The sequence below is a fragment of the Halopseudomonas salina genome, from assembly GCF_008641105.1.
Window position 1 is genome coordinate 141,421 of sequence record NZ_VTTI01000001.1, and the last position, 458,954, is coordinate 600,374.

The 458,954-nt window shown below is 58.1% G+C and carries 424 protein-coding genes, 3 tRNA genes and 1 riboswitch; of the genes, 208 read left to right on the plus strand and 219 right to left on the minus strand.

The window, feature by feature from the left end:
- Together FZF01_RS00600 and rnk are read left to right on the plus strand one after the other, a co-directional pair.
- Complete coding sequence (locus FZF01_RS00600; RefSeq protein ID WP_150276167.1) at positions 1-894, plus strand: LysR family transcriptional regulator; 894 nt, start codon at positions 1-3, stop codon at positions 892-894.
- 297 nt (positions 895-1,191) lie between these two features.
- The gene (gene rnk, locus FZF01_RS00605) at positions 1,192-1,599 is read left to right on the plus strand and encodes a nucleoside diphosphate kinase regulator (RefSeq protein ID WP_150276168.1); all 408 of its coding nucleotides are present in this window, start codon (positions 1,192-1,194) and stop codon (positions 1,597-1,599) included.
- Positions 1,600-1,650: 51 nt separating this feature from the next.
- Here the strand turns inward: rnk and gtfA are convergent, their stop codons facing one another.
- The 14 genes from gtfA to FZF01_RS00675 form a co-directional block, all read right to left on the minus strand.
- On the minus strand, positions 1,651-3,093 hold the full coding sequence (gene gtfA, locus FZF01_RS00610; RefSeq protein ID WP_150276169.1) for a sucrose phosphorylase: 1,443 nt from the start codon (positions 3,091-3,093) through the stop codon (positions 1,651-1,653).
- 143 nt (positions 3,094-3,236) lie between these two features.
- On the minus strand, positions 3,237-4,154 hold the full coding sequence (locus FZF01_RS00615) for a c-type cytochrome (RefSeq protein ID WP_150276170.1): 918 nt from the start codon (positions 4,152-4,154) through the stop codon (positions 3,237-3,239).
- Entirely contained in the window at positions 4,151-4,798 is a 648-nt protein-coding gene (locus FZF01_RS00620) for a c-type cytochrome (RefSeq protein WP_150276171.1), read from the minus strand. Before FZF01_RS00620 ends, FZF01_RS00615 begins: the two co-directional genes overlap by 4 nt.
- Before the next feature lie 392 nt (positions 4,799-5,190).
- Positions 5,191-5,562, minus strand: a complete 372-nt coding sequence (locus FZF01_RS00625; RefSeq protein ID WP_150276172.1) for a hypothetical protein — start codon at positions 5,560-5,562, stop codon at positions 5,191-5,193.
- A 94-nt stretch (positions 5,563-5,656) separates the two neighbouring features.
- Positions 5,657-6,805, minus strand: coding sequence for a PIN domain-containing protein (locus tag FZF01_RS00630; RefSeq protein WP_223825340.1), 1,149 nt, complete (start codon positions 6,803-6,805; stop codon positions 5,657-5,659).
- Between the two features lie 953 nt (positions 6,806-7,758).
- A complete protein-coding gene (locus FZF01_RS00635) occupies positions 7,759-8,220 on the minus strand; it encodes an ImmA/IrrE family metallo-endopeptidase (RefSeq protein WP_188434324.1) in 462 nt (153 codons plus the stop codon).
- Positions 8,221-8,593: 373 nt separating this feature from the next.
- A complete protein-coding gene (locus FZF01_RS00640) occupies positions 8,594-9,169 on the minus strand; it encodes a hypothetical protein (protein ID WP_150276174.1) in 576 nt (191 codons plus the stop codon).
- Between the two features lie 137 nt (positions 9,170-9,306).
- Positions 9,307-12,513 carry a type I restriction endonuclease subunit R gene (locus tag FZF01_RS00645; RefSeq protein ID WP_150276175.1) on the minus strand — a complete coding sequence of 1,069 codons (3,207 nt, stop codon included), beginning with the start codon at positions 12,511-12,513 and terminating at the stop codon, positions 9,307-9,309.
- A complete protein-coding gene (locus FZF01_RS00650) occupies positions 12,513-13,928 on the minus strand; it encodes a restriction endonuclease subunit S (protein ID WP_150276176.1) in 1,416 nt (471 codons plus the stop codon). Before FZF01_RS00650 ends, FZF01_RS00645 begins: the two co-directional genes overlap by 1 nt.
- Positions 13,925-15,910, minus strand: coding sequence for a type I restriction-modification system subunit M (locus tag FZF01_RS00655; RefSeq protein WP_150276177.1), 1,986 nt, complete (start codon positions 15,908-15,910; stop codon positions 13,925-13,927). The genes FZF01_RS00650 and FZF01_RS00655 overlap by 4 nt, the downstream gene beginning before the upstream one ends.
- A 152-nt stretch (positions 15,911-16,062) precedes the next feature.
- Entirely contained in the window at positions 16,063-16,992 is a 930-nt protein-coding gene (locus FZF01_RS00660; protein ID WP_150276178.1) for a DNA-binding protein, read from the minus strand.
- A 137-nt stretch (positions 16,993-17,129) separates the two neighbouring features.
- A complete protein-coding gene (locus FZF01_RS00665) occupies positions 17,130-17,312 on the minus strand; it encodes a hypothetical protein (RefSeq protein ID WP_150276179.1) in 183 nt (60 codons plus the stop codon).
- A 238-nt stretch (positions 17,313-17,550) separates the two neighbouring features.
- Positions 17,551-18,303, minus strand: coding sequence for a hypothetical protein (locus FZF01_RS00670; RefSeq protein ID WP_150276180.1), 753 nt, complete (start codon positions 18,301-18,303; stop codon positions 17,551-17,553).
- A 108-nt stretch (positions 18,304-18,411) separates the two neighbouring features.
- A complete protein-coding gene (locus FZF01_RS00675; RefSeq protein ID WP_150276181.1) occupies positions 18,412-18,729 on the minus strand; it encodes a hypothetical protein in 318 nt (105 codons plus the stop codon).
- A 3,498-nt stretch (positions 18,730-22,227) separates the two neighbouring features.
- On the opposite strand from FZF01_RS00675, the gene FZF01_RS00690 reads away from it, so the two are divergent.
- The 3 genes from FZF01_RS00690 to FZF01_RS00700 all read left to right on the plus strand — a co-directional run bounded on the left by FZF01_RS00690 (position 22,228) and on the right by FZF01_RS00700 (position 26,359).
- Positions 22,228-22,887 carry a hypothetical protein gene (locus FZF01_RS00690; RefSeq protein ID WP_223825341.1) on the plus strand — a complete coding sequence of 220 codons (660 nt, stop codon included), beginning with the start codon at positions 22,228-22,230 and terminating at the stop codon, positions 22,885-22,887.
- A gap of 512 nt (positions 22,888-23,399) precedes the next feature.
- Positions 23,400-24,563, plus strand: a complete 1,164-nt coding sequence (locus FZF01_RS00695) for an SIR2 family protein (protein ID WP_150276184.1) — start codon at positions 23,400-23,402, stop codon at positions 24,561-24,563.
- Entirely contained in the window at positions 24,560-26,359 is a 1,800-nt protein-coding gene (locus FZF01_RS00700) for an ATP-binding protein (protein WP_150276185.1), read from the plus strand. Before FZF01_RS00695 ends, FZF01_RS00700 begins: the two co-directional genes overlap by 4 nt.
- 380 nt (positions 26,360-26,739) lie before the next feature.
- Here FZF01_RS00700 and FZF01_RS00705 read toward each other — a convergent pair whose 3' ends face one another.
- From FZF01_RS00705 to FZF01_RS19365, 3 genes are read right to left on the minus strand one after another with little or no spacing between them, the layout of a single operon-like run.
- Positions 26,740-27,771: a thiamine-phosphate kinase gene (locus tag FZF01_RS00705; RefSeq protein ID WP_188434325.1), complete on the minus strand. Its 1,032-nt coding sequence runs from the start codon at positions 27,769-27,771 to the stop codon at positions 26,740-26,742.
- 8 nt (positions 27,772-27,779) lie between these two features.
- Positions 27,780-28,619, minus strand: a complete 840-nt coding sequence (locus FZF01_RS00710; RefSeq protein WP_188434326.1) for a dCTP deaminase — start codon at positions 28,617-28,619, stop codon at positions 27,780-27,782.
- Positions 28,616-29,305 carry a hypothetical protein gene (locus FZF01_RS19365; protein ID WP_188434327.1) on the minus strand — a complete coding sequence of 230 codons (690 nt, stop codon included), beginning with the start codon at positions 29,303-29,305 and terminating at the stop codon, positions 28,616-28,618. The genes FZF01_RS00710 and FZF01_RS19365 overlap by 4 nt, the downstream gene beginning before the upstream one ends.
- A gap of 1,123 nt (positions 29,306-30,428) precedes the next feature.
- Here FZF01_RS19365 and FZF01_RS00715 point away from each other — a divergent pair.
- Positions 30,429-31,310: a hypothetical protein gene (locus FZF01_RS00715; protein WP_150276188.1), complete on the plus strand. Its 882-nt coding sequence runs from the start codon at positions 30,429-30,431 to the stop codon at positions 31,308-31,310.
- A 282-nt stretch (positions 31,311-31,592) separates the two neighbouring features.
- Here the strand turns inward: FZF01_RS00715 and FZF01_RS00720 are convergent, their stop codons facing one another.
- The 16 genes from FZF01_RS00720 to FZF01_RS00795 all read right to left on the minus strand — a co-directional run bounded on the left by FZF01_RS00720 (position 31,593) and on the right by FZF01_RS00795 (position 45,934).
- Entirely contained in the window at positions 31,593-32,573 is a 981-nt protein-coding gene (locus FZF01_RS00720) for a replication protein RepA (RefSeq protein WP_150276189.1), read from the minus strand.
- Complete coding sequence (locus FZF01_RS00725; protein WP_150276190.1) at positions 32,573-32,833, minus strand: hypothetical protein; 261 nt, start codon at positions 32,831-32,833, stop codon at positions 32,573-32,575. Before FZF01_RS00725 ends, FZF01_RS00720 begins: the two co-directional genes overlap by 1 nt.
- A gap of 129 nt (positions 32,834-32,962) precedes the next feature.
- Positions 32,963-34,033 carry a tyrosine-type recombinase/integrase gene (locus FZF01_RS00730; protein ID WP_150276191.1) on the minus strand — a complete coding sequence of 357 codons (1,071 nt, stop codon included), beginning with the start codon at positions 34,031-34,033 and terminating at the stop codon, positions 32,963-32,965.
- Positions 34,034-34,139: 106 nt separating this feature from the next.
- Positions 34,140-34,215, minus strand: a tRNA-Thr gene (locus FZF01_RS00735).
- 316 nt (positions 34,216-34,531) lie between these two features.
- The gene (locus FZF01_RS00740; RefSeq protein WP_150276192.1) at positions 34,532-35,755 is read right to left on the minus strand and encodes a methyltransferase; all 1,224 of its coding nucleotides are present in this window, start codon (positions 35,753-35,755) and stop codon (positions 34,532-34,534) included.
- An 8-nt stretch (positions 35,756-35,763) separates the two neighbouring features.
- Positions 35,764-36,441: an ABC transporter permease gene (locus tag FZF01_RS00745; RefSeq protein WP_150276697.1), complete on the minus strand. Its 678-nt coding sequence runs from the start codon at positions 36,439-36,441 to the stop codon at positions 35,764-35,766.
- 20 nt (positions 36,442-36,461) lie between these two features.
- Positions 36,462-37,154 carry an ABC transporter permease gene (locus FZF01_RS00750; RefSeq protein WP_150276193.1) on the minus strand — a complete coding sequence of 231 codons (693 nt, stop codon included), beginning with the start codon at positions 37,152-37,154 and terminating at the stop codon, positions 36,462-36,464.
- A 44-nt stretch (positions 37,155-37,198) separates the two neighbouring features.
- On the minus strand, positions 37,199-37,948 hold the full coding sequence (locus FZF01_RS00755; protein WP_150276194.1) for an ABC transporter substrate-binding protein: 750 nt from the start codon (positions 37,946-37,948) through the stop codon (positions 37,199-37,201).
- A 12-nt stretch (positions 37,949-37,960) separates the two neighbouring features.
- Positions 37,961-38,728 carry an ABC transporter ATP-binding protein gene (locus FZF01_RS00760; RefSeq protein WP_150276195.1) on the minus strand — a complete coding sequence of 256 codons (768 nt, stop codon included), beginning with the start codon at positions 38,726-38,728 and terminating at the stop codon, positions 37,961-37,963.
- A 298-nt stretch (positions 38,729-39,026) separates the two neighbouring features.
- Positions 39,027-39,437, minus strand: coding sequence for a response regulator (locus FZF01_RS00765; protein WP_150276196.1), 411 nt, complete (start codon positions 39,435-39,437; stop codon positions 39,027-39,029).
- Positions 39,430-40,902, minus strand: coding sequence for an ATPase domain-containing protein (locus FZF01_RS00770; RefSeq protein WP_150276197.1), 1,473 nt, complete (start codon positions 40,900-40,902; stop codon positions 39,430-39,432). The genes FZF01_RS00765 and FZF01_RS00770 overlap by 8 nt, the downstream gene beginning before the upstream one ends.
- Before the next feature lie 209 nt (positions 40,903-41,111).
- Positions 41,112-41,187, minus strand: a tRNA-Phe gene (locus FZF01_RS00775).
- An 87-nt stretch (positions 41,188-41,274) separates the two neighbouring features.
- The gene (locus FZF01_RS00780) at positions 41,275-41,547 is read right to left on the minus strand and encodes an oxidative damage protection protein (protein ID WP_150276198.1); all 273 of its coding nucleotides are present in this window, start codon (positions 41,545-41,547) and stop codon (positions 41,275-41,277) included.
- Positions 41,548-41,568: 21 nt separating this feature from the next.
- Positions 41,569-42,615 (minus strand): A/G-specific adenine glycosylase, encoded by a 1,047-nt coding sequence (mutY, locus tag FZF01_RS00785; protein ID WP_150276199.1) that lies wholly within the window; start codon positions 42,613-42,615, stop codon positions 41,569-41,571.
- Positions 42,612-44,774: an AsmA family protein gene (locus FZF01_RS00790; protein ID WP_150276200.1), complete on the minus strand. Its 2,163-nt coding sequence runs from the start codon at positions 44,772-44,774 to the stop codon at positions 42,612-42,614. Before FZF01_RS00790 ends, mutY begins: the two co-directional genes overlap by 4 nt.
- A 20-nt stretch (positions 44,775-44,794) precedes the next feature.
- On the minus strand, positions 44,795-45,934 hold the full coding sequence (locus FZF01_RS00795; protein ID WP_150276201.1) for an NAD(P)/FAD-dependent oxidoreductase: 1,140 nt from the start codon (positions 45,932-45,934) through the stop codon (positions 44,795-44,797).
- A 140-nt stretch (positions 45,935-46,074) separates the two neighbouring features.
- Between FZF01_RS00795 and hisB the strand changes: the two genes are divergently transcribed.
- The 4 genes from hisB (at position 46,075) to hisF (ending at position 49,036) form a co-directional block, all read left to right on the plus strand.
- Complete coding sequence (gene hisB / locus FZF01_RS00800; RefSeq protein ID WP_150276202.1) at positions 46,075-46,668, plus strand: imidazoleglycerol-phosphate dehydratase HisB; 594 nt, start codon at positions 46,075-46,077, stop codon at positions 46,666-46,668.
- A 3-nt stretch (positions 46,669-46,671) separates the two neighbouring features.
- Positions 46,672-47,316 (plus strand): imidazole glycerol phosphate synthase subunit HisH, encoded by a 645-nt coding sequence (hisH, locus tag FZF01_RS00805; RefSeq protein ID WP_150276203.1) that lies wholly within the window; start codon positions 46,672-46,674, stop codon positions 47,314-47,316.
- Positions 47,317-47,412: 96 nt separating this feature from the next.
- On the plus strand, positions 47,413-48,162 hold the full coding sequence (gene hisA / locus FZF01_RS00810) for a 1-(5-phosphoribosyl)-5-[(5-phosphoribosylamino)methylideneamino]imidazole-4-carboxamide isomerase (RefSeq protein WP_150276204.1): 750 nt from the start codon (positions 47,413-47,415) through the stop codon (positions 48,160-48,162).
- Between the two features lie 97 nt (positions 48,163-48,259).
- Complete coding sequence (hisF, locus tag FZF01_RS00815) at positions 48,260-49,036, plus strand: imidazole glycerol phosphate synthase subunit HisF (protein WP_150276205.1); 777 nt, start codon at positions 48,260-48,262, stop codon at positions 49,034-49,036.
- A 28-nt stretch (positions 49,037-49,064) separates the two neighbouring features.
- Here hisF and FZF01_RS00820 read toward each other — a convergent pair whose 3' ends face one another.
- The 3 genes from FZF01_RS00820 to gpmI form a co-directional block, all read right to left on the minus strand.
- Positions 49,065-50,372 (minus strand): S41 family peptidase, encoded by a 1,308-nt coding sequence (locus tag FZF01_RS00820; RefSeq protein ID WP_223825342.1) that lies wholly within the window; start codon positions 50,370-50,372, stop codon positions 49,065-49,067.
- Positions 50,373-50,447: 75 nt separating this feature from the next.
- A complete protein-coding gene (locus FZF01_RS00825) occupies positions 50,448-51,638 on the minus strand; it encodes a murein hydrolase activator EnvC family protein (protein ID WP_150276206.1) in 1,191 nt (396 codons plus the stop codon).
- A gap of 9 nt (positions 51,639-51,647) precedes the next feature.
- Positions 51,648-53,186: a 2,3-bisphosphoglycerate-independent phosphoglycerate mutase gene (gene gpmI, locus FZF01_RS00830; protein ID WP_150276207.1), complete on the minus strand. Its 1,539-nt coding sequence runs from the start codon at positions 53,184-53,186 to the stop codon at positions 51,648-51,650.
- Between the two features lie 200 nt (positions 53,187-53,386).
- Between gpmI and FZF01_RS00835 the strand changes: the two genes are divergently transcribed.
- The 7 genes from FZF01_RS00835 to FZF01_RS00865 all read left to right on the plus strand — a co-directional run bounded on the left by FZF01_RS00835 (position 53,387) and on the right by FZF01_RS00865 (position 56,972).
- Positions 53,387-53,821, plus strand: a complete 435-nt coding sequence (locus FZF01_RS00835; RefSeq protein ID WP_150276208.1) for a rhodanese-like domain-containing protein — start codon at positions 53,387-53,389, stop codon at positions 53,819-53,821.
- 1 nt (position 53,822) lies between these two features.
- Positions 53,823-54,080, plus strand: coding sequence for a glutaredoxin 3 (grxC, locus tag FZF01_RS00840; protein WP_150276209.1), 258 nt, complete (start codon positions 53,823-53,825; stop codon positions 54,078-54,080).
- 35 nt (positions 54,081-54,115) lie between these two features.
- Positions 54,116-54,613 carry a protein-export chaperone SecB gene (gene secB, locus FZF01_RS00845; protein WP_150276210.1) on the plus strand — a complete coding sequence of 166 codons (498 nt, stop codon included), beginning with the start codon at positions 54,116-54,118 and terminating at the stop codon, positions 54,611-54,613.
- A gap of 187 nt (positions 54,614-54,800) precedes the next feature.
- Positions 54,801-55,316 (plus strand): disulfide bond formation protein B, encoded by a 516-nt coding sequence (locus tag FZF01_RS00850; protein ID WP_150276211.1) that lies wholly within the window; start codon positions 54,801-54,803, stop codon positions 55,314-55,316.
- A 12-nt stretch (positions 55,317-55,328) separates the two neighbouring features.
- Positions 55,329-55,850: a DUF3833 domain-containing protein gene (locus FZF01_RS00855; protein ID WP_150276212.1), complete on the plus strand. Its 522-nt coding sequence runs from the start codon at positions 55,329-55,331 to the stop codon at positions 55,848-55,850.
- Between the two features lie 94 nt (positions 55,851-55,944).
- Positions 55,945-56,418 carry a sigma D regulator gene (gene rsd / locus FZF01_RS00860; protein WP_150276213.1) on the plus strand — a complete coding sequence of 158 codons (474 nt, stop codon included), beginning with the start codon at positions 55,945-55,947 and terminating at the stop codon, positions 56,416-56,418.
- Positions 56,419-56,435: 17 nt separating this feature from the next.
- A complete protein-coding gene (locus FZF01_RS00865; RefSeq protein WP_150276214.1) occupies positions 56,436-56,972 on the plus strand; it encodes a hypothetical protein in 537 nt (178 codons plus the stop codon).
- Positions 56,973-57,016: 44 nt separating this feature from the next.
- On the opposite strand, the gene FZF01_RS00870 is transcribed toward FZF01_RS00865, so the two are convergent.
- Complete coding sequence (locus FZF01_RS00870) at positions 57,017-58,639, minus strand: methyl-accepting chemotaxis protein (protein WP_150276215.1); 1,623 nt, start codon at positions 58,637-58,639, stop codon at positions 57,017-57,019.
- A 141-nt stretch (positions 58,640-58,780) separates the two neighbouring features.
- Entirely contained in the window at positions 58,781-59,266 is a 486-nt protein-coding gene (locus FZF01_RS00875) for a TIGR02444 family protein (protein ID WP_150276216.1), read from the minus strand.
- Between the two features lie 64 nt (positions 59,267-59,330).
- Here FZF01_RS00875 and FZF01_RS00880 point away from each other — a divergent pair, with 64 nt between their 5' ends.
- The gene (locus tag FZF01_RS00880) at positions 59,331-61,250 is read left to right on the plus strand and encodes an ATP-binding cassette domain-containing protein (protein ID WP_150276217.1); all 1,920 of its coding nucleotides are present in this window, start codon (positions 59,331-59,333) and stop codon (positions 61,248-61,250) included.
- 19 nt (positions 61,251-61,269) lie between these two features.
- On the opposite strand, the gene FZF01_RS00885 is transcribed toward FZF01_RS00880, so the two are convergent.
- Positions 61,270-62,028: an SDR family NAD(P)-dependent oxidoreductase gene (locus FZF01_RS00885; RefSeq protein ID WP_150276218.1), complete on the minus strand. Its 759-nt coding sequence runs from the start codon at positions 62,026-62,028 to the stop codon at positions 61,270-61,272.
- Positions 62,029-62,083: 55 nt separating this feature from the next.
- Between FZF01_RS00885 and FZF01_RS00890 the strand changes: the two genes are divergently transcribed.
- The gene (locus tag FZF01_RS00890; RefSeq protein ID WP_150276219.1) at positions 62,084-62,530 is read left to right on the plus strand and encodes a YaiI/YqxD family protein; all 447 of its coding nucleotides are present in this window, start codon (positions 62,084-62,086) and stop codon (positions 62,528-62,530) included.
- A gap of 2 nt (positions 62,531-62,532) precedes the next feature.
- Here the strand turns inward: FZF01_RS00890 and FZF01_RS00895 are convergent, their stop codons facing one another.
- Together FZF01_RS00895 and FZF01_RS00900 are read right to left on the minus strand one after the other, a co-directional pair.
- The gene (locus tag FZF01_RS00895; RefSeq protein ID WP_223825370.1) at positions 62,533-64,044 is read right to left on the minus strand and encodes a methyl-accepting chemotaxis protein; all 1,512 of its coding nucleotides are present in this window, start codon (positions 64,042-64,044) and stop codon (positions 62,533-62,535) included.
- A 10-nt stretch (positions 64,045-64,054) separates the two neighbouring features.
- Positions 64,055-64,630 carry a DUF6436 domain-containing protein gene (locus tag FZF01_RS00900; protein WP_150276221.1) on the minus strand — a complete coding sequence of 192 codons (576 nt, stop codon included), beginning with the start codon at positions 64,628-64,630 and terminating at the stop codon, positions 64,055-64,057.
- A 235-nt stretch (positions 64,631-64,865) separates the two neighbouring features.
- On the opposite strand from FZF01_RS00900, the gene FZF01_RS00905 reads away from it, so the two are divergent.
- The 3 genes from FZF01_RS00905 (at position 64,866) to ppk1 (ending at position 69,447) form a co-directional block, all read left to right on the plus strand.
- Entirely contained in the window at positions 64,866-66,098 is a 1,233-nt protein-coding gene (locus FZF01_RS00905) for a GGDEF domain-containing protein (RefSeq protein ID WP_150276222.1), read from the plus strand.
- A gap of 76 nt (positions 66,099-66,174) precedes the next feature.
- The gene (hemB, locus tag FZF01_RS00910) at positions 66,175-67,188 is read left to right on the plus strand and encodes a porphobilinogen synthase (RefSeq protein WP_150276223.1); all 1,014 of its coding nucleotides are present in this window, start codon (positions 66,175-66,177) and stop codon (positions 67,186-67,188) included.
- A gap of 15 nt (positions 67,189-67,203) precedes the next feature.
- Positions 67,204-69,447, plus strand: coding sequence for a polyphosphate kinase 1 (gene ppk1, locus FZF01_RS00915; protein WP_150276224.1), 2,244 nt, complete (start codon positions 67,204-67,206; stop codon positions 69,445-69,447).
- Here ppk1 and ppx read toward each other — a convergent pair.
- Positions 69,426-70,931, minus strand: a complete 1,506-nt coding sequence (gene ppx, locus FZF01_RS00920; RefSeq protein WP_150276225.1) for an exopolyphosphatase — start codon at positions 70,929-70,931, stop codon at positions 69,426-69,428. The two genes, ppk1 and ppx, sit on opposite strands and share 22 nt — an antisense overlap.
- A 158-nt stretch (positions 70,932-71,089) precedes the next feature.
- Here ppx and trxA point away from each other — a divergent pair, with 158 nt between their 5' ends.
- The 4 genes from trxA (at position 71,090) to FZF01_RS00940 (ending at position 75,555) form a co-directional block, all read left to right on the plus strand.
- A complete protein-coding gene (gene trxA, locus FZF01_RS00925) occupies positions 71,090-71,416 on the plus strand; it encodes a thioredoxin TrxA (RefSeq protein ID WP_150276226.1) in 327 nt (108 codons plus the stop codon).
- Between the two features lie 224 nt (positions 71,417-71,640).
- Positions 71,641-72,906 (plus strand): transcription termination factor Rho, encoded by a 1,266-nt coding sequence (gene rho / locus FZF01_RS00930; protein ID WP_150276227.1) that lies wholly within the window; start codon positions 71,641-71,643, stop codon positions 72,904-72,906.
- Positions 72,907-73,085: 179 nt separating this feature from the next.
- Positions 73,086-74,552: a 4-hydroxy-3-polyprenylbenzoate decarboxylase gene (gene ubiD / locus FZF01_RS00935; protein ID WP_150276228.1), complete on the plus strand. Its 1,467-nt coding sequence runs from the start codon at positions 73,086-73,088 to the stop codon at positions 74,550-74,552.
- A 34-nt stretch (positions 74,553-74,586) separates the two neighbouring features.
- Positions 74,587-75,555: a 2Fe-2S iron-sulfur cluster-binding protein gene (locus tag FZF01_RS00940; RefSeq protein WP_150276229.1), complete on the plus strand. Its 969-nt coding sequence runs from the start codon at positions 74,587-74,589 to the stop codon at positions 75,553-75,555.
- A 15-nt stretch (positions 75,556-75,570) separates the two neighbouring features.
- Here the strand turns inward: FZF01_RS00940 and FZF01_RS00945 are convergent, their stop codons facing one another.
- The 6 genes from FZF01_RS00945 to FZF01_RS00970 form a co-directional block, all read right to left on the minus strand.
- The gene (locus FZF01_RS00945) at positions 75,571-76,803 is read right to left on the minus strand and encodes a heme biosynthesis HemY N-terminal domain-containing protein (protein ID WP_150276230.1); all 1,233 of its coding nucleotides are present in this window, start codon (positions 76,801-76,803) and stop codon (positions 75,571-75,573) included.
- Positions 76,800-78,095, minus strand: a complete 1,296-nt coding sequence (locus tag FZF01_RS00950) for a uroporphyrinogen-III C-methyltransferase (RefSeq protein WP_150276231.1) — start codon at positions 78,093-78,095, stop codon at positions 76,800-76,802. The genes FZF01_RS00945 and FZF01_RS00950 overlap by 4 nt, the downstream gene beginning before the upstream one ends.
- Before the next feature lies 1 nt (position 78,096).
- Positions 78,097-78,867 carry a uroporphyrinogen-III synthase gene (locus FZF01_RS00955; protein ID WP_150276232.1) on the minus strand — a complete coding sequence of 257 codons (771 nt, stop codon included), beginning with the start codon at positions 78,865-78,867 and terminating at the stop codon, positions 78,097-78,099.
- Complete coding sequence (gene hemC, locus FZF01_RS00960) at positions 78,864-79,802, minus strand: hydroxymethylbilane synthase (RefSeq protein ID WP_150276233.1); 939 nt, start codon at positions 79,800-79,802, stop codon at positions 78,864-78,866. Before hemC ends, FZF01_RS00955 begins: the two co-directional genes overlap by 4 nt.
- Positions 79,803-79,881: 79 nt before the next feature.
- The gene (locus FZF01_RS00965; RefSeq protein WP_150276234.1) at positions 79,882-80,631 is read right to left on the minus strand and encodes a LytR/AlgR family response regulator transcription factor; all 750 of its coding nucleotides are present in this window, start codon (positions 80,629-80,631) and stop codon (positions 79,882-79,884) included.
- 11 nt (positions 80,632-80,642) lie between these two features.
- A complete protein-coding gene (locus FZF01_RS00970; RefSeq protein WP_150276235.1) occupies positions 80,643-81,722 on the minus strand; it encodes a sensor histidine kinase in 1,080 nt (359 codons plus the stop codon).
- 84 nt (positions 81,723-81,806) lie between these two features.
- On the opposite strand from FZF01_RS00970, the gene argH reads away from it, so the two are divergent.
- A complete protein-coding gene (gene argH / locus FZF01_RS00975; RefSeq protein ID WP_150276236.1) occupies positions 81,807-83,201 on the plus strand; it encodes an argininosuccinate lyase in 1,395 nt (464 codons plus the stop codon).
- Between the two features lie 28 nt (positions 83,202-83,229).
- On the opposite strand, the gene aguA is transcribed toward argH, so the two are convergent.
- From aguA to FZF01_RS01000, 5 genes are all read right to left on the minus strand, one after another.
- Positions 83,230-84,327 (minus strand): agmatine deiminase, encoded by a 1,098-nt coding sequence (gene aguA, locus FZF01_RS00980; RefSeq protein WP_150276237.1) that lies wholly within the window; start codon positions 84,325-84,327, stop codon positions 83,230-83,232.
- Positions 84,327-85,205: an N-carbamoylputrescine amidase gene (aguB, locus tag FZF01_RS00985; RefSeq protein ID WP_150276238.1), complete on the minus strand. Its 879-nt coding sequence runs from the start codon at positions 85,203-85,205 to the stop codon at positions 84,327-84,329. Before aguB ends, aguA begins: the two co-directional genes overlap by 1 nt.
- Positions 85,206-85,313: 108 nt before the next feature.
- Entirely contained in the window at positions 85,314-85,970 is a 657-nt protein-coding gene (locus tag FZF01_RS00990; protein ID WP_188434328.1) for a TetR/AcrR family transcriptional regulator, read from the minus strand.
- Positions 85,971-86,068: 98 nt separating this feature from the next.
- On the minus strand, positions 86,069-86,386 hold the full coding sequence (locus FZF01_RS00995) for a hypothetical protein (RefSeq protein WP_150276240.1): 318 nt from the start codon (positions 86,384-86,386) through the stop codon (positions 86,069-86,071).
- Between the two features lie 134 nt (positions 86,387-86,520).
- Positions 86,521-87,930: a glutamine synthetase family protein gene (locus FZF01_RS01000; RefSeq protein ID WP_150276241.1), complete on the minus strand. Its 1,410-nt coding sequence runs from the start codon at positions 87,928-87,930 to the stop codon at positions 86,521-86,523.
- Positions 87,931-88,203: 273 nt separating this feature from the next.
- Here FZF01_RS01000 and FZF01_RS01005 point away from each other — a divergent pair, with 273 nt between their 5' ends.
- From FZF01_RS01005 to FZF01_RS01055, 11 genes are all read left to right on the plus strand, one after another.
- Complete coding sequence (locus FZF01_RS01005; RefSeq protein ID WP_150276242.1) at positions 88,204-88,965, plus strand: gamma-glutamyl-gamma-aminobutyrate hydrolase family protein; 762 nt, start codon at positions 88,204-88,206, stop codon at positions 88,963-88,965.
- 7 nt (positions 88,966-88,972) lie between these two features.
- Complete coding sequence (locus FZF01_RS01010) at positions 88,973-90,319, plus strand: glutamine synthetase family protein (RefSeq protein WP_150276243.1); 1,347 nt, start codon at positions 88,973-88,975, stop codon at positions 90,317-90,319.
- A 94-nt stretch (positions 90,320-90,413) separates the two neighbouring features.
- On the plus strand, positions 90,414-91,808 hold the full coding sequence (locus FZF01_RS01015) for an aspartate aminotransferase family protein (protein WP_150276244.1): 1,395 nt from the start codon (positions 90,414-90,416) through the stop codon (positions 91,806-91,808).
- 61 nt (positions 91,809-91,869) lie between these two features.
- On the plus strand, positions 91,870-92,967 hold the full coding sequence (locus FZF01_RS01020; RefSeq protein ID WP_223825343.1) for an extracellular solute-binding protein: 1,098 nt from the start codon (positions 91,870-91,872) through the stop codon (positions 92,965-92,967).
- 104 nt (positions 92,968-93,071) lie between these two features.
- On the plus strand, positions 93,072-94,187 hold the full coding sequence (locus FZF01_RS01025; protein WP_223825344.1) for a polyamine ABC transporter substrate-binding protein: 1,116 nt from the start codon (positions 93,072-93,074) through the stop codon (positions 94,185-94,187).
- 107 nt (positions 94,188-94,294) lie between these two features.
- A complete protein-coding gene (locus FZF01_RS01030; RefSeq protein WP_150276245.1) occupies positions 94,295-95,431 on the plus strand; it encodes an ABC transporter ATP-binding protein in 1,137 nt (378 codons plus the stop codon).
- Positions 95,428-96,333: an ABC transporter permease subunit gene (locus FZF01_RS01035; protein WP_150276246.1), complete on the plus strand. Its 906-nt coding sequence runs from the start codon at positions 95,428-95,430 to the stop codon at positions 96,331-96,333. The genes FZF01_RS01030 and FZF01_RS01035 overlap by 4 nt, the downstream gene beginning before the upstream one ends.
- Positions 96,330-97,199 (plus strand): ABC transporter permease subunit, encoded by an 870-nt coding sequence (locus FZF01_RS01040; RefSeq protein ID WP_150276247.1) that lies wholly within the window; start codon positions 96,330-96,332, stop codon positions 97,197-97,199. The genes FZF01_RS01035 and FZF01_RS01040 overlap by 4 nt, the downstream gene beginning before the upstream one ends.
- A gap of 223 nt (positions 97,200-97,422) precedes the next feature.
- A complete protein-coding gene (locus FZF01_RS01045) occupies positions 97,423-98,028 on the plus strand; it encodes a TetR/AcrR family transcriptional regulator (RefSeq protein WP_150276248.1) in 606 nt (201 codons plus the stop codon).
- Positions 98,029-98,069: 41 nt separating this feature from the next.
- Complete coding sequence (locus FZF01_RS01050; RefSeq protein WP_223825345.1) at positions 98,070-98,597, plus strand: DUF4334 domain-containing protein; 528 nt, start codon at positions 98,070-98,072, stop codon at positions 98,595-98,597.
- A gap of 87 nt (positions 98,598-98,684) precedes the next feature.
- Positions 98,685-99,809, plus strand: a complete 1,125-nt coding sequence (locus tag FZF01_RS01055) for an alanine--glyoxylate aminotransferase family protein (protein ID WP_150276249.1) — start codon at positions 98,685-98,687, stop codon at positions 99,807-99,809.
- A gap of 175 nt (positions 99,810-99,984) precedes the next feature.
- Here FZF01_RS01055 and FZF01_RS01060 read toward each other — a convergent pair whose 3' ends face one another.
- The 3 genes from FZF01_RS01060 to FZF01_RS01070 all read right to left on the minus strand — a co-directional run bounded on the left by FZF01_RS01060 (position 99,985) and on the right by FZF01_RS01070 (position 103,578).
- Positions 99,985-100,701, minus strand: coding sequence for a VC0807 family protein (locus tag FZF01_RS01060; protein WP_150276250.1), 717 nt, complete (start codon positions 100,699-100,701; stop codon positions 99,985-99,987).
- Between the two features lie 91 nt (positions 100,702-100,792).
- Entirely contained in the window at positions 100,793-101,770 is a 978-nt protein-coding gene (locus FZF01_RS01065) for a calcium/sodium antiporter (RefSeq protein ID WP_150276251.1), read from the minus strand.
- Between the two features lie 110 nt (positions 101,771-101,880).
- Entirely contained in the window at positions 101,881-103,578 is a 1,698-nt protein-coding gene (locus FZF01_RS01070; RefSeq protein ID WP_223825346.1) for a long-chain-fatty-acid--CoA ligase, read from the minus strand.
- A 196-nt stretch (positions 103,579-103,774) separates the two neighbouring features.
- Between FZF01_RS01070 and FZF01_RS01075 the strand changes: the two genes are divergently transcribed.
- The gene (locus FZF01_RS01075; protein ID WP_150276252.1) at positions 103,775-105,022 is read left to right on the plus strand and encodes an efflux RND transporter periplasmic adaptor subunit; all 1,248 of its coding nucleotides are present in this window, start codon (positions 103,775-103,777) and stop codon (positions 105,020-105,022) included.
- Positions 105,019-108,147, plus strand: a complete 3,129-nt coding sequence (locus tag FZF01_RS01080) for an efflux RND transporter permease subunit (protein ID WP_150276253.1) — start codon at positions 105,019-105,021, stop codon at positions 108,145-108,147. Before FZF01_RS01075 ends, FZF01_RS01080 begins: the two co-directional genes overlap by 4 nt.
- 81 nt (positions 108,148-108,228) lie before the next feature.
- Here FZF01_RS01080 and FZF01_RS01085 read toward each other — a convergent pair whose 3' ends face one another.
- Together FZF01_RS01085 and FZF01_RS01090 are read right to left on the minus strand one after the other, a co-directional pair.
- Positions 108,229-109,146, minus strand: coding sequence for an SPFH domain-containing protein (locus tag FZF01_RS01085; protein ID WP_150276254.1), 918 nt, complete (start codon positions 109,144-109,146; stop codon positions 108,229-108,231).
- A 47-nt stretch (positions 109,147-109,193) separates the two neighbouring features.
- Complete coding sequence (locus FZF01_RS01090) at positions 109,194-109,655, minus strand: NfeD family protein (protein ID WP_150276255.1); 462 nt, start codon at positions 109,653-109,655, stop codon at positions 109,194-109,196.
- A 219-nt stretch (positions 109,656-109,874) separates the two neighbouring features.
- Here FZF01_RS01090 and FZF01_RS01095 point away from each other — a divergent pair, with 219 nt between their 5' ends.
- The 5 genes from FZF01_RS01095 (at position 109,875) to FZF01_RS01110 (ending at position 114,154) form a co-directional block, all read left to right on the plus strand.
- The gene (locus FZF01_RS01095) at positions 109,875-110,948 is read left to right on the plus strand and encodes a transporter substrate-binding domain-containing protein (protein WP_223825347.1); all 1,074 of its coding nucleotides are present in this window, start codon (positions 109,875-109,877) and stop codon (positions 110,946-110,948) included.
- 238 nt (positions 110,949-111,186) lie between these two features.
- Positions 111,187-112,119, plus strand: a complete 933-nt coding sequence (locus FZF01_RS01100) for a triacylglycerol lipase (protein ID WP_150276256.1) — start codon at positions 111,187-111,189, stop codon at positions 112,117-112,119.
- Between the two features lie 72 nt (positions 112,120-112,191).
- Positions 112,192-113,202 carry a lipase secretion chaperone gene (locus FZF01_RS01105; protein ID WP_150276257.1) on the plus strand — a complete coding sequence of 337 codons (1,011 nt, stop codon included), beginning with the start codon at positions 112,192-112,194 and terminating at the stop codon, positions 113,200-113,202.
- A 72-nt stretch (positions 113,203-113,274) separates the two neighbouring features.
- Positions 113,275-113,502 carry a hypothetical protein gene (locus FZF01_RS19370; protein WP_188434357.1) on the plus strand — a complete coding sequence of 76 codons (228 nt, stop codon included), beginning with the start codon at positions 113,275-113,277 and terminating at the stop codon, positions 113,500-113,502.
- Entirely contained in the window at positions 113,495-114,154 is a 660-nt protein-coding gene (locus tag FZF01_RS01110; protein WP_188434329.1) for a DUF3047 domain-containing protein, read from the plus strand. The genes FZF01_RS19370 and FZF01_RS01110 overlap by 8 nt, the downstream gene beginning before the upstream one ends.
- A 19-nt stretch (positions 114,155-114,173) precedes the next feature.
- Here FZF01_RS01110 and FZF01_RS01115 read toward each other — a convergent pair whose 3' ends face one another.
- From FZF01_RS01115 to FZF01_RS01125, 3 genes are read right to left on the minus strand one after another with little or no spacing between them, the layout of a single operon-like run.
- Positions 114,174-114,518, minus strand: a complete 345-nt coding sequence (locus FZF01_RS01115) for a YdbL family protein (protein WP_150276259.1) — start codon at positions 114,516-114,518, stop codon at positions 114,174-114,176.
- 12 nt (positions 114,519-114,530) lie between these two features.
- On the minus strand, positions 114,531-114,722 hold the full coding sequence (locus FZF01_RS01120) for a YnbE family lipoprotein (RefSeq protein WP_150276260.1): 192 nt from the start codon (positions 114,720-114,722) through the stop codon (positions 114,531-114,533).
- A gap of 27 nt (positions 114,723-114,749) precedes the next feature.
- Positions 114,750-117,314: an intermembrane phospholipid transport protein YdbH family protein gene (locus FZF01_RS01125; protein ID WP_150276261.1), complete on the minus strand. Its 2,565-nt coding sequence runs from the start codon at positions 117,312-117,314 to the stop codon at positions 114,750-114,752.
- Between the two features lie 169 nt (positions 117,315-117,483).
- Between FZF01_RS01125 and FZF01_RS01130 the strand changes: the two genes are divergently transcribed.
- A complete protein-coding gene (locus FZF01_RS01130; RefSeq protein WP_150276262.1) occupies positions 117,484-118,980 on the plus strand; it encodes a phospholipase D-like domain-containing protein in 1,497 nt (498 codons plus the stop codon).
- Between the two features lie 189 nt (positions 118,981-119,169).
- Here the strand turns inward: FZF01_RS01130 and gabT are convergent, their stop codons facing one another.
- The 3 genes from gabT to FZF01_RS01145 all read right to left on the minus strand — a co-directional run bounded on the left by gabT (position 119,170) and on the right by FZF01_RS01145 (position 122,681).
- Positions 119,170-120,447 carry a 4-aminobutyrate--2-oxoglutarate transaminase gene (gene gabT, locus FZF01_RS01135; RefSeq protein WP_150276263.1) on the minus strand — a complete coding sequence of 426 codons (1,278 nt, stop codon included), beginning with the start codon at positions 120,445-120,447 and terminating at the stop codon, positions 119,170-119,172.
- Positions 120,448-120,482: 35 nt separating this feature from the next.
- A complete protein-coding gene (gene gabD / locus FZF01_RS01140; protein WP_150276264.1) occupies positions 120,483-121,943 on the minus strand; it encodes an NADP-dependent succinate-semialdehyde dehydrogenase in 1,461 nt (486 codons plus the stop codon).
- A 270-nt stretch (positions 121,944-122,213) separates the two neighbouring features.
- Complete coding sequence (locus tag FZF01_RS01145) at positions 122,214-122,681, minus strand: MarR family winged helix-turn-helix transcriptional regulator (protein ID WP_188434330.1); 468 nt, start codon at positions 122,679-122,681, stop codon at positions 122,214-122,216.
- 352 nt (positions 122,682-123,033) lie between these two features.
- Between FZF01_RS01145 and FZF01_RS01150 the strand changes: the two genes are divergently transcribed.
- The 5 genes from FZF01_RS01150 to FZF01_RS01170 all read left to right on the plus strand — a co-directional run bounded on the left by FZF01_RS01150 (position 123,034) and on the right by FZF01_RS01170 (position 130,989).
- Positions 123,034-125,121 carry a TonB-dependent receptor family protein gene (locus tag FZF01_RS01150; protein WP_150276266.1) on the plus strand — a complete coding sequence of 696 codons (2,088 nt, stop codon included), beginning with the start codon at positions 123,034-123,036 and terminating at the stop codon, positions 125,119-125,121.
- Between the two features lie 379 nt (positions 125,122-125,500).
- Positions 125,501-126,829: an aspartate aminotransferase family protein gene (locus FZF01_RS01155; RefSeq protein WP_150276704.1), complete on the plus strand. Its 1,329-nt coding sequence runs from the start codon at positions 125,501-125,503 to the stop codon at positions 126,827-126,829.
- Between the two features lie 189 nt (positions 126,830-127,018).
- Entirely contained in the window at positions 127,019-128,515 is a 1,497-nt protein-coding gene (locus tag FZF01_RS01160; RefSeq protein WP_150276267.1) for a CoA-acylating methylmalonate-semialdehyde dehydrogenase, read from the plus strand.
- 14 nt (positions 128,516-128,529) lie between these two features.
- On the plus strand, positions 128,530-128,895 hold the full coding sequence (locus FZF01_RS01165; protein WP_150276268.1) for a cupin domain-containing protein: 366 nt from the start codon (positions 128,530-128,532) through the stop codon (positions 128,893-128,895).
- Positions 128,896-129,084: 189 nt separating this feature from the next.
- Positions 129,085-130,989, plus strand: a complete 1,905-nt coding sequence (locus tag FZF01_RS01170; RefSeq protein ID WP_150276269.1) for a beta-ketoacyl synthase — start codon at positions 129,085-129,087, stop codon at positions 130,987-130,989.
- A gap of 45 nt (positions 130,990-131,034) precedes the next feature.
- Here the strand turns inward: FZF01_RS01170 and FZF01_RS01175 are convergent, their stop codons facing one another.
- Complete coding sequence (locus tag FZF01_RS01175; RefSeq protein ID WP_150276270.1) at positions 131,035-131,694, minus strand: glutathione S-transferase family protein; 660 nt, start codon at positions 131,692-131,694, stop codon at positions 131,035-131,037.
- 215 nt (positions 131,695-131,909) lie between these two features.
- Between FZF01_RS01175 and FZF01_RS01180 the strand changes: the two genes are divergently transcribed.
- On the plus strand, positions 131,910-132,146 hold the full coding sequence (locus FZF01_RS01180) for a TIGR02647 family protein (RefSeq protein WP_150276271.1): 237 nt from the start codon (positions 131,910-131,912) through the stop codon (positions 132,144-132,146).
- Positions 132,147-132,162: 16 nt separating this feature from the next.
- Positions 132,163-135,006, plus strand: coding sequence for a class I adenylate cyclase (locus tag FZF01_RS01185; protein ID WP_150276272.1), 2,844 nt, complete (start codon positions 132,163-132,165; stop codon positions 135,004-135,006).
- Here FZF01_RS01185 and FZF01_RS01190 read toward each other — a convergent pair whose 3' ends face one another.
- Together FZF01_RS01190 and cyaY are read right to left on the minus strand one after the other, a co-directional pair.
- Positions 135,007-135,204 carry a DUF1289 domain-containing protein gene (locus FZF01_RS01190; protein WP_150276273.1) on the minus strand — a complete coding sequence of 66 codons (198 nt, stop codon included), beginning with the start codon at positions 135,202-135,204 and terminating at the stop codon, positions 135,007-135,009.
- Positions 135,205-135,543: an iron donor protein CyaY gene (cyaY, locus tag FZF01_RS01195; protein WP_150276274.1), complete on the minus strand. Its 339-nt coding sequence runs from the start codon at positions 135,541-135,543 to the stop codon at positions 135,205-135,207. It lies immediately after the preceding gene.
- A gap of 102 nt (positions 135,544-135,645) precedes the next feature.
- Between cyaY and lptM the strand changes: the two genes are divergently transcribed.
- From lptM to FZF01_RS01225, 6 genes are read left to right on the plus strand one after another with little or no spacing between them, the layout of a single operon-like run.
- A complete protein-coding gene (lptM, locus tag FZF01_RS01200; protein WP_150276275.1) occupies positions 135,646-135,792 on the plus strand; it encodes an LPS translocon maturation chaperone LptM in 147 nt (48 codons plus the stop codon).
- 47 nt (positions 135,793-135,839) lie between these two features.
- On the plus strand, positions 135,840-137,093 hold the full coding sequence (lysA, locus tag FZF01_RS01205; RefSeq protein ID WP_150276276.1) for a diaminopimelate decarboxylase: 1,254 nt from the start codon (positions 135,840-135,842) through the stop codon (positions 137,091-137,093).
- A gap of 1 nt (position 137,094) precedes the next feature.
- Entirely contained in the window at positions 137,095-137,925 is an 831-nt protein-coding gene (gene dapF / locus FZF01_RS01210) for a diaminopimelate epimerase (RefSeq protein WP_150276277.1), read from the plus strand.
- On the plus strand, positions 137,922-138,626 hold the full coding sequence (locus tag FZF01_RS01215) for a DUF484 family protein (protein ID WP_150276278.1): 705 nt from the start codon (positions 137,922-137,924) through the stop codon (positions 138,624-138,626). Before dapF ends, FZF01_RS01215 begins: the two co-directional genes overlap by 4 nt.
- Before the next feature lie 17 nt (positions 138,627-138,643).
- Entirely contained in the window at positions 138,644-139,540 is an 897-nt protein-coding gene (xerC, locus tag FZF01_RS01220) for a tyrosine recombinase XerC (protein WP_150276705.1), read from the plus strand.
- Positions 139,537-140,235: an HAD family hydrolase gene (locus FZF01_RS01225; RefSeq protein WP_150276279.1), complete on the plus strand. Its 699-nt coding sequence runs from the start codon at positions 139,537-139,539 to the stop codon at positions 140,233-140,235. The genes xerC and FZF01_RS01225 overlap by 4 nt, the downstream gene beginning before the upstream one ends.
- Before the next feature lie 33 nt (positions 140,236-140,268).
- On the opposite strand, the gene FZF01_RS01230 is transcribed toward FZF01_RS01225, so the two are convergent.
- The 15 genes from FZF01_RS01230 to glnK all read right to left on the minus strand — a co-directional run bounded on the left by FZF01_RS01230 (position 140,269) and on the right by glnK (position 152,634).
- Positions 140,269-140,598 carry a hypothetical protein gene (locus FZF01_RS01230; RefSeq protein ID WP_150276280.1) on the minus strand — a complete coding sequence of 110 codons (330 nt, stop codon included), beginning with the start codon at positions 140,596-140,598 and terminating at the stop codon, positions 140,269-140,271.
- A gap of 107 nt (positions 140,599-140,705) precedes the next feature.
- Complete coding sequence (locus FZF01_RS01235; RefSeq protein WP_150276281.1) at positions 140,706-141,548, minus strand: ABC transporter ATP-binding protein; 843 nt, start codon at positions 141,546-141,548, stop codon at positions 140,706-140,708.
- 4 nt (positions 141,549-141,552) lie between these two features.
- Positions 141,553-142,395: an ABC transporter permease gene (locus tag FZF01_RS01240; RefSeq protein ID WP_150276282.1), complete on the minus strand. Its 843-nt coding sequence runs from the start codon at positions 142,393-142,395 to the stop codon at positions 141,553-141,555.
- Positions 142,392-143,159, minus strand: coding sequence for a hypothetical protein (locus tag FZF01_RS01245; RefSeq protein WP_150276283.1), 768 nt, complete (start codon positions 143,157-143,159; stop codon positions 142,392-142,394). Before FZF01_RS01245 ends, FZF01_RS01240 begins: the two co-directional genes overlap by 4 nt.
- Positions 143,156-143,938 (minus strand): N-acyl homoserine lactonase family protein, encoded by a 783-nt coding sequence (locus FZF01_RS01250; RefSeq protein WP_150276284.1) that lies wholly within the window; start codon positions 143,936-143,938, stop codon positions 143,156-143,158. The genes FZF01_RS01245 and FZF01_RS01250 overlap by 4 nt, the downstream gene beginning before the upstream one ends.
- Positions 143,935-144,591 (minus strand): cysteine hydrolase family protein, encoded by a 657-nt coding sequence (locus FZF01_RS01255; protein ID WP_150276285.1) that lies wholly within the window; start codon positions 144,589-144,591, stop codon positions 143,935-143,937. Before FZF01_RS01255 ends, FZF01_RS01250 begins: the two co-directional genes overlap by 4 nt.
- Complete coding sequence (locus FZF01_RS01260; protein WP_150276286.1) at positions 144,588-145,358, minus strand: creatininase; 771 nt, start codon at positions 145,356-145,358, stop codon at positions 144,588-144,590. Before FZF01_RS01260 ends, FZF01_RS01255 begins: the two co-directional genes overlap by 4 nt.
- Positions 145,358-146,239 (minus strand): DMT family transporter, encoded by an 882-nt coding sequence (locus FZF01_RS01265; RefSeq protein WP_150276287.1) that lies wholly within the window; start codon positions 146,237-146,239, stop codon positions 145,358-145,360. Before FZF01_RS01265 ends, FZF01_RS01260 begins: the two co-directional genes overlap by 1 nt.
- A complete protein-coding gene (locus tag FZF01_RS01270; RefSeq protein ID WP_150276288.1) occupies positions 146,239-146,994 on the minus strand; it encodes an SDR family NAD(P)-dependent oxidoreductase in 756 nt (251 codons plus the stop codon). The genes FZF01_RS01265 and FZF01_RS01270 overlap by 1 nt, the downstream gene beginning before the upstream one ends.
- Positions 146,994-147,794: an SDR family NAD(P)-dependent oxidoreductase gene (locus FZF01_RS01275; RefSeq protein WP_150276289.1), complete on the minus strand. Its 801-nt coding sequence runs from the start codon at positions 147,792-147,794 to the stop codon at positions 146,994-146,996. The genes FZF01_RS01270 and FZF01_RS01275 overlap by 1 nt, the downstream gene beginning before the upstream one ends.
- A gap of 2 nt (positions 147,795-147,796) precedes the next feature.
- Entirely contained in the window at positions 147,797-148,867 is a 1,071-nt protein-coding gene (locus FZF01_RS01280) for a fatty acid desaturase family protein (protein WP_150276290.1), read from the minus strand.
- Positions 148,868-148,938: 71 nt separating this feature from the next.
- Positions 148,939-149,946, minus strand: coding sequence for an ABC transporter substrate-binding protein (locus tag FZF01_RS01285; protein WP_150276291.1), 1,008 nt, complete (start codon positions 149,944-149,946; stop codon positions 148,939-148,941).
- Positions 149,947-149,997: 51 nt separating this feature from the next.
- Positions 149,998-150,099, minus strand: a riboswitch (guanidine-I (ykkC/yxkD leader).
- A 220-nt stretch (positions 150,100-150,319) separates the two neighbouring features.
- Positions 150,320-150,775 carry a hypothetical protein gene (locus tag FZF01_RS01290; RefSeq protein ID WP_150276292.1) on the minus strand — a complete coding sequence of 152 codons (456 nt, stop codon included), beginning with the start codon at positions 150,773-150,775 and terminating at the stop codon, positions 150,320-150,322.
- A gap of 217 nt (positions 150,776-150,992) precedes the next feature.
- The gene (locus FZF01_RS01295; protein WP_150276293.1) at positions 150,993-152,243 is read right to left on the minus strand and encodes an ammonium transporter; all 1,251 of its coding nucleotides are present in this window, start codon (positions 152,241-152,243) and stop codon (positions 150,993-150,995) included.
- Positions 152,244-152,295: 52 nt separating this feature from the next.
- Positions 152,296-152,634, minus strand: coding sequence for a P-II family nitrogen regulator (glnK, locus tag FZF01_RS01300; RefSeq protein WP_096346362.1), 339 nt, complete (start codon positions 152,632-152,634; stop codon positions 152,296-152,298).
- A 524-nt stretch (positions 152,635-153,158) separates the two neighbouring features.
- Here glnK and FZF01_RS01305 point away from each other — a divergent pair.
- Together FZF01_RS01305 and FZF01_RS01310 are read left to right on the plus strand one after the other, a co-directional pair.
- Positions 153,159-153,416 (plus strand): accessory factor UbiK family protein, encoded by a 258-nt coding sequence (locus FZF01_RS01305; RefSeq protein ID WP_150276294.1) that lies wholly within the window; start codon positions 153,159-153,161, stop codon positions 153,414-153,416.
- A 57-nt stretch (positions 153,417-153,473) separates the two neighbouring features.
- A complete protein-coding gene (locus FZF01_RS01310; protein ID WP_150276295.1) occupies positions 153,474-154,982 on the plus strand; it encodes a YifB family Mg chelatase-like AAA ATPase in 1,509 nt (502 codons plus the stop codon).
- On the opposite strand, the gene FZF01_RS01315 is transcribed toward FZF01_RS01310, so the two are convergent.
- Positions 154,979-156,649, minus strand: a complete 1,671-nt coding sequence (locus tag FZF01_RS01315; RefSeq protein WP_150276296.1) for a putative bifunctional diguanylate cyclase/phosphodiesterase — start codon at positions 156,647-156,649, stop codon at positions 154,979-154,981. The genes FZF01_RS01310 and FZF01_RS01315 overlap by 4 nt on opposite strands.
- A 183-nt stretch (positions 156,650-156,832) precedes the next feature.
- Here FZF01_RS01315 and rep point away from each other — a divergent pair, with 183 nt between their 5' ends.
- Entirely contained in the window at positions 156,833-158,845 is a 2,013-nt protein-coding gene (gene rep / locus FZF01_RS01320) for a DNA helicase Rep (protein ID WP_150276297.1), read from the plus strand.
- A gap of 62 nt (positions 158,846-158,907) precedes the next feature.
- On the opposite strand, the gene FZF01_RS01325 is transcribed toward rep, so the two are convergent.
- Positions 158,908-159,336 (minus strand): c-type cytochrome, encoded by a 429-nt coding sequence (locus FZF01_RS01325; protein ID WP_223825349.1) that lies wholly within the window; start codon positions 159,334-159,336, stop codon positions 158,908-158,910.
- A gap of 201 nt (positions 159,337-159,537) precedes the next feature.
- Here FZF01_RS01325 and FZF01_RS01330 point away from each other — a divergent pair.
- A tRNA-Arg gene (locus FZF01_RS01330) sits at positions 159,538-159,614 on the plus strand.
- A 319-nt stretch (positions 159,615-159,933) separates the two neighbouring features.
- Positions 159,934-163,227, plus strand: coding sequence for a bifunctional diguanylate cyclase/phosphodiesterase (locus tag FZF01_RS01335; RefSeq protein ID WP_150276299.1), 3,294 nt, complete (start codon positions 159,934-159,936; stop codon positions 163,225-163,227).
- Positions 163,228-163,304: 77 nt separating this feature from the next.
- Here the strand turns inward: FZF01_RS01335 and FZF01_RS01340 are convergent, their stop codons facing one another.
- Positions 163,305-163,496 (minus strand): CsbD family protein, encoded by a 192-nt coding sequence (locus FZF01_RS01340; RefSeq protein WP_150276300.1) that lies wholly within the window; start codon positions 163,494-163,496, stop codon positions 163,305-163,307.
- A 208-nt stretch (positions 163,497-163,704) separates the two neighbouring features.
- Here FZF01_RS01340 and FZF01_RS01345 point away from each other — a divergent pair, with 208 nt between their 5' ends.
- The 3 genes from FZF01_RS01345 to FZF01_RS01355 all read left to right on the plus strand — a co-directional run bounded on the left by FZF01_RS01345 (position 163,705) and on the right by FZF01_RS01355 (position 165,250).
- A complete protein-coding gene (locus tag FZF01_RS01345) occupies positions 163,705-164,289 on the plus strand; it encodes a TetR/AcrR family transcriptional regulator (protein ID WP_150276301.1) in 585 nt (194 codons plus the stop codon).
- A gap of 107 nt (positions 164,290-164,396) precedes the next feature.
- Positions 164,397-164,837 (plus strand): PaaI family thioesterase, encoded by a 441-nt coding sequence (locus tag FZF01_RS01350; RefSeq protein ID WP_150276302.1) that lies wholly within the window; start codon positions 164,397-164,399, stop codon positions 164,835-164,837.
- Entirely contained in the window at positions 164,834-165,250 is a 417-nt protein-coding gene (locus FZF01_RS01355; RefSeq protein ID WP_150276303.1) for a PaaI family thioesterase, read from the plus strand. Before FZF01_RS01350 ends, FZF01_RS01355 begins: the two co-directional genes overlap by 4 nt.
- Positions 165,251-165,271: 21 nt before the next feature.
- Here FZF01_RS01355 and FZF01_RS01360 read toward each other — a convergent pair whose 3' ends face one another.
- Complete coding sequence (locus tag FZF01_RS01360; RefSeq protein ID WP_223825350.1) at positions 165,272-167,218, minus strand: alkaline phosphatase D family protein; 1,947 nt, start codon at positions 167,216-167,218, stop codon at positions 165,272-165,274.
- Between the two features lie 181 nt (positions 167,219-167,399).
- Between FZF01_RS01360 and FZF01_RS01365 the strand changes: the two genes are divergently transcribed.
- The 4 genes from FZF01_RS01365 to FZF01_RS01380 all read left to right on the plus strand — a co-directional run bounded on the left by FZF01_RS01365 (position 167,400) and on the right by FZF01_RS01380 (position 172,303).
- A complete protein-coding gene (locus FZF01_RS01365; protein WP_150276304.1) occupies positions 167,400-169,061 on the plus strand; it encodes a long-chain-fatty-acid--CoA ligase in 1,662 nt (553 codons plus the stop codon).
- Between the two features lie 121 nt (positions 169,062-169,182).
- Entirely contained in the window at positions 169,183-169,857 is a 675-nt protein-coding gene (locus FZF01_RS01370) for an NAD(P)H-binding protein (protein WP_150276305.1), read from the plus strand.
- Positions 169,858-169,979: 122 nt separating this feature from the next.
- The gene (locus FZF01_RS01375) at positions 169,980-171,584 is read left to right on the plus strand and encodes a tetratricopeptide repeat-containing response regulator (protein WP_150276306.1); all 1,605 of its coding nucleotides are present in this window, start codon (positions 169,980-169,982) and stop codon (positions 171,582-171,584) included.
- Between the two features lie 86 nt (positions 171,585-171,670).
- Entirely contained in the window at positions 171,671-172,303 is a 633-nt protein-coding gene (locus FZF01_RS01380) for a sensor histidine kinase (protein ID WP_150276707.1), read from the plus strand.
- Between the two features lie 14 nt (positions 172,304-172,317).
- On the opposite strand, the gene amt is transcribed toward FZF01_RS01380, so the two are convergent.
- The 4 genes from amt to FZF01_RS01400 form a co-directional block, all read right to left on the minus strand.
- Complete coding sequence (gene amt, locus FZF01_RS01385; protein WP_150276307.1) at positions 172,318-175,704, minus strand: ammonium transporter; 3,387 nt, start codon at positions 175,702-175,704, stop codon at positions 172,318-172,320.
- Positions 175,705-175,892: 188 nt separating this feature from the next.
- Positions 175,893-176,918 carry an NADP-dependent oxidoreductase gene (locus FZF01_RS01390; protein WP_150276308.1) on the minus strand — a complete coding sequence of 342 codons (1,026 nt, stop codon included), beginning with the start codon at positions 176,916-176,918 and terminating at the stop codon, positions 175,893-175,895.
- A 156-nt stretch (positions 176,919-177,074) separates the two neighbouring features.
- Positions 177,075-178,139, minus strand: coding sequence for a GGDEF domain-containing protein (locus FZF01_RS01395; RefSeq protein ID WP_150276309.1), 1,065 nt, complete (start codon positions 178,137-178,139; stop codon positions 177,075-177,077).
- 72 nt (positions 178,140-178,211) lie between these two features.
- On the minus strand, positions 178,212-178,754 hold the full coding sequence (locus FZF01_RS01400) for a gamma carbonic anhydrase family protein (protein ID WP_150276310.1): 543 nt from the start codon (positions 178,752-178,754) through the stop codon (positions 178,212-178,214).
- Positions 178,755-178,878: 124 nt separating this feature from the next.
- Between FZF01_RS01400 and prlC the strand changes: the two genes are divergently transcribed.
- Positions 178,879-180,939, plus strand: a complete 2,061-nt coding sequence (gene prlC / locus FZF01_RS01405; RefSeq protein ID WP_373286426.1) for an oligopeptidase A — start codon at positions 178,879-178,881, stop codon at positions 180,937-180,939.
- Positions 180,936-181,199, plus strand: a complete 264-nt coding sequence (locus tag FZF01_RS01410; protein WP_150276312.1) for a YheV family putative zinc ribbon protein — start codon at positions 180,936-180,938, stop codon at positions 181,197-181,199. The genes prlC and FZF01_RS01410 overlap by 4 nt, the downstream gene beginning before the upstream one ends.
- An 18-nt stretch (positions 181,200-181,217) precedes the next feature.
- Here the strand turns inward: FZF01_RS01410 and FZF01_RS01415 are convergent, their stop codons facing one another.
- Positions 181,218-181,865, minus strand: coding sequence for a hypothetical protein (locus FZF01_RS01415; protein ID WP_150276313.1), 648 nt, complete (start codon positions 181,863-181,865; stop codon positions 181,218-181,220).
- 417 nt (positions 181,866-182,282) lie between these two features.
- Here FZF01_RS01415 and coxB point away from each other — a divergent pair, with 417 nt between their 5' ends.
- From coxB to FZF01_RS01435, 4 genes are read left to right on the plus strand one after another with little or no spacing between them, the layout of a single operon-like run.
- A complete protein-coding gene (gene coxB, locus FZF01_RS01420; protein WP_150276314.1) occupies positions 182,283-183,407 on the plus strand; it encodes a cytochrome c oxidase subunit II in 1,125 nt (374 codons plus the stop codon).
- Between the two features lie 9 nt (positions 183,408-183,416).
- Positions 183,417-184,997, plus strand: a complete 1,581-nt coding sequence (gene ctaD, locus FZF01_RS01425) for a cytochrome c oxidase subunit I (protein ID WP_150276315.1) — start codon at positions 183,417-183,419, stop codon at positions 184,995-184,997.
- Between the two features lie 13 nt (positions 184,998-185,010).
- Positions 185,011-185,574 (plus strand): cytochrome c oxidase assembly protein, encoded by a 564-nt coding sequence (locus tag FZF01_RS01430; RefSeq protein WP_150276316.1) that lies wholly within the window; start codon positions 185,011-185,013, stop codon positions 185,572-185,574.
- A gap of 29 nt (positions 185,575-185,603) precedes the next feature.
- Positions 185,604-186,494, plus strand: a complete 891-nt coding sequence (locus tag FZF01_RS01435) for a cytochrome c oxidase subunit 3 (protein WP_150276317.1) — start codon at positions 185,604-185,606, stop codon at positions 186,492-186,494.
- 46 nt (positions 186,495-186,540) lie between these two features.
- Here the strand turns inward: FZF01_RS01435 and FZF01_RS01440 are convergent, their stop codons facing one another.
- Positions 186,541-186,753 (minus strand): DUF2909 domain-containing protein, encoded by a 213-nt coding sequence (locus FZF01_RS01440; RefSeq protein ID WP_150276318.1) that lies wholly within the window; start codon positions 186,751-186,753, stop codon positions 186,541-186,543.
- Positions 186,754-186,817: 64 nt separating this feature from the next.
- On the opposite strand from FZF01_RS01440, the gene FZF01_RS01445 reads away from it, so the two are divergent.
- From FZF01_RS01445 to FZF01_RS01465, 5 genes are all read left to right on the plus strand, one after another.
- Positions 186,818-187,561: an SURF1 family protein gene (locus FZF01_RS01445; protein ID WP_188434331.1), complete on the plus strand. Its 744-nt coding sequence runs from the start codon at positions 186,818-186,820 to the stop codon at positions 187,559-187,561.
- Positions 187,554-188,156 carry a hypothetical protein gene (locus FZF01_RS01450; protein ID WP_150276320.1) on the plus strand — a complete coding sequence of 201 codons (603 nt, stop codon included), beginning with the start codon at positions 187,554-187,556 and terminating at the stop codon, positions 188,154-188,156. The genes FZF01_RS01445 and FZF01_RS01450 overlap by 8 nt, the downstream gene beginning before the upstream one ends.
- 5 nt (positions 188,157-188,161) lie before the next feature.
- Complete coding sequence (locus FZF01_RS01455; RefSeq protein ID WP_150276321.1) at positions 188,162-189,202, plus strand: COX15/CtaA family protein; 1,041 nt, start codon at positions 188,162-188,164, stop codon at positions 189,200-189,202.
- 74 nt (positions 189,203-189,276) lie between these two features.
- The gene (gene cyoE / locus FZF01_RS01460; RefSeq protein WP_150276322.1) at positions 189,277-190,182 is read left to right on the plus strand and encodes a heme o synthase; all 906 of its coding nucleotides are present in this window, start codon (positions 189,277-189,279) and stop codon (positions 190,180-190,182) included.
- Positions 190,179-190,808 carry an SCO family protein gene (locus FZF01_RS01465; protein WP_150276708.1) on the plus strand — a complete coding sequence of 210 codons (630 nt, stop codon included), beginning with the start codon at positions 190,179-190,181 and terminating at the stop codon, positions 190,806-190,808. The genes cyoE and FZF01_RS01465 overlap by 4 nt, the downstream gene beginning before the upstream one ends.
- Here FZF01_RS01465 and FZF01_RS01470 read toward each other — a convergent pair.
- The 9 genes from FZF01_RS01470 to FZF01_RS01510 all read right to left on the minus strand — a co-directional run bounded on the left by FZF01_RS01470 (position 190,792) and on the right by FZF01_RS01510 (position 200,879).
- A complete protein-coding gene (locus FZF01_RS01470) occupies positions 190,792-191,682 on the minus strand; it encodes a TIGR03915 family putative DNA repair protein (RefSeq protein ID WP_150276323.1) in 891 nt (296 codons plus the stop codon). The two genes, FZF01_RS01465 and FZF01_RS01470, sit on opposite strands and share 17 nt — an antisense overlap.
- A gap of 9 nt (positions 191,683-191,691) precedes the next feature.
- On the minus strand, positions 191,692-192,906 hold the full coding sequence (locus FZF01_RS01475; protein ID WP_150276324.1) for a putative DNA modification/repair radical SAM protein: 1,215 nt from the start codon (positions 192,904-192,906) through the stop codon (positions 191,692-191,694).
- Positions 192,907-193,004: 98 nt separating this feature from the next.
- Entirely contained in the window at positions 193,005-193,652 is a 648-nt protein-coding gene (gene pdeM, locus FZF01_RS01480; RefSeq protein ID WP_150276325.1) for a ligase-associated DNA damage response endonuclease PdeM, read from the minus strand.
- Positions 193,649-196,123: a ligase-associated DNA damage response DEXH box helicase gene (locus tag FZF01_RS01485; RefSeq protein ID WP_223825351.1), complete on the minus strand. Its 2,475-nt coding sequence runs from the start codon at positions 196,121-196,123 to the stop codon at positions 193,649-193,651. Before FZF01_RS01485 ends, pdeM begins: the two co-directional genes overlap by 4 nt.
- Before the next feature lie 4 nt (positions 196,124-196,127).
- A complete protein-coding gene (locus FZF01_RS01490) occupies positions 196,128-197,723 on the minus strand; it encodes an ATP-dependent DNA ligase (RefSeq protein ID WP_150276327.1) in 1,596 nt (531 codons plus the stop codon).
- Entirely contained in the window at positions 197,723-198,718 is a 996-nt protein-coding gene (locus FZF01_RS01495; RefSeq protein WP_150276328.1) for a ligase-associated DNA damage response exonuclease, read from the minus strand. Before FZF01_RS01495 ends, FZF01_RS01490 begins: the two co-directional genes overlap by 1 nt.
- A gap of 118 nt (positions 198,719-198,836) precedes the next feature.
- Complete coding sequence (gene znuB / locus FZF01_RS01500) at positions 198,837-199,622, minus strand: zinc ABC transporter permease subunit ZnuB (protein WP_150276329.1); 786 nt, start codon at positions 199,620-199,622, stop codon at positions 198,837-198,839.
- The gene (znuC, locus tag FZF01_RS01505) at positions 199,615-200,388 is read right to left on the minus strand and encodes a zinc ABC transporter ATP-binding protein ZnuC (protein WP_150276330.1); all 774 of its coding nucleotides are present in this window, start codon (positions 200,386-200,388) and stop codon (positions 199,615-199,617) included. Before znuC ends, znuB begins: the two co-directional genes overlap by 8 nt.
- Positions 200,385-200,879 carry a Fur family transcriptional regulator gene (locus FZF01_RS01510; RefSeq protein ID WP_150276331.1) on the minus strand — a complete coding sequence of 165 codons (495 nt, stop codon included), beginning with the start codon at positions 200,877-200,879 and terminating at the stop codon, positions 200,385-200,387. The genes znuC and FZF01_RS01510 overlap by 4 nt, the downstream gene beginning before the upstream one ends.
- Positions 200,880-200,963: 84 nt before the next feature.
- Here FZF01_RS01510 and znuA point away from each other — a divergent pair, with 84 nt between their 5' ends.
- On the plus strand, positions 200,964-201,908 hold the full coding sequence (znuA, locus tag FZF01_RS01515; RefSeq protein WP_150276332.1) for a zinc ABC transporter substrate-binding protein ZnuA: 945 nt from the start codon (positions 200,964-200,966) through the stop codon (positions 201,906-201,908).
- Here znuA and FZF01_RS01520 read toward each other — a convergent pair whose 3' ends face one another.
- Together FZF01_RS01520 and FZF01_RS01525 are read right to left on the minus strand one after the other, a co-directional pair.
- Positions 201,909-202,862, minus strand: a complete 954-nt coding sequence (locus tag FZF01_RS01520) for a homoserine kinase (RefSeq protein ID WP_150276333.1) — start codon at positions 202,860-202,862, stop codon at positions 201,909-201,911.
- Positions 202,863-202,871: 9 nt separating this feature from the next.
- Positions 202,872-203,153: a DUF2782 domain-containing protein gene (locus FZF01_RS01525; protein ID WP_150276709.1), complete on the minus strand. Its 282-nt coding sequence runs from the start codon at positions 203,151-203,153 to the stop codon at positions 202,872-202,874.
- Between the two features lie 82 nt (positions 203,154-203,235).
- On the opposite strand from FZF01_RS01525, the gene polA reads away from it, so the two are divergent.
- Positions 203,236-205,977, plus strand: a complete 2,742-nt coding sequence (gene polA, locus FZF01_RS01530) for a DNA polymerase I (protein ID WP_150276334.1) — start codon at positions 203,236-203,238, stop codon at positions 205,975-205,977.
- Positions 205,978-206,202: 225 nt separating this feature from the next.
- Here polA and yihA read toward each other — a convergent pair whose 3' ends face one another.
- Positions 206,203-206,868 carry a ribosome biogenesis GTP-binding protein YihA/YsxC gene (yihA, locus tag FZF01_RS01535; protein ID WP_150276335.1) on the minus strand — a complete coding sequence of 222 codons (666 nt, stop codon included), beginning with the start codon at positions 206,866-206,868 and terminating at the stop codon, positions 206,203-206,205.
- Positions 206,869-207,142: 274 nt separating this feature from the next.
- Between yihA and FZF01_RS01540 the strand changes: the two genes are divergently transcribed.
- The 4 genes from FZF01_RS01540 to FZF01_RS01555 all read left to right on the plus strand — a co-directional run bounded on the left by FZF01_RS01540 (position 207,143) and on the right by FZF01_RS01555 (position 211,282).
- Complete coding sequence (locus FZF01_RS01540) at positions 207,143-207,751, plus strand: c-type cytochrome (RefSeq protein WP_150276336.1); 609 nt, start codon at positions 207,143-207,145, stop codon at positions 207,749-207,751.
- Between the two features lie 155 nt (positions 207,752-207,906).
- Positions 207,907-208,551 carry a thiol:disulfide interchange protein DsbA/DsbL gene (locus tag FZF01_RS01545; protein WP_150276337.1) on the plus strand — a complete coding sequence of 215 codons (645 nt, stop codon included), beginning with the start codon at positions 207,907-207,909 and terminating at the stop codon, positions 208,549-208,551.
- Between the two features lie 57 nt (positions 208,552-208,608).
- Entirely contained in the window at positions 208,609-209,439 is an 831-nt protein-coding gene (locus FZF01_RS01550; protein ID WP_150276710.1) for an endonuclease/exonuclease/phosphatase family protein, read from the plus strand.
- A gap of 70 nt (positions 209,440-209,509) precedes the next feature.
- A complete protein-coding gene (locus FZF01_RS01555) occupies positions 209,510-211,282 on the plus strand; it encodes a GGDEF domain-containing protein (protein WP_150276338.1) in 1,773 nt (590 codons plus the stop codon).
- 6 nt (positions 211,283-211,288) lie between these two features.
- Here the strand turns inward: FZF01_RS01555 and FZF01_RS01560 are convergent, their stop codons facing one another.
- Positions 211,289-212,575, minus strand: coding sequence for a DASH family cryptochrome (locus tag FZF01_RS01560; RefSeq protein ID WP_188434332.1), 1,287 nt, complete (start codon positions 212,573-212,575; stop codon positions 211,289-211,291).
- A 275-nt stretch (positions 212,576-212,850) separates the two neighbouring features.
- On the opposite strand from FZF01_RS01560, the gene FZF01_RS01565 reads away from it, so the two are divergent.
- The 7 genes from FZF01_RS01565 to phoU (FZF01_RS01595) all read left to right on the plus strand — a co-directional run bounded on the left by FZF01_RS01565 (position 212,851) and on the right by phoU (FZF01_RS01595) (position 220,633).
- Complete coding sequence (locus FZF01_RS01565) at positions 212,851-213,735, plus strand: N-acetylmuramoyl-L-alanine amidase (protein ID WP_150276340.1); 885 nt, start codon at positions 212,851-212,853, stop codon at positions 213,733-213,735.
- A 27-nt stretch (positions 213,736-213,762) separates the two neighbouring features.
- Positions 213,763-214,992, plus strand: a complete 1,230-nt coding sequence (locus FZF01_RS01570; protein WP_150276341.1) for a nucleoside recognition domain-containing protein — start codon at positions 213,763-213,765, stop codon at positions 214,990-214,992.
- Positions 214,993-215,127: 135 nt separating this feature from the next.
- The gene (locus tag FZF01_RS01575; RefSeq protein WP_150276342.1) at positions 215,128-216,171 is read left to right on the plus strand and encodes a substrate-binding domain-containing protein; all 1,044 of its coding nucleotides are present in this window, start codon (positions 215,128-215,130) and stop codon (positions 216,169-216,171) included.
- A gap of 149 nt (positions 216,172-216,320) precedes the next feature.
- Complete coding sequence (pstC, locus tag FZF01_RS01580; protein ID WP_150276343.1) at positions 216,321-217,709, plus strand: phosphate ABC transporter permease subunit PstC; 1,389 nt, start codon at positions 216,321-216,323, stop codon at positions 217,707-217,709.
- Positions 217,702-218,976 carry a phosphate ABC transporter permease PstA gene (gene pstA / locus FZF01_RS01585; protein ID WP_150276344.1) on the plus strand — a complete coding sequence of 425 codons (1,275 nt, stop codon included), beginning with the start codon at positions 217,702-217,704 and terminating at the stop codon, positions 218,974-218,976. Before pstC ends, pstA begins: the two co-directional genes overlap by 8 nt.
- A 19-nt stretch (positions 218,977-218,995) precedes the next feature.
- On the plus strand, positions 218,996-219,880 hold the full coding sequence (gene pstB / locus FZF01_RS01590) for a phosphate ABC transporter ATP-binding protein PstB (protein ID WP_373286427.1): 885 nt from the start codon (positions 218,996-218,998) through the stop codon (positions 219,878-219,880).
- A gap of 30 nt (positions 219,881-219,910) precedes the next feature.
- Entirely contained in the window at positions 219,911-220,633 is a 723-nt protein-coding gene (gene phoU / locus FZF01_RS01595; RefSeq protein WP_150276346.1) for a phosphate signaling complex protein PhoU, read from the plus strand.
- 65 nt (positions 220,634-220,698) lie between these two features.
- Here phoU (FZF01_RS01595) and arsB read toward each other — a convergent pair whose 3' ends face one another.
- Both arsB and arsH read right to left on the minus strand, forming a co-directional pair.
- Positions 220,699-221,739 carry an ACR3 family arsenite efflux transporter gene (gene arsB / locus FZF01_RS01600; RefSeq protein WP_150276711.1) on the minus strand — a complete coding sequence of 347 codons (1,041 nt, stop codon included), beginning with the start codon at positions 221,737-221,739 and terminating at the stop codon, positions 220,699-220,701.
- 56 nt (positions 221,740-221,795) lie between these two features.
- On the minus strand, positions 221,796-222,512 hold the full coding sequence (arsH, locus tag FZF01_RS01605; protein WP_150276712.1) for an arsenical resistance protein ArsH: 717 nt from the start codon (positions 222,510-222,512) through the stop codon (positions 221,796-221,798).
- 220 nt (positions 222,513-222,732) lie between these two features.
- Here arsH and ada point away from each other — a divergent pair, with 220 nt between their 5' ends.
- The gene (gene ada / locus FZF01_RS01610) at positions 222,733-223,845 is read left to right on the plus strand and encodes a bifunctional DNA-binding transcriptional regulator/O6-methylguanine-DNA methyltransferase Ada (RefSeq protein WP_150276347.1); all 1,113 of its coding nucleotides are present in this window, start codon (positions 222,733-222,735) and stop codon (positions 223,843-223,845) included.
- A 102-nt stretch (positions 223,846-223,947) separates the two neighbouring features.
- Positions 223,948-224,784, plus strand: coding sequence for a PhzF family phenazine biosynthesis protein (locus tag FZF01_RS01615; RefSeq protein WP_150276348.1), 837 nt, complete (start codon positions 223,948-223,950; stop codon positions 224,782-224,784).
- A gap of 40 nt (positions 224,785-224,824) precedes the next feature.
- Here the strand turns inward: FZF01_RS01615 and FZF01_RS01620 are convergent, their stop codons facing one another.
- A complete protein-coding gene (locus FZF01_RS01620; protein ID WP_188434334.1) occupies positions 224,825-225,100 on the minus strand; it encodes a TIGR03643 family protein in 276 nt (91 codons plus the stop codon).
- A gap of 213 nt (positions 225,101-225,313) precedes the next feature.
- Here FZF01_RS01620 and FZF01_RS01625 point away from each other — a divergent pair, with 213 nt between their 5' ends.
- Entirely contained in the window at positions 225,314-226,648 is a 1,335-nt protein-coding gene (locus FZF01_RS01625; protein ID WP_150276349.1) for a ribonuclease J, read from the plus strand.
- A gap of 171 nt (positions 226,649-226,819) precedes the next feature.
- Here FZF01_RS01625 and FZF01_RS01630 read toward each other — a convergent pair whose 3' ends face one another.
- Complete coding sequence (locus FZF01_RS01630) at positions 226,820-228,121, minus strand: NAD(P)/FAD-dependent oxidoreductase (RefSeq protein ID WP_150276350.1); 1,302 nt, start codon at positions 228,119-228,121, stop codon at positions 226,820-226,822.
- 61 nt (positions 228,122-228,182) lie between these two features.
- Positions 228,183-228,677, minus strand: coding sequence for an Lrp/AsnC ligand binding domain-containing protein (locus FZF01_RS01635; RefSeq protein WP_150276351.1), 495 nt, complete (start codon positions 228,675-228,677; stop codon positions 228,183-228,185).
- Between the two features lie 146 nt (positions 228,678-228,823).
- On the opposite strand from FZF01_RS01635, the gene FZF01_RS01640 reads away from it, so the two are divergent.
- From FZF01_RS01640 to alr, 3 genes are all read left to right on the plus strand, one after another.
- Positions 228,824-230,122 carry a D-amino acid dehydrogenase gene (locus FZF01_RS01640; RefSeq protein WP_150276352.1) on the plus strand — a complete coding sequence of 433 codons (1,299 nt, stop codon included), beginning with the start codon at positions 228,824-228,826 and terminating at the stop codon, positions 230,120-230,122.
- Positions 230,097-230,456, plus strand: coding sequence for a RidA family protein (locus FZF01_RS01645; RefSeq protein ID WP_150276353.1), 360 nt, complete (start codon positions 230,097-230,099; stop codon positions 230,454-230,456). Before FZF01_RS01640 ends, FZF01_RS01645 begins: the two co-directional genes overlap by 26 nt.
- A gap of 72 nt (positions 230,457-230,528) precedes the next feature.
- Positions 230,529-231,620, plus strand: coding sequence for an alanine racemase (gene alr, locus FZF01_RS01650; protein WP_150276354.1), 1,092 nt, complete (start codon positions 230,529-230,531; stop codon positions 231,618-231,620).
- Here the strand turns inward: alr and FZF01_RS01655 are convergent.
- Positions 231,589-233,130, minus strand: coding sequence for a bifunctional GNAT family N-acetyltransferase/carbon-nitrogen hydrolase family protein (locus FZF01_RS01655; protein ID WP_150276355.1), 1,542 nt, complete (start codon positions 233,128-233,130; stop codon positions 231,589-231,591). The two genes, alr and FZF01_RS01655, sit on opposite strands and share 32 nt — an antisense overlap.
- Before the next feature lie 142 nt (positions 233,131-233,272).
- Between FZF01_RS01655 and FZF01_RS01660 the strand changes: the two genes are divergently transcribed.
- A complete protein-coding gene (locus FZF01_RS01660) occupies positions 233,273-233,821 on the plus strand; it encodes a cupin domain-containing protein (RefSeq protein ID WP_150276714.1) in 549 nt (182 codons plus the stop codon).
- Between the two features lie 80 nt (positions 233,822-233,901).
- Positions 233,902-235,392 carry a helicase HerA-like domain-containing protein gene (locus FZF01_RS01665; RefSeq protein ID WP_150276356.1) on the plus strand — a complete coding sequence of 497 codons (1,491 nt, stop codon included), beginning with the start codon at positions 233,902-233,904 and terminating at the stop codon, positions 235,390-235,392.
- A gap of 9 nt (positions 235,393-235,401) precedes the next feature.
- On the opposite strand, the gene FZF01_RS01670 is transcribed toward FZF01_RS01665, so the two are convergent.
- The 3 genes from FZF01_RS01670 to algB form a co-directional block, all read right to left on the minus strand.
- Complete coding sequence (locus FZF01_RS01670; RefSeq protein ID WP_373286422.1) at positions 235,402-235,998, minus strand: DUF4136 domain-containing protein; 597 nt, start codon at positions 235,996-235,998, stop codon at positions 235,402-235,404.
- 92 nt (positions 235,999-236,090) lie between these two features.
- On the minus strand, positions 236,091-237,866 hold the full coding sequence (locus FZF01_RS01675) for an ATP-binding protein (RefSeq protein ID WP_150276357.1): 1,776 nt from the start codon (positions 237,864-237,866) through the stop codon (positions 236,091-236,093).
- Complete coding sequence (gene algB / locus FZF01_RS01680; RefSeq protein ID WP_150276358.1) at positions 237,863-239,209, minus strand: sigma-54-dependent response regulator transcription factor AlgB; 1,347 nt, start codon at positions 239,207-239,209, stop codon at positions 237,863-237,865. The genes FZF01_RS01675 and algB overlap by 4 nt, the downstream gene beginning before the upstream one ends.
- 152 nt (positions 239,210-239,361) lie before the next feature.
- On the opposite strand from algB, the gene FZF01_RS01685 reads away from it, so the two are divergent.
- Entirely contained in the window at positions 239,362-240,237 is an 876-nt protein-coding gene (locus FZF01_RS01685; protein ID WP_150276359.1) for a BON domain-containing protein, read from the plus strand.
- Positions 240,238-240,472: 235 nt separating this feature from the next.
- Here the strand turns inward: FZF01_RS01685 and FZF01_RS01690 are convergent, their stop codons facing one another.
- From FZF01_RS01690 to FZF01_RS01700, 3 genes are all read right to left on the minus strand, one after another.
- Entirely contained in the window at positions 240,473-241,882 is a 1,410-nt protein-coding gene (locus tag FZF01_RS01690) for an efflux transporter outer membrane subunit (protein WP_150276360.1), read from the minus strand.
- Positions 241,875-245,051 carry an efflux RND transporter permease subunit gene (locus tag FZF01_RS01695; RefSeq protein WP_150276361.1) on the minus strand — a complete coding sequence of 1,059 codons (3,177 nt, stop codon included), beginning with the start codon at positions 245,049-245,051 and terminating at the stop codon, positions 241,875-241,877. The genes FZF01_RS01690 and FZF01_RS01695 overlap by 8 nt, the downstream gene beginning before the upstream one ends.
- Before the next feature lie 84 nt (positions 245,052-245,135).
- Complete coding sequence (locus FZF01_RS01700) at positions 245,136-246,287, minus strand: efflux RND transporter periplasmic adaptor subunit (RefSeq protein ID WP_150276362.1); 1,152 nt, start codon at positions 246,285-246,287, stop codon at positions 245,136-245,138.
- A gap of 385 nt (positions 246,288-246,672) precedes the next feature.
- Here FZF01_RS01700 and FZF01_RS01705 point away from each other — a divergent pair, with 385 nt between their 5' ends.
- Entirely contained in the window at positions 246,673-247,605 is a 933-nt protein-coding gene (locus tag FZF01_RS01705) for an AraC family transcriptional regulator (protein WP_373286428.1), read from the plus strand.
- Between the two features lie 35 nt (positions 247,606-247,640).
- Here the strand turns inward: FZF01_RS01705 and FZF01_RS01710 are convergent, their stop codons facing one another.
- Together FZF01_RS01710 and FZF01_RS01715 are read right to left on the minus strand one after the other, a co-directional pair.
- The gene (locus FZF01_RS01710) at positions 247,641-248,963 is read right to left on the minus strand and encodes a sensor histidine kinase (protein ID WP_373286429.1); all 1,323 of its coding nucleotides are present in this window, start codon (positions 248,961-248,963) and stop codon (positions 247,641-247,643) included.
- 47 nt (positions 248,964-249,010) lie between these two features.
- Entirely contained in the window at positions 249,011-249,679 is a 669-nt protein-coding gene (locus FZF01_RS01715) for a response regulator (RefSeq protein WP_150276365.1), read from the minus strand.
- A gap of 182 nt (positions 249,680-249,861) precedes the next feature.
- Between FZF01_RS01715 and FZF01_RS01720 the strand changes: the two genes are divergently transcribed.
- The 5 genes from FZF01_RS01720 (at position 249,862) to FZF01_RS01740 (ending at position 255,264) form a co-directional block, all read left to right on the plus strand.
- Positions 249,862-251,127 carry an OprD family porin gene (locus FZF01_RS01720; protein WP_150276366.1) on the plus strand — a complete coding sequence of 422 codons (1,266 nt, stop codon included), beginning with the start codon at positions 249,862-249,864 and terminating at the stop codon, positions 251,125-251,127.
- 60 nt (positions 251,128-251,187) lie between these two features.
- Positions 251,188-252,168, plus strand: coding sequence for a Bug family tripartite tricarboxylate transporter substrate binding protein (locus FZF01_RS01725; RefSeq protein WP_150276367.1), 981 nt, complete (start codon positions 251,188-251,190; stop codon positions 252,166-252,168).
- A 78-nt stretch (positions 252,169-252,246) separates the two neighbouring features.
- A complete protein-coding gene (locus FZF01_RS01730; protein WP_150276368.1) occupies positions 252,247-252,705 on the plus strand; it encodes a tripartite tricarboxylate transporter TctB family protein in 459 nt (152 codons plus the stop codon).
- Between the two features lie 2 nt (positions 252,706-252,707).
- Positions 252,708-254,216 (plus strand): tripartite tricarboxylate transporter permease, encoded by a 1,509-nt coding sequence (locus FZF01_RS01735; RefSeq protein WP_150276369.1) that lies wholly within the window; start codon positions 252,708-252,710, stop codon positions 254,214-254,216.
- On the plus strand, positions 254,209-255,264 hold the full coding sequence (locus FZF01_RS01740) for an AbrB family transcriptional regulator (RefSeq protein ID WP_150276370.1): 1,056 nt from the start codon (positions 254,209-254,211) through the stop codon (positions 255,262-255,264). Before FZF01_RS01735 ends, FZF01_RS01740 begins: the two co-directional genes overlap by 8 nt.
- Here FZF01_RS01740 and FZF01_RS01745 read toward each other — a convergent pair.
- Positions 255,261-255,935 (minus strand): type 1 glutamine amidotransferase domain-containing protein, encoded by a 675-nt coding sequence (locus FZF01_RS01745; protein ID WP_150276371.1) that lies wholly within the window; start codon positions 255,933-255,935, stop codon positions 255,261-255,263. The two genes, FZF01_RS01740 and FZF01_RS01745, sit on opposite strands and share 4 nt — an antisense overlap.
- Positions 255,936-256,017: 82 nt before the next feature.
- On the opposite strand from FZF01_RS01745, the gene FZF01_RS01750 reads away from it, so the two are divergent.
- From FZF01_RS01750 to FZF01_RS01770, 5 genes are all read left to right on the plus strand, one after another.
- Positions 256,018-256,770: a 5-oxoprolinase subunit PxpA gene (locus FZF01_RS01750; protein WP_150276372.1), complete on the plus strand. Its 753-nt coding sequence runs from the start codon at positions 256,018-256,020 to the stop codon at positions 256,768-256,770.
- Positions 256,767-257,474, plus strand: coding sequence for a 5-oxoprolinase subunit PxpB (pxpB, locus tag FZF01_RS01755; RefSeq protein ID WP_150276373.1), 708 nt, complete (start codon positions 256,767-256,769; stop codon positions 257,472-257,474). Before FZF01_RS01750 ends, pxpB begins: the two co-directional genes overlap by 4 nt.
- Positions 257,471-258,430, plus strand: a complete 960-nt coding sequence (locus tag FZF01_RS01760) for a 5-oxoprolinase subunit C family protein (RefSeq protein ID WP_150276374.1) — start codon at positions 257,471-257,473, stop codon at positions 258,428-258,430. The genes pxpB and FZF01_RS01760 overlap by 4 nt, the downstream gene beginning before the upstream one ends.
- A 160-nt stretch (positions 258,431-258,590) precedes the next feature.
- A complete protein-coding gene (locus FZF01_RS01765; RefSeq protein ID WP_188434335.1) occupies positions 258,591-259,499 on the plus strand; it encodes an SdiA-regulated domain-containing protein in 909 nt (302 codons plus the stop codon).
- Positions 259,500-259,628: 129 nt separating this feature from the next.
- Complete coding sequence (locus FZF01_RS01770; RefSeq protein ID WP_150276376.1) at positions 259,629-261,704, plus strand: LTA synthase family protein; 2,076 nt, start codon at positions 259,629-259,631, stop codon at positions 261,702-261,704.
- A gap of 5 nt (positions 261,705-261,709) precedes the next feature.
- On the opposite strand, the gene FZF01_RS01775 is transcribed toward FZF01_RS01770, so the two are convergent.
- The gene (locus FZF01_RS01775) at positions 261,710-262,747 is read right to left on the minus strand and encodes an AraC family transcriptional regulator (RefSeq protein WP_223825352.1); all 1,038 of its coding nucleotides are present in this window, start codon (positions 262,745-262,747) and stop codon (positions 261,710-261,712) included.
- A 47-nt stretch (positions 262,748-262,794) separates the two neighbouring features.
- Between FZF01_RS01775 and FZF01_RS01780 the strand changes: the two genes are divergently transcribed.
- The 7 genes from FZF01_RS01780 (at position 262,795) to FZF01_RS01810 (ending at position 270,341) form a co-directional block, all read left to right on the plus strand.
- Positions 262,795-264,123, plus strand: a complete 1,329-nt coding sequence (locus FZF01_RS01780; protein WP_150276377.1) for a flavin-containing monooxygenase — start codon at positions 262,795-262,797, stop codon at positions 264,121-264,123.
- A 14-nt stretch (positions 264,124-264,137) separates the two neighbouring features.
- Entirely contained in the window at positions 264,138-265,013 is an 876-nt protein-coding gene (locus FZF01_RS01785; protein ID WP_150276717.1) for a bile acid:sodium symporter family protein, read from the plus strand.
- Entirely contained in the window at positions 265,006-265,935 is a 930-nt protein-coding gene (locus tag FZF01_RS01790) for an SDR family oxidoreductase (RefSeq protein WP_150276378.1), read from the plus strand. Before FZF01_RS01785 ends, FZF01_RS01790 begins: the two co-directional genes overlap by 8 nt.
- 182 nt (positions 265,936-266,117) lie before the next feature.
- Positions 266,118-266,903 (plus strand): SDR family NAD(P)-dependent oxidoreductase, encoded by a 786-nt coding sequence (locus FZF01_RS01795; protein ID WP_150276379.1) that lies wholly within the window; start codon positions 266,118-266,120, stop codon positions 266,901-266,903.
- 130 nt (positions 266,904-267,033) lie between these two features.
- On the plus strand, positions 267,034-267,774 hold the full coding sequence (locus FZF01_RS01800; protein ID WP_188434336.1) for a sulfite exporter TauE/SafE family protein: 741 nt from the start codon (positions 267,034-267,036) through the stop codon (positions 267,772-267,774).
- Positions 267,775-268,110: 336 nt separating this feature from the next.
- The gene (locus tag FZF01_RS01805; RefSeq protein WP_150276380.1) at positions 268,111-268,992 is read left to right on the plus strand and encodes a hypothetical protein; all 882 of its coding nucleotides are present in this window, start codon (positions 268,111-268,113) and stop codon (positions 268,990-268,992) included.
- Between the two features lie 782 nt (positions 268,993-269,774).
- The gene (locus tag FZF01_RS01810; protein ID WP_223825375.1) at positions 269,775-270,341 is read left to right on the plus strand and encodes a competence protein CoiA family protein; all 567 of its coding nucleotides are present in this window, start codon (positions 269,775-269,777) and stop codon (positions 270,339-270,341) included.
- Positions 270,342-270,575: 234 nt separating this feature from the next.
- On the opposite strand, the gene FZF01_RS01815 is transcribed toward FZF01_RS01810, so the two are convergent.
- Complete coding sequence (locus FZF01_RS01815; protein ID WP_150276382.1) at positions 270,576-271,469, minus strand: transglutaminase-like domain-containing protein; 894 nt, start codon at positions 271,467-271,469, stop codon at positions 270,576-270,578.
- 378 nt (positions 271,470-271,847) lie between these two features.
- Between FZF01_RS01815 and FZF01_RS19760 the strand changes: the two genes are divergently transcribed.
- Positions 271,848-272,189 (plus strand): GFA family protein, encoded by a 342-nt coding sequence (locus tag FZF01_RS19760; protein WP_223825373.1) that lies wholly within the window; start codon positions 271,848-271,850, stop codon positions 272,187-272,189.
- The gene (locus tag FZF01_RS19495; RefSeq protein ID WP_150276384.1) at positions 272,080-272,493 is read left to right on the plus strand and encodes a TSUP family transporter; all 414 of its coding nucleotides are present in this window, start codon (positions 272,080-272,082) and stop codon (positions 272,491-272,493) included. Before FZF01_RS19760 ends, FZF01_RS19495 begins: the two co-directional genes overlap by 110 nt.
- 18 nt (positions 272,494-272,511) lie before the next feature.
- Here FZF01_RS19495 and FZF01_RS01830 read toward each other — a convergent pair whose 3' ends face one another.
- On the minus strand, positions 272,512-272,724 hold the full coding sequence (locus FZF01_RS01830) for a penicillin-binding protein (RefSeq protein ID WP_150276385.1): 213 nt from the start codon (positions 272,722-272,724) through the stop codon (positions 272,512-272,514).
- 184 nt (positions 272,725-272,908) lie between these two features.
- Here FZF01_RS01830 and FZF01_RS01835 point away from each other — a divergent pair, with 184 nt between their 5' ends.
- Both FZF01_RS01835 and FZF01_RS01840 read left to right on the plus strand, forming a co-directional pair.
- Positions 272,909-273,799 carry an ankyrin repeat domain-containing protein gene (locus FZF01_RS01835; RefSeq protein WP_150276386.1) on the plus strand — a complete coding sequence of 297 codons (891 nt, stop codon included), beginning with the start codon at positions 272,909-272,911 and terminating at the stop codon, positions 273,797-273,799.
- Between the two features lie 60 nt (positions 273,800-273,859).
- Positions 273,860-274,183: a hypothetical protein gene (locus tag FZF01_RS01840; RefSeq protein ID WP_150276387.1), complete on the plus strand. Its 324-nt coding sequence runs from the start codon at positions 273,860-273,862 to the stop codon at positions 274,181-274,183.
- A 20-nt stretch (positions 274,184-274,203) separates the two neighbouring features.
- Here the strand turns inward: FZF01_RS01840 and FZF01_RS01845 are convergent, their stop codons facing one another.
- The 9 genes from FZF01_RS01845 to FZF01_RS01885 form a co-directional block, all read right to left on the minus strand.
- The gene (locus FZF01_RS01845) at positions 274,204-274,482 is read right to left on the minus strand and encodes a PAAR domain-containing protein (protein ID WP_150276388.1); all 279 of its coding nucleotides are present in this window, start codon (positions 274,480-274,482) and stop codon (positions 274,204-274,206) included.
- A gap of 146 nt (positions 274,483-274,628) precedes the next feature.
- Complete coding sequence (locus FZF01_RS01850; RefSeq protein WP_150276389.1) at positions 274,629-276,242, minus strand: methyl-accepting chemotaxis protein; 1,614 nt, start codon at positions 276,240-276,242, stop codon at positions 274,629-274,631.
- Between the two features lie 79 nt (positions 276,243-276,321).
- Positions 276,322-277,395: a molybdenum ABC transporter ATP-binding protein gene (gene modC / locus FZF01_RS01855; protein ID WP_150276390.1), complete on the minus strand. Its 1,074-nt coding sequence runs from the start codon at positions 277,393-277,395 to the stop codon at positions 276,322-276,324.
- A complete protein-coding gene (gene modB, locus FZF01_RS01860; RefSeq protein WP_150276391.1) occupies positions 277,392-278,078 on the minus strand; it encodes a molybdate ABC transporter permease subunit in 687 nt (228 codons plus the stop codon). Before modB ends, modC begins: the two co-directional genes overlap by 4 nt.
- A 26-nt stretch (positions 278,079-278,104) precedes the next feature.
- A complete protein-coding gene (modA, locus tag FZF01_RS01865) occupies positions 278,105-278,884 on the minus strand; it encodes a molybdate ABC transporter substrate-binding protein (RefSeq protein ID WP_150276392.1) in 780 nt (259 codons plus the stop codon).
- 147 nt (positions 278,885-279,031) lie between these two features.
- Positions 279,032-280,777: a SulP family inorganic anion transporter gene (locus FZF01_RS01870; protein WP_150276393.1), complete on the minus strand. Its 1,746-nt coding sequence runs from the start codon at positions 280,775-280,777 to the stop codon at positions 279,032-279,034.
- On the minus strand, positions 280,774-281,193 hold the full coding sequence (locus tag FZF01_RS01875; protein ID WP_150276394.1) for a YeeE/YedE family protein: 420 nt from the start codon (positions 281,191-281,193) through the stop codon (positions 280,774-280,776). The genes FZF01_RS01870 and FZF01_RS01875 overlap by 4 nt, the downstream gene beginning before the upstream one ends.
- Before the next feature lie 2 nt (positions 281,194-281,195).
- A complete protein-coding gene (locus FZF01_RS01880; protein WP_150276395.1) occupies positions 281,196-281,630 on the minus strand; it encodes a YeeE/YedE family protein in 435 nt (144 codons plus the stop codon).
- On the minus strand, positions 281,627-281,953 hold the full coding sequence (locus FZF01_RS01885; RefSeq protein ID WP_150276396.1) for an ArsR/SmtB family transcription factor: 327 nt from the start codon (positions 281,951-281,953) through the stop codon (positions 281,627-281,629). Before FZF01_RS01885 ends, FZF01_RS01880 begins: the two co-directional genes overlap by 4 nt.
- 164 nt (positions 281,954-282,117) lie before the next feature.
- Here FZF01_RS01885 and FZF01_RS01890 point away from each other — a divergent pair, with 164 nt between their 5' ends.
- The 12 genes from FZF01_RS01890 (at position 282,118) to FZF01_RS01945 (ending at position 296,408) form a co-directional block, all read left to right on the plus strand.
- Positions 282,118-282,816 (plus strand): class I SAM-dependent methyltransferase, encoded by a 699-nt coding sequence (locus FZF01_RS01890; protein WP_150276397.1) that lies wholly within the window; start codon positions 282,118-282,120, stop codon positions 282,814-282,816.
- A complete protein-coding gene (locus FZF01_RS01895; RefSeq protein ID WP_150276398.1) occupies positions 282,813-283,466 on the plus strand; it encodes a lipopolysaccharide kinase InaA family protein in 654 nt (217 codons plus the stop codon). Before FZF01_RS01890 ends, FZF01_RS01895 begins: the two co-directional genes overlap by 4 nt.
- Positions 283,467-283,519: 53 nt before the next feature.
- Complete coding sequence (locus tag FZF01_RS01900; protein WP_188434338.1) at positions 283,520-284,206, plus strand: thermostable hemolysin; 687 nt, start codon at positions 283,520-283,522, stop codon at positions 284,204-284,206.
- Positions 284,193-285,680, plus strand: coding sequence for an AMP-binding protein (locus FZF01_RS01905; protein WP_150276399.1), 1,488 nt, complete (start codon positions 284,193-284,195; stop codon positions 285,678-285,680). The genes FZF01_RS01900 and FZF01_RS01905 overlap by 14 nt, the downstream gene beginning before the upstream one ends.
- Positions 285,667-286,344: a TenA family transcriptional regulator gene (locus FZF01_RS01910; RefSeq protein WP_150276400.1), complete on the plus strand. Its 678-nt coding sequence runs from the start codon at positions 285,667-285,669 to the stop codon at positions 286,342-286,344. The genes FZF01_RS01905 and FZF01_RS01910 overlap by 14 nt, the downstream gene beginning before the upstream one ends.
- Positions 286,328-287,155, plus strand: coding sequence for an SDR family oxidoreductase (locus FZF01_RS01915; protein ID WP_150276401.1), 828 nt, complete (start codon positions 286,328-286,330; stop codon positions 287,153-287,155). The genes FZF01_RS01910 and FZF01_RS01915 overlap by 17 nt, the downstream gene beginning before the upstream one ends.
- Positions 287,152-287,775 carry a tetratricopeptide repeat protein gene (locus FZF01_RS01920; RefSeq protein WP_150276402.1) on the plus strand — a complete coding sequence of 208 codons (624 nt, stop codon included), beginning with the start codon at positions 287,152-287,154 and terminating at the stop codon, positions 287,773-287,775. The genes FZF01_RS01915 and FZF01_RS01920 overlap by 4 nt, the downstream gene beginning before the upstream one ends.
- A 5-nt stretch (positions 287,776-287,780) precedes the next feature.
- Entirely contained in the window at positions 287,781-288,443 is a 663-nt protein-coding gene (locus FZF01_RS01925) for a response regulator (protein WP_150276403.1), read from the plus strand.
- The gene (locus FZF01_RS01930) at positions 288,440-289,804 is read left to right on the plus strand and encodes an ATP-binding protein (protein ID WP_150276404.1); all 1,365 of its coding nucleotides are present in this window, start codon (positions 288,440-288,442) and stop codon (positions 289,802-289,804) included. The genes FZF01_RS01925 and FZF01_RS01930 overlap by 4 nt, the downstream gene beginning before the upstream one ends.
- Positions 289,805-289,906: 102 nt before the next feature.
- A complete protein-coding gene (locus FZF01_RS01935; RefSeq protein WP_150276405.1) occupies positions 289,907-290,680 on the plus strand; it encodes an SDR family NAD(P)-dependent oxidoreductase in 774 nt (257 codons plus the stop codon).
- Between the two features lie 39 nt (positions 290,681-290,719).
- Complete coding sequence (locus FZF01_RS01940; RefSeq protein WP_150276406.1) at positions 290,720-295,192, plus strand: PAS domain-containing protein; 4,473 nt, start codon at positions 290,720-290,722, stop codon at positions 295,190-295,192.
- 85 nt (positions 295,193-295,277) lie between these two features.
- Positions 295,278-296,408, plus strand: a complete 1,131-nt coding sequence (locus FZF01_RS01945) for a response regulator (protein ID WP_150276407.1) — start codon at positions 295,278-295,280, stop codon at positions 296,406-296,408.
- Positions 296,409-296,470: 62 nt separating this feature from the next.
- Here the strand turns inward: FZF01_RS01945 and FZF01_RS01950 are convergent, their stop codons facing one another.
- Positions 296,471-297,508 carry an NAD(P)H-dependent flavin oxidoreductase gene (locus FZF01_RS01950; protein WP_150276408.1) on the minus strand — a complete coding sequence of 346 codons (1,038 nt, stop codon included), beginning with the start codon at positions 297,506-297,508 and terminating at the stop codon, positions 296,471-296,473.
- A 129-nt stretch (positions 297,509-297,637) separates the two neighbouring features.
- Here FZF01_RS01950 and dkgB point away from each other — a divergent pair, with 129 nt between their 5' ends.
- On the plus strand, positions 297,638-298,438 hold the full coding sequence (gene dkgB, locus FZF01_RS01955) for a 2,5-didehydrogluconate reductase DkgB (RefSeq protein ID WP_150276409.1): 801 nt from the start codon (positions 297,638-297,640) through the stop codon (positions 298,436-298,438).
- Positions 298,439-298,444: 6 nt separating this feature from the next.
- Here dkgB and FZF01_RS01960 read toward each other — a convergent pair whose 3' ends face one another.
- From FZF01_RS01960 to FZF01_RS01980, 5 genes are all read right to left on the minus strand, one after another.
- Entirely contained in the window at positions 298,445-299,455 is a 1,011-nt protein-coding gene (locus FZF01_RS01960) for a zinc-binding alcohol dehydrogenase family protein (protein ID WP_150276410.1), read from the minus strand.
- A 113-nt stretch (positions 299,456-299,568) separates the two neighbouring features.
- Positions 299,569-301,530 carry an acetoacetate--CoA ligase gene (locus FZF01_RS01965; RefSeq protein ID WP_150276411.1) on the minus strand — a complete coding sequence of 654 codons (1,962 nt, stop codon included), beginning with the start codon at positions 301,528-301,530 and terminating at the stop codon, positions 299,569-299,571.
- Positions 301,527-304,919 (minus strand): bifunctional diguanylate cyclase/phosphodiesterase, encoded by a 3,393-nt coding sequence (locus FZF01_RS01970; protein WP_150276412.1) that lies wholly within the window; start codon positions 304,917-304,919, stop codon positions 301,527-301,529. The genes FZF01_RS01965 and FZF01_RS01970 overlap by 4 nt, the downstream gene beginning before the upstream one ends.
- A gap of 27 nt (positions 304,920-304,946) precedes the next feature.
- Positions 304,947-306,092 carry an aminopeptidase gene (locus tag FZF01_RS01975; RefSeq protein WP_223825353.1) on the minus strand — a complete coding sequence of 382 codons (1,146 nt, stop codon included), beginning with the start codon at positions 306,090-306,092 and terminating at the stop codon, positions 304,947-304,949.
- On the minus strand, positions 306,089-306,970 hold the full coding sequence (locus FZF01_RS01980) for a LysR family transcriptional regulator (RefSeq protein ID WP_150276414.1): 882 nt from the start codon (positions 306,968-306,970) through the stop codon (positions 306,089-306,091). The genes FZF01_RS01975 and FZF01_RS01980 overlap by 4 nt, the downstream gene beginning before the upstream one ends.
- Positions 306,971-307,083: 113 nt before the next feature.
- Between FZF01_RS01980 and trpB the strand changes: the two genes are divergently transcribed.
- The 3 genes from trpB (at position 307,084) to FZF01_RS01995 (ending at position 309,390) form a co-directional block, all read left to right on the plus strand.
- Complete coding sequence (trpB, locus tag FZF01_RS01985) at positions 307,084-308,295, plus strand: tryptophan synthase subunit beta (protein WP_150276415.1); 1,212 nt, start codon at positions 307,084-307,086, stop codon at positions 308,293-308,295.
- Complete coding sequence (gene trpA / locus FZF01_RS01990) at positions 308,292-309,104, plus strand: tryptophan synthase subunit alpha (protein WP_150276416.1); 813 nt, start codon at positions 308,292-308,294, stop codon at positions 309,102-309,104. Before trpB ends, trpA begins: the two co-directional genes overlap by 4 nt.
- A 94-nt stretch (positions 309,105-309,198) precedes the next feature.
- Complete coding sequence (locus tag FZF01_RS01995; protein ID WP_150276417.1) at positions 309,199-309,390, plus strand: hypothetical protein; 192 nt, start codon at positions 309,199-309,201, stop codon at positions 309,388-309,390.
- On the opposite strand, the gene aroE is transcribed toward FZF01_RS01995, so the two are convergent.
- The 5 genes from aroE to FZF01_RS02020 all read right to left on the minus strand — a co-directional run bounded on the left by aroE (position 309,387) and on the right by FZF01_RS02020 (position 314,008).
- On the minus strand, positions 309,387-310,193 hold the full coding sequence (aroE, locus tag FZF01_RS02000; protein WP_150276418.1) for a shikimate dehydrogenase: 807 nt from the start codon (positions 310,191-310,193) through the stop codon (positions 309,387-309,389). The genes FZF01_RS01995 and aroE overlap by 4 nt on opposite strands.
- Positions 310,193-311,116: an oxygen-dependent coproporphyrinogen oxidase gene (gene hemF, locus FZF01_RS02005; protein ID WP_150276720.1), complete on the minus strand. Its 924-nt coding sequence runs from the start codon at positions 311,114-311,116 to the stop codon at positions 310,193-310,195. The genes aroE and hemF overlap by 1 nt, the downstream gene beginning before the upstream one ends.
- Before the next feature lie 18 nt (positions 311,117-311,134).
- A complete protein-coding gene (locus FZF01_RS02010) occupies positions 311,135-311,692 on the minus strand; it encodes an L-threonylcarbamoyladenylate synthase (protein WP_150276419.1) in 558 nt (185 codons plus the stop codon).
- A gap of 119 nt (positions 311,693-311,811) precedes the next feature.
- Positions 311,812-312,930 (minus strand): DNA-processing protein DprA, encoded by a 1,119-nt coding sequence (gene dprA / locus FZF01_RS02015; RefSeq protein ID WP_150276420.1) that lies wholly within the window; start codon positions 312,928-312,930, stop codon positions 311,812-311,814.
- A gap of 52 nt (positions 312,931-312,982) precedes the next feature.
- The gene (locus tag FZF01_RS02020) at positions 312,983-314,008 is read right to left on the minus strand and encodes a LysM peptidoglycan-binding domain-containing protein (protein ID WP_150276421.1); all 1,026 of its coding nucleotides are present in this window, start codon (positions 314,006-314,008) and stop codon (positions 312,983-312,985) included.
- Between the two features lie 138 nt (positions 314,009-314,146).
- On the opposite strand from FZF01_RS02020, the gene def reads away from it, so the two are divergent.
- The 5 genes from def (at position 314,147) to FZF01_RS02045 (ending at position 319,883) form a co-directional block, all read left to right on the plus strand.
- Positions 314,147-314,659 carry a peptide deformylase gene (gene def, locus FZF01_RS02025; protein WP_150276422.1) on the plus strand — a complete coding sequence of 171 codons (513 nt, stop codon included), beginning with the start codon at positions 314,147-314,149 and terminating at the stop codon, positions 314,657-314,659.
- 66 nt (positions 314,660-314,725) lie between these two features.
- The gene (gene fmt / locus FZF01_RS02030) at positions 314,726-315,679 is read left to right on the plus strand and encodes a methionyl-tRNA formyltransferase (protein WP_150276423.1); all 954 of its coding nucleotides are present in this window, start codon (positions 314,726-314,728) and stop codon (positions 315,677-315,679) included.
- A complete protein-coding gene (gene rsmB / locus FZF01_RS02035; protein ID WP_150276424.1) occupies positions 315,676-317,028 on the plus strand; it encodes a 16S rRNA (cytosine(967)-C(5))-methyltransferase RsmB in 1,353 nt (450 codons plus the stop codon). The genes fmt and rsmB overlap by 4 nt, the downstream gene beginning before the upstream one ends.
- The gene (gene trkA, locus FZF01_RS02040) at positions 317,025-318,398 is read left to right on the plus strand and encodes a Trk system potassium transporter TrkA (RefSeq protein WP_150276425.1); all 1,374 of its coding nucleotides are present in this window, start codon (positions 317,025-317,027) and stop codon (positions 318,396-318,398) included. Before rsmB ends, trkA begins: the two co-directional genes overlap by 4 nt.
- A gap of 36 nt (positions 318,399-318,434) precedes the next feature.
- Entirely contained in the window at positions 318,435-319,883 is a 1,449-nt protein-coding gene (locus FZF01_RS02045) for a TrkH family potassium uptake protein (protein WP_150276426.1), read from the plus strand.
- A gap of 13 nt (positions 319,884-319,896) precedes the next feature.
- Here the strand turns inward: FZF01_RS02045 and FZF01_RS02050 are convergent, their stop codons facing one another.
- The 3 genes from FZF01_RS02050 to FZF01_RS02060 form a co-directional block, all read right to left on the minus strand.
- The gene (locus FZF01_RS02050) at positions 319,897-320,175 is read right to left on the minus strand and encodes a PilZ domain-containing protein (protein WP_150276427.1); all 279 of its coding nucleotides are present in this window, start codon (positions 320,173-320,175) and stop codon (positions 319,897-319,899) included.
- A gap of 28 nt (positions 320,176-320,203) precedes the next feature.
- A complete protein-coding gene (locus tag FZF01_RS02055; protein WP_150276428.1) occupies positions 320,204-321,091 on the minus strand; it encodes a lysophospholipid acyltransferase in 888 nt (295 codons plus the stop codon).
- A 104-nt stretch (positions 321,092-321,195) separates the two neighbouring features.
- Positions 321,196-321,792, minus strand: coding sequence for a DNA-3-methyladenine glycosylase I (locus tag FZF01_RS02060; RefSeq protein ID WP_150276429.1), 597 nt, complete (start codon positions 321,790-321,792; stop codon positions 321,196-321,198).
- A gap of 132 nt (positions 321,793-321,924) precedes the next feature.
- On the opposite strand from FZF01_RS02060, the gene glyQ reads away from it, so the two are divergent.
- Genes glyQ through FZF01_RS02085 form a run of 5 tightly spaced genes read left to right on the plus strand, consistent with a single transcriptional unit; the run spans position 321,925 to position 327,444 of the window.
- Entirely contained in the window at positions 321,925-322,872 is a 948-nt protein-coding gene (glyQ, locus tag FZF01_RS02065; RefSeq protein ID WP_150276430.1) for a glycine--tRNA ligase subunit alpha, read from the plus strand.
- On the plus strand, positions 322,869-324,926 hold the full coding sequence (gene glyS / locus FZF01_RS02070; RefSeq protein WP_150276431.1) for a glycine--tRNA ligase subunit beta: 2,058 nt from the start codon (positions 322,869-322,871) through the stop codon (positions 324,924-324,926). Before glyQ ends, glyS begins: the two co-directional genes overlap by 4 nt.
- A gap of 20 nt (positions 324,927-324,946) precedes the next feature.
- Positions 324,947-325,483 (plus strand): D-glycero-beta-D-manno-heptose 1,7-bisphosphate 7-phosphatase, encoded by a 537-nt coding sequence (gene gmhB, locus FZF01_RS02075; protein ID WP_150276432.1) that lies wholly within the window; start codon positions 324,947-324,949, stop codon positions 325,481-325,483.
- A gap of 3 nt (positions 325,484-325,486) precedes the next feature.
- Positions 325,487-326,218 carry a lysophospholipid acyltransferase family protein gene (locus tag FZF01_RS02080; RefSeq protein ID WP_150276433.1) on the plus strand — a complete coding sequence of 244 codons (732 nt, stop codon included), beginning with the start codon at positions 325,487-325,489 and terminating at the stop codon, positions 326,216-326,218.
- A gap of 38 nt (positions 326,219-326,256) precedes the next feature.
- Positions 326,257-327,444: a PilT/PilU family type 4a pilus ATPase gene (locus FZF01_RS02085; RefSeq protein WP_150276434.1), complete on the plus strand. Its 1,188-nt coding sequence runs from the start codon at positions 326,257-326,259 to the stop codon at positions 327,442-327,444.
- Positions 327,445-327,579: 135 nt separating this feature from the next.
- Here FZF01_RS02085 and gyrB read toward each other — a convergent pair whose 3' ends face one another.
- The 4 genes from gyrB to dnaA are packed head-to-tail and all read right to left on the minus strand — an operon-like array spanning position 327,580 to position 333,799.
- Positions 327,580-329,994: a DNA topoisomerase (ATP-hydrolyzing) subunit B gene (gene gyrB, locus FZF01_RS02090; protein WP_150276435.1), complete on the minus strand. Its 2,415-nt coding sequence runs from the start codon at positions 329,992-329,994 to the stop codon at positions 327,580-327,582.
- 7 nt (positions 329,995-330,001) lie between these two features.
- On the minus strand, positions 330,002-331,108 hold the full coding sequence (recF, locus tag FZF01_RS02095) for a DNA replication/repair protein RecF (protein WP_150276436.1): 1,107 nt from the start codon (positions 331,106-331,108) through the stop codon (positions 330,002-330,004).
- 15 nt (positions 331,109-331,123) lie between these two features.
- Positions 331,124-332,227 (minus strand): DNA polymerase III subunit beta, encoded by a 1,104-nt coding sequence (dnaN, locus tag FZF01_RS02100; protein ID WP_150276437.1) that lies wholly within the window; start codon positions 332,225-332,227, stop codon positions 331,124-331,126.
- A gap of 51 nt (positions 332,228-332,278) precedes the next feature.
- A complete protein-coding gene (gene dnaA, locus FZF01_RS02105) occupies positions 332,279-333,799 on the minus strand; it encodes a chromosomal replication initiator protein DnaA (protein WP_373286423.1) in 1,521 nt (506 codons plus the stop codon).
- Positions 333,800-334,352: 553 nt separating this feature from the next.
- Between dnaA and rpmH the strand changes: the two genes are divergently transcribed.
- The 22 genes from rpmH (at position 334,353) to FZF01_RS02215 (ending at position 354,655) form a co-directional block, all read left to right on the plus strand.
- A complete protein-coding gene (rpmH, locus tag FZF01_RS02110; RefSeq protein WP_150276439.1) occupies positions 334,353-334,487 on the plus strand; it encodes a 50S ribosomal protein L34 in 135 nt (44 codons plus the stop codon).
- Between the two features lie 11 nt (positions 334,488-334,498).
- Entirely contained in the window at positions 334,499-334,900 is a 402-nt protein-coding gene (gene rnpA, locus FZF01_RS02115) for a ribonuclease P protein component (RefSeq protein WP_150276721.1), read from the plus strand.
- Positions 334,893-335,141, plus strand: coding sequence for a membrane protein insertion efficiency factor YidD (gene yidD / locus FZF01_RS02120; protein ID WP_223825354.1), 249 nt, complete (start codon positions 334,893-334,895; stop codon positions 335,139-335,141). Before rnpA ends, yidD begins: the two co-directional genes overlap by 8 nt.
- The gene (gene yidC, locus FZF01_RS02125; protein ID WP_150276441.1) at positions 335,138-336,838 is read left to right on the plus strand and encodes a membrane protein insertase YidC; all 1,701 of its coding nucleotides are present in this window, start codon (positions 335,138-335,140) and stop codon (positions 336,836-336,838) included. The genes yidD and yidC overlap by 4 nt, the downstream gene beginning before the upstream one ends.
- A gap of 80 nt (positions 336,839-336,918) precedes the next feature.
- Positions 336,919-338,289: a tRNA uridine-5-carboxymethylaminomethyl(34) synthesis GTPase MnmE gene (gene mnmE / locus FZF01_RS02130; RefSeq protein WP_150276442.1), complete on the plus strand. Its 1,371-nt coding sequence runs from the start codon at positions 336,919-336,921 to the stop codon at positions 338,287-338,289.
- Positions 338,290-338,743: 454 nt separating this feature from the next.
- Positions 338,744-340,639: a tRNA uridine-5-carboxymethylaminomethyl(34) synthesis enzyme MnmG gene (gene mnmG / locus FZF01_RS02135; protein WP_150276443.1), complete on the plus strand. Its 1,896-nt coding sequence runs from the start codon at positions 338,744-338,746 to the stop codon at positions 340,637-340,639.
- Between the two features lie 5 nt (positions 340,640-340,644).
- Positions 340,645-341,289 (plus strand): 16S rRNA (guanine(527)-N(7))-methyltransferase RsmG, encoded by a 645-nt coding sequence (rsmG, locus tag FZF01_RS02140; protein WP_150276444.1) that lies wholly within the window; start codon positions 340,645-340,647, stop codon positions 341,287-341,289.
- Between the two features lie 9 nt (positions 341,290-341,298).
- On the plus strand, positions 341,299-342,102 hold the full coding sequence (locus FZF01_RS02145) for a ParA family protein (protein WP_150276445.1): 804 nt from the start codon (positions 341,299-341,301) through the stop codon (positions 342,100-342,102).
- Between the two features lie 21 nt (positions 342,103-342,123).
- Entirely contained in the window at positions 342,124-342,984 is an 861-nt protein-coding gene (locus tag FZF01_RS02150; protein ID WP_150276446.1) for a ParB/RepB/Spo0J family partition protein, read from the plus strand.
- 170 nt (positions 342,985-343,154) lie between these two features.
- The gene (locus FZF01_RS02155) at positions 343,155-343,559 is read left to right on the plus strand and encodes a F0F1 ATP synthase subunit I (RefSeq protein ID WP_150276447.1); all 405 of its coding nucleotides are present in this window, start codon (positions 343,155-343,157) and stop codon (positions 343,557-343,559) included.
- A 13-nt stretch (positions 343,560-343,572) separates the two neighbouring features.
- On the plus strand, positions 343,573-344,427 hold the full coding sequence (gene atpB, locus FZF01_RS02160) for a F0F1 ATP synthase subunit A (RefSeq protein ID WP_150276448.1): 855 nt from the start codon (positions 343,573-343,575) through the stop codon (positions 344,425-344,427).
- A 65-nt stretch (positions 344,428-344,492) separates the two neighbouring features.
- On the plus strand, positions 344,493-344,732 hold the full coding sequence (gene atpE, locus FZF01_RS02165) for a F0F1 ATP synthase subunit C (RefSeq protein WP_150276449.1): 240 nt from the start codon (positions 344,493-344,495) through the stop codon (positions 344,730-344,732).
- Between the two features lie 103 nt (positions 344,733-344,835).
- Positions 344,836-345,306: a F0F1 ATP synthase subunit B gene (locus FZF01_RS02170; RefSeq protein WP_150276450.1), complete on the plus strand. Its 471-nt coding sequence runs from the start codon at positions 344,836-344,838 to the stop codon at positions 345,304-345,306.
- A gap of 12 nt (positions 345,307-345,318) precedes the next feature.
- On the plus strand, positions 345,319-345,855 hold the full coding sequence (locus FZF01_RS02175) for a F0F1 ATP synthase subunit delta (RefSeq protein ID WP_150276451.1): 537 nt from the start codon (positions 345,319-345,321) through the stop codon (positions 345,853-345,855).
- Between the two features lie 15 nt (positions 345,856-345,870).
- On the plus strand, positions 345,871-347,415 hold the full coding sequence (atpA, locus tag FZF01_RS02180) for a F0F1 ATP synthase subunit alpha (RefSeq protein ID WP_150276452.1): 1,545 nt from the start codon (positions 345,871-345,873) through the stop codon (positions 347,413-347,415).
- 74 nt (positions 347,416-347,489) lie between these two features.
- Positions 347,490-348,353: a F0F1 ATP synthase subunit gamma gene (gene atpG / locus FZF01_RS02185; protein WP_150276453.1), complete on the plus strand. Its 864-nt coding sequence runs from the start codon at positions 347,490-347,492 to the stop codon at positions 348,351-348,353.
- Between the two features lie 48 nt (positions 348,354-348,401).
- On the plus strand, positions 348,402-349,778 hold the full coding sequence (gene atpD / locus FZF01_RS02190; RefSeq protein ID WP_150276454.1) for a F0F1 ATP synthase subunit beta: 1,377 nt from the start codon (positions 348,402-348,404) through the stop codon (positions 349,776-349,778).
- Between the two features lie 42 nt (positions 349,779-349,820).
- On the plus strand, positions 349,821-350,264 hold the full coding sequence (locus FZF01_RS02195) for a F0F1 ATP synthase subunit epsilon (RefSeq protein WP_150276455.1): 444 nt from the start codon (positions 349,821-349,823) through the stop codon (positions 350,262-350,264).
- A gap of 296 nt (positions 350,265-350,560) precedes the next feature.
- A complete protein-coding gene (glmU, locus tag FZF01_RS02200; RefSeq protein WP_150276456.1) occupies positions 350,561-351,928 on the plus strand; it encodes a bifunctional UDP-N-acetylglucosamine diphosphorylase/glucosamine-1-phosphate N-acetyltransferase GlmU in 1,368 nt (455 codons plus the stop codon).
- Positions 351,929-352,020: 92 nt separating this feature from the next.
- Entirely contained in the window at positions 352,021-353,205 is a 1,185-nt protein-coding gene (gene cfaB, locus FZF01_RS02205) for a C17 cyclopropane fatty acid synthase CfaB (RefSeq protein ID WP_150276457.1), read from the plus strand.
- An 80-nt stretch (positions 353,206-353,285) separates the two neighbouring features.
- Positions 353,286-354,158, plus strand: coding sequence for a flagellar brake protein (locus tag FZF01_RS02210; RefSeq protein WP_188434339.1), 873 nt, complete (start codon positions 353,286-353,288; stop codon positions 354,156-354,158).
- Between the two features lie 35 nt (positions 354,159-354,193).
- On the plus strand, positions 354,194-354,655 hold the full coding sequence (locus tag FZF01_RS02215; protein ID WP_188434340.1) for a DUF192 domain-containing protein: 462 nt from the start codon (positions 354,194-354,196) through the stop codon (positions 354,653-354,655).
- Between the two features lie 10 nt (positions 354,656-354,665).
- Here the strand turns inward: FZF01_RS02215 and FZF01_RS02220 are convergent, their stop codons facing one another.
- From FZF01_RS02220 to FZF01_RS02290, 15 genes are all read right to left on the minus strand, one after another.
- Complete coding sequence (locus FZF01_RS02220) at positions 354,666-355,073, minus strand: NADH:ubiquinone oxidoreductase (RefSeq protein ID WP_150276460.1); 408 nt, start codon at positions 355,071-355,073, stop codon at positions 354,666-354,668.
- Positions 355,070-356,077 (minus strand): CobW family GTP-binding protein, encoded by a 1,008-nt coding sequence (locus FZF01_RS02225; RefSeq protein ID WP_150276461.1) that lies wholly within the window; start codon positions 356,075-356,077, stop codon positions 355,070-355,072. The genes FZF01_RS02220 and FZF01_RS02225 overlap by 4 nt, the downstream gene beginning before the upstream one ends.
- A gap of 56 nt (positions 356,078-356,133) precedes the next feature.
- On the minus strand, positions 356,134-356,499 hold the full coding sequence (locus FZF01_RS02230) for a DUF3301 domain-containing protein (RefSeq protein ID WP_150276462.1): 366 nt from the start codon (positions 356,497-356,499) through the stop codon (positions 356,134-356,136).
- A gap of 90 nt (positions 356,500-356,589) precedes the next feature.
- The gene (locus FZF01_RS02235) at positions 356,590-358,041 is read right to left on the minus strand and encodes a GGDEF domain-containing protein (RefSeq protein WP_188434341.1); all 1,452 of its coding nucleotides are present in this window, start codon (positions 358,039-358,041) and stop codon (positions 356,590-356,592) included.
- Between the two features lie 177 nt (positions 358,042-358,218).
- Positions 358,219-358,926 carry a tRNA (N6-threonylcarbamoyladenosine(37)-N6)-methyltransferase TrmO gene (gene tsaA / locus FZF01_RS02240; RefSeq protein WP_150276464.1) on the minus strand — a complete coding sequence of 236 codons (708 nt, stop codon included), beginning with the start codon at positions 358,924-358,926 and terminating at the stop codon, positions 358,219-358,221.
- Between the two features lie 3 nt (positions 358,927-358,929).
- Positions 358,930-359,865, minus strand: coding sequence for an alpha/beta hydrolase (locus FZF01_RS02245; protein ID WP_188434342.1), 936 nt, complete (start codon positions 359,863-359,865; stop codon positions 358,930-358,932).
- 107 nt (positions 359,866-359,972) lie between these two features.
- The gene (locus FZF01_RS02250) at positions 359,973-360,503 is read right to left on the minus strand and encodes a DUF3299 domain-containing protein (protein ID WP_150276466.1); all 531 of its coding nucleotides are present in this window, start codon (positions 360,501-360,503) and stop codon (positions 359,973-359,975) included.
- 127 nt (positions 360,504-360,630) lie between these two features.
- Complete coding sequence (locus tag FZF01_RS02255; RefSeq protein WP_223825355.1) at positions 360,631-360,951, minus strand: chaperone modulator CbpM; 321 nt, start codon at positions 360,949-360,951, stop codon at positions 360,631-360,633.
- Positions 360,948-361,877 carry a curved DNA-binding protein gene (cbpA, locus tag FZF01_RS02260; protein WP_150276723.1) on the minus strand — a complete coding sequence of 310 codons (930 nt, stop codon included), beginning with the start codon at positions 361,875-361,877 and terminating at the stop codon, positions 360,948-360,950. Before cbpA ends, FZF01_RS02255 begins: the two co-directional genes overlap by 4 nt.
- A gap of 153 nt (positions 361,878-362,030) precedes the next feature.
- Entirely contained in the window at positions 362,031-363,113 is a 1,083-nt protein-coding gene (locus FZF01_RS02265; protein WP_150276467.1) for a 5-(carboxyamino)imidazole ribonucleotide synthase, read from the minus strand.
- A 10-nt stretch (positions 363,114-363,123) separates the two neighbouring features.
- Positions 363,124-363,615 carry a 5-(carboxyamino)imidazole ribonucleotide mutase gene (gene purE, locus FZF01_RS02270; RefSeq protein WP_150276468.1) on the minus strand — a complete coding sequence of 164 codons (492 nt, stop codon included), beginning with the start codon at positions 363,613-363,615 and terminating at the stop codon, positions 363,124-363,126.
- Positions 363,616-363,777: 162 nt separating this feature from the next.
- Positions 363,778-364,080 carry a P-II family nitrogen regulator gene (locus FZF01_RS02275; protein ID WP_150276469.1) on the minus strand — a complete coding sequence of 101 codons (303 nt, stop codon included), beginning with the start codon at positions 364,078-364,080 and terminating at the stop codon, positions 363,778-363,780.
- Between the two features lie 9 nt (positions 364,081-364,089).
- Positions 364,090-365,022 (minus strand): sodium-dependent bicarbonate transport family permease, encoded by a 933-nt coding sequence (locus FZF01_RS02280; protein WP_150276470.1) that lies wholly within the window; start codon positions 365,020-365,022, stop codon positions 364,090-364,092.
- A gap of 132 nt (positions 365,023-365,154) precedes the next feature.
- Positions 365,155-366,975: a sodium-extruding oxaloacetate decarboxylase subunit alpha gene (oadA, locus tag FZF01_RS02285; RefSeq protein ID WP_150276471.1), complete on the minus strand. Its 1,821-nt coding sequence runs from the start codon at positions 366,973-366,975 to the stop codon at positions 365,155-365,157.
- Between the two features lie 93 nt (positions 366,976-367,068).
- Entirely contained in the window at positions 367,069-368,484 is a 1,416-nt protein-coding gene (locus FZF01_RS02290; RefSeq protein WP_150276472.1) for an acetyl-CoA carboxylase biotin carboxylase subunit, read from the minus strand.
- 155 nt (positions 368,485-368,639) lie between these two features.
- On the opposite strand from FZF01_RS02290, the gene FZF01_RS02295 reads away from it, so the two are divergent.
- On the plus strand, positions 368,640-369,560 hold the full coding sequence (locus tag FZF01_RS02295; protein ID WP_194434074.1) for a LysR family transcriptional regulator: 921 nt from the start codon (positions 368,640-368,642) through the stop codon (positions 369,558-369,560).
- 18 nt (positions 369,561-369,578) lie between these two features.
- Here the strand turns inward: FZF01_RS02295 and FZF01_RS02300 are convergent, their stop codons facing one another.
- The 3 genes from FZF01_RS02300 to FZF01_RS02310 all read right to left on the minus strand — a co-directional run bounded on the left by FZF01_RS02300 (position 369,579) and on the right by FZF01_RS02310 (position 370,814).
- Positions 369,579-369,770 carry a PA3496 family putative envelope integrity protein gene (locus FZF01_RS02300; protein ID WP_150276474.1) on the minus strand — a complete coding sequence of 64 codons (192 nt, stop codon included), beginning with the start codon at positions 369,768-369,770 and terminating at the stop codon, positions 369,579-369,581.
- A gap of 173 nt (positions 369,771-369,943) precedes the next feature.
- Positions 369,944-370,426 carry a hypothetical protein gene (locus FZF01_RS02305; protein WP_150276475.1) on the minus strand — a complete coding sequence of 161 codons (483 nt, stop codon included), beginning with the start codon at positions 370,424-370,426 and terminating at the stop codon, positions 369,944-369,946.
- On the minus strand, positions 370,410-370,814 hold the full coding sequence (locus FZF01_RS02310) for a TraR/DksA C4-type zinc finger protein (protein ID WP_150276724.1): 405 nt from the start codon (positions 370,812-370,814) through the stop codon (positions 370,410-370,412). Before FZF01_RS02310 ends, FZF01_RS02305 begins: the two co-directional genes overlap by 17 nt.
- A gap of 207 nt (positions 370,815-371,021) precedes the next feature.
- Between FZF01_RS02310 and FZF01_RS02315 the strand changes: the two genes are divergently transcribed.
- A complete protein-coding gene (locus FZF01_RS02315; protein ID WP_150276725.1) occupies positions 371,022-371,735 on the plus strand; it encodes a DUF1294 domain-containing protein in 714 nt (237 codons plus the stop codon).
- Positions 371,736-371,738: 3 nt separating this feature from the next.
- On the opposite strand, the gene FZF01_RS02320 is transcribed toward FZF01_RS02315, so the two are convergent.
- The 4 genes from FZF01_RS02320 to hexR all read right to left on the minus strand — a co-directional run bounded on the left by FZF01_RS02320 (position 371,739) and on the right by hexR (position 376,204).
- Complete coding sequence (locus FZF01_RS02320) at positions 371,739-373,328, minus strand: ABC-F family ATPase (RefSeq protein WP_150276476.1); 1,590 nt, start codon at positions 373,326-373,328, stop codon at positions 371,739-371,741.
- Positions 373,329-373,490: 162 nt separating this feature from the next.
- Positions 373,491-374,636 (minus strand): sensor histidine kinase, encoded by a 1,146-nt coding sequence (locus tag FZF01_RS02325; protein WP_188434343.1) that lies wholly within the window; start codon positions 374,634-374,636, stop codon positions 373,491-373,493.
- A gap of 151 nt (positions 374,637-374,787) precedes the next feature.
- Positions 374,788-375,141, minus strand: a complete 354-nt coding sequence (locus FZF01_RS02330) for a response regulator (protein ID WP_150276478.1) — start codon at positions 375,139-375,141, stop codon at positions 374,788-374,790.
- 187 nt (positions 375,142-375,328) lie between these two features.
- Complete coding sequence (gene hexR / locus FZF01_RS02335; RefSeq protein WP_150276726.1) at positions 375,329-376,204, minus strand: transcriptional regulator HexR; 876 nt, start codon at positions 376,202-376,204, stop codon at positions 375,329-375,331.
- Positions 376,205-376,306: 102 nt separating this feature from the next.
- Between hexR and zwf the strand changes: the two genes are divergently transcribed.
- Complete coding sequence (gene zwf, locus FZF01_RS02340; protein WP_150276479.1) at positions 376,307-377,782, plus strand: glucose-6-phosphate dehydrogenase; 1,476 nt, start codon at positions 376,307-376,309, stop codon at positions 377,780-377,782.
- Positions 377,783-377,811: 29 nt separating this feature from the next.
- Here zwf and FZF01_RS02345 read toward each other — a convergent pair whose 3' ends face one another.
- Complete coding sequence (locus FZF01_RS02345) at positions 377,812-380,670, minus strand: putative bifunctional diguanylate cyclase/phosphodiesterase (RefSeq protein ID WP_150276480.1); 2,859 nt, start codon at positions 380,668-380,670, stop codon at positions 377,812-377,814.
- Between the two features lie 180 nt (positions 380,671-380,850).
- On the opposite strand from FZF01_RS02345, the gene uvrD reads away from it, so the two are divergent.
- Both uvrD and FZF01_RS02355 read left to right on the plus strand, forming a co-directional pair.
- The gene (gene uvrD / locus FZF01_RS02350) at positions 380,851-383,025 is read left to right on the plus strand and encodes a DNA helicase II (protein ID WP_150276481.1); all 2,175 of its coding nucleotides are present in this window, start codon (positions 380,851-380,853) and stop codon (positions 383,023-383,025) included.
- 199 nt (positions 383,026-383,224) lie between these two features.
- Positions 383,225-384,325: a TRAP transporter substrate-binding protein gene (locus FZF01_RS02355; protein ID WP_150276482.1), complete on the plus strand. Its 1,101-nt coding sequence runs from the start codon at positions 383,225-383,227 to the stop codon at positions 384,323-384,325.
- A gap of 363 nt (positions 384,326-384,688) precedes the next feature.
- Here FZF01_RS02355 and FZF01_RS02360 read toward each other — a convergent pair whose 3' ends face one another.
- The gene (locus FZF01_RS02360) at positions 384,689-386,491 is read right to left on the minus strand and encodes a sensor domain-containing diguanylate cyclase (RefSeq protein WP_150276483.1); all 1,803 of its coding nucleotides are present in this window, start codon (positions 386,489-386,491) and stop codon (positions 384,689-384,691) included.
- A 174-nt stretch (positions 386,492-386,665) separates the two neighbouring features.
- On the opposite strand from FZF01_RS02360, the gene FZF01_RS02365 reads away from it, so the two are divergent.
- The 4 genes from FZF01_RS02365 (at position 386,666) to FZF01_RS02380 (ending at position 389,316) form a co-directional block, all read left to right on the plus strand.
- The gene (locus FZF01_RS02365) at positions 386,666-386,881 is read left to right on the plus strand and encodes a hypothetical protein (RefSeq protein ID WP_150276484.1); all 216 of its coding nucleotides are present in this window, start codon (positions 386,666-386,668) and stop codon (positions 386,879-386,881) included.
- A 702-nt stretch (positions 386,882-387,583) separates the two neighbouring features.
- Positions 387,584-388,300, plus strand: a complete 717-nt coding sequence (locus tag FZF01_RS02370) for a hypothetical protein (protein ID WP_150276485.1) — start codon at positions 387,584-387,586, stop codon at positions 388,298-388,300.
- Positions 388,301-388,655: 355 nt separating this feature from the next.
- Complete coding sequence (locus FZF01_RS02375; RefSeq protein ID WP_150276486.1) at positions 388,656-388,964, plus strand: type II toxin-antitoxin system HigB family toxin; 309 nt, start codon at positions 388,656-388,658, stop codon at positions 388,962-388,964.
- The gene (locus FZF01_RS02380) at positions 388,954-389,316 is read left to right on the plus strand and encodes a helix-turn-helix domain-containing protein (RefSeq protein ID WP_150276487.1); all 363 of its coding nucleotides are present in this window, start codon (positions 388,954-388,956) and stop codon (positions 389,314-389,316) included. The genes FZF01_RS02375 and FZF01_RS02380 overlap by 11 nt, the downstream gene beginning before the upstream one ends.
- Positions 389,317-389,466: 150 nt before the next feature.
- On the opposite strand, the gene FZF01_RS02385 is transcribed toward FZF01_RS02380, so the two are convergent.
- Positions 389,467-390,399 carry an alpha/beta hydrolase family protein gene (locus FZF01_RS02385; protein ID WP_188434345.1) on the minus strand — a complete coding sequence of 311 codons (933 nt, stop codon included), beginning with the start codon at positions 390,397-390,399 and terminating at the stop codon, positions 389,467-389,469.
- Positions 390,400-390,569: 170 nt separating this feature from the next.
- Here FZF01_RS02385 and FZF01_RS02390 point away from each other — a divergent pair, with 170 nt between their 5' ends.
- From FZF01_RS02390 to FZF01_RS02400, 3 genes are all read left to right on the plus strand, one after another.
- Positions 390,570-391,160, plus strand: coding sequence for a TetR/AcrR family transcriptional regulator (locus FZF01_RS02390; RefSeq protein WP_188434346.1), 591 nt, complete (start codon positions 390,570-390,572; stop codon positions 391,158-391,160).
- A gap of 241 nt (positions 391,161-391,401) precedes the next feature.
- Positions 391,402-391,653, plus strand: a complete 252-nt coding sequence (locus FZF01_RS02395) for a ribbon-helix-helix domain-containing protein (protein WP_150276490.1) — start codon at positions 391,402-391,404, stop codon at positions 391,651-391,653.
- Between the two features lie 257 nt (positions 391,654-391,910).
- Positions 391,911-392,555, plus strand: a complete 645-nt coding sequence (locus tag FZF01_RS02400) for a DUF2959 domain-containing protein (protein WP_150276491.1) — start codon at positions 391,911-391,913, stop codon at positions 392,553-392,555.
- Positions 392,556-392,620: 65 nt separating this feature from the next.
- Here FZF01_RS02400 and FZF01_RS02405 read toward each other — a convergent pair whose 3' ends face one another.
- Complete coding sequence (locus FZF01_RS02405; RefSeq protein ID WP_150276492.1) at positions 392,621-393,748, minus strand: zinc-binding dehydrogenase; 1,128 nt, start codon at positions 393,746-393,748, stop codon at positions 392,621-392,623.
- A gap of 344 nt (positions 393,749-394,092) precedes the next feature.
- Between FZF01_RS02405 and FZF01_RS02410 the strand changes: the two genes are divergently transcribed.
- Positions 394,093-394,644, plus strand: a complete 552-nt coding sequence (locus tag FZF01_RS02410) for a hypothetical protein (protein ID WP_150276493.1) — start codon at positions 394,093-394,095, stop codon at positions 394,642-394,644.
- A gap of 266 nt (positions 394,645-394,910) precedes the next feature.
- Positions 394,911-395,408, plus strand: a complete 498-nt coding sequence (locus FZF01_RS02415; protein WP_150276494.1) for a nucleoside deaminase — start codon at positions 394,911-394,913, stop codon at positions 395,406-395,408.
- Between the two features lie 47 nt (positions 395,409-395,455).
- Here the strand turns inward: FZF01_RS02415 and FZF01_RS02420 are convergent, their stop codons facing one another.
- The 4 genes from FZF01_RS02420 to FZF01_RS02435 form a co-directional block, all read right to left on the minus strand.
- Entirely contained in the window at positions 395,456-396,787 is a 1,332-nt protein-coding gene (locus tag FZF01_RS02420; RefSeq protein WP_150276495.1) for an MFS transporter, read from the minus strand.
- Between the two features lie 147 nt (positions 396,788-396,934).
- Positions 396,935-398,302, minus strand: a complete 1,368-nt coding sequence (locus FZF01_RS02425; protein WP_150276496.1) for a TRAP transporter large permease — start codon at positions 398,300-398,302, stop codon at positions 396,935-396,937.
- Entirely contained in the window at positions 398,302-398,862 is a 561-nt protein-coding gene (locus tag FZF01_RS02430; RefSeq protein WP_150276497.1) for a TRAP transporter small permease subunit, read from the minus strand. Before FZF01_RS02430 ends, FZF01_RS02425 begins: the two co-directional genes overlap by 1 nt.
- A 38-nt stretch (positions 398,863-398,900) precedes the next feature.
- Entirely contained in the window at positions 398,901-399,293 is a 393-nt protein-coding gene (locus FZF01_RS02435; protein WP_150276498.1) for an acyl-CoA thioesterase, read from the minus strand.
- 295 nt (positions 399,294-399,588) lie between these two features.
- On the opposite strand from FZF01_RS02435, the gene phoU (FZF01_RS02440) reads away from it, so the two are divergent.
- Both phoU (FZF01_RS02440) and FZF01_RS02445 read left to right on the plus strand, forming a co-directional pair.
- On the plus strand, positions 399,589-400,311 hold the full coding sequence (gene phoU / locus FZF01_RS02440) for a phosphate signaling complex protein PhoU (protein ID WP_150276499.1): 723 nt from the start codon (positions 399,589-399,591) through the stop codon (positions 400,309-400,311).
- A 140-nt stretch (positions 400,312-400,451) separates the two neighbouring features.
- A complete protein-coding gene (locus tag FZF01_RS02445) occupies positions 400,452-401,606 on the plus strand; it encodes an iron-containing alcohol dehydrogenase (RefSeq protein WP_150276500.1) in 1,155 nt (384 codons plus the stop codon).
- 68 nt (positions 401,607-401,674) lie between these two features.
- On the opposite strand, the gene FZF01_RS02450 is transcribed toward FZF01_RS02445, so the two are convergent.
- From FZF01_RS02450 to FZF01_RS02500, 11 genes are read right to left on the minus strand one after another with little or no spacing between them, the layout of a single operon-like run.
- Positions 401,675-402,361: a hypothetical protein gene (locus tag FZF01_RS02450; protein ID WP_150276501.1), complete on the minus strand. Its 687-nt coding sequence runs from the start codon at positions 402,359-402,361 to the stop codon at positions 401,675-401,677.
- Between the two features lie 18 nt (positions 402,362-402,379).
- Positions 402,380-403,765 (minus strand): PASTA domain-containing protein, encoded by a 1,386-nt coding sequence (locus FZF01_RS02455; RefSeq protein WP_150276502.1) that lies wholly within the window; start codon positions 403,763-403,765, stop codon positions 402,380-402,382.
- Positions 403,766-403,775: 10 nt separating this feature from the next.
- Positions 403,776-404,501 carry a hypothetical protein gene (locus tag FZF01_RS02460; RefSeq protein WP_150276503.1) on the minus strand — a complete coding sequence of 242 codons (726 nt, stop codon included), beginning with the start codon at positions 404,499-404,501 and terminating at the stop codon, positions 403,776-403,778.
- 2 nt (positions 404,502-404,503) lie between these two features.
- Positions 404,504-405,325 (minus strand): hypothetical protein, encoded by an 822-nt coding sequence (locus FZF01_RS02465; protein ID WP_150276504.1) that lies wholly within the window; start codon positions 405,323-405,325, stop codon positions 404,504-404,506.
- Positions 405,322-405,855, minus strand: a complete 534-nt coding sequence (locus FZF01_RS02470) for a hypothetical protein (protein WP_150276505.1) — start codon at positions 405,853-405,855, stop codon at positions 405,322-405,324. Before FZF01_RS02470 ends, FZF01_RS02465 begins: the two co-directional genes overlap by 4 nt.
- Positions 405,856-405,885: 30 nt before the next feature.
- A complete protein-coding gene (locus FZF01_RS02475) occupies positions 405,886-406,590 on the minus strand; it encodes a hypothetical protein (protein ID WP_223825357.1) in 705 nt (234 codons plus the stop codon).
- Positions 406,591-406,608: 18 nt separating this feature from the next.
- A complete protein-coding gene (locus FZF01_RS02480) occupies positions 406,609-407,088 on the minus strand; it encodes a hypothetical protein (protein WP_150276506.1) in 480 nt (159 codons plus the stop codon).
- A 3-nt stretch (positions 407,089-407,091) separates the two neighbouring features.
- On the minus strand, positions 407,092-408,816 hold the full coding sequence (locus tag FZF01_RS02485; protein WP_150276507.1) for an OmpA family protein: 1,725 nt from the start codon (positions 408,814-408,816) through the stop codon (positions 407,092-407,094).
- 14 nt (positions 408,817-408,830) lie between these two features.
- Positions 408,831-409,409 (minus strand): peptidylprolyl isomerase, encoded by a 579-nt coding sequence (locus FZF01_RS02490; protein WP_150276508.1) that lies wholly within the window; start codon positions 409,407-409,409, stop codon positions 408,831-408,833.
- On the minus strand, positions 409,406-410,512 hold the full coding sequence (locus FZF01_RS02495; protein ID WP_150276509.1) for a hypothetical protein: 1,107 nt from the start codon (positions 410,510-410,512) through the stop codon (positions 409,406-409,408). Before FZF01_RS02495 ends, FZF01_RS02490 begins: the two co-directional genes overlap by 4 nt.
- A 16-nt stretch (positions 410,513-410,528) precedes the next feature.
- The gene (locus tag FZF01_RS02500; RefSeq protein WP_150276510.1) at positions 410,529-411,353 is read right to left on the minus strand and encodes an NlpC/P60 family protein; all 825 of its coding nucleotides are present in this window, start codon (positions 411,351-411,353) and stop codon (positions 410,529-410,531) included.
- Between the two features lie 268 nt (positions 411,354-411,621).
- On the opposite strand from FZF01_RS02500, the gene FZF01_RS02505 reads away from it, so the two are divergent.
- Positions 411,622-412,554: a response regulator gene (locus FZF01_RS02505; RefSeq protein ID WP_150276511.1), complete on the plus strand. Its 933-nt coding sequence runs from the start codon at positions 411,622-411,624 to the stop codon at positions 412,552-412,554.
- 17 nt (positions 412,555-412,571) lie between these two features.
- Here FZF01_RS02505 and phoR read toward each other — a convergent pair whose 3' ends face one another.
- The 4 genes from phoR to FZF01_RS02525 form a co-directional block, all read right to left on the minus strand.
- The gene (gene phoR / locus FZF01_RS02510) at positions 412,572-413,840 is read right to left on the minus strand and encodes a phosphate regulon sensor histidine kinase PhoR (RefSeq protein ID WP_223825358.1); all 1,269 of its coding nucleotides are present in this window, start codon (positions 413,838-413,840) and stop codon (positions 412,572-412,574) included.
- Between the two features lie 97 nt (positions 413,841-413,937).
- A complete protein-coding gene (gene phoB / locus FZF01_RS02515; protein ID WP_150276512.1) occupies positions 413,938-414,627 on the minus strand; it encodes a phosphate regulon transcriptional regulator PhoB in 690 nt (229 codons plus the stop codon).
- Positions 414,628-414,728: 101 nt separating this feature from the next.
- Positions 414,729-415,604 (minus strand): 4-hydroxybenzoate octaprenyltransferase, encoded by an 876-nt coding sequence (gene ubiA, locus FZF01_RS02520; RefSeq protein ID WP_150276729.1) that lies wholly within the window; start codon positions 415,602-415,604, stop codon positions 414,729-414,731.
- Between the two features lie 43 nt (positions 415,605-415,647).
- On the minus strand, positions 415,648-416,178 hold the full coding sequence (locus FZF01_RS02525; RefSeq protein ID WP_223825359.1) for a chorismate--pyruvate lyase family protein: 531 nt from the start codon (positions 416,176-416,178) through the stop codon (positions 415,648-415,650).
- 146 nt (positions 416,179-416,324) lie between these two features.
- Between FZF01_RS02525 and FZF01_RS02530 the strand changes: the two genes are divergently transcribed.
- The 3 genes from FZF01_RS02530 (at position 416,325) to FZF01_RS02540 (ending at position 418,151) form a co-directional block, all read left to right on the plus strand.
- Complete coding sequence (locus tag FZF01_RS02530) at positions 416,325-416,492, plus strand: rubredoxin (RefSeq protein WP_150276514.1); 168 nt, start codon at positions 416,325-416,327, stop codon at positions 416,490-416,492.
- Between the two features lie 23 nt (positions 416,493-416,515).
- Positions 416,516-417,670, plus strand: a complete 1,155-nt coding sequence (locus FZF01_RS02535) for an NAD(P)/FAD-dependent oxidoreductase (RefSeq protein WP_150276515.1) — start codon at positions 416,516-416,518, stop codon at positions 417,668-417,670.
- Positions 417,671-417,878: 208 nt separating this feature from the next.
- A complete protein-coding gene (locus FZF01_RS02540) occupies positions 417,879-418,151 on the plus strand; it encodes an HU family DNA-binding protein (protein WP_150276516.1) in 273 nt (90 codons plus the stop codon).
- 115 nt (positions 418,152-418,266) lie between these two features.
- Here FZF01_RS02540 and FZF01_RS02545 read toward each other — a convergent pair whose 3' ends face one another.
- From FZF01_RS02545 to FZF01_RS02555, 3 genes are all read right to left on the minus strand, one after another.
- Positions 418,267-419,670 carry an aminoacyl-tRNA deacylase and HDOD domain-containing protein gene (locus FZF01_RS02545; RefSeq protein ID WP_150276517.1) on the minus strand — a complete coding sequence of 468 codons (1,404 nt, stop codon included), beginning with the start codon at positions 419,668-419,670 and terminating at the stop codon, positions 418,267-418,269.
- A 137-nt stretch (positions 419,671-419,807) separates the two neighbouring features.
- Entirely contained in the window at positions 419,808-421,883 is a 2,076-nt protein-coding gene (gene recG, locus FZF01_RS02550) for an ATP-dependent DNA helicase RecG (protein WP_150276518.1), read from the minus strand.
- A gap of 21 nt (positions 421,884-421,904) precedes the next feature.
- On the minus strand, positions 421,905-422,825 hold the full coding sequence (locus FZF01_RS02555; protein WP_150276519.1) for a hydrogen peroxide-inducible genes activator: 921 nt from the start codon (positions 422,823-422,825) through the stop codon (positions 421,905-421,907).
- 69 nt (positions 422,826-422,894) lie between these two features.
- On the opposite strand from FZF01_RS02555, the gene FZF01_RS02560 reads away from it, so the two are divergent.
- Together FZF01_RS02560 and FZF01_RS02565 are read left to right on the plus strand one after the other, a co-directional pair.
- Positions 422,895-423,749: an NAD-dependent epimerase/dehydratase family protein gene (locus FZF01_RS02560; RefSeq protein WP_150276520.1), complete on the plus strand. Its 855-nt coding sequence runs from the start codon at positions 422,895-422,897 to the stop codon at positions 423,747-423,749.
- Between the two features lie 76 nt (positions 423,750-423,825).
- Entirely contained in the window at positions 423,826-424,257 is a 432-nt protein-coding gene (locus FZF01_RS02565) for an OsmC family protein (protein WP_150276521.1), read from the plus strand.
- A gap of 7 nt (positions 424,258-424,264) precedes the next feature.
- On the opposite strand, the gene FZF01_RS02570 is transcribed toward FZF01_RS02565, so the two are convergent.
- From FZF01_RS02570 to gmk, 4 genes are all read right to left on the minus strand, one after another.
- Positions 424,265-424,645, minus strand: a complete 381-nt coding sequence (locus tag FZF01_RS02570) for a RidA family protein (RefSeq protein WP_150276522.1) — start codon at positions 424,643-424,645, stop codon at positions 424,265-424,267.
- 18 nt (positions 424,646-424,663) lie between these two features.
- Positions 424,664-426,817: a bifunctional GTP diphosphokinase/guanosine-3',5'-bis pyrophosphate 3'-pyrophosphohydrolase gene (spoT, locus tag FZF01_RS02575; protein WP_150276730.1), complete on the minus strand. Its 2,154-nt coding sequence runs from the start codon at positions 426,815-426,817 to the stop codon at positions 424,664-424,666.
- A 97-nt stretch (positions 426,818-426,914) separates the two neighbouring features.
- Positions 426,915-427,172, minus strand: a complete 258-nt coding sequence (gene rpoZ, locus FZF01_RS02580; RefSeq protein ID WP_150276523.1) for a DNA-directed RNA polymerase subunit omega — start codon at positions 427,170-427,172, stop codon at positions 426,915-426,917.
- A 100-nt stretch (positions 427,173-427,272) separates the two neighbouring features.
- Positions 427,273-427,893: a guanylate kinase gene (gmk, locus tag FZF01_RS02585; protein ID WP_150276524.1), complete on the minus strand. Its 621-nt coding sequence runs from the start codon at positions 427,891-427,893 to the stop codon at positions 427,273-427,275.
- A gap of 106 nt (positions 427,894-427,999) precedes the next feature.
- Between gmk and FZF01_RS02590 the strand changes: the two genes are divergently transcribed.
- Positions 428,000-429,262, plus strand: coding sequence for a DUF2254 domain-containing protein (locus FZF01_RS02590; RefSeq protein WP_150276525.1), 1,263 nt, complete (start codon positions 428,000-428,002; stop codon positions 429,260-429,262).
- Positions 429,263-429,277: 15 nt separating this feature from the next.
- On the opposite strand, the gene FZF01_RS02595 is transcribed toward FZF01_RS02590, so the two are convergent.
- Positions 429,278-430,144: a YicC/YloC family endoribonuclease gene (locus FZF01_RS02595; RefSeq protein WP_150276526.1), complete on the minus strand. Its 867-nt coding sequence runs from the start codon at positions 430,142-430,144 to the stop codon at positions 429,278-429,280.
- 126 nt (positions 430,145-430,270) lie between these two features.
- Between FZF01_RS02595 and rph the strand changes: the two genes are divergently transcribed.
- A complete protein-coding gene (gene rph / locus FZF01_RS02600) occupies positions 430,271-430,990 on the plus strand; it encodes a ribonuclease PH (protein ID WP_150276527.1) in 720 nt (239 codons plus the stop codon).
- Between the two features lie 52 nt (positions 430,991-431,042).
- Positions 431,043-431,420, plus strand: coding sequence for a DUF4870 domain-containing protein (locus tag FZF01_RS02605; protein WP_150276528.1), 378 nt, complete (start codon positions 431,043-431,045; stop codon positions 431,418-431,420).
- Positions 431,421-431,564: 144 nt separating this feature from the next.
- Here the strand turns inward: FZF01_RS02605 and FZF01_RS02610 are convergent, their stop codons facing one another.
- Positions 431,565-432,344: an exodeoxyribonuclease III gene (locus FZF01_RS02610; RefSeq protein ID WP_150276529.1), complete on the minus strand. Its 780-nt coding sequence runs from the start codon at positions 432,342-432,344 to the stop codon at positions 431,565-431,567.
- 71 nt (positions 432,345-432,415) lie between these two features.
- Here FZF01_RS02610 and pyrE point away from each other — a divergent pair, with 71 nt between their 5' ends.
- Positions 432,416-433,069, plus strand: coding sequence for an orotate phosphoribosyltransferase (pyrE, locus tag FZF01_RS02615; RefSeq protein ID WP_150276530.1), 654 nt, complete (start codon positions 432,416-432,418; stop codon positions 433,067-433,069).
- A gap of 64 nt (positions 433,070-433,133) precedes the next feature.
- On the plus strand, positions 433,134-433,721 hold the full coding sequence (locus tag FZF01_RS02620; protein ID WP_188434348.1) for a DUF4124 domain-containing protein: 588 nt from the start codon (positions 433,134-433,136) through the stop codon (positions 433,719-433,721).
- A gap of 13 nt (positions 433,722-433,734) precedes the next feature.
- Here FZF01_RS02620 and FZF01_RS02625 read toward each other — a convergent pair whose 3' ends face one another.
- Genes FZF01_RS02625 through coaBC form a run of 5 tightly spaced genes read right to left on the minus strand, consistent with a single transcriptional unit; the run spans position 433,735 to position 439,367 of the window.
- Positions 433,735-434,178, minus strand: a complete 444-nt coding sequence (locus FZF01_RS02625; RefSeq protein WP_150276532.1) for an acyl-CoA thioesterase — start codon at positions 434,176-434,178, stop codon at positions 433,735-433,737.
- A gap of 3 nt (positions 434,179-434,181) precedes the next feature.
- The gene (gene argB / locus FZF01_RS02630; protein WP_150276533.1) at positions 434,182-435,087 is read right to left on the minus strand and encodes an acetylglutamate kinase; all 906 of its coding nucleotides are present in this window, start codon (positions 435,085-435,087) and stop codon (positions 434,182-434,184) included.
- 24 nt (positions 435,088-435,111) lie between these two features.
- Positions 435,112-437,634, minus strand: a complete 2,523-nt coding sequence (locus tag FZF01_RS19725) for a phosphomannomutase/phosphoglucomutase (protein ID WP_150276534.1) — start codon at positions 437,632-437,634, stop codon at positions 435,112-435,114.
- A gap of 36 nt (positions 437,635-437,670) precedes the next feature.
- On the minus strand, positions 437,671-438,126 hold the full coding sequence (dut, locus tag FZF01_RS02640) for a dUTP diphosphatase (protein WP_150276535.1): 456 nt from the start codon (positions 438,124-438,126) through the stop codon (positions 437,671-437,673).
- An 11-nt stretch (positions 438,127-438,137) separates the two neighbouring features.
- On the minus strand, positions 438,138-439,367 hold the full coding sequence (gene coaBC / locus FZF01_RS02645; RefSeq protein WP_150276536.1) for a bifunctional phosphopantothenoylcysteine decarboxylase/phosphopantothenate--cysteine ligase CoaBC: 1,230 nt from the start codon (positions 439,365-439,367) through the stop codon (positions 438,138-438,140).
- Between the two features lie 172 nt (positions 439,368-439,539).
- Between coaBC and radC the strand changes: the two genes are divergently transcribed.
- The 3 genes from radC to rpmG all read left to right on the plus strand — a co-directional run bounded on the left by radC (position 439,540) and on the right by rpmG (position 440,803).
- Positions 439,540-440,214: a RadC family protein gene (radC, locus tag FZF01_RS02650; RefSeq protein ID WP_150276537.1), complete on the plus strand. Its 675-nt coding sequence runs from the start codon at positions 439,540-439,542 to the stop codon at positions 440,212-440,214.
- 185 nt (positions 440,215-440,399) lie between these two features.
- Entirely contained in the window at positions 440,400-440,636 is a 237-nt protein-coding gene (rpmB, locus tag FZF01_RS02655; protein ID WP_150276538.1) for a 50S ribosomal protein L28, read from the plus strand.
- 11 nt (positions 440,637-440,647) lie between these two features.
- Complete coding sequence (gene rpmG, locus FZF01_RS02660; RefSeq protein ID WP_150276539.1) at positions 440,648-440,803, plus strand: 50S ribosomal protein L33; 156 nt, start codon at positions 440,648-440,650, stop codon at positions 440,801-440,803.
- A 64-nt stretch (positions 440,804-440,867) separates the two neighbouring features.
- On the opposite strand, the gene FZF01_RS02665 is transcribed toward rpmG, so the two are convergent.
- Positions 440,868-441,746, minus strand: coding sequence for a peptidoglycan DD-metalloendopeptidase family protein (locus FZF01_RS02665; RefSeq protein ID WP_373286430.1), 879 nt, complete (start codon positions 441,744-441,746; stop codon positions 440,868-440,870).
- Between the two features lie 111 nt (positions 441,747-441,857).
- Complete coding sequence (desA, locus tag FZF01_RS02670; protein ID WP_150276541.1) at positions 441,858-443,048, minus strand: delta-9 fatty acid desaturase DesA; 1,191 nt, start codon at positions 443,046-443,048, stop codon at positions 441,858-441,860.
- Between the two features lie 259 nt (positions 443,049-443,307).
- On the opposite strand from desA, the gene FZF01_RS02675 reads away from it, so the two are divergent.
- Together FZF01_RS02675 and FZF01_RS02680 are read left to right on the plus strand one after the other, a co-directional pair.
- Complete coding sequence (locus FZF01_RS02675; RefSeq protein ID WP_223825360.1) at positions 443,308-443,829, plus strand: fasciclin domain-containing protein; 522 nt, start codon at positions 443,308-443,310, stop codon at positions 443,827-443,829.
- Between the two features lie 163 nt (positions 443,830-443,992).
- Entirely contained in the window at positions 443,993-445,804 is a 1,812-nt protein-coding gene (locus FZF01_RS02680) for a putative bifunctional diguanylate cyclase/phosphodiesterase (RefSeq protein ID WP_150276542.1), read from the plus strand.
- A 44-nt stretch (positions 445,805-445,848) separates the two neighbouring features.
- Here the strand turns inward: FZF01_RS02680 and FZF01_RS02685 are convergent, their stop codons facing one another.
- On the minus strand, positions 445,849-447,186 hold the full coding sequence (locus tag FZF01_RS02685) for a mechanosensitive ion channel family protein (protein ID WP_150276543.1): 1,338 nt from the start codon (positions 447,184-447,186) through the stop codon (positions 445,849-445,851).
- Between the two features lie 125 nt (positions 447,187-447,311).
- Between FZF01_RS02685 and FZF01_RS02690 the strand changes: the two genes are divergently transcribed.
- Positions 447,312-447,998, plus strand: a complete 687-nt coding sequence (locus FZF01_RS02690; protein WP_188434349.1) for a cupin domain-containing protein — start codon at positions 447,312-447,314, stop codon at positions 447,996-447,998.
- 1 nt (position 447,999) lies between these two features.
- Here FZF01_RS02690 and FZF01_RS02695 read toward each other — a convergent pair whose 3' ends face one another.
- Both FZF01_RS02695 and trhP read right to left on the minus strand, forming a co-directional pair.
- Positions 448,000-448,797, minus strand: coding sequence for an undecaprenyl-diphosphate phosphatase (locus FZF01_RS02695; protein ID WP_150276545.1), 798 nt, complete (start codon positions 448,795-448,797; stop codon positions 448,000-448,002).
- A gap of 77 nt (positions 448,798-448,874) precedes the next feature.
- On the minus strand, positions 448,875-450,179 hold the full coding sequence (gene trhP, locus FZF01_RS02700; protein ID WP_150276546.1) for a prephenate-dependent tRNA uridine(34) hydroxylase TrhP: 1,305 nt from the start codon (positions 450,177-450,179) through the stop codon (positions 448,875-448,877).
- A 197-nt stretch (positions 450,180-450,376) separates the two neighbouring features.
- Between trhP and FZF01_RS02705 the strand changes: the two genes are divergently transcribed.
- Positions 450,377-451,396, plus strand: a complete 1,020-nt coding sequence (locus FZF01_RS02705; protein ID WP_150276547.1) for a cyclase family protein — start codon at positions 450,377-450,379, stop codon at positions 451,394-451,396.
- Here FZF01_RS02705 and FZF01_RS02710 read toward each other — a convergent pair whose 3' ends face one another.
- From FZF01_RS02710 to FZF01_RS02730, 5 genes are all read right to left on the minus strand, one after another.
- Entirely contained in the window at positions 451,397-453,514 is a 2,118-nt protein-coding gene (locus FZF01_RS02710; protein WP_150276732.1) for a methyl-accepting chemotaxis protein, read from the minus strand. It abuts the gene before it with no gap.
- A 228-nt stretch (positions 453,515-453,742) separates the two neighbouring features.
- On the minus strand, positions 453,743-455,686 hold the full coding sequence (locus FZF01_RS02715; protein WP_150276548.1) for a TRAP transporter permease: 1,944 nt from the start codon (positions 455,684-455,686) through the stop codon (positions 453,743-453,745).
- 65 nt (positions 455,687-455,751) lie between these two features.
- Positions 455,752-456,915: a TAXI family TRAP transporter solute-binding subunit gene (locus FZF01_RS02720; protein ID WP_150276549.1), complete on the minus strand. Its 1,164-nt coding sequence runs from the start codon at positions 456,913-456,915 to the stop codon at positions 455,752-455,754.
- Positions 456,916-457,274: 359 nt separating this feature from the next.
- Complete coding sequence (locus FZF01_RS02725) at positions 457,275-458,204, minus strand: electron transfer flavoprotein subunit alpha/FixB family protein (protein WP_150276550.1); 930 nt, start codon at positions 458,202-458,204, stop codon at positions 457,275-457,277.
- The gene (locus FZF01_RS02730; RefSeq protein ID WP_150276551.1) at positions 458,205-458,954 is read right to left on the minus strand and encodes an electron transfer flavoprotein subunit beta/FixA family protein; all 750 of its coding nucleotides are present in this window, start codon (positions 458,952-458,954) and stop codon (positions 458,205-458,207) included.

Sequence of the window (458,954 nt, forward strand, 5' to 3'; positions counted from 1 at the left end):
ATGACCAATCTGCAGCAGTTACGCCACTTCGCCGCGCTGGTCGAGCATGGCAACTTCGCCCGCGCCGCCGAAGCGGCCCACCTTAGCCAACCGGCCCTCAGCCGCAGCATTCAGGCCCTGGAAGCCAGCCTGGATTGTCGACTACTGGATCGCCATACCCGCGGCATCAGTCTCACTGTGCATGGCCAAGTAGTGCTCGAACATGCTCAGCGCCTACTGGCCGGCAGCCGCGCCCTGGAGAACGCGGTGAGTCAACTGGACAATCTGGAGGCAGGTGAACTCTTGCTAGGCAGCGGGCCTTACCCCGCAGCGCGGCTGGTACCCCAGGCGCTGGGCCGCATGGCAAGCGACTGGCCGCGGGTCAGGGTAAAGCTGCTGATCGACAACTGGCAGGGCCTTCGTGAGCGGTTGCTGCGCGATGAGCTCGAATTGTTCGTCGCTGACATTCGTGATCTTTCACAGGATCCGTTACTGAGCATCCAAGCGCTGGGCGTGCACCCGGGCGTCATGTTCAGCCGTCCCGATCACCCCCTGGCAGAACGCAGGAATCTGGATATCGAGGAGCTCCTGGAATACCCCCTGGCCGCTACCCGATTGCCTGAAAGTGTCGAGCGTGAATTGAGCTCGGTGAGCGGTCGGGAACAGCCCGTGAGTATCCAGTGCGACAACTTCATGGTGCTCAAAGCCCTGGTGGCGCAGAGCAACGTGCTGAGCATGGCGCCCTGGGATGTCATTGCCGACGACGTCAGCGCCGGTCGACTGGTGATCCTGCCGTTAAGGCATAACAGCTTCAACCAGCACTCGGCGTACGGACTGGTGAGCCGTGCTGGACATACCCTGTCGCCGGCGGCGCAGGCGATGCGGTTGCAGATCCTGGCTGACGCCCCACCGTGAGGCCCTTGCTTTTACCAGTAGATTGATTATGGTGGCAGTAGCTTTTGCCGAGTAATTTTCTCGCTTACCCTACTTTTTATTTACTTTATTTCTTACCTTACAAAGTACCTTTCGCCGCCAATGGAATATTCGCGCACTCCATTTCGAACGCCTCAGGACTTCCTCGTCTAAGCCGGGGCGCTTTCGCGTACCCGGCCGTTTCACACTGCAATTAAACACCGTATCTGTCGCCCGCCGCGCCGCTATTGCGCGCCAGCGGACATATATCGTTTGAAAAGATCAAAAGGAATCGCGCTCATGAGCAGCAATCCAAGCATCGTTATCAGCAAGCTCGACTTACAGCGCCTGGACCAGGTCCTGGACCCGCTGAAATACCCCATGGATACCCTGGAAGCGCTGGAGACTGAAATAGCCCGCGCACGGGTCGTCAGCCACAAGCGCATCAAGCCCGACATCGTTACGATGAACTCCACAGTGCGTTTGCTGGATGAAACCACCGCACGAGAATTCCTGGTGACGCTGGTGTATCCACACAATGCAGGTGGGCCCGACACGGTATCTGTGCTGGCCCCGGTGGGCATGGCGATCCTTGGTCTCAAGATCGGCCAACGCATCGAGTGGTCATCTGCGCAATGCCGGCCACTCAAATTGAAGGTCCTGGACATTCCCTATCAGCCAGAGGCTAACGGGGAATATCACCTCTAGATTAAGCGCCCGAATTTGCTGGCAGGCACAACCGGCCCACTCCAGCAGCGCTCAGCAGGTAAACAACTTCTCGCTGAAATCCACCTCATCGAGGTAGGTGATCCGCGCGGTCTTGAAATTCAGATCCACCAGCAAATGGCAGTAATACTCACCGTGTCGCCAGGCCATGGCGACACTTGAGTCATTGGAGTAATTGAGCTCAAAACGTCCATCGAAGGCCGGATAGCTCGAGCGAAAACGCATGAGTTTCAGCAGCCGTTGCACTACAGGCTGTTCGATGGCCTCATCCATTTCCTCCAGGCTGTAATAGTGCCGATTGATATCACGCAGCTCGCCGGTGGCGTTCATCAGCTCCTCGTCATTGCAGCCGGCGAGCAGGCCGACGTAATACACCTGGGGAATGCCGGGCGTGAAAAACTGAATTGCACGGGCAGCAATGTAGCTGTCGTCATTCTTCATCAAGGCATCGTAAAAGGTACAGGTAAGCTGATATATGGCTCCCACACTGTTTACCCGGGCAGCAGAGCGCCGCAGGATCGGGTCGGCACTGCGCGCGTTGATGTTATCGATCAACTCGCGAATCTTGTCATGGGGTAGTACACCCTCGACATCAGGAATACAGATGCCATCGTGGGTGTCGAGCACGGTAATGCTGTTGCGCGGGCACATGCGCAACCAGTTCTTCAGATACACACTGTTGTTGTCGAGCAGCGTGTAGAGCAGCAGCGGTGGCAAGGCAAAAGCATAGGGGTGCATGTTGCGCCGGCTGATCGCGTACTGGAAGCTGGTGTGGTCGTGCACCTCCGGCAGGCATTCCGCGCCGTACCGGGCAGCGGTCTCGTTGACCCACTCCAGAATGCGATACACATCCGGCTCGACCAGAAAGCAACTGGTGCCGATGCGCTTGGTGGTATAGCCGAACGCATCCAGACGCAGAAGCTTGATGCCTTTGCTTGTAAGAAACTGGATGTATTCTTCCATCAGCCGATAGGTAATGTCCGCTTCATAGTTGAGATCAATCTGCCGTTCGGTAAAGGTGCACCAGACGCGGTCAGTGCTGCCATCGGCAAAGGTTATCTCGCGGAAGGGCTCTTTCTCCTTGCGGATATGAATCTTGGCCAGGTCGTCGGGAGTGATCTCGCCAAACCGGTTGACGTGTACGAAGAGCTCGGCATAGGGCGAGTCAAAACCATTCTGCAGGAAATCCTTGAACTGCTCGGACTCGTCAGAGATGTGATTGACCGTCAGATCCGAACAGATATCGTACTCGTCAGCCAACCGCTCAATGTCCTCCCAGGTCCCAAATGCAGGATCCACTTCCTTGTGCGTCAGGGGGGAAAATCCGCCATCGGCGTTGGAAGGAAAGAACGGCAGGATATGAATGCCACCGATGGCGTCGGATAGATGACGACTGATCGCGGTGTGCAGGTCATGAAGATTATTGCCAAGACGATTGGGGTAACAGATCAGTTGTACTGCGTTGCGTAACGCCAATGCGGAGCACCTCCGTCAGAATGAGAATCCCAGTCAAGCCCGTAACCAAGCATAGCACCTAGGCACAGTGGCGAAAAACCGAGACGGGCCGCCCCGCGTCCACCAATATGCCGCCAGCAATTCACACGCACAGGCCCCAAGTGCTACATACCCTTACCGAGCATCTGACCATTGACGGTCTTGCCATAAAGGTTTTCCCCATCATTGGCGTGATACTTATCGCGGGTTTTCTCAACCGAACCATCAATCAACCGGGGATCCTGTGGCCGCTCGTGGCTGTTCATATAGGCCGCCACATGCCAGGCTTGAGCATCTGACAAGGATCCACCCTTACCCAGAGGCATGCTTTCCTTGATAAACGCAGCGGCAGTATTGATTCGATGCATGCCTGCACCCCAGTTGAAGGAATCCGCGCCCCAGAGAGGTGGAAAAACATAGTCATCCCCGGATTTCTGGCCCTGGCCATTATCACCATGGCAAACCGCGCACTGGGACGCGTAGATCTGCTCTCCCTGCACAAGATCATATCCATCCGATGGCTCAGGCACAGCCGGGTAGCCCCGCCCGGGCAGCTCCTGACCGGTAGGCGCACCAGTAGCAAGCCAGTAGGAATACGCCGAAAGAGCAGCTATAACCGGTCCGTCGGCCGGCGGAGCTGTGCCGTTCATGCTGAATTGGAAGCAACCCTGTATACGCTCAACGTAGCTGTTTACCCTGTCGTTTTTGCTCCGGTAAGCAGGGTACATGGTGTACGCCGCCCAAAGCGGTGCGGAATTGGCTTTGCGCCCCTGCTCAAGATGGCAGTTGGCGCAGGCGAGACCGTTACCAACAAACTCCGGGGCACGGTTTCTGGTGTCGACAAACACCGCGCGCCCCTCCTGCACCAGCTTTCCATAGGCATTGTCTGAAAGCGCACTTTCCAGCGGTGGTCTGAAATCATGGACGCCTGCGCCCACAACTGCACCGGTGACAATCTGCGACTGATCCTCCATCACAATGTCTTCAGCTGACGCGGAAAGGGCAAGAGCGATCAGCAATAAAGGCTTTATGCGCATTCTCATTGGCCTGCTCCTTTTTCAGCCAAGCCGGCGAAGTACTGCGCTACGGCTCCCACCTCGGCATCAGTCAGTTTGCGAGCGATGTGGCCCATCAGGTCATTGGGATCGTTATTGCGCGCACCCTGGCGCCATGCATTGAGCTGCGCGGCTATATATTGAGTTGATTGTCCTGCTAGTGGCGGAAACGCCTCGCCTACGCCCACACCTCCAGGTCCGTGACAGGCTACACATTCCGGGATATTGCGTTCCCATGCACCGCGTAATGCCAGTATCTCACCGACACCCAAAGCCGCAGCTGCACGACCAACCCGCTCGACCGCGGGCCAGGGTTTGTCGGCAAGCATAGTAGACACAGCGTGAGCTTCTTCAGCGCTCAAAGCCGCAGCAATGGGTTGCATGATCGGATTGGCGCGCTCACCGGAAGCGAAATCAGTCAGCTGCTTTTTCATATACTCGGCAGACAGGCCACCCAGCCGGGGAAAGCCCGCGGCACCCATCCCTTCACCCTCAGCACCATGGCAGGTAATGCAAGCCATGGCCGCCGGGTTGGCTCCACCTTTTGTGTATACAGAAACCGAATCTGCAGCATGGATCGGAATGGATACCGCCAGAAGGAGCAAGCAGCTAGTCCAGCGCAAGACGTTCATATCAGAACCTTGTGGATTATTTTAATGTCGGCAAGGGTGCGGTCCCCTTGCCGTTACATTGAGCATAGCCGCAGAAATGGCTGTATGTAGCGAATGCGAGGAGAGAAAGGCGATTGAGATAGGTGATGCCAGATTGAGGCCGGCTGAGGCCGCAAAAAAAAGACCCGTTCCTTTCGGAACGGGTCTTTTCTCTTTCTGGTGCCGGCACCAAGAGTCGAACTCGGGACCTACTGATTACAAGTCGCTAGATGTTACCCTGAGGCCAGTAAAGTCTAGGCTAGTATTGCCAAGGGTACAATAGAGTTAACTAGTTGTTTATGCTTGGTTTTCATGAGTTTTGCCGAGATCGCAAAAACTGGGCACTGTACCACTACTGTACCTTTCTGGTGTACCTATTTTGTACCTTTTGAGCGCGTGAACGGCTTCCATGTCCTTGGCATTCCAGCCGCGCCTAGACCAGCAAATCCCTGACAGCTTTTGCTCAAGCAATCCAGACTCTCTTCATCGATGCCTAGACCGTAGACGAAAACAACAGGGCCATTTGAAAGGACTAACTTTCCCTCGCGGACATCTGCGTCAAAATCATCCGCCCACTTGATGTCCCGTCTCATCCGGCCGATAGATTCGATCCGAGCGCTGTTTCCGTTCACAGTCATAACGGCGTAGGTACCCATGCCATTATCTCCTGCATAGCTACCATCAAAATCACCTTTGCAGCCTGCCAGAACGCAGACCATACCGATAACCAGACATTTATAGAACATAAAACCTTTCTCCTTCGGTGGGTTCAGGCTTTACATCCTGCGTGAGGGCCCGAGGTGTCAGTAGCCCTTCAGACGACTTGAGGAGAGCTTCAAACTAGAAAATTTCTTCCACAGGGGTTTCGGGCGACAAGCCCAACAGTTCGATAATGCTATCCGCCAGCTCTTGGTTTATCTCTGTTACCCATTGAGTGATCAAAGATAAGTAAAAATCGTTAACGTCTTCGTCAGAGACGATCCAGCCAATCTGACTGTTATCGATTGCCGCTTGGAATAAACGTTCGGCGTCTTGTTTCGTCAGGGACTGCCGATATCGATTCAGGTTCGCCACTGCAAAATGAGTGGTAGCGAAACTTCCACTTTCCACCAACTGGAGGATGGCGGCTTCTATTTCTTCACGTGGCACCGCAGCAATAACCTCCTGCGGCGGCACACCGAATTGAAGTGCCGGAGCAGGGGTCTCAGGGACTTGCCGCTGACCGTCATCTTCCACCTCTGGATTTTCGGGCTCCTCCGGAATCCTGGTAGCCACATGCTCCCCGGCATCTGGTTGATTTTGAGTGTTCTTGTAGTAAGCCACTACCTCATTGATAGTCCTAAAAATAGTCAGATGTCCGCCCTGCTTTCGCTCGTTCCACTCCTCAGCTAAAAACGCAAGTGGGCGAGTATTTTTGTCCATCGTTAGAGGGGAAGCGTAGTCACCGTCCTTCGAGACGATAAATAAATCGCCGTTTGGCACCTGAGCCAGCAGTGTCTCCCAGATATACCGATCACCAATGCTTTGAGCTTTTCCGGGAGGATTGCCCTTATTCATTCGCACCAGCGCTTTTTGGTATAACTCATCGTCTTCGACATAACGAGTCGCTTTTTCAAACAGTCTCGAGAGCTTCTGATCAACCTCCAGTTCATCACTCAACGCAAGGGCTATAGCATTTGCGATCAATAGCTTCTTAGCCTGCTCAGCACTTTTTACGGCTTCATCATACTGCCTAGCTGCTTCAGACCCTCGCATATGGTGTGGCACGCCGGTCGGGAGTTGAGCCTTCTTGAAGTCAGACATAGCTACTTGCAGCTTCGCCTCACGATTACGTTTAAGCTCATTTTCAACCTGCTTAGGCAGGTGCAGAACAATTTGGCCCGGCGCCGTGAGCTCTTTGAGTTCATCAAGGATTTCGAGCTTGTCGTCTGAAAAGGAGTAAAAATTAAGAAAGATGTTTGTATCGATAAATAAATGCAGTGCTGGCATCGGCCATTATCCTTGAAGGTGATGTGCAGCCCGACCAAGTCGTCGGCCGCCACGATTGGGCCGTTTGCTCAGGGCTAATTAAAGCCTACTGCAATGTTTACCGCCCCTAGCTCTGTAGATATGTCGGAGAACCTACCTACCAAAATCGGACGACCAGAGTATTTACATACCGGGCCCGAATCACAATGCGAAATCCTAAGCGGGGCAAGCCAAACGAGATCCTGAGATGAGACAGCTCCCTAGCTTGCCAACTTGTAGAAAAACGCCCAAGGAACCCTGCCGGAGACAAACGTCACGCGAAACCGGACGGCGGAGGTTCAAAGTAAAGGTCAGTTGCACCTCCGAACCCCCCTAGACTGGAGACGTCCACGAAGCCATGGCCAATTCACCGGTCCGGCCGTAATCTCCGAGCCTAAACGAGGCGGCCCCCATAGAACGCGGTGTGTTACCGCGGGCCAATAATCTCAAGGAATATTCGATGACAGATGTGTATAAACTCGCGTGTCGAAGGTGAGACCTTCGGTAGAGAAACTAAGGCTTGGGCGTAGTATCGATGCCTTTGAAAATCTCTCGCATCGCCTGAACACTTATGGGAAAGGTTTCGGTTCCTTCCGATTGAAGGTTATCGTGATGATGAAAGTATCGCAGCAAAGCAATCAGTAGCAGGGTGGGCACCGTCGACAACGCGATGATAACTGGGATATCAGCCATTCCCAGGGATCGAGCCGCAAAGAAATGAAAACCAGGCCCTATGGTTAGCCTGAAAGGGCCAATGAAAATAAACCCTAGTAGAGCGGCATAAAATAATGCCACCACCCCTAGCGTCACCCAGGTAAGCCGTCTCTCCCATTTGAAGCGCCAAGCCTTAGTGTCCAGCGTCGCAGCTACGTCCTTTGTCTCCTCGCCCGCAAGTACCTGCTCCGCAGAGCCAGCTAAATCCTCTCCCCGCTCTATCATATGAGACCAAGATTTTTCAGACGGAACCGCATGGCGGCAGGGGAAACCCCAAATTTATCCGCCAGCCCACCTAGATCCCTCATTCCTTTATCCCGAACGAGGTACCTCACCACGTCGGCAGGCATCAACAATGCGGCGGCGAACTGATTAGCCGCCACCTCAATCGGACTAGAGGCAGCCGATGAAAAAGTTGAGCTGTCGTCACGTGGTGCGTGGAGATCTCCATTTACATGATGGCCAAGTTCATGGGCTACTGTGAATCGCAAACGCGGGACATACGCCTCAGGGCTATAAATGATCTCGGGAGCGCCGTCGTTAAAACGATAAAGGCCGCAGTAGCCTAAGTCCTGTTGCGCCTTAACAGTGATCCCCATATCTCGCGCAATAGCCGCCGGGTTCACGGGCAGCTTGCCGTCCCAATGAGCCTTGAGGACGTCGTTTGCTGAGTGATATTTCATGCGCCCTCCTTTTCGGACTGCCATGCAAATACCCGAAGCCAAATGGCGTCCGGGTTAGCGTTTGCTCATAAATATTAGCACGCTGGAATACAAAAAGGTGCGTTTAACGCACCTCAAACCGCAGCAAATAGCAAGGCTTAGAAAAACATTTGGGGAAATAAGGCCGTGCTGGAGTCGGCTCGGCACGCTCTCATACGCAAGCGCACTGTACCTTTAGCTAGCCAACCGTGGTTACGACCCCCTGAGCCAAAGCAACTCAACAGCGCGCCCTTCAATACCTACGTTGGGTAGCTTGAAATGACAGTGCTCCCAGCCGCCTCTAGCCTTAGGCGTCTACGAAACTAGGGCCGATACATAAGTTCTGAGAAATCTCTCAAACCGATTCGTTCAAGTACTTGAGCATAGGCTCAAACACTGCCGCCCAAAGCTTTTCTTCACCATCCCACTCCCCTTCCACACGAACCAAGTGCTCATAGGGTTGGCGTACTTGTCTATCTATCAGGGCTTTCCTTAGAAACCAGCGCGGTACGTAGAGGCTCCCCGAAATTTCTTTAACCATGGACGCGGGAATAGTAATTGTGTGCTCATGCACTAATTCAACTGGAACGCGATAGTCTTCGGGATACCCAACGTAGACTGCAAGGACCCGCACCTTCCTGCTTCTCTCGGTCGGGCCTTTGCCGGCTGGCTGAACTTTTGCTAGCGAAGACGTGCAGACTTTTATTCTGTCACACAACCGGTTATACGAAGAACGTGCCGTCTCCTCACATGAAAAGCTCTGCAATATCCGCCCATTTATCTCTCCGTAGCCGCCCAGCCAAACGTCGACGTTGGCAAACGGCAGCTCTAATTGCAGGCTGCGCGCAGTAGCTCTGATGGGCAGTTCTATGGAATGTATTCTGGTCCTGGTTTTCGTGACTAGGGAATAAATCATGGTCGTGGGGTGCATCGCGTATCTCCTGTAAATGAGTTGATACGATCGTGCACAAAAAATTATTCGCCCGCGACCCAATCGGGTGTCACAAACTGGAGTGGCTCAAAACCGATGCAGAACCTTGCTAAGTCATAGAGAGGCGCCTTATCAGCTTACAGCTCTCGCCTCTCAGGCTGCGCCCCCAGACTCTTCAACATCTGCAAGACCAGCAACGCAAACTTGCGGCCGCTGACTTCGTTGTCCAGCACGTCCAGCGACAGCTTTTCATGGTCCGTCATGGCGTCCAGCACCGTGTCCACAACGCGCTTGGGGAAAAGACCGTGCATTACCTGTTCTTCGCTGTGATTGCTTACCTGCGCCATTACATCGTCCTGCCGGCTAATGCGTTGGGCTATTCCGGTGAGAAACTGCAGCTGATCGTCGTCGCCAACCTCAGCGCCAAACAGATCATTCAAAGCTTCTATGATCTCCGCCAGGCGTTTCTTTTCTGCGTCGTGAGGTTTGCCTGAGCCAATACCGGTAGCAGGGTCTAGGCCCCATTCGCCTTTCTCGTCCTCCAGCCTCAACTGATGCTCAGCCGTTTTTGTCAGGCGGTAATGGGTAAGCTGCAGGTCGCCCACATCCACGCTCTCCTGCTCAAGCTGCTCAACGCTGAGCAACGGGTACAGATGGCGCGCGAATACACACAAGGCTTCCAGGTCCCGATCTTCGTAAGGGACTATCTGCGACAGAAACTCATATAGCCGCACGAAACTCTGCAGGTTTTTGCGAAACAACGTGAGCTGGTCGAGCTGCTCGCCGGCTTCCTTAAGATCGTACTCGGCCTTCTTCAAGCCCGTGCTGTCGCCATTGGCCTCAGCGTTGCGCTTGTAATCCAGTGCGTGTTGGCGGGCATCCTGGCTGAAACGGTATCGCTTGGCGAAACGGTCCTTGGCCGAGTAGCAGTGGTAACTCAGCTTGGAAGCTGGGGCCTTGGGATCAAAGAAAGCCAGCGCGAAACTCTCTACCTCAGAACGGTAGTAGATACCCTCGGCATCCAGCTTCTTTTGCAAATCGTAGAGGATCTGTGGATCCGTAACGTCGTTCAGTTCGGCCTTGGCATAGTAGGGCAGAAAGGCATCGAGAATGTCCTGCGGATCATTGAAGAAATCCAGGATAAAGGTCTGCTTGCTGTCACCGAACGTACGATTCAAGCGCGAGAGTGTCTGGACGCAATCGACGCCTTGCAGCTTCTTGTCTACATACATGGCGCAAAGCTTGGGTTGATCGAAGCCGGTCTGGTACTTGTTGGCCGCGATCATCACGTTGAAGTCCTGGGTATCGAATGCTTCCGCCAGATCGCGATTGTTCAGCCCGCCATTGAGCAGGCTGCTGTTCTCAGTCACCTCTTCTCGGATCACTTCATCAGGCAGTACGCTGCCCGAAAACGCGACCAGCGGGTGCACATCGTCGTAGCCTTGCTGTGTCACGTAGGCCTTGACCGCAAGCTGATAACGCACAGCCTCCTGTCGGCTTGCAGTGACCACCATGGCTTTGGCTTGCCCATTGAGCAGGTGCCGCACGTTGGCGCGGAAATGCTCAACAATAACCTCGACCTTCTGGTTGATGTTGTATGGGTGTAGCCGCACCCAGCGCGCCAGTTTCATACGGGCTTTCTTGCTGTCGACCTCCTCGTCGTCGGCATCGGGGTGAGCAATCTTCCAGGCGGTGCTATAGGTAGTGTAATTGCGCAGCACATCGAGAATGAAACCCTCCTCGATAGCCTGACGCATGGAATACAGATGAAAGGGCTCGGGCTTGTTGTCTGCGCTGGGGGGTGTTGAGGCATCAGGCGGGCGACCGAACAGCTCCAGCGTCTTGGCTTTGGGCGTGGCGGTAAAGGCGTAGTAGCTGATCCGCTCATTCGGCCCACGTGCGGCGACGGCGGCATCCAGCAACTCCTCGGCGCTAACTGAAACTTCCTCTTCGTCCTTCTCTGGCGCATCACTGCCGAGGATCTGTTTCAGCTTGCTAGCTGAGGAACCAGTCTGAGAGGAGTGGGCCTCGTCGGCGATAACTGCATAACGCCCAGCAGCCAGCTTTGGGTGTTTGTCCAAGGCAGCAAACAGCGCAGGAAAGGTCTGGATGGTGACGATGATGATCCGCGTTTGCTCAGACAGGGCATCAGCCAGCTGCTCCGATTTGCTCTGATTGCCAATATCCCTGCTGATCGGCCTAACTACGCCCTGGGCATGCTCGAACTGATAGATGGTGTTTTGCAGCTGGGTATCCAGCACGGTGCGGTCAGTAACCACGATCACCGAGTTGAACAGCTTGTTGCCCTGAGCGTCGTACAGTGAAGCGAGCTGGTGGGCAGTCCAGGCGATTGAGTTGGACTTGCCCGAGCCAGCGCTATGCTGAACCAGGTAACGCTGGCCTGGGCCTTCGCTACGCGTAGTATCGATCAGCTTGTTGACCACTTCCCATTGGTGGAAGCGGGGAAAGATCAGCGTTTCTTTGGTGATTCGCTTGCCGTCAAATCCTTCGCTGGTTTGTTTGTCCAGGTGCAAGAAGCGTCCCAGCACTTTGAGCCAGGCTTCTGGCTGGAAAACCCGATTCCATAGATACCCAGTAGCGTACTGGCTTGCATCTGCCGGCACAGGGTTGCCGGCACCATTCTCCTCTGTGCCTTGGTTAAATGGCAGAAAGAAGGTGTCCTTACCCGCCAGCTTGGTGGTCATCGCCACCTCACTTTGCCCCACTGCAAAATGCACCAGCGCGCCGCGCTTGAAAGTCAGCAGCGGCTCGGGCTTGCGCGTGACGGGGTCCACGGGTGGGCGGTCATAACGGTACTGCCGCTTGGCATTCTCTACCGTTTGCTTGAACTCGCTTTTCAGCTCCAGCGTCGCCACCGGTATGCCGTTGACGAAAAGCACCAGATCCAGCCTGGGATTGTATCCCTTCCCTGAGTCTGCACTTTCGCGGGCATGGGGCGAATAGGAAACCTCCTGCACCACACGTAGGCGATTGGCCCGGTAACGCGTGAGGGTGTCCGGGTTCATGCCGTGGTCAGGTTTGAAGCTACAGAGATCAATTTTGACCCCTGGCAACTTGAAACCATGCCGTAGCACATCCAGGGTGCCGTGCTGTTCAAGTTCGCGTACCACTTTCTGAATCAGCACTCCCTCCGGATCTTTGGGGTTGGCCTTGCTGAACTTGTCCCAACGCTCTGGCCAGGCTTGCTTGAAATAGCCGAGAAGGTCTTCGGTATAAAGTGCTGAACGACGATCGTACCCAGTGGCCGGCCCGGTGAGCCACCCTCGGGCGGTCATGGCAGTGATGATGTCCTGCTGTAACTGAGCTTCCTTGCTGTCTGCCATTACACGGCCTCTTGCGCGAGTTGAGAAGACGGGGCGATGGCCGAGGGCTGCCAATCCCGTACGTCGATTTTGCCAGTAACTGCAGCGGTGATGAGTGCAGAGCGCCGTTCTTGGATCAAGAAGATGCCCTCATTCGCAGTCGACAGTAAAGCATCCATCGTTTCAAACTGCGTCCCAATATTGCGCGCTATTTGAACCTGCTCGGCCAGTGGTGGTAGAGGAAGCTTTAACTGCTTGTAATCACCCAGACTGAATCTCTTTCGGGTTGACTCAACACTAACTGCATCTACCACCGCTCTTGCGTAGTTTGATTTGAGCAAAAAAACCAAATACTCTGCATCGACCACTTCCGATTTAACTCGAATGCGCACCACATCCTGGGTAACAATCCCATCTGGTTCTGAGCCTGGATAGATGCAGGCATCTCCAGGGGGCGAGCCGACCTTAGCAACTAATACATCTCCGGGCAGGACTCGGCATACACTGAGCTGCCGTGCTTTTTCTTTAGTTACGCAATCGGTACTCTTTCGAAAGTAACCGGTCGGTTTAACATCTCTAATGTAGACAACTGGCACCCCCTCGTGCGTCAGTTCACTTGACAGCAAATCACTTCCAAATGGTCCATTAACAAACCCGCCACGACGCTCATCAGCCATTGCTCCTAGCTTGTAGTTTTGGCGCCAATGCGCCGGCACTGGCCCCAGCCACTCCACTCCGGAGTCCATCGTGGGTACTGTCGGATCGAGACCTTTGGTGACGGCATGGGAGATCACTGCCTGGCGCTTTTCCTTGAGGAGCTCGATAAGGCGCTGCTGCTCTTGGATCAGGGCATCGATGCGGGCGATTTCATGGTTGAGGAAGCGAAGGACTCGCTCTTGCTCTGCAACAGGCGGTATTGGCAAAGCAAGACTCATAATATTACTTGCAGATATTGATGCTAAGTTCGTGCTTTGTTTCGAGTTTAGAAAAAAATATGTGCGCGCCGGCTGGCTACCAGTAAACGTCGCCAGCCACTCCGGCTTAAGTAGATGGTTTGTCCGGATTGCAAAAACGTGGTTCTGATGAAGGCAGGGATTTATTTGGCCTCGCCATACGGCGCCACGACCTAACTTGTCGTTGTCACCGCCCTCATTCATCAGCACGTCGTCAAGCTGGAGGCTGTAACGTTCAAGTTCGGATTCTAAGACGGAAATTTCTTTGACTTCAGTCAAGTCCAAGAAGCCATCCTGAACATTCGCGACGCGCAAATACGGAACGGAAACGGTATCGCGCCCCTGATAGTCCTTACCCTTAGCAATCCCGCCTTGGATTGTTGCGTACCAACGTAGCGTACCGGTAGTCCAATGTTCCGGCACATCACCCAACCAATCCACGCCGGACATCTTGTACTGCCGGTACGGCTCAAATCCACTCATGCTGACAACTCTTCAATCATCTGTTTGATACGGTCGGTACAGGCTTTCAGATCACGATCGATTTCCTCCAGCGGGCGCGGCGGCTGAAAGACATAGAAATGGCGGTTGAAGGGGATCTCGAAACCGACGATACCCACCTCACCATCTTGCGCATCTGTTTTGCTCTCGTCGATCCAAGCATCAGGCACATGGGGTATCACTTCCCGTTCAAAATAGTCATAGACCGACTCACCCAGCGGCACGTTCTCATTGTCGCGCAGGCCCGCGTCGGGCTCCGGCTTGCCCTTGCTTATGCAGATATCAGCTTCCGGATCACGCTCACTCAGGGCAGCGAGCAGTGCCTTCAGTTCTGCCGTTGCCGGGAATACATCGTGGTTGCTCAGCGCCTTTTTCAGCAGCTTCGTGAACTGTTCCCGGTTGCGGTGCTGCAGGCTTGCGTCCATTGACTCCAGGGCGCTTATAAGGCGCTGCTGGGCGGCAGCATTGAGCTTCTGGATAGCTTTCTCTTCCAGCACTAGCTCGATGCGTTCGGCAGTGGTCTGGAAATTCAGCCGCAGCGGCCGCTCGACAGTGATGCGCCGATAACCAAAAGCGTCGATGGGGAAGATCTTGCTCTGCGGCGTCTCCTCGAAACAACCATAGAGCCGTACTAGTTCATCGATCTGCTCGTCGGTAATGTACTGACGCTTGCTGCCGAGGGATTTGCGCATCTTGGCGTAGTACTTACTACCGTCAATCAGCTGAATTTTGCCCTTGCGCGCAGCAACCTTGTGGTTGGAAAGCACCCATACATAGGTAGCGATACCTGTGTTGTAGAACATGTCGGTGGGTAGCGCGACGATGGCTTCGACCAGATCGTTTTGCAGCAAATAGCGGCGAATCTCTGACTCCCCAGAACCCGCGCCACCCGTGAACAGCGGCGAGCCGTTAAGAATGATACCGATCCGAGATCCACCGTCTTTTGCTTCGCGCATCTTGCTGACCAGGTGCAGCAGGAACAGCAACGAGCCGTCAGATACCCGTGGAAGGCCAGGACCGAATCGACCATCGAAACCTTTGCGGCTGTGCTCCTCTGCGATCTGTTTTTGAACCTTCTTCCACTCCACACCAAAAGGCGGATTGCTAAGCATGAAATCAAAGTGGTTTTCGCCGCCGGGTAGCTGATCATCCGACAGCGTATTGCCGAGCTTGATGTTGCCTACCGTCTGCCCCTTGATCAGCATATCCGCCTTGCAGATGGCATAGGACTCGGGGTTCAGCTCTTGTCCAAACAGGGAGACTGTGACTTTGTCGCTGATGGACTGGATGTACTCCTCGCCTTCGGACAGAAAACCACCCGTGCCTGCTGTCGGGTCGTAGATAGTCACGATGCTGTTGGGCTTGAGCTTATCGTCCTGGCCGGTGATGACCAGGGAGGTGGTCAGGTGAACTATATCGCGCGGGGTAAAGTGCTCCCCGGCAGTCTCGTTCGAGCTCTCTGCAAATTTCCGGATCAGCTCCTCAAAAACAATGCCCATGCCGAAGTTGCTGATGCGCGCCGGGCTCAGGTCCGTGGCGGCAAAGCGCTGCACTACCTGATAGAGCAGATCGGCGGAGGCCAACTGCTGCACATAATCCTCAAAATGAAAATGATCGAAGATCTCCCGAGCGTCCTTACTGAACGCCTGGACGTAACTCATCAGGTCGTCAGCAGTCTGGGTATCCGACAGAGTGCCAAGTGACAGAGGCGAAGCATTGAAGAACTGCAGCCCACCCGCAGCGCGCAGCAGCATCTGCTCACGTACCAGATCTGGCCGGCCCTCCTGGGCTTTGGCCTCACGGATAACCTCCTGCCGCGTTGACTCAAGCACGCACTCCATACGCCGCAGGAGCGTGAAAGGCAGGATGATTCGACCGTACTGCGATTGCTTGAAATCCCCGCGCAAGAGGTCCGCAACGGACCATAGGAAGGCCGCGGTTTGGGAGTGATTTTCCGTGTTCATGGTACTGCTCCTGAAAATATATTCTTCTGGAGGCAGCTTACCTGCTGAGTTTTGCGAATGGTAGAAATAGCACTTTAGAGCGCCCAATGAAGGGCTTGAAGAGCATCCCTGCTCGAGGTAACCGCAGCATTGACGGAAGGGCGAGCGATCCCTTACGAATCAGTCATTTCTGGCTCCTGAGCTTTTGCGCGCAGGAATGCGACTTCCTCACGCATCGTGGCCAGCTCCTGACGCGCGCCATCCCTCGCCTCTTCCGCCGCTCTGACCAACGAGGCCGCATGATCTCTTTCCTGACGAACTCTGTCAGCATCCAGATGGGCACGGTCCAGCTCGGCTCTTAGCTCCAACGCGCGACGCTCCACCTCCTCGGCTCTCTGTTCTGCCAACGCTGTTGCGCGATCAGATGCAGCCATGGCTATACGTAGCTCGGCAAGCGTTTTTTCCTGAGCCTTCGCTGATTCATCCGCCTCCCTGACGAGCTCAGCCGCCCGATCCCTTTCCTCACGTAGACGGTCAGCGTTTGTGTGAGCCCGATCCAGTTCGGCGCGGAGCTCCCGTGCCAGGCGTTTAGATTCCGCAGCTTTTTGCTCAGCGTCTACGGCAGCTTCATTAGCCGACGCTAAGGCTGCTTCCATGTTCTCAACAAATTGGGCCTGCGCTCGCTCCACTTCCTTTGCAGACTCGAGCCCGGCCAGCGACGACTCCAACTCGCCGGCCTGCAGCTCGTAAGCCGTTGCCAACTCAGACCTCATCACCTCCAGCTCGGCGCGTTCCCCTTCCCAAGCTGCCTCGGCCGCCCGTAGAGATGCGTTCGCCAGCTCTTGAGCCTGCGCCCATAGCTGGGCGAGGGCTTGCCCATTCATAAGCTGAATAGCTTCCGGCACCTGTACGGCCAAAGGTGCCGCACGAACGGTCTGCGCTCGACGCCAGTCTTTCATTCCAGTTGAGCAATCGTTCATGTTCACGCGAGCGGCCTTCCTTACTGCATCAACTTTTGGAAAAGACTCCTTTCCGCCCTGCTCGTACAGCTCGTCTGCAGCAGTGTAAATGCGATCTCGGATTTCGGTACTTAGCGTCATCATTCAGTCTCATGTGGTTATGAATCTCCACGCTACCGTCAACCAAAACACGCCGCCACCGAACCCGGTGTAACTTTTGCAAATGAGCTGAGACCACGCAGCAACAGTAGTAATCGTAGGATTATTACTATTACTACTTACTACCCCATACCCATGCCGCTGAGGAGCGGGCCGAGTGAGGACCCTGCGTAAGCTCCCCAGAATAGACAGGTCAACCGCTCAATCTGACGCATCTCGACTAGTGGCTTGAAGCTGGCCAGCCCTGCACATACGACTAGGAGCAGCGCGCCAAGCAGCAGGGTATTGAGCAGCTGTCGGCTCATGAGGATTTCCAGGAAATTTGAACAAGGCCAAGGTTGTGACCTTGAGGCGAGAGCGCCTGGTATTGCAGCCAGCGCGCCCCCAATAGCACATACCACCATAAATTGTGACGGCGACATCGCGAGCTTGCCGATTTTGACCACTTTATTGCTAGATACATTCATGATGACGGCTCCTTCATTGGTTGGAGTCGTCATCATCAATCAGTGAAACGGTGTCACCAGCGCCGGATCATTAATCTTACAGATTTTGCGCGCGAACCAGAGCGACGATCGAATCAAACCTATACTCCTTTTCAGTTAGGCGGTATTGAATCAACGCTTCTGTTAACTGCTTCGGAAAGGGCATACCTTGCCTGTGCGCGTAGTTTTGTAGTCGCGTTTGCAGGCGCTTGGGGTTCAGTGAACAGATGTTCTGCCAGACAGCTGTTTTGAGCGCACAAAAACCGTCGTCTAAATAATCTCCTGCATTTGGTAAGGTGCCATTTTTTTCAGCTAAGGTCTTTGTAAACTGCTTCAGGTCCTGCGCGCTCATACCTAGTGATGAACGAGCGGCTTTGATTTGTGATGCCCTCTCCCTATCCTCACAGCAGATAAACCAGAACATAGCGACGTAAAAACTCTCTTTCCGGTTTCCATTTACAGCCATTTCTCGCATTGTACGAGCGATTTCCTTCTGCGATCCCCAATCCTTACGCCGATAGCGATAAATCTCGAGAACCTGCCATGCCATTTCATTAGAGCCCGCATGCTGCAGATAAATCGGCAAGCGAAGCCAATGCACTATGGATAGCTTGGATGCCTTCGGTGACCATAAGACGTCTTCCAGAATACCTACCGCGGCCAGCGCGTCCCCTAGCTTAAAGTAACTCGCAGCGTCATTAAGTATTTGCCTCATGTCGTAGCAGCTCACAAACCCAGGCTTAAAGCCGTTAGGGTTCGATACAGCGGTAACCGGGATTTTCATTGCGATTGTTTCAGTAAGGCTCGACATAGGTACTCCTCAACAGTGTGAGAAGAAACGCTACCAATAACGGCTGTCCCGTTCATCCGAATCAGGGGTCAAAAACATTGATCACCGCGGGCTATCATTTACTCAATTTTACCCATGCCCGACGGGACCAGGCGTTGGTAACGGTAATTCAGCTATCAAAGCTCGAAGACGCCTCGATTGCCACTTCTGAATTGCGCCATCCCAACCTGCGCGCGCATTCAGCTCCTCAACGAGAGCATCAAGCTTGCCGTCACCAATGGCTGGCGCGAAGAAAAGGATTTCCTCCGGCACATCTAGAAAAAATGAGCTCGCCGAAAGGACCTCATTGCCTAATTCTTCGCTGTAGCGACGCGTCCAAATGCGCCACTGGTAACTCGGATACTGACCGACCAATTCATCAATAGCGACTTCGTTACCCTTTTGCATAATGTAAGCCTCAGCCAAAAGCGTATTGTCTAGTGCAGTATCGGTGTCACAAGCATCTGAAAATGCGTTTCCCCGACACCAATACACATGGCCACTGCAGCTTGGCATTCGAGGCGCTGGCGCCAGTCAATGACTCCTGCATCACAAAGGCCGGATAAATACTCTTCTATCCACACAATGACTCCAATCGCTGACGACTCGTCTCGCATCAGAATTTTTAACTGAGCGCCCAAGATTGGGAACTGGTTAGCTAAATCGAACAACACCATTTCTACCCCCCCATTCGAGTTGGGCAAATGTTTAACATGCGTATTTTCATACACAGCAGGAGAACATCCGTCTCGAGATGTCTGGTGCTGCAGGTGATGACTATACGCACCCTGCAGCACGTGCCCCATTCCCCAAGAGCCAGTCCTACTTTGCAGCTACGGACTCTGTGTCAACACCTCACCTAATGGTTGGATTCGCGCTCCTTGCGCACGTGGATGACCCAACCACGTGCTGTGCGAGTACGACTCGCACAACCCAGCGCGACTACGTCGCGCTTCCGTGCGTAGCACGGCTATGTCAGCCTCAAAAACCGGCCTGACATAGCCGTGCTAGAGCCTTTAAGCAAGTTTCGCGCACAGAGTCCAACGCACGATTTCAAAAGGCCATATCCTACCCATCGCCGGCGCGCTATGATGACCTTGTTGAAATCGTGAGCACTTTGTTCACGCGTGCACCACCACGTTAATCTGAGGTGTTTCTGCGTCTTAGCTGCCATTCAGCGGCAGATACACTAGGGCCCGCTCCGGCTCATAATTTGGAGATCTAGTAACTCATCTAGCCAAAATGAGACGTCCTTAACCGAGCCATACCGCATCGCATGTTCGACGCGACGGCTGACTTAAGGACTGTTGTATAAGTGGTAGGGGCGAGACCAGTCCGAGCCCGCATGGGACATGCGAACAGGGGCGAATAGGCGACAAGCCGCTGAGCCAGAATTTGGCCAGTCATTCTTACAATGCAGTTGAACATCTCGTTTTTACACCCCACTTCGGTGGCGCGCCTATTTCCTGCTGGATATCGTGTTCCAATCGCTCTGACTGGAATACAACATGCCTCACGAATTCGACCCCAACGCTTTAGCTAAGCGCCTACGCCAGGATTCACTCGCTAGGCGCAAAAAACCCTATCGCACCTCCCGGCTGGACAAATACACCGGAGAGCTTCTGCGTTTGCATGAAGCAGGTGCGCGTCCAGCTGAGCTACAGCGCTGGCTGCTCGAGCAAAGGGTCCGAGTAACACATTCGACAGTAGCCCGCTGGCTCAAGCGCAAGGGGGCAACGAATGGCGAAATTTGCTAAGCCCGCCAAGCAGGCTCTCTCAGCGATTCGACAGGTCCAGCGCAGTGGCAATCTGAAAAGTGTCGGGACGGGTCGCAACTATCACCAGGCACTCACAAGAGCCGCAGAATACGCCAGCTCAGAGCGCGTCCCAGGTGGTCTCCACGGACTTTCCCGTGAGGACGCTATCCGCTTCCTGGAGACACGAGGCCAGGTTGTAGGACAAAAGACCCTGGATTTGGATCGTCAGGCTGTGCAGTCCTTTTTACGGTCCATTGGTAAACTGCAACCCTCAGAACGTCTGCCCGTTATAAAGTCAGAGCAGACGCAAGCACTGCAGTCTCGGGCTTACTCGAGAGAACAAGTGCGTCGAATTGCTTCGCATCAGCGAGAAGCCAATGCACTAGCGACGGAAATCGCCTACGCAGCAGGACTGAGAGCCCACGAGTTGATCACTCTGCAACCAGCCAAAGAACGAAGAGCTGACAGCCGACCAGCTAGGGATGAGAAGTTTCTGGGTAGATCAGGACATCGATACGTTGTTATCGGAAAGGGTGGTTTAGCAAGAGAGGTCCTAGTGCCGGCAGATCTAGCCAAAGCCCTGGAGACCCTAAGGCTGGAGGTGCCAGTGGTAGTTGCAGATCGCGGCGTCTATTACAAGCAGCATTACCAGCTACCTGGGGGACACGCGTGGAGCCAGTCTGTCACAGCGGCCTCCCAAAGAGCCCTAGGCTGGTCTACCGGAGCGCACGGGCTGCGGCATGCCTATGCCCAGCAGAGAATGGTCGAGCTTCAATCCAAAGGATTATTAAGGAACGAAGCACTGGAGACGGTGAGTCAGGAATTGGGGCATTTCCGGCCGGAGATCACCGAGATTTACCTGCGATGACGAGGGCTCGCAGGAGGCCTACCTCGTGAAACTCATCCAACCTCATGATGAATTACTTTGCCGTCCCTTACACACCCTTACCGGCCTTATCCCTATCCTTGCAATTCGCAGGATCCCTCCTTTTACTCCTAAAAAAACAGAAAACTGCTTCACGTGATCTTTTCTCAATCTCCCTGACATCCCTAACACCCCCTCTAAATGACTCAGAAAAACCCTGTATGCCTGAATATCTCCTTTCAGTACCTTAAATCTCCCCGCTTTTCTGGAATCTCGAAACCTTAAAAGGAGACGAGTTAAGACATGGGTTGATCGGCAAGCTTTGGGCGATGCCAATTTGGGGCTTTGGACGGCTAACGGCCATGAGTGGATAGTCAGAGAGTACTGGTAAGCGACATGAATCACACCGGTCTTTATAGGAGCTCTCTCGCTTCAGTGGTGTCACTATCAGGCAGGTTCGTTACCAGGTAGAGGTGGGTAGCCCCACCCTTTTGACAGTAAATGTCTGCTTCAAGTTGATAGTGATGGCCTGGCTTAGGCCGTCGCTATCGCTGGCCTGACCTAGGTCTGTTCTGCCAAATCAGGAGCGTCGTCCACGTCGATTCCCAGATAGCGGACCATGATTCCCAGCTTCGTGTGGGATAGTAAGTGCTGCATGGCCCTGAAGTTCTTCGCCCTGAGGCAGGTCAATGACGCGTTGGTACGCCGTAGGGAGGGTAGAACCCCTGGCGGGGGAGCGGTGAATCAAAGTGGCTAGGAGGTGACGCCAGCGATAAGGTAAGTCGGCAAAGACTAACTGTACGACAATACTGACAGAACTAATGAAACCTCCCAAGGGGTACCGTGTGACATGAAGCCTGTTGTTGGGGCTGCTGGGTCATAGTTGCCGACAGCCGCTTTTATCCCCCCGACCTTGAAGAGTCTGCTGACAATACTCGGGGTTTTAGGCGCAAAAGATTCGAGCGGCTTAACCTCAATATGACCCTCTTCCCACACCCATCACCCAAGAGCACGGCGAGCACAATGAGTACAAATCAGCACAAGGAGCACAATGAGCACCGAAATTAAATATAAAAAAGTATTAAAATCATACAGTTAAAGTATGATTTTGCGCGGTATAACGCAACTTAAGTCAATGGGATAGCATGATATAAAGAATTTGATTGGCCTGTATCGCTCATTCGGATGCGTAAAGATGCACGATATGAGCGTGTAATTACGGTTTGTTATCGTTAGCGGATAACGGGAAACTGGGCTCAGCAGAAATCGGATAAGGGCTTCAGAATGGCCAACGTAAAGCAGTCAGCAAAACGCCGCTTAAATATGGCTGAGCGTGCTCAGCAATTGATGGAGGTTCACTTCCCCAGCTTTCCCGAGCAGTGGATATGGACTCGCAAAACTAACCATGGCTTCAGCACGATTCCTCGAACCTTGCCCATTGCCATGCAGATCATCGACGCCCAATCAAAGGGACAGCCTGCCGGCCATGTGCTGTTTTGTTTATGGACGCGTATGCCGGATCATCCAGTCATCACGATCGAAAACCCCAGCACTTTTGCTGCCGAAGCGGGATTCCTCGGCGAGCGGGCTGTGGACACCTGGCGTCGCCGAATGAAGAAACTCCGGGAACTGCAATTCATCGTAACCAAGCCTGGAGCATCTGGCGAATTTCACTATGTGATGCTCACCAATCCTAATGCTGCGATTGAGTGGATGCGCAGCCACGGCAAGGTTCAGGATGGCTTATATGGCCGCTTCATTGAGCGACTGCCTGAGATAGGAGCCTATGGCGATATCGAGGCGCTCCGCGTGTATTGGGCAACGTGCAAGGAAGCAGAGACAGCAGCCATGGCTAAAGCTGCCAAACAGGCATCGAGCGTGTCTACGCCTCCTGATCCACCCACCAAGCCCAAACGTATCAGTAGGGCCAAGTCGAGTTCGTAGGAACGTCTGGGGCCCTCGGGTGCTAGCCCCTCCTGAATGACCCCAAATTTTTAGGGGCCCTTGCCGGCCAGAGTTCTTGCTGGCGAAGGCTGTAGTGGTATAACGCTAGAGTAAAGACTAAGGAGGCCGTATGCGGATCTCGAGGAGAAGAGTCTCGGGCATCGAGTGCCAGACCACCCAACTTGATGCCCTCAAAATGAAAGCCCTGAACCAGCCTAGGGTCGAGTCTTGACTGGTCAGGGCTGTGGTGGTGCAAGGTAGGGATGCTAGATCCCATCAGGAGTCTAGCATCCCTTTATCCTGCTACGACAGGGGGTAGATGATCGTTACGCGCCACATCTCCCACAAGCGTTTCGGCCACCGCAGTTGAATGTTTCACTTTCCCATAAGTCGCCGGCCTTTTCCGCCTGGAAGCCAGCCCGGTCCTTTATTGCTGCACTTTGCCCGCGGTGCTCTGTATTCTCTAATTGCACCACTAAGTCCTTTAACTGATTAGTCAGGGAAGACGGCCTATGATCTCTATCGGCGACATCTACAACCAAGACATCAATTTTCTATTCGGATCAGGCGCATCGTTCGGGCTGCTTCCAACCCTCCAGCTGCAGGTTCAGGCCGGTGATGGTAAGTCTCGCTATACACTCGAAGAACTAGCTACCAAATTTGAACATGACGAAGACAAGCGTCTCGTCCCATTGTTCATGCACTACTACGCCAGTTGCATACGTCCCGCAGAGCGCCTCAACCTAGAGCAGGCGCTAGCCGAAGAGCCCGGCGCCACCGTTATCAGAAACTACCGCACGTTCCTAACTACGGCACTTGAGATGGTGAAGCGCCGCAAAGCGCTGGATCGCCGCTGCAATGTGTTCACAACGAACTACGACGGCTGTTTCCCTCTCGTGGCTGACGCGCTTATTAAGGAGGGCAACATTGATTTCGTGCTGAATGATGGAACGCGGGGGTTCACGCAGCGCATCCTACAGGCCCGAAACTTTGGGTCTTACCTTTGTCAGGCAGGCGTCTTCGGTCGTTATCAGAGCAGTATCCCCCAGATCAATCTGATCCACTTGCATGGGTCCATCTATTGGAGCAAGCAGGACTCCAAGATCCAAGTTGACTATGACCTGTCTCGCCGCGAGAGCCTGCTGGATAACGATGCGATGGAATTGTTAAAGCCATTTTCGGAGGCACTTAACAATCCGGCATCGACCCTTGCCGACGTGCCAGGCACGGATTTTTCCGATCCAGAACTGGAAGCGTTCTGGGCAGCTTATGAGCAGATCCCTATCGTCAACCCTACCAAATGGAAGTTCCACGAGACGGTATACGAGGAACACTATTATCAGATGCTGCGGCTGCTCAGCTACGAGCTTGAAAAGCCCAACGCCGTCCTCGTCACCTTCGGCTTCTCTTTTGCTGACGAGCACATCCTCAGTTTAGTAATGCGGTCTCTTTCCAACCCCGGCCTGAAGGTCTTTGTCTGCTGCTACAGCGCGGCAGAACACGCCGTAATGGAAGCCAGGTTCAAGTTACACCGCAACGTCGAGTGCCTGATGTTGCAAGATGGAGAGATGGACTTTACCGCATTCAATGAGCAGGTCTTGGCTTGGCCAAGCGCAGCGGCTCCTAAACCGGATACTCTCCTGGCTTCAGCGCCCAATGTTGAGGACCCGGCATGAGCATTCGGGTTGGGGAGGTAATAGCAGTTCACGGTACCAAACTGGTTTTAAAGATCGATGAGCAGTCGAGCAAGGAAACGCTGTTCTATGAGGGCGAGAAATACAAGGGAGTCTCAATCCGCGAGTACCTGTCTATCCAGCGCGGCTTTCGCGATATCGTTTGCATGGTGGAGGGAGAGTTCTTGGATGAAGGCCGTACTGAGCTGCATGACGGCCGGCAAACATTTGTGCGGAAGGTAGAAGCGAGGCCTATCGGATACTTCGACAGCGCGGGCTTCACTCAGGGCATAAAGTATTTGCCAATGATCCAGGATGCGGCCTATCTGCTTTCTGAAGAAAAAATCAGATCCATCTTTGACCGCAAAATAGAAAGCGATTTCAGGATCGGCACCATGCTCAAAGAGGAGATAGCAATTGGGTTGCCATGGAAGCGCCTCTTCAATAGCCATATCGGTATCTTCGGTAATACCGGAAGTGGCAAATCTAATACGCTAGCGAAGTTATATACTGTTCTTTTCGATCAGAAGCTTCCTCTGATTACAGGCAAGAGCCGCTTCATTATTCTTGACTTCAACGGTGAGTATGGAGGCGAGCAGCTCGCGGCGGCAGATCACAAGGCTGTCTACACGCTGTCCACGCTGACTAACCCTGATTTGGATGACCCTTCATCCCGCTTTCCGCTGTCCGTGCAGGAGTTCTGGCAGCTGGAAACTATGGCCCTGCTTTTTCAAGCCACGCCCAACACACAAAAGCCCTTTCTCAACCGTGTCATCGCAGGCTGGGAACGCTATGGAGCGATCCCTGGCTCGCTTGAGAACTATACGAAGTGGGCTTTCAAGATTGCGTTTTGTGCCGGAGAGGTCAAGCCGGCGACGCTAGATCTGATGCGAACGGTCGCGAAGCTAATGGAAAACCAGCAGGTCCAGGAGATGTTGGCAAACATCACTTGGCATCGGACTGGTGGCCGCTTCATGTACAACAGAGCATTCATCGGAACCGATGGCGCGCAATACGCGTTGCACGTAGGTCCCACAGTGGAAACGCTCAGTGCCGATGGCCTCGACGTATTCGACCAGCTGGTATTACGCGTCAACTTACAGCTGATCTCCGACCTGAATGCTGGATACGTCCAGTTCGAGCACATTCAGCCGCTTCTTAAGCGCGTCGAATCCTCGCTCGCCAATCTACGTAAAGTATTGTGCGTATCAGATGTGCCGGCAGAGGAGCGCTTGCTGACCGTGATTTCCATGCGCCGCTGCAATAATGAGGTCAAGAAGGTTTTACCGTTGCTGTTCGCAAAGCATTATTACAACGATCACAAGGACACGGTTGCCAATCCGCCGGACCGAACAGTTCATCTTATCATCGACGAAGCTCACAACATTTTGTCCGCTCAATCGGCTAGAGAAAGCGAAACCTGGAGAGATTATCGGCTTGAGCAATTCGAGGAAATCATTAAAGAGGGACGTAAGTTCGGGATGTTCATCACTATCGCTAGCCAGCGCCCAGCAGACATATCGCCCACAATCGTCTCGCAAATTCATAATTTCTTTATTCACCGCCTGGTAAATGACCGCGACCTGTACTTGGTCGACAACACGATCTCTACGCTGGACGCGCTATCACGCAGTCTCATTCCTGGACTCTCACAAGGGTGTTGCGTGGTCACTGGCACCGCCTTTGAACTGCCAATGGTGATCCAGGTTGATCGGCTACCAGGTAGCAAGCAGCCCGCAAGCGAGGACGTCGATCTGGAAAAACTATGGAGCAATGATGTCGCAGACGGGTTGGAGTAGCTTGCGAACGTAAAACTAGGTAGCGGAGGTGAATGATCTGCGCTTTGAGACTCTCGGACAACGGTGCCGCACGGCTAGCCATAGCGAACGTCCACTTTTGGCCGAATGCAGTCCCTTTCTAGAGTAAGCAATTGGCCAGAAGCGGACGTTCAAAGCCGTCTATCGAAACGGTTAAATTTAGGAAGAAAGCGAGCTTCGCAAACAAGGGTTAATTTTCATGTGACCCCAGTTACCCTGCGAGCTGTGCCGTTTGAAACTACCGAGCAAATTCGCTTGCTCAACGCTACGACAGCGCAGTACAAAAACGTCAGCAACTTTCAAGCTCTGAACGTGGCCTAGCTGCAGATGGATATGGGGTCCTAGTCATAGCGAGAGGCTGCCTATCGTTTCCTAGTTAGCGCTCGCAAATAGTGGTTGTCATCATCTTCCGCGCGACGTCGGAAGTGCTCGTTAATTAGCTCTGGCGGCTTCTGGATCCGACCCGCTCGATCTTTAACCAAGATATCTCCCGAACCGTCGAAGCGACCTGCTTGGGTTAGCTCCATGCCATCGGGTATTCCTGCTCTAAACGTCTCTACATCCGATTCCCGAACAACGAATGCAATCGCCCAGTCCCCTACGCCAAACGCGAACCGCCAGAGTGGAACTCGGAGCTTTTCAGAGGCGGTTTTAGCTAAGGGATTCATAGGCAAGTTGGGCTCAGAGAGAGTAATTCCAGCCCCATCCGCACAAAAGATGCGAATAGCGTCGGCTAGTCCATCACTTAAATCGCAGGCGGCTACGACTTTGCAAGACTCGCGCATGTAGCGCCCCTCATTGATTCTGGCCATGGGGGACACGAGTGCATCAATCCAACTTTTAGGATATCCAGAGACACCATCCTGCGAATCCATTAATGCAAGACTGCTTGCAAATGCACCCAGCCGCCCAGCTATGAACAGAAAGTCACCAGGTTTTGCTGCCTCTCGACCGAAACCAGCCCCTCGGATGACCGTACCCCAAGCAGCACCAACCACCTGCGGAGACGTCCCCTCCTTGGTATCGCCGCCAACAAAGGCGATTCTGTGGGAAATGCATGATTCTTCACAGCCCATTACGATTTCCCGAGCGGCATCAGCCTCGAAGTTTCCCGGAACAACCAACGAAAGCATCATAGCCCTTGGCTCTGCGCCGACAGCGAGCAGATCACTGACATTGGCGGCAACCGCTAAACGACCCCATACCCTATAGCAACCGACTCCGCGTCCGATTGCCACCGGAAACGGAGCACGGTCGATTTTACACGCTAATAATTGCTCTAGTCCTATGTCTAGGATACTAGCGTCGTGCCCGAAACCATTCACAAAAGAGGGGTCGACCTTGAGGCTCGGCAACAACGATCGGAGGAAGGCCTTTTCCCCAAGATCACTCATTGAAGTCATCAGGGTGTTTCGCCCGTAATAGATTTCTCTGCCTCGGGTGAAGATGCAACGGAAGATGATCGTGACTGCAGCTGAGTCATCTGGACTCTAAGTTTTTCCGTTTCGAGCTTATTCAGCCGGAGTTCTTCTCGATATTGATCCAAGGCCACGTCCATGTTGTTGGACCGTTGCGTCTGATCCCCTAGACGGTCAAATAATGCGTTGTAGGAAAGAAGTCCCGGAATCGCTAGTATCGCGACAATGAGGGCGGCAAATATAACCATTTGCCCGCTAAGCCAAGCAACCTTGTCTTGCGCGTCTTTGGAAGAGTTTGCTATCTGACGCAAGCTACTGATCAGAGGCTGCCTAAGTTGCTCGACAAGATTATTGACTGATCGATGTGCCCTTAGATTAGTAACACCAGATTCGAGCCGCATAAATTCGATTGTCGCTATCCGCTCCCCGGATTTTATGCATACAGGAGACGAGGAAAAATTATGAAGCATGACGATGACTTTACCTGAATAACCTGGGTCAAAAGGCGGCTGCGTAGTCAGCATCATGCCGGCGTATATATGAGTCATGCGCAAAGATACTTTTGCTGTAACGTCAGCTGGCAAATTTATGGTTTCGGCGGCGAGCAAAAAACAAATAGCATGAGGTGGGATAATCAACGTCTGTTTTTTTTTCAGGTTTTGGGTCTCAACAGTAAGGGCACCATTACCTTCTTCGATGTAATATTCGTCGCCGACGGTCAAATCATAAGAGCTCGGCCGAAGCTGCTCATCACTAAACGGGTGAATCAAGCCGCCACCGGCACTAGGAGAGAGATTCTTAATGACTGTATTTGGAAGAATCATTTCGCGGAAATCCTTTTTCTGATTTCTTCTAGGACCAAACGGAGTTCCCCTATTTCGATCCCGATGGTAGCCACGCAATCCTCTGCGCAAGCATTGGCGCCCTTCAATACCAGCGCATCGTGCGAGCGCTGAAACCATGCGGACACGGTAACCGTACCAACTTCGACATCGCTCACATTATGTAATTCCTGCGCTGTCTTCGAATACACTTCATTTGGCCCCAGAACCCGGCTCGAGCGGAGCGATCCCTCTACATGACCGTTTGGCACAGCCACACTATGTCCGACGCCCTCATCAAAACGATATAGAAAGCTTGCTAAACTACTACCCTCGACCAGATTAAAAGCATTCTCTGTCAGCCTCCCGAATACTATGCGGGACGTAAAATCAGCGCAGTGTGAGTGAATGTCCTCCAGCACGTAGTGATCACGGTCCCAGAGATGCATACGAAGGGCTCTCCCTTCGTCATCTACCATCAGCACGTACTTCCAAAAGCCAAGCTGGTGCCTGTGGGAGCGTCTAGCAGTATCAGCTAGCAGATCCTCATCCGCCAACAGCCCATCCAAGCAGGCCAGCAATGATACGTTCGAGGCATCTTGAACCACCTCCGTGATGATTTCCGCTTGAGAGCGATCATGTCTCAGAGAAGCAGAATCTTTGCCTTTTTTCAGCGGGCGTATCGTCATCTGGGGGAAAGTCCTAGGCAGATAGTCAACGATGGTGACTTGGCGGATCCAGTCTGATAATTTCGTTCGCCTCGGTCAAGGTGCCTGGCATTTGGGTGTACTTTGAAGTCAAAAAATCGAATTTTGGGAAATTTTCGTGACTGCATTTGGCTTCTTATCTTTGGGTGCTAGCGCAGGTGTGATCACTGGGCTTCTGATGTCGAGAACGAGGAACGTGGCGGTTGGCCCGGGGTTCCTTATCGCGGCCATGTTACCAATCTTTTTAGCTAGTGCTGCTGTCCTCACGCTTCCGACTCTCGCAACCCACGAACTTTCTGGATTTTACCCGGTAGGTCTGCTGCTATCACTGATGCTGCAACAAGCGGGACAGTTGGTTATGGCAAAGCTCGAGGGATCTTTTGTCTCTGTACTTCTTGGGTACGTCTACGGTGTCGTCGCGATAGGTGCTACCGTTGCGGCGCTTGTGTTCGCTTTCATAACCCATTACTAAAGGTGCATAGGGTGGGCACTCTAAAAACCCTAAACTTGCGCGAGTAATTCGGGTCAGTTCAGATGAAAATTAACTATTATGATCCTATGCTGACTCACTTGATTTTCCTCATCTTATGGATTGCCGGCTCTGAAAAGTGTTTGTTTACCCTCCGTTATGCCCCAAAGGGTTGCTAATGTCGGCTTTTGGACGCTTTGAGCCTGTCGCATTAGCCTGAGATCAGCTAAAACCCACCTGATTATACAAAAATCAGCACACTCTTCTTTCAGGTCATCGGCCAATCCAGAAGCATTCCAAGTATCTGACGCATCCAAGTGGCAAACTCATGTAACGTCCTGGCTTAGCTCGAAATACTGTCAGGAGCGCGGTATCTCTGAGGCGACGGTTGCGCCGATTATTCAGCAAGCCATCTCGATGGTGCAGTAACCCAGTTGCATCTTCGTCGGGTAGGACATAACCTGAAGGCAGGTTCCGGGAGCCCCTGCCCTTCCCCAGCGCAATTTACGCCGCGGTGAATGCCTTCCCCTGTCCGCGTCAGCGGATCGCGTTAAACCATACATTGGGTCAATCCTACGATCTTTGAATCGTCTGGAACGGGGGAGCAGATGCAAACCAGATCTGAGGAAGCCCCGTATGTGCCTATCTCGCAAGCAAGTCCTTGAACTAGCCAAAATCCTGCATTCGACGACCAAAGCCCTTGGTCAAAGCAGCAAACTATCTACACATCAAGAAAAACTCAGCCACTTGCTGGGCTACCGTCATTGGAATGCGGCAAGTGCTGGCCTTCCAGAGACGATCCCTGAGGAAACTGCGGCAGCGATCGCCTTGTTGGAGGTTCCTGGCCAAACACCAATGACGTTTCTGGCACATGGGCGTGCCGCGCCTTGGAAAATGCCATTGGTGGTTCGTGATTACCTGATCGCCCAATCCTTGGACCCCGATGGGTTTGGGGTTACCAGCTACACAAGGCCTACCCCTGTGTTAGCTCAGAAGCCCAGATTCCTCACCATTGGCTTTAGCAGGGCTGTCGACGAGCACACCGAGTACAGAGAGCCGCTAGACCCCAACGACATCAGTTACTGTCATCATAACCACACCCCTATCGTGGTGACCTTCGCTGATCATACAGGGAGGTTTTCCTTCAAGCTGACCCTCTGGCTTGTGACTTTCTCCGCCCTGAGTGATTCACCGATTTACTTCAACGGTGCCTCGCACAAGCCTATGTACAACAGCATTGTTGAGACAGTTACTGGGGTAGAGCCCTTCAATCGCAAGGGTTATTGCTTGGTTAATAGTGATGATGCGCGGAATCCACATGCCGTTATCAAGTGCGATGAGCAGGGTAGGGAGATTGAGCACATCAGAAACCTCCCGCCCCTACCCGAGAGAGAGCTTTGGGCCGAACTGAAGACGTACAATAACCAACTCAACCTATCCCTCACGGACGCAGCAGAGATAACGCAATCTACGGTGTACATGTACGCCGAGTATGCTGGAGGAGAAACCTTCGACTGAGGGTGATAAAAGTGAAAAACCGCCTCCAGGGGCGGTTTTTTTGTGTCCTACGGAAAGTCGCTTCTTCGCGTAGAGGAAGATCTTTTTTACAGGAGAAGTTACAGGCTCAACAGGAATACCTCTGAAAGGCCCGTTCTTAAAGCCTTTGACGAAGGTCAGAAGGAGTAAATATGCGTGAAAAAGGAGTAAATATTCATTTAAATGGAGCAGTCATGTGCGGATATGCGGGAGTAAATATGCGTGGATAAATTGGCAGCTTAGCGACTGCGTCAGCTGGGTAGCTTAGGTTGGTTCTGAGACGCGTCGAGGTACTTGAGGTGCACAGGGCTTAAGAGTCAGCCCCTTTTTGGTGGGTGTCGCCTTTAGTTGCGGCCACAGCAACTTCACGGCATGAAGCGCTTTTCTGAAGTTTTTTTGAAAATCACTGCGCCCCTGGACGGTATCTGGGTAACCCGCTCCTATTTGGCTCTTCAAATCGGACCATGGTATTTCAGTCCACTTGGATAAATAGCTAACTCTGTAAGTCGCCCAGCAGTAGACGTCAAACGACATCGATGATTTTAAATGCCGTATAAAACGTTTATCGATGGGCACCGCTTTACTGGTAACGAGCTCGTAAAATCCCGATGAAAGCTCTATGTATGAGTCCTTTGTGCTATCGAAGGTCTTAGGCCACAATTCGAACCTATCTACTACGCGCAAAGGCCCCAAGCTGATAACAACCGACCCGGTCTCTCCTTGAATTTTAGTTACGCTGACCGTCACCGTAGCATTGAATAGCCTGTCCATTTGGTCGCGAAATGGGTATATCGATCCACTTTTCCCACCTGTAGCCCTAAGCCCCAGATCAGCCATAAACCGCTTTAAAGAAGCGCCCAAACTTAGCAGCCGAGCTTCGGAATTCGTAATTTGGCCACGCGCTAATTTAGCCGCGTTGCGCACGGCCTCGGTGGTTATCCAAACCAAGAGCAGCCGGGGATATCTCCCATAGGGTAAACCTACTGCCGGTTGACTCGTAACATGAAAAGTTAAATTTCCATTGATACGAGTCCAGGAACTGTCGGAATTTTTACTATGTGGTAGGTTAGCCTGCAGTAAGGTTTTCGCTAAAAAGCCAATTTCTCCCGCCTCCTGAGCAGTTTGGTTTTCGATAGCAAGCATTTGATCGATAGCGCGATCCATGCGCTTTAACTTGGGACCGCTCAACCCCAATCCGCTTGACATGGTCTCGTCATCATCAGCAGAAGTTTGTTCTTGCTCCATCAATCACGGCCCAGCCGAGCAGCCAGAATTAGAGCAAGCTCAGGCGCACTGTAATAGACGCGACGGCCAAATCGGACCATCGACGGACCGAGCTCTCGTCGAAGCTGAGACTCTTCCCGAGCAAGCTCCCAGTTCAGTCCGCCAATACGACGATCGAGCAAATCTGCGAGCTGTTCGCGACTAAGCATCATGCCGTAAGTCGCGATCAGGTTTTTTTCGATTTTTTCCGCAGCATGCTCGCGGTTACTAGGGTCAACCATGTGAAACTCCAATATTCTATGGGTTTCACTAATAGTGCGAAGAGGTGCCCCTTTTTCGGCCCTTTTTGGGGCCCCCTCGCAAAAAACTCAAAATAAAATCTTTCGCATGCGAAAGATGGCTGTATTTCTCTAGATTTGCCGCTGCTTGCGCAGCAAATCAATACGCTCCACGAGGTCTTCCGCCCGCAGGTGGGTGTACCTTTTAACCATTTGCATCGACTTATGGCCGCTAATGGCAGACACCTCTTGATCCGAGAGCCCAACCTCTACTAAGCGGCTAACCGCCTCGTGTCTCAGGTCGTGAAAGCGCAGGTCACGCATTCCCAGTCGGTTTCTAATCTGTTGCCATGTCTTATTGAAGGCATAAGAACGTCTGCGGCCGTTTGCGCCCGGCTCCCCAAAAAAAATCAGATCAGTGTCGATAGGTCGATATGGATGGTCGAGCGCCCGGCTGAAAACCGCAGTCGCGGCTTTACTGAGCGGTACCACGCGACGCTCGCCGTTCTTGGTGGCGCTTAATGTGATGATTCGGCGTCGGATATCTACCTGCGATCTTCGGAGATTAGTGATTTCGGAGGACCGCATCCCCGTCTCGATAGCAACCCGGACGATGTAGCCGAGAAATGGGTTCGAATGAGCGTCAACGGCAGCATAAAGACGACGCTCCTCGTCAGGCGTCAGACGTCTATCCCTCCCCCTTCCCGCCGCAGGCTTTCGGACATTCAAGACCGGATTGAACGGAAGCCCGACACCCCACTCTCTGATGCAGACGTTGAACATGTGACTGAGCAACGCCAGCTCAAGGCGAACCGAATTGTTGCTAACAGGTGTATTGCGCCGCGTTGCCTCATTTAGACGCTGATCCCGGTAGCCAGAGATCAGTTCTGCAGACAGGGCTGCTAAGGAATAGCCCCCAAGCCTACGAACGAGGTTCTTCGCGCTGCCTTGCTCGCTAATAAGGGTTTTAGGGGCTTTGGTGGGGCTGACTTCCGAGAGGTAACGTTTGAGAGCCTGTTCGAGCGTCGTTCGTTCCGAGGCTGTGCGCTGAATATAAACGCCGCGCACCATTTCATCCTCGACCCGCCGGGACCAGTCAAGGGCATCACGTTTTGTACGAAAGGTCTTCGAGGTAGTAGGCCATCCGTTTTTGCGGATGAGGGCTTTCCAGGTACCAGAGGGGGTTTTAACGAGTGTTGCCATGCCGTTCTCCGAGGTGGCGATCAGTACGACTGTACTGAAAATGTACCTCGGGAACATCTGAATGCGGTGTCAAAAACTGCAGCATCGCTGCAGCCCCTGATTTATATGGTGCCGGCACCAAGAGTCGAACTCGGGACCTACTGATTACAAGTCAGTTGCTCTACCAGCTGAGCTATACCGGCGCGGGGTGCATTATATCTAGGCTGTGTGCTGTGTAAAGACGTGAGAGGCCCTTGGAGTGAAATTTCCTGGTTTCAGGGGTTATTCATAGGGTTGGCCAGCTTGTGCATGAAATCTATAGCAGCACTTGACAAAGAGGCCTTAACCTCTTGTTTCTTCTCGGTTATCCACTTTGATTCATTTTTGATCAGATAGCTGAAAGCCGCATTCTGTGTGGCTTTCAGGGAGATACTAATAAGTCATCAACATTGTTATGCACAGACGCCGGGGATAAGTTACCAGACCGCGCATCTGTGGATAAGTCTGTGTGCAAGCCGTTCACAGACTGGTGATGACTTGTGCGCAAGGTCTTTCCGCAATCAGTAGAAAATTGCGCGGCGTCAGCTCCGATGGGCAGAACAGGCCGATCTCGACACGGTAGCCCGCCTCTTGCATGAACAGGGCCCGGTCCAGGAGCAACCACATCTCCAACGGCCTGCGAAAGAGTCCGCGCACAAGCTCGAGATTGCGCACCTCGGCAAGCCGTTGCCAGCCGCGCCGCTCCATCTCCGGCCAACTGTCAGGCTCTGGCAAATCCAGCTGGTGATAGTTGGCCAGCTCACGGCAGAAAGACGCAATACCGTTATTAGTGGCGCTTTCCGGACGCGAGGGGGTAGGCAGATACTGGTCCGAGTTCCGCGCTTCGCGCTGCCACAGATCAAATGCCAGACGCCATGCCATGGAGCAATCCCGCAGGCGGCGCGCCCGCTGGCCTGCAGTAACACTCTCCTGCATCGGCAGACCAAGATCGTCTTTGCTGAGTTTTAACTGCGCAATTCTGGCTGTGTCTGACAAGGGCTGATACTCCGGCCCCTCGATGCGGTTATAGCAGCAGGGCGCCAGCGCCACCTGAACGCATCTGCTGGCTGCTGCCTGCTGCAGTAGCGTCATATGTAACTGCCCACAGGCGTGCAGCGCCACAAGGCTTTGCTCGGGTGCCAGATGATGCCAGGTCGCTGGGCTGAGAACGTCTGCATCCTGATGCCGAGCGCTAAGGTGAAATTGCTCACTGAGCTTTTCACCATCGCGGTTGAGCTGTTCATTGTGCTCCAGACACAACAGAGGATGCCCCGTCTTCCAGGCAAGCACGCGACCCAGATGGCCCTTCCCCGCGCACCAGTCAACCCAGTGGCTGGCTGGCTGTTGCCAACGAGCCTGGCTTGCCTGGGCAAAGCGGGATATCTGCTGCCATTTGCGTCCGGGGATGTGACGGTACAGCGGTTCAGGAAGCTCGTCGTGCCGCTGTGAAGACCAGTCAGGCAACCGCGTCAGGGCGATACCTGCTCGCGCCAAATTACCAAAGGGCGCGGGTGCATCGAGCAGATGAAGCTGGGTATGCGCCTGTTCAGCCTGCTCCAGGCTGCGCCTGCGTAGCCAGATGGCAAGCTCGGGCCATTGGTTTTCCCAGGAGCACTGGTGCTCGGTAAAGGGTTTGGCTCGCCAAAGCTGTTGATGCTCAACGAGCCAGGCATCCAGTTGCTGGAAGCGCTCGGCAAAATTCATTGTTTGCCTCAGCGTTTGCGGCTGGCCTCAACCTTGAGCCAGCGCTCTACCAGCTTGAATAGCTGAGTGAAAACCACAGTGATCACCAGGTAAATCAGGCCAGCTACCAGAAAAAACAGCTCGAACTGATAGGTCCGGGCGTTGATGCCGCGCACCACGCCCATGATGTCCATCAGGGTGATGGTATAGACCACCGCACTGGCCTTGAGCATCAGGATCACTTCGTTGCCGTAGGCAGGCAGACCGATGCGAATGGCACGCGGCAGAATGATGTACTGCAACGCCTGCCGCCGGGACATGCCCAGGGCACGAGCCGCCTCCACTTCTCCCCCGGGTACCGACTGAATGGCACCGCGCAGGATCTCCGCGATGTAGGCAGCCGTGTGCATGGTCATGGTGATCAGCGCGCACCAGTAGGGTTCGCGCAGATAGGGCCAGAACATGCTCTCGCGTACGGCCTCGAACTGCGAGAGTCCGTAGTAGACCAGAAACAGCTGCAGTAACAGCGGCGTACCGCGAAAAAAGAACACGTAGGTATAGGGTAGCGCGCGCACGTACCAATGGCGCGATGCACGGGCGATACCTAGCGGAATGGCGAGGATCAGGCCGACGACCACGGCAATTCCTACCAGCTCCAGGGTCATCAAGGTGCCTTCGAGCAAGTCTGGCAGGAATCGCGCGATCATTTCCCAGCGTTCAGCCCAGCTCACAGTTCAGTCCTCACAAAACCCCGGTTGGCTCGCCGCTCGAACACATGCAGTGCAGCCATGATAATCACCGTCAACCCAAGATAAATGAGTGCGGCCATGAAGTAGAAGGTGAAGGGCTCCTTGGTGGCATTGGCGGCAAACTGCGCCTTGCGCATGATTTCTTCCAGACTGATCAGCGATACCAGAGCGGTGTCCTTGAGCAGAATCAGATACAGATTACCCAGGCCTGGCAACGCGACGCGCCACAACTGGGGCAGAGTAATACGCCAGAAGATTCGGGTTCGCGACATACCCAGGGCCAGTCCAGCCTCTTTCTGGCCGCTTGGAATGGCCAGCAAGGCGCCCCGGAATACCTCGGTAGCATAGGCACCAAAGCACAGACCGAGGGCCAGGGTGCCGGCAATGAACGGGCTCAGCGTCAGGTAGGGGTTGCCGAAAAAGCTGCCCAGGTAATTGAAAATGGAGGTGGTACCGTAATAGGCCAGCAACACCCAGAGTGTTTCCGGGATACCGCGCACCACTGATGTGTAAAATCCGCCTACACCTCGCACCAGCGTGTTATCGGATATTTTCGCACTAGCACCCAGCAGTCCGAGCAGCAACCCGAGTGCAACGGATGCGAGGGACAGGCGGATGGTCATCCAGGTCCCTTCAATCAGGGCCGGACCAAAACCGTGTAATTCAAACATGGGCGGGTATCAGTTCCGGGCCCCGAGGGGCCCGGCCAGTCAGGTCAATAAATGCTGAAGGGGAAGTACTTGGCGTTGATTTCGGCATAGGTGCCGTCGTCAACGATTTCCTGCAGGGCTTCGTTCAGACGCTCACGCAGTGGATCACCCTTGCGCACAGCGATACCGATCTTGTCGTTGCTGAATACCGGCTCACCCTTGAACTCGAAGTTTTCGCCAGCTTCGCTTTGCAGCCACTCGTACTGCACGAAGGCGTCAGCCAGCACGCCATCGATACGACCGGCGTTCATGTCCAGGTAAGCATTTTCCTGGGTGTCATACAGGCGAATATCGACTACGTCGCCCATGTTTTCTTCGAGCCACTGGCCCGCGATAGTTGCGCGCTGGGCACCAATGGTCTTGCCGTCGAGGCTCTCTTCATCCACGCCGAACTCGGACTTCTTCGGCGCAACAAACTGCAGTTTGTTGGTGTAGTAGGGCATGGTGAAGTCCACGGCCTGCTCGCGCTCTTCGGTGATCGACATGGAGGCCACCAGGAAGTCGAAGCGACGGGTATTCAGAGCTGGGATGATGCCATCCCAATCGGAAATAACCACGCTGCACTCAGCGCCCATCCGCTCGCACAGCGCCTTGGCGATGTCGAGATCGAAACCGGTCACTTCACCACTGCTGTCGATCATGTTGAATGGAGGATAAGCACCTTCGGTACCGATGCGCAGTTTGTCTGCCAGGGCCGGGGCACTGAATACCATGGCGGCAGTAACCGCCAACAGAACCTTCTTATAGCTTTTCATGGGTACGGCTCCTTACTTGTGGCTGGACATGAATTGTCTGCAGCGTTCTGATTTCGAATGTTCGAACACCTGCTCAGGAGTGCCGATTTCCTCGACCTGCCCCTTGTGCAGAAACACCACCTCACTCGACACCTGTCGGGCAAAGCCCATCTCGTGAGTTACCAACAGCATAGTACGACCCTCGTCGGCCAGCGCCCGGATCACGGAAAGCACTTCCTGCACCATTTCCGGGTCCAGTGCCGAGGTGGGCTCGTCAAACAGAATGACTCGAGGCTGCATCGCCAGAGTTCGGGCAATGGCAGCGCGCTGCTGCTGCCCGCCAGACAACTGCGCAGGAAAGGAGTGCCGCTTGTCGGCAATACCGACCTTTTCCAGAAACAGTTCGGCCGCGGCGATAGCGTCTGCCTTGGGCTGGCCCAGAACGCGGCGAGGCGCCTCGATAATATTGTCCAGAATGCTCATGTGCGGCCAGAGATTAAAGCTCTGAAATACAAAGCCGACCCGTGCACGCAGTCGATTGATCTGTTTATTATCCGCCGAAACCAGCGCGCCATCGCGGCCGGGCTTGAGTTTCATTTCTTCGCCGGCAACGATGATCTGACCTTCGTTGGGATTTTCCAGAAGATTGATACAACGCAGCAGCGTACTTTTACCCGAACCGGAGGAGCCGAGAATCGAGATGACGGCGCCATCATGGGCGACCAGATCAACGCCCTTGAGCACTTCAAGGTCGCCAAAACGTTTGTGCAGATTGCGGACTTCCAGTGCGGGCGGTGTCACGTATGTTTTTCCAGATCGGCGCCAGAGGGCGTCAGTAAATTTGGCCGGAGTGGTCCAGCGTACCAACACAGTTCCGTCTGTATAGGAGTAATGATCCTGTAATCAGGCAAAACTAGCACAGGTCCGCCACATGACCAAGAACCCTCTCCGGGTCATGTCCCGAATGTGCATGCAAAAGTCTGTCCAGATTAAATCTGTTGTCCACATTCATCCGAGAGCCTGCAGCCCCCTTCTAACGGTGCCAGGAAAAATACTCAATGAGCGAATGCGAACGAGAACCGCACGATTACGGTGCTGTTCAGGCAGGCTCGGTCGACGGTGGGGCGCCGTGGGCAACCAAGGAGGCGACTATCGCGAGCAGTGATTCCAGCTCACCACCTTTCAAAAAGGTCTGGTCGGCCAAATGATGATCAGGCAGATCCGTCGGAACAGCCGAACTCATCAACAGCACAGGAATGGCGCTGAGTCGGGCATTTCCGCGAATAGCACGCAAAAGCTCTGCGCCATCCATTTCCGGCATCATGTAGTCGGTAATGACCAGGCTCGGCGTGACGGTCAGAAGAATATCGAGGGCTGCAATCCCGTGCTGCGCGCACATGACATCGTAGCCCTCACTCTCAAGAAGAATTTCCATTACCTTCCTGATTGCACGCTCGTCCTCTGCCAGCAGGATAAGTGGCTTGCCAGACTTGCCAGCGGCTTCAGCCATCGGTGTTTTCCCCGCGGCCCTGCCGATGTGGGAGGCCTGATATGACACCCTCGGTCCCGCTCATTCGGCTATCAATCTGGAAGCCGTCCTGGCCTATGTGAAACTCGAAGACGTAGGGTGCAAAGGAACTTTCACGCATTTTCATTACCGCCAGAGTGCGATGCAGCGTGGCGTCCAGCTCCGCGTAGCGCAACAGCAGAATATTTTCGGCTACCGCCGAGATGGCGGTGAACTGCATTGCGTTCTCACCACCCATGAGCTCTGGGAGCTCGGCGGTAAATACGGTGGTCACACCGTCGGCGCGCAAACAACTGATCAGGGCCGATAGAAATCGTCCCGTGCGCAATGGGTAGACAGCCGCCTGGCGGAATCCGTCCACCCCATCGACAAACAATCTTTTCACCCCCCGGCGGCGGACGGCGTGAAGCATATCCTCAGCCAAGTGATCGACAATCTGCTCGGTCGGCGGGTAATTCAATATTTCTACAGCGCCCGACTCCAGCAGACTGGCCAGATCCAGCCCCAAAGCAGCCGCGCGGCGCTCCAGCCGAATGCTGTCTTCATAAAAGCCAAACAGCAGGCCTGGCTCCTCGACTGTACTCTGACAGATAAATGCCAACCCAAGGGAAGTCTTGCCGATACCGGTGGGGCCGACCAGAGCTGTGCTGGAGGAGTAGGGAAAACCACCCTCAATCAGCTCATCCAGACTCGGCACACCGCTGGAGACTCGCTCCTCCCGCATTGCCACGGCCCTGGCATCGCCAGCAACAGACTCAAGGCGCGGGTAGACGTGAAAGCCCTGCTGGTTGATTCGAGTCATGTGACGCCCGGCGACAAAGCCGCTACCGCGTAGCTTGTGCACGCGAATGTAACGAAAGCTCCGGCACTCCAGCTCGCCGCTATTGAGCTCTATCCAGCCGTCCACCATGGTGAATTCGGGACTGCCTGTGCTGCGCTCGCTGTTGGTTAACAACAAAACCGTAGAACCACTGATGTCAGCAAATGCCGCCAGATCATTGATGAACTCGCGGAAGCTGCGCTCCGTTTCAGCGGATTCTTCCAGCGCAAACAGGCCGTCAACAACGATCGTCGATACGTCATGGCTTTTGGCGTTGCGCATGAGAAAGCGCAGTACCCCCTCCAGCCCGTCCTGACGCAAGGTATCAAAGGCGCTCCCGTAAAATACCGATTGCTGATCGCCGGTATCCGCCATGAAATCCATTTTGCGCAGATGACGCAAGAGCCGGTTGTGAGTCTCAGCCAGGAGAGTGACGTACAGGGCGCGCTCGCCCAGCTTGGCGCGGTAATAGCAGAACTGGTTGGCGAGAATCGTCTTCCCCTCGCCGGGCCCGCCCTGCACGATATATACCGCCTGGGGCAGCAAGCCACCACAGAGGATTTCGTCGAGCCCGGGTACACCGGTCTGAAGGCGGTCGAATTGGGTATTGTCGATTTTGTCGGTCACTAGACTATATCCATTGTGCAAACCAGATCTTCTTGCGAGTCAGCAAGCGAAAACTCACCGACAGGACTCTAGACAATGGTGGGTGCCAAAGTTCCGCTGCCCACTACCGAGCCACATTCCCGACTGAGTTTTCCGGCGCAACAGGATGTAGCCTGCAAAAACCCGAGGCAAAAAAAAACTCGCCATTCGGCGAGTTTTTTAAAAAAAGATGGTGCCCAGAGACGGAATCGAACCGCCGACACGAGGATTTTCAATCCTCTGCTCTACCAACTGAGCTATCTGGGCAACGGGGCGCTATTAAACGGTTTAAGACCTTAGCTGTCAAGCGGCCGCACAAATTATTTGCCATTCTTTCAGCCGCTTACCCGATTGTCATTCCACAGGAGGCACGTAACCGTCGGCCTGGGCGTAATCTTCGCCGGCGAGAAACTTGTCCATCTCTCCCTGCAGGAAGCGGCGGTCCTCGGCATCCATCATGTTCAAGCGGCGCTCATTGATCAGCATCGTCTGGTGGGCCTGCCATTCGTCCCAGGCTTTTTTCGAGACATCCGTGAAGATCGCTTCCCCCTTGGCGCCCGGATAAGGCGGCCGATCAAGGCCAGGCAGTTCCTGCTGATATTTGCGGCACATCACCATACGGGTCATGGGCAATCCTCCACGATGAATTCAGATAATCGATTCGACCCGCTGAAGCAGTTTCTTGACCGGTGCGGCCAGCCCCAGACGGGAAGGTTGGCGCAGGTTATACCAGACCTGCCCGCTCTCGGCCACGCCATGACCATGCTCAACTCTGATCAGCAGTGGCTGGATATCCAGATGGAAGTGGCTGAAGGTGTGCCGTAATGGCTCCAGCACCTGAGGTTCGGCCGCCTGCCAGCCCTCACGGGCGATAAGAGCCTCGAGCTGCCTGTGATCATCCAGCTGCGGCGGACACCAGAGACCGCCCCAGAGCCCGCTGTCGGGGCGGCGTTGCAGCCAGACATCGCCCAAGGGATTAACCAGCAGGGGCATGAGGCACTTGCGTACCGGAATACTCTTGCGCGGCCGGCGTTGCGGATACGCAGTTTGCTCGCCCAGCATGCGAGCCTGACAGCCAGCCTGCAGCGGGCATATCAGACACGATGGTTTGCTCCGCGTACACAGGGTTGCGCCCAGATCCATCATCGCCTGGGTGTAGTGATTGACCCGGGAGTGAGGCGTGTGGCTTTCAGCTATCGCCCACAGCCGGTCGTGAACTGCCTTTTCGCCCGGCCAGCCCTGCACGGCATGAAAGCGCGCCAGCACCCGCTTGACGTTGCCATCCAGGATGGGGGCGCGCAAGCCCATACTCAGACTGGCAATCGCACCCGCTGTGGACGGCCCGATACCCGGAAGATCGATCAAGAGGGGCAGATCAAGGGGAAACTCCCCAGCGTATTCATCGACCACCCGCTTGGCGGCCTTGTGCAGGTTGCGGGCCCGACTGTAATAGCCGAGACCGGTCCACAGATGTAACACCTCATCTGCCGGAGCTGCAGCCAAAGCCTGCACATCCGGCAGCGCCTGCATGAACCGCTCATAGTAAGGAATCACCGTGGCTACCTGGGTTTGCTGCAGCATGATTTCTGACACCCAGACGCGGTAGGGAGTCATGTTCTGCTGCCAGGGCAGATCCTTGCGGCCGTGCAGGTCATACCAACCCAGCACGGCCTCGGCGAAGGTTGGCTCGGTCACTGGCCGAACAAGCCACGTAGCGCGTCACGGACGGCTGGCGCCTGCTGATCCAGCTTTTCTTCCAACTTGTCGCCCAGTTTGCGCTTTGCTTCATTGCCCAGAAGCTGACCAGCGAGCTGAGTAACCGCTTCGGTATCAACCCCGCAGCTGCTGGCAGCGTTATGCAGATAGCCGCTACAACGGATCGGCCACTCAACGCCGACATAGCGCTCATTGACCCGACAAGCCGAGTCAGGCATCTCGATGTTGTCGCCCTTGAGAACCAGACCCAGGCGGTAGTCCAGACGCTGAGTCGGCAGGACGATTTCACCGCGGCCCTTTGCGGTGATGCCCGGCAGATCGGCCACCAGGTTCTCATTGATAACTGTGCCGTCAACGATACGGAAATTACCCTTCAAGGCGCTGAACGGAGTGTCCTGTGAACCCACGGGGGCGCCCAGGGGCTCACGATTGACCAGTGCAATCGCCTGACAGAGCTGTTGTTCGAGATTAATCCCGAGTAATGCGCCGTCGTTCACATCGAAGCTGGCCCGACCATTCAAACTCGACATCCACTGCTGCATACTATTGCCAGTGGCGCGCACATCCATATCCAGGTTGATGGCTCCACGCAGCTGGGGTGCAACGTCATAGGCCTCCTGAATGGCTATCGAGTTCATACCTGCAAGTTTTTTCTTCGCGCTCAGGGTCACAGGTCGCGTGCGCGCATCAATTTGCCCGGTCACAGCAAAGTCGCCACCAAACACGCCGCCTTCGAACCGACTGATGTTCACCATGCCTCCCCGGGCCTGAACAGCAGCTTTGAATGGCCTGATGACCTGCTCGGTCAATACGACTTCCTGCATGTCCAAACTGCCATCCACATCCAGCTCTGCGATCAGCCCCAACGGCAGGACTGGCTCATCGCTCCAGGCCATAGGCGTAGACTCCGACTTGCTGCCCCCACTGGTGCCCGCTGGCTCCTGCGCGGCGTCCTCATCGACAGGTGGCAGGTAGTCGTCGAGATCAAGGCGATTGCCCGTAAGCCTGAACCGGAGCGCCTGACGCTCGAGATCTGCCAGCCCCATACTGCCGGTAAATTCGTTGCCGTCGACCTGCAACTGCAGGTCTTCGAACATAAGGCTGGTGGCCGAGCCAACCAGATTGGCTGCCATGGATACTTCTTCCAGCGCTCGCGGATTCGCCGTTTCCGGAATCTCCTGCCCAAACGCCTCAATCAGTGAGCGGGCATTGAAAGTTGCTACGTCCAGCCTGCCGGCCAGCTGCATATCCTGATCCAGCTGTGTAGCCTTGATTGCCCCCGTTGCGCGCAGATCTGCCAGCGACAGCCGAACCTGATTCAGTTCTGCCACCTGGGCGCCGAGATCGACCACGCTGTCGGCCTGCAGCTGCAGAGAAACTGCCCTACCCGAAAATGGCGCGCCACTGGCATCCAGCTTGAGATCGATGGCATCGAACTGATAGCGCTCAAGTCCCAGATCAAACTGCGCAACGGTCTGCAGGTCAATTCGCATGCGCATGGCAGGCTGCTCAGTCGTCAACAAACCGATAAAGGCGATATCGAACGGCTGCCCTTCAACCAGCGCACCTGTTTCCAGATTGACGTCGTTAAGCTGCACACTCTGGCCGGTTTCGCGATCCTCATAGAGAATCCGGGCGTTGGTGATATTCACACTCTGCACCGCTATATCCAGCTCTTCTCTCTGGGTATCAGGTGCCTCTACGGAGCCTGATCCGGTGTCGGCATGTTCTCTGGTCTGCGGACCTACCGTTTCCCAGTTGCCCTGGCCGTCAGCATTTCTGACCAGGTTGAGACTGACGTCGTTGAGGATGACATCACTGAAGCGCAGCTCCCGGCGCAGCAATGGCAGCACCTCTACTCCGAGCCCGAGACTACCCACCTCGGCCAGCGACTGATCTGGTTGATCAACCGGTGTTACCCCGACCTGTTTCAGCTCGATTCCCAGCCAGGGGAACAGGGACCAGCCAATGTCACCGCCAAGGGTCAGCTCGACGTTGGCCTTTTCGCGGGCGATTTCACGAATATTGTCCTTGTAATCGTTGGGGTCGAATATCCGGGTCAGGAAAAACAACAGAGCGACGGCGAGCAACAACACGCCGAACACAACCAGTCCCAGGACCTTGGCAAGCGCTTTCATGGGTATTCCTTGTAAACAGTTCAGGCCATCGGGGCCTTTGTCATAGGGTAGAGCTTGTCGAGACGCATGACCACTTCCCTGGCCAATGCCAGGCTTGCGGTCAGGCCGGGCGACTCTATGCCGAACAACTGGATCAGCCCCTCTATACCATGCTCCCGATGATCCTGTATGACGAAGTCGGCCGGGGCATCTCCCGGTCCGCTGAGCTTGGCCCGCACACCGGCATAGCCTGGCACCAGCCGATCCGGCTTGCAGCCTGGCCAGTAGCGCTGGACCGCCCGGGCAAACTCATCAACCAGCCCGTCTTCGACGTCGTAATCGATTCGCGTAAGGTATTTCACATCAGGTCCGAAACGAACCTGGCCGGCCAGATCCAGGGTGGCGTGCACGCCCAGACCAGAGGTGTTGGCTGCAGGCACGGGGTAGACCAGATGACTGAACGGCGAGTTCCCGCTGTAAGCCAGATAGCGACCCTGGCACAAATGCAGTGCAGGTACGGTGCTGGCTGGCAGATTCTCGATGCATGCAGCCAGTTGCTGGGCAAATACGCCGCACGCGTTGATAAGATACCGGCAGCGCAGACTGAACGACTCGCCTGCGCTACGTCCGCGCACCAGAAATCCGCTTGCACCTGGCGCCACTCCCGTCACCTGTGTGCGATAACTGACCATCCCGCCAGCTGACTGCAGAGAAGCCTCCAGCGATTGAAGCAGAGCATGGCTGTCAACAATACCGGTCAGGGGTGAAAAAAGACCGGCAACCGCCCTGACCTCCGGCTCGGCCCGCACCACAGCATCCGCATCCAGCCACTCAAGCCGGGTGCCGCAGTCCGCGGCATTGGCTTGTAGCGCCCGTAAAACCGGCACTTCTGCCTCCTCAACCGCTACCAGAAGTTTGCCGATTTGCCGATGCGGCACGCCATGCTCGACACACCAGGGGTACAAGAGATCGCGCCCCTGCACGCATAACCTGGCCTTGAGCGAGCCAGGTCGATAATACAGCCCGGCGTGAATCACCTCGCTGTTTCGGCTGGACGCATGCTGTCCCGGCCAGGCCTCCTGCTCGAGCACCAATACTTCGTGCCCGGCTTCTGCCAGTTTCTGCGCTACCGCCAGCCCCACTACTCCGGCACCCACAACCACTGTCTGTATATCGGTCATCAGGTTATTCTGCCCTGACTCGGATGCGGGGAGAAGAGCCATAGACCCGATACACATAAGCAATCAGTACGCGGTAGCCCCTCGCACTGCCTGCACGTATAATGCCCACCCTCGATAGATCACTCAGTGGAGAAACAGCCATGGCGGAGCGCAAGGCAAGCGTCGAGCGCAACACTCTGGAAACCCAGGTCAGAGTCGACATCAACCTGGATGGCACCGGGCAGTCGGACTTCGACATCGGTGTCCCTTTTCTGGAGCACATGCTTGACCAGATCGCCCGGCACGGGCTGATCGATATGAGCATCAAGTCCCGTGGCGATCTGCATATCGACGACCACCACACGGTGGAAGACGTCGGCATTACCCTGGGCATGGCGTTCGCCAAGGCGGTGGGTGACAAGAAAGGCCTGCGCCGCTATGGCCACGCATACGTCCCGCTGGACGAGGCGTTGTCACGCGTGGTGATCGACTTCTCCGGGCGACCCGGCCTGCACATGCATGTGGACTTTACCCGTGCCAGCGTGGGTGGTTTTGATGTGGATCTGTTCGGTGAATTCTTCCAGGGGTTCGTCAATCACTCGCAAACCACCGTGCATATCGACAACCTGCGCGGCGTGAATACCCACCACCAGATCGAGACCGTATTCAAGGCCTTCGGTCGCGCAATCCGGATGGCGGTCGAGGAAGACCCACGCATGAGTGGCATGATGCCCTCCACCAAAGGGTGTCTTTAACCCATGGCTGGAGGTCAGGTAGCAGTCATCGACTACGGCATGGGCAACCTGCACTCGGTCGCCAAAGCCCTTGAGCATGTGGGCGCGAACCGTGTGGACGTCACCAGCGACCCGCAAATCATCATGGCGGCCGACCGGGTTGTACTACCCGGCGTCGGCGCCATCCGCGACTGTATGAGCGAATTACGCCAACTCGGCCTTGATGCTGTAGTGCGTGATGTGGTGCGCGAAAAGCCGCTGCTGGGGGTTTGTGTGGGCATGCAGATGCTGCTCGAACACAGCGAGGAAAATGGTGGGGTAGAAGGCCTCGGCCTGATCCCCGGCAAAGTGAGCTTTTTCGGGAATGAGCTCTACGATGGCGAGCAGCGCCTCAAGGTGCCGCACATGGGCTGGAATCAGGTCAAACAGACCATAGATCACCCTATGTGGCACCGCATCGAACAGGATGCGCGATTCTATTTTGTACATAGCTATCACGCCCAACCACAACGCCATACCCATGTGGCAGGGCGATGCCATTATGGCACCGACTTTGCCGCAGCATTGATTCAGGACAACCTGTTTGCCACCCAGTTTCACCCGGAAAAAAGCCATACCAATGGCCTGCAGTTGCTGCAGAACTTTCTGGCATGGGATGGTCGCTGGTAGAAACCCGAGCGGCAAGCTGCAAGCTGCAAGCTGCAAGCAACCCCGCTTGAGGCTTGAGGCTTGAAGCTTGAAGCTCTTTTTCCAAAGGAAAAAGTCATGCTTATAATCCCCGCTATCGACCTCAAGGACGGCGCCTGCGTTCGCTTGCGTCAGGGCCTGATGGACGATGCCACCGTATTTTCCGATGACCCTGTGGCAATGGCCGCCAAGTGGGTCAAGGCTGGTTGCCGCCGCCTGCACCTGGTCGACCTGAATGGCGCCTTCGAGGGCAAGCCTGTCAATGGCGAAGTGGTGACTGCCATCGCCCGCGCCTATCCTGACCTGCCGATCCAGATTGGTGGCGGCATCCGCTCCCTGGAAACAATCGAGCACTACGTGCGCGCTGGCGTCAGCTACGTGATCATCGGCACCAAGGCAGTCAAGCAACCGGAATTCGTTGCCGAAGCCTGCCGCGCCTTCCCGGGCAAGGTCATTGTCGGACTGGACGCAAAGGACGGATTTGTAGCCACCGACGGCTGGGCAGAGGTAAGCAGCGTTCAGGCAGTCGATCTGGCGCGCCGTTTCGAAGCAGATGGCGTATCGGCGATCGTCTACACCGACATCGCCAAGGACGGCATGATGCAGGGCTGTAATGTCGAAGCTACAGCCGCACTGGCCAACGCCACATCCATTCCGGTTATTGCTTCAGGCGGCATTCATCACCTGGGCGACATCCAGACACTGCTGGATGCTGGCGCCCCAGGCATTGTCGGCGCCATCACCGGCCGGGCGATCTATGAAGGTACGCTTGATGTGGCAGAGGCCCAGGCGCTGTGTGATAAAGCAGCTTCAAGCGTCAAGCGGTAAGCCACAAGCTAGGGCGCGCCGCTCAATGGAATTATCTTGCAGCTTGAAGGGGACGGCCAACCGCCTTGCCGCTTGAAGCTGCTTTCGGAGAAAGTCGATGGGTCTCGCTAAACGCATTATCCCCTGTCTCGATGTCGACAATGGTCGCGTGGTCAAAGGTGTGCAGTTTGAAAACATCCGTGACGCTGGTGATCCGGTCGAGGTAGCGAGGCGCTACAACGAGCAGGGCGCAGATGAAATCACCTTTCTCGATATCACTGCCAGCCATCAGGAGCGGGACACCACCCTGCACACTGTCGAGCGCATGGCCAGCCAGGTGTTCATACCGCTGACTGTCGGTGGCGGCGTTCGCACCATTCAGGATATACGCAACCTGCTCAATGCCGGTGCCGACAAGGTGTCGATCAATACCGCCGCGGTATTCAACCCCGAATTCGTGGGCGAGGCTGCCGATCGGTTTGGCTCCCAATGCATCGTGGTGGCCATCGATGCAAAACGGGTATCGGATGAGGGGGCGGCAACCCCGCGTTGGGAGATCTTTACCCATGGCGGGCGCAAGCCAACTGGCCTGGACGCAGTAGAGTGGGCCTTCAAGATGCAGGAGCTGGGCGCGGGCGAGATCCTGCTAACCAGCATGGATCAGGACGGCATGAAGAGCGGTTTCGATCTGGGGGTCACCCGGGCGATCAGTGACAGGCTGCATATCCCGATAATCGCCTCGGGCGGGGTCGGTAATCTGCAGCACCTGGCTGACGGCGTGCAGCTCGGCGGTGCCGATGCAGTGCTGGCTGCGAGCATCTTTCATTTTGGCGAGTATTCGATCACCCAGGCCAAGCAGTACATGGCCGACCGCGGCATTGAAATGCGTCTCTGATCAACCGCCTGGAACGCTATCTGGCGCGCTAGCCTCTGGCGCGCGAGATATTCAGACCCTTGAGCAGATTGAGCGCCTGATTCAACTGGTAGTCGGCGTCCTGAGACCGCTCGGGACCCGCGGGCTTGCGCACAGTGGGCCTCTCGACACCCGTTTCGTTCGACAGATGTCCTGCCAGATCTGCCTCGCGAAATCCCATCTCCGCTTCATCCCTGGTCACCCTGGCCTGCTCCACCTTGATATCTGGCTCGATACCCTGCGCCTGAATAGAACGTCCGTCAGGAGTGTAATACAACGCGGTAGTGAGCTTGAGCGCGCGGTCGTTGTTGAGCGGCAAGACCGTCTGTACCGAGCCCTTGCCGAAGGTGTTGGTACCCATGATGACCGCACGGCCATGATCCTGCAGTGCGCCAGCAACAATTTCGGAGGCCGAAGCCGAGCCGCCATTGATAAGGACAACCATTGGCACGCCAATGCTCGGATCGGTGTTGGTGGCAGAGAAGCGCAGCTCTGAGTTGCTCAGCCGGCCCTGGGTATAAACAATCAGACCTGAATCCAGAAAACTGTCCGCCACCTCGACTGCGGCCTGGAGCACGCCACCGGGGTTATTACGCAGATCCAGTACCAGCCCTTTGAGATCGCCATCCGCGTTGAGCTTCTCAAGCTCGCGGCGCACTTCGTCGCCCGTGTTGACCTGGAACTGGGTGAGCCGCATATAGGCGTAACCCGGATCCAGCTGCTCAGTGCGCACACTGGCCACCTTGACCACCGCCCGCTCCAGCTCGACCTCGAATGGACGGCCGTCATCGCGAATCACGGTAAGAGTGATGGTGGTGCCCGGCTCGCCACGCATTTTTTCCACCGCGTCCATGATAGTCAAACCCTTTACCGGCTCGCCATCAATCTTGACGATCAGATCGCCAGCCTCGATACCAGCACGAGCGGCGGGCGTGTCATCGATAGGCGAGATGACCTTGATGAACCCATCTTCCTGACCCACCTCAATACCCAGGCCGCCAAACTGGCCGCTGGTTGCATCCTGCAGCCCACGGAATGCTTCTGGCTCCAGATAGGCAGAATGCGGGTCAAGCCCATCGAGCATCCCGCGGATGGCGTTCTCCAGCAGAGTCGCATCATCAACCGGCTCGACGTAGGCTGTGCGAATACGCTCCATTACCTCGACAAAAGTCCGCAGTTCGTTCAGCGGCAGAGGGGCTGCCGGGCTCTGCGCCTGTGCCGGCACAGGAGCAGGTGCGGTTGTTTCCTGGGCCAGCACGGGCCCAACAACAAATGCCAGGCTGATGCAGGCGGCAAGCATGGTACGCACAGCGGTCATCGATCTCTCCCAACACAGGGGCTTGTTTACGGACTAGGGCAGGAAACGCACTTGCAGGTCTTGGCCGCCGGCACTTCACCCCGACAGCATACACCAGGCCGCAGGGTCCAGTGCACGGCCCTGGTGGCGAATCGCAAAATACAGAGCTGGCATCGTGAGCCCCCCGCTGGCGCCAACTGTGGAAACGGCCTCACCGGGCTGCACCCAGGTACCAACGTCCTTGAGCACGCTCTGGTTATGGCCGTACAGACTCAGATAACCACTGCCGTGATCAAGTATTACCAGCAAACCCGAACCACGCAGCCAGTCGGCGAATACCACTCGCCCACCATGAACGGCATGTACCGCAGTGCCCTGGGATGCGCCGATCAACAGACCATCCCACTTCAGCCGCGCATCGCCACCACGCTGGCTACCATAACGCGCCTGAATAGGGCCCTTGACCGGCAATGGCAACTTCCCCTTGGCGCTGGCAAAAGGCAGGCTGCCGGCGGGAGTAGGGATGCTGGTTATGGTTTCATCAATGGACTTGATAAGCTTTTCCAGGCCCGCACGCTCAGCCTGAGCTGTTGCCAGCTTTTCACTCTGACTACGGCTCTTGCCCTGCAGATTTGCCAGCAGCCCGGTGCGCGCGGTCTGCTGAGACTGTAGCTCCGTGGCATTGGCAGCGAGCCGCTCGCGGCGCTCTTCAAGAAGGGCCTGCTGCTCGACAATCTGCGCGCTGGCCAAGCGTATCTGCTCAAGGGTATCGGTATAGCGCGTCACTTCGGTCATTCGAGCACGACTCAGATACTGGTAATAGCGCATCATGCGCGCCATGCGCGCAGGGTCGTCCTGGTTGAGCAACATCTTGAGATAATCCTGCTGCCCAGCCATATAAGCCGCGCGTGCCTGCCTGGCGATCTGATCCTGCTGCCCAGTCAGTGCGACCTGCAAACCGGCTGCCTGCTCGCGCAGATCGCGAACCCGGGTTTCGCCCTGGCGGATCTTTTCCTCGATCTGCTCGCTCTCGCGCTGCAACCTGCCAATCTCGCTTTCACTGCGCTTGAGTTGCGACTCCAGACCGGACATCTCCTGCTCGAAGCTCTCGAGCATTTTTTTCAGCCGTGCAATTTCCGCTTCGGTCTGTTTCAGCTCGGCTCTCGCCTCACGGGAGTCGGTCTGGGTCTCCTGCGCAGTCAACGGAGCGCTATACACCAGCGCTGCCAGCACTGCAGCGGTGCAAAAGTGCTGTGAAAGTGTGCGCAACGGCCTGAGCTTGAGCATGTCGGAGTCTCAGGAGGCCAATGTCAGAATCGATCGACCCGTCATCTCAGCCGGCTTGGGCAGACCCAGCAGAGTCAGCATGGTTGGCGCCACATCAGACAGTATGCCGCCTTCGCGCATGCTCACCTGCCGCGGCCCTACATACACAAAGGGTACCGGCTCGCAGGTATGTGCGGTGTGTGCCTGACCTGTATCGTGATCGGACATCTTCTCGACGTTGCCGTGGTCAGCCGTAATCAATGCCTCTCCGTCTACCCGGGCAAGGGCCTCGCAGATGCGCTTGATACAGGTATCAAGACACTCCACAGCCTTGACCGCAGCGTCGAAATCGCCGGTATGCCCAACCATGTCACCATTGGCATAATTGACGATAATCACATCATAGCGCTGCTGATCAATCGCCTCGACGATTCGATCAGTGACCTCTGGCGCGCTCATTTCAGGCTGCAGATCATAGGTAGCCACCTGGGGAGATGGAACCAGAATGCGCTCTTCACCTGCAAAGGGTTCTTCACGGCCGCCGGAGAAGAAAAACGTCACGTGGGCGTATTTTTCCGTCTCGGCAATCCGCAGCTGGGTCTTGCCCTGACTGGCCAGGTATTCGCCCAGCACATTGTTCAGCGAAGCAGGCGGGTAAGCACAGGGTGCCGGAATATCAGCCGCGTACCGGGTCAGCATGACAAAACCGGACATGTGCAGCTGACGCTGGCGAGTAAACCCCTTGAAATCAGGTTCGACAAAGGCGCGGCTCAGCTCCCGGGCGCGGTCAGCACGAAAATTCATGAATATCAGTGCATCCCCGTCAGCAACCGGTGCAGGCTCGCCAATGCGGGTAGCCTTGACGAACTCGTCGTTCTCTTCACGTTCGTAGGCGGCAAGCAGACCGTCCACAGCGGTTGCCGCGGTAAACTGCGCCTCACCATCAGCGATCAGGTTGTAGGCGGATTCCACACGCTCCCAGCGATTATCACGATCCATCGCGAAATAACGGCCGATCAGCGTAGCCGTCCGTCCCTTGCCCAGGCGCTTATAGGCCTGTTCGAGCATCTCGAGGGAGGGCTTGGCGCTACGCGGCGGGGTATCCCGACCGTCAAGGAAGGCGTGCACGGCAATCTTGTCGGCGCCGCGTCGCACTGCCAGCTCCACCATCGCTACCAGATGGTCTTCGTGGCTATGCACGCCGCCGGGCGAGACCAGACCCATGATATGCACGGTGCCCTGGGCTGCAACCGCCTTGTCCACTGCCTCGACAATGGCCGGATTGTCGAAGAACTCGCCATCGGCAATCGCCTTGGTTACCCGGGTGAAGTCCTGATAGACCACCCGGCCAGCGCCCAGATTCATGTGACCTACTTCGGAGTTACCCATTTGTCCGTCAGGTAGCCCTACGTCCATACCCGAGCCGGACACCAGCGTATGGGGAGCCTGCGCCCACAGTTTGTCCCATACCGGGGTGCGGGCGGCCATGATGGCGTTGGAGTCAGGCGATTCACTGTGGCCAAAACCATCGAGAATCATCAGAACCAGGGGTTTGGGGGCATCTGTCATGAAGGCGACTCACAAAATATTTGAATGATCGGATAGCAGCCCTGGCCGCATGACGGCCGGGCAGACGCGATGCCCACAGTCTACTGCGCCGGCACCAGCCTGTCATGCTGCAACGCCCCGCGTACCATTCGGCAGGGATGGTTCTGCCACCGCCGCCTGCTGTGTATACTGGCGGACTTTATTTATCCGGAAGTACTCGCATGCAACGCGTTATCGATTTCTTTACCCAGTTCGCCGAGTTCCTCGGCAATCATCCGTTTCTGGCGGTCGCCTTCCTGGTGGTAGTCACGCTGCTGATCGTTACCGAGGGCCGCAAAGCCGGCAAGACTGTTTCCACTCAGCAGGCCACCACCATGATCAATCGCGAAAGCGCCGTGGTCGTCGACCTGCGTTCCAAGAAGGATTATGCCGCCGGTCACATCGTGGACTCGATCAACATCCCGTACGACAGTCTGAATACTCGCCTGGGTGACCTCGACAAGTACAAGGGGCGCCCGATCATTCTTGCCTGCGCGAGCGGCCAGCACGCCGGATCCTGCGCCAAGCAGATCAAGGCAGCTGGACACGACAACGTCAGTCGCCTCAGTGGTGGCATGAGCAGTTGGCGCGCCGACAGCCTTCCAGTGGTGAAATAACATGTCAGAAGTAACGATCTACAGCAGCAACTATTGCCCCTTCTGTATCCGTGCCAAGCAGTTGCTGGATGCGAAAGGCGTCAAGTACAACGAAATTCGCGTCGATGGTCAGCCCAAGGTGCGGGCAGAAATGACCCGCCTTGCCGGCGGTGCGACCTCGGTACCACAGATCTGGATTGGCAAGACCCACGTCGGCGGTTGCGATCAGCTGCAAGCGCTTGAGCGCTCAGGCAAACTCGACGCCATGCTCGCCAGCTAACACTATTAACAAGACCACAATACAAGGACCCCATCATGGCCGAAGAAAACCAGAACACTCAGGGCGCCAACGGCGCTGCGGATCAGCAGCCCCAGGTACAGTTCACGCTGCAGCGTATCTACGTGAAGGATCTGTCCTTCGAGTCTCCCAAGGCGCCAGCGGTGTTTCAATCCCAATGGAACCCCCACGTCAATCTGGATTTGAACACCCGCCACAGCGAGTTGCAGGAAGGCGTACATGAAGTAGTACTCAGCCTGTCCGCCACCGTTACCAATGGCGAAGACGATGTCACCTTCATCGCCGAAGTTCAGCAGGCCGGCATCTTCGCTATCAGCGGCCTGGATGAGGCTGGCATGCGCCACACTCTTGGCGCATTCTGCCCGAACATCCTGTTCCCCTATGCCCGTGAAGCGATTGACAACCTGGTACTCCGGGGCAGCTTCCCTCCCCTGATGCTGTCACCAGTCAACTTCGACGCCCTGTTTGCCCAGGCAGAACAGCGCCGTGTGGCAGAAGCTGCCGAGAAGAACTGAGTCGCCCGGTCAGCCGCCCATGGCTGAAACGATCCGTGCCGCATAGCTCGATTGCGGCGCGGACCGCGGCCAGGCCCATCCACTCGGCGGCCCGGTGTTGTTACAACCCCGCCCTGCGACATCCTTGTCAGCCCGCACTCCTTGATCTACTGTAATTCGCCTGCCTATTCGAACAGACGGAAATTCCATGGCCCTACCTGCTTCCCGCCCCCTGTATCTGCTTGCGTTGATCACATGCGTTCTGTTGATGGGCGTTGCGCTCTATCTTGAACATGTTGTTGGCCTGATACCTTGCCCGCTATGCATCATTCAGCGCGTAATACTTGTTCTTGTCGGCCTGGTGTGCCTGGCCGCCCTGATACACAGCCCAAGCGCCGAGCCGACCTCCCGCAGACCCACAGCAGCTCGCCTCTATGGAGTCGGAGTGAGTTTGTTTGCCATCCTCGGCGCCGCCGTGGCCGGGCGCCAGGTCTGGCTGCAGCACCAGCCGTCCGACCAGCTACCGTCCTGCCTGCCGAGCCTGGACTACATGATTGACGTTCTGCCCCTCCAGGACATCATGCACATGCTGTTCAACGGCACCGCCGACTGCGCAAAGGTCGATTGGACTTTTCTCGGCCTCAGCATCGCCGAAGGTACGCTGCTAGCGTTTATCGCCTTCAGCCTGTTCGGACTCACACAGCTCTTTCGCAGTAACGACTGAAATGGAGACCCCATGCGCCTGATCATCGCTTTTGTCTTTGCCCTGGCCCTCGCGGGCTGCGCAAGCCCCGACGTGGAACACTATGCCAATGAAACCCCGGAGTTGCGCCTGCAGGATTATTTCAATGGCGAACTGGAAGCCTGGGGCATGTTCCAGAAGCGTGATGGCGAGCTGGTAAGACGCTTCCACGTGCGCATGGTGGGGAGCTGGGAAGGCGACACCGGCGTGCTGGATGAATATTTCACTTACTCAGACGGCTCCACCGAGCGTCGCGTTTGGACCCTGGTGAAGCAATCTGATGGAACCTGGCGCGGGACCGCGGACGATGTGGAGGGTGAGGCCGTCGGCGAAGTGTCCGGCAATGCCTTTCACTGGCGCTACACACTGAGGCTCAAGGTTGATGACAGCACCTGGCTGGTCGACTTTGACGACTGGATGTACCTGATCGATGACAAGGTCATGCTCAACCGCGCGACAATGTCAAAATGGGGCGTGGAGCTGGGCCAGGTAACCCTCAGCTTCATCAAGCCTTGATGCAGGCACCTTGGCTGACCTATGCTGTCCATCTACAAGGGATTGACGCCGTCTGGCATCGATCCAACCAGCCAATTGCAAGTAGAGGTGGATCATGCTGGAGAGCTGCACAACAGCCCAGGAACGTTGGGGCGGTGTACATAAACTGATTGACCGCTGGCTGGCAGAGCGCAAGCAACTGGTGCTGCAATACAACCAGTTACGCCAGGCTGCCGAAACCGGCAAAGCCAGCCAGGCCACCCTCGAATCCTTCTGCGACGTCCTCGTCGACTACGTTTCCGCAGGTCACTTCGAAGTCTATGAGCAACTGATCCACGAAGCCGAGGCTTTCGAGGACCAGGGCGGACTGGCGCTTGCGCGTCAGGTCTACCCCCGGATCGAGACCATCACCCAGAGTGCAGTTGAATTCAATGATCTGTACGGACGGGCCGGATCGGATGATGACCGACAGCAGATGCACGAACGCCTGCTTCGACTGGGCGGCCTGCTACATGAGCGTTTCGAGCTCGAAGACTGCCTTATCGAAGTACTACATACCGCCCACCAGGACATACTCAGCGCAAGCTGAACGCAACGGAGCTTGATGTGACAAGCAAAGAGAAAGATAACGGCAAGCAAGCTGCCCCCGTCATCACCCCACTGCACCTGCTGCAGACGCTTACCCGCACGCTGAACGAGCATCTCGCCGATGCGTGCCGCGAAGCGGAAAAAGATGCGCGCAAGGCCATGGAGAAATTGACCCGCCAGCATGCCAAGCTGCAGGAAAAGTTGGCCGAGGCCCAGGAAAAACTGAGCAATCGTCAAACGTCGGGAGCTGATCGCAAGGCTATCGAGAAGAGCGAACAGAAAGTAGCCAACCTACAGGCAGGGCTGAACGAATTGCAGGATGCGCGTAACGCCGCGGAGACCTATACCCGGCAACTTCAGGGTGACGTACGGCAGACACTGCGTATTGCCAAAGGCCTGGAGCGTATCGAGAGCCAGGCAGACCTGGCCATCGAAAAGCGCAACAACCCAAAGCCTCCGAGCAAAGCTGCCAGTCGACCCCGCAAGCCACGCAGCCGCAAGCCGGCCGCAACCCGGCCTGGCGAGCAAAAGACCGAATCAGGCAGTAACACCTGATCGATTGCAGACCGATCACGCACAATGCCTGAACCCTGCGGGGCTCAGGCGCTGATGCGTTTGGTTATATTCCCCAGATCAGTTGAAAGCACATGCAAACGCTCGCTGGCCTTGGCGGTGCGCTTAATGTTTTCCTGGTTAGCCATGCCAATCTCGGTAATCTCCGTCAAGTTACGCGAAATATCGTCTACCACCGCATTCTGCTCTTCAGCCGCGGTTGCAATCTGACGATTCATATCCCTGATCGCCTCAATGGCACGCGTCACGTCATGCAGCATCTCCCCCGCTTCGGTTACCAGGCGCACACCCTGATCACTGCGTTCCTGACCAGTCTCAATGGCTTGGGCAGCCTCGATAGCCCCGCGCTGAACGGCTGCAATAATCTCGTTGATTTCAGCAGTTGACGCGGCCGTTCGCTGCGCGAGGGTCCGGACCTCGTCAGCCACTACGGCAAAGCCTCTTCCCGCTTCACCCGCACGGGCAGCTTCAATCGCGGCATTCAGGGCCAGCAAATTGGTTTGTTCGGCAACGCCGCGAATGACGTCAAGAACCTTTCCTATGCGGCTACTGTCATCCGCGAGACGGTTTATGACGCCGGCAGTACGGGTTATCTCGCTCTGCATCTCGGTAATACTGCGCACTGTCGACTGCATAACCCCCTCACCCTGACGCGCAGCGTTATCCGCAGCATCCGCTGAGGTCGCCGCAGTTCCGGCATGGCGGGCAACCTCTTGCGCGGTGGCGGACATTTCCTGCATTGCCGTAGCCACCTGGTCGGTCCGATCGAACTGCTCGCGGGTTCCGCCGGCGATAGTTGTAGCAACGCTGTTGAGCTCACCGCTGGCCTGGTCAAGCTCGACCGTGCTACTGCGCAACTGGGCAAAAGTCTCGGCAAGGAAGTCGTTCAACGTGTTGGCGGCCTCGGCCAGATGACCCAGTTCGTCATCCCGTTTCAGGCTTGCCTTGTTGCCCGTTCGTCCGTGGCTGAGGGCGGTTACCTGGTCTATCAGTGTGCGAATAGGCGCGACAAGAGCGCGGTCGATCCGCCAGACACTGAGCAACGTCAGCAGGATTCCCGCCAGCAAGAGGGTCAGTGTACCTACCAGCCTTGCCCTGGCAGCTTCAGCAGCAATACCAGCCGCCTGTGTTTCGGCATGGGCGCGCAGATCAGCGACCAGCGTATTCATCTGAGCTGATGCAGCCCGGTCAACCCCTTGCACCGCGGTATCACCGGCTTGCGCATCCTGACCGGCTGCCATGAACGACTGATAGCCTCTGCGATAAGCTTCTCCCAGCTGTCGGTGCTCGGCACGCAGCTCGTTGACCGCGGCTGTGGTTTTCTCCTGCACACCCTCCAGAGCGACGAGCTCGGCCAGAATCGTCTGCACCTCCTGCTCTTGAGCCTGGAATGCAGTCCAGTATTTGTCGAGGGCCGCAGGATCCTGACCCCGCAAGAGCACGTTCTTCCATTCCTGCACCTGGGTCTTGAACTGACTATTGGCCCGCTCGATCAGCTGTGCGGCCTGAACAGGCCCATCAACAAGCGACCGATAAGAGCTCACGCCAGCCGCCAGGATGGCGCTACTGGCCAACGCGATGACGGTAAGGAGGAGCAGACTGCAGGCAATAAGTGCCAGCGTCTGAGCGCGTATGGAATGTTTGAACATGATGCACCGGAGCGTAGAAGGTAGGTCTGCAAAGTATCGACAACCAGGGAGCTGGCTGAAGGGCACCGCAACATTTATTGACACTTTAAAAAATGAACCAACAGGCACCGGCCGATCAGCAGCCCCGACAGGGAGCCTCCCTCAACCGACCTCAGCGGCCAGATCAGCAAGCTGCTGCAGCGTCAACCGAAGCTCTTCACTGGCCGAGACTCCCTGCCCCAGGCAGCAACTGATCAGATGCTGCAAACAGTCGGGCTCAGCGTCACCAGAAGGTATCAGCCGCAGACACTCAATCTGCAACCGCTGCAATTGTGACCACTCCGCCGCTTGTTCGCATTCTTTTATCTGCGAATACAGCTGCGCATCACCATCAAGCCCGCGCACCGCGATTCTCGCGGCTCGCAGGGGGCCAATGATCTGCCTGTGCCACGGCGCTTGCCAGTCACAGATGGCACGCCAATCTGCGACCGCCGCCGCTCGGCCGCTGCAGCCCAGCCAACAGGCTACCAGCAGAAGCAGTACATCCAGGTCTCGATCATTCTGTAACCGCAAAAGCAATGGCTCCACCCCGGGGTGGGGATAGAGACGGGATACGTAATCGGTTAGCGCTGTTTCGCGGAGCAACATGGGGCCAGCTTACTCCCTGGCAAAGGATGATCACAGTGGCTCGGGGCGCTGATATACTCGCGCCATGATCAAAATCGAATCTCTAACGCTCCAGCGTGGGCCATTGCGCCTCCTGGAAAACGCCAACCTCACCTTGCACCCGGGCCAGAAAGTCGGCCTGTTGGGCACCAATGGGGCAGGAAAATCGAGTCTTTTTGCGCTGATGCGCGGCGAGCTGAGCACAGACGCCGGCAGCTGTTCGCTTCCGGCAGACTGGCGAATCGCGCATATGCAACAGGAAATCGAGAACCTGGAACGCCGTGCGGTGGACTATGTTCTCGACGGCGACAAGCGCCTGCGTGATATAGAAACCCGTCTGCAAAGCGCGCAGGAACGGGAGGACGCCCACGCCCTCGGCACCCTTTACGCAGAGCTGGAAGCCCACGACGGCTTCAGTGCCGACAGCCGGGCCCGCACGCTGCTCGCCGGCCTGGGTTTTTCGAGTGAACAATGTACCGCTCTGGTCGGTGATTTTTCGGGTGGTTGGCGGATGCGCCTCAACCTGGCCCAGGCGCTGATGTGTCCATCGGATCTGCTACTGCTGGACGAACCAACCAACCACCTGGACCTGGACGCCATTCTCTGGCTGGAAGATTGGCTGCGAGCCTACCCGGGAACGCTGATTCTGATCTCCCACGATCGGGACTTTCTCGATGCAGTGGTTGGCCATATCGTGCATGTGGAAGGTCGACAGCTCACCCTGTACCGCGGTGGCTACACGCAATTTGAGCGCACCCGCGCAGAGCGCCTGACCCAGCAGCAGGCCGCTTTCGAAAAACAACAGGCTGAACGCGAGCACATGCAGAAGTACATCGCCCGTTTTCGTGCGCAGGCGACCAAGGCCAAGCAGGCACAAAGCCGGATCAAGGCGCTCGAGCGCATGGAAACGCTGACAGCGGCGCACATCGACTCGCCCTTCTCCTTCAGCTTTCGCGAGGCCGATCACCAGTCCAGCCCCCTGGTCGACCTCCACCAGGGCGTACTCGGTTATGCCGACACGCAAATACTCGAGCAGGTCAAATTGCAGCTCGTACCTGGCGCACGGATAGGTGTGCTGGGCCCGAACGGCGCAGGCAAGTCGACGCTGATCAAGACACTGGCCGGCACTCTGCCACTGATAGGCGGAGAATTGAAAACGGGCGAGCATCTGGCAATTGGCTATTTTGCCCAGCACCAGCTCGACAGCCTCGACGCGAAGGCAAGCCCCCTGCTACACCTGGCCCGAATAGCACCGCAGGAACGCGAGCAGGGCCTGCGCAACTTCCTCGGCGGCTTCGATTTTCATGGGGCTCGGGCCGAAGAGCCCGTACTGAATTTTTCCGGTGGCGAAAAGGCCCGTCTGGCCCTTGCACTGATTGCCTGGCAGAAACCCAATCTGCTCCTGCTTGACGAGCCTACCAACCATCTGGACATGGAAATGCGCCACGCACTGACTCTGGCGTTACAGCGCTTTGAAGGGGCAATGCTACTGGTATCCCACGACCGTGCACTGATTCGCGACACCACCGATGAGCTTTGGCTTGTAGCCGACGGGCGGCTGCAAACCTACAGCGACGATCTCGATACCTATACGAGGTGGTTGGCGCGCTTCCGCCAGCAACAACAGGAAGAACTGAGAGCCGCCAATGGCGACGCCAGCGTCACGGACGACAGACCTGACGCCAAGACCCAGCGCCGAGAAGCCGCTGAACGCCGACAGCGTCTTGCACCACTGAAAAAAGCGATCGAGAAACTGGAGAAGGAGTTGGCCAAAGCACAGACGGAACTCTCCAGTATCGAAGAAGAACTGTCTGATACCGATCTGTACGGCGCCGACCGCAAGGACCAGCTCAAGCAGGTACTGGCTCGCCAGGCAAACTGCACTCAGAAAGTCGAACAGCTGGAGGAGCGCTGGCTGGAAGGCCATGAAGAACTCGAGGTTCTCGAACAGGCCGAGGCCGGCTGAAGCGGCCTCGACAGCCTTCCTACCAGGGTATCGGCTCCCCATCCCAGGCGTAAAAATTACCGGTATCGGCCGCTGAGCGCTGGGCTATCACCGCCAGCAATCGCTCTGCGACGAACTCTGTGGTGAACAGCTTGCCCTCCGGCACATTGGCCTGGAAGGGGGCAGACAGCTCCGTATCGGTCGTGCCCGGATGCAGCAATAGGCAAACACTGTCGCGGTTCAAACGCTTCCATTCGACGGCAAAGGTGCGCATCAGCATGTTTTGCGCGGCCTTGCTGGCACGGTAGGCATACCACCCACCCAGCCGATTATCGCCAATTGAGCCTACCCGAGCTGAGAGCGAGGCGAACACACAATGGCGATGGCCACGTAGCAGCGGCAGCAGCGCCTGCGCGAGCAGAATCGGCACGCCGGCATTGATCGAGAAACTGTGTTGAAGTGCAGCCATATTCAGTTGCTTCAGGCTTTTCTCCGGCTGCTGGCCACCCGGCTCATGAAGAAACCCGACCGTGTTGATCACCAGGTCAAGCTGCTTGCAGTGCGTTGACAGCGTTAACGCCAGAGCGTCACGCGCGGCATCGTCAGTCAGATCCGCGCTGATAGTATGCAACCTGGAATCGGCTGGAAACGAGTGGCCGTCCCAGTTTCGTGCCACCGCAAACACACAATCGAAATCGTTGCGCTGCAACAGGGTTTCAACCAGAGCACGACCGATGCCCCTACTTGCACCGGCAATCAGCGCCCCGCGCGCTTTTACGTCTTGCCCACTGGAATCCATACTGCATACCTCGTAAGTTTGCGCCACAATATCCGGATTGCTGACGGAGCCTGATATGACCCTGTGGATTGATGCCGATGCGTGCCCGAGACCGGTTCGTGACGTGGTAGTACGCGCAGCACGGCGTCGCCAGATAGAGCTGGTGCTGGTTGCCAACAGCGCTCAGACCTTGCCGCCCGGACCGGGAATTCGCCAGGTAACGGTTGCCAGCGGCGCCGATGTGGCGGACCAGTACATCATCGATCATGCAGTACCCGGCGATCTGGTGATCACTGCCGACATCCCGCTGGCAGCAGGCCTGGTCGACCGCAATGTCACCGCGATCAACCCGCGCGGTGAGATATACACCAAGTCCAACGTGGGCGAACGTCTGGCCACGCGCAACCTGATGGACGAGCTTCGCGGTGCAGGGCTGGCAGGCGGTGGCGGGCCCGCCCCCTACAGCGATCGAGACAAGCAGGCATTCGCCAACTCTCTCGACCGGCTGCTGGCAAAACTCTGACGCTAGGACCGGCCCCGAGCGCCAGCAGTAGTCACGAACCCCAGGGCCTGGGATTCAAGCTCTGTGCGCAACCGGTCTACCTCGTTGGAAAGCCCATCGAGAGCAACCGCCTGTTCGGCATTATTCCGAGCAACGTCCTTGACCCCGACCAGGTGCTGCGACACATCATCACCCACGGTGGACTGCTCCAGCGTTGCCGTTGCGATCATGTCATTTAGACGCGAAATATGGCCCATCTCCTCGACCATATTGGCCAACGTAGAAGCGCTGGCGTCCGCGGAGCCCAGGCACCGCTGCACCGACTCCTGACTGCGCTCCATTGCCGATCGCGCAGCCTCAGAGGCATGCTGGAGGCGAGTTATCAGATCCTGTATCTCGGCGGTAGATTTTGCCGTGCGCTGCGAAAGGTTACGTACCTCATCGGCAACCACCGCAAACCCTCGGCCCTGATCACCTGCACGCGCCGCCTCAATCGCTGCGTTCAGCGCCAGCAGGTTGGTCTGCTCGGCCACACCGCGGATCATATCCACGACCTGATGGATTTCATTGGCCAGATTGGCGGTACCGTTGACCGCGTCACCCGTCACAGCGAGATCGCCGCTCAGTGAATCGATCTCGACCCGTATCTGCTGCATTGCCTCGTTCCCCTGACGGGCATGATTGTTCATATTGCGGGCCGCGCCCGCGGCCTCCTCGGCACTGCGCGCCACGTCTGTGGTCGCAGAGCTGAGTTCCTGCATTGCCTGGCTCATATATTGCGCTTCGCTAGCCTGACGGTCAGCGCCCTCGCGTACCAGACCTGACTTGTCCGATACCGCGCCACTTACGCCGCTAAGCTGCTTGAGGGTATCCTGCACACCTGAGATCAGATCATCAAGTTGACCGATCAGACGGTTGAAACCGAGCAGGACTGGCGTAGCGTCCGTAGCGCGATGGGTCAAGTCCATGGCTTCCGGATTTTTCATAATGGCACTGGTAAGCGAAGCGAGCATCTCGCCATCACGGGCGTCGCGATAACTTTCGCGCGCCAGGTAGACCAGCACCGCTGTCTCGGCCACCACATAGCCGGCATGCACGAAGACCAGACCCCAGGTTGCCTCTGCTGCAAGCCATACACCCGCGACGCGCGACTGCAAGTAGAAAAAAAGCAGGTGATGTACGGCAATGACCACGGCAGCAACAACAATTGGCAGCCAATCGCGATAGAAGATCAGCACAGCGAGCAGCACAAAAATCGAAAAATGCATTTCGACAGTGCCCATGCTCTGGTTGATGTGCAGCATCGACATCACCATCAGCGCGGCGCCCATCACGCAACGAAACAGGCGAGTTCCGCCGATCAACGCATGCAGACCGTGCATAACCGCCAGGGTGCCGCCGCCGACCAGCAGGGCCTGCAACCAGGTGCCGTACCAGACCGCCAGCCCCAGCGCGAAAACCTGACAAACCCAGAGCACCACTAGCATGACGCGGTCAGCCTTGAGATAGTGAGCTGCCAGGGAGCTGGATTGCATTGTATTCACGCTAGATGCCTCGTTTGAGGTCACACAGGCAAGCTACCGTATCCTGGGTGACAATATTGACCGGTCGTCCGGCCAACAGGGTTGTGATCACCGGCTCTATAAAACTGCTATCCCTGCTGCAGTGCGCTCCATCACTGTATGGCCCAACGTATGCCAGGTTTCCCGCCGCGTCCCAGATCGCCACAGAGGGCGCCCCTGGCCAGTCGTTCCATTCACTGGGTATCGGCCAATGAGGCAATTGCTTGAGTGCCGGCAGCAGGCCCTCAGTGCTCTGCGACCCGGCGCGAGCAAACATGACGCCAAGCTCCGAGAATCGCTCCGTCATGCTTTCCAGATAATCCTCATGACCTCCGTTGCAGGGGCAACCCGGCTGCCACACATGCAACACCTGAACCTGGCCGGGAGCGAATGGCGGCTGAACGTTCTGCGCGCTGAAATACACAGGCCGCTCGAAGGCTTTCACATATTGTCCTTCGAACCACCAGAATGCCCAGGCAAGTCCGGCAAACCATCCCAACAGCAACAGCCCGACCGCCATTTTTTTCGTCGAGGAATAACGGCTTTCCTGCCTGCTCAAGACTCAACTCCACACGCCAGCTATTTGTAAGGCAGCACATTATTATACACAGATTGTTTTTTGTACAGCTTCCGCAGAAGTGTCCGACAGGATAGTGCTAACTCATCCACAACTTGGAATATTGCTCTGGCATCTCGCTATCTCACCCCCACCATCGGGAGTATCCTTCAAGGGCTGAACTCAACGCATGCAAGGGATCCGGTTGCACCTGGCCGGACAAGGATGAAAACCCGCTATGCTCGGTCAATTGGACCTCTCTTCTCTAGGCGCGGCGCTCTCGCTGGTTACCCTGAGCATGACGCTGCTGCTAGCAGTTGCTGCCTGGCATTCGGGAGTTCAGACAGGGTTACGGCATTGGGCCGTGGGGAATTTTGCGCTGATGCTGGGCTTGTTGCTCAACGTCAATCAGGAACTGGTCCACCCGAGTCTGTCGATTGTCCTGGCCAACGGCTTGATGACTCTGGGTATCGGTGTCACCTGGCTTGGCATACGCGCCTTCAAGGGCAAGAGCCAGCCGCAGACATGGCCCATCATTGCCGCGCTACTGACAATGGCATTGCTGTGGGTATTCCGGTTTGAAATCGACAGCTTCACTGCCAGACTGGGCATCTCATCTATGATCCTGGCCAGCATGAGCCTGCTGTGTGCCCGCGAGCTGTTCGTGACTGCAGAGCAACCTCTGCGCACCGCCTTCTGGCTGACCGGTAGCATTGCCTTGCTTTGCGGTTCGGGCCTGATAATACGCGCACTTTTAAGTCTGACCGAATTTGCACCGACCACCGCAATCGCCGACAACGCGCTGCAGAGTGCCACATTACTGGGAGCCATGGTCGCCCAGATATGGCTGGCCAGCGGCTTCATTCTGATGACGCACTACCGCACCACCATGGCATTGCACCGCCTATCCGAGCGCGATTCACTCACGGACACTTTGAACCGCCGGAGCCTGCACGCCCGGGCAAGCGAAGTGCTGGTCAAGGCTCAGGAGCTGCAGGCACCTGTTACCCTGATCATGATGGATGCCGATCATTTCAAACGCATCAACGATGAATTCGGTCACCAGACAGGAGACGCGGTGCTCTGCCATATGGTCAGCCGGATTCGCCAGCATCTTCGGACCGACGATCTTCTCGGGCGCTTTGGTGGTGAAGAGTTCGTGCTCATCCTGCCAGGCCTGGATACCGACAGTGCCAGTCAGGTTGCCGAGCGGATTCGCGTAGGCCTGTGCAACCAGCCATGGCATTGCGAAAGCACCCCGGTGAACCTCAGCCTCAGCCTGGGCGTCGCCTGCTCGGTCCAGCAGGGCTATAACTTTGACGCTCTGCTTGGCGCTGCTGACGGCGCTCTTTACCAGGCCAAGGCGCTGGGTCGCAACCGCGTTGAGCTCGCCGCAGAACAGGGCGCCGACCCCGGCGACCAAATGGCATTACGCTTACTGTCGCAATTCCGTCATAATCTGGAGGTATAACGTCCCTTACAGACAGGTTATCGTGCAGACTTCTGTTACTTGTGAGGGCCACTGCATCCAAACCTGAGGAGTTCCAGTGAGTTTCAATCCTGCCAATCGACAGTTCCCCAACACCCGCTTGCGCCGCGCCCGTCGCGATGACTTTTCCCGCCGACTGGTGCGCGAAACCCGGCTCAGCGTAGACGATCTTATCTATCCGATGTTCGTCCTTGAAGGAACAGGTCAGCGCGAAGCCGTCGCTTCAATGCCCGGTGTCGAGCGAGTTTCCATCGACCTGTTACTCGAGGAAGCGGCTGAACTGGTCGAGCTCGGCATCCCGGCGATCGCTCTGTTCCCGGTCACACCAGCCCATTGCAAGTCTCTGGATGCGGCCGAGGCCTATAATCCCGAGGGGCTGGCTCAGCGTGCTACGCGCGCATTGAAAGCGCGTTTTCCTGGCCTGGGCGTGATTACCGATGTGGCTCTGGACCCGTTCACCACCCACGGCCAGGACGGCATCATAGATGATCAGGGATACGTCCTGAATGATGTGACCGTGGAGGCTCTGGTCAAACAGACGCTGTCCCATGCGCAGGCCGGAGCCGATATAGTCGCACCATCAGACATGATGGATGGCCGCGTCGGCGCAATGCGTCACGCCCTGGAAGCTGCGGGATATGTGAACACCCGTATCCTTGCCTACTCCGCCAAGTATGCCAGCGCCTATTACGGGCCTTTCCGTGACGCCGTGGGCTCTGCCGGCAATCTCGGCAAAGCCGATAAGTCCACCTACCAGATGGACCCGGCCAACAGTGACGAGGCGCTGCATGAGGTTGCCCAGGATCTGGCTGAAGGCGCCGACATGGTCATGGTCAAACCAGGCATGCCCTACCTGGATATCGTTCATCGGGTAAAAAGTACCTTCCGCGTGCCGACTTTCGTCTATCAGGTGAGTGGCGAATATGCGATGCATTGCGCGGCAATTCAGAATGGCTGGCTCAGCGAAGCCGTTATCCTCGAGTCCCTGACCGCCATCAAGCGTGCAGGCGCCGATGCCATCCTGACCTATTTCGCCAAAGCGGCAGCCAGACAGCTGCAGCAAAAAGAATAATCATTCGAGGTACCCATGCAGGAGTTGAAGAGCGTGCGTGACGAGACAAGTGAGACCGCGGACAACACCGTCGCGCCAGCCAGTCAGACCGACCAGACCAGCCCGAGTGGCTCAGCCAACGCACCCAGGCTTCCAGCGCCGACTGCGACGCAGACTGAGCCAGCCGCGCCCCTGGCCGACATCAATGCCCCGGAGCTGTACATTCATCGCGAGCTATCGCAGCTACAATTCAATATCCGCGTGCTCGAACAGGCGCTGGATGAATCCTACCCCCTGCTGGAGCGCTTGAAGTTTCTGCTGATCTTTTCCGGCAACATCGACGAATTCTTCGAGATTCGCGTGGCCGGCCTGAAGAAGCAGATTACCTTCGCCCGCGAACAGACCGGCCCGGATGGCCTCCAGCCCCAGCAGGTGCTGGCCAAGATCAGCGAGATAGCCCACCAGCAGATAAGTCGTCAATACGCCCTGCTGAACGATATGCTCCTGCCGCAATTGGCGGAGAAAGGCATCCGTTTCGTTCGCCGACACCAGTGGACGCATAAGCAGACCCTGTGGATTCGCCGATTCTTCCGCCAGGAAGTGGCGCCGATCATCAGCCCCATTGGTCTGGATCCCACGCATCCGTTCCCGCTGCTGGTGAACAAGAGCCTGAACTTCATAGTGCAGCTCGAAGGTATCGACGCTTTTGGTCGCGATTCCGGCCTGGCCATTATTCCCGCGCCGCGCTCATTGCCACGTCTGATCCGCATGCCCGACGAGCTGTGCAACGGTGGTGACAACTTCATTTTTCTGTCGTCGATGATCCACGCCCATGCCGATGATCTGTTCCCGGGCATGAAGGTGATGGGCTGTTATCAGTTCCGTCTGACCCGTAACGCCGATCTGATCGTCGACCCTGACGAGGTGGATGATCTGGCAAGGGCGCTGCGTGGCGAACTGCTCTCGCGCCGCTACGGCGATGCGGTGCGCCTGGAGGTCGCGGATAACTGTCCCAAGCCGCTTACCGACTTTCTGCTCAAGCAGTTCGGTCTGAGCGAGTCCGAGCTGTATGAGGTCAATGGCCCGGTCAACCTGACCCGGCTGTTTTCCATTACCGCACTGGAAAACCATCCGGAACTGCAATTCCCGCCCTTCAGCCCTGGCATTCCGAAGCTGCTGTCGAACAACGACACCCTCTTCCAGGCGATCGGCAAGCAGGACATTCTGCTGCAACACCCCTATGAGTCCTTCAGCCCGGTGGTCGATCTGCTGCGCCAGGCCGCGCAGGACCCCAACGTCCTCGCAATCAAGCAGACCCTGTATCGCACTGGAGCGAACTCGGAAATTGTCAACGCACTGGTTGATGCCGCCCGCAACGGCAAGGAAGTCACCGTGGTGATCGAGTTGCGCGCACGCTTTGATGAGGAGTCCAACCTGCAACTGGCCAGCCGCCTGCAGCAGGCCGGAGCTGTAGTGATCTACGGCGTGGTCGGGTTCAAGACCCACGCCAAGATGATGTTGATCCTGCGTCGCGAGGACAAAATCCTCAGACGTTACGTGCACATGGGCACCGGCAACTACCACGCAGGCAACGCTCGCCTGTACACCGACTACAGCATTCTCAGCTCCGACCTGGCGTTGACCGAGGACGTGCACAAACTCTTCAACCAGCTGATCGGCATGGGCAAGACCCTGCGCATGAAGAAGCTGCTGCAGGCACCCTTCACCCTCAAGAAACGCCTGCTCGAACTGATCAATCGCGAAACCATGAATGCCATGGCCGGCAAGCCTGCACATATTATCGCCAAAGCCAATGCCCTTACCGATGCAAAGATCATCAAGGCGCTTTACAAGGCCTCCCAGTGCGGCGTGAAAATCGATCTGATTGTTCGCGGCATGTGCTGCCTGCGTCCAGGGGTACCGGGGGTGTCACACAACATTACCGTGCGCTCGATTATCGGCCGTTTTCTGGAGCATAGCCGGGTCTACTATTTTCTCAACGACGGCCAGGAGCAGGTGTGGATGTCCAGTGCCGACATGATGGAGCGCAACCTGGACAAGCGCGTCGAGACCTGCTTCCCCCTCGAGGGCAAGAAGCTGATCACCCGAGCCAAGCAGGAGCTGTTGGTATTCATGACTGACAATACCCAGAGCTGGATTCTGCAAACCGATGGCACCTACGTGCGCAGCTCACCTACGGGTAATCAACTGGCGCGCAGTGCCCAGAGCACCCTGCTGGAGAAGCTCTCCAGTTCGCCTCAGCGCGCCGTCAACGTATAACCCGCCTTGGCCCAGAACTGGGCCTCATGGGCAAAGTCGGCGTTGGTCAGCGGGTTGGCGTCAAGCCAACCTTCGGGGAAGTGTAACTGCAGGTAGTCGGAGCCGGCCTCAACGGCAAGCTCCGGCATGGTCTGATTGCCGCGAATGTGGTGGTACAGAATCGCCAGGCGCAACAGCATGCATAACCTGAGCAGGTAGGTTGCCTCTTCACCGAATTCCGCCAGGCGCTCGGTACTGGGCAAATTACGTCGGTGGCCGCGCACCAGTTGCGCCAGAGCCTGCTGCTCCTGGCGACTGAATCCCGCCAGATCGGCATGCTCGATCAGATAGGCGCCATGCTTGTGATATTGGCTATGTGCGATATCCAGGCCTACTTCGTGTACCCGCGCAGCCCAACACAGCATGTCGGCGTGCCTGACTTCAGTCAGACCCCAGGCCCCAGCCACCTTGCCCAGCAGACTGAGCGCCTTGTGCTCTACACGCGATGCCTGGTCAACATCCACATGGCAGCGCTCCATCAGCGCGCTCAGGGTTCTTTCGCGCACATCCTCGTGCTGATGGCGGCCGAGCAAGTCATAAAGCACACCTTCCCGGAGCGCGCCGTCGGAGTGGGCCATATTCTGCACACCGAGTGCGTCAAAGATCGCTTCCAGAATCGCCAAGCCGGCTGGCAGGGTCGCACGACGATCGGCCTTCAGGCCGGGGATATCGATCTTGTCGACGTGCCCTGCCCGTATGACCCGGCGCTTGACCCAATTGAGACCCTCAAGCGTCAATCCCGGCTCCTTCTGTCCGGAACCCTGCATACATTGCCCAATGGTACGAATGGTCCCAGAGGCACCCACTGCCTCCTGCCAACCCATGCGTCCGATAGCCTGCTCGATGTTCATCAGCTCCAGTCGCGCCGTGGTATAGGCCTGGGCATAGCGACTGGCATTGACCTTGCCTTCGGAAAAATACGCACGCGTGTAGGACACGCAGCCCATCTGCAGACTTTCTCGCAACAAGGATTCGAAACGTTCACCCACTATGAACTCGGTACTTCCGCCGCCGATATCCACCACCAGACGCTTGCCCTGATCGTCCGCCTGAGTGTGGGCAACGCCAAGGTAAATCAAACGCGCTTCTTCACGACCTGAAATAACATCGACCTTGTGCCCGATTATCTGCCGGACCTGACGCATGAACTGACCCCGGTTGCGCGCCTCCCGTAACGCATTGGTACCGACTATACGTACCGCGCCATCAGGCAACCCATTGGTCAGTTGTGCGAAACGCCTCAAGCAATCGAGACCGCGTTGCATTGACTCTTCGTTGAGTTCACCCTTTTCATTAAGGCCCGCGGCCAACTGCACCTTCTCACCGAGTCGTTCGAGAATGCGAATTTCGCCGTGATCCACCTTGGCCAGAACCATGTGGAAACTGTTGGAGCCAAGGTCAATGGCAGCAACCAGCGGGAAATCGGACTGTTCTCTTTGCACCATGCGACTGCCTCCGGGGGTAAGTTCCCCGGATTCTAACACTGCATTGAAGCCTTTGGCCCGCGTGCACGTGTGCATAACTGCTTACCCGCCGCCTTCCGCTGTTTGCCGAGGTGATGCTATAGTGAAACCTGATTTGTCTTTGAACCCTGGAGAAACTAATGAGCGATTTGATCGTGCATGTCACAGACAGCAGCTTCGATAGCGAAGTGCTGAAGGCTGACGGCCCCGTGCTGGTCGATTACTGGGCAGAGTGGTGCGGCCCCTGCAAAATGATTGCCCCGGTTCTGGATGAGATTGCCAAGGAATATCAGGGCAAACTGAAAATTGCCAAGCTGAACATCGACGAGAATGCCGACACGCCGCCCAAGTATGGTGTACGCGGCATTCCGACCTTGATGCTGTTCAAGGACGGCAATATCGAGGCGACCAAAGTAGGAGCACTCTCGAAGTCACAGCTCTCTGCTTTCCTTGATAGCAACATCTGAACTACCTTCCCCCGGTTGTCCGCCGACCGGGGGAGTTCACTGCGTGCAGACTTTCTGCTATCTGACTATGGACGTTCCCAGCAAGCAGTGCTAGATTTAGCCCTCAATTCCTTGTCGCACCCTGCGATTGTGGCTTTCCAACATCAGCCAAACCCATCGCCCCATGCATTCATGGCGGCCTCTTACTAACCCGTCCTGCCGAAAAATTATATCCTACCGACTCTATGAACCTGACCGAACTCAAACAAAAACCTATTACCGAACTGCTGGAAATCGCCGAACAGATGGGCCTCGAGAACATGGGCCGGTCGCGCAAGCAAGATGTGATTTTCGCAACCCTGAAAAAACACGCCAAAGGCGGTGAAGACATTCACGGCGACGGCGTGCTGGAAATTCTTCAGGACGGTTTTGGGTTTCTTCGCTCTGCAGACTCCTCCTATCTGGCCGGCCCTGACGACATCTATGTGTCACCCAGCCAGATCCGGCGCTTCAATCTGCGCACCGGCGACACCATCGCCGGCAAGATTCGACCTCCAAAGGACGGCGAGCGGTATTTTGCGCTGCTGAAAGTTGACTCCATCAACTTCGATCGGCCGGAAAATACCAAGAACAAGATCCTGTTCGAAAACCTGACACCGCTGTTTCCGACCCAGCGTCTGGCGATGGAAGCGGGTAACGGCTCGACAGAAGATCTGATGGCCCGGATCATCGATCTGTGCGCACCTATCGGCAAAGGTCAGCGAGGCCTGCTAGTTGCTCCGCCCAAGGCGGGTAAGACGCTGATGCTGCAGAACATTGCGGCAAACATTGCGCGCAACAACCCCGAGTGTCACCTGATCGTACTGCTGATCGACGAGCGCCCGGAAGAAGTGACCGAGATGCAGCGTACCGTGCGCGGTGAAGTCGTTGCCTCTACCTTCGATGAGCCGCCGAGCCGGCACGTGCAGGTCGCCGAGATGGTGATCGAAAAGGCCAAGCGTCTGGTCGAACACAAACAGGACGTGATCATTCTGCTTGACTCGATCACCCGTCTGGCGCGCGCCTACAACACCGTAATCCCCAGCTCAGGCAAGGTACTTACCGGTGGTGTCGACGCCCACGCCCTGGAAAAACCCAAACGCTTCTTCGGCGCAGCTCGCAACATCGAGGAAGGCGGCAGCTTGACCATTATCGCCACCGCACTGGTCGACACCGGGTCGAAGATGGACGAGGTGATCTACGAGGAGTTCAAGGGCACCGGCAACATGGAGATCCACCTGGATCGCAAGATTGCCGAAAAGCGTGTGTTCCCTGCGATCAACATCAACCGTTCCGGCACCCGCCGCGAGGAGCTGCTGACCAGCGAAGACGAGTTGCAGCGCATGTGGATCTTGCGCAAGATTCTGCACTCGATGGACGAAATCGCCGCAATCGAGTTCCTGCTGGACCGCTTGAAAGACACGAAGACCAACAACGAGTTCTTCCAGTCGATGAAGCGCAGCAAGAACTGAACCGCAGCGACAAGTGGCAAGCCTCAAGCTGCAAGCAGATCTACACTGCTTGCAGCTTGTTGCATTTTACGCCACCCCCGCAAACAGCTTTACCGGCATAATGCGCTTCCAACCAGAAACCACAGGCTGAGGCAGTCTCCAGGATGCCTGCAGCTTGCCGCTTGAGGCTTGAAGCTGAGATGCAGTACTCCGATCTACGTGATTTCATCAAGGGCCTGGAGCAGCGCGGCGAGCTCAAGCGTATCCAGACTCCCGTTTCGCCAATACTGGAAATGACCGAGATATGCGATCGCACCCTGCGCAAGGGTGGTCCGGCTCTGTTATTCGAAAACCCGACCGGTTACAGCATGCCAGTGCTTGGCAACCTGTTTGGCACTCCGCAGCGAGTGGCCATGGGCATGGGCGCTACGGAAGTCAGCGAGCTTCGTGAAATCGGCAAGCTGCTGGCGTTCCTCAAGGAACCCGATCCGCCAAAGGGTCTCAAAGACGCCTGGTCCAAGCTGCCCATTTTCAAGAAAGTCATCTCCATGGCCCCCAAGGTTGTGCGCGACGCTCCCTGCCAGGCAGTGATAATGGAGGGCGAGGACGTGGATCTTTCCTCGATCCCGGTGCAGACCTGCTGGCCTGGGGATGCCGGGCCACTGATCACCTGGGGTCTGGTGGTCACCCGTGGCCCGAACAAGGAGCGGCAGAACCTGGGCATCTACCGCCAGCAGGTAATCGGTCGCAACAAGCTGATCATGCGCTGGCTGAGCCACCGGGGCGGCGCTCTGGACTTCAAGGACTGGTGTGAAAAACACCCGGGTGAGCCCTTTCCGATTGCCGTCGCGCTCGGCGCGGACCCGGCCACCATTCTCGGCGCCGTGACTCCCGTACCCGATAGTCTTTCGGAATACGCCTTCGCAGGGCTTCTGCGCGGCCAACGTACCGAGCTGGTCAAATGCCGGGGCTCCAATTTGCAGGTGCCAGCCAGTGCCGAGATTGTGCTGGAGGGCGTGATCCATCCCGGCGAAATGGCTGACGAAGGCCCCTTTGGTGACCACACCGGCTATTACAATGAGGTAGATCGTTTTCCGGTATTTACTGTTGAGCGTATAACCCAGCGTGAAAAACCGATTTATCACAGCACCTACACCGGACGACCACCGGATGAACCGGCTATCCTCGGTGTAGCACTGAATGAGGTATTCGTTCCCATTCTGCAGAAGCAGTTTCCGGAGATCACTGACTTCTATCTGCCGCCTGAAGGCTGCTCGTACCGGATGGCCGTTGTCTCGATGAAGAAACAATACCCGGGCCATGCCAAGCGGGTAATGCTCGGCGTTTGGAGCTTCCTGCGCCAGTTCATGTATACCAAGTTCGTGATCGTTACCGACGACGATATCAACATCCGCGACTGGAATGATGTGATCTGGGCAATAACTACCCGGATGGACCCCAAGCGGGACACGGTGATGATCGACAACACGCCGATCGATTATCTGGATTTTGCCTCCCCGGTATCCGGGCTCGGCAGCAAGATGGGCCTGGACGCCACCAACAAGTGGCCCGGAGAAACCACGCGCGAGTGGGGAGTAGCCATTGCCCAGGACCCTGCAGTAAAGAAGCGTATTGACGATATCTGGGCCGAGCTGGGTATTGACTGATGACGCCAACTCCAATGAGGCCAGAGAGCGGATTATGAAGGTAACACTGCAACCGGCGGGTCATGTACTGGACCTGTTACCCGGCGAGCGCATTCTTGATGCCGCGCGCCGGCTTAGCTTCGACGCGCCGCAAAGCTGCCGTAACGGTAATTGTCATGTATGCAATGCGCAGCTGCTGCAGGGCAGAGTCATGCAGAACGACGAAACACGTACCCAGGGTGAAATTTTCACCTGTCTGGCCACGCCGCAAGAAGACTGCGAGCTTTTCTGGGAGCATGTACTTGCGCCCGGCGAGCTGCCGCAGCACAGCGTTGCCTGCCAGGTAGTCGCCTGTGAGCCAATAGGGGCGGATGTATGGCAGATTGATTTACGCCCCCCGGCAGGTAAACCCCTGCGCTATCACGCCGGCCAGTATCTGCTATTGCAAAGACCCGATGGTGAAGCGACCCCGTTCTCTATCGCCTCTGCACCCCACCAGGAGCGGACGCTGGAACTGCATATATTGGCCAAGGATCCGGCGACCGAAGCCCTGATCGAGCAAATGCGGCGTGATCGCATTGCCCATGTTCAGGTACCCTTTGGTGATTGCCACCTTGCTACATTGCCGGATCGCCCGCTTGTGTTGATCGCCGCAGGCACCGGTCTGTCGCAGATGCAGAGCATGGTCGAGCACTGTCTCGAGCAGCGCTTCGCCTACCCGATTCACCTCTACTGGGGGGTGCGTCATGGCGATGATCTGTACGAGACCACCTACTGGCAGCGCTGGGAGGAGCAGGAGAACCTGATTGTGCACAAGATCGTCAGCGACCATCCCGACTGGTCAGGGCGCCAGGGCATGTTGCATGAGGCGATCCGCGCAGACCTCGGCGACCTGAGCGAGTACGAGTTCTACGTCAGTGGTTCGCCGCCTATGGTCTACGGCACCCTGGATGCATTGGTTGAGGCAGGCATGCCGGGTGAACAGATGCACGCCGACGTGTTTGCCTACGCCCCTCGCGATTGAAGGGCGCTGGCCTACTCAGCGAGCATCCGGCATCGGCAGCTCGGGCAAGTCGTGCACCATCAGGTCAAATCCCTGACGCAGCATTTGCTGACTGCTTTTCTGGTCGCCCATATGCTCCAGCAACCTAACCAGCTCCGCACAGGTTTGAATATCCCGCTTGCTGGTAAAGCTGGCATCGAGGTATTCCCTTGCCTTACCCCACAACTTGTTGCGTAACGCCAGCCGACCCAGGGCCAGCAACAGAGTAGCATTATGCGGGTGGTCGGCCAGCCAGTGCTCTGCGCTGCTCAATTGGCGAGCAGGATCCTTACCCTCCACCAGACCATAAAGATGGATCAGTCGTTCGTTGAAACCTTCGCGCAGGGCAGCGCGCAAAATCGTCTCCGCTTCATCGCTGCGACCCTGATGACGCAACTGAATGCAGTAGGCCTCGACCAGCGCCGGATCGTGCCGTAGATGCTTGGGCAGCCGCTCCCAGAGCGCTGTCAGCATATCGGCCTGACCGGGTTCCGTTTGTCGACGCTGGCCGGCCTCCCCGAGCAGGGCGATATAAACCTGATGCTCCAGGCTTTCCTGATCGCCAGGACTCAGCAGCTTGTGCCGGCGCAACTCCGGTAGAAGCTTCTCCAACCGGGACCAGTCTTCCAGTTTGGCGTAGAGCTGGCCCATCAGTTTCAAGGCATAAAGATGCTTGGGATGGTCCTTGCGCAGCCGCGTCAGCGAGGCCAGAGCCTGCTCCAGTTGACCGCGAGCGATCTGTAGCTGCGCCTGGGTCACCGCGATGGCAACGTCAGCCTGAGGAGTGGTCTCGTAAGCCTCGCGCAACAGGCCGTCGCACTGGGCATAATCTTCCAGCTCGTGAGCAGCCCGGGCCGCCACAAGGTAATTGATCAATGGCTGCTCAGCGTGGGGTGCCGAGCGCTTGAGTAATCTCATTGCTTCGGCCCAGTGGCCTTCGGCAAATTCCAGAAGGCCCCGGGTCGTGACCTGGTTGGCCCGACGCTGGCGGTTATGCCGGGACCAGGGGTTGATTCTACGACCCGACACATTAAGCAGACGAACCACTGCACGCAGCAAAGAAAGCACCAGCCAGAGCGCCAGTAGAAAGGCAATCCCGACCCAGATACTGGTTTCGATCGACATATTTCGCCAGGCAATCAACAGGTAGCCCGGGTCCTCGGCTACCGCCATACCCAGTAGAGCAGCGACCAGCAATATGGCCAGTACAGCCAGATAACTTTTGCTCATTGAGCGCCCTCCCCACTATTGGTTGGGCTACGACGACTCTGGATGTAGGCAGCGAGATCCTGTTGAACATCCGAAAGATCTGGCGCATCAAGATCGACCTGGCGTTCAGCCAATGCAGTGAGCTGACTCTGCATTGCCTTCACCTGCGGATTCTCCAGCTCGAAGAACTGCTGCAGAATATTCTTCGCCTGAGTCAGGCTAGCCTGGTATATGGCGCTTTCTCCGCGAAGAGCAGCCCACTGAGCCTGCTCCATGGTCAATTGCAGGGTACGACGAACCCGTTGCATCTCCGCCTCATCCAGCAGGGGGGTAATGACCTTGCCGCGCTGGAAATCCACACGCACATAGCGTTCCAGACGCATGAGTACGCGCTCGGCGCGAGTCCGGCGTGAGAGTCGATCCTCATATTCCTCCTCTGCGCTGATTGCGTCTGGGTCGAACTCCGGCACCGGCAACAGAACCAGCCGGTTGACCTGCTCGTGCAATGCCGCCAGTCGCAGATAGATACCCGAGCGATCAATTTCAGGTAACGCTTCGATAGATGCCTGAACCTGCGCCAACGCCTCGCGTACTGCAAATACCCCGCTGTCGGGTTGCTCGCGCAGGATGGAGTCAACCGCTTCCAACAACTCACGGGCTGACCTGACATCCTGGGCGGCCAGCAATCGCAGACTCGCCAGGCGCAGCAGATATTCCGCTTCGGCCAGTTTCCAGTCAGCACGAGCATCCCCGCGTATGACGTCCAACTCCTGACTCAGGGCTCTCTGGCTGCGTTGAAGCTCGGCGGCCAGGCTTTGCATCTGTTGCCACGTGGCGCCATCGGGAAGTCCCTCCAGCCGTGCCTGCATGGACTGCTGGCCACGGCGCTGCGCATTAGCCAACTGCTCCATCTGTCCGCTCAGTTCCTCTCCTTGCACTGCGGCCTGCTGGTTATCTGTTTGCCACTGCCAGGCTTGCAGGCCGAGGGCCGCGATGGCAACTATCAGCGCTACTGCAGCCAGACCCCGCCCCGATCCATTGTTACCCTTTGACGCTCTGGTCCCGGGAGGTGGTGTCTTACCCTTGCCGCCCAGACCCGCGTTAGCCGTAGAAGCGCTTGCAGACGGCTTCGAAATATCGGACTGGGCGCCAGTCACGGGTTTAGCGCCTGCAGAAGATTCCGGGTGCGCACCGACCGGCCCAGTGCCGGGGCCTTCTGCCCGGTTTTTTTCAGACTTGATGGAATCATCGCTGGCAGCGTGATCTGTGGCGTTATCCTTGCTGCCGCTCTTGCTCGGGTCGATCGGTTCCACGCTATTCCCCTTGTACTGTCAGCCGGTGGGCATTGATGGCGGTAACTAACGCGTCATCATCCGCACCGTTGCACATTATTATGTCTTCGCAGCCCAGCTCGGCAGCCCGTTTGGCCACCCGATTGCCGGGAACCCAGCAGCGCCAGAGACGTTGCTGCAACCATTCCTGTCCAGCAGCTGCATGCCAGTATTCCAGCGCCTGAACACTGAGTACCACTATGCCACGTACGCCGGCCTGGCGGGCAGCCTCGATCGATTGTGGCAAGCCGTCCGCGGGCAGGCGCTGATACAACTCAAGATAGTCTACCTGCCCGCCAGCAAAAGCTATGCGCGAAGCAAGGTGCTCGCGCCCACCCACGCCGCGCCAGATCATCACCCGCAGATTCGGCTCGGCAAGAAGTGCTTCCCAGCGCGGCAAAGCCAACAGCGCCTCACTGTCCTGGCCATCCAGCGGCGCCTGGGCCGGCAGGTCGTATTGGCGCAGAATACCTGCGGTGGTTTCGCCCACGGCAAACCAATCTATGCCCAGCGGAACCTGCGGCCAATAACGGTCAAGCCGCTCCAGGCCCAACCGCGCAGCCACAGGACTGACCGCTATCACCGCCTGATAACGATCCAGATCCAGCAGCAAACTTCGCTGCTCACTGCTTTCTTCGACCGCCCGGATCTGCAGCAGGGGCGTGCAATAACTTCTTATGCCCAGGGCATCGAGCCTTCCCGCCAATCGTTGGTTGTCCGCAGGTTGGCGGGTGAGCAGTATTGCGGGTGTCACCGACTCTCGGCTCCCAGATAGACCGCATCAAGAATCTTCTGTGCACCCTGACCAAGCAGATCTTCCGCCACGCGAATGCCCAGTGCCTCCGGGCTGGCCTCAGGACCGCGACCCTCCGCCGTCAGCAACAAGGTGCCATCGGGATCTCCGACCATCCCACGCAACCATATCTCGCCGTTCTGGCGCTCGGCATAGCAGGCAATCGGTACCTGACAGCCCCCGTTGAGGTGTGTATTCAACGCTCGTTCCGCGCGCACCCGCAAGGCGCTGTCCTCATCATTCAAAGGGGCAAGAAGCGCATGCAGTTCCTGATCGTCACTGCGACATTCAATACCCACCGCGCCCTGGCCGCCGGCCGGAAGGCTTTCCTCGGGGGGCATTGCATAACGGATGCGGTCGTGAAAGCCCAGACGCATGAGACCAGCAGCAGCCAGAATGATTGCGTCGTATTCTCCGGCATCCAGCTTGGCCAGACGGGTATTCACGTTACCGCGCAGAAAACGTACTTGCAGGTCAGGCCGTCGGGCCATGATCTGCGCCTGGCGTCTCAAGCTTGAAGTCCCCACAACACTGCCCTGGGGGAGGCTGTCGACATTTTCATATTGATTGGAAACAAAGGCGTCGCGCGGGTCCTCGCGCTCGCAGATCACATACAATCCCAAGCCTTCGGGGAAGGCCATGGGTACATCTTTCATGGAATGCACCGCCAGGTCAGCCTGGTCGCTGATGATCGCTGCTTCCAGCTCCTTGACGAACAGACCCTTACCGCCGATTTTGGCTAACGGCGAATCCAGTAGCTGATCGCCACGGCTGACCATCGGCACCAGCGTGACGGTAACTTCGGGGTGGAGTTGTTCCAGACGTGCCTTGACGTACTCGGCCTGCCACAGGGCCAGGGCGCTCTTGCGGGTGGCAATACGCAGATGTCGACTCATGGGATTCTCGCTCAAAACCAGTCTGCATGATACGCCATGCTCCGGCATGCATCCATGCGAGCTTCCCTGAAGCCGGCAATCACAGATGATCCATCAGTTTGCGCAAACCCGGTACGTGACGACGGCTGACCGTCAGATTTTCATCAGGCAGCCCTTTGAGGTGCAGATGGAAATGCCCTACAGAACTGCGCTGCAAGCGCTCGATGCGATGCCGCGCCACCAACGCGTTACGATGTATCCGGACGAAATAATCGCCAAATTCGTCTTCCAGTGCCTTCAACGGTTCATCCAGCAGGACCTCGCCGCCGGTATGACGGAGGGTGACATATTTGTGATCAGCGATGAAATACAGGACCTCGTCGATCGGGATCAGCTCCACACCCTTGCGGGTACGTGCGCTGATATGGCTACGCGCCGGGCTACCCTCGCCCTGACCGCTGGCGCGACCCAGGCTGCACAACTGCACTCGATTGAGTTTTTGCGCTTTGGCCAGTGCGTCGGCCAGGGCCTCGCTACGCACAGGTTTGAGCAAGTAGCCCACGGCACTGACCGCAAAGGCATCCAGGGCATACTCGCCATGGGCAGTGCAGAAGATAACCGCTGGCGCGTCAGGCATCTCACACAGCTTCGCCGCCGTCTGCAATCCATCCAGACCGGGCATTTTTATATCCAGAAGGACTATATCGGGATGCTCACGCTGCACCAGGTCGAGCGTCTCCTGCCCGTTGCTCGCCATATCCGGCAAGGGTTGGTAACCAGGCAACGCATCGAGCAAACGTGACAAGCGTTCCCGGGCCAGTGGTTCATCGTCGGCTACAAGTACTTTCATGCCTTCATGCCTTAATGACTTCTCTGCAAGATTGAGGACGTGTGACTAACAGGATAGACCAGCCTGCTGAAGAAGCGCTCCCCCTCGCGCCAGGCTTCCAGCTTGGCCTGAGGACCGAATAGCACATTCATGCGTGCACGGATATTGTCCAGCGCCATGCGACTGCCCTCATGATTGTTCGTCAATGATGGACAACTGTTTGACACCAACAGTTCGACTACCCCGCCATGCAGCCCCGCGGAGATGCGGATATTACCCCCCGTCAGACTGGGCTGGAGCCCGTGCAAGATAGCGTTTTCCAGCAAAGGCTGCAGAGTCAGCAATGGCATCGGAGTGTGCGCCGGCAAATCGCACTGCCACTCAACCTGCAACCGCTCACCGAGCCGGTAATGCTCGATGCGCAAATAGCCTTCGCAAAGGTGCCGCTCCTCCTCCCAGGTAGCAACACCCCCGACCTCAGCCAGATTCGCGCGAAACAGATCGGCCAGGTCGAGCACTGCCGATTCGGCTCTGTCCGGGGCACTGCCGATCAGACTGACGATACTATTGAGACTATTGAACAGAAAGTGTGGCTGTATGCGTGACTGCAGCGATTGCAGCCGAGCCTTGAGCTCGGCCTCATGCTGGCGTTGCCACTGCTGTTGCAGATAGAAATAGCGTAACAGCAAACCCGTCATGATCAGGGCGATGAGACCGTGGCGCAGCATCTGCCCGGCCTGCAACTGAGGCGCACCAAGCATACCCTGCTTGAGTACCCAGTCGGCCAGGACGGTAAATATGAGGGTGAGACCAACCACTACCAGCAGACAGACCGCGATCGCTATCCACAGAGCACGCCGCTGAATCCAGCCGCGCAGGCGGCATAGCAATGCCGCTGACAACAGCACAATCCATTGCACGAAAAGCGATGCCATGGCCAGGCTCAGCCAGTCAAAACCCTTGGCGGAAGGTACTGCCAGGACCCAGGTAAGTACCAGAAGCTCAGCCAGCACAACCAGAGTAAAAACGGCAACGGACGAGCACAGGTCGGGGAGAAAGAAATCTTCCCCCGAGTAGGGTTGCGCAAGCAGTGTCCAGAGTCCGTTCTTCATCACTCAAGTGTCCGCCAGCGGGGCGCCATCGCGCAAGCATGAAGTGGTATGCTATGGGCTTTTGCCAGCGGAACAACCCGACCTATGAGCCAAGATCAGACAACCAACCAATCCTGGGGCGGCCGCTTCAGTGAGCCCGTCGACGCCTTTGTAGCCCGCTTCACCGCCTCGGTTGATTTCGACAAGCGTTTATACAAACAGGACATCCAGGGCTCCATCGCCCATGCGACGATGCTTGCCCGCGTCGGCGTGCTAAGCGAAGAAGAACGCGACAGCATTATCGCCGGCCTGCACAGCATCCAGAGCGAAATCGAGGCCGGGCAGTTCGACTGGCGTGTTGATCTGGAAGATGTGCACATGAACATCGAGGCGCGACTGACCGCGCAAATCGGTGTTACCGGCAAGAAGCTGCACACCGGGCGCTCACGCAACGATCAGGTGGCGACCGATATTCGTCTCTGGCTGCGCGAGGAGATCGACGTGATTCTGGTCGAGCTGCAACGCCTGCAGACCGGACTGCTGGACCAGGCCGAACGCCATGCAGCGGTCATCATGCCCGGCTTTACCCACCTGCAGACCGCGCAACCGGTGACCTTCGGCCATCATCTGCTGGCCTGGTTCGAGATGCTCAGCCGCGACCGCGAGCGCCTTCTCGATTGCCGCAAGCGGGTCAACCGCATGCCCCTGGGCAGCGCCGCATTGGCAGGCACCACTTACCCGATTGATCGCAGCATCACCTGTGAGCTGCTCGGTTTTGATGCTGTCTCCGGCAACTCACTGGACGGCGTATCGGATCGCGATTTTGCCATCGAATTCTGCGCTGCGGCCTCACTGGCCATGATGCACATGTCACGCTTCTCCGAAGAGCTGGTGCTCTGGACTAGTGCCCAGTTCAACTTCATCGAATTGCCTGACCGGTTTTGCACCGGCTCCTCGATCATGCCGCAGAAAAAGAACCCTGACGTGCCCGAGCTGGTGCGCGGCAAGACCGGTCGCGTGTATGGCCAACTGATGAGCCTGCTGACCCTGATGAAAAGCCAGCCACTGGCTTATAACAAGGACAACCAGGAAGACAAGGAGCCCCTGTTTGACGCCGTGGATACCCTGCGCGACTGTCTTCGCGCCTTCGCCGACATGATCCCGGCAATCCAGCCGAATGTCGAGGCCATGCGTGAGGCGGCCTTGCGCGGTTTTTCCACTGCTACGGACCTGGCCGACTACCTGGTTCGCCGTGGCCTGCCCTTCCGTGACTGCCACGAGATCGTCGGACATGCGGTCAAATTTGGCGTGGAAAGCGGCAAGGATCTGGCCGAAATGAGTCTTGAAGAACTGCGCCAATTCAGCGATCAGATCGAGAAGGATGTGTTTGATGTCTTGACGCTGGAAGGCTCGGTCAATGCCCGTGACCACATTGGCGGCACGGCTCCAGCCCAGGTTCGCGCCGCCGTAGTGCGCGGTCGCGACCTGCTCGCCAGCTGAACTGCATGAACCCTGGTCCGCCGCCTGTTCAGGTGGCGGGCTGCTGCTGGGTTATGCAGTGGATATTGCCGCCACCAAGCAGAATCTCACGGCCCGGCACCGTCACTACCCGGCGGTCCGGGAACAGCTGCTGCAGTAGCTCGCGGGCCGGCTCGTCCTGCGGGTCGTCGAAACTGGGTGCAATAATGCCGTCGTTTACGATCAGAAAATTGACGTAGGAACCGGCCAACCGGATCGATGGATCCCGTGGTTGACTGCCTGCTACCCGGTCAACTCCGGCGCATTCTTCCGCGGTCGCATACAGTGGACCCGGAATCGGCATCTTGTGCACAACCAGCTCGCGACCCTGCGCATCTCGACTGGCCTGCAGCACCCGCAGCGCCGCCTGGCAGCGCGGATAATTGGGATCACTCTCGTCGTCTGTCCAGGCCAGCAACACCTCGCCGGGGCGTACGAAACAACAGAAGTTGTCCACATGGCCGTCGGTCTCGTCGTTATAGAGACCTTCCGGCAACCAGATCACCTTGCTGATGCCCAGGTGGTCGGCTAGAACCACTTCGATTTCCTCGCGCAGCAGGTGCGGATTGCGGTTGCTGTTGAGCAGACACTCCTCGGTGGTCAGCAAGGTGCCTTCGCCATCCACATGGATCGATCCACCCTCGAGTACAAACCCCTCGGTACGGTAGCGCGGGCAGCGTTCAATCCCGAGAATCTTGTCGGCCACCTGATCGTCACGCTGCCAGGGCCAGTAAAGACCACCGTTGAAACCGCCCCAGGCGTTGAACGTCCAGTCCACCCCGCGCAGACCACCCTGGCTATTGGTAACAAAGGTGGGGCCAGTGTCGCGCACCCAGGCGTCATCTGAACTCAACTCGATCACCCGGATGCCGGGGTGACTCAACTGCAGATTGGCGTTCTCATACTGCGCCTGCGAAACACAGACGGTGACGGGCTCGAACCCGGCAATGGCCTTGGCAACCTCGGCAAACGCGGCCTGGGCAGGCTTGCCGCCCTGGCGCCAGTTGTCCGAACGCTCGGGCCAGATCATCCAGGTCTGGCTATGCGGGGCCCATTCGGCGGGCATGCTGTAACTGTCTGCGCGGGGCGTGCTATGCAATGTGTACATCAGGACTCCAGTGAACCATCGAGGGTTTTCAGCGGACCGTACAGATTCGGCCGTCGATCACGGAAGCTGCCCCAGGCGCTGCGTATATGCTCCAGCTGATCCAGATCGAACTGCTGAACAAGCACAGTCTCGTCCGTTTCGTTGGCTTCCTGCACCTTTTCACCGAACTGATCGGCGATGAACGATGAGCCGTAAAAGGTGATCTCGTATCCGTCCTGCTCTTCGCGACCGATGCGATTACTGGCTACCAGCGGCATCAGATTCGCTCCGGCATGCCCCTGCTGCACCCGCTGCCAATGATCCCGGGAGCTGATCGTCGAATCATGGGGCTCACTGCCAATCGCCGTCGGATAAAACAGGATCTCGGCACCCATCAAGGCCATGGCGCGTGCGCACTCGGGAAACCACTGGTCCCAGCAAATGCCCACGCCAATCTTTGCATAGCGGGTCTGCCACACCTTGAAGCCGGTATCGCCAGGATTGAAGTAATACTTTTCGTGGTAGCCCGGGCCATCAGGAATATGGCTTTTGCGGTACAAACCCAGATTGCGACCATCGGCATCAAGGATCACCACACTATTGAAGCGCGCTCGCCCGGCCAGCTCAAAGAAACTGATCGGCAAAACGACCTCGAGCTCCTTGGCCAGCGCCTTAAAATGCGCAATAGCCGGATTACTGTCGACTTCTGTTGCCAATTGCAGATACTCAGCATTGGGCTTCTGGCAAAAATAGGGGGTCTCGAACAACTCCTGAATCAGAATGATCTGAGCGCCTCTGGCCGCAGCTTCACGCACCAGCTTCTCGGCTTTGGCTATGTTGTCCTGACGATCCCACGAGCAACTCATTTGGGTAGCAGCGACACTGACAAGGCGGGTCATGGCGGTCTCCTGATAGATTGATAAAACCTTATACCGGATAAATATCCGCTAAACAAAATAATTATCCTGTTTTACATCAAATACGGCATTCAGTACGACAACTATCGATCACATCAACGGATCCGTATCGGCTGCGTCACTCGCTCGCGGCAACACAGGCGGCAGATAGAGTCCGAGGTAGGCTACCATCATGCGCTTGGCCTCCCGCCGCATGGGCGCGGTCAACTCCCCATGCTGCTGGTGGTCTGCCGCCAGCAGTTTGTCCGCCGCCTGCATCGCCAAGGCAAAGATATCCACATCCTCCGGCAACGCTGGCAACTGGTAATACCGAGCCAGATAGGCGCGCAAACTCTGACCCAAAAGTCTGTCATGGTGGCGGTCGGCCTGGCGCACACCCGCAAGCTCATGGGCACCCAGAATCAGCTCGCGAGCTGCTGGGTGCGACTGATAATACTGCTGGAAGCGATCTTCCAGGCGCTCGATAAGCTCCATCCAACTCGCCGGCTCGAATCCGGCCGGCGCAGCTCCCAGAACGCCATCCAGCTCCGCAAAGACTCGCTCCGCCAGAGCAGCAAGCACGTCGGCAAGCTGCGGGAAAAAGTGATAAACCGAAGAAGGGGGAATATCGGCCTGAGCAGCAATGGCATAAATTGACAACTCGCCGAGCGAGCGCTGCGCCAGCAAGGTCACTGTCGCATCCAGAATGCGATCGATGCGCTCCTGACTACTGGCTCGGCGTTTGGGCAGAGGTTTGACGGCTGACATGATCTCTCGCATCCGTGGGCGCACATGGGTACCTGCATGGGGAAGATAGCACAGGTGTCCATCGCCCCCGCAGGTCGATGCCGAGATCCGCCGGCAAATTAATCGTCGCCAGGAAAGGTGGTGTTGCTGGTCCCGTCAAGATCAGTTTCGAACTCACTGCCATCGGCATTGGTCCGTTCATCGCCCCCTGTGCGGTGGATGGTGGAATCACTCTGATAACCGTTGTCGTCATCGGGATTCACCACGCGAGGACCTCCGCCGATCGAGCCGCTCCCACCAGCGTCATTATCCTGCTGGTGAATGCGGTGACCCGAACCGGTATGCGCACCCGTGGTATCGGCAGCCTGCACTTGAGTTGCAACCAGCAACGCACCCATGGCAATAGCCAGGATCCGGTATGTCAGACGGTTTTTCATCGAGCACTCCTGTCGTACGCGTGTTCTGCATTCGAGCATGACGCTAGCGGGAAGTTCGGGCCGTCCGTCCGAAGAAGAGCCTGAAAACAACAATCCCGCCTCAGGGGCGGGATTGATCTTCAGCCGCACATCGATCAGACCGTATGCAGGTACCACATGTACTCCAGATCGGAGATGGTGCGCTCGAACTCTTCCTGCTCGCTTTCCTTGCACAGGACGAACACGTCAAGATACTCCTCGCCGATGTATTCCTTCATTACCTCCGAGGTCTCCAGCGACCGCAGAGCATCGCGCAGGTTGGTTGGCAAGGAAGCCTCGTGCTGGTCGTAGGCATTGCCCTCCGTCATTTCCGGCGGTTCGATCTTGTTGCTGATACCGTAATGGATAGCCGAAAGCAGTGCCGCCATCAACAGATAGGGGTTGGCATCGGCGCCAGCCAGACGGTGCTCGATGCGCATCGCATCGGGCTCGCCACCGGGCACACGAACAGCCACAGTGCGGTTATCGATACCCCAGGTAGCTGCGCAGGGTACGAAAAAGCTCGGACTGAAGCGGCGATAGGAGTTCACGTTCGGACACAGGAAGGCCATGTATTCCGGCAGCGTCTGCAGCAGGCCGCCGACCGCCCAGCGGAGGGTCTCGCTCAGCGTACCATCGGCGTTGGGAGCGAAAATGTTCTTGCCCTGTTCGTCCTCCAGACTGATATGCACGTGCATACCGTTGCCGGCCTGATCGTAGTAGGGCTTGGCCATGAATGTAGTATCCATTTCATGGTCGTAGGCTACGCTCTTGATCACCCGCTTGAGCAGCACGTTGTAGTCACAGGCCACGACCGGGTCATCCACATGGTGCAGGTTGACCTCGAACTGGCCCGGCGCCGATTCCGCGACAATGGCGTCAGCGGGGATGCCCTGTTCGTGGGCAGCTTCGATGACGTCCTGGAGGAACTCGGCGTACTCGTCCAGATCGTCCATCGAGTAGACCTGAACGGAATTGGGGCGCTTGCCTGACATCGGCGAGCGCGGCGGCTGCGGCCGACCGGTAATGTTTTCCTGGTCGATCAGGTAAAACTCCAGCTCGAAAGCGGAGACCGGCTTGAGGCCCAGTTCGCTGAAACGTTGAACAATGCGCTGGAGCACATAGCGCGGGTCTGCGAAGAAGGGCGTCTTGCGGTCGACCTCATACATGGTCATCAGCAACTGCCCGGTGGGCCGCTTTTGCCAGGGCTCAACATTCAGAGTGCCGGGGATGGGCAGACATATCCGATCCGCATCGCCTATTTCCAGCCCCAGGCCGGTTTCTTCAACCGTAGTGCCCTGGATGTTGAGGGCAAAGATCGATGCTGGCAGTGCAATGCCTCTTTCGTAGGCCTTGAGCAGTGCCGACCGATCTATGCGCTTACCGCGGACGATGCCGTTCATATCGGCAATAAGAAGGTCAATAAAATGGATTTCCGGATGCTCGGCCAAAAAGGCCTCAGCTTCCTGGACACTGACGGGCGCAGCGATGGCTGCTGCAGAGTCCGCTCCGGGTTGGGATTGCATGGAATGTCACCTGTTGTTTGTAAAATATATCAATCACGTTGGCTACAGGGAGAGAGTAAATCTGAAAGCCTATGACGAGTCAATAGAATCACTGATGCACAAATAGGGTGCATGCCGCACCAAATAAGGCCGCAAACAGGGCTGCGAGGCATTTTTGAATGCCTGTATCGGAACCTTGATGGCGGGTTTTGTGTTAATTATTTTTTGTTGCTATTGTATGAAAAATTGAACAACAATGAATTCATGTATGTTATTCACTACAGGCTGCAAACCATGTCATCTACTCAAAAACCCCTGATTGGCATCACCTGCTGCACCGATCAGCTGGGCCTGCACCCTTTCCATATAGTAGGTGAAAAATACATCCTTGGCATCGTCGACGGTGCCGACGGCTTGCCACTGCTGATTCCGGCGCTGGGCGAACGTCTGGCTACGGACCAGCTGCTCGATACCGTCGACGGCCTGATGTTCACCGGATCACCCTCCAACGTCGAGCCCCATCATTACCAGGGCCCCGCCAGCGCGGAAGGTACGCGGCACGACCCCAAGCGCGATGCCACCACTCTACCGCTTATAAAGACAGCAATCGACCGAGGCATTCCGGTGCTCTGTATCTGTCGCGGCTTTCAGGAAATGAATGTTGTCTTTGGCGGCAGCCTGCATCAGCGTCTGCATGAAGTAGGCGGCTATATTGAACATCGGGAAAACAAGGAACAACCCGTGGCAGTCCAGTATGGACCGGCCCATGAGGTCAAGCTGGAACCGGGGGGCCTTCTGCAGCGAATTGCCGGTCGCAATTCGGCACAGGTCAACTCCCTGCATACTCAGGGTGTTGACCGGCTGGGTGCCGGATTGCGAGCTGAAGCTACCGCAGCAGACGGATTGATCGAGGCCTTTTCCGTTGTCGATTCCCCAGCGTTCGCGCTAGGCGTGCAATGGCATCCGGAATGGCAGGTTTGTGACAATCCTTTCTATCTATCCCTATTCCAGGCGTTTGGAGACGCCTGCCGCGCCAGAGCGGCGCGGCACTCCTGAGGATTTTATGAACAACATCGAAGCATGGCTGAAAGAACACAAGATCACCGAAGTCGAATGCATGGTCAGCGACCTCACCGGCATTGCCCGGGGCAAAATTGCACCGACAATGAAATTTATTTCGGAAAAAGGCATGCGCCTACCCGAAAGCATTTTGCTGCAATCGGTCACAGGTGATTATGTCGAGGACGACATTTATTATGACCTGCTCGATCCTGCCGACATCGACATGATCTGCAAGCCCGATTTCACCGGCATTTACCTTGTGCCCTGGGCGATCGAGCCGACCGCGCAAATTATTCACGATTGCTATGACAAGACCGGCGAACCGATCGAGATGTCGCCGCGCAACATTCTCAAGAAGGTTCTCAAGCTGTATGCCGACAAGGGCTGGCAGCCACTGGTCGCTCCCGAGATGGAGTTCTACCTGACCAAACGCAACGAAGATCCCGACCTGCCGCTGCAGCCGCCAATAGGCCGGTCCGGACGTCAGGAAACCGGCCGCCAGTCGTTCTCGATCGATGCTGCCAACGAGTTCGACCCCTTGTTCGAAGACATGTACGACTGGTGTGAAGCCCAGGGCCTGGATCTGGATACGTTGATCCACGAGGAAGGCACGGCGCAGATGGAAATCAATTTCCGTCACGGCGACCCACTGCACCTGGCCGATCAGATTCTGGTGTTCAAACGCACTATGCGCGAGGCGGCACTCAAGCACGACATGACTGCCACCTTTATGGCCAAGCCGATCACCAATGAGCCGGGCAGCGCGATGCACCTGCACCAGAGCATCGTCGACCGCAAGACAGGCAAAAATATCTTCTCTAATCCTGACGGCAGCATGAGCGAGCTATTTTTGCACCATATTGGTGGCTTGCAGCGTTATATACCCGAGGTGTTGCCGCTGTTCGCGCCCAACGTCAACTCGTTCCGTCGATTTCTGCCGGATACTTCCGCACCGGTCAACGTCGAATGGGGTGAAGAGAACCGCACTGCTGGCCTGAGAGTGCCGGATTCGACACCGCAGAACCGCCGCGTGGAAAACCGCCTGCCAGGGGCGGACGCCAACCCCTATATTGCGATTGCGGCCAGCTTGCTATGCGGTTACCTGGGTATGGTTGGCAAGATGGATCCATCTGCACCAGTCAAGGGCAGGGCCTATGAGCGACGCAACCTGCGTCTGCCGCTAACGCTCGAGTCGGCGCTGGAACGTATGGAGCAGTGCAGCGACGTGGAGGCAGTACTGGGCAGCAAGTTCTGCCGCGGCTACGTAGCAGTGAAGCGCGTCGAGCATGAAAACTACAAGCGCGTGATCAGTAGCTGGGAGCGCGAGTTCCTGCTGTTGAGCGTCTAGGCCGGCCAAGAGCCAGGCAAGCTGAGCGCAGGGCGCTCCACATGAACAGGTATCGGCGAGAGCAGAAATGTCTCGCCGGGGTTGAGGACAACACATGACTACACAGATCACATATAGCACCGCGCAACTGCAGGCAATGGACCACGCCCACTACCTGCACCCCTTTACCGATCACAAGGATCTGGGCGCGAAGGGTACGCGGATTATCGAGCGCGCCGAGGGTGTCTATCTCTGGGACAGCGATGGCAACAAGGTGCTCGATGGCATGGCTGGCTTGTGGTGCGTGAATATCGGCTACGGTCGCACCGAGCTGGCCGACGCTGCATACAAACAGATGCTGGAGCTACCCTACTACAACAGCTTCTTTCAGTGCGCCAACCCACCGGCTGTAAAGCTTGCCAGCGCCATTGCGCAGATAGCCCCCGAGCACATGAACCATGTGTTCTTTACCGGCTCGGGCTCGGAGTCCAACGACACCGTGCTACGCATGGTGCGGCGCTATTGGGATCTAAAGGGCAAGCCCGACAAGAAGACCATCATAGGACGCATCAATGGCTACCACGGCTCTACAGTAGCCGGTGCGAGCCTGGGCGGCATGTCAGCCATGCACGAACAGGGCGATCTGCCGATTCCCGGTATCGTGCACATCCCTCAGCCATACTGGTTTGGCGAGGGCGGCGACATGACGCCTGACGAGTTCGGGATCTGGGCGGCGCAACAATTGGAAGCGAAGATTCAGGAAGTAGGCGAAGACAAGGTCGCGGCATTTATTGCAGAGCCCATCCAGGGTGCCGGCGGTGTGATCATCCCCCCAGACACCTACTGGCCGGAAATCAAACGCATTCTGGCGCGCCATGAAATCCTGCTGGTGATCGACGAAGTGATCTGTGGTTTCGGCCGTACCGGTGAATGGTTCGGCAGTCAGCATTACGACCTCAAACCCGATCTGATGCCGATTGCCAAGGGCATGACCTCAGGCTATCTGCCCATGGGTGGTGTGATTGTCGGCGAGCGCGTCGCACAAACGCTGATCGAACATGGTGGTGAATTTTTTCACGGCTACACCTATTCGGGCCATCCGGTAGCTGCCGCTGTGGGCCTGAAGAACCTGGAAATCCTGCGCGACGAAAAAATTGTCGACTACGTGAAGGAGAAAGCGGCACCGTATTTGCAAAGTAAAATTGCCCAACTGGCTGAGCATCCGTTGGTGGGCGAAGTACGCGGTGTGGGTCTTCTGGGCGCGATCGAGCTGGTAAGCAACAAGGCCACGCGAGAACGTTTTGCAGAAAAGGGCATGGCCGGCAGCATCTGCCGCGACATGTGCGTACGCAACGGACTGGTGATGCGGGCGGTCGGTGACACGATGATCATGTCACCCCCGTTGATCATCAAGCCGGCAGAAATCGATGAGCTGGTCACCAAGGCCTGGAAAGCCCTGGACATGACTGCCGAACAGTTGGGCGTGGAGGTCTCTCCTCGCCAACCTTGACGGGCACTCACGACAACGCGACCCGGGCCGCATGGATAACAACGCAATGGAGAAGTCGGCAATGAGCAAATCCAACAGCAAGACACTGTTAGCCGCGGCCTGCATCATGGCCCTGAGTGGTACCGCATCGGCCGAGGGCGTAGTCAACGTCTATAATTGGTCCGACTATATAGCCGAGGACACCCTGGAGAAATTCCAGGAAGAAACCGGTATCCGCGTGGTGTACGACGTTTTTGACAGCAACGAGGTGCTTGAAGCCAAGCTACTCTCCGGCAGCTCGGGATTCGACATCGTCGTACCGTCCAACCAGTTTCTCGGCAAGCAGATCAAGGCCGGCGCCTTTATGCCCCTCGATCGCAGCCGCCTGAAGAACTGGGATAACCTCGATCCGGTGCTGCTCAAGGCACTGGAAAACAATGACCCGGGTAACCAGTACGCCTTTCCCTATCTCTGGGGTACCACAGGCATCGGCTACAACGAGGCCAAGGTCAAGGCAGTGCTCGGCGAGGATGCGCCGGTCAACTCCTGGGACCTGGTTTTCAAACCCGAAAACATGGAAAAGCTCGCCCAATGCGGCGTCGCCTTCCTTGATGCTCCAGCCGAGATCATTCCCTCTGCACTCTTTTACCAGGGCCTGAACCCCAACAGCACAAACCCTGATGACTACGAGCAGGCCGAAGCGCTGTTGCAAAGCGTGCGTCCGCATATCCGCTATTTTCATTCATCCAAGTTCATCACCGATCTGGCTAACGGCGATATCTGCGTGGCCGTCGGGTGGTCCGGTGATATTCTTCAAGCTGCAGCACGCGCCGAGGAGGCGGGGAATGGGGAAGAGGTCAAGTACAACATCCCCCGGGAAGGCGCGGCAATGTGGTTCGACATGATGGTTATGCCGATGGACGCCAGAAACGTCGATAACGCCTACGTCTTTCTCGATTACATACTCCGTCCCGAGGTGATCGCCGACATCAGCAACTACGTCGCCTACGCCAATGGCAACAAAGCCTCCCTGCCCATGGTGGACGAAGCAGTACTGAATGATCCGGGTGTCTATCCGAGCGACGAAACCTTGAATAAACTCTTCACACTGGCAGAGCTGCCAGCCAATATTGAACGGGTTCGCACACGCGCCTGGACACGCATCAAGTCCGGTCGCTGATACAGGTAACAGGAATCACCACCGGCCGGCGTCATTTGGGCGCCGACCTCCAGCAAGAAGACAGGCCAGATCCCCAGTGATATGCGCCTGCAATAGGAGAAGTCATGAAAGTTCCAGTGAAAATGCCAATAAAAATGACCCTACTGGCTCTCGCCACTTCCGGTCTGCTCAGTACCGCGGTTAATGCGCAGGATGCCGGTGAGCTCAAGATCTTCAATTGGTCTGACTACATTGCCGAAGACACCGTTGCCAACTTCAAGGAAGAGACTGGCATCGCGGTTACCTATGACGTCTACGATTCCAATGAAGTGCTGGACGCACGCCTGCTGACCGGTCGCTCAGGATTCGATGTCGTCGTTCCCTCCAACCACTTCCTGAGCAAGCAGATCCAGGCAGGGGTGTATCAGGAACTGGATCACAGCAAGTTGCCAAACATGAAGAATCTCGATCCCAAGCTGCTCACTCAGTTGGAATCGGTCGGGCTGGGTACCAAATACGCCATTCCCTACATGTGGGGCACAAACGGCATCGGTTATAACGTCGACAAGGTCAAGGCCATCCTCGGCGACGACGCGCCGGTTGACTCCTGGGATCTGGTATTTGATCCCGAAGTAGCAAGCAAGCTGTCCAGCTGCGGCATTTCAATGCTGGACTCCGGCGATGACATGATGACCTCAGCTCTGGGCTACCTGGGCCTGGATCCGAACAGCACCAGCAATGACGACCTGAAAAAGGCCGAGGAACTGTTAATGAGCGTGCGTGACTCCGTTCGCTATTTCCACTCCTCACGCTACATCAGCGATCTGGCCAACGGCGACATCTGCGTAGCGGTAGGCTTCTCTGGCGACGTATTCCAGGCTGCCGATCGGGCTGACGAGGCCGATAACGGTGTAAACATTGCCTACGCCATCCCGAAAGAGGGCACCCAGCTCTGGTTCGACATGATGGCGGTACCCAAGGATGCGCCGAACCCCGACAACGCCCACGCCTTTATCAACTACATATTGCAGCCTGAAGTCGTGGCACCAATTACCGACTATGTTGCCTACGCCAACCCCAACAAAGCGGCAAACGAGCTGATCGACGAGGAAATCCTCAACGATCCTGCCATCTATCCGACCGAGGAAGTGATGGACAAGCTGTACATCGCCGAGCCGCGGCCGCTGGCAGCACAACGTACAGTTACCCGTTCCTGGAATCGGATCAAATCCGGTCAGTAATGTGCAAGGGGCTGCTACCGGCAGCCCCTTTTTGGCAATACCCAAAATTGATCAGCCCTCGCGCATACAGCCGCGTGGGCCACTGAATTGTACTCGCGGAGATTACTATGGTTGGTGCAGCAGGAGCCATGAAACAGGCCATGGCCAAGGCCGAACCCGACGAATTTGTGCGCATTGATCGGGTGAGCAAACGTTTCGACGACGCCCTGGCGGTCGACGACGTCAGCCTGACCATCAACCGCGGTGAAATCTTCGCGCTGTTGGGCGGCTCGGGATCAGGCAAATCCACCCTCCTGCGCATACTTGCCGGTTTTGAACGGCCTAGTGAGGGTCGAGTGTTTCTTGACGGCCAGGATATTACCGATCTGCCGCCCTACGAACGCCCAATCAACATGATGTTCCAGTCTTACGCCCTGTTCCCGCATATGACGGTAGAGCAGAATATTGCCTTTGGTCTGAAACAGGACAGGCTCAGTCGCGCGGAGATCAGTGCCAGGGTCGCCGAGATGCTCAAGCTTGTACATATGACCGAGTACGCCCGGCGCAAACCCAATCAGCTCTCAGGTGGCCAGCGCCAGCGCGTCGCCCTGGCACGCTCATTGGCCAAGAGCCCCAAGGTGTTGTTGCTCGACGAGCCCATGGGCGCGCTGGACAAGAAGCTGCGCTCGCAGATGCAGCTGGAACTGGTCGAGATCATCGAACGGGTCGGGGTGACCTGCATCATGGTGACCCACGACCAGGAAGAAGCCATGACCATGGCCCAGCGCATCGCCATCATGCATCAGGGCTGGATTGCCCAGGTGGGCTCGCCGATGGATATCTATGAAAGCCCGGCCAGTCGGCATGTTGCCGAATTTATCGGCAGCGTGAACATCTTCGAGGGGCAACTGGTCGCGGATATGGAAAACCACGCGATTATCGAATGTGCTGAGCTGGACCGGCCGATCTATATCGGTCACGGCATCACCACCCGTGTGCAGGACAAGAACATCACCTACGCCCTGCGCCCCGAAAAGGTTTGGGTAACTGTGGAAAAGCCCGAATCCGAATACAACTGGGCCCACGGAGAAATCCACGACATTGCCTACCTGGGGGGCCACTCGGTGTTCTACATCAAGCTTGCCAGCAGTCATATCGTGCAGACCTTTTTTGCCAACTCAGAGCGTCGCCTGCCGCGCATGACCTGGGAAGATAAGGTCTACATCAGCTGGGATGACGACAGCGGGGTGATTCTGCAGTCATGAAAAACACTCTCTCCCGGCTGCTGCCCAGCGGACGATTCTGGGTAATCAGCGTTCCCTATCTCTGGCTGTTCCTGTTTTTCCTGCTGCCCTTCGCCATCGTGCTGAAGATCAGCTTTTCCCAGGCTGCCATCTCCATACCGCCCTACAGCCCCCTGTTTGATTATGCCGAGCAGTCGCTCACGGTCATGGTCAACCTGGGCAACTACATCTTTCTCAGTGAGGATTCACTGTACCTGGCGGCGTACCTGGGCTCCCTGAAGGTCGCCCTGATCTCGACCATTATCTGCCTGCTGCTCGGATACCCAATGGCACTGGCCATCGCCCGTGCACCGCGGGAGAAGCAACTGGTTTATCTGCTACTGGTAATGATGCCAACCTGGACTGCGATACTGATTCGCGTGTACGCCTGGATGGGCATTCTCAGCACCAACGGGCTGCTCAACAACTTCCTGATGTCGATCGGGATCATCAGCACGCCCATGGAGATTCTCAATACCAACACCGCTGTGTATATCGGCGTGGTCTATGCCTACCTGCCTTTCATGGTGCTGCCGCTCTACGCGAATCTCGTCAAGCATGATCATAGCCTCCTGGAAGCCGCCATGGATCTGGGCGCCGGCAGACTCAAGGCCTTCTGGAAAGTCACCGTACCCTTGTCGAAAACCGGCATCATTGCCGGCTCGATGCTGGTGTTCATTCCTGTTGTCGGTGAATTCGTGATTCCCGAGCTGCTTGGTGGCCCCGAGACCCTGATGATCGGCAAGATCCTCTGGCAGGAATTCTTCAACAATCGCGACTGGCCGGTGGCCGCAGCATTGGCGATCATCATGCTGGCAATCCTGCTGATACCGATCATCTTCTTCCACTACAACCAATCACGGGCCATGGAGAAGAACGCATGAGCAAGCGTCCCGATTTCTCCACCGTCGCCCTGTGGGCCGGGTTGGCATTCATATATATACCAATGGTCATCCTGGTCATCTACTCGTTCAATGCCTCACGACTGGTGACGGTGTGGGGCGGCTGGTCGGTGCATTGGTATGTTGGCCTGCTGGACAATACCCAGTTGATGAATGCGGTCAAACGCAGCCTGCAGATTGCGTTCTACACTGCCTGCGCGGCGGTCGCACTGGGTACATTGGCGGCCTTCGTGATGACACGAATCAAACGCTTTCGTGGCCGCACGCTGTTCTCGGGCCTGGTGACCGCTCCTCTGGTCATGCCCGAGGTGATCACCGGTCTTTCCCTGCTCTTGTTATTTGTGGCCATGGCACAGCTGCTGGGATGGCCAGCTGAACGCGGAATAATGACCATCTGGATCGCGCATACCACCTTCTGTACTGCCTACGTGGCAATCGTGGTAAGCGGCCGCCTGGGTGAGCTGGACCAGTCCATCGAGGAAGCCGCGATGGACCTGGGCGCACCACCATGGAAAACCTTTTTGCTGATCACTGTGCCCATGATTGCACCCTCGATCGCCGCTGGCTGGTTGCTGTCTTTCACACTCTCGCTGGACGACCTGGTTCTTGCCAGTTTCGTCTCGGGTCCCGGCGCGACCACTTTGCCGATGGAAGTATTCTCCGCGGTTCGTCTGGGCGTGAAGCCGGAAATCAACGCCATTGCCAGTGTCATCCTACTCGCAGTAGGTCTATTCACATTGCTGGCCTGGTTCCTGGTACGCAGCGCTGACAAGCGCAGCCGTACACCCCCGCCCGAGGACGACGAACACGTCACCTGGCAATCCGTCATCAACAGTCGCAAGAGCTGACGCTAGAGCGGGACTCAGGTCCCGCTCTCTCTTGTGCAACCTGCATTAGACAAAATCCTTGGCAGCGCCTCCCCAAAGTATTACTCTCAGCTACGGAATGAACGTTCATTTTATTCCGAACAGCCAATACATTTCGGGTCCAGCACGCTGCACCACAGGCACCATGGATTTCAGGGGTATTGGCGATTATGTACAGCAAGGCAATACCGGTTAAACTGGCCGAATGAATACCCATTCGAAAACTGCAACCGCACCCCGTCCACGCATCAAGGACAAACGTACTGCCATATTACAGGCAGCCTTGAAGGTGTTTGCCGAGGGCGGAGTCAACGGTGTGCCCATGCCCGTTCTTGCCGAGCAGGCAGGTGTGGGTACGGGCACCATTTATCGGTACTTCAGCAGCAAGGAAGTATTGGTCAATGAACTGTTCCGGGAAGAGAAACTGAACCTCAACAAGCGACTCTACGCCAATCTGGACAAGAGCCTTACCCCCAAAGAGAGCTTCGCTCTGGTCTGGGAACGGATGGTCGCTTATACCCGGGAGGCGCCTGAATCTTATCGCTTCATGGAGCTGCAGGACCATCGTCCCTATCTGGATGAACAGAGCCGCACCATGGAGCATGAGGCGATAGCGCCTATTCTGGCCTACTATCGCCGGTTGCAGGAACAGGGCGTCTATCGTGAGGATATCCGCGCCGAGGTATTGATGGCATTGATCTGGGGAGCTTTCGTGAACCTGATACGGGCCGAGCGGGACGGGCTGTTCAGCCTGGACCAGGCGGATATCAATGCTGCCCGTGACGCCTGCTGGAGCCTGTGTACCGGCTGAGCCTTGCTGTACCACGCAAAAAACAACCGTGGAGATCAGCAATGAGTAAAACCAACAAGAGCAACAACAGAAAAGTCCTCGGCGCCCTCATTCTGGGCGCAGCCCTCAGTCCAGGACTTGCAGGTCTGGCCATGGCCGGCGAAGTAGAAGACCGCTGGCTGAAGATGATTGAGAGTGGCAAGGCCTATCCGGCAGAGACCCTGCTTCCTCTGTTCGAACAGCTGGAGCCGATCGACACCGATTTCATGCTGGGTACCTGGAAGGGTGGCAAATTCGACGGCGGCACCGAGCCCGATCCGATCAACTGGTATGGCAAGCGCTTCAACTCAATCACAGACGTGGAGCCCCTGCTTGTGACTGATAGCGAGGGCAAGGTGCAGACCTTCGAGAAGCTAGGTGGCGCACAGATGCGCGAGATCAAGTACAAGGGCGTGAGCTCTGCTGCACTCATCTACGACACCCAGCCGATCATGGATTACTTTCGCAAGGTCAACGACAACGTAGTCATCGGCCTGGGCGATATCAAGGGCAAGCCGACAGATTTCGTTTTCCACCTGACCCGAGAATGAGACGTCAAATCAGGTTAGGATAGGGGCTTGAACTGCACCGGTCGCTGGCGGCCGGTGACACCAAAGCACCCAAAGGAGAAATTATCCGTGTCCAGCCTGGTTCCTGCCATTGATCCCGATGGTCTGCTCGAATATTCCGTGGTCTTTACCGACCGCTCGCTAAATCACATGTCTGCTGCATTTCAGCAGGTCATGCGCGACATTTCCGGCACCCTGAAGGATGTATACCAAGCTGCCGGGGTTGTGGTCGTTCCTGGCGGCGGCACTTACGGTATGGAAGCGGTCGCTCGCCAGTTTGCCCAGGACAAGCGCTGCCTAGTACTGCGCAATGGCTGGTTCAGCTATCGCTGGAGCCAGATATTCGAGATGGGCCGGCTGCCTGCCGAAGAAACCGTTCTCAAGGCGCGACAGGCCGAGCCCGGCGACCAGAGCCCCTTTACTCCAGCCCCGATTGACGAAGTGGTCGCAGAAATTCGCGCCAGCAAGCCCGACCTGGTATTTGCACCCCATGTTGAGACCTCCGCCGGCATCATGCTTCCTGATGACTACCTGCGCGCAGTGGCCGATGCGGTGCACGAGGTAGGCGGCCTGTTCGTACTCGACTGTATCGCCTCTGGTACCGTCTGGGTCGGTATGCGCGACTGCGGCGTCGACGTACTGATCAGCGCACCGCAAAAGGGCTGGAGCGCGTCACCCTGCAGCGCGCTGGTCATGCTCAGCACACTGGCCATGGAGCGCATCGCAGACACCACCAGCAACAGCTTTGCCTGCGACCTGAAAAAGTGGCTGAACATCATGCAGGCCTACGAAAACGGCGGTCACGCCTACCACGCCACCATGCCCACCGATGCCTTGCTACAGTTCCGCGACACCATGCTGGAAACCCGCGAATACGGTTTCGACAAGGTCAAGCACGAGCAGCTGGAGCTGGGTCGGGCGGTACGCACGCTACTCAAGGAGAAGGGGTTTAAGAGCGTCGCCGGCGAAGGTTTCGAAGCGCCGGGCGTTGTTGTCAGCTATACCACCGAAGACAACATTCAGAACGGCAAGGCATTTGGCGCCCATGGCCTGCAGACTGCCGCCGGCGTTCCCTTGATGTGCGACGAACCAGCCAGCTTCAAGACCTTCCGCATCGGCCTGTTCGGACTCGACAAGCTGCACAATATCGAGCGCACCGTTGGTAATCTGCGCAAGGCGCTGGAAGCGATCTGAAGCGCAGCGGCAAGCGGGTAAACCCAGCTGCAAGCGGCAAGCTTCAAGCCACAAGCAACACGTGCACATCCGGATATATGTGCCAGGTACCAGCGGCGCGGATTATTCTGTCTTGAAACAAAGCGCAGGACTGGGTTTGCTTGTAGCTTGTAGCTTGTAGCTTGCGGCTTGCGGCTTAGCTCTTGCCCTGCTGCACCATGATCTCTTCCATCTTCAGCCCGGTCAGGCCATGGATGGTGCGCCAGAGGTAGACCATGATCAGAATCATCATGATCATGGTGGGAATGGCGATCATGGGATAGCTGACCAGGGTCATCCGGCCCAACTCCTCATTGAAGGCCGCCGTACCCGCGGGGCTGACCACGATCCATTTGGCCAGAACGTAATTCATGCACGACGAAAAGAAGAAGGTACTGGCAAGAAAATAGGTCGCCTTGAGCAACCGCAGCTCGAAGATGTCCACCAGCCCGCGCTCGGCCAGACGGTCATGGATCAGATCGACGTTGAGCACCTTGCGGTTGTAGAGGATGGTGCGAATCAGGGGATAACGGGTTTTGGTCGAGACCAGCACAGCAATACCAATCAGGCCGGGTACCGCGGCTTCCTTGATCGCCAGCCACTGGGGATCCAACTTCATCAGGCCGATCCCGCCAGTCAGAAAAACACTGATCAGACCCAGTAACGCGATGAAGTTGAATTTACGGTAGCGGATCAGTTCGAACAGCCCCCAGCCCAGGGGGAACGCCAGCGCCAATACCAGCGCCTGGTTGGCGCCCAACTGCTCGGGAGCGCTGAACTTCATCAGAATGACCGAGGGGATCACGATGCTGACCAGCAGGTCTACCATTGGACGCGGTTTGTGTACGGGTCGTGCGGGGGTGGCTTCGGTCATAGGTCTCGACAATGGTTTGCAGGGTTCGTTGCCATGATACATGGCGACACTGTGATAGCTCCAATGGATCCGACCGACCGTTGTCGCCTGGTCAGACTGCGGAAATGATTGTCCATGCCAGATAGCCGGTATAACCGACGTAGGCGGTGACCAGCCCGACGCCCTCGATACGATTGATTCTGCCCGCGCGCTTTTTCGTGGTCATGGCCATCAGTAACAGAGCGACCGTCAGCGCGAACATCACTACCCAATCGCGATACAGCACAACCGACTCCACTGCCAGCGGCATGATGCCCGCCGCTATACCCACCACAGCCAAGGTATTGAAAAGCCCTGAACCAATCACATTACCCAGGGCCAGATCGTGTTCGTTCTTGCGAATCGCTGCCAGCGCCGACGCCAACTCTGGCAGCGAGGTACCAATGGCCACGACGGTCAGACCGATGATCAGGTCACTCACGCCCAGACTCTGAGCAATATACACCGCGCCCCAGACCAGCACCCGCGAGCTGATGATCAGCAGCACCAACCCCACAAACAGCCAGATCAGGGCCAGACGCAATGGCATGGCATTGGCCTTGAGTTCGTTATCGTAGTCAGAGGCCAGCGAATCAGCCTTGCCGCGCATGCCTTCAACGATAGACCAGCCCATCAACAGGAAAAAGGCGCCCAGAAGCACCCAGGCATCGTTGCGGCTAAGGCTGCCATCCATCAGTTGGTAGCCGGCGAGCAGCGTTACTAACAACAGGATTGGCAACTCCTTGCGCACCACCTGCGAATGCACACTGATCGGACTGATGATCGCCACCAGCCCGATGATCAATGCAATGTTGGTGATGTTCGAGCCGTAGGCGTTACCCAACGCCAGGCCTGGATTGCCCTGGGAGGCGGCAAGTGCCGACACCACCATCTCGGGGGCGGAGGTGCCGAAACCGATGATAAGCATACCGATCAGCAACGGTGGCATTCCCGCATGGGTGGCGGTCGCCGACGCACCATCAACAAACTTGTCTGCACTCCAGACCAACAGGACCAGACCGGCAACAACGGCAAGTAGCGCTAACAACATGAGCGTGTACACCCTGGCAAGAAAAGAAGGACCGCATTATCCGATAAAGCTGAGCCGGATAATAGGGCGCTGCAGCAGCAGCGCACAGGGGTCCTGCGCGGGTGGTTGGTTCAACCCGCGCTGATAGTCGCCGTACGCTGACGCTCCTCTTCGACCAGTTCTTTCTTGGAAAGTTTGCCTACCGGCGTTCGCGGCAATGCGTCACGTATCTCCATTGCCTGCAGGCGCTCGTGCTTGCCCAGCCGGGATTCGAGAAACACTTGCAGTTCGGCAAAATCAAACACCTGGGCACCGGCCTTGAGCTTGATAAACGCCTTGGGCGCCTGGCCGCGGTATGGGTCATCCACCCCGATCACCGAGACTTCCTCAACGGCTGGATGCTCGTAGATAGCCTCCTCGATAGTCCGCGGATAAACGTTGTATCCGCTGCACAAAATCATGTCCTTGGTACGGTCTACGATATACACCCAGCCGCCCTCATCCATGTAACCGACATCCCCGGTACGCAAGAAGCCATCCTTGGTCATAGCTTCAGCTGTTGCGTCCGGGCGCTTCCAGTAACCGGCCGTGACGTTCGGCCCGGCAATGCACACTTCGCCTCGCTCACCTACTGGCAGCTCCTGATCCGAACCGTCCAGCGGCATTATACGAATGCGCGAGCCAGGGACCGGGAGGCCACATGAGCCCGGATGGGGTTCGGCTTCCTTGGGCGTGAAGGTGCCGCTGGTCGTGGTTTCTGTCATGCCCCAGCCTTCACGCAGAGCGCAGCCAGCCACATCCTGGTAGCGCTGCTGCACATCGATCGGCAGGGGCGCGCCGCCAGAGTTGCACATTTTCAATGAAGTCAGATCCAGCTGACTGGTCAGCGGATGGGCAAGCAGCCCGATGAACATGGTAGGCACACCGGGAAAGGTCGTGATACGGCTCTCGGCGATCTCGCGCAATACGGTTTCCGCGTCGAATCGCGGGTGCAGATACACCTCCGAAGCCAACCGGAGACTGAAGATCATATTGATCATCAGTGCATAGATATGAAAAGGCGGCAAGACTGCAAGTACGCGCTCCTGACCGGCCTCGAGGGAGCTGTCCAGAATGGCTTCCAGTTGCGCGCAGGAGCCGGTGATGTTCGCGTGAGTGAGCATCGCACCCTTGGGCGCACCGGTCGTGCCACCGGTATATTGCAGTACTGCCAGGGCAGTGGCGGGGTCATCAATGGGATAAGCCTTATAATCGCCGGCGTTATCCAGCAGCTTACCGAACGAATGACAGGTCTCGTTGTAGGCAACCTCGGCAGCCGGGCCGAGCTGGCCCGCCTGAGATTCGCTGACCTCTGCGCAGAACTCGGTCAGCTGACCTACCACGAGCTGTTTCAGGCGCGTGCTATCCAGCAGTGTAACCATCTTCGGATAGAACGCCGCCAGATCGAGGGTCACCATGATGTCGGTTTCACTGTCTTCGATCTTGTGCGCCAGGGTGCGCTCTGCGTCCAGGGGTGAGTAATTGACGACAGTTCCCCCGGCGCGCAATACACCGAGAAAGGCGATGAAATAGTGGGGGCAATTGGGCAGGTAGATACCCACGTGGACGCCCGGCCGCACGCCGAGCTGCTGTAATCCGCAGGCAAAGCGCGCTACCAGTGAATCGAGCTGGCGATAGGTCAGCTTGTGGCCCAGAAAATCAATCGCCGGATTCTCCGGATAGTCCCTGACTGCCAACTCCAGCAGCTCCCAGACGGGCCGCAATGCCAGCGGCGCGTCCCACTTCACTGTGTCCGGATAAGACTTCAACCAGCGCATGTCGGTATTCACTATTACTTTCCCCCACTATTGTCTTTATGTGTCAAAGCTACCCCCTGCATGGCCCCACGGGAATACCTATCCACCCGACATATATCCAGTCATATCCCGATACAGGCAGGGCAACACTCTTTTGCAATCCAGGCCCTTGCCGTGAACAGCCCCTGCAGGCTATACAGGGCAGCTAAATACACCGCAGAGACACATCATGCGCAAGCGCCTCGTTCCCCTGCTGATCATTGTTATCGGCGTTATCGGCTTTATCCTCCTCAAGGCCACCCGATCAGTACCGGAACCGGTTACTCCGCAGGAGCGCACCTGGCGTGTCGAGACAATGGTGATCGATCCCGGGGCTCGCCAGCCGAGCCTCACGTTATATGGCCAGCTGGAGTCACCACGGCGCTTCACCGTGGTCGCGCCCATGGCTGGCCGCGTTGATCAGCTGCCGGCACGCGACGGTCAGACGGTTGAGCAAGGCGAATTGCTGGTCGCTCTTGACGAGCGTGACATAGAACCCATGACCCGGCAGGCCGAAGCGGACCTGGCTGACGCCCGCGCTCAGCTCGACAGGGAACAGATCGAGCACGCCAATGACCGCAAGGCACTGGCACTGGAACAGCGCATTCTGGATAACGCGCGCAAGGGACTGGAACGCGTTCAGCAACTGGTCGCGCGTGAACTCGTTTCGCGCACCGAGCTGGAAGGCGCCGAGGACCTGGCAGAACGGGCATCACTCACTATGGCTGTTCGCCAGCGCAGCATCCAGAGCCATGAAGCCCGGCTGGCCGCTCTGCAGGCACGGGTCGAGCGGGCTCGATCGAGCCTCGAGGCCGCGCAACGTGATGCCGAGCGTAGTCGCTTTACGGCACCCTTTCGCGGTGTTGTGGCCGAAGTCCAGGCCGCACCAGGAGATCAGGTGAACAAGAATCAGGCCCTGCTGGACTTCTATCCCGTTGAAGGACTGGAGCTTCGCGCTACCCTGCCACAGATCCACGCCATGGACTTCACCCGAGCGTTAGCGCAGGGGCAGAAACTGGTCGCCCGCAGCCTGGAAACCGAGTCAGAGCTGACCATGACCCTGCAACGTATTGCCGGACAGGCCGACGCTACCGGGGTAGAAGCCATCTTCGTGCTCGACCAGCCTGCACCTGGTCTGCGCCTGGGCAACCTGTTGGCGATCAGCGTACCCAAGCCCGCGGCCCCCGAGAGCATCGCCGTGCCTTACAGCGCCCTGTATGGCAACCGTACCCTGTATGCGCTGCAAGATGGACGCATGGCGCACATCGACGTGGAGCGCATCGGCGAGACGCTGATGGAGAACGGCGAGCGCTGGCTGCTGGTACGGGCTCCCGACCTGACCCCTGGGACGCGGATCATCACGACTCACCTGCCTAACGCCATGCAGGGCCTGAAAGTCGACACCACCTCCGATGCTGCAGCGGAGTCTGCGCAATGAGCCGGAGGACAGGCCCGATCGGCTTTTTCGTACGCCATAAGGTAGCTGCCAACCTGGTCATGCTGATCATGCTGATGGCCGGCGTGCTGGGTCTGATGCGCATGAACATCCAGTTCTTCCCGACCTTCGCGCTGGATTTTGTGACCGTCCAGGTGGTCTGGAGCGGAGCCGCCGCCGAGGATGTCGAGCAGGCAATCACCCAGCCTCTTGAACAGCGCCTGCGCAGTCTGGAAAATCTCAAGTCGATGACCTCGACCTCAGCCCAGGGCATTTCCAGCATTACCCTGGAGTTCAACGAGGACGTCAACGCCATAGTCGCGGTGGACGACACCCGTCAACGGGTCGACGAATTCCGCAACCTGCCTGCCGATGCCGAAGAACCCAAGGTATCGCGCGTTGCCCGCTACGACCCGATCGCGACCCTGCTGGTCTACGGTCCCTACTCCGACCATGAGCTTCGCGCCCTGGCCTATCGCTATGAGCGCGAACTGCTCAGCCGCGGCATTGACCGGATAGAGATCTACGGGCTGCCTGAACAGCAGATCAGTATCGAGGTCCCCAACCAGCAGTTGCAGCAACTGGGCATGTCGCTGGACCAGATCGCTGACCGGGTAGCCGCAGAATCACGTGACCTGCCGGCCGGCCTTGCGGGCGAGCAAGATGCTGCGCGGGAGCTGCGGGCGATCGAACAGCGTCGCGGCCCCGACGAGTTTGCCAACCTGCCGGTTGCCCTGGGCGGGATCAACTATGTCCGTCTGGGCGATATAGCGGAGGTACGCCAGGAAGCCAGACGCAACCAAGTTGAGCTCAATCACCAGGGCTACCCCGCCGTGGAGCTGGCGCTGCAGCGTGCCGAAGATGGTGACTCGCTCGCTTCTGCCGAGATTCTCAGTGACTGGCTGGAAGAGGTCGAACCCACGCTACCGCCGGGCATCAGCATCAATGTTTATGATCAGGCCTGGCAACTGATCAACGACCGGATTGGCCTACTGGTCAATAACGGCGTTGGCGGACTGGTGCTGGTCCTGCTGCTGCTTTATCTGTTCCTACCCGGCCGTGTTGCCCTCTGGGTGGCTGTGGGCATTCCGACTGCCTTTCTGGCCGCACTGGGCGTGTTCTGGCTAATTGGCGGCTCAATCAACATGATCTCGCTGTTTGCGCTGATCATGGCCCTGGGCGTGATCGTTGATGATGCCATCGTGGTCGGCGAGGATGCCGACGCGCACTTTCGCAGCGGCGAGAATCCCGATTACGCATCGGAAGGGGCTGCCAACCGCATGCTTTGGCCGGTGGTGGCATCCTCGCTTACCACCGTTGCCGCCTTCATGCCGCTGCTGGTCGTAGGCGGCATCTTCGGCAATATTCTGGGTGACATTCCGGTGGTGATGATCTGCGTGCTGATCGCCTCGCTGCTGGAATGTTTCGTTGTGCTGCCCCACCACCTGCGTTCGGCCTTCAAACCGGCAGTCGTCAGTACCGGTAACAGTGTGCTGCAACGTGGTGGTCGACGCGTGGACAGCATCCGTCAGGGCTTTGATCGCCACTTTGACCGCTTTCGCGAAGGTCGCTTCCGGCGTTTCTCTCAGCTCACGCTCAGACATCGGGGAGCCACACTGGCCTGCGCCCTCGTGAGCATCATTCTGACCATCGGCCTGATCAGCGGCGGGCGGATCGGCTTCAGTTTCTTCCCTACCCCCGAGCCGCAGGTTATCTATGCCAACGCCAATTTCGTCGCCGGCACGCCGCGGGCCGAGGTTGACCGCTTTGTCGACCACCTGCAGGAAACCCTCAACGCCACCGAGGCATCCTTTGACACGCGCATGATCGAAAACGCGATCGTGCGTCGCGGTGAGGCCATTGGCTCGGCCGGCGCAGGTCGCAAGGGTGATCAACTGGGATCCATTCTGGTAGAGCTGGTGTCACCGGACCATCGCGAGATACGCAACAGCGAGTTCATCCGCGCCTGGCGAGAGCGGATCCGCATGCCCGCTGGAATCGACCAGCTGGTCATTACCGAACGCACCTCCGGCCCGCCCGGCAAGGATGTGAATGTGCGGCTGACCGGCGACACGCCTACCCAGCTCAAGGACGCCGCGGACGCGGTCGGGGTCATGCTAGGCGGGATCGAGGGCGTCATCAGCACTCAGGACGACATGCCCTGGGGCCGAGAACAGCTGGTCTACAGTCTGACGCCCTATGGCCAATCCCTGGGACTGAGCACCCAGAGCCTGGGGCGTCAGTTGCGCGCGGCCTATGACGGTCGTCTTGCGCAGATCTACCAGCAGCAGTCTGATGAGATAGAAGTGCGCGTCCAACTGCCCCGCGAAGAGCGCGAGCACCTGTCCAGCCTGAATGATCTGGCGATCCGCCTGGATGATGGTCGCTTCGTGCCTCTGAACCAGGTGGCACAGTTCGATAGCCGCCAGGGTTTCGATGCGCTTCGCCATGCCGAAGGCCGGCTCGCGGTAGAAGTCACCGCTGACCTGGACTCCACCCAGACAACCGCTGGTGAAGTACTCGCCAGCCTGCAGGAAAATCTCCCGGCCCTGGCCACCCGGTACAACGTGCGTTACAGCTTTGAAGGTCGCTCGGCCGATCAGCGTGACACCCTGGCGGACATGCGCACGGGCCTGATCATCGGCCTGATTCTCATGTACGCCGTACTGGTCTGGGTATTCTCATCATGGAGCACGCCGCTGATCGTGATGGCGGTCATACCCCTGGCGCTGGTTGGTGCGCTGCTCGGCCACTGGGTAATGGGGCTGAACATGACAATTCTGTCGCTGTTCGGACTGTTCGGCCTGTCAGGCATCGTGGTCAACAACTCGATCATTCTGGTGACCTTCTATCAACACCAGCGCAAGACCGGGTTGGGTATCAACGAAGCGCTGAACGAGGCGGTCGTGCAGCGCCTGCGTGCGGTCCTGCTGACCTCGCTGACGACCATCGGCGGCCTGCTGCCCCTGTTGTTCGAGACGTCGTTGCAAGCTCAGTTCCTTATCCCCATGGCAACCTCGATCGCCTTTGGCCTGGGCTTCTCAACCGCCCTGGTACTACTGGTGATTCCGGCGCTGATGTCGGTTCTCGAGGGCTTCAAGCATAGGCGTAGTGCATCTCCCGTGTAAGACAGTAAACGAAAAAGCCCCGCAATAGCGGGGCTTCTGATGTTCACATGTCTGGCCCCACAGGGCACATTCAGAGCATGCTTACTTGACTGTTTCCATGGTCTTGGTAATCGCTGCCACAGCGGCGCCGATATTGCTCAATTCGGCCGGCAGGATCATGGTGTTGTTGGTCTTGGCCAGCTTGCCGAATTCGCGCACATACTGCTCGGCAACGCGCAGCGCGACCGCATCCTTGCCACCCTGGGTGTTGATCGCCTCCGCTACGCGGCGCAGGCCCTCGGCAGTCGCCTCGGCAATCAGCTCAATCTCGCGAGCACGACCTTCAGCTTCGTTTATCTGGCGCTGCTTGTCGGCCTCTGACAGGTTGATGGTTTCCTGCTTCACACCTTCGGAGACGTTGATCTTGGCTTCCCGCTCACCTTCGGATTGGGCAACAACGGCGCGCCTTTCCCGCTCGGCACGCATCTGCTTTTCCAGTGCATCAAGGATGGTGGCCGGCAACTCGATGTCGGCAATCTCGTAACGCAGCACCTTGACGCCCCACGGCTTGGCCGCTTCATCCAGCGCCAGCACCACCTGGGTGTTGATGGTTTCGCGCTCTTCGAAGGTCTTGTCCAGTTCGATCTTGCCCACTACCGAACGCAAAGTAGTCTGTGCCAGCTGCATGGCGGCATACCGATAGTCGTTGATGCCGTAGCTGGCCAGCTTGGCATCGACCACCTGCAGATACAGCACGCCATTGACTACCACCTGAATGTTGTCCTTGGTCACACACGCCTGGCTGGGTACGTCGATCGCCTCTTCCTTGAGCGTGTGCTTGTAGGAAACCCGGTCAACAAAAGGCACCAGTATGTGAAAACCGGCTTCCAGGGTCTTGGCATACTTGCCCAGCCGCTCGACGATAAACGCCGAACGCTGGGGCACGATCCTTGCCGTCTTGGCCAGTGCGATAACAACAAGGGCGAGAATCGCCAGTGAAATGATGGTGGTTATGTCCATATAAAATGCTCCTCAGGGTGTGAAAGGGGATGACAATACAGTCGGTTTCAAGGCTGCTGACGACTCAATTTGAGTACGATGCCATGGTGGCCAACGACCCAGGCATGCTCACCCGCGCGCAGGTGCTCGGTTGACTCGGCATCCCATTTCGCCCCGTTGAGCAATACATCGCCAAAGCCATCAGCGAAATCGGACAAAACCTCGACCCGCGCGCCGATAAAGCCGGCATCATCCTGGTCCGCTACAGCGAGGTCTTCTTCGGTACCCTGCAGCCAACGCTTGAAGTGTCGGCGCAAGGCGAACAGAGCCACCAGACTGAATGCGATAAACAGGCTCAACTGTACCGGAGTGGTTTCCACTACGCCCATCAGGGTCAGTAAACCGACCAACAGGGCTCCAATTCCGAAAAATGCGGCGATCAGGCCTGGAACGAAAAACTCGGAAGCAAGCAAGGCCAGGCCAAACAACAGCCAGAACCCATATCCGTTGATAAAAGTGCTCTCCAGCATGATACAGCTCCTGTGTAACTGTGTTGCGGTGGCATGAGATTATCAGATTGTGGCCAGCGAAACCCTCTGATCATGTTTCCGGGGAAAAGGAGTGTCGATCTACGGCCCGCATGCCTGTTCTAAGGCTCGGCCAAGAGACCCTTCCAGAGCGAAGTCGGCCGGGGTGGCCTGGGGGACTCGATTTGTTATGCTGCTTAAAGAGCCTCAAGGAACCCGCCCATGCCGTATAACCGTTTTTTGTTCGTTGTTTTCGCACTGTTGACCAGCTTCTCCATGCCGGCAAACGCACAGACCCAAGAGACTGTCCTGCGGGTTGGCATCACCGCAGTGCCGCCCTTTGTGATGACCGACGCCGATGGGAATTGGGAGGGCATCAGCATTGACCTGTGGCGCACCATAGCCGAGGACCTGGGGCAGGACTATGAGTTCGTTGAACTGAGCTTCGAGCAGCTTCTCGACGGCGTGGAATCCGGCAATGTTGACATTGCTGTCGGGGCATTGACCATGACCGCTGACCGTGAGTCACGCTTCGACTTCGCCCATCCGTTCTACCAGACAGGCCTCTCGATAGGTGTCCCGCACAACCCATCCGGAGGATTGTGGCAAAGCTTTCGCGCGCTGTTCACCTGGCAATTTGCCAGCTTGATAGGCAGCCTGGGCCTGCTGCTGCTCTTTGTCGGCGTCCTGCTTTGGCTGGTCGAGAGGCGTCGCAACCCCGAACAGTTTGGTGGCACGCCGATTGAAGGAATCGGTTCCAGCTTCTGGTGGGCAGCCGTCACCATGACCACCGTCGGCTATGGTGACAAGGCGCCCACGTCGCTTCCCGGTCGCTTGATCGCCCTGGTATGGATGTTTGCTGGCTTGATCATGGTGGCCAGCTTCACCGCGGCAATCACCTCTTCACTGACGGTGAGCAACCTGCAACGTCATATTGAGGGCCCCCTTGATTTGCCTGGCAATACCGTAGCAACCATTGCCAACACCGCCAGCGCCCGCTTTCTCAAGGAGGAGCGAATCCGCCACGAGACTTATCCTGATCTGACAACCGCCATGCAGGCTGTCGCCCGCGAAGAGGTCGATGCTGTCGTCTACGACCGAGCGCTGATGCAGTATCGCAACCAACAGCTTGGCAACCATCGCCTGGATATTCTGCCAGCCGTTTTCGAACAGCAGCTGTACGCCTTCGCACTACCCAGCGGCAGCCCGAACCGCGCGGCGATTGCCCAGCAGGTATTACGGGTAACCGAGTCACCGGAATGGGAAACCCTGCTACAGCGCTATCTGGGGCGTTGAGCGAGCTATAAAAAGGTTAAATCGATACTCTGAATTGCCATTCATCGGATAAATTCGATGAATGGTGGCGAGTCAGAGCCGTCGACTATTCGGTCATAAAAGATGCGGACAAGTCAGAAGCACATCCAGCGCCTGCTCACCTTCTGCTCCCACAGCCCAGTGTCTATGCTGCTCCAGCGATATGTCAGATGTTGTCGCTTACAAGAAAAACAATGCTTCAAGACACAGGACACAATCAATGCACAGAAAAACCCGGCTATCCATCGCCCTGGGTATCGTCGCCACCGTGGCCATTTGTGGTCAGGCACAGGCAGCGGGCTACACCCAGACCAAATACCCCATTCTGCTTACCCACGGCATGCTCGGCTTCGACAAACTGCTGGGCGTGAATTACTGGTATGGGATTCCTTCCGCCCTACGCAGCGGCGGCGCCAGCGTATACAGCACTACCGTCAGCCAGCTCGACACCTCGGAAAAGCGCGGTGAACAATTGCTTGCCCAGGTGGAAGACATCGTTGCCATCACCGGCAAGAGGAAGGTCAATCTGATTGGCCACAGCCATGGTGGCCCGACAATCCGCTACGTTGCAGCAGTGCGGCCGGATCTGGTTGCCTCAGTCACCAGCGTGGGCGCACCACATAAGGGCTCCAAGGCCGCGGATTTTATCCGCAATGTGCCTGAGGGTTCTGCCGGAGAAGCCATGCTGGCCGGCATCGTCAACGGTCTGGGCTCGCTGATCAACTTCTTGTCTGGCAGCAATACCAGCAGCCCACAGAATGCTCTGGGTACGCTGGAGTCACTGAATTCGGTGGGTGCGGCGCGGTTCAATGCGCGCTTCCCCCAGGGTCTGCCAACCAGTGCCTGCGGTCAGGGCGCCTATTCCGTGAATGGCGTGCGGTACTACTCCTGGGGTGGCACCAGCCCACTCACCAACGTGTTTGACGTGTCGGATGCACTGCTTGGGGCTACTTCCCTGACCTTCGGCTTTGAAGCCAATGATGGCCTGGTAGGGCGCTGCAGTTCGCATCTGGGCATGGTGATCCGCGACAACTATCGGATGAATCACCTTGATGAAGTCAACCAGATGTTCGGTCTGACCAGCATCTTCGAGACCAACCCGGTATCGGTTTACCGGCAGCACGCCAACCGGCTGCGCAACGCAGGCCTGTAAACCTGCGAAAAGCGGTCGGTCCACCCCGGGCCGGCCGCTACTCCAAACCCTTTCAGACTGTGCGGAGAGTCGATGCGATTCCTTATATATGCGCCCTTTCTGGTCGCCGCTTTGCTGCTGGGCTGGCATTATCTGGCTCCCAAACCATCCGTTGAACAGGTCGCGACCGAGATAGCACCCCCTGTATCCAAACCTGTAACACCGCCATTGCTTACTATACAGGCCGCTCAATCTCTTCCGCCCCCGGCCGCCGCATCACAACAGGGGACCGAAGTGGACGGCATGCTCGAAGTCGATCAGCAGGGCAACCTGTTAATTACCGAACAGCTTCGTCACCTGTTCGATTACCACTACACCACGGTGGGCGAAGTCAGCTTCGAGCAGGCCACCGCCAATATCCGTCAGCATCTGCGTGGCCAATTGCAACAGCCCGCATTAGCCCAGGCTCTGGCGTTGCTGGATGATTACATAGCGTACAAGACAGCACTGGTCGAGCTTGAGCAGGCCTACCCGGTCATCGCTGATATCGATGGAATACGTGCCCGCAGTGACGCGGTACAACGGCTGCGCGCCGAGATATTCAGCGCCGAGGCGCACCGGGCGTTTTTTGCCGCCGAAGAGATATATGATCAGTTCAGCCTCGCGCGTCTGGCCATCATGCACGACGCCAACATCCCTGCTGAAGACAAGGGCGCGATGATTGAAAGCCTGCGTCAGGGCCTGCCGGAGGATATGCAGGATCTACTGGTGCCGCAGATCCATCAGGTGTTGACCGAACAGACGCAAACGCTGCAAGCGCAAGGTGCCGATGCGGCCCGGATCCGCGAACTGCGCATGTCGCTGGTGGGGCCGCAAGCTACTGGCCGGCTCGAAACCCTGGATGCCCAGCGCCAGCAGTGGCGTCAGCGGGTGGATGAATTCAACGCCGAGCGCCGGACAATTGTCGAGCACCCCGGGCTGGCTGAAGCGGACAAAGACCAGGCGATCGAGGAATTGGCCGCACAGCGTTTTGCCCCAAACGAGCGACTGCGTCTGACATCCCTTGTGGACAACGCTGACAGCGAGAACCTGGACAGACCCTGAAACAGCTTGCAGCCACAATTTTTTACCGGGCGCGCATACTGAGTTTACAACCTGACCTGGTGGAGCAAGCCCATGCGCGCGGACGAATTTCTCAAGAAGTACGGTCTTGATGGCGACGATGATGACCTCAAGGACACCAGTCTGCGCGGCAAGTCACTCGAGCGCGCCCTGCATCCGGGTCGACCCCATGCCGGTACGCCACACGACTGGGAAGATTGGGAGAAATTCCGCGCCGAGGAGCAGGCCAAAGCAAAGCAAAACCCGCCGGCAAAAACCGACGAAGAGCCGGGCAGTGTTTAACCCTGCCCGGCCAACAGGCTGGCAGGGCCTGCTGCTGTTGACCAGTCTCTGCGCCGGTCTGGCCCATGGGATGACGGCTGTATCTCCGGCCGACATGCTCGAATGGGAACGCCGTGACTTTGCCGCACCCACCGAGTACCAACTAGGCCAATACGCAGGTACGACCGCACTCCAGGCAAGCTGTAGCAACGCTGCTTCGGCCCTCTATCTGGAGCAGTCCATTGACTTGCGAAAGACGCCGGTTCTGGAATGGTCCTGGGCAATTGAAAAGGTATTCACAGGGATAGACGAAACAAAGAAGAGCGGCGATGACTATCCGGTACGGCTCTATGTGGTAAAGGATGGCGGGTTATTGCCCTGGCGTACCCGCGCCGTGAATTACGTCTGGTCGAGCAATCAGGCCATTGGCGCGGTGTGGGACAACGCCTATGCCGGTCAGGCCAAGATTCTGGCACTGCGCAGCGGCGCTCCCAAAGGATCTGACCGGCAATTTGCTACAGAGCGACGCAATGTACGGGAAGATTTCGCGAACCTGCATGGCGTGGAACTCGACACCATCGATGGCCTGGCAATCATGACCGATTGCGATGACAGCGGCCAGCCGATCACCGGCTGGTACGGTGACATCAACTGGCTGCCCGAGAGCGACTGAATAGCCCTGGCTGTGCCCCCTACTTGGGCATCCAGACGCCATTTAGCTGAATATATTGACCCGAGGGAGTGCGCTCCAGCGCCTTCTTGCCGGCAATTGCTTCGACGTCCCGCAGCTTGATGCCGTTTTCCGCCGCAAGCCGCTGATACTCTGCTCGCCTGGCCTCGTTGATCAGCCGGGCAATCTCCGCCGCATCGCCCCCCGGGCTGACCACACCTACATAACCATCCGGGCGTTCGCCCAGCAAACCCGCAGCCTTGGCCTCGGGCAGAGCGCCCATCGCCTGATTGAGACTCAGGGCCCAGGTAGGAGAAGCCACCAGCAGGGCTGCGGCCAGTAGTAACAACCGAATACTCATGCGCATGTTATCGCCCTCTTAGAACAAGCCACTGGATTCACTGAACAGGTCATCCAGTTCACGATCTACCTTGATGTAGATTTCATGCTGGATCTTCACGTTCAGATTGATATTGATTGGCTCGGTGGGAGCCTGGACCTTGACGGTAGGGGTGCAACCCGCCAATAACCCGATCGTCAGTGCCATAACCGGTAACAGATGCCATCGCATGCTGGTGACTCCTTCGGACAATGGGTGTCATGGATCCGCGGGCTGCTTGAGCAGCCGCTGCCTGACCCGCTCCTGGATGATTTCACTTACCTTGCCGCTGAGCTGCAGGCTTGCCAGCAACGCGGGAATGTCTTCTTCCAGTCGAATATTCAGATGAATCGGTCGGCCGTCCTGCAACGCCGGATTACGTCCCTGCAACTCCAGACCCAATACGAGTATACCCCCTTCGCCATAAGTTACATCGGCGTTGAGGAGGTCATAGTGGAAATCGTCCAGCGCTAGGGCTACCTGCCGCATACCGGGTGTACTTTCGGCCAGATCCTCGAGTTTGGCCGATCGGTATTGCAGAAAGCCCCCCGGTTCGCGCGCGCCGAGCTGTCCCTCTTCGATCACCAACGCGCCATCGACCAGGGTCAATGGGAGGCGGCCATCAAGTGTCCCACCTCCGCGAAGGCCCTCGGCCGGATAGACCTCAAACAGACGATCGAGTTCCAGCCCACTAATGTCGACCATCATTGCATGCCGCTGTTCAGTCAGATCCAGCACAGCAGGCTCCAACCTTACCTGACCACCGAGCACATCCAGCTGCGCCTGTTCGATTCTCAGCAGGCCAGCCCCTACTCTGTCCATGTGCGCAGAGTAATGCAGGTCAGCGCTCAGCGGCCCCATGGCGATTCCCGGGTCCAGGGCAGCGAGCATCAGTGTGGGCATATCGAGTTGCAGCCTGTCCCCGGCAAGATCAATGTTGATCCGGGTGCTTAGGCTCTGAAAGGTAGCGCGATCATAGATACCGGCTGCGTTATCGAGCGTCAAGTGACCGTTGGCATGTTCCATAGCCGGATTACCCCGCAGACTGACCTCGCCCTGCAACCGCCCGCTACCGAGAGTGAGCAGTTCCGGCCAAAGAGCCAGGGTTGCCGAAAGGGGATCACCCGCGCGCAGAAAGGTAGACTCAAGCTTTACATCCGCTCGCCAGGGCTCGCTGACCGGCCAATTGAACCCCAGAGCGAGCCCAAGTTCGCTGGCGGAAGCCGCGGTGCCCTGCCAACGCAAGCCGGCGTTATCTCGGGCAAGGGTGCCTTGCAAGATCCAGCCCTGGGGTTTGAGCATGGCATGTTCGACCCGTCCGGCGCGGATGCTAACCGGCCCATTGGCGGCAACAGCGGCCGGGTCTGCAAGCAGAGCCTGCAGCGCGAGTCCGGCCAGATCAGCACGCACGTCGGTGAGTACAAACATGTCCTGTAGCCGCACGCGGCCCAGCGTCACCATTGCGCCCGAACCCAGCTCCAAAGCCAGCTCGTGAGCATCCAGGCGACCGGATATGTTGCCATCAAACATCAACTGATCCAGATCCAACGCATCCAGTTGATAATTCGGCACCTCTACACGTAAACGCATGGCATCCCACTGTGCCTGCCATTCCGGCAGCGAGGCAATGGTCACGGGACCCGCCAGTTGCGCAGTGAGCGGCCCCGCCACCTCCAATTGAATGACCAAAGGCAGATGGCTGGTCCAGGCCAGTTGGCTATCGGCCTGGGCTTCGACACTGAGATTGATGGCTCTGGGACGTACCTGCGCTGGCAGGGTCGCCAGGGCAGGCACAGTCAGCGCCTCCAGCATCAGCAGGCCAGTACCCTCGCGGAATTGCCAGAGGCCCGCATCGCCAAGCAGATCCAGAGTCAATTCGCCCTGCACCTCGCCCAGGTCCGGTATCTGCCACGCATCGGCAAGCGTTGCAGCCGCATAGAGCTCAACCGCCCCCGAGAGCATATCTGCCAGCGTCTGCGGCGGCTTCGTGGGCGCCATAAGCCAACGTATCTCGCCACGCAGCCCCGTCGGCAGCGAGCCTACAGGTAACTGAGCGCCTCCAAGCCAGGGCTCGACATAGGTCAGCAGCCAGTCCGCCTGTGGCCATTCAGGCACAGTCAACGTGCCCTGGGAACGGGGCACCGACGACTCACCGTAAAGCCACTCAGCCTGCAGTTCGGCGGCCTGCTGATCGGCTAATCGAAGCGTCAGATCCGCCTGCAAACCCTCTGTATCACTATTCAGATAGCCGTGCAGATGAACGCCGCCTTCCTCTGCCAACAGGGCAAGGTCAACCAGAAAGCCGGCCGCGGCTTCGCGCTCGATCGTCACCGCACCCTCGAGCGTGCAACGCCTTTCACCGCAAGGCACGCTCATAGCAAGCTGTTCAATCGCCAGCACGCGTGACGGCAGCCACTGCAGTGTTGCCGCCAGTTGTTGGACGTCAGGCATGCTGAGGGTGCGACTGGTGGAAGGCGCTGCGGTCGGCTGCCATTCCAACTGCAAATGGTCCGCCTGGAATGCAGCGAGGCGCGGCCCTCCCGACCAGGCTGGGGCGATGCGCAACGCCCGGGCGTGGATCTGCAGCTGTGCACCACTGGCGTCGGTATACCGCCCGGCAACACGTTCCAGTTGCAACCCTCCGTCTGACCAGCCGACACCCGCCCAGTCAAACTGGTCGATACCGGCAGCGGTGAGGCGTTGTTGCATCAACAATACCGCGGCAAACGCGAGCGCGAGCAACAGCACGACAAGGACTGCCAACAACCGAACTCCCAAACGCATGAAAGCAAATCTCCCTATCGAGCCTGTCTGCACATCTTGCCCCGCTGGCGAGGGCCTGAGCCGTTACCCTATACTGCCACCTGTAACGGAACAGACCAGCGTCGACTAACCGCAGGGTAGCAGCTCTTGCTCGATGCCGGCCCACCAACAGAATAATAACGAGCGCCAGATGCCAGATCCTTCGACGCAGGCAGAACAACCGACTTCAACCGTGACCGGCAATGGCAGTCATTCAACCCACAGCCATCCGCTGATCGGGGTTCTGCTCGCCGCGTTGTGCGCCTGGGTTCTCATGAGCCTGTTTCAGGCCTACAAGCCCTTGCCCGAAGGCCTGTCTGTCAGTACTCCGCTGCGCGAGGCCCGGGGACTGGAGCTGCTTGATGATCGCACCTTTGTTGTCAATGGCGACGAGCGGATCAGTGACCAGCAGGTCTTCAACAAAATTCTGCGGTTGATCGCCCAGGCCCGCCAGTTGGTCGTGGTGGACATGTTCCTCTACAACGAGTTTGCGGGCGAGTCCAGCTACCAGCCGCTCACCGCCCAACTCACCGATGCGCTGCTCGCTGCGCGGCAGCAACATCCCGATATGCCCATCGTGCTGATCACCGATCCGTTCAATACGCTCTACGGCGGCTTGCCCGCAACCCACCTGGAAAAACTGCGCGCCTCGGGAGTCGACGTGGTGATGTCCGATGTCAATGCACTGCCGGCATCCAACCCGGTCTGGTCTGGCCTCTGGCATCTATGCTGTCGACATGTCGGGAACAGCAGCGAAGGCGGCTGGCTACCCAATCCCGTCGGCGAGGGCGATGTCACCCTGCGCAGCTATCTGGCGCTGCTCAACTTTCGCGCCAACCACCGCAAGACACTGATCGTTGATGAGGGCGACAGCTGGGCAGGCCTGGTGACCTCGGCCAACCCCCATGACGCCAGCAGCCGCCACAGCAACAACGCTCTGGTGTTGCGCGGCGCCGCGGCATTGGACCTGCTGGCCACCGAGATGTCGGTAATGGCTTTCTCGGGAAACGCCCCGACGTTTGCAATACCCCAGCCACCACCCGCCCTCGCGAATCCGGAAGGCCCCCTGGTGCAGGTTCTGACCGAAGGGAAAATTCGTGATGCATTACTGACGCTGATCGACAGCAGCGTCGCCGGGGACCAACTGGACATGGAAGTGTTCTATCTGTCCCACCGTCCGACCATCGAGGCACTGGTGCGCGCCAGCGACCGCGGGGTCAAGGTGCGTGCGATGCTGGACCCGAACAAGGATGCGTTCGGGCGCGAAAAAGGCGGCGTACCCAATCGTCAGGCCGGCTGGGACTTGCATGAGGCCGGTATTCCCGTGCGCTGGTGTGCCACCCGCGGCGAGCAATGCCACCGCAAATGGATCCAGCTGAAACGGGCCGATGGCAGCGCGGAGATGATCATCGGCTCGGCCAACTTTACTAGGCGCAACCTTGACGACCTGAATCTGGAAACCAGCGCGCGGGTGGTAGCCGATTCACAAGTCCCTGTCATGCAGCGCGCACAGGCATTATTCGAGCGGAACTGGAGCAATCACGAGGGCCACCTATACAGCCAGCCCTACGCGGATTTTGCCGACCACTCACGCTGGCGCTACGCACTCTACCGATTCATGGAGTTCACCGGCCTGTCGACGTTCTAGCGCCCTCGGCGCAGCTGCAAGCTTCAAGCTTCAAGCGGCAAGCGGCAAGCTTAAACCCCAAACCCCAAACCCCAAACCCCAAACTCAGATCCGCTTTTGCTTTTGCTTGAAGCTTGTAGCTTGTAGCTTGCAGCTTGTAGCTTGTAGCTTGCAGCTTGTAGCTTGTGGCTTGTGGCTTGTGGCTTGTGGCTAGCTTGCGAGCTCCGCGAAACAGTCGGCGATAATATCCATACCCTGCTGGACCTCTGGATCCGTGGCGGTCAGGGGCACCAGAATGCGGATGACGTTGCCGTACTGGCCGCAGGACAGCAGGATAAGCCCCTTTTCCCGCGCGCGGGCGACCAATTGGGCGGCCAGGTTCGGATCTGGTCGGCATTGGTCGTCAAACAGTTCGCAGGCCATCATTGCACCCAGGCCACGGACCTCGGCAATACGCTTGTCATCCTGGGCAATCGCCCGCAGGCGTGAGCCAATCATCTCGCCCAGGGTGCGGCTGCGCGCCAGCAGGTTTTCCTCTTCAAACACCTCCAGCACCGCCAGGGCTGCAGCGCAGGCCACCGGACTGCCTGCGTAGGTACCACCCAGACCGCCCGGGCCAATGGCATCCATCAGCTCTGCCTTGCCACACACCCCGGCCAGCGGAAAGCCGCCGGCAATCGATTTGGCGAAGGTGGTCAGATCCGGCGCAACACCGCTCTGTTCCATCGCAAAAAAGGTGCCGGTACGCCCAGCCCCGCTTTGCACTTCGTCTGCCACCAGAACAATGCCGTGTAAATCACACAGCTGGCGTAACTGCCCCATGAACGCAGGACTGGCCACGTGAAAACCGCCTTCTCCCTGTACGGGCTCGATCACTATGGCGGCGATATCCCGTGGCTCGGCGTCGTTCTTGAAGATACGTTCGATACTGGCGATCGCATCAGCGTCACTCACCCCATGCAGCGCACAGGGGAACTGGGCCCGATAAACGCCACCGGGCATCAGCCCCATACCCGCGGAATAGGGCGCGACCTTGCCATTCATCGACAGGGTCATCATGGTGCGGCCGTGATAGCCCCCGGTAAAGGCAATCACCCCGGCCCTGCCAGTGGCAGCGCGGGCGATCTTGACCGCATTTTCCAGCGCCTCGGAGCCCGTGGTCACCAACAGGGTTTTCTTGGCAAAGTCGCCTGGCACCAATGCATTCAGTTTTTCGCACAACGCCACATAGGGCTCATACGCCAGCACCTGGAAACAGGTGTGCGTGTAATGTTCGAGCTGACGTTTGACCGCGTCCATGACCCTGGGATGACGGTGGCCGGTATTAAGCACGGCAATCCCACCGGCAAAATCAATATACTGCCGGCCCTCGACATCCCACACGGTGGCATTTTCCGCACGTTCGACGAAGACCGGATGAATCTGACCCACACCCCGGGCAACAGCTGCATTGCGGCGCTGCATCAGGGTTTCGTTGCTTTTACTCATCACTCACCTCACACACAGTCAGATGAAATCCCGGGTCAGATTCCGCCCAGGCACAGGTATTTGATTTCCACGTATTCTTCGATGCCGTATTTGGAACCCTCGCGGCCCAGACCGGAGGATTTCATGCCACCGAATGGCGCTACTTCGGTGGAAATAAGCCCCGTGTTGATACCCACCATGCCGTATTCCAGCGCCTCGGCTACCCGGAAAGCACGGCTCAGATCCCGCGCATAGAAATAGGCGGCCAGACCGAATTCGGTGTCGTTGGCCTGGCGAACCACATCGGCCTCGTCGTTGAAGCGGAACAAAGGCGCCAGGGGGCCAAAGGTTTCCTCACGCGCCACCAACATGCTGCTGTCAATATCAGCAAGGACCGTGGGCTCGAAGAAAAAACCGCCCAGGGCATGTGGCTGCCCGCCAACCAGTACGCGGGCGCCCTTGCCGGTGGCGTCTGCAAGGTGCTGCTGCACCTTGTTTACGGCCGCCGCATTGATAAGCGGGCCGGTAGTAACGCCATCGTCAGCGCCATTACCTACCTTCAATTTGTTTACTGCCGCAACCAGCTTCTCGGCAAAGGCGTCGTACACGCCATCCTGCACATAGATGCGGTTGGCGCAGACACAGGTCTGACCGGCGTTGCGGTACTTGGAAATCATCGCGCCCTCTACTGCCGCATCCAGATCGGCATCATCAAACACGATAAAGGGCGCGTTGCCGCCCAGCTCCAGAGACAATTTCTTCAGCGTAGGCGCGCATTGCTCCATCAACTTGATACCAACTCCGGTAGAGCCGGTGAACGACAGTTTGCGCACAATCGGGTTGGCGCAAAGCTCGCCACCCACGGCGATGGCCTGCTCGGCGTCCGCGGTCACTACACTCAAGAGTCCGGCGGGCAGACCGGCCTGCTCGGCCAGAGCCACCAGCGCCAATGCGGAGAACGGCGTCTGCGGCGCGGGCTTGAGAACCATCGCGCAACCAGCCGCAAGAGCGGGGGCCGCCTTGCGGGTGATCATCGCAGCGGGGAAATTCCAGGGGGTAATGGCCGCGGTAACGCCCACCGGCTCTTTCTGCACAATGATGCGCTTGTCCGCTTGATGACCGGGGATAGTATCGCCGTAGACACGCTTGGCTTCCTCGGCAAACCACTCGATAAAGGAGGCTGCGTAGGCAACCTCCCCGCGTGCTTCGGCCAATGGCTTACCCTGTTCGGCGGTCATGATCTGCGCCAGATCTTCCTGGTGCGTCATCATCAGCTCGAACCACTTGCGCAATACCGCGGAACGCTCCTTGGCGGTGCGCTTGCGCCAGGCTGGCTGAGCTGCTCGCGCAGCTTCAATTGCCCTGCGAGTTTCCGCCGCTCCCATGTTTGGCACGCTCCCCAGACGCTCGGCATTGGCCGGGTTGAAGATTTCGGTGCGCGCACCATTGTCAGCCTCGCACCAACGACCGTCGATATGGGCTTGCTGGCGAAACAGGTCTGGGGATTGCAGTTGCATGGAGGCTCCTCGCAGGGGTAAAACGCAACGTCAGGCGTAACGCATTTACCACATAGATGTTTGAAATTTCAAACATGCTAAGTCGCGCGAGAAGAACAGGCAAGAGGGCCTGGAAAAAAAGCTGGCGAGGGTCGTAACGAGTGTTTTACCTACGAGACAGAAGAGTCAAGAGAGACAGGTTCAGACCAGGGCGTCCATGCCCGCGGCAAGAGTGAAGAGAGCGTTACCGGTGCAATAGCGGCACCACTCCGACGTAGTATCGAGAGTCTGTCAGGCCGCCGTCTCGCTATCGAACAACTCAGCCGGCCCATGCTGATCAGCTTCAAGCAAACCAGCAACGCGCTGCAAACTGGCCAGCAGCATCAATTGCTCCCAATCTGCCAGTTTGCCGAATCGATCCAGGAACTCCACTGGCAGTAAAGCCGGCTCGGACTGGATTGCATCCACGCCCTTGGCGGTCAACGCCAGATGCACCTTACGCTTGTCGCTCTTGCTGCGAATTCGCTGAAGCAACTCTCGGCTTTCGAGGCGGTCAATGATAGTGCTTAGGGTAGCCTGGGAAACGCTGACCCGTTTCGCCAGATCGCCCAAAGTTCCCTCGCCCATCGCCTTGATGCTGTGCATGATCAGCAGCTGAATAGGCGTGAGGCCGCTGTGGCGGCCCAGGCGCTTGGCGTGTATCTCACTGGCCCGCTGCAGGCGGCGCAGGGAAAGATAGAGGTCGTGCATCATGTACATGTCTGGCTCCCGGCCGCACTCGAAGGAGTGCATTTTGCCATAAAGTCTAAATATTACAGTAGTAATGAATAATGCTGTTTTTTCATGACCCTGAAATCTGCTATGAACACCATTAACAGGCTAAATACGATCTGCTCATAGCTTGAAACAGGGCTAGAGTACCGCAGAATTACTTTTGGATCAAAATAGTACGCAAGGCAGATTCGCTCCTGCAACCAGAGCAAAGCCTTGACTCAATATTGTGACAACCGCATCGGGTCACTGAGTTCAAACCGGCCGCGGCGCAGGCCTATACTGCCGCCAGCGTCTTATTCGATAGCCAGAACCAACAAAACACGATAAAAGCGGCCTTATGAAAAATACAATTCCGACTACGCTGAGCGCATGCGCCACAGCCCTGACCTGCCTCTTCCCGACACTCACTCTGGCGCAGGACTCTCCTCTCAGCCTGCCAGCACAGGTGGTCCTGGGTAGCGAGGCAGCCGATCAGGACACCCGCGTGCCCCTGGCCCGCGATACCGTCAGCGGTGAGCAGATAAGCCCCCAGAGCCTGGGCGCCAATCTGTCCGAGACCCTGCAGCGCGTACCCGGCATAGTCGCGGTCAACCGGCAGAACTACGCCCAGGACCTGCAGATTTCCTCCCGCGGATTCGGCGCCCGCGCCCAGTTCGGTGTGCGCGGGGTACGCCTGGTGCAGGACGGCATCCCCCTGACCATGCCCGACGGCCAGGGCCAGCCCTCCCTGTTCGACCTGGATGGCATGCAGCGCATCGAGGTGCTACGTGGCCCACTGACCACGCTCTACGGCAATGCTTCCGGCGGGATCATCCAGGGTTTCACCGATGAAGGTGCTTTCTATCCGACCCTGGAAAACCGCACCGCCATCGGCCCCGACAACCTGCGCCGCTCACGGCTGCGCTACGGTGGCCAGCACGGTGATCTGAACGTCGCTGCCAACATCTCGCGCCTGGAAACCGATGGCTATCGGGACCACAGCGAAACCCGGCGGGACATCGCCAATCTGCGTCTGGGCTGGGACATCGACGACGCCTCCAGCCTGACGCTATTGATCAACAGTCTCGATCAGCCGGAAACCGAAGACCCGCTGGGGTTGACCCGGGCGCAGGTGCGGGAGGACCGACGCCAGGCCGTGGCCGGCACCCAGACCTTTGATACGCGCAAGACCGTACGCCATAACCAGGCCGGGTTGAACTACCAGCGCCGGCTGGCCAACGATGACAAGATCACCCTCATGGTTTACGGCGGCGAGCGCTATGTAGAGCAGTTTCTGGCATTTCCTGGTGGCGGCCAGTTCTCCGGTGGCGGTGTGATCGAACTGGATCGTCGCTTTGGCGGTGGCGAACTGGGCTGGCAGCGCGAGACTCAGCTATTTGGCCTACCGGTCGAACTGGCAGCGGGTCTGACCTATGACTACCAGGGCGAGCAGCGCAATGGGTTCGTCAACGACTTCGGCGACAAAGGGGCCCAGCAGCGAGACGAATTCAATACGGTCGACAGCCAGGACGCTTATCTGATCAGCACCTGGCAACTGGATCCACGCTGGACCCTGACCGCCGGCTTGCGTCATAGCCGTGTGGAGTTCGAGTCCGAAGATGATTATCTCGTCGACGGGCAGGACGACAGCGGCGGCGTGGACTATCAAAAGACCAACCCCGCAGTGGGTCTGAGCTATCAGTGGAATCCGGCACTAACTCTGTATGCGGCCTTGGGCCAGGGATTCGAAACCCCCACCTTTCAGGAATTGGCGTACCAGCAGCAGGGCAGCGGTTTGAACTTCGGCCTGGAACCGAGCGAGTCGCGCAACGCCGAGATCGGCATGAAGCTCCGGCATGAGCGAACCCGGCTGAATCTGGCCCTGTTCCACAGCCGCGTGGAAGACGAGATCGTCACCGGGCCCAACCAGGCGGTGACGGGTCGCAGCACCTTCGTCAACGCCGGCCAGTCGACCCGCAGGGGCCTTGAACTCTCGCTTGAGCAGGGCTTTGATCACGGCATTGAAGCTTATCTGGCCTACACCCTCCTCGATGCCCGTTTCGACAGTTACACGACGAGCGATGGCGACGATCTATCCGGCAAGGACCTGCCCGGCGTGCCCCGCCACAGCCTGTTTGCCGAGCTGAGTTGGCAGCCTCCGGGGACCGGCTTTACCACCGCCCTCGAAGCCCAATCCTTGAGTGAGCGCTTCGCCACTGACGACAATCAGGCCCGCGCCTCGGGCTACGCCGTATTCAACTGGCGTGCCGGTTATAGCCACGAGGTCGGCAACTGGACGGTCGATCCGTTCGTGCGCGTCGACAATATCGGTGACAAGGAATATATCGGCTCGCTGATCGTCAACGGACCCGGCGGCCGCTACTACGAACCGGCACCCGATCGCCAATGGCTGGTCGGTCTGGGCTTGCAGTATCAGTGGCGCTAGGGGCTGCCGGAAGGGCCGGGTACCACCCCGGCCAGCGGTGTATTGGCTTACCCCCCTCTGTCGAGATGGAACTCGACACTCCCAGGGTGCACGCCCGGGAGGGCTGGGTTCCATCCCGGCCAGCCGTGTATCGGCTTACCCCCCTCTGTCGAGATGGAGCTCGACACTCCCAGGGTGCACGCCCGGGAGGGCCGGGTTCCATCCCTGCCAAAGGGTGCGCCCGCGCCGGCGTCGGTGGAGGCATAATTCAATATATTTGACAAAATTTCAGATTATTGCGGTTATCGGGGTTTTTCGTTTGTTATTTTTGACATAAGATCGAAATACATTCTACCCAGTACACCGCTCAAGCAACGCCAGGACGACCCCCATGAACAGCATGCACGCCCCCGCCAGTCAGCAGGACCTCAGTCTTGATGAATTCTGGATGCCCTTTACTGCCAACCGCCAGTTCAAGGATCGTCCGCGCCTGCTTGAGAGCGCCGAAGGCATGTACTACACCGATGTGGAAGGTCGCCAGGTCATCGACGGCACCTCCGGCCTCTGGTGCTGCAACGCCGGCCACGGTCGCAAGGAGATCGCCGAAGCAGTCAGCAAGCAGATCGCCAAGATGGACTTTGCTCCAACCTTCCAGATGGGCCATCCGCTGCCTTTCCAACTGGCCGAGCGCCTGGTTGAAATTGCACCAGAAGGCCTGAATCGCGTCTTCTTCACCAACTCCGGTTCCGAGTCGGTCGATACCGCGCTGAAAATCGCCCTTGCTTACCACCGCGCCCGTGGTGAAGGCACCCGCACCCGGCTGATCGGCCGCGAACTGGGCTATCACGGTGTCGGCTTCGGCGGCATTTCCGTCGGCGGCATGGTCAATAACCGCAAGGCCTTTGGTGTACAACTCCCCGGTGTTGACCACCTGCCGCATACCCTGGATCTGGAGCGCAACGCCTTTACCCGTGGCCTGCCGAAACACGGCGTCGAATATGCGGACCATCTGGAGCGCCTGGTCAACCTGCATGGCGCCGAGAACATCGCAGCCGTTATCGTCGAACCCATGTCCGGCTCTGCCGGGGTCATTTTGCCGCCCCAGGGTTACCTCAAGCGTCTGCGCGAGATCACCGAGAAGCACGGCATCCTGCTGATATTCGACGAGGTGATCACCGGCTTCGGCCGCGTCGGCTCGCCCTTCGCTTCACAGCGCTGGGAAGTCACCCCGGACATCATGACCACGGCCAAGGGCCTGACCAACGGCGCTATCCCGATGGGCGCTGTCTTCGCCAGCGACCAGATTCAGGATGCGTTCATGCATGGCCCCGACGGCATCATCGAGCTGTTCCACGGCTATACCTATTCCGGTCACCCGGTGGCTGCTGCCGCCGCGTTGGCAACGCTGGATATCTATGCCCGCGATGGTTTGCTGACCCGTATCCGGGATCTGGAAATCTACTGGCAGGAAGGCTTGCACAGCCTGCAAGGCTTGCCCAACGTGATCGATATTCGCAACACCGGCATGGTGGGCGCTGTACACCTGGCCAGCCGTGACGGCGCGCCCGGCAAACGCGGCTACGATGTATTCGAGGGCTGCTTCTGGAATGGCTTGATGGTGCGCAACAGCGGCGACATTATCGCCATGGCACCCCCGCTGATTGTCGAGAAGAGTCATATCGACCAGATCATCAATACCCTGGGCGATGTCATTCGGCGAACGCCATAAAGGGCGGACGCAAACTCGGAGAACCACGAGGCGTGCTGGATCAGCTGTGGCGGACCGTCGGTGGCAGGGATGCCACCGTCGAGCTACAGGGACGTACTTGCTGCGTGTCCGCCATGGCTGGTCCAGCACGCCGCAGCACATAGTTTCGAACCAATACGACCTACATACTTTTACAGCACTGGTGACCCAATGACCCTGCAACTGACTCACTTTATCAATGGCAAGCGCACCGCCGCCAGCGAGCGCACCCAGCCCCTGTTCGAACCCGCTACCGGCGAGCAGCGCGGTAACGTGTCTCTGGCCAGCGTCAGCGAAGTCGAAAAGGCCATCGCGGTCGCCAAGGCGGCGCAGCCGGCCTGGGCAGCCACCACGCCACTGAACCGGGCGCGGGTGCTGTTCAAGTACAAGGCGCTGGTCGAAGCCCACGCTGATGAGCTGGCCGAGCTGATCACCCGTGAACACGGCAAGGTATTTGACGACGCCAAAGGCGAACTGACCCGTGGCCTGGAAGTGGTCGAGTTTGCTTGCGGCATTCCGCACTTGCTCAAGGGCGAGCATACCGAGCAGGTCGGCGGTGGCGTCGATGCCTGGTCAGTCAACCAGCCTCTGGGCGTGTGCGCAGGTATTGCCCCGTTCAACTTCCCGGCGATGGTACCTATGTGGATGTTCCCGATCGCCATCGCCTGCGGCAACACCTTCATCATGAAACCATCGGAAAAAGATCCCAGCGTACCCATGCGCCTGGCCGAACTGCTCACCGAAGCAGGCTTGCCTGATGGTGTGATGAACGTGGTTAACGGTGACAAGGAAGCGGTCGACGTACTGCTCACCCATCCGGACGTACAGGCTGTCAGCTTTGTCGGCTCGACCCCCATCGCCGAATATATCTATGCCACCGGGTGCGAACATGGCAAGCGCGTGCAGGCCCTGGGCGGCGCGAAAAATCATATGTTGGTCATGCCCGACGCCGACCTGGATCAAACTGTGAATGCGCTGATGGGTGCGGCCTATGGCAGTGCCGGTGAGCGTTGCATGGCGATTTCCGTGGCGGTAGCGGTGGGCGATGAAGTAGCTGATCAACTGGCTGCCGCGCTGGCACCCAAGGTCAAGGCACTGAAAATCGGTAACGGCCTGAGCGCCGGCATGGAGATGGGTCCGCTGGTCTCCGCTCAGCACCGGGACAAGGTTCGTGGCTATATCGATCAAGGCGTAAGCGAAGGCGCCGAGCTGGTAGTCGATGGCCGCGATGTCAGCGTCCCCGGCCTGGAAGGCGGTTATTTCATGGGTGGCTGCCTGTTCGACAAGGTCACCGCCGAGATGACCATCTACCGCGAGGAAATTTTCGGGCCCGTGCTGTGCATTGTGCGCGTACCGGATTACGCCACTGGGGTGAAACTGATCAACGCGCATGAGTACGGCAATGGCACGGCGATCTTCACCCGTGATGGCGATGCTGCCCGGCAGTTCTGCAACGAGATCCAGGTGGGCATGGTCGGCGTGAACGTGCCGATCCCGGTTCCCATGGCCTTTCACAGCTTCGGCGGCTGGAAGCGCTCGCTGTTCGGCCCACTGCACATGCACGGCCCGGACGGAGTGCGTTTTTATACCAAGCGCAAGGCAATCACCTCCCGCTGGCCCACGGGCATCCGCGCCGATGCTGAATTCAGCATTCCGACCATGAAGTAGGTGGAGAGATAACCATGTCTATCGAGAGCATTGTCGATTTTGCGACCGCACCCACCGAGGCCGAGCACTATCGGCCCGACCCCGAGAAGGTCCGCGATGGTGATCCGGCGCAGTCCGTGTGCAATCACTACAGCAGCCCTTGCGGGCAGTTTTCCACCGGCACCTGGGAGTGCGTTCCAGGGCGCTGGGACGTGAGCTACAGTGAACACGAGTACTGCGAGATACTGGAAGGCGTCTCGATTCTGCACGATGACCAGGGTGGCAGCCGCGACCTGGTGGCTGGCGACCGTTTCGTGATCCCTGCCGGCTTTGTCGGCAGCTGGGAAGTGATCGAGCGCACCCGCAAGGTCTATGTGATCTTCGAACCTTTAACCAGCTGAGGCGCGTCAAACAGAAGTCCAGCCCCCTGGCACAGGAAATCGGCTTGGTCTAAACGTGACCCAGCGGTTACAGTTCTCGTCAGCATATGCATTCGAAGAACACTCCAGCGCCCTGGTTGGCAAGAAGCTGCCAGAGCTGCCCACCGCTGGTGGGCACGGGCGCCTGGTACCTGTCAGGAGTCATGCCAGATGTCGCGTTTGCCGGTCATAGTCGGTTTTGGTGGCTACAACGCCGCCGGTCGCAGTTCCTTCCACCATGGGTTTCGCCGCACGGTGATCGAATCCCTGCCCGTCGACGAGCGTCAGGAGACCCTTGCCGGTCTGGCGGTTTTGATGAAACTGGTGCGGGTCGAGAACGACCAGTATCTGGATGCCGACGACCAGCCACTTACGCCCGCTGATATCGAGGCCCGCTTTGGCGAGCAGATTCTGCAGGGCACGCTCGTGCGGCGGATTGAAAAACGCCATCTGGATGTGGATGCCGCCCACTGGCAGAAGAACCTGACCATTACCGGTGAAGCCGGCAAACCCTTTTCCTTCATCACCCTGGCCAAGCAGCTGCCCGAGCCGCTACCTACCGACTGGGTCATTGAGCCGTTGAATGACACCGAGGTGATGGTGACCGTCTATGACGGCTGTGACATCAAGGTGGACAGCTATCGCTCGCTGCCAGTGAAGTCTGCCGGTCAACTGCCCTGCGGCTTCGAGCCCTCCGAGCACTACGCTTCACGCTTTCACCCGCGCGGGCTACAGATGACCATTGTGGCCGCAACCGATGCCCTGCGCTCCAGCGGCCTGCCCTGGCAGACCATCGTCGACAGCGTACAACCCGATGAAATTGCAGTCTTTGCCAGTAGCGCAATGAGCCAGCTCGACGAGAACAGCTTCGGTGGGCTCATGCAGTCGCGGCTGAAGGGCAACCGGGTCAGCGCCAAGCAGCTGGCACTGGGGCTCAACAGCATGCCGGCGGACTTTATCAACGCCTACATCCTGGGCAGCGTAGGCACCACCGGCGCAATTACCGGCGCCTGTGCGAGCTTTTTGTACAACCTGCAGAAAGGCACCGAAATGATTACCAGCGGCCGCGCCCGCGTGGTGCTGGTAGGTAATGGCGAGGCGCCGGTTACCCAGGAGTGCATTGAGGGCTATGGCGCGATGGGCGCCCTGGCGACCGAAGACGGGCTGCGCAATATCGAAGGCAAACCCGACGTCGACTTCCGCCGGGCCAGCCGTCCCTTCAGTCATAACTGCGGCTTTACTCTGGCCGAGTCGGCGCAGTTCTTCCTGCTGATGGATGATGAGTTGGCCATGCAGTTGGGCGCAGACATCCATGGCGCGGTGCCCGATGTGTTCATCAATGCTGATGGCTTCAAGAAGTCCATTTCTGCACCCGGGCCTGGCAACTATCTGACCATGTCCAAAGCGATTTTCAGTGCGATGCAGATCGTCGGTGAAGAAGGGGTGCGCAAGCGCAGCTTCGTCCACGCCCACGGCTCCAGCACGCCGGCGAACCGGGTGACCGAGTCCGAGCTGCTGGACCGGGTAGCTGGTGCGTTCGATATCGGTGACCTGCCGCTCACCGCTGTGAAGGCTTATGTTGGGCATTCGTTGGCCAGTGCCAGCGCCGACCAGATGGCTTCCGCGCTGGGCAGCTTCAAATACCAGATTATTCCGGGCATCAAGACCATCGATGCGGTGGCCGACGATGTACACCGCGAGCATTTGCGCATCAGCACCAGCGATATCAAACGCACCACCGATCCGCTGGAGGTCTGCTTTATCAATTCCAAGGGCTTCGGCGGCAACAACGCCAGCTGTGTGGTGCTGGCGCCCAGCGTGGTCGAGCGGATGCTGAAAAAGCGTTACGGCGATGCCGCATTTACCGACTACTGCAAACGCCGTGAAGACACGCGTGCAGCGGCCAGCGCCTACGACGGGAAAGCACTCAAGGGGCAGCTGGACGTCATCTATAACTTTGGCCAGAACATGATTGACGACAGCCAGATAGAGCTGAGTGATGCGCAGATACGCATTCCCGGCTTCAGTCAGCCACTGGTATTTCGCACCGATGACCGCTTCAAGGACATGCTCTGACAGGGGGGATCTCATCCCCGGACCTGCCGGGGATGAGCAGTACCATCAGCGTTTCGCGCGGGCGGCGGCGATAAATGCTGCCATCTCGGCGTTCTTGTCTGCCTCGATTTTCTGCACATTCGGGTTCTCGGCCAGCTTGGCCTGCAGCGCCCGGGCTTCCGGCAGATCAGCCAACAGATCCAGGTCAAACAACTTCTTTGCCACAGCGCTGGCCAGGTCGATGCTGTAGATGAACATCAGGTCGGCAATGGTCATCTCGCTGCCTGCCACGTAGGGAGCAAACTTGGCGTGGCGCTTGAGCGCTGCAACACCCGCCAGAAGATCGGTCTTGGCTTTGTCCTTCACCTGCTGATCGACCTTGCCACCAAAAAACACTTCCGCGTAGCAGCTACGGGCGGGCAGCTCTATATACAATTCGATTTCCTTGGTCAGCGCCCGCACTGTTGCGCGCTCGAAGGCATCCTTCGGCAGCAGCGGCTTGCCGCCCTGGGTCTCTTCAATGTATTCGAGGATCACATTGGTTTCGCTGACCAGGCCGTGCTCGGTTTCCAGGGCCGGCACCTTGCCGCGCGGGCTGATCGCCAGAAACGCTTCATCCTGGCTGGGGTGCACCACGTTCACTTCAAAATCGACGCCTTTCTCCAACAGCGCCAGCTTGACCATGTTGAAATAGTTGCTGACGGCAAATCCGTGAAGTTTGAGCATGAAATAGTCTCCTGCAGAGTGGGTGTTATTTTTCTGTGCCACTGTTGTAGCGCCGGGGGGACAAAATATCCAGTGGCATAAGCTGGGTGAATGCGCACGCAGTGGCGATGCAATGACCTACAACAACGAATATTGCCTATGCTTTTCACAGCCTTTTGGGGCTAGACTGAATACTGAACATCGAGAAACCGAATCCATAGAAGAGGTAGCGCCCAATGCTGAAACCCGACGAAATCACCGAAATCAACCTGCTTAACCAATTCAACCTGGCCAGCTCCCTCGAGGGCCTGAAAATCCATCGGCATGAGGCTACACAAGAGGTAGTCGCTGCTGCCGAACGGCTGCATGCCCGGGGACTTACCACTCAGCCCGATGGCGGCTACCTGACCAGTCTGGGTCTGGATGCAGCAGAGCACAGCCAGGCATTGCTTACCATCCTGCGCGCCGATTGATAACAGACCGAAAATCATGGCCCTGAGTGGAGAAATTCAGCCGCAGATAGCCGAGGGCATTGACCGCAAGGCCCTGACCACCCTGCGTAACCGCTTCACGGGTATCAACCGAAGCCGCCTGCAACGTGTGCTGCAGGCGTTACCGGCGCGCCAGTACAACGTTCTGCAAGTCATTCCCCTGCTGTTCGACGTCAATCATCCACTTTTACCGGGTTATGTTTCGCGTTCCACTCCCCACGGCCTTGCCAGCTACGTTCCTGATTCCAATGTACTGCAAGTCGCCCAGGCATTGACCCGCAGCTTCAGCTATCGCCGGCATCCGGCCGGATTCACCGGTGACATCCAGTCGCTGTATCTGATGGGTAGCGGCGGAACCATCGCTCAGTCCGACCAGAGCGACCTGGATATCTGGGTCTGCCACGCGCCGCACCTGGCAGCCGGAGCCATCGCCGAGCTGGCAGCGAAATGCCAACTGATCACTGACTGGGCCGCCACCCAGAGCTGCGAAGCGCACTTTCATCTGGTCAACCCAGCGACCTTCAGTCTGGGTGACCGTGACAACGCCCTGAGTGTCGAGGACTGCGGCAGCACCCAGCACTACCTCTTGCTGGATGAGTTCTATCGCACCGCCATCCTGCTGGGGGGTCGCTATCCACTATGGTGGCTGGTGCCAGACTATGAAGAAAAGCACTACGCCGATTTCACCCGCCAATTGATCGAAAAACGCTTTATCCGCGCACAGGAAAGCCTGGATCTGGGACATATGGCACGAATTCCGGCTGGTGAGTACGTCGGAGCCGGCCTCTGGCAACTGTTCAAGGGCATCGAATCACCTTACAAATCCGTGTTGAAGCTGCTGCTGACCGAGGTTTACGCAAGCGAACACCCCGAGGTGCGCTGTTTGAGCCTGGATTTCAAGCATGCCGTCTATGCCAACCATCTGGATCTGGATGAACTGGATCCCTATGTCATGCTTTACCGACGAATCGAACGCTATCTGCTCAAGCGGCAGGAAACCGAACGCCTCGAACTGGTACGCCGGTGTCTGTATATCAAGGCCGACGTCCGCCTGAGCCGACGCACCGGCACTTTGGGCTGGAAGCGCAGCCTGATGGAAAAGCTGGTGCGCGAATGGCACTGGGACACACGGCAGCTGCAGCAGATGGACAATCGTCAGGTATGGCGTGTGGGCGAAGTGACGCGCGAACGCCAGCAACTGGTCAGTGAGCTGACTCACAGCTATCGCTTTCTGTCCCAGTTCGGACGCAGCAATGGCGTGATAAACCAGGTCAACAGTCGTGACCTTTCCCTGCTCGGCCGCAGGCTATACGCCGCTTTCGAACGCAAGGCGGGCAAGATCGAAGTCATCAACCCGGGTATCGCCCCCGACCTCAGTGAACCCTTGCTGACCCTGGCGCAACGCACCAGCGGGGAGCCGGAGCAGAGCAGCTGGCATCTGTACCGAGGCACCCTGAGTCAGCCAGAACTGACTGATCACGCCCCGCTCAAGTACACCCGACATCTGGTTGAGTTGCTCGCCTGGGCACACCGCAACGGTCTGGTCGATGCGGCCACGCGCATCGCGGTACATCCTGGTGACAGCGCGCTGAGCGAGTTCGAGCTGAGTAACCTGCTGGCGAGTCTGCGCCAACATTTCCCGCAGCCTCTGCCGGTTCTGACCGAAACCGCGTTATCACGCCCCAGCCAACCGTGCCAGGCTCTACTGCTGGTGAATGTGGGGCTCGACCCGCTGCCGGTCACCAGCCAGAAGAACGTGCATCTGATCAGCAGCCATACCGACGCCCTGGGTTACTCGGGGCTGCGCGACAATCTGATTCTGAGTATCGACCAGGTCACGCTCAATAGCTGGAACGAGCTGCAGGTCGGCCGCTTCGAGGGTGAGCAGGCCTGTATCCAGGCCCTGTGCGATTATTTGAACAAGGCACACGAACATCAGCACCGGCCGGATCTGCAGGTAGTCTGTTTTTGCCGCAACCGCTCCAGCGCGATTGCCGAACGCGTAGAACAGCTGTTTCAGGACGCCACCCGGCAACTGCTAGCAGAGCCCCCATCGCGTTTTCTGCTGCAGGTACAAAACAGCTTCCAGGTGCTCGAACGCAAGGAGGGCCTGATCGACATTACCCGCCTGCCTGATCGCGAGCGACTGATGCGCTATCTGGGCAGTGGCCGGACCAGCTATAGCGCCCTGGCACTGGATCGCTTCGCACTGCAGGGGCACGATACCGCCCTGATGCTCCAACAGGCCCGAGGCGGCGAGATCCAGGTGTTCTATCGCCTTCTACCGGATCGCCAGGCCGAGATAAGCGTACTCGACGAGCTTGGCGCCCTGTGGCGCATCCGGCAGGCGTGCCGTGACGAGCAGACCCTACTGCTGCCATTGCTGCGCTTTCTGCATAGCATCCGTCTGCGCAGACAGATCAACCAGAGTCTCGAGTTGAGCCTGCGTGAAGAACCCCTGTCACTCTATGCAATCCGCCCTGCCGCCGAGGGTCTGCCGTTACGGCTCGAGGCCCAGCGGGTCCCCGGTCAGGGTATTGAAACCGATTACTACGCAGTACAGGCGATTGCCGAGCCCGGAGATGACCAGAGCCTGAAGGTAAGCATTTTTTGCGGGCAAAAGGAGTTTTCCGAACTCGATCACGGCGCTGACCTGTTTAGCGCGGCAGCGCGGCACATTCTCAATCAACGTGCCGGAACGGAAGACTACCCATGCTATATAACCGACCTGGACCTATCTGCAGTCGATCCTGCCGGCAACATGCAAACTGTCCATTACCTGCGTTATCGGCAACGACTCGAAGATGCGCTGAATGCGGCGATGGGTATTGCGCGCAGCTGATTACTGGGGCGAACCAAGCCGGGCGGCGCGGCTGGCAAAACGTTTCTTTGCGTCGGTGATGATCTGCAACTGACGCTCATCGGTGGCAGCTGCCCACTCGAGGATTTCCGCCATCAGCCGCCCGCAACCCAGGCATTGATCGCCATCGAGGCAACACTTGCGCACACAGGGGGATGGCTGACGACCGGCAACTGGCACCTATTCCTCCTCCAGATCCAGTTCCAGCTCTTCACCGGTCAGGTCATTGAGCACCTGGCTCAGCACCAGCTCCAGCGGCTCATCATCACTGTCGTGGAGCCAGCCCTCGCCGGGAAAATAACCAAAATGCCGGGTCGCATCCGGCGCCGTAAGCCAGATCTCCCGCGAAGCCGGCTGACGGCCGACCACCAGGCGCGGACCTTCGGCGAGGATCAGCACCAGTGATCCGTCAATCACCTCCATATCCAGATCCAGGTCGCTCGCGTCCAGCGCATATTCGATTCTGTCCTGCAGCAGGTCGACCTGCCGGTTGAAATCTTCTTCGCTCAATTCATGCATGCCTGTTCTCTTCTCCGGTCATCCAGCGCCGGTTCGGATGCGTCAGACCGGGCGGCTGGGTATACTGCCGTATATTGGCTGTTTTTCAATAAGGATTTCATTATGAAGTATTCCATTGCAGTGCTGTTTGCACTCTTCGTTCTTGCTGGCTGTGGCCAGAAGGGCCCGTTGTATATGCCCGCCGAGAAAATCGACGAGCCGCGCAACGAATCCGAGGAAGCCATGATCCAGCAGCCTTCCGAGCGCTGAAAAAGTCATCCTCCGCCTCCCGTAGACCCGCAAACGAAGCTTATAACATGACCGTTTTTGATTACCGCAATGGCGAACTGCACGCCGAAGACCTGCCATTGTCCGATATTGCCACACGCCATGGCACACCCTGTTTCGTCTACTCGCGCCAGGCAATAGAACAGGCCTGGCTGGCCTGGGACCAGGCTCTGGCAGGAACACCGCACCTGGTCTGCTTTGCCATCAAGGCCAACTCCAATCTGGCCGTGCTGAATATTCTCGCGCGCCTGGGTGCAGGTTTCGACATTGTCTCGGGTGGCGAGCTGGAGCGCGTACTCGCGGCAGGCGGGGAGCCCTCACGCATTGTTTTTTCCGGCCTGGGCAAAACCGCCGAAGAAATGCGCCGCGCCCTCGAAGTAGGCATCCACTGCTTCAATGTGGAATCCACCGCCGAACTCGAGCGCCTGCAACTCGTTGCTGCAGAACTGGGTGTACAGGCACCGGTATCACTGCGGGTCAATCCCGATGTAGACGCGATGACTCATCCGTACATCTCGACCGGGCTGAAGGAAAACAAGTTCGGTATCGATATTGCCCGCGCACCCGAAGTCTACCGGCGTGCAGCCGCGCTGCCGAACATTGATGTACGGGGAATCGACTGCCATATCGGGTCCCAGCTGACCGACGACACGCCGTTGGTTGATGCCCTTGATCGCCTGCTTGCCCTGGTCGATCAACTGGCTGCAGAAGGCATACAGATTCAGCATCTGGACCTCGGCGGCGGACTTGGTGTGACCTATCGCGATGAAACACCGCCCACGCCTGCCGAGTATCTGGCCAAGGTAAAGGCGCATCTGGGCGACCGTGATCTGACGTTGCTGTTCGAACCGGGCCGCTCCATCGTCGCCAATGCCGGCGTGCTGCTGACCCGGGTCAATCTGCTCAAGCCCACCGAGCACAAGAACTTCGCGATTATCGACGCGGCAATGAATGACCTGATCCGCCCGGCGCTGTACAGCGCCTGGATGGGTATCGATGCCGTGCGTCCACGTAGCGATGTAGCGGCGCAGCAATGGGACATAGTCGGTCCGGTCTGCGAAACCGGAGATTTTCTCGGCAAGGACCGTGAGCTGGCGCTGGCTGAGGGCGATCTGCTGGCCGTACGCTCGGCCGGGGCCTACGGCTTTGTGATGAGCTCGAACTACAATACCCGTCCGCGCGCCGCCGAGGTCATGGTTGACGGCGGGCAGTGTCATCAGATCCGCCGCCGTGAAACCCTCAGCGAGCTCTTCGCTGGGGAATCCCTGTTACCCGAGGCCTGAGATGCTGCTGCGATTCACCAAGATGCACGGGTTGGGTAACGACTTCATGGTCATTGACCTGGTCACCCAGCATGCCCAGCTCAACCCGCGGCTTATCCGTCAATGGAGTGACCGCTACACCGGTATCGGTTTCGACCAGTTGTTGGTGGTAGAGCCGCCGGGAGATCCGGACATGGATTTCCGCTACCGCATCTACAACGCCGACGGTAGTGAAGTGGAGCAGTGCGGTAACGGCGCACGCTGCTTTGCCCGCTTCGTACTGGACAAGCGACTGACAGCCAAGACCGATATCCGGGTCGAGACCGCTGGCGGGCCGATTGCACTGATTGTGCAAGACGACGGACAGATAACCGTGAACATGGGCCCGCCACGGTTTGTGCCTGCAGAGATTCCCTTTCAGGCGCAAAGCGAAGCCATCTCCTACGAGCTGGCCGTTGCTGATCAGATCCTGCAGGTAGCCGCGGTATCCATGGGCAACCCCCACTGCGTGACGCTGGTCGATGACCTGAACGTTTACCCGGTGAACCGCCTGGGGCCTCTTATCGAGCGCCACAGTCGTTTTCCGAACGGGGTCAATGCGGGTTTCATGCAACTGATCGACCGTCATAGTGCTCGCCTGCGAGTATTCGAAAGAGGCGTTGGCGAAACCCGTGCCTGCGGCACTGGCGCCTGCGCTGCTGCAGTCGCCGGGATCCGCCAGGGCCACCTGACATCTCCGGTAAGCATCGAGCTGCCCGGCGGCACACTGCAGATCGAGTGGGCCGGACCCGGTGAGCCGGTGATGATGACTGGCCCCGCCACCCGTGTTTTCGAAGGACAGATACGCCTATGACCGACAAGCCTGCACACCCGACGCAACAGCTGGACGCCCATACGGTCGCCGAGTATCTACGTCACCATCCGGCGTTCTTTGCCGAATACGACGAATTGCTACCGGATCTGATTATTCCCCACCAGTCCGGCCAGGCTGTGTCGCTGGTCGAGCGCCAGGTCAAACTGCTGCGCGAACGCAATATCGACGTGCGCCACCGCCTCGGCCAGTTGATGGACGTCGCCCGGGAGAATGACCGCCTCTTCGAGAAGAGCCGCCGGCTGATCCTCGACTTGCTGGAGGCGCAAAGTCTGGAACAGGTGATTGCGAGTATCGAGGACAGCCTGCGTGATGATTTTCAGGTGCCCTTTGTCAGCCTGATTCTGTTCAGCGAAGCACAGCGCTTCCCCAATGCCCGTACCGTGAGCCACGCGCAAGCCCGTGATGCCATTGGCCATCTGCTCGATAGCGGCAAAACCCTGAGTGGCGTGTTGCGCCCCAACGAATTGGCGTTTCTGTTCGGTGAGCAGGCCAGCCACGTAGCCTCTACCGCGATCGCGCCCATCCAGCACCAGGGCCTGCACGGTGTACTGGCACTCGGTAGCCGGGACATCAACCATTACCGCAACGCCACCGGCACGCTGTTTCTGGGCTATATCGCCGATGCCCTCGCTCGAGTGCTACTGCGTCAACGGCCGGTTGCCGACGAAGTCAGGTCGTAAGGGTGCATCCTGCCGCGCTGCAATCCGAACTGGAGGCCTTTCTAGGTCACCTTCAGCGCGAGCGGCAGCTATCGCCGCGCACCCTGGAAGCGTACCGACATGATCTGGAAGGCCTGCGTCATTTCCTCGATACCCAGCAGTGCACGCGCTGGCCGGATATGGACAGCGCACGGCTGCGGCTGTTCGTTGCGCAGAGACACCAGGCCGGATTGTCAGGACGCAGCCTGCAGCGTCTACTCAGCGCCGTGCGCACCTTTTACCAGTATCTGATCCGCGAGCGGCTGTGCAAGCACAACCCGGCGCTGGACATACGCGCGCCACGCTCTGCGCGCAAGCTGCCACGGGCTCTGGATGCGGACCTCACCGCCCAGCTACTGGATGACAACAGCGACGACGACTGGCTTCTGGTACGCGATCACGCGATGCTCGAACTGTTCTACTCCTCCGGACTGCGCCTCTCGGAGCTGGCCGGGCTGGATATGCACGAACTCGATCTGGCGCAGGGCGAAGTTCGGGTTCTGGGCAAGGGTAGCAAGACGCGACTGGTACCTGTGGGGCGTATGGCGCGTGAAGCGCTGCAACGCTGGCTCAAGGTACGTACGTTGAGCAGCACAACCGAGCAGGCCCTGTTCATCGGCCAACGGGGCCGACGCCTGACACCCCGCGCTATCCAGTTGCGAGTGCGCCGCTGGGGTGTGGCCAATATCGGACAGAATCTGCATCCACATATGCTGCGTCACTCCTTTGCCAGCCATGTGCTGGAGTCCTCGGGCGACCTGCGAGCCGTGCAGGAGTTGCTTGGCCATGCGGACATCGGCACGACGCAAATCTATACCCACCTGGATTTCCAGCACCTGGCCGAGGTGTATGACAAGGCCCATCCACGCGCCAGGCGCAAGACGAGCGACACATGATTCAACTACTGACTTTCGATCTTGATAACACCCTGTGGGAAACCATGCCGGTAGTCCTGGCCGCCGAAGAAACCCTGCTGCGCTGGTTTGACGTGCACGCTCCCCGGTTCACCCAGGAACTCGACAGCGAGGCACGCAAGGCCCTGCGTCACGACGTGCTGGCAGCCGATCCAGACCTGCGCCATCGGGTAACCGCGTTTCGCCTGGCAGTGATGGAACTGGGGCTGCGGCGCGCGGGCTATGGCGAAGAGCAGGCGAAGGCGTTGACCGAGCGAGGCTTCGAGGTGTTTCTGGAGGCGCGTCACGCGCTGGAGTTTTATCCGCACGCGGAGGCGTTGCTGGACGAGTTGAGCCGTAAATACCAACTGGCAACGATTTCCAACGGCAATGCCGATGTGCGCCGCTTGGGGCTGGAGCGTTACTTCAGTGTCATTGTGTCAGCCGACGAAGTCGGCTTGAGCAAGCCCGATCCCGCACCTTTTTTGCATGCGCTGGAGCGGGCCGGTGCCGAGCCCCAGAACACGCTACACATCGGCGATCATCCGGTGGATGATATTCAGGGCGCACAGGGAGTGGGGTTGCACACCCTGTGGTTCAACCGCCTGATGCTGGACTGGCCGGATCAGCCTCGGCCCAGTGGCGAGGTGCAATGCCTGAGCGAGATACCTGCCTGGTTGGCCAACTATAAACCCTGACGGTCGCTGCCCACCGGAGTCGGGGGCAGAACCTCAGATGGGCCGGCTGCCGTACTTGCCTTCGGGCTTCTTCGGTGGATCGGCCACCACGTTGGCACCCACCTCCTGAATTTTGCCACCGCGTGCCATGAACTCTTCCATCTGACGGGCGAGCATTTCCCGTTCACGTTCCTTGGCTTCAAGTGACAAACCTTCCAGCGCGTCAGTCTGCGCCGCGGCCTTCTTGCGCGATTTGACTACGGGCGCATCACTGTCGTCATCGTCGCCATCATCATGATCGGCTACTGGCAGATCATCGGTATCGTCGGCGTCGCTGTCATCCTCGCGCTCGATCTCGTCATTCTCTAAATCGTCGTCACTCATTACAGCCACTCCAACGGAAAAAACACGCTATTTATAGCCTAACGGCAGAATTTGGCTAGGGGTGACGCAAAGTTTTTTTGTTTCATGCTGCCAGAATCGAGCACGGCTCAGGCCTGCGCGCCCCTGGTCAAACGTTGCAGCTGTTCAAGATCGGTCTGTACTCCGGAAGTTTCCCGAATTCTTGACAGGATTTCTCGCTTGAGCCGGATGAACTCAGGTTCGAGTTTCATGTCCTGATGCCGCTCCGTCGGCAACGGGACTTCGTAGATACTGTCGATTCGTCCAGGCCGCGGCGCCATCAATACGATCCGGCTGCCCAGGTAGATCGCCTCCTCGACATCGTGGGTAACGAACAGAATGGTGCTCTTTTCCAGCCGGTGCACATGCCGGATAAGGTCATGCATGACTTCCCGGGTCTGAGCGTCGAGGGCGCCAAAGGGCTCGTCCATCAACATGATATCCGGGCGCGGCATCAGCGCCCGGGCGATCGCCACACGCTGCTGCATGCCACCCGACAGTTGGCTGGGATAAGCGTCGGCAAAAGGTTGCAGTCCCATGAGACTGAGCAGCGCATCGGCGCGCCCACTCGCCGTTTCAACATCAGACTGGCTGTAGACGGTGTCGGAAATCACCTTGAGCTGGCGGCAGAAGCGAATGTTCTGCATTACCGTTAACCAGGGATAGAGGCTGTAGTGCTGAAACACCATCGCGCGGTCTACGCCGGGGCCATCGATAGGCTCGTCATGCAGCAATATTTCGCCACTGCTATGCGTTTCCAAGCCGGCAAGAATGCGCAATAGCGTCGACTTGCCACATCCGGAGGCACCCACAAAAGTGATGAACTCATTGGGCCGCACGTCGAGATTGACCTCCGAGAGTGCCTGGATGCTCTGCTCACGGGTTTCGAAGGTCTTGCCTACGTCGCGGATACGAATGCATGGCTGATCCATGGGTTTACCTCTTCTGCCAGTGAAATGCACGGCGACCGATCCAGCGGAAAGCCTGGTCGGTAAGCAGACCGATCAGACCGATCAGCAGAATGCCGGCGAAAATCTTGTCGGTATGCATGTAGCGTTGAGCGCGCAGGATCGCGTAACCCAGCCCCGAGTTGGAGGCTACCAGCTCGGCTACCACCAGATAGGTCCAGGCCCAGCCACAGGTGATGCGCAGGGTATCGAGCAGCGCCGGACGGGCCGAGGGCAGTACCACCAGGCGAATGATCTCACTGCGATTGGCACCCATCGTCTGCGCTGCCTCGATCTGCGCCATGGGTACTCGGCGCACGTCTTCAGCGGCCATCAGGGCCATCTGGAAAAAGGTCCCGATGAAGATAATCAGGATCTTCGAGCTCTCGCCGATGCCCACCCAGAGCATGACCAGCGGAATGAACGCCACCGCCGGCATATAGCGGATGAAGTCGATCAACGGCTCCAGGGTCGCCTGCACTGGACGATAGGTACCCAGGTACAAACCCAGAGGCAGGGCAATCAGCGCCGAGACGAGGAATCCAACCATGACACGATAGACGCTGATCGCGGTGTCGTTGAGCAATCCCTCATCGGTCCACCAGTGCCAGATCCGTTCGGCTACAGCGCCCGGACCGGGCATGAACAGCGGGTCGGCAAAACCCATCAGCGTATACAGCCACCAGGCCAAAAAGGGCGAAGCAAGCCCGATAGCGGCGAGTATCGCACTGGTGCGCCCGCTCATGGTGCCGCGAATGACCCACCAGCGTGGGCGGCTCACACGTGAGACGGAGGCCGCTTTATTTTCCGGAACAGGGGCTTGGGCGTTCATCGGATAACCTCCTTCTCAGGCAGACTCGACAGGGGTAGCGGTGCGCATTGCCAGCCGCTGGAAGGCGGATAGCCGCCCAGGGTTGCCAGCCTCTCGACCGGCCACTGGCTCAGGCTGGCTTCTGGCGGGTCCAGCAGCAGGCAGCGGCCGGTGCGACCAGGCAGGGAAGACAGCGTGATTTCCCACGGCATGTCTCCCCCAGAGACACGACCGAAGGAAAACTCGCAGCCCATCATGAACTCGGCCTGATCAGCGCCCAGCCCGGTGATCTGTGTTCTCAGGGGCACACCTTTGCGCGCCGGCGTTGGCCTGTCGGCAACAAACATGAAGCAATCTCCAGCCTGCAGCAGACAGCCCTTGCGCTGCGGATTGTTCACTGCCTCAAGCCAAATCGCGTGGGTAGCTCCGATCGATTCCGGCAATCGCTGCCAGACCTCCAGATAGCTGCCATCCGGCGCGGCCTCATGCACTTCGTCGGGACTGATGAATGTCATAAGCCCAACATCGGTGCCGCTGTCAGGGTGAAAATCCACCAAGCGGTGCCACTGACAGCGATCACTCTCTACTTCGGTCAGCCCGGCAAATCCGGCCTGGCTGATACGTTGATCAACTGTCATCGGTGTTGGCTCGGGTATGCGCAGATCGGCGTGTACCGAGGCTGTCTGCAACCAGAAAACGCGGGTGTCGCGATCCTCATGACCGTCGGCGGTGCGCAGCAGCGTGCGCTGCCAACCCCCCAGATAGGAATCAGGTACGTTATTCATGCGTGGTACTCCGGAAAGCGTTTGAGGCCCCGCCAGAAGGCCATGTCGTGATTCGGCCACAGATGCGCATCGGTCTCGGCTGCCACGGATTTCAGTTTGCGGATGCTTTCCACAGCCATATCCTCGCGATCGCGCCAGCACAGCCCGGGGGCGATCTCGTCATCGATATTTTCCTGCAGATCGGCGGCGTCGCCGGCAAGAATGACCGGTGCGCCCTTGGGCAACTGGATCATCAGGGACATGTGGCCGGCGGTATGCCCCGGGGTATTCAAGGCATTCAGACCGGGCAGCAGCTCGTACTCATCCTGCTGCAGGCGCCAGCGCACGTTGCCGGCAAAGTCATCGGCAAAGTAGGCGTCATCCGCCGGTTCGCGGGCAGCAAGCAGTTCATCTTCATGCACGTGCACCTCCGCTCCGCACACCTCGCAGAGCCCTCCTGCATGGTCAAAATGCAGATGACTGAGGAATACCAGGTCAATATCCTGCGTCTGCAATCCCATCCGCGCCAAGTGGGCACCCAGGCGCTGTTCCTCGTCCATCTGCGGCGGACCCATCGGGAAATCCTGCGGGTCGTACCAGTGTTGACGCGCCACAGGGTCACTGAGCTTGTGATAGTCACAGCCCACGTCAAAAAGCACACGGCCCTGCCGGGTTTCGATCAGGTAGGCGAGAATAGGTGCCTCGATCGAGGTGCCCATGCCGCGACCTCGGGTCGAGTAGGACTTGTCATAGTGGTGCGTTGCGGTGAGCAGGGGCCACAGCTTCAATACGTCGGTCATGCTGCGGCCTCCAGCTTCCTGATCAGCTCGGCACTGCTGCACAGCTCGCCGAAAATGCCACCCTCGACACCGATCATCTGCAGGGCGGCCGCGTGCAACTCGGGATGGGGCGAAGCGCAGGCGTCACTGACGGTCAGGCAGCTGAATCCAAGGTCGATACCTGCGCGCAGGGTCGAGCTGACGCATACCTCGGTAGTAACGCCAGCAATCAGCAGACAACTGACCCCACGATTGCGCAGCAGCAGCTCGAGATCGGTATGGGCAAAGGCGCTGTAACCCGGCTTGTCGATGACCGGCTCGCCGTCCAGAGGCTGCAGTTCATCGATCAGATCGTGGCCGGGCTCGCCGCGAATCAGCAGCCGTCCCATGGGACCGGACTGACCTATTGGCGCACCGCTGCGTTCGGCCCGCCGGCGTTTCCAGTCCGGCAGGTCGCTCAGATCGGAGCGGTGCCCCTCGCGGGTATGCACCACGAGCAGGCCGTAGCTGCGTGCCGCAGCGAGCAAGGCTTGCTGCGCCGGGATGGGCGCGCGCAAGCGTTGAATATCCAGGCCTGCCTGCTCGGCATAGCCACCCGGCGCGCAGAAGTCACGCTGCATGTCGATCAACAGCAGGGCGCCGTTGGCGGGATGCAACTCCGACAGAACACTCATGATTCCAGCGCAAATTCATGGCGCACTGCTGCGGCGATACCCTCGGCAATGTCTCCGGCCATGCGTGCGCCTTTCTCTGCAGTCGACCCCTTGGCCGATGACAACACGCCCGATGGCGGCACCCATTCGGTACGGGTGGGATACATGTCATAGGGCGGGAAATCAGCCGGCAGATCGTCGGGGATCTTATCCAGCGCGACCATCTGCGGATGGTAATGCAGCATCAACGAGGTCTCGATGACCGCCGCGTGCTCCAGCGCAAAGCCTGGAAAACCGTCAGGGAAGATGTCTTCCAGGGTCTGCTCCTGGCAGAAATCCCAATGTTCCAGGCGCATGACCTCCAGATCGCAATCGCGACCCAGTTCGCGTAGCGCCAGTTGGATTCCTTCGGCAACAAACCACTGATTCTCGTAATGCCCCAGCACCAACACCAGACGCTTGACGCCGTGGCGGGCGAATTCACGAACTGCGTCCTGTACCAGGGCTGAAAGGGTAGCGCCATCCAGGCTGGTGGTACCGCAAAAATGTTGGCCCCCGCCGCACTTGGGCTGGGATTTGTAACCGTAGGCCAATGCCGGGGCCACTATCCCTCCCACCTTGGCCGCTACGTCTGCACTGATCGCCGTGGATAACAACGCATCGGTACCCAGGGGCAAGTGCGGCCCATGCTGCTCGGTTGCCCCACAGGGCAGAAATACCACAGCGCCAGCCTCGACCCGCTGCTGGTATTCCACCCAGCTGATCTGGTCCATGTAGAGGTTATTCATCAGGGCAAGCTCCTTGACAGTTCGGGTTCGATTTTTTCCGGCCAACCAGCCATGACAGCAGCGATACAGACCAGGGTTGCGCCTATCCACTCGCGCATGCCGATTTCCTGATCACCCAGCCAGGCCGCGGAGAGAACGGCGGCAATCAGTTCGAATACGATCAGCACTGCTGCCCGACCGGCTTCCAGGTGGGTAACGCCGTACTGCGCCGCCAGGGTAGCGACCAACAGCCAGCCGACCGCAAACAACGCCACCAGCAGCCAGCTACCGACCCCGAGCGTCGGCAACCACTGCCCAAGCAGATAACAGGCGGCACCGGCAAATAGTGCGCTGCCAATAAAGGCGGCGAAGGTTTTGCTCACCAGCGGCACCCGGTCAGCAGCACGGGTGGCCAGATTGTTCATCGCGAAGGCAAAGCCGGCGCTGAGGGCTAGCCAGTCGATGGTCGTTAACGTTTTGAAGGTGTCCTTGCCGGCACCCAGGGTTAGCGCGATACCAACCAGTGCCAGGGCCAGTGAGCCCAGACGCAAAGGCGTCAGTTGCTCCTTGAGCAGCAACCAGCCGCCGATCACCGCCCAGACTGGCGCGAGATAGAACAGCAGCATGATGCGCACCAAATCCTCACCCAGGGACAGGGAAGAAATCAGTGCCGCATTGGCCCAGCCGCCAAAACAGATAATCGCAATCACGCCCCAGATCTGGCTGCGCCATTGTTGCCGCTGGTACCATAAAAGCGGCACAGAGACGATCGCGATAAGGCCGTACGCGGCCAGCACCATGGGCATGCCGCTCAAGCCGATACCGGCAAATGCGTGAAGCGGCACCCAACTGGTGCCCCACAAGATGGTAGCTATGATCAGAATCAGTTCCGGGCGCAACATTAGCCACCCATCCAGGAGCCGCCGTTGGGCCCCAGTATCTGTCCGGTAAAAAAGCTGGCGGCAGACGACAACAGAAAGGCCACCGCTGCGGCAACCTCTTCCGGTTTACCAAAACGTTCAGCCGGTATGGCCAGCTCCTTTGCCAGCCATTCAGCGCTCATGTTCTCGCCGGTCAGCATCGGCGTTTCGATGGGGCCCGGCGCCACCGCATTAATGCGGATATGGGGCGCAAACTCCCGGGCCAGGGAGCGGGTCAGGCCGATTACCCCGGCCTTGGCTGTACAGTAGGCAACGTAGTGTTCGCGGCCGAGAAAGCCCAGGTCGGAACTGACATTGACGATACTGCCGGCCTTCGCCGTCTGCATCCCCGCCAACGCATGCCGGCAGCAGCGATATACAGCATCCAGATCGACCGACATGACCCGCTGCCAATCCTGTTCACCGGTATCCAGAAAGGGCTTTTCCAGAATGATGCCGGCGTTGTTGACCAGGCCATGCAGCGGCCCCTCGGCACAGACCTTCGCGAACATCGCCGAAACCGCCTCGGGCTGAGTAACATCCGCCTCGACCGCGTGGGCGAGACCACCGCTGGTACAGATATGATCAACCAGCTCGGCGGCTTGCTGGCCCTGGGCGTGGTGATTGATCCACACCTGTGCACCCTCGGCAGCAAGCTTCAAGGCACAGGCGCGGCCAATACCGGTAGTCGCACCGGTAATCAGAATGCGTTGACCCTTAAATGGGTAGTGAGTCATCAGTGCATCACCTCGCCGTGACTGACCACCAGCGCCTGGCCGGTGATCGCCTGGCTCAGCGGGCTGCCGAGAAACAGGAAAGTCCCGGCCAGTTGCGCCGGCGTCAGTAGCTCGGGAATCACCTGGCCAGCCAGAATCTGCGCCAGCTCCTGCTCCTCGCTACGGCCGCTCTCGCTGGCCATAACCCTCAGAGAAGCCATCGCCGCCTCGGTGCCAACCCAGCCCGGGCATACGGCGTTGACGCGGATGCGCCGGCTGCCCAGTTCCCAGGCCAGCGAGCGGGTCAGACCGATGACCGCATGCTTGCTCGCGCAGTAGGCGGAAAAGCCTGCCACCGCGCTGAGCCCCCAGATCGAAGACTGATTGATGATGCTGCCACCATCGCGCAGCAAAGGCAGCAGAGCACGGGTCAGCCGCACCATACTGACAACGTTGTTGTCGAGCTGGAACTGCCACTGCTGGTTGGCGAGCGGATCGGAATCGTCCAGCGGGGTAGGCAGTTCCATACCCGCATTGTTGATCAAGACATCGATGGGTGCGCCGTCCTCGCGCAACCAGTCAGCGCAGCGCATGACCTCGGTATCGTCGCCAAGGTCGACACAGAATGAACGTACCCGCTCAGGTGCCAGACCCGCCTCGACAGCAAGCTGGTGAGCAACGGTGGCCAGTGACCGAGCATGGCGGTCAAGTAGCACCAACCGTGCGCCTTGATGGGCAAAGGCCTGGGCCAGGCCTTTGCCAATGCCGCTGGCAGCGCCGCTGATGACGACGCATTGGCTGCGATAGTCGAGATTCTGCATGCTCAGACCGCCGTCAGGAAGGAGACGCCCACTGCACCGTAAAAGCCCTCGGCGCGCTTGGGGCCCTCGCCAAAGTGACCGTAATCGTCATCGGTAACCCGGCGCAGACGATAGCGGTGGAAGCTGCCGATCAGTTCCTTCATCGGCACCACTTGGCGATACCCATCGGAATACAGCTGCGCGTGCAATGCCGGCAGGCGGTACCAGGGTGCGACAGGCTTCTCGTGGTGGGCGTTGTGGTAGGTGAAATTGAGTACCAGCAGGTTCAGTACCGGCCAGCGCAACGAAACCAGATTGCTGAAGGTGTTCTGCTGCTCGTATGCCCGGTCGCGCAACTTGTCGGCGGGAATGTCACCATCCTCCAGCACCGCAAAGGCGTCATAAGTGTGCTGGTAGGCATCGGTGAAGCGCAGCACAGTGATCATCAGCAACCAGGCTACTGCGTAGAGCACCAGCGCGACCGGGGACAACCAGCCAAGCAGCGCGAACGCAGCGAGCCGGATCGCCAGCGTGGCCGCGACAGCCGGGCGGCGAGCACGCTGCTTGTCACTGCTCTCGAGAAAGGGTAGCAAAATAACATAGCCATGCAGCAGCAGCTCGACCGCCGGGATATAGGCCCATTCCAGCGCGAGGATGATCTTGCGCGCCCAGGTCGGCAGGCCGTTGATGAACTCCTTGCTGTCGAAAGTGAGCACATCAGCGCGGTCAACATGATGCCGCATATGCTTGTGACGCAGATCCTGGAATCCGGCGTAGCAGCCCCCGGTCATCCAGCTGAACACTTCTCCGGCACGGGCATTGTGCGCCGGTTTGCTGAAAATCGTGCCATGGGCAAATTCGTGCATCAGGTAGGCGCCGATGATCATGGCATGGCCCAGTAACAGGGTTCCGCCTGCCTTGAGTAACCAGGACTCGGCAAACAACAACGCGATACCCAGACCATAGCCGAGCAGGCTATAGGTCATAGCCAGCGAATTGGGCACCGGACCATCGGCATAACGAAACAACGGTTTGGCCTTGGGAGCAGCCTTCGGCTTGCTCTCGGGTGCAGATGTGGAATTGGGTGTGGACATAACGCCTCCGATTCGCAGCAATAACTGAAATGCTGCCGGCTACGGCAGCATCCGGCTTGCATGCGCCTGGGTTATTCGTTCAGTGATTCAACAAAACTGGCGTCAAAGGTGTCGCCAAAGTCGGGTGCTGCGGGGATTTGCTGATTCTTCACCAAAATGTCGGCAATCACCGCACCACTGCCGTAGAACGACATGGTGGAGTCGGACTCCTTGAAGATTTCAGCCATTTCCGCCAGGGGGATGTTGTACACACCGTCCATCTGCTCGGTGGCCTCGGGGCCGCTCACACCCAGCACCTTGCCGATGATGGTGGCGGACTCCTCAGGATTGGCCTGCATGTAATCCAGGCCAGCCTGATAACCCTTGATCATCGCGGTGATAGCCTGCTCCTGCTTGGCGATTACCTTCTCATCAAATACCAGCACATCAGTGATCAGACCCGGGGCCTGGGCAGAGGAGTACACCACGTGGAAACGCTCACCCTCGCCCATTCCAACGATCTGCGATACGTTTGGCTCATAGGTGACGCCCACCGGCAGGTTGCCTGACGCCATGGCACTGGGGATGGCCTCAGGGGTCATGTTTACCGGGCGGATGTCCTTCTCGGTCATGTCATTGACCTGCAGCGCGTAGGCCAACAGGAAATCCGATGGCGATAGCGGGTTGTAACCCACCTGCTTGCCCTTGAAGTCGGCGACTGAAGTGATCGACTTGTCGGCGACAATCGCGTCACCACCGTCGGAAAAGTCGATCGGCATAACCACCTTGTGCTTCAGACCTTTGGCTACCGAACCCACTACCTGGTCGTAGGTGAGCATGCCGCCGTCTACTGCTCTGCTGGCCATTGCCGAGGGAATCAAAGCTGGATCATTGAAAAACTGCAATTCGACATCTAGACCGAACTGGTCATACAGATCCAGCTCATCGGCCACGTAAAAAGGACCATAACCGGCCCACACAACGGTGCCGATGGTCAGCTTGTCGTCCGCTTGGGCGGCGAAGGGGGCAATCAGAGCGGCGGCGGCCAGACTGGCGCCAGCCAGGGACTTGCGGATCGAACGGATCAGAGGGGCGGTCATGGTCAGACTCCTGCACGGTTGAACAAAATTTCGGGACGCGTCGTCATGACGATCTCCCGGGCTTTTATCCCGCCGTGTAGCCCTCATCCTGAGAGCCGGAAAACTCTCGGACCAGACATCTGTAAACAGACCGGAACCCTAGTTCGCCTTGGTGTTACTCCACTGTGTGACGCGTCATGAGTCTTGAGGACTCATCCCGATTCGTTATCAACCAGTGCATAGTTGATGCCAGCTTGTTGAATATCAAAAAATCTGCAGTGAATTCAATTAATTAGGTTGGCCTGGAGAATACAGGCCAGGAAGGGCTAACTGCTATTACGGCAATACGCGCCCTATCCGGGTGCGAACACGCACACCGAAGGGCCATATGCTCTTAAAGCGCGCGTCCGTTATTGATCTGGTCCGACAGGTGTCTGATCTCATCCTTGTGCATGTCGTAAAGCTCCTGCATGACGACCTCCGCCTCGGGAATCGCTGCGCGCTCGTCCATGGAGCGGTAAAGCTCGATGATCTGGTTGTGAATATCCACAACCTCTGCACTGATTTGTTCGTACCCCCAATTGTCGAAGTCGATTTCACGATCATCCTCCAATGGCAAGCCCTCGCTCAGGTGCTCATAAAGCCAGGTCTTGAGGGCCTTCTCATCCGCGCGCTCACCGATCTTGCGCACCGTATCGGCGAGTGTCCGCTCGTGAGTAGCCAGATACGTCAACAGGCCCTTCGCGCGCTCATCACCGTTACGCTCGGAACCTTTCTCCATGCGTTCAGCAAGCATGTCGTGCACGCCAGAATTCCATTTAATCAAGTCTTCAAAGGTTTCTGCCTTCATCAGTTGCTCCCTGTTGTAGGTAAATGGTGTCGGTTAACAATAATGTCTGATACGCATCCGACTGCGTTTGAATCAGTAAGTTTAGCAACCAGTGTAGACGAGCCCCCATCGCTCTGAGCTCCCAGCGGCGAATCAGAACTTCAGGAAAACGTGTGTCGCAAACGAAACAGGGCGCCCGAAGGCGCCCTGTCTGTTACCGCTAAGAGTACTACCAGCTTCAGTTCTTGCTGCTGGTGAACTCGGGGTAGGCTTCCATCCCGCATTCGGACAGATCCACACCGCCGTACTCTTCCTCTTCGGTGACACGGATACCCATGACCGCCTTGAGGATGACCCAGAGGATCAAGCTGGTGATAAATACCCAGAGGAAGATGGTAACGATACCCAGCAACTGGCCACCGATAGTCGCATCACCATTGGTCAGCAGTACCGCCAGTACACCCCAGATACCTACTACACCGTGTACGGAGATGGCACCAACCGGGTCGTCGATCTTGATCTTGTCCAGAGCCAGGATCGAGAACACTACCAGCACACCACCGACCGCGCCGATCAGCGTAGCCTGGAATCCACCGGGTGACAGCGGATCTGCAGTGATTGCCACCAGGCCAGCCAGAGCACCGTTCAGCGCCATGGTCAAATCAGCCTTGCCGAACAGGATCCGGGCAACAATCAGAGCAGCGATCAAACCACCCGCCGCAGAAGCGTTGGTGTTGACGAACACCTGGGCAACCGCGTTGGCATCCTCGATGTTCGACACAATCAACTGCGAACCGCCGTTGAAACCGAACCAGCCCAACCACAGGATGAAGGTACCCAGAGTTGCCAGCGGCAGGTTGGCACCGGGGATCGCATTGATCTGTCCGGAAGAACCGTACTTGCCCTTGCGCGGACCGAGGACCAGAACACCAGCCAGGGCTGCAGAAGCACCTGCAAGGTGAACGATACCGGAACCGGCGAAGTCGCTGAAGCCAGCTTCAGACAGGAACCCACCGCCCCAGCTCCAGTAACCCTGGATTGGGTAGATGAAGCCCGTCATGACGACCGCGAAGGTCAGGAAGGCAAACAACTTCATACGCTCGGCGACCGCACCAGAGACAATGGACATCGCGGTAGCGACGAACACAACCTGGAAGAAGAAGTCGGCACGTGCGGAGTAGTAGGGTGCGTCATCACCACCAGCCAGAACGTCTTCGGGTGCATTTTCCGCACCAATCAGAACGCCCAGGTTCGGCATGATGCCGCCCTCGTCACCCGAATACATGATGTAGTAGCCCACCACCAGATACATAACACTGGCAATTGCGTACAACGTAATGTTCTTGGTGAGGATTTCAGTGGTGTTCTTGGCACGGACAAGGCCAGCTTCGAGCATGGCAAAACCAGCTGCCATCCACATGACCAGCGCGCCGCAGATCAAAAAATAAAACGTATCAAGTGCGTACTTGATTTGTACGATGTCTTCCATAATTAAGCCCCCCAACAGGCTTTTTTATACATTCAGTGGACGAACTGATCGCTCAGACTGCGTCTGTGCCTGTCTCGCCGGTACGGATACGGACAGCCTGTTCCAGGTTGACCACGAAGATCTTGCCGTCACCAATCTTGCCGGTGTTGGCTGCCTTGGTGATGGCTTCAATGACGCGGTCGAGCATGTCGTCACCGATAGCTACGTCAATTTTCACCTTGGGCAGAAAGTCCACCACATACTCCGCACCGCGGTACAACTCGGTATGACCCTTCTGCCGGCCAAAACCCTTGACCTCGGTTACCGTGATGCCTTGCACGCCGATCTCCGATAGCGCTTCGCGCACGTCGTCCAGTTTGAAAGGCTTGATAACAGCCGTTACTAATTTCATTTTATTTCTCCCGATTGATGGACTGCCCTGGGGGACAGGACCAGTCTATGCCGAGTTAGAGGCTTTTAGAAACGGACAATGCACAGATCCGATGCAGCTACCCGACGCGCCGGCAAAAGCGTGCATAACGAAAGCCACGTTAGCCATAGTCAACTGCTTCATGCTCCAATGCTCCTTAGTGGCTTTGCGCAAAGTCATTCAGCAAAAGTCACGCTGGCTTGAGGTGGGATGCCCAATTACGGTTATCTCGCCTGTCTCACCTGCTTTGGTGCATTGCAGAAATCCTGCCACTTTTAATTTTTTGTTAATAATCATAGTGTTGGCATACTTACCCTCCCCCAGGGCAATTGGCCAGCCCGCGCATACGCACCAGTGTGGTGCATACATGATTTGTAGCGGCCCGATATCGCGCATTAATTCGCGACGCCCTCAAGAGGACGAATCCAGGCGCGGGTGATAGACTCGGGGCTTAATCAGACCGAGCCAGGCCGGTCGACACAAACGATTACAAGGCAGGATCTTCCATGCTGCATAAAGTCTTGATCGAAGCGGTCAGTAACCAGGCAACTCGTCTGCTGATGAGCGAAAAAAGTTTGCCTGCGCCAGAGGTCGAGAAACACCTCAAGGCGCTGCTGCAGAGCGCGCTGGCAAAAATGGACGTAGTCAGCCGGGACGAGTTTGAAACCCAGCAGGTCGTATTGCAGCGCACGCGCGAGCGCCTCGAAGTGTTGGAAAGACGTGTAACCGAGATGGAGCAGCGCCAGCAACCAGCTGCCATCTGACACCACTCAACGCCGCCCATCAGGGCAGGCGTCAAATGGCCCGATCAAGGAGTGATCATGTCCCTGGCTATTGTTCACAGCCGCGCAAAACTGGGTATCGCCGCGCCTTCCGTCACTGTGGAGGTGCATCTGGCCAACGGCATGCCCAGCCTGACCCTGGTAGGCCTCCCGGAAACCGCCGTGCGGGAAAGCAAGGACCGGGTGCGCAGCGCATTGCAAAACGCCCGCCTGGAGTTTCCCAGCCTTAAACGCATCACCATTAATTTGGCTCCCGCCGACCTGCCCAAGGAAGGCGGACGTTTTGACCTGGCCATTGCCCTCGGTCTTCTGGCTGCCAGTGGTCAGATCCCCGTCGATTGCCTGGCTCACTGCGAATGCCTGGGGGAGCTGGCGTTATCGGGAGAGCTGCGCCCGGTGCAGGGTGTGCTGCCGGCCGCTTTGGCTTGCCGCGAGTCCCAGAGGACCCTCTTGCTCCCGCGTGCCAATGCGCCGGAGGCCGCGCTGGTTCGCGGCGTACATATCGTTGCCGCCGACAATCTGCTGGAGCTCTGTGAGCACCTGCGCGGCGAAAGGGAGCTGGAGGCCGTGCCCTCGGGCAGCATTCCACCGCCCACGCAGGATCTGGCTGACCTCGCGGATGTACAGGGTCAGGCACAGGCAAAGCGCGCATTGATTGTGGCTGCAAGCGGCGGCCACAATTTATTGCTCTTTGGCCCACCCGGCACCGGCAAGACACTCCTGGCCAGTCGCATGCCGGGCATTCTGCCGCCCCTCAGCGAAAACGAGGCACTGGAGGTGGCAGCCATACAATCGGTCTGCAATCACGGGCCTTTGCAAAGCTGGCCCCTGCGCCCTTTTCGCGCGCCCCATCATGGTGCGTCCGCCGCCGCACTAGTTGGAGGTGGCAGCCAGCCTCGTCCCGGCGAAATCAGCCAGGCGCACAACGGCGTACTTTTTCTCGACGAATTCCCGGAGTTTGATCGCAAGGTGCTGGAAATGCTCAGAGAGCCCATGGAGTCCGGTTCCATTCATATTGCCCGAGCCCGCGAAACCTTGAATTTCCCTGCCCGTTTTCAGCTGATTGCTGCAATGAACCCCTGCCCATGCGGATATCAGGGCGACCCCTCAGGTCGCTGCCGATGTACCCCAGAGCAAATCCAGCGTTATCGGAGCAAGCTGTCAGGCCCGCTGCTCGATCGGATCGACCTGCATCTGGCCATGCACAATGAACCCTTCAGTATGGCCGGCAAACCCCGGGGCGTTCCCGATAGCCAGGCCGCCGGCGCACAGGTACTGGCAGCCAGAAATCTTCAGCACCAGCGGCAAGAATGCCTGAATGCGCATATGGATCTGGCCGGCCTGCGGGATCATTGCCAATTGGAAGAGTCAGATGCTCGCTGGCTGGAACAGGCTATAGAACGTTTGGGGCTATCGCATCGGGCCAGTCACAGGGCATTGAAGGTTGCGCGCACCCTGGCTGACCTGGAAGCTACCGATCATATTGCCCGCAGGCACCTGGCCGAAGCTCTGCAGTATCGCCAACTCGACCGCCGCGCGGAACACTAGGAAACGCTGAGCTGCGAATCTTCACGACCCATGCTATAGGCATCCATGAAGTAGCAAAGCTCGTCGAAAGGTAGCGCCGGGCTGATGAAGAAACCCTGAACCTGGTCACAGCCCAACGCCCGCAGTTCTGCCAGTTGTTGACGATGTTCGACACCCTCTGCGACCACTTCCAGATCCAGGCTGTGGCCCAGCTCGATCATCGCCGCGACCAACTGGCGGTCAGAACGAGTATCGGAAATACCCTTGACAAAACTGCGGTCGATTTTCAGCAGATCGATCGGCAAACGCTGCAGGTGCATGAACGAGGAAAAACCGGTGCCGAAATCGTCCAGGGAGAAGCGTACACCAAGACCGGTCATACCCTGCATCGTCGCCAGCACCTGATCGGGGTTCTGCATAACTGCCGTCTCGGTCAGTTCGAATTCCAGCCAGCGCGGGTCGATGCTGGTCTTGTCCAGCAAGCGTTTGACGGTTGGCAACAACTGACTGTCCTGGAACTGACGGAACGAGACATTGACGGCCACATGGATGGGTGGATGGTTGCGACGATGCAACTTCGCCAGGTCGTGACAGGCGCGGGCAATTACCCAGTAACCCATGGGCACGATCAGACCGGTTTCCTCGGCCAGGGGAATGAACTCGTTGGGTCCCAGCAACCCGCGTTCCGGATGACGCCAGCGTATAAGTCCTTCGAGCCCGACGATCCTGCCGGTAGCCAGGTTAACTCGGGGCTGATAGTGCAGCTCCAGCTGGTTGCCGCGCAGCGCATGGCGCAGCGACGTCTCGAATTCGATCAGGTTGTTGGCCTGCAGATTGATGCGGTCGTCATAGAAATGGTAATTGCAGCCGCGCTGATTCTTGGCCTGCAGCATCGCCATATTGGCGTGCAAAGTCAGACTGTCGACGGTCTGACCGCCCTCCGGATAGGTAGCGATCCCGACACTGCACCCGAGCAGCAAACCTTCCTGCTCCACCAGAAAAGGCTCGGCCAGCTCGCCGACCAGTTTCTGGGCGATCTGCAACAGATTACTGGAACGGGCATAGTCCTCGATGATAATCGCAAATTCGTCACTGCCCATACGACCTACGGTGTCGGTGTTACGCAAAATACCCCGCAGTCTTGCAACAACTTCCTTGATGATGCTGTCACCCGCACCGTGACCCAGGGTTTCATTGACGTGGCGGAAGTTATCCAGGTCAACAAACATCAGCGCCAGCGGCTGGTTGGTCCGGAGGGCACGGCGCATACCAATTTTGAGTCGATCCTGCACCATGAAACGATTGCATACGCCGGTAAGAGGGTCGTAGCTGGAAGCGCGGTCGAGGGCCGATTTGAGCGCTTGCCGTTCGATTGCATAATGCAGGCAGCGAATGAGTTCACTGGCGCTGGACTGGTCCCAGAGACTGTCGCAGGTCGCTTCAGTGGAGCGGTGGAATTCGGGCTCGACAACCAGATGAATGACGGGGATGCCGCATTCGCAGGCATCGGAAAGAAACTCGCTGCGAGTCAGGATAACCTCGATGTCGCCTGTTTCGATCAGCGATCTGGCTTCTGACCAGTCATCAGCACGCACCAGCTCGAAAGGGCAGCCCGCAACGGACATGAGACGACGGCCAAGCTGTACCGAAGCACCTGCATCCCTGTCTAACAGCAGTACGCGCTGCATTTGGCGCTCGGAAATCACATCGTCTCCCCGGTTGCCTATATAAATTAGATATATAGAACATCTTTGTTAAAGTAAGTTATATCGAAAAAATGATCAACAACCAAGACTAGCTTTTAGCCATCACTCAAGGCGAGACTATTTTCGGGTAAACTCCACCGCCTTCAGCTCAGGAGTTCGTTACCGGTGGCAAAACTCAACCCCCGTCAACAGGAAGCCGTGAATTACATCAGCGGCCCCTTGCTGGTACTCGCTGGCGCCGGCAGCGGCAAGACCAGCGTGATCACGCGCAAGATCGCTTACCTGGTACGTGAGTGCGGCATAAAAGCCCAGAATATTGTCGCCCTGACTTTCACCAATAAAGCGGCGCGGGAAATGAAAGAGCGCGTGAACCTGCTGATCAAGGGCAACGAAGCGCGCGGCCTGACCGTCTCGACCTTCCACAACCTGGGCCTGAATATCATCCGCAAGGAGCACAAGCGGCTGGGCTACAAGCCAGGCTTCTCGATTTTCGACCAGCAGGATGCCCAGGCGCTGATTACCGACCTGATGCATCGTGATTACGGCGCCGATGAAGGAACCGAAGGCATCCAGGCGCAAATCTCCAGCTGGAAGAATGACCTGATCAGCCCCGACCAGGCGCTAGCCCAAGCCAAGACGCCGCAGGAGCAGACCGCCGCAAGCGTGTACATGCACTACAATCGCACGCTCAAGGCCTATAACGCGGTCGATTTCGACGATCTTATTCTTGTCCCTGTTGCACTTTTTCGCGAGCATCCCGATGTTCTGGAAAAATGGCAATTTCGTATCCGCTACATGCTCGTCGATGAATATCAGGACACCAACGCCAGTCAGTACCTCCTGGTAAAAATGCTGGTTGGTCAACAGGCTCGTTTTACCGTGGTTGGCGACGATGATCAGTCGATTTATGCATGGCGTGGTGCTCGCCCGGAAAATCTTGCCCAGTTGAAAGACGATTTCCCCGCGCTCAAGGTAGTCATGCTCGAACAGAACTACCGCTCGACCAGCCGCATCCTCAAGACCGCCAACACCCTGATCGCCAACAATCCCCACGTGTTCGAAAAGCAGCTATGGAGCGAACTGGGTTTTGGCGATCCGATTCGCGTGATTCGTTGTCGCAACGAGGAGATGGAGTGCGAGCGCGTTGCTACCGACATTCAGACCCAGCATCTCAAACACAAGCGGGCTTGGAAGGACTTCGCCATTCTCTACCGCGGCAATCACCAGTCGCGCCTGCTCGAACTCAAGCTTCAGCATCACCAGGTCCCCTATCACCTGTCCGGTGGCACCAGCTTCTTCAGTCGCCAGGAAGTCAAAGACCTGATGGCGTATTTTCGTCTGCTGGTTAACCCGGACGACGACAACGCGCTACTCAGGGTTATCAATGTGCCGCGACGTGAGATAGGCCCCGCCACGCTGGAGAAACTTGGCACCTACGCCACCCAGCGTGATGTCAGCCTGTTCAGTGCCTGCAGCGAAATGGGCCTGGCCGAACACCTTGAACCGCGCTACTGCGAGCGCTTGCAACGTTTCGGAAACTGGCTGGACGGCGTACGCAAGAAGTGCAGCGAAGGGGATCCGATTGAAGCCCTGCGCAGCATGGTCAATGACCTGGACTATGAAAACTGGCTGCGGCAGAACTGCTCGAGTGACGACGTAGCGGCCAAGCGTATGGGCAATGTCTGGTTTCTGGTCGAAGCCCTGAAAAACACTATCGAAAAAGACGAAACCGGCAAGACAGATATCGAAGATGCCATCGCCAAACTGGTACTGCGCGACATGCTGGAGCGCCATGAAGAGGAGGAAGACACCGACCGGGTACAGTTGATGACACTCCACGCCTCCAAGGGTCTGGAATACCCCCATGTCTTCATTATTGGTATGGAGGAAGAGATCATTCCCCACCGCTCCAGTATTGAAGCCGACAGCGTCGAGGAGGAGCGTCGGCTGGCCTACGTTGGCATTACCCGGGCGCAACGTACCCTGAGCTTTACCTACGCTGCTCGCCGCCGACAGTTCGGTGAAATCATCGACTGTCTGCCCAGTCGTTTTCTCGATGAACTGCCCGCAGAGGACCTGGAGTGGGAAGGCACCGACGATGCACCGCCGGAAAAGAAACAGGCTCGGGGAAACTCAGCGCTGTCTGACATTCGCAGCATGCTCGGACCCAAGGCCTGAAAAAAACCAGCAGGCACAAAAAAGCCACCCGTGGGGTGGCTTTTTCAGCTGACTGAAGCCTGTTACTGCAAACCGGACATGTGCTCGACAGCTGCATGAATCTCTTCACGCGAACAATCGCCGCAGGTACCGTTGGCCGGCATTGCGCCCACACCATTGATCGCAGAGGTCACCAGGTCATCGAAGCTTCCCGCCGCCGCAAGACGTGCTTCCCAGGCAGCGGCATCACCTGTTTTTGGCGCGTTCAGAATACCGGCGCTGTGGCAGGCCGTGCAGAACTGACCGTATACCGCTTCACCGGTGCGCGCCGCGCCAGCATCCGCTACTGCGGTTGGCATAGTGCCAACATCCGCGCAAGGATCACCGGCAACACAAACAACACCAAAAGGCTTGATACGCTCGGCAATGCTGTCGCTAGACACAGCAAACGCACCGCCTGCTACCAGAACCAGCAACGCCGCCGAGGCAGCCAGAAATTTTTTCACAGTCATCACCTAACATCCTCATCATGGCTTTATATTCGAGCCCAAGTGCAATGCCCGGACAATGTGCGCGAGTATACCGGCAAACCTGCAGCCAACAAAATAGCATCTGTAACCAGCGACAACGGGTCGCGGTGCCGCAGGAACAAAGCCAGCACCCGCAAGCATGGACGCAGCCCCAATCAATGGGTATTATTGCGCCCCTGAAACGCACCCGTAGCTCAGCTGGATAGAGTACCGCCCTCCGAAGGCGGTGGTCACAGGTTCGAATCCTGTCGGGTGCGCCAGTTTCCTGCCTACTTCGTCGATATTTCCCACCACGACTAACATGCACAGGGCGAATGTGGTCGACACCAGCCGCCCTCAAGCGCACCATGTTCTGTGTAACATGTTGTCCCATCATGCCGCGTTCAAAAGCTCAGAATTGTTCCCGGTGTATTGAAACAACCATCAGTTTTACGTCAAGAACCTGAAGGCTGCATTGCATAAAGTACCCGAAGCAGATTACCGCGTGTAATGTTGTCTTCGAGTGATGTCTTTTTCTAATACAGGTGGATCTCAAGCGGCGTGATTCGAAGATAAGACCAAAGTCTGTTTGGAGGCATCTTGACCGCACCCGATTTCCCCGTAGATGAAACTGAACGCCTGCTGGCGTTGCAACACACCAGGCTTCTCGATTCGCCCCCGGAAGAACGCTTTGACCGCATCACCCGGCTCGCCGCACATGTATTCGGCGTGCAGATCTGCCTGGTATCCCTGGTTGACAGCGACCGTCAATGGTTCAAATCCCGGGTGGGGCTGGAAGAGAAACAGCTCGGCCGGGACATTTCCTTCTGTGGCCACGCCATTCTGGGCAAGGATATTCTTGTTGTTGCTGACGCGACCCGGGATGCGCGCTTTTCCCATAACCCCCTGGTAACCGCTGAACCCTACATTCGTTTTTATGCCGGAGCGCCACTTCACGAGCCTGGGGGGCAACCTATTGGCACTCTGTGCCTGATCGACTCATCCATCCGTGAGTTCAGCCCTGAACAGAAGCACCTGTTACGTGAATTTGCTGGCATGGTTGAGCATGAAATCGCGGCGGTTGATCAGTCTGAGTTTCAACGCAAACTGACCGCCAGCATGAGCAGGATGTCGTCGATTATCGCAACACTGCCCGATATGGTCTTTGTGATCGATCGACACTTTCGCATTCTGGTATGCGCCGAGCATCCCGACCTGCCGCTCCCTCGCCACAGGATTCTGGGCAGGAGCCTGGAAGAGGTACTACCCGAGGAGCTGAGCAGAAAAGTCATTGCCCAGATCGAGCAGGCGTTCAATTCGAACGAACTGGTACAGCTTCACTACAGCCTTGCTGCTACCGACCAGTCCTTCGAAGCCAGGGCCAGGAAAATCGACCGCAAGGAAGTCCTGGTCATTGTTCGCAACACCACAGAACAGACCCGCATCAATGCGCAACTACTACGCCTTTCCGAAGTCGCCAGACAAACCACCAATGGCGTGATTATCACTGATACCGACGGCCTGGTGGTGTGGATCAATGAAGCCCTCACCGCCATTTCCGGCTACCGCATGGAGGAGATTGCGGCCAAGCGGCCCGGGGAACTACTGCAGGGTGAGGGCACGGACCCAGATACCGTAAGAATCATGGCCAAGGCCTTGGCCACAAACAAGGGCTTTAACGTCGATGTGCTGAATTACTCCAAGAAAGGGAAAGCCTACTGGACAAGAATCGCCTGCAATCCCCTGCGGGACGATTCAGGCGAGCTGATAGGCTTTATTTCGATCCAGTCTGACGTCACCCGGGAAAAGCAGGATGCAGATCTAATCAGTCGTAACGAGGGTCTGCTCAAAGCGGTTATTGATGCCAACACAATTGGTACCTGGCAACTGAACCTGCAAACCCGGGAGCTGCAGATCAATGACAAATGGGCAGCGCTTCTCGGGTACCGACGTGCCGAGCTGCTGCCTACCAACCAAAGCACCTGGGAAAATCTAACTCATGCAGACGACCTGGCCTATTGCCTGACCCAGATTCAAAAACACGTCACTGGACAAGTGCCCAATTACGAAGCCAACGTGCGGATGAAACACAAGAGCGGCTCCTGGGTCTGGATCAATACCCGGGGGCGTATGACGTCTCGCACCCCCGACGGCAAGCCTGAATGGCTTCTGGGTACGCACTTTGATATCAGCGCCCAGATCCAGGCTGAAAACACGCTGATCGAACAATCCAAACAAATGCAGGCCATTGTCGACAACATGCTCGACGGGGTTATCAGTATTGATGGCAAGGGTGTGGTCCTGACATTCAATCATGCCGCGGAACAGATTTTTGGTTACAGCGGTGAAGAGGTTGTAGGACACAACGTCAGCCTCTTGATGGGCTCGCCCCACCGCGAGAATCACGATACCTACCTGGCCAACTATCTCGAGACCGGTACCGGAAATGTTGTCGGTCGCAAGCGCGAGCTTGATGCAAGACACAAGAGTGGGACCGCCTTTCCGATCGAACTGGGCCTGGCCGAGGTGCACCAGGAAAGGGGTGTCAACTTTATTGGCATAGTCAGGGACATCACCCAGCGCAAGAAGGCTGAAGACGAAGTCCGTCAACTCGCGTTCTATGATCCCCTGACAACTTTGCCCAACCGTCGGCTGTTGATGGATAGGCTGCAGCAGGTACTCGCCAACTGCGGACGGCAGCATAGGCATGCCGCGCTGCTGTTTCTGGACATGGACAATTTCAAGGACCTGAATGACAGCTCCGGACACCGCAAGGGCGATGAGCTGCTCTGCCAGGTAGCCCAGCGCCTCATCAAATGTGTGCGTCAGAGCGATACTGTATCGCGACTCGGGGGGGACGAATTTGTTGTCGTGATAGAGGATCTCAGTATCGATGACCACGAGGCAGCCAACCAGGCGGAAGCGGCGGCCGAAAAGATTGTTGCGCAATTGAGCCTGGGATTTGATCTGGGTGGACTGGCGTACAACGGATCGGCGAGCATCGGCGTCACCATGTTCAACGACACCCGCTATTGTGCATCGGATTTGCTGAAACAGGCCGACATGGCTATGTACAAGGCTAAAGCGGCAGGCCGCAACGGAATCCGTTTCTTTGATCCGCAAATGCAGGTAGCCGTGAGTCTGCGCGCCTCACTTGAACAGGACCTGCACGACGCCATACGCCTCAAGCAGTTCGTGCTTTTTTACCAGAAGCAGGTCGATCTGCGCGGAGAGATTATTGGGGTTGAAGTGTTGCTGCGCTGGATTCACCCGACCAAAGGTCTTGTATCACCCGCCCAGTTTATCCCACTGGCAGAGGAATCCGGGCTGATCATACCCATCGGCAAGTGGGCCTTGCACGCCGCATGCGAGACGCTCGCCCAGTGGGCATGTGAACCGGCAAAGTCGCATCTGACCATCGCAGTCAACATCAGCGTGGTGCAGTTCAGGGAAAAGAACATTGTTCTGACCGTACTAGATGCACTGGCATCCACCGGCGCCCCCGCTCAAAGGCTGAAGCTGGAAATTACCGAGTCTCTGCTGGCCAGTAATTTTCAAGAAGTGAAAACCAAAATGCTCGAACTGCAGCAGCACGGTATCTCTTTCTCGATCGACGACTTCGGGACGGGATATTCCTCGCTGCTATATTTGAAACAGCTGCCGCTCAATCAGTTGAAAATTGATCAGAGTTTTGTTCAGGACATCCTTTCCAGCCCCAATGATCGAGCCATAGCGCAAGCCATAATTACGCTCGCAGCTGCCATGAAACTGAACGTGATTGCCGAAGGTGTAGAAACGCAAGAGCAGCGGGCTTTACTCGAACTGCTCGGTTGCGAGGCATACCAAGGCTACCTCTACGGAAAGCCGTGTGCGCTCGAGGAGCTGTTCCTGTAAAGATGGGGCGGCGGGCAAGTACTGCTGGAAAAGAGGGCGTTGGCAAACACCGCCGACGCCCTGCCCCGTAAACGCTATCAGGCCTTGTCGATGCCGTCCTTGATAGCGTCCTTGACATCACCTTTCAGGTTTTGAGCCTTGCCTTTGACTTCCTGGGCTGCGCCTTCGGTTTCAAGGCGGTCGTTACCGACAGATTTGCCGACAGCCTGCTTGCCCTTGCCAACGACTTCGTTGGCTGTGCCCTTGATCTTGTCCGTAGTGCTGGTCATGGTGTTACTCCTGGCGAGTGATCGGAATTCGACCTCACCCAGTTCAGACACCCAAGCATGACAACAGTTCAATCGCCGACCCCGCCGCGATATGCCAAAAAAGCGATCCTGTGCCCTATTCTTGCCTCGATCATTCGATAAACCAACGGGCAAAGCATTGCGTATAAACTAGCGTCATCACCCTTCATTTCGGCCAAGGATCCAACGCATGTCCGCTCCCAATGTTAACCGTCTCAATATTGTCCGGGCCGCGGCAATGCTGTTTCGCAAGAAGGGTTATTCCAAAACTGGGCTGAATGAAATCCTTGCCGAGAGCAAAGCACCCAAAGGCTCGCTTTATTACTACTTTCCCCAAGGCAAGGAGCAACTCGGCGAAGAGGCGCTGCGATACTCCGCGCAACTGGCGGTCCGCGCTCTGGAAGAGCTACGCACTGCAAACACCACCGCTCCGGACCTGCTAAAAGCCTTTGCCGCGCGTCTTTGCGAATGGATGGAGCAGTCTGCATTCCGCGACGGCTGTCCGATGGCCACCACTATTCTCGAAACAGTCCCTCAATCGTCCGCTCTCAGTATTGCCGCGCAGGACGGATTCAGCGCCTGGTGCCAGATATTCGAGGACCTGCTGCTCAACGACGGAGCAGCACCGGATGCTGCTCGGCGTCTGGCCAGTCTGACCATAGCCGCTCTCGAGGGCTCGTTGATCCAGGCCAGAGTGGAGCAGAGCCGTAGGCCCGTCATCGAGGCCGCGGAAGAAATTGCCGCACTGATGGTGCTGCGTTCCAAGCCTGCCTGATTGATTGCCCTCTGCTGAGCGTCTTCAGATTGCTTATTCAAGTAAAGCTTGTTAATTATAACAACTGGTCTATATATAAAAGCAGCCATAACCATTGAGGGTCAGCCATGGATAGCCACAAACCCCTACCCGCCGGATTTTCCCGCCATGACCGCCGCAGCGGTTTGACCGACCCGTGGGAACCCCTGTATGCCAAAGCATCGGCGAGCAGCTTCGCCCTCGGGTTATTTGCCGACTCACCCCATGTGAATAGTCGCGGCTTTGTACATGGAGGCCTGATGTCGGCCCTGGCGGACAACGCCATGGGACTGAGCTGCGCGCGCCAGATCGACAATATCGGCGGGTTGGTAACCGTCAGTCTGAATATCGACTATCTGGGCACAGCGCGCACCGGTGAGTGGCTGGAAGTCTGCGCAGAGCCCTCGCGCATCGGTCAATCCCTGTGCTTTGCGGAGGCGAAAATATTCTCCGATGGCAAGCTATGCGCAACGGCCAAAGCAGTATTCAAGGCATCACTACGAAACGACAATCGGGAGAACAGCGCATGAGTGATGCAGATGAGCTACTTGGCAAGATCCAGGCTATATCCCGTCTTGCCGAATTCAATAGCTGGCTGGCGCTGGAGGTTATCTCCGCGATTCCTGGTGAGGTAGAACTGGCGATGCAGTGGAAAAAGGAGATGGGGCAATACAGTGGCTTTTTGCATGCCGGTATCCAGGGAGCCTTGATCGATACCGCGTGCGGATTCGCGGCGGCGACGCTCAGCGGTAATGTTCTGGCGTCCCAGTTCACCGTGCGCTGCCTGCGTCCGGCAACCGGGCAGACTTTCAGGGTTGCTGCTCGGGTAGTCAAACCGGGCCGCCAGCAGATTTTCAGTACCGCGGAGCTGTTCGCCACCCACGACGGTGTTGAAAAACTTGTAGCTACCGGCGATGCCCTGCTGGTCCCGGTACAAACCTGAGCCACAGCTGGACACCTGGCCTCAGTGGCGCTGTTCGAAAGTCACATCAAAGCCCCGGGCATCCAGCTGGGTTATTTCGATGGGTCTGCCGGCCTGATCCATTCGCACCAAACCGATACCACTGCCGTTCCACAACCTTTCGCCGGCCTTGGCGCGGTCGGGATCCCGAGGGGTAACACGCATGCTGCGACGTTTGGTCAGCCAGTTGAGTGGAGACCAGGGGGCATAGAGCCAGCGATTGAGGCGATCGAACCAGTTCAGCAGGCTTTCCGGGAAGGTGTTTTTCAGGCCGCTGCTGGTGATCTGCCAGATACGCGGCCGGCGGTCACGATCACGATCGCGAATAGTGAGATCATAGGCGAAGGAGTAATGCACATCGCCGGACAGCACGACGAAGTTCCCCGGGGTGCGTGAGTGGCGAAAGATATTCAGCATGACACTGGCCGCGCCGCGATGGGCCATCCAGTTCTCGGCATCAACCAGCAGGGGCTTGCCTGCCAAGGTGAAGAGCTTCTGTATACCCTCGATCAACTTGACACCAAACATGGGCGCCGCTGTGACGATCACTACAGCCTCCTTGTCCAGCAGCATCTGCTGCATCTCGCTCAGCGCTTCCCAGTCCATCAGGCCCGAGGGGTGGCCGGGGCGGCGAGCATTGCGCCAGCGCCGGGTGCGCGTATCCAGTACCAGCAAATGCGGCGTGCCCGCCACTTCATAACCCCAGCACTGGCAACCAAGAGACTGTTCGATTGAGGCATCCTGCGCCGCCGCATCGAGCCAGCCACTCTCGCTGGCGTTATCCAGCAACCGGGCAAGGGACTGCAGCGGCTCGCGCAATTGATCCGGATCATTGCCCCAGCCCTGACACGCAAGATAAGCCAGCAAAGCGTTTCCGATAATGCGCCGGGAAAAGGGATGCCCGTAAGCGGTGCTCTCCCACTCGGCGGTAAGATTCCAGTCGTCGGTAACGTCGTGATCGTCGAATATCATCAGGCTCGGCAAATGCGCCAGCACCCGGGCTACCTGTGGCAGGCCGCTGACAAAGTCGTCAATGGCGATTTTTTCGCGCTCGTAGTTCTCTGCCTGGTCCGCCTCCAGCTCCGGCGCCTGTAACTCGACCAACCGCCAGGGTACCGGTGACCAGACCAGCAGATACATGGCGAACATCTCAGCCAGCGTCATCAGATGATTATGGGCATGGGCGGAGGTGAACACCGGTTTTTTCGCACCACCAAAAAAACGCTCCCTCAGCGGCGCATTCATCTGGATGTCGGGCAACAATTGCTCGCGCCGATAATAATTGTCCGCACTGTGATACAGCTGCTGACTGTCTGTAACGGTAGCGCCCTCGAGCTGCTCATCGAACAGGCCCAGGCGCTCGACCACCTGATGCACCGCGTGGAGCATCGGCCCGGCCACATCATCCACATACACCTGGTCACCACTCATCATCAACCAGGCGGGCCGCTTTTCGGGCTCATCCAGCCTTTCGGCGAGCCAGCTATCGGCGCGTACCAGGCCGTCGCCACAGGGAAAATGCGGCTTTCGACAGGAGCCATGCAGCAGTGTGCGATTAGTGGCCGCAATCATCAGTGAAGGCCGCTCTCGCCCCGCGTGCAACAGGTGGGGCAAAGCCTTGCCCAGATTTTGCTGTTCACTCGCTTCGCTCCAGGACAAGTCGTACTCAACCAGGGTATCGACCGGCAGGGGATCACCCAAAGTGATATCCAGAAGATGTACGAAGGCATATCGACCGATTGGCATTACCTGGCAGAGCGAACCGCCGGGCTCAATATGGATGTGCTCGTCGCCACCCTGGCGCTGTAAGGTCAGAACCAGGGGCAAAGGCTCCCGCGCCACCAGCCAGATAAGCAGGCGTGACGGTTCGAGTCTGCGGAGTATTGGGCCAGCGATGATGGCAGGCATGGATTGAAGGGCGTCTACGGGCATGGAGTCTCGGACTGGCATTGGCACCTTCGGTTCAACCGGGCGGAAACACAGAATATTACGCGGGGGCCACCGGCGCCACTTCGCAACTGTGTCGGCGCTTATGATCAGACAACACCATTGTTGTTGTCCGTTCCCAGCCAACTGCCACGCAGCTAGCCTGCATGCCTTGCATTCCCAGTCTGCTCAGGAGAGACCCGCCATGTTCGATCGTCACTACAACGTATGGCCCGATCAGGTACCGCATTTTCTCGAACTGCCCAAGACCAGCCTCTACAGCAATCTGACTGTCTCGGCATTGCGCTACCCGGACCATCCGGCGATCCTCTATTACGGCAGTGCGCTCAGCTATGCCGAGCTGGAACGCCAGGCCGAGGCGCTGGCCGGCTACCTGCAGCAGGCCGGAGTCAAATCGGGCGATCGCGTGCTGCTATATATGCAGAACAGTCCGCAGTTCGTGATCGGTTTCTACGCCATTCTGCGCGCCAACGCCGTGGTGGTGCCGGTCAACCCGATGAACCGTAAGGCCGAACTGGAATATCTGATCGCCGATACGCAAGCCTCAGTGGCACTGAGTGGCCTCGAGTTGCTGGATAATTTTGAAGGTCTGATTGGCGCGGATTCGTTACAGGAGGTCATTGTCTCTGCCTACGGCGAGTACGTTACCGAGCCGACCAACCTGGATCTGCCCGACGCGGTATTGCTCCAAGGCCCGATTCCCGCACGGCCGGGTGTAAGCAGTTGGCAGGATGCACTGGCAGCCGCACACCGGCCAGGCGCCCTGACCGCCGGACCGGACGACAACTGCGTGATCCCCTACAGCTCTGGCACCACGGGCAATCCAAAAGGCTGCGTGCACACCCACCACAGCGCCATGGCCACCACGGTTTACTGTTCTGTATGGGGCAACGCCCAGCACGACAGCGTGCAACTGGTATCAGTGCCGATGTTCCACGTGACAGGCATGCAAGTGTGCATGAACGGTGCGATCTACATTGGTGGCACCCAGGTGGTCATGACCCGCTGGGATCGCAAGGTGGCGGCGCAACTGATTCAGGATCATGGCATTACCGGCTGGCGCAACATTTCCACCATGGTCGTCGACCTGCTCTCCGAACCGACCATCGACGATTACGATCTGAGCAGCCTGAAGGGGATCGGTGGCGGTGGTGCAGCCATGCCCGCTGCGGTCGCCGCCAAGCTGGAGGCCAAAACTGGCCTGCAGTACGCCGAAGGCTACGGCCTGTCAGAAACCATCAGCGCCACCCACATGAATCCTCCCCAGGCACCCAAGCCGCAATGCCTGGGCATACCCATTATCGGGGTGGACTCGCGCATCATTGACGTCGACAACCTGCAGGAGGTCGGCGTGGGCAAGACCGGCGAAATTGTCATGCGCGGCGAACAGGTTTTTGGCGGCTACTGGCGGCGTGAAGAAGCCACTGCCGCCGCATTCGTCGAACTGGACGGCAAACGTTTCTTTCGCTCTGGCGACATCGGCTATTACGACGAGGATGGCTATTTCTATCTGGTCGATCGCGTCAAGCGGATGATCAACGCCTCCGGCTTCAAGGTTTGGCCGGCAGAGGTCGAGTCGCTGCTCTATGGTCATCCCGCGATTCAGGAGGTATGCATCATTTCGTCTCCGGACGAGCGGCGGGGCGAGACTGCCAAGGCTGTGGTGGTGCGTGCTGCCGGACACGAGACGGTAGGTGCTGAAGAAATCATGGCCTGGTGTCAGCAAAACATGTCCGCCTACAAATGCCCCAAGCAGATTGCTTTTGTCGACAGCCTGCCCAAATCACCCACCGGCAAAATTCTCTGGCGCGCGCTGCAGGAAGAGGAGTGGGCTGGGCACAGTTGAACGGAGCTGACCTCGAGAACTGGCGGTGCCAATGGTTGCCGCGGGGATAAAAGTGAACGGGCCGCTGCGCAGCCTGTCACTATGAGCATCCTTGCACCGCACACGTTCCGATGGAGCTGCCATGAGCGAACAATCGACAAAAACCCTGCTGATACTCGGCGGGACGGGATTGGTAGGCAGCATGCTGATCGAGCAGGCTCTGGCTGATCCACAGGTATTGCGGGTCATTGCGCCCACGCGCCGCCCCCTGAAGATCAGTGATCGCTTGCTCAACCCTCTGGTGGACTTCGACGAGCTTCCCCGCAATGCAACCTGGTGGCGAGTTGATGCAGTGCTCTGCGCCCTGGGAACCACTCGCAGCCAGGCCGGCTCACGCGAGAAGTTCTATCGTGTTGACCACGATTATGTATTACAGGCGGCCACGCTTGCGCAGCAAGCCGGGACACCGGTATTCGTGCTCAATTCGTCGATGGGGGCAGAGCCTCTTTCACGCTCACTTTATCTGCGTACCAAAGGCCAGATCGAGAAGGATCTGGAAACCCTGGGTTTCAGCTCCCTGACCCACGTGCGACCCTCACTGCTTGCAGGCGGCGTGCGCCCCGAGTTCAGGTTGGGCGAAAGTATCGGTCTGTGGCTGGCGCGGCTGCTGCAACCGGTTATCCCCGCGCGTTACCAGGCGGTGCAGGCCAGCGACGTGGCAGCGGTCATGCTGGCTGCCGCAGTGGAACCCCGCCCCGGCACGAGTATCGTCCAGTCGGACCAGATCAAATGTCACCATAGTGCGAAAGACACCTGAGCGTCTGTGCGAAAAGCCGCATCCACAAGCTCACTTCCTTATAATGGCACATTGCCTTACCCTGACCAGATGAGCAGCCAGCTATACTGAAGCACAAAGCCTGCAGCTGACCGAGTACCCATATGATCGATTACAGTAAAAAACGCTTCCTGGTAGTAGATGACTTCTCCGAGTTTCGCACCTCGGTGACCGGGATGCTGCGGCTGATGGCAGTAAAGCAAGTCGATGCCGCAGCGCGGGGTGAAGACGCCATCGCCATGTGCCGTAATACACGCTACGACGTGATTCTGCATGACTACAACCTGGGCGCTGGCAAGAACGGCCAACAGGTACTCGAGGAGTTGCATCATGCGGGCCTGATCAGTCCGCACTGTATTTTCGTGATGTGTACTGCCGAGAGCAGCCAGGCCATGGTAATGAGTGCCCTGGAGTGTGAGCCTGACGCCTACCTGACCAAACCGTTCAACCGCGCCAGTCTCCAGCAAAGACTGGATAAGCTGGTGGAGCGGAAGCTGGCCCTCAAACCCATCCTCGATGCCCAGGTAAAGAATGACCAGCAAGCCGTGCTGGCTGCCTGTGACCAGGTTATGGCTGCCAACAAACGCTTCGCTCCACAATGTCTGCGGCATAAAGCCGGCGCACTCAAAGCGCTGGGCAAGCATGCCGAGCTCGAAGCGCTGCTCAATGAACTTATTGCGGATCGTCCTCTACCCTGGGCCCTGATCATGCTGGGCAATCATTGGCTGGCCATCGGCGAGCTGGATAAGGCAGAGTCACTATTTACCTCCTCAATCAGCCAGTTCCCGATGTTGCCTGCCCTCTTCGATGGCCTGGCTGCGGTTCACGCAGCCCGCGGCGCGTCCGCAAAGGCTCAGGAATATCTTGAGCAGGGATTGCGCATTTCGCCCAACAGCCTGCAGCGCCAGCATGAGCTGGGCAGGCTCGCACGGGCCAATGGCGATTACGACAAGGCCATTCGCGCATTCCGCCAGGCCGTCGATCTGGGTCGCAATTCGCAGTTCCGCAACCCTGACGATCATCTAGGCCTGGCCTCCAGTTTGAACGAGCAGGCTGGAGACGAGGCGCCAAGCCCAAAGGCGCTACTTGAAATTCGCCAGACCCTGGGCGATCTGGGTAAAGCCTGGAAAGACGACCCCAAGGTCACTATTCGCGGCAATCTGGTGCACGCCAGCGCTGTAGCCAAAACTGGCGATCAGGCCGCAGCAGATAAACTGGTGGCTGAAGCCAGCGTTAGAATGGCTGATCTGCCCAATTTCTTTACTGCGCAAATAGCCCTGGAGGTGGCTGCGCAAATGCAGCATCTGGGGCATGCCGACAAAGCCGAGAGCGTACTGGCTACCTGTGCGGAAATGTACGGCGACGATGCCAGGATCATGGAAGCGATCGCCAGTCAGACCAGCAATCCCGAAATACTCAATGCCGGGCTCCAGGCCCAGACTCTCAACAGGGAAGGCATCAAGGCATACCAGCAACAACAGTTTCCCCAGGCACTTGATCTGTTTCGTCAGGCCCGGGACCTGCAACCGCGCAATATCAGTTTTGCGCTCAACACCGCACAGTCGGTATTGCGGTTGCTGCTAGCCGAGCCGAGCGCAGATCTCAAGGATGAATGCCTGCAATGTCTGGCGCAGGTCAGCAATATTCCCGCTACGGACTCACGCTATCCCCGTTATGAAAAACTCTGCAAGACGGTGGCAGGCCTGTGAGCGACGAGCAGCAGAAGCAGCAATCTGATCCGGAGGCGCCGGGAGGCCTGGATTTCTCCACGGTGATTGCGTCCACTGTGCACGACATGAAGAACTCGCTGGGACTGCTGATGCAAGCCTACGAAAGATGGTCCAGCGCACTGCCCCCCGAGCTGAGCGAAACCGCAGAGCGCGGAATGATCGAATATGAGTCCATGCGCCTGAACGGCATGCTGGTACAAATGCTGGGGCTCTACAAGCTGGGGGTCAATCAATTGCCCATGCGGCCGAACTGGCTCGAGGTGGAGGACTTTCTACAGGAACAACTAGCCCGCCACGATGAAATTCTGCGCTCCCGGCATATAGAGGGTTCCTACGAGGTCGAGGAAGACGGGCTAATGGCCTTTCTCGATACCGAGCTGGTCGGGTCCGTGGTCGGTAACGTGATCAACAACTCGATCCGTTATGCGCGCTCCGCCATCCAGCTGAAAGCCTGGGTCGCGGATAGCCAACTGGTCATAGCCATAAGCGATGATGGTCAGGGCTACCCGCCAAGCATGATCGAAAATCAATCAGAGTACGTGCTGGGCATCAACATGAGTACCGGCAGTACCGGATTGGGCCTGTATTTTGGGCAACGTATTGCGGAGCTGCACCACCGCGATGAGGTAAAGGGCCACATCGAACTGCGTAACGACGGCCCCTTGGGCGGAGGTGAATTCCGCATCTATCTGCCCTGACCGCAGACGTCCGTTCAGCGAGGCATCATCCGCACGCCCTCGATTTCCACCAGAGGCTGCGGCCGCCCCAGGTGATAGCCCTGAGCGTAATCCACACCCAGCTCTTTCAGGCAGGTAAGAATACCCTCGCTTTCGACAAACTCGGCCACCGTCAGCAAGCCCATCTCATGACCAATGGTATTGATCGCCGACACCATGGCCCGCGCTATCGGATCAGACTCGATATCCTTGACGAATACGCCGTCGATTTTCAGAAAATCCACCGGCAGGGTTTTCAGATAGGCGAACGACGACAATCCCGAACCAAAATCATCCAATGCGAACCGGCAACCGATGGATTTGAGGCGCTGCATGAAAATCACTGCCCGACTCAGATTGGCTATCGCGCTGGTTTCGGTCACCTCGAAACAGATGCACTCCGTTGGCACCCGGTGTCTGGCAAGCGTTTCCAGCACGAACTCGAGAAAACTGTCCTCTCCCAGGGAAGCGGCCGACAGATTGATCGAATAGTTTCCCGGATTATCCGGATGCCGCCGTGAATAATCGCCCACCCAGGCAAGGAAATTACCAATCACCCAGCGGTCAATCGCTGTCGCCAGGGCGTAACGCTCAGCTGCAGGCATGAACGCGCCCGGCGGAATCACGTTACCGTCATCACCCAACAGCCGCACCAGCACTTCATAACTGGGGCTGGTCGAATGCCCGGCCACCTGCATGATTGGCTGCACGTAGAGGCGCAACAGGTCCTCGTCCAGTGCCTGTCGTATCCGGTTTACCCATTGCATCTCGCCGCGACGCTCAAGCAGTTGCTCATCATCGGCCTGATAGATATGGATACGATTACGTCCTGCATCCTTGGCCGCATAACAGGCGCTGTCGGCTGCGCTAAGAAGTCTGCCGAGGGTTTCCCCGGGAGCAATCTGTACCAGACCGATACTTACCCCGATGGCGAATGCCTTGCCCTCCCAGCTGAAGCGGAATTCTTCCACCTGAGAGCGGATACCATCAACGATGGGCAGCGCCTCTTCCAGGGGGCAGCCAGCCAACAGGAGACCAAACTCGTCACCACCCAGGCGGGCCAGGATGTCACTACTGCGAATGCGCGCCTGGAAGATCTTGCTGAGTTGGCGCAGCAGCTCATCCCCCGCCGCATGACCGCATGTATCGTTGACGATCTTGAACTGATCAAGGTCCATGTAACACAACACCTGCTCACCCCGTTCGCTGGCGGGCAACGCCAGGGCAGCAGCCAGTCGTCGCTCAAACTCGGCTCGGTTGGCCAGGCCGGTAAGCGTGTCATGGGCTGCCTGATGGGATAACTCGCGGGCCAGACGGCGATTGACAGTCACATCACGAAAAGTCAGCACGGCGCCGATAATACGGCTCTCGGCATCGCGTATGGGCGCTACCGCATCCTGGATCGCCACATCGCTTCCATCACGGCGTCGCAGCGTGACACTCGCTCCATCCACAGATGCCAGCGGCTGTCTGTAGCGCCTCAACAACGCAGTAACGGGATTGCCAAGGGCCGTGCCGCTGGCCTCATCATACAATCGGTACACTTCTTCAAGGGGCCGGCCAGTGGCCTGACCGTGCTCCCAGCCAGTGAGCTTTTCCGCTACGGGATTGATGTACCGGATGCGACTATCAGGCCCCGTAGTGATCACGCCATCACCAATCGACGCCAGGGTCACCTGCGCGAGCATCTTCTCCTGATGCAACTGCTGTTCGATCCGCCGACGCTCGGTGATGTCGCGAATCATGCAGGTTACCGCTCGGTCATCAAAGGCGCCCCGGCTCACGGTCAGCTCTGCCACAAACTGTTCATGTCCGTTACGGCTGAAGAGAACCTCCTGCTTGAGCTCCCCCCCGCGTTCCGGTTTCGGCAAGCCTGGCCAGTTATCCTCTGCCACGAGCCGATGCAGCGGTTGGCCGAGCAAGTCGACCGAGGAGAGCCCGAAAAGCCTTTCGGCCCCCGGGTTACAGCTGGCCAGAACACCTTCGGGTGAGCAGGTGACGATACCGTCACGAATATCCCGGATGATCGACTGGGTAGTACCCACGGCACTTTGTAGCGCTCGTATGACCTTGTTGTACTGGCTGGCAATCTGACCTACTTCGGTGAACGGCTCAACCGGCACCTCGCGGGCAAAGTGTCCATCGTGCTGGTGCGTCGCCATGGCCTCCAGTAGTTCAATCAACTCGGTACGCGCACCGTGCTCCGAGACGTTCAGACCTACGCGCTCTTCCTCGGGCGTCACCCGCAGGGGCAGCCATCGATTGATCAGCTTGAGCACGATCCAGGTCAGGCCGAAAGCCCAGAGGCCCGCGACTATGACACCCTGGCCCTGCACCAGTAACTGCTCCCAGCGGCTCAATCCGGTGCCCAGCAGCTGCATATCGGCAAACAGTGCCACTGCAAGGGTCCCCCAGATGCCGCTGGCGAGGTGAACCGGCACCGCACCAACCGCATCATCGATACGCAGACGGAACAGCAGGCGGTCGGCCAGATACATGATGAAGCTACCGATCAGGCCAATTATCAGCGCTGATCCGGCGTCAACCACATGGGCGCTGGCTGTCACAGCAACCATGCCGGAGATCAGGCCATTGAGCGGATAAACGGGGTCCACCAGCCGCCAGCGCAGCCAGGAGAGCAACATACCTCCGAGAATGCCCGCCACCCCCGCCAGCACCGTGTTGGCAATTATGCCCGGCACGCTGTGATCAAAACTGAAGGTGCTGCCACCGTTGAATCCGAACCAACCGAACAGCAACAGCAAGGCACCCAGCATCGCCAGGGGCAAGTTCGAACCGGGCAGGCTGCGACCGTTACGATCCACGTCGAAGCGACCTTCCCGCGGGCCCAGTACCAGAACCACTGCCAGCGCAATCCAGCCGCCCACCCCATGAACAACAGTAGCGCCGGCAAAATCCACAAACCCCTTTTCGGCAAGCCAGCCCAGCCCCTCACTGAAGGTGCCGGCCCAGGCCCAATGGCCGTAAAGGGGGTAGATCAGACCCGCCGCCAGGGCAGTCACTATCAGATAGGCACTGAAGCGCATGCGCTCGGCTGCAGCTCCGGAAACAATGGTTGCCGCCGTGGTACAAAACATCGCCTGGAAGAGAAAGAAGGCCGAATGCCAGGTATCGGTGAATGGCAACATGGTAAAGCCACCACCAATCCAGCCCTGCTGGCTCGCACCAAACATCAGGCCAAAGCCAAACAGCCAGTACAGCAGGATTGCCACGCTCAGATCGGCCATGTTCTTGACCGCCACGTTGATCGCGTTCTTGCTGCGCGTCAGACCGGCCTCAAGGCACAGAAAGCCCAGCTGCATGTTGAAAACCAGCCCGGCACAGAGGACTACCCAGAGTACGTCCAGCATTTCTAGCGGCATCGCGGCACCTGCAAGCCAAACCAGCTATGGCACTTTGATGGCGCATTGTCGTCCTGAACGCACCAATCAAGCGCATGATTGATGCGCCAGACGGCGCATCGGCTCGATACAGTGCAGAAGAATGCAGAATATGTACCACTTTGGCCGGGCAGCAGAACGCCACCCGGCCTGAGGGAAAGAAGAACGAATCAGTCGGCGACGTGGACCAGTTGCTTGCCGAAGTTCTTACCCTTGAGCATGCCCTTGAATGCGTCAACCGCATTGTCCAGACCCTCGGCAACCGTCTCGCTGTATTTGAGCTTGCCGGAGGCAATCTGCTCAGCCAGGTGAGCCGTGACTTCCTGGTGCTGGTCCTGCCACTCGGTGACCAGGAAGAAGCGGTGCTCGGGCTTGTTCTCGCCCATGGCGCCGAACACATGGAAGGGCGTCTCGACCTTGCTGGCATCTTCGGCGTTATAAGCTGAAACGTAACCGCAGACCGGTACCCGTGAGCCCTTGTTCAGCAGCTTGGCTACCGCACGGGTGACTTCGCCGCCAACGTTTTCGAAATACACATCGATACCGTCCGGGCAGGCGGCCTTCAGATCCGCTTCCAGGTTACCGGCCTTGTAGTCCACGCAGGCATCAAAGCCCAGCTCTTCAACCACGTACCGGCATTTCTTCTCGCCACCGGCGACGCCGACGACGCGACAACCCATCTGTTTAGCCGTCTGGCCAACTACAGTGCCTACAGGCCCGGATGCGGCGGAGACAACAACAGTTTCGCCCGCCTTGGGCTTGCCGACATTGGTCAGGCCGCAGTAACCGGTGCGACCGGGCATGCCCGCCACGCCCAGATAGGCCTGCAGAGGCACACCCTGGTCCTTGATCTTGTAAACCATTGGCGCGTCGCCGGGAATGATTGAATACTCCTGCCAGCCCGAGTAACTGGTGACAACGTCACCCACTGCATAATTGGGGGACTTGGACTCGACAACACGGCCAACGCTTTCACCCACGATAGGTGCACCGATTTCAATCGGATCCATATAGCCCTTGCTGTCGTTCATGCGCGGGCGCATGTAAGGGTCAAGAGACAGCCACAGTGTCTTGAGCAGGACTTCACCGTCCTTCAGATCACGCACCGGCTCTTCGCGGATTACCAGATCATCATCGGCAATTTCACCTTGGGGGCGCTTGTTGAGTACTACTTTGCGATTGGTGTAGGCAGTCATGAAAGGCCTCGAATTGACATAAACAGAAAAGGGCACGATAAGCCCAGACGGCACGATAATAGACCAGCATGTGCGGATGTCACGGCTGCAAGGGTACTATTCATCGGGCTGATTTCGGACTAGTTGGCAGCCCGAAACAAAAGCCAGGCCGCGGGGTTATTGTTCGTCGCAGGCAACCAGCTGGTTACGACCACCGTCCTTACCGCGATAAAGCCTGCGATCAGCTGCGCGATATAACGCCAGCAAACTGTCTCCATCCACGGGCCACTGGGCAAGGCCGAAGGTGGCGGACAGTGCGATGTGATGGTTTTCGTGTACGAGGTAACTGTCAGCAATTCGTTCACGCAGGCCTTCCACCAATTGGATGGCCGCTTCGATTTCGGTGTTGCCAAGCACGATGCCGAACTCTTCGCCGCCCAACCGGCCGATGAAATCAGTTGCGCGCAGACGGCCTGCCAAACAGGAACAGATATGCCGCAGCGCCGCGTCTCCCGCATCGTGCCCCCAGCGATCATTGACCTCCTTGAACAGGTCAACATCCAGAACAACCAGCACAAAGGGCGCCTGAGTTCGCCTGGACGCCAGAATACTGCGCTCGAGATAGGCCTGAAAATGACCGCGATTGGCCACCCCGGTCAAGGCATCGGTTTCGGCCATACTCTGCAGGGCACGCTGGGCCGCAGCACGACGGCTCTCGTATAGATGAACGAAAACCAGCACCAGAAAACCACACAGCAGCGCATTGCCCAGATCGATCCAGCCCAGCGGAGTGTCCGGCATGCCATAGCGCACCAGATAAGCCAGCGTAACCAGCAGCATCACCGGCACAGCCAGCACGAAACCCGCTCTGCGTCCGAGCAACAGATAGGACAGAATCGGCACCAGATAAACCCAGACAAAAGCGGTGATCGACGCTCCCGGCATGATCACGATGTAAACGAGAAAGCAGAACAGCGGCACAAGGTAGACATAGACCCACAGGACCACATTGCGCGCGCGAGAAATGCGTCTGGCCGCCCAGAGCAATGCCAGCGCCGCTAACAGCTCGACCCCGGCAAGCAGATAATGGCTTTGAAAAAGCTGCAACAGAGAAAAGAGGCCGAGCGTGAAGCCGGTTGTGGAAAATGTCAGCCGCAACAGGGAGCGCTGATCCGCGTCGGCCAGACCACTGGTTTCCAACAGCTGTCCATTTGCACCAGGGGGGTCAATTAACCCTTGCATAGATCCTTTCCACTTTTCCAGGCTTTCTGTTTCACCTGAGTGTAGCAGCGCGCATCGGGCTTCATAGACGAATCAGACAGCGTCGAAAGCAGCTATGTGCTCATCCTTGAGGCGGACATAATTCCCCGCCGTGTAGGTAAAGAAGCTCAATTCCTTTTCAGTAAGAGGTCGAATCTGCTTTGCCGGGCTACCCATGTACAGATACCCGGATTCCAGGGTGCGCTGGGCAGGCACCAGACTCCCTGCGCCAAGAATGACCTCGTCTTGAATTACGGCACCATCCATGACGATACTGCCCATCCCGATCAATACCCGGCTACCGACGCTGCAACCGTGCAGCAATACCTTGTGGCCTACCGTCACGTCATCACCAATCTGCAGCGGGTAGCCGTCGGGGTTGAAGGGGCCTGCGTGGGTGATGTGCAGCACGCTGCCATCCTGGATGCTGGTTCGCGCGCCAATACGTATACGATGCATGTCGCCGCGGATGACGGTCTGCGGCCAAACGGAACAGTTGTCACCCAGTTCAACATCGCCGATGACCACCGCAGTCGGGTCGATGAATACCGCCTGGCCGAAAACCGGCTGCTTGCCGCGGAAAGGGCGTATCTTCATGGTTTGATCTCCATTGGGGAAAGCTCTTGATACTATTAATAAAAATGACTGGCCGTGCGTAAGCACGGGATGTCTCATATCATGATAGCCATTGACTCAAGACGCACCCAACAGGATACCCAACATCATGTCCAATCCTCTGCTGCAATCCTACGACCTGCCGCCCTTCAGCAGCATCCGTGCCGAGCACGTGAAGCCTGCCATCGAGCAGGTACTGGCCGACAGCCGGGCCCAGCTCGCCAGTCTTCTGGACAACCCACCGGAGAAATGGACCTGGGCAAACCTGATCGAACCTCTCGATGAGATGGGCGAGAAAATGTCTCGCGCCTGGTCCCCGGTCAGCCACCTGAATGCGGTGATGAACACGCCGGAACTACGTGACGCCTATAACAGTTGCCTGCCACTGCTGAGCGAGTTCAGCACCGAACTGGGACAGAACCAGAAGCTCTTCGAAGCTTACCGGCAATTGGCTGACAGCGCAGACTTTGCCGCGCTGGACCAGGCGCAACAGACCATCATCGAGCACGCCCTGCGCGACTTCAGGTTGTCCGGCATCGCGTTACCAGCGGCCCAACAAAAGCGCTATGGCGAGCTGCAGTTACGCCTGTCCGACCTGCAAAGCCGTTTTTCCAATCAGGTGATGGATGCCACCCAGGCCTGGAGCCGGCATATTACCGATGCCAGTATACTCGGCGGCCTGCCCGAGTCGGCTATGGCTCAGGCACGTCAGACAGCACAGAGCAAAGAGCTGGAGGGCTGGCTTATCAACCTGGAGTTCCCCAGCTACTACGCGGTAATGACCTATGCCCACGACCGCGCCCTGCGCGAAGAGGTATATACCGCTTACAGCACACGTGCCTCCGACCAGGGACCCCATGCCGGCGAAAACGATAACGGCCCGCTGATCGACGAGATTCTTGCCCTGCGCCAGGAACTGGCCGAGCTCCTTGGCTACGCCAATTACGCAGAGTTGTCCCTGGCGACCAAGATGGCCGAGAACACCGATCAGGTTGTTGGCTTTTTGCGCGATCTGGGCCACCGCAGCAAGCCCTTTGCCGAGCAGGACTTGCAGGCATTGCGCGATTTCGCCGCTGAAAACGGCTGTCCTGACTTGCAGAGTTGGGATGTCGGCTATTACAGCGAGCAGTTGCGTCAGCATCGCTACGCAATTTCCCAGGAAGAGCTCAAGCCCTACTTCCCGATCGACCAGGTGCTGCAGGGCATGTTCGGTGTAGTAGCAAAACTGTATGGCATCGAGCTGCGCGAAACACAGGATTTTGATCGCTGGCACCCCGATGCACGGCTATTTGAAGTGATCGAGCAAGGCGAGGTAACCGGCCGGTTCTTCCTCGACCTGTATGCGCGCAGTCATAAGCGCGGCGGGGCCTGGATGGACGGTTGTCGCGACCGCCGCCGCCTGCCCGGCGGCGCACTGCAGCGTCCGATCGCCTATCTGGTATGCAATTTTACTCCGCCAGTCGGTACTGCCGCCGTGGGCGGAAAGCCGGCGCTACTGACCCACGATGAGGTCACCACGCTGTTCCACGAGTTCGGTCATGGTCTGCATCATCTGCTGACGCAGGTCGACTACCCAGCCGCATCGGGTATCAATGGCGTGGCCTGGGACGCCGTCGAGCTGCCAAGCCAGTTCATGGAAAACTGGTGCTGGGAGCCGGAAGGTCTGGCATTGATTTCCGGACACTACGAAACAGGTTCCCCGTTGCCACAGGATCTGCTCGACAAGATGCTTGCCGCACGCAACTTTCAATCCGGCCTGGGTATGCTGCGCCAGATCGAGTTCTCGCTATTCGACTTCCTTTTACATCGTCGTGACGATCCGGAGCTGGGCGTGCAACAGGTGCTCGACAAGGTGCGTGACGAAGTTGCCGTATTCCGCCCACCAGCATTCAACCGGTTCCAGAACGGCTTTAGCCACGTCTTCGCCGGTGGCTACGCCGCGGGCTATTACAGCTACAAGTGGGCGGAGGTGCTTTCGGCCGATGCGTTTTCGCGCTTCGAAGAGGAGGGCGTACTCAATACCGATACCGGCCGGGCTTTCCGCGACAATATTCTCGCCCGCGGTGGCAGCCGCGAACCGATGGAGCTGTTCGTCGCGTTTCGCGGTCGCGAACCGACAATCGATGCGCTGCTGCGCCACAGCGGTCTGACCGGGAAGGCAGCATGAACGAGCAGCCGGTAATCAAGCGTTTTATCGCGGGCGCGGTATGTCCCGCCTGCACCGAGATGGATACCATCCGGACCTTCGATGAGGACGGCAGGCCGGCGCGTGAATGTGTCAGTTGTGGCTATGCCGATACCCTGGACGAGCGCGGCAATGCAGTGCCGCGCGAGGTACCCACCCGGGTCAACAAAGCCAAACCCACGCCGGAGAAAAAGGTGCAAACGGTACAGTTTTTCCCCAATCCGAAGCTGAAAAAGAAATAGCCCTGCCTGTTCACCTGTTCAGGGCATGTCGCGCAGACGGATCTCCACACCCAACTGCGCTGACATGCAGGGCCACTCCTGCCAGAGAGACCGTTTTCCCTCGACATTCATGCGCTGCTTGTATTCGCTGAAATCCGATCCGTGGAAAACGCTATCCGGGGCCAGGCCATCAACAGCTACCTGAACCATTGCATCCAGTTCGTTGGCGAACTCCTCTTCGAGCAGATGATGCACGATCAGGTTTGCGCGGGTGGTATCCAGAGGCACCAACTGGCCACCGCCGTGGGCCAGATAACGATCGTTGACCTCCTCCAGCAACCGGTGCGCCAGATAGGCTTCGTCCAGCAATGCCAGCAGGCCACGATGATCGGCAGGCAGATCCGGCGGCTGCAGAAAAAAAGTCTCGGCCACCTTCATTACCGGAAGCAACTGGGCGCCAATCCGCGCCTGGGTCGCAACCCCCATTGCAGCCTCCAGCACATCCGGAACCTGTCCTATATACCCACTTACAAAGCCCATGAAAGCATCTACATCATGCTCATCAACCGCTGCGATCGCTGGATGCAGCGTCGGTAATCGCTCCTGTAACCAGCCTCGCAGATAAGATTGAGTTGTCTCGTGCTGTTCTGCCAGGCTGATGCGCTCACGCAATGCGAGTATGTTCATCTGGGGCTCCGTTTATGCCGGCCGGATGCAGGCTGGCAAGGAAGGGTGAGGGGGTAGCTGGACAAACTAGCAGAGCATATTGATATCGTCAAAGTGACTCGCAAACGAGCCAATAGAATAGTTTGCAGAGTGTCTGGCAGTGCGTTGGCAGCGCATTTCCACAGAATGGGTAGTAACACAAATTCACTTCCGGATAATTGACAAAGAACAAAAAAAGAGGCCTTCGGGGGATTGCCATGAGACCTGTCAGGTCTATACTCAAGCGGTCTGGCAGTTTTTGGGGGGCCAGTCGTTATATCCACCTTCGCCCAGCGAGGGGCCGGAAATAGCGGCATTCGTGTTTATCAAGTCCTGATGACGGCATAAATACCCTTCCCTCCGCTCCAGAACAGATAACAAAAAAAAGGGGAACCGGGAATGTTGCGACATGCAAGCGCCTGGCTGGGTGGTCTGCTATTGCTGACACTCAGTGGCACCGTAAGCGCCGGGTGGGCATTTAATATGTCCGAAGGTGTGACCGACATCAGTCGGTCGGTATTCGATCTTCACATGCTGATCTTCTGGATCTGCGTCGTCATCGGCGTGATTGTTTTCAGTGTGATGTTCTGGTCGATGTTCATGCACCGCAAGTCCCGGGGCGCAGTACCCGCGACTTTTCATGAAAACATCTCGGTCGAGGTACTCTGGACCGTCATTCCACTACTGATCCTGATCGGCATGGCAGTGCCAGCCACCAAAACCCTGATTGAAATCTATGATGCGGAAGAATCCGACGTCGACATCATGATCACCGGATATCAGTGGCGCTGGCAGTACAAGTACCTTGGCGAGGACGTAAGCTTTCTCAGCAACCTCACCACCCCCCGCGACCAGATCAACAACCAGACCGACAAGGGCGAAAACTATCTACTCGAAGTAGATGAGCCCATGGTTGTGCCGGTTGGCAAGAAGATCCGCTTTCTGATCACCTCCGCAGACGTAATCCACTCCTGGTGGGTACCTGCGCTGGCGGTCAAGAAAGACGCCATACCCGGCTTCGTCAACGAGGCCTGGACGCGCATCGAGGAGCCCGGCATCTATCGCGGTCAATGTACCGAACTTTGTGGTCGCGACCATGGGTTCATGCCCGTCGTCGTCGACGCCAGAACCCAGGAAGATTACGACGCCTGGCTGGCAGACAAGAAGGCCGTAGCCGCGGCAGAAGCCGAACTGCGCGACAAGGAATGGTCACTGGCCGAGTTGATGGAGCGCGGCGAGCGTGTTTACAACACCAATTGCGCAGCCTGTCACCAAGCTGACGGCAGCGGTCTGCCACCGGCCTTCCCTGCACTCAAGGGTAGCGACATGGCTCTGAACGACATACCTGGCCACATCAATATTGTCGTCAACGGCAAGCCCGGTACATCAATGGCCTCATTTGATGGCCAGCTGTCTGAAGTGGATATTGCAGCGGTGGTCACCTACGAACGCAACGCGTGGGGTAACGACACCGGCGACATCGTCAGTCCGCTGGATATTCTCAACTTCAAAAACGGCCAATAGGAGACCATCATGAGTGCAGTGATCGATCATCATGCCGACCATGCCCATGGTCCGGCCAAAGGTTTGATGCGTTGGGTACTTACCACCAACCACAAGGACATCGGCTCGATGTACCTGTGGTTCAGCTTCGCCATGTTTCTGCTTGGCGGCACCATGGCCATGGTTATCCGCGCCGAACTATTCCAGCCCGGTCTGCAGCTGGTGCAGCCGGAATTCTTTAATCAGATGACCACCATGCACGGTCTGATCATGGTCTTCGGTGCGGTCATGCCGGCATTCGTGGGCCTGGCCAACTGGATGATCCCGATGATGATCGGGGCTCCGGACATGGCTCTGCCGCGCATGAACAACTTCAGCTTCTGGCTGTTGCCTGCCGCGTTCGGCCTCCTGGTTTCGACGTTGTTCATGGAAGGTGGTGGCCCCAACTTTGGCTGGACTTTCTATGCGCCACTGTCCACCACCTACGCACCACCCAGCGTGACCTTCTTCATTTTCGCCATTCACCTGGCCGGTATCAGCTCGATCATGGGCGCGATCAATATCATCGCCACCATTATCAACCTGCGCGCGCCGGGCATGACGCTGATGAAAATGCCGCTGTTCGTATGGACCTGGCTGATTACCGCTTTCCTGCTTATTGCGGTCATGCCGGTACTGGCGGGCGTGGTGACCATGATGCTGATGGACATCAATTTCGGCACCAGCTTCTTCAGCGCCGCCGGTGGCGGTGATCCGGTCATGTTCCAGCACATTTTCTGGTTCTTCGGGCACCCCGAGGTGTACATCATGATCCTGCCGGCTTTCGGTGCGGTCAGTGCGATCATCCCGGCCTTCAGCCGCAAACCACTATTTGGCTACACCTCGATGGTCTATGCCACCGCCGCGATCGCGTTCCTGTCGTTCGTGGTCTGGGCTCACCACATGTTTACCGTGGGCATACCGCTGACCGGTGAGCTGTTCTTCATGTACGCCACTCTGCTGATCGCGGTACCCACCGGCGTCAAGGTGTTCAACTGGGTCAGCACCATGTTCCGCGGCTCCCTGACCTTCGAAGCCCCGATGCTGTTTGCGGTAGCCTTTGTGATCCTGTTTACCATCGGTGGTTTCTCTGGCCTCATGCTGGCGATCGCCCCTGCGGACTTTCAGTATCACGATACCTACTTTGTAGTGGCGCACTTCCATTACGTGCTGGTACCGGGCGCGATCTTTGGCATCTTCGCTTCCGCCTACTACTGGTTGCCCAAGTGGACCGGCCACATGTACGACGAAGTCCTGGCCAAGACGCATTTCTGGATGTCTTTCGTGGGTATGAACCTGGCGTTCTTCCCGATGCACTTTATCGGCCTGGCCGGCATGCCGCGCCGGATTCCGGACTACAACATGATGTTTGCCAACTTCAACATGATTTCGTCAGTCGGCGCCTTCATGTTCGGCGCAACCCAGTTGTTGTTCCTGTTTATCGTCATCAAGTGCATCAAAGGCGGCCCCAAGGCGGCAGCCAAGCCGTGGGACGGCGCAGAGGGTCTGGAGTGGACGGTAGCGTCACCTGCTCCGTACCACACCTTCAGCACGCCACCGGAAGTGAAGTAAGAGGATGAGCGCAATGGGCGAAGGCATGAGCACAAAACGTCTGGTAGGCCGCCTGGTAATTCTGGTGGCCGGCATGTTCGGCTTCGGCTTCCTGCTGGTACCGATATACGACGTGATGTGCGATGCCTTTGGCATCAACGGCAAGACCAATAGCTCCGCCTATGAGGATAGGGGGCAGACAGTGGACGAATCACGCTCGGTGCGTGTGCAGTTCCTGTCGACCAATGCTCAGGGCATGGTCTGGTCATTTGGTCCGCAGGGTAATGAGCTGGTCATGCACCCCGGTGAAACCCGGGAAATGATCTTTACCGCGCACAACCCGACCGACAGACCCATGGTCGCCCAGGCGGTACCCAGCGTCTCACCGTCAAAGGCTGCCGCCTATTTTCACAAGACCGAGTGTTTCTGCTTTACCCAGCAGACGCTGCAGGCAGGTGAAACGGTGGAAATGCCCGTGCGCTTCATAGTCGATCCGGAGTTGCCGCAGGAAGTCCACAGACTGACCCTGTCCTACACGTTATTCGATATCACTGATCGCATGGCCGGCCCTGATGTGGCGGCGGTGCACAGCAACTGATTTTGACTGCCTGACAAGGAGAACAAGAGATGGCGAGTCACGAAGCACACGAAACGCACGAAGCTTATTACGTACCGGCCCAGAGCAAGTGGCCGATAGTAGGTTCCATCGGCCTGCTCACCTCGGTCTTTGGTGGCGGCACCATGATGGTCAGCAGTGGCGAAAGCGGCTACCTGATTCTTATCGCCGGCCTGTTGATTCTGACCTGGATGATGTTCGGCTGGTTTGGTGATGTCATCAAGGAGAGTCATCAGGGCCTTTACAGCGCACAGATGGACCGTTCGTTCCGGATGGGCATGGGCTGGTTCATCTTCTCGGAAGTCATGTTTTTCGCCGCGTTTTTTGGCGCACTCTTCTATGTGCGTACCTTTGCCGGCCCGTGGCTGGCAGGTGAGGGCGACAAGGGCGTCACCGGTATGCTGTGGCCCAACTTCGAATACGTCTGGCCGCTGATGACCAATCCCGACCCGGGCCTGTATCCCGGCCCCCAGGAGACCATCAGCCCGTGGCAGCTACCGCTGATCAACACCATCATCCTGATCACCTCCAGCGTTACAGTGACCTTTGCTCACCACGCCCTGCGTGCCGGCAAACGCGGCGCACTGAAAGCCTGGCTGGGGCTGACCGTCGCGCTTGCCGTGGTGTTTTTGGGCTTGCAGATTGCCGAATATTTTCACGCCTACAACGATCTGGGTCTGACCCTGGATTCAGGCATCTACGGCGCGACATTCTTCATGCTGACCGGCTTCCACGGCGCCCACGTGCTTATGGGAACCATTATTCTGTCGGTCATGCTGTTGCGTGTATACAAGGGACACTTCACTCCGGAGCAGCATTTCGGGTTTGAAGCGGCCAGCTGGTACTGGCACTTTGTTGATGTGGTCTGGGTGGGACTGTTTATCTTCGTCTATATTTTCTGACGCCAGGCGGCGGCCCAATGGCCGCCGGTCCTTTGCAGCCTGTGGTCTAGTGTAGCCAGGGTGTATTCCAGGTGAACTGACCGGACCAGAAGCCATAGGCAATCACCAGCATTACAGCGATAGTCAATCCGATGCGCACACTCAGGGCAGTCACCAGGCGGCCCTCACCGTTGACGTCCTTGACGAGAAAGAACAAGCCACTGAAAAGGCTGACGACAATAGCCAGCAGCAAGGCCAGAATGACCAGTTTTAACCACATAATCGAACATCCATGCTTATGAAGGGTTTGGCCATTATAGCTTCTGCACATGCTCAAGGTTGCCATGTCTGATATTTCCTCTGCTGCACGACGTTTCGCCCCGGGCTGGGCAATGACCGCGTTTGTCGGGTTCTTTCTACCGATCCTGGTGCTATTGGGATTCTGGCAGCTGGATCGCGCCGAAGAAAAGCAACTGCTGCAAGCGCGAATGGACCAGAGTCGCAGCGCTGTGGCTGTGCCCCTGAGCACATTACAGGGCGTCGAGAACGTTGCATGGCGTCCCGTGCAGATGCAGGGCATTTTCGATCCCGAGCTGATCTGGCTTCTGGATAACCGTACCCGTGGTGGCAATGCCGGGCTTGAAGTTCTGCAGGTGTTTATCGATGCCGACTCAGGCACAAGACTCATAGTCAATCGTGGCTGGCTTCCCTGGCCCGACCGACGCCAGATCCCGGAGGTCCGCACACCGCGTGGCACCCAGCGACTCGATGCAGAGGCCCTGCCCCCCACTGAAGCGGGCTTCACCCTGGGCACCACCCACGTAACGCCAGGCTGGCCAAAGCTGATAACGCGTGTGGATGTGGATGCCATGCGTGAAGCCAGTGGCGAAATTCTGCTGCCCTGGGTAGCTCGATTACGCACCGGCAGCGACGCCGCGTTGACGCTCGACTGGCCCGAGCTACCGATGACGTCCAGCAAACATACTGCCTATGCCGTTCAATGGTTTGCATTGGCACTGGCCCTGCTGGCACTCTTTATCTGGGCTGGACTGCGGCCCGAAACCCCGGAGAAAAACAAGAATGCATGACAGGGAACAAACGTCCGCGATCAGATCCAAGCCACGCGGGCAACTCAAATTACTGGCCATAGTGGCTATTGTCCTGGGGCCCATCTTACTGGCAGGCCTGATGGCCAAGCTGGGTGTAGGTATTCCGGATTCGCAAACCAATCGCTCGGATCTCATCGAGCCCGCCATCAGCGTTGACGACTGGCAACTCGACATCGAGCCGGTAGGTTACGGCGCGCCATGGCGACTTCTGGTCACCTCAACCGGCGACTGCGAGGCGACTTGCATGGAGCTGGTGCATGAAGCCCGACAGATCAATGTTGCCCTGGGCCGTGAAGCCGGACGGGTCGAGCATGTGATTGCACTGAGTACACCCGCCACTGGCGCGCTACTCGAACGGCTTGAACGCGAATATCCCCGTCTGCAGCAGGCCAATCTGGTGCCCGACGCCTATGACAGCAGCCTGACAGCCCATCCAGTGGAATGGCGCGAAGGGGCTCAGTTGTGGCTGATCGACCCGCTTGGCCGGGTCGTACTGCATCAGGCTCCGGATGAGCCTGGCAAACAACTGCTTGATGACCTCAAGCACCTGTTGAAAGTATCCAAGGTAGGGTAACGACCATGCGCAAACCCGGTTATGTCTTTGCCCTCTGTGCCCTGGTATTTGGCTTTGTTGTGGTCATCCTCGGCGCTTACACCCGTCTTGTGCATGCCGGCCTTGGTTGTCCCGACTGGCCTGGTTGCTACGGCTTTCTTGGTGTCCCGCAATCACCCGAATCGATTCAACTTGCCGAAACACGCTTTCCCGATGAACCAGTAGAGGTATTCAAGGCCTGGGCCGAGATGATTCATCGCTATGTGGCCGGTATTCTGGGCCTGATCATCCTGGGTCTGGCGCTTTACAGCCTGCGCCAGCGCAACGTTCCCGGCTATCCCGTCAAATTGAGCTTCGGCCTGCTTCTGCTGGTAGTCTGTCAGGCCGCATTCGGCATGTGGACGGTGACGCTGAAGCTCTGGCCGCAAATTGTCACGGCGCACCTGCTGGGCGGCTTCGCTACACTGAGCCTGCTTTTGCTCCTGTCGCTGCGCCTGTCAGGCCGCCTGGCACCCCTGTCACCGCGCAAGGTAGTAGTGCGCTTGCGGTATTTCGCCCGATTCGCACTGGTGGTAGTTATTGCCCAGATCATGCTGGGTGGCTGGACCAGCACCAACTACGCTGCGCTCGCCTGCGTCGATCTGCCCACCTGTCATGGCGTCTGGTGGCCCGAGATGGACTTCGCTGCCGGCTTTCATCTGTTCCACGAAATCGGCCCGAACTATCTCGGCGGTATCCTTGAAGGCGAAGGACGCACGGCAATCCATGTGACCCATCGTATCGGCGCGGTTATTACCAGTGTCGTGTTGCTACTCCTGGCCTGGCGGATGCTGGAAGTCGGTCTGGGTCGGCTGGCTGGCCTGCTGGTTGCGGTGCTGGCCGTACAGATCAGCCTGGGTGTCAGCAATGTGTTGCTGCATCTTCCGCTGGCTGTCGCCGTGGCACACAACGCCGTAGGTGCCGTGCTCCTGTTGGTCATGGTGGCGATCAACTACCGTTTGCGCGCGCCGGCCAGGAATGCGTTTTTCAGTACCGACAGCTCGTCGGGGCTACTGGCCAGCCATTGAACCCTGGCGCATACTGGCTGCCAGAACAATAACTCGAACAATAACAAACGCTGCGGCGTTCTGGGGAAGCACTGATGACGACCTTGACCAATACCGCACAGGCCAGCGCCCAATGGCGCGACTACCTGGAGCTGACCAAGCCCAAGGTGGTGGCCCTGATGATCATCACCTCGGCCATCGGGATGCTGCTGGCAACCGAAGGCATGGTGCCCTGGACAGTGCTGCTGTTGGGTAACCTGGGCATCGCGTTATGCGCCGGTTCAGCCGCAACGGTGAATCACCTGGTTGACCGCCGCATCGACATACACATGGCACGCACCCAACGGCGTCCGATGGCCCAGGGCCGGGTCAACCCGATCAGCGCCATGTTGTTTGCACTGGTGACCGGCGTCACCGGGATGGCCATCCTGCTGATCTGGATCAACCCGGTCACTGCGTGGTTAACCCTGGGTTCACTGCTGGGCTATGCCGTTGTCTATACCCTGTTCCTCAAACGCGCCACGCCCCAGAATATTGTCATTGGTGGCATTGCCGGTGCCGCACCGCCGCTGCTTGGATGGACCGCGGTAACCGGTCAGATTGATGCCGAAGGCCTGCTGCTGGTGTTGATCATCTTTGCCTGGACGCCACCGCATTTCTGGGCGCTGGCCATCCACCGCAAGGCAGAGTATGCCAAGGTCGATATACCGATGTTGCCGGTGACCCATGGCGAGCGCTACACCAAGCTGCACATTCTGCTCTATACCTTCATTCTGCTGGCAGTCAGCATGCTGCCATTCGTTATTCACATGAGCGGCCCGATCTACCTGGCCGCCGCCCTGCTGCTGGGTGCGCGCTTCATAGACTGGGCCTGGGCCCTGTGGCGCGACAGTCGTCCCCACGCGGCGATCAAGACTTTCAAATTCTCCCTCTGGTATTTGCTCTGGTTATTCGTGGCACTGCTGGTTGATCATTATGTCGGAGTTGCCGGATGGCTATGAGTGGTGTGCAGAAAACGGTACTGGTCACCGTTGCGGCAATTGCGCTGGTGCTGGGTGCAGTGGTGGCCAAGGTCAACCGTCAGGCCCCGTTGGACCGGGAAGTGCTTTCCAATTCAGGCATCTTTCTGTTCGACAGCCCACGCAACCTGCCGGATATCGAGTTACAGGCTGCCACAAGTGACCTATGGACCAACCAGGACCTGACAGGGCAGTGGGATCTGCTCTTCTTCGGCTACACCTTCTGTCCGGATATCTGCCCGACCACCATGGCGGACTTGCGCTCAGTGGTCGAATCGCTAACGCCGGCTGCACGCGAGCAATTGCGCGTCACCATGGTCAGCGTGGATCCGGAACGCGACACACCACAACAGCTGACCGAGTACCTTGCGTACTTCAAGGCCGGCTTCAAGGGCGTGACTGGTGAGCCCGCTGAGCTTGCCAGGCTGGCTCAGGCCCTCTCGATTGCCTATATTCCGCCCGATACCAGTGAAGAAAATTACCTGGTCGACCATAGCGGGCAAGTAGTCATGATCAACCCGCAAGGCCAGTATGTCGGTTTCATCCGACCGCCATTCAAGATCGCCGAACTGAGTCTGTGGCTGCCGCGCATCATGAATCCCCAGTAGATGAGTGGTTGCTGAGCGCCTGAGTTGTTGCGGGCCCGCCGGCAGCAACCCTGTCTTTCATCAGCCTGATCACCTTTCCCGTCTTGCCCGCAACTCCCACTGCCTGCCCATCCTTCTGGGAGCCCGCGCGCGCCTGGCTGAGTAACACCGGGATCAACTTGCCCTCGGTCAATCCCTTCCAGAAACGCAGCGGCATATGGCCCTGCATGACCTTGCGGTTCAGCCGTGCAGGATTGAAGATACTGGCATAGTAGGTTTCCCAGAGCGCGTCGTCCTTGCCCCGTACTGCCTCCGCCCGAGCCAACCACTCCGGCGGACAGGGTTGGCGATAATGCAATTGCTTGCCATCGAACCATACACCGTCACGTGGCGTGGCAATCAGCCAGCGCTGACGTCCGAGCCGTTCAGCAAAATGCATGCTCGCACTGGCGAGGATGTCATGGGCAGGCTCGTGCCAGGCTACATAATCGAGCTGCTCATCCGCTGGCAGAGGATGGAAACGCAGGAACGCATGCAGGTGATGCGCCTCGCGGCTGGCCGACTTTATACGCCGGTGCATTTCACTGCCATCCGGATCTCCGGCCAGCATCGCCTGACGCTCACCTCTGACCACCCGCCAGAGAATCCGGTAAAGCAGATTCCAGCGCCCCGGCGTGCGATAACGCGCAGCGCTTTTTAACTGGCCAAGTAACTCCGCAGGGACACGGTGGGTCGACGCCGTAGCGGCGTAGGCTGGTGCCGGCTCTGCTGCAAACAACTGCGGAATCCTTTCATCCTCCCACACCACGTCATGGGGCGGCACGTTCTGGGCCAACAACTGCCGGGCCTGGCTTCGCCAGCACTCAAAATCATCGTCACAGCACAATACCTGCATGCGCTTCCCTCAGGCCCAAAGCGCCATCTGCGCTGGCTGATCACTCAGCTGCCGGCGAAGCTGACTGGATTCGACCGTATCCTGGCGCGGACGGTAATCGCTGGTGATGATAAATGGCCGGGCCTTGTCTATCACGCAGCGCATGCGCACCAGGTCCTCAAAGCGGATACGCTTGAGACGACGCAGACTGACGATACGTTGAGCTGTCCTGATTCCGATCCCGGGTATGCGCGCAATCATTGCCGGCTCAGCCAGATTCAGATCGACCGGAAACTGCGCCCGGTTGACCAGTGCCCAGGCCAGCTTGGGGTCGATATCCAGGGGCAGATTGCCCTGCGCGCCAATCAGCTCACCGGCCTTGAAGCCGTAACTGCGCAGCAGAAAATCGGCCTGATAAAGTCGATGTTCACGCAGGAGCGGAGGCGCCTGAAAGGGGACCGAAGCGGGGCTATTGGGAATGGGGCTGAACGCCGAATAATAGACCCTGCGCAGCCGGTAATCGCCGTACAGGGATTCAGCCGTGTGCAGTATGCGGCTGTCGTCGCTGGCGTCAGCTCCAACGATCATTTGCGTGCTTTGCCCGCCCGGGGCAAATTTGGGCGCGCGCTTGTCCGCGCGGGACTCATTGGAAGCGCTGTCGATCGTGCCCATGGCGCCGGTAATACTGCCAATCTGTTTTTCGGGTGCCAGGCGTATCAGGCTGTCCGGACTGGGCAACTCGATGTTCACGCTAAGCCGGTCGGCATAACGGCCGGCCTCCTCGATCAACGCCGGGTCTGCCTCCGGGATCGTCTTGAGGTGAATATAGCCCCGGAACTGATGCTCCTTGCGCAGTAGTCTGGCTACGCGAATCAACTGCTCCATGGTGTAGTCAGGCGACTGAATGATGCCCGAACTGAGAAACAGCCCGCTGACGTAATTACGCTGGTAGAAATCCAGAGTCAGCTTGACCACTTCTTCGGGCATGAAGCGCGCCCGCGGCACATCACTGGAGCGCCGATTGACGCAGTACTGACAATCATAGAGGCAGAAATTGGTCAGCAGAATCTTTAACAGGGATACGCAGCGGCCGTCCGGCGTATAGCTGTGACATATACCCATCCCGTTGGTGGCGCCAATGCCATCCTTGCCCTTGGAGCTACGCTTGGGTGCACCACTACTGGCACAGGACGCATCATATTTCGCCGCATCAGCCAGGATGGTGAGTTTCTCGATGAGTTCCATGGCACAACCTTATACTGTATAGATACACAGCATAAGCGCTGCTCGGTCGCTACTCAACCAGTCTGCATCCATGGTTACAATATGCCTGGGCGTCGCTATCAATCTGGCCCCTCGAACAGCTCACCTTCTACCACCAGCACCGTTTGCCCCGGCGATTTGCGTGGCAGATCCCAACCGCCGGTCAGAGCACCAAATGATGGTAATACGCTTACCTGGTCACGAAACCAGAATACCGGAGCACGCAGGCGATCGGCCGCGACCTGCAGGGTCAGAACCGGGTGAAGGTGCCCGGCCAGCACATGACGTCCCGTCACTGGTTCTGGCTCGTGGCGTAAACGAAAGGGGCCGAGATCCAGATGCTCATGCCAGTCAATGCCCAGCTCCACGCCCGCGGCGTGCCGGTCGTGATTGCCCACCACGGCTTCCATTGATACAGCCCGATGCCGAGCCCGCCAGATGGGAAACAGATCGAGAAAGGGCTCGCCGGAAAGGGGCCGGTGGTGGAAAAAATCACCCAGCACAATCAGCCTTTGGGGTTTGAATTCGTCCAGCAAAAGGCTCAGGCGCTGCAGGTCATCGCGGCTCTGGCCGCTGGGCACCGCCAAACCACGGCGACGCATCAGCGCTGCCTTGCCAAAATGGGTGTCGGCTACCAGCAATGTCGACTCGGCGGGATAGAAAAGTGCGCGCTCACCGTGAAGCACCACATCAGCTCCTGCCAACTGCCATTCCAGAGTGCGACTCATGGATGCCTCCCAGGTTTGCGCGCTGCGTGTTTTTCCAGGCTGTCCATCATCCGCTGTACCCTTTCGCGCCAGCCTTCGGTACTGATCCGGTTGCGCTGGCGCTCTACCCAAAGCGGGAAAGCGAGGGGTGAAAAGCGCTCCAGCGAAACCAGGACCAGCTGCTGACCAGCTGCGTGCTCAAGCACACTGCGTAAACGCTGGATTTCCAGTTGATCTTCGAGCACTTCACGGCTGGCCTGGGCCAGCAGTCGATGTTCGGGATCATAGCGCTTGAGGGTATCGTAAAGCAGTCCGCTGGATGCCTGCAGCTGGCGGTCACTCTTGCCACGCCCGGGGAAGCCCTGAAACACCAGACCACTGACCCGGGCAATATCCCGGAACTGGCGGCGGGCCAGCTCACCGGCGTTCAACGCAGCCAACACATGATCGAGCAGATCCTCGGGATCAAGCAGTGCATGCCAGTCGGCATCGGTCATTTCAGGGAAGGTGGTGGAGGTAAGCAACTCGAGCCCGTAATCATTCACTGATAACGAGAACGTGGCCGGCATTATTTGCCCCAGGCGCCAGGCAAGCAGTGCCGCCAGACCTTCGTGGGCCAGCCGTCCGGCAAAGGGATAGATAAACAGGTGATGACCTTCGCGGGAGGTGCAACGTTCGATCAACAGCCGGTTACGCCCGGGCAAAGCCGACTGCTGCTTCTGCAGCTCCAGCACCGGAGCGATGGCGGCCACTTCGGCATCCTTATACTGACCCGCCTGCACCTCTTCGAAAATGGCCAGCACGCTATCGGCCAGCTCACTGGACAGCGGCAAGCGTCCACCATACCAGCGCGGAACGCTATGCCGCTTGGTCTTGGCCAGGCGCACGTAGGCGACCAGATCTCGCACCTTGACCAGCTCCAGGGCACGGCCTGAAAACAGAAACACATCACCGGGCTTGAGCCGGGCAATGAAAGTCTCCTCAATGCTGCCCAGGCTACCGCCCTTCATGAAACGTACCTGAATCTGCGCGTCGCTGGTGATGGTACCTATCGCCAGCCGATGACGACGGGCAATACCGGTGTCTTCCACCGTATAGCGACCGTCCTGCACCACCACGCGCTGAAACTGGGGGTAGTGCTCCAGCACCGGTCCACCCCGGGTGATGAACACCAGGCACCAGTTAAAGAGGGTTTCGTCCAGTTCAGCGAAGGCATGGGTGCTGCGCAACTCGGCCAGCGCCTGTTCGGGAACGAAGCCAGGCCCCGCCGCCAGGGTGACAAGATGCTGCACCAGCACATCCAGGCTCAATCGTAGAGGCCGCCGGGCTTCCACACGACCCGCCTCCCAGGCGCGGCGCACTGCGGCGATCTCTACCAGCTCCAATGCGTGACTGGGCACACAGAGAATTTCACTGGCCGCGCCCGGCTGGTGCCCGGAACGCCCGGCGCGCTGCATCAGGCGGGCCACACCCTTGGGGCTGCCAATTTGCACAACCCGATCCACCGGCGAAAAATCCACGCCCAGATCCAGGCTCGAAGTGCAGACAACACAGCGGAAATCCCCTTGGCGCAAACCCTCTTCGATACGGCGGCGCACCTTGCGATCAATGGAGCCATGATGCAGCCCGAGTTCGGTTACCCATTCCAATCGCGCCTTGATGATCGCCTCGAACCAGAGCTCGGCCTGGGAACGGGTATTGGTAAACAGCAATGCCGTTTTTCCCTCCCCCAGATAATCGAGTACACCCTCAAGCTGTGACAGACCCAGATGCCCGGCCCAGGGGAAACGTTCGACATTGGCCGGGCACAGGCCCCGAATAGTGATAGGTTTACTCTGCGCCCCGGCAATACGCTCTCCCGGTGCAGCGCCCTCGCCCAGCAATACCGACATGGCCTCGTCCAGGTTGCCCAGGGTCGCCGACAATCCCCATACCGACAGCTTGGGCTGTCGAGCGCGCAACCAGGCCAGGCAAAGCTGCAGTTGGACGCCACGCTTGTTGCCGAGCAACTCATGCCACTCATCGACAACAACCGCGTCAAGATGTCTGAAGCTTTCCTCGGCATTGCGGTAAGAGAGCAGCACCGACAGGCTCTCGGGGGTGGTGACCAGAGCTTCCGGCAGTTTGCGTCGTTGCCGTGCTCGTACGCTGGCAGTGGTGTCGCCGGTGCGGGTCTCGACTGCCCAGTCCAGCCCCAGGCTGTCGACCGCCTGTTGCAGATGGCCTGCGGTATCACTGGCCAGGGCGCGCAAGGGTGTAATCCAGAGCACACGCAGGCCGCCAGTGCGCGCAGGTTTTTCCAAGGCAGCTGACACCGGGCCCAGCCAGGCTGCCAGGGTTTTGCCCGAGCCTGTTGAAGCATGGATCAAACCACTGCGTCCGGCACGAAATGCCTGCCAGGCCTGACGCTGGAAAGGCGCTGGGGTCCAGCCCTGAGCGGCAAACCAGGTTTCGATCAGCGCCAGACCGTCACCGGCGCTTTTAGCTGCCACAGGCTTAGCCGCCATACAGACGCAGCAGGTCTTTCACCTGCTCCAGGGTATCGGCCTCGGCCACGGGCTTGTCCTGACGCCAGCGAGCAATGCGTGGAAAGCGCAAGGCAATGCCGGACTTGTGCCGGGGAGAGGGTTGAATGCCCTCGAAGGCAATTTCCAGCACATGCTCGGGTTTCAACGAACGCACCGGCCCGAACTTCTCGACGGTGTTGCGACGGATCCAGTGATCAAGCTTCTGGATTTCCTTGTCGGTCAGGCCGGAATAGGCCTTGGCGATAGGCACAAAGGCATCGCCATCACGCACTGCCAGGGTGTAATCGGTGTACAGATTGGCGCGCCGGCCGTGGCCGGGCTGGGCGTACAGCAATACAGCATCGATCGTCAGCGGCTCGATCTTCCATTTCCACCAGTCACCGCGTACTCGACCACTGCGATAGGGGCTGTCCAGCCGTTTGAGCATCAGCCCCTCGACCATGCGCTCGCGGCTTTCCTCGCGCAATTGCGCTAGCCCATGCCAATCGCTGGCGGTGACACTCGGGCTGATACGCACTGCGGTTTCGCCGCTGCCGGCAAGCAGCTCTTCCAGCAAGGCACGGCGCTCACCAAGCGGTCGCTCGCGCCAGTCCTGTTGCTGATATTCCAGCACGTCGTAGGCAAGAAAGATGACCGGCACTTCGCGCAGCATTTTCTCGCCAATTGTCTTGCGCTGAATGCGTCGCTGCATCTGCGAGAACGGCAATACACCGCTATCCCAGGCGAGAATTTCCCCGTCAAGGACTACCTCCGGCAAGTCCGTTGCGGCTAACTCCACCTCCGGGAAACGGCCATTCATGGGCTCCTCCCCGCGTGACCATAGCCAGACCCCACCGGGTCGGGCGATCAGCTGCGCGCGAATCCCATCCCACTTCCATTCCGCCAACCAATCCTGCGCTGCGCCCAGTGACTCCGGCTCACTTTCAAGAGGCGAGGCCAGAAAGAACGGATATGGCTGACCTTCACGCTCCTCCCGTTGCTCCTGGTCGAAGAGCGCTGTGAAGAACTCAGCTGTGGGTTCGAATTCGCCGATCAGCCGCCTTGCGATCAGAGCCCTTGGCAAATCACCCAGCGCGGCCAGAGCGCGCTCGACCAGACCGCGGGATACGCCTACCCGCAGGCTGCCGGTCAGCAGCTTGTTGTAGAGGAAGCACGCCGGTCGCGGCAGGCTGCGCCAATGGGCCAGCACATGGGCTTTCTGCTCGGGCTCTTCGAGCTTGCGCAGGCCCAGGATTGCCTGTTCGATCCATTCAGCCAGGGAGCCATCCACCGCCCGACGCTCACCCTCATCCTCCATAAGCAGGCTTATGGTTTCGGCCAGATCGCCCACATGCTGATAGGTTTCCTCCACCAGCCAGTCCGGAAGCCCGCTTGCCTCGGCCAGCCATTCGCGCAGCTTGCGCGGGCCGATCAGGCGTTTCATCCGTCGCCCGGCCAACATGTAAACAGCCCAGGCTGCATCACCCGGTGGCGCAACACGGAAATAGTCGATCAGTGCGTCCTGCTTGACCTGGGTGCGGGTGGTGGCGTCGAGCTCGGCATACAGATTGGCAAAGGCCTGCATCAATCGTCCTCGCCGCCGTACAGGGTAGTCAGCGCCCGCGCATCAATTCCCTCGTGCTCGCGCAAATAGCGAACCAGGTCATCGCTGCGGCCATGGGTCGTCAGTACGGTGCTGGCACCGCAGTCACGGATGGTATTCAACAGGGCCGGCCAGTCAGCATGATCACTGAGCTCGAAGCCCTGATCATAGCCCCGTCGCCGGCGGTTTCCGCGTATACGCATCCAGCCCGAGGCAAAGCCGGTACTGGCATTCTTGTATCGGCGCATCCAGGGCGATCCGGCGGCGGAGGGCGGTGCCAATATCAGTTTCCCATTCATGCTTTCCGAGCGAGGCAGTTCGGATACCGCTTGCGTGGGTAGCATGGCGACATCCGCGTCCCTATATAGCCCGGTCAGTGCCACCATCGCGCCATGCAGATATACCGTGCGATCGGTGTGCGCGGTCAGCGCCGCCAACACTCGTTGCGCCTTGCCGAAGGCATAGGTAAACAGAACACACGGCCGATCCGGGTTGCCTGACCACCAGTCCCAGATCTGCTGGCCAACCTCCTCTACCGGTGGCCAGCGATAACAGGGCAGAGCAAAGGTGGCTTCAGTAATCAGGGTATCGCAGGGCACCACTTCAAAGGGTGCACAGGTGGGGTCGGCATCGCGCTTGTAATCGCCACTGACCACCCAAACCCGACCATCATCATGGGCGACGCGGACTTGCGCCGAGCCCAGCACATGGCCTGCCGAATGCAGGCTCAGGGTGATGGGGCCGAAGCGCCGTTGCTCGCCGTATGCCAGACCGATGAACTCATGCTCGCCCAGGCGATGGCGCAAAATGGGGACGCTCAGATGCTGGGCGTAATAAAGCTGATGGCCTGAACGCGCATGATCGGCGTGGGCATGGGTAATCACGGCCGTCGCTACCGGCCTCCAGGGATCGATATGGAAATTGCCGGCTGGGCAGTAAAGCCCTTCATCGGTAGGAATAACCAGGGGATCATGCATGCAATGGGGTACGTGTTGTCCAATTCGGCTTCAGCCTATCCGAGAAATAGGACAACGGGATCCTCGAGCTGTTACAGCGCGTGTAACAGCTCGATCACTGTTGGCAATACACCTCGGCTCAGGCGCGACGAGGTACAACCACTGCCAGCAGAAACAGCAGGGCAGCGGAAACGACAATGGATGGACCCGCCGGGGTATCGAGATTCCATGACAGCGTCAGTCCGCCAAGAACCGCAAGACAGCCCAACACGCTGGCCCCCAGCGCCATCTGCTCAGGCGTGCGAGCATGCCGCTGCGCCGCGGCAGGGGGAATGATCAACAGGGAGGTAATCAGCAACACGCCGACGATCTTCATCGCCACGGCAATCACAATGGCGATCAACAGCATCAGGGCCAGTCGTATGGCCGTGACCGGCAGCCCTTCTACCCTGGCCAACTCCTCATGCACGGTGATCGACAACAAGCGGCGCCATAACCAGGCCAACAGAACGCTGACCAATGCAAGGCCGCCCAGCATCCAGTACAGATCCGACCGGGCGATCGCCAGTAGATCGCCGAACAGGTAAGCCATCAGGTCTATCCGCACATTATCGGACAAGGCCAACACCACCAGCCCGAGCGACAGAGTACTGTGCGCCAGAATGCCCAGCAGCGTATCGCTGGCCAGCCATTGCTTGTGCTGCAGCGCAACCAGCAGCACCGCGAGGAGAACGCACCCCAGGGTGACCGAAACGGTCAGGTTGATTTCCAGGAGGATACCAAGCGCTACCCCCAGCAGTGCGGAGTGCGCGAGGGTATCGCCAAAATAGGCCATGCGTCGCCAGACCACGAACGACCCCAGCGGCCCCGCAGTCATGGCCAGAGCGAGCCCGGCAAGCAGTGCGTAAAGCAGAAAATCAGGCATGGTTGCAACCGGGTCCATGTTGGTGGGGCGCGCCGTCGACTACTTCACCGTGCAGGTCGTGGGCGTGGTCATGGTGATGGCTGTATACCGCCAGCGCGCTGGCGCGTTCACCAAACAGAGCCAGAAAAGCGGGGTCGGTACTGACCTGCTCGGGGTGGCCGGAACAGCACACATGGCGATTGATACACACCACCGTATTGGTGGTGGCCATGACCAGATGCAAGTCATGGGAAACCATCAAAACGCCACAGCCATAGCGATCACGCAGTCTGTTGATCAACTGATAGAGCTCGACCTGGCCATTGACATCCACACCCTGCACCGGCTCATCAAGTACCAACAGGTCCGGCTGACGCAACAGCGCCCTGGCCAGCAACACCCGCTGCAATTCACCGCCCGAGACCTGCTGCAACGGCCGATCACTCAGATGAGGGGCGGCAACATCCTCCAGGGCGGCCAACCCCTGCGCCCTGGTAACGCCCGGCGCCAGCAGCAGAAACCGCAATACCGTCAATGGCAGGCTGGCATCCACTTCCAGCTTCTGTGGCATGTAGCCAATGCGTAAGCGTGGCTCTCGTAGCACCGAGCCCGAGTCGGCCTTGAGCAGCCCAAGCACGATTCTGACCAGGCTGGTCTTGCCTGCACCGTTAGGTCCGATCAAGGTGACGACCTCACCCCGACGGACGCTCAGGCTGACATTTTCCAGGATGGCATTGCCTTGCAGGCGCAGGCTGACGCTCTGCAGATCGAGTAACCGCTCGCTCATGCTGCCGCCTGACACTGGGCGCACACACCGGTAATTTCCACAGTTTCGGACTCGATCTGAAAGCCCGCCGCATCGGCGCTGTCAGCAATGGCGCGGCGAATGGCGTCGCGATCCAGCTCAATGGCGATGTGGCACTGCTTGCAGATCAGAAATTGGCCCTGATGGCTATGCTCGGGGCTCGGACAACCGATAAACGCATTGAGTGAGGCTATCCTGTGCACCAGACCCTGTTCGAGCAAAAAGTCCAGTGCACGGTACACCGTTGGTGGCGCCGCACGGCGACCGTCCGCCCGGGCCAACGTATCGAGAATATCGTAGGCTCCCAGCGGTTTGTGGCTGGCCCAGACCAGCTCCAGCACGCGTTTGCGCAACGCGGTGAAGCGCACACCGGCGCGCTCGCACAGGTGTTCGGCAGACTCCAGCGCGCCACTCACGCATTCGCTGTGGTCATGGGGCTGATGGGGATCGTTGAGCATGCTTGTGTCTGGCATGAGGGCCTGGCCTTCAAAGTGGGTCTGTGCAAGGGCGAAAGTGCTGTTATCATATAACACTTTTCACCTTTGGAGGTATGGCCCATGCGGCTACGTCTGTATTTCTGTCTGATATGCCTGCTGGGCGCCAGCCATGCGCTGGCTGCCGACAATTCCCGGGTACTGACCACGATCAAACCCCTGCAACAGATAGCCGCGGCCGTGATGGATGGCGTAGACAGCCCGGCGCTACTGATGGAGCCTGGCGCCTCACCGCACACTTATGCGCTTCGCCCCTCCGACCGCCGCGCCCTGGCTGCGGCCGAACGTATCTACTGGGTCGGGCCGGAACTGGAACTGTTTCTTGAGGACCTGCTTGAGCGGCAGGAAAATTCCGTCGCACTGCTGCATCTGCCGCAGATGAGCGTTCGCGAGCAACTGCAGTCGCATAACTTTCAACAGGAAGAGCCTTCCGGACATGCTGGCCACGACACCCATGGGCAAGAGCATGACCACGGGCATGACCACGGCAGCTTGGATCCGCATATCTGGCTATCGCCGACCAACGCCAGGGCCATAGCCCGTTACATGGCAGAGGATCTTGCCAGCGTATATCCACAGCAGAGCGACCAGCTGCAAGCCAACCTCGCCGTATTCGAGCAGCGTTTGGCAGCGGTGGATGCCAGCCTGCAGGCAAGACTGAATGTGCTGCAGGACAAGCCCTATTTTGTCTTTCACGATGGCTACGGCTATTTCGAGGATCACTACGGCATACGCCCCCAGGGTATCTTCAGCCTGTCCCACGAGGTACAGCCCGGGGCGCGACACGTCAACCAGTTGCGCCAGCAATTGCAGGCAGCAGGGCCGAGTTGCGTGTTTACCGAGCCGCAATTCACTCCGCGTCTGGTCAACAGTCTGACCGAAGGTCTGCCTGTCAGCGTCGGGGTCCTGGATCCGCTGGGTAGCGCGATCGAAGTGGGGCCAAAAGGGTACGAACGCACGCTCGAAGACATTGCCGGGGCACTTGCCAGCTGCCTGGAAACGCTCTGATCAGAGCGCCATGGGCAGTTGCACGGCCACTTCACGGTGGCCTTCGAGAACCCGCAGAAAATGCGCCGGATCCTTGATCAGTACGCCGGGCTTCTCCTGATGATCAGCCGCCGCGATCCGGCGCGAGAGCCAGAAACGCAGCGCTGCCAGGCGCAGCATATCCGGCCAGTGGGTCGCTTCCACGGTCAGAAAGCGCCGTTGGCTAGCGTAACCGGCCAGCAATGCCTGGGCTCGCTCCGGATCAAGGCGCGCATTGTCGTCCAGACACCAGTCATTCGCGCAGATCGCCAGGTCATAGAGCGCCCAGCCAGTGGCCGCGTTGTAGAAGTCGATCAGCCCGGTCAGATTGGGGCCTTCGAACAGCACATTATCGCGAAACAGATCACCGTGGAGCACCGCCTTGGGCATGGGCGGACGCTCGGCCAGCAGGCCGTGCATCAGCGGCAACAGGGGCTCGATCAGCGCACGCTCTGACTCACTCATATCACCAAGCATGTTGCTGGTCTGTGTTTCCATCCACGCCAATCCGCGGTCGCTCTGACGCACCAAATCACTGGAAAGGGTTGCCGCGTGCATCTGCGCCAGCACCTTGCCCAGTGCCTGGCAGTGCCTCTCGTCGGGCTGCTGTATGTGCTTGCCGGGTAACCGCGGCTGCAACAGGGCTGGCTTGCCGTTCAGCTGGTGCAGCTTGCGGCCCAGCTGATCCGGCACCGCGAAAGGTACCGGCAAATCAGCTCCATGCAGGCAGTCAAGCAGGCTGACGAAGAACGGCAACTCATCCACGGGGCCACGCTCAACCAGCGTTAGCACAAACTCGCCCTGCTCGCAGCTGACAAAAAAATTACTATTCTCGGTGCCCGCGCTGATGCCCTCGAAGGCCACCAGGCGGCCAAGGTCGAAGGGCTTGAGGAAGGCGCTCAGCTCATTCTGGCTGAGTGGGGTAAATACAGACATCGGCTCAGGCTACCATTCGAAGATTTTCCAGGACGGTATGCGCATGCCTTCGGGTTGATCCGAGCGCATGAAATTGCCTTCGTCATCCACCGCAACCAGGAAGTAGGGCGGTCCGTTGTTGGGTATCACCTTGATGGCGTAGAGAAAACCGTTGACCCGGTATTCCTCGACGGTGCGATTACCCTCCTGACGAATAACGACTTCAGGCTCGCCCGTCAGCTCTTCCTGAGCCAGAGCAGCCGAGCCAATAGTAAGTACCAACCCGGTAACGGCCAATGCACGGCCAAGCATGCGTATCATGATAGTCTAGTCCCTTGATGATATGACCCCATCATTCTAGCCTCTTTTTAGCCATGGGAAGTTGACCTGAAGCATGACTGATCAAGCCCCCCTCGTTCTGGTGGATGGTTCCTCGTACCTATACCGGGCATTCCACGCGCTACCACCATTGATGACCTCGACCGGAAAACCCACAGGAGCGGTCAAGGGCGTGCTGAACATGCTCAACAGCTTGCGCCGGCAGTATCCGGACAGCCCTTTCGCGGTAGTGTTCGACGCCAAGGGCAAGACCTTCCGCGATGAGCTGTTCGAGGACTACAAGTCCCAGCGCCCGCCGATGCCTGATGATCTGCGCGTTCAGATCGAACCCTTGCACGCCAGCGTGAGGGCCCTGGGCCTGCCGCTACTTTGCGTGGATGGTGTCGAAGCAGACGATGTTATCGGCACGTTGGCCCGCCAGAGCGCAGCAGCAGGCTGCCCGGTAGTCATTTCCACCGGCGACAAGGACATGGCGCAGCTGGTGGATGAACACATTACTCTGGTCAACACCATGAGCGGCACCGTGCTGGACATTGCCGGGGTGAAGGAAAAGTTCGGTGTGGGCCCCGAGTGCATCATCGATTTTCTCGCGCTGATGGGCGACAAGTCGGACAATATTCCGGGTGTCCCCGGGGTTGGCGAGAAGACCGCGGTTGGCCTCGTAGCTGGCATCGGCGGCGGCCTGGACCTGATCTATGCCAACCTCGACAAGGTGCCGGAGCTGCCAATCCGCGGCGCCAAGAAGCTGCCGGAGAAGCTGCTGGAACATAAGGAGATGGCGTATCTCTCCTATCAACTGGCGACTATCAAGATCGACGTCGAGCTGGAGTTGCGCGCCGACGCGCTGATGCCGGGCGAGCCCGACCGTGATGCATTGAAAAAGCTCTACCAGGAACTGGAATTCAAGAACTGGCTGGATGATCTGGTGCGCGAGGAAAAAGCCGCCGGAGTCGCGCGAGCTGCGCCTGACCAGGCCGAAACCCTCGAAACACGCTATGCAACCGTCCTTGCCTGGGATGACTTTGAAAGCTGGCTGGATAAACTCAAGGCCGCGCCGCTGTTTGCCTTTGACACCGAAACAACCAGCGTACACGCCCAGCTTGCCGAGCTTGTGGGGGTTTCGCTGGCAGTCAGCCCCCATGAAGCCGCGTATATTCCGCTGCGTCACAGCTATATGGGCGTGCCAGAGCAACTGGATCGCGATCAGGTGTTGGCCGCGCTCAAGCCGCTGCTCGAAGATGCAGAAAAACCCAAGGTTGCGCAACACGCCAAGTACGATATCAATGTACTGGCTCATTACGGTATCAGCGTACGCGGCGTCGCCTTTGACACCATGCTCGAGTCCTATGTGCTCGACTCCACCGCCACGCGCCATGACATGGACAGCCTGGCGCTGAAATACCTGGGCCAGGGCACCACCCGGTTTGAAGACATTGCCGGCAAGGGCGCCAAGCAGCTGACCTTCGACCAGATTGCCCTTGAGCAGGCAGCTCCCTACGCCGCCGAAGACGCCGACGTGACACTGCGATTGCATCAGACTCTGTGGGCCAGACTGGCCGAGCAGCCATCGCTTGCCAGTGTTCTCCAGGATATCGAGATGCCCCTGGTACCCGTGCTGGCTGACATTGAACGCTGTGGCACACTTGTGGATGCACAGCTGCTGGGTATTCAGAGCCGCGAGCTGGGCGAGAAAATGGTTGCACTGGAGCGCGAGGCATTCGAGCTGGCCGGCGAAGAGTTCAACCTCGGCTCGCCCAAGCAGCTTGGCGTCATTCTGTACGAGAAGCAGGGCATCCCGGTTATCTCCAAGACCGCCAAGGGCCAGCCATCAACCGCCGAGGCGGTGCTGGCCGAATTGGCCGAGCAAGGTTATCCGCTGCCCCAGGTGATCATGCAGTACCGCACGGTAAGCAAGCTCAAGAGCACCTATACCGATCGACTCCCAGAGCAGATCAATCCGCGCACCGGGCGTATCCATACCAGTTACCACCAGGCAGTTACCGCCACTGGACGGCTGTCCTCATCGGACCCGAACCTGCAGAACATTCCGATCCGCAGCGCCGAGGGACGTCGCATCCGTCAGGCATTCATCGCGCCCAAGGGCTACAAGCTGATGGCCGCCGACTACTCGCAGATCGAATTGCGCATCATGGCCCATCTGGCAAAGGACGAGGGCCTGCTGCACGCATTTCGTCATGGCCTGGATGTACACAAGGCCACTGCAGCTGAAGTATTCGGTGTGGAACTTGACGATGTTTCAGCAGACCAGCGACGTAGCGCAAAGGCCATCAACTTCGGCCTGATCTATGGGATGAGCGCATTCGGCCTGGCCAAGCAGATCGATGTCGACCGCAAGCAGGCCCAGGCCTATATCGATCGCTATTTCACCCGCTACCCCGGCGTACTTGCGTACATGGAGCGCACCCGGGCCCAGGCCGGCGAGCAGGGCTATGTGGAAACCCTGTTTGGCCGCCGCCTGTATCTCCCGGAAATACATGCCAAGAATCAGGCCATGCGCAAGGGTGCGGAACGCACCGCGATCAACGCGCCCATGCAGGGTACTGCCGCCGATATCATCAAGCGTGCAATGGTCACCGTGGATAACTGGCTCCGCGAAACGGGTCTGGATGCCCGCGTTGTCATGCAGGTACACGACGAACTGGTTCTGGAGGTTCGTGAGGACCTTGTCGAGCAGGTAAGTGCCGGATTGAAGCAGCATATGGCCGGCGCCGCATCACTGGAGGTGCCCCTGGTTGTTGATGTCGGCGTGGGGAATAACTGGGACGAGGCGCATTGAGCAAAAATAATGGTGATATTCGTGAAAGAAACTGGAACTAAACAAACACGGGCCTAGTCAGAATGTGTGAATGGCCAGTCAAGCCTTTCATGTTCCTAGATGTGATTTAGTGTTGGCAGAACGTCGGGCAGTCCTTCCCTAGCACAGCCCGATGCTTGAATCCCGGATCTTCCCTCCCCATATGAGGTCCGGGATTTTTTTTGCCTGCCATTCAAGCTCTGGGGCTTAGTCTTCGCCTTCGCTCAAATCCGGGGCCTGATCATCCTCGGGCTCCTCTTCGGCAAACAACCAGCTCTCGAGAATCCCATAGGCTTCCTCCAGACCCTGACGCTTGGGCGCAGAAAACAGCTGCACCGTGGCGCGGTTGCCGTACTCCTTGCGCACGATGGTCTGGACCTTGAGCAGCACGTTCTTGGCCGCACCATAGGCAAGCTTGTCCGCCTTGCTGAGCAGAATATGCGCAGGCAGGCCGGTCACATCACTCCACTCGAGCATCATCCGGTCAAAATCCGAAAGCGGATGGCGGATGTCCATTACCAGCACCAACCCGGCCAGGGAGTCACGCCCGGTCAGATAGGCGTCCAAATGCTCTTTCCAGTGCTCTTTCAGTGCCAGAGGCACCTTGGCATAACCATAACCCGGCAGATCCACCAGGCGGCGCTGCTCATCCAGAGCAAAGAAGTTGATCAGTTGCGTACGGCCGGGCGTTTTCGAGGTTCGCGCCAGCCGTGCATGGGTCAGTGTATTCAGCGCGCTGGATTTGCCAGCGTTCGAGCGACCGGCGAAAGCGACTTCATAGCCACGGTCGAGTGGACACTGTTCGACCTGGCTGGCGCTTTTGATAAAGGTGGCTTGCTGACAAAGAGATACAAGGGGTGTTGCTGAGGGCATGGGAAGATCCGTTATGCTACTGTCGATTGGCCGATGACATTCACCTTGACCGTCACCTTAGTATATACTGCTGCGGTTTTATATCGCGAAAGCTTACTGCGACATTTTGGACATTGCATCGCCCCGAGGCGACGGCTAGCATGGGCCACCAGGTCCGAAGTGCGATCTCCAGGTGTTGTCTTCGGGATAAACGAGGCAGGCTGTTCCGCATAACACGGCGATAACGCCGGAAGGACAGACCAGGCCCCTCTTTCAGCCGTAATTGGATTAGCCGATGAATAAATTACTCATTAGTCTGGTGTTATCTCTCGGCATGGCCGGTTCGGTCCATGCAGCGCAGGGTGATGCTGAAGCCGGTGCTGGCAAAGTTGCAACCTGTGCCGCATGCCATGGTGGCGATGGTAACAGCGCGCAGCCCAGTTTTCCCAAGCTGGCCGGCCTGGGTGAGAAATATCTGTACAAGCAGCTGCTCGACGTCAAGGAAGGCCGCCGTGTGATTGTCGAAATGACTGGCATCCTGGATCCGCTGAGCGATCAGGATCTGCTGGACATCGCCGCCTACTACGACGCTCAGGTTCCCTCGATGGGCGTAGCCGATGCAGATCTTGCTGCCCGTGGCGAGGAAATCTACCGCGGCGGCAACCTGGCTACCGGCCTGCCGGCATGTACCGGCTGCCATTCGCCAACAGGCAAGGGCAACGATCCGGCAGGCTATCCACGTCTGGCTGGTCAACATGCTGCCTATACTGCCAAGCAGCTGACGAACTTCCGTGAGGGCGTGCGCGACAATGATGGCGAAGGCATGATCATGCGTACTATCGCCGGACGTTTGAGCAACAAGGACATCGAGGCCGTTTCCAACTATATTCAGGGCCTGCGTTAGGTCATTATGTTGCCAGGCATTTCTCGAGCTTCATTTCAAGGGTGACTTAGGTCACCCTTTTTATTGGTTGGCACATGTTGCCGCTCAGGGAACTTTTAACCAGCTTACCTGTTCCAAGTGGGTTGGCTACACACTAAATTCATTAGGGAAAAAACATGCGCGTATTGATGACTGCAACCCTGGTATGGCTGCTTGGCAGCCTGAATGCTGCTCAGGCCCAGGAGGCCATTCCATCGGCAGACTTCAAGGCCGGAGAACATTACATAGAGCTCACAACACCAGCCCCTACCCAGGATCCCGACAAGATCGAGGTAGCCGAGCTGTTCTGGTATGGCTGCGGCCATTGCTTCCAGTTCGAGCCGGTGCTTCAGGATTGGAAAAAAACGCTACCTGAAGATGTCAGCTTCCGTGAAGTACCCGCCCTCTTCGGTGGCGTCTGGAATACCCACGCGCAACTTTTCTACACCGTACAGAGCCTGGGCAAGCTGGAAGAAACGCATAAGGCCATCTTCAATGCGATCCATGTGGAGAAACTCCGGCTGGCCAACGAAGCCGAGATGATCGAGTTCCTTGAGCCATACGGCATCAGCGAAGAGCAGTTCGAGAAGGCCTGGTCTTCATTTGGCGTACGCAGCAAGATATCCGAGGCGGGCCGTCTGGCCAAAGCCTACCGGGCAACAGGGGTTCCAACGCTGATCGTGAACGGTAAATACCGGATTGAAGGCGGCATGGTAGGTGGCTTTGATGGCATGCTCGAGGTGGCAGACTACCTGATCGCCCAAGAGCGTCAGGCACGCTGAAGCATGCCTGAGGCCAAGCCAGTCATCCAGACTCGCCGGCGTTCGCTGCACGGCCAGATGCTGCCGGGAAACCTGCAGACCAATGACTTATGCCCAGCCGGGGCGATAGGGCTGCCGGAGGTGCTCAAGCTCCTGAGTTTCAATATTCAGGTGGGCATCAACACGCAGAAATATCACCACTATCTGACTCGCAGCTGGCAACACCTGCTACCAGCGACCGGCCGGCACAATGTACTCGGGCAGATCAGCCGGGTGCTGAGTGACTTTGATCTGGTCGCCCTGCAGGAAGTTGACGGTGGCAGCATTCGCTCCGGCTACGTCAATCAGGTCGAACATCTGGCCCGCGAGGGTCAGTTCCCCTTCTGGTATCAACAGCTCAATCGCAACCTGGGGCGCTTTGCTCAACACTCCAACGGTTTGCTTAGCCGCTTTGCCCCCGACTACCTTGAAGATCACAAGCTGCCCGGCATTCTGCCTGGCCGCGGCGCGATACTGACCAGCTTTGGTGAGGGACAAAATTCTCTGCTTGTGGTCATGATGCACCTGGCACTGAGTACCAAGGGCAGGGCCAATCAACTGGCCTACATACGTGACCGCATCGCCGATCACAAGCACGTGGTGCTCATGGGCGACATGAATACCCATGCCGAGGATCTGCTCGATCACTCGCCGCTCAAAGGCAGCAAGCTGCATACTGCCACGCTGCCCGGCACCTACCCCAGCTGGAAGCCCGCCAGGGTCCTGGACCACATTCTTATCAGCTCCAGTCTCAGCATCGAAAAGGTAGATGTACTTGCCCACCCCATCTCGGACCATCTGCCCGTAGCAATGCATATCCGTTTGCCTCCCGGGATTTGCACATCATCGCGCAAACCCCTGGACAACTGATTCAATAGGGCTCTGGCCAGAAGCCCCCTTTTCCATATAATCTTCTGTATCACCGTGTGCAGGAGCACTCATGATCGATACTCGTAACACCTCCCGGCCAACCGACAGCGCAGACACGAAGTCGCCTGCCGGGGCCTCTGACCAGCAGGAGCTGCTCAGGCGCGGGTTGGTTCGCGTAAGTATTGCAGCAGACGGACTCGACCCTCTGCTCGACAAACGCCTCAAAGAGCTACGCAGTGCCCTACGCAACGATGCCCCGCCTCACTTACTGACCGAGCTGATGCCCGAGCTTGAAAGGGCAGTACTGGCCGCTGACAGCGCCCGCGAAGAACGCATGCGCAACATAGGCGCCTCCCTGCGCACCCTCGTGAAGCAATTGCAGCAGCGCAGGTTGTCGGGCGAGGTTGGCACCTCGCTCAAGGAACTCGCCCAGCGTCTGAACGCCCCCATCGAATACGCCTCGACCGTAGAGAGATTGATTGCCGACATTGCCAGCTCCCAGGCCCAGGTACTGAACGCGGCACCAGGCGAAGCACCATCCGGTTTGCTGGCCCGGCTGTTCGGCTCGGGCAGCACGCCCGGTGTCAAAAAGACGGCCGAAGAGCAAGAAACACCAGAAACACCAGAAACACCAGAACCGATCATTATCGAGCAACCGGCAACCTCGACAGTAAAGTCAGAACCTGATGCCCTGATACCCGAGCTTCCTGCAAAACAAGAACACAGCATTGACAGTAGCGCTGAGAAGCCTGACGAGGATGCAGTGGTAGGCAATCTGGGGGGCGAAGAACAGCAATACTCCAAGGCCGCAGCTCACATTGAAACCGTCCTGCTTAACCTGATCTCGGAACTTCAGGTACTGGACAGCCAGCGTATCCAGACCGAACAACTTCGTGAACGTATTGCCGGCGGGCTGAATTGGTATGAGCTGGCGGCAGCTCTCGATGAGCTGGCCCTCCTGGTGCTTGGCGCACAGCAGAACCGCCAGCAGGATTTCGAGCTCTACCTCAAGCAGCTCAACAGCCGGCTTGCCCAGTTCCAGGGCAACCTCGAAGAAGCCCATGATGCCTACACCGGGTCTCTGGAAGTCGGGAGGGCTCTGGAAGGCACCATTCGCGATCAGGTCCAGGACCTGCACGGGGAGGTGAGTTCCGCCACTGACCTGGACACCCTGAAGGCCAACGTGCAGAGCCAGTTGGACGCTTTGCTGGTAAATGTCGAGCAATCGCGCACCTTGCATTTGGATCGCGAGCAGCAAGTGGCAGGGCGATTGAAGTCCATGGTCGACCGTATCGCGACCATGGAGGTAGAAGCGACCACGTTCCGCAACCACCTGGAAGAGCAGCGCAAACAGGCAATGATCGACACCCTGACCGGGCTACCCAACCGGGCCGGACTGCAAAAGCGGATGAATGAAGAGTACGAGCGCTGGCAACGCTATGGCGGTCAACTGCTGCTGGTGGTTCTGGATGTGGACCACTTCAAGCGCGTGAATGATCAATTTGGCCACCTGGCAGGCGACAAAGTATTGAGGCTGATTGCTCAGCAGTTGTCGCGTCGGTTGCGCAAGTCCGACTTTATCGGACGTTTCGGAGGCGAGGAATTCGTCATACTGATGCCGGGTACCAGTATCGAACACGCCGCGGTGGTGCTGGAAGAGCTCCGCGCCGGCATCGAGGAAAGCCCGTTTCATTTCAAGAAAGAACGCGTAACCATCACCATATCGATTGGTTACACCGACTTCCGGCAGAGTGACAGCCTGGAGGAGATCTTCGAGCGCGCAGACCAGGCGATGTACCGTGCCAAGGACAGTGGTCGCAACAGCCTGGTCCGGGCTGACTGAGCAGGATCACTCCGCCCACGTCGCCACGTAAGCTCCCTGCGGATCATGCCGCTCGGCCTGCATCGCGACGTTAAACGCCCTGCCGCCTCGCGGATCGTGTCCGACCCCGGCAATATATGCCCAATTTCCCCAGTTACTGGCAACGTCGTAATCAATCAACTGCTGCTCAAACCAGGCTGCGCCCAGGCGCCAGTCCTGTTTCAGATCGTGTATGAGATAACTGGCAGCGATCTGACGCCCTCGATTGGAGAGAAAGCCGCTGGCGTTAAGCTCGCGCAGGCAAGCGTCTACAAAGGGCTGACCGGTGTTGCCCTCACGCCAGTCCAGCCAACGCTGATCAGCACCACGCGGCGGCGTGCCGTTCTGCAAACCGCCAAAACGGAAAAAGGCTGAGCCCTGTACCCGCAGGCTGAGACGGAAAAACTCCCGCCAGAGCAGCTCGAACCATAGCCAGTAGGTCGAATCATTGGCGCCGTGCTCGACCTCATGGGCTCTGAGCTCCTGCACCACCCGCCGTGGCGAAAGGCAACCATGGCTGAGCCAGGTCGACAGCTTTGACGAAAAGTGTTTGCCCAGCAGCTCATTACGGGTTTCCTTGTAATGTCGTACGGACTGGCTCCCCCATAAATAGTCATCCAGCCATTCGCGACCCGCCAGCTCGCCACCGCCAGCGGGGAGAGCAGATCTGTGGTCCGCGCGGCAGGGCTGCAGACCCAGATCGGCAGGACCGGGTATGCCCCTGATCAGATCCAGCGCGCCGACCGGGAGCGGCGCCATGACGGTGGTCTCAGAGATTGGCAAATGGGCCGGCGGGTGCTTCTCTATCTTGTTACGGAAACGGGTAAATACGCCTGGCATGGCTTCCAGAGAGAAGGGCAGTTCGGTAGGCTCAAAGAGCCCGTTGCTCTCCAATACTTGCAGATCAACGCCGTTGGGCAAAGCACTGTGAAGCCTGTCCATTAGTGCCTGTTCATCCGGAGCATGCTCAGCGTGGGTGTACACAGCCTGAATGCCCATATCAATGCATAGCGCTGGCAGTAGCTCTTCGGGCTTGCCCTGCAACACCAGCAAATCCGAGCCTAGCGTGCGCAGGGAACGTCTCAGGTCGGCGAGACTCTCCAGGATGAACTGCGCTCGCCTCGGACCACAGGGCAACAATCCAAGGTGATCAGGCTCGAACCAGCGGGGATCCAGGCAGTACACCGGGAGGCAATCAGTGCCCCGCATGGCAGCAGCCAGCACCGGGTTATCGTCTACACGTAAATCCTGTTTGAACCACAGCAGGTTGGTCATATGCGGGCAGCGCCTATACAAATTCGATACAAGGATGATAATCTGCATAACTATTAATTGCCATGGGACATCAACGTGAATCAGCCAACTCCCCACACATTGCCCTGCCGCGGCTGTCAGGCCGACTGCCCCAACCGGGGACACTGTCAGGGCAAACCCTGGCGAAGCGATTTTAAGGGCCAGACCCGTCAGCCCCAGACCCCGCGACATTGATACGCTGCAACCGGTAAGGCGGCATGCTAGGCTGCTGCTTTTAACTAGCAGAGCCTGTCACCATGCCGCGCCGCGTTATTGCTCTTTTGTGTCTGTGCCTGCTGGTAACGCTGGGAGGCTGTACCCGCAGTCTGGATATTGATACCCGTTACACTTCTACAAATCACGACAGCCGGGTGCAGTACATCGTCGTGCACTACACCTCTTCAGGCTTTGACCGAGCCCTGCAACACCTGACCCATGGCTCGGTGAGCAGTCATTATCTGATCAGCAAGAAACCCACCATTTACCGACTGGTCGACGAAAACCGTCGCGCCTGGCATGCCGGCGACAGTACCTGGCAGGGCCGCACCTGGTTGAACGCCAGCTCGATCGGTATTGAAATTGTGCATCCGGGCTATACCGACACCCCGGAGGGCCGAATCTGGCACCCATGGCCTGCGGAGCAGATCGACGCGCTGATACCCCTGCTGCAAGATCTGCTGAAGCGTCATCAACTGACCCCGGACCGGGTTCTGGGCCACAGTGATATCGCACCGCAACGCAAGGTGGATCCGGGCCCCCTGTTTCCGTGGCAACGTCTAGCGGCCGCTGGTGTAGCTACCTGGCCAGACCCCAGCAAAGTCGCCCGAACTCAAACAGCGCTTGCGGGCCAGGCCCCACCCCTGATGTGGTTTGTTGAAACCCTCATCCGTTTTGGCTATGAGCTCAAGCCCGACTCCCAGCCTTCCAAAGCCACAACCAATGTTCTGGCTGCCTTCCAGATGCGCTTCAGGCCGAGCCAGTTCAATGGCCAGCCTGACGCGGAGACAGCAGCCATTCTCGCCACACTGGTACCTGAAGCTACGCAGTCGCCCCTATGGTGCCGTCCGCTCACAGCTTCAACCACTAACCAACTACCCCTTTGCAGTGACACCGACGCCCCCTTCGGAGCTGTTCAGCCATGATCGGTCGACGCATCAACAGGCGGCAAGATGCTTAACGGAATCTGGCTGGGGTTCTTTCTGGCCGCCTTTGCCGCAGCGCTCTGGCAATGGCTCGGCATGGGCGACGCCGAGGTATTCAGCCGGCTGGTAGGCTCCATGTTCGACATGGCGCGTCTCAGCGTCGAGATCATCCTGGTGCTGGTCGGCACCATGACCCTGTGGCTGGGCTTTCTCGCGATTGCAGAAAAGGCCGGGCTGATCCGTGTGCTGGCCCGGGTGCTTGACCCGTTGTTTCGCCGCCTCATGCCTGAAGTACCCAGTGGGCATCCCGCCCTGGGGCATATCAGCATGAACTTTGCCGCCAATATTCTCGGTCTGGACAACGCTGCCACGCCAATCGGCATCAAGGCCATGCACTCGCTACAGAGTCTCAACCCCAGCCCGAACACCGCCAGCAACGCCCAGATTCTGTTTCTGGTGCTCAACTCATCGTCCTTGACCCTGCTGCCGGTGACCATTTTCATGTACCGCGCCCAGCAAGGCGCAGCGGAGCCGACAGCCGTCTTTCTGCCCATACTGCTGGCAACAACCGCGTCCAGTCTGGTCGGGCTGTTCAGCGTCGCCTTCATGCAAAGGCTGAAACTCTGGCATCCGGTGGTATTGGCCTATCTATTGGGTGGCGGGCTGGCACTCGGGCTCTTGCTGACCACGCTGGCGGGCATGTCCGCACAGGCACTGGCCGCCACCTCCAGCCTAGTTGGAAATCTCACCCTGTTCGGCATCGTGATTGCGTTTCTGGCCATTGGCGCACTGCGCAAGGTCAACGTCTACGACACATTCATAGAAGGCGCCAAGGAAGGTTTCAGCTTTACCATCTCGCTGCTACCCTACCTGGTCGCCATGCTGGTTGCCGTGGGCGCACTGCGCGCCAGCGGCGTTCTGGATGCCGGGCTTGATGGTATGCGCTGGATGATCGAAGGCCTGGGTTGGGACACCCGGTTTATCGATGCATTGCCCACCGCCTTTATCAAACCTCTGTCAGGCAGCGGGGCGCGCGCGATGATGATCGAGACCATGGACAACTTTGGCGTCGACAGCTTCCCGGCGCTGCTGGCCGCCACGTTTCAGGGCAGCACGGAAACCACCTTCTATGTGATTGCCGTGTATTTCGGCGCAGTCGGCATTACCCGTATACGCCACGGCCTAGGCTGCGCCTTGCTGGCCGATCTGGCCGGGATGCTCACCGCCATTGCTGTCTGCTACTGGTTCTTCGGTTAGTCCGCGCGCCGGCGTTATCCAGCGGGACAACACGAATCACTATTTTATCCCGTGTAACAAAGTTGTCACACAGAGCCATTACTGTTCTCACATCGGCAAAGCAAACCCGGTACATAACGTCATAATGGAGAACACGTGATGAAATTGAAGACAGCTCTTACTACTGCGGCACTGGCAGTTAGCATCGCCGCCGTATCTGCCCCTGCAATGGCCCGCGACACCATCAGCATCGTTGGCTCTTCCACTGTTTACCCGTTCGCTACCGTGGTTGCCGAGCGTTTTGGTGCCAACAGCGACTTCCCGACTCCCCGTATGGAATCTACCGGTTCCGGCGGCGGTCTGAAAATTTTCTGCCAGGGCGTTGGTACTCAGCACCCCGACATCACTAACGCTTCACGTCGCATGAAGACCAGCGAATTCGAGCTGTGCGCCAGCAACGGCGTGAACAACATCACTGAATTCCGCATCGGTTCTGACGGTATCGTAATCGCCAGCTCCAAAGAAGCCGAGCACATGGACCTGACCCTGGAGCAACTGTTCCTGGCCTTGGGCGAGAAAGTGCCGGTTGATGGCAAGTGGGTCATGAACCCCAACAAGACCTGGAGCGATGTTGATTCCAGCCTGCCGAACAAGGCAATCCAGGTAATGGGCCCACCGCCCACTTCCGGTACCCGTGACTCCTTCAACGAACTGGCCCTGATGGGCGGCTGCGCCGAACTCCCAGAAGCCAAGGCCATGGAAGAGTCCGAAATGGAAGCTACATGCATGAGCATTCGTGAAGACGGCGCGTTCATCGAAGCCGGTGAAAACGACAACCTGATCGTTCAGCGTCTGGTCAGCGACCAGAACATGTACGGCGTGTTCGGTTACAGCTTCCTGGAAGAGAATGCCGATCGCCTGCAAGCTGCCAAGCTGAACGGTGTCGAGCCGACTCAGGACAACATTGCAGAAGACAAGTATCCGGTAGCCCGCTCGTTGTTCTTCTACGTCAAGAAGGATCACGTTGGTGTTGTTCCCGGTATCCAGGAATACACTGCCGAGTTCGTCAGTGCCGGCGCCATGGGCCCGAACGGCTACCTGAAGGACGTAGGTCTGATCGTTCCTACCCGTGATGCTCTGGTGGAACTCAACAAGAAGTCGCAAAACATGCCTAATCTGAAGCTTGAAGAGCTGAAGTAAAGGGCCTCGCTGGCGCCTGCTGGCGATGAACAAGTGCGGGGCCGCTGGCCTCGCACTTTTTTGCGTTCTGAATGCAAGACGAAACACGTGCTGTAAAGCCGGTTAGCCGGTAGCATTTACAGACTCATGTACGGTCGACAGGAAACGATATGCAACCCGGTAACCTGCTAATTCTCACCTGTGTGCTGGCGCTGATTGCGTATTGGCTCGGCTACACGAGGTCACGCGCCCTGGCCAAGCCACTGGGCGGTATCAAACATCTCAAGTCCCTGCCTACTTACTACGGCGCCAGGGCAGCCATATGGTGCGGCGTACCTGCACTGATCATATTGGCACTCTGGGCCGGCTTCGAAGGCAAGGTCATCCAACTGATCGTCATCGGCACCCTGCCCCCGGAAATGATTCCGGATTCCCTGGGCCAGGCCAGTCTGATGATGAGCCAGATCAGTAACGTGGCCAGTGGCGCCCTGCCAGCCGGATTTGTCGATCCGGAGCTGGCTGAAGCTGCCGAAGTCCTGCTGCAGATGCGTGCAAACAGCACCCTGTATATGAACGCACTGGTAATCTCGATTGCGGCACTGGCCGGCTTTCTCGGCTGGGTACGAATTCGCCCGCTGCTGAATGCCCGCGAGCAGGTAGAAACAGCACTACGCTGGTTCTTTTTCAGCTGTGCCGGCGTGGCCATTCTGACCACCATGGGCATTGTATTTTCGGTGATCTTCGAAACGGTGCGTTTCTTCAACCGCGTACCCTTCTGGGAGTTTTTCCTTGGTACTTCCTGGAGCCCGCAATTAGCGCTGCGCGCGGACCAGGTCGGCTCAGCAGGTGCTTTCGGGATGATCCCGCTATTTACCGGTACCTTGCTTATCTCCCTGATCGCCATGCTGGTAGCGGTGCCCGTGGGCCTGCTGTCGGCTATCTATCTGTCCGAGTACGCCAACAAGAATGTCCGCAACGTGATCAAGCCGATGCTCGAGATGCTCGCGGGTGTGCCAACGGTGGTCTACGGCTTTTTTGCGGCATTGACTGTGGCTCCCTTCATTCGCGATGTAGCCACCTCCGTCGGGCTTGAAGCCTCATCCCAGAGTGCCCTGGCAGCGGGACTGGTAATGGGCATCATGATCATCCCCTTCGTATCCTCATTGTCGGACGACGTCATCAACGCAGTACCACAAACCCTGCGTGATGGCTCCCTGGCACTAGGTGCTACCCAGTCCGAGACAATGAAAAAGGTGATCTTCCCCGCCGCACTACCGGGGATCATGGGCGGCATTCTGCTGGCTGTGTCACGGGCGATCGGTGAAACCATGATTGTGGTCATGGCCGCGGGCCTGGCTGCCAACCTGACAGCCAATCCACTGGAAACCGTAACCACCGTGACAGTGCAGATCGTCACCCTGCTGATCGGCGACCAGGAATTCGACAGTGCCAAGACACTGGCCGCGTTCGCCCTTGGCGCAATGCTCTTCCTCACGACACTGGTGCTGAATGTCATTGCACTGAAAATTGTCCGCAAATACCGGGAACAGTATGACTAATCAAACCTCCCAGGCGGACATTGTCCGCAAATCGTTGAAGCGTCGGTATCGCAAGGAGATGCGTTTCCGTGCCTATGGCATCCTCGCGATTGCCATAGCCCTGACCTTTCTCTTCATCCTGTTCGCTGACATCATCGGCAAGGGCTATACCGGTTTCATGAAAACCACCATTACCCTGGATGTCACCATGGATTCGGAGGTGTTGTTCCTTGACGACCCGACTGATCCTACGCAGGTGCAAATGGCGGATTTCGTGGCGCCATTGGTTGCGGCTCTGGCCGAAACACTTCCCCAGGCGACCACCGAAGATCGCAACGCTCTGCGAAAGCTGGTCAACCCCTACGCCTCGAACCAGCTGCGTGATGAGTTGACCGAGAATCCCGAGTGGATGGGCACTACGCAGACCATCACCTTTCTGGCCCACAGCGACGTCGATGTTTACGTGAAGCACCAGGGTGACAGTGCCTACTCGATCAAACTCACCGAGGAGCAGCAAGGCTGGGTGGATGACCTGCAGGAACGGGGCATGATCGAAAGCAGCTTCAATGACGTGTTCTTTACCAGTGGCGACTCACGTGATCCTGCCCGGGCCGGTGTACTCAGTGCCATCGTCGGTTCCTTGCTGACCATGTTCATTGTTCTGGTGCTGTCCTTCCCGATTGGGGTTGCAGCAGCAATCTATCTGGAAGAGTTTGCTCCACAGAACAAGCTGACTGACTTTATCGAGGTCAACATCAACAACCTGGCGGCCGTGCCCTCGATCATCTTCGGTCTGCTCGGCCTGGCGGTATTCATCAACCTGTTCGGCATGCCCCGGTCTGTACCCTTTGTCGGGGGCCTGGTGCTGACACTGATGACACTGCCAACCATCATCATTTCCAGCCGCGCGGCAATCAAGAGCGTTCCGCCCTCGGTCAAGGAAGCGGCAGAAGGTATTGGTGCCTCCAAGATGCAGGTGACCTTGCACCACGTTTTGCCACTGGCCATGCCAGGCATGCTGACAGGTTCGATCATCGGCATGGCCCAGGCGCTTGGTGAGACCGCGCCGCTACTGCTGATTGGCATGGTGGCCTTTATCGTGGAAGTCCCCGAGGGTTTCTTCGATGCATCCACGGTACTACCGGTTCAGGTATTTCTGTGGGCAGGCAGCCCCGAGCTGGCCTTTATTGAACGCGCGTCTGCAGCCATCATGGTGCTGTTGGCCTTCCTGATGAGTATGAATGCAATGGCAATCTGGCTGCGTAAGCGGCTCGAGCGTCGCTGGTAAGGAGATAGACATGACCACTATGAACCCAAGCATTGCAGCTGACGAACTTGCTCTACAGGAACACGAACAGGAACACGCAGTGGACAAGAGCAACCCCCAGGATACGATTATCGAAGACGGCAAAACCGTCGGCGCTCCCTTTGCTGATGACCCGAAGTACAAGCTGCGGAACGTGGAAGTTTTCTACGATGACGCACGGGCCATCAAGAACATCAGCCTGGACATTGGTCGCAACGAGGTGATTTCGTTTATCGGGCCCTCGGGTTGCGGTAAGTCGACCTTCCTGCGCTGCCTTAACCGGATGAACGACAGCATCGACATTTGCCGGGTAAAGGGCGAGCTGCTGCTGGACGGCGAGGATATCTATCGCTCCAAGAACGATGTTGTAGAGCTGCGGGCGCGTGTGGGCATGGTATTCCAGAAGCCCAACCCGTTTCCCAAGTCGATCTATGACAATGTCGCCTACGGCCCACGCATTCACGGCCTGGCCAATCGCAAGGCCGATCTGGATGAAATTGTCGAGAGCAGCCTGCGCAAGGCAGGCCTGTGGAACGAAGCCAAGGATCGTCTGCATGGCATGGCTACCGGCATGTCGGGCGGTCAGCAGCAACGCCTGTGTATCGCTCGCGCCATCGCTGTGAGCCCTGAGGTCATCCTGATGGATGAACCCTGTTCGGCCCTCGACCCGATCGCCACTGCCAAGGTGGAAGAGCTCATCGCCGAGATGTCGGAAAGCTTCACTATCGTAATCGTTACCCACTCCATGCAGCAGGCTGCCCGGGTGTCGAATCGGACTGCATTTTTCCACCTGGGGCACCTGGTGGAAGTCAACGAGACCACCAAGGTGTTCACTGCTCCCGAGCATCAACTGACTGAATCCTACATCACTGGTCGCTTCGGCTAAGCTTGAGCTGATTAAACATTGGAGAGCGTTATGACAGATAAAAAAGACGATGTTTACGGCGATCACATCTCGAACAAGTTCAATGATGAACTGATGGAGTTGAAAACCGAGTTTCTGAGAATGGGCGGCCTGGTCGAGTCCCAGGTCGACCAGGCCATCCAGGCACTTATCAACGGTGATGGACCGTTAGGCGAAGAAGTGCGCGCCGGTGACAAGCGCGTCGACCGCATGGAAATGGATATCGACGAGGAGGCGACGCTGATCATCGCCCGTCGACAGCCCACCGCACGGGACTTGCGTCTGGTTATTGCTGTTATCAAGATGGTCGCCGATCTGGAGAGGGTAGGTGACGAAGCGAAGAAAATTGCCAAGTTCGCAATCAAGCTGGCTGACGAAGGCCAGGCACCCCGGGGCTATCTGGAAGTGCGGCACATAGGCGATCATGTGCTGAGCATGTTGCGTGATGCACTGGACGCCTTTGCCCGCCTGGACTCGAATCAGGCACTGCGAATCATGAAGGAAGACAAGCGCGTGGACGAGGAGTACCAGGCTGCTACCCGCACCCTGCTTACCTTCATGATGGAAGATACCCGTAATATATCCCGCTGCATGTCGGTGATGTGGGTTCTGCGCGCCCTCGAGCGCGTCGGTGACCATGCCTGCAATATCGCCGAGAATGTGATCTTCATGGTCAAGGGCGAAGACGTACGCCATACCCCAGTGGAAGAAGCAGAGAAAGTCGTAGGTCGTTGAGCAACGCAATAGCCTGAAGCATCAACATACCGGCGGACCTCGCCGGTATGTTGGTAGCCACCAGATCACTCCCCGTTTGTTGTAGCGCCTGGAAAGTAATTGCGCGTTCCATTCGCAATTCTTACCAACATCAGCATCACCGGCACTTCTACCAATACCCCGACCACCGTCACCAAGGCTGCGCCCGATTGAAGCCCAAAAAGGCCGATAGCGGCGGCTACCGCAAGCTCAAAGAAATTACTGGCGCCAATCATGGCTCCCGGAGCTGCGACCTTGTGTGGCACACGCCAGGCCTTCGCCCACCCGTAAGCGATGAAGAAAATCAGAAAGGTCTGTAGCGTCAAGGGTATGGCAATGAGCAGAATATGCAGGGGATTGTTCACGATAACCTCGCCCTGGAACGCGAACAACAGGACCAGGGTAATGATCAACCCGATAGGCGTCATCGGCGCAAGACGCTTCATGAATACACCGTCGTACCAGTCCTTGCCCCTGCGCTTGATCAGCGTTCGCCGCGTTATATATCCGGCCGAAAGGGGGATCACGATGTACAACACCACCGAGAGAATAACGGTGTCCCATGGCACGCTGATGTTCGATATACCCAGCAACAGCACCACAATCGGCGCGAAGGCCACCAGCATGATCAGATCATTCACTGCCACCTGAACCAGGGTGTAAGCCGCGTCTCCCCTCGTCAGATAACTCCACACGAACACCATGGCTGTGCACGGCGCAGCGCCCAGCAGAATCGCGCCAGCCAGATACTGGCTCGCCAAATCGCTGGATATCCATGGTGCGAAAACAATGGTGAAGAAGAACCAGGCAATCAGGAACATGGAAAACGGCTTGATCAGCCAGTTGACGCTGGTCGTGATGACCAGCCCCTTGGGCTGCCTTCCAACGCCTTTGACGGCGCTGAAGTCCACTTGAGCCATCATCGGAAAGATCATCGCCCAGATCAGAATGGCGACGGGAATCGACACCTGCGCATATTCGAAGCGCGACAGCGTTTCCGGCACTACCGGCGCAAGCTGCCCCAGCGCCACGCCCGCCATGATGGCCAGTGCCACCCAGATGGTTAAATAACGCTCAAAGAACCCCATGCTCGCAGAGGGGTTTTCGTGTTCCGTGACGGTATTGTTACCCACGTGATGACTCCTCAGATGGCTTTCTGGTTGACCCGGCTGGATAGCTCTTCCGCGCTTTCCTTGCGCTCGGAGTACCTGTCGGTCAGGTAGGCACTTCGATCACGCACCAACAGGGTAAACTTGACCAGCTCCTCCATCACATCAACCACACGGTCATATAGCGCTGAAGGCTTCATTCGATCGTTGTCATCAAATTCCAGAAACGCTTTGGGTACCGACGACTGGTTGGGGATAGTCACCATTCTCATCCAGCGACCCAGCACGCGCATCTGGTTCACCGCATTGAAGGACTGGGACCCACCGGAAACCTGCATCAGGGCAAGCGTCTTGCCCTGTGTCGGTCGCACCGCGCCCACGGACAAGGGTATCCAGTCAATCTGCACCTTCATGATACCGGTCATGGCTCCATGCCGCTCCGGCGAGCACCAGACCATGCCCTCGGACCATTGAGCCAGATCGCGAAGCTCCTGCACCTTGGGGTGGGTTGCTTCTTCGGCGTCTGGAAGTGGCAAGCCGCGCGGATCGAAAATACGTGTCTCGGCGCCCATGGCTTGCAGCAGTCTGGCGGCTTCTTCTACCGCTAGCCGGCTGAACGAACGGGCTCTCAGTGATCCATACAGCAGCAGGATACGCGGCCGATGCGTTGAGGGCCGGTCTGCGAATACAGACTCTGACGAGGGCGCCGAGAAATGCTCCGCATCAATGTTCGGTAAGCTTTGATCTTTCATGTTCTGGTCACTTTTCAGATAAATATGCGTCTGCGCCAGCCGGAAGACTTCATCAGGGACAATGGCGAGGATCTTCATTGTACTCATCAACTGCCTATTGCCGAACGCTCGCCACCGGGCAGCAGTATGCCACTTTCAATTTGAAAGCAAGAAACGGCATGTCTCCTGCTCGCCCGGTCGCTAGAATGAAACTGACACCAGGCAACCGGCTGCTCACGCAATGAACGAACCCCATCCAGGCGGGCCCATCAGCACCGCCGACGACCCCAGATGGCAACAAGTGCTCGCGCGGGATTCCGCGGCTGACTCCCTGTTCTGGTACTCGGTAATTACTACCGGTATCTACTGCCGGCCATCATGCCCATCACGGATGGCCAACCCGCAGAATGTGCGTATCCATGATTCCCTTGCAGCCGCCAAGGCCACCGGTTGTCGCCCATGCCTGCGCTGCAGCCCTGACGCCCCCACACGGCGCCAACAGGATAGCGCCCTGGTCACCGCAGCTTGTCGTCTCCTTGAGGGCAGTGGGGCTTCATTGACCCTGGATCAGCTGGCATGCGAGTTGAGAATGAGTGCCAGCCATCTTCATCGCACCTTCAAGGCCGTCACCGGCATTACACCCAAGGCTTATGCCCGGGCTTGGCGTGAAGCCCGCTTGCGACAGAAGCTCGAACAGGCTCCATCCGTCACCGAAGCAATGTTTGCTGCGGGCTTCAATTCCTTCAGTGGCTTCTACCAACAATCAACCAGAGCTCTTGGCATGACCCCCATGACCTATCGCGCCGGTGGCCCCCGTGAACAACTGCACTTTGCGGTCGGTGACACCTCCCTCGGAGCGATTCTGGTGGCTTCCAGTGCCAGAGGTATTGTTTGCGTGACGCTGGGTGATGACCCCGAGCAACTGATCCGCGATCTGCAGGATCGCTTCCCCGCAGCCAGCCTGATTGGTGCGGACGAAGACTATGAACGCGTTGTGGCCCAGGTAGTGGGTTTGGTAGAAGCCCCGGCAAAAGGCCTGGATCTGCCCCTGGACGTGCGCGGCACCGCCTTTCAGCAGCGCGTTTGGCAGGCTCTGCGCGCCATTCCATGTGGCCAGACAATGAGCTATGCGGAGGTGGCCCGCGATATCGGCCAGCCCACCTCGGCACGGGCGGTCGCCCGGGCCTGCGGTGCCAACGCTATCGCTCTTGCCATACCCTGTCACCGCGTGGTCCGCCAGGACGGTGGTTTATCAGGCTACCGCTGGGGTATTGAGCGCAAGCGCGTGCTGCTGGAACGCGAGACAGATTATGCCTCCTCATCCGGTGCTCCAGAGGCGCCATCAGGGACCTGAAGACCCCAGCGCTCGGTGTTTTATCGGTGATCTGTACCTGTACGTGGCGCGCCCGGCCTGGCTATGATCGCAGGCCAGAAGCAAACCAACCAGGTGACTTGCATGCCCCGCTCTTTTCCTTTCCAACAGGTCGATGTCTTCGCTGAAAAGCCGCTGGAAGGCAACGCCCTGGCTGTTGTCAGCAATGCCGATGATCTGACCGACGCCCAGATGGCGGCCTTCGCACGCTGGACCAACCTGAGTGAAACGACTTTTTTGCTGCGCCCAACCACAACGCAGGCTGACTATCGAGTACGGATCTTCACTCCTCAACGCGAGCTGCCCTTCGCGGGCCATCCAACCCTGGGTTCCTGCCATGTGTGGCTGAGTGACGGCGGCAAACCGCACGGAGACCGGATCATTCAGGAGTGCGCTGCCGGGCTGGTAGAGATCCGCGATAACTATCATCGCCTGGCGTTCGCCGCCCCGCCGCTGGTCCGTAGCGGGGCTGTCGATAGCTCCACTTTGCAGCAGATCGCCCGGGGGCTGGGTATCGACGAGGCACGCATTATTGCCAGCAACTGGGTAGACAATGGCCCTGGCTGGGTCGCCATAATGCTTTCGTCACGGGACGAGGTACTGAGTCTGCGCGCAGATTACCCTACACTGGACGGGCTCAATCTCGGCGTCATAGGACCCTGGGGCGGCGCGGATGCAGAAGCCGACGTCGAAGTACGTGCATTCATGGGCGGCGAATACGCCGAAGACCCGGTCACTGGAAGCCTCAACGCCAGTCTCGCCCAGTGGTTGATCCCCGAGGGGATACTACCGGCACGTTATAGCGCCAGCCAGGGAACGGTCATTGGGCGGCGCGGCCGAGTCTGGATAGAGCGCGAAGCGGAAGTCACCTGGGTAGGCGGGCAGGTTCAGCCGATCATTAGCGGCGCGGTGTGCATCTGATAGTCGCCACGCAAGCCACCTTGCAACAGGCGTGGATGAATCAGCGCTTGTATTGCGTAGGACAATAAGCGCGGCTGACGGAGGGGTCACGCAACGCCGCATGCTTGGTGACACGGCCACCAACGCGGGCTCGCCAGAGTCGGAATGAGGCGGGCTTGAGCTCGCGTCGCATCAGACGTATGACGCCCGACTCGTTGAGCCCGTAGAGGGTTTCAATGGCTTCAAAGGGTGTGCGGTCTTCCCAGGCCATTTCGATGATGCGGGAAGAATCAGCGGGCTCGAATGATCTGGTAATTGGTTCTGCAGACTGCGACATTGTGGCTCTCAAGGCACGGATTGACTACGTAGGATTGAATCACCAAAGGCCCAGATACGCCACGCCAAGATATGTCAAAAGGCTACATACCCAAGCGCTGAAACCTGTCGATTGTTGGCAGTGAAAAATCCTGCCGCAATCGTGCCGCCCTTCGCTGGCCTGCCATCGCCCGAGGCTGTTAAGCTCAATGCACATGCCCCAGCGGAGGACTCAATGCCCAGCCCCACCTTTGACCAACTGCACCGTCAGCCCGGTCCATTCTTTCTGGCACTGGGTGGGGCCGGAATGTTTGGCGCCAACTTCTACCTTTTCGGCTCTGCAGGCCAGTGGATTGCCGTAGATTGCGGTTTTGCTCTCTCAGCTGCACCCGGGGGCAACAACATGGTTTCAGTGCCCAGCCTGGCAGCGCTGGAGCAGTACGACATCACGTTATCTGCACTGCTGATTACCCACGGTCACGAAGATCACATTGGCGCTATCGCGCACCTCTGGCAAAAACTCGACTGCCCCCTTTACGCCACCCGATTTACCGCCCGACTGATTCGTAACAAGCTCGACCCGAAGCAGCAATGGCCGCGCCTGCATGAAATCAAGCCTCTGGAACCTGTCGGTATTGGTGCCTTCCAGGCAGAGTGGATTCCGGTCACACACTCGATTCCCGAATCTAACGCCATCGTTCTGGATGTGGCCGGCAAGCGCCTCTATCACAGTGGCGACTGGAAGCTCGACTCCAAGCCGCTGGTTGGCGAGCTCACGGCCCAGGCCCGGCTCCAGGCCCTGGGCCGTGAAGGGGTGGATGTGATCATCGGTGACTCTACCAACGCGCCCAACAGGGGTGCCAGCCGCTCCGAGGCCGAGGTGCAGAACGGACTTCAGGATGCGATCCGCCCCTGCAGCCAGCGTGTAATTGTCACCTGTTTCGCCAGCAATCTCGCCCGCCTGCAAAGTCTCACCCATATTGCTTTCGACGCCGGACGCTATGCCGCCTTGCTGGGCCGCAGCCTGCTCACGATGCAAGCGGCCGGGCGTGCAGAACGATACCTGGAAACCCGCCCGGGTTTCATCTCACCCTGGGAGCTTGGTTATCTGCCCCGTGAGCAACAGCTCTGGATCTGCACCGGCAGTCAGGGCGAACCCGCCGCCGCACTCGCCAGGCTGGCCAGCGGTAACCACCCGCACCTGACCCTCGATCCCGGCGACACCGTGCTGTTTTCCTCGCGTCTGATTCCCGGCAACGAGGAAGCCCTGGCACGCATCAAGGCGGGCCTGAAAGCCCAGGGCGTGAACGTAATCGACGACGATATGGCGCCGATCCATGCCTCCGGCCATCCGCCCCAGGAAGATCTGCGTCAGTTATACGGTTGGCTGAAGGCAAGGTATCTGCTGCCTGTGCATGGTGAGAATTATCACCAACAGGCGCATCTGGATTTCGGCCGCAGCCTGGGCCTGCAGGGCCTGCTGCCCTCCAATGGCGATTTGATCGACCTGAGCGGACAGCCGCGCAAGATCGGAACCCTGCCTTGGGGGCTGGTGGAAATACAGCGCTAGCTGCAAGCTGCAAGCTGCAAGCTGCAAGCTGCAAGTGTTAACAGGATCGCGTTGGGGGCATGGCCGTCAAGAACTTGCCCCACTACGGCTACAAAAAAATCGGATGGACTCGGACTGCTTTAAGCTTCCAGCTTTTAGCTTGAGGCTTGCCGCTTGCCGCTTGCCGCTGCTCTAGAACACCTCTTTCATCTGCTCCCACGCCATACCCAGCGCCAGCAAGGGTGCGCGCAAATGCTTGCCACCGGGAAAGGTCATGTGCGGCACCCGATCAAACAGCTCGAAGCCATGACTGGCCTGCCCGCTCACTGCTTCGCCAAGCAGTTTGGCAGCCAGGTGGGTGGCGTTGATACCATGGCCTGCATAGGCCTGGGCGTAGAAAACGTTGGGGTGATCAGCGAGTTTGCCGACCTGTGGCAAGCGGTTGGCACCGATGCCGATCATGCCGCCCCACTGGTATTCGATTCTTGTCTGCGCCAACTGAGGGAAGACCCGCAGCATCTTGGGCCGCATATAGCCGGCTATGTCCTTGGGGTCGCGCCCCGAATAGTGGCAGGCGCCGCCAAAGATCAGCCGGTTATCTGCAGACAACCGGTAATAATCCAGTGCGACACGCTGGTCGCACAGCGCCATATTCTGCGGGATCAGACTGCGGGCCAAGTCTTCGCCCAGGGGTTCGGTGGCGATCACGTAGCTGCCCGCAGGCAACACCTTGCCACTGAGTTGCGGCTGCAGATCACCCAGGTAGGCATTGCCGGCAAGCACCAGTTGGCCGGCTGTTACCGTCCCGCCCGCGGTGTGTACCTTGACCCGCGATCCATGCTCGATGCGCGTGACCCGAGAGTTTTCGCACAGTTGCACGCCCAGTTGCTGGGCAGCCGCGGCCTCACCTAATAGCAGATTGAGCGGGTGCAGATGCCCCGAGCCCATGTCGGTCATGCCACCGACATAGAAATCCGAATTTACCACCTGGCGAATATCCTCACGGGCAATGAGGCGCATCTCATGCTGGTAGCCCAGGGACCTGAGTTCCTCCTTGTCGGCCTGAAAGTCATCCATATGCTGGGCCTTGTTGGCCAGATCGCAATAACCCCAGACCAGATTGCAGTCGATGGCGTACTGCTCGACCCGGCCCTTGACCAGTTGCACCGCCTCCAGGCCCATCAGCTTGAGGTCGCGCACGCCCTGGGCGCCGATCACATTGGTGAACTGGTCAAGCCCGTGGCCCACGCCGCGGATCAGCTGCCCACCATTGCGACCACTGGCGCCCCAACCGATGTGGCTGGCTTCCAACAGCACCACGCTGAGCCCGCGCTCGGCCAGCTCGATTGCAGTGTTGACCCCGGTAAAGCCGCCACCCACGATACAGACGTCGGCCTCTACCGCACCGGCGAGTGGCGGGCAGGTCAGGTCGACATTGGTAGTGGCGCGATACCAGGAAGGGACTGGAGTGAGTTGCGGCGATTGGGAGAGCATGGCGGCGTCCGTTTGATATATTACGAAATAATGTAAATTAAAATTGACACTAGCATAAACACTAATCGGCGTCAGGTACAGGGATCGCCAGGCTCTCCTTAAGCTCTTCCATGACAATATAACTCTTGGACTCGCGCACCCCTGGCAGCTTGAGCAGAATGTCACCCAGCAGCTTGCGATAGGACGCCATCTCGGAAATCCGGGCCTTGATCAGATAGTCAAAGTCGCCTGACACCAGATGGCATTCCAGCACGTGGGGCAGTTTGATAGCCGCCCGGCGAAACTCATCGAAAATATCCGCCGACTTCGAAGACAGGCTGATCTCGACAAACACCAGCAGGCTCGCTTCGAGCTTTTGCGGATTAAGACGAGCGCCGTAACCGAGAATGAATTTCTCCCGCTCAAGCCGCTTTACCCGCTCCATGCATGGCGTGGTGGACAAACCCACACGCTCACCAAGATCCACATAGGACATACGCCCCTCGTTTTGCAGCAAACGCAGGATATGCCGATCGATCTTGTCCAGCTCCCGGCTGGAGGCTCTGCGTGTTTTCAAGATTAATTCCTGTTATTGAGGTGTCAGACAGAATATTACTCTGCAAACTCATGATTATTCGAACCAAGCCTGCAGGTTGATGCCCCTAGAATAGCAATATCGTCCATGTGGACAATGACTATTTGACGGTGGGACAGGAGGCGGACATGCACGTAATGGTTCTGGGTAGCGGCGTAATCGGGGTTACCAGCGCCTGGTATCTGGCGCGCGCCGGGCATCAGGTCACGGTGATCGATCGCCAGCCCGGCGCCGGCCTGGAAACCAGCTTCGGCAACGCGGGCATGATCTCCCCTGGTTATTCGTCCCCCTGGGCGGCGCCCGGCGTCCCGGTCAAGGCCTTGAAATGGATGATCGCCAAACACGCGCCCCTTGCCATCAATCCGACTGCAGACCCACACCAGTACCGCTGGATGATGCAGATGCTGGGCAACTGCACCCAGGCGCGCTATGCGGTCAACAAAAGCCGGATGATGCGCCTGGCCGAATACAGCCGCGACTGCCTGGTGCAACTGCGCCGTGATACCGGCGTGGAATACGAGCACCGGGAGCAGGGCACACTCCAGCTGTTTCGCACTCAACAGCAACTGGATGCGGTGAGCAAGGATATTCAGGTGCTGGAGAACTGCGGCGTACCCTATCAACTGCTCGACCGGGCTGGCTGTGTAGCCCATGAGCCCGGACTGGCAAACAGCGCCCACAAGATCGTCGGTGGGTTGCTGCTACCCAACGACGAGACTGGTGACTGCCATCTGTTCACCACACGGCTGGCCGACAAATGCCGGGAGCTGGGCGTGGTGTTTCACTTCGACTGCACGATCAACCGATTACTCGACGATGGTGAGTGCATCACCGGTGTGGCAACGGGCCACGGCATCATGCGCGCCGACAGCTATGTGTTGGCCCTTGGCAGCTATGCGCCCCAGCTGCTCAAGCCGCTGAACATTGCCCTACCGGTCTATCCGGTCAAAGGCTATTCCCTGACCTTGCCGGTAGCCGACGCCGACAAGGCACCCGTTTCCACCGTGATGGATGAAACCTACAAGGTAGCCATGACCCGCTTTGCCGACCGCATTCGCGTGGGTGGAATGGCCGAACTGACCGGCTTTGACGCCAGCCTGCAAGGCAAGCGTCGGGCCACATTGGAGATGGTGGTAAGTGACCTGTTCCCCGGCGGCGGCCACCTCGAGGAGGCCACGTTCTGGACTGGTTTCCGACCGATGACACCCGATGGCACCCCAGTAATCGGCGCCGCACCGCGGCGCAACCTGTTTCTCAACAGCGGACATGGCACACTGGGTTGGACCATGTCCTGCGGCTCCGGCCAATTACTGGCAGACCTGGTCAGCGCACGCACACCGGCCATCAGCACTGAAGGGCTGGGCCTTTTCCGTTACACACCCAACAGAGAGATTCGCCGGCATGTCGATACAGCGTCAGCACACTAACAAGCGCATGAGCCAGATTGTCATTCATCAGAACACCCTCTATCTGGCAGGCCAGGTAGCTGCCGACGATTATCTGGACAGGGATGCCGGCGCCCAGACCCGGAGCACACTCGGCGAAATCGAGAAGCTGCTGGACGCGGCAGGTACTGACAAGACCCGAATTCTGTCAGTCACCATCTACCTGAAAGACATCGATGCTGACTTCGAGGCCATGAACACCGAGTGGGACCAGTGGTTACCCGCAGGCACAGCGCCGGCACGGGCCACCGTCGAGGCCAAGCTGTGTGAGCCGGAGATACTCGTCGAAATGTCCGTTATTGCCGCCGTGCCGTAAGCTACCCGGGTCTGATAATCTACACCTTTGGCGGGGCTGGCCAGCCCCGCGACTGCCGACAAGAAGCTCCCTATGCGCCCTGCCCACGCTCTCATCGATCTTGACGCCCTGCGGCATAACTACCGACTCGCCAAGGGCCTGTCAGATGCCCGTGTTTTTGCTGTGATCAAGGCCAACGCCTATGGCCACGGCGCGCTGGAGTGTGCCCAGGCTCTGGCCCCCGAGGCTGACGCGTTCGCCGTGGCCTGCATCGAGGAGGCGCTGGAGCTGCGGGCCGCCGGCATCAGCCAACCCATTCTGCTGCTCGAGGGCTGGTTTGAAGCCAGTGAGCTACCGCTGATCGCCGAGCATCGCCTCTGGGCGGTGGTTCACGACCAATGGCAGATAGAGAACCTGTTAACCACAACGCTGACTGAGCCGCTGCATATCTGGCTGAAGCTCGACAGTGGGATGCATAGAGTTGGTTTTGCACCTGAAGAGTATCCGAAGGTCTGGCGCCAGCTAGCGTCGAGCGCCCAGGTTGCAAGCCTGACCAGGATCAGCCACTTTTCCCGGGCCGACGAGCCGGACACCGGTCGCACCGAAGAACAGCTGGCGACCTTCATGCGTGCCACTGAAGGCCTCAAAGGGCCCGCCAGCCTGTGCAATTCTCCGGGCGTACTGGCCTGGCCCCAGGCACACAATGACTGGCTGCGCCCAGGCATCATGCTTTACGGGGCCACGCCCTTCGGTTTTCCGCAGGAGTACGCGGACCGGCTACAGCCAGTCATGCAGTTGGAGTCCAGGGTCATTGCTGTGAGAGAGCTGCCCCCGGGCGAGCCTATCGGATATGGCTCGCGCTTTATAACGGCGAGGCCGACGCGCATGGGTGTAGTTGCCATGGGTTATGCCGACGGCTATCCGCGACACGCGCCGGACGGCACACCAGTACTCATCGATGGCCAGCGCAGCCAACTGATCGGCCGGGTATCCATGGACATGCTCACCGTGGATCTGACTGACCTGCCAGGCAGCGGACTGGGAAGCGCGGTGCGGCTTTGGGGCACGGGATTGAATGCGAGCGAAGTGGCGGCTCAGGCCGGCACCATCGCCTATCAGCTTTTCTGCAATCTCAACCGTGTACCGCGGCGCTTCACTTCTTCTTTTTCTGCTTCCGCCACTTGAGGCTGAACAGGTCGGTACGACGGTCCTTGAGATTGGTCACCGAACCCTCGTTGCGCACCAGCTTCAACCGGGTGTAGTCCAGGTCCGAAAAGAAGATCATCTCCGTATTCGGCGTGGTTTCGTTGAGCACCGCATCGTGGGGGAAGGGGAAGTCAGAGGGCGAGAATACCGCTGACTGCGCGTACTGGATCCCCAGGTTCTCGATCGAGGGCACGTTGCCGACACTGCCGCAAAGCACCACGTAGCATTCATTCTCGATTGCCCTTGCGTGGGCGCAGTGGCGCACCCGCAGATAACCGTTCTTGGTATCGGTCCAGAAGGGCACGAACAGCAAATCCATATCCTGATCGGCCAGCAGACGGCCAAGCTCGGGGAATTCCACGTCATAACAGATCAGGACCCCAATACGCCCGGCGTCTGTCTCGAACACGGCGAGATCATCGCCCCCTTCGATGACCCAGTCACGACGCTCCTGGGGTGTTATGTGCAGCTTGGCCTGACGCTCTTCCGTACCGTCACGGCGCAGCAGATAGGCCACGTTGTACAGACGGCCATCTTCACCTTCCTCGATCATCGAGCCGGCAATGATGTTGATATTGTAACTGACCGCCATGCGCAGCATTTCCGTGCGAAAACGCTCGGTAAAGCTGCTCAGGTAGCGAATGGCTTCGATATCGTCGGACTGATCGCGCAGGCCCATCAGCGGGGCATTGAACAGCTCCGGAAATACCGCAAAATCACTCTGGTAGTCCGACAGCGCATCGACAAAGTACTCGACCTGTTCGAGTACAGCTTCCACCGAAGAGAACCGACGCATTTGCCACTGCACCGCACCCACTCGTACCTGGTTACGGTTGGTCTGGAGCAGCCGTTCCTCGGGTTCGTAAAGAATGTTGCTCCACTCCAGCAAGGTCGCGTAGCCCATGGATTTCTTGTCCTCGGGCAGATAACGACGCATCAGACGCTTGACCTGAAAATCGTTGGCCAACTGGAAGGACAGAATCGGATCATGAATTTCCTTGCGGTCCACGGCCTCGATGTACTCGGTCGGTTTGAGCTCGTCGGCATGCTCGTGGTAGCCCGGTATACGCCCGCCAGCCAGAATCGCCTGCAAATTACGCGACCGACACAGCTCCTTGCGCGCCTCGTAAAGTCGGCGGCCCAGACGGTGGCCGCGATACTCCGGATCAATCAGCACATCCAGACCATAGATCGCATCGCCGTCCTCCTTGTTCGGAATGATCTCGGTCTGACCAATCAGATCGGCGTACTTGTGCGGATCGGAAAACACGTCGTAATCGACCATGACACTGAGTGCCACACCAATGAGCTTCTTGCCATCGGCAATGGCCAATTGGCCATCGGGAAAGTCCTTGATCAAGCGGTTAATGGTCTTTTTCGGCCAGGCACCGCCGATGTCGTCGTAGACCTTGTCCATCAAAACCTTGAGCTGCGGGTAATCGCTGGGTTTCAGGGTCCGCAAGGTCAAATGCAGGTCTTCAAGATCCATATTGCGTGCCTCTCTTTTCATTTGTCATTGGGTCAAGCATAACAGGTGTTCAACCATCCCTTTGGGTCCGTTGTAAATTCTGAACAGTCATGCAATGATTTGGTTCATTTATTGCCACGATAATTATCCGGAGGATCCGCTATTGGACGTAGGTGCGCGCCTGAAAACAATTCGCAAGCTCAAGGGCCTGTCGCAGCGTGAGCTGGCCAAACGCGCTGGTGTCACCAACAGCACTATCTCAATGATCGAGAAAAACAGCGTCAGCCCCTCGGTCAGCTCGCTGAAAAAAGTGTTGTCAGGTATCCCCATGTCCCTGGTGGATTTCTTTTCCCTCGAGGTTGATGAGGACAGCCCACGCAAGGTGATCTACCGCGCAGACGAGCTGCTGGATATCGGTTCCGGCGAAGTCACCATGAAGCTGGTAGGCAAGGGCCATCCCAATCGGGCCTTTTCATTCCTCAACGAGATCTACCCGCCCGGCTCGGATACCGGCCCGGACATGCTCAACCACGAAGGGGAAGAGGCTGGCACGGTAGTGGCGGGCCAGCTGGAGGTCACCGTGGGCAGCGAAATCTTTGTGCTTGATACAGGTGACAGCTACTACTTCGACAGCAGCCAACCGCATCGCTTTCGCAACCCCTTCGAAGTACCCTGCGTACTGGTCAGTGCTACTACCCCGGCCAATTTCTAGCCGCCAAACAGTCAGCCGGCGCGGCTGTAAAAAGTGTGTCGCACCGGTTTTTCTTCACCCTGGCCATCGGAGGCTGAATCATGTCCGGGCATGCCACACCTGAACTGCTCATTGGAGCCAGTGCCGAGCGACCGGTTGCCATCAGCCCGAAAATGGCCAATCGCCACGGTTTGATCGCCGGCGCTACCGGTACCGGTAAAACCATCACCTTGCAGGTTCTCGCCCAGGGGTTTTCCGATCTCGGTGTGCCTGTGCTGGTACCCGACATCAAGGGTGACTTCTCCGGTATCGCCCTGGCTGGCAAGATGAGCGACAAACTGGCTCAACGCGCTGCCCGAGTTGGTCTTGATGACCTGCAGATGCGTGGCGCGCCCACGGTATTCTGGGATGTCTATGGCGAGCACGGCCACCCGCTACGCCTGACCATGGCCGACTTCGGGCCGATCATGCTGGCGCGCCTGCTAAACCTCAACGAGACTCAGAGCGGTGTACTGCAGATTCTCTTCAGGGTCGCAGACGATAACGGCTGGTTGCTGCTGGATCTCAAGGATCTGCGTGCCATGCTGTCGCATCTCAACCAGCATCGTGCAGAGATCGGTCCACGCTACGGCAACATCTCGCCCGCCAGCATCGGGGCGATCCAGCGCTCATTACTCAATCTTGAAGGCCAGGGCGGAGAGCGCCTGTTTGGCGAGCCGGCGGTAACGCTGGAGGATTTTCTGCAGACCGACGACCAGGGTCGCGGCGTGGTAAATATCCTGCACGCTGCCAGGCTCTACCGGGATACGCCGCTCGCCTATTCGAGCATTCTGCTATGGCTGCTATCGGAACTCTTCGAGCAGTTGCCGGAGGTGGGCGATGCCGAAAAGCCACGCTTCGTACTGTTTTTTGACGAGGCGCATCTGCTATTCAAGGACACGCCAAAGAGCCTGACAGACCGGATCGAACAGGTAGTCCGGCTGATCCGCTCCAAGGGTGTGGGCGTGTATTTCATTACTCAGAGTCCGCTGGATGTGCCAGAGGCGATCCTTGGTCAGCTTGGCAACCGTGTGCAACATGCGCTTCGTGCGTTCACCCCCCGCGACCAGAAGGCGGTCCGCAGCGCAGCACAAACCTTCAGGGCCAACCCAGGGCTGGATACCGAACAGGTAATCACTGAACTCGGTGTCGGCGAGGCACTGGTGTCGGTTCTGGACGACAAGGGTGTGCCCACTCCGGTGGAAAAAGTCATGGTCAGGCCGCCAGCCAGTCAGATGGGCCCCATTACCGACCCCCAGCGCAACAGCCTGCTCAATGAATCCTTTCTGGCGGGGATCTATGATCAGGAGCTGGATCGCGACTCGGCCTATGAAATCCTGCTACGCCAGACAGAGCAGGCGTTATCGGAAAAAACCGCCAGGACCAGGACCCAGCAGGAGGCCCGGGAAGAACAGCGTCCCGCCCGTTCCCGACGCAAGTCGGGATTGGAGAGCATGGCCGGGACGGTAGGGCGCAGCGCGATGCGCACGCTCGGCAGTCAACTGGGCAGGGCCATCGTGCGCGGCCTGCTGGGTTCGTTCAAAGGTCGCTAGCGCGCGGCATCAATAGGGGGGATAAGCAGACAGGATGCGATTGACCATCTCGCGGATCTGCTGCTCCCGTTCAGCCGGAGGCACGGCGGTGTCCCACAGCTGCTGCTGATCGCTGCCACGCCATACCAGTTGGCCATCCCGCGCATCGCGCAGATCCACCTGCAAGGTCAGCACCTGATAATCCACCGAGCGTGACTGGGTGTAGGCGGGCCCACCACCCCAACCCCAGCCCCAATAACCGATAGAGCCGCCGAAGGTCGTGGTTACCTCATCCTCTTCTTCCTCGCTGATGACGTCTACCTGAACCTCAAGGTCAGCATCATCAGCCGTACGCAGCCCTCTGGCGTCCAGCCCCTCGCTGACCGCCTGAAGAATCCGCTGGCGTGTCAGGTCACTACTGACCCGGGGATCATTCTGCGGCGTGAAGGTCACGGCCGGCTCCGCCCAGTCCCAGGTTCGATATTGGTTGAAATCCCGGCTGGTATCGTAATCACGCTCCACCGGCGTGCTTTGACAGGCGATCAGCAGCAACGCAGAGCCTGCCAGAAGGGCATGACGAAAGAGATGTGCCAGGGGGCGGAAAGCAGGTACTTGCATGGACTGCATGAGCGTTTCCTCGGTTGACGGAATAAATCTTTAGACCCGGATTCCCCTGGTTGGTTCGTGCCTCCACACCCCTGGTGCTGGGTGTGATGGCCCTATATCGGCAGGGAGATGGTGAATCTGGTGCCCTTGCCCGGAGTCGACTCCATGCCAATGGTGCCACCGTGCAGCTGCACGATTTCCTTGCACAGGGCCAGACCCAGACCAACCCCGCCGCGCTTGTTGCCTACCTGGGCGAAGGGCTCGAAAACCCGGGACTGCTGACTGTAGGATATACCTTCGCCGTCATCTTCGACATGGATCAGCAATCGCTCACCCCTGCGTACGGCTTGCAACTTGATATGTCCATCAGGGCTGGTATGCCGCAGCGCGTTGCCGATCAGGTTGTCCAGCACGCGGCTGATCTTCAATTGATCCATTTCCAGCTCGGGTAATGGCCCCTTAAGTTCTACCTGCAAATCCACCTCCTGATCGAGCGCCTGGCTAGCGAAGCGGTGATGAGACTGCAGGAGCAGGGATTCGATATCGCAGGTACCCGGCTCGATCTTCTGCAAGCCGCTCTGATAGCGCGAAAAATTCAGCAGATCGTTGATCAGGCATACCAGCCGGCGCATTTCTTCATCCACCGTCTGGGCAAGGTCTGCCTCGCGGCCCTGGGCTGGCAGCTTCAGGCGCTCGCGTAGCAGGGCGAAGGCCATATGCATGCCGGCCACGGGAGTCCGCAACTCGTGGGAGGCTCTCAGTACGAACTCGCTACGTACCCGCTCGAATGCCCGCTGCGTAGTGACATCGCGCAATACCATCACCGCGCAGATCACCTGGCTTTCATCGTTGCTGACCGAGGACAGGCTGTAACTCAGCACCCGGGTTTCGCCCCCGGCCACTACCTGCAGATCCTGCTCCCCCTCCTCACGTGTCTGACCCTGAACCACCCGTGACAACTGCTCGTCGAGTTCCGGATATTCGAGTACCGCACCCAGGCGCTGACCGAGATGCGACTCATCACAACCCAGCTGCCGGCGTGCCACCGGATTGATGTGCTCCAACTCGGCGTTGCAATTAAATATCAGCAGGCCGCCATCCATACTGTCGAGCACTGCCTGCAGACGCTTGCGCTCAGCCTGTAATGCGGCCACATCGCTGTTCCTGAACTCCTGCAGCGAGTCAGCCATCAATCCGAAGCGCCTGCTCAGGATACCCAGCTCGGCAATCGGAGAAATCGGCAGCATGACCCGAAAATCACCCCGCCCTATCCGGTCCGCCGCCCTGGCCAGCGCCTCGATCGGACGGCCGACACGCTGGGCAATGCTATTGGCGGTAATCAGCCCGATGAGCAATACCGCCACAATGACCAGGCCGAGCAAGGTGGCAATCAGGGTCGCGCGATCCTCAGTTTTGGTAGTGTCACGGTGGAATCCCTCTACATAGCGCGTCTGCACCGAACTGATGTGACTGCGCATGGCCGCAATCGCGGCACTGAGCTCATCATCGCGCAGCAACGCACTACGTTCTGTAAAAGGTCTGTCGAGAATTCGTCTGAACGTGCTGTAGTCACGCCGAATCGCCTCGACAGCTTGTTGATCGCTCTGATTCGTCGCGCTGCTGGCGGCAGTGTCGAGCCACCGCTGAAAGGCCTCATCCGATGCGGTCAATGCCGACCGGTCGAGGGTCTCGGCAAGCAACAGGGTCACCTGTTTGCTCAACTCGTGACCCAGACCCTGACTGTTCTCGATGACCCCCAGATTTCTGGTCATCTCGTCATTCTGGGTTTGAGTCAGATGCAGCACGCTGTAGAGCCCCAGCACAAGACCCAGCAACGCGACGGCCACCAGGCCACTGATGCTGAGAAATAGCCGGCTGCGTAATTTCACAAAGCCAACTGCTTACGCTTTCTATACAGCGTCGAAGCATCGATGCCCAGGGTTTTGGCGGCCTGGTCCAGCGTCTCACTGTTGGCCAGCACGTTGGCAATATGCGCCTTTTCCAGTTCCTCCAGGCTCATTTCTGCCCCGATTCGTGGCGCATTGGTGACAGACTGCCCGGTAAAGCCAAGATGATTGACCCCGACCAGCTTTTCCGGACAGATGATGCTCGCCCGCTCCATGACATTGCGCAGCTCCCTTACATTGCCCGGCCAGGGATAGCCGCGCAGCGCCACCTTGGCCTGATCGCTGAGCGCTTTGGCAGGCGTGCTGTAATCTTTGACAAAGCGCGACAGAAAACGTTCTGCCAGGGGCACTATATCGTCCTGACGATCGCGTAAAGGCGGAAGGGTCAGGGTGATGACATTCAACCGGTAGATCAGATCCTCACGAAACTCGCCAGCGCTGACCATCTCTGGCAGGTTGCGGTTGGTCGCAGCCAGAATCCGCACATCGGCGCGACGGGTCACCGGATCACCCACCCGCTCGTACTCCTTGTCCTGAATAAAGCGCAGCAGTTTGGGTTGCAGTGCCAGGGGAAAGTCCCCTATCTCGTCCAGAAATAGCGTTCCACCATCGGCCTGATTGACGCGCCCCAGGGTATTTTCGCTCGCCCCGGTAAAGGCGCCGCGGGTGTGACCGAACAGCTCACTCTCCATCAGGTCTGCACTAAGAGAGGGGCAGTTGATGGTCACGAAGTTCTTTTTCGCCCGTTTACTCCAGCCATGCATCGCCCGCGCAAGTTCACCCTTACCCGTTCCGGACTCACCAAGAATGAGAATATTGGCATCCGTCATGGCTACCTGACGCGCCGTATCAAGCACGGTCATCATGGCCGGGCAGTGAGATTCAATTACATGTTCTGGCTGGCCGATCTGGCCTTCGAGCAACTCCAGACGAGCAGCAAGGTGCCGTACCTTGAGCTGCTTGGCCGCACTCATGCGTAACTGATCGGGACTACAGGGCTTGACCAGATAATCCGACGCACCCGCCTGGATAGCATCCACGGCGGTGTCGATGGCCGAATGCGCAGTGACGATCACCACCACCATCCATGGGGCCTGGGTGCGCATGGTGGCAAGCAGCTCCAGACCGCTGTCCTCGCCAAGACGCAGATCGAGGAAACACAGATCAAAAACCTGCTGGCGTAGAACGGTTTCCGCATTGGCTGCGTTGCTCGCCGTCGCTACCTCATAACCCTCATCTTCCAGGCAATAACGAAAAGTGCGCAGAATCGCCGCTTCATCGTCTACCAGAAGAATGCGCCCACTATTGTGATCTGCCGTTTCCATGCTGCCCGCTCCGGAATGAATATTGCCGGAATCAGTGTATCACTCATGCAAATTGCACGTATTGCGCCTTATCCAATTAAACACAACAGTTACAGCCATGTTCACCTCCCTGGTCTAAGCTCAAGCCCAAACGTACACAATGGAGACCCCTGATGAACAAGTTCAAGATGCTGGCGTGCGCCACTGCCGCCGCTGGAGTGCTGGCCCTGGCACCCATGCCCGCCCTGGCCCAGGAAACACCCCAATCGGACGTGAGTAACGCCCGTATGGAGGGCTCGGTCGCTACCGCCTTCGCTCTGAATCGGCATCTCAACTCCGACCCCATCCAGGTAAGGGTTCAGGGCCGCACCGCCATATTGACCGGTAGCGTCGAGAACGGAGTCAACCGCGACCTCGCCGGACAGGTCGCACTGAGCATTGAGGGCATTGACGAGATCGATAACCAGTTGACGGTAGACTCCGATGCCAGTGACAGCGATGCCGAGCGTACCAGTCTTGCCAACAGCCTCAACGATGCCACCACCACCGCGACAGTGAAATCCAAACTGCTGTGGAACCGCCATACCCAGGGGCTGGATATCGACGTTCATACCAGGAACAACGTCGTCACCTTGAGCGGCAAGGCCGACAGCGAAGCCGCTCGGGAACTGGCCGAACGGTTGGCCGAGAATACCCAGGGCGTACGGGAAGTTCTCAATCAAATAGCGGTCACGGGCGAGGCGGGGACTGCCAAGCGGGCCCAGGACGCCGCAGCCCAGGCTGCGGATGAGGCGGCAGATGTGGTCAGCGATGTCTGGATCACCAGCAAGGTCAAATCCAGCCTGTTATTCAGTCGCAATCTCGATGGCACGGATATTTCGGTAATGTCTCGAAACGGCGAAGTGACACTCAGCGGACAGGTAGACAGCCAGGCGCGCAAACAACTGGCGATCGAGACGGCGCGCAATATACGCGGCGTTTCCTCGGTAGACGCAGGGGCGCTCAAGGTTACCAGCGCAACTGAATCCTCAAATGAGGGCCAGATGTGACATGCATGGAAACAGGATGTGAACATCCATCACTGGTCAATAACAGCATTTCAGCGAGCTAGCCGGTGCAGAAGTGCGCGTGAGCACGCTGGAGAAGACCGAAGATCGTATCTTGCACGCCTTCGAGGAGGCACTGGTCATGGGCCGACGACCCAAGAACTAGAAGCTCTAATCGCGCCACGAAAACCGCTGCCCTCCGGTGGCGGTTTTTGCGTGGATGGGCTCCGCATTGCTCTCAGCCCATGGGCGGTGCGCCTGCCAGTGAACGGTAGACATTAACCATAGCGAGGGCCATTTCGGTCCGGCTCTGCACCAGGTTGTCACGCATGGAGGTCAACTCCTGCTCTGCAGCAAGCAGCTCGAAATAGCCGATAAACCCTTGATCATAACGATCACGTGCCTGTTCCACTGCCTGGATAGCCGCATCGGTGGCACTTTTTAGCAAGGCCGCGCGCTCATGGGATTGCTGGTAGCGCAGCAGCCAGGTTTCAGTCTCTTCCAGGGCCAGCAGCACCGTCTGCCGATAGTCAGCCAGCAACTCGGCAGACTGGGCATCAGCCGCATCGATGCGCGCCTCTACCTGCGCTCGGTCGAGAAAACTCCAGTCGATTCCCAGCGCCACCCGTCCAGTCTGCGCCCCGCCGGTAAACAGGTCCGAGCCACTACCGGCCAGCGAGCCAAGTAGACCCTCCAGGGTAAAGTGTGGGAACAGATCCGCCGTGGCCACACCAATACGCGCGCTGGCGGCCGCCAACCGTCGTTCCGCGGCCTGGATATCGGGCCGTCGACGCAACACATCGCCAGGACTGCCCGCGGCAATTGACGGACGGCTTCGCGGCAACTCAGCTGGCTCACCAAGCAGTGGTACCAACGCCGTGGGTGGCTGACCGGTCAATACACCGATGCGGTGCATGGCTGCCCCGATATCCGCTTTCAACTGGGGAATCACTGCTCGCGTGGCGTCCACCTGGGCCCGCGCCCGAACCTGATCAAACAACGTACCACGGCCGGCCTCAAGCCTTGCGCTGACAATGTCCAGCGATGCCCGCTGCAAGCTGACGTTTTCTTCCACTACCCGCAATTGCTGTTGCAGGCCGCGCAACTGGAAGTAGCTACTGGCCAGTTGGCCGGCCAGCGCAACCTGCAATGTCTCCCGGTCCGCACCGGCTGCCTGCAGCTCTGCTTCGCTTGCCTCGGCCGCCCGCTGCAACCGCCCGAACAGATCCAGTTCCCAGCTCAAACCCAGACCCGCCTGGTAAAACTCGACGCGCTCCTGGGCCGGATCAATGCGCTCGACCTCCGCCAGCCGTTGTCCTGATACCCCGGCGCCCGCTGTCACACTCGGTAGCTGGTCGCGGCGAGCCCCGCGCAGCAGTGCTTCGGCCTGTTGATAACGCGCCAGCGACGCCTGCAAACTCTGGTTTTCGGCCAGGGTTTGTTCAATCAGCTCAGCCAGAAGCGGATCCTCGAAGCCGTGCCAGAACAGCTGCTCGTTGTCGGCAGCGCGTTTGACCTGTGCGCCAGTGGCCGTCTGGTCGTGGACGAATTGATCCAGTGGCGCCGGCTCCGGCGCCTGGTAATCCGGCCCTACTGCGCAGGCACTCAACAGCGCCGCCAGGGTAAAAATACCCGCCAGCTTATTCATGTGGCTCTCCACTCAGTTCTACTTCGGACTTTTCTGACTTGGCTGCCAAGCGTTTCGCCAGCGTTCTCAACGCAACGTAAAACACCGGTGTCAGCAGCAGGCCGAACAGGGTGACGCCGATCATCCCGGTAAACACCGTGATACCCATGGCGTTGCGCACTTCAGCGCCGGCCCCGGAGGCGATGACCAGCGGCACCACGCCGGCAATAAAGGCCACAGACGTCATGATGATCGGGCGCAGCCGCAGACGGCTGGCTTCCAGCGCGGCGCTGACGGTGTCGCGACCTTGCTGCTCCAGCTCACGGGCAAACTCGACGATCAGAATCGCGTTCTTGCACGCCAGGCCCATCAACACCACCAAGCCGACCTGCACGAAGATATTGTTGTCGCCGCCGACCATCCACACACCAAATAGCGCGGCGAGCAGACACATCGGCACGATCAGAATCACCGCCAGCGGCATCACCCAACTTTCGTACAATGCAGCGAGCACCAGGAATACCAGCAGCAATGCCAGCGGGAATACCACCATCGCGGCATTGCCCTGGGTCACCTGCTGGAAGCTCAGATCCGTCCATTCCAGCGTCATGCCGGCCGGCAACACTTCATCCGCCACGGCCATCACCGAGGCCAGCGTCTGCGCCGAAGAAAGTACGGACGGATCGGACTGCCCAATCAGGTCGGCCGCCGGATACCCGTTGTAGCGGATCACCGGATCCGGCCCGAAACTTTCGCGCAGCGTGACCATGGTATTCAGTGGGACCATCTCGTTATTCGCATTACGCGTATACAGGTGGTCGATATCACTGGGGTTATCGCGGAACTGCGCATCCGCCTGGGCCATGACCCGATAGGTACGGCCGAACAGATTGAAGTCGTTGATGTACTGCGAGCCGAAGTACAGCTGCAGGCTGGCGAACAGATCATCCAGCTGCACGCCCTGCGCCTTGGCCTGCATGCGATCCACATCAGCATCCAGTTGTGGCACGTTGGCCTGGTAGGAGCTGAACGGGTAGAACATGCCTGGCGTCTGGCTCAGGGCCTGGGCCAGCTCGTTGGTCGCGGTCTGCAGTTCGCCATAACCAGCGCCGCGACGATCCTGGATATACAGCGAGTAACCCGATCCCGCCCCCAGACCGAATACCGGCGGTGGCATGAAGGTAATCGCGAAGCCTTCGTTGATGCCGCCCAGCTGGGCATTGAGATCATCGGAAATCGTCTGCGCCGTACGATCGCGTTCGTTGAAATCATCGAAAACCACGAAGACCGTACCCACGTTCGGCGTATTGGTACCCTGCAAGGCGTTGAAACCAACAAAAGCCAGCGCATCGGAAACCCCCTCGGTGTTCAGCGCCAGCTCACTGACCCTGCGCGCGACTGCCTCGGTGCGATCCAGCGATGCACCCTCGGGCAAACGGATGCTGCCGATCAGATAGGTTTTGTCCTGGGTCGGAATAAAACCGCCGGGCACCTGGGTGAACATCAGCGCGGTGCCGCCCAGCAGCAGAAGATAGACCCCGAACACCAACCCGCGCCGGCTCAGGCTGCGGCCGACCAGAGATTCATAGCGCTGGGCATTGCGCAGGAAAAAACGGTTGAATGGCCGGAATATCCAGCCAAACAGGTGATTGATGATGCGTGCCGGCAGATCCGGTGTTGCACCGTGCGGCTTCAACAATGCCGCCGCCAGCGCGGGCGACAGGGTCAGCGAGTTGATTGCCGAAATCACCGTCGCAATGGCGATGGTCATAGCGAACTGACGGTAGAACTGACCGGTAATGCCATCCAGAAACGCCATCGGCACAAAGACCGCGCAGAGCACCAAACTGATCGCCACAATCGGCCCACTCACCTCACGCATGGCCTGATGCGCTGCCGCCAGTGGCGCCAGACCTTGCTCGATATTGCGCTCGACGTTTTCCACCACGACGATGGCATCGTCCACCACAATGCCAATCGCCAGCACCATGGCAAACAACGTCAGGGTATTGATCGAAAAGCCCATCAGCAGCAAGACTGCAAAGGTACCGACAATCGACACCGGCACAGCCAACAGCGGAATCAGCGACGCACGCCAGGTCTGCAGGAACAGGATCACCACCAGCACCACCAGAGCGACCGCCTCCAGCAGGGTGATGATCACGGCCTTGATCGACGTGCTGACAAAGACGGTAGGATCGTAAGCCACTTCCCAGCTCAACCCTTTCGGAAAATCCGCTTCCAGCTCGGCCATTTTTGCCCGTACCGCGGCTGACACATCAAGGGAGTTGGAGCCGGGGGCCTGAAAGATCGGCAATGCCACCGCCTGGCGATTGTTCAGCAGCGCGCGCAGGGCATCCTGCGAGGCCGCCAGTTCGACCCGAGCCACGTCCTTGAGCAGTGTCATCTCGCCCTGTTCACCGGTCTTCAGGACGATATTTTCGAACTCCTCCACACTTTCCAGACGGCCCTGGGCGTTGATCGAAATCAACATGTCCGAGCCCTCCGGCATCGGCGGAGCACCGATCTGACCGGCCGACACCTGAATGTTCTGCTCACGTACTGCAGCGCTGATATCGCCCGCTGTTACGCCCAGCGCAGCAGCGCGCTGCGGATCTATCCACAGCCGCATTGCGTAGTCACCGGAGCCAAACAGGCCAGCCTGACCCACACCGGGAATGCGCGCCAGCTCGTCACGAATATGCAGTACCGCATAGTTGCGGATATAGGTGGCGTCCAGGCTGTCGTCCGGCGAGGTCAGGTGCACCGCCATCATCAGGTTCGGCGACTGCTTCTGGGTGGTCACGCCAAGTTGGCGCACATCCTCGGGCAGACGCGGCAGCGCCTGGGAGACCCGATTCTGTACCTGCACCTGGGCCTGATCCGGGTCAGTGCCCAGGGCAAAGGTCACGGTCAGCGCCAGGCTGCCATCACTCCCGGCGACCGACTTCATGAAGATCATGTCCTCGACGCCGTTAATGGCTTCTTCCAATGGCGTCGCCACGGTCTCAGATATGGTCTTGGGGTTGGCGCCCGGATAGCTGGCACTGACCAGCACGCTGGGCGGCACCACTTCGGGATACTCGCTGACCGGCAGCATCGGAATACTGATCAGCCCGACGACGAAGATAATGATCGACAGCACCGACGCAAAGATCGGCCTGTCTACAAAGAAACGCGAAAAGTTCACGGCAACAGCCTCCCGGAACGCGTCCGGAAGACGCGCCCGTATCAGTCAGAGAAAGGAAATAAAGCTATAAAAAGCGCTACTGCCTCACGGCGCCGTCGCGACGACCACCGGCTTCAGGGTGCGGCGCATATCAACCGGCTGCGGCACCACTTCAATGCCGGGGAACGCGATCTTCTGCAAGCCGTTGACCACCACACGCTCGCCTGCAGCCAGGCCATCGGTAATCACCAGCAAGCCATCGACGCGGCGTCCGGTTTCGACGATGCGCCGCTCGGCGTGGTTGTCGTCAGTCAGCACATACAGATAGCGCCGATCCTGATCGGTCATCACCGCTTTCTGGTCGACCAGCAACGCGGCACTGGCTGCGGCCACCGGCATTTCTACCCGGGCAAACTGGCCAGGGCGCAAAGCCCCGTCGGGATTGGCCACCTGAGCGCGGTACTGCAGGGTGCCGGTCCGGGGGTTGTACTGGTTGTCGATAAAGTCCAGCTTGCCCTGATAGGGAAAGTCATCCTCACCCGCCAGCCCGATACGCACCGGCACGCTCTGGCCGTGGGGGTTGTCCTGCACGGTCTGCTGGTCGCTTTCGAAGTAAACGTAGAGCGGGTCGACCGATACCAGGGTTGAAAGCAAGGTAGTGTCTGCCGTGGCCAGGTTGCCGCGGGTGACCTGGGCACGACCGATACGGCCACTGACCGGCGCCTTGACCTGGGTATATTCCAGATTCAATTGCGCGCTCTGCAGCGCCGCAGCCGCCGCATTGACCGCTGCCTGAGCCATGGTTCTGGCGGCGTTGCGCTGTTCGAACTCCTCGCGGGAGATGGCCCGGCGCTCCCACAACTGCTCGGACCGCGCGGCCTCGCTACTGGCCAGCGTCAACTGGCTACGCATACGCGCCAGCTCGGCCTGGGCCAGCTGCTCACGGGCTTTGTAAGGACGCGGGTCGATGACAAAAAGCACATCGCCTTCGCTGACCAGCTCGCCTTCTTCAAACCCCACCTTATCTATATAGCCGCTGACGCGCGGCCGCAGTTCCACGGTTTGCGGCGCCTCGACGCGGCCGCTGAAGGCGCCCCACAGGGTTACCGGTTCAGCATGAACTTCGGCAACTTCAACCTCTGGCGGTGGGGGAGCAGCGGTGTTGTCCTGCCCCTGAGCATCGCAACCGACCATCATGGCCAGCAGCAGGGCGCCAAGCAGGGTCACTTTGGCGTCCTTGAATGTGAGTGTATGCATGTGGCTCTCGCTTTCCGTTGAGGATCACTGGTCTGGTGGTCAGCCGAAGTCGCGGGGCGTCTTCGGCAATGCTGCACGATAGGGCCAGCTCTCTCGTATCCGGTAGCGTATTACTGCCGCATGATTGCCTGATTCTGTAAACGCCGAAATAATAGCTGTAAGACTGCGTACCAATATAGGGCATTTGTTCAAGCGAACGCACCCCTAAAGCACCTGTAATAGCAAGGTTTGCGCGATTCTGCTGGTTTATTGCCTAATCCTGCAAACGTCATGCGGGCGTCATATTCCTTACCTAATCCTGTATATACTGCTGGCACGCCCCTGGAGGTCAATCATGCATACACTCGACCAATCTACCCCCGTATCTGAAGCTCAACCGAACTGCATGACTCCGCACTACTGCGCACCAGCATGCCTGGAGCTCGCGAACCTGGTGTCTGCCAGAGTGACTCAGGAGGGCGTCTACGAAACGGATATTCCGGGTCTGGATCTGTTTCGCGTCGACACCCCCACACCCTGTATGTCCACGGTGTATGAACCGTCGCTCTGCGTTATTGCCCAGGGCCGCAAGGTGGTACAACTCGGTGACCGGGAAATCGTTTATGGCGCGCTCAGTTATATTGTTTCCAGCGTCGACCTGCCGGTAAATGGTCAGGTGGTGGATGCATCCCCCGACAACCCGTTTCTTGCAGTGAAGATCAATATTGACCCGGCCGAAGTCGCTGAACTGGTGCTACAACTGGGCGAAACTGCGCCCCGGGGGCCGATCGACTGCCCCTACTCAGCCTGCGGGCTCTACGTTGCCCAGGTTGATCTGGGCATCCTAGATGCGATGACGCGGCTGGTGCGACTTCTCGACTCTCCAACCGACGTGCGCATTCTGGCGCCGCTGATCCAACGGGAAATAATCTACCGCGCGCTGGTTGGTGAAATGGGCGCACGCATGCGCGAGTTCGTGTCCGCGGACAGTCAATCCCACCGCATCTCCCGGGTGATTTCAGTGCTGAAGGACAGATTCGCCGAGCCGCTTCGAGTCCGCGAGCTGGCAGAAGACGTGAACATGAGCGAGTCGACCCTCTACCACAGCTTCAAACAGGTAACGCGCATGTCACCGGTGCAGTTCCAGAAGAAGCTTCGGTTACACGAGGCACGGCGACTGATGCTCAGCGAGGGCCTGGAAGCGGCCACCGCAAGCTACCGCGTCGGCTATGAAAGCCCCTCGCATTTCAGCCGCGAGTACAGCCGCATGTTCGGCGCCTCACCGCGGGCAGATGTGATCAAGTTGCGCGGGGAAACTCGCATACATGTGCCCGCCTGAGACTCCACAGGGTGGGCCGGAAAAATAATCCGGGGTCAGGCGGGAAACTCGACCCTCACCAACAGCCCGCCCAGGTAGCCTTGGTGCAGGCTGATGTCGGCACGATGGGCGCGACAGATTTCACCCACAATCGACAATCCCAGTCCGGTTCCCTGACCGCGGTGATAAAAGCGCTCGAATACCCGTTGCCGCTCGCTTTCGGGGATGCCGCTTCCGGTGTCTTCAATTTCCAGTCTGCGCGGCGCACAGAGCCGCAATACAACCTGCCCACCGGATGGCGTGTGCTGCAGTGAGTTGGTAATCAGGTTACTGATCAACTCCTGCAACAGGGTTGACTCGCCCCATACATCGAAGGGCTGCTCGTCCTCCAGCACCAGCTCGATACCCTGCGCGTAGGCCAGCGGCACCATACTGATAGCCAACTCCTTGACCAGCGGTTGCAATGCAATGCGCTCGGCACTGCCTTCAGCCACGGCCCGTGCGCCCCGCTCGATGCGCGCCATGGAGAGCAAGCGGTTAGCCAGCTTGATGGTGCGATCAGTGCTTTGCTCCGCTTCATTCAGTGCCCGTTTCCAGGCATCCGGTTCGGCGGACCGCAGGCCCAGCTCGATCCGCGCCTTGAGTGCTGCCAGTGGGGTGCGGAGTTCATGGGAGGCTTCGGCAATAAAGTCCCGCTGACGCTCGAAATTCTCGCGCAGACGGCCGGTGAAATGATTGATGGAGTCCACCAATGGCGCCACCTCACGCTGCAGACCATCGGTGCTGATCGGCCGCAGATCATCATTGGCGCGGCCGGCCACCTCTTCACGTAAAAGCCGCAGCGGCCGCAATGCCGCGCTAACAGCCAGCCAGGCGAGAAGCAGGGCGCTGATGGCCAATAACCCCAGATTGATCAAAGACTGGCGCAGCAGGGTATTGGCCATACGCTCCCGCGCCTCCAGGGTTTCCGCCACACGGATCTCGGCCATTCCGCGACTGGTCGCACCGCTGATGGGCTGCAGAAGACTTACCAGGCGCACACCGGCACCCCGATAATCAGCGTCGTAGAAGCGGGCCAGGGCAGGGTAGTCGAGGGTCATCTGCACGGACTCATCGGGAGCGGGCAGATCTTCATAGCCGGAAATGGACTCACCCTGCAGATTGAGAACCTGATAGTAGAGGCGCCCGGTGATGTCATAGGCGAAGTTGTCCAGGGCTATGTAAGGCACCTCGACAACCAGCTTGCCATCTTCATCATGGAGCCGCTCGGCAATGGCCCTGGCCGAAGACAGCAAGGAGCGGTCATAGGCAGTATCCGCCGCCCGGCGGGCATTCCAGTAAGCTGCAGTGCTGGCCAGTACCAGCAGGATAGCCAGCATCAGCGCCAATCTGCGCAGCAAGCGGCCGCGCAGACTACCAGCAGCGCTCACGGGCTGGATTCCAGCAGGTAGCCCAAGCCGCGGAAGGTGACAATACGCACCGAGCTTCCTTCGAGCTTGCGGCGCAGGCGGGATATGTAGATCTCGATGGCTTCCGGATTGGCATCCTGGTCCAGCCCGAAGACCTTGCCGGCCAGCTGCTCCTTGCTCATCAACCGGCCTGGACGCGCGATCAGGTTTTCCAGTACGGCATGCTCCCTTGAAGGCAATTGCAGCGGCTGGCTATCCAGCGTGAACCGCCGGTCATTCAGGTCATATACCAGAACGCCGCAATGCTGTTGACGCTCGCCACCCATCAAGCTGCGGCGCAGGAGCGCATTGACGCGCGCCTCCAATTCACTCAGCTCAAAGGGCTTGGCCAGGTAGTCATCGGCGCCGAGATTGAGGCCGCGCACCCGATCGGCTACTTCAGCACGGGCGGTCAGCATCAGTACCGCCAGGTTCTGGCCTCGTTCGCGCAGGTGCCTCAACACCTCGAATCCATCCATGCGCGGCAAGCCGACGTCCAGTATCGCCAGCGCGTAGTCCTCGTTACGCAATGCCTGATCGGCGGCTACCCCGTCATGCAGGGTGTCCACGGTCCAACCCCCCGACTTGAGCGTGCGAGTCAGGCTATCAGCCAATTCAGGATCGTCTTCTACCAGCAGAATGCGCAATGCCGGGCCTCTTCAATGACCGCTTTTTAGAAGAGTGTACACCGCCGAAACGCTGCGATGAGCATGAAAGGTTGGCGAAAGGTTCACGTTCTAGGATCTGTCCATGCTCACCCAACACCCGGGTGCAGTAGGACTCAGGGCGCAAAGATCGCCCGTAGAACAACAACAATGGAGTTACTCTGATGCAGACAAGATTGCACTTCACGCGCCGTATTCCGGCAGCACTATTGCTGGCTTCATCACCTGTTTTCGTAGCGCCAGGTGTCTCGGCGGCGGGATTCGTCGATAATACTACTGCCACCTTGAGCACCAGCAACATCTATTTCAACCGTGATTTCCGCGACGGCGCAGGCCAATCCAAACGCGAGGAATGGGCACACGGCTTCATCCTGAATGTAAAATCCGGCTATACCCCAGGTACTGTTGGCTTCGGCATCGACGCGATGGCCATGCTGGGTCTCAAGCTGGATTCCAGCCCCGATCGTACCGGTACCGGCCTGTTGCCAGTAAACGATGATGGCCGCGCACCCAGCGAATACAGCAAGTTGAATCTGACCGCCAAGGCACGAGTCTCTGAGTCCACACTGCTGGTCGGCAGCCTGCTGCCAAAGCTGCCCACGCTGAACCCGAACACCAGCCGCATTCTGCCGCAGACGTTTGAGGGCGGCATGGCCACGATCAATGAAATTGACGACCTGAGCATCAGCATGGGCCGTCTGACCAAAACCAAGTACCGCAACTCCACCGACGCCGAGGACCTGACCTCGAACAACAAGAACAGACGCTTCGGCGGCTCGTTCACATCAGATCATTTCGATTGGGTCGGGCTGGACTACAGGTTCATGCCCAGCCTGGCGGGCAGTTACCATCTGGCACAACTGGATGATATCTACCGCCAACACTTTATCGGCCTGAGCCATCAGTTAGCACTGGGCGAAGGCAGCCTGAAAAGCGAGCTACGTGTCGCTGATTCAAGCGAGCAAGGCACCGCCAAGGCTGGCGACATCGACAACCAGGCCTGGCAGGCTCTGCTCAGCTACGCCATCGGCGGTCATCGTTTCGGCTTCAACCTGCAGAAAATGCGCGGCGACAATGCCTTCCCGTATATCAATGGCAGCAACCCGACCCTGGCCAACTTTGTACAGATCAACGATTTCGCCGAAGCCGGCCAGCGCTCTGCGCAGGTGCGTTACGACTACAACTTTGCCGAACAGGGACTACCCGGCCTGAGCTTCATGAGCCGGTACACCAAGGGCGATCAGGCCGAACTGGTAGCCGGTGGTGAAGGCTCTGACTGGGAACGCAACACGGAACTGATGTATGTGGTTCAGGCTGGCCCGATGAAAAACCTCGGTCTGCGCTGGCGCAATGCGTCCTACCGCTCCAGTTACGCCCGTGATGTAGATGAAAACCGTCTGATCGTCAGCTACAGCCTGCCCCTGCTGTAATTGGGCTTGCGCCAGCCACGATAAAGATATCGCCTAGAATAAGAACACGAGGATCTACCCATGAAATCAGCACTTCGTTCTACCCTGCTGGTCATCGCCTGTCTGGGCCTGGCCACCTACACCCTGGCCGACGAACCCAGCCGGCCCGAATGTATCGCCCCGGCTGCCCCTGGTGGCGGTTTCGACCTGACCTGCAAGCTGGCGCAGAGCGCGCTGCTCGACAGCAACAAGATCAGTCGACCGATGCGCGTGACCTACATGCCCGGCGGCATTGGCGCCGTCGCCTACAACTCCGTTGTTGCCCAGCGCGCATCGGAGGGTGGGACCATTACTGCTTTTTCCAGCGGCTCGCTGCTCAACCTGGCCCAGGGCAAGTTCGGCCGCTTCGATGAGAGCGCGGTGAAATGGCTGGCTGCGGTAGGCTCCAGCTATGGCGCTATTGCGGTGCGCGCCGACTCAGAGTTCAAGACCCTGGATGATCTGATCGCGGCCATGAAGAAAGATCCGTCCAAGGTAGTCATCGGTTCCGCCGGTACTGTCGGCAGCCAGGACTGGATGCAAACCGCCCTGGTGGCCCGCACCGCGGGTATCGATCCGCGGGATCTGCGTTACGTCGCCATGGAAGGGGGTGGGGAGCTGGCCACTTCACTGCTCGGTGGTCATATTCATGTAGCCAGCACCGACATTTCCGACTCGGTACCGCATATTGAAAGCGGCGGCATCCGGATTCTGGCTGTGTTGTCCGACGAGCGCCTGCCAGGCGATGCGGTGGCCCACATTCCCACAGCCAAAGAACAAGGCTACGACGTGAGCTGGCCGGTGATTCGCGGTTTCTACATGGGGCCGGATGTCAGCGACGAAGATTACGCCTGGTGGAAAGGCACCTTCGAAGAGATCCTCGCCTCCGAGCAATACGCCACCCTGCGTGAACAGCGTGAACTCTTTCCCTTCTCGATGACCGGTGATGAACTCGATACCTACGTGAAACAACGCGTAGCCGAGTACAAGCAACTGGCCAGCGAATTCGGCCTGACGCAGTAAACCAACCAACCCTGACAGCAATCTGACCCCGATGGCCGGCGGCGCAATGCCCCGGCCTGCGCCTGCGAGGACTCCACCATGTTGTATCACCGCCTGTTTGCGGGGTGCATGCTATTGGCCTGCATCGGCCTTGGCATCACCGCCTGGGGCTATCACGCGCCCTACTCCTACGAACCGGTCGGGCCCCGCGCCTACCCGCTGATGCTGCTGATGCTGCTCGGTGCCGGAGCGTTGCTACTGGTGTTCAAACCCGACCTGGAAACTGGCGGTGAAACCGAGCCGAAGATAGTCCCCGAAATGCTGCGCAAGATCCTGATTTGCCTGGCGCTGCTGCTGGCACTGGCTGCGCTGTTCGAACGGGTCGGCTTTATCGTCACTGCCGCTCTGTTCGGTTTCGGCATGGCGCGGCTCTTTGGTGGCCGCTGGCTGCCCAGTGCAGTGCTCGCCCTCGTATTGGCCCTCGGCCTGTATTTCCTGTTTGACCGCATTCTTGACGTCCCGCTGCCCATGGGCGTGCTGGCCGCACTGGAGAACTGATCATGGAAACGCTGCAATATCTCGGACAGGGTTTTGGCGTAGCCCTGAGCCCGAACAATCTGATTACCGCGCTGGCCGGGACCACACTCGGCACCATCGTCGGCTTGTTACCCGGCCTGGGCCCGATCAACGGGGTCGCCTTGCTGATTCCAGTGGCATTCGCGCTGGGCTTGCCACCGGAAACCGCACTGATTCTGCTTGCCTCGGTTTATCTGGGCTGCGAATACGGCGGTCGTATTTCCTCGATTCTGCTCAACATTCCCGGCGAGGCCTCGGCAGTGATGACCACCCTGGACGGCTACCCGTTGGCACGCCAGGGCAAGGGCGGCATTGCGCTATCCATCTCCGCCTGGAGCTCGTTTATCGGCGGCATGATAGCCACCATCGGGGTGGTCGCCTTCGCACCCTTGCTGGCCAGTTGGGCGGTGTCGTTTGGCCCGGCTGAATATTTCATGTTGATGGTCTTTGCGATTGTCTGTCTGGCCGGGATGGCCGGCGACAAACCGGTCAAGACCGCAATCGCTGTGCTGATCGGTCTGCTGCTGTCCTGTGTAGGTATCGACGCCAACAGCGGCGTCTATCGTTTTACCTTCGGCAGTCTCGGGTTGTCCGACGGCATTCAGTTTGTCGTGCTGGTACTGGGTCTGTTCAGCATCAGTGAGATACTGATGCTGCTGGAGCGCACCCACCACGGTCAGACGGCGGTGAAGGCCAGCGGGCGGATGCTGTTCAACTTCAAGGAAGGTGCCTCGGTCTTCGCTACAAACCTGCGCAGCGGTCTGCTCGGCTTCATTTTCGGCATCCTGCCCGGCGCCGGCGCCACCCTGGCCAGCGCGGTCGCCTATATGTCGGAAAAACGCATTGCCGGTAGCGACGGGCGTTTTGGCGATGGCGATCTGCGCGGTCTGGCTGCGCCGGAAACCGCCAACAGCGCATCGGCCTGTGGCTCCATGGTTCCCATGCTGACCCTGGGTATTCCCGGCTCGGGCACCACGGCGGTGATGCTTGGCGCGCTGACGCTATACAACATCACACCGGGCCCGTTGCTATTCCAGAACCAGCCGGAGATCGTCTGGGGCCTTATCGCGTCGCTGTTCGTTGCCAACGTGATTCTGATCATCATGAACATTCCGATGATCAACGTGTTCACCCGCATTCTCTCGGTACCCAACTGGACGCTGGTACCGGCGATTGCCATCATCACCTCGATCGGTGTTTACGCGGTGCATGCCACCACCTTCGATCTGTTTCTGATGACCGCAATCGGTGTATTCGGATATGTGCTGCGCAAACTGGACTTTCCGCTGTCGGCACTGCTGCTGGGCTTCATTCTGGGCGGCATGATGGAGAGCAACCTGCGCCGCGCGCTGTCCATATCCGACGGCAATCTGGGCATTCTCTGGAATAGCCCGATCACTCTGGGGCTGTGGGTTCTGGTGGTTTTCATGGTGGCGCTACCCTTCTGGCGCGCTTACCGCGGACGCCGCGCGGTTCCCTTGCCCGATGCCTGACACGGCAACGCTATTGGACCGGGCAAAGCTCTGGTCCACGCCGCTGGTAGGTCTGGTGGGAGGCTGGTTGGCCAGTCTGGCTGACTGGCCCTTACCCTGGATGGTCGGCTCCCTACTCGCGGTCATTCTGGTGCGTTGCACCGGCTGGATGCTGGTAGAAATGCCGGGCGGTCGTCAGGCCGGGCAATGGATAGTCGCCAGCTCCATTGGCCTGCACTTTACCGCCCCGGTATTGGAGCAAATCCTCGGCTACTGGTGGGTCATCATTCTCGGCTCTTGTCTGACCGTGATGCTCTGCCTGATCGGCATTGGCGTACTCAGGCGCAGTGGTGTGGATCGCGCTACCGCCTATTTCGCCAGCATGCCGGGCGGCGCCAGCGAGATGGTGGTGCTCGCCCTGCGGCACCAGGCAGAGCCGGCCAAAGTTGCCGCTGCGCACAGCCTGCGTCTGTTGATGGTGGTGCTGATCATCCCCGCGCTGTTCACCTTCAGCTTGCCGGAGACCCAGGCCCCCGAGCCGGGGACGACAAGCTGGGGCTGGTTGGCGCTGCTGATGCCCCTGGGCGCGGCCCTGGCCATGCTATGGCGCCGGCTCGGTCAACCCAATCCATGGATGCTCGGCCCATTGATCGTTTGCGCTGCTGCCAGCCTGTGGTTTGATCTGGATATAGCACTGCCAGCCGGCGGGGGCGAGCTGGGCCAATGGCTGATTGGCTGCGCGCTGGGCTGTCATTTCGATCGCAAGTTCTTCCGCAGTGCGCCTGCCTTCATGCTCAGAGTAGGGCTGTTCACCCTGCTGGCGATGATCGCTGCGGCACTGGGCGCGGAAATACTCAGCTGGTTTGCCGAGGTCGATGACACAAGTCTGATGCTGGGCATGATGCCCGGAGGGATTACCGAACTGTGCCTGACCGCCGAAGCCCTGCAACTATCGGTGGCGCTGGTGACCGCCCTGCAGGTCCTGCGGCTGTTTATGGTGATGTTCCTGGCTGAGCCGGTTTACCGCTTATGGAACCGGCTGCAGCCTTGGAACGGGCCGTTCAGTTAAAGCAGCTTGAGTAGCGCTTTGGCGGCCTCTTCCGAGGAAGCGGGATTCTGCCCGGTAACCAGCTTGCCATCGACCTTAACGTAGGGAGCCCAATCGTCACCCTTGCTGTAGGACCCGCCGCGCTCGCGCAATACGTCTTCAAGGAGGTAAGGCACTACCTTGGTCAGACCCACAGCTTCTTCTTCCGAATTGGAAAAGCCAGTTACCTGACGACCCTTGACCAAGGGTTCGCCGCTGGCCGTGCGGGCCTGCAGCAATGCCGCTGGGGCGTGGCATACCGCACCAATCGGCTTGTTCGCCTGGAGGAAAGACTCCAGCAGCGCAACCGAGTGGATATCACGATACAGATCCCACATGGGGCCGTGGCCACCGGGGTAGAAAACCGCATCGTAATCCGCTGCCTCTATTTCGGTCAGCCGGTGAGTGCTGGCCAGTTGCGCCTGCGCCTCCTGATCCTGGGCAAAACGACGGGTTGCATCGGTTTGCGCATCGGGCTCGTCGCTCTTGGGATCCAGCGGCGGCTGACCACCAGCCGGGGAAGCCAACACCACCTCGGCACCCGCATCGCGCAACACGTAATAGGGCGCCACAAACTCTTCCAGCCAGAAGCCGGTCTTGTTACCGGTATCACCCAGTTGATCGTGCGATGTCAGTACCATAAGTATCTTCATGTCATTCCCTCCGCGGGTTTGTTGACTGTAGCTGTTCGACCCATTCTGGGGTAGTTTGTTCAGCTCTACCAAGGACACATGTATGAAGACGTTACTGCTCAACTGTGACATGGGCGAGAGCTTTGGCGCATGGCAAATGGGTATGGACGAAGAGGTCATGCCGCATATCGATTGCGCCAGCATCGCCTGCGGATTCCATGCCGGCGACCCGGGCGTAATGCGCCGCACCGTCAGGCTTGCGGTCCAGCATGGCGTGCGCATTGGCGCCCATCCGGCATACCCCGACCTGGCCGGCTTCGGCCGACGCTCGATGAGTTGCTCGCCGCAGGAAATAGCGGATCTGCTGCATTACCAGATCGGTGCGCTGGATGGCATCTGCCGCGCCCAGGGCGCGCGGGTGACCTACGTCAAACCCCACGGCGCGCTTTACAACGACATGATGCGTGACGCCGAGCTGCTGCAAACAATCATGCGTGTCGTGTCTGCACACGAAGGGGATCTGCAACTGGTGTTGCTGGCCCGCCGTGACAATAGCGAAGCGCAGGCCATGGCCGACGAATACGGCCTGAGCCTGCTGTTTGAAGCCTTTGCGGATCGTGCCTACGACGCCCAGGGTCACCTTGTTTCGCGCCAACTGCCCGGTTCAGTCCATCTCACACACGAAACCGTGGTTGCCCAGGCACTGAGTATTGCTGCCGAGCGGCCCATAATTGCAGCCGACGGCAGCCCGCTTGTGCTGCAGGCCGACACGCTCTGTGTGCATGGCGACAACCCGGCCGCACTCGCCGCGATACAACAGATCCGCGCCGCCATGCAGACTGCCCCTGGCAGATGAATTATCGTCTCGAGACCGTCGGGCTGGATGTGCTGCTGTTGCGCCTTTTCGAGAAAATTGAGGAAGCCAACATACCCTGGCTGCTTGGCGCTGCGACCCATCTGCGCAGGGAGTTCGGTACCTGTCTGATCGACCTGGTGCCGTCCTATACCACCCTGATGCTGCACTACAACATGGAGCAACTGGACGAGCGCGCCGCACGACAAAGGGTGCACCGCGCGATGCAAGACCTGCAGCCGCAGGAAGCGCAGGGCGAGGGCTCCCGGCATGAGCTGCCCGTATGGTACGACCCCAGCGTCGGCCCGGATCTGCCTCGCATCGCCACACTCAAAGGTATCAGTGAAACCGCTGTGATCCAGGCCCACTGCAGCCGCGACTATCGGGTATTCGCCCTCGGATTTGCTCCGGGCTTCGGTTATCTGGGATTGCTTGATGCCGAACTGGCGGCACCACGTCTGAATACCCCTCGCAAGCGCGTGCCGGCGGGCAGCGTCGGCATTGCCGAACAGCAGACAGCCATCTACCCGTTGGTATCACCGGGTGGCTGGAATCTGTTGGGGCGAACCGCAACCCGATTGTTTGATCCGGACCGTGATGGCTACAGCCTCCTGCAACCGGGCGACTCCGTCCGCTTTGTACCGATAGACCGCGGCGAGTTTATTCGCCAAGGCGGTGATGACACACCCGTGAAGGCTGACGCATGAGCGGGCTACTCGTCGAACACACGCTCGGGCTAGCACAACTGCAGGACCGCGGCCGCTTCGGCGTACGGCATATTGGCGTTACCCAGGGCGGGGCGCTGGACTGGGTGGCAGCGCACTGGGCCAACCACCTGTTAGGGAACAGCCCCGATTGTGCGGTAATGGAAATACCCCTGGGTGGTCTGACCCTGCGCTGCGAGCAGGACAGCACCCTGGCCATTACCGGGGCGGACCTGGCGGCGACCCTCGATGGCATACCCGTTTATGCCTGGCAGAGTTTTGCGGTACAGCGCGGCCAGCAGCTGACATTCAATCCACCGCTTAGCGGAGTGCGTGGCTATCTGGCGGCACCGGGTGGCTTTGCTGCACCGCAAGTGCTTGGCTCGCGATCCACCGTTGGCCGTGAGAAGCTCGGCGGATTTGGCGGAGAAGGTCAGCCGCTGAGGCCGGGCGATCGTCTGGAGTTCGCTGGGGATGTTCGCCCGCTGGTCAGGGTGCCGGAAGCGCTGCTACCGGATTATTCCCGGCCGGCTGTTCTCGAGCTATTGCCCGGTTCACGGCTTGCCGGCTTTTCCGGCCGCAGCCTGTTTGATGCTTTCAACCGCCCCTGGCAGGTCGACCCCCGCGCCGACCGCATGGGGGTTCGCCTTAGGGGCCCGGTACTGCGCTACCAGGGGGCAAGCTTAGTGTCCGAAGGTATACCCCTTGGCGCGATTCAAGTGCCACCTGATGGCCAGCCCATCATATTGCTCAACGACCGCCAGACCATCGGCGGCTATCCGTGCATTGGCACCCTGACACCTGAGTCCGTAGCGCGTCTCGCGCAATGTCCGGTGGGCGCGTACTTGACGTTTAGAGCCATTGGCGTGGAGCAGGCCCAGCGTCAACATCTTGAGCTCCTCAACCAATTCGGCGCACCGCTAATGCCATATCGTGTTGAGCATTTAAGCTTCCGTTAAGTTTTCTCCGATATGTTCCTGGCCTCAGCCGCTTGATTCCCCGCCTGAAAAGCGACCGGGAACGTCCGAGGGTATTCAGTTGCATCAGATTTCATACCGCCACAGGCCTCGCAACCTCAAATTTGTGCGACTGCGATTTCCCGGCCCGCGGGCAAGTACGGTGCTAGGTTTATTGCTGCTGTTAGCGCTGATCGTGTTGGCCGATTACAAACAATGGGACCGCAGGCTGTATTTCCATTTCAAGGCTGCCATCAGTGCGGCAGAAACCAGGGCGCCGGGAGTGTGGCTCTCTTACTATCAGGTAGTGACGCAGGGTAAAACCGTAGCAGGTATAGGCCGGAACCTGTCGTCGATCGTGCATGACTGGGACGCGGACAGCCTGCTGGCCGTATCCAATGGCCCGGCATCCCTGATATCGCTGGATAAATCAGGTAATACCCTGGCGACTTATCCCCTTCAGGGTTTTGGCGACATCGAGGCCATTACCTACCTCGGTGCCGGGCTACTGGTTCTGGTGGAGGAGCGAGCCCACCGGCTGAACATCGTCCGGCTGCCTGACAACCCTGGCCCCATCAACGCCGACCAGGCGCAACACTTCAGCATTGGCATCAACCTGAACGGCAACAAGGGCTACGAGGGTATCGCCTTTGACCCGGCGAGCGATCGGCTATTCATTGTGAAGGAGCGGGATCCGATGCAGCTCCTGGTGATCACCGGCCTGGTTGCCAGCCTGGGCACTGGGCTGGCAATTGACATCACTGACCTGAGTACCTGGATTGACGGTTTTTTCGGTACCGATCTGTCCTCGGTGCATTTCGACCAGCAAACCGGACATCTGCTGCTACTCAGCGAGGAATCCAGGTTAGCAATTGAGCTTGATAGCGCCGGAGAGCTTGTCAGCTATCGCAGTTTTTCCAGCTGGACCAGCGACCTTGATCAGTCAGCACCGCACCCGGAGGGGATCACCCTGGATGCCCAGGGAAATATGTTCATGGTGAGTGAACCCAACCTGTTTTATTCCTTTGCAAAGCCTACCGAATCGCAATCAGCCACTTCAGGTACCCCATGAATTCACACATCCATAAGTGCAATAGCGCCAGCCCCCTCAAGGGCGGCAAAGGGCTCGCCCGTATTCTCATCTAGCGGTTCACCAACCAACAAAGCTTTCCGCCTAATCTTTCCGAGACGTATCCCATTCATGAGCATCAATCCAATCTCTGCAGCCCGCAGCGCAAGCCAGCCCAGGCTGATGGAACATCTGGCATTTCTGACGGGCAGCATTTTTTTCATTCTGCTCCTGATGCTGCTGTCCCGGATCAGCCTGCTTGCCTACAACCACGAGCTGATCGGCGATACGCCTTTGGCGGACTGGCAAGAGGCGTTTGTGAACGGTTTGCGCTTTGATCTGCGCGTTGCCGGCTACGTGGCGATACCCCTGCTGTTGAGCATCCTCAGTCCCTGGCTGATGGCTCAGCGCACATGGCAGCGTATCTGGCTGACGTTCGCAGCGTCACTGATTGCACTGCTGGGTATCCTGGAACTGGACTTCTACCGCGAGTTTCACCAACGGCTGAACAATCTGGTCTTCCAGTATCTACGCGAGGACCCCGCAACTGTCATCAGTATGCTCTGGCACGGATTCCCGGTAGCCAAACTGCTACTGGCCTGGGCAGGGCTGACCCTTCTCTGGTGGTGGTTTTTTTCTGTCATTGACCGATCGACACGTGAATGTCCAACGCTCCACAAAAGGGAATGGTTGAATACCTGGGGCATGCGCGCGGGCGTATTTGTACTCTGCTTATTGGTGACCGTAGTGGCCATGCGTGGCACGCTGCGTCAGGGGCCACCGCTACGCTGGGGTGATGCCTACACCACAGAAACAGTGTTCGCCAACCATCTGGGACTGAACCCTGTGATTACGCTGTTCGATGCAGCGAAAAGCCATTTTTCCGCAGCTCGCGACAATGTGTGGCAACCCGTCATGTCCATGGACAAGGCCCAGAATGTCACCCGCAAGATGCTGCTGACCGAGCGTGATCGGCTGGTTGATCCCAACACCGCTGCAGTGCGTCGGGATTTCACTCCAGCCGCCGAAGGTCAACTGGCGATCAGAAACGTGGTCGTCATTCTGATGGAAAGCTTTGCCGGCCACTATATCGGTGCCATGGGCAGCCCCCTGGGCATCACACCCTATTTTGACCAGCTAGCCGAAGAGGGTCTGCTCTTTACCCGATTCTTTGCCAATGGCACACACACTCACCAGGGCATGTTCGCGACCATGGCCTGCTTTCCCAATCTGCCGGGGTTCGAATACCTGATGCAAAGCGCAGAGGGCGGCAATGATTTTTCCGGGCTGCCCCAGCTACTCAGCAGCCGCAATATGGATGATGTCTACGTGTACAACGGCGACTTCGCCTGGGACAACCAGCAGGGCTTTTTCAGCAATCAGGGCATGACCCGCTTTGTCGGGCGCGACGACTTTATCGACCCGGTGTACTCAGATCCCACCTGGGGCGTAAGCGATCAGGACATGTTTAACCGTGCCGTGCCGGAACTGGACGCGCTCGCCAGCGAAGGTCCCTTTTATGCATTGCTGCAATCGCTATCCAACCACGTACCTTACCCACTGCCCGCCTCCCTGCCCACAGAAGCGGTCACCGGCCAGGGATCACAGGACGAACATCTTACCGCGATGCGTTACTCGGACTGGGCGCTGGGTCAATTTTTTGCACAGGTACGCAACAAGCCGTATTTTAATGAGACTTTGTTCGTCATCGTGGGGGATCACGGGTTTGGCGCTCCGGATCAACTCACAGAGATGGACCTGCACCGCTTCAATGTGCCGATGCTGATGATCGCACCGGGCATCCAGGACGCCTTCGGCACAAGCACCGATATGACCGGCAGCCAGGTGGATGTAGTTCCGACCATCATGGGGCTGCTCGGCGGGAAAACCCGGCACCAGTGCTGGGGGCGTGATCTGCTGAGCCTGCCTGCTGACGAAAAGGGGCGGGCGGTGATCAAGCCTTCGGGGGGTAATCAGACGGTAGCGATCATTGAGGGTGATCAGATTCTGATACTGCCCAAGGGGCAAGCGCCCAGCCAGCATCGCTACCAACTGGGCGCTGCGCCGCTGGCGCAGCGGCTGGAAACGGTAGATCAGGAGCTCTTAACCCAGTTGCAGGCCTTTATCCAGGTCGCAACCAACAGCTTGTTAACCAACGCAGCTGGGGCGACTGCTGATCAGTCCCGCATCAAGGTGAACACTCAATAGCATCGTCATTCACTGGCTGAGCGCCCGGCTCTGTAACGCGCCGGGGTCGTGCCCTGCCAGCGGCGGAAGGCGCGTACAAAGGCGCCCTCGTCGGAAAATCCCAGCTCTTCGGCGATGGCGACCACCCGCTGATCTCCATCTAGCGCCCGGCAGGCCATCTGCTGCAACACGCTCTCGCGCAGACTCTTGAAAGACAGGCCTTCCTCAGCCAGACGGCGATTGAGATGACGGCCACTCAGCTCCAGTTCGGCGGCGACCCGCTCCTTGCCCCAGCGGGGATGCTGACGCACCAGCCGCTGCACCGCCGCATTCAGACTGTGCTGGCCCAGATTGGCCAGCGTCTGGTCAGCCAGTTGCCGCAGATGCTCGCGCAGGGCACTGTTGGCCTGAATCAGCGGCAGGTGCAACTGATCGGCAACAAACCCCAAGGCGTTGTGCCCAGCATTGAAATGCAGCGGGCAACTGATCAGCCGGGCGTAGTCTTCCGGCTGAATGAGCGGCGCATGGGTCAACCAGAGCCCGGCCGCCTGAAAGCGCCCGCCGGTGGACCAGCGGGTCAGATTGAGCTGACTGGCCAGCACCGCCTCGACCCGCTCGGCGCGGCGCACGGAATAGTCTGGCAGATAATCGATAAATACCAGATCGTCGGCATGTCGCACGCTGAACTCACCGCCGTCGCCGATCACCGGCGCGTACTCGATCAGCCCCTCAAGGGCCTCGCCTAGAGTATCGGAAGTGACCAGCAGCATACCGGCACTGTCCAGATGCCCGATCTGCATTTCCAGACCCAGGCGCAAGCCGGCCAGGGGATCATCGCTGGCAGAGCAAAAAGCTTCCCAAAGCGCATCCTGCGTGGCCAGGGGCACACGTTGCCCAGGCCGCAGTTCAGCCAACAACTCAGCGGGCAGAGCCAGGCCGAGGCGCTGCGCGGCCTGCACTATGGCCTGACTGTAAAGCGGCGTAACGCTGTGTTCGGAAGTCTCGCCCATGGCCTGAATTGCCGGTCCTTTGTCCTGTTTGGTGCGATACGCTTGCAAGCGCATCCACTAGACTGGCAAGCATAACAACAAAGACACCCGAGGTAGCAGCCATGTACGCCGTGATAGGAGCGGGCCCGATGGGTCTCGCCGCAGCCCGCAATCTTCAGAAGCTCGACATCCCCTTTACCGGCTTCGACCTGCACAGTGATGTGGGCGGGTTGTGGGATATCGACAATCCGCACAGCACCATGTACGAGACTGCGCACCTAATCTCGTCCAAGCGCATGACGGAATTCAAGGAATTCCCCATGGCGGATGACGTCGCGGCCTACCCGCATCACAGCTCGCTGAAAACCTACTTCCAGGATTTCGCCAGCCAGTTCGATCTGCGTCGTCATTACGAATTCAGCACCCGGGTACTCAGCGTCGAGCCCGCGGGTGAACAATGGAAGATCACCACCGAACGCGATGGCCAGCAGCAGACGCGCACATTTGATGGCGTGCTGATTGCCAACGGCACTTTGCACAAGCCGAACATGCCGACACTACCCGGCGAGTTCGACGGCGAGCTAATGCACTCCTGCGAGTACCGCACGCCCGATGTGTTCAAGGGCAAGCGGGTGCTGATTGTCGGTTGCGGCAACTCCGGCGCGGATATCGCCGTGGATGCGGTGCACCATGCAAAGTCGGTGGATATCAGTCTGCGTCGCGGCTATTACTTCCTGCCCAAATTCGTCAAGGGCCGGCCTATCGATACCCTGGGCGGCAAGGTCAAGCTGCCACGCCCGCTCAAGCAACGCATCGACGGCGCGATGATCCGCATGATCATCGGCAAGCCCTCCGATTACGGCCTACCCGATCCGGACTACCGGCTGTATGAATCCCATCCGGTGGTCAACTCGCTGATTCTGCATCACCTCGGGCATGGCGACATTCAGGCGCGCCGCGATATCAAGAAAATCGAGGGCAAGCAGGTCACCTTCACCGATGGTCAGCGCAAGGAATACGATCTGATCCTGATGTCCACCGGCTACCTGCTGGACTATCCCTTCATTGATCGTCAACACCTGAACTGGCCGGCCAATCAGGATGCACCGCAGCTATACATGAACGTGTTCCATCCCGCGCACAACAACCTGTTCATGATGGGCATGATCGAAGCAGCGGGGCTGGGTTGGGAAGGGCGCAATCAGCAGGCTCGGCTGGTGGCGTTGTATATCCGCCGGCAGCAGCAGAAAGCGGAGGCGGCCAAGGCTTTCGACACCATCAAGCGCGAGCGTGCCGGCGTGACGCTGGATGGCGGCTATGACTACATCAAGCTGGCGCGTATGGCCTACTACGTCAACAAGGACGAATACCTGCGAACGCTGGCCGAGCATATTACCGAGCTGCAAAGCGGGCTCGAAGTCGAGGAACCCACGCCGGTACCTGCAGCGTGAGCGGCGCCTTGCCGATGGAATTCGACCCGGCCAGCCTGATCCTGCTCAACGTCATCATGGCCTGCATGATGTTCGGCGTATCACTTAGCCTGCGCCTGGAGGACTTCAAGCGTATTGCAATGGCGCCGATCGCACCCCTGGCCGGCCTGTTCGCCCAGTTCCTGCTGCTGCCCCTGGCGACCTGTCTGTTCACCTGGGCACTGGAGATTGATCCCGAACTGGCGCTGGGGATGATCCTGGTCGCCTCCTGCCCGGGCGGCAGTTTCTCCAACATCATGACCTGGCTGGCCCGCGGCAATGTGGCGGTCTCCGTCAGCATGACGGCCGTCTCCAGCCTGGCCGCCACGGTGCTGACACCGCTGAATTTTGCCTTCTATGGCTGGCTCAACCCGCACACCCGCGAATACCTGACCCAGATCACCCTGGAACCGGGCGGCATTCTGCTGCTGGTGCTGCTGGTGCTCGCGCTGCCACTGGTGCTGGGCATGGTCACCGGCCGCAAGCTACCGGGGCTGGTTACCCGCAGTGAAAAACCCCTGCGGATCATCTCGCTGCTGGTGTTTCTGGGCTTTGTGGCTATCGCCTTCTCGAACAACTTTGACCTGTTCCTCGAGCGTTTCCACAGCTTTTTCTGGCTGGTGGTCGCCCACAACCTGATGGCGCTATCCCTGGGGTATGGCATGGGCGTGCTGCTCAAGCTGCCGGTGGCAGACCGCCGAGCCGTGACCATGGAAGTCGGCATCCAGAACTCCGGGCTGGGCCTGGTCATTCTCTTCACCTTCTTTCCCGAAGCGGGCGGCATGATGCTGATCACCGCGTTCTGGGGCGTCTGGCACCTGGTGTCGGGCATCACTCTTTCACAGATCTGGGCGCGCACCGCACATGACTAAACGCATATTGATCACCGGCGCCGCCGGCTATATCGGCCACCAGTTGGGCAACCGGCTGGCTGACCACTTTCCAGTCATCGGCACCGATCTGCGCGGGCGCGACGACCTACGCTTCCCCCTGGAGATCGCCGATGTACGCGATCCGGCCCTGGCCGACCTGCTGCAACGCGAGCAGATCACCCACGTCGTGCATCTGGCCTCGATACTTCAGGCGTCGCCGGATCGGGCGCGGGACTATGACATAGACGTCAACGGCACGCGCAACGTGCTTGAGTGCTGCATCAAGGCCGGCGTTCAGCATTTCACCGTCACCAGCTCAGGCGCGGCCTACGGTTACCATGCCGACAATCCCGCCTGGATCGACGAGCAGGACGCACTGCGCGGTAATACCGAGTTCGCCTACTCAGACCACAAACGGCTGATCGAGGAGATGCTGGCCGACTACCGTCAGCAGCATCCGCAGCTGCAGCAACTGATCTTCCGCCCCGGCACCGTGCTGGGCACCGAAACCCGCAACCAGATCACCAACCTGTTCATGGCCCCACGCATTCTTGCGCTCAAGGGCAGCGATTCACCCTTTGTATTTATCTGGGATCAGGACGTGATTGGCGCAATGGAAATGGGCATCCGCGAAGACAAGACCGGCATCTTCAATATGGCCGGCGACGGCGCGCTGACCATGAGTGAAATCGCCAGACGGCTGAACAAACCGCTGCTGACCTTACCTGTATGGCTGGTCAAAGCAGGATTGCAGGTAGCAAAATGGCGCGGCAAACCCACCGGCCCCGAGCAGGTTAATTTTCTGCGCTATCGCCCGGTACTAAGCAATCGGCGGCTGAAGGAAGAATTCGGCTATCCGCTGGCCAAGACCTCGGCGGAGACGTTCGAGTATTTTGTCGAAGCCAACGGGTTGAGGCGCTGACGCGCAGCTTCAAGCTTCAAGCTTCAAGCTTCAAGCTTCAAGCTTCAAGCTTCAAGCAAATCAGCATGCACCCGGCAGCCAAAACAACAACAGCCAGACACCGATATATGACTCACCCAAATCAACTTGCCGCTTACAGCTTGAAGCTTGAAGCTTGCCGCTGGCGACCAACGGGAGCCCTCATGCACGTCACACTGATCACCGGCGCCGCCTCCGGCCTTGGCTGGGCCATGGCGCGCCACTGGTTCGCTGCCGGCCACAGCCTGGTACTGGCCGACATCGATGCGGCAGGCCTGGCCGCCCGCGCCGAAGAGCTGGGCGAGGCCGAGCGGGTGCTGACCGTCACCATGGATATTACTCAGGCTTCTGACATCAGCTACCTGATCGATGAAGTGCAGCACCGCTTTGGCCGCCTGGATCTGCTGGTCAACAATGCCGGCATCACTCACCGCTCGCCCGCGCACCAGACCAACCCGGCGGTATTCCGCAAGGTCATGGCCGTGGACTGGCAAGGCCCGGTGGAGTTGACCATGGCAGCGCTACCCCTGCTGCGCGGGTCCGCCGGCAACATAGTCTGCATCGGCTCCATGGCCGGTTGGATGCCCGTCCCCGGCCGCGCCGCCTACTGCGCCGCCAAAGGCGCGTTGACCCAGTTCTTCGAAGTGCTGCGCCTGGAACTGGAAGCCGACGGCATCCACATACTTATGGCCTACCCCAGCTTTCTCGACACCCCAATAGAGAACCACGCCCTGGGCCGCGACGGCACCACCGCCAAGCATCCAAGATCGATGGTCGGCGGCATGCGCAGCGCCGAATGGATGGTCGAACTCATCGACAAAGGCCTTAAGGATGGCAAACGCTGGATACTCCCCGAACCCGTCTCAAGATTCGGCAGCCTCCTCTGGCGCATTGCTCCATCGCTATACCTACGCCAAGTACGCAAACGCTTCGCCGGCGAGTTACGCTAACGCATGCCAGAACAACACTCCCCTGGGAAGGTCGAGTTCCACCTCGGCCAACAGCGCTTCAGAACCCACCCCTCATCGAGATGGAACTCGACGCTCCCAGCCGCCACCACCTACGTGCTAAGGCCCACCAATGCTGATTGACCCCTGGATCTGGCTCGGCATCTTCATCCTCCTGGCCTACACCGTAGAAGCCATCACCGGCTTCGGCAGCCTGGTCATCGCCCTGTCCCTCGGCGCCCTGTTTCTCCCCATCCCCGCCATGCTCCCCGTGGTCGTACCCCTCAACGTCCTGATGACCGGCTACCTGGTCTGGCGCAACCGCCGCCACATCTACTGGCCGGTCCTATTCAAACTGATCCTGCCACTGATGCTGCTCGGGACTCTGGCCGGCTACGTACTGCGCCCCTGGCTAGGCGCCGACCTGCTCAAACTCCTTTTCGGCATCCTGGTCCTCTGGTTCGCCACCCGCGAACTCTGGCGCATGGCCCGCGGCATCGTCATCACCCCGCACCCACCGATGCTCAGCCGCGCACTCACCTTCGGCGCCGGCATCACCCACGGCCTTTTCGCCTCCGGCGGCCCACTGCTGGTTTACGCCATAGGCGGCATCCAGCTCGACAAAAGCCGCATGCGCGCCACGTTGCTGGTCGTGTGGTTCACCCTGAACAGCTGCCTGACCACGCTGTTTCTGTTCGACGGCAGTTTGATTCCGAGTTTGCCCAGATTGGTGGTGTATTTGCCGCTGCTGGTGATTGGGGTGTTGCTGGGGGAGTACCTGCATCATCGGTTGAATGAGCAGCGGTTCCGGCAGGTGGTGTATGGGTTATTGGCGGTGACGGGGGCGCTGTTGATTTTTAAGGCTGTTGGGTGAAGGCCTGGTAGCGGAGATATGCGCTGAACCGTTTGGCCTGGCTGGAAAAAGAAGGTTGGCACCCCAGGCAAAAAGTATCACTATGCCAGTAACTGCCAAATTGCAGTCCCCCTCCTCGGTGGCATGGATGCCTGAACTACTCTTTTAGACATCCTGATCCACCCGCTGTTGTTGGCTGGAGTAGGGTGCGGTTTAACGTGCGTTCGCTTGGATGGGAGAAAAGCAAGCATATGAATATGTTCATGAAGCCTCGCTGCAACAGCAAAAAGCTAGGTCACGTCTTCACAGCGCGTACGGGCGAATTACTGTTATACGTCATAGACGCACAGTAGCCGTATGAATCTTAGCCCAACATCTTTGGAAAAACTGCGGGAACTCATTAACGAGGAGACCGAATACCGTTCGGGCCCGAAGCTTGTGCAGTTCTTCAATCGTCTCGGCTTCCACGATTCCTATGGCCAAGGCTTCCCTTCCCGATGGGTTTATACCGATCAGCGCTTGGAGGCAATCAACGGAACGCCAGAGCTGGATAAATGCATTCGGGCGGTCTTGAATCCGGCCAATTTCATCGGACGATTTCCCGATCTGGATGCCCACATCATCTCATTCAATCAATTTCTTACTTTCGATAAATGGAAGATTATTCGGGAGGGCGCAGAGATTAATTTTCGAAGGCTCGAGAAGGTCGAGATTGACGAACCCCAGCCGAACGACGACGGTGATACCGAAAGTGAGTTTCTGAAAAAAGAATTTACTAACGTGTCCATTGCAAGGCTCGGGCTAGAAGGCGCGGTTAGTGACGTCCTTGAGCAAAGAATTAGAGAAATTGAGAAGTGCTTCTTTGGCAAAGCCTACCTGGCTGTGATCCTAATGGCCGGGAGCACACTAGAGGGAACATTGCTCGGCGTGGCGAACCAACACCCCAGATCGTTCAATTTAGCTGCCGCATCACCAAAAGACCGCGCCGGAAAAGCTAAGCAATTCCAGGACTGGACCCTCAGCGCTTTTATCGACGCCGCCTACGAACTCAGGCTTGTCCAACATGACACCCAAAAGTTTAGTCACACTCTCCGAGATTTCAGAAACTACATTCATCCTTTTCAGCAAATGAGTACAGGATTTCGCCCGACGGAGCACACAGCGAAATTATGCCTTCAAGTGTTGAAGGCAGCGGTTTACGAGCTTGGCGAAAACGTTAGTAGAATCAGGGACAAATGAAACCATATGAACATTAAGCGAAAAACTTCATATGACCTCGACTTCTCATTTCCAGGCGGGACAAAATGTTGAAGTGGCTACAGTTCAATCAAAGGCTCGCTGCTCTGGAGCGCGAAAAAAGTGCTCTCTTGCTAAAGCAAAGGGAGCAGATCGAGAGAGCGCGGAAGAACACTATAAGTGAGAATGATATACAGGGGATATATCAGGACCACTACTTTGATCTGACACAGCTAGACTCAGAAAGAATGTATCTTGTGACAAGAAATCTTATGGCTTGCGCCTCTCGAATGATGATCCCTACTCCCGAAGAAGATCAATGGGAGCGCTGTGGGGTAACTGGATATAGATTTTTGACCACGCGCGGAATACATGAACTACGCAAGGCTATCCGGGGTGAGCGAACGGCAAGGCGGGAAGCCGCACTGTCTTGGATAGGGGCGACTACCGGACTTGTTGGGGCGCTAACAGGTTTAGTAGCGGTACTGTTTTTTGGCAGTTGAGTTATTTGGGACCAGATGAACATTAATCTGAAGCCTTCATCCGACCCCAAGACCTGTTAATGAAAGAGGGCAGATATGGAAATCGCACTTGTGGAGGGAACTAGAACACGCCCGGCTCCAGGATTAAAGGGATCATGCCCACGTTGCGGCCAAGCTGCCGTAGCAAAGTGTGGCTCGCAACTAATATGGCATTGGTCACACAAAGGTAGACGACACTGTGACCCCTGGTGGGAAAACGAAACAGAATGGCACAGGGCTTGGAAAGCACATTTTCCTGATCGCATGCATGAAGTCGTTCTCTTCGATGAAGCAACCGGGGAAAAGCATATCGCAGACCTAAAGACAGACAGAGGGATGGTCATAGAAATTCAGCATTCCGCTATGCCAGTAGAGGAGCTGAAAGCACGAGAGGCCTTCTATAAGCACATGATATGGATTGTCGATGGTCGCCCTTTCAGGACACAGTTCGAACTGCGCCCAGAGCCTCTGCCTCATCCGGACTCACAGCTTCTTGACGATGTTGTATTTTTCGAGGGGCTAGGCACGGTGTTCTGGCGGCGTTCTGAAAATGAAGCGAACCCCGCAATGGTCCTCATGCACAAAGCAGAGGAGATCGGGAGCCAAATTCAAGAGCATTACCAAGGGCATCACTTCTTCAAATGGAAACGACCAAGAGAGGTTTGGCTTCAAGCTACAGCGCCCGTCCTCATAGATTTTGGGGGTCATGAAGTTTATAGAATCTGCGAATATCAGAATCCAAGCAGGCATTGTGTACAACTCATTCAGAAGCGAGCTCTCATCGAGAAAAACGGCGGTTCTTACAACGAATCGTCAATCGGGGTCAAATAAAAATTGAACGAAAAATTCGTCTGACCCCATTTTTACTCGCCCGATGCAAACCGGTTGATGTCGCAGCCGAGCACACACTCAGGGTCAGGTCTCGCCTTTTGCCTAAAGCTAGAAGCAAGCGAGAGAGCATATGGTCTATAGAGGAATCCGGCCCTTACTGCGTGTAATTGGGGTTAGTTCAAATGAAAATTAATCAGAACCTTTCATCTGACCCTGAATTTGCCCCAAGTCTAATCACCAGATTCGCTGAAATTCTGACTGCGGCGAGCCTGCAGTTGATAACGCATTGTCCTGATGCACAGGCAGATCGAGCCCCTGCTGCGAATCTTCGATCGCTTCTATAGTAATCACCGGTAGCGCGGGGTTTGTTGCACCGAATACCGTGGCGAAGGACACATCGGCCGCGTCCCTGCCGGTGCCGAGGCGCAGAAGCCCCATGACGGGAGACACGCCGCTGGGGTCAAACAGATACCAGCGACCACTGAGAAACACCTCGACGTAGGCATGAAAATCCGCCGGCCGGAAAGCAGGGTTTGCGCCGAACTCGATGCCGGAAACAAAGCGTGCCGGCATGTTCAGGGCGCGGCAGGTGGCAATCATCAGATGGGCGAAGTCGCGGCATACACCCACATGGTCGGTCAGTGTATCCACGGCAGAGGTACTGCTACCCGAGCTGCCCGAGGTATATCGGGTTCTCTGGTATACCCAGTCACGGATGGCCAGCACGCGGTTGTAACCGGGCGGCATTTGACCAAATTCATGGTTGGCCAGAGCCTGAAAGCGGTCTGATTCACAATAGCGACTGGGATAGATGTAGTTGAAGAGATCCATCGGCAAGTCAGCAACCGCCATCTCTTCCAGGCTCCAGGGGTCCGCCACCGTGTGGTAGATCTCTACCAGTCCCTCGTAGCGCACCACTAGCTCGCCGCTGTTGGCGCGTAACTTCAACCACCGCGTGCCGTCGTCGTTCTGCATGAACAGTTGCTGTTGCACTGGCTGGTTGATGCTCAGGGATTCGCTGAGCACCTGTTGGCTGGACGTGAGAGCCGGATGAATGTTGAACAGGAAGTCACAGGTCGCATCCAGCACGCCATAGGTGAGTTCGATGGAAAATTTCAGCCGCACCATGGCAGTGTATCCTTTGATGAACATGAAAAACCGGCAGGGCCGAGGCTCGGCCACGATGGCAGGACGAGCCGCTGACCCTGCTTGTAGGCGAGAATGATAGCGTTGGACTGCGTGAGGTGATTGCGTCCCGAACGCCAGCCTGCCCATCTTGACAGAGAAACCGTAGGAAACTAAGTGGAGGCAGATCAACCGTCATATATTTTCGCTTGATCCGGTCTACTTACCATCTTGTATAACGTTAACAATTTGCTGCCCTACTGACTTAACGGCAAACAAGGCGCTAGGCCTCACCACAAGGACTCAGGTATGACGGTACCAATAACTGGCGGTTGCGCATGCGGAGTGATTCGCTATACGTGCAAGGAGCAGCCTATCGCAATGCTGAACTGTCACTGCCAGGACTGTCAGCGCTCAAGCGGGGCTCCTTTCGCATCAGGCATCGTTGTCGCCGTTTCGGCTACCGACATTACAGGTGTGCCCAAGACGCATACCGTACGCGGCAATACCGGTGGAGAAACGACTCGTAGCTTTTGCGCTGAGTGCGGGACTCCACTATTCACCCGGGGGGAAGCGGTGTCAGAGTTCATGTCCATCCGTTTCTCAACTCTGGATGACGCCTCCTGGTTCAAGCCCGAGCTGGATATTTGGACTTCACGCTCACAGCCTTGGGTTTGCCTCAACCGAGAAATTCCGCAATTCCCTGGGTCGCCTTCTGTATAAACCCAGCCGTGCCATCCATCTGGGCAAAAAGATCAGCGGCAAAAAATTCAAGTATGCGGTGATTCCGGGTATTGGATTCGCCGACGGTATGTTCGGGCCCGGCACCGGTTCGTTCTTCACCCTGGCCAGTGTTCTATGCCGAAGAGCGAAGCTGGTGGCTGCCACCGCTGTGGCCAGGCCCCTGAATTTCGCGACCAACCTGTCATCACTGATCGTCTTTGCCGCCTATGGCAACGTCGTGTGGCATGCCGACCTAGTCCAGCGGCTGGATCGCTTGGTAGAGTCGTGGCCTTGCGGTGATTGACCCCCTCGCTGGATGCTCTCAATAGCAGGAGTTGGGGGTGCTCATCGGATTGATGTCTCCGGCGACCTCATCGGGGTCTATCCCATGGGTTATCAATACCTCGCGTACGAAATTGATCTGCTCAAGAATCCTGCTGGCATCGTCGCCATATTCGAACCGGGTTACTTCTACTGGCTTGGGCATGAATGTGAACGCTGTTTTCAGGGCTTGCAGGGTGTCGGTATCAGACATGGTATTTCTCCTGGGCAATGGGTGCAGATCGATGGTATCGCGCTGATCCTTGATGGGTCGACCCGCTTTAACGCGGGTTTCCTGTTGGCGGTGACACAGCCTTGCTGATAACCAGAACCGCCCCGTAAGATGCCCAGGCATTTACCCGACCGCCCCGGGCGGCACAGGAAAAGGATGACCACCGATGTACCCACCTAACCGAACAATAGCTCGCCTGCCATACGTGCTGCTTATGGCATTGCTTGCGCTGCTGACCAACGGCTGTGAGGCGCCATCCGATAATCGTGATTCGGCCCTGGCGGAGCTGGCTCAGCGCGGGATCAGCATCGATATGGACGGCTTGAAAGCGTCGACGAGAACCCGCAGCTACGATGGTGCCTTTCTGTTTGATGAGATCGGTTTTTTCGACGATATCAGTGATGCGGATCTGAAGGAGACCTTGCTCCATGCTGCCAAGTCTGACAACTTTGGGCTCGCCCGTGTTCTGGAACGCCTCGACAGCCGCGTTCAGTTCGACGCAAGTGAATTGCAGGAGAGTCTTGATATAGCTGTCCGGCGTGGCTCTGGTGAGCTAACTGCGGCACTACTCAGACATGGCGCCCGGCCAGGCCCTGAGACCCTGTTTCAGGCAGCCTATGCTGATGATTACCAGCAGGCGGAGATGCTACTGCAGCACGACACTGACTTTACCGGCGAGCCCAACAATGAAGCTGTGAGGATGGCGGCGCGCTTGGGCAATCTGCAAACACTCAAGGCGTTTGTTGATAGCGGTAAGGCCCCTGACGAGCAGGTCTACCAGGCACTTCGCTTCGGGGCGCTGACCGAGCAAGCCGCAGTGGTCCGATATCTGGTGGAGTGGGGTGTTCCGGTGGATCACCCCGACAGCGATGGCTGCACTGCCTTGCATTACCTGGCGCAGGACGGTTTGGTCGAGGATGTACGTTATCTTGTCGACCAGGGTGCGGCGGTCAATCAGACCTGTCGGGGTAAGGAAACGCCACTGAAGTGGGCCCACTACGGTAAGAATCAGCCTGTGATTGATTACCTGCTCAGCGTTGGCGGTACCCAACTCTGAACACTTTCGCGTCGGGCACGTGCCTGGCACCCCTTCCCACCAACTAAAGTCGAGCAACCCATGCCTACCGATCCGCTGAAAACCCTCTCCGATCTGGTCAGCGAAGCCCATGCGCAGATTCAAGCGGCGCATGAGCACATCAACCCGGTGGTGGAAGTGCGCCAGGGCATGCGCAATGCCGGTATCCCCGCCGACGTGCTCACCCTCGACTGCCTGCGCACCCAACGCCGCATTACCCTGATCCTGCATGACCAACAGCCGGGCGTGGTGCTTTACCAGTTCGTGACGCGGGCAGAGGAAGTCGGCGGTGACTTCAAGCAGATCCCGCTGGCGGATATGAGCAGCGAGACTCTGGTTGGGTGGATGGAAGATTATTTCGGCTGAGTTGAGCCGAATGCAGCCCCTTAGCCACCGACCTTGATGGTGCCCTGTGGCAGGAGGGTGTTGGCCCCCGGCGGACAACCACAAGCCACATAATCACCCGCTCTGGCGGCTGGACCTGCTGGTAGAAAGGCGGTGCGGGGGCCGACTGCGACAATGGGGCCAATGCCTTTCTTGCAGGCCGGGCAGGTGGCTTTGTGGCCGACCGATGTGGCGACCAGCCCATCAAACATCACTCCGCCGTTGCCTTCGATAACGGCGCCGCCGGTTGAGGTTTTCGAGCCTATCCCTATGCTATGCATGTGTGCCAACGCTCCCTGTACGTTTCAGTCCGTCCGGTATCAGGCGAGGATCATAGCGAATTGGCGATATCGGGGCTGATACCTGCGTCACGTTTCTAGAAACGCTGAGGTGTGGCGGCAGCTATTCGGCTCACCGGTTCCAGTAGCTACACCCCTGCCGACCGAAAACGCTCTGTCAGCTGCCGCATCGACAACGACTCCTGGCGCAGGGATTCGCTGACTTCCCGGGAGTTTTTCACGCTGCCCATCAGCACCTGGGAGCTTTCGCGCAGCATGGCGGAGCGCTGCTCGATAAGATCCAGGGCATCACGCTGAAGGGAGACTGAATGCGATACCTGCTGGCTGCTGGATTCCATTTCAACGAACTGGTCCCCCAGGCGCGTCAGATGGGTTTTCAGTTGGTCCAGATTGCTGCGGTTGCTGGCACCGGCTGCGCGCATTTCGTCCAGTAGCGAGTCTACGCTGCTGACACCTTCCACCAGATCGAGGACCCATTCGCGAATTTCCCGGGTGGAATCAGCGGTGCGCTGGGATAGAGTCCGCACCTCATCGGCTACCACTGCAAAGCCGCGGCCATGCTCGCCAGCGCGCGCGGCTTCAATCGCTGCATTCAGCGCCAGCAGGTTGGTCTGGTTGGCGATGGCAGCAATAACGCCAATCACCTGCTCGATCTTGTTGGTCGATTCACTCAGTGCGTGGATCGAGCCGGACACACGTCCAATCACATCGTTCGCATTGTTCGCCGCCGCCTCGCTGCTTTGCAGGCCCTGTTGTACCTGCTCGTTAGCCTGCACCGCTTCGCGGATGGTCGCCGCTGATCCTTCGGTTGCGGACTCTATCTCCGAGGCCTGACCGGCAATCGCGCCCATGGAAAGGCTGACTTTTTCGATCTGTTCGCGGGTCATTTCCGAGGCGGCCTGCAGGGCTTCCGCTTCCTCGTCCAGGCTGGCAGAACGCTGATTAAGGCCTGCGGCTGATTGGCGGATGTCACCGACGAACTGGTCAAAGCGACCGACCAGACCATTCAGCGCGCGCGCCACACCGGCGACCTCATCCTGGCCGGTTACGGCCGGTGTCAGGCTCAGGTCGGATGTTGCATCCATCTGTTTGATATCGCTTTCGATATTCTGCAGGCGCACGATAACCGTGCGCCTGAGCCAGAGGGTCATGAGGATGATTGCCACCAGAAATACCGCAGAACCAATAATCAGAAACGTCTGTTGATTGTCCAGGTAGGCGAGCAACTGCGAGGAATCCTGCTGAATCATGCTACGGCTGTTGCGCTTTCGCTCCTCGATCGCCGCGAGCATCGGGTCCAGCGCTGGAAACAGGTCAAAGTCCACGACCTGGCCAACCCGGTAATAACTTTTTTCGCCGATACCGGGTTCAAGCTTGCCAAGCAGGTCCAGCACGCTCTGAAACTCTTCGCGGTGAGCCATGGCCCAGTCACTCAATTGCGCGCTCTCTTCGATTACCTGCCAGCGCTGCGGCAGGGACACCACCAATGCTTCGAAAGTGGGCACAATCTCATCCCAGAGCAGCAGTTGCGCCTTAATCTTGTAGGTCAGGTCCTGCAACTGTCGGTGATCCTGCTCCAGGTCCTCGAGCATCCAGGACTCCTGCAAGCCAGCGGTGATCAACCGTTTGGAAGCGGTTTCCGTCTCTTTGATGATCAGCAGGGACATGATCGCCAGCGCTGCAAGGGCGCTTATGGACAGAAAGGAGAAGAACAGGATGCGGGTACGGACGGTGGACAGCATGACTACCTCACAGCAGGGTCGGCATCCGGAGGCTATTCCCATGATGTGACACTGCCATTACAACAGACTTATTCTCGCTTCAGGTCAGCAACCCTACCGACTTGATAAGTGCGTAGACCTTCTGGCCTGCTGCCAGATCCAGCTGCCTGACCGCCCTTGGGGTCACTTCCGCCAACAGCAGTTGACCTTCGGTGGTGCGACAGGCGACCAGGGTCCGAAAGTTGTGCGGCGGATAAATACACTCGATGCTCACCTGCAGGTGATTCTGAATACTGATCTGCCGGGGCTCGACCAGGGACAAGCTGACATCTTTTGCCAGTACGCGCAGCCTTACGTCATGCGCATCGGTGTTCAGGCCCGACCCCGGCACCCAGAGTCTGGCGCCGACTGGGCCGAAAGGTCGCATGCCATCTTCCTCGGCATCCCCCAGGCTACCGACCAGGATGGACGCCGCCCCGGCATCGGCAAACAAGGGCGAATCGGGGCGACTGAGCGCCTCCTGCAGGGTCTCGATACGTTCAATCTGCCCGTCGTGCATGAATATGATTCGATCCGCCAGGCGTTCTACTTCTTCCGGGGCGTGACTGACCATGATGATCGGTACCTCCGCCTGTGCGGCCATGCGCGAAAGAAAGGGCATGATCTCGCTTTTGGTGCGGGTATCGAGCGCCGCCATCGGCTCATCGAGCAGTAACAGTTGCGGGCTGATCAGCAGGGCGCGGCCCAAAGAGATACGCTGGCGCTGCCCCCCGGATAGCTGATTGATACGACGATCAAGAAGCTCCTCTATATCCAGCATGGCCGTTACTTCAGGCAGATGCAGGCGGCGCAGGGCGGCTGGCGTTCGTTTGTAGCCATAGAGCAGGTTATCGCGTACCGACAGATGCGGCAGCAGGCTGGGTTCCTGGAATACCAGGCCAATGCGGCGCTGGTGCAGCGGCACGAACTGCCGGCTCTGCTGCCAGGCCTGATCGCCAAAGCACACCTGCGCATCGGGCACACGCTCAAGTCCGGCAATGATCCTCAGCAGGGTCGTCTTGCCACATCCGGAGCGGCCGAACAATGCCGTAACGCCCTGCAAGGGCAACTCGCAATCCACCTTGAGCTCAAAACCACTGGCGTGGCGCAGGCGGGCCTGAATCTGCAGAGTCATACCTTGGCCACCGCAAAGCGCCGGTTGATGCTGTAGACCACAAACAGGGTGACGAAAGCGAATACCAGCAGCATCAGCGACAGACCGTGGGCGGCGGGGTAGTTCATGGCTTCGGCGTGGTCATAGATCAGCACCGACAGCACCTTGGTTTCGCCGGGAATGCTGCCTCCGAGCATGAGTATCACGCCGAACTCACCGAGGGTGTGGGCGAAGGTCAGGGTCGCTGCCACCACGAAGCCGCCACGGGTCATGGGCAGGATAACCGTGAGAAAGCGATCCACCATGCCCGCGCCCAGGCTGCTGGCCACTTCAACCGGTCGGCGGCCCAGATGACTGAAGGCTTCGGTCAAGGGCTGCACCGCGAAGGGCATGGAATAGATTACCGAGGCGATCAGAATACCCTCAAAGGTAAAAGCCAGGTGGTGTAAACCCAGGTTTTCCAGCGTCTGCCCGACTACACCACGCGGGCCCAGCACGATAAGCAGATAAAACCCCAGAACGGTGGGCGGCAGCACCAGCGGCAGCGCAACAATGGCCTGCACCACCACCCGGCCGGTTGAACGCTTCTGTGCCAACCACCAGGCCAGTGGCGTAGCCAATATCAGCAGAATGATCGTGGTATACAGGCACAGCCTGGCTGTAACCTCGATGGCCTGCCACTCCGCTGGCCCCAATGAGAACATGCGTCTTCCTCGCTTTAATTGCTAACTCACTCGGGTATCACAAAACCGTAATGGAGCATGCTGGCATGGGCCTGATCAGTGGCCATGAAGTCGGCAAACGCCCACACTTCCGGCTTTTTAGCACCACGCCGGGTGACTACATAGCCCTGGGTCAGCGGCTGGTGCAGGGTGTCGTCGATAAGGTAATAGCCGTACTTTTCCAGCTCTGGAAACCTGGCCAGCGACAATGCAATGATGCCGACTTCGGCGGCGCCGGACTGGGTCATCTGCGCGGCATGGGCAATATTCTCGGCAAATACCAGCTTGCCCTGCACCGCCTCCCAAATACCTGCTGATTGCATCGCTTCCCGGGCGCGCAAACCGTAGGGAGCGTGGGCCGGCTGTGCGATGGCAATCCGCTTGATGGCATCAGAGGTAAGGTCTGCCAGGGTCAGACCGGCGGCATCCAGCGTATTGCTCCAGAGCACGATACGGCCGATTGCATAAACAGCCGGTTCCGTCGCCGCCATCCCCTTTTCCTCAAGCTTATGCGCAAAGGCAATGTCGGCAGAAAAAAACATATCGTAGGGTGCGCCGTTGATGATCTGCGTGGTCATCTTGCCTGATGAGCCATAGATCACCTCGATACGGGCATCGGCATGGGCCTGGTGGTACAGCTCGATAATGTCGTCCAGCGCGTAACGCAGATCGGAGGCGGCAGCGATGCGCACAACTTCACTGGCCTGTACTGACGGAATCAACAGCAAAAACAGTAGGGCGCCGAGTAGCCGGAGGGGTGGGGCGTAAAAACGATCGAACAACGGCATTGTCTCTCCAGCCTGATTGCCAGCCTCTTCACCAGACAATGATCCTGGATTGTGGTGCCTGACGGTTGACTGGAGACTATACCAGCCAGGCTGCAGGATACCGATAGGCGGCAATCTCGCGCAGGCGCTGCTGATTTACCGCGCAGCTCAGGCCTGCTCTGGCTCGGCGACAGCACGCTTCTGGTTACCCAGCGTATTGAACGCGATATGCGTACTGGGAAACACTTCACCCACCTGTTCATTGATCCAGTCCGTCTCGCCCAGGTGGTCCATTACCGGGCCTTTGACCTCGGCCAGATGGAGATGAATGTCTCTCTCGGCCAGACCCTCGGTGAGTTCGCTGAGCATGTCCAACCCGGTACTGTCGATGTGGTTCACCGCGGACAGAATAAGCAGCACTTCGCGGGTATCGGGATAATCACGCAGGGCCCGATAAAGAGCGTGCTCGATCGCCTTGGTGTTGGCAAAGAAGATGTTTTCATCAATCCGCAGGGCCAGCAGATGGGGCTCTATTTCCACCAGGTGGCGCTTGGTATTACGAAAGTCCTGGGTGCCCGGTACACGCCCGACGACCGCAATGTGCGGCCGGCTACCCCGCCACAGCTGCGCGGCAATCGACAGACAGATTCCCAGTGCGATGCCGCCCTCGATTCCCAGCAACAGCACCCCGGCGGCCGTACTGAACAGGGTCAGGCCCTCGGCACGGTCGTAGCGCCAGGCCCGTCGCAGACTGGCCACATCAATCAACGGGGTGACGGCCACAAGAATGACAACCGCCAGTATCACCAGGGGCAGATGCGCAAACAAAGGGGCAATCGTCAGCAGAATAAGGCCAATTATCGTCATGGCAATGACGCCTGCCAACGGCGTGTTGGCCCCTGCCTCGATATTCACCACAGAACGGGAAAAGCCACCCGCGACAGCAAAGCCGCCGGTCAGGCCCGCACCCAGGTTGGCGGCGCCCAGTGCCAGCAACTCCCGATCAGCATCAATGCTCTGGCGCTTGCGCCGGGCCAGGGACTGGGCGATTGCCACACTCTCGACAAAGGTGACCAGGCTGATCAGCGCTGCGGGCAACAGCAGTGCTCGTATATCTGAAAACTCCGGCGTAGCCCAGAAAAAGGCAGGCAGCCCCGCAGGCAGAAAGCCCACTACCGGCACGCCCCGCGCGGCCAGATCACCGCTCACGGTAACCAGCAGCGCGGCAATCACCAGGACGATGGGGGCCAGACGAGCAAGCAGGGTCGCGGCTACCGGTGGCAGGCCCAGACCGCGCAGGTGCCTGGCCAGCATGCTGCGGGCATACATCAGCCACGCCAGGGAAACGAGGCCAATCCCGAGCACCAGGGAGTTCGCCAGGGTCCAGCTATCGAGCAGTTGCTGCGGACCGGACGGCAGGGCGGGCACACCCAGCAGGTGCGGCAACTGGCTGATGGCAATAAGAATAGCCGCGCCACTGATAAACCCGCTGATCACCGGATGGCTGAGAAAGTTGGCCAGAAAGCCCAGACGTAACAAACCCACTGCAAACAACATGACACCCGACAGCAGCGCCAGCCATATCGCCATTTGCAGATAGGCACCGCTGCCTATGGACGCCAGGGGCGCCAGCAGGGTCGCGGTCATCAGCCCGGTTACCGCCACAGGGCCCACCGAGAGACTCATGCTGCTGCCAAACAGCGCATAGGCCAGAAGCGGCAGCAGGCTGGCATAGAGGCCAATCTGGACGGGCAGACCAGCGAGCATCGCGTAGGCCATGCTCTGGGGAATGATCATCACGCTGACCACCAGGCCAGCGGTCAGATCGCCACTGAGCCAGGCCAGACGGTAGTGGCGTAACCAGCCCAGCAGGCCGGAATCACCCGGTGGCTGAAGCCGCGGATTATCGCTCATGCACTCACGCGGCGGTCATACACCTGGAACGCGAGCATGCCCGCCAACATGGCCAGCACGAACAGCAACGCCTGGGGCATCCCGGCGCCGACTGCAACAATGGCCGGCCCAGGACAGAAACCCGCAACGCCCCACCCTGCGCCGAACAGCAGACTGCCAAGGATCAGGCGTGGGTCAATTTTCTGCTTGCCGGGGAGTGTCACTGGCTCGCCCCTCAGACTGCGACCCGAGCGCTGCACCCACTGCATAGGCAGAAAAGCCGCACCAATCGCGCCGATCATGACCAGTGCCAGAGAGGGATCCCATTGACCGAACAGGTCGAGAAATCCGAGCACCTTCGCTGGATTGGCCATGCCCGAAATAACCAGCCCCAGGCCGAATACCAGGCCAGCCAGTAACGCGGTCAGAATGCGCATGTTCAGATCCCCCACAGGTGCCGAAGCACGAAGACGGTAACAAACCCGCTACCCATGAAGCACAGCGTTGCCACCAGAGAACGCGGGGATAACCGGGCCAGGCCACATACGCCATGTCCACTGGTACACCCCGAACCCAGCCGCGAACCGAATCCCACCAGCAGCCCGGCAATCACCAAGGCCACCGGCCCCGCCTCAATCTGAATCTGCGGGCGGTGCACAAAAACCCAGTACAGCACAGGGGCGATCAGCAACCCGGCCACAAAGGCTGCCCGCTCGCCACTGCCGGGCATCAGCGGCCCCAACAGGCCACCTACCAATCCGCTGATACCGGCGATTCTGCCATTGAGCAAAATCAGCATACTGGCAGACAAGCCAATCAGAACACCACCGAGCAAAGCGCTCCAGGGGGTGAAGTTTACCCAGTCAATGCTCATTCGGCCTCCTCACTGCAATACAGTTGATACAAGGTGGTGATCACCGCCAATGCTTCGGGACTGGCAATACGATAGTAGACCTGCTTGCCGTCACGTCGCGTTGCCACCATGTTTTCCCGGCGCAGGACGCCAAGCTGCTGGGACAGGGTCGGCTGGACGATACCCAGAATTGCTTCCAATTGGCCTACATTGCGCTCGCCCTCGACCAATTGGCAGAGCAGCATCAAGCGGTCACGGTTGCTTAGTGCCTTGAGCAGGGCCTGGGCCTTGTCAGCAGCACCGTGCATGCGTTGCAGATCAGGTGTTTCGGTGGTGTGTTGCATTGGGTCGTCCGTCTTGCGCTGAGCTGATCACAATATATATAAAAATATAATGTTTCAAGTTTGCCAGCCTGGTAATTCTGGTGTTGGCGCGTTAGATGACGCCTTAAGTTTCTCTTAAGGTACACCTGCGAGCATCAGGCCTTCTATTCCGTGGGAAGTCTGACATGCAAACCCCTATTTCGTTACCTTTCGCTGACAAATACGACAAGCAACATGCCCAGGACTACTGGCAGAAACATCGCCGCGGCCTGGCCCGTAAACTGTCCAACTGGCGTGACCAGCAAATTGCACGCTGGGCATTGGAGCAAGCCTGCCAACCGCAACAGGTACTGGATCTCCCCTGCGGTGCCGGTCGTTTCTGGCCGACGCTGCTGGCCAACGAAACCCGCTCCCTGATAGCCGCGGACAATGCAGCGGCAATGCTGGACGTAGCCCAACAGGTGCACTCGCCAGCTACTCTGGCACGCATCCAGCTGTTGCAGACCTCCGCGTTCGCCATCGACCTGCCTGATAACAGCGTAGACAGCATCTTCTGCATGCGATTGCTGCATCATATCGAACAGAATGATCACCGCTTGGCGATGTTGAAGGAATGCCGGAGGGTGACGCGCGACAGCCTGATCATTTCGCTCTGGGTAGACGGCAATGTCAAGGCAGAACGCCGTAGGCGCACTGAAGCCAGGCGAGCAGCAAGAGGCCCCGGCAATAACACCAACCGATTTGTGGCCCGGCGCGACGAGATAGAAAAACTGTTTCTCGAGGCGGGCTTCACCATCCAGAGCCATAAGGACTTCATTCCAGGCTACGCGATGTGGCGAGTCTACGTACTGCGCAGCGCTGATCGCAGCAAGCCCTTGCCATGAGCTCCTCCTCCCTGAACAAGTGGCCGATAACCCAGACGCAGTCCTTCGCCTTTTGGTGGGAGGCGCCCGGTCAGTGGGTAGAGCCGCCCAATATCCGACGCGGCGGCTGGAGCGGGGTGTTGCGCTGCCGGTGGCAGAATCGGGCGGTCTATCTTAAGCGCCAGCATCAGCACTTCTGCCGGGAATGGCTACACCCCCTCGGATGGCCGACCCTGTGCCGTGAATACCGGAATTTGCTTACCCTGCAAAAACTCGGCATTCATTGTCCTGCGCCGGTCTACTTTGCCAGAGAAGGTGCTGCAGCCGTACTGGTAGTGGAGGCGCTCGACGGCTTTGTCGCCCTCGACCAATTACATCTCGAAGCCGGGCCGCAACGGGAGCAGCTGGCCCTGAACCTGGGCCGGTGTCTGGGCCATATGCACAGACACCATCTGCAGCATGGCTGTCTGTACGCCAAGCATATTTTCGTACGACAGAGCGCAGAAGCCTGGCAGATCGCACTGATCGACCTGGAAAAGATGCGCTGGAGACCCGCAGCAAAAAAGAGCGCCCAGCACGATCTGAATCAGTTGCAGCGCCATCAGTCCCTGCTTGATGCCGGGGACTGGGAAAAAATGCTGCAGGCCCATCAACAGTCTTTCACCGCTTAAGCGAATCTTAAGTTTCACCGGGCAAGCTTCTCTCCATCACTGGAGAGAAGCCCATGTCAAACCCGCTTACCAACACACCGTCACCGCTGGCTACATTCGACAGTCAATACGTTCTGGAACTGAACACCGATCAGCCCGCCACCGGCCTGCAGCGCACTGAGCTGGAAGCCTTTGTATACCAACGCTTTGCCGACACTTACGGGGCCTGTGTGAGGCAGTACATGCCGCAACTGCTGGGTATCCGACACAGGGGGACATTGCAGGCCGTCGTCGGCTTGCGACCGGCCACTACCAGCGCGCTTTTTCTGGAGCAGTATCTCGACATGCCTGCCTGCACCCAGATCCGCATTCGCAGTGGCATGCCCACACAACGCGAGCACATGGTGGAAGTGGGCAACCTGGCTGCCCTGGCACCGGGCGCAGCGCGGGTGCTGATTATCGCCCTGACCCATTACCTGGCCGCCCAGGGTTACACCTGGGTGGTTTTCACCGGCACTGCCATGCTGTTAAACAGTTTTCAGCGCCTTGCCCTCAGCCCCATTGACCTGGGTGAGGCCAAGCCGGAACGCCTCGGCGACCGGCAAGCGGAGTGGGGAAGTTATTACGCAACCCGGCCGCGGGTGATGGCAGGGTACATTCCCGAGGGTCTGGTTCAGCTTGAGCAGCGCGGCGTTTTCCGGCGACTGGGTTACCGCCCGTTGTACGCACACCAGCGGGAGGCCTCCCATGTCAGCGCTTGAGAATTTCTGGCTGACGCTGGCCAAGCATGCCGAGAACAGGCAGGACCAGGTTGCCCTTGCCGGTGACCAGGACCAATGCACCTACGGTCAACTGCCCGCAGCCATAAACGCCAGAAGCAGGGCGCTCGAAGCCAGCGGTTGCCGCAGGGTTGCCCTGTCCATGGCGAACGGTAGCGACTGGCTGCTATGGGATCTGGCTTTGCTGCGCAGCAATCTTGTCTGCATACCCGTGCCGCCGTTTTTCAGTGCCGAGCAGGTTTGCCATCTACTCGACAGCGCCACCGTGGATGCCGTTATCGGCGAGTTGCCGGGTGACGTAAATATAACGCCGCGGGGCTTCAGCCGGACGAGTCTGGGCTGGCAACGCCTGATGCCCGAGAAGCAGGAAGCCGCAGCAGTCGCGCTTCCCGAAAATACCTGCAAGATCACTTTTACCTCCGGCACCACCGGCCAGCCAAAAGGCGTGTGCCTGGCGGCGGAGGCCCTGATGACAGTCGCGTCAAGCCTGCAGACAGCCTGCTCCGAGGTCAGGCCCGAACGCCACCTGGTGCTTCTGCCTCTGGGTGTGCTCCTGGACAACATCGGTGTCTACGCTGCGCTGTTGGCGGGCGCCTGTATTCATCTGCCCGAACACACTGGCGTGAGCAATAACATGCTGGATATTCAGCTCCTCATGCAGGCGTTACATCAGGCCCGGCCCCATACGCTGATACTGGTTCCGCAACTGCTGCAGGGGCTCCTGCAGGCGGCCGATGCCGGCTTGCTAGCGCCGGACAGCTTACGATTTATCGCCGTTGGCGGTGGCCGCGTAGCGCCTGCCCTGCTCGAACGGGCCGCGCAGTTGCAGTGGCCAGTCTACGAGGGCTACGGCCTGTCCGAGTGCGCTTCGGTGGTCTGTCTTAACCGACCGACTCGGCACCGCGCGGGGACCGTGGGGCAGGCTCTGCCCCATGTGCAGATCAGCATTGCCGAAGATGGCGAAATTCTGGTGCATGGCAACTGTCCGCTTGGGTATCTGGGTAGCGCCATACGCGCTCCCGGGCCATGGCCTACCGGAGACATCGGGCACATGGACGAAGGGTACCTGACCATCCTCGGGCGCAAGAAGAACCAGTTCATCACTGCCTTCGGTCGCAACGTCAATCCGGAATGGGTCGAGGCCGAGTTGACTGCTGAACCGGCCATCGCCCAGGCCTTTGTGCATGGCGAAGCCTTGCCTTGCAATCTCGCCCTGATCGTACCGCGCCATGAACAGGTCACCAGCGTCCAGATCGCAGAAGCCGTGGCCCTGGCCAATGCCGGGCTGCCCGGCTACGCACGGGTCCATCACTGGCTGGTCATCGCCCAGCCATTCACCAGCACCGACGGCCTCCTGACCAGCAATGGTCGGCTCCGCCGTGCTGCCATTTTCCAGCATTACCGTCAGGCTCTTCAGGGCCTGCTACCCCAGGAGTTAGCCCATGCGTTTTTTTGATCGTTTACACCAGTGCACGCAAGCCGAGCGTGAATACCTGTTTGCCTCGCCGCTGATTGAGGCGGCACTGGCAGGGCAGGTGCAGCGTCATAGCTACATTGCCTTTCTGACGGAAGCCTTTCATCACGTCAGTCATACCGTGCCGCTGCTCATGGCGTGTGGGGCAAGGCTGAGCGCCAGGCAGGAATGGATTCGCAACGCCATGGCCGAATATATCGAGGAAGAGCTGGGGCATCAGGAATGGATTCTCAACGACCTGCGCGCCTGTGGCGCCGATTCCGAAGCGGTGCGTCATGGCCAACCGGCCCTGGCAACCGAATTGATGGTCAGCACCATGTATGACCGAATCAACCGGCTCAACCCGGTATCGATGCTCGGCATGGTCTTTGTGCTCGAGGGCACGAGCATCGCCCTCGCCACGCAGGCCGCGGGCAGCCTGAAAAAGGGGCTGGGGCTGCCAGACAAGGCATTCAGCTACCTGACGTCCCATGGCGCACTGGATCAGGAGCACATGAAGTTCTTTGAACAGCTGGTCAACCAGCTGGATGATCCGGAAGACCAGCAAGCCGTTATGCATACTGCCCGGGTCATTTACCGGCTATACGCCGATATGTTCCGTAGCCTGCCCGGCTCGCTGGAGGTGCCCCATGCGCTTGCGCGATAGCGTTGTGGTACTGACCGGCGCCACCGGTGGCATGGGTCAGGCCATGGTCGCCGCATTATGCCAGGCCGGGGCGCAGGTGTTGCTGGTCGGGCGCCAGACGCAGGCACTCCAGGCCATGGAGCGCGAATTCGGCTCTCGTGTTTCCTGCGTGCAGGCCGACTTGCGGCAAGCCGATGACCGCGCAAGAGTGGTTGCAGCCGCGCGCAAACTGTCCGGTTTCAACCTGCTTGTAAACGCGGCAGGGGTGAATCACTTCGGGCTGTTTGAATCCATGGACGATGCGGCGATAGCCGATCTGATCGACACCAACCTGACCGCCAACCTGCAGTTGACCCGCGCGCTGCTGCCTCTGATGAAATCTGCGCCGCAGGCCTGTGTGGTCAATATCGGGTCGACCTTTGGCTCGATCGGCTATGCCGGCTTCAGCACCTACTGTGCCAGCAAGTTTGCCCTGCGCGGTTTTTCTCAGGCCCTGCGCCGCGAGCTCGCGGACACGCGAGTAGGGGTGCTGTATCTGGCTCCCCGGGCAACCCGTACAGAAATGAACAGTACCCGGGTGAATGCAATGAACAACGCTTTGCAGGTCACCATGGACAGCCCCGAGCAGGTCGCAGCCCAACTGATTCGAGCACTGCAGCAGGACCTGCGCGAAGTGCATCTCGGCTGGCCGGAGCGCCTGTTTGTGCGTCTCAACAGCCTGCTGCCTTCGCTGCTGGACAAGGCTTTACGCCGCCAGTTGCCGACCATTCAACATTACGCCGGTACCGAACCCGACATCGCCCCATCCACAGCATTGGAGCAAAGACCATGAACATCATCAGACAGCTGGCCCTGACGGCGTCTTTCTGGGGTCTGGCCTTGGCCGCCCAGGCGGCGGACATCACACCGCTACAGGAGCGTTGGGCACAGATCCATTACCAGACGCCTGCCAAGGAGCAGCCCAAGGCCTATTCGCTACTGGCCGAGCAGGCACGGCAATTGACCCGCGCCAACCCCGAGAGCGCTCAGGCACATATCTGGCAGGGCATTATTCTCAGCAGCTGGGCCGGAGCCGAGGGTGGGCTGGGCGCACTGGGCAAGGCCAAGGAGGCAAAGGCGGAGCTGGAGCAGGCCTTGAGTCTGGAGCCTGAGGCCTTACAGGGGTCTGCCTACACCAGCCTGGGCGTGCTCTACTATCAAGTGCCCGGCTGGCCGATCGGATTTGGCGACGACGACAAGGCCGGCGAGCTGCTGCAGAAAGCCCTGGCGCTCAATCCCGAGGGTATCGACAGCAACTATTTCTGGGCGGATTACCTGATAGACCAAAAGCGCTATGCTGAGGCTCGAATAGCCCTTCTCAAAGCCCAGGCGGCACCGCCCAGACCCGGGCGCGAGCTTGCAGACCAGGGTCGGCAACAGGAGATTCGCGCACTCCTCAATACACTCGAGTAACGCCCATGCGACTGTTGCTGGTTGAAGACGACAAATCCCTCGGCGAAGGCATAATCACTGCGCTCAAAGCCGAGGGCTACACGCTTGACTGGTTACAGGATGGTGCCAGCGCGCTGCACGCCCTGAGCAGCGAACCCTTTGACCTGGCCATCCTCGACCTGGGTCTACCGCGCATGGACGGCCTGCAGGTGCTCAAGGCATTGCGCGACCGCCATCATGCGGTGCCGGTACTGATCCTTACCGCACGCGACGGCGTCAGTGACCGCATAGCTGGACTGGATGCAGGAGCCGATGATTACCTGACAAAACCATTCGACAGCGCGGAGCTCAAGGCGCGCCTGCGCGCTCTGCTCAGGCGCAGCAATGGCCGTGCGGAGCCGCTGATCAGCCTGCGCGGCGTTATCCTTGACCCGCAGAACCAGCAGGTAACACTGGACGGGAAAATAGTGAGTCTGTCACGCAAGGAATTTGTACTCTTGCACGAATTGATCGCCCAACCTGACCGGGTGCTGACCCGCGACCGACTGGAGCAGGTACTCAACGGCTGGAACGAGGACGTGGACAGCAACACGCTGGAAGTCCATATCCATCATTTGCGTCGCAAACTCTTCCCGGAGCTGATCCGTACGCTGCGCGGGGTCGGTTACATGATTGAGCGCCAGGTATGAAATCCATACGCCAGCGCATCTTGCTGCGGGTACTCGGTTTGCTGTTGATTGGCTCGTTGATCCTCAGTGCAATCAGCTACGGGGATGCGACCCATGAAATCGAGGAGCTGTTCGACGCCCAGCTCGGTCAAAGTGCTAGGGTGCTGCAGGGTCTGCTACGCCTGCCCCAGGCGCAGATAGATCACCAGCAGTTGGCTGCGGCGCTAAACGAATCCGCGGGGCAGCAGCCTACCCTGGGGCATCGCTACGAAAGCAAACTGGCCTATCAGGTGCGCGATGCTGATGGCCAGATTATTGCCCGCTCCTTCAATGTGCCAACCATCGGCAAGGATACCTGGCAACCCGGCTTTGCCAGTCTTGGCGAAGGGGAAGACCAGTGGCGACGCTATGTACTGGTGGATCCCGAGCAGCAGTTGGCCATCTGGGTCGGGGAGCGCGCCGATGTGCGCGGCGAGCTGGTGGGCAAGATTGTGCGTTCCACCCTGATTCCCGACCTGATCGGCATTCCCCTGATGCTACTGCTGGTCTGGTTGGCAATAGGCTCCGGCCTCAAGCCACTGGAGCGTATGGCCAGGCAGATACGTCAACGTGATCCCGACAGCCTGCAACCGATGCTGATCAGCGATCTACCCACCGAGCTTGAGCCCATGCAGGCAGCGCTCAACCGCATGCTTGATCAGTTGGGGCAGCTCCTGGCCCGAGAACAGCGTTTTATCGCCGATGCGGCCCATGAGCTTCGAACGCCCCTGGCGATACTGCAGATCCATGCTGAAAATGCACGGGCGGCCAGCGACCCGGCCGAGCGCGACGCCGCTCTTGGCCATCTGCTCAATGCAACCGAGCGCGCCACGCGCCTGGTCAGTCAGATGCTGACACTCGCTCGCCTAACGGACGAGCAGCAACTGCAACGCCAGCCAGTCAACTTGAAGCAGGCATGCCGCGCCGAGCTGGCACAGCTTCTACCCCTGACGTTAAAACGGCATCAGGATCTGCAATTCGACATCGACCCGAAGCTTCCCGAGACCCTGAAAATGGAGCCTGGCAGCCTGGGCATGTTGTTGCAGAATCTGCTCGGCAATGCCATTCAGCATTGCCCGGATCACGGTACTATCCGGCTGCATCTGCAACGGGAGCAGGTGTCGACGCATCGTCTATTGCTGAGCATCGAGAACAGCGGTGAGCCTGTGCCAATAGTCGAGCGGAGTCGATTGCTCGAGCGCTTCTATACTGGCAGCAATCATCCAGGCGCCGGATTGGGCCTGTCCATTGTGCAACGGGTAGTGGAGCGTCACCACGGCACAATAGAGCTCGATGACAGCAGCCTGGGAGGCCTGCGCGTAAATATTCGTCTGCCTCTTTAATGCGCCTGTTGATGGCGGATTATCACCCCTGCATAACCTGCTGGAGCCTGAGCCTCGCATGGTCGATACTGCGCCAAACACGACTCGCAGGGGACTCAGAATATGACCGAACAACGCTTTGACATGACCGGTAAAACCGCACTGATTACAGGCGCTTCCAGCGGGCTTGGGGAACACTTCGCCCGTGTGCTGGCCGCCGCAGGTGCGCGTGTTGTGGTAGCCGCCCGCCGCGCTGAACGCCTGGACAAGTTGGTGCAGGATCTGCAGGCCCAGGGTTTTGCAGCCCTGGCAGTGACCATGGATGTAACCGATTCCGACAGCATCGATGCCGGCTTCCGCCAGGCCGAGCAGCAGTTTGGCGGTGTGGATGTACTGATCAACAATGCCGGCATTGGTGAAGGTGTGCCCTTTCTGAAAATGACCGAAGGCAACTGGCGCAGCATGCTCGACACCAATCTCGACGGCGCCTGGCGTGTCGCCCACCGGGCTGCAGTAGCCATGGCAGAGTCCGGCCGGGGCGGTAACATCGTCAATATCGCTTCGATTCTTGGCCTGCGCGTAGGTCAGGGCCTGAGCCACTACGCGGTCGCCAAGGCCGGTGTGGTGCAACTGACCAAGGCCATGGCCATTGAGCTGGCTCGCGACAATATTCGGGTCAACGCGATCGCCCCCGGCTATTTCCGTACCGAGATGAACAACGATTATTTCGAGTCGGAAAAAGGTCAGGAATATATCAAGCAGAAAGTACCCATGCGTCGCCTGGGCCTGCTCGAGGAGCTAAGCGGGCCCTTGTTATTGTTGGCCAGTGAGGCGGGCTCGTTCATGACCGGTACCGTTATCAATGTGGATGGCGGCCATCTGTGCAATAGTCTGTGAATAGATAACCAACAGGGCTCCAAGAGGACTCACAGGCCAATGCTCCGGATTGATTTACGCCGCAACGAGCGTCCCTTGCTGGTGACCGGGGTCATTCTGCTCGCTCTGTTTTTTTCCTTTCTGGCCTGGTCAGACCGCAATCAACGTGACTCACTGTGGCAGCAACAATTACATGCCCAGTCCGAGATACAGCGCATGGCCGTTGAACAGTCGCAACAGGCTGTGCGACGCCAGGCCCTTATGGCGGCCAACAGTCTGACGGAAGACCCCGATACCTTGCGGCTGATACGTCGCATTGCCTTGCTCAAAGAGCGCAACGGTCTCGACGACCCTGTGTTGCATCTTCTGCGTGCCCAACTGCGTAACGACCTCTCCGGCTTCTGGCGGATACTCGAGGAGGCAGGTGCCAATCAACTGCACGTGCATCTAGCACCAGGTGCGGTCAGCTTGCTGCGTATGCACCAACCCGACCATTGGGGTGATAGCCTGGAGGGCATACGCCCCATGATAGAGCTGGTGCAAGCCCAGGGGCAGGCACTGAGCGGCATGGAAACCGGCCGCCACGGCTCAGGCATGCGCGGCATTGTGCCCATTAAAAACAGAGCCGGTCCCGACGCAGAAGTCATCGCCAGCCTGGAGGTTGGCTTTGGCATGCTGCCGGAATTGCAATTGCTGGATGAAGAGTTGCAGGCCAGCCTGGCGCTCCTACTCAACCGGCACTTGCTGGAAGATGTCGTGCTCGACCATGACGAGGCTGGCCTGGTCGAACTGAAGGGCAGCCCCTGGTGGCTGAATCAGTCGTCACGTACTGAAGCAATGGATTGGCTCTCCAGCGACTCGGTTGCAAAGGCCCTGGAGCAGGACGGCAGTGCCGAGTTGGCGCTCAATGGCCGCTACCATCTACTCACGAGCATCCCCCTGGAAGACTTTCAGTCGCGTCTGGATGGCCAGGGTAATCCCTCGGCGCTGGTTCTGGTCTGGCGCGATATAAATCCACTCTGGCAGCAACACCTGACAGAAAAAAGTCGGGCTTTACTCACCTGGCTGACTGCCTTTATCGCCGCCATGCTGTTACTCGGCAGTCTCTTGCTGGCCACCCGTGAAAGTGTCCGGCGGCGCGAGCATGACCACCAGGGTCGTCTCAAGCAAGAGATAAAGGAGCGCGAGCAGACCGCGCATCTACTGAACATTGTTTCGCAAACCCAGTCTGCCTATATCAAGGCCAGCAACCTGAATGATAGCTTTGATCAATTACTCGCCCAGATACTTGATCTGACCGGAAGCCGCTTTGGTTTCGTAGGCCAGCTATTGCGCAACGGGGACGGCAAGCCCTTTCTGCAGACCTATGCCATCAGCAATATCGCCTGGGACGATCAAAGCCGTGCATTTTATGAGGAGCATCAGGCCACCGGCTTGCGCTTTACGCGCCTGGACACCCTGTTTGGCCAGGTACTGCAAAGTGGCGCTGCATACATAAGTAATGATCCTGTGAATGACCCTAATCGCGGTGGCTTGCCACCGGGCCACCCGGCCCTGGAGAGTTTTGCCGGACTGCCTATCTTATTCGGCGATCGGATGGTGGGCATGATCGGGCTGGCTAACCGGGAGGGTGGATACAACCTTGAGCAACTGGCCTATCTAACGCCTCTGCTCAATTCACTCGGCCAACTGATACACGCTCTGCGCAGGGATGAAGAAGAACGGGCTTCCACCCTGCGCATCGAGCTGCAGCGCCAGGCGCTACGCGCCTTGAACGAGATTGCAGCTCTGTCCAACCTGCGCCTGGAGACCCGCCTGAACAAGGCCCTGGAGCTGGGCTGCCAGTACCTGCGAATGAATGTGGGTATTATCAGTTCCATCACTGATGATGATTACCGGGTAGTGGCCCAGTATAGCCCCGATAATAATATTGCCATCGGTCAGTATTTCACGCTTGGAACTACCTATTGCGCCCTGACACTACAACAGGCCGATGTGCTGGCCATCGAGTTCATGGGTCAGTCACGATTCAGCGGCCATCCCTGCTACAACCTGTTTGGTCTTGAGAGCTATCTGGGTGTGCCTTTGATAGTCGACGGTGAGCGTTACGGGACGCTCAACTTCACCTCCGAGGAGCCACGGCAACAGCCGTTCGCCGATACCGACCTGGAGTTTATCCGGCTGATGAGCCGTTGGGTGAATTCCGCTCTGAGTCAGGACGCCGCCAATCGTGAGCGCGAACAGCTGCTTGAACGTTTCAACCGCCTCACCGAGCAGTTACCCGGCGTAGTCTACCAATATCAACTCAACAGTGAGGGAGAGACCTGGTTCCCGTACAGTAGCCAGGGCATCATCGATCTTTATGGGGTCACCCCCGAGCAGGTCCGAATGGATGCCGATGCAGCCGTGCAGGCTATCCACCCGGAGGACCAGCCGCAGATACTTGAGAGTATTGCCGACTCTGCCAAGCACCTGTCGATCTGGCGCAGTGAATACCGGGTCAACCATCCTGTATTGGGGGAAATTTGGGCAGCTGGCAGCGCCGTGCCGGAACGACTGGAAAACGGCGATACCATCTGGCACGGCTACATCGGCGATATTACTGCCCGCAAGCAGATTGAACTGACCCTGGAGCACGAAAGAACGCGCCTGGAAAGCATTATTCGGGGCACCAACATTGGTACCTGGGAATGGAACGTGAGCACGGGAGAAACTCTGTTTAATGAACGCTGGGCCAATATTATCGGCTACACGCTCGATGAACTGGCCCCCATCAACATTGATACCTGGGGCCGTCTGACCCATCCGGATGACCTGGCAGAATCCGAGCGCAAGTTGAAGCAGCACTTTTCCGGTGAGGCGGACTACTACGACTGCAAATGCCGCATGCGCCACAAGGACGGTCACTGGGTATGGGTACACGATCGCGGCCAACTGATCAGCCGTACCCCTGAGGGTCAGCCCCTGTGGATGAGCGGTACCCATGCGGACATCAGCGCAGAGATGGATCGGGATCAGAAAATCAGCCAGGCCAGGGCTTTCCTGCGGGCAGTCATTGATGCCTCTACCGAGGTTGCGGTCATCACCACCGACCTGCAGGGCACCATCACCCTGTTCAACAGCGGGGCCGAAAAGCTACTCGGTTACAAGGCAGAGGACATCGTCGACAAAACCACTCCGGCGGTATTCCACCTGGCCAGCGAAATAGAACGGCGTAGTCAGAAGCTCAGTCAGGAAAAGGGCATTGATGTCACTGGCTTCGAGGTATTCACCAGCAATGTTCGTGACGGTGGTGGCGAAACCCTGCACTGGACTTACGTGCACAAGGACGGCGGCCATCGTCTGGTCAATCTGACGGTTACCGGCATTCGCGAGGAAAACAACGAGCTGACCGGCTTCCTCGGGATCGCTACCGATATCACCGACCTGATTCAGGCCACCCGCGCGCTGCAAAAAAGCGAATCACGCTTCCGCAGCATGGTCAGCAACCTGCCCGGCGCAGTGTACCGCTGCAACAATGACCTGGACTGGACGATGTCGTATATGAGTGACGAGATTCAGACCATTACCGGCTATCCGGCTTCAGATTTTGTTGATAACCGGGTACGTAGCTTTGCCAGTATTGTGCATCCCGAGGATCTGCATCTAACCTATGCTACCGCTGAGCGTATTCAGCGCCAGGAAGCTTTTGAAGCGACCTACCGGGTTGTTCATGCCCTGGGCCACGAGGTCTGGGTCAGGGAGAAGGGCCGTGGCGAATACAATGCACAGAACGAACTGTTGTGGCTGAGTGGTTTTATCTGGGACGCTACCGAGCAGCGCCGGATAGATCAGCTGAAGAATCAATTCGTATCCACTGTGAGCCATGAACTGCGCACACCATTAACCGCTATTTCAGGTGCGCTTACGCTGATTACCAACAATGTGCTGGGGCCAGTGCCCACCGGGATGCGCGAGATGCTGCAGATTGCGCAGAAAAACAGCCAGTCGCTGAACAATCTGATCAACGATCTGCTGAATATGGAAAAGCTCGAAGCTGGAAAAATGCATTTTGATCTTCAGCCCCAGGCGCTTGCGCCGCTTTTGTTGACAGCCATCCAGGGCAACGCCGGCTATGCGGCGCAATTCCAGGTACAACTGGAGCTAGGACATGTTGATGCCGTAGAGGTGACAGTCGATGGCCAGCGCATGGGGCAAATACTGAACAATTACCTGTCCAACGCGATCAAGTTCTCCTACCCGGGCCAATCCGTTTTGCTTGAAGCCCACTATGCACAGAGCAAGGTGCGTATACGGGTGACTGATAAGGGAATCGGCATCCCTGAAGCCTTCCATGAGCAACTGTTTACCAAGTTCTCCCAGGCAGATGCCACGGACACCCGTCAGCGGGGCGGCACCGGTCTGGGTCTCGCCATCTGCCGTGAACTGGCGTCACACATGGCCGCCGAGGTCGGCTTTGAGTCATCTCCGGGGAAGGGCTCGAGCTTCTGGATATTGCTGGATGCCAAGTCCGCATCAGATCAGGTAGGCTGAAACCAAGGAATGCCAGGGGAGGGCTGTAGCGCAGAGCAGAGACGAAATTCGGTTATAGGTCGAACATGTACAGCGAGTCGAATAGATGAAGATACTGATCGTCGAGGATGATCAATGGATAGCTGAATTGCTCAGACAGGTGCTGGAAAGCCTCACCAGCGGGGCCGAACTGAGCCTGGTGGGTACAGTTGGCAATGCGCTCAACGAGATAAAAGCCAACCCCCAGGATCTGTTGATTTGTGATCTGAATCTACCCGATGGCAGCGGGCTGGAAGTGATAGAAGCCTGCCGACGGAGAAACCCGAATAGCCACAGGGTGCTTATTACCTCACAGATTGACCGGGCAACCGTCATTGCCGCTCGCCGGGCTGGTATCACCAGTTTTATAGCCAAGCCTTTCAAGGTGGAAAGTCTGTTTGAACGATTGCGCGAACTGGTCAACCAGGGGGCGATTGAATGCGCTGCCGGCGTGGACGGCGTGAGTGACTTGCAGGACTTCCTGACCCAACAGCTGCAACAAAAACTGTTTATTCCCTGGAGCGCGCAGGTCGCTCAGTCCCGGGTGCTCAACCTGGAACGCACCTGCAGCCGGCATGAGATGGTTCGCCTTGCGCGCCAGCAACCGATACTGCTGGCAGGGTTGATGCATCAGGCAAACCTTGATCAGGGGGGAGAAGGTACCTTCAACTGCATCAGCGTCGAGCAGGCCATTGACCAGTTGGGGTTAGTCAGTAGCATCGAGTTGGCGATTCAGCTTGCACGCACGGGGCCGGTACTGCGTGATCCCTTACTGCTTGAAAAAGCTCTTCAGTTGATGAAACAGCAGGCCGCTCTGGCAAAAGCTCTGACACGACTGGCACATCATCAATCCATCGCGTCCGAGCCAGTGAGGTCGGCAGTCAGTTTATGCCTTCTGGGGGAAATGGCGACGCTCTGTGCAATACAGAATTTTGTCGACTACGGACAACAGTTCGATCCCCTGGATGTCGATCGCTTGATGCTGAAGTTCGCGCCTGAGTTCGGCAATCGCATCAAGGTGGGTCTGAAGCTACCTTTCATCACCCGGGAATTGATCGGTGCCGTGTTCAAGTTGCCCCAAAACAGTCTGCGCAAAGACCTCGTCATAATGCGTATTGCTGCATTGGAAACCGAGCTGGACGATGACCCGATTGAATTGGCACGGTTGCGGAAATGGGTAGGCCTATCCAAAGGGTAAACGCGTCCACCTTCTCTGACTCGTTAGCTGGAGCCGACTCTTGCGAAACTGCTCACTTGATATCAGTCGGCCCCGCCCAGTTTACGGGTCAGCTCTTCGGCGGATATGGCCTGGCAGCCGCTGGCGTTCTGGCCTGACCACAGCGGCGAAAAGTCACCATTGCCACATGCCTCAGCGGCCTTGCGCAACGGCATTATCGCGGCGCCAGCCAGGGGAAAGGCTGGCGCCGAAGGACTAATCGGCCCCAATTCGCGTATCACCCGGTTGACGATGCCCCTTGCCGGCCGGCCGGAAAATACATTGGTCAAGGCTGTGTGCTCGACTGCTTTGCTGATCAGCGCGTCACGATGAACTTCACTGGTCGTAGCCTCGGGGCATAACAGAAAGGCCGTACCGATCTGCACGCCAGCCGCGCCCAGCGCCATGACGGCGCGGATACCTGCGGCATCGGCAATGCCACCAGCGGCGATAACCGGCACATCAATCGCTGCGATAACCTGGGGTAGCAGGGCGAAGATCCCCAACTGTGTAGTGATGTCATCGCTCAGAAACATACCCCGGTGGCCGCCAGCTTCCAGGCCCTGGGCAATCACTGCATCGACTCCGCGAGCCTCGAGCCAGCGGGCTTCTTCCACAGTCGTAGCGGACGAGAGAATGACCGTACCCCAGCTCTTGAGCTCCGCCATCAGCTCGGGGGCCGGCAGGCCGAAGTGGAAACTGACAACCGGGGGCTTGAACTCGCGAAGGATCTCCAGCGTACCGGTATCAAAGGGTCTACGTCCGCCACCAGCCGGGACATCAGTAATGTCTAATCCCCACTCCTGATAATAAGGCGCCAGCGCAGCGCGCCACTCCAGCTCGCGATCCTCCTCGGGCCTCGGCGGGGTATGGCAGAAGAAATTCACATTCCAGGGACCCACGCTGTGCTCGACCATCGTCTGCAATTCGGCCCGCAGGGCATCCGGCCCGAGCATCGCCGCAGGCACTGACCCCAACCCGCCGGCGCGGCATACAGCCAGCGCCAGATTGCTGTTCTGCACTCCGGCCATGGGTGCCTGGATGATCGGCAAGCGAGTTCCAAGTAGAGCCTGAAGGGTCATTGGTGAGTCCTCATATAGTGATGGTGAGCGGCTTCACAGATTAACGCCTCACCGAGCTCACTACCACGGCGACCTCGTCGTGGTCTAAGGTGTAGGCAGCGAACTCACCAACAATCAGGAGCAAAGTGCATGGGCATTCCCACGATCGGATTGGGTACCTACCGTCTGAAAGGGCAGGAGGTCATCGACTCTGTCAGCCAGGCGTTGCAACTTGGATACCGGCATATAGATACGGCGCAGATCTATGAGAACGAAGCGCAGGTAGGTAAGGCAATCGCTGATAACGGCATACCCCGGGATGAGCTGTTTATTACCACCAAGATCTGGATATCCAATCTGGCACCACGCAAGCTGATTCCCAGCCTGGAAGAAAGCTTGAACAAGCTCGGTCTCAAGCAGGTGGATATGACGCTGATCCACTGGCCCTCGCCAGATGACAAGGTGCCAATGGAAGAATATCTGCCGATGCTGCTGGAAGCACGAGAGCAGGGGCTCACCAAAAAGATCGGCGTGTCCAATTTCACCATCGAGCATCTGGGCAAGGCCATTGACCTGGTGGGGGCCGAGAATATCGCCACCAATCAGGTGGAGATTCACCCCTTTCTGCACAATCGGAAAATAGCCGAATTCGCCCGCGAGCATGGCATTCAGCTCACCGCATACATGCCGCTGGCAGTAGGCGCAGTGATGAAGGATCCGGTATTACAGGCCATTGGGCAGGCGCATGGAGTCACGCCCGCGCAGGTGACGCTCGCCTGGCTGATGCAACTGGGCTATGTGGTTATTCCCTCTTCCACCAAACGCGGACACCAGCAGGACAACCTGCGGGCGGCCGATCTGCAGCTCAGCCAGGACGATATGGCGGCTATTGCGGCACTGGAGCGCAATGAACGGATTGCTGACCCCGACTTTGCGCCACAGTGGGACTAAGGCAACTCAGAAGCCTTCCAGCACGATCTTGCCGCGTGACTGATGGCTTTCCAGCAGGCGGTGGGCCTTGAGCAGGTTGGCTGCGTTGATGCGGCCGAAGTGTTCGCCCAGGGTGGTCTTCAGGGTGCCCTGGTCAATCAGGTCGGCCACGCGGTTGAGCAAGCGACTCTGTTCGTTCATGTCCGGGGTCTGGTGCAGGCTGCGGGCGAACATGAACTCCCAATGCAGCGACAGGCTCTTGGGCTTGAGTTTGAGTACATCGAGACTCTCGAAGTCGTCGATCAGCCCCAGCTTGCCCTGCGGCGCCAGGCATTCCACGATTTCTTCGTAATGCTCGACCGTGTGGGTCAACGAAGCAACCAGCTCCACCTGTTCGATGCCCTTGCCCTGCAGCTGAGCCAGCATCGGCTCGTGGTGGTTGATCACATGCTGGGCGCCCAGGTCGCTGATCCAGCGCGCGCTTTCGGGCCGGGAAGCGGTGGCCACCACGGTCAGTTCAGTCAGTTGCCGGGCCAGCTGCACCAGAATGGAACCCACACCACCGGCGCCGCCGATCACCAGCAAGGTTTGGCCCGCCCCGCCGCCCTCGCTCACACCAAACCGGTCAAACAGCAACTCCCAGGCGGTAATGGCTGTCAGGGGCAGGGCCGCCGCCTCGGCATCGCTGAGGCTCGCAGGCGCACGGCCGACGATGCGCTCATCGACCAGGTGGTACTCTGCGTTGGTGCCGGGGCGGTCGATAGCGCCAGCGTAGAACACCCGGTCACCCACCTTGAAGCCGGACACCTCAGCGCCTGCCGATTCGACCGTGCCCACCGCATCCCAACCCAAGACATCAAATTTGCCCGTCAGTGGCGCTCGGCTACTGCGGATCTTCGCGTCTACCGGGTTGACCGAAATCGCTGCGACCTTGACCAACAGATCACGCGGGCCGGGCTCGGGGCGCGGCAGTTCGATATCCACCAGTGCATCTGACCGGCTCACGGCACCGGCTTCCTGATATCCCACAGCTTTCATATTCTGGCTCCTCGATTGAATCAACGTGGAGCATTCTGACCCCTGTGAAGCCGGCGCGAAAGCCGATATAGGTCGCAGGCTGTTGCAGGATTCGCCCGCCAAATGATCTTAAGCTAGCGCCAGAGCGCGGGATTCGCGGCTATCTGGTCCAGAGCCTCGGGATTGGCGATGGCTTCGCGATTACTCACCACTTCTCTGCGCAACAGCTTGGCCACCGCCAATTCGACTTTCTTGCCACTGCGGGTATAGGGGATCTGCTCGACCACCTCGATGCACGCCGGTACATGCCGTGGGCTGGCATTATCGCGGATACGTTGACGAATGCGCTGGCGCAGGGCTTCATCCATCTGATGATCGGGGTTCATGACCACCAGCAGCACCACGCGCACGTCGCCTTCCCAGTCCTGCCCGACCACCAGACTGTCGGCGATTTCCTCCAGGGTCTCCACCTGACGATAGATCTCGGCGGTACCGATACGCACCCCGCCCGGATTCAGGGTGGCGTCACTGCGGCCATGGATAATACAGCCGCCCTCGTCATCGAACTCGATATAGTCGCCATGGGCCCAGACGCCATCGAAGCGCTCGAAATATGCGGCGCGGTAGCGGCTACCGTCCGGGTCATTCCAGAATCCGATCGGCATGCACGGCGCCGGCTGCAGGCAAACCAGCTCACCCCGTTCGCCAACCACCGCCCGACCTGCATCGTTGAATGCCTGCACATCCATGCCCAGCATGCGGCACTGGATCACGCCCCGGCGCACCGGCAACAGCGGCGAGCAGCCAACAAAACAGGAGACGATATCGGTACCGCCGGATATCGAGCCCAAGAGCATGTCTTTCTTGACTGCCTCGTAGACCCAGTCGTAATCCTCGGGCAGCAGAGGCGAGCCAGTCGACAGCAGCACGCGCAGTGGGCTCAGATCAAAACTGCGCCCTGGCTGCAGACCAGCATTACGACACCCACCCAGAAACTTGGCGCTGGTACCAAAATGGGTGACGCGATAATCCTCGGCCAGCTGCCATAGCCGGTGCATATCGGGGTAACCCGGATTGCCATCAAAGAGCACCAGCTCTGCGCCGGTAACCAGGCCCGAAGCCAGCCAGTTCCACATCATCCAGCCGCAGGTCGTGAAGTAGAACAACACATCCTCAGGGCCCAGATCACCGTGCAACATCAGCTCCTTGCTATGTTGCAGCAACGTGCCGCCGGCACCATGGATGATGCATTTGGGTACGCCGGTGGTGCCCGAGGAGTACAGGATGTATAGCGGGTGATCAAAGGGCAGGGCTGTAAACTCCAGAGGTGCACCGGCATATTCGCTCTGCACGGCTTGCCAATCGATCACGCCATCCGGCAGTGCGATATCCGGTACATTGCGGATCATCAACAGTTGTTCCACCGAGGGCATACTGGCTCGTAGCTCCAACGCCTGGGCTGTGCGATCGAAGACCTTGCCCCCATAACCATAGCCGTTAACGCAGATCAGCAGTCTGGGCTCGATCTGGCCAAAGCGGTCAAGGATGCCGGCGGTGCCGAAATCTGGCGAGGCCGAAGACCACACCGCGCCGATACTGGCAGCCGCGAGCATACCAATGATCGCTTCGGGGACATTCGCAACAACCGCGGCAATACGGTCACCTGGCTGTATCCCAGTCTCACGCATCCAGGCTGCCAGTGCTGCAACCTGGGCAAGGAGCTCACTGCGACTGAGGGTGAAATCGCCACGGGTTTCGGAACGGGCATGTAACGCTGGCCGCGTAGCGTCACTAGTCAGGGCGTGGCGCAGCAGGTTCTCGGCAAAGTTGAGGCGCGCCTGTGGGAACCAGCGCGCGCCAGGCAGCGCGTGACTCTCCAGCACGACACTCGGATCGCTGGCGCTGACCACATCGGTGTAATCCCAGATGCTGCGCCAGAATCGTTCGATGTCAGCGATGGACCAGGCGTGGAGGTCCGCGTAATCGGCACCTGGCATTTCACTAGCGTTCTGTAACCAGTCTCTATAGCAGGCCATGCGACTGCTTTTCATTGTCCGGGCGGTGGGTGTGTGGAGAACTGCGGGCAAATTCGTCATGGCACACTCCGACGGCAATGCGTCATGTATTCGATAAAGGCATCGGCCGGTAGCGGCCGGCTGTACAGGTAACCCTGCACAAAATCGCAACCGGACTGGCGCAGGAAGTCGCGCTGCTCTTGGGTCTCGACTCCCTCGGCGAGGGTCTGCATGCCCAGGTTCCGGGACAACGTGATGGTCGCATTCACAATGGCGGCGTCATCACCATCGACACTCAGATCACGGATGAAAGATTGGTCTATCTTGATTTTTTGCAGGTGAAAGCGCTTCAGATAACTCATGGACGAGTAGCCGGTTCCGAAATCATCCAGAGCCAGATTAAGCCCCAACCGGTTGAGCCGGGCAATGATCTGTATGGCGGACTCAGGGTCCTGCATGGTCATGCTTTCGGTCAGTTCCAGCTCCAGGGCCTGCGGCGGTACGCCGGTGCTTTCCAGCAGGGCTTCGATCTTGCCCAATAGCTGTCTGTCGCGGAACTGCACGGCTGACAGATTGACGGCTACACGCATATCGGTAAAGCCCATGCCATGCCATACCAGCAAGTGCTTGAGCGACTCGGCCAGCACCCATTCACCAATCGGAATGATCAGCCCGCTGTTTTCCGCCACCGGAATGAATTCGGCTGGCGAAATATTACCCAACTCGGGATGATTCCAGCGCAACAACGCCTCGGCTCCCACCAGATGGTCGTCCGTCAGGCGATGTTGCGGCTGAAAATGCACACTCAACTGACCCCGGGCCATGGCATGGCGTAGCGCGTTCTCGATCTGCAGAGTACGCACGTAATGGGTCTGCAGCTCCGGCTTGAAGAAGCTGTAGCCATTGCGTCCGTGCTGCTTTGCCCGATACATCGCAATGTCGGCATTACTCAGCAAATTGACCAGGTCCTGCGCATCATCCGGATACAGGGCAATACCAATCGAAGCCGTCACAGTCAGCTCGTGACCCGCAACGAACATGGATTCAGTCATCGCATTGGCAATGCGCTGCGCGGTATGTGCCGCACCATTGGCGTCCGTCTCGGGCAAGATCAGCGTGAACTCATCGCCCCCGGTCCGGGATAAGGTGTCCTCCTCACGCAACAACCCCGATAAGCGCTGTGCAAAGGCCACCAGCAACGCGTCACCGACCTGGTGACCCAGTGAATCGTTGACATTCTTGAAGTTGTCCAAGTCGATAAACATCAGCGCCAGGTGCTTGCCATGTCGCTCGGCCAGACTCAGGGCGAGCTCGGCACGTTGCTCGAACATGCTGCGGTTAGGCAAGCCGGTCAACACATCAAAATATGCCAGCTTGTGAATATGCTGTTCATCCGCCTTGCGTTGGGTGATGTCACTGAGGACCGCCACGTAATGGGTAGCCTCCCCATTGTCATCGAGCATACGACTGACGCGCAGCCACTCCGGGTAAAGGGTACCGTCCTTGCGCCGGTTCCAGACCTCGCCCTGCCAGTGGCCCTGACTTTCGATGGCAGCCCACATGCTCTGGTAGAACGCCTTGTCATGCTGACCCGAAGACAGCAGGGTCGGCGTGTGACCCATCGCATCAGAGGGACTGTAGCCGGTGATGTCGGTAAAGGCCCGGTTGACCTTGACGATGCGCTGCCGGGCATCTGTTATCAGGAATCCTTCGCTGCTTTGCTCAAACACCCGACCGACCAGTTTCAGCTCCTCACTCGCTCGCACTGTTTCGTCAATGTCGATATGGGTGCCTACGATGAGGTCGGTAAAGTGTCCGTCCCCATCGCGCAGAAAACGGCCCCGTGCCAGAATCCAGATCCATTCACCCTTGGCGGTCCGTACACGAAAACGGTTTTCGTACAGTCTGTCAGAGGGATTGCTGAAATAGTTCGTGAAGCGCCGGGCCGCCGACTCTCTGTCGTCTGGGTGGAGCAGGTCGATCCAGACCTGCAGCGAACCGAACTGAGGATCACGCTCCTGCGCCACCGGATCGAAACCCAGCATCAGAAAATATTCGTCACTCAACTCCAGGCGACCTGAGCTGACATGATATTCCCATGCCCCGGTGTTGGAGGCGCTGACAAAGGACTGGTAACGCGCTAACAGTTGCCGATTCAGTTCTCCAGCCCGTTTACGCTCGGTGATGTCACGGGACAACACGATAAAACGGTCGGTTTCATTGGGCCTCGCTGCCTTGCGTGCCACCGACAACTCGAACCAGCGCTCACCCTCGGCACTCCCTGGATCGCCCAATGGAAAGCTGTAACCACCTGCCCAACCCTTTTGTGCTGCCTCTGAAATAGCAGTCATGACCTGGCCCGCAGCTGCTCTCGGCAATGCTTCGTGTACCGTTCTGCCTTGCATCGAATGGAACGGCATTTTCAGCAGGTCAATACGCTGGGAATAAAAACGGTAATAGCGTCCTTCGGCATCCAGTTCGAACAAGAGATCGGGTATGGCGTGGATTACCGCGGCCATATCATTGCGCGCCGCCACTTCAGAGCGCGTGCGCTGGGCAACCAGGCTGGTGAGATTCTGCCGCTGCCAGCGCATAGTGAGCACCTGAAGAACCGAATAACCCAGCGCCAAGCTGGTGATGACCCCGATCAACAACATGATCAAGGCCCGCAACCAGAGCTCGACGCTAGGAGGTTGCTCAACGCTCAGGATCCAATGGGCGTTGGCCAGCTCCAATGACACTTCATGGGAGCGTTGGAAGTCTCCCTCGTCAGCAACCGGCAGCAGCAGATCCCGCTGGGCCGTATTAGGATCGAGGCGCCATAGACGAAAGCGCAACTGCTGTTCTCGCAGAGCCTGGATCTCCGGCAATGACTGGATAGTTGTCAGGTCGAGAATTGCGACTACAAAGCCCCAGAATCGCTCGGAACCACTGGCATCGCTGACGAATACGGGCAAACGACCGGCCATCACGCGACCGCCCCGAGTCTGGTAAAAGGGCCTGGACAAGGTAAGACTCTTGTTCTGCAGGGCCATCATGGCGTCGGCACCGCGCTCGGGATCCAGCAGCAAATCGCGTTGCAGCTCCCCTTCATTCCCCGCAAGCGGCCACACCTGACTGATCACACCACCCTCTGCCATGGCGAGAGCGGAGGCGCCGGGGAAGTAGGTACTCAGCTCGTCTCCGAGCAGTTGAAAATCATCTAGCTGTCCATCGGACACTTGAACCAGGGTGCCCAGGGTATAAACAGCTCCCAGACTACGCAGCACAAAATCGGAAATACCCTGTCCGTATCCCTCCACTCGTTGGGCAAACTGCTCCTCCTGCAGCAAACGACTGTGGTGATGGAGGCTGTAGCCGATGATAAAAGCCAGAACGCCGGTGATCAGACCAGTCAATAGTGCAACCAACCAGTAGGCCCGGGGCGGCTTGAGCAATTCAGCTTCACTCGGTTGTTCATGATCCGTCATGGATACCCTTCCCTGGTCCAGATACGGTTATCGGTGCTCTTGGGTGCATCCTGGCTCTCTTGTTTTTATTGATTCTGCAGATGAAACAGGCCGATGATCCATTCTTGAATCCAAGCTGGCCTCACCCTTTTTTTGCGCCGCCTGCAGCAGTGCGAGCAGCGCTTGCTCACGGCCCGCCGAGGTCGAACTCCCCATTTCTTCTACTGCCTGATAAAAAGCCTGCCAATCTTTTCCAGTCTGTTCAAAGAGCATAGCAAAAGCCGGCACCCACTGATCATAAAGTCCAAAGGGTAACAGGCTGGCATTGTTCAGCTCTTGCGCGAACCAGCCGTCAAATCGTGGGCTGCTTTCCCAGCATTCTGTCTTCCACTGCCTGTAGTCCGTTTGCAGACGGAAAAACGCCTTTTCCTTTGCTATCCGTTTGGCCACATCAGGTTGTTCGCTGGCGTAGATCTCCCGCAGGCTTTCCCGTGTAGCCATGACCAGCCGGGTAAACTCAGCCTGCTGCTGCTCGAGCTCGGGATCCGGTGGCGCCAGCCCCCGACTGGCTCGCCACTGGCGCAGACCTTCACTGCCAACGAAATTGGCAAATGATTCGTTGAAAGCAGTCTCGTCCTTCACATAAAAACGCTGATGCGCCAATTCGTGAAACAGCGTCAGGGCAACATAATCATCATCCCAGTTGAGCATGGAACTGAGCAGCGGGTCGTCATACCAGCCCAGGGTCGAGTAGGCTGGAATGTCACCAATAAAAACGTCCATACCCTCTTGCCGCCAATGCTGCGCCGCGCCTTGCGCCGCCTCGGGAGTAAAATAGCCCTTGTAGGCCAGGCATCCGGTAAACAGATAGCAGTGCTGAACAGGCTCTAGCGAGAGTTCCGGCGTGACGAACAGATTCCACAGCACGTAATCCCGGGGCAGGGCGCTGTACCGGGTGTAACTGGCATTGTCCGGCAACCCGAGCACATTGCTGGCAAACCGGCGTGCGTCGAGCGCCTGGGCCAGGCGCATCTTGAGAGCGGGATCGGTGCCGGGACTTTCCAACAAGTCGACAATGGGCACACTCAGCGCCATCACGTTGCGCTGGCCCTGCCAAGATTGCTGGACGAAGGCGATACTGCTACACCCACCGAGCAGCGCAACGGTGAGTATCGTCAGATAGAGGCTCTTCACAGATTGACCTTCAGCCAGTTCGCCAGCTCGCGGACCTGTGCCTGCGGTTGTCGTGAAGGGCTCCATAGCGCCAGCTGATTGGATGTTTCGGTGAACCCCCAGGGAGCGAGCAAGCGGCCATTGGCAATGTCATCAGCTACCAGCAACTCAGGGGCGATCGCCACTCCCAGCCCAGAAAGGGCCGCCTCAAGAAGGTAATACAAATGCTCGAAGCCCTGGCCCTGGCGCAGGGTTTGTGGTTCGAGCCCCAGCGCCCGCGCCCAGTCAGCCCAGGCGCCGGGGCGCGAGAGGGTATGTAACAGGGGTTCGTTCACCAGTGCACTGGGGGGCTGCTCGGCAATCGACGCCGCTCGCCCATAGCGCGGACTGAATACCGGTCCGATACGTTCAGCGATCAGCGGATACACCTGCATGTCTGCAGGCCAGGGCGGCTCGGCAAACAGCAACGTTGCGCTGACACCCGGCTTGCGCGGATCCAGCTCACCTTCGCTGGCGGAGAGGTGCAGATTCAGCGCTGGAAGCTCAGCGTTCAACCGGTCCAGACGCGGAATAAACCAACGCGCCAGCAAGCTGCCCGGACAGGCAAGAAGGAAAGGTGCACTCACCTGACTCTGACTGATCTCTGCACACACCGTGCGCAGACTATCCAGCGCTTCGCGACTGGCATCGCGCAGCCGCCGGCCGGCGTTGGTCAATTGCACGCCACGACCCGCCTTCTCGAACAGGGCTACTCCCAGCTCCGCTTCCAGGGTGCGGATCTGGCGACTGACTGCGCCGTGGGTCACATGCAGCACTTGCGCCGCCTGGCTCACGCTTTCCAGCCGCGCAGCCGTTTCGAATACGCGCAATGCGTTGAGTGAGGGTAGATCTCGGCTCATGGCGATACGTCACTTTTTCTCACAGGTTTCAGCTATCTTATCGGTTTTTTTCCTATGCCGCCTGCCCTAAGGTGGGTGCATTCCAAAACGTATTCCAGATGAAGGTACCGATCATGCAGAACACCAGCACCTTTACCCGTGGGGCAGATGCCCAGGGCCAGTTTGGCTCCTTCGGCGGGCGCTTCGTTGCCGAGTCCCTGATGCCGCTGATTCTTGATCTTGAAGAGGCCTTCAACACCGCACTCGCGGAGCCGAATTTTCTCGCCGAGCTGGACCGTTTCCAGGCCGAATTCGTTGGCCGTCCCAGCCCGCTGTATTATGCGGAGCGGCTGACCGAGCTGTACGGCGGTGCGAAAATCTATTTCAAGCGCGAAGAGCTTAACCACACCGGTGCGCACAAGATCAACAACTGTATTGGTCAGGTGCTGCTGGCCAAGCGCATGGGCAAGACCCGCATCATTGCCGAAACCGGCGCCGGCATGCACGGCGTTGCCACGGCCACTGTCGCCGCACGCTTTGGCTTGCCCTGCGTGGTCTACATGGGCGCAACCGATATTGACCGCCAGCGTGACAACGTCTCGCGCATGCGTTTGATGGGCGCCGAAATCATTCCCGTCACATCCGGTACCGGCACCCTGAAAGATGCGATGAACGAGGCCCTGCGCGACTGGGTCACTAACGTCGACAACACCTTCTACATGATCGGCACCGTAGCCGGGCCACATCCCTACCCCACCATGGTCCGTGAGTTTCAGGCCGTGATAGGTCGCGAGGCTCGCGTGCAGATGCAGGCCCGCGAGGGTCGTTTGCCGGACAGCCTGATTGCCTGCATTGGCGGCGGGTCCAATGCGATGGGACTGTTCCACGCGTTCCTCGATGACCCGAGCGTGCAATTGATCGGGGTCGAAGCGGCCGGCGAAGGTCTGGACAGTGGCAAGCACGCGGCCAGCCTCAAGGGAGGTATCGCTGGTGTGCTGCATGGTAACCGCACCTACCTGTTGCAGGACACCGATGGTCAGATCACCGATGCGCACTCCGTGTCTGCCGGTCTGGATTATCCGGGAATCGGCCCTGAGCATGCCTGGTTGCATGAGCAGGGCCGCGTCGATTACGCCGCAGTGACCGATACCGAAGCCCTGGAGGCATTCCACGTCTGTTGCCGTCAGGAAGGCATCATTCCTGCACTGGAAACCGCCCACGCGCTGGCCGAAGTAGCCAAGCGTGCGCCGCACCTGCCCAAGGATCACATCATGGTCGTCTGCCTGTCCGGGCGTGGCGACAAGGATATGCCAACCGTATTGCGTCTGATGGAGGAGAAGGCATGACATCCCGTTTAGCTGGTCGCTTCGCCGAACTGAAAAGTGCCAACCGCGCCGCACTGGTGACCTACATCTGCGCCGGCGACCCCGGCCATGATGCCAGCCTGGCACTGCTCAAGCAGTTGCCCGGCGCCGGCGCAGACATTATCGAGCTGGGCATGCCCTTCAGCGACCCAATGGCTGACGGCCCGACCATCCAGGCCGCCGCCGTGCGCGCCCTCAAGGCCGGGCAGACGCAACTGAAAACCCTGGAAATGGTCCGGCAGTTCCGCGTCGAAGACCAGACCACACCGATCGTGCTGATGGGCTACTACAACCCGATCTACCGCTATGGTCCGGATAACTTCATGCGCGATGCGCGCGAAGCCGGCGTCGATGGTCTGCTGGTGGTCGATCTGCCCGCTGAACACGACAGCGAGCTGGGGCCCCTGGCCCGTGAGGCCGGTCTGGACATGATTCGCATGGCCACGCCGACCACCGATGCGAAACGCCTGCCGGCAGTGCTCGACCATGCCAGCGGCTTCCTCTACTACGTGTCGCTCAACGGCGTGACCGGCGTTGGCCAGGCGGATAATGCCACCGTGCGGGATGCGATCGGCGCGATTCGCCAGCAGACCGAGATTCCAGTGTGCGTAGGCTTTGGTGTGCGCACGCCGGAGCAGGCGGCGCGTTTTGCCCTGGATGCCGAGGGAGTGGTAGTTGGTTCGGCGCTGGTGGATTGCATAGCCAAGGCAGAAACCCCTGAGCAGGGAGTCAATGACGTGCTGAACCTGGTCTCAGACCTGGCTAACGCGGTACGCCACGCAAGAAACTAGCTCAACAGAAAGGCTGAGTTCCATCTCGGCCAATGGTGTTTGCGGCTGACTCTCTGTCGAGGTGGAACTCGACATTCCCGGGAGGCCCCTGGGAGTGGCCGGGCTCTGCCTCGGCAGGGTGGTAGCAGCAACGCCGCTGGTCGAGATGGAACTCGACGCTCCCGGAGTGCACGTCGCCGCCTGGGAGTTGCCGAGTTCCATCTCGGCTGTGGGTGTTTCTGACTGGCACTTTGTCGAGGTGGAACTCGACATTCCCAGCCCACCAGCCCACCGGCCCGGACTTTAGCGTAGGGCTTTGAGCACCGGCGCGGTATCGGGCCGCACGCCGCGCCAGAGCAGGAAAGCTTCAGCGGCCTGTTCGACCAACATCCCCAAACCATCCAGGCACCGCGCTGCACCTTGCTCGGCAGCCCAGCGATTGAATGCGGTCGCTTCACTGGCGTACATCATGTCGTAACACCAGGTATGTCCCGGGCGAATCAGGTTGGGGGAGATATCCGGCAGGTCACCGGCGAGACTGGCTGAGGTTGCGTTGATGATCAGATCGACCGGCTCCTCAATCCACTGAAAACCAGCTGCGCTGATCGGGCCCTGATCGGCGAACAGCGCAGCTAGTTCCTCGGCCTTGCTCACGGTGCGGTTAACGATGCACAGCTGTGAAGGCCCGGCGGCAAGCAGCGGCTGAATCACTCCCCGTGCCGCACCACCAGCGCCAACCAGCAGTACCTTGAGCCCTGCCAAAGCCAATCCAGCGTTGTGCTGGATATCCCTCACCAGGCCTTTACCATCGGTGTTATCGCCCAACAGTCTACCGTCATCCAGACGCTGAATCGTATTCACCGCTCCGGCGCGTTCCGCGGCAGGGGTATGCTGATCAACCAGCGCCCAGGCCTGCTCCTTGAACGGCACTGTGACGTTGACGCCCAGCCCCTCGGCCAGAAATTCGCGCAGCGTTCCGGCAAAGTCATCCAGCGGCGCCAATAATGCTTCATAGGCAATGGGCTGACCGGTCTGTTCGCCGAACATGCGATGGATTTGCGGCGACTTGCTATGCCCGATCGGATTGCCAATTACCGCGTAACGGTCCATCAGTGCACCTCTCCGAGCCAGTCCCGTGCCACCAGAAACTCATCGGTCAGGCGCGCTTCCGGTGTGCCCGGTGCGGGATGCCAGTTGTAGTCCCAGCGCACCACTGGCGGCAACGACATCAGAATAGACTCGGTGCGACCACCGGTTTGCAAACCAAACAGGGTGCCACGGTCATACACCAGATTGAACTCCACGTAACGACCGCGCCGGTACTCCTGAAAAGCCTTCTGCTCGGCGGTGTATTGCGCGCCGCGCCGGCGCTCGACCACTGGCAGGTACGCTTCGATGTAGGCGTCTCCCACCGCACGGAGAAACTCGAAGCTGCGTTCGAATCCCCATTCGTTGAGGTCATCGAAAAACAACCCACCCACACCACGTTGTTCCTGGCGATGCTTGAGATGAAAGTACTCGTCACACCAGGCTTTGTAGCGTGGATACACGTCATCACCAAAAGGCGCACAGGCGTCGCGAGCGACCTGATGCCAGTGTCTGCAGTCTTCCTCGTTGGCATAGTAGGGTGTCAGATCAAAACCGCCACCAAACCACCAGACCGGATCCGCGCCTTCCTTTTCGGCAATGAAGAAACGCACATTGGCGTGAGAGGTCGGCACATGGGGGTTTTCCGGATGCATTACCAGGGAGACGCCCATGGCCTGAAAATGCCGGCCGGCCAGCTCCGGTCGGTGGGCCGTGGCCGACGGCGGCATACCATCGCCAAACACGTGGGAAAAGCCCACGCCGCCTTTTTCCAGCAGCGCACCCTTTTCCATTATCCGCGAGCGACCACCGCCACCAGCCGGGCGGTCCCATTGTTCTTCGGCAAAGCGACCTGCACCATCGGCATTTTCCAGGGCAGCGCAGATGCGGTCCTGCAGATCCATCAGGTAATGCTTGACGGCTGCGACGTCGCTGGCATCGGGCATATCTTTCACGGGTAAACCTCAGGCGGGACGGATAATCTGGTCAGTCTGCAAGTCGCGGATGATACTGGGATTGTGCTGCCTGCCCAAGGGGCCGGGAACTACGGCATCCAGACACTCATGGAAATACTGCTCGATACGCAGTCGCGAGCGCGCGGGAGGGCGACCTCCGGGATTGGCCGAAGTGGATACCAGCGGGCCGGTCACCTCGCACATTTGTTGAATAAGGGGATGATCGCTGACGCGCAGCGCCACGGTCTGATGGACGCCGGTGATCCAGTGCGGCAGACGATCGCGATGGGGTACCAGCCAGGTATTGGGACCCGGCCAGGAAAGCCTTAATTTGGCGAGCAGCCCGTCGGGCAAGTCCCAGAGCAGAAAATCAAATTGCTCGATGTCGCCGGCAACCAGAATCAGACCCTTTTCCACCGGGCGATCTTTCAAGTCCAGGAGGCGTTCTACTGCATCGGCTTTCCAGGGATTGCAGCCCAATCCCCACACCGCCTCGGTGGGATACGCAACCACTCCCCCGGCATGCAAAATCCGGTTGAGTTGTATCAATCGCCAACGTGCCAACATGCCACCTCCCCCCGATAACCACCGCAACCCCACAGGCGTTGCCGGCTTTGGAGATGCATTGAACAAGCATACGAAAGAAGACAGTAGCCGAGCGGCGCTTCAGGCTCAAGGGCTACAGATCACGTCAGCCGGGAATACCCGTGCGGGGTATGCTGCACAAGACCATCAAGTTCCAGCTCCAGCAACTCCTGCATTACCCGCTCCACCGGCAGACCGCTGCGCTCACCCAGCCAGTCAACGCTCACGGGATTATGGTCCAGCAATGGCCAAAGCAGGCCAGGCGGCGCAGTATCGACGCTCTGCGATGAATCGGTATACGCCTCGATAGCTGCACGCAGTGGCAGGCGCAGTACCTCAAGCACGTCTCGAACGGTCTCGACCAGATGCGCGCCATCACGCAACAACTGGTGACAACCCCGTGCCTGGGTGCTGTGGATCGAACCAGGCATCGCAAATACCTCGCGATTCTGCTCCAAAGCCAGGCGCGCGGTAATGAGCGACCCGCTGTTCAGGCTGGCTTCCACCACCAGCGTGCCCAGACTTAGCCCACTGATGATTCGGTTGCGCCTGGGAAACTGACCGGCGTGGGGTGGCGCGTCGGGGGGTTGCTCGGAAACCAGCAAGCCGCCACGCTCGACAATAGCGCTGGCAAGCGTTCTGTGACGTTTCGGATAACAGTTGTCCAGGCCTGTTCCCCAGACCGCTATGGTCTGCCCGCCTGCATCCAGCGCGCCCTGGTGGCAGGCGCCGTCGATACCCAGCGCCATGCCGCTGGTCACTACCAGACCACTCTCCGCAAAGCTGCGGGCAAACTGACGCGCGGTGGCCGCACCGTGCGGGCCGGGATGACGGGTGCCGACCATCGCCAATTGAGGGTCATGCAACAGCTGCGCATTACCCTGCAGATAAAGCAGCGCGGGAGGGTCGGGAATGTCGCGCAACAACGCGGGATACTCTGGTGAACTCAGACATACCACCTGACAGCCTGGACCTTCGAGCCAGCGGTAGACAGCATCAAGCCTGGTGCCCAGCTTGGCTTCCCCCTGCTGATAGCGCTGGATGATGTCCAGCGCTGCAGGTCGCAGCCCAAGTGATTGCAGGGTGAGCAGATCGGCAGCAAGTGCATCGGCCGGATCAGGGAAATGCTGGAGCAGACGTGTCAGGGCGTGCGGCCCGACTCCTTCCAACAGGGAGAGAGTAAGCCACGCCTGCAGGGAGGACGGGGTAGCAACTGACATTGATCATCCTTGATCAGGGGTAGGCACCGCCAGAGGGCGGTGCCGCAAAGGTTCAGGGGTTACGAACCTTGTCCATGATTTCCATCTGACGGCTCGACTCGAGCACAATGCCATAGCTGGTTTTTTCGTACGGCCGGAAAACCATCAACATGCCGGCACGCTCATCGGGCAGCTGCACGCGCTCGTTCTGAATGCGATCACGCACCATTTCACCCGTCTTGTAGATGGTCAGAACGCTACCCTGCTCAAGGCCATCACGCAGGCCCTTGTTGATCACCACTACATCGTACTGACCCACCTGGGTAACGCCATTGGGCACATCGATGATCAGGCCATTGATTTCGCTGGCCGGCTCGCGGGGGAAAAACGTCGAGTTGATGGGGCGCTCTTCAGTCTGCAGCAGACGATCGTTGACGCGTACTTCCTGATTACTGCGCGTCACGTTGAGGCTGACAATATCGTCCTCGGTACCCACCACATCGCCGTTGCCGATTTCCTGTGCGTGAATCCCCAGGAATTCTCCGGTAATCGGGTCGGTATAAGCCGTTCCACGCCGGAAGATACCCATTGCGCGAATATCCGGATCGACTTGACCGCGGGCGTAGGCACGGCTACCGGCACCAACCACCACGCTTTGTGCTTCACCGCCAAGAATATAGGGGGCATTTTCCAGCACACTGGGATCGTCAATAATGCGGCCGGCCTTGAGAAAGGCGTTGATCGCTTCGAGTGGAATAGTGGGTATGGCTTCGGCGATAGGCTGGAATCGCACGGTAGGGGACAACTTGATGGTGCCTCCCTGGCCCCGGCCAACGGTGAGACGTGGCTGGCCATCAATGTAAACCAGCGAAATCAGATCGCCGGGATAAATCAGATGCGGGTTGCTGATCTGTGGGTTGGCGTGCCAGACTTCCGGCCACTTCCAGGGCAGATTCAGGAAGCGCCCGGCGATGTCCCACAGGGTATCGCCCTTGACGACCTCATAGGTTTGCGGATGGCCATCCCTGAATACCGGCTCCTGTGCCTGCACCCAAAAGCTCATCGAGAGCAACAGAAGGCCGACTAATGTTTTCCTCATGACATGAATCCCTTTATTATAGAGGCCAGCATTCGGTCTGAAGGCGCATTAGACATGCCAGACCTGTGTTATTTCCTAGCTGCTCATCATCTTAGCAGCACAATTTAGCTTTATTCCACAACTGCATCACAAACTGACATGGCCATATTAAACATTCTGGAATTTCCCGACCCACGCTTGCGTACCGTAGCCAAGCCCGTCGACAAGGTTGATGACCGAATCCGCCAACTGGTGGATGACATGTTCGAGACCATGTACGAGGCTCCCGGCATCGGTCTGGCTGCCAGTCAGGTCAATGTGCACGAACGTGTAGTGGTGATCGACTTGTCCGAAGACAGGAGTGAGCCGCGGGTTTTCATCAACCCCGATCTGGAACCTCTGACCGAGGACCTGGAAGAGATGCAGGAAGGCTGTCTGTCGGTCCCCGGCTTCTATGAAACCGTCACCAGGCCGGAGCGAGTGCGAGTTCGCGCCCTGGGGCGTGATGGTGAACCCTTTGATGAGATTTGCGAGGGCTTGCTTGCGGTGTGCATTCAACATGAATGTGACCACCTCAACGGCAAGTTGTTCGTCGACTATCTGTCCAACCTCAAGCGCGACCGGATTCGCAAGAAGCTGGAAAAATTGCACAAGCAGCAGGCCAGTGCCTAAGGTTTTGTTCGTAGATCCAAGGGCTTGCTTCGGCAAGCCTTTTTGTTTGCCCGCAGCGGGAGCCGCATGAACTCTTCAGATCTTCGCATCGTTTTCGCCGGTACACCGGAATTCGCCGCCGCCCACCTGCAAGCCATGCTTGATGCGGATCTCGACATTATCGCGGTGTATAGCCAGCCAGACCGGCCGGCAGGACGCGGCCAGAAACTTCAGGTCAGCGCGGTCAAGGAACTGGCGTTGCAACACGGCCTACCGGTGTATCAGCCGGCGAGTCTGCGCGACCCTCTTGCACAACAGGAGCTGAGCACCCTGGCACCGGATCTGCTGGTAGTGGTGGCCTACGGCCTGATTCTTCCGCAGGCAGTTCTGGACACGCCACGCCTGGGCTGCATCAACAGTCATGCATCCCTGCTACCCCGCTGGCGCGGCGCCGCGCCCATTCAGCGGGCAATAGAGGCTGGGGACAGCGAAAGCGGCGTGACCGTCATGCAAATGGAGGCGGGACTCGACACCGGTCCCATGCTGCTCAAGGTGATGACACCGATTTCGGATACTGACACCGGCGGCAGTCTGCATGACCGTCTGGCCGAGCTGGGTCCGAAGGCCGTTATCCAGGCAATTGACCTGCTGGCCAAAGGCACTGCCAAGCCCGAATCACAGGATGACAGCCTGGCAACCTATGCCCACAAGCTGAATAAATCCGATGCCCGGATCGACTGGCAACGGCCCGCCATTGAGCTGGACCGAATGATCCGGGCCTTCAACCCCTGGCCACTGGCCCATGCCCTGTGGGAAGGCCAGACGCTGAAGGTGCTGGCAGCCAGCCCCACCGAGGATCATGGCGCGCCGGGTCGGATTCTCGAGTGCAGCAAGGCCGGGCTTCTGGTTGGTTGCGGTAGCGGTGCGCTGCGCCTTACCCGGTTACAGATCCCCGGCGGTAAGCCGCTGTCGTTCAGCGACCTGTATAACGCCCGCCGCGAACAGTTCGCCCCCGGCCTGCAACTGGGCAACGGCCAATGAGCCCGCGTCTGGCTGCGGCCAATGCACTGGCCACAGTAATGGCCGGCAAGGCCTCGCTGGGTACCAGTCTTCCCGCTCAGTTGCAGCACGTAAATGACCGTGACCAGGCCTTGGCCCAGGAATTGGCCTTTGGTACCGCACGTTGGTTCCAGCGTCTGGATGGTCTGGCAAATGCTCTGCTGGAAAAGCCGCTCAAGGCTGCAGACCGCGATCTGCACGCATTGCTTCTGGTAGGTCTGTACCAGTTGTTGTTCACCCGCATACCAGCCCACGCGGCGATCGACGAAACTGTCACCGCCGCCAAAGCTTTGAAGAAACCCTGGGCCAGGGGCATGCTGAATGCCGTTCTACGCCGGGCGCAGCGAGAACATTCAGAGCTGTTCATCGCACTGGAGCGTGACCCTACCATTCGACTGTCCCACCCCCGCTGGTTACAAAAACGTCTCAAGCAAGCCTGGCCGGAGCACTGGGAGGCCATCTGTAACGCCAACAACGCGCACCCACCGATGACCCTGCGGGTGAACCAGAGTGTCATTGCTCGTCAGGCCTATATGACCAAACTGGCAGAGACAGGCCTGCCGGCCCATGAGACCCCATTCAGCGACCAGGGTATTACCCTGGAGCAATCCTGCGACGTACACCGCCTGCCCGGTTTTGCAGAGGGGGAGGTGAGCGTGCAGGACGAAGCAGCGCAATTGGCTACACCCCTGTTGGATCTGGCTGCCGGGCAGCGCGTACTGGATGCCTGCTGCGCCCCCGGGGGCAAGACCTGCCATATTCTGGAACAGGAGCCGGACCTGATGGAGCTGGTTGCTCTGGATCTGGAGCCCAAAAGACTGGAACGGGTAAGCGACAACCTGCGGCGTCTCGGATTGCGCGCGCAACTCAAGGCGGCTGATGCCCGGGAGCTTGCAGCCTGGTGGGACAGCAAGCCGTTCCAGCGTATTCTGCTGGATGCCCCCTGTTCTGCCACGGGCGTGATTCGTCGCCATCCGGATATCAAACTGACTCGTCAGGCCGAAGACATACCGGCGTTGGCGGCGTTGCAGGGCGAATTGCTCGACGCGCTCTGGCAGACGCTGGATGTGGGCGGCATCCTGGTTTATGCCACCTGCTCGGTGTTACCCGAGGAAAACAGTCAGGTGATCGGCGCTTTCCTGGATCGACAACCCACTGCCAGGGAACTGCCTGTTGCAGGCCCCTACGGATTGGCGCAACCCCACGGTCGCCAATTGCTACCTGATAACACCTGCCATGATGGCTTCTACCTGGCCAAGCTGGTAAAAATGGGCGCCGACTCTGCAGTCACCGGCTACACTGCGCAAGACAAGGGGACGTCCGCAATATGAAGATCATCATTCTCGGCGCCGGCCAGGTGGGTGGCAGTCTGGCTGCCGAGCTGGCCAGCGAAGCCAACGACATCACTGTGATCGACACCGACAGCACCCGCCTGCGCGAATTGGGTGACCGCCTGGATATCCGTACCGTGGTGGGCCGCGGGTCGTTCCCGACCGTTCTGCGCCAGGCCGGCGCGGATGATGCCGACATGCTCATCGCGGTCACCAGCAGTGATGAAACCAACATGATTGCTTGCCAGGTCGCCTACACCCTGTTTCGCACCCCGACAAAAATTGCCCGCATACGCGAGTCCGCTTATCTGACTCGCGGTGGCCTCTTTCATAACGAATCGATACCTATTGATGTACTGATCAGCCCGGAACAGGCCGTCACCACCTATGTGAAACGCCTTATCGAACATCCAGGCGCCCTGCAGGTACTGGATTTCGCCGAGGGCAAGGTTCAGTTGGTGGCGGTGCGTGCCTACTATGGCGGCCCCCTGGTTGGTCAGGAACTGCGCTTTTTGCGCCAGCACATGCCCGGTGTGGATACCCGGGTCGCGGCAATATTCCGCAAGGATCGGCCAATCATCCCCCGTGGCGACACCATTATCGAAGCTGACGACGAGGTGTTCTTTCTCGCCGCGACCCACGACATACGCGCGGTGATGAGCGAACTGCGACGCCTGGAGAAGAACTACAAGCGGGTGCTTATCGCCGGCGGCGGCAACATCGGCGAACGCCTGGCTGAAGCGATCGAGAATCGCTACCAGGTGCGTATTATTGAAAAGAACAAGTCGCGGGCCGACTATCTGTCGCAGAATCTGGACAAGACCGTCGTCCTGCACGGCAGTGCTTCGGACAAGGAATTGCTGCTCGAAGAAAATATCAAGGACGTGGATATATTCTGCGCCCTGACCAACGATGACGAAGCCAATATCATGTCTTCCATGTTGGCCAAGCGACTGGGCGCACGCAAGGTGATGGCTCTGATCAATAATCCCGCCTATGTAGATCTGGTCCAGGGCGGCGAGATCGATATCGCCATCTCGCCGTCCCAGGCAACGATCGGCACGCTGCTGACCCATGTGCGGCGTGGGGATATTGTCAACGTCTACTCGCTGCGCCGCGGTGCCGCCGAGGCAATCGAAGCTGTGGCACACGGCGACTCCCGCTCCTCAAAAGTCGTCGGCAAGATGATCGGTGAGATCGACCTGCCGCCGGGTACGACCATCGGCGCGGTAGTGCGCGGCGAGGAAGTTCTCATTGCCCACGACAACACCCTGATCGAGTCCGAGGATCATGTGATTCTGTTTGTGATCGACAAGAGACATATCCGCGACGTCGAGCGCCTGTTCCAGGTCGGCCTGACCTTTTTCTGATGACTCCCCTGACTCCGACTCGCAGGTAAACGCCGCATGCAGTACACCCAGATCCAGCGCATTCTCGGCATACTGCTCATGCTGTTTTCCACCAGCATGCTGCCGGCGGCGGCGGTCGGCCTGTATTACGGCGAACAGGCGCTAGAGGCCTTCGTCGTGGCATTTGCGATCACTGCGTTAGCTGGTCTGCTGATATGGATACCCGCACGTCATCAGCGCAATGAACTGCGCATCCGGGATGGCTACTTGATTGTGGTGATGTTCTGGCTGGTTCTGGGGTTGTTCGGGGCAGTGCCGCTGTATTTGCTCGAAATGCCGGAACTGACCATTGCCGACTCGGTGTTTGAATCCTTCTCGGGGCTAACCACCACCGGGGCCACCGTTATCACTGGCCTGGATACGCTACCGCGCTCGCTCTTGTTCTACCGTCAGCAACTTCAGTGGTTCGGAGGCATGGGGATCATCGTGCTGGCCGTGGCCATACTGCCGATGCTCGGGGTTGGCGGCATGCAACTGTATCGCGCTGAAATGCCCGGACCGCTAAAGGAGAACAAGCTCACGCCGCGGATTGCCGAGACAGCGAAAGTACTCTGGTACATCTACGCCGGCCTGACACTAGCCTGCGCTCTGGCCTACTGGGCCGCAGGTATGACGTTGTTTGATGCGGTGAGCCACGCTTTTTCGACAGTAGCCATCGGCGGCTTCTCGACTCATGACGCGAGCATTGGTTACTTCGACAGTGCCCTGATCGAATTCATCTGTATCGTCTTCATGTTCATCTCCGGGATCAACTTTGCACTGCATTTCCTTGCTTGGCGGTTCCGCTCGATTGCCAACTATTGGCTCGATCCGGAATGCCGGGCCTATGTGCTGATTCTTGGCGCGCTCTTTATTGCCTGCTGCGTGGTGCTGATCCACTTTCAGACCTACGACATCTGGACGTCGATCCGCTTTGCCGCCTTCCAGACGGTATCGATAGCGACCACCACAGGCTTCGGGGTGACTGACTTTTCCGCCTGGCCAACGGTTCTGCCTTTCCTGCTGCTCTATGCAAGCTTTATCGGTGCCAGTGCCGGCTCGACTGGTGGCGGGATGAAGGTGATTCGCGTGCTACTGCTCTACAAACAGGGCACCCGAGAGACCAAGAAGCTGATCCACCCCCACGGGGTCTTTCCGGTCAAACTCGGCAACAAGCCCGTACCCGACCGGGTCGTGGAAGCGGTCTGGGGGTTCTGTGCCGTTTATGTGTTCGCGTTTGCGGTGCTGTTTCTGATTCTACTGAGCACCGGGCTGGATTTTGTTACCGCCTTTTCGGCCCTGGCAGCCTGCATGAATAACCTGGGCCCGGGTCTTGGCGAGGTTTCAACCCACTACGGTGAGTTGAGCGCTACGGTGAAATGGATTCTCAGCTTTGCCATGCTACTCGGGCGTCTTGAAGTGTTTACCCTGCTGGTCCTGTTTACTCCGATGTTCTGGGCCCGTTGAAACAGGAGGACCATCACAGGTCCTCTTCATCATCCACAAATGCCAGACCGGCACCTTCGCCGGCAATACGGCGCTGGATGATCATCTTCAGGATCGGGGCCTCGATGGGCATATCCTGCACCTGACCCTCAACGATGGTGCCTGCGGCCAGAGCGGCAAGGTCCGGATTTTCAACGAACACACCACCATCTGAAAGATCCCGGGTCTGTCCGTACACATCACCGATGTCCGGATGGCTTATCCGGATTCTGCATTTCATCGGGGTACGCGGGTGCTGCCGCTGATTTGACATGTTCTAATCCTGTCTTATGACTGCAAGGTCAGTACCATTTTTTCTCACCCGGCGGGCGTTTCTTGAAACGCTTCATGCTCCACATGTACTGGCTGGGCCAGCGCCGCACATAGCTCTCAATCATTGCGCTCATGCAGGCAGTCGCCTCGGTGACATCGCTACTGTAAAGGGCATCGGGCGCGGCTTCCACAATCACTTTGAACCCGCGGCCACCGGGCAGGCGCACACAGTGCATGAACAGAGCCTGTGCATCGCCACCCCGCAGGAGATTGGGAACGAATTTGCTGGTTAGCGCAGACACCGCAAAAAAGGGCACAAACTCGCCGCTCTTAACCGCAGGTTCAGGATCGGCTGGAATGCCCACCACACCGCCACGGCGCACCTCCCGCATGATCATCGCGATGCCTTCCCGTGTCGAGGGCGCTACCCGATTACCCAGTTGCGCGCGCTGACTGCGCAACAGCTCGTCCACAGCGGGCTGTTTGGGGGGTCGAAAGAAGATGACCGGTGAGCATTGCGAACAAAACCAGTGATTGAGCACTTCCCAGTTGCCCAGGTGGCTGGTGATAGCCACTACCGCTTTGCCCGCCTCGAGCGCTCCATGCAGCAATTGAGCGCCTTCCACTTCGGTCACCAGCCTGACAGTGCGCTCGGGCTTCCACATCCAGGCGCAGGCGCTTTCAGCGAAGCTGCGGCCTGTATCCAGCAGAGTTTGGCGTATCAACTGTTGGCGGTCGGTTTCAGCCATTTCCGGCATGCAGTGGGTCAAATTGATGCGCACCACCTCTTTCGAGCGATTGGGGAGCTTCCACAGCAGCCATCCGGCTGCGGCGCCCAGGCCCTGAGCCAGCTTGAATGGCAGCAGGGAAAACAACCTGAGAAAACCAACGATGATTGCGCCCTTGAACCGCTCCACAGATACCTCGCTTGAGAGAAAATTGTATTGTAGCCGCATAAACCTGAAGGCAATAAGCACCTGAGTCCGCTTTGCAGGCGAACAGGGCCAGCGCCCGGTGGGTTTCAGGCCCCGGCCAGCTCGCAATAACGGAAGCAATCCCTGGTGTGGTCCATCACCATGCCGGTGGCCTGCATAAAGGCATAACAGATAGTTGGCCCGACAAAGGTGAAGCCGGCCCGCTTCAATGCCTTGCTCATCGCCTGAGCCTGATCGGTCGTTACCGGCACCTCACTGATATTGGCAAACGCGTTGATTCGAGGTGCGCCGCCAACAAAAGCCCAAAGCCATTCACCCGGGTCGGTCTGTTCGGCAAGCCGCAACCAGGCCTGGGCATTCTGCCGTGCACCCCGAACTTTCAGGCGGTTGCGGATGATCCCCGGATCTTCAAGTAGCTCAAGCAGGTCATCTTCACTCTGTTGCGCCATGAACTGGGGGTCGAACCCCTGGTACACCTGACGGTAGCGGTCGCGCTTTTTCAGCACGGTGATCCATGACAGACCGGCCTGAAAACCATCAAGCAGCAGTTTTTCGAACAGCCGCTGGGCGTCGTACTCCGGCACGCCCCATTCCGCGTCATGGTAACGCTGGTATATCGGGTCATCCGAGCACCATGCGCATCGGTGTTGCACCGCTCTGGTGGGCGCTTTTTCTGAATTCATACTCACTCCCTGGGCTTGCAACACGTGGTCAGACAGTGAAGTTACGCCACGCGGCGGCTGCACTCCTGTATGTACAGGCCCGTCTGATTGTATACTGCGCCCTTTCTTAAAATGCCAAATCGGACAGACAACGTGACTCAGACCAACCCAGCCACCCAAAGCTTCCAAGGATTGATCCTTGCCCTGCAAAGTTACTGGGCCGAAAAGGGCTGTGTACTGCTCCAGCCCTACGATATGGAAATGGGTGCCGGCACCTTCCACACGGCCACCTTCCTGCGTGCGATCGGCCCCGAAGCCTGGCACGCCGCCTACGTCCAGCCAAGCCGTCGTCCAGGTGACGGGCGCTATGGCGAAAACCCCAATCGCCTGCAGCATTATTACCAGTTCCAGGTCGTGCTCAAGCCCAATCCGGCTGATATGCAGGAGCTGTATCTGGACTCGCTGAATCATATCGGCATCGACACCAGCGTACATGACGTGCGCTTTGTCGAGGACAACTGGGAGTCGCCAACGCTGGGCGCCTGGGGCCTGGGCTGGGAGGTATGGCTGAACGGCATGGAAGTGACCCAGTTCACTTATTTCCAGCAAGTGGGTGGTGTCGAGTGCTATCCGGTTACCGGCGAGATCACCTACGGTCTGGAACGTCTGGCAATGTACCTGCAGGGCGTAGACTCGGTGTACGACCTGGTGTATTCCGATGGTCCCTTCGGCAAGGTGACCTACGGCGACGTGTTCCACCAGAACGAAGTGGAGCAATCGACCTACAACTTCGAGCACGCCAACGTCGAAAAGTTGCTCGAACTGTTCGACTTCTACGAGAGCGAGGCCAATCGCCTGATGGCCGCCGAACTGCCGCTGCCAGCCTATGAAATGGTGATCAAGGCTTCACACACCTTCAATCTGCTCGACGCCCGCCGCGCCATTTCGGTGACCGAGCGTCAGCGTTACATCCTGCGCGTGCGTACGTTGTCACGCGCCATTGCCCAGAGCTATCTGATGGCCAGGGCGCGTCTGGGCTTTCCAATGGCGACGGCGGAACTGCGCGATGAAGTACTGGCCAAATTGAAGGAGGCCGAATAATGCAGCAGGATTTTCTGGTTGAACTGGGCACCGAAGAGCTGCCCCCAAAATCCCTCAAGCGACTGGCCGAAGCGTTTCTGAGTGGTGTCGAAAAGGGTCTGCAGGACGCTGGGCTTGGCTATAGTGCAGCACGCTATTACGCTGCGCCCCGGCGCCTGGCAATACTGGTGGACGCACTCGAGACCCAACAGCCTGATCGCAACAATCAGATGGATGGCCCACCGCTACAGGCCGCCTTTGACGCGGAAGGTAAACCAACCAAGGCCGCGGAAGGCTTTGCCCGCAAGTGCGGAGTTGCGGTATCCGACCTTGATAGCAGCGGTCCCAAACTGCGTTACGTTCAGAGCATTCCAGGCCAGGCTGCCGCCCAGCTACTGCCGGGCATCGTCGACAGTGCCCTGGCTGCGCTGCCGATTCCCAAGCGTATGCGCTGGGGCGCTCGCAAGACCGAATTTGTCCGTCCTACCCAGTGGCTGGTCATGCTCCAGGGGGACTCGATCGTCCCCGGCGAGATTCTTTCCCAGACCGCTGATCGCAGCTCGCGGGGGCATCGCTTCCATCATCCCGATCAAGTACGCATCAGCACGCCGGCAAGCTATGTTGAACAGATGCGTGACGCCCACGTGATTGCCGATTTTGCCGAACGCCGGGAAATGATTCGGGCACGTGTTAATGAGCTGGCGGCTGCAGAGCAGGGCACGGCAATCATGCCTGACGATCTGCTCGATGAGGTCACCGCACTGGTGGAATGGCCCGTGCCTCTGGTATGCAGTTTCGAGGAGCGCTTCCTTGACGTTCCCCAGGAAGCGCTGATCTCGACCATGCAGGACAACCAGAAGTATTTCTGCCTGCTGGATAACGCTGGCAAGCTGCTGCCACGTTTTATTACCGTGGCGAACATCGAGAGTAAGGACCCGGCGCAAATCATTTCCGGTAATGAAAAGGTCGTGCGTCCACGCCTGACCGATGCCGAGTTCTTTTTTCGCCAGGACAAGAAGAACCCACTGGCTGAGCGCAATACGCAGCTTGCCAATGTCGTTTTCCAGGCCCAGCTCGGCAGCGTATTCGACAAGGCCCAGCGGGTCTCGGCACTGGCAGAGTACATCGCAGCACAGATTGGCGGCGACGCTGGCCGTGCAGGGCGCGCGGGCCTGCTGAGCAAGTGTGATCTGGCAACAGAAATGGTCGGTGAGTTTCCAGAGCTTCAGGGCATTGCCGGGTATTACTACGCATTGCATGACGGCGAGCCCGAAGACGTAGCGCTGGCGCTAAATGAACAATACATGCCCCGTGGCGCAGGCGCCGAGTTGCCAACTACCCTTACCGGCGCTGCCGTTGCACTGGCAGACAAGCTGGATACCCTGGTCGGCATTTTTGGTATCGGTATGCTGCCCACCGGCAGCAAGGACCCTTACGCCCTGCGCAGGGCCGCGCTGGGTGTGTTGCGGATTCTGATCGAGAAACGCCTGGAGCTGGACCTGATTGCCACCATCACCGTAGCTGTTGAGCAATATGCTTCGCAGATCAAGACCACACCGGACCTTGGCGCACAGGTGCAGGAATTTGTGTTTGATCGTCTGCGTGCCCGCTATGAGGATGAGGGGATTGATGTTGCGGTGTATCAATCCGTAAGGGCAGTAGCCCCCGCCTCGCCGCTGGATTTTGATCAACGTGTTCAGGCTGTGCAGCATTTCCGCCGCCTGCCGGAAGCCGAGGCTCTAGCCGCTGCCAACAAGCGGGTTTCCAACCTGCTCAGCAAGGCAGGAACGGAGGTCAGCACTGACATCAATCAGACATTGCTCACCGAGCCAGCCGAGCAGACACTCGCCAAGGCGATAGTCGAAGCCGAAGAGCGTGTTGCACCCCTGGCCACGGAAAGACGTTACAGCGACGCCCTGGAGCGTCTGGCATCATTGCGAGGCCCAGTCGACGGCTTCTTTGAACAGGTGCTGGTGAACGCGGATGACGAGCAGCTAAAAGCCAATCGCTACGCCTTGCTGGCCAAGCTCCGTGGGCTGTTTCTTGGTGTCGCTGATATCTCGTTGTTGAGCTGATGGCTGGAGCGGGCAAGGGCATGGATAAGCTGATCATTCTCGACCGTGATGGCGTGATCAACGAGGACTCCGATGCTTACGTGAAGAGCCTCGACGAATGGATACCCATACCGGGCTCCATCGAGGCCATCGCCAGATTGAGCAAGGCCGGTTGGCTGGTTGCCGTAGCCACCAACCAATCGGGTCTGGCGCGGGGGTTTTTCGACCATGACGACCTGCAACTCATGCATGACGCCTTGCAGCAAAGGGTGGCTGGGCAGGGTGGTCGCGTTGACCTGATACGTTTCTGTCCCCATGGCCCGGACGATCTATGTGACTGTCGCAAGCCCCGTAGCGGATTGTTCAGACAGATTGCCGAGCATTTCTGCCTGCCACTTGAGGGCGTGCCCGTTGTTGGCGACAGCCTGCGTGACCTGGAGGCCGGCGTTGCCGTCGGTTGTGAACCCTTTCTGGTAAGAACCGGAAAGGGAAGCCAGACCGAGCTCAAGGCGCTACCGGATGGCACTCGTATATTCGATAACCTGGCCGCTGTGGCCGATCATCTTCTGGATAATTGAACCATGTCACTGATGCCCCTGCGCGTCGTTCTGTTCTATCTACTGTTGGCCATCAGCGCAGGCATCTGGGGTTTGCTGATGCTGATAATAGCCCCCTGGCTGCCCTACCGCTGGCGGTTTACCCTCATCGTCGGCTGGTGGAGCCGAGTGGCCATCTGGCTGACAGTGCATATTGTCGGCATCCGCTACGAAGTGACGGGGCAGGAAAATATTCCCGATCGGGCTGGCGTGATTCTGGCCAACCATCAGAGCACCTGGGAGACGTTTTTCCTGCAGCAGGTATTCCGTCCGCAGACTCAGTTGATCAAGAAAGAACTTCTTTATGTTCCTTTTTTTGGCTGGGCTTTTGCCCTCGCCAAACCCATTGCTATCGACCGGGCCAACGGGCGGGACTCACTCAAGCAACTCAGCCAACTGGGCGGCAAACGTCTGGCTGAAGGCATCTGGATTCTGGTTTTCCCCGAAGGCACTCGCAAGTTACCCGGAGAGCCTGTGAAATTTTCCCGCGGCGGCGCCGCCCTGGCCTGCATGAACGATGCGCCGGTGGTACCTGTGGCACACAATGCCGGTGAGTTCTGGCCAAAGGTGGGGTGGGGCAAGAAACCGGGTACTATCCGCGTGATGATTGGCCCGGCGCTGTATCCTAAGGGCAGGGATCCACGTGCTATTGTGGAACTCAACAAGCAAACCGAAGCGTGGATCAATCAGGCTCTCGCTTCAGTCGTTCGAGACTGAATCCAGATCTGCCAGTTATTGTCAGGAGACCGTTCACTATGGGTATTAATGATTATCTGCGTCGTCTGGCAGAACTCAAGGGATCGGACCTGTTCCTGAGCGTTGGTGCGCCACCTACCGCCAAGTGTGAAGGCTCCTATGTACGTCTGGGCTCAGAACCGCTACCCAAAGGCTCAGTCAAGGCTATGGCCTACGAGCTGATGAGTGAGCGCCAGGCCCAGGAGTTTGAACGGGATCTGGAGATGAACCTGGCTGTCGGCATTGCCGGTGCAGGGCGTTTTCGCGCGAACGTGTATTTGCAACGTGGTGAAGTAGCCATGGTGGTGCGTTATATCAACGATCAGATACCCAGTTTTGCCGAACTGGGCTTACCGCCCGTACTGGAACGCCTGGTCATGCTGGATCGGGGCCTGATTCTGGTAACCGGCTCAACCGGCTCGGGCAAATCCACGACACTGGCTGCCATGCTGGATTACCGGAACACCAACCGCGCCGGTCACATTGTATGCATCGAAGATCCCATCGAATTCCTGCATCATCATAAGGAATCGATCATTGATCAACGGGAAGTCGGCCTCGACACCCACAGCTTCAAGGATGCCTTGCACAACGTGCTCCGCGAAGCTCCCAATGTGATCATGATCGGTGAAATACGTGATCGCGAAACCATGCAGCACGCCCTTCACTATAGCGAAACGGGTCACCTTGTGCTGGCAACCATGCATGCTACCAACACCGTACAAGCGGTGGACCGCATGGCCAATATGTTCCCCGAGGATGCGCGGCCGCAGATCCTCGGAGATATCTCGATGAACCTGGCAGCAATCATTGGCCAACGCTTGGCCAAAGGTATTAACAAACCGAGGATCCCCGTTGTTGAGGTCATGGTCAGAACACCCTACATCGTGAACCTGATCGCCCGTGGAGAAATTCAGGATATTCGCGATGCGATGTCCAGAGCGACCGACGACAAGGCACTGCAGACGTACGACCAGCACCTTTTCCAATTGATTACCGAAAAAGCCATTACCCTCAAGGAAGCTGTGCGGCTGGCAGACTCACGGAACGATCTTATTCTGCGCACCCGAATGGAGGCATCAAGTAGTACGCCCACCCCGGTCGCCAAGCCTGTATCCGCCCCAAACTCGGCGGAGCTCAAAGAAAAGCCGGCTCAACCCGCTCAGTCCACCTCGTTTGACTCTGATTTGACGGATGATTTCCGCTGAAAACCAGCCAACGGTAAGCGGCAAAACTGCATCAGAGCCGGAAATCACTCGTAACTTACTGATAGTAAAAAAGAAACCCCCGGTAGCACGATGCTACCGGGGGTTTCTTTTTTGACAAGAACAAGCTACAGATTTTTACACATCGAGATTCGAAACGGCCAAGGCATTCGTCTCAATGAACTCCCGCCGGGGCTCCACATGGTCGCCCATGAGCGTGTTGAATATCTGATCCGCTGCGATGGCGTCTTCGATGTTCACACGCAACATGCGACGGCTATCGGGATCCATGGTGGTTTCCCAGAGCTGATCCGGGTTCATCTCACCCAAGCCCTTATAGCGCTGAATAGTGTGCCGACGAGCCGTCTCACTCATCATCCATTCCAGGCCTTCCTTGAAATGGGTGATCGGTTTCTTCTTCTCGCCGCGCTGCATGTAGGCACCCTCTTCAAGGAGGCTCTGCAGCTTCTCGCCGAGTTCGGCCATGGTGCGGTAATCATTACTGGCGAACAGGTCGCGGTTGAACGTCACATAGCTGGAAAGACCGTGGGAGATAGACTCGACCTCGGGCAGCCAAAGGTGGCGCTCGCGGTCTTCACGCAGGCTTACGTTATATTGCTGGCCGGATTTCTCGCCTGTCTTGACCATGGTCTCGAATTGAGCAACCCAGTTATCCATAAAGGCCTTATCGGCCAGATTTTCCTGGGAAAGACGAGGCAGGTAGATAAAGTGCTCCATCAGCTCCAGTGGATAGAGGCGAGCAAGACGCTTGAGGGTCTTCATTACCGCGCGGAACTCCTGGACGATACGCTCCAGGCCTTCTCCTGTGATGCCTGGGGCATCTTCGTTGACGAACAGGTAGGAGTCTTCAAGGGCCGACTGGGTCAGGTATTCTTCCAGAGCCTCATCGTCCTTAAGGTACTGCTCCTGCTTGCCTTTCTTGATTTTGTAGAGCGGTGGCTGCGCTATATAGATATAACCACGCTCGATCAGCAATGGCATTTGCCGGAAGAAGAAGGTCAGTAGCAGTGTGCGAATGTGCGAGCCGTCAACGTCGGCGTCGGTCATGATGATGATGTTGTGATACCGGAGCTTGTCTACGTTGAACTCATCACGACCGATACCGCAGCCCAGGGCTGTGATCAGAGTGCCCACCTCGGCGGAGGAGAGCATCTTGTCGAACCGCGCCTTTTCCACGTTGAGAATCTTGCCCTTGAGTGGCAGGATTGCCTGAGTCTTGCGGTTGCGGCCCTGTTTGGCAGAGCCGCCCGCAGAATCACCCTCCACTATGTACAGTTCTGAGAGTGCTGGATCTTTCTCCTGGCAATCAGCCAACTTACCGGGCAGGCCTGCAATGTCCAGAGCGCCTTTACGGCGTGTCATCTCACGTGCCTTACGAGCGGCTTCACGCGCACGAGCGGCGTCGATCATCTTACCCACTACGGCCTTGGCTTCGTTTGGACGCTCGAGAAGATAATCAGAAAATGATTTATTCATTTCCTGCTCTACAGCAGTCTTGACCTCGGAGGAGACCAATTTGTCTTTGGTCTGGGAGGAAAACTTGGGATCGGGAACCTTGACCGAGATAATTGCGGTCAGGCCTTCACGGGCGTCATCACCTGACGTACTTACCTTGAGTTTTTTTAGCAGGTTCTCCTGCTCGATGTAGCTGTTAAGCGTACGAGTTAGAGCACTACGGAAGCCAGCAAGGTGCGCTCCACCATCACGTTGGGGAATATTGTTGGTGAAGCACAGAATGCTTTCGTTGAAGCTGTCATTCCACTGCATCGCTACTTCTACCGCGATGCCGTCTTCACGTTGAAAGTTGAAGTGAAAAACGGAGTTGATTGTGGTCTTGTTGACGTTGAGGTAATCAACAAACGCACGTAACCCACCCTCATACTTGAACAGTTCCTTTTTCCCCGTGCGCTCATCCGAAAGGTGAATACCTACGCCAGAGTTCAGGAAAGAAAGTTCACGCAGGCGCTTGGCCAGAATATCCCAGCTGAAACCAATGCTGGTAAAGGTCTCGGCTGATGGCTTGAAGTGAATCTGGGTGCCCGTTGTTTCGGTATCACCGACAGCCTTTAGCGGGTGTTGAGGGACGCCATGGACATATACCTGCTCCCATACCTTACCGGCACGGCGAACAGTCAGAATAAGCTCCTCGGACAGAGCGTTTACAACCGAGACGCCAACGCCGTGCAAACCACCAGAGACCTTGTAGCTGTTATCGTCAAACTTACCACCCGCATGCAGAACGGTCATGATGACCTCCGCTGCAGACACACCCTCTTCGTGCATATCCACCGGTATTCCACGGCCATTGTCCCGAACCGTGATCGACTCGTCGGTATGGATCACAATGGTGATATCGGTACAGTGACCTGCAAGGGCCTCGTCGATTGAGTTATCTACTACCTCAAATACCATATGGTGCAGACCAGTACCGTCATCCGTGTCGCCGATGTACATGCCAGGGCGTTTTCGCACTGCATCCAGGCCCTTGAGGACCTTGATGCTTGATGAATCGTAGGCTCTTTCTTCGGTCATAATCTCGTCACTCCAGACAACTTTCGGTCTGCACAATGTGTCCATGTTCCACGTGGAACATGGTCAGTAATGTTTCTTTTTGCCAGGACCGGGCGAGCTGTTCAGCCTCTACACCGGTAATAAATACCTGGCAATTCAAGCCCTCAAGTAATGCACAAAGGGCTTTTCGGTGATGCTCATCAAGCTCCGAGGGCAGATCATCCACCAGAAAAATGCAATCCTGTTGACGCCCCCGCTCCTTGAGCAGGTAACCCTGGGCGATCTTCAGCGCGCATACCACAAGCTTTTGCTGGCCTCGGGAAAGAACCTCGGCAGCGTTCATACCTTTGATGCGTAGTCTCAGATCGGCTCGCTGAGGGCCTGCCTGGGTATGCCCTAACTGACAATCGCGCTCAAACTGAGAGTCGAGCACCAATTGCAAATCACGCTCTTTATCCCAGCCACGGTAATAGCTAAGTGTTAAATCTTCCAGGCTGACGAGCTGGGCGAGGACGTCCTCAAATACCGGCTTCAGCTTGGCAATGTACGCGCGCCTATACAGATCAATTCTTTCACTTGAACTGACCAGCTCCGCTTCCCAAGGAGCCAATTGTGAACGCTCAATTCTACCACGTCGGAGCAGCGAATTCCGTTGCTTGAGGCTTTTTTGCAGCCGCTGCCAGGTGCTCAGAAATTGATGTTCCACGTGGAACACACCCCAGTCGAGGTACTGACGTCGCTGTTTTGGAGCACCTTCGAGCAGCCTGAAACTATCAGGATTAATCAACTGCAAGGGTAAGGTGTCTGCCAGCTGGGCCGTGCTACGTACAGTTTGGCCATCAATACGGATCTGATAATCCGCCGCCTTGCTGCGTGTAATCCCCATAGTGGTTTGCACGCCATTATTGAGCAATAACTCACCAAAGACTGTGCAGGCGTCATGTTCATGCTGGATAACGGGCTGCAGACGCGTGCTACGAAATGAGCGGGCCAGGCCAAGAATATGAATAGCTTCAAGCAGGCTGGTTTTGCCGCTGCCGTTATCGCCGTAGATGAGGTTGATATGTGGGGAGGGGTAGATCGTCACCGGGTGCAGATTACGCACCGCGGTGACTGACAATCGCTTGAGGGGCATGAAGTATCGAGTTACCTACAGACGCATCGGCATGACAACATAAACACTGTCATCAGTTTCGGATTCCTGTACCAAGGCACTACTGTTGGCGTCAGAAAGAATCATCTTCACTTGCTCGTTACTCAAGACGTTCATCACGTCCAGCAGATAACTGACGTTGAAGCCAATTTCGAGAGCACTGCCGTTATAATCAACAGCAATATCTTCTTCGGCCTCTTCCTGTTCAGGATTGTTCGCCTGAATCTTCAACAGTGAATCACTCAGCATCAAACGAATACCGCGGTACTTCTCGTTGGAGAGAATCGCGGTACGGCTGAATGCATTGCGTAACACCTGACGGTCAGCAAGAACAATCTTGTCACCACCACGGGGCAGAACCCGTTCGTAGTCGGGAAATTTTCCGTCAACCAGTTTGGACGTAAAAGTGAAGTCGCCAGTAGTCGCGCGTATATGATGGGTACCCAATACGATAGAGACCATGTCGTCAGCTTCTCCGAGAAGCCGAGCCAGTTCGAGTATGCCCTTACGCGGGACAATCAACTGATAGCGTTCCTGATAGTCAATGTCTGCGTCCAGAGTACACATGGCCATACGATGCCCATCTGTGGCAACGGCGCGCAGTTGTCCTTTGTTGATTTCCAGTAACATGCCGTTGAGGTAATACCGCACGTCCTGTTGCGCCATCGCAAAACTGGTTCGCTCAATAAGACGGCGCAATTTATTCTGGTTGACCTGGAAGGTCATGGAACCCGGACCTTCTTCCACATTAGGGAAATCCGAAGCGGGCAGGGTAGCCAACGTAAAACGGCTGCGGCCGGCCTTGATTACTGCCTTGTTGTCTTCAACCTTGAGCGTTATGGCAACGTCGTCAGGTAATGACTTGCAGATGTCCATGAGTTTGCGCGCGGGTACAGTTATCTCACCAGCCTCCGCAGGCTCATCCAGCTGGATCCTTCCGACCAGCTCAACCTCAAGGTCAGTGCCGGTCAGCGACAGCGTGTTTCCATCCACTACCAGCAGAACGTTCGAAAGGACCGGTAGGGTCTGACGACGCTCCACGACCCCGGCTACCAGTTGCAAGGGTTTCAACAGGGCTTCACGCTGAATGGTAAATTGCATTGTCTTCCTTCGACCTCGTGCAGTATGAAAACGGTTACCGGGTAGTCAACCTCAAGTGGTCAACGTCCTCAGCAGATTTTTGTAGTCTTCCCTTATGTCTGCATCCATCTCGCGCAGCTCGGCAATCTTTCTTGTGGCGTGCAGTACCGTGGTGTGATCACGGCCGCCAAAGGCATCGCCGATTTCAGGAAGACTATGATTAGTCAGCTCCTTGGACAGCGCCATGGCTACCTGGCGTGGCCTGGCAACCGACCTGGACCGGCGCTTGGACAGCACATCCGACACCTTGATCTTGTAGTACTCGGCCACGGTGCGTTGAATATTGTCGATACTGACCAATTTGTCCTGTAACGCCAGAAGGTCCTTGAGCGATTCACGAATCAACTCGATCGTGATGTCCCTGCCCATGAAGTGAGCGCTGGCGATAACACGCTTCAATGCCCCCTCCAGCTCACGAACGTTTGACCGAATGCGCTGGGCTATAAAAAAAGCGGCATCATGGGGTAAATCCACTCGGGACTGCTCGGCCTTCTTCATAAGAATAGCGACCCGTGTTTCCAGCTCAGGTGGCTCTACAGCAACCGTCAGCCCCCAACCAAATCGGGATTTGAGACGCTCTTCAAGGCCATCGATTTCTTTCGGGTAACGGTCACTGGTGAGGATTACCTGTTGCCCACCCTCAAGCAACGCATTGAAGGTGTGAAAAAACTCTTCCTGGGAACGTTCTTTCTTGGCAAAGAACTGGATATCGTCAATAAGCAACGCATCGACCGAGCGGTAATATCGCTTGAAGTCATTGATCGCATTCATCTGCAACGCTTTAACCATATCGGCGACAAAACGCTCGGAATGGAGATAAACGATCTTGGCAGCAGGATTGCGTTTGAGTAGGTGATTGCCGACCGCATGCATCAGGTGGGTCTTGCCCAGGCCAACTCCGCCATAAAGAAACAACGGGTTGTAGCCGTGTTTGGGATTATCAGCTACCTGCCAAGCTGCAGCTCGGGCCAACTGGTTGGACTTGCCCTCAACAAAATTCTCAAAGGTGAAGCTGCGGTTCAGATAGCTGGTGTGTTTGATAACGGGGGAGCTAGGGCCACCCTGATCCGCGCGTTGTGGCGGGCGCGGATCATCTTCCTCGATCCTTGACCGTTGACCCTGCTCAGGTTGAAACCCCTGGGCAATAACCTGCGTGCGAGGCATCACAGGGGCGCTTGCCGAGCGAAGGGTATCTTCGGAAGCAGCCACAGACTGCGCCGGCTGAGCACGCGGTGTAGGCGCCGCAGAGGCTGCCCTGCGGCTGCCTATAAGAAGAGATACCAGTGGCGCTTGCCCCTGAGACAGATCATCAAGCAGCTCTTGGACCCTGTTCAGGTACTTATCGTTAACCCAGTCGAGAACGAACCTGTTAGGCGCGTAAAGTCTCAGCTCAGCCTGGTCACCATCAACCTGCAACGGTCGGATCCAGGTATTGAACTCTTGGGATGGTAGCTCATCACGCAAAAAATCGATGCATTGCTGCCAGAGTACAACCGACACGTATTCCCCCGGTCCTTCCGTCTGGAACGACATTATTATTGGTCTGACAGGACAGCGCCAAGGGCTGACCTACCGGCTAAATTAAGGGTTCATTCTAGCCTCTAAAGGCCCTACTTATCCACACTCTTACCGCTGGCGTGAGGCACGTGAACCCAGCAACCTGAGGTTATGGTTGGACCGCCAAAGTCCCCGAATAGTCAATGACTGGCGGCATAAGCCGTGTGTACAAGTCATGGTGAGACCTGTTGAAAAGATGCCCAAAAATCTGTGGGTAAAACAGCCTGTGGATATAAAGGCAGGTTATCCACACCCTCCACACACGACTAGCACCCATCCGAACACTGTTTATCTACAATCTTTTAACCTCGCCAAGACAATGAAAAACAAGGAGAAAACTGGGTTACCCACAGAAAACCTGCTGACCATTAGCATTAACATCATCAGTCTTTAAGAAAAGATCTTTTATATATTGTTTTTAATGACATGGAACGCCAAATCGAATTGACCTGCCAAGGGTTATTCTCTAGAATTGCCGGTCCCTTGAAGGGGCTCACTGCTCTGACGCGAATCAATCAGGTATCCCAAGATGAAAAGAACATTTCAACCCAGCGTTTTGAAGCGCAAGCGTAACCACGGTTTCCGTGCTCGCATGGCTACTTCCAACGGTCGCAACGTACTGGCCCGTCGTCGTGCCAAAGGTCGCAAGCGCCTGTCAGCTTAAGACCGGTTGTACTGGTGGACCGCGGATTCAAACCTGAATACAGGCTACTTACGCCTGGGCAATTCAAGCTTGTATTTGATGGTGCCACTCGCAAAGCCTCCGGGCCCTACGTGCTGCTGTTGGCCAGGTCTAACGACCTGGGCCACCCGCGCCTGGGTCTGGTCATTGCCAAGAAAAGTGTCAAACGCGCTGTTGATCGCAATCGGGTCAAACGCATTGCCAGAGAGTCATTCAGGCTGAACAAGTCAGAACTCGGCAATCTCGACATTGTTGTCCTGGCCCGCAAGGGCCTGGGCGAACTTGATAATGCCGCGCTACACGATATGTATAGAGGCATGTGGCGCAAGCTGGCAAAGTCTGCTGACAAGCCACCCCGTTCACGCCATTCCGGACCCCCATCATCCAATGCGTAATCTCGCAGTCGGACTGATCAAGGTTTACCGTTACGCTATCAGTCCCCTGATGGCTAGTCATTGTCGTTTCTATCCTTCCTGTTCCTGCTATGCCCAGGAGGCCATCGAATCACATGGTCTGCTACGCGGCAGCCTGTTGAGCGCGAAACGACTTGGCCGCTGTAATCCCTGGGGCGACGGGGGTTATGATCCCGTACCACCCGCCACTGCCAACCATTCTTCCCAGATGAACAAGCCATGAACATGCAACGAAATATCCTGATAGCTGCTTTGCTCGTGATTACCTATCTCATGGTTCTGCAGTGGAATTCAGACTACGGCCAACCTGAGCTGCCTGAGGCGGTTACCAATCAGCAACCTGCTGATCAGAATCCAGGCTCGGACGTACCCGCAGCGATATCCAACCAGACTGCGGCGGCTTCGGCAGATGATGTGCCCACGGCAGTCGAACCCGGCACTGCCGAAATACCCGATGCGCCTGCCTCCTCACAGGCAAACGGAAACCTTATCAAGGTAGCGACAGATACCTTGCTGGTGGCCATTGACCCACGTGGCGGTGATCTGGTCGATCTGTCCTTGCCCCAATACCCGGTGCGCAAGGATCGTCCAGACCTGCCATTTCCGATTCTGGAACGCTCCGGCGGCATGACTTACGTAGCGCAAAGTGGTCTGACCGGCAAGAATGGCGTTGATGCGCGACCTACAGGTCGCCCTCTGTATACATCCGAGAGTCAGAACTACAGCCTCGGTGATGACGATCAGGTAGTAGTTGACCTGAGCTATGAAGATGCTGGCGTCAGTTATATCAAACGTTTCACCTTTACTCGCGGTCAGTACCTGGTTGATGTCGACTATCTGATTGATAACCAGAGCGGTGAGAGCTGGAGCGGAAATCTCTACGGCCAGATCAAACGCGATGACAGTCCTGATCCCTCAAGCTCCAGCGCCACAGGGATGGCGACTTACCTGGGTGCAGCTTACTGGGCAGCTGATGAGTCCTACACCAAAGTCGATTTTTCCGACATGGACAAGCGTGCTCTGAAAGAAACCGTTGAAGGCGGTTGGGTTGCCTGGCTACAGCATTATTTCGTCAGTGCCTGGGTTCCGCCAGCTGGCCAACAGCATGTGTATCAGACCCGCAAGGATAGTGCTGGCAATTACATCGTCGGCTTCACCAGTCCTGCAACAGTGGTACCAGCCGGCCAACAGGCAAGCATTTCAGCCGATTTTTACGCCGGTCCGAAAATTCAGGATCGATTGGAGGCAATTTCGCCCGGTCTGGAGCTGACCGTTGACTACGGCTTCCTCTGGTGGATCGCACAGCCGCTATTCTGGGTTCTGAGTTTCATTCACGGTTTCGTTGGCAACTGGGGCTGGAGCATCATCCTGCTCACCCTTTTGATCAAACTCGTATTCTTCCCGCTATCGGCCACCAGCTATCGCTCCATGGCCAATATGCGCCGTGTAGCCCCAAAACTGGCCGCGTTGAAGGAACAACACGGCGATGATCGGCAGAAAATGTCCCAGGGCATGATGGAGCTCTATAAGAAGGAGAAGATCAACCCGCTGGGTGGCTGCCTGCCTATCCTGGTTCAGATGCCGGTCTTCATTGCCTTGTACTGGACGTTGATGGAAAGCGTAGAGATGCGTCAGGCCCCCTGGCTTGGCTGGATCACCGACCTGTCACTCAAGGATCCCTATTTCATTCTGCCGATCCTGATGGGCGCGACGATGTTCATTCAACAGCAGTTGAACCCAACGCCGCCTGATCCGATGCAGGCCAAGGTACTCAAGATGCTACCCATAGTGTTTACCTTTTTCTTCCTGTGGTTCCCGGCTGGTCTGGTGCTGTACTGGGTGGTCAACAACATCCTGTCCATTGCACAGCAGTGGTACATTACCAGGCAGATAGAGAAAGGCGCTGCCGCAAAGAACTGACCTCGCAATGGTCCAAGCAAACGCCCCGTAATCGGGGCGTTTTGCTGTAAGCCCAAAAGACAACATATTGGAGATCGCACATGGGCCCCAGTTATCACGTAGATACTATCGCTGCGATCGCAACCCCTCCTGGGCAGGGTGGTGTTGGCATAGTCCGTGTATCCGGGCCTGCAGCGTTACAGATCGCACAACAGATCAGTCGTCTGCAGCCAAAACCCCGACATGCCCATTACGGCACTTTCTGGCAAGGTGACACAGCTCTGGACCAGGGACTGACCCTGTTTTTTCCAGGTCCAAACTCCTTCACTGGCGAAGACGTTCTCGAGCTACAGGGTCACGGCGGTCCCGTGGTGCTGGACCTGTTACTCAAGGCTTGCTTTGACGCTGGTGCCAGACCAGCCCGGCCGGGCGAGTTCAGTGAAAGAGCATTTCTCAACGACAAACTCGACCTGGCTCAGGCAGAAGCCATTGCAGACCTTATCGAAGCCAGTTCAGAACAGGCAGCACGTAATGCCCTGCATTCACTTCAGGGCGCATTTTCAACCCGGGTTCACGGATTGACCGAAGCGTTGATCGGGCTGCGTATCTACGTAGAAGCAGCTATCGACTTTCCTGAGGAAGAGATCGATTTTCTGGCTGATGGCCACGTGCTCGACCAATTACAGGAGATTCGTCAGAGGCTCCGGGAAGTACAGCGTGAGGCGGGCCAGGGCGCCTTACTACGAGACGGGATGACAGTGGTTATTGCGGGGCGCCCCAACGCTGGCAAATCCAGCTTGCTCAATGCACTGGCGGGAAAGGAAAGTGCGATTGTCACGGATATCGCAGGTACCACGCGGGACGTGCTTCGTGAACATATCCACATTGACGGAATGCCGGTGCATATCATCGATACCGCCGGATTGAGAGATACCCAGGACCAGGTAGAGCGCATCGGTGTGGAGCGCGCGATGCAGGCCATCGGTGATGCCGACCGCATTCTGCTGATGGTAGACGCATCCCAACCCGAAGCACGACACCCGGATCAACTCTGGCCTGAATTTCTGACCACTCCACCGGACCCTGCGAAAGTCACACTCGTATTGAACAAGATAGATCTCACAGGACAACCCGTTGGTGAAGAGACATCCCCTGACGGCAGTGTCACCCTGCGTATGAGCGCCCGCAGTGGTGAAGGTGTGGATCTGCTTCGCGAGCACCTTAAAGGCTGCATGGGCTTCACACAGACCAACGAGAGTCTGTTCAGTGCCCGCCGACGACACCTCGAAGCCCTGGAGGATGCCAGTGAGTTGCTAGAGCACGGTCATGCTCAGTTGACCCTGCTTGGAGCAGGCGAACTGCTTGCGGAGGATCTGCGCATGGCTCAGCAAACGCTTGGATCCATAACGGGTGAATTCAGCGCAGATGATTTATTGGGACGGATATTTTCCAGTTTCTGCATCGGGAAATAGTCCATAGGGCTGAAAAGAACCGTTTTCTCACACTTATATTCCTCCATAAAATGCCTATGAGGCCTGTGTATAACTGCCCTTGAGAGGGGGGTCGAAAACTGTGCACAAACGGTCTTTAAAATACCCTGTGTATAAGTCACCTACTTGTACACAGGTTGATCACCGCCCAAGGACCCATCCAGACGCAGGATGCACACAGAGTTTCTTCTTCCTGAAATTACTGTAATAGAAGGGTTTTACGCACTTATCCACAGATATTGGCTTCACCATTAGCATTAACAACATAAAGCTTTTAAAATCTTTTCTTTCTATATTCTATTAATGGATCAGTTGAGCGGAACTACAAACCAGCTGCTCAAAAAATAGCCAATGCAAGGCTGCATTTTTCTGCTTCAGGCCCTATAATCACCGCCCTTTTCCCGACGCCGGCGATTTGCCCGGAACGAGGTCAGCTGTGCAATTTCCAGATAGTTTTGATGTGATCGTAGTAGGTGGTGGTCATGCCGGTACGGAGGCTGCGCTGGCGGCTGCCCGGATGGGCGTGAAAACCCTACTGCTGACCCATAACGTCGAAACCCTCGGACAGATGAGCTGCAACCCGGCGATCGGTGGAATCGGCAAGAGTCACCTGGTCAAGGAAATCGATGCTCTTGGCGGAGCCATGGCCAGAGCAACAGACCTTGCCGGTATCCAGTTCAGAGTATTGAACAGCCGCAAAGGCCCTGCGGTCAGAGCCACGCGGGCTCAGGCAGATCGAATCCTGTACAAGGCAGCCATTCGCGAAATACTCGAGAACCAGCCCAATCTGTGGATATTCCAGCAGGCCTGTGATGACCTGATTGTCGAGAACGATCAGGTGTGCGGCGTTGTGACCCAGATGGGTATGCGTTTTCACGCCAGCAACGTAGTGCTGACCACGGGCACCTTTCTGGGTGGACTAATTCATATTGGTCTGGACAACTATTCCGGCGGTCGCGCCGGCGATCCGCCAGCCACCACTTTGGCCAATCGGCTGCGTGAACTACCGTTACGCGTCGACCGACTCAAGACTGGCACACCTCCTCGCATCGATGGTCGCTCGGTCGATTTCAGCAAAATGACCGCGCAACCGGGTGATTCCCCCTTGCCGGTGATGTCGTTCCTGGGCAAGGTCGAGGAGCATCCGGAGCAGGTCAACTGCTGGATCACCTACACCAACGAGCGGACCCACGAGATCATTCGCAATAACCTCGACCGATCGCCGATGTATACCGGCGTGATCGAAGGTGTGGGCCCACGCTATTGCCCCTCGATCGAAGACAAGATTCACCGTTTCGCTGACAAGAACCAGCATCAGGTGTTCATCGAGCCAGAAGGTCTGACTACCCACGAGCTGTACCCGAACGGTATTTCCACGTCATTGCCCTTCGATGTTCAACTTCAGGTCGTACAATCGATCGAGGGTATGGAGAACGCACATATCCTGCGGCCCGGCTACGCGATCGAGTACGACTACTTCAACCCACAGGATCTGAAGTACTCGCTGGAAACCAAGGTCATCGGGGGGTTGTTTTTCGCCGGGCAGATCAATGGCACAACCGGCTACGAAGAAGCGGCCGCCCAGGGCTTGTTGGCCGGTATGAACGCGGCACGGCGGGCAACTGACCAGGAGGCCTGGTGCCCGCGCCGGGACGAAGCCTACATCGGTGTGCTGGTGGATGATCTGATCACCATGGGTACCCGCGAGCCCTATCGAATGTTTACTTCACGGGCCGAATACCGTCTGGTGCTGCGCGAGGATAACGCGGACCTGCGCCTGACCGAAAAGGGCCGTGAGCTGGGCCTGGTTGATGATCATCGCTGGGCTGTATTCAGCGCCAAGCGCGAAGCGATTGATCTCGAGCATCAGCGCCTGCGCAGCACCTGGGTTCAGCCTACCAGCGACGTTGGCAAGGCCTTCGCCGAAAAATTCGCGACACCCCTTACCCACGAATACAGTCTGCTTGATTTATTGCGTCGCCCTGAAGTTGACTACCACGCCCTGTGCGAACTGACAGGCAAGGTTGATATTCCTGCTGACGCTGCGGAACAAGTCGAGATTCATACCAAGTACGCCGGTTATATCGAGCGTCAGCAGGACGAGATCAACCGTCTGCGTCAACATGAACAGACCACTATTCCCGACAGCCTGGATTACCTTGCACTGAATGGGTTGTCCAACGAGATAAAACACAAGCTCGCAGACATACGGCCCCAGACACTGGGGCAGGCTTCGCGTATCCCTGGTGTCACACCCGCTGCCGTCAGCCTGTTGCTGATTCATCTGAAAAAGCGCAGTGCGGCTGGCAGCAGCCTCATGCGCGAGGCCTGATTGCGATGACTGATCACGCTACAGAGCTGGCCAATGGTGCCGCCGAGCTGGGCATAGCCCTGAGTGATACCCAGAGTCGCCAGCTGCTTGAATATCTTGCGCTGCTGCACAAATGGAACAAGGCCTATAATCTCACTGCGGTACGTGACCCGGATGAAATGGTCAGTCGGCATCTGCTTGATAGCTTGAGTATTCTTCCCTTCGTTGACGGTCAGCATTGGCTCGACGTAGGGAGCGGGGGCGGCATGCCCGGGATCATATTGACCATCATGAGACCTGATATTCGTTTCATGCTGCTCGATAGCAACGGCAAGAAAACCCGTTTTCTTACCCAGGTCAAGCTTGAGCTGGGGCTGGAAAATCTGAAGGTGACCCAAGGCAGGGTTGAAGCCTTTCAGACCGATACCGCCTTTGATGGTATTGTTTCCCGAGCTTTCAGTTCGCTGGCGGATTTTACCCAGATGACTCGGCACTTGAGTCACGCTGAAACCCGCTGGCTGGCGATGAAAGGACAATACCCGGAAGAGGAGCTAGCAGCCCTGCCGGTCGATTTCGAAGTGGATCGCAGTAGCCGCTTGACGGTACCTGGTTGCCAGGGGCACCGTCACCTGCTGATACTGCGGCGCCTGGTTCAGGCGGTGAACGGATAGGAGGTCGTTGTGGGCAAGGTATTGGCAATAGCCAACCAGAAGGGCGGTGTCGGCAAGACCACCACCTGCATCAACCTGGCTGCTTCATTGGCAGCAACCAAACGCAAGGTTCTGTTGGTGGATCTCGATCCACAGGGTAACGCTACCATGGGTAGCGGCATCGACAAGGCTGGGCTGGAAAATTCGGTATACGAACTGCTTACCGATCGTTGCGATTTCAAGCAGGCGGTACAGCGCTCGGATAATGGTGGTTATGATCTCTTACCGGCCAACGGTGACCTGACAGCCGCTGAAGTCGAATTGCTGGCAATGAAAATGAAGGAAAGCCGATTGCGCTACGCGCTCGCTTCCGCCCGCAACGACTATGACTTTGTACTCATCGATTGTCCGCCTTCGCTTAACATGCTGACTGTCAATGGACTGGTCGCTGCCGATGCGGTGATCATTCCGATGCAATGTGAGTACTACGCCCTGGAAGGTCTGTCAGCTCTGGTCAATACCATTGAGCGTATCGCGTCAGTGCTCAACCCCAGTTTGCAGATCGAGGGACTACTACGGACCATGTACGATCCGCGCAACAGTCTGACACTCGACGTATCGGCTCAATTGACCAATCACTTTGGTGACAAACTCTACCAAACGGTTATTCCGCGTAATGTGCGTCTGGCCGAGGCACCCAGTTTCGGCATGCCTGCATTGAGCTATGACAAGCAGTCCCGGGGCGCCGTCGCCTATCTTGCCCTGGCAGGTGAGGTGGTGCGGCGCAACAAGCAGGCAGCCCGGGCAGCAGCCCTGGCCAACGCGAACGACTAATCGAAAAAGGACAATAGACGCATGGCGGTCAAGAAACGCGGCTTGGGGCGGGGACTCGATGCATTGCTGGGCCAGCCTGGAAATACCGGGCAGGAAGCAGAAAGCAAGGAACAGCAACTCAAGGATCTGCCGGTTGATCTGATCCAGCGCGGTAAATACCAGCCGCGACGGGACATGGATCCACAGGCACTTGAAGAGTTGGCCAACTCGATCCGCGTCCAGGGCGTCATGCAGCCTATTGTGGTGCGCCCGATTGCCGATGGCCGTTATGAGATCATTGCTGGTGAGCGCCGTTGGCGCGCTACGCAGCAGGCTGGACTTGATACCATTCCAGCGGTAATCCGCGATGTGCCCGACGAAGCTGCCATAGCCATGGCTCTGATCGAGAACATCCAGCGTGAGGACCTCAATCCGATCGAAGAGGGTATCGCCCTCCAGCGCTTGCAGCAGGAGTTCGAATTGACCCAGCAGCAGGTCGCCGACGCGGTGGGTAAGTCTCGCGTCACCATCACCAATTTGTTGCGGCTGATGTCTCTTCCCGATGAGGTCAAATTACTTCTCGAGCGTGGTGACCTGGAAATGGGGCATGCTCGCGCACTGCTAGGCCTTCCTGCCGAGCAGCAGACCCAAGCCGCACGCCAGGTTGTAGCCAAGGGACTGACTGTAAGACAGACCGAAGCACTGGTGCGGCAATGGCTCAACCCCCGCCGTGAGCCCGGTGACACTCGAGTAAACCCCGACATAGAGCGTCTGGAACAGGACCTGGCGGAACGTATTGGCGCCTCTGTCAGCATCCAACACGGGGCCAAGGGCAAGGGCAAGCTGGTAATCAGTTACGGTTCCCTGGACGAGCTCGACGGCGTTCTTATGCACATCAAGTGAGGCCTAACCGGCCAACCTTGGCGGATACCGCGGCATTTGGCCGGTTGCTGTTGAACCTGATCTTTTTTCAACCTATACTCCTCGCGCTATTTTAGCTGGTGTAAATGCACCAGTGTGTTGCACACAGCGACTCGAAAAGAAGCGAGAGGTAATCATTGCGAGGCGGGTGGATGGACGCAAGAACGCCCAACAAAACGCCGTTTCGCCAGTTACCCGCCTTTCCGGTGCTGAGTATGCAATGCGCGGTTGCCTTGATGGCAGCTCTGACCCTGTGGATTTTCCAGGGTTATGTGGCCGGATATTCCGGTTTGCTCGGGGGGCTTGTTGCTCTGCTCCCCAATGCCTATTTTGCCTACCGGGTGTACCGCTACAGCGGAGCCCGGTCGGCGCGGGTCATCGTCAAGGAGTTTTACTCCGGCGAGGCCGGCAAGCTTATTTTGACAGCCGCACTTTTTGTGCTGGTGTGGGTAGGTGTTGAGCCCCTTGAGCCGACCGCGGTTTTTGCCGGTTATCTCGCGGTACTGGCAGTAGGGGCCAGCGCTCTACTCATCGTCCGACGTTTTCAAAAGCATTGAGTTAGAGGCAAATATGGCAACTTCTTCAGCGGATTATATCCAGCACCATTTGCAGAACCTGACTTACGGCAAGCTGCCGGCCGGGTATGAGCGATACGACGGCAGTGTTGTGCAGGAAGCGACGTGGACGCTGGCCAAGAGCGGCGCGGAAGCGACCGATATGGGCTTCATGGCTTTTCACATTGATACCCTGGGTTGGTCGGTATTCATGGGTCTGGTCTTTCTGTTCATCTTCCGTAGCGTTGCCAAAAAGGCTACCGCGGGTATTCCCGGCAAGACCCAGAACGTGGTCGAAATGGTGGTTGAATTCGTCCAGGGTGTGGTGAAGGATACTTTCCACGGCCGCAATGCTCTGGTCGCGCCTCTGGCCCTGACGATTTTTGTCTGGGTATTTTTGATGAACTCGTTGAAGTGGATTCCGGTTGACTACATACCGGGTCTGGCCAAGGCCCTGGGTCTGGAATACTTCAAGATCGTTCCAACAGCAGATCCTAACGGTACTTTTGGTATCTCCCTGGGTGTGTTCATCCTGATTATCTTCTATAGCTTCAAGGTGAAGGGCTTCGGTGGCTTCATCAAGGAACTATCATTCACGCCGTTCAAGCATTGGGCTCTGATTCCCTTCAACCTGTTCCTTGAAATTCTCGGCCTGCTGACCAAGCCGTTGAGCCTGGCGCTACGACTCTTCGGTAACATGTATGCCGGTGAAGTGGTGTTTATTCTGATCGCTCTGTTACCCTTCTACCTCCAGTGGGGGCTGAACGTGCCATGGGCCATCTTCCATATTCTTGTAATTCCGCTGCAGGCCTTCATCTTCATGGTGCTGACTGTGGTGTATCTGAGTGCTGCTCATGAGGATGCTCACTGACGCACTCGAACCGTGTTCAATCAATAACTAACCTTGAACTGCAACCTTGAACTTTAGGAGTAATTATGGAACTCGTAATCATGTCTGCCGCTATCATGATCGGTCTGGGCGCACTGGGTACTGGTATTGGCTTCGCCCTGTTGGGTGGCAAGCTGCTGGAATCTACTGCACGTCAGCCTGAGCTTGGCCCGCAGCTGCAAACCAAGACCTTCCTGATGGCCGGTCTGCTCGACGCCGTGCCGATGATCGGTGTTGGTATCGCGATGTACCTGATCTTCGTTGTTGCCCCTGGCGTTGCCGCTTAATCCAGTTTGATCTTCGGCGAGGCTGCTTCTGGTAAGTGCCTCGCCGAAAAATCATCTGGATCGACACATCCGGGACTCAACGAATAGCACGAGGTAAATCGCTGTGAATATTAATCTGACGCTGTTTGGTCAAACGATTGCCTTCGCTATTTTTGTCTGGTTCACCATGAAGTATGTATGGCCACCGATTACGCAGGCCATGCAGGAACGCCAGAAAAAAATCGCCGAAGGCCTGGATGCGGCTGGCCGCGCCCAGCGTGACCTGGATCTAGCCCAGGAGAAAGCTTCCCAGACCCTGCGTGAGACCAAGGAACAGGCTACTCAGATCATCGAGCAAGCCAACAAGAGTGCCAACCTCATTGTCGAGGAAGCGAAAGACACGGCACGTTCCGAAGGTGAACGCCTGATCACAGCCGCCAAGGCTGAGATCGAACAGGAAGTAAATCGCGCCAAGGATGAACTCCGTGCCCAGGTAGCCGTGCTGGCTGTCAAGGGTGCCGAGCAGATTCTGGAGTCCGAAGTGGATTCCAAGGCACACAGTGAGCTGGTTAACAAACTGGCCGCACAACTCTAAGCGAGGCGAGCGATGGCTACTATCAACACGCTAGCTCGACCTTATGCGAAAGCAGCGTTCGAGTTCGCTTCTTCCGCCAACGCGCTGGATGCCTGGTCGGGCATGCTGGCGTTGGCGGCTGCGGCGGTCGAGGATGAGGCTTTTGCTCAGAGGATGCGCAATCCCGGTTTGACCGATGAGCGCAAGGCGGAAGACCTGCTCATGGTGTGCGAGGGTCATATCGACGAAGGGTTTGGCAATTTTGTCAAAACCCTGGCCGAGCATGACCGTTTGCCCTTGATCCCGGTAATTGCCGAGCTTTATGAGCAACACAAGGCAGAACACGATCGGAGCATAGTGGTCGAGGTGGAATCCGCCTTCGAGCTGAGCGACGATCAACAGAAAACGCTGGCAACCGCATTAACCAAGCGGTTAGACCGGACAGTAACTCCTCATGTGACCATCAACCCGGCCTTGATCGGCGGTGTGTTGATTCGTGCGGGTGACCTGGTCATCGACGGTTCGGTCCGCGGCAAGCTGGATAAGCTGGCCGAGGCGTTGAAATCCTGATTTGAGGGACATGGCATGCAGCAATTGAATCCTTCCGAAATTAGCGAAATTATCAAGCAGCGCATCGAGAAACTCGATGTGTCTTCGCAGGCCCGGAACGTGGGCACCATCGTCAGCGTTTCTGACGGTATCGTGCGCATTCACGGCCTTGCTGATGTGATGTACGGTGAAATGATCGAGTTTCCCGGTGGTGTATACGGTATGGCACTGAACCTGGAGCAGGACTCCGTGGGTTCGGTGGTACTGGGTGACTACCTGGGTCTCGCCGAGGGCATGACCGCCAAATGTACCGGTCGTATTCTTGAAGTCCCTGTAGGTCCGGAATTGCTCGGGCGCGTTGTTGACGCTCTGGGCAACCCGATCGACGGTAAGGGCGTAATCGACGCCAAGTTGACTGACGCAGTCGAGAAAGTGGCGCCGGGCGTGATCTGGCGTAAGTCGGTAGACCAGCCGGTTCAGACCGGCTACAAGTCAATCGACGCCATGATCCCGATCGGCCGTGGCCAGCGTGAGCTGATCATTGGTGACCGTCAGACTGGTAAGACGGCGATTGCGATCGACGCGATCATCAACCAGAAAGATTCCGGTATCAAGTGTGTGTACGTGGCTATCGGTCAGAAGCAGTCGACCATCGCCAACGTGGTGCGTAAGCTGGAAGAGAACGGCGCGATGAGCAACACCATCGTAGTCGCGGCATCGGCTTCCGAGCCGGCAGCCCTGCAGTTCCTGGCTCCCTACGCCGGCTGCACCATGGGTGAGTACTTCCGTGACCGCGGCGAAGATGCACTGATCATCTATGATGACCTGTCCAAGCAAGCTGTGGCTTATCGTCAGATCTCCCTGCTCCTGCGCCGTCCGCCAGGTCGTGAAGCCTATCCCGGTGACGTGTTCTATCTCCACAGTCGTTTGCTGGAGCGTGCATCGCGCATTTCCGAAGACTATGTAGAGAAGCTCACCAACGGTGAAGTCAAAGGCAAGACCGGTTCCCTGACGGCTCTGCCGATCATTGAAACGCTGGCTGGTGACGTATCTGCTTTCGTTCCGACCAACGTGATTTCGATCACTGACGGTCAGATCTTCCTGGAATCCAACCTGTTCAACGCGGGTATCCGTCCGGCCGTAAACGCTGGTGTATCGGTATCTCGTGTAGGTGGTGCAGCGCAGACCAAGATCATCAAGAAGCTGTCCGGTGGTATTCGTACCGCTCTGGCACAGTATCGTGAACTGGCAGCTTTCGCCCAGTTTGCTTCGGACCTCGATGAGGCTACCCGCAAGCAGTTGGAGCACGGTCAGCGCGTTACCGAACTGATGAAGCAGGGCCAGTACGCGCCCATGTCGGTTGCCGAAATGGCTATCGTGTTGTACGCAGCTGAGAAGGGTTTCCTGACCGACGTCGAGATGAACAAGATCGGCTCGTTCGAGAAGGGTCTGCTGGCCTACTTCAAGCGCGACAAGGCTGATCTGGTTGCCAAGATCAATGAGAAGGGCGACTACAACGACGAGATCGAAGCCGGTATCAAGTCTGGCATCGAGAACTTCAAGGCGACCCAGAGCTGGTAAGCCGATTGCGGGGTCTGACATCGTCAGGCTCCGCTTCGTGCGATCTGGCCGCAGGCTAACCTGAAAGGTGAGACATGGCAGGCGCAAAAGAGATACGCGGTAAAATTTCGAGTATCAAGAGTACTCAGAAGATCACCAGCGCCATGGAGAAAGTGGCGGTAAGCAAGATGCGCAAGGCACAACAGCGCATGGCTTCCAGCCGTCCCTACGCTGAGCGTATCCGTCAGGTTATTGGCCATCTGGCCAATGCCAATCCCGAGTATCGTCACCCCTTCATGCAAGAGCGTGAAGTGAAAAGGGTGGGTTACATCGTGGTAAGTACGGATCGTGGTCTGTGCGGGGGCCTGAACACCAACCTGTTCAAGGCTCTTATCACGAACATGAAAGAGTGGCGTGACCGTAACGTCGAAACCGAGTTGTGCGTGATTGGCAGCAAGGGCGCGACGTTCTTCCGTAGCTACGGCGGCAATGTGGTCGCGGCGATCAGCAACCTGGGTGAACAGCCCTCGCTGAACGATCTCATCGGCAGCGTCAAGGTAATGCTTGACGGCTACAACGAGGGTCGTATCGATCGTCTGTATCTGGTCTCCAACGCATTCGTCAACACCATGGTGCAACAGCCCAAGGTGGAGCAGATGATTCCGTTGGTTCCTGCTGACAAAGAGGAACTCAAAGGGCATTGGGACTACGTTTACGAGCCTGACGCCAACGAGCTGCTCGATGGGTTGTTGACCCGTTATATCGAGTCGCAGGTGTATCAGGCAGTGATCGAGAACAACGCCAGCGAGCAGGCGGCACGTATGATCGCGATGAAGAATGCGACTGACAATGCGGGCGATATCATCGACAGCCTGCAGCTTATCTACAACAAGGCTCGTCAGTCAGCGATCACCCAGGAAATTTCGGAAATCGTCGGCGGCGCCGCCGCGGTCTCTTGAGACCCGGCCAGACGATAGCGGTTTCATACCACTTTAGAGGAACCAAACATGAGTAGCGGACGTATCGTTCAAATCATCGGTGCCGTCATCGACGTGGAATTCCCACGCGAAGGCGTGCCGAAGGTGTATGACGCGTTGCTGGTTGACGACAAGGGTCTGACCCTGGAAGTTCAGCAGCAGCTCGGTGATGGCATTGTACGTACCATCGCCATGGGTACCACCGAAGGTGTCAAGCGCGGCCTGACCGTAAGCAGCACCGGCGCAGCCATTTCCGTACCAGTTGGGGTCAAGACCCTGGGCCGGATCATGGACGTGCTGGGTAACCCGATTGATGAAGCCGGCCCGATTGGCGAAGAAGAGCGCTGGGGTATTCACCGCCCTGCACCTTCCTACGCGGAACAGGCCAGCTCTAACGAACTGCTGGAAACCGGCATCAAGGTTATCGACCTGATCTGCCCGTTCGCCAAAGGCGGTAAAGTAGGTCTGTTCGGTGGTGCCGGTGTAGGTAAAACCGTAAACATGATGGAGTTGATCCGTAACATCGCGATCGAGCACAGCGGTTATTCCGTATTCGCCGGTGTTGGTGAGCGTACTCGTGAGGGTAACGACTTCTATCACGAGATGAAGGACTCCAACGTACTGGACAAGGTAGCTCTGGTTTACGGTCAGATGAACGAGCCGCCGGGTAACCGTCTGCGCGTAGCCCTGACTGGTCTGACCATGGCCGAGAAGTTCCGTGACGAGGGTCGTGACGTACTGTTGTTCATTGACAACATCTACCGTTACACCCTGGCCGGTACCGAGGTATCTGCACTGCTGGGTCGTATGCCTTCAGCGGTAGGTTACCAGCCGACTCTGGCCGAGGAGATGGGTGTTCTGCAGGAGCGTATTACCTCCACCAAGCAGGGCTCCATTACCTCGATCCAGGCGGTATACGTACCAGCCGACGACTTGACCGACCCCTCCCCAGCCACCACCTTCGCCCACCTTGACGCGACCGTGGTACTGTCCCGTGATATCGCCTCCCTGGGTATCTACCCTGCGGTTGATCCTCTGGACTCCACTTCCCGTCAGCTGGATCCCCAGGTGATTGGTCAGGAGCACTACGATACCGCTCGCGGCGTACAGTATGTTCTGCAGCGCTACAAAGAGCTGAAGGACATCATCGCGATTCTGGGTATGGACGAATTGTCCGAAGAAGACAAGCAACTGGTAGCCCGCGCTCGTAAGATCCAGCGTTACCTGTCACAGCCCTTCTTCGTTGCCGAAGTCTTTACTGGTGCACCGGGCAAGTACGTTTCGCTCAAGGACACCATCCGTGCCTTCAAGGGCATCTTGGATGGCGAGTTCGACCACCTGCCCGAGCAGGCGTTCTACATGGTCGGCACCATCGATGAAGCCATCGAGAAAGCGAAGAAAATGTAATGCTAGCGCCCGCGCAAGCGGGCGCAGAATCGAGGCAATGAAATGGCTATGACAGTGCACTGCGATATCGTTAGCGCGGAAGAAGAGCTGTTTTCAGGCCTGGTTGAAATGGTCGTCGCACACGGCAATATGGGTGATCTGGGCATTCTGCCAGGTCACACGCCGTTGCTCACCGACCTCAAGCCGGGCCCGGTTCGGGTGATCAAGCAGGATCGCAGCGAAGAGGTGTTCTACATCTCTGGCGGGTTCATCGAGATTCAGCCGAGCATGGTCAAGGTGCTTGCCGACACGGCTATCCGTGCTGGTGACATCGACGAGGCCGCAGCAGTAGAGGCGAAAAAAGCCGCTGAAGCAGCTCTCAGTGACAAGGGTGCCGAGTTTGATTATGGCTCAGCCTCCGCACGTCTTGCCGAGGCCGCAGCCCAGCTGCGTACCGTGCAGGAACTGCGCAAGAAATACGGCGGACCAGCGATCAACAATCGCTGAGTCAGTCGGTAATAAAAAAGGCAGCTTCGGCTGCCTTTTTTTTTAGCCGCAAGCCGCAAGCCCCAAGCCCCAAGCTTCAAGCTTCAAGCAGTCCCGGCGAATCGGGTTCTTTCGCGTTGTCTGCCAGAAAGAGCTTGACGGGGACAAGCGCAACCCCAAACTGTTAACGCTTGCAGCTTGCAGCTTGCAGCTTGCAGCTTGCAGCTTGCAGCTTGCAGCTTGCAGCTTGCAGCTTGCAGCTTGCAGCTTGCAGCTTTGCTATCATCTCCTTACTTTTATCCAGCTATGGTTCCCCTATGATATTGGACATCGTCATTCTCGCTGCCGGACAAGGCACCCGTATGCGCTCTGCGCTTCCCAAGGTTCTTCACCCCGTGGCAGGCAAGCCCATGCTGGGGCACGTCATTGACTGCGCCAGGGCGTTATCGCCACGCCATATTCACGTGGTCATTGGTCATGGCGCGGAGAAGGTACGCGAGACTCTGGGCGCTGACGATCTGAACTGGGTATTGCAGGGTGAGCAGTTGGGTACCGGCCACGCGGTAGCACAGGCGATACCCCATACGAAAGGGGCAGATCAGATACTGGTGCTCTACGGAGATGTACCCCTGCTCAGAAGCAGCACTCTGCGTCGCCTCAGTGAGCAAGCCGGTCAGAACACCCTGGGTCTGCTTACAGTGACCATGGATGACCCTACCGGTTACGGTCGTATCGTGCGCAATCCCGCTGGGGAGGTTCAGTCGATCGTCGAGCAGAAGGATGCCAGCGCTGAGCACCTGCTGATTACCGAGGCCAACACCGGGATCATGGCATTGCCGGGCGCCCACGCGGCAGACTGGCTTAACAGTCTCTCCAACGACAACGCCCAGGGCGAATACTATCTGACCGATGTGGTGGCGCTCGCCGTTGGAAGCAAGACAGGGATCGAGGTCGCGCAGCCAGAGGACGAAGTCGAAGTCATGGGCGCCAACAATCGTCAACAGCTGTCTGTGCTTGAGCGCGCCATCCAGAGCCGCGAAGCGCTGCGACTGATGACAGAAGGTGTCACCCTGGCGGACCCCGGCCGTCTGGATGTGCGCGGAACGGTGACTGTAGGTCGCGATATTTTTCTGGATATCAATGTGGTGCTGGAAGGCCAGGTGACCATCGAGGATAACGTTGAAATCGGGCCGAACTGTGTGATCCGCAACAGTGTGGTACGCAGGGGCACAGTGATCAAGGCGTTCAGCCATCTGGATGGCGCAGAGGTTGGCGATGAATGTGACATCGGACCTTATGCGCGCTTGCGGCCGGGTACCGTCATGGAGCGGGGGGCCAAGGTCGGCAATTTCGTTGAAACCAAGAAGACCACTATAGGCACTGGCTCGAAGATCAATCACTTGTCCTATGTCGGTGATGCCTTGATTGGCGAGCAGGTGAATATTGGCGCGGGCACTATCACCTGCAACTATGATGGCGTGAACAAGTTTGTGACCGAAATAGGCGACCGGGTCTTCATAGGTTCCAATACCGCATTGGTGGCACCTGTCAAAGTGGGAGCCGGTGCCACGACCGGGGCAGGGTCGACAATTACGCAGGACGTACCTGCAGGCGCACTGGCGGTTGCCCGTACCCGCCAGCGTGCCATCGAGAATTGGCAACGTCCGGTAAAAAAAGCCGACTGATTCTGGTCAGTACTCTCTGGTCGGAAATATGACTACACATTTCCCCATGCTGTCCTATAGTCAAGAAATAGGACATGCGGGGGAGACTTGTCATGCTGACGCAACTTTCCAACAGCCTGAGCAAGATGCAGCTGCCATTACGGCTCGCGCTCCAGAATGGTCCCAGTCTGGATCTGGGTCCTGATCCAGCAGTGACTTTGAAGATTCTTGATAGCGGGCTACTGGCGGAACTGACCCACCCGACGCTGGATGTCCTGGGCGAAGCCTATATCGATCGGCGCCTGGAAATACAGGGGCCGATCATGCAGGTGATGGAGATAGCTGACAAACTCAGCATGGCCGCGCCCAGCGACCTCTCCGCATCACCTCTGGAGCGTACCGCCCACGACAAGGCATTAGACGCCGAAGCCATCTCTTATCACTATGACCTTTCCAATGATTTCTATCGACTCTGGCTGGACCCGGAGATGGCCTACTCATGTGGCTACTTTCATAGTTCCCAAGACAGCCTGGCCCAGGCGCAACTGAACAAGTTCGACCACCTGTGTCGCAAATTACGTCTCAAGCCGGGCGAGCGCTTGCTGGATGTGGGCTGTGGTTGGGGCGGTCTCGCTCGTCATGCGGCAAGGCATTACGGCGTTACTGTCTGTGGCATCACCCTAAGCCAGGCTCAGTTGGATCTGGCGCGACAGATGAATGCTCAGGCAGGGCTTTCCGAGATAATTGATCTACAGCTTCAGGATTACCGTGATCTGCCAGGTGAGGAACAATTCGACAAGGTAGTCAGCGTCGGGATGTTTGAACATGTGGGGCATGCGAATCTGGGCGAGTATTTCCGTATTCTGCAGCAGCAGGTCAAGCCTGGGGGGCTTGTCATGAATCATGGCATTACCGCAAAACACACGGATGGGCGACCGGTGGGTCGGGGAGCAGGCACCTTCATTGGCCGGTATGTTTTCCCCCACGGGGAATTGCCGCACCTGGCCACCGCCGTCGCCGAGATGTCGGAGCAGGGACTGGAGGTGGTGGACGTCGAGAGCCTGAGACAGCACTACGCCCTGACGCTGGAGCATTGGAGCAGCAACCTTGAATCCTCGCTGGCACAAGCCAGCACACTGGTTTCTGATAAAGCCCTGCGCATCTGGCGCATCTACCTGGCTGGATGCGCCTATGGCTTTCGCAAGAACTGGATCAATATTCATCAGATTCTGGCAGTCAGGCCGCACGCCGATGGCAGCCATGAGCTCCCGTTGACCCGGGCTGATATCTATTCCTGAAATGCATGCCTGGTGACCTAGCGCATTGGCGGCACTGTGCTACATTGACTGCCTACTGCTTGCAGGTGACGGAGTACCGGGTGACCTTGATACCTCTGACGGAAAAAGACATTCATATTGGCAGCCCCTTGCCTTGGGATCTGATGGATTCTGAAGGGAAGGTATTGATGGAGCAGTCGCGGATCGTCGACAGTCAGCCCCTGCTTGATCAGTTGTTCAAACTGGGTATTTATCGGGCTGCGCCGGAGCGCAATGCCGCAGAAGACAAAAACGCCGAAGGTGATGCGCCTCTGGCCAACGAAATGCAGATATCTACGCTCGCCCAGATACAGTTGGCTCCAGGCGATATGGTGCAATTGCAGACGCTGCATGCCACGCATACCGAGCGCTATCAGGTAAAAATGCTCGGTTTTCATGCGCCAGTCAGCATCATGGTAACCAGCCCCACGGCTCAGGGAAAACTGGTATTTATCAAGGAAGGGCAACAGTTTCTGGTTCGCGGTTTTGTTGGCAAAGACGCTGTCGCCTACAAGACACGGGTTCTCAAATCCAACCTCTCGCCATTTCCCTACCTGCATCTTGCCTATCCCGAATCCGTTCAATCAATGCGTATTCGTGGCTCGGCGAGGGTACCGGTGGAACTGGTTACGTCTGTTGTCGCCCCGCAGGGTAAGGGCGCAGCTAAGATAGTTGATCTGAGCTGGGGTGGCGCGCGAATGTTGTCGCCGCAGTCAGTGGCCGACAAGGACGACGATGTGACACTCTCCTTCCGGATTAACCCATCGGGTCTGGACGTCTATCTGAGTATCAAAGCCAAGGTGCGTGCGGTGAGCAAGGACGAAGGCAACAAGGGTCTGGTGGCGACCGGGGTCGAATTCGTTGATCTTAACGAACAGGATCGGCTCTACCTGACCAACATGGTTTATCAGAATTTGCTGAAAGATAATCTTTGATGAGTTGTTCTCAGAGGGTATACCGCTGGAGAGGTGTGGGAGTCTGGATCTGCGGTCTTGCTCTGCTCTTGAGTGTTTTTGTAGCCAGTGCTGCCGCATCTGTCGAGCGCATTGAGTTGATGCTGGCCGACCAACGCTTTGTAGTCGAGTACGTCGCAGACCCTGACAGCCGTCGGCAGGGATTGATGGGGCGCAAGAACCTGGCCTCCGGTACCGGTATGTTGTTTGACTTCCCGCAAGGCACTCAGCCGGCGATCTGGATGCGCAACATGGTGATCAGTCTGGACCTGTTATATGTTGATGAAACGGGCGAAATAGCGCAGATCTTCCCCAATGTGCCGCCTTGCTCTTCGATGCCGTGCCAGATATACCATGCCGACCAGCCGTTGCGCTTTGTACTTGAGGTGCCAGCTGGCACCGCGCGGAATCTGGGGCTTGAAGAAGGTCAGATACTGGATCTGGGCGATTTGCTCGAAGAACCTGCGCCAAGATGGTAAATCCAGTTTCTCAGGGGTTAACGCCCGGTGATACCAATTCGCTCGACTCTCGAGGGGGCTCTTGCCAGGTTCCTTCACTGATTCTTTCACAATAGGCCTTCAGTACCGGCGCATCTGTGGCATCACTGTAATAGTGAATCGATTGCTCATAGGCGACACCCTGGGCTTTCGCTCCTTCGCATATTCCGTAAGCCCCAGTTGGGCACTGGTCCATAAAATCGATATTGAAGGTCCGGTCGGAAATCTGTGGCTGACAAAAGCTGCTGGAAAATAGGGTATCTGGAATACTGATGTTCTGCTGACACATTCGAATCGGCAATTCAGCATCGCTCGAGGTAATCAAGCAGGCCTGCTGGGCTAAAGCCTGTGTGCCGATGGCGCAGAGCATCATTGATATAAAGGCCTTACGCAGTTTCATGGCAGCTCCCTCTGGCTATGGGTAGACGGTGTTGCAACGGTGGCACGCAGGGCAGACTCCAGCTCATGGCCATCGAATGGGCTGCTTGAAATCAGCTCGAGACGATTGTCACGACGCCATGCACTGGGGTGCCAAACCGGCTTATCTCCGGCCACTGCATTGAAGGACATCCAGCCGTCAGTGGTATGCAGTACGCCCTTGGCACGATGGCAGGAGAATCGATCCAACCAGGAACGCACTTCATCAAGATGAAATATCTGATGGGGGTGAATTACCCAGCCAATGCTGTGCTGATCTGTCTGTTGATGTCTATGACAGTGCCAGTCATCAACGTTACGCCAGAGTTTGCCCGGGGGCAGCGTTGCGTCGGGCAACTGAGGACTGAAACCGTGCCCGGTAAATGTCACAGAGACGGGCAGTTGCGAGAGGTCCAGTACGCCCTGGACGGCACAGACTGTGGGTACCGGGCGTACTTTCAGTATCAGTGCCGTGCATTGCTCGGATGTCAGCTCTTCGGTTTTATTCAGAACCGCAAGCCCGGCACTTTCCAGGGCCAGTTGCTGGGGCTCACTCAGCTTCCCGTCTGCCAGGAGCCGGGGCGCATCGATCACCATGATCAACGGTTGCAACGCCAATACGCTCTGCCATGGGTCGGCAGCCAATTGACGCATCAGAGCCTGCGGATGCCCCAGCCCGGACGCCTCGATAAATAGCCGGTGCGGTCGGGCACGACGTAAAAGCCTGTTCAGCCCGACCTGAAAAGGTACACCATTAACGCAGCACAGGCAGCCGCCAGGGATTTCTGCGAGCTGCACCCCAGCAGCGTCGGTATGCAACAAAGCCGCGTCTATGCCGATCTGACCGAATTCGTTGATCAGGACAGCCCAGCGCTCATGCGCCGGACGTTGTGCCAGTAGACTCCGAATTAATGATGTCTTGCCAGCACCCAGAGGACCAGCGATCAGGTGGGTGGCCACGTGCTCAATTTTGGAAGAAATAGTCATCAGGCAAGCATACCGCCAGGTCGCGGGCAGTTCCACGTGGAACCGAAGATGACCGATCAGTTCAGACGTTGTCCGAAGGATTCCTGAACGTTGTCCGGGCTACCGCCTGGGAAAGGATGGGGAGCCAGCTCGATATGTCGGAGCCGGGGCCCGTACAACTCGACATACCCATGGTAACGACGCTCGCCGGTGACGGTAAATTCGAATCCGTAGCGGCGTACCAGGGCAAAGCGCAAACCTTTGCTGCGACCTATCCGTACCTTGTTCAGATAGATACTTTCATCCAGCAACTGTACGTCAGCCTGGCGGCAATGCTGCCTGACCAGCGCCAGTGCCCGATCGCGCAACCCCAGAGTGCGCCATAACCAGAAACCGATAGCGACGGCCAGAATCAAAAGGCCAGCATGACGAAGATCGAACATCGAGCCACTTCCTCGGGAAATACAGAGCGTCAAGCCTAGCACAGTTGTCGGTTTTGCCTGTCGTGTCTGGGCGGGCCGATAGGGCCCCGGTCAGATACCGGTAGCACCCTCGGGGGTGTTGGCTGTCCAGAGTACAACACGGTTGCGTCCGCTCGTTTTTGCCGCGTACAGTGCCTGGTCTGCCCGCTTGAACAAGCTCTCCATGGTGTCTCCAGGCTCCCAGCCCGCCAGACCGGCACTGACCTGTAAGCTGAAGGGCTCGCCAGCATGTTCCAGGATCAGCCCATTCACTGCTTCTCGCAACCGCTCAAGCAACTGCATGGAAGCAGTCGTGTCGGTCTCGGCCAGTAGCAGAACAAACTCTTCGCCTCCGAAACGCGCGAAGATATCTCCTTCACGCAAGACCGCGCGGCACAGATCGGCGAAACGCTGGAGCGCCTGATCGCCGGCAAGATGTCCATGGTTGTCGTTGATAAGCTTGAAGTGGTCCAGATCCAGTATGGCAAAACTCAACGGGCGCTTATAGCGGGTCGCCCGTTTGATTGCCAATTGGGCCTCGGCGTTGAAAGCGCGGCGATTGAGAGCGCCAGTCAGGGAATCCTGGGTAGCCAGCAGAAGCAGCTGCTCTTCCAGTGCCTTGCGATGGCTCACATCGCGGATTTCAACGACCAGATCATCGCTTTTCTCGCCCAGGGGCGCGATGCTGATTTCCGCGGGAAAGTGTTGACCGTTGGCATGCACAGCGTCCACATCCAGTTGGCTGGCATGGGTACGAGACAAGTGCTTCTGGATCAGGTCGTGGCTGCTTTCGGGAAACAGGGCCAAAACCGATTGGTGAACCAGACGATCCCTCGACAGACCACTAAGCTGTTCCAGGCGTAGATTGGCGTCCTGGATCAGACCGGCTTTTACAATCATGACTGCCGAGGTAGAGGCGCCCAGTAAGCGTTCGAAGCGCATTGCACTGTTACGCGCCTGCTCGGCGTGTTGCTGGCTGTTGGCAAGAATGCGTTGCATGGTCATCAGCGTGACGCCGATAAACCCCATGACCAGCGCGGGAATGGCGAAGTTGTATGGCAACAAATAGCTGAACGACTCATAGGGGTTGACGTAGGGCGCGCCGTGCCACCAGTCGTGGTAACCCAGGTATCCGCGCAGTAGCGTAACGATCGAATATATCAACAAACTGAAGCCTACCAGCAGGCGGGCGGGCCGGGTGGCAGGATCGGACTTTTCGCGCAATAAAAGCACTATCGCCTGGACAGGCAGCAGCCCGGCAATCGTCGAATAGATACCCATCAGAAAATCCGAATTGCCTTCATACATCCAGTAGTGGATGTTGAACAGGACCATCAGGCTGACGCTAAGTGGCACTATCCACCAGGGCAACGGGCGGCCCATGAAACGGAAAATACCCAGGAGGAAGAGCGCCTCACCCGCCAGCTGACCGGCGTTGCCAAGCACATTCAACGTCGGGCTACCGGTGAGAATGAACCCGATAAACAGGATGATCCCACCGATCAGGGACCAACTGCCGGCCATCCAGAATCCGGGGCCGGAGTAAGGCCGAGACATGTGCCACAGGGCAGTTGCTGCAATCGCTACGGCAACCAGTAGACATAATCCCAGGAGCATGGGGGAGTAGTACAACAAAAGGCGTCGTCCTGCTATTGATCAAGGTTCGAGTATAGCCGGTGATGGGGGGTGTTGTATGTGCGATCAGGCCTTGGCTGTGGGCTGTTTCTCGACCACCAGAACCTGGATGCAACCCGCTTGTGGATAGTGCCAACGCACGTTCAGATCCCAGAAACGGACACCGTATTCCCGTTCTGGCCCCGGCTGTTGATAGGCTGGTTTGGGGTCCTGAGCCAGGCATTGCTCGATCAGCTCGATAACCGGTTGCTGCAGGCGCAGTGCGTGTTCTCTCGCAGATTGCCAGGCAGCCGGTTTCCAGGCGACCGGCACCAGGGCGGGTGCACTACTCGCCATATCGTTGCGGGCATCTGCTACATGGTCGGCGTAGGGTACATAGGGCTTGATATCCAGTATCGGTGTGCCATCGAGCAAGTCTATGCCCGAAATCAACAGCTTTCCCGGCTCTACGGCGTCCAGGCGAACCACTGATTGGCCCAAGGGATTAGGCCGGTGGGTCGACCGGCTGGCAAAAACCCCTACACGCTGATTACCGCCCAGACGAGGAGGTCGCACCCGCAGGTAATCGGGACCCGAAGGGGCTGCGTGAAACACAAATAGCAGCCACAGATGGCTGACATGTTCCAGTCCTGCCAGCGCTTCGGGTTTGTCATAGGGGGCCAACAGCTCGATCACACCGCGCGCGGCAGCGGCCAGGCTGGGCTGCCGGGGTATGGCAAACTTTTCGTGGAAACACGAATGCACCACGCCTACGGGCTCGAAGCTATAGGCCATGCTTTAACCCAGCGACAATGGAGGTATCGAATCGGGATGGTCGGGAACAACGAAATGGCTCCCGCCCTCGATCTCGATCACCTGAAGACTCTCCGCCTGTTGGGCGCTTGCGCGCATGGCATCGGTTTGCAACACCCGATCCTTACCTGGAACCAGAATGGCTCCACGCTTTACATGTCGGTAGATCTCACTTCCGGTTGCGTCCATCCAGCCTGCCATGTCCTTAAGATTGGTGACCATGGTGGAGCAGTGCCGTGGATTAAATGGCAGACCCATGATCAGCTCCCGTTTACGGGAGTCGTCCAGTGGGCCCCAGATGGCGCGATTGCGTGCAGAAATCGGTTGCTGCTGCCACATCGGCAGGTAAAAAGGCACAAACCAGCGCGCCAGGGGGGGCATCGGGGCATATGGCTTGCCCTGGGGCAGTACGGGGGCCTCCAGAATAACTTCAATGTTCTCGAACAATGCAGGCTGTTGCCGTGCCGCTTCCAGGGTAACGGCTCCTCCTCTAGAGTGGCCATGGACCCGGACATTGTCGGTAGTAACCAGATTGCGCAGTGCCAAATTCATAACTTCGGCATCATAGGCGATGGTACCTGGGGCCGTATCTGGAACTCTGCTCCAGGCTGGCACACCGGGACGGCAATCGAGTACGGGGACGTGATAGTCCGCGCTGGTAATCAGAATCAACTCGATGGCCGGGTCTTCGTAATACGCGGTGAAGTACAGAAAATTCTCCATGAAACCCGGCATCACAACGACACTTGCGCTGGGTGGCTGCCCGCTCGTTCTGCGCGTTATGCTGGCCTGTCCTACCGTAAATACCTCTCCCTTGAAGGAGGTTGCCTGCTGCTGGGGGATCTCGCGTCTCAGCAGCCAGCGCCGCAAGTACACAACAACCAATATTGCCAGGCCAACCAAACCGATTAGCGATTCCATCTGAACAACTCCATCAGAATTCCCTGTGACCATGTGGTCACGACCTCTAGCATAACGGAATGCCGGTAATCGTGACCCACCCGTAAGGGCGATGGCCAAAGGCTATTTCACTCGCCGTCGTAGGTCCATACCCTGTCGGCAGTAAAACGGTAACTGGCATCTGCGAGCTCGTTACTGGTCTGGTCTATCAGCAGGTTGCCGCTGATCCAGAAGGGCTCGTAGATATCCTCGATCGCGATGCCCTGGGGGTATTCCACCAGAATTATCTGGTTGGGCGGCGGGGGTGGAACATGGATGCACGCACCGGCGTATGGCACCAGGAAGAAGCTGGTGTAGAGTCCGCGCTCATTGCTTTCCAGTGGCACAGGATAACCGGCAATACGCAGTTGCTGGTTATTCAGTTCTGTAACCACGTTTGTAGAGTACATGACGTCGGGCAGGCTTCGGTCGCGCTGGCGCAGCCCGGTACTGAAATCGCCGGGGGCCTCCTCACTGACGTCATGCCCGATCTCGGGCATATCCAGCATCGCTTGATAGTCTTCCTCCGGCAGGAGATCGAGCCAGTCAACGGTTTGAGGGGTCGCATGGACCGTGGCTGACAGGCTGAGGCATAGAGCGATGAATAGAGGCAGGCGCATAATGATACTCAGGAGCGAGAGGGTATTGGCGGGCCGGGAATGCTTCCCGCAAAAGGAATATCCCGCAGTGCACGCGCTTTACAAAGACCGGATTTTTACAGGTCCCGCTGGGCAAAGCTAGCTGGCGTCAGGACTGTTCGTCCTGCAGGAAACGGCCAAGGCGCTGCCGCAGATAGGTATTTTCTGCCCTGAGTTGCTGTACCTCCTCAAGCAGACCAAGCACCAGAGGCATGTCGCTCCAATCAACAGCAAGGTCGTGACATATGCGTTCTGCCTTGTGAACAAGGCTGACGCTGGTGCTGTCAAATTCCCACTCTTCGGGACCTTGACCGGTCCTGGGGTTGAGAATCCCTTCAGTAACGAGCTGAAGCAACTGGTCTTCGCTGATGCTCACACACTGACGCAGCTCTGCAAAGTTGATATGTACATGGGTCACGGTGCTCATCATGCCTGGCTCCATTCTGCTCGCGGGTCGAAACCGGCTTTATCAGCTAGCTGTGCCCACAGTTTGCGCGTGGCTTCGTCTGTCTGGCGAGGCATGACCACCTTCAGCACTGCGAAGAGGTCGCCAGGGCCACTCTTGCCTACCAGCCCTTTGCCCTTTATACGCAGGCGCTGTCCAGATTGACTGTCCGGCCGGATGGTCAACTGGATTTTGCCAACCAGTGTCGGGATTGTGACCTTGGTTCCAAGGGCCGCCTCCCAGGGAGCCAGTGGCACGGTAATCACCAGATTATGCCCCTCCACATCGAACAGCGGGTGCGGTACCAGCCTTATGTGCAGGTACAGGTCACCATTAGCTGCATTGCCGCTGCCAGGCGCGCCCTGGCCCTTGAGGCGAATACGCTCGCCATCGCGCACTCCCGCAGGAATCTTTACCTTCAGGGACTTCTTGAGCTCCTGCATGCGGCCCTGCTCGTCACGGTATGGCAGCATGAACTCGACTGGCTTGCTGGTGTTTTCGAGTGTTTCTTCCAGAAACACCGGCATTTCAATTTCCACATCACGCCCTTTCTGAGCAAATCGGTTGTCGTCAAAGGGCGTTTGGCGTGCACCTGCAGAGCCAAACATGGACTCGAAAAAGTCCGCAAAATCCTGATTTGTCTCGCGGGAACCGGAGGCACCCGGTGGTGCGCCGCTGTAATGCTGTCGCTGCTGCCGAGCCTGGCGCAACTCATCGTACTCGGCGCGCTTCTCGACGCTGTGCAATACCTCGTAGGCCTCGGCCACTTCCTTGAATTTCTCTTCCGCGCCGGCAAGACTGCTGACATCCGGATGATACTGGCGTGCCAGCTTGCGATAAGCCGTTTTGATTGTCTTATCGTCCGCATCGGGTTGCACACCCAGCGTGGCGTAGTAATCCTTGAAATCCATAAGGGGCCCGTTTTTTTCGATGAGGCAGGCTGCCTGCATCTGGCAACTGATTACCTCGAGCATAGAGCATGTTGCTCGCCAGGGGTAATCGCAGCTGTCACTTGCCCGGGCTAGCGACCACGCAGCCTATAGCCGCGCGAGTTGCCTCCCGGATCAGACGCCGATCAGTGCCTGCAATTCGGCGATTCGGGCGTCCAGAGCCTGGTTGTCAGTGCAACGCAGCGTAGCGTGTCCCACCTTGCGTCCTGCCTTGAATGCCTTGCCGTAGTGGTGCAGATGGCAATCGTCGATCGCGGTGATCTGCTCGATAGGAGGCACTTCGCCAATAAAATTCAACATCGCGCTTTCGCCGACCTTGGCAGTGGAGCCCAGCGGCAAACCGGTTATGGCACGCAGGTGATTCTCGAACTGGCTGCAGCGGGCGCCTTCAATTGTCCAATGCCCTGAATTGTGCACACGAGGGGCGATCTCGTTGGCTTTAAGACCGCCATCAATTTCGAAGAACTCGAACGCCAGTACGCCGACATAATCAAGTTGCTTGAGCACCCGGTGGGCGTAGTCTTCGGCCAGAGCCTGCAGCGGGTGTGCAGCGCTGGCCACCGACAGGCGCAGAATACCCTTGTCATGAACGTTGAGTACCAACGGGTAGAAGGCTGTCTCACCGTTACGACCGCGCACCGCGATCAAAGATACTTCTCCCTGGAACGGCACAAAGCCCTCAAGAATACAGGGCACACTGCCGAGTTCAGCGAAGGCCCCTGTCACATCCTCGGGATGCCGGAGCACCTTCTGACCCTTGCCGTCGTAGCCCAGGGTGCGTGTTTTCATCACCGCAGGTAAACCGATGCGAGTAACTGCCGCTTCCAGATCTGCCTGCGACTGAATATCGGCGAACTCGGGTGTGGGAATGCCGAGGTCCTGGAACATTGATTTCTCGAACCACCTGTCCCGGGCAATGCGCAGAGACTCTGCGTTGGGGAAGACGGGTACGAACTGGGACAGAAAAGCGACCGTGTCGGCAGGCACACTTTCAAACTCGAAGGTGACTACATCACATTCATCAGCCATTTGGCGCAGATGATCGCGGTCGCTGTAGTCGGCGTGGATGTGCTCGCCCAATGCCTGGGCGCAGGCGTCCGCCGCAGGGTCAAGAAACACGAATTGTTGCCCGAGGGGAGTCCCTGCCAGTGCGAGCATACGGCCCAGTTGGCCACCACCGATTACGCCGATCTTCATATATATGTCCTCAGTCCTGTCGGGGGTCCGGGTTATCCAGCACCTTGTCAGTCTGGCGTGTGCGGAACTCCTGAAGCGCCTGATGAAATTGCGGGTGTTTGGCACCAAGAATGCTTGCCGACAATAGCGCGGCGTTGATTGCTCCGGCTTTGCCTATCGCCAGGGTGGCAACCGGCACACCAGCAGGCATCTGCACGATGGACAACAGTGAATCCACACCCGAGAGCATTGACGACTGCACTGGTACGCCAAGTACCGGCAAATGGGTTTTGGCGGCGCACATGCCTGGCAGGTGCGCAGCACCGCCGGCACCCGCGATAATGACTTCAATACCCTTGCCGGCAGCTTCTTCGGCATACTGGAAAAGCAGGTCCGGCGTACGGTGCGCGGAGACGACCTTGACCTCATGGGGTATGCCCAACTGCTCGAGCATATCCACCGTATGACTCAGGGTGGACCAGTCTGATTTGGAGCCCATGATTACGCCAACCAATGCGGTCATCTATCGGTGCCTCGCTTTCTGTTGTGCCGTGCGGTTACGGCAAAAACCAACAAGCCACGGCAGGGTTACTGACGTGGCTTGGCGGAGCAGATCGGGTCCCGGTGTCCGGGTGCGGCCTGCTGACTGTATGAAGCCGCGTAGTATAACCCGAATTGAGGAATATCAGAACTTCTGCGGCCTGAGCACCTCAACGTCTGACAAATAGCAGATCATGGCGTAGTCGTCGTAGTAACGTTCCTGCAGGTGATGGACGATCTGTTCGGCACGCTCCCTACCGCAGACCACCTCCAGGCGGATGTTGCCGTCATTGTCCCAGCCAGCGCTGCGCACGCCTCGGGTGCCACTGCCCCGGGCATCAGAGAGAGTCCAGCCGGGCGCTCCAAGGCGCTGCAGGTCCTTGATGAGCCTGGGTTCCAGGGCTGCTTCGCAGATCAGCGTGAGCAGGGTGCGGGTTGACATGCTCATGGTTGCTCCTCAGGCGGCCAGCCACTCGGCCAGTGAAAGATAAAGGGGAATGCCCACCAGTATATTGAAAGGGAATGTAATGCCCAATGATGCCGTCAGGGACAGCGCCGGATTGGCTTCGGGCAGCGCCAGACGCATTGCGGCAGGCACCGCGATGTAGGAGCCGCTGGCTGCCAGGGTGGCGAGAACAGTAACGCCCCCCACCGTCAGTCCCAGGGCGGTGCCCAAAAGCGCTCCGGCTAGTGCGCCAACTAGCGGAAACGCCAATGCGAACGCCACCAGCCGCGGACCAGTAGTGCGCAGGCTGCCCAGGTGGCGCGACGCAATCAAGCCCATTTCCAGCAGGAAGAACGCCAGTACCGGTTTGAACATGCTGGTATATAGCGGTTCGAGCGGAGCAATCGCTTCCTTGCCGGCGAGTACCCCGATGATCAGGCCGCCGAGCAGCAACATGATGCTCTTGCCCAAGAAGACTTCGTGGCTGAGCGCTTTCCAGTCAGTATCCCGGCGAATGCCCTTGGCCAGCAGAATACCAACAATGATCGCAGGCACTTCAAGCACCGCCACGAAAAGCGGCATATAGCTTTCGAACATGATGTCGCGCGCCAGCAGATAGGCGATTACCACTGCAAAGGTACCGGCGCTGACCGAGCCGTAGTGGGCCGCGATGCTCGCGGCATCGACCCGTGGGAAGCGCAACATGCGGAGCAGCGGAAAGGCTATCAGGGGCAGGGCGATACCCAGCGCCAGGACCGCCAGCGTCTGCCCGAGCAAGGCCGGGCTGGCCTGTTCGGCAAGCTCCACACCCCCATGCAGACCGATCGCCAGCAACAGGATGATCGACAGGGTGTCATACAGCCCCGGTGGAAGTTTCAGTTCGCTCTTCACCAGACCGGCGATCAGACCGAATACAAAGAACAGTACTACCGGATCAAAACCCATGCTTTCCTCCAGGAAAGCAGCTTCAAGCTGCAAGCTTCAAGCTGCAAGCGATCCGGAGTGGTGTGGGGCCTTAGTGCCCGTCAACGACTCCGATCAATCTTGCGGCTTGTAGCTTGGGGCTTGCCGCTGCCCTTATTCTATCTCGATCAATATCTCGCCCGGATTGACCCGGTCGCCCTTGGCCACGTTTACGGCTTTGACGGTACCGCCGATGGCGGCCTGGATTTCGCTTTCCATTTTCATGGCCTCGCTGACCAGTACAGCCTGGCCGGCCTTGACCGTGTCGCCGACCTGGACCAGTACATCGACGACGTTACCGGGCATGTTGGTGGTGACGTGGCCGGGTTGACTCGCCTGCTTGCGCTGGCTGCCCCCGCCGCTACCGGCAAAGGAGTTAAGCGGTTCGAACACGGCTTCCTCGGGCATGCCGTCCAGGCTCAGGTAGAAGTGGCGTTTGCCGTCGCCCTTGACGCTCACACCGGTGATATCAACACGGTAGCTTTCGCCGTGAACGTCAATGATGAACTCGGTCGGTGCGCCGTCTTCCACCATCGGCTTGCCTGGCGCACCTGATACGCTGGGTACGGGGAGCAGTTCTTCGGGCTTGAGTGTGCCGGCGGCGCGCTCTTCCAGGAATTTGCGGCCCATGTCGGGGAACATGGCATAGGTCAGCACGTCCTCTTCGCTTTGCGCCAGGCTGCCGACTTCCGCGCGCAGCTTGTCCATTTCCGGCTTGATGAGATCGGCCGGGCGCACGTCTATGACCTGTTCGTTGCCGATGGCGCGGCGCTGCAGGTCAGCGTCGACCTGGCCGGGGGCCTGACCGTAGCGGCCCTGCAGGTAGAGCTTGACCTCGTTGGTGATGGTCTTGTAGCGCTCGCCAGCCAAGACGTTGAACACCGCCTGGGTGCCGACAATCTGCGACGTCGGGGTCACCAGGGGCGGGAAACCGAGATCGGCGCGTACGCGCGGAATTTCCTCGAAGACTTCCTGAATCCGGTTCAGCGCGTTCTGTTCCTTGAGCTGATTCGCCAGGTTGGACATCATCCCGCCAGGCACCTGGTTGACCTGCACCCGCGTATCCACGCCGGTAAACTCGCTTTCAAACTGGTGATACTTCTTGCGCACGGCATGGAAATACATGCCGATTTCCTGCAATAAGGCCAGATCCAGTCCGGTGTCGTAGGGGGTGCCCTTGAGCGCCGCGACCATGGATTCGGTGCCCGGATGGCTGGTGCCCCAGGCCATGCTGGAAATCGCTGTGTCGATATGGTCCGCACCGGCTTCGATTGCCTTGATCTGGCACATGGCAGCCATGCCGGCGGTATCGTGGGAATGGATGAATACCGGGAGGCTGAGTTCGGCCTTGAGTGCGGTGACCAATTCGGCGGTCGCGAACGGGGTCAGCAGACCGGCCATGTCCTTGATCGCAATGGAATCGATACCCATGGCCGCCATGGCTTTGGCCTGCGCCACGTAGCCTTGCACGTTATGCACCGGACTGGTGGTATAGGCGAGGGTGCCCTGGGCATGCTTACCGGCATCCTTGACCGCTTTGATCGAGGTCTCGAGGTTGCGCACATCGTTCATCGCGTCGAAGATGCGGTACACATCGATGCCGTTCTCTGCCGTTTTGGCGACGAAGGCCTTTACTACGTCATCGCTGTAGTGGCGGTAGCCGAGCAGGTTCTGGCCGCGCAGGAGCATCTGCAAACGGGTATTGGGAAGCGCTTCACGCAACTGGCGTAGACGCTCCCAGGGGTCTTCCTTGAGAAAGCGCACGCAGGCATCGAACGTCGCGCCGCCCCAGACTTCCAGCGACCAGTAACCGACCTGATCGAGCTTGTCGCAGATCGGCAGCATGTCTTCGGTGCGCATGCGGGTGGCCAGCAACGACTGGTGCGCATCGCGCAGGATGGTGTCGGTAACGGTAATCTTGCGTGTGGTGCTCATTTCTTTATCTCCTGATGAGCTGGAAGCCTGAAGCTGGTAGTCGGCTCGCGCGCGGACTGCTTGCAGCTTGAAGCTTGCGGCTTATAGCTGAATTTATAGTCCGGCGTGCGCGGCAATTGCGGTGGCAATGGCCAGCGCCAGTTCTTCGGGTTTGCGTTTGACCGAGTAGCGGGTCAGCTCCGGGTGGCTTTCGACGAAGCTGGTGTCGAATACGCCGCTGCGAAACTCGTCGTTACCCAGAATCTCTGCGTAATAGGCCGCGGTGGTTTTCACACCCTGCAGGCGCATGTCGTCCAGCGCGCGCAGCCCGCGGTCCAGGGCTTCTTCCCAGGTCAGGGCCCAGACGATCAGCTTCAGGCACATGGAATCGTAATAGGGCGGAATGCTGTAACCGGTATAGATCGCCGTATCCACGCGCACACCGGGACCGCCCGGGGCGTAGTAACGGGTGATCTTGCCGAAAGAGGGTAGGAAGTCGTTCTTCGGATCTTCCGCATTGATCCGGAATTGAATGGCGAAACCCCGGTGCTGGATGTCTTCCTGCTTGACCGAGAGCGGCAGACCGGAGGCAATGCGGATCTGCTCACGGACTATGTCGATACCGGTGATCTGTTCGGTGATGGTGTGTTCCACCTGCACCCGAGTGTTCATTTCCATGAAATACACCTCGCCGTCGGCGAGCAGAAACTCCACGGTACCGGCATTTTCGTAACCCACCGCTTGCGCAGCTTTTACCGCCAGATCACCGATGTAGGCGCGCTGCTCGGGAGTCAGCTGCGGGCTGGGTGCAATCTCGATCAGCTTCTGGTTGCGCCGCTGGATCGAGCAGTCACGCTCGAACAGATGCACGGTGTTGCCGTGACTGTCGGCCAGAATCTGCGCTTCGATATGCTTGGGATTGACGATGCACTTTTCCAGGAACACGTCCGCCGAGCCAAAGGCCTTGGTGGCTTCGGAAATGACCCGCGGCCAGGCCTGCTCGAGCTCTGCCTGGGTGTTGCAGCGGCGTATACCGCGGCCGCCACCACCGGAGGTGGCCTTGAGCATGATCGGGTAGCCCACGCGCTCGGCTTCCTTCAGAGCCTCCTGCAGGTCGGCCAGATTGCCTTCGGTACCCGGTGTTACCGGCACGCCGGCCTTGATCATGCTGCGCCGAGCTTCGGTCTTGTCGCCCATGCCGCGGATGACCGAGGCGGCAGGTCCGATGAACTTGATCCCGCGCTCACTACAGATCTCCGCCAGTTCGGCGTTCTCCGACAGAAAGCCATAGCCGGGATGCAGTGCATCACAGCCGGTCTCCACTGCCAGGTTGACCAGTTGCCGGGCATTGAGATAGCCGGAAAGGGGATCGCTGCCAAGACTGTAGGCCTCGTCGGCGCGTTTGACGTGGAGCGCGAAGCGGTCTGCTTCGGAATAGATAGCCACAGAGCGAATGCCCATTTCGGCGCAGGCGCGCACGATACGAACGGCAATTTCGCCACGGTTGGCTATGAGGATTTTCTTGATCACGTCCTGGTTCCTCCTGATGGTGACCGGATACAGGCAAAGTACGCCAGAGAGAAAAGCAAGAGAAATGAATAATAATTGGATTATCCATTAGTAATTGCTTATACATAGGTGGAACAGTCGCAATACAAGGGTAGACCAGAGTGCGTAAGACACTTTTGAGGATGACGCTACGGCAGCTTCAGGTATTCCGCGCAGTATGTAGTTGCCACTCCTTCAGCCGCGCAGCGGAGGACATGGCCCTTACCCAGTCGGCAGTCAGCCAGCAGATCAGGCAACTGGAAGAGCAGGTCGAGCAGCCGCTGTTCGAATATGTAGGCCGCAAGCTGTACCTCACCGAAGCGGCTAACAGTCTGCTGGCGGCCAGCGAAGATATATTTGCGCGTCTGGAAAGTCTGGATATGAGTCTTTCGACTTTGCAGGGCAATTTGCAGGGCGAGCTGCGTCTGGCCGTGGTCAGCAGCATTCAGTACCTGACACCTCACCTGCTCGCTGCCTTTCGTGAGCACTATCCGGGAGTGTCATTCCGGCTCGAAATCGCCACCCGGGGCCAGGTCATTCAACGCCTGCGCGACAATCTGGATGATGTAGTGCTGATGGGGCTGGTGCCGGAGGACCGGGCTCTGGAGTTCTTTCCATTCCTTAACAACCCGATTATCGCCGTGGCCAATACGGATCATCCGCTGGCACGGCGCAGCGACCTATCGCTTGCCGAGATCGAGGGAGTGATGGTGCTGCAGCGTGAGCCGGGCTCGGGAACACGCAAGGCCAGTGATGATTTTCTTCAGGAAAAACGGGTGCATCTACAGCAATCAATGCAACTGGGCTCAAGCGAAAGCCTGATCCAGGGAGCAATAGCTGGCCTGGGTATCGCTCTTGTGTCTGGCCACGCGGCTTCGGCATTTATCCGCAGTGGCGCTCTGGTGCGCCTGGATTTCACCGAGCTGCCGCTGTATCGCAGCTGGTGCGCTGTGCATGCGCGTGGCAAGCGACTCAGCCCTGTGGCCCAGGCTTTTCTGGCATTTCTCCGCTCCGAACGGGCTCAGATACGGGGCCTGGCAGAGCAGTTCAATGCCTGATAGCGGTAAACCGGATAATCAATGCATCCAGATACCCGGACGCCTCGCTTCGATGATGTCCGGGAAGTCGCATACTTGGGCGTGCAGCGCCTGACTTTCCCGATACTCCTCGATCGCCCTGCGATAGGCCATGCGCTTGCGATCTTCATTCTGCCGGCGCTGTTTACGTACCGAGCTGCTGCCATCTTCGAAATCGGAATCAAAAGACATTGTGGTTCTCCGCTGTGTGAGTACCTGATCAACTTGCGCGCCGAGGATGACGGGATGGTTACAGAACGGTGAAACAACCTTGAATTTGAGGCTGAGTAAAGGAAGGGGCCGATTCCAGAGGAGGAGCAGTCGACTTGCTCACAGAAACACATCGGGTATGGAGGGGTGCAGGATCAAGAAGCAGAGGGGAGTTTCGAGGATATGTCTCCTCCCTGACCTGCTTGCACTTCGTCCATTTCCCGGGCCGGATAGTAGCGGATTGAAAGACGTGACTGCCAGTTGCCCTGGTTCTCATGCTGACAGTCTTCTTCAGTATCGAAGTGCACGTTCACGGCTATGTCATCCACTTGCATATGCGCCTCACGCAGTGCGGTTGCGGTCAGCTGATACAACAGCCTGCCGCTACCTGCTTCCAGAGCGTTCGTGAGGCTGGCGCGCGTATTGAAAACCCATACAACATGAATCCCCGTCGGATCGAGGTAACCCTCGGCTAGCGGTATAAGCCATGCCAGACCAGGCACTTCCGGCTTGGCGAGCTCAAGCGACCGGTGTAACGCCGCAAGCAGGCGCTTCGACGTTATCTGATGGTCGGGGTTCACTATGGAATACTCCTGCCGGCTGTGCCGGTCCTGTAAAAGGTCATACTTCGCGAACATGGCGCTCGAGTTGCTCCTGGCGTTGCTTGGCTTCGATGCTGAGTGTGGCAGTCGGGCGCAGTAGAAGCCGACGCAGCCCGATAGGGTCACCTGTTTCCGCACACCAGCCGTATTCCCCGCTGGCAACACGATCAAGCGCCTGATCGATCTTGTCGAGCAGCCGTTTTTCGCGCTCCAGCATATGCAGCTGCGATTGACGCTGTTCCTCGGCACTGCCCACGTCTCCAGGATCGGAAGGCATTTCGTATTCACGCAGCCCCTGAAAGTCGCGATCTATTCTTTCGCGCAGCTCTTCACGCTCTGTGGTCAGCAGGTGCTTGAAGAATGCCAGCTGGGATTCGCTCATGTACTCATCGGCTGGTTGCGCGAGAAGTTCTTCCTTGGTCAATAGAGATGTTCCCATGGTGAATGGCCTGTGTTGTCCTGTGGCCTAATTCAGAGCGCTTTCAGCGGGTAAAAGTTCCGTATCGTGGGCCTGGGAGCCAGTAACGACTTTCCGAGAGCAAATGTGAGTTGAGCGTGCGCTGCTTTCGCAATGGGTGAAGCTGACGCACAATATCCTGACCGCAACTGGCAGCCAGATGGAAATGAGTTGATGGAACAACGGGGCACGTTATCGAGTTGGGATGACAACAAGGGCTTTGGCTTTATCCAGCCGGAGGGCGGCGGCGCAAAGCTTTTCGTGCATATCTCCGTGATGCGTGGCGACGCGCGGCCAAGTCAGGGCGACACTGTTCTTTATCTGGCAGGCAAGGATGAGCAAGGCCGTCTGCGAGCGACGCACATGCGTGGTGAGGGGCTGAGTATTGATATGGCATCGATCCGTCGCAAGCCTCGGGAAGCGGGAGCTGACAAGCGTGAAAGACCGGCTCCGGTCGCTGCGAGGAAACCGCAGAGCAAAAGTATTCCGCGCACTGCCGGTATTCAGAATCTGCCACTCAAGTTGATGATCTGGGTCGGGCTCTGCGCCCTTCCAGGGTCCGGCTCGTTGATGCTGTACCTGCAACAGGGCTGGATAGCGCCGCTGGCAGCGTACTTGGCAATCAGCGTGATCAGTTTTCTGATGTACCGATCCGACAAGCGCAGTGCCCGCGAGTCAGGTCAGCGTACCCCTGAGAATCTGCTGCACCTGTCCGAGCTGTTAGGGGGGTGGCCCGGGGCCTTGATTGCCCAGCAGCGTTTCCGGCACAAGACCCGGAAGACCTCGTACCAGACTATCTTCTGGCTGATAGTGGCAACCCATCAGCTGTTCTGGGCTGACAGGCTGCTGCTGGATGGAAAATACCTGGCGCGTGTACTGGGCAACTGAGGCTTATACCGCCACACCCAGTTCACGCAGGTAATCATCATAGGTGCCGTTGAAGTCGGTCACGCCGTTTTCGTTCAGCTCGATGATGCGGGTTGCCAGGCTGGATACGAACTCCCGGTCATGGCTGACGAAGATCAGCGTGCCGGGGTAGTTTTCCAGTGCCAGGTTGAGCGCCTCGATGGATTCCATATCCAGGTGGTTGGTCGGTTCGTCCATGATCATCACGTTGGCTTTCTGCAGGATCAGCTTGCCAAACAGCATGCGGCCCTGCTCACCGCCGGAAATCACTTTCACCGATTTCAGAATGTCATCGTTGGAAAACAGCATACGGCCCAGGGTGCCGCGCACCAGCTGCTCGCCACCGGTGGTCCACTGCGACATCCAGTCGAACAGGGTCCAGTCGTTTTTGAAATCGTCGGCATGTTCCTGAGCGAAATAGCCCAGGTCGGCACTTTCGGCCCATTTGACGGTGCCGGACATTGGCGGTAACTCGTCCACCAGTGTGCGCAGCAAAGTGGTTTTGCCGATGCCGTTGGGCCCGATGATCGCTACCCGTTCGCCGGCTTCGATTTGCAGGCTCAGGTTCTTGAACAGTGCCTCTCCGTCGAAACCCTGGCTGACCTGATCAAGGATCACCGCCTGGCGGTGCAGCTTCTTGTTCTGATCGAAGCGGATGAAGGGGCTAATGCGGCTGGAAGGCTTGACCTCATCGAGCTGGATCTTGTCGATCTGCTTGGCGCGGCTGGTCGCCTGCTTGGCCTTGGAGGCGTTGGCGGAGAAGCGGCTGACGAAGGTCTGCAGCTCGGCGATCTGCGCCTTCTTCTTGGCGTTGTCGGAGAGCAGACGCTCGCGGGCCTGAGTTGCGGCCATCATGTATTCATCGTAGTTGCCTGGGAACAGGCGCAACTCGCAGAAATCCAGGTCCGCCATGTGCGTACATACGCTATTGAGGAAGTGGCGATCGTGGGAAATGATGATCATGGTGCTGTTGCGCATGGTCAACTGACTTTCCAGCCAACGAATGGTATTGATATCCAGGTGGTTGGTCGGCTCGTCCAGCAAGAGCACTTCCGGATCGGAAAACAGCGCCTGGGCCAGCAGCACACGCAGCTTCCAGCCGGGGGCGATCTCGCTCATCGGGCCGCTGTGCTGGGCTAACGGAATGCCCAGGCCAAGCAGCAGCTCGCCAGCACGGGATTCAGCGGTATAGCCGTCCATTTCAGCGAACTCGGTCTCCAACTCGGCGACTTTCATGCCGTCTTCTTCGCTCATTTCCGCCATCGAATAGATGCGGTCCCGTTCGGCATGCACCTTCCACAGTTCTTCATGACCCATGATGACGGTGTCCAGCACGCTGTATTTTTCGTAAGCGAACTGGTCTTGACGCAATTTACCCAGGCGCACATTGGGCTCGAGCATCACCTGACCGCCCGAGGGCTCCAGATCACCGCCAAGGATTTTCATGAAGGTGGATTTACCCGAGCCGTTGGCGCCGATCAGGCCGTAACGGTTACCACCGCCAAACTTGACTGACACGTTCTCGAAAAGAGGCTTGGCCCCGAACTGCATGGTGATATTGGCGGTGGAGATCAAAAGAATGTCCTGCGGGAAAAGAATGGGTGGTCATCGGGCGCTGTACCGGGCCAGAAAACCGGACCGCGTATTCTACGGGCAATGCTTGTTTATTGACAGGGGCGTCCGACGAGCGTAGGGCACACCCGCCAGCACCGCGCAATCAGGAGAAAGGCGTCTGCCTCACGGCTCCAGCAGCGGCAGTGTCAGACAGAAATCAATCGAGCCATCCGCCTGATCGGCGCATACGGAACCCTCGTGCGCCTGGACGATTGCCGCACAGATGTACAGTCCCATGCTCAGGCCGCTTTGCTCCGGCATGGCGCTATCACTGGTCACGGGCTGAAAAAGTCCTGCCATCTGTTCTGCGCTGAGCGGGTCAATCTGACTGCTGACGGTCAGCTTGCTGGTGTCATTCTGCCTTTGCAGATTAATAACAGTGGGTGTATGGGGTTTACTCTGCTGGCTTGCGTTATTCAGAAGGTGCGCAACAACCTCGGTGTAGCGTTCGGCGTCAACCATCGCATGTATGCCGGGTTCGATCCGGGCTTCAATGATCAGATCCGCATATAGCTTCTGCTCGTCTTCCAGAACCGATTTGAGCAGAGCCGACAGATTGGTCGCTACCGGGTTGATACTGATCTTGTTGCCTGACTGCAACTGGTTGAGGTCGCGTACCTGAGCCAGCATGCGATTCATTTTCCTGCCCGCAGCAATAATGTGCCGGTTCAGCTCGATGTCACGTTCGTTTTGCGGGCGAAGCAGGGCAGCGGACATGGTTATGGACTGCAGCGGATTGGACAGGTCGTGCCCGAGCCTGGCGATAAGGCCCTGTTGCACGCGGTTGGCCGTCACGGCCCGTTGCAGGCAGGCTTCGAGTAAATCGCCACGCAGCGCATTGGCTGCCCCAATGTCGACTTCGCTCCAGCCCTCGGCCTGATCCGGTTGCTCATCGCGGAACCACATGATCCAGCCGTCTTCCGGAGGACAAAAGCAGATAGCCAGCACGGGATTTCCAGCGCCGCTATCCAGGTTCTGCATATCGCTGTTATAGGTGCCACATACGCCGGCTGCATGCAGGGAGGCAAGGGTTGCAAGTGCCCGTTGCTCGCAGCCGCCCCTCAGGCTGGCTACCTCCTGGTTAACGACGATAGCCGCTGAGTCGCAGACAACGGTGCCCGCAAGATTCAATTGAGGGTTACTCAGACAGTTTAGTAACTCTTCAGAGCCTTGAACGGCGAGAAGCAGAGAGGGTCGAGTATCGGGCGGGTTCCCGGCGGCTGGTAAATCCTGAGGTGGGTTGGTTTCGGGAGTACTCGACGTCGTCATGCTAGGTCCTGATGATGTAGGGTCTTGGCGAAATGCATTAGTCGTGCTGAGTCCGGTTTGCCCGTTGGGGCCGGTTTCCATGGGGTACTACCGTCTCGCCATGTTCAGTCAATTGTGATCATAAGCTGCAAAATGGGAAGTTTTTTTTGCTTTATGCAGCCCCGTGAGTCAACTGCGCAAGGGTCTCGGCCAATAACTCAATATCGTAGGGCTTGCAGAAAACGGGTCGGTTCACCCACTCAGCTGGCAGCCCCAGGGACCCGAAGCCGGTAGTGAACGCAAAGGGTACGCCCTTTTCTTCGAGCAACCGCGCCACCGGATATACTTCCCGCCCACCCAGATTGACATCCAGTAGTGCTCCATCCAGATCGAGGGTTTCGGCCAGGGATCCAGCCTGTTCTATGGTCGAAGCAATGGCAACTATGCTGAATCCATGGTCTGTCAGTACTTCCTCTAGCAGCTCTGCGATAACAGGCTCGTCTTCTACAATCAATATTCGGGGCATCGGGTGAATTTACCTTGTCTTGACGTGCTGCGAACGGCCCGCAGCGCTCATCGATAAGCGATGGCTAACAGTGTCTGATTGCTACAAACACAAGTCGTTCCAATCAAGTCGTTCCAGTCACGCATGTCTTGAGCGTTGGCAGGCCGATAAATGCCTCGCGTAAGCAGCCCGGAAGTCTTGGCGCAAATCAATCGTTGTTGTCGAGATTGCGCTGCCCAGCCTTATGGGTCAGGCGAAGTCCGCGTAAACTGCGTTTGACATTCTTCAGGTGATTGACCAGCGCCGGCCCTCGGCGCATCGCCATGCCCATGGCGAGTACATCGATAACCACCAGGTGGGCGATGCGCGACGACAAGGGGGTATAGATATCCGTGTCTTCGGTCACGTCGATTGCGATGTGTATCTGCGCGAGCTCAGCCAGCGGGGTGTGGCTGGGGCACAGACTGATGAGCGTAGCGCCGGTTTCTCTGACCAGCGCGGCTGAATGCAGCAAGTCCTTGGTGCGGCCGGTCTGGGAAATGGTCACGGCCACATCCTGTGGCCCCAATGTAACGGCTGACATCGCCTGCATATGCGGGTCGGAATAGGCGGCAGTGGACACCTGCAGGCGGAAGAATTTGTGCTGCGCATCGCTGGCCACGGCGCCTGATGCTCCAAAGCCATAAAACTCCACCCGCCGGGCATCGCTCAGCGCTTCGATCGCCCGCTCCACCTTATGCGGGTCCAGACGTTCACGCACGTCCATCAGCGTGGCCAGCGTAGTATCAAATATCTTGTGGGCGAGCTGACCGACATTGTCGTCCTCACTGATGGAGAACTGACCGAAACTGGCCCCGGCAGCCAGGCTCTGGGCCAGACGCAGTTTGAGATCCTGAAACCCGGTACAGCCTATAGCCCTGCAGAACCGGACGATGGTGGGTTCACTGATACCCACTTCCCGCGCGAGATCGGCCATCGACGAATGCATGACGTCGGCCGCGTGACCAAGCACATGGTCGGCGACCTTGAGTTCGGATTTGCGCAGTTGCTGACGGCTGGCGGCAATGTGCTGGAGCAGGTTCACGTGGGCTTCATAGGTTTTGGCTTCGTGGTAGTCTGGGTTCGACAACATGGGATTTCTTGTAGTTATACTACAAATCCTTTCCCCCTGCCTCCATCCGGGAGAATGAGCGTGTCGGTGCAATACAGCGAACCTTGCGACATAGTGGTGTTCGGCGGAACCGGAGATCTGGCCCTGCGCAAGCTCTTGCCGGCGCTGTATTACCTTCACCGTGACCGCCATCTGCACCCAGACAGCCGAATTCTTGCACTCGCGCGCGCGCGACACGATGACAACGGCTACCGACGTCTTGCGCAGCGGCACCTGGGGCAATACCTTCCCCCTGGTGATTTCGAACAGGCTACCTGGGACACTTTTGCTGCACGCCTGGATTACATGACCCTGGACGCCAGCCAACGTGTGGAATTTCCGCGTCTGGCCAAGGTACTGGCAACCCGTCCGGACCGGATCAGGGTCTTCTATCTGGCGACTTTCCCGGAGTTGTTTGCCGCCACGGCGCAGCACCTGGCATCCGTTGGCCTGGCCGACAAACAGGCCCGCATCGTGCTCGAGAAACCCCTTGGCCAGAGTCTGGAAACTGCCAATCAGATCAACGATGGCATCGGTGCAGTCTTTGACGAGTCCAGGGTATTTCGTATCGACCACTATCTGGGCAAGGAAACCGTGCAGAACCTGCTGGCATTGCGCTTCGGCAACGCACTATTCGAGCCCCTTTGGCGCAACGCGCATATCGACCATGTGCAGATCAGTGTTCTGGAAACCGTGGGGGTAGAGAACCGCGGAGCCTACTACGATAACGCTGGGGCGATGCGCGATATGGTGCAGAACCACCTGCTGCAGTTGTTGTGTCTGGTCGCGATGGAAGCACCTGTGCATTTTGAACCCGAAGCAGTCCGTAACGAGAAGCTGAAGATCCTCGACGCCCTGCGGCCGATCACCGGTCTGGACGTGCAGGACCGTACGGTACGCGGTCAGTATTCCCGCGGCGTGCGTGCCGGGGAGAAGCTCCCGGCCTATTATTTTGAGAAAAATGTGGATCACGACAGTAACACCGAAACCTTCGTCGCACTCAAGGTGGAGGTGGATAACTGGCGCTGGGGTGGTGTGCCTTTCTATCTGCGCACCGGCAAGAGTCTGGCGCAGCGCAAGTCCGAGATTGTCATTCAGTTCAAGCCGGTGCCTTACCGGTTATTTGGTCAGGGTAGTGATGCGCCGGAGCATAATCGCCTGGTCATCCGCCTGCAGCCCGACGAGAGCATCCGGCTGTCGTTGATGGCGAAGAGCCCCGGGCGGGGCATGAGCCTGCAGGATGTGGATCTGGATCTGAATTTTGCCGAGGCATTCAACAAGCGCCGCTGGGATGCCTATGAGCGGTTGCTGCTGGATGTGATCAGTGGCGATGCGACGCTGTTCATGCGCCGTGACGAGATTGAGGCAGCCTGGCGTTGGGTAGATCCGATTATTCAGGGCTGGGACGACTGCTATCGCTCGCCCAAGCGCTATGCCGCCGGCAGTTGGGGGCCTGTAGCGGCTGACAGCCTGCTCGATCGGCTTGGGCATCGCTGGCTGGATCAGCGCTAGAGCAAGCCACAATGCGGCTTGTCAGCTCGTTATACCTCTGTGCTTTCAGTCAGCAGTGCAGTGAAGTCCGCAGCGGACACGGGCCGGCTTATCAGGTAGCCCTGTACCTCATCGCACAGGTGCTCCTTGAGAAACTCCAGCTGACCATCATGCTCGACGCCTTCGGCCACCACGATCAGATCCAGGCTATGTGCCATGGCGATGATCGCCCGAATGATCGCCGCGTCCTGGCTGCGCTCGCTTTGCGGAACCTGTTCTTCCAGTTCGCCAATAAACGCCCGGTCGATTTTCAGGGTCGAGATAGGGAAGCGCTTCAGATAGGCGAGGGAAGAATAGCCGGTGCCAAAGTCATCGATCGCCAGACGAATACCCATCTGTTGTAGCTGGGCTATATTTTCAGCGACGGCATCCACGTGCTCGAGCAGCATACTTTCGGTCAGCTCGAATTCCAGCAGGCTGGCGGGCAGCTGGGAGTGGTCGAGTATCTGCTGCACCCGCGCTGCAAAGTTGGATTGACGCAGTTGCTGGACCGACAGATTGACGGCCACGCATATCGGCGCTGGGCCGCGGTGATACCACTCGCTCGCCTGCAGACAGGCTTTGGTGAGCACGGCGTCGCCCAGGGCGACAATCATGCCTGTTTCCTCGGCAATATCGATAAAGGCGCCTGGTAACAGCAACCCCTGTTCCGGATGCTGCCAGCGTACCAGTGCCTCGGCGCCCTGTATGCGGTCGCTGGCCAGATGCAATTTGGGCTGGTAGTAGACAATCAGCTGGTCTTCGTCCAGAGCCTTGCGCAGTTGATTTTCCAGCTGCAGGCGTTCGAGGCTGTAGCCGGGTAGTTGTTCGGTAAAGAACTGGAAGCTGTTACCGCCCAGATGTTTGGCATGCTGCATTGCCTGGTTGGCTTGAGTGATCATGACCAGGCTGTCACGTGCCGAATTGGGGAACTCGCTGATCCCGATGGAGGCTGTGACTACCAGCTCGTGTTCGCCGATACTCAGCGGCAGGCGCAGGAATTCCAGCACTGTGCTGGCGCGATATTCCAGGCGCTCACGGCTGGTGTCCTGCTCGACAATAATGACAAACTCGTCAGCTGAAAGCCTCGCCAGGGTGTCGTGCTCCGGGGTGATCTCGCGCAGGCGCAACGCCACCTGACGAAGAAGCTCGTCGGCAACGGTGTGACCCAGGGTATCGTTGATGTGCTTGAAGCGGTCCAGGTCCACATGCATCAGCGCGAGCTTCTGCCCGTGCTGCCGGGCCCTGGCCGTGGACTCCTGCAAGCTTTGGGTAAACATACTGCGATTCGCCAGCTCGGTGAGGCTGTCGTGGCTGCTGAGGTATTGCAATTGCTCTTCGGTCTGCCGGCGGACACTCAGATCAGCAAAGAAACCGACATAATGAGTGACGTTGCCGTTGACGTTGCGCACGACGGTCAGCTGCAACCATTGCGGATACAGCTCGCCGCTTCGCCGCTGGCTTATACGCTCACCTTCCCAGCGATCATTGTTCTGCAGAATGTCACGCAGTGCCTTGAAGCTCAGCTGGTTCTTGGTGGTCTTGTTGGTGTCCGCGATGGGCAGGCCCAGCACTTCTTCCGCGGCATAACCGGTGATAACGCTGAATGCGTTATTCACCGTGAGAATGCGCAGATCCGGGTCCAGAATAAAGATACCTTCGGCTGTTGCCTCGAACACCGTTGCTGCCAGCTGCGCCTGTTCATCCTGGAGCTTGCGCGCACTGATATCGCGGCGGGTGCCGATCATCCGACGGACACGGCCGTTGGCGTCCCGCTCCACAGCCCGACCACTGTCCTCTACCCAGATCCATTGGCCGTTGGCGTGTCTGACACGGTATTCGATACGGTAGGATCCAGTACGCATCTGCATGTGGCTTACCAGGGTATCGCGGACCATCTCGGTGTCATCGGGGTGCACTCGCGGTGATAAATGCGCGCGCATGGAGGTAACGGAGCCTGGCGGCAGCCCGAAAATTTCCTCGAGGTGGGAATGCACTACCTCGTCGGTTTCCAGATTCCAGTCCCACAACCCCAACTGACTGGCATTCATCGCCAGTGTGAGTTGAGCTTCGCTGGATTTGAGGGCGGCGCTGGCCTGCTCCAGTTCAGCGGTTCTCAGCGCGACACGCTCCTCGAGCACGCCGTGGCTGTCGCGCAGACCCTGTTCGGCTTGTCTTCGTTGCTGGATTTCCTGCGTCAGCTGAAAATTGAGGTCTTCTGCCTGGCGACGTGATTCCTCGAGGCGGGCTGCCAATTGCTCGTTATGCAGGCTGGCTTGTAATGCAAGACCCAGGGAGCGGTTGATAAACGCCGCACCCATCAACAGACAGCAGAACAGTATGCTACCCATGAGTCCCCAGTAGGGGCTGGACGCATCATTCTGCAGCAATAGGTACAGGCTCGGCATCAACCAGGCGGGCACGGTGAAGGCCAGGAAGGCAACATAGCGGAAGGCGTAGATAACGCTGACGCACAGCGTGATGCCCGCGGTCAGAGCATAGGCCGGCGCCTGCAGCATGAAGTTGTCTGCGGGCACCAGGGCGATATGCACCCAGCCCAGACACAGGCCCGAGGCCACATTTCCCAGGATCAACATGGCCGGCCAGCGCAGACGCACGCGTTGCGAATCGGACGCGCTCTGGTAGCGGCGTACCAGCATCACACGCAGTAATGTCAGGGCCCCCAACACAGCAGCCCAACCGAGCAGTCCAGCGTGATCCGTATGCGCCCACAGCAAGGGTATCATTGCCACAGCGTTGAACATGATCAGCCACTGGGGCAGCCGCGCAAAGGCGAACAGCATATCCAGCGCGCGCAGACGCAGATGCTGGCGGGGCACAGCCGGTTGTGTGATTGGCGCAAACGTCATTGTGACGTGATTCCCTCGGGACTCGATGACTCTTGTTATATTTCAATCGAATGCAACCTTACACCACCACCCTGGCCTGGCACAGCCCCAGACCCCTTGATAATTTTAAAACAACCCCTCTGGGCTGGTCATTGCAGCCATTTCTTCCGGCTTCGCTGTGGGGGCTGATAGAATGCTGCGATGGATATCTCACATCTGCTCAATTCCCTGAATGACGCCCAACGCCAGGCGGTGACCGCTGCGCCCGGCCAACAACTGGTTCTGGCTGGCGCCGGCTCCGGCAAAACCCGTGTTCTGGTGCACCGCATTGCCTGGCTGGTCGAGGTCGAAAAGGCCTCGCCCTGGAGCATTCTGTCGGTCACCTTTACCAACAAGGCCGCCCACGAGATGCGTCACCGCATCGAGCAGCTGCTCGGCATCTCGCCACAGGGCATGTGGGTGGGTACCTTCCACGGTCTGGCCCACCGGCTGCTGCGCGCCCACTGGCGCGAAGCCGGTCTGGCCGAGCAGTTCCAGATACTCGACAGCGATGACCAGTCGCGGATCGTCAAACGGGTGATCCGCGAGCTGGGGCTGGACGAGAATCAGTGGGCACCACGTCAGGCCCAGTGGTGGATCAACGGCCAGAAGGATGAAGGCTTGCGGCCTCAGCATATACAGCCTGCAGGTGATCTGTTTCTGACCAACATGCTGCGGATCTACCAGAGCTACGAACAGGCCTGCGCCCGCGCCGGCGTGGTGGACTTTGCCGAACTGTTGCTGCGCTCGCTGGAGCTTTGGCGCGACAACGACTCCCTGCGTGAGCAGTACCAGGCACGGTTCCGCCATATGCTGGTGGATGAGTTCCAGGATACCAACGCTGTGCAGTACGCCTGGCTGCGCCTGATCGCCGGCAAGACCCCCAGCCTGATGGTTGTGGGCGACGATGATCAGTCGATTTACGGCTGGCGCGGCGCCAAGATCGAGAACATCCATCAGTTCCAGCGTGACTATCCCAACTCCGAGCTGATCCGGCTTGAGCAGAACTACCGTTCCACGGCCACTATTCTCAAGGCAGCCAATGCCTTGATCGAACAGAACGCTGGTCGCATGGGCAAGGAGCTGTGGACCGAAGACAGTGAAGGCGAGCCGATCGCGCTCTATGCCGGTTTCAATGAGCAGGACGAAGCGCGTTTTATCGTCGAGCGCATCGATCAGGCCGTGTCCGAGGGCATGTCGCGCAGCGAGATTGCCATTCTTTACCGCTCCAACGCCCAGTCACGTGTGTTGGAAGAGGCGTTACTGCGCGCCGCTATTCCCTATCGTATTTATGGCGGCCAGCGTTTTTTCGAGCGCGCGGAGATCAAGAACGCCATGGCCTATATGCGGCTGGTCGCCAACCGCGGTGATGACGGCGCCCTGGAGCGAATCATCAACCTGCCCACCCGCGGCATTGGCGACAAGACCGTCGAGGCTTTGCGTCAACACGCGCGCCAGCAGGACGTGTCCATGTGGCAGGCTGCCTGTGACCTGCTGGATAACAAGGGCTTACCCGGTCGCGCTGCCAACGCCGTCCAGACGTTCTGCGAGTTGATCGAAGAAATCACCGTGCGGGTCGAGGGCGTACCCCTCTACAGCATGGCCCAGCAGGTCATCGAACAGAGCGGGCTGCTGCGCTTTCACGAGAACGAAAAGGGCGAAAAGGCCCAGGCTCGCGTCGAGAACCTTGAAGAACTGGTCTCCGCCGCGCGTGCCTTCGAGAACGACCAGGCCGACGAAGAGGCCGAGGGCGACACGCTGCTCGCATTCCTCGCCCATGCCTCCCTGGAGGCGGGTGAGACCCAAGCCGACCGTTTCGAGGACAGCGTGCAACTGATGACCCTGCACAGTGCCAAGGGTCTGGAATTCCCCCTGGTGTTCCTCGCGGGTGTAGAAGAGGGCCTGTTCCCGCACAAGATGAGTCTGGAAGAGCCGGGCCGTCTGGAAGAAGAACGTCGCCTGGCTTACGTGGGTATTACCCGCGCGATGCAGCAACTGGTGATTACCTGGGCGGAAACCCGCCGCCTGTATGGCAGCGAAACCTTCAACAAGGTCTCGCGATTTGTGCGTGAAATTCCGGCCGAACTGATTCAGGAGGTCCGCCTGGGAAGCCAGGTAAGCCGCCCCTTCGGACCAGCCAAAACCGGTATGTTTGCCGCAGAAGCCTCGGAAAGCACCGGCTTTGCCCTCGGCCAGCGGGTGCTGCATTCGCTGTTTGGCGAAGGCGTGGTACTCAATTACGAAGGCCAGGGCGCCCAGGCCCGCATCCAGGTCAACTTTGACGACGAAGGCAGCAAGTGGCTGATGGTTGCCTACGCCAAGCTGCAGGCACTCTAGGCTCGTGAGCTCGCAGCGGCAAGCGGCAAGCGGCAAGCCGCAAGCCGCAAGCCGCAAGCTTCAAGCAGATTGTCGAGGCGAAAAGTTCCAGATTTGTCCGCTGCACTGCAGCATTAAAAAAGTTGAAGAAGACCACCATCAAAAATGCAGAATGCACGGCCAGCTTGTCGCTTGAAGCTTGCCGCTTGGAGCTCAAATAATGAAAAGACGCCAACTCCTTACCGCCGCCGGTCTCGGCCTCGGCGCCGTTGCCTTAACTGGCTGTTCAGACCAGACCACCCCCACCGGCGAGCAGAGCAGCCAGCCCGAACAACGCTTCAAGTGGAAGATGGTCACCTCCTGGCCGAAGAACTTCCCGGGTCTGGGCACGACCGCCGAGCGTTTTGCTGGCACCGTCAACGCCCTGTCCAATGGCCGTCTCACCGTGCAGGTGTTCGCCGCAGACGAACTGGTACCCGCGCTGGAAGTGTTCGATGCAGTCTCCAGCGGCACCGCCGAACTGGGCCACAGCGCAGCCTATTACTGGAAGGGCAAGAGCGCGGCAGCCCCGTTCTTTACGGCTGTCCCTTTCGGCATGAACGCCCAGGAAATGAACGCCTGGCTATATGAAGGCGGCGGGTTGCAGCTCTGGCAGGAAGCCTATGCCAGCAGCGGCGTACTGCCGCTGCCCTGTGGCAATACCGGCGTGCAGATGGCGGGCTGGTTCAACAAGGAGATCAACAGCCTGGAAGACCTGCGCGGCCTGAAGATCCGCATGCCCGGCTTTGGCGGTGAGGTATTGGCCCGCGCGGGTGCGACCACAGTTAATCTACCCGGCAGTGAAATTTTCAGTGCACTGCGCAACGGGGTGATCGACGCTACCGACTGGGTCAGCCCCTACAACGACCTGGCCTTCGGGCTGCACCAGGCCGCCAAGTACTATTACTACCCCGGTTGGCAGGAGCCCTGCGCGGTGCTGGAACTGAGCATCAATCAGACCGCCTTCGAGCAACTACCGGATGATCTGCAGACCATCGTCCGCGAAGCCGCACGTGCCACCAACCAGTACATGCTGGATGAGTACACCCGGCGCAACGCCGATGCACTCAACACGCTCGTCAACGAGCACAAGGTTGAGTTGCGCCGCCTGCCGGATGAAGTACTCGACCGCCTGCGCGAACTGTCTGCCCAGGTACTGGAAGAAACCGCCAACGCCGATCCCCTCAACCGTCAGGTCTGGGACTCGATGGAAGCCTTCCGCGAGAAGGTATGGGCCTATCACGCCATCAGCGAACAGGCGATGTACGGCCTGCGCGGCTGAAGCCTCTGGCGCTCAACCTCCCTGGACGAGCGCCGCTCTGGTTACTTTCCGGTAGTGGCAATCTGCGATAAAGCGGGGCAGTATGGCCTGAACAGCAGGCATGGATGCCAACCCCATTTGTGCTCTGCAATGGAGTCAGCGCTTTTGCGTTGGGGGAACAAGGAGGAGTCACTAATATCATGCTGCATTCAAATTTTCGCGTTTATCTCACAGCACCGACCCCTTGCCTGCGTCGCTAGAAAGAACCAGGGTTCAGGTCTTGCCTTCTGCCTCTCTGCTGAGGTCATCGCTTGAATTTCAAGAGGGTATCTGACCCCTCGGCGTTACCGCGAGCAAAATGCTGCTATTTGCTTGGCATGCCTACTAACTGCCTGATATGCATACCTGGTTGCGACCACTCGCCTTTGCTCGATACAAGGCCTCATCTGCGGCGTTGGCGTAGGTCAGATTGCTGTCCTGTTCTGTGGGTATCCAGGCAGCAACGCCGATGCTGATGGTGAAGCTGAGATTGCCTTCGGGAAGTCTGATTTCCAGCTTGGCGATAGCCGAGCGAATCTGTTCGGCCACAGCAGCGGCGCTGACAGCAGGCATGCTGTAGAACACGGTGGCAAACTCTTCGCCACCAATGCGGGCGGCACACTCGGTCTCACGGCGGCTGTACTCGCTCAGCGTCTGACCTACCGCTGCGAGGCATTCGTCACCGATACTGTGGCCGAATTTATCGTTGATGTGCTTGAAGTGATCGACATCCAGCATCAGAAAAGCAACTGGTACGCCATTGGTACGACCTTGTTCGATGGCGGCACTGACTTGCTCTTCAAATCCGCGTCTGTTGCTTAACCCCGTCAGAGAATCGGTGTTACTCAGCCGCTTGAGTTCCAGGTTGGCCTGCTCAAGTTGTCGGGTGCGTGAGGCAACGCTGGATTCCAGTAGCGCGGTGTTTTCTTCTTGCATGAGCAGCAAGGCGTCCTGTGCCTGCAAGCGGGAGGCCTTTTCACGGTTGATACGTTCAGCCAGTGCAACAGACAGCAGCAGAAACTCCAGGATGAATCCCGCCAGCTGTGTGGAGCGGATTGAGTTGGTCATGGGTATTATCCCGGCCATTGCCAGGGTGATGCCCAGGGTAGCGCACACCAGTCCTGTCCAGGCCACCAGAAAATAGCCGGCGGAAATACTGCCACGCCGCCAACATACAACAGCAATAACGATGGCCGCGACGCAGGTGAGAGAACCGCCGTGCTCAATATGCACATACCCGATAGCTTGGGGGGCGAAGGCAGAGACCAGGGCAGCACATAACCAATAGGCCAGCACTACATGGCTTAAATGCAGCAGCCAGCCACCTTGGCGACGGAGTTCTAGAAACTGGCGTTCAAACAAAGCGGCGCCGAAGAAGCCGAGGCTTACCGATAATACCGTGGCCCGCGAAACCAGCCAGGGGGAATCCCACCACAGAAAATAAGGCCCAAAGCTGAACACGCTGGCGACGTAAAAGGCCCCGCTCAGCACATAGGCACAGTAAAAAAGATAGGCCGCGTCCCGGGTAAAAATGAACAGCGACGCGTTGTACAACATCATCACTAACATGGCGCCAAAGAAGGCGCCCATCAGCAGATTGTTGTCGCGCTCTGCCTTCGGCAGTTCCGAGGGGGCAAGCAGGCGAAATGGCAAGAGCATGGGCGCGTTGGTTTCAAGCCGCAGGTATACCTCGGCTTCACCAGGAGGCAGGCTCAGCGGCAAGACTTGAAGCGGGCTGTTGACGGCGCGCCTGTGGGGTGCCACGCCGTCACCGGTATGAACGCCCGCAGACCATTCACCGTGCGTTGTGTCCAGAATCCGAGCTTCGATCTGGGTGAAGCTCCAGTCCACTAGCAGCAGTCTTTTGACCTCATCTGCTGCATGGTTGGTTATATGAAAACGCACCCAGGCGCCTTCGGGCCGATAGCCTATGTTGAGGGTAGGTTGATCAGAGGTCTGCCAGCGTGTCGCAAAAGCCTGCTCAGTTACTGCGCTGAAAGACGCGGAACTTGGAGCGAGCAGGTATTCTACCGCGTTGATCTCCGTGGTACTTGCGGCGTTAGCGACCTGCGCGGGCAGACAGAGTGCCGCCCACACTACAAGCGTCAGAATTACATTATTAAAAAGGCGAGTAGCGGTTAGCTGCATCGGTTTTTAGGTCTTATTGGATGAGCAAGCTTTTGCCTAGTCTAGAAATAAAGCACTGACGTTGCACGCACTTGCTATCTTTAGTTGTAACTGGAGCCAGGCAGTCGAAGTCGTCGCCGAGGCTCTGGCGCGGCATTCTTAAATTCGAACGATGGTGGGGTTAGGGAAATTCTGATGTATCTCATTGCCTACAACGCCAGCAGACTGCTGATGAACAATGCGGGCAAGTCAGCGAATCTAGCTAGGCGTCAAATCAGTTTCAAGGCGAGCGTGCAAGCCCTGAGGCAATGGGAGCCAGCGCTGAACCGGCGGGGAGTGGGCTGCAGAGAAAAACGTCGCTTGATGGCTGAGCTCTATAAAGCGATTACACGGAATCTGCTGATAGAATGACCCGGACGACAAGAGCCTCGATGTGTGAAACGAAGGCCAAAACCATATGGCTTATTGACGAAGCACAGGCATGAAATGACCGATACCCTTCATCGAAACCGATATCGCGCAAAAGCTGCTTAACTTAGTGCCATTCTCATCCGACCCCAATTACTCAGTTATTTTTCATTGATTATGCCTGGGTATGGCTGTCTTAACGCAGCTCTCCTCCACCATCTATACATGACTGTTTAAAGTAAGAATTGTCTGAATAGTAGGCGTAAGAAATCTTTAAACCCAAAGAAGTCCTATAGGAGCAACTTGGAGTTCCCCGCCTACATGATGCTTCTACATTACCAAATGACTGGAAACACAGTGTTTTCATATCATCTATTTGTTCTTTATCATCCATTATGTACTCATCACACTGATTTTTAGAATAAAAAGTACATGAAAGAATACTAGGGCCAGGTCTTGCCTTTTGCTCGAGACCGCCCGTCGACACGAGCAGGCACAGGGTCAAAATGCTTCCTGCGCTGCAGTTTTATCCGTGCTGATGGCCCCTAAGTCCTGACTGCCGTATTGCTTGGGGTAGTATTTTGGGCCCTTTCTTTTCAGGATCGGCCGACAATTTGCCTACCTTTGTCGGTTCGGGTTACCTTCAATTGTGGCCGGAGCATCGGCCAGCAATACTGTTTTCAAAAAGTTGGAGGGATCCTCACTATGTTTCGGTTCGTATTTATTCTGTCCGCCATGCTCTTGGCTACTACGACTATTATTCACGCAAACCCCATGATTGAGGAGTTTGAAGCTCAATTAGAAGAGGCGGATCGCCAGGGGGTGACCGGCCCGGAAATCGAGCAACTCCGACAACTTCTTGAGCAGGTCAAGGCCGATGAAGCAAAGGATGCCGCCTATGCCGATTCCATGGATGACAATTCGTCTGGGGCGAGTATGGATGAAGGAAGCTCGGCGCCCTCGGCTGAAAATGCTGCAAATAACAACACGCTCACATACACCTCATCGGAAGGTGAAGATAAGTCCGTCAACGTTGACAAGTCCCAGCTGGAAAATTATGCAGGGGTGTATGCAAACGAACATCGCGATCCGGCTGTGGCTGACTTTCGGTATACGCTTCGGGCTGATGGCAGCGCAATGTTGGAACACCGCGTTTGTGAAAATTGTACACATGAACTCTCCGGCGAGGCCTCTTCAAGGGACTGGCAAATACAGTATGAAGCGATCGAGTGGGCGCCCATGGTGACGGAGACGGGCAGTCCAATGATGCGGAGTACCGAAGACATGAATGGTGAGGCGTTTGACGCTCGGGTTCTGATTGTCACGTTGCAAGGTGGAAAGGTGATGAGCTTGAACCACTATCGGGATGCAAAGGGTGATGCGTTGGGTGGACCTTATGGTGTGCCTCGCTATCGCCAGTAATTTCACATTGGGAAAAAACGAATACTAGGGTCAGGTTTTGCCTTTTGCTTTGAGCTTGCCTCTGAGCTCTGACCCTCTAAGTAAGCACTACCCGCCAAGGCCCTCCGGCAATATTCAATTTAAGATGCTAGGGTCGGGTCTTGCCTTTTGCCCCTCAGTTGAAGTGTTTCATTTGGCGAGGGGAAAGGGCTGATCCCATCGGTGCTTGGTGAGGGGGAGGGTTCCAGGACACAAAGGCAGAGTCTCACTTCGCAATGTACCCGCGTTACTAGCTCAGTTGGCTATCGATGACAAAGGCACGGGTTGATTATTAACCAATGGCCCGCTAGTATCTCCCAAAACGGGAGAGTCTTTGATGCGCGTGATAGCCAAGAGGTCATTGGTGCTGTTCTGGCAGCAGCCGGGGCAGGGTGACGCCAAAGGTCCGCTTGAAAGCTGGTATGAAGAAGTCACGCATGCGGTGTGGAGTTCACCGCAGGATGTAAAGAATCGCTACGGTACGGCAAGTTTCTGTGGCAAAAACCGTGTGGTTTTTAACATCGGCGGTAATAAATACCGCTTGGTTGTTGAGGTGCAGTACAGGGCGCAGATTGTCTGGGTGAAATTCATAGGCACTCATGCCCGTTACGATCAGATAGATGTGGAGACAGTCAATGAATGTTAAACCGATTCGCAATGATGACGACCTGACTGCTGCCTTCCAGCGTCTTGAGCATGTGTTCCAGGCTGAGGAGGGCACGCCTGAAGCGGATGAAATGGAGGTGCTGGTGACGCTGATCGAGGCGTACGAGAACAAGCATTATCCGATCCAGTCCGCTGACCCTATCGCGGCGATCAAGTTCAGGATGGATCAGGACGGCCTTACGCCGCGTGACCTGGAGCAATTCATTGGTCCGAGCGGCCGCGTCTCAGAAGTCCTTAACGGCAATCGAAGCCTGAGCGTTCGCATGATCAAGCGACTGCACGAGGGCCTACACATTCCATACGAGAGCCTGATGAGTGGTGTGGCTGCTTAATCTGCGGCGGGCCCGGATCGGTTGCTGATGAACGGTGCTGGGGTCCGGTGCTGGGGTCGGGTCTTGCCTTTTGCCTCTCGGTTAAAGGTAGCTTGGCAAAAGCCAAGACCTGGCCTTCTCGTTGTTAGATGAACCTTTCCACGATAGATCTCATTCTGTTTCCGGCTCCCGTGTGTGCCGTGGCTGAGCCGGGATAGTTGCCTCCGCATTCATTAGCCATTCAATCGTCTCCTGCCACAGTGTTTTCTCGAAACGAGGTTTGAAAAAACCTGCGTGCCTTACTGCGCCCTTTTGAAAATTAGAGACGTCCAGATGTCGACGGGTGACCTGGGCGTTCGGAAAATGGGTCAACAGATGGGCGACGTTGGCGTCGGGTGCCATGTCATCGTCGCTGAAGCTCCAGGAAAGCAGGGGCTGCTCAAGCGCTTGATAGCCGCTCAGGTCGAGTCCGAAGCGGGGATCGAATAGGTAGTCGGGGCTCCGCATCCACCGTGCCCATTTTCTGCTAACGGAGGCAGGTATATCCACGCCGCCCAGCCCCAGCCGGCGCGAAGGAAATTGATCTCGGAACGCTGAAAGGTAGGGTATCAGCACGCGAGAGACAGCGAGCATTCTGGCGTTCAGCGGAAAAGGCCAGCGGCGCCAGTAGGGTGCGGAGGCAGCCACATGAACAATGCGGGTGAGATCGCGTGAAGAGGGGGCCAGGCCGACCAATTGGCCGCCTATACTGTGGCCTAGCAAATGAATGGGATGGTGTTCTGGCAGGCCTCCTCTACGTTCTGTTGCGAAACGGATAACGGCCTCGATGTCCTGTTTTCCCCAGTCCTCAATGGCGACGGCGTAGGGCTCTGTTTTTGCGAGGGAGTCGCCCGTTCCGCGATAGTCAAATGTCAGGCAGTCAAAATGCTGAGATGCCAGATAACCTGCAAAATCGGCATAGAAAGACCGGGTAGCTGCCAGGGCAGGCGCGATGATTATGGTTCCACGTGGAGCATTCGCTTGATAGAGGGTTGCCTCGATCGGATAGCCATCCTCGCATAGCAGGTGTTGCGCACCGCGTTTGTCAGCGATGTCCTTGTCCATAAGTAGCTCCCCTTTTCCCAATTTCAAAAGATGCACAGGATTTTTATCGCCTGATCCCATAGGAACCTCGGCTTTATCGAACGATAATCCATGGCTTTAATACTTTTAGGATGTCACATACCTTTGGTATGTGAAAGCAGGGTATGCCTACAATTTATGGAGCTTCAAGCATGGAAACTCAGACCAGACGGCAGGCATACGCAGAAGAAACCCGCGAAGCTATTCTAGAAGCAGGTCACCGGCTTTTTAGCCGTCAGCGATTCAGTGGTACTTCCCTTGAGGCGATTGCGAAGGAGGCGAACGTAACCAAGGGGGCTGTGTATCACCATTTCAAGGGCAAGCGTGCTGTATTCAGCGCGTGTTTTGAGCGCCAGGCAAAGCAGGTGTCTGAGGTCATTGCCGCTGTCCCACAGCAGGATGACGACTGGGCTTACGCATTTGCCCAGTGTCGCGCCTTTCTGGATTATGTCGTTGGCCATGGCAAGCACACAATTGCACTGCAGGAAGTGATTACCGTACTGGGATGGGATGCTTGGCGTGCGATCGACTGCCATTACGCCATGGGCAATATCGAACGGGTCGTGGCGCGCCTGCAGGACAGCGGACGTATGAAACCTTATTCGCGAGAGCTGGTGGTTAATATGATTTATGGCCTGATCGTCAATGCCTCCATGAATCTGAATAGCCTGCCGGACGTTCATCAGGTCCACCAGGACTTGAACGGAATGCTGAGGGACATGTTGAATGGCCTAAAGCTTTAGTAATTGGAGCGTAATTAGGGTCAGATCAAGAGTAATGGGGATCGGATGAACTGAAACTGTAAGACCTGCCCCTTGCCCGGTGGGTGACACTCCTCTGCATCACAGTAACTACGTCTCCGCCGCTTCGCGGCTATGAAAGCCTACGTAAAGCTTTGCGTTGTACCGTAAGAAGAGGGCCGTTGATTCGGCGCGAGGCAGGAGCATGGTATTGTCATATGACAGCCATACAGGAGCACTCGCCATGAGCATGCACCGCAAAACCTATACGCTGACTGAACAACAAGACGGCTGGGTGGAAACCCAGGTTGAAAACGGGCACTTTGGAAACGATAGTGAATGCATCCTTGGTCTTGTTCTAAAGGACAAGCAGGCCAAGGAACGTTTTGCCATGTTGAGGCAAGCACTCGTTGAGGGAGAGTCAAGCGGCGTCCCGAAGCCGCTGAATATATTGGCTATCAAGGCGGTCGGCGGCGCAGTAATTGGGGTCCAGTAGTTGCGGTCAGATCAACGTTATGGCGACCAAAATCAATGAATTCAGTGTCATTGGTGCTTCCGCGCCTATCACGAAAAAATCTAGGCCATCCTGGAATCCCGCTATTCAGTCCCGGGAATCAACAGTCGTGATTGATGTCAGATGAACATCAATCTTATGCCCGGTTCTTGCGACGAATGACCTCCAGCACGGGCATCGCGAAAGACAAAGACCTGGTCCCATCACGCTCTTCGGAACACAGCTAAAGGTATGGATACATGTCATTAACGCGTTGGTTTTTCATCTCTTTTTTGCTCCTGTCCCTGGCCGGCTGTCAGTCGGCTTATTACGGCGCCATGGAGAAAGTGGGTGTCCACAAGCGCGATATCATGGTCAATCGCGTGGAGTCGGTTCAGGAGGCGCAGACCGATGCAAAGGAACAGTTTGAATCTGCCCTGGCGGAATTCCGCGCCATTGTTCAGATCAAGGATCAGGACCTGGCAGCACGTTACGACAGGCTGAATGACGAATACGAAGACAGTAAGGCCGCAGCTGAAGCGGTGTCAGAGCGCATCGATGCGGTCGAAAATGTATCCGAGGCATTGTTCGATGAGTGGGAAGATGAAATCGAGCTGTACAGCAGCGCCAACCTCAAGCGCGAAAGTGCAGCCAAGTTAAGCCAGACCAGACGGCAATACCAGGGGCTTATCAGCGCGATGCGCAGTGCAGAGTCACGCATGGAGCCGGTATTACGAGCCTTCCAGGATCAGGTGCTGTTTCTGAAGCACAACCTGAACGCGCGTGCCATCGACTCGCTGCAAGGTGAGCTGGGGGATATAGAAACGGATGTCGCTCAGTTGATCTGGGAGATGGAAAAATCCATTGCCGAATCGGAAGCCTTTATCGGCAGCCTGCAGGATTGAGGGGCAGGCGCTGGAGCCATCCGACTCCAGCGCCCGACAGTGGCCTTGCGGCCAGGGGTTGAACCTCAGCTCTGTGGCTTGATCAGGAACTTCTCGCCGGTTGCCTGCTTTCCGTAAACCGCCATCGAATCCAGCTGTAACGCGCCGGCCAGGGAGACCTCGTGGGTGTAGTGGCTGGCGAAGGTGGTCTTGATTTCGGCGGCTACGCGCTTGCGCATGGCGGCGGCGGTGTCCTTGCCCAGTTTTCCGAGCGCATTGAACAGCAAAAAGCCGTTTACACCCCAGGCAAAACCAAAGGTGCGGTTCAGCGTGATCGGGCCGCGATCCAGGCCGCCATAGATATACACCTGTTTGAAGATGGTCGATCCATACACGCTGTATTCCGTGATGTCCCGAGAAACAGCAGCTTCCATGCAGGTGAGAATATCACTGGCCAGACGACCGCCACCGATAGGGTCGAAGGCGATGGTCGCGCCGGTCTCGATCAGAGCCTGGGTCAGGTCTGCCATGAAGCTGTCGCTGCTGGAGTTGACCACGTACTTGGCACCCTGGTCGCGCAGCAAGGCTTCCTGTTCCGGCTTGCGGACAATATTGACCAGGTCGATGCCGTCGGCGATGCAGATGCGGTTGAGCATTTGCCCCAGGTTGGAGGCGGCGGCCGCGTGAACGATGGCCTTGTGACCTTCAGCGCGCATGGTTTCTACCATGGCCAGTGATGTCAGTGGATTGACGAAGCTGGAAGCGGCCTCGATTGGGGTGGTACCCGCTTCCAGTTCCAGACAGCTTTGCACGTTGGCGCGAAGATACTTGCGGTAACTGCCCCCGCCAATGAACGCAACGGTTTTGCCCATCAGGCTTTGCGCGGCTGCGGATGAGCCAGCGGCGACAACGATACCGGCGCCTTCATTGCCCACGGGTATAGCCTTGCCCACGCGCTTTTTGACGGCACCCATGAACTTGGCTGGCACGTCGGCCTTGATGACCGGACGCTGGGCGCTGCCGGATTGCTTGGCAGTCGTCATATCCGCCGCGCTGAACATCACGCCCAGGTCGGACGGGTTGATAGGGGCAGCTTCGATGCGGATGATGACTTCGTTTTCGCCGGGCTGCGGGATGTCGATCTCGCGCAGGGCGAGCTCCAGTGTGTTGTCTTCGCTGATGGTGGAAATAAGTTCGATGTTGGTGTCAGTCATATTTTTCTCCTGGAAATGGTAAGAGTTCTGGTCCTGAGGGCTTGCGTGACCCGCGTTGCTGAACGCTCTGATCATAACGCTGATTGTGGCTAAAACATCGCCATGGCAACCGATCACCGCCGTTTATGCCTCCTGAAACGTCGATTTTAGCCGCTACTTTTGCGTTTTCACGCTATTGGCAAAACGCCATAAGTCACGCAAGATCAACAGGCTGCGAGAATTTTTCGCACCCCCTCGGCAAGGATGCCCGATACGATGCTTTTTCGATCTATCGCCGCCCGCGCGCCCGGGCCGGCGTGCGCGATCTGTCCGCGGTAACCCACTAACTACCACGGAAGACCTTCATGAAATTGATCAAATTGCTGATTGTATTAGCGGCGACTACCTACCTGTTCGGCTGCGCCTCGGGCGCGAAACAGGAGAACATCACCTATCAGTCCATGCAGAAAGCGAAATATGCTCAGGAGCTGAACAAGAATGTTGCTTTGGATACGGTATCTGGCGGTCGCGAAACAAATCCAATGTGGACGTCCGAGATCAGCAACCAGTCTTTCCTGGGCGCACTACGCAACAGCTTGAGCAATCAGGGTCTGTATAGCGATAAGGGTCGCTACAATCTGCAGGTAGCGATGGTCGGCGTCGACAAACCCCTGGTGGGCTTTGATATGACGGTGACGACTCGCGTTCGCTACACGCTGGTGGATACGAAGACCAATCAGAAGGTATTCGAGGAGCTGGTGGTGGCGCCGCATACCGCGACGGTGGGTGACGCCTTTGTTGCGGTTACACGGTTGCGTCTGGCCAACGAAGGTTCGGCAAAAAAGAACATCGAGAACTTCCTGCGGCGCCTCGCTCAGCTGAAGATTGAGCCCCAGCAGGTTTCATTGGTGAAGTAATGGCTCAGGCCGTGTCTGTCAGGCACGGCTTTGCACTTGCTGTAATTGCCGCCCCACGGGCTCGGACTTGCTCTTTTCTGCCGGATGCTCCATAGCGAAACTTTTTAGATAATCACGGAGCCCCTGCGGCAACTGCTCTTATTGACTGAAGCGCGGTTGCCATAGCAGGCTCCGGCCCCCTTTGTGGGCCGGAGCCTTTGGTATACCGGTTTGCGGTTATTCAGGCTAGGATTTGAGTTACAACCGGTCATAAGCAGGACACTTACGTGAGCTACCCGTTAAACAAGACCATCGACGAGACCTTTCTTCTGCAGGCTGTCCGATTGGCCGTTGAGTCCGTAGGCAAGGGAGGTGGACCCTTTGGCGCGTTGGTGGTTCGCAATGGCGAGGTTCTCGCTCAGGCGGCGAACCGGGTGACCCTGGACTGCGATCCCACTGCACACGCCGAGGTGCTGGCCATACGTCTGGCCGCCAGCGATCTGGCCAGTCCGCACCTGGAGGACACTACGCTGTATGCCAGTTGTGAGCCCTGTCCCATGTGTCTGGCCGCCGCCCACTGGGCACGTATTCCGCGTATTGTTTTCGCCGCATCCCAGGAGACGGCGAACCTTGCGGGCTTTGCTGACGGGAATATTGCCGAGCAGCTTTACGGCCAGACACACCCGGTGCGTATGCAAGAGTTGGGGCTGTCCCAGCTGGAGGTCGAAGACCCGGGCGCGCCTTTTCTGGCCTGGTTGGTCAAGCACGATCGGCAACCCTATTGATTGCCTGGCTGCGGCCGCGCGGATAAGCAGGGTGCAAGGCCTGCAGATCATAGCTGGCGCGGTAGCGGTTCTGCGCTGAGATCTTCCTCCCGCGTGTCCTTAGGCACCGCATCTGGTTCCGGTTTGTGCGGTTCCTGGTCAGTATTTTCTTCAAACTCGGTATACCGTGGATCCAGCTCCGCCAGACCCAGTGCCGCCTCGGGTGAGAGGGTAATGAACTGTTGCTGATCGACGACAGCCGGGCGCTTGCGACTGGGGCCGAACAGCATGAACAGGATCAGCCCGCCGAGAATCAGTGCATTGCTGATAAACAGACCGCGGGGGCCGAGCAGCTCCATGAAAAGCGCACTGAGTGGCGCACCGATGCAGCTGCCGACGCCGTAGCTCAGGAGCAGGGCGGTGCTGGTAGCGGTGATCTGGTGGCTTTCCATCAGGTCGTTGGTAATGGCCACGGCAATAGGGTAGAGCGTGGCGGTAATGCCCATATACAAGCCGACAAAGATCACCAGCAAGGTCATGTTGAAATCGCCAACCAACGCCGCTGCCAAGCTGCAGATGGCGGCCACGCAAGAGGCCACCAGCATGACCTGGTGGCGGTCGTAACGGTCGCACAGGCGGCCCACGGGCCAGGCCAGAATCATTGCGGCAATGATGGATGCGGCCATGAAATTCGAGAGTTGCTTGATGTCCAGACCGATACGATTGGCAAACACCGGCCCCATGGCGTAGAAAGCGCTGATCAGCAGCCCGGCCACCAGTGCTCCCAAGGCGCCCTGTGGAGACGCCTTGTACAGTTTGCGCAGTGACATGCGCTCGCTCTGGGCGATGGTCGGGGAAGCTTCGCGCGTCAGGGACAGGGGTACCAGCGCAAGGGCGATCAGAATGGCCGCCAGGGAGAAGGGAATGAAGCCGCCCGGATCACTGACCCGTATAAGCACCTGCCCGCCAGCTGTGGAAAGAAAGAACACCAACTGATATACCGCGAACAGAGTCGCGCGATTGCGGTTGTCGGCCTTGCTGCTGAACCAGCTTTCCATGACGATCATCAGGCCGGCCATGACAAAGCCGCCCAGCGCGCGTAGCAGCCCCCATAGTTCAGCCTGCACGGCCATCGGATACACCAGGATCGACGCGGAGAGGATGGCGGCAAACACGGCAAAGGCACGGATGTGTCCGACCTTTTCGATGATACGTCCAGCCCATAGGGTTCCGGCGACAAAGCCGAGGGAGTAGAACACCAGAATCCAGCCGATCAGGCTGGCGCTGAACTCCTCCATGCTCAGGCGCAGGCCGAGCAGAGTCATCAGGAAGGCGTTACCGCTGATCAGCAAAATGATACTGGTAATCAGCGATGACAGGGTCAGGGCGGTTCGTTGCATTGAAACTCCGGGGACGTGCTGGGCGTATAGACATACCTTGAAGCGGTATCTCGCTGCCTGGGACAAACACAAAACGTTGCCGTTCCCCTTGCAGGATAGCTAAGCCTCAATCGACCGGATTTTGCTCCGTTCTGACGTAAAAAATGGCTAGAGAACGCCCGGCAGCCAGGTGACCAGGCCAGGCCACAGGGCCACGATCACTAGCATCAGGATCTGGATGGCTATGAACGGCAGCACCCCGCGATAGATTGCCGAGGTCGGCACGTCGGGGTGTGTGACCCCGCGCAGGTAGAACAGGGCAAAGCCGAAGGGGGGAGTCAGAAAGGATGTTTGCAGATTGAGGGCGATCATGACCCCCAACCAGATAGGATCGATGCCCATCATCAACAGCACCGGACCGACAATGGGAACGACCACGAATGTGATCTCGATAAAATCAAGAATGAAGCCGAGCAGGAAGATGACCAGCATGACCAGCAGCGTTGCGGTAAAGGCGCCGCCCGGTAGCTGTTGAAACAGGTTGTGGATCATCTCTTCGCCACCAAAGCCGCGAAACACCAGGGAGAATATCGAAGCGCCGATAAGGATCATGAACACCATGGCACTGATCTCGGTAGTCGCGCGGCTGACCTCGCGAAGTCGTGCAATGGACAACTGGCCGTTGGCCAGCGCCAGCAACATCGCGCCGATGGCTCCTACCGCCGCGGCTTCTGTTGGTGTGGCTATGCCGGCAAGTATCGAGCCGAGTACCGCAGCGATGAGCAGTAGGGGTGGGAACAGGCTACCGAGTAGGCCGATGATACTCACCTGGCCACGCTCTTCGACCGGTAGTGCCGGCATCTTTTCGGGTTGCCAGAGCGCTACGGCGATCAGGTACAGCAGGTAGAGTCCAACCAACAGCAGCCCGGGCAACAGGGAGCCAATGAACAGGTCGCCTACCGTGACTGTTTCGGGTGAGAAGATCCCCATGCGCAGCTGTGCCTGTTGGTAGGCATTGGAGAGCACATCGCCGAGCAGTACGAGAATGATCGAGGGCGGAATGATCTGACCCAACGTACCAGTAGCGGCCAGGGTTCCTGTGGCCAGGGCAGGATCATAGCCGCGGCGCAGCATTGTTGGTAATGCCAACAGGCCGAGCGTGACCACAGTGGCGCCGACAATACCGGTGCTGGCCGCCAGCAATGCCCCGACCAGCAAGACAGAAAACGCGAGACCGCCGCGCAGGCCCCCGAACAGTTGTGACATGGACTCCAGCAGCTTCTCGGCCACCCGGGATTTCTCCAGCATGACCCCCATGAAAACAAACAATGGCACTGCCAGCAGTGTCTGATTGTTCATCGTGCCGAACAGTCGGCTGGGCAGTGCGCCGAAGAAGCTTGGGTCAAACAGGCCGAGCATTACGCCGGCCCCGGCAAACAGCAGGGAGATGCCTCCCAGGGTAAAGGCGACAGGGTAGCCGAGCATCAAAGCCAGGCAGAGACAGACAAACAGCGCGATGGCCATCAGCTCGGGCATTACAGGTGCTCTCCGTGCTTCGCTGGCAAATGGCTGGGTAGTGCTCCGGTAAGTACGCAGAGCGTTTTGATGATCTGTGCCAGAGCCTGGAGCAGCAAGGTGGACACCAGTAGCAGGATGATGCTTTTTTGCAGATACACCCAGGACAGGCCTCCGGCATCAGCCGAGCGTTCCTGGCGTGCCCAGGACACTGCTACGTAATCCCAGCAATTCCATGCCAGAAACAGACAGACCGGAAGCATAAAGAACAGACTGCCGGTGAGATCGACCAGCGCCTGGCGCCGCGGCGACATGCGCCTGAAGAAAATGTCGACCCGCACATGGGCATCGCGCTGCAGAGCCCAGGCTGCGGCGCCCATGAAAACCAGGGCGTGTGCGTATAGAACCAGCTCCTGCATGGCGGTGGCGCCAACGCCGAAAGCATACCGCAGCAGCACTACCGCACCGGTCAGCAGAACCATCAGCAGGGTCAGCCACGACAGGGTGCGACCCAGCCAGCCTGTCAGGTGATCAATGGCGCTGGCTATCGTCAAACAGCGGGTTGCAGGGCGGCCTGGCATGGCTTGTCCGTGGTTGGTGCGCCGGAAAACCCGGCGTATCAGGAAGGGATTACCCGCGTCCGGCCCCGATCATCGATAGCAACGAACACAAAGATTGCTTCGGTGACCTTGCGACTGCCCTCATGTGCGAGGTCCTCACTCCAGACCTCCACCAGCATCTTCACCGAACTGCGGCCGACTTCGAGCACATGGGAGTGAAAGGCCAGCTGGGCGCCCACAGGCACCGGGACCATGAAGCCCATGCGGTCTATTGCCACTGTGGCTACCCGACCCCGGGCCAGCCGCGAGGCGGTGCTGGTGCCGGCCACGTCCATCTGGGAGACCAGCCAGCCGCCATAAATGTCACCAAAGCTGTTGCTGTCGCGTGGCAATGCGGTGATTTTCAGCGCCAACTCCCCCGTTGGCACCGGATCCTTGTCTATCTCTTGCATGGGATACTCGAATAAGGGTCTGTTGTAATTGTTTTATCCGCTTGCGTGCTGCGTCTATTGACATTCGCAAAGCCTGTCTATGGTAAGAGATTGCGGGCCGTGTCTCAATGCTTGTGTGCCGGGCAATGTGCCACAGACCGGCACGGGCAGAGGGTTCTCTGCAGGCGACTCGCAAGATGGTCACACAATTGTCCTATTCCGGCAGTACGGTTGACGCATGTCTGTTATGTGGTGGCAGGTGAGCCTTCGCCGCCTGATGACGGTTTTCTCGACAATCAGCAGGAAGACAAAAGTGATGAAGGAAGACAACGAGGTCTTTACCCAGCACATATCCACGCAGTTCAACGAGGATCTGGAGGGCATCCGCACCCAGACGCTGGAGATGGGCGGTCTGGTCGAGAAGCAGATCAATGACGCCATCACCGCGCTGATTGAGGGAGACGCGGTCCTCGGTGAACAGGTGCGCGCCGCTGATGATCTGGTTAACCAGATGGAGCGCAAGATTGACGAGGAGTGCATGCGCATACTCGCGCGGCGCCAGCCCGCCGCCAGCGATTTGCGCCTGATAATGTGCATAACCAAGATCGTTGTGGACCTGGAGCGTATTGGTGATGAAGCGTCGAAGATCGCCAAACGGGCCCTGCTGCTGGTTGACGAAGGCCAGTCGCCACAGGGTTATGTCGAATGCCGCCATATCGGTGCCCATGTGCGGCAAATGGTACAGGACGCATTGAGCGCTTTTGCGCGGCTCGACAGCGACCAGGCTTTATTGGTGGCCCGCGAGGACAAGATCGTGGACAAGGAGTACAAGAGCGCCATGCGCGAGATGGTTACCTACATGATGGAAGACCCTCGATCCATAAGTCGCGTACTGAGTATCCTCTGGGTGCTGCGCTCACTTGAGCGGGTGGGTGACCATGCGCGAAACGTAGCAGAGCAGGTCATATTTCTGGTCAAGGGCACCGACGTGCGTTATCAGGGACTCGAGCGCATGCAGGAAACGGTCAGGAAGGATTAGGAGAAGCTTTTCTCGCGTTTGGGGCATAGACGCGACGCCCGGTTTTGGGTATGTTTTGGGACACTGAAGCTAACTGTATCTCTGCTGGGCAGTAGAGTCATGTGACGCTTGCGATTCCTCTTCCCAACTCTGGAGCTTCCATGGAGATCACTTCCTACAGTATGAATTGGCACTACCCGACCGCGATGCGTGTGGGTGCAGGTCGCATTCGTGAACTCGGCAAATCCTGTAAACAGCTGGGCATGAAGGCACCATTGCTGGTCACCGATCCAGGCTTGGCGGCGATGACCATGGTTGAAGAGGCATTGCAGAATTGCCGCGACGCTGGTTTGCAGGTAGGACTGTTCAGCAGCATCAAGGGCAATCCCACCGGTGGCAACGTGGCCGACGGGGTAGCAGCGCTGAAGGCCGGGGGGCACGATGGCGTGATTGCCTTTGGTGGTGGCTCCGCCATCGACGCAGCCAAGGCCGTGGCGCTGATCGCACATCAGACCTGCACCCTGTGGGAAGCCGGTCCGGCTACAGTGGACGCAAGCAAGATGCTGCCGGTAGTTGCCGTGCCCACCACTGCCGGTACCGGGTCGGAAGTCGGCCAGGCGGTAGTGATCACCGACGATGAGAACCACGTCAAGCGGCCCATTTTTCACCTCAAGATGGTTCCAGGTATCGTTATCCTTGACCCGGAGCTGACCCTGGGCCTGCCGGCCAAGCTCACTGCAGCAACCGGGATGGACGCCCTGGCGCACAACCTCGAAGCCTATTGCACACCGGTCTACCATCCAATGGCAGAGGGCGTAGCTCTGGAGGGTATGCGGCTGGTCAAGGAGTTTCTGCCCCGTGCAACGGCCAACGGTCAGGACGTGGATGCCCGTCAACAGATGTTGGTGGCGTCGAGCATGGGGGCGGTTGCCTTCCAGCGGGGCCTCGGCGCCATTCACGCGGTATCGCACAGCCTTGGCGCTCTGTATGACAGCCACCACGGTTTGTTGAACGCTATTGTCATGCCCTATGTTCTGGTAGCCAATCGAGCGGCCATCGAGCCGGAAATGCAGCGGTTGGCACGTTACCTGGACTTGCCTACTGCCGGTTTTGAGGGCGTTCTGGAGTGGGTTCTGGCACTGCGCGCGGAACTGCAAATCCCCCACACGCTGGCCGAGATCGGCATGGACGACACCCAGGCAGAACTGGTCGGCAAGATGTCAGCCAAGGATGTCGCAGCCAGAACCAACGCTCTCAAGTTTGATGCCGGCCAGTATCAGCAGCTGTTTCTCAATGCCCTGCGCGGGGTGCTCTAGGATATTTCTCAAACTTCACTATCAAGATGCAAGCCGCGGCATGGACCAGTTCCTGCCGCGGCTCGTCCTCAGGCCAGGGTAACCTCAATGCCGGCACCGACCATAACTATGCTGCCTGCTTCCGGCTCCTGCATGGTGATTTTCCTCTTGGCTGCAGGTGCGTCTACGGCGTTGCCCTGTTTGTCTACGGCCGAGAGTTCCTGATCCAGCAACTCGGCAAGCTGTAGTGCCTCTTCCCAATTTTTGTCTATCAGGGCGGGTACCACACGAATCTCGCTGGCGCGTGCCGGCGCGGGCACCGGCACGATCTTGAAAGTCACCTTGGCGGCGGCACTGGACTGAAAACCGTAGCGATTGGTCAGGTCCGCATTGACTGGTGCCGCATAAAGCCGTGCTGCCGGCAGCTGGGAATGTACCAGCCTCGAGCTGTTCAGGTCGCTCAGGTTCAACTGCGCGATCTTTCCCTTCGCTGGTATAGGGGCGGGTGGCTGGGTACGGGTGTCGCCGCTGATGCTCAGTGCTACCTGAATCTCACCTGTGGTTTCTGGCAGGGCATAGAAAGTTGGTTGATATCCAATCTCCTGCAGCAAGCGCAGTTCAGCATCCCCCCCTTCGCTGTAGATCGCCAGTACCTTGGCCAGCGAGCCCTGGTCCAGAGCTTCCTGGGCCTGGGCGACCCCCTGCCCGACGGCTGCAATTATTTCACCGATGGGTGCTGCCATCACGTCGCTGACCAGATTCTTGATGGTTGTCATTGCGTTTATCCTGTGTGCTTAGGCTTGGGTGAAAACCACCATGATGCTCTCGCCGGGGCTTACCTGCGTGCCCTTGGCGGGTAGCTGACGTATGGCCTGACCAATCGGCAGGCTGGAGTTGGTAACGCTCTGATAGGCAGCATCCATGTTCAACCCCATATCTCTGGCCAGACGTCGGGCCAGCGTTTCGGTGAGTTCGGTGAAGTCGGGTACGCTGATCAGCCCCTCGTCTTCGCTCACGGCGGCGTCGGGCAAGAACTCCAGGTTTACATCGGTGAACATGCCTGCTGCGCCCTTGTTGTTCAGATCCGCCAGGGTCGGCATGGTCAACTGGTTACCCGAGACCAGGGTCTTGAGGTTGAGGGACACCTTGCCCAGTCGGTATGGCACCGCTTCGTTGTTGAGTGCCATCTGCGCCTCCTGCAACTGTTTACCGATATTGGCATACAGCTCACCAGCACCTACCTGGGTATTCATCTGCTGCTTCAGCTGTTCGGCTTCGTCCTTGGCCTTGGCGGCTTCCTCCATTGCAGCACTCGACACCTTGGCCATTTCCTTCAGGCGCTCGGTATAGCTGGTCAGTTCCAGGTTCTTGGCATTGATGGTCTGTTGCAGTTGCATTGCACGTATGTCGTAGTCTGCTGCCTGACGGATGATCTGCTCGTTCAGGTTTAGCTTCATGGTTTCGGTAGCCAGGGTGAATTGCTCGTTTACCGGTTTGCTCGAGGCAGTGGTGGCGGGCTTTGCCTTGAGCTCCCTCTCCAGCGTCGCAATCCTGCTCTGCGCCAGACGCAGCTCCTGTGTGGTCTTGAGGTTGTTCTGCTCGAGCTGCACCATCTGCATCTGTTTCTGGTTCAGCTCGGTATCCTGTAGCTCTATGCGCTTGGTCAGGTCGGCATTCATGCGCAACTGCGCGGTGCTCGGTTGTTCCACAATCTGCGGCTTTACGAAGGCTGTAATAGGCGCGCCAGCCATGGTCATGCGGGCGGTCGCAGCGCTAACTTGGGGTGCAGGCGGACGGGGTACACCGGCTATCAGGTAGTCATCTGTCTGGCTGAAGGGAGCTGTGTGGTCGCTGCGCGCGATGGCGTTATTGGCCAGACGTTGTATCTGTCCGAAGGATAGGTGAGCGGAGGTAGCCGACGCGACCTGCACCAGGCCACCTTCAGCAAGGACCCGGGCAGGCTGCCCCGAGACGCTGGCTTCACACAGGCGCATGGCCGGCAGTATTTCACCGCCGGAAGTCAGTTTGGTTTTCAGAGAAAAGCGACCCTGGGCGTTCAGTGCAGCCTTGGCCTGGGCGCGCCAGGCCTTGCGGGTCAGATCATAGATCTGCACCTGTACTGTACCGGTGGCGGGTTTGCCGTCGGCTTCCAGCACGACGCCAGTGATACTCCATTGCATGAAGGTGTTCCTACGGGCTGAGAATGAGTTGGGTCAGGGTTGGGCCGCTGCTGATCAGCAGCACGATATTGGCGTTCGCCGGGACCTTGTTGGTCAGTTCGACATCAACCTCGGCATTGCCTTGTTCGTCCGTTTCTACCACACGCTGGCTGAACTGCACCGCCGTTCTGATCTTGTCTTCGCTGAAGCTGGCTGGCGCACCAGCCAGCTCGCTAAGCTTCTGACTGGCTTCAATATCCAGATTGAACTCGATCATCGCCCCGCTGATCAGGTCGCCGGCAGTATTGCTCAAGTTGACCAGGATTTGGCGGATGCGCGGCTTGTCGGTGTTGCTCATGGCTCGCGTAACCAACCGGTTCGTGGGCAGGTTGTTGCTCGGCGGTACCGACACCAGCCGACCGCTGAAGGTACTGGTCAGCTCGGTGGAACTGCTGCTCGGTTCGGAGTTGGCGTTCAGGCTGGGCATTTTCAGACGCAGCATGGGGATTTTCTGAATCTTGGCACTGGTCGCACCCATAGCCCGCGTTGGCGCAGCCGGAGCGGCCTGCTCGGTGGTCTCCATGGTCGCCTTGATGGTGAAGTCCAGATAGGGCAGGTGGTAGCTGCTGCGCGGTCGCCCATAGTTGTCGGTGGGCGGCATCTCGTCGAGTACGGCCTGGGCATCGCGCAGTCCCCGGGCCAGCCCGAGTAATACCTGTTCGATGGAGCTGGAAACGAATTGGCTGGATTTGCTCATGGTCAGTCGGTACTCAATTGAGGTCGTTGGGCGCGGCGTTCCTGGGCTCGCTCACGCTTCATCATGTCCTGGCGTTCAGCCTGTCGTTCGGCCCGGCGCGCTTCCAGGCGCTCTGCGCGCTGTTGCTCGCGTTGTCGGTCACGGCGCTGCGCCAGGTCGTCGGTGGAGCCCGGGGCGATACCAAGCAGTTTTTCCGTGCGTTGCTTATAGCGCTGGTCGAAACTCTCCCGCGTGGTGGCGCGTTCGGTCCGGGTAGGATGCCGGGCCGCATCCAGCCGCTGTGTCAGGGGTGCCTCGACGGGTCGGGAAAGGGGTGCCTGGATGGTCTCCCTACGGCTGTTTCGCAGACGTTCCTGCGCCTTGTTGCGGGCATCGTTGACGCGCTGATCGAGGCGCTGCATCAGGCTTTGCTTCTGGGCGAGCAGCTGGCGTGCCCGATCCTCGGCCTGGCCTGCCTGGCTGTCGCGCAACGCTTGCCAGCCATCGCGGGGGGCTTGCCGAGGCCGTTGATCCAGAGCTGCGGCAGGTTCGGTCTTGCACTGTTCGTGCTGGCGCGCCCAGCGTTCCAGCTCGGCGCGGCGTTCAGCCATGCTGGCAACCGGAAAGCGCGGATCCTCCCCGGGGGTTTGCCCTGCGCGTGTGGGGCTCGACCCCAGCTCTTGCATGCGGGCCTCCAGCGCCTTGCGCTTTTCCAGCAGTGACTGCAGAGCAGGCAGCTGCTCGGCAACGCTGGCAAGATCGGCTGGTGGGGCGCGCTGTGCCTCCCGCGTGCGTCGCCCTCCAGTCTGTTGCCGGGCCAGGTCGCGCCAGGTCTTGCGACTCATTCTTCGCCTTCCTCCTCAATCATCTTGCGGATGCGTTCCTCGAGAATCGCCGGAGGCGGCACGGTTACCAGCTTGGTCCGCATGACCGAACTGCCCTCCGCGGAATACTGATACTTGCTGGCGAAACTGGCGGATACCGAGCTGGCTGTCATCGAGCCGGCGGCGAAGAAAGGCAACGCGCCGCCCTTGGCACTGGCTTTGACCTGATTGCGTTTGAAGGTCGAGCTGCGTTCACTGCTGACGCTGATCGATATCTTCAGCTCGATGACGGTGTCGACGAACTGATAAAACGTTGGCATGAACCCGAGTTCGAGCAGGCTGTAGGACTTGCCGTTACTGAACTCGACCTTGTAGGTCTGCTCGCTGCCACCGTCTTCGTCCTCATCAGTGCCGCTGGCGTAGCCGGCCATCATGCGCGCGATACGCAGGGACACCAGGTCCAGTTCGAGCTGCGCCTCGGCAATACCCACGCCCAGATTGCGCACCATCATCGGAAACGGGACGTTCATTAATTCCGTGCCTACAGACATGGTCGATCCTCCTGTTCAGGCTGTGGGCACTCAGGCGTCTTCTTCCGCTTCGGCCGGCTGACGGCGCGCTGCGGCTTCTTCCATCATCGCGCGGATTCGTTCTTCCAGAATCGGCGGCGGCGGGACCGGCGCCAGCTTGGTACGCAACAGGCTCGACCCCTCGGCTGAATAGGAGTACTTGGACGAATAGGTGGCGTCTACCTGGCTGGTGGCCACGGTCGATGAACCACTATTCTTGCCGCCGAAAACCTTGCCGAACAGGCCGCTGGTCTTGTTCTTCTTCGAGTTCTCGGTTTTCTTGTTGCTGCGGGTGCTGGTGAACTCGCGGGTGCGGGTGATCTTGATGGCGATCTTCACCTCGATGATGGTGTCCACGAAGTTGTAGAAGACCGGCGTGAAGCCCAGCTCCAGCATCGACAGTCGCGTCGGCACGCGGACCATGCCGTCAGCGTCCTTGTGCTTGACCGCTTCGGTCACGACCTTGGCGTAGCCGGTATCAATGGCAGCGAGCGAATTGGCCGCGTTTTCGGTCATGTATTCGTGACCAAAGAAGATCCGGCTGTCATCGAAGGTGATGTTGCCTTCGTCATCGTAAATGGTGCGCAGGCCGCCCATCATTTCGGCGACGTCAATCGAGGCTTCGTCGAGCTTGACCTGGGCTTCGGCGATGGCGAATGCCATCTGCCGGATCATGTCGCCCATGGGGACATTAAGTAGTTCCTGACCGATACTCATTGTGCAGCTCCTTTGAACTTAGTCATCCTGATTCTGCAGGCCCTTGTCGTGCAGCCGGCGCAGTACTTCGCTGAAAGCCTCCGGGGCGGGCAGCGATACCAGCCGGGCGGCGATTGAACTGGTGCCCTCGGCGGACACCGAAAATTTGCGCGCATAGGACACATCCACGCTTGCCGCAACCATGACCACGCCGTAATTGACCCGTGCCGTCACGCCGGCTGAAACCGAGGTCTCGGTGGTTTCCGACATGCTGAATGACAGCTTTGCCTCCACTGTGGCCTCGGTGAAGGCGTAGAAGCTGGGCGCAAAGCCCAGAGTCAGCAGGTTGTAGGTTTCACCGTTGAGCTCCACCGGTGTCTCGGCCATCTGTTTGGCGACCTCGACCGAGTTGCTGTCCAGCGCCGACTGGGCCTGGGCAATGGCCAGACCGAGCCGCTCGATGATCTGCGGCAGCGGCGCACTGACCAGGGAGCGGGTAACACTGACGGTTTCCGACACGGTCTATTCCTCCAGGAAGGTGCGGATGGTCTCGAGAAATTCCGGAGGGGCCGGAATCGAGACCAGCCGTGCTGAAATCGACGAGTTACCGGTCACGTCCAGCTCGAATTTCTTGCTTTCATGCATGCTGAATGTCGCGCCTACCGCCACGGTATGGTTGCCGGTACGTCGTTGCGTCTCACGCTGGGCGGAGGTCCGTTCGAACTGTTCGGTAACCGTGATGCTTTCGCTGCTACTGACGCGCACATCACGGCTCGAGCGGGTGATCAGGCGCAGGCTGACGGGGTCGGTTTCGCGGGCCAGGTTACAGATGGCGCCGCTGGCCGATGCGGCGATCTGGCTGGCGCTATCGGCGTTGATGCTGTTGCTCAGGTTCTTGGCGAAGGCCTGGGGGCTGTCAGCCTCGAGGCCGTCTATCGCAGCCCCGGACAACTCCCAGGTTTGTCCTTCAGCGGTGACGGTCTTGCCATTGACGCCTGTCAGGGTCTGGCTATCGAAGGTATGTATCCATCCATTGGTACCGGGCTCGGAGCCATCCCGTCGGTCCGGGCTGACGCCGCTGATGGGCTCGCCATTCTCGGCATCGACCCGGATCATCTCGATATCCAGCAGAATCTCCACTCTGCGATGGGCCTGGTCGTAAGGCAGACCTTCCCGATCCCCGGGGTTGGCGCTGATTTCGCCCTCGCCGGTGGTGGTGGTGATCTGGCTTTCCTGCACACCCATGCGGATCATCTGACGCTTGACCTCGTTGGCGCGCCGCTGGGACAGATCCAGGTTGTAATCAGGCGTCGCCGGCGGGTCCGCATGCCCGACGATCTTGAAATGCAGTGAGCTGCGCGCCAGCAGAAGGGCTACTTCCTGGAGCTTGTCCAGTTGATCAGCACGAATGTTGGCGCGGTTGATGTCGAACAGAATGTTCTCGATCGGGAAGCCAGGGGGGAAAAGCTTGGCATTGAACCCAGCGTCCTCAAAATGGGTTTTGACCTTCCGTGCATAGTTGCGGATGCTGTTGGAAACGGGCACCTGGACGGTGATGTCTGGATTGACCACAAAGTCGGTGGCTGAATTGGCTGCTATGCGAATGAAACCGCAGGCGTAGCCGAAGGCCTTGAAGGCCACCGCGTTGGCTGTGCATTCGACCAGCGCGGCACTGGCGTTGGAGGTTGGATTGATGGGGGTTTCCGTGCGGTCGAAAGCCACTGCGTCGATATCTGCATTGCCTGCCAGGGCATCCACCAGATTGTTCAGACGCGCTTCGAGATCGGGGCCGTTGACGCCAATGCGCTCATTGTTGACCACGACTTCACCGGCTGACTGGCTGGTGATCTGCAGTTTGGCCTCGCGGGTGCGGGTTTCGTTGCTGGTGCCACTCTCGCTAGTCGTTTCGCTGTTCTCTGACGACGCCTCGTTGCCGAATGTGCCGTCGTAGGCGGCGTTTACACCCAGGTCCCATCCTGAGTTCTCTTCGACCTTCAAGCGCAGGTTCATCGAGCAACTGATGTCGGCATGCTGATAGTGGTAAAACGCCGGGCTGAAGCCCATTTCGATCAGCGTCTTGCCTCCCAGGCCGGGAATGGGCGAGATAAAGCTGTCCAACTGTTCGATGGAATTGGCATCCAGTGCCTGTTGCGCCTTCGCGATACCCAGGCCGAGACTGGAAATGAACTCGGCGACACTGGCATCGGCGAGTACCTCGCCCGGCTTTAACCCATTGTATTGACTCATTTGTATAGCTCCTTTCAGAGAGGCGAGGCCATGCCGCTGGCGTGCAGGCGTTCGGCGGGTAGGGCAATGGCACGGGCCGGATCAACCAGCTCCTTGCGAACGATGTAGTAGTGGTGACGGCGCTGGGCTTCATCCAGTTGTCTGACTCCCACGCTGAGTCCGCGACGTATCCAGCCGAGGACCTCACGAGCCATGGGTAGCGGATGATCCCCGGCGGTAGCCAGGGCCTGCTCGATTGCTTCAACGGCGTCGTTCTGACGACCCATGCGCAGCAGAATGCTTGCGCGTCGCTGGTGGTTTTCGGCGCGGTCCCGGGCTACCAGGGCCAGCGGGGAGGCAATACGCTGGTAGTGGGACTCTGCCTCGTCGCAATAACGCAGCACGGCTTCCAGGCTGCCACTGCGTTCCAGGCTTTCCATCACGCATTGGGTGTAATGGCGGAAGAAAACTTCCGGAGCGGAGCTGCTGACGGCCATGCGCAGGGCTTCCCGGTAATGCGCGAGAGCGGACTCGTGCTGGCCTTTGAGCGCGAGCAGCTTGCCCTGTTCTGCAATTCCCAGATGCATTCCGACGTTGGCTGCGTTGGCGCTCATGGAGAGGTCTCCTCGAATCGGTACTCGGCTTCCAGGGCGTCGAGGCCGCTTTGCAGCCAGCGTGGCAGCAGTTCGCCGAAGAGCATGTCGGAAATCCAGGGCAGGGTGGCTAGCTGCCCGGCATGCTCGATCAGCCCGCCGGTCTGCAGCAGCTCGCGGCAGCGCTCAGGTTGGGGGCAGCTTTCAACGATCAGGCGGCAGCAGCGCAGGCTTGCAAGTTGCGGCCGCACTGTCATGCCTGCTGCGGACCAGGCAGCCAGCCGGTGTTGCAGCGAGTGGGCTGGCACGCCTTCTTCGACCACTATGGGCAGGTTCTCGATAACACAGGGCACCAGATCTGCGGGAAACCCGGCCAGGGCTGGTAGCTGTTCAAGGCAGCTATCGGAGCTGATTTGCTCCAGATTCAGGTCAAAGCGCATAAAGGCCTTGTCGACCAGCCGCAGACCACCGGCCGACTGATGCCGACGCCAGAGGTACTGGCCCTGCTGGTAATCCAGCTCGGCGCCATCCAGGGTCCCCGTCGCGTCCGCATTGATGCCCATGCGTTGCAAGTCGCCGAGCAGGCTGCTCAATGCAGTACCGCGTTGGCGACTGATAAACAGTGCGTAGCGCGCTTGTTTACGTGCTGAACAGATCAATTCCACCGGTAGACCATCCAGCAGCTGCTGCAAGGCGTCGGCCGTGGCCTGGCTGACGTCGCCAAGAATAACGCTGGGGGGCGCCAACAACATGTTCTGTATGGCGGCGGCGGGGCAGCCGAGAAAACGCGACAGCCGCTCACAGCATGTAGCGAGGCAAGCCGGTTCACGCAGATACAGGGCAATATCCAGGCTATCTGCAGCTGTTGGTACGGGACTTTGACTGGGCTCTATACGGATGCCCAGGCCGGCCTGGCTGAGAATCTCGGCGAGACCCTGTGCATGGGGCATGGGCAGCTTGTCGAGCAATATTGCTGGGGCCTTGTACAGAGCGCTGGCCACCTGCGAAGCTGGCATGCCCAGCTGGCTCGCCAGGACACCCGCCAGACCGGGGCTGGCTGAGCCGATGGACTCAACGATCAGACGTTGTTCGGCAGCTGGGCTGCGAAGGGTGGCTTCCTGCATGTTGGCCTCCTGCCATTCAGTCCGGTACGCGCCCGAAACCGAGCAGATTGTTCATCCGTGAATAAACGTAATCGAACACTTTTACCGGCGCCGGGAACGGGCCTTTATTGCCCTCGATCACGTAAAGAATGCCGCCTTCGCTGAGCTCGACAACCATGCCGATATGTCCGGCGTGGGGGTTCCCGGGTACATCTCGGGTCCAGACCACGATATCGCCAGGTTCCGGTAGCTGCCCTTTGCGTGGGTCTATGCGCCAGCCGCGGCGGGTAAACTGATTAAGTATGTCGCGGGCACCCAGGCTGTAGTTGTACGGGCAACCCTGGGGGTGCTGGCTATAGCACCAACTGACGAAGCCGGCACACCATGGAAGGGGTGATTTACCGTTGGGATGCAGATACTTGCGCACGAACTCGCCGTTGTTATTGCTGCCGATTTCGCGGGCACCGGCTTCGCGCTCTTTGAAAGCCATTTGCAGTGCTAGGCGGCCCCGAGCCGAGCCTCCACGTGCAAGTGTCGGGGTGCTGGCCACTGCATCCAGTGGTTCAGCCTGCGGTACAGGATCTTCGATGTGCACCAGGCGCCACGCTGTCAGGGCGCCAACCAGTCCGTCCACGGCCAGAGGTCTGCCGCGTTCGTCCAGCTGTGAGGCTTGAAAGGTGCGCACCGCGCGCTGGGTTGCCAGGTCGAATATAGCGCCGGGCTTGTCTACCAGGCCCAGGGTGTGGAGACGCTGGTTCAGATAGCTGACCATGTCGCCCCTGGAGCCACGACGCAACAGATTGCTGCGCACGTGATCGAGGAAAGCCTGGGCTGGCTGATCGATTTTGCGAGACTTCGTCATAATACCCCCACTCCGTGTGACGGGTATCGACGACTGCGACGCCAGACGGCGTCCTGACGATATAAAGGTCGCGAAATGCGACCTTGGAACATAAGATCAGCCAAGTTTTTGAGGCTGTCAATGATGGCCACAATGATGGCAGAGACATTTTTTCAGCTTTATCTCTCCTGCCTTCGCCGGAATGTGACCAAAAGGTCATTTATTCATGGGTATGGTTTGCACTCGGTCTGAGCTAAGCTAGCCGAGTAACCAGGCGAAGAGAAACGAGATGGCTAGAGTGTCGGCCCTGGTAGTGGATGACGCCCCTTTCATCCGCGACCTGGTAAAAAAAGCATTACGCAGCCAATTCCCCGGCTTGCAGATTGAAGAGGCCGTTAATGGCCGCAAGGCTCAGCAGGTGCTGAGTCGCGCGGCCTTTGACCTGATTCTGTGTGACTGGGAAATGCCGGAGATGAGCGGGCTCGAGCTGCTGCAATGGTTCCGTGGTCAGCCCGGTTCCGAGAAGACGCCCTTTATCATGGTGACCAGCCGCGGCGACAAGGAAAATGTCATCGAGGCCATTCAGGCCGGTGTGAGCGATTTTATCGGAAAGCCCTTCACCAACGAGCAACTGGCGGCCAAGGTTAAAAAGGCGTTGCATCGCAGCGGCAAACTACAGGTGCTGCAGGGCCGTCAGGCTCCGGCCAGCGGCGGAACTGCGCAGGATTCGGTCGCCAACCTGATGGGGGGGCGCAAGCCTGATAGCGGTTCGAATTCTGTTGCGGCCTCACCCGCAGCTCCGCCGGAGATCAAGCCCGCAATCAGTGAAACCGGCGCTACGGACTCCGATACTACCGATGTGCAGGACCGCCCGGCCACCCAACAGGTGCGTGGCCAGGCGCAATTGCGCTTGGCCGGCGGTCAGTTTGCCTGTGTGGTCAAGACCTTGAGCCTGCGCGATGCGCTGGTAGTGGTCCGACGCAGCGAACATATGCCGCAAGTATTCGAGAGTGGAGTGCTTGATCTGGAGCAGGACGCGGACAAGAGTGTCGCGCGCATCAACGCCTACGTGCACGCGGTAGCGTCGATGGAGCCGACAATGGATTGCGAATGGATCAAGGTTACCCTGAAGTTCGTCGATCAGGATCCGCAGAAATTGGACTACCTATCACGCCTGATCGCGTCCGGCAGTGCTCAACGGCACTATTCGCCAAGCGCCTGAATGAGCGGCCGGGCGGCTCAGGCGTCCCGGCTTGCGGGGAAATGACAGGTGAAGACGCTGCCCGTGCCCAGGGTACTTTTGATCTCCAGCCGCGCCCCATGGCGTAACAGCACATGCTTGACAATAGCCAGCCCCAGACCTGTTCCGCCGGTATTGGTGCTACGGCTTGAATCCACGCGGTAGAAGCGCTCGGTCAAGCGGCTGATGTGCTCGGGGGCGATGCCCGTCCCGTTATCACTTACGCTTACATGGGTGCCGTTCTGATCCTGCCAGCAGCGAATACTGATCTCGCCCTGGTCGGACGTATATTTGACCGCATTGAAAACCAGGTTGGAAAATGCGCTGCGCAGCTCGGCATCGGCGCCAAGCAGGCGTATCGCCGGGTCTGTGTCCAGGTGAATCTGATGCCCTCGCTCCGCTGACAGGGCCTGAGCGTCCTGGGATACCGACTTGAGCATCTGACTGATATCCACAGACTTTTTTTCGACAGCGCGATCGTCGTTTTCCAGGCGGGCCAGCATCAACAGGTCGTTGAGCAGATTCTGCATGCGCTTTGACTGCTGTTCCATCTGCTGCAAGGCTCGCTTCCAGCGCGGATTGATAGGTTCATCGGAATCCTGAAGGGTTTCCAGATAACCCACCACAACGGTAAGCGGGGTGCGAAGTTCATGGGAAACGTTGGCAACGAAATCCTTGCGCATCTGTTCAAGGTTATGCAGCCGAGTGGTGTCTCTGACCACTATCAGGCGTTCGCCCTGACCATAGTGCGTAATGGTGTACTGCAGCCAGGCGCTCGCGTTCAGATGGGATGCAATGTCCAGCGGCTCGCGAAAATGATCAGCTTCGAAATATTCGACGAATCGCGGATCACGCAACAGATTGGTCACGTGTTGGCCACTGTCATCAGGGGCACGAAAGCCCAACAGGCGTTCGGCCGCATGGTTCCACCATTCCAGCCGGCCCTTGGCATCCACCATGACCACAGCGTCACTCAGTGCTGCAGTTGATGCCTGAATCCGGTCGATCACCAGCTGCTGTTTTGCTCGCATGCGACTGTCGCGGCGTTGTATTCGGTAGATGTTATCGAATATCTCTCCCCACAGACCCCGGGTATCCGGTGGGGGATCATTGCGCTGCACACTCAACCATTGCACGAAGCGCGTCATCTGTCGCAGATGCCAGGCTACATACAGGCTCAGTCCGACTACCAGGCCCCAGGCAATCTGACCGACCAGCATGCCTCCCAGAACACCTGCCAGTAACAGCCAGAACAATAATTTGAACACGCTACCTGTCAAGTGTGTGCGCAAGACTTACATCCCCTTTTTCAACCCATTGCACTACTGCGCGGAGCGGTAGGCGTTGCACATCACGATACAGGATTCAGGTCTTGGTCGAGAAGCGGTACCCGGTGCCACGTACAGTTTGCACCAGAGACTCATAATGTGTGCCCAATGCCTTGCGCAGGCGCCGGATATGCACGTCAACGGTGCGTTCCTCGACATAGACATTGCCACCCCATACCTGGTCGAGCAATTGACTGCGAGTATAAACGCGCTCCTGGTGAGTCATGAAGAACTGCAACAGACGGTATTCGGTTGGACCCATCTCTGCGGGGCGATCATCAATGGTGACCCTGTGGCTGGCTGGGTCCAGGTGCAACCCGTCGACCTCCAGTGGGGCATCATTGTCCGGAGGCCCGGCGCGACGCAGAACGGCCTTGAGTCGGGCTACCAGTTCCCGGGGTGAAAAAGGCTTGGTGATGTAATCATCCGCACCGACTTCCAGACCCTGGATCTTGTTGTCTTCCTCACCCTTGGCGGTAAGCATGATAATGGGGATATCAGCCGTCAGTTCATTGCGCTTCAGCCGTCTGGCCAGCTCTATGCCGGTAGTGCCGGGGAGCATCCAGTCGAGCAGAATGAGGTCGGGCTGCCGATCAATAATGCTGGCGTGGGCCTGCTGGGTGTTTTCTGCCTCGACACAATCGTATCCGGCCATTTCCAACGCAACAGCGATCATCTCGCGGATCGGCGCTTCGTCATCGACTATCAGTATGGTCTTGCCTGCCATGAATCACCATCCGTTGCTGAATCTCAGGTGCAACGATTAGATAACACTTTTATTGCAGTTGTGTGACTTTACGGTGGCAGCTCGGTGAATCAGTGCATTCTTCAGTCCAGCATGGTGTCCAGAGCCAGACCGATAAACACCAGCATACCGAGCCAATGGTTGGAGAGAAACGCGCGCAGGCACTGATCAGCCTCGCGATTGCGTATCAGGCGTTGCTGCCAGACGAACCCACCCAGCATGCCGAGCAGCCCAAGATGGAAGTACAGACCCAGGTCGAAGCGGGCACCGACCATGAGCAGGCACAGCAGGGTGAGGCCTTGAAGTAGCCCGATGATTGTCCGGTCTGCTTCACCAAAGAGTATTGCGGTGGATTTGACCCCTATCTGCAGGTCATCCTCCCGGTCGCACATGGCGTATTCGGTATCGTAGGCCACTGTCCAGATCAGGTTGGCAAGATAGATGAGCCAGAGTATGTGGGGCAGCTCGCCGGTCTGCGCGGCGAACGCCATGGGGATGGCCCATGAAAACGCTGCACCCAGCACCAGTTGCGGATAAAAGGTAAAGCGCTTGCAAAATGGATACAGCGCGGCGAGCGCCAGCCCGCCGAAAGCCAGGAGAATGGTCAGTCCGTTGGTCAGCAGTACCAGAAACGCACTTGTTGCGACCAGTATGCCGAAGGTGATCAGCGCCTCGCGCGGGCTGACCTTGCCGGTCGCCAGTGGGCGGGTGCGGGTCCGGCTGACGTGGCCGTCGATATTGCGGTCCGCGTAGTCATTGATGACACAGCCAGCGGCCCGCATCAGGAAAACGCCGAGTACGAAAACAACCAGTACGCGCATGTCAGGCAGACCATCAGCTGCCAGCCATAGGGCCCACAAGGTCGGCCATAGCAGCAACCAGGTACCTATGGGGCGGTCCAGGCGCATCAGTTGCACGAAGTCGGGACCGCGGGGGTGGATGCGGGCGGCAATTTTCATCGTCAGGCCTGGCACGGGGTGGGTTCTCCTTGATGACATGAGCTCAGGCTGGCGGCCAGCCTGGTAGAAATACTTCGCAAACCAGCAGTCGGAATTCGCCGTCACAAAATAATGATCGTCTGGCCCAGCAGCTATTGAGCTGGGCTTCTGGCGACACCTGGGATGGTAACCAGGAGGTCGGATAGAGGCTGATTTCTATGCTGCCCCGGCTGATCTCCGGCTTCCCAAACAGCAACTCGCCCAGGCTTCGTGTTCCCAGTTCCTGCAATTCCAGGGTCGAACGCTCCAGGGCGGCGAGTGGAGCTATGCTGCGCGCAAATACTCGGGCTTCGCCCGCGGTGTGCAGCAGGACCTCGCGCACCCAGACCAGCTCTTCACACTGCAAACCCAGGGCCAGGACCTCATCTGGCCGAGCTGGTTCGCGCCCCTGGTGCAGAACCTCTACCGCAAAATCAGCGTTGCCGGCAGCGTCAAGGCGAGCCGTCAGCGAGCCTTCATCACTCAGCCAGTCAAGCAGCGGAGTCGGAGGTGGCGCAGGGTGAAGTGAAACAGCGTACCAGTCAGGCAGGGTCACGGCAGGGCATCGTCGCAGAGCAGTTGATCGGAGGCGCAAGGTTAGCATGAATGGGAGCTGGCCCGCTGCGGGTTGCAGCTTGGCGTATCGAGGCAATTCCGGTAGTGTCCATGTACTCTTTCTATACCCTTTTCCAGGAAAACTGCATGAAGAAGTGGCAATGTGTTGTATGCGGATTCATCTATGACGAGGCCGAAGGCTGGCCTGACGAAGGCATAGCCGCCGGTACCCGTTGGGAAGATGTCCCGGCTGATTGGCAATGCCCCGACTGTGGCGTAGGCAAAGAAGATTTCGAAATGATCGAGATGGGCTAAGCCCGCCATGAAGGAGTTCGAACGTGTCTGATACCGGTCCGTTGATCATAGTTGGAACCGGCCTGGCCGGTTATAACCTGGCCAAGGAAGTGCGCAAGCTGGATAACCAGCGTGAGCTTATTCTGCTTACCGCCGATGACGGCCGATTCTACTCCAAGCCGCTGCTGTCCACTGGTTTTGCCAAGGGCAAACAGGCGGATGAGCTGGCGATGCAGGATGCCACCGCCATGGCCGCCCAACTGAACGCGCAGATAATGCCGTATACCCGGGTGCTCCAGGTCGATCCTCAGTCGCGCACCATCCGGACCCAGAACGGCGAGTTGCATTACGGCGATCTGGTGCTGGCTTGTGGTGCCCACGCAAGACCCTTCCCGCTGGCCGAGGAAATGCATGAGCGGGTGCTTTCGATCAACGATCTTGGCGACTATGGCCGGTTCCGGGAGGCACTCCAGGGACGCAAGCGCATAGCTATCATCGGTGCTGGATTGATCGGCAGCGAGTTTGCCAATGATCTGGCATTGGGCGGACTGGAAGTGCAGGTGATTGCCCCGGATGAGCAGTTGATGCCTGGCCTGATCCCTGATCAGATCGCCGCTCCGGTACAAGCTGCTCTGCAGGAACTGGGCGTGCAGTTCCATCTGGGGCGATCGGTTGTTGCCGTGCATCCAGCCGACGCAGCGCTGAGTCTTGAGCTGGATGACGGCAGTCGTATCGAGGCTGATCAGGTATTGTCGGCTATCGGCCTGATTGCCAATACCACACTGGCACACGAGGCGGGCCTGCTCTGTGGTCGCGGCATTCAGGTGGATCGCTATCTGCGCACGTCTGATCCGCATGTCTACGCGCTGGGCGATTGCGCCGAGGTCACGGGCATGCAGTTGATGTATGTGATGCCGCTGATGAGTTGCGCCCGGGCGCTGGCGCGGACCTTGGCGCAGGACCCCACCGAGGTCAGTTATCCGGTGATGCCGGTGATGGTCAAGACGCCTGCGTGCCCGCTTGTCGTTGCACCGCCAGTCACTACGACTAATGGACTGTGGACGGTCAGTGGCGAAGGTCAGAATATGAAAGCACTTTTCCACGACGCCGATGGCATGCTCCACGGCTACGCGCTGACGGGTACCGCAGTGAGTGAGAAATTGCAGCTGAATCGCCAATTGCCGGCCTGGCTAGTCTGACAAATCGGGCAAACTGGCGGGCCATATTGCCTTTTGTCGGGAAAACGGTGAAACACCGCACAGGCCGCAGGCTATACGACTGGCACAACATGCCAAGTCATGCGATGCTGCCCGAGCACTAGACGCCCTGCCAGCCAGCTCTGGTCGGCGTGGCAATCGTTGCGAGGAAGCAACGGTGAAAAACAAAAACAACATGAAGAGGCTTCATATGCGTAAACCGGATCTCGCTGCAGCTATCGCTGACAAGGCTGACCTGACCAAAGACCAGGCAAATCGAGTACTTAACGCTGTTCTTGATGAAATCACCCAGGCACTGAGCCGCAAAGACACCGTTACTCTGGTGGGCTTTGGCACTTTTCTGCAACGCCACCGTGGTGCCCGCACGGGTAAAAACCCGCAAACCGGTGCTCCCGTCGATATCAAGGCCAGCAATACTGTTTCCTTCAAGCCGGGCAAGAGCCTGAAAGAATCAATCAACTGAGATATGGCCGACGTGTGGGTGGCCCCTTTTTTGCGGGGGCCGCCTGCGCAATCAGTGCGCCATGGCCAAACTTTGCCCGGTCAGGGCGTTGGGCATAACGCTCATTGCGGCTACATCAGCCGTGCTGGTACTGGGTGACCAGCAGCCGCAGCGCTTCCCGCGCATCCAGAACCTTGTGAACCACCTCAGACGCTTTTTCGCTACTCAATTCCAGACGCGCCAGTAACGCTTCAGGTATCGGCATTGGCGCGCCTTCGCCAATATTCTGCTCCTGGAGAAGCGCCTGGGCGAGATACACGAGGTTGGCATACACGTGATCCTCACCAGCGTAATCGGGATCGTGCTGATAGCGCATCGCTGTGGAAATTTCCGAAGGCATATCCCAGAAACGCATCAGCCAGCTACCGATCTGATCGCGAGTCACACCCAATAGATGCTGGTCGATCAGATGTGGCTGCACATGTGGGTTGGCTTCCTGGTGGCGACAGATGGTATGGAAATAGGGCGGAAAGATATAGGCGAGAACCAGGTAGCCGAAATTGTGCAGCAAACCGGCAAGGTAATTCAGGCCTAGCTCGGGCCGCTTGTTGCGCGGTATGGCCTTGGCCAGTCCTTCGATCACTGCCGCGCTATAGATCGCCTGCTCCCAGTAGCCGGTAGCGCCCTCAGGTGCGTCCTTGGGGAGCGTGAAAGTCTTGCCTAGCGCAAGGCCAACCGCCAGGTTGATGACGAGGTCGAATCCAAGCACCCGTCCGATGGCATCCTCCACAGAGCGTATCTTGCCGGGCGCCGCGTAGAAGGGCGATGAGGCCCAGCTGACGACCTGAGCAGCAAGGCTGGGGTCGGTTTCCACCAGATCCGCCAACTCCATGAGATCGGCATCGGGTTTGCTGCGCAGTTTCATGATTTTCTGTGCGGTGGCAGGCAGCGGGGGGATCTCGATGGTTTCTTCCAGCCGCTGACGCATGCGCAGGGCGGTGAAGTTGCTGACCGCACGGCTCAGATCCTGTCCGTCCTGGGCAGGATCCGCAGATAGGCTGTTCAGCCCATCCAGGGGTACTGCAAAATGGGCTGCGCTGGCTTTTGACAATAGCAGGTGCGCGGATTTCTGGTCGAGCTCAAGGCTCCAGCCGGCCAGCCCACTATCCAGCCACAGGCTTTGCTGCGCCAGTAGACTCTGCTCCACGATGCAGGGGGAACTGAACAGAATGGGCAAGCCGGGCAGCTGGTTGAGCTGATGCTTGGCGAGAATCCGCTGCAGTTGGGCCGCGCGCACCGGCTCAAGCTCCCGGCCGAGAAGTGCTCCGGCTTTTTTCAGGTCCAGCAGGTGGTCAGTCGGAAAGAGCGCCAGTACGGTACCTATCGAATCGCAGAGAAGGCAGGCCTGTACCTGTTGCTTGCCGGGAACTGTGTGTGGTGTCGGTCGCAACTTGTAATCTATGGCCTGTTGCTGAAGTAATTTCTCGATCAGGTGGGGCAGGCCTGCGCTGGTTTCCGGGGTAGGAGCAGAACTGTTCATCGGCAGGTTCCTTTATTGTTCAGCGTTCACCGACGCGAACTGCCTTGGCGTCTTGGTGAACCTGGATCGTCTGTTTAGGCTATCGGGATATTAGCACGGGCGCATACAAGGTGCTTCTTACAGGGGCGTGCATCGGATCACACTCGGGCGAACTGCTGGCCCACAGCCAGCCATCGATCAATCAGCGGCTGACACTGTTGCGGGTACTGCTGTTGCATCAGACTGGCTGCTTCCTGCACCCGTGGTAGTAGATCGGCATCGCGTAGCAGGTCGGCAACCCGGAACTGCACCACCCCGGTTTGACGGGTGCCCAGTACTTCACCAGGTCCGCGCAGTTGCAGATCCTTTTCTGCGATCACAAAGCCATCGGTGCTTTCACGCATTATACCCAGCCGCTCGCGACCAAGATGTGACAGGGGCGCGTGGTAAAGCAGAACACAGTGGCTGGCCGTGCTGCCCCGTCCAACTCGGCCACGCAGCTGATGCAGTTGCGCCAGCCCGAGTCGCTCGGGATTTTCGATTACCATCAGGCTGGCATTGGGAACATCCACCCCGACCTCAATGACAGTGGTGGCCACCAGCAGGTGCAGATCACCACCTTTGAAGGCTGCCATGATCTCGGCCTTTTCCATCGGTTTCATGCGACCGTGAATCAAACCGATGGAAAGTTGCGGAAGGCTTTCACAGAGCATCTCCCATGTGCCTTCGGCAGCCTGAGCTTGCAACTGCTCTGACTCCTCGATCAACGTACAGACCCAGTAGGCTTGGCGTCCCTCGGCGCAGCCCATCTTGACCCGCTCGATTACTTCCTCGCGACGGCTGTCGGACACCAGAACGGTATTTACCGGCGTGCGGCCGGGTGGTAACTCATCCAGTACCGAGGTATCCAGGTCTGCGTAGGCGCTCATTGCCAGCGTGCGTGGTATTGGTGTGGCGGTCATGATCAACTGATGGGGTGAGAACTGTCCGGCAGCACCCTTGTCGCGCAAAGCCAGGCGCTGCTGCACGCCAAAGCGGTGCTGTTCGTCGATGATTGCCAGCCCCAGGTTGTGGAATTGTACTTCCCCCTGAAACAGCGCATGGGTACCAACCACCATGGCTGCATCGCCGGTCTCGATCATCTGCAGCTGGTTCTGACGCGTCTTGCCCTTGAGTTTGCCCGCCAGCCAGGCTACGGATATACCCAGCGGTGCGAGCCAGGCGCTGAAATTGTTGAAATGCTGCTCGGCGAGAATTTCGGTAGGTGCCATCAGCGCTACCTGCCAGCCTGCTTCCAATGCCTGCAGTGCGGCCATCGCCGCTACCAAGGTCTTGCCGGAGCCAACATCGCCCTGAATCAGGCGCAGCATGGGTTGGCGCTGTTGCAGGTCGCGGGCAATTTCGCTGCCTACGCGTTGCTGGGCGCCGGTCAGGTTAAAGCCCAGTCGCGCCAGAAACAGCCCAGCCAGCTCCTTGCCGGGGGGCATCGCCGGAGCCTCGTGGCTGCGGATCTGAGCGCGCAGGTTGAGCATGGCCAACTGATGGGCCAGCAGCTCTTCAAACGCAAGACGATGCTGGGCCCAGTGCCGGCCCTCTTCCAGTGCTTCAAGGTCAACTGAGGGTGGCGGGCGGTGCAGGGTATGAATGGCCTCGCGCAGGGGGGCCAGCTGATACTCTTCGAGTATGTTCGCAGGCAGTAACTCGGTGAGGCTGTTGCCCTGGTCCAGCCAGGCCAGTGCGGCCTCGCTCAGGCTGCGCAAACGTTGCTGTGACAGCCCTTCGGTGCTCGGATAGATGGGCGTCAGTGTTTCGGCGACCGGTAGCGGCGTTATGGAGTCGAGGCTCTGCAGTTCCGGGTGATAAATCTCCAACCCCGACGCGCCAGGCCTTACCTCGCCATAACAGCGCCACTGGCTGCCTCGCTCCAGGTTGGCTTTCAGCGCACCGGAAAAGTAATAGAAGCGCAGACTCAATCCACCGGTCCCGTCATGCAATCGGCAGAGCAGACTCCGACGCCGCCCCATGACCACGTCGGTACCCTGCACTGTGCCCTCGACCACGGCATCCATGCCTGGGCGAAGGGCGCCGATGGGGGTGACGCGTGTACGGTCCTGGTAGCGCAGTGGCAGGTGAAAGAGCACATCCTGCACGGAGCTGAGCCCAAGCTTGTGCAGTTTCTCGGCCAAAGCCGGGCCAACGCCCTTGAACACCGTCAGCGCGGTTTTCTCGGGCATGTTCAGGGGGCCTGGCACGGCTTACTTGCGCGTTTTCGGCTGGCCGACCGAGCACAGCCGGATGGAATCGCTGAGAATTTCGATCGCCTTGGGTCGTGGGAAACTGGCGCGCCAGGCGATGGCCACGGTGCGGTAGGGCGCGGGCGTCTTGAATGCCTTGGTGACCAGCAGCTCGGAACTGTAATAGCGATCGTCCGCCGCGGACATTGGCAGCACTGTCATGCCAATGCCGGATGCGACCATATGCCTGATGGTCTCCAGTGAACTGGACTCGACTGTGGTATGACGGGTCTGTTCATCGCTCTTGCGTATGGTCGGGCAAGCCTCGAGTACCTGGTCACGGAAACAATGGCCCTCGCCCAATAGCAGTAACTTGTTGTCGTCCAGTTCTTCCAGGCTCACGCTGTCACGCTGGGCCCAGGGGTGATTGGCTGGAATAAGCAGGCTGAAAGGTTCGTCGTACAAGGGACGAGTCAGTACATCCGGTTCATTGAATGGCAGTGCGATGATAATGGCATCCAGATCACCGTTGCGCAGCTTGTCACGCAGGACGTGGGTAAAGTTTTCTTCGATATACAGCGGCATTTCCGGTGCCACGTTATGTAGCTGTGGTACCAGATGCGGGAACATGTATGGCCCGATAGTGTAGATTGCCCCTACCTTCAAGGGTGCAGAGAGCTGATTCTTGCCGGCAGTTGCCAGTTCCCGAATGGTCAGCGCCTCTTCGAGCACCTTTTGTGCCTGGGCGACAATGCGCTCGCCGATCGGGGTAACCCGCACGGCGCTCTTGCTGCGCTCGAAAATCATCACGCCTAGCTCGTCCTCCAGCTTCTTTACCCCCACGCTGAGTGTCGGCTGGGATACATGGCAACGCTCGGCGGCGTGGCCAAAATGCTGTTCCTGGGCCAGGGTAACGATGTAGCGCAGTTCGGTCAGGGTCATGGCGTATATACTGTTCCGGTGTTTAATCTGCCCAGCATAGCGGGTTGATCGATAGAGGAAAACAATCAGATGAAACAGGTAGTGATAGCAGGATGTGGCGATCTAGGTACGGCTCTGGGCCTGCGCCTCAGGCAGCGTGGCTGGAAGGTGTTCGGCCTGCGCCGTGATACTTCGGCGTTGCCAGAGGGGATCGAGCCAATCATCGGCGATCTGACCTGCGTCGACAAACCGGAACAATGGCCAGACAAGGTCGATTATCTGGTCTACTGCCCGGCTGCGGGCAAACGCGATGCACAGCTGTATCAACAGCTCTACGTCCAGGGTCTGGAGCATGTCCTTGGCTGGTTGAAGCAGGGTCGCAAGTTGCCGCGGCACCTGCTGCAAATCTCCAGTACCGGGGTCTATGCCCAGAAAGACGGCGAGTGGGTAACCGAGAACAGCCGAGCCCTGCCCGAATCCGCTACCGGTCAGGCGCTGCTGCAGGCCGAGGACGTGGCTCTGCGCTGTGGCTTTCCCGCGTCAGTGGTGCGCTTGGCAGGTATCTATGGCCCTGGTCGAAACAGGTTGATCGACCAGGTGCGCAACGGCCTGCACGTTCCGCTCGAGCCGCCCCAGTACAGCAACCGGATTCACCGCGACGACGCAGTAGCGCTGCTCGAGCATCTGTTGTTGGAGGCTGACAAGGACGAGTTGTTGGCACCTTGTTACCTTGGGGTGGATGACGAGCCGGCAAGCATGCATGAGGTGACCAGCTGGCTGGCTGAGCGGCTCGGCACGACGTTGCAGGAAAGTGGGCCGACGCCGGGTCGGGTCGGTAGCAAGCGCTGCAGCAACGCGCTGGCTCGCGAGAGCGGCTGGGCGCCCCGTTATCCGACTTTTCGCGAGGGGTATGGGGAGATGTTGCAAAGCGCCAGGCCCGACTAGGGATCAAAGCCGCCTATCCGTTGTCCGAATACTGTAGGTAAATCACCTGCTGCATCGACATACAGGAGAAAGCGTGATGAAAATCAACAAGACAGCTTCGGCACACTGGGAAGGCGATCTCAAGCAGGGCAAGGGCAGCATTTCTACCGAAAGCGGTGTGCTTGATGCGCAACCCTACGGTTTCAATACCCGGTTTGAAGGCGGCAAGGGCACCAATCCCGAAGAGCTGATTGGTGCAGCCCATGCTGGCTGCTTCTCGATGGCCTTCTCCATGCTGCTCGGTGAAGAGGGTTTCACGCCCGATGGCATCGATACCAAAGCGACAGTTACCCTGGAAAAACAGGATGACGGATTTGCCGTTACCGCAGTCCATCTGGACATGCGAGCGCGTATACCGGGTATCGACAAGGGGAAGTTCGAAGAGATCGCCAACAAGGCCAAGACGGGCTGTCCGATTTCCAAGCTGCTGAAAGCGGACATTACCCTGGATGCGGTTCTGGAAAGCTGAGTATTACTCAGCTGACAACCATAATGCCATCCATCTCTACCGGCACGCCCTTGGGCAGTGAAGCTACGCCAATGGCTGCGCGTGCCGGATAGGGCTGGCTGAAGTAACGCGCCATCACTTCGTTGACCAGGCTGAAGTGGCCCAGGTCGGTGAGGAAGATATTCAGTTTGACGATATCCTGCAGCGTACCGCCAGCCGCTTCGGCTACGGCGGTCAGGTTGTCGAACACCTGACAGATCTGCTGTTCCATTCCCTCGACCACTTCCATGGTCTCCGGGTCCAGTGGGATCTGACCTGACAGGTATACCGTGTTGCCTACCTTGATGGCCTGGGAATATGGACCAATGGCAGCAGGTGCCCGGTCACTGGTAATGACTTGCTTGTTCATTGAATCTCCGGAGTCGGATCAGTTTTTAAGGCGGGTGATGCGCATCACGCCGCTGAGGGCCCGTATGCGCTTGATCAATTGTGAGAGGTGCAGGCGGTCGCGGACCCGTACGACCAGTTGGACAACGCTGACACGCCCATCGCGCTCGTCGACACTTATCTTGTCGATACTCGCATCGGCCATGGTGATGCCGGTGGCCAGTTGAGCGATGATGCCGCGCTCGTTGACTAGCTCGACCTTCAATTCCACAGTGAATTCGCCGCTGACGTCCTTGTCCCACGTCAGGTGCAGAGTTTTTTCGTTGCTGTGACGATTCTCGGCCAGGTTGCTGCAGTTCTCCTGGTGGATCACCATACCCTTGCCAGATGACAAGTAGCCAACGATCGGGTCGCCGGGGATAGGATTGCAGCAGCGGGCAAAACTGACGACCAGGCCCTCGGTGCCCCGGATTGCCAGGGGCTTTTCCGCGGTGGACTCGGGCTCTGTGGCAGCCGGCTTTTTGGAAGCTGAGTCTGCAGAATCCACCGTGGGCTCGGTTGCCAGTAACCGACGGCCGACCACATAGGCCATGCGGTTTCCCAGTCCGATATCAGCCAGCAAGTCTTCCATCAGCTCCATCTTGCAGTCCTTGAGTACCTGCTTGATGTTGCTTTCGGGAATCGCCCCCAGGTTGGTATCAAAACTGGCCAGGACCTTGTCCAGGAGACGCTCGCCCAGAGCAATCGACTCGGAATGGCGCTGGTGCTTGAGAAAGTGGCGGATGTTGCTGCGCGCCTTGCCGGTAATCACGAAGCTCAGCCAGGCGGGATTGGGTCTGGCTCCGGGGGCGCGGATGACTTCGACCGTCTGGCCGCTTTCCAGAGGCTCGGACAGGGGCGCCAGGCGTCGATTGACCCTGCAGGCAATGCAACTGTTGCCGACATCAGTGTGCACCGCGTAGGCAAAATCGACCGGTGTAGAGCCCTTGGGCAATTCCATGATGCGACCCTTGGGGGTAAAGATGTAAACCTCGTCAGGGAACAGGTCGATCTTTACGTTCTCGATGAACTCCAGCGAATTGCCGGCATTCTGCTGCAGTTCGAGTACGCCCTTGAGCCATTGACGGGTGCGGGCATGGTGACCGTTGATCACCTCGTCCTTGGACTTGTAGACCCAGTGTGCGGCAATACCATTGTTGGCCATCTCTTCCATTTCCTCGGTACGGATCTGGATCTCGATGGGCACACCATGCATGCCGAAGAGGGTCGTGTGCAGCGACTGGTAACCGTTCGCCTTGGGTATGGCGATATAATCCTTGAAACGTCCCGGGAAGGGCTTGTACAGACTGTGAATCGCACCGAGTACGCGGTAGCAGGTGTCGGGCTTGTCGACGATGATCCGGAAGGCATATACGTCCATGATCTCGTGGAACGCCTTACGCTTGCCGCGCATCTTCTGGTAGATACCGAACAGGTGCTTCTCGCGGCCCATGACCTTGCCGGGCAGGCCCTCGCGCTCCAGGCAGTTCTGCAGGGAGTCGAGAATCTTGTTGAGCAGTTCCTTGCGATTGCCTCGGGCGGCACGCACAGCGCGGTGAATCAGGTCCGAACGCATCGGATGCATGGCCTTGAAGCCCAGATCCTCGAACTCGGTACTCAGACTATGCATACCTAGGCGATTGGCAATCGGCGCATAGATCTCCAGGGTTTCCTTGGCGATCCGCCGGCGTTTTTCCGGGGCCAGGGCGCCGAGGGTGCGCATGTTGTGCAAGCGGTCAGCCAACTTGACCAGGATTACGCGAATGTCGCGGGCCATGGCCAGCGCCATCTTCTGGAAGTTCTCGGCCTGGGCTTCAGCCTTGGTCTCGAAGGTCATTTGCGTGAGTTTGCTGACACCGTCGACCAGTTCGGCTACGGTTTCGCCAAACTGGGTAACCAGAGCGTCCTTGGGTATGCCGGTATCTTCAATCACGTCGTGCAACATGGCGGCCATCAGGCTCTGATGGTCCATGTGCATATCGGCCAGGATGTGGGCTACAGCCAGGGGATGGGTGACGTAGGCTTCACCGCTGCGCCGTGTTTGCCCATCGTGGGCCTGCTCGGCGTAATAATAAGCACGGCGGACCAGATTGATCTGGTCCGGCTCAAGATAGTTCTCCAGGCGCTCGGCGAACGCCTCGATGTCGGTCCCCATGCCGCCTGCGAGGTGCTCCGGCTGAAAACGCTCAGCGGAGGTCTCCACGCCCTTGGCGGGCGTGCGGGTCTGGCCTGACATCGACCGGCCCAAGGAATTACTCCTCCAGGTCGGATTCCATCGAGTACAGCGGCTCCTGCTGATCCTGAATCGCTTCCTGCGCCAGTATCTCGTTGGAAATCAGACCTGCAGCAATCTCCCGCAGTGCGACCACTGTGGGTTTGTCATTTTCCCAGGCAACCTTGGGCTCTTTGCCGCCGGTGGCTAGGAGGCGCGAACGCTTGGTGGCCAGCATGACCAGCTCAAAACGGTTTTCTACATTTTCCAGGCAGTCTTCAACGGTAACGCGGGCCATGGTGTACTCCGGTACGGCTTGACGATCAAAAACGACGGGCGCCCATATTATGAACGCAGGACCACGTAGTGTACTGAATCGGTCAGCACCATGACAAGAACTATGACAGCAGCGCTGTCAACAATCCCTTATGCAGCTCTTCCTGGTGGGCCACGCTCAAGCGAGCGCAGCGCAGAATTGATTTGAGATCGTCCAGGGCGGTATTGAAGTCATCGTTGATGACCAGGTAATCATATTCGACGTAATGGCTGATCTCGTCCACGGCCAGTGCCATGCGCCCCTCAATCACGCTTTCTTCATCCTGCCCGCGGTTGGTCAGGCGCTCACGCAGTGTTGCCCGGGAAGGCGGCAGAATGAATATGGAGCGCGAATCGGGCATTGCCCTGCGGACCTGCTGCGCGCCCTGCCAGTCGATTTCCAGAATAAGGTCGTTCCCCTGCGCCAGGGTTTTCTCTACCGTACTTTGCGAGGTGCCGTACAGATTGCCGAATACCTCGGCGTGCTCGAGAAAGTCGCCCTGGGTCACCTGGGCAAGAAACTGATCGCGACTGGTGAAGTGGTAGTTGACGCCGTCTATTTCCCCCTGGCGCATGGCGCGCGTGGTGTGGGAGACAGATACCCGCAGATTGTCGAGCTGGTCGATCAGGGCCTTGACCAGGCTGGTCTTGCCGGCGCCAGAGGGGGCGGAGACGATATACAGGGTGCCGGTGGCATGAGTCATTGGTCAGGATGTCCTGAAGATTAACGGCTAGAATGGATGCCACGATTATAGGGACATTGAGTCCTGCCGTCATGTTGCGTTGCTGACGGCCCCGAGGAGAAACAGCATGTTTTCGAAGTGGCAGTGGTTGGTTACCCGGATTGCCCACACACTCTGGGTGCGCGCTGCACTGTTTGCTTTGCTGGGTATTGCGGCAGCGCTGATTGCCGCGGCGCTGCAGGGTAGCCTGCCGATCCAGCTGGATCTCAAGCTTGGCGAGAACGCGGTGGGAACCATTCTGGAGATCCTTGCCTCCAGTATGCTTGCGGTAACCACCTTTTCACTCAGTGTCATGGTCATGGCCTATGGAGCAGCGACCAATAATGTGACACCACGGGCAACACGCCTGTTGATGCAGGACACCACCACGCAGAACGTACTGGGTACCTTCATCGGCACCTTCTTGTTCAGTCTCGTGGGCATAACCGCCCTGAGTACCGAAACCTACGATGAGCGTGGCAGGGCGATCCTGTTTCTGGTCACCCTGGTGGTGATCCTGCTGGTGGTGGTGACTATCCTGCGCTGGATTCAGCATTTGTCCCATTTTGGCCGGGTCGGCGATACCACCGGGCGGGTCGAGGCCGTGACGCTGGAGGCGTTGAAAGATCGCGTATGCCACCCGGGTCTGGGTGGCATCCCAATGAAAGCTGCCGACTTCTCGCCTCCGGCCTCCGCTCGCCCGATCCATACGCAATCCACGGGTCTTGTGCAGCACCTGGACATGGTCGAACTGTCTGAACTGGCAGAGGAGAACGATTGGGAAGTCTGGGTGGCGACATTGCCTGGTGCTTTTGTCAGCAGTCCGCGGCCGCTCGCCTGGGTGGCGGGAGCCGAAGGGGATGCGGCAGACGAAAAGATACGCAAGGTATTTACCCTGGGCAACGACAGGTCTTTCGATCAGGATCCGCGGTTCGGTCTGTCCGTGCTCGCGGAAATCGCTTCCCGGGCGCTCTCGCCAGCGGTCAACGATCCTGGCACCGCTATTGATGTGCTGGGCCGTGCGGTGAGAATTCTGTCCTACTATTCGCAACAGAGTATGGGTGAGCGAGAGTGCGCGCCTATTTATTCTCGGATCAAGGTACCCCGGCTCGAGCTGCACGATCTGTTCGACGACATGTTCGCACCTATAGCCAGAGACGGCGCAAGCCTGATCGAAGTACAGCTACGTCTGCAAAAGGGCTTGCTACTACTGGCAGGGCAGGGCCCGGAGCTGGCTATTTGCGCGCATCGCCAGGCTCTGCTGGCATTGAAGCATGCCGAGGCGGGAATGACTCTGGAGGAAGATCGGCAACGTCTGCGCGAACTGGTGGCGGGTTACCAAGGGGGCTGATGGGCCCCTCTGGCGTTATTCTATGTTCTGGACCTGCTCGCGCATCTGCTCGATATAGACCTTCAGATCAACGGCTGCCTGGGTGCTGCGACTGTCAATCGCCTTGGAACCGAGGGTGTTGGCTTCGCGGTTGAATTCCTGCATCAGGAAATCCAGGCGTCGTCCCATGGCCTTGGTGCCAGACAGTATATGACGTGCCTCCGCGACATGGGTGTCGAGCCGGTCGAGCTCCTCGGCAACATCCATTTTCTGCGCCAGTAATACCAGTTCCTGCTCGATGCGGGTGGTGTCCAGTTCCAGGCGGGCCTCGTTGAAGCGATCGATCAGCTTCTGCCGATACGCTGTGAGCAGGCCGGGCATCATCTCACGCAGGCTGGCGACCCTCTCACTTATTGCCTCCAACCGTTCTTCCAGGAGTCTTTTCAGCTCGCTGCCCTCCCGTGCTCTCTGCGTCTTCAGGGCGGTCACCGCGTCCTCGAACAGGGCGCTGGCCTGAGGAATCAACTGGCCGTCGTCCATCTTGCTACCGGCGAGCACGCCGGGCCAGGCGAGCACCTCAAGCGGATTCACCTGGCAGGGGGCGTCCATCTGCTGGCTGATGCGTCGGGCTGCGGTGAGCAGTTGGTCAATTAGCGGCTGGTTGACCTGCAATGTGCTGTCGCTGCCCGCTGACGGATTGAAGCGCAGGGTGACTTCCAGCTTGCCGCGGGCGAATTCCTTGCGCAGACGTTCGCGCAAGGGCCCTTCAAGTGAGCGAAAGCTCTCTGGCAAGCGCAGACTGGGCTCCAGAAAGCGATGATTGACCGAGCGAATTTCCCAGGCGAGGTTGCCCTGATCTGTGCTCAGCTCGCAGCGTGAGAATGCCGTCATGCTGTAAACCATCGGTTGGCCTCCTGGCGCACTAGAATAATTGAAGCCGCATTCTACTCCGGTGGAGACGCAGGTGTCGCCCGCTTGGCTTGACCCGTATAATCCGGGGACACATACCCGCAGTACAAGGATTCCAAGATGAAACGACCCAGTGGCCGCGAAGCCAACCAGATGCGTCAGGTAACACTGACCCGCCATTACACCAAACATGCCGAGGGGTCGGTTCTGGTCGAATTTGGCGATACCAAGGTGATCTGTACCGTGAGTGTCGAGGCTGGCGTGCCACGCTTCCTGCGCGGCTCAGGTCAGGGCTGGATAACCGCCGAATACGGCATGCTGCCGCGTTCAACCGGCTCGCGCATGCAGCGTGAAGCCAGCCGAGGCAAGCAAGGCGGGCGTACCCTCGAGATCCAGCGGCTGATTGGTCGCTCCCTGCGCGCCGCGATTGACCTGAAAAGCCTGGGCGAGAACACCCTGTATATCGATTGCGATGTCATCCAGGCCGACGGTGGCACCCGCACAGCCTCGATCACCGGCGCCTGTGTGGCTCTGGTCGACGCCCTGCGCATCATGAAGCAGCGCGGCGCCATCAAGAAAATGCCTGAAGTGCAGATGATCTCTGCAATCTCCGTGGGTATTTACCAGGGTGAGCCCGTGCTCGATCTGGACTATCTTGAAGACTCTGCCGCGGAAACCGATCTGAACGTCGTGGTCACTGACAAGGGCGGTTTTATCGAGGTGCAGGGCACCGCTGAGGGCTCACCCTTCAGCCCTGACGAACTGAATGCCATGCTGGCGCTCGCCAGGCAGGGCGTTGATCAGTTGTTTGCCATGCAATTGGCGGCGCTGGAAGACTGAGGTCGGCCGATCAGGCTGGCAGGTCCTTTAACGGAACAGGGAGTAGCGCAACATGATTGAACCAACCCAGCCTATCGCAGAGCCGGGCATCCCCGGCCCCGAAGCCCGCAAATGGGCTCTGATTGCTCATCTGTCAGGTTTTCTCGGCTGTCTGATCCCGTTCGGTAGCCTGATCGGCCCACTGCTGGTGTGGCAATTGAAAAAGGATCAGGACGTTTTTATTGATGATCAGGGCAAGGAAGCCATGAACTTCCAGATCAGCGTGGCGCTTGCCTCGCTGCTTTGCGTATTGCTGATGGTCATCGTGATCGGGTTCTTGTTGATCTGGGTAGTCATCATCGGGGCAGTGATTCTGATGATCATTGCGGCGATCAAGGCCAACGAAGGTAAGGCTTACCGGTATCCGTTCTGCTGGCGGATCATTAAGTAGCGGCAAGCGGCAAGCGGCAAGCTACAAGCAACCCACGTGGACGCAGCTTTCGACTTCGTTCTGGCACAGGCTTGATGGGATGCAGGTCCAGGCGCCAAGCTTTATTCCCTTGAAGCTTGAAGCTTGAAGCTTGAAGCTTGCGGCTTAGATGCTCAGCGTCCAGTCGTAATCGATAATCACCGGCGCATGCTGTGAAAAGCGTGCGTCCCGGGGTATACGTGCGTCTCGGACGAAGCGGCGCAGGCCCGGGGTGAGTATCTGATAGTCGAAGCGCAGACCGAGGTTGAGACTCTCCGCCTGTTCGCTATCAGGCCACCAGCTGTACAGCTCGGCTTCGCGGGTGACTTCACGTAAGGCATCCACGTAGCCCAGGTTGCCGAAGATCTCATCCATCCACGCCCGCTCAGGTGCCATGAAGCCGGGCTCGTTCTGGCAGTCGCGCCAGTTCTTCACGTCCAGTTTCAGGTGTGATGTATACAGCGAGCCACAGTAGATGAACTCCCGGCGCTTGCGGCGCTGCTTGTTCAGATAGCCGGTGAAGTCGTTCATGAACTTGAATTTCTGGTTCAGTTCGGCGTCGCCGCCCCGTCCGGAAGGCAGCAGCAGGCAACCAATGCTGACCTTGTCGAAGTCGGCTTGAACGTAGCGGCCGTAGCGGTCGGCCAGTTCGAAGTCCAGGCCCATGATAATCGCCTTCGGGGCTGTACGGGTGTAGATCGCCACGCCGCCCTGACTGGGAACCTCGGCTTCGAAACAATACTGCCAATAGTCGTCCAGCCAGTATTTATCCTGCTCCAGTTCGGGCGCGGTGACCCGGATATCCTGCAGGCAGATCACGTCGGCATCCTGTGTGCGTAACCAGTCGAACAGGCCCCGGGCTGCCGCCGCCTCGATGCCGTTGACGTTCAGACTGATGATTCGCATACATAGCTCCCCCAAAATCGAAAGTGTATGATACCCGAGCCAGCATTTATTTTGTAAAGAAGAGGAACCGGATGCACGAATTTCAGCGCGAGTTCATACGTTTTGCCCTGGACCGCGAGGTTCTGCGTTTTGGTGAGTTTACCCTGAAGTCCGGCCGCAAGAGCCCGTACTTCTTCAATGCCGGTCTATTCAACACCGGATCGGCGCTCAGCCGGCTCGGGCGATTCTATGCGCAGGCTTTCGTGCACAGCTCGGTTGGTGAGGTGGACGTCATATTCGGACCTGCCTACAAGGGCATCCCATTGGCAGCCGTGACAGCGGTGGCGCTTGCTGATAGTTTTGATCGCAATATGCCATACTGCTTCAACCGCAAGGAAGCCAAGGATCACGGCGAAGGCGGGAGTCTGGTTGGCGCTCCGCTCAAAGGACGGGTATTGATCATTGATGATGTGATAACGGCGGGCACAGCTGTGCGCGAGGTCATGCAGATCATCAAGGCAGCGGGTGCCACTCCGGCAGCGGTCATGATCGCGCTGGATCGCCAGGAACGGGGTCAGGGCGAACTGTCTGCCATTCAGGAGGTCGAGCGCGATTTCGACATTCCGGTCGTCAGTATCGTTTCCCTGGAACAGGTTTTGAGCTTCCTCGAAGAGGATGCCGAGTTGCGTCACCATCTGCCGGCGGTAGAAGCCTATCGTGCGGAGTATGGTATCAAGGCGAAGTAGTCCTGACGGATTCGACCTTCGCCAAGTAACCGGAGTTATCGGCTCCAAGCAAGAGTTACCGTTTATGCTTAGGTCGTTTTGTTTGATTGTCGTCGCAACTGTCGGGCTTTCGCTACCGGCACAGGCTCAGTTGTACCGCTATCTGGATGAAAATGGCGTGACTGTTCTCGACAGTCGTGTGCCGGCTGAGTACGTCAAACACGGTTATGAGGTGCTCGATAGTCACGGTCGGGTTGTGGATACAGTAGCTGCGGCGCCCACTCCCAAGGAGTTGGCTGAGGTGCGTGCGGCACGGGCGGAGCAAGAGCGCCAGCTGCAGGAAGATAAAACCCTGTTGCGACTGTACAGCAGTGTGCCGGACCTGAAGCGTGCCAGGGGGCGTCAGCTGGAGCAGATCGAGAATTTGATTGCTGCTACCCGAACCAACATAGCGGTCCTGCAAGGTCAGCGCGAGGAGCTACAAAGTCGCGCAGCCGCCCAGCAGCGTGCCGGTCGTGAGGTGGAGGAGTCGATACTGCTGGAAATCACCCATGTGGATGCCGAGATGGACCGACTGGAGCGTCTGATTGCCGCAAAACAGCAGGAGATCGAAGCTGTTCATGCAACTTTCGAGCAAAGGCGCGCCAGACTCGAGCAACTGCTGAAGCGCTGATCCCCTGCCTCTTTCAGGCGGTTACACCCTCCGGCATCAAGCGTTCAAAAGAGACGACCGCCTCGCGGAATACCTGCGGGATTGGTGAAGGCCGGCGAGTGCTCTGGTCAGCATGTACGTAGACAATTTCCCCGTTGACCAGCAGTTCCTCATCGCGATAGATCCCGATCAGAAACTGCATGCTCGAATTGCCCAGGCGCGCAATGCGTACATGAACGTCGAGCATATCGTCGAAGCGGGCTGGCGAGCGATACTCCAGCAGGGTCTTCACAGCAAAGAAATCACTGCCATTGGCCCCTGTCTCCCCGCTGTAGGTCTGACCCATGGCGCGAAAGTACTCAGTGATGCCCACATCGGCAAAGGTCAGATAGTGTCCGTTGAAAACGATGCCTTGCATGTCGGCCTCGGCCCAGCGAACGCGTAGCGCGTGGCTGAAGCGGAAATCATCCGGTTGCATGGGTTATATGGCTCCCTTGTTGTTGGTAATCAGCGTACCGACACCGGTATCGGTAAAGATTTCCAGCAGAATGGCATTGGGAACCCGCCCGTCCACGATAATCGCGCTGCTCACGCCACCCTGCACTGCATCAAGGGCGCAGCGGATCTTTGGTAGCATGCCGCCATAAATGGTGCCATCAGCAATCAGAGCGTCAACCTGGGCGGTAGTCAGCCCTGTCAATACGTTGCCCGCCTTATCCATCAGCCCGGCTATGTTTGTCAGCAGCATGAGCTTTTCAGCCTGCAGCGCCTCGGCGACTTTGCCGGCTACCAGGTCGGCATTGATATTGTACGAGGCGCCGTCGGCGCCAACGCCTATAGGGGCGATAACCGGGATGTAATCATCGGAGACCAGTCGGTTGATCAGCCGCGTGTTGATCTCGACCACCTCGCCAACATGACCGATATCGATTATTTCCGGCTTGTCGAGCCCCTGGGTGTTCACGCTCACCTTGAGTTTGCGTGCCTTGATCAGCCCTGCGTCCTTGCCGGTGAGGCCGATGGCGCTGCCACCATGCTGATTGATCAGGTTGACGATGTCCTTGTTGACCTGGCCGCCGAGTACCATTTCTACCACATCCATGGTCTGGGTATCAGTCACGCGCATACCGTCGACAAAGCGGCTTTCGATATTGAGCCGCTTGAGCAGGTCACCGATCTGCGGGCCGCCCCCGTGGACGACGACCGGGTTGATGCCAACCGTCTTCATCAGCACGATGTCACGGGCGAAGCTGTTCTTCAGCTCGTCGCTTTCCATCGCGTTTCCGCCGTACTTGATGACAATGGTCTTGCCAGTGAAGCGCTGAATGTAAGGCAGTGCTTCGGTCAATACCCGGGATACCTGGGTGGCAGCGTCGCGACTCAACATGGTGTAGGGCTTCTCCTTGTATAATCAGAATGTCGGTTGCAGATCGCTGGCTACCTGCGCCAGCTGATCGCGGAATAACTGCTGGATTCGCTCCAGCTCGTCGGGCTTGTCAGCTTCAAACCGCAGTACCAGCATAGGTGTGGTGTTGGAGGCACGTATCAACCCCCAGCCATGGGGGAAGTCGACTCTAATCCCATCCAGCGTGGACACGCGCCCAGCACCCCAGTCAGCCTGTTTTTTCAGTGTCTCTATCAACTCGAATTTGCGCTGTTCACCCACCTTGAGGTTGATCTCCGGCGTGACTAACCCGGCGGGGTATTTGCTGAAGATATCTTTCTCGGGATCTTCTTCGGGTGGCTGGATCGAAATCAGCTCCAGAAGTCGGCAGGCGCTGTAAAGGCCATCGTCGAAACCGAACCAGCGCTCCTTGAAGAACAGGTGCCCGCTCATCTCTCCGCCGAGCAAGGCCCCGGTCTCGATCATCTTGGCCTTGATCATGGAGTGCCCTGACTTCCACATGACCGGACGTCCGCCCATGCGGCTGATCAGCGCGGGCAAGCGACGGGTACATTTAACGTCAAAAACGATATCCGCACCGGGGTGACGCGTCACGATATCTTCGGCGAACAGCATCATCAGGCGATCCGGATAGATCATTTCGCCGCTGCGGGTAACCACTCCCAGGCGATCGCCGTCGCCATCAAAGGCAATACCTATGTCAGCTCCGCTGCGCTTGACCTCGGCAATCAGGTCCTGCAGGTTCTCGATATGCCCGGGGTCTGGATGGTGATTGGGGAAGTTGCCGTCCACCTCGCAGTAGAGCGGAATGACTTCGCAGCCCAGATCCTCCAGCAGGCCCTGGGCTACCACGCCTGCAACGCCGTTGCCGCAATCCACTACCACCTTGAGTGATCGCACCAGCACCACGTCCTCGGCTATCTGGCGACGATAGGCGTCCAGCAGTTCCAACTGCTGTCGGCCGCCTGAGCCTTCGCTGAGATCGTTTTCCCGCAGACGCTGGTGCAAGGCCTGGATTCGCTGGTCGGCGAGGGTCTCGCCGGCTATGACGACCTTCAGGCCGTTGTAGTCGGCCGGGTTGTGGCTGCCTGTGAGCATCACGCCGGAGGTGGCCTGTGTTGTGTGGGTCGCGTAGTAGAGCACGGGTGTCGGGACCATACCCAGATCAATTACCTGGCATCCGCTTTCCATGAGGCCGCGGATCAGCTGTTCCACCAGCACCGGGCCGGACAGACGTCCGTCACGGGCCACGGCAACCTTGGCTTCGTTACGGGCGATGCTTTCGCTGCCGATTGCACGGCCCAGCCAATAGACGGTTTCCGCCGTCAGCGTGCGGTCAACCACGCCGCGAATGTCGTAGGCGCGGAAAATTTCAGCTGGAATCTCGGGTATCGCAGAGGTACCACTGGCAGCGTCTGCGGTTCCGAACATGTCATCACCGAGATCGTCCATGTTGTCGACAATATCGATATCGAGAATATCGTTGTCGGATAGGGCTGCTGTTGAAGGTGCTGGTGCTTTTTTACCCGGCCGGGCCTGCACGTCCTCGCGTTCTGGACTGGGCCCCAGTTTACGGCCATGGCCGGAGGCCAGCTGCATGATTTCCTGACCTACCGGAGTCAGCGGTCCGAGTCGCAAGCCGGCCACCTTGTGACCCTGGGCGAGCTGGCTGAGTACCGATGCATCTGATTTGACGTCGGCGCTCCAGCTGCGGTGCAACCACCAGAGTGCGATAAGAATGCCAAAGAGTGCGAGCAACACTGACCCCAGCAGGAGCAGCGGATTGGCCACGCCAGCGACCAGGGCGACGCCCGGCTGAAATTCGATACGCCAGGCAGGATTGTTCGAGGCTAGAGTCACGGTCTCGCCAAATCCGCTGCCAACCTGATACAGCGTTTGTACCGGAGCTCCCGGAAAGTTTTGCACCAGCTTCAACTGACCTGCGTCTTCATGCAGGGGTGGCAGGGCGCTCAGCACACGCTGCAACTCGAAGGCTGCGACCAGTGTGCCGCCAATCGGAGCGTTATCTGAAACGCGCAGTGGAGTCACCACATGCAGTCGCCATTCACCATCCACGGGATGCGCTTCCATGGGTACCGGCATGTTTCGTTCGGCCCTGCGAATCATGTCCAGCACAGCGAAGCTGGGTACTGCCTGCCCGTCTGCGGGGCTTTCCGCCTCACCAACGGCAAAAATGCGCATGGATTGGTTGTCAGCCAGGTAGTAGCGCAGCATGCGTTGCACGCTGGCACTGCCGCCCTGTTGCAGGGCGACCTGAAGTTGCGGGTTGGCAGCCAGCCGGGCCAGGTCGTTGCGCAATTGTGTTGTCGCCTGATTCAGCGCCCCGAGTTGCTGTGTGGCGTAGGCCTGAGCCAGATCGTCGCGGTAGCGGTCATTGTTCTGGGCAAAGACTGCCACCCAGATCAATCCGGCAGCCAGAGCCAAGCCGAGCAAGGCTATCAGCAATGGAACCAGTGTACCTGGTAGCGCCGAGGGGGATTTGGTCGGATCCTTGGTCTTGAATTTCATCACTGCTGCCTCCTTGCCATTAGCGTCAAGTCCTGCTTAACGACTGCCTGTATGACCGAATCCGCCGACACCGCGCAGGCTGCCTTCGAACTCATCCACCACTTCCAGTTGTGCCTGTAGCACCGGCACCAGTACCAACTGCGCAATCCGCTCGCCTGGCTCTATGGTGAAGGGGCGGGCGCTACGGTTCCAGCAGGATACCATTAGCTGGCCCTGATAATCAGAGTCGATAAGACCCACCAGGTTACCCAGGACTATGCCATGTTTATGGCCCATCCCCGAGCGCGGCAGAATCATCGCTGCCAGACCCGGATCGTTGATATGAATGGCCAGACCGGTCGGTAGCAATTCGGTCTGACCGGGCTGCAGGGTCAGTGGCTCCTGGAGCAGAGCTCGCAGATCCAGCCCGGCAGAACCCTCGGTCGCGTAATGGGGCAGCGGCCACTCCTGACCCAGGCGAGGGTCGATTATCTTGGCTTGCAGTGTGTGCATGGTTGTTCTCGTCAGAGTTTTCCGTTCACGGCCTTGTCAGTGGCAAGACGACCGGCTACATGACTGATTATCTGCCGGGCAAGCTTGTTCTTGCTTGCCATGGGCAGGTGCTCCTCATGCAGGCTCCGGTCGATCAGCGTGACCGCGTTGTTATCGCTGTTGAAGCCGATGCCGGGCGCGCTGACATCGTTGGCGATGATCAGGTCCAGATTCTTGCGCTCGAGCTTGTCTGCAGCATACGCCAGTACATCATGGGTCTCGGCTGCGAAGCCGACACACCAGGGGCGCTGCGCATGGCGGGCAATACCGGCCAGAATGTCAGGGTTGGGTATGAGTTCGAGGGTCAGTCCGTTGCTGGACTTCGGGTCTTTTTTCATTTTATGGGTAGCACAATCTGCCGGGCGGTAATCGGCGACCGCTGCAGCGGCAATAAACAGATCGGCTGGCAGTGCAGATTCGCAGGCCGCCTGCATTTCCAGTGCGCTGACCACGTCGATTCGATTGACCCGGGGCGGGGTAGGCAGGTTGACGGGCCCGGCTACCAGAGTCACACGTGCACCGGCTTCGGCTGCCGCTTCGGCCAGGGCAAAGCCCATCTTTCCCGAGCTGTGATTGGAGATGTAGCGTACCGGGTCGATGGCCTCGCGTGTGGGGCCGGCGTTTATCAGTACGTGTCTTCCGGTCAACAGTCCATGCTCGAAGCACCCGCTGGCCAGCAGCGCAATCTCGGTAGGATCAAGCATCCGCCCGGGGCCTACGTCACCGCAGGCCTGTTCGCCGGAATCGGGGCCAAAGATTCGCACGCCACGATCACGTAATTGAGCAAGGTTGGCCTGGGTTGCCTGGTCGCGCCACATTGCCTGGTTCATCGCCGGTGCGAGCGCCAGGGGTGCATCAGAAGCCAGAACCAGGGTAGTCAACAGATCGTCTCCGCGTCCCTGGGCCAGCCGCGCCATCAAGTCGGCGGTGGCCGGCGCAATCAACACCAGATCGGCCCAGCGGGCCAGTTCGATGTGCCCCATCGCTGCTTCAGCGGCGGGGTCGAGCAGGTCACCGTGAACCGGGTGCCCGGAAAGGGCCTGCAGTGTGAGTGGGGTAATAAACTCCCGGGCTGCGTTGGTCATTACTACCCGGACTTCTGCTCCTGCATCGCGCAGGCGGCGTACCAGCTCTGCGCTTTTATAGGCGGCAATGCCGCCGCTGACGCCCAGAAGGACTCTCTTGTTCACCAACCGCTGCATGCTGACTCCCGACAACTGCGCCCGGGGCGCTGTGTGTGCAAAACCCGATTAAAATAACATAGCATGGCCATGGTGCCTTCTGCCTCGACCACCGTGTTTGAAGCTTCTATACTAGCCGGCCATATTACACCGCACGAACAGGAAGTACGTGCGCTAACGCAGGGATTTGCGCATGCCCATCACCGACTGGCCGGAGGCTGAACGCCCCCGGGAAAAACTGCTCAAACAGGGTGCCGCGGCACTCTCTGATGCTGAACTCCTGGCCATATTCCTGCGCACCGGCTTGCCGGGCATCAGCGCAGTGGATCTGGCCCGGCAGTTACTGAGCGCCTTCGGGAGTCTGCGCGCGTTGCTGCAGGCCGAACAGGTTGAATTCTGTCTGCATGCCGGCCTTGGTCCTGCCAAGTACGCGCAGCTGCAGGCGGTCATGGAAATGGGCCGACGGCATCTGTTCGAGGATCTCAAGCGCGGTACCGCGCTGACCTCTCCCGGCGCCGTTCGGCACTATCTGCGCAGTCGCATGGCGCATCTGCCCCACGAAGTCTTTGCCTGCCTGTTTCTGGACAACCAGCACAGGGTCATTACCTTCGAGGAGTTGTTCCGTGGCACCCTTGACAGCGCCAGCGTGTATCCCAGAGAAGTGGTCAAGCGTGCTTTGGCATGCAACGCTGCCGCATTGATTCTTACCCACAACCATCCGTCGGGTGTCGCCGAGCCGAGTCAGGCGGATCAGATGCTTACCCGACGTCTGAAAGAGGCGCTGGCGCTCGTGGATATCCGCGTTCTTGACCACTTGGTTGTAGGGGACGGCGAGCCGGTTTCATTCGCCGAGCGGGGGCTGCTCTAAGTAACCGGAAATTAAAAGTCGTTGCTTGCCGGAGCGTGTTTTGGTATAAAGCTCCGCTCTTCTCGGGGCTGCGCCTGTACGGATTCGTTTGTCAGGTCTGCACGATGCTCGCCCCGGCTGGAAAACAAATTATTTTATGGCTTCCAACCAGTTCGGGTTGGGCAAGTGGTTGGAGAGGGTTAACCATGTCTCGAGTATGTCAGGTGACCGGTAAAGGTCCAGTGACTGGGAACAACGTTTCCCACGCTAACAACAGAACCAAACGTCGTTTTCTGCCTAACCTGCAGCACCATCGCTTCTGGGTTGAGTCAGAGAAGCGTTTTGTACGTCTTCGTACGTCCACCAAGGGCATGCGTATCATCGACAAGCGCGGTATCGATGTTGTGCTTGCCGAAATGCGCGGTCGTGGCGAAAAAGTCTAAGGAGCAGTCCCATGCGTGAATTGATTCGTTTGGTTTCTTCTGCCGGTACTGGTCACTTTTACACTACCGACAAGAATAAGCGTACTACTCCCGATAAGATCGAAATCAAGAAATTCGATCCGGTGATTCGCAAGCACGTGAACTACAAGGAAGCCAAGATCAAGTAAGGTCTGGCTTGCAACAAAAAACCCGCTTCGGCGGGTTTTTTGTTGTCTGCATTCCGGCTGGTATCTATTCGCCGCCAACCGCAAAGTTCGGCAGGCTGTCGACCGGCTGGGTGAAGGCGAATGGAATGGAGATCGTATCCAGCCCCACATTCTTCTGAACAACGAAGTGCAGGTGCGGACCGGTGCTGTTGCCGGTGTTCCCGGACTTGGCCAGCAGGGTGCCGGTGCGCACCCGCTGACCTTCGCCTACAACGACTGAGCGGTGCTTGAGGTGCAAGTAGACACTCATGGTGCCGTCGTCATGCAGCACCCTGACAAAGTTTCCCGACGGATGAGTGCCGCGGCCGTTCTGATTGTTCTCGATCTTGACCACCACACCGGGCCTGGCTGCCAGGATAGGCGTACCCTCTGGCATGGCCACGTCGATAGCGTGCCGTCCCTTCGGTCCGGTATGGCTATAGCGGCCCCCAGGGCCCTGCGTGACGCGGAATGGTCCGCCCTCCCAGGGCAATGGGTAATCCACCAGGGCATGCTTGGCGCGTGGATCTCCCAGGGCATGACGCAGTTTGTAGCTGTAACTGGGCGCACCGTTGCCTGTGGGGGAGAGCGTAAGCAGGCGAATGGTCTCGCGGGGCTGCAGAACCCAGCGCACCGGTTTTTCCGGCACGCCAACAAGATTGCGTGCGGATTCGATACTCAGTTCCACTTCCACCGGAGCATACAATTCATTGTGCACTATGAGAGTTTCGCCACCGGGATGCTTCTGGGTTGTGACATACACCTGCTTGTCGAAGGTTTCGACCATGGTGTCGGTAAAGACAAATACCTGTGCGCCCTTGACCTTCTGGTCGGTGTAGGTCACTACACCGTTGGCATCCGTGTATTTATAAATGGTGGAGGCAGACAGAATCGGGCTCGCCAACAACAGCGTCAGACCCAGCAAAAAGGTTCGCATCCTTTGCAACCCCTATGGTGAATTTTTGATCGATTCACAATCCTACCCGGATGTGTCGGTTCTGGCGAGCCGCACATCCGGGTTAGGTTCACTGCGGCGTCAATGTACCAGCGGCGCGGGTTGCAGCGAGTAGGTACGCAGGGTTGCAGCAAAATCCTGCAATGCCTTGATGCCGCTGGCCTCAGCCTGGCTGCACCATTCCCGCAGGGCATGCAGCATGTCGTGGCCGTTGGCACTGGTTCGGGTCCAGATCTGCTGCAGCGCCAACCGTTTCTCGTAAATGATGCGCAGGCGCTGGCTGTGCTCAAGTACTTGCTGCAGGTTCTTCTCGTTATGGCTGTCCAACAGGCTGGTTTCACGACTGAGCAAGCGTTTGGCGCGGCGAAACAGATGCCGCACCGAATCATCCACCCGGTGCATCTCCTGGGCGACCAGAGGTTTTATCACCAGCTTGCGATATTGCGCCATGATCTGAAAGCGATTGTTCAGCACTGCCATGGCGGTATCCATGTCCAGCGTCTGCTTGTCTTCAATCCGGTGGGCGATAGGTGCTGTGCGGCGCACCTTGGCCAGGCCCAGCAGGCTGAACAGACGTATCCACATCCAGCCCATGTCGAACTCCCATTTCTTTACCGACAACTTGGCTGAATTGGGATAGGTGTGGTGATTGTTATGCAGCTCTTCTCCGCCGATCAGAATACCCCAGGGCAGTATATTGGTAGCAGCGTCGCGGCATTCAAAGTTGCGATAACCCACCGCGTGACCCAGGCCATTGACCACGCCGGCGGCAAATACCGGAATCCACATCATCTGGACTGCCCACACTGTCATGCCCAGTACGCCGAACAATGCGAGATCAATCAGTGCCATCAAGGTCACGCCGCCGATCGGGTAGCGCGAGTAGAGGTTACGCTCCATCCAGTCATCCGGACAGTTCTTGCCGTAGATACGCAGGGTCTCCTCATTCCGGGCCTCGGCCATATATAGCTCGGCGCCCTTGCGCAGCACGGTGGAAAGGCCCTTGTGAACGGGGCTGTGGGGGTCATCCGGCGTTTCGCATTTGGCGTGATGCTTGCGGTGAATCGCGGTCCACTCGCGGGTGTTCATGCCGGTTGTGAGCCATAACCAGAAACGGAAAAAGTGTTTCAAGGCGGGGTGCAGCTCGAGCGCACGATGGGCCGAATAACGATGCAGATAGACAGTCACGCTGACGATGGTGATATGCGTCAGCAGGAGAATCACAGCCAGGATCTGCCAGCCGGATAATTGAAGTAAACCTTGGTACCACATGGATCGTTTGCACCTCTGTAATGAAACTTGAAGACAGGCTCGGCGGGTAACCGGTCCCTGATTATGGACCAGCATTGCCGGGAATAACACGACCACCAGTCACTTCGACCTTACAGGCCCATGGTCTGGCCTATCTGGTCACGAGCAGGTGTTTTCGGGTAAGGGCAGTGTGTAACTTGAGTTGTACAATTGAGACTATCCTGTATAAGTCATGTATTACTAATAGGGCAACCCACATAACGATCCTTTGGAGGATTTCATGTTTGCATTTACTCAGAACTTCACTCGCAGTGCCCGACATCTCATGCTGGCCGTCCTCGGCGCCGGGATGCTTGCAACTGTCCCAGCCCATGCCGATCATCATTCCGGTATGGCCAAAAAAGACATCGTCGACACAGCCGTCGAAGCAGGCAGCTTCACCACGCTGGTTGCAGCAGTACAGGCAGCAGGCCTGGTCGATACCCTGAAGGGTGAAGGTCCCTTCACTGTATTCGCACCTACCGACGAAGCCTTTGCCAAGATTCCAGCTGCAGATCTTGACGCACTGCTTGCCGACAAGGAAAAGCTGACGGCAGTCCTCACCTATCACGTGGTACCGGGTAAGGTAATGGCTGCAGACGTGGCCGGGCTTACCAGTGCTGAAACTGTGCAAGGTAGTGAGTTGAAGATTGATACCAGCAATGGCGTTATGGTCGACTCTGCCACTGTCGTCAAGACTGATATAAAAGCCAGCAATGGTGTGATCCATGTGATCGATTCGGTGCTAATGCCGGGCATGTAATCTGTTGTCAGGGCAGCAGGAGGCAGACTTCGGTCTGCCTTTTTTATGACTGCACCATACCTTTGTCTAGCCATCCGGTTGCCGCATTTCTTGATCCGTATCAAAACGTTATCCGTTACAGACCCTAGAATGACCGCCCTTGTCATACTTGCGGGAGCGGGTAATGCAGCTACAGCGTCAACTTCCGCTGCGCTATAAATTCTGGGCGGTCAATGGCGTGGCTTTTTTCAGCATTCTGGTGCTGGTGATCGTTGCCATGATTCTCGAGCAGCGCAGCGTCAATCAAACCCGCCAGCAACAGGCTCACAGTCTGCTGCAACTATGGCATGGAGAGTCCGCCTTACACTTGGAAGGTCCGCTGCAACCGCTGATTTTGCGTCCCGATGCCATGGCGGGTGTCGAACGCGAGCTGCTCGACGCCGCTGGCCCGGAAACACGCTGGGTAGAGCTGGGCGGTTTCACGCTGTGGGGTATTGAGCGTCCTGTGGGTGCCTGGGTTCTGGGGAGGGCCGATCCGGGTGCGCTTGCCGTCCTGGTTAGCGGCAAATCCTTCCAGCAGATATTCCTCGAGCGAGCGCCGATCTATGCTCTCGCCGTCCTGGTATTGATGCTCGTCGTTCTGACGGGCTCGCAGCTACTGATCAGATTCGTCGATACCTATCAGAACCGTTTACGCACCCTGGCGCACTTCGATCCGCTGACCGGGTTGCCGAACAGGGTGTTGGCGCGTGACCGCCTTGAACATGCCAAGGACCGGATTGATCGCCGGGGCGGCTGGTTGGCCGTCCTTTTCATCGATCTGGATAGGTTCAAGACGCTCAATGACAGCTACGGCCATGATTTTGGTGATCTGGTTCTGCAAGGCGTTGCCCAGCGCCTGCAGGAACGTTGCCGTAGCGAAGATACCCTGGCGCGCCTGGGAGGCGACGAGTTTCTTATGATTCTCGAGCAGTTGCCCAGTCCCGGCGCAGCCAGTCAGGTGGCACGAGGCCTGCTCGATTCATTGAAGGTTCCGCTGCTACTCGATGAGGCTCGCGAGCTGTACGTCGGCGCAAGCATCGGTATCGCGCTCTATCCCAAGGACGGCAGCAATGCCCATGAGCTCATTCGCAATGCTGATGCGGCCATGTACAGGGCAAAGGCTCAGGGCCGCAATACCTATAGTCACTATCTGCCCTGTCTAACAGAGGAGGCAAGGGCTCGCTTCGAGCTGGAGCGTTCCCTGCGCGGCGCTCTGCAAAATGATGAGCTCAGGCTGCACTATCAACCCCTGGTCGATCTGGCCAGTGGTCGGTGTATCGGCGCCGAAGCATTGCTGCGCTGGCAAAGCGCCGAGCATGGCACTGTGGGTCCGGATCGCTTTATTCCGCTGGCGGAGGAGAGCGGGCAGATCGTTGCTCTCGGGACCTGGGTTCTGCACCAGGCTTGTCAACAGGCGAGCCAGTGGCGGCGCGAAGGGGTCCTGCTCGATACGATCGCGGTTAACCTGTCGCCTATCCAGTTCATGCAGCGCAATATCGTGCAGATTGTTCGCGATGCGCTGGATATCAGCGGTTTGCCTGCAGCATGCCTGGAACTGGAAATCACCGAGGGAGCTCTGATGCAGCATATTGCCCAGGCGGAAGAGACGCTCAAAGCGCTGAGGACGCTGGGCGTACGCATCTCCGTGGACGACTTCGGAACGGGCTACTCCTCACTGGCGTACCTGCGTCGTTTTGCGCTGGACAAACTGAAGATCGACAAGAGCTTTCTGGCTGGTTTGCCCGAGGACCCCAGTGACAGTCAGCTGGTTCAGACCATTATCGCGCTGGCCAGAAACATGCAGTTGTCGGTGCTCGCCGAGGGAGTAGAAACCGGGGATCAGGAGGTCTGGCTGCGGCAGCATGGCTGTGACCAGTGCCAAGGCTACCTGCTGGGTCGGCCCATGGCGGCTGCAGCATTCAGTGATCATTGGCAGGCACAGCAGCGTGGCTGAGCGATCCGGAGTCGCTCTGGCACCCATCCTGTTTCAGGTTCTTGTCATGTTTTGGTCAGCAGGTTCTCCTCATCGGAGGACCGTAGCTCAGCAGCCACCTGACGATCGATAGTGTTATCAGCAGCCACATCCTCCGCTCTGGTAGGTGTTACCAGGGCAGGCTTTTGCTGAGCTGCTTCTGGGGGCCGGTCAGAGGGCTCCGTCGACCGCTCTATGGCCGACGGGTTGCGCAGGTGTATGCGGTAGATTGGCTCGGGCATTTCGATGCCGGCCTTGTCATACGCCGCCTTGATCTGGCGAATGGCTTCACTGCGGGCCTTGAGAAAGTCACTGTCGTGTTGATTGATCCAGGCCAGAAAACGCAGCTGTACGGTGCTGTCGCCCAGTTCCGCTACCAGTACCTGGGGCCCGGGATCGGCAAGAATGCCGGTCATGGCTTGCAGGGTTTCGATACCCAACTGGCGGGCCTGCTGCAGGTCGAGATCAACCGATACGCCGACTACGAACTCCAGCCTGCGTAGCGGATTGCGCGTGAAGTTGGTCATGGCCGAGGTGATGATCATACTGTTGGGAATCCGCAGATGGTTGCCGTCGCGGGTCATCAATACCGTGTCGCGGGAGGTCAGCCTCACTACTGTCCCGGTGAAGGTACCTACCTCGATAACGTCGCCCACATCGAATGGGTTGCGTGCACTGAGAAGCACCCCGGCAAGATAGTTTTCAACGATATTGCGGAAGGCAAAGCCGACAGCGATACCTGCAACGCCGGCGACACCCAGCATGGCACCTACCAGCGCGGTGGCGTCGAGTATTTCCAGGGCAATCAAGATGCCAAGGCCGGTGATGGCCAGCCGTACAATTCGTTTGCCCAGATTGGAAGCCAGTTCGGACAAGCCGATTCGCCGTAACCAGGCGCCCCGCGAGCCAGCCCAGCGGCCGAGCAACCAGAAAGCGACAACCACCACCAGCGCAACCAGTACGACTGGCAGCATCTGCACCGCTGCAGCGCCCATCTCCTGGAACTTACGGGTAGCCGGGCGCACGCGGGCGGACACATCGGTTTCCTCGGTGAGTCGACTCTGTACATGGATCACGCCCTCGACTCGATTGGCGATCCCTTCCAGTTCACGGGCAGAGCGTGCATTGGGTACATTGCCCTTGAGCGTGACTACACCCTGCTCGACGCCCACCTCTATTGCTGCGCCGCCGTCGAGTGCCGCCAATACCGCCTGTAACCGTTCGCGAATGGCCGTGTCACTGGGCACATCGGTGACCTGAATGATTGCCGCGGTCTCGGCGCTATCCTGCGCCAGCGCCTGATTAACCGAGCCTGGTAGCCACAGAAATAAACACAGGATTGCGTAAACAAGCGGTTTGACCATCGGATGTTCCTTGCTCTGAGCCTTGTGGGTGTATCGACTCCGTGTGGCCGGGAGTAGTTCATGCGGCTATGTTATGGTCATCGAGTAACCTGTGTCGCCTACTACCCAACAGCTGACGAATGATCATGCAAACCGATACCGCTGCAGCGCCAAACTTCACGCCTCTGAACATGGACCGTTGTCTCAAGGTCTGTATCCGCCCCGGCGATCAGCGTTGGCAGGACGCTCCCCAGGCCCCAGTGCGGCGTTGGCCGCTGGAGCGCGAAGCTCCTGAAAGCGGCCAAGTGACCAGCCTGGTTGAATACCTGCCCAAAGCGCAATTCCCGCAGCATGAGCATCCCAATGGCGAGGAGATCTACGTACTTGAAGGTGTTTTCAGCGATGAGAGCGGCGACTACCCGGCTGGCAGTTACCTGCGCAGCCCGGCGGGATCGCGGCACAGTCCTTTCTCCGAAGAGGGTTGTCTGATTTTCGTCAAACTGAATCAGTTTGCGCCAAAGGACAGATCCCAGGTACGCCTGCGCCCCACCGAGCAGTCCTGGGGCAAGCGCGCAGATGGGGCCGTCATAAGCGTGCTACACCGTTTTGCCGGCGAAGAGACAGTGTTGTACAGCTGTGCCGCCGGCCAGGGCCTCGACTTGCCGGCTGGTCCGGGCGAGCTGTTGGTGCTGGCAGGCAGCCTGCAGAGCGCCGGGGGTGACCTGCCAGCATTGACCTGGCTACGCCATCCCGAGCTTGCCGATCACGGTCTGGCCAGCCGCGAGGGCGCCGTGCTGCTGGTCAAATCCAGGGCGTCTGCCAGCGCTCTCTGATTCAGGCAAAGAGCCAGATCAGCGCAATACCCAGAATGATCCGGTAGATAACAAATGGCTGCATGCCGATCCGGTTTATGAATACCAGAAAGAAGTGAATGCACAGAAAGGCGCTGATACCGGACATCACCACGCCGCCGGCCATGAATGCCCAGTCGATAGGTACCGTGGCGTTATACAGATCCCAGGATTTCAGAGCGCAGGCGATAACGATGACCGGAATGGAGAGCAGAAAGGAAAACCGGGCGGTGGCTTCACGGCTCAAGCCGAGCAGCAGCCCGGCTGTCATGGTGATGCCCGAGCGCGATGTACCAGGAAACAGGGCGAGCGCCTGCGCCAGGCCGATCAGCAGCACATCCTTCCAGTTCATCTGATTGACCTCGCGCTTGCCCCGATGCCGCCAGTCCGCCCAGCTTAGCACCAGACCGAATACGATCAGGCCCGCTGCGATATACAGCGGTGACCGTAGCTGCTCTTCAATCGCATCCTTGAAGAGCAGGCCCGCCAGGCCCACCGGAATGGTGGCGAACAGCACGCCCCAGGCCAATCGCGCGTCATCGTTCACCTCACGGTGGGTGACCGACCGTGTCCAGCTGACGGTCATGGCGATCAGGTCGCGACGAAAATACAGCACCACTGCACTCAGGCTGCCCAGGTGCAGGGCAACATCGAATGCCAGCCCCTGATCCACCCAGCCGAATAGCACCGGGGCGAGAATCAGGTGGGCAGAGCTCGAAATCGGGAGAAATTCGGTGAGACCCTGTATTACTGCCAGAACCAAGACTTGCAGCCAATCCATGAAGAGCTATCCATGTGCGAATGTGTCAGGCGGCAATTAAACCATGCCAGGATTACTCAGGCGACTCCTCGAGCGGCTCAGAGAGGAGAATTTTCCGCCTGCTCGGGGAGATAGCGCAGCAACAGGCCGAAAGCTATCGAGCCTTTTCCCTGCAGAGGTATTCTCACAATGTGCCCGTCGCCCGGAGCGACCTTGATCGGCTGGTTCCGGTCATTGTGCATCAGGTCAAGCTTGAAGATATGGTTACCCTCGGGCGTCATGAGCTCCAGCTGGTCACCAGGTGCGAAGCGGTTTTTCACCTCGATGCGCAACCAGCCATCGACGGTTTCCAGCACCTCCCCTACGAACTGATGCCTCTCCATGCGTGAGGCGCCGTGCTCGTAATTCTGATACACCCCTGGCGGATGCCGACGATAGAATCCCTCGGTATAGCCGCGGTTGGAAAGGCTCTCAAGGTCGTCCATCAAGCTCAGGTCAAAGGGTAAGCCGGCAACGGCGTCATCTATCGCACGACGATACGTCTGTACGGTTCGGGCGACGTAGAAATGCGATTTGGTCCGGCCTTCGATCTTCAGTGAGTCCAGCCCCATATCGACAAAGCGTTGCACGTGCTGCACCGCCCTCAGGTCCTTGGAGTTCATGATGTAGGTCCCGTGCTCGTCCTCCTCGATTGCCATGGGCTCATCCGGTTTATCGCTCTGGTTGATCACATGGACAGGGCGGGCAAGCGGCTCGATGTTGCCCTCAGGGGTTTCCACCGCTGGTTGCAGATCATATTTCCAGCGGCAGGCATTGGTACAGGCGCCCTGGTTGGCATCGCGGTGGTTGAAGTAACCGGATAGCAGGCAGCGGCCCGAATAGGCGATACACAAGGCGCCGTGCACAAACACTTCAAGCCCGATATCCGGGCATTGGCGGCGGATTTCTTCCACTTCATCAAGGGACAGTTCACGGGAGAGAATGACGCGTTCAAGGCCCATCTTCTGCCAGAATTTGATTGTCGCCCAGTTCACCGCATTGGCCTGTACCGAGAGGTGTACCGGCAACTCGGGCCAGCGTTCACGGACCAGCATGATCAGGCCCGGATCGGACATGATCAAAGCATCTGGCCCCATTGCCACCACCGGTTCAAGATCGCGCAGATAGGTTGCAACCTTGCTGTTGTGAGCGGCGATGTTACTGGCAAGGTAGAAGCGCTTGCCCAGCGCATGTGCCTCAGCAATGGCTGCGGCCATGACCTCGGGGTTGTGAAAATCGTTCTCGCGGACTCGCAGGCTGTAGCGGGGCTGCCCGGCGTACACCGCATCGGCGCCGTAGGCGAAGGCATAGCGCATGGCTTTCAGCGTGCCGGCAGGGGCAAGCAGCTCTGGGGCGTTGGGCATGGTTGGGCTCCGTCAGCGGGCAATAAAAGGCCGCAAGGGTAGCCTCGCGGTGCTGGGGCCGCATTGATCAAGATCATGTTTGCTTTCTGCAGATGCTCTCGGGTCTATGCCTCGCCAACAGCGGCAGTGATCTGGATGACCAGACTTGTGGGGCATGGCATCTTAACGACTCCAACAAGAACAACAGGGTGGCTGCCATGCGCTGGAAAAATCGACCGGAAGGCTCCAACTGGGGCGACTTTGGCCCCGATGATGAACTGGGTCGGCTGAATCTGCTGACCCCGGAAAAGGTACTCCAGGGCGTAGCGGAGGTCCACGAGGGGCGGAGCTTCTGTCTCAGCCTGCCTCTGGACTATCCAGGCGGTAACGCTCTGAACAAGCTGCGCCACGCGCCCCGGCGCTTTACCTCCGGACGCGGCGACAAGCTCAACTATAACTTTGCTCTAAACCGCCTCAATCCTGATTTTACCGACGTGGTCAGTGACGATGCAGTCCTGCTCTATACCCAGTACTCCACCCAGTGGGACGCGCTGGCGCACGTCGGCGGCCTGTTTGATGCCGACGGCGATGGTGAGGCGGAGCCTCTCTACTACAACGGTTGGCGTGCTGGGGAAGATATCCAGGGTCCCGCCGGGCACGAGGATGCACTGGAGGGCGTAAATGCCAGACGCCTGGGTATCGAGAAGATGGCCGAGACCGCCGTCAGCGGCCGGGCGGTGCTGATCGATCTGCAGCGTCACTGCGGCCACGAGCGCGTGCTGGTGGACCATGCGCGGCTGCAGCAGATCATGCGCGATGACGGTGTTACGGTAGAACCCGGCGACATGGTCTGCCTGTATACCGGCTTTGCCGATGTAATCCTGGGTATGCAGCAGCAGCCTGACGCCGAGGTTCTCGCGTCCAGCTGCGCAGTGCTGGACGGCCGCGATCCCGCGTTGTTGCAGTGGATCACCGATAGTGGCCTGAGCCTGCTGATCGCCGATAACTATGCGGTAGAGGCCTATCCGGCCCGTGAAGGGCAGGGCTGTTGTGCGGCGCTGCCGCTGCACGAGCATTGTCTGTTCAAGCTCGGCATCCATCTGGGTGAGCTCTGGTACCTGACTGAGCTCGCCGAGTACCTGCGGGCGGCCAAGCGTTGTCGCTTTATGCTGATCGCGCCACCGCTACGCCTGCCGGGAGCGGTGGGCTCACCCCTGACTCCGGTGGCGCTGGTCTGATCAACGGTCGGCGCTGACCTGGAAACTGTCGGACAGCTGGTGCAGGCGAGTGGCTGTTTCCTTCACCTGACCCGAACTGGAGCGCAGCGTGCTGATGACCTTGGCCATGGACGCGGTCACTTCCGCCACGTGGCCGGCCTGGCGCCCGTGCTCCTTGCTGTTGGTGTCCATAACCGCAATCACTTCGAATAACTCTTCGACCGTCTGATGCAGGGTGTTGTTGTCATTGGCAGCGTTGTCAGCCTGGGTCAGTTGCTGGTCGACATCGCTGACCCCCTGCTCCATCAGATCAACCGCCTGGTGAGTGGCATCGCGTATCGCGTTGATGCCCTGATTGATTTCCGCCGCGGCACTGGCAGTGCGCGAGGCCAGCGCGCGTACCTCGTCGGCTACAACAGCAAAGCCCCGGCCATGCTCACCTGCGCGTGCCGCCTCGATAGCGGCGTTCAGGGCCAGCAGATTGGTCTGGCTGGTGATGTCGGTGATCATCGACACCATGCCGGCAATCTCGTTGGAGCGTTTGTCCACCTGCTGCACACTGGTGGCTGAGGTTTCAACAATATCGCGGATCTTGCGTGTGCCGTCGGATACCGTTTCCAGTCGGCGCCCGGCCGACTCCACTACCTCGGCCATGGTGCGCTTCATCTGCGCCGCGGTATTCGAGGCGCTGTCGATCGTCTGCACCTGGGCCTCGATCATCCCCAGCATCTGCTGGATGGTCACCGTTACCTCCTCGGCGGTGTCGCTGGCCTTCTGGTTGTGATCAAGCATCTGCTCGCTGTTTTGCAGGGCATGCCGGCTGGCCTGCTTGACGCGGCCAACTATGGTATCCAGGTTGTCGATAAAGCTGTTGGTCCAACGGCCCAGCTCACCGGTTTCGTCGGCCACCAGCCGGCTGGTATCCATGCGCTGGCTCAGGTTGCCCTCGCCCTCGGCGATATTGCGGATGATTTCGGTCATGCGCCCCATGCGTCTGGCCAACTTGCGCGTCCCCAGGCGCCAGAACCAGAAGGCGGAGAACGCCACCACCAGCACATTAAGCGCACTGGCGGCCGGCTGACCCAGGCCGGACCAGGCAATCGCAATCTGGCAACCGCTGATCACCAGCATCAGCAGCAGGAAAAGTTTCATCAGGCTGTAACTCAGTGAACGATAGCGGTACACCTCTTCCAGATCCGCCTCGCACATCATGCCCCAACGATCGGGGGAGCCGGTCAGGCTGAAGGTCACGCCCTTGCCGATCACCGGTATATGCCGATAATCGGAGTAGCCAGGGTAGGTAACAAACAGGTTCTGCCCCTTGCGGATGGTTTCGCGTACCCCCGGGTGCAGCTGCTTGGTGGCAGGGTCGGTGAAGCGCACCTCGAATTCGGTATGCTCGCGCACGCTGACGGTACCGTAGCCGGTCACGATACCTTCCTTGAGATTACCGCCATGGCTGAAGGTGTTGTCTTCGAAGCGCGAGCGTGACAATGCACGACCCGGCTCGATGGCGGGGTCGAAGCGCGACTCCACCATGAACACGTAGTTGTCGCCGGATTCCTGATAGATGTGGCCGGCCTCGCGCTGGATCAGATCACCGAGTACATCGTTGGGTATCCGTGCGCACAGGCAGCATGGCTGATTCAGGTATTGCAGCGGCTGATAGAACATCAGCGTCACTGCATCGTGAAAGCTGGACGTTGAAGGCCCGAGCTCCCTGGTGCGCTGATCGATATAGGGGCCATGTAGGAACGGCGCTTGCAGGCCCTGCTGCATGGCCTTGGAGTCCATAGGTGAGGCAGGTATTTGCTGTGCTGTGCTGATCAGGCAGCGGCCACTCGCGTCGACCAGGAACAACTCGCTGGCGTCGCTGATCTTGCGCATCAGCTTGAGCATTTGCTGGCGCTCGAGCGGGTTGCCGCTGATCTCCAGATCACGGGCGATGCTGTCCAGAGTGGTCCACTGGTTGTCGCACCATTGCTGCAACAGGCGCATACGGGTGTCAGCCACGTTGTTGAAGATTTCTTCCAACTGCGCATAACGGTTGCTGTTGATCCGGCAGGCCCAGCCCATGCCGATCTTGCTTGCAGAACCGAACCAGGGTAGCCAGTTGCGCTCGGCCTCGGTGAGAGCCATTTCTTTACTACGAATGGTCACAGGGAATCTCTCTGATGCAAATGAATAGTACTTCTCTTTGCAAGAAGCGCACCGATCAGAGTCATTAATGCAATTGTTACGAAAAAAGGACCTCTCTAAGCCGCGGGTCTGAGTGCAGATTGCAGGCTATGGTCCATTATGGTGCGAATACGCCTCTCGCAAGGCGGATGTTCGCACCAGAATAATGCATGTCGAGATACGATTTTGTCAGGCGGGGGCCAGGCGGCGGTGCACCCAGGTCAGCCCGATTGCTGCAGCAATCAGCCCAAAGGAGAGAACAAAAAGCATGGTCTCGGTAATGGGCACATAGGGATTGTATGGCATGGCCAGAAAGAGTCCGCCGATCACGAATAATGCGCGCAACGGCCAGTGCAGCAGTCCGCGCTCACTGAGGTCCCCAAGCTTTGGCAAATACCCTTGCAATCCGCCCGCGATCAGAATGATGCCACCGACTGCACAGGTAATAGCCACGATGATCTCCAGCGCGCTGCCCTGCAGCAGCAATGCCGGCTCGAGTACGAAGAAGAAGGGAATGAAGTAGATGATGCTGCCCATCTGCATCGACACGAAGCTGGTTTTCATAGGACTGCTACCGGCCACCGATGCCGCAGCAAAGGCGCCGATTGCCACTGGCGGGGTGATAAAGCTGAGCATGCCCCAATAGAGAATGAACATGTGCACGGCCATCGGATTCATGCCGCCGTTGATGAGCGCGGGGGCCAGGGCGATAGCCAGGAAGATATACGCAGCCGTGACCGGCATACCGATGCCCAGGATAAAACTGGTCAGCGCACCCATGATCAACAAGACCAGCATGTCGCCGCCGGCGATGAATAGCAGGTCGTTGGCGATAGTGCCAGACATGCCGGATACAGCGAGCGCGCCCATGATCAGGCCGACGCCAGCCATCAGGCCGGTCAACTCTGCAAACAGGGCGCCGCAGGCCTCGGCAAACTCCTTGAAGTCCTTCCACTGCCAGCGACTGTGCTTGCGCAGCTGGTTGATCACCAGCAGCAAGGCTGTCGCGTAGAAGGGCGCTATAGCCTCCTGCTTCATGAACAGCAGCATCCAGATCAGAAACCCGAATACAAAGATGTAATGCCAACCCTCCTTCATGGTCTGCTTTATTTTCGGCAGATCTATCGCGGGCAGGCCCTTGAGGCGATTGCGCGCCGAATAGAAGTCGATCTGGATAAACAGGCCGAAGAAATACAGCGCCGAGGGGATCGCGGCAGCCAGTGCGATTTCACCGTAGGGTATATCCAGAAAGGTGGCCATCACGAATGCGGTTGCACCCATTACCGGAGGCATCAACACACCACCGGTGGACGCACAGGTTTCCACGCCTGCGGCGTAGGTCTTGCTGAAGCCGACCTTGCGCATGGCCGGAATCGACAGGGGTCCAGTGGTCAATACGTTGGTGACCACGCTGCCGGACATGGAACCCATCAGGCCGCTAGAGAAGATTGATACCTTGGCCGGACCGCCACGCACCTTGCCGAGCAGGGCGAAGGCCAGATCGATAAAGAACTTGCCGCCACCGGTACGCTGCAGCGCGATACCGAATAACAGAAAGCCGATAACCAGATTGGCGAATGCCTGAGAAGGAATGCCCAGCAGGCTTTCATCGCTGTTGGTGTGATAGATGGCGACCAGGTCGATCGGCGTGGAAATGCCGGCAAAGCTGTCCGGCAGATAGCCCGCCAGCATGGGAAACAGCGAGGCCGCGAATACCACGACGAAAATCGGCCAGCCACCGCAGCGACGGGTGGCTTCCAGGGCGATAGCCCAGGTCAGCAGGCTGATATACACCACGTGCTGCGGTGCCATGTACTCCCAGCCCTCATCAACCGCCTCATTGGAATGGACAATAAAGAATACGCAGCAGGCGATACTGGCCAGACCTAGCAGCCAATCGTACCAGGGTGTGGGATCCACCCGCCGTCCACGGCCAGCGGGAATGGCCACAAAGACCATCGGCAGCATCATCGCCAGCAAGCCATAGATGTATTGGCTGGTCAGCATGGTAAAGCCGGTATAGGCACCCAGATTGAATATCTGGTAGATCGCCAGCGCCGCCGTGGCGACGGCGGTGATACGCAACAGACTGCCAGCCACTGGGTGACGGATGGATTCTTGTTCTTCGGACATGAGCTGCCTCTTGTGCAATCTTGATCGGTTCGGCCGTATAAGGTCGGCGTCGGAGGGGTGTCAGGCTAGCGGCTGAAGCCTGGATCGAATCCGGCGGCTGTCAGTGCCTCCGCCCGCCGCGCCATCCAGCTGCCCTGAAAGGATTGATCGGATTCCAGGGACTCAGAAAGCTGTTGCTCCCACGCATCGGCGAGAATTTGTTGACGCTCCAGCAACCGCTGGTTGTGCGCCTCATACTCCTCACTCCACACGCCCTGCTCGCGGAAATAGCGCACAGCGCCTTCGTGGTAAGGCATGACCCAGTCGAATACCTGGCGGCTCAGCTCCCAGCCTTCGGCACCCGGGGCCAGGGTCTTGAAGCTGGCGTAGTGGTCCTCGACGAACTTGGTCAGGGCATAGACCTCATCGATGCTCCTGTCAGCATTGGTCACCAATATCGGCAGCGCATAACCGCCGCCATTCCAGGGATCCTGTTCTGACACGCCTGCTCCACGGGTTTCGAACTGGGGCAGATAATAGGGGATAACGTTCTTGGCCCGAGCCCAGGCCGCCTTCTCATCGGCAGTTTCATTGGGCATGTCCAGCCAGTTGATACCCCGCGGACTGGCGGCAATACGCTCCATCAGGGGCGTGCGAGTTGACATGGGCATTACATCGGCATGACCGTTGATGATGGCCTCAATGGCTTCATTGGTGCCTGATGCATCCACGCGGCGCACGTCGTCCCAGGTCAGGCCACCATAGGCAAGAACGGCCGATGTGATCATGTTGATGGAATCAGCGCCGCGGATGAATATCACCTTCTGGCCTTTGAGGTCTCGGGGGTGCTCGAGATCGGTATCGGCTGCGGCGGCCAGACCAAAGCTCTGGGTTCCCTGAGAGGCGAGGACCATCCGGATAGGTTGGGGCCCCCAGTCGGGCTTGTTAAACAGGAAAATGCCTTCCTGGCCGAAGTAGCTTGCGATACCGCACAGGCAGTATCCGGCGCGCCCAGTCTTGAGGGGGATCATACGGGACACATCGTTGCGTCCAGGCAGAATACGAATATTGCTGCCTTCTTCGAATTTAAGCAGACCACCCAGGGCCGCGGCCTGGGCATAGCCGGCGGCGCCAGTACCGTAGGCAGTCCAGACCATGACGCGGGGAAGGGCAGATTCAGCTGCGGCACTTGCGGGTAGAGCCAAGGCCAGAGCTAGGGTGGTGGCGAATCGGTATAGGGAGAATCGCATAGATTAGACCTTTTGTGTTTCGCTGTGCGGAACATTGTTGTATTTGTGTTTCGCTCATCAGAACAACATTTTACTTGTGGGGAGACACAATGCAAAAGGCTGTACGTAATGAAAGGTTAACCAGGCGGGGGAGAATGTTAATAAATGATACAGGCTGTTGCTGTCAGCAAGCTGCCAGCCGCAAGCCGCAAGCCGCAAGCCGCAAGCCGCAAGCTACAAGCTACAAGCTAACCCCCAAATCTAAATCCAAATCCAAATCCAAATCCAAATCCAAATCCGGAATTCAGGTCAAAAAAAACCCCGACTCTCGCGAATCGGGGTTTTCTTGCAGCTTGAAGCTTGTCGCTTGCAGCTGATCCTTACACCTTGCTTTCCAGTTCCGGAATCGCTTCGAACAGGTCGGCAACCAGACCGTAGTCGGCAACGCCAAAGATAGGTGCTTCTTCATCCTTGTTGATCGCAACGATTACCTTGGAGTCTTTCATGCCAGCCAGGTGCTGAATGGCACCGGAGATACCAACGGCGATGTACAGCTGCGGCGCAACGATCTTGCCGGTCTGACCAACCTGCATGTCGTTGGGCACAAAGCCGGCATCGACGGCGGCACGGGATGCACCTACGGCGGCGCCAAGCTTGTCAGCGAGCGTGTAGAGCATCTCGAAGTTTTCGCCGTTCTGCATGCCGCGGCCGCCGGAAACGACGATCTTGGCACCAGCCAGCTCGGGACGGTCGGACTTGGCCAGTTCTTCGTTGACGAAGCTGGACACGCCTGCATCCTGCGCGCTGGATACGGCTTCAACGCTGGCGCTGCCGCCTTCGGCAGAAACCGGATCGAAACCGGTAGTACGTACGGTGATGACCTTGATCGCCGCATCGGACTGCACGGTAGCGATAGCGTTACCGGCATAGATCGGACGCTTGAAGGTATCGGCGCTTTCCACGTCGGTGATCTCGGAGATCTGGTCGACGTCGAGCAGGGCAGCAACCCGCGGCATGTAGTTCTTGCCGTTGGTGCTGGCCGCGCAGATTACGTGGCTGTAGTTCTTGCCCAGTTCGGCAACCAGCAGCGCGATGTTCTCGGGCAGCTGGTGGCCATAGGCAGCGTTGTCTGCCAGCAGGACCTTGGTAACGCCTTCGACCTTGCCTGCTTCGTCGGCAACGGCTGAGCAGCCTTCACCGGCTACCAGCAGATCGATATCGCCGCCAATGGCCTTGGCCGCAGCAACGGTATTCAGGGTCGCAGCATTCAGCGCGGCGTTGTTGTGTTCGGCAATAACCAAAATTGTCATTTAGATCACCTTGGCTTGGTTCTTCAGTTTGTCGACCAACTCGTCCACAGAACCTACTTTGATACCGGCACTGCGAGCGGTGGGGGCTTCAACCTTGATAGTCTTGACCGTGGAAGCGGTGCTGACACCCAGATCATCGGGCTTGAGCACTTCCATCGGCTTCTTCTTCGCTTTCATGATGTTCGGCAGCGAAGCATAACGCGGCTCGTTCAAGCGCAAATCGGTAGTCACAATGGCAGGCAATTTCAGATCAACTGTCTGCAGGCCGCCGTCGATTTCACGGGTAACCTTTACGCTTTCACCGGAAACGTCTACGGCAGAAGCGAAAGTGCCCTGACCGTAACCGCTCAGTGCAGCGAGCATCTGACCGGTCTGATTGTTGTCAGAGTCGATAGCCTGCTTGCCGAGAATGACTAGCTGAGGCTGTTCCTTGTCGACTACTGCCTTGAGCAGTTTGGCAACCGCCAGCGAACTCAGGTCTTCGGCGCAATCAACCAGTATGGCGCGATCGGCACCCAGGGCCAGGGCGGTACGCAGCTGCTCCTGAGCAGCGGTCGGACCAATGGACACAGCGATAACTTCAGTCGCTACGCCTTTTTCTTTCAGGCGTACGGCCTCTTCCACAGCAATTTCGCAGAAGGGGTTCATGGACATCTTGACGTTGGCGAGATCGACACCGGTATTGTCCGCTTTGACGCGAACCTTGACGTTGTAATCAACCACGCGCTTAACGGCGACGAGGATTTTCAT

What these genes read in the sequence shown, in the direction of transcription:
- FZF01_RS00600 (WP_150276167.1), top strand. Translation starts at nt 1, where the DNA reads ATGACCAATCTGCAGCAGTTACGCCACTTCGCCGCGCTGGTCGAGCAT.
- rnk (WP_150276168.1), top strand. Translation starts at nt 1,192, where the DNA reads ATGAGCAGCAATCCAAGCATCGTTATCAGCAAGCTCGACTTACAGCGC.
- FZF01_RS00615 (WP_150276170.1), bottom strand. Translation starts at nt 4,154, where the DNA reads ATGAGAATGCGCATAAAGCCTTTATTGCTGATCGCTCTTGCCCTTTCC.
- FZF01_RS00620 (WP_150276171.1), bottom strand. Translation starts at nt 4,798, where the DNA reads ATGAACGTCTTGCGCTGGACTAGCTGCTTGCTCCTTCTGGCGGTATCC.
- FZF01_RS00625 (WP_150276172.1), bottom strand. Translation starts at nt 5,562, where the DNA reads ATGTTCTATAAATGTCTGGTTATCGGTATGGTCTGCGTTCTGGCAGGC.
- FZF01_RS00630 (WP_223825340.1), bottom strand. Translation starts at nt 6,805, where the DNA reads ATGCCAGCACTGCATTTATTTATCGATACAAACATCTTTCTTAATTTT.
- FZF01_RS00635 (WP_188434324.1), bottom strand. Translation starts at nt 8,220, where the DNA reads ATGAAATATCACTCAGCAAACGACGTCCTCAAGGCTCATTGGGACGGC.
- FZF01_RS00640 (WP_150276174.1), bottom strand. Translation starts at nt 9,169, where the DNA reads ATGCACCCCACGACCATGATTTATTCCCTAGTCACGAAAACCAGGACC.
- FZF01_RS00645 (WP_150276175.1), bottom strand. Translation starts at nt 12,513, where the DNA reads ATGGCAGACAGCAAGGAAGCTCAGTTACAGCAGGACATCATCACTGCC.
- FZF01_RS00650 (WP_150276176.1), bottom strand. Translation starts at nt 13,928, where the DNA reads ATGAGTGGATTTGAGCCGTACCGGCAGTACAAGATGTCCGGCGTGGAT.
- FZF01_RS00655 (WP_150276177.1), bottom strand. Translation starts at nt 15,910, where the DNA reads ATGAACACGGAAAATCACTCCCAAACCGCGGCCTTCCTATGGTCCGTT.
- FZF01_RS00660 (WP_150276178.1), bottom strand. Translation starts at nt 16,992, where the DNA reads ATGATGACGCTAAGTACCGAAATCCGAGATCGCATTTACACTGCTGCA.
- FZF01_RS00665 (WP_150276179.1), bottom strand. Translation starts at nt 17,312, where the DNA reads ATGAGCCGACAGCTGCTCAATACCCTGCTGCTTGGCGCGCTGCTCCTA.
- FZF01_RS00670 (WP_150276180.1), bottom strand. Translation starts at nt 18,303, where the DNA reads ATGTCGAGCCTTACTGAAACAATCGCAATGAAAATCCCGGTTACCGCT.
- FZF01_RS00675 (WP_150276181.1), bottom strand. Translation starts at nt 18,729, where the DNA reads ATGCAAAAGGGTAACGAAGTCGCTATTGATGAATTGGTCGGTCAGTAT.
- FZF01_RS00690 (WP_223825341.1), top strand. Translation starts at nt 22,228, where the DNA reads ATGGCCAACGTAAAGCAGTCAGCAAAACGCCGCTTAAATATGGCTGAG.
- FZF01_RS00695 (WP_150276184.1), top strand. Translation starts at nt 23,400, where the DNA reads ATGATCTCTATCGGCGACATCTACAACCAAGACATCAATTTTCTATTC.
- FZF01_RS00700 (WP_150276185.1), top strand. Translation starts at nt 24,560, where the DNA reads ATGAGCATTCGGGTTGGGGAGGTAATAGCAGTTCACGGTACCAAACTG.
- FZF01_RS00705 (WP_188434325.1), bottom strand. Translation starts at nt 27,771, where the DNA reads ATGAGTGATCTTGGGGAAAAGGCCTTCCTCCGATCGTTGTTGCCGAGC.
- FZF01_RS00710 (WP_188434326.1), bottom strand. Translation starts at nt 28,619, where the DNA reads ATGATTCTTCCAAATACAGTCATTAAGAATCTCTCTCCTAGTGCCGGT.
- FZF01_RS19365 (WP_188434327.1), bottom strand. Translation starts at nt 29,305, where the DNA reads ATGACGATACGCCCGCTGAAAAAAGGCAAAGATTCTGCTTCTCTGAGA.
- FZF01_RS00715 (WP_150276188.1), top strand. Translation starts at nt 30,429, where the DNA reads ATGTGCCTATCTCGCAAGCAAGTCCTTGAACTAGCCAAAATCCTGCAT.
- FZF01_RS00720 (WP_150276189.1), bottom strand. Translation starts at nt 32,573, where the DNA reads ATGGAGCAAGAACAAACTTCTGCTGATGATGACGAGACCATGTCAAGC.
- FZF01_RS00725 (WP_150276190.1), bottom strand. Translation starts at nt 32,833, where the DNA reads ATGGTTGACCCTAGTAACCGCGAGCATGCTGCGGAAAAAATCGAAAAA.
- FZF01_RS00730 (WP_150276191.1), bottom strand. Translation starts at nt 34,033, where the DNA reads ATGGCAACACTCGTTAAAACCCCCTCTGGTACCTGGAAAGCCCTCATC.
- FZF01_RS00740 (WP_150276192.1), bottom strand. Translation starts at nt 35,755, where the DNA reads ATGAATTTTGCCGAGCGCTTCCAGCAACTGGATGCCTGGCTCGTTGAG.
- FZF01_RS00745 (WP_150276697.1), bottom strand. Translation starts at nt 36,441, where the DNA reads ATGATCGCGCGATTCCTGCCAGACTTGCTCGAAGGCACCTTGATGACC.
- FZF01_RS00750 (WP_150276193.1), bottom strand. Translation starts at nt 37,154, where the DNA reads ATGTTTGAATTACACGGTTTTGGTCCGGCCCTGATTGAAGGGACCTGG.
- FZF01_RS00755 (WP_150276194.1), bottom strand. Translation starts at nt 37,948, where the DNA reads ATGAAAAGCTATAAGAAGGTTCTGTTGGCGGTTACTGCCGCCATGGTA.
- FZF01_RS00765 (WP_150276196.1), bottom strand. Translation starts at nt 39,437, where the DNA reads ATGGCTGAAGCCGCTGGCAAGTCTGGCAAGCCACTTATCCTGCTGGCA.
- FZF01_RS00780 (WP_150276198.1), bottom strand. Translation starts at nt 41,547, where the DNA reads ATGACCCGTATGGTGATGTGCCGCAAATATCAGCAGGAACTGCCTGGC.
- FZF01_RS00790 (WP_150276200.1), bottom strand. Translation starts at nt 44,774, where the DNA reads ATGAAAGCGCTTGCCAAGGTCCTGGGACTGGTTGTGTTCGGCGTGTTG.
- FZF01_RS00795 (WP_150276201.1), bottom strand. Translation starts at nt 45,934, where the DNA reads ATGACCGATATACAGACAGTGGTTGTGGGTGCCGGAGTAGTGGGGCTG.
- hisB (WP_150276202.1), top strand. Translation starts at nt 46,075, where the DNA reads ATGGCGGAGCGCAAGGCAAGCGTCGAGCGCAACACTCTGGAAACCCAG.
- hisH (WP_150276203.1), top strand. Translation starts at nt 46,672, where the DNA reads ATGGCTGGAGGTCAGGTAGCAGTCATCGACTACGGCATGGGCAACCTG.
- hisA (WP_150276204.1), top strand. Translation starts at nt 47,413, where the DNA reads ATGCTTATAATCCCCGCTATCGACCTCAAGGACGGCGCCTGCGTTCGC.
- hisF (WP_150276205.1), top strand. Translation starts at nt 48,260, where the DNA reads ATGGGTCTCGCTAAACGCATTATCCCCTGTCTCGATGTCGACAATGGT.
- FZF01_RS00820 (WP_223825342.1), bottom strand. Translation starts at nt 50,372, where the DNA reads ATGACCGCTGTGCGTACCATGCTTGCCGCCTGCATCAGCCTGGCATTT.
- FZF01_RS00825 (WP_150276206.1), bottom strand. Translation starts at nt 51,638, where the DNA reads ATGCTCAAGCTCAGGCCGTTGCGCACACTTTCACAGCACTTTTGCACC.
- gpmI (WP_150276207.1), bottom strand. Translation starts at nt 53,186, where the DNA reads ATGACAGATGCCCCCAAACCCCTGGTTCTGATGATTCTCGATGGTTTT.
- FZF01_RS00835 (WP_150276208.1), top strand. Translation starts at nt 53,387, where the DNA reads ATGCAACGCGTTATCGATTTCTTTACCCAGTTCGCCGAGTTCCTCGGC.
- grxC (WP_150276209.1), top strand. Translation starts at nt 53,823, where the DNA reads ATGTCAGAAGTAACGATCTACAGCAGCAACTATTGCCCCTTCTGTATC.
- secB (WP_150276210.1), top strand. Translation starts at nt 54,116, where the DNA reads ATGGCCGAAGAAAACCAGAACACTCAGGGCGCCAACGGCGCTGCGGAT.
- FZF01_RS00850 (WP_150276211.1), top strand. Translation starts at nt 54,801, where the DNA reads ATGGCCCTACCTGCTTCCCGCCCCCTGTATCTGCTTGCGTTGATCACA.
- FZF01_RS00855 (WP_150276212.1), top strand. Translation starts at nt 55,329, where the DNA reads ATGCGCCTGATCATCGCTTTTGTCTTTGCCCTGGCCCTCGCGGGCTGC.
- rsd (WP_150276213.1), top strand. Translation starts at nt 55,945, where the DNA reads ATGCTGGAGAGCTGCACAACAGCCCAGGAACGTTGGGGCGGTGTACAT.
- FZF01_RS00870 (WP_150276215.1), bottom strand. Translation starts at nt 58,639, where the DNA reads ATGTTCAAACATTCCATACGCGCTCAGACGCTGGCACTTATTGCCTGC.
- FZF01_RS00875 (WP_150276216.1), bottom strand. Translation starts at nt 59,266, where the DNA reads ATGTTGCTCCGCGAAACAGCGCTAACCGATTACGTATCCCGTCTCTAT.
- FZF01_RS00880 (WP_150276217.1), top strand. Translation starts at nt 59,331, where the DNA reads ATGATCAAAATCGAATCTCTAACGCTCCAGCGTGGGCCATTGCGCCTC.
- FZF01_RS00885 (WP_150276218.1), bottom strand. Translation starts at nt 62,028, where the DNA reads ATGGATTCCAGTGGGCAAGACGTAAAAGCGCGCGGGGCGCTGATTGCC.
- FZF01_RS00890 (WP_150276219.1), top strand. Translation starts at nt 62,084, where the DNA reads ATGACCCTGTGGATTGATGCCGATGCGTGCCCGAGACCGGTTCGTGAC.
- FZF01_RS00895 (WP_223825370.1), bottom strand. Translation starts at nt 64,044, where the DNA reads ATGCAATCCAGCTCCCTGGCAGCTCACTATCTCAAGGCTGACCGCGTC.
- FZF01_RS00905 (WP_150276222.1), top strand. Translation starts at nt 64,866, where the DNA reads ATGCTCGGTCAATTGGACCTCTCTTCTCTAGGCGCGGCGCTCTCGCTG.
- ppk1 (WP_150276224.1), top strand. Translation starts at nt 67,204, where the DNA reads ATGCAGGAGTTGAAGAGCGTGCGTGACGAGACAAGTGAGACCGCGGAC.
- ppx (WP_150276225.1), bottom strand. Translation starts at nt 70,931, where the DNA reads ATGGTGCAAAGAGAACAGTCCGATTTCCCGCTGGTTGCTGCCATTGAC.
- trxA (WP_150276226.1), top strand. Translation starts at nt 71,090, where the DNA reads ATGAGCGATTTGATCGTGCATGTCACAGACAGCAGCTTCGATAGCGAA.
- rho (WP_150276227.1), top strand. Translation starts at nt 71,641, where the DNA reads ATGAACCTGACCGAACTCAAACAAAAACCTATTACCGAACTGCTGGAA.
- ubiD (WP_150276228.1), top strand. Translation starts at nt 73,086, where the DNA reads ATGCAGTACTCCGATCTACGTGATTTCATCAAGGGCCTGGAGCAGCGC.
- FZF01_RS00940 (WP_150276229.1), top strand. Translation starts at nt 74,587, where the DNA reads ATGAAGGTAACACTGCAACCGGCGGGTCATGTACTGGACCTGTTACCC.
- FZF01_RS00945 (WP_150276230.1), bottom strand. Translation starts at nt 76,803, where the DNA reads ATGAGCAAAAGTTATCTGGCTGTACTGGCCATATTGCTGGTCGCTGCT.
- hemC (WP_150276233.1), bottom strand. Translation starts at nt 79,802, where the DNA reads ATGAGTCGACATCTGCGTATTGCCACCCGCAAGAGCGCCCTGGCCCTG.
- FZF01_RS00965 (WP_150276234.1), bottom strand. Translation starts at nt 80,631, where the DNA reads ATGAAAGTACTTGTAGCCGACGATGAACCACTGGCCCGGGAACGCTTG.
- FZF01_RS00970 (WP_150276235.1), bottom strand. Translation starts at nt 81,722, where the DNA reads ATGAAGAACGGACTCTGGACACTGCTTGCGCAACCCTACTCGGGGGAA.
- argH (WP_150276236.1), top strand. Translation starts at nt 81,807, where the DNA reads ATGAGCCAAGATCAGACAACCAACCAATCCTGGGGCGGCCGCTTCAGT.
- aguA (WP_150276237.1), bottom strand. Translation starts at nt 84,327, where the DNA reads ATGTACACATTGCATAGCACGCCCCGCGCAGACAGTTACAGCATGCCC.
- aguB (WP_150276238.1), bottom strand. Translation starts at nt 85,205, where the DNA reads ATGACCCGCCTTGTCAGTGTCGCTGCTACCCAAATGAGTTGCTCGTGG.
- FZF01_RS00990 (WP_188434328.1), bottom strand. Translation starts at nt 85,970, where the DNA reads ATGTCAGCCGTCAAACCTCTGCCCAAACGCCGAGCCAGTAGTCAGGAG.
- FZF01_RS00995 (WP_150276240.1), bottom strand. Translation starts at nt 86,386, where the DNA reads ATGAAAAACCGTCTGACATACCGGATCCTGGCTATTGCCATGGGTGCG.
- FZF01_RS01000 (WP_150276241.1), bottom strand. Translation starts at nt 87,930, where the DNA reads ATGCAATCCCAACCCGGAGCGGACTCTGCAGCAGCCATCGCTGCGCCC.
- FZF01_RS01005 (WP_150276242.1), top strand. Translation starts at nt 88,204, where the DNA reads ATGTCATCTACTCAAAAACCCCTGATTGGCATCACCTGCTGCACCGAT.
- FZF01_RS01010 (WP_150276243.1), top strand. Translation starts at nt 88,973, where the DNA reads ATGAACAACATCGAAGCATGGCTGAAAGAACACAAGATCACCGAAGTC.
- FZF01_RS01015 (WP_150276244.1), top strand. Translation starts at nt 90,414, where the DNA reads ATGACTACACAGATCACATATAGCACCGCGCAACTGCAGGCAATGGAC.
- FZF01_RS01020 (WP_223825343.1), top strand. Translation starts at nt 91,870, where the DNA reads ATGAGCAAATCCAACAGCAAGACACTGTTAGCCGCGGCCTGCATCATG.
- FZF01_RS01025 (WP_223825344.1), top strand. Translation starts at nt 93,072, where the DNA reads ATGAAAGTTCCAGTGAAAATGCCAATAAAAATGACCCTACTGGCTCTC.
- FZF01_RS01030 (WP_150276245.1), top strand. Translation starts at nt 94,295, where the DNA reads ATGGTTGGTGCAGCAGGAGCCATGAAACAGGCCATGGCCAAGGCCGAA.
- FZF01_RS01035 (WP_150276246.1), top strand. Translation starts at nt 95,428, where the DNA reads ATGAAAAACACTCTCTCCCGGCTGCTGCCCAGCGGACGATTCTGGGTA.
- FZF01_RS01040 (WP_150276247.1), top strand. Translation starts at nt 96,330, where the DNA reads ATGAGCAAGCGTCCCGATTTCTCCACCGTCGCCCTGTGGGCCGGGTTG.
- FZF01_RS01045 (WP_150276248.1), top strand. Translation starts at nt 97,423, where the DNA reads ATGAATACCCATTCGAAAACTGCAACCGCACCCCGTCCACGCATCAAG.
- FZF01_RS01050 (WP_223825345.1), top strand. Translation starts at nt 98,070, where the DNA reads ATGAGTAAAACCAACAAGAGCAACAACAGAAAAGTCCTCGGCGCCCTC.
- FZF01_RS01060 (WP_150276250.1), bottom strand. Translation starts at nt 100,701, where the DNA reads ATGACCGAAGCCACCCCCGCACGACCCGTACACAAACCGCGTCCAATG.
- FZF01_RS01065 (WP_150276251.1), bottom strand. Translation starts at nt 101,770, where the DNA reads ATGTTGTTAGCGCTACTTGCCGTTGTTGCCGGTCTGGTCCTGTTGGTC.
- FZF01_RS01075 (WP_150276252.1), top strand. Translation starts at nt 103,775, where the DNA reads ATGCGCAAGCGCCTCGTTCCCCTGCTGATCATTGTTATCGGCGTTATC.
- FZF01_RS01080 (WP_150276253.1), top strand. Translation starts at nt 105,019, where the DNA reads ATGAGCCGGAGGACAGGCCCGATCGGCTTTTTCGTACGCCATAAGGTA.
- FZF01_RS01085 (WP_150276254.1), bottom strand. Translation starts at nt 109,146, where the DNA reads ATGGACATAACCACCATCATTTCACTGGCGATTCTCGCCCTTGTTGTT.
- FZF01_RS01090 (WP_150276255.1), bottom strand. Translation starts at nt 109,655, where the DNA reads ATGCTGGAGAGCACTTTTATCAACGGATATGGGTTCTGGCTGTTGTTT.
- FZF01_RS01095 (WP_223825347.1), top strand. Translation starts at nt 109,875, where the DNA reads ATGCCGTATAACCGTTTTTTGTTCGTTGTTTTCGCACTGTTGACCAGC.
- FZF01_RS01100 (WP_150276256.1), top strand. Translation starts at nt 111,187, where the DNA reads ATGCACAGAAAAACCCGGCTATCCATCGCCCTGGGTATCGTCGCCACC.
- FZF01_RS01105 (WP_150276257.1), top strand. Translation starts at nt 112,192, where the DNA reads ATGCGATTCCTTATATATGCGCCCTTTCTGGTCGCCGCTTTGCTGCTG.
- FZF01_RS19370 (WP_188434357.1), top strand. Translation starts at nt 113,275, where the DNA reads ATGCGCGCGGACGAATTTCTCAAGAAGTACGGTCTTGATGGCGACGAT.
- FZF01_RS01115 (WP_150276259.1), bottom strand. Translation starts at nt 114,518, where the DNA reads ATGCGCATGAGTATTCGGTTGTTACTACTGGCCGCAGCCCTGCTGGTG.
- FZF01_RS01120 (WP_150276260.1), bottom strand. Translation starts at nt 114,722, where the DNA reads ATGCGATGGCATCTGTTACCGGTTATGGCACTGACGATCGGGTTATTG.
- FZF01_RS01125 (WP_150276261.1), bottom strand. Translation starts at nt 117,314, where the DNA reads ATGCGTTTGGGAGTTCGGTTGTTGGCAGTCCTTGTCGTGCTGTTGCTC.
- FZF01_RS01130 (WP_150276262.1), top strand. Translation starts at nt 117,484, where the DNA reads ATGCCAGATCCTTCGACGCAGGCAGAACAACCGACTTCAACCGTGACC.
- gabT (WP_150276263.1), bottom strand. Translation starts at nt 120,447, where the DNA reads ATGAGTAAAAGCAACGAAACCCTGATGCAGCGCCGCAATGCAGCTGTT.
- gabD (WP_150276264.1), bottom strand. Translation starts at nt 121,943, where the DNA reads ATGCAACTGCAATCCCCAGACCTGTTTCGCCAGCAAGCCCATATCGAC.
- FZF01_RS01145 (WP_188434330.1), bottom strand. Translation starts at nt 122,681, where the DNA reads ATGTACATGATGCACGACCTCTATCTTTCCCTGCGCCGCCTGCAGCGG.
- FZF01_RS01150 (WP_150276266.1), top strand. Translation starts at nt 123,034, where the DNA reads ATGAAAAATACAATTCCGACTACGCTGAGCGCATGCGCCACAGCCCTG.
- FZF01_RS01155 (WP_150276704.1), top strand. Translation starts at nt 125,501, where the DNA reads ATGCACGCCCCCGCCAGTCAGCAGGACCTCAGTCTTGATGAATTCTGG.
- FZF01_RS01160 (WP_150276267.1), top strand. Translation starts at nt 127,019, where the DNA reads ATGACCCTGCAACTGACTCACTTTATCAATGGCAAGCGCACCGCCGCC.
- FZF01_RS01165 (WP_150276268.1), top strand. Translation starts at nt 128,530, where the DNA reads ATGTCTATCGAGAGCATTGTCGATTTTGCGACCGCACCCACCGAGGCC.
- FZF01_RS01170 (WP_150276269.1), top strand. Translation starts at nt 129,085, where the DNA reads ATGTCGCGTTTGCCGGTCATAGTCGGTTTTGGTGGCTACAACGCCGCC.
- FZF01_RS01175 (WP_150276270.1), bottom strand. Translation starts at nt 131,694, where the DNA reads ATGCTCAAACTTCACGGATTTGCCGTCAGCAACTATTTCAACATGGTC.
- FZF01_RS01180 (WP_150276271.1), top strand. Translation starts at nt 131,910, where the DNA reads ATGCTGAAACCCGACGAAATCACCGAAATCAACCTGCTTAACCAATTC.
- FZF01_RS01185 (WP_150276272.1), top strand. Translation starts at nt 132,163, where the DNA reads ATGGCCCTGAGTGGAGAAATTCAGCCGCAGATAGCCGAGGGCATTGAC.
- cyaY (WP_150276274.1), bottom strand. Translation starts at nt 135,543, where the DNA reads ATGCATGAATTGAGCGAAGAAGATTTCAACCGGCAGGTCGACCTGCTG.
- lptM (WP_150276275.1), top strand. Translation starts at nt 135,646, where the DNA reads ATGAAGTATTCCATTGCAGTGCTGTTTGCACTCTTCGTTCTTGCTGGC.
- lysA (WP_150276276.1), top strand. Translation starts at nt 135,840, where the DNA reads ATGACCGTTTTTGATTACCGCAATGGCGAACTGCACGCCGAAGACCTG.
- dapF (WP_150276277.1), top strand. Translation starts at nt 137,095, where the DNA reads ATGCTGCTGCGATTCACCAAGATGCACGGGTTGGGTAACGACTTCATG.
- FZF01_RS01215 (WP_150276278.1), top strand. Translation starts at nt 137,922, where the DNA reads ATGACCGACAAGCCTGCACACCCGACGCAACAGCTGGACGCCCATACG.
- FZF01_RS01225 (WP_150276279.1), top strand. Translation starts at nt 139,537, where the DNA reads ATGATTCAACTACTGACTTTCGATCTTGATAACACCCTGTGGGAAACC.
- FZF01_RS01230 (WP_150276280.1), bottom strand. Translation starts at nt 140,598, where the DNA reads ATGAGTGACGACGATTTAGAGAATGACGAGATCGAGCGCGAGGATGAC.
- FZF01_RS01235 (WP_150276281.1), bottom strand. Translation starts at nt 141,548, where the DNA reads ATGGATCAGCCATGCATTCGTATCCGCGACGTAGGCAAGACCTTCGAA.
- FZF01_RS01240 (WP_150276282.1), bottom strand. Translation starts at nt 142,395, where the DNA reads ATGAACGCCCAAGCCCCTGTTCCGGAAAATAAAGCGGCCTCCGTCTCA.
- FZF01_RS01245 (WP_150276283.1), bottom strand. Translation starts at nt 143,159, where the DNA reads ATGAATAACGTACCTGATTCCTATCTGGGGGGTTGGCAGCGCACGCTG.
- FZF01_RS01250 (WP_150276284.1), bottom strand. Translation starts at nt 143,938, where the DNA reads ATGACCGACGTATTGAAGCTGTGGCCCCTGCTCACCGCAACGCACCAC.
- FZF01_RS01255 (WP_150276285.1), bottom strand. Translation starts at nt 144,591, where the DNA reads ATGAGTGTTCTGTCGGAGTTGCATCCCGCCAACGGCGCCCTGCTGTTG.
- FZF01_RS01260 (WP_150276286.1), bottom strand. Translation starts at nt 145,358, where the DNA reads ATGAATAACCTCTACATGGACCAGATCAGCTGGGTGGAATACCAGCAG.
- FZF01_RS01265 (WP_150276287.1), bottom strand. Translation starts at nt 146,239, where the DNA reads ATGTTGCGCCCGGAACTGATTCTGATCATAGCTACCATCTTGTGGGGC.
- FZF01_RS01270 (WP_150276288.1), bottom strand. Translation starts at nt 146,994, where the DNA reads ATGACTCACTACCCATTTAAGGGTCAACGCATTCTGATTACCGGTGCG.
- FZF01_RS01275 (WP_150276289.1), bottom strand. Translation starts at nt 147,794, where the DNA reads ATGCAGAATCTCGACTATCGCAGCCAATGCGTCGTCATCAGCGGCGCT.
- FZF01_RS01280 (WP_150276290.1), bottom strand. Translation starts at nt 148,867, where the DNA reads ATGTCCACACCCAATTCCACATCTGCACCCGAGAGCAAGCCGAAGGCT.
- FZF01_RS01285 (WP_150276291.1), bottom strand. Translation starts at nt 149,946, where the DNA reads ATGACCGCCCCTCTGATCCGTTCGATCCGCAAGTCCCTGGCTGGCGCC.
- FZF01_RS01290 (WP_150276292.1), bottom strand. Translation starts at nt 150,775, where the DNA reads ATGAAGGCAGAAACCTTTGAAGACTTGATTAAATGGAATTCTGGCGTG.
- FZF01_RS01295 (WP_150276293.1), bottom strand. Translation starts at nt 152,243, where the DNA reads ATGGAAGACATCGTACAAATCAAGTACGCACTTGATACGTTTTATTTT.
- glnK (WP_096346362.1), bottom strand. Translation starts at nt 152,634, where the DNA reads ATGAAATTAGTAACGGCTGTTATCAAGCCTTTCAAACTGGACGACGTG.
- FZF01_RS01305 (WP_150276294.1), top strand. Translation starts at nt 153,159, where the DNA reads ATGCTGCATAAAGTCTTGATCGAAGCGGTCAGTAACCAGGCAACTCGT.
- FZF01_RS01310 (WP_150276295.1), top strand. Translation starts at nt 153,474, where the DNA reads ATGTCCCTGGCTATTGTTCACAGCCGCGCAAAACTGGGTATCGCCGCG.
- FZF01_RS01315 (WP_150276296.1), bottom strand. Translation starts at nt 156,649, where the DNA reads ATGCAGCGCGTACTGCTGTTAGACAGGGATGCAGGTGCTTCGGTACAG.
- FZF01_RS01325 (WP_223825349.1), bottom strand. Translation starts at nt 159,336, where the DNA reads ATGACTGTGAAAAAATTTCTGGCTGCCTCGGCGGCGTTGCTGGTTCTG.
- FZF01_RS01340 (WP_150276300.1), bottom strand. Translation starts at nt 163,496, where the DNA reads ATGACCAGCACTACGGACAAGATCAAGGGCACAGCCAACGAAGTCGTT.
- FZF01_RS01345 (WP_150276301.1), top strand. Translation starts at nt 163,705, where the DNA reads ATGTCCGCTCCCAATGTTAACCGTCTCAATATTGTCCGGGCCGCGGCA.
- FZF01_RS01350 (WP_150276302.1), top strand. Translation starts at nt 164,397, where the DNA reads ATGGATAGCCACAAACCCCTACCCGCCGGATTTTCCCGCCATGACCGC.
- FZF01_RS01355 (WP_150276303.1), top strand. Translation starts at nt 164,834, where the DNA reads ATGAGTGATGCAGATGAGCTACTTGGCAAGATCCAGGCTATATCCCGT.
- FZF01_RS01360 (WP_223825350.1), bottom strand. Translation starts at nt 167,218, where the DNA reads ATGCCAGTCCGAGACTCCATGCCCGTAGACGCCCTTCAATCCATGCCT.
- FZF01_RS01365 (WP_150276304.1), top strand. Translation starts at nt 167,400, where the DNA reads ATGTTCGATCGTCACTACAACGTATGGCCCGATCAGGTACCGCATTTT.
- FZF01_RS01370 (WP_150276305.1), top strand. Translation starts at nt 169,183, where the DNA reads ATGAGCGAACAATCGACAAAAACCCTGCTGATACTCGGCGGGACGGGA.
- FZF01_RS01375 (WP_150276306.1), top strand. Translation starts at nt 169,980, where the DNA reads ATGATCGATTACAGTAAAAAACGCTTCCTGGTAGTAGATGACTTCTCC.
- FZF01_RS01380 (WP_150276707.1), top strand. Translation starts at nt 171,671, where the DNA reads ATGAAGAACTCGCTGGGACTGCTGATGCAAGCCTACGAAAGATGGTCC.
- amt (WP_150276307.1), bottom strand. Translation starts at nt 175,704, where the DNA reads ATGCCGCTAGAAATGCTGGACGTACTCTGGGTAGTCCTCTGTGCCGGG.
- FZF01_RS01390 (WP_150276308.1), bottom strand. Translation starts at nt 176,918, where the DNA reads ATGACTGCCTACACCAATCGCAAAGTAGTACTCAACAAGCGCCCCCAA.
- FZF01_RS01395 (WP_150276309.1), bottom strand. Translation starts at nt 178,139, where the DNA reads ATGCAAGGGTTAATTGACCCCCCTGGTGCAAATGGACAGCTGTTGGAA.
- FZF01_RS01400 (WP_150276310.1), bottom strand. Translation starts at nt 178,754, where the DNA reads ATGAAGATACGCCCTTTCCGCGGCAAGCAGCCGGTTTTCGGCCAGGCG.
- FZF01_RS01410 (WP_150276312.1), top strand. Translation starts at nt 180,936, where the DNA reads ATGAACGAGCAGCCGGTAATCAAGCGTTTTATCGCGGGCGCGGTATGT.
- FZF01_RS01415 (WP_150276313.1), bottom strand. Translation starts at nt 181,865, where the DNA reads ATGAACATACTCGCATTGCGTGAGCGCATCAGCCTGGCAGAACAGCAC.
- coxB (WP_150276314.1), top strand. Translation starts at nt 182,283, where the DNA reads ATGTTGCGACATGCAAGCGCCTGGCTGGGTGGTCTGCTATTGCTGACA.
- ctaD (WP_150276315.1), top strand. Translation starts at nt 183,417, where the DNA reads ATGAGTGCAGTGATCGATCATCATGCCGACCATGCCCATGGTCCGGCC.
- FZF01_RS01430 (WP_150276316.1), top strand. Translation starts at nt 185,011, where the DNA reads ATGGGCGAAGGCATGAGCACAAAACGTCTGGTAGGCCGCCTGGTAATT.
- FZF01_RS01435 (WP_150276317.1), top strand. Translation starts at nt 185,604, where the DNA reads ATGGCGAGTCACGAAGCACACGAAACGCACGAAGCTTATTACGTACCG.
- FZF01_RS01440 (WP_150276318.1), bottom strand. Translation starts at nt 186,753, where the DNA reads ATGTGGTTAAAACTGGTCATTCTGGCCTTGCTGCTGGCTATTGTCGTC.
- FZF01_RS01445 (WP_188434331.1), top strand. Translation starts at nt 186,818, where the DNA reads ATGTCTGATATTTCCTCTGCTGCACGACGTTTCGCCCCGGGCTGGGCA.
- FZF01_RS01450 (WP_150276320.1), top strand. Translation starts at nt 187,554, where the DNA reads ATGCATGACAGGGAACAAACGTCCGCGATCAGATCCAAGCCACGCGGG.
- FZF01_RS01455 (WP_150276321.1), top strand. Translation starts at nt 188,162, where the DNA reads ATGCGCAAACCCGGTTATGTCTTTGCCCTCTGTGCCCTGGTATTTGGC.
- cyoE (WP_150276322.1), top strand. Translation starts at nt 189,277, where the DNA reads ATGACGACCTTGACCAATACCGCACAGGCCAGCGCCCAATGGCGCGAC.
- FZF01_RS01465 (WP_150276708.1), top strand. Translation starts at nt 190,179, where the DNA reads ATGAGTGGTGTGCAGAAAACGGTACTGGTCACCGTTGCGGCAATTGCG.
- FZF01_RS01470 (WP_150276323.1), bottom strand. Translation starts at nt 191,682, where the DNA reads ATGCAGGTATTGTGCTGTGACGATGATTTTGAGTGCTGGCGAAGCCAG.
- FZF01_RS01475 (WP_150276324.1), bottom strand. Translation starts at nt 192,906, where the DNA reads ATGGAACTCATCGAGAAACTCACCATCCTGGCTGATGCGGCGAAATAT.
- pdeM (WP_150276325.1), bottom strand. Translation starts at nt 193,652, where the DNA reads ATGAGTCGCACTCTGGAATGGCAGTTGGCAGGAGCTGATGTGGTGCTT.
- FZF01_RS01490 (WP_150276327.1), bottom strand. Translation starts at nt 197,723, where the DNA reads ATGCAGGCCTTTGCCAATCTGTATGCCGAGCTCGACGCCACCACCCGC.
- FZF01_RS01495 (WP_150276328.1), bottom strand. Translation starts at nt 198,718, where the DNA reads ATGCATGATCCCCTGGTTATTCCTACCGATGAAGGGCTTTACTGCCCA.
- znuB (WP_150276329.1), bottom strand. Translation starts at nt 199,622, where the DNA reads ATGCCTGATTTTCTGCTTTACGCACTGCTTGCCGGGCTCGCTCTGGCC.
- znuC (WP_150276330.1), bottom strand. Translation starts at nt 200,388, where the DNA reads ATGAGCGAGCGGTTACTCGATCTGCAGAGCGTCAGCCTGCGCCTGCAA.
- FZF01_RS01510 (WP_150276331.1), bottom strand. Translation starts at nt 200,879, where the DNA reads ATGCCAGACACAAGCATGCTCAACGATCCCCATCAGCCCCATGACCAC.
- znuA (WP_150276332.1), top strand. Translation starts at nt 200,964, where the DNA reads ATGCGGCTACGTCTGTATTTCTGTCTGATATGCCTGCTGGGCGCCAGC.
- FZF01_RS01520 (WP_150276333.1), bottom strand. Translation starts at nt 202,862, where the DNA reads ATGTCTGTATTTACCCCACTCAGCCAGAATGAGCTGAGCGCCTTCCTC.
- FZF01_RS01525 (WP_150276709.1), bottom strand. Translation starts at nt 203,153, where the DNA reads ATGCTTGGCCGTGCATTGGCCGTTACCGGGTTGGTACTTACTATTGGC.
- polA (WP_150276334.1), top strand. Translation starts at nt 203,236, where the DNA reads ATGACTGATCAAGCCCCCCTCGTTCTGGTGGATGGTTCCTCGTACCTA.
- yihA (WP_150276335.1), bottom strand. Translation starts at nt 206,868, where the DNA reads ATGCCCTCAGCAACACCCCTTGTATCTCTTTGTCAGCAAGCCACCTTT.
- FZF01_RS01540 (WP_150276336.1), top strand. Translation starts at nt 207,143, where the DNA reads ATGAATAAATTACTCATTAGTCTGGTGTTATCTCTCGGCATGGCCGGT.
- FZF01_RS01545 (WP_150276337.1), top strand. Translation starts at nt 207,907, where the DNA reads ATGCGCGTATTGATGACTGCAACCCTGGTATGGCTGCTTGGCAGCCTG.
- FZF01_RS01550 (WP_150276710.1), top strand. Translation starts at nt 208,609, where the DNA reads ATGCTGCCGGGAAACCTGCAGACCAATGACTTATGCCCAGCCGGGGCG.
- FZF01_RS01555 (WP_150276338.1), top strand. Translation starts at nt 209,510, where the DNA reads ATGATCGATACTCGTAACACCTCCCGGCCAACCGACAGCGCAGACACG.
- FZF01_RS01560 (WP_188434332.1), bottom strand. Translation starts at nt 212,575, where the DNA reads ATGACCAACCTGCTGTGGTTCAAACAGGATTTACGTGTAGACGATAAC.
- FZF01_RS01565 (WP_150276340.1), top strand. Translation starts at nt 212,851, where the DNA reads ATGCCGCGCCGCGTTATTGCTCTTTTGTGTCTGTGCCTGCTGGTAACG.
- FZF01_RS01570 (WP_150276341.1), top strand. Translation starts at nt 213,763, where the DNA reads ATGCTTAACGGAATCTGGCTGGGGTTCTTTCTGGCCGCCTTTGCCGCA.
- pstC (WP_150276343.1), top strand. Translation starts at nt 216,321, where the DNA reads ATGCAACCCGGTAACCTGCTAATTCTCACCTGTGTGCTGGCGCTGATT.
- pstA (WP_150276344.1), top strand. Translation starts at nt 217,702, where the DNA reads ATGACTAATCAAACCTCCCAGGCGGACATTGTCCGCAAATCGTTGAAG.
- pstB (WP_373286427.1), top strand. Translation starts at nt 218,996, where the DNA reads ATGAACCCAAGCATTGCAGCTGACGAACTTGCTCTACAGGAACACGAA.
- phoU (WP_150276346.1), top strand. Translation starts at nt 219,911, where the DNA reads ATGACAGATAAAAAAGACGATGTTTACGGCGATCACATCTCGAACAAG.
- arsB (WP_150276711.1), bottom strand. Translation starts at nt 221,739, where the DNA reads ATGGGGTTCTTTGAGCGTTATTTAACCATCTGGGTGGCACTGGCCATC.
- arsH (WP_150276712.1), bottom strand. Translation starts at nt 222,512, where the DNA reads ATGAAAGATCAAAGCTTACCGAACATTGATGCGGAGCATTTCTCGGCG.
- ada (WP_150276347.1), top strand. Translation starts at nt 222,733, where the DNA reads ATGAACGAACCCCATCCAGGCGGGCCCATCAGCACCGCCGACGACCCC.
- FZF01_RS01615 (WP_150276348.1), top strand. Translation starts at nt 223,948, where the DNA reads ATGCCCCGCTCTTTTCCTTTCCAACAGGTCGATGTCTTCGCTGAAAAG.
- FZF01_RS01620 (WP_188434334.1), bottom strand. Translation starts at nt 225,100, where the DNA reads ATGTCGCAGTCTGCAGAACCAATTACCAGATCATTCGAGCCCGCTGAT.
- FZF01_RS01625 (WP_150276349.1), top strand. Translation starts at nt 225,314, where the DNA reads ATGCCCAGCCCCACCTTTGACCAACTGCACCGTCAGCCCGGTCCATTC.
- FZF01_RS01630 (WP_150276350.1), bottom strand. Translation starts at nt 228,121, where the DNA reads ATGCTCTCCCAATCGCCGCAACTCACTCCAGTCCCTTCCTGGTATCGC.
- FZF01_RS01640 (WP_150276352.1), top strand. Translation starts at nt 228,824, where the DNA reads ATGCACGTAATGGTTCTGGGTAGCGGCGTAATCGGGGTTACCAGCGCC.
- FZF01_RS01645 (WP_150276353.1), top strand. Translation starts at nt 230,097, where the DNA reads ATGTCGATACAGCGTCAGCACACTAACAAGCGCATGAGCCAGATTGTC.
- alr (WP_150276354.1), top strand. Translation starts at nt 230,529, where the DNA reads ATGCGCCCTGCCCACGCTCTCATCGATCTTGACGCCCTGCGGCATAAC.
- FZF01_RS01655 (WP_150276355.1), bottom strand. Translation starts at nt 233,130, where the DNA reads ATGGATCTTGAAGACCTGCATTTGACCTTGCGGACCCTGAAACCCAGC.
- FZF01_RS01665 (WP_150276356.1), top strand. Translation starts at nt 233,902, where the DNA reads ATGTCCGGGCATGCCACACCTGAACTGCTCATTGGAGCCAGTGCCGAG.
- FZF01_RS01670 (WP_373286422.1), bottom strand. Translation starts at nt 235,998, where the DNA reads ATGCAGTCCATGCAAGTACCTGCTTTCCGCCCCCTGGCACATCTCTTT.
- algB (WP_150276358.1), bottom strand. Translation starts at nt 239,209, where the DNA reads ATGGAAACGGCAGATCACAATAGTGGGCGCATTCTTCTGGTAGACGAT.
- FZF01_RS01685 (WP_150276359.1), top strand. Translation starts at nt 239,362, where the DNA reads ATGAACAAGTTCAAGATGCTGGCGTGCGCCACTGCCGCCGCTGGAGTG.
- FZF01_RS01690 (WP_150276360.1), bottom strand. Translation starts at nt 241,882, where the DNA reads ATGAATAAGCTGGCGGGTATTTTTACCCTGGCGGCGCTGTTGAGTGCC.
- FZF01_RS01700 (WP_150276362.1), bottom strand. Translation starts at nt 246,287, where the DNA reads ATGCATACACTCACATTCAAGGACGCCAAAGTGACCCTGCTTGGCGCC.
- FZF01_RS01705 (WP_373286428.1), top strand. Translation starts at nt 246,673, where the DNA reads ATGACTCCGCACTACTGCGCACCAGCATGCCTGGAGCTCGCGAACCTG.
- FZF01_RS01710 (WP_373286429.1), bottom strand. Translation starts at nt 248,963, where the DNA reads ATGCTGGCTATCCTGCTGGTACTGGCCAGCACTGCAGCTTACTGGAAT.
- FZF01_RS01720 (WP_150276366.1), top strand. Translation starts at nt 249,862, where the DNA reads ATGCAGACAAGATTGCACTTCACGCGCCGTATTCCGGCAGCACTATTG.
- FZF01_RS01725 (WP_150276367.1), top strand. Translation starts at nt 251,188, where the DNA reads ATGAAATCAGCACTTCGTTCTACCCTGCTGGTCATCGCCTGTCTGGGC.
- FZF01_RS01730 (WP_150276368.1), top strand. Translation starts at nt 252,247, where the DNA reads ATGTTGTATCACCGCCTGTTTGCGGGGTGCATGCTATTGGCCTGCATC.
- FZF01_RS01735 (WP_150276369.1), top strand. Translation starts at nt 252,708, where the DNA reads ATGGAAACGCTGCAATATCTCGGACAGGGTTTTGGCGTAGCCCTGAGC.
- FZF01_RS01740 (WP_150276370.1), top strand. Translation starts at nt 254,209, where the DNA reads ATGCCTGACACGGCAACGCTATTGGACCGGGCAAAGCTCTGGTCCACG.
- FZF01_RS01745 (WP_150276371.1), bottom strand. Translation starts at nt 255,935, where the DNA reads ATGAAGATACTTATGGTACTGACATCGCACGATCAACTGGGTGATACC.
- FZF01_RS01750 (WP_150276372.1), top strand. Translation starts at nt 256,018, where the DNA reads ATGAAGACGTTACTGCTCAACTGTGACATGGGCGAGAGCTTTGGCGCA.
- pxpB (WP_150276373.1), top strand. Translation starts at nt 256,767, where the DNA reads ATGAATTATCGTCTCGAGACCGTCGGGCTGGATGTGCTGCTGTTGCGC.
- FZF01_RS01760 (WP_150276374.1), top strand. Translation starts at nt 257,471, where the DNA reads ATGAGCGGGCTACTCGTCGAACACACGCTCGGGCTAGCACAACTGCAG.
- FZF01_RS01770 (WP_150276376.1), top strand. Translation starts at nt 259,629, where the DNA reads ATGAGCATCAATCCAATCTCTGCAGCCCGCAGCGCAAGCCAGCCCAGG.
- FZF01_RS01775 (WP_223825352.1), bottom strand. Translation starts at nt 262,747, where the DNA reads ATGCGCTTGCAAGCGTATCGCACCAAACAGGACAAAGGACCGGCAATT.
- FZF01_RS01780 (WP_150276377.1), top strand. Translation starts at nt 262,795, where the DNA reads ATGTACGCCGTGATAGGAGCGGGCCCGATGGGTCTCGCCGCAGCCCGC.
- FZF01_RS01785 (WP_150276717.1), top strand. Translation starts at nt 264,138, where the DNA reads ATGGAATTCGACCCGGCCAGCCTGATCCTGCTCAACGTCATCATGGCC.
- FZF01_RS01790 (WP_150276378.1), top strand. Translation starts at nt 265,006, where the DNA reads ATGACTAAACGCATATTGATCACCGGCGCCGCCGGCTATATCGGCCAC.
- FZF01_RS01795 (WP_150276379.1), top strand. Translation starts at nt 266,118, where the DNA reads ATGCACGTCACACTGATCACCGGCGCCGCCTCCGGCCTTGGCTGGGCC.
- FZF01_RS01800 (WP_188434336.1), top strand. Translation starts at nt 267,034, where the DNA reads ATGCTGATTGACCCCTGGATCTGGCTCGGCATCTTCATCCTCCTGGCC.
- FZF01_RS01805 (WP_150276380.1), top strand. Translation starts at nt 268,111, where the DNA reads ATGAATCTTAGCCCAACATCTTTGGAAAAACTGCGGGAACTCATTAAC.
- FZF01_RS01810 (WP_223825375.1), top strand. Translation starts at nt 269,775, where the DNA reads ATGCATGAAGTCGTTCTCTTCGATGAAGCAACCGGGGAAAAGCATATC.
- FZF01_RS01815 (WP_150276382.1), bottom strand. Translation starts at nt 271,469, where the DNA reads ATGGTGCGGCTGAAATTTTCCATCGAACTCACCTATGGCGTGCTGGAT.
- FZF01_RS19760 (WP_223825373.1), top strand. Translation starts at nt 271,848, where the DNA reads ATGCTGAACTGTCACTGCCAGGACTGTCAGCGCTCAAGCGGGGCTCCT.
- FZF01_RS19495 (WP_150276384.1), top strand. Translation starts at nt 272,080, where the DNA reads ATGACGCCTCCTGGTTCAAGCCCGAGCTGGATATTTGGACTTCACGCT.
- FZF01_RS01830 (WP_150276385.1), bottom strand. Translation starts at nt 272,724, where the DNA reads ATGTCTGATACCGACACCCTGCAAGCCCTGAAAACAGCGTTCACATTC.
- FZF01_RS01835 (WP_150276386.1), top strand. Translation starts at nt 272,909, where the DNA reads ATGTACCCACCTAACCGAACAATAGCTCGCCTGCCATACGTGCTGCTT.
- FZF01_RS01840 (WP_150276387.1), top strand. Translation starts at nt 273,860, where the DNA reads ATGCCTACCGATCCGCTGAAAACCCTCTCCGATCTGGTCAGCGAAGCC.
- FZF01_RS01845 (WP_150276388.1), bottom strand. Translation starts at nt 274,482, where the DNA reads ATGCATAGCATAGGGATAGGCTCGAAAACCTCAACCGGCGGCGCCGTT.
- FZF01_RS01850 (WP_150276389.1), bottom strand. Translation starts at nt 276,242, where the DNA reads ATGCTGTCCACCGTCCGTACCCGCATCCTGTTCTTCTCCTTTCTGTCC.
- modC (WP_150276390.1), bottom strand. Translation starts at nt 277,395, where the DNA reads ATGACTCTGCAGATTCAGGCCCGCCTGCGCCACGCCAGTGGTTTTGAG.
- modB (WP_150276391.1), bottom strand. Translation starts at nt 278,078, where the DNA reads ATGTTCTCATTGGGGCCAGCGGAGTGGCAGGCCATCGAGGTTACAGCC.
- modA (WP_150276392.1), bottom strand. Translation starts at nt 278,884, where the DNA reads ATGCCGTTGTTCGATCGTTTTTACGCCCCACCCCTCCGGCTACTCGGC.
- FZF01_RS01870 (WP_150276393.1), bottom strand. Translation starts at nt 280,777, where the DNA reads ATGAGCGATAATCCGCGGCTTCAGCCACCGGGTGATTCCGGCCTGCTG.
- FZF01_RS01875 (WP_150276394.1), bottom strand. Translation starts at nt 281,193, where the DNA reads ATGCGCATTCTGACCGCGTTACTGGCTGGCCTGGTATTCGGCCTGGGG.
- FZF01_RS01880 (WP_150276395.1), bottom strand. Translation starts at nt 281,630, where the DNA reads ATGAGCATTGACTGGGTAAACTTCACCCCCTGGAGCGCTTTGCTCGGT.
- FZF01_RS01885 (WP_150276396.1), bottom strand. Translation starts at nt 281,953, where the DNA reads ATGCAACACACCACCGAAACACCTGATCTGCAACGCATGCACGGTGCT.
- FZF01_RS01890 (WP_150276397.1), top strand. Translation starts at nt 282,118, where the DNA reads ATGCAAACCCCTATTTCGTTACCTTTCGCTGACAAATACGACAAGCAA.
- FZF01_RS01895 (WP_150276398.1), top strand. Translation starts at nt 282,813, where the DNA reads ATGAGCTCCTCCTCCCTGAACAAGTGGCCGATAACCCAGACGCAGTCC.
- FZF01_RS01900 (WP_188434338.1), top strand. Translation starts at nt 283,520, where the DNA reads ATGTCAAACCCGCTTACCAACACACCGTCACCGCTGGCTACATTCGAC.
- FZF01_RS01905 (WP_150276399.1), top strand. Translation starts at nt 284,193, where the DNA reads ATGTCAGCGCTTGAGAATTTCTGGCTGACGCTGGCCAAGCATGCCGAG.
- FZF01_RS01910 (WP_150276400.1), top strand. Translation starts at nt 285,667, where the DNA reads ATGCGTTTTTTTGATCGTTTACACCAGTGCACGCAAGCCGAGCGTGAA.
- FZF01_RS01915 (WP_150276401.1), top strand. Translation starts at nt 286,328, where the DNA reads ATGCGCTTGCGCGATAGCGTTGTGGTACTGACCGGCGCCACCGGTGGC.
- FZF01_RS01920 (WP_150276402.1), top strand. Translation starts at nt 287,152, where the DNA reads ATGAACATCATCAGACAGCTGGCCCTGACGGCGTCTTTCTGGGGTCTG.
- FZF01_RS01925 (WP_150276403.1), top strand. Translation starts at nt 287,781, where the DNA reads ATGCGACTGTTGCTGGTTGAAGACGACAAATCCCTCGGCGAAGGCATA.
- FZF01_RS01930 (WP_150276404.1), top strand. Translation starts at nt 288,440, where the DNA reads ATGAAATCCATACGCCAGCGCATCTTGCTGCGGGTACTCGGTTTGCTG.
- FZF01_RS01935 (WP_150276405.1), top strand. Translation starts at nt 289,907, where the DNA reads ATGACCGAACAACGCTTTGACATGACCGGTAAAACCGCACTGATTACA.
- FZF01_RS01940 (WP_150276406.1), top strand. Translation starts at nt 290,720, where the DNA reads ATGCTCCGGATTGATTTACGCCGCAACGAGCGTCCCTTGCTGGTGACC.
- FZF01_RS01945 (WP_150276407.1), top strand. Translation starts at nt 295,278, where the DNA reads ATGAAGATACTGATCGTCGAGGATGATCAATGGATAGCTGAATTGCTC.
- FZF01_RS01950 (WP_150276408.1), bottom strand. Translation starts at nt 297,508, where the DNA reads ATGACCCTTCAGGCTCTACTTGGAACTCGCTTGCCGATCATCCAGGCA.
- dkgB (WP_150276409.1), top strand. Translation starts at nt 297,638, where the DNA reads ATGGGCATTCCCACGATCGGATTGGGTACCTACCGTCTGAAAGGGCAG.
- FZF01_RS01960 (WP_150276410.1), bottom strand. Translation starts at nt 299,455, where the DNA reads ATGAAAGCTGTGGGATATCAGGAAGCCGGTGCCGTGAGCCGGTCAGAT.
- FZF01_RS01965 (WP_150276411.1), bottom strand. Translation starts at nt 301,530, where the DNA reads ATGACGAATTTGCCCGCAGTTCTCCACACACCCACCGCCCGGACAATG.
- FZF01_RS01970 (WP_150276412.1), bottom strand. Translation starts at nt 304,919, where the DNA reads ATGACGGATCATGAACAACCGAGTGAAGCTGAATTGCTCAAGCCGCCC.
- FZF01_RS01980 (WP_150276414.1), bottom strand. Translation starts at nt 306,970, where the DNA reads ATGAGCCGAGATCTACCCTCACTCAACGCATTGCGCGTATTCGAAACG.
- trpB (WP_150276415.1), top strand. Translation starts at nt 307,084, where the DNA reads ATGCAGAACACCAGCACCTTTACCCGTGGGGCAGATGCCCAGGGCCAG.
- trpA (WP_150276416.1), top strand. Translation starts at nt 308,292, where the DNA reads ATGACATCCCGTTTAGCTGGTCGCTTCGCCGAACTGAAAAGTGCCAAC.
- aroE (WP_150276418.1), bottom strand. Translation starts at nt 310,193, where the DNA reads ATGGACCGTTACGCGGTAATTGGCAATCCGATCGGGCATAGCAAGTCG.
- hemF (WP_150276720.1), bottom strand. Translation starts at nt 311,116, where the DNA reads ATGCCCGATGCCAGCGACGTCGCAGCCGTCAAGCATTACCTGATGGAT.
- FZF01_RS02010 (WP_150276419.1), bottom strand. Translation starts at nt 311,692, where the DNA reads ATGTTGGCACGTTGGCGATTGATACAACTCAACCGGATTTTGCATGCC.
- dprA (WP_150276420.1), bottom strand. Translation starts at nt 312,930, where the DNA reads ATGTCAGTTGCTACCCCGTCCTCCCTGCAGGCGTGGCTTACTCTCTCC.
- FZF01_RS02020 (WP_150276421.1), bottom strand. Translation starts at nt 314,008, where the DNA reads ATGAGGAAAACATTAGTCGGCCTTCTGTTGCTCTCGATGAGCTTTTGG.
- def (WP_150276422.1), top strand. Translation starts at nt 314,147, where the DNA reads ATGGCCATATTAAACATTCTGGAATTTCCCGACCCACGCTTGCGTACC.
- fmt (WP_150276423.1), top strand. Translation starts at nt 314,726, where the DNA reads ATGAACTCTTCAGATCTTCGCATCGTTTTCGCCGGTACACCGGAATTC.
- rsmB (WP_150276424.1), top strand. Translation starts at nt 315,676, where the DNA reads ATGAGCCCGCGTCTGGCTGCGGCCAATGCACTGGCCACAGTAATGGCC.
- trkA (WP_150276425.1), top strand. Translation starts at nt 317,025, where the DNA reads ATGAAGATCATCATTCTCGGCGCCGGCCAGGTGGGTGGCAGTCTGGCT.
- FZF01_RS02045 (WP_150276426.1), top strand. Translation starts at nt 318,435, where the DNA reads ATGCAGTACACCCAGATCCAGCGCATTCTCGGCATACTGCTCATGCTG.
- FZF01_RS02050 (WP_150276427.1), bottom strand. Translation starts at nt 320,175, where the DNA reads ATGTCAAATCAGCGGCAGCACCCGCGTACCCCGATGAAATGCAGAATC.
- FZF01_RS02060 (WP_150276429.1), bottom strand. Translation starts at nt 321,792, where the DNA reads ATGAATTCAGAAAAAGCGCCCACCAGAGCGGTGCAACACCGATGCGCA.
- gmhB (WP_150276432.1), top strand. Translation starts at nt 324,947, where the DNA reads ATGGATAAGCTGATCATTCTCGACCGTGATGGCGTGATCAACGAGGAC.
- FZF01_RS02080 (WP_150276433.1), top strand. Translation starts at nt 325,487, where the DNA reads ATGTCACTGATGCCCCTGCGCGTCGTTCTGTTCTATCTACTGTTGGCC.
- FZF01_RS02085 (WP_150276434.1), top strand. Translation starts at nt 326,257, where the DNA reads ATGGGTATTAATGATTATCTGCGTCGTCTGGCAGAACTCAAGGGATCG.
- gyrB (WP_150276435.1), bottom strand. Translation starts at nt 329,994, where the DNA reads ATGACCGAAGAAAGAGCCTACGATTCATCAAGCATCAAGGTCCTCAAG.
- recF (WP_150276436.1), bottom strand. Translation starts at nt 331,108, where the DNA reads ATGCCCCTCAAGCGATTGTCAGTCACCGCGGTGCGTAATCTGCACCCG.
- dnaN (WP_150276437.1), bottom strand. Translation starts at nt 332,227, where the DNA reads ATGCAATTTACCATTCAGCGTGAAGCCCTGTTGAAACCCTTGCAACTG.
- dnaA (WP_373286423.1), bottom strand. Translation starts at nt 333,799, where the DNA reads ATGTCGTTCCAGACGGAAGGACCGGGGGAATACGTGTCGGTTGTACTC.
- rpmH (WP_150276439.1), top strand. Translation starts at nt 334,353, where the DNA reads ATGAAAAGAACATTTCAACCCAGCGTTTTGAAGCGCAAGCGTAACCAC.
- yidD (WP_223825354.1), top strand. Translation starts at nt 334,893, where the DNA reads ATGCGTAATCTCGCAGTCGGACTGATCAAGGTTTACCGTTACGCTATC.
- yidC (WP_150276441.1), top strand. Translation starts at nt 335,138, where the DNA reads ATGAACATGCAACGAAATATCCTGATAGCTGCTTTGCTCGTGATTACC.
- mnmE (WP_150276442.1), top strand. Translation starts at nt 336,919, where the DNA reads ATGGGCCCCAGTTATCACGTAGATACTATCGCTGCGATCGCAACCCCT.
- rsmG (WP_150276444.1), top strand. Translation starts at nt 340,645, where the DNA reads ATGACTGATCACGCTACAGAGCTGGCCAATGGTGCCGCCGAGCTGGGC.
- FZF01_RS02150 (WP_150276446.1), top strand. Translation starts at nt 342,124, where the DNA reads ATGGCGGTCAAGAAACGCGGCTTGGGGCGGGGACTCGATGCATTGCTG.
- FZF01_RS02155 (WP_150276447.1), top strand. Translation starts at nt 343,155, where the DNA reads ATGGACGCAAGAACGCCCAACAAAACGCCGTTTCGCCAGTTACCCGCC.
- atpB (WP_150276448.1), top strand. Translation starts at nt 343,573, where the DNA reads ATGGCAACTTCTTCAGCGGATTATATCCAGCACCATTTGCAGAACCTG.
- atpE (WP_150276449.1), top strand. Translation starts at nt 344,493, where the DNA reads ATGGAACTCGTAATCATGTCTGCCGCTATCATGATCGGTCTGGGCGCA.
- FZF01_RS02175 (WP_150276451.1), top strand. Translation starts at nt 345,319, where the DNA reads ATGGCTACTATCAACACGCTAGCTCGACCTTATGCGAAAGCAGCGTTC.
- atpA (WP_150276452.1), top strand. Translation starts at nt 345,871, where the DNA reads ATGCAGCAATTGAATCCTTCCGAAATTAGCGAAATTATCAAGCAGCGC.
- atpG (WP_150276453.1), top strand. Translation starts at nt 347,490, where the DNA reads ATGGCAGGCGCAAAAGAGATACGCGGTAAAATTTCGAGTATCAAGAGT.
- atpD (WP_150276454.1), top strand. Translation starts at nt 348,402, where the DNA reads ATGAGTAGCGGACGTATCGTTCAAATCATCGGTGCCGTCATCGACGTG.
- FZF01_RS02195 (WP_150276455.1), top strand. Translation starts at nt 349,821, where the DNA reads ATGGCTATGACAGTGCACTGCGATATCGTTAGCGCGGAAGAAGAGCTG.
- glmU (WP_150276456.1), top strand. Translation starts at nt 350,561, where the DNA reads ATGATATTGGACATCGTCATTCTCGCTGCCGGACAAGGCACCCGTATG.
- cfaB (WP_150276457.1), top strand. Translation starts at nt 352,021, where the DNA reads ATGCTGACGCAACTTTCCAACAGCCTGAGCAAGATGCAGCTGCCATTA.
- FZF01_RS02220 (WP_150276460.1), bottom strand. Translation starts at nt 355,073, where the DNA reads ATGAAACTGCGTAAGGCCTTTATATCAATGATGCTCTGCGCCATCGGC.
- FZF01_RS02225 (WP_150276461.1), bottom strand. Translation starts at nt 356,077, where the DNA reads ATGACTATTTCTTCCAAAATTGAGCACGTGGCCACCCACCTGATCGCT.
- FZF01_RS02230 (WP_150276462.1), bottom strand. Translation starts at nt 356,499, where the DNA reads ATGTTCGATCTTCGTCATGCTGGCCTTTTGATTCTGGCCGTCGCTATC.
- FZF01_RS02235 (WP_188434341.1), bottom strand. Translation starts at nt 358,041, where the DNA reads ATGGCCGGCAGTTGGTCCCTGATCGGTGGGATCATCCTGTTTATCGGG.
- tsaA (WP_150276464.1), bottom strand. Translation starts at nt 358,926, where the DNA reads ATGGCCTATAGCTTCGAGCCCGTAGGCGTGGTGCATTCGTGTTTCCAC.
- FZF01_RS02245 (WP_188434342.1), bottom strand. Translation starts at nt 359,865, where the DNA reads ATGGAATCGCTAATCGGTTTGGTTGGCCTGGCAATATTGGTTGTTGTG.
- FZF01_RS02250 (WP_150276466.1), bottom strand. Translation starts at nt 360,503, where the DNA reads ATGCGCCTGCCTCTATTCATCGCTCTATGCCTCAGCCTGTCAGCCACG.
- FZF01_RS02255 (WP_223825355.1), bottom strand. Translation starts at nt 360,951, where the DNA reads ATGATGAGCACCGTGACCCATGTACATATCAACTTTGCAGAGCTGCGT.
- cbpA (WP_150276723.1), bottom strand. Translation starts at nt 361,877, where the DNA reads ATGGATTTCAAGGATTACTACGCCACGCTGGGTGTGCAACCCGATGCG.
- FZF01_RS02265 (WP_150276467.1), bottom strand. Translation starts at nt 363,113, where the DNA reads ATGAAGATCGGCGTAATCGGTGGTGGCCAACTGGGCCGTATGCTCGCA.
- purE (WP_150276468.1), bottom strand. Translation starts at nt 363,615, where the DNA reads ATGACCGCATTGGTTGGCGTAATCATGGGCTCCAAATCAGACTGGTCC.
- FZF01_RS02275 (WP_150276469.1), bottom strand. Translation starts at nt 364,080, where the DNA reads ATGAGCATGTCAACCCGCACCCTGCTCACGCTGATCTGCGAAGCAGCC.
- FZF01_RS02280 (WP_150276470.1), bottom strand. Translation starts at nt 365,022, where the DNA reads ATGGGTTTTGATCCGGTAGTACTGTTCTTTGTATTCGGTCTGATCGCC.
- oadA (WP_150276471.1), bottom strand. Translation starts at nt 366,975, where the DNA reads ATGAGCACCACACGCAAGATTACCGTTACCGACACCATCCTGCGCGAT.
- FZF01_RS02300 (WP_150276474.1), bottom strand. Translation starts at nt 369,770, where the DNA reads ATGTCTTTTGATTCCGATTTCGAAGATGGCAGCAGCTCGGTACGTAAA.
- FZF01_RS02305 (WP_150276475.1), bottom strand. Translation starts at nt 370,426, where the DNA reads ATGTTCGCGAAGTATGACCTTTTACAGGACCGGCACAGCCGGCAGGAG.
- FZF01_RS02315 (WP_150276725.1), top strand. Translation starts at nt 371,022, where the DNA reads ATGGAACAACGGGGCACGTTATCGAGTTGGGATGACAACAAGGGCTTT.
- FZF01_RS02325 (WP_188434343.1), bottom strand. Translation starts at nt 374,636, where the DNA reads ATGACGACGTCGAGTACTCCCGAAACCAACCCACCTCAGGATTTACCA.
- FZF01_RS02330 (WP_150276478.1), bottom strand. Translation starts at nt 375,141, where the DNA reads ATGCCCCGAATATTGATTGTAGAAGACGAGCCTGTTATCGCAGAGCTG.
- zwf (WP_150276479.1), top strand. Translation starts at nt 376,307, where the DNA reads ATGAGCGTGTCGGTGCAATACAGCGAACCTTGCGACATAGTGGTGTTC.
- FZF01_RS02345 (WP_150276480.1), bottom strand. Translation starts at nt 380,670, where the DNA reads ATGACGTTTGCGCCAATCACACAACCGGCTGTGCCCCGCCAGCATCTG.
- uvrD (WP_150276481.1), top strand. Translation starts at nt 380,851, where the DNA reads ATGGATATCTCACATCTGCTCAATTCCCTGAATGACGCCCAACGCCAG.
- FZF01_RS02355 (WP_150276482.1), top strand. Translation starts at nt 383,225, where the DNA reads ATGAAAAGACGCCAACTCCTTACCGCCGCCGGTCTCGGCCTCGGCGCC.
- FZF01_RS02360 (WP_150276483.1), bottom strand. Translation starts at nt 386,491, where the DNA reads ATGCAGCTAACCGCTACTCGCCTTTTTAATAATGTAATTCTGACGCTT.
- FZF01_RS02365 (WP_150276484.1), top strand. Translation starts at nt 386,666, where the DNA reads ATGTATCTCATTGCCTACAACGCCAGCAGACTGCTGATGAACAATGCG.
- FZF01_RS02370 (WP_150276485.1), top strand. Translation starts at nt 387,584, where the DNA reads ATGTTTCGGTTCGTATTTATTCTGTCCGCCATGCTCTTGGCTACTACG.
- FZF01_RS02375 (WP_150276486.1), top strand. Translation starts at nt 388,656, where the DNA reads ATGCGCGTGATAGCCAAGAGGTCATTGGTGCTGTTCTGGCAGCAGCCG.
- FZF01_RS02380 (WP_150276487.1), top strand. Translation starts at nt 388,954, where the DNA reads ATGAATGTTAAACCGATTCGCAATGATGACGACCTGACTGCTGCCTTC.
- FZF01_RS02385 (WP_188434345.1), bottom strand. Translation starts at nt 390,399, where the DNA reads ATGGACAAGGACATCGCTGACAAACGCGGTGCGCAACACCTGCTATGC.
- FZF01_RS02390 (WP_188434346.1), top strand. Translation starts at nt 390,570, where the DNA reads ATGGAAACTCAGACCAGACGGCAGGCATACGCAGAAGAAACCCGCGAA.
- FZF01_RS02395 (WP_150276490.1), top strand. Translation starts at nt 391,402, where the DNA reads ATGAGCATGCACCGCAAAACCTATACGCTGACTGAACAACAAGACGGC.
- FZF01_RS02400 (WP_150276491.1), top strand. Translation starts at nt 391,911, where the DNA reads ATGTCATTAACGCGTTGGTTTTTCATCTCTTTTTTGCTCCTGTCCCTG.
- FZF01_RS02405 (WP_150276492.1), bottom strand. Translation starts at nt 393,748, where the DNA reads ATGACTGACACCAACATCGAACTTATTTCCACCATCAGCGAAGACAAC.
- FZF01_RS02410 (WP_150276493.1), top strand. Translation starts at nt 394,093, where the DNA reads ATGAAATTGATCAAATTGCTGATTGTATTAGCGGCGACTACCTACCTG.
- FZF01_RS02420 (WP_150276495.1), bottom strand. Translation starts at nt 396,787, where the DNA reads ATGCAACGAACCGCCCTGACCCTGTCATCGCTGATTACCAGTATCATT.
- FZF01_RS02425 (WP_150276496.1), bottom strand. Translation starts at nt 398,302, where the DNA reads ATGCCCGAGCTGATGGCCATCGCGCTGTTTGTCTGTCTCTGCCTGGCT.
- FZF01_RS02430 (WP_150276497.1), bottom strand. Translation starts at nt 398,862, where the DNA reads ATGCCAGGCCGCCCTGCAACCCGCTGTTTGACGATAGCCAGCGCCATT.
- FZF01_RS02435 (WP_150276498.1), bottom strand. Translation starts at nt 399,293, where the DNA reads ATGCAAGAGATAGACAAGGATCCGGTGCCAACGGGGGAGTTGGCGCTG.
- phoU (WP_150276499.1), top strand. Translation starts at nt 399,589, where the DNA reads ATGAAGGAAGACAACGAGGTCTTTACCCAGCACATATCCACGCAGTTC.
- FZF01_RS02445 (WP_150276500.1), top strand. Translation starts at nt 400,452, where the DNA reads ATGGAGATCACTTCCTACAGTATGAATTGGCACTACCCGACCGCGATG.
- FZF01_RS02450 (WP_150276501.1), bottom strand. Translation starts at nt 402,361, where the DNA reads ATGACAACCATCAAGAATCTGGTCAGCGACGTGATGGCAGCACCCATC.
- FZF01_RS02455 (WP_150276502.1), bottom strand. Translation starts at nt 403,765, where the DNA reads ATGCAATGGAGTATCACTGGCGTCGTGCTGGAAGCCGACGGCAAACCC.
- FZF01_RS02460 (WP_150276503.1), bottom strand. Translation starts at nt 404,501, where the DNA reads ATGAGCAAATCCAGCCAATTCGTTTCCAGCTCCATCGAACAGGTATTA.
- FZF01_RS02465 (WP_150276504.1), bottom strand. Translation starts at nt 405,325, where the DNA reads ATGAGTCGCAAGACCTGGCGCGACCTGGCCCGGCAACAGACTGGAGGG.
- FZF01_RS02470 (WP_150276505.1), bottom strand. Translation starts at nt 405,855, where the DNA reads ATGTCTGTAGGCACGGAATTAATGAACGTCCCGTTTCCGATGATGGTG.
- FZF01_RS02475 (WP_223825357.1), bottom strand. Translation starts at nt 406,590, where the DNA reads ATGAGTATCGGTCAGGAACTACTTAATGTCCCCATGGGCGACATGATC.
- FZF01_RS02485 (WP_150276507.1), bottom strand. Translation starts at nt 408,816, where the DNA reads ATGAGTCAATACAATGGGTTAAAGCCGGGCGAGGTACTCGCCGATGCC.
- FZF01_RS02490 (WP_150276508.1), bottom strand. Translation starts at nt 409,409, where the DNA reads ATGAGCGCCAACGCAGCCAACGTCGGAATGCATCTGGGAATTGCAGAA.
- FZF01_RS02495 (WP_150276509.1), bottom strand. Translation starts at nt 410,512, where the DNA reads ATGCAGGAAGCCACCCTTCGCAGCCCAGCTGCCGAACAACGTCTGATC.
- FZF01_RS02500 (WP_150276510.1), bottom strand. Translation starts at nt 411,353, where the DNA reads ATGACGAAGTCTCGCAAAATCGATCAGCCAGCCCAGGCTTTCCTCGAT.
- FZF01_RS02505 (WP_150276511.1), top strand. Translation starts at nt 411,622, where the DNA reads ATGGCTAGAGTGTCGGCCCTGGTAGTGGATGACGCCCCTTTCATCCGC.
- phoB (WP_150276512.1), bottom strand. Translation starts at nt 414,627, where the DNA reads ATGGCAGGCAAGACCATACTGATAGTCGATGACGAAGCGCCGATCCGC.
- ubiA (WP_150276729.1), bottom strand. Translation starts at nt 415,604, where the DNA reads ATGAAAATTGCCGCCCGCATCCACCCCCGCGGTCCCGACTTCGTGCAA.
- FZF01_RS02530 (WP_150276514.1), top strand. Translation starts at nt 416,325, where the DNA reads ATGAAGAAGTGGCAATGTGTTGTATGCGGATTCATCTATGACGAGGCC.
- FZF01_RS02540 (WP_150276516.1), top strand. Translation starts at nt 417,879, where the DNA reads ATGCGTAAACCGGATCTCGCTGCAGCTATCGCTGACAAGGCTGACCTG.
- FZF01_RS02545 (WP_150276517.1), bottom strand. Translation starts at nt 419,670, where the DNA reads ATGAACAGTTCTGCTCCTACCCCGGAAACCAGCGCAGGCCTGCCCCAC.
- recG (WP_150276518.1), bottom strand. Translation starts at nt 421,883, where the DNA reads ATGCCCGAGAAAACCGCGCTGACGGTGTTCAAGGGCGTTGGCCCGGCT.
- FZF01_RS02555 (WP_150276519.1), bottom strand. Translation starts at nt 422,825, where the DNA reads ATGACCCTGACCGAACTGCGCTACATCGTTACCCTGGCCCAGGAACAG.
- FZF01_RS02560 (WP_150276520.1), top strand. Translation starts at nt 422,895, where the DNA reads ATGAAACAGGTAGTGATAGCAGGATGTGGCGATCTAGGTACGGCTCTG.
- FZF01_RS02565 (WP_150276521.1), top strand. Translation starts at nt 423,826, where the DNA reads ATGAAAATCAACAAGACAGCTTCGGCACACTGGGAAGGCGATCTCAAG.
- FZF01_RS02570 (WP_150276522.1), bottom strand. Translation starts at nt 424,645, where the DNA reads ATGAACAAGCAAGTCATTACCAGTGACCGGGCACCTGCTGCCATTGGT.
- spoT (WP_150276730.1), bottom strand. Translation starts at nt 426,817, where the DNA reads ATGGGGACCGACATCGAGGCGTTCGCCGAGCGCCTGGAGAACTATCTT.
- rpoZ (WP_150276523.1), bottom strand. Translation starts at nt 427,172, where the DNA reads ATGGCCCGCGTTACCGTTGAAGACTGCCTGGAAAATGTAGAAAACCGT.
- gmk (WP_150276524.1), bottom strand. Translation starts at nt 427,893, where the DNA reads ATGACTCATGCCACCGGCACCCTGTATATCGTCTCCGCCCCCTCTGGC.
- FZF01_RS02590 (WP_150276525.1), top strand. Translation starts at nt 428,000, where the DNA reads ATGTTTTCGAAGTGGCAGTGGTTGGTTACCCGGATTGCCCACACACTC.
- FZF01_RS02595 (WP_150276526.1), bottom strand. Translation starts at nt 430,144, where the DNA reads ATGGTTTACAGCATGACGGCATTCTCACGCTGCGAGCTGAGCACAGAT.
- rph (WP_150276527.1), top strand. Translation starts at nt 430,271, where the DNA reads ATGAAACGACCCAGTGGCCGCGAAGCCAACCAGATGCGTCAGGTAACA.
- FZF01_RS02605 (WP_150276528.1), top strand. Translation starts at nt 431,043, where the DNA reads ATGATTGAACCAACCCAGCCTATCGCAGAGCCGGGCATCCCCGGCCCC.
- FZF01_RS02610 (WP_150276529.1), bottom strand. Translation starts at nt 432,344, where the DNA reads ATGCGAATCATCAGTCTGAACGTCAACGGCATCGAGGCGGCGGCAGCC.
- pyrE (WP_150276530.1), top strand. Translation starts at nt 432,416, where the DNA reads ATGCACGAATTTCAGCGCGAGTTCATACGTTTTGCCCTGGACCGCGAG.
- FZF01_RS02620 (WP_188434348.1), top strand. Translation starts at nt 433,134, where the DNA reads ATGCTTAGGTCGTTTTGTTTGATTGTCGTCGCAACTGTCGGGCTTTCG.
- FZF01_RS02625 (WP_150276532.1), bottom strand. Translation starts at nt 434,178, where the DNA reads ATGCAACCGGATGATTTCCGCTTCAGCCACGCGCTACGCGTTCGCTGG.
- argB (WP_150276533.1), bottom strand. Translation starts at nt 435,087, where the DNA reads ATGTTGAGTCGCGACGCTGCCACCCAGGTATCCCGGGTATTGACCGAA.
- FZF01_RS19725 (WP_150276534.1), bottom strand. Translation starts at nt 437,634, where the DNA reads ATGAAATTCAAGACCAAGGATCCGACCAAATCCCCCTCGGCGCTACCA.
- dut (WP_150276535.1), bottom strand. Translation starts at nt 438,126, where the DNA reads ATGCACACACTGCAAGCCAAGATAATCGACCCTCGCCTGGGTCAGGAG.
- coaBC (WP_150276536.1), bottom strand. Translation starts at nt 439,367, where the DNA reads ATGCAGCGGTTGGTGAACAAGAGAGTCCTTCTGGGCGTCAGCGGCGGC.
- radC (WP_150276537.1), top strand. Translation starts at nt 439,540, where the DNA reads ATGCCCATCACCGACTGGCCGGAGGCTGAACGCCCCCGGGAAAAACTG.
- rpmB (WP_150276538.1), top strand. Translation starts at nt 440,400, where the DNA reads ATGTCTCGAGTATGTCAGGTGACCGGTAAAGGTCCAGTGACTGGGAAC.
- rpmG (WP_150276539.1), top strand. Translation starts at nt 440,648, where the DNA reads ATGCGTGAATTGATTCGTTTGGTTTCTTCTGCCGGTACTGGTCACTTT.
- desA (WP_150276541.1), bottom strand. Translation starts at nt 443,048, where the DNA reads ATGTGGTACCAAGGTTTACTTCAATTATCCGGCTGGCAGATCCTGGCT.
- FZF01_RS02675 (WP_223825360.1), top strand. Translation starts at nt 443,308, where the DNA reads ATGTTTGCATTTACTCAGAACTTCACTCGCAGTGCCCGACATCTCATG.
- FZF01_RS02680 (WP_150276542.1), top strand. Translation starts at nt 443,993, where the DNA reads ATGCAGCTACAGCGTCAACTTCCGCTGCGCTATAAATTCTGGGCGGTC.
- FZF01_RS02685 (WP_150276543.1), bottom strand. Translation starts at nt 447,186, where the DNA reads ATGGTCAAACCGCTTGTTTACGCAATCCTGTGTTTATTTCTGTGGCTA.
- FZF01_RS02690 (WP_188434349.1), top strand. Translation starts at nt 447,312, where the DNA reads ATGCAAACCGATACCGCTGCAGCGCCAAACTTCACGCCTCTGAACATG.
- FZF01_RS02695 (WP_150276545.1), bottom strand. Translation starts at nt 448,797, where the DNA reads ATGGATTGGCTGCAAGTCTTGGTTCTGGCAGTAATACAGGGTCTCACC.
- trhP (WP_150276546.1), bottom strand. Translation starts at nt 450,179, where the DNA reads ATGCCCAACGCCCCAGAGCTGCTTGCCCCTGCCGGCACGCTGAAAGCC.
- FZF01_RS02705 (WP_150276547.1), top strand. Translation starts at nt 450,377, where the DNA reads ATGCGCTGGAAAAATCGACCGGAAGGCTCCAACTGGGGCGACTTTGGC.
- FZF01_RS02710 (WP_150276732.1), bottom strand. Translation starts at nt 453,514, where the DNA reads ATGGCTCTCACCGAGGCCGAGCGCAACTGGCTACCCTGGTTCGGTTCT.
- FZF01_RS02715 (WP_150276548.1), bottom strand. Translation starts at nt 455,686, where the DNA reads ATGTCCGAAGAACAAGAATCCATCCGTCACCCAGTGGCTGGCAGTCTG.
- FZF01_RS02720 (WP_150276549.1), bottom strand. Translation starts at nt 456,915, where the DNA reads ATGCGATTCTCCCTATACCGATTCGCCACCACCCTAGCTCTGGCCTTG.
- FZF01_RS02725 (WP_150276550.1), bottom strand. Translation starts at nt 458,204, where the DNA reads ATGACAATTTTGGTTATTGCCGAACACAACAACGCCGCGCTGAATGCT.
- FZF01_RS02730 (WP_150276551.1), bottom strand. Translation starts at nt 458,954, where the DNA reads ATGAAAATCCTCGTCGCCGTTAAGCGCGTGGTTGATTACAACGTCAAG.